This window comes from Rhodanobacter sp. TND4EL1 (genome assembly GCF_054061035.1).
On record NZ_JBSSDT010000005.1, the window covers coordinates 1 to 352,814 of the forward strand.

Genomic DNA, 352,814 nt, shown 5'->3' on the forward strand with positions numbered 1-352,814 from the left:
GTGCCCGCCCTACGAGGCGGCGCGCGCTCAAGGGGCCAGGGTGATACGCACATTCGGAGCGCGTCCGTAGGAGCGCACCTTGTGCGCGATGCTCTTGCGCGTCGCGGCGGAAACATCGCGCACAGGGTGCGCTCCTACGAGAGCGGCGCTTTACGCGAAGGGGCTCGTAGGGCGCGCACTGCGCGCCGGCTTTTGCCTTGGCGCGAAGAGCCGGCGGGCAGTGCCCGCCCTACGAGGCGGCGCATGCTCACGCGGCCAGCCTGCGAGGCGGCGCGCGCTCAAGCAGCCAGGGTGATACGCACATTGGGAGCGCATCTGTAGGAGCGCACCTTGTGCGCGATGCTCTTGCGCGTCGCGGCGGAAACATCGCGCACAGGGTGCGCTCCTACGAGGACGGGGCCAGGAAGGCGCGTACGGCGGCGGCGTCGAAGGGCCAGTCGAGCTCGCGGTTGTCGCGGGTGTCGCGCAGCACGGGGACGCGGGTGCCATAGCGTTGTTCGAGTTCGGCGGAGTCGTCCACCCACTGGCTGTCGAAGTCGGGCGCGCGGGCTTCGGCCATCACCGCCAGGGCAAGGTCGCACAAGTGACAGTAGTCGCGCTGGTAGAGGATCAGATGGGACATGCGGCTGCGAATGGGCAAGGGCTCCGCGTAGAATAGCCGGTCAACCTTCATCCCCGGCAGCAGAGCTTATGGCCGTCAGCGTATTCGACCTGTTCAAGATCGGCATCGGACCTTCCTCCTCGCACACGGTGGGGCCGATGCGCGCCGCCGCGCGGTTCGCCGAACGCTGGCTGGACGAGAAAGGCGTGCTGGATCGCGTGGTGCGCGTGCGCGCCGAGCTGTACGGCTCGCTGGCCATGACCGGTCGCGGCCACGGCACCGACAAGGCGGTGCTGCTTGGCTTTGAAGGACAGCATCCGGACACCGTCGATCCCGATCAGATCCCGGCGACGCTCGAGCGCATCCGCAGCAGCGCGCGGCTGCGCGTGCTCGGTCGGCACGAAATCGACTTCGAAGAAAAGCGCGATCTGGTGTTCAACAAGCGCCAGAAGCTGCCGTTCCATACCAACGGCATGCGGTTCTCCGCGTATGACGCCGACGGCAATGAGCTGGCCAGTCGCGATTACTACTCGGTCGGTGGCGGCTTCGTGGTCAACACCGACGAGGCCGCGGAAGACCGCATCGTCGCCGACACCACTGCGCAGCCTTACCCGTTCACCAGCGGCGACGAAATGCTGGCGCTGTGCAAACAGCACCATCTCAGCATCGCCCAGTTGATGATGGCGAATGAAAGCGTGTGGCGTCCGGAAGCGGAAACCCGCGCCGGCCTGCTGGTGATCTGGCAGGCGATGAAAGACTGTGTCGAACGCGGCCTGCGCTCGCCCGGCACGCTGCCCGGCGGCCTGAAGGTCACCCGTCGCGCGCCCGCGATGCTGGCCGATTTGCGCAACCAGCCCGAAGCCGCGCTGAAGGACCCGCTGACCATCCTCGACTGGGTAAATCTGTATGCACTGGCCGTCAATGAGGAAAACGCCGCCGGCGGTCGCGTGGTCACCGCGCCGACCAACGGCGCGGCCGGGATCATTCCCGCCGTGGGCCACTACTACTTGCGCTTCTGCCCCAAGGCCGACGACGACGGCATCATCGAATACCTGCTGACCGCTGCCGCCATCGGCATCCTGTACAAGGAAAACGCCTCGATCTCCGGTGCCGAAGTCGGCTGCCAGGGCGAGGTCGGCGTGGCCTGCTCGATGGCGGCCGGCGGACTCACCGCGGCGCTCGGCGGCAACGTGCTGCAAGTGGAAAGCGCGGCCGAAATCGGCATGGAGCACAACCTCGGCCTGACCTGCGATCCGATCGGCGGCCTGGTGCAGATCCCGTGCATCGAGCGCAATGCAATGGGCTCGGTCAAGGCGATCAACGCCAGCCGCATGGCGCTGAAAAGCGACGGCAAGCACCACGTCAGCCTGGACAAGGTCATCAAGACCATGCGCGACACCGGCCGCGACATGAAGGACAAATACAAGGAAACCTCGCGCGGCGGCCTGGCGGTCAACGTCATCGAGTGCTGATCCGACGGGCGCCGGCTCGGCCGCAAAGCCTCCATTGCCCGGCGCGGCCAGCGCCGCTGTCACGAAGCTGACGGCAGCCTTGCGGTGAGCTTGCAAGAGCCCGCTCGCGGGCGATGCTCTGGCGCCCCCGCATCCGCAGGGTGACGACCGTCATGTCGAGGCGATGACCTCTGCGACTGCGATCGGCGGGCGGCGCCCGTCACCATGGAACCACCCGGCCATCAGGCCGCTCGCAAGGTTGTTTCCATGTTCCCGTCACTGCTCCATGGCCTGCCCTATCAGATCAATCTCTGGCTGCACATTGCCGCTGGGGCCGTTGCACTCACCACGTTCTGGACCGCGGCGACGACGCGCAAGGGCGGACCGCTGCATCGCAAGGCGGGACAGCTGTTCATGCTGGCGATGTGCGCGATCCTTGCGACCGGCGTGATGCTGGTGGTCCGTCGATTTGCCGACGGCGACCCGACCTCGGGCACCTACCTGGGCTACCTGTTTTTCATCACCGGCCAGGCGTGCTGGATGGCATGGCGCGCGGTGCAGGACAAGGCGGACTGGCGCGTGATGGTGGCGCGCCCGGCCTGGCAGCTGTGGATGTGGTCGTCGCTGCTGGCAGGCATCGCCACGTTGGCCCTCGGCCTTCAGACCGGCAACCCGGTATTGCTCGGCTTCTCGCTGATCGGCCCGATCCTGTTCGCGCGCATGCGGCGCTTCGCCCGCCGTGGCCCGGCGCGCAGCAACTGGCACGTGATCCAGCACTACCAGAGCATCCTCGGCGCCGGCATCGCCACCCACGTGGCCTTCCTCGGCGTGGGCATGTCACACGTCTGGCCGTTGCTCGCCAAGGTATGGCCCACGTTGCCGCCGTCATTGGTGTACAGCTTTCCCTGGTACGCACCAGTCGCCGTCGCCTTGATCGCGCTGGCCATGCTCAACCGGCGCTACGGCAGCAGGGGACGTGCGCTGGCGCGCGCCTGATTCGCGACGCCAGGTCGCGCCAACGGTTCGGCGGCTCTCGTGACGCACATCGCAACGGCGGGCTCGTCGCTTGGCCTGCGGTTCACCAGCTGTCACGCCAGCCCGCTTATACTCCCGGTCATCCAACAGGGACGAATCGACCGCAGCGTGAAGCTTCCACTGCCCCGCCGTATCCATCGCAAGCCGCTGCGTCGCAAGGACGTCAGCTGATGGCGCTGTCGCTCACCCCCGAAATGATCCTGGTGCTGGGGCTGGTGGGCTTCACCATGCTGATGCTGGTGCTGGAGTGGATTCGCGCCGACATGGTGGCGCTGCTGGTGGTGGTGGTGATCGGCCTGACCGGGCTGATCCCGTCCGACCGCGTGTTCAACGGCTTCGCCGGCAACGCGGTGATCGCGATCATCGCAATCATGATCATGGGCGAGGGACTGGACCGCGCCGGCGTGCTCAACCTCACCGCCAACTTCGTGATGCGCATGGCGCGCGGGGCGGAGTCGCGGCTGGGCATGGTGATCAACATGGTCGCCAGCCTGTTCAGCGCGGTGATTCCCAGCCAGGCGCTGGCGGCCTTGATGATCCCGGTCAGCAGCCGCCTGGCCGCGCGCACCGGCGTACCGATTTCGCGGCTGCTGCTGCCGATGGCCTTCTGCATCCTCACCGCCACCAACACCACGCTGATCGCGAACTCGCCGCTGATCGTGCTGAACGACCTGATCGCCAGCGCCAACGTGAACCTGCCGCCCGGCGCGCACACGATCCCGAAGTTCGGCCTGTTCAGCGTCACCCCGGTCGGCCTGGCGCTGGCCGTGGTCGGCGTGGCGTACTTCTATTTCTTCGGGCGCAAGCTGCTGCCCGGGCATGAGGACGAACGACTGAAGGTGACGCCCGGGCGCACCGAAAGCTACTTCGCCGAAACCTACGGCATCGTCGGCGAGACCGCCGAGCTCACCGTCACCGCCGAAAGCCCGCTGGTCGGCATGAGCATCGGCGAGGCGGAGCAGTTGTACGAGGCGCCGCTGATCCTGGCGATCAAGAGCGGCAACGACGCGCGCATGGCGCCGCCGGCCGATCACGTGATCTGGGTCGGCTCGGTGCTCGGCGTACTCGGCCCGCGCGAGCAGCTCAACCAGTTCGCCAACAACCAGCTGTGCCGGCTGTCCACCCGCATGCGCCAGCTGGGCGAGCTGTTCAATCCGTCCCGCGCCGGCATTTCCGAAGTGGTGATTCCGCCGGTGTCGCGCTTCATCAAGCACACCGTGGGCGAGCTGCGCCTGCGCAAGCGCTTCGGCATTTCGGTGCTGGCGGTGACCCGTGGCGACAAGGTGCTGCGCGAGGACGTACGCGGCGTCACCCTGCGCGCCGGCGACACCGTGGTGCTGCACAGCAACTGGCGCGACCTGTCGCTGGCCGCCGAAGACCGCGACCTCGTCGTGGTCACCGACATCCCCAAGGAACAGCAGCGCCCCGGCAAGATCTGGCAGGCGGTGGGCTTCTTCCTGCTGGCCAAATGCCTGGCCCTGTTCACCAACCTCGACCTGTCCGTGGCGATGATGACCGGCGCGATCGGCATGCTGCTCACCGGCGTGCTGAACATGGACGAGGGTTACAAGGCGATCAACTGGAAAACCATCTTCGTCACCGCCTGCCTGATTCCGCTGGGCTGGTCGATGGACGCCACCGGCACCGCGGCGTGGATCGCCCAGGTCATGCTGGATCACCTGGGCGGCGCCGCGCCTTGGGTGCTGCAATTGTGCCTGGCCGTACTCACCCTGCTGTTCTCGCAGGTGATGTCCAACGTCGGCGCCACCGTGATGATGGTGCCCATCGCCATCAGCGTCGCCGTCGCCACCGGCGGCAACCCGTCCGCCTACGCGCTGATCGTCGCCGTGTCCTCGTCCAATACCTTCCTGCTCAGCTCCGGCCACCCCGCGCTGATGATGGTCACCGGCCCCGGCGGCTACAAAGGCAAGGACTTCCTGCGCGTCGGCATCCCGTTGACCCTGATCGTGCTCGCCGTCACCGTGGCCGTCATCAACCTGATGTTCCGCTGAGCCAGGCAGCAATTCCAAACGTGCCCACGCAAATCGCCGGAACACCGTTCGCCCGAAAGTCGTAGGAGCGCACCCTGTGCGCGATGCCCTCCGCCACACCACCACAAACCATCGCGCACAGGGTGCGCTCCTACGGCCCGCTCGTCTGCAAACCCCGACGAACGACGACGCGACCGTAGGGCGGACACCGTCCGCCAGCTCTTGAGCTTCGCCCCCAACCAGACAAAAGCGGCGGACATTGCCCGCCCTACCACCAAGTCGTAGGAGCGCACCCTGTGCGCGATGTCCTCCGCCACACCACCGCAAACCATCGCGCACAGGGTGCGCTCCCACGGCCCACTCGTCTGCAAACCCCGGCGAACGACGACGCGACCGTAGGGCGGACACCGTCCGCCAGCTCTTGATCTCCGCCTCAAACCGGACAAAAGCGGCGGACATTGCCCGCCCTACCACCGCGCACCTTGTGCGCGATGCCCTCCGCCTCCGCCGCCACAAACCCATCGCGCACAGGGTGCGCTCCTACGGCCCGCTCGTCTGCAAACCCCGACGAACGACGACGACGCGACCGTAGGGCGGACACCGTCCGCCAGCCCTTGATCTCCGCCACCAACCAGACGAAAGCGGCGGACATTGCCCGCCCTACCACCGCGTCGTAGGAGCGCACCTTGTGCGCGATGCCCTCCGCCACACCACCGCAAACCCATCGCGCACAAGGTGCGCTCCTACAATTTGACCCGGCACACAGCATCGCCCGGCTAAAATGCGGGATTCGCTTCCACCGTCCGGATCCCGCATGACCACGCTCCCCTGCTTCAAGGCCTACGACATCCGCGGCCGTGTGCCCGATGAATTGAACGAGGATCTGGCGCGGCGAATCGGGTTGGCGATGGCCGGTCAGCTGGGACCGGGTCCGGTGGTGCTGGGGCGTGACGTGCGGCTGAGCAGCCCCGCGCTGCAGGCGGCGCTGGCTGATGGTTTTCATGCGGCCGGGCGCGAGGTGATCGACATCGGCGTGGGCGGGACCGAGGAGGTCTACTTCCAGACCGATCACCTAGGCGCTGCCGGCGGCGTGATGATCACCGCCAGCCACAATCCGATGGACTACAACGGCATGAAACTGGTGCGCGAAGGCTCGCGCCCGATCAGCGGCGACAGCGGCCTGTTCGCGATCCGCGACTTCGCCGCCAGCCATCAGGCGCCGATCCCGACCGGCACCGCCGCACCGCGCGTGATGACCGACAAATCCGCCTACATCAAGCACCTGCTCGGCTACACCCAGCGCGACCGGCTGAAGCCGCTGAAGATCGTGGTCAACGCCGGCAACGGTGGCGCCGGCCTGATCGTCGACCAGCTTGCCCCGCACCTGCCGTTCGACTTCATCCGCATCCAGCACGAACCGGACGGCCATTTCCCCCATGGCATTCCCAACCCGCTGCTACCCGAATGCCGCGCCGCCACCGCCGACGCGGTGCGCGCCCATGGCGCCGACTTCGGCGTAGCTTGGGATGGCGACTTCGACCGCTGCTTCTTCTTCGACGCCGATGGCCGCTTCATCGAGGGCTATTACCTGGTCGGCCTGCTGGCCACCGCGCTGCTCGTGCGTCACCCCGGCGGCAAGATCATCCACGACCCGCGACTGACCTGGAACACCATCGAGATGGTGCAGCAAGCCGGTGGCATTCCGGTGCTGAGCAAGACCGGCCATGCCTTCATCAAGGAACGCATGCGCGCCGAAAACGCCATCTACGGCGGCGAGATGAGTGCCCACCACTACTTCCGCGACTTCGCCTACTGCGACTCCGGCATGATCCCGTGGCTGCTGATCGCCGAACTGGTCAGCAGCAGCGGCCTGTCCCTGGCTGAACTGGTCGAAGACCGCATGCGCGCCTTCCCCTGCAGCGGCGAAATCAACTTCAAGGTCAGCGACGCAGCCGCCGCCACCGCGCGAGTCATGGCCCACTACGCCAACCTCGCCCCTGCGCTCGACCACACCGACGGCATCAGCGCCGACTTCGGCACCTGGCGCTTCAACCTGCGCAGCTCCAACACCGAACCGCTCCTGCGCCTCAACGTGGAATCCCGCGCCGACGAAGCGCTGATGCGCGAACGCACCGAGGAAATTGCGGCGCTGATCAACGGCTGAGATGTCCGTTGACCTCATACCGCGCAGCAACGCCGTAGAGCGGACACCGCCCGCCGCTGCTTGATCTGTCATCCAAACCAAACGGAACCGGCGGGCGTTGCCCGCCCCACCGCGCCACCGCCTCTGCACTTCCCGTCGTGATGCCGTTTGCGCCTGCATCCGCGGCAGCCCGCTAGACTGTCGGCTGCTCGCCGGAAACCAGACAGACTCATGCAGATACCCACGTTGCCCTCCACCCGAATCGCCATCGTCGGCCTCGGCTATGTGGGCCTGCCGTTGGCGGTGGAGTTTGGCGGGCAGTTCGACACCATCGGATTCGACATCAGCAGCAAGCGCGTCGATGAACTGCGCGAAGGACGCGACAGCACCCAAGAAACGCCAGCCGAGGAACTCGCCGCCGCTACCCGGCTGCGCTTCACCACCGACGTCACCGAGCTCGGCAGCTGCAACGTTTTCATCGTCACCGTGCCTACGCCGGTCGATGAAGCGAACCGACCCGACCTGAGCCCGCTGGAGGACGCCAGCGCCAGCATCGGCCAAGTGCTCAAACACGGTGACGTAGTGATCTACGAATCCACTGTCTACCCCGGCACCACCGAGGAGATTTGCGTCCCGGTACTGGAGCGGGCGTCCGGCCTGCGCTTCAACCACGATTTCAGTTGCGGTTACAGTCCCGAGCGAATCAACCCCGGCGACAAACAGCACCGGCTTCCCACAATCACCAAGATCACTTCCGGCTCCACCCCGGAAGCCGCCGAGTTCGTGGACGCGCTGTACCGGCGCATCATCACTGCCGGCACGCACAAGGCGTCCAGCATCAAGGTCGCCGAAGCGGCCAAGGTCATCGAGAATACCCAGCGCGACGTCAACATCGCACTGATCAACGAGCTGGCGATGATCTTCAACACCATGGGCATTGACACCCAGGATGTACTCGACGCCGCGGGCACCAAGTGGAACTTCCTGCCATTCAAGCCCGGCCTGGTGGGCGGTCACTGCATCGGAGTGGATCCGTACTACCTCACCCACAAGGCCACGATTCTCGGCTATCACCCCGAGCTGATCCTCGCTGCGCGTCGCATCAACAGCCGCATGGGCCTGTATGTGGCACATCAGGTGATTCGACTGATGGCGAACAAACGCATCCACGTGGTTGGGTCGCGCATCCTGGTACTGGGCCTGACCTTCAAGGAAAACTGCCCCGACCTGCGCAACACGCGTGTCGTGGAAATAGTGCGTGAGCTCGAAGCCGCCCACGCCAGCGTGGATGTCTACGACCCATGGGCCGATCAGGCCGAAGCGCAGCAGAAACTCGGCATCATGCCGATCGACCAGCCTGTCGAGCGCACCTACGACGCCATCGTGCTGGCCGTTGCGCACCAGGACTTTCTCGGTGGTGACGAAAGCCTGCGCCGCTACGGTCGCGAAAACTGCGCGGTATTCGATATCAAGAGTCTGCTGCCTGCAGCCACCGTAGACGGCCGGCTGTAGGCACGCGCTTCTCGCCAACGCATCGAAGGCCATCATGAGGCCGGGCAAAAGTGGCGGGCAGCGCCCTACGAATACCGCGCCACAGAGCATCCTTTTTCGCGCCCCGAATCATCGCGCTACGGCAGAAGCGCACCTTGTGCGCGGTGCATTCCAGTACGGATCGAGAAACATCGCGCACAGGGTGCGCTCCTACGAATCTGCCCACCTCACAGGGCACCCGTACGTGGAAGAGAGCCCGACGGGCCTGCCGGACGTACCGTGGACAGGGAGAAGAACCACGGATCAATGCCGATGCAATTCCCGACGTGTGTGCAACGGACCATCGGCCAGATGCTTGGCCACTGTCACCACGATATCCTGCGAGGGAAAACGGCGGCCGTAGACAAACGGCAAGATCAGCAACAGCGGCAGCAGCGCAACAAGCGGCGACCAAGGCAGTCGCCACGCCGGGCCATGCCGCCACAGCCACCAAAGCGCGCAGGCAGCACCGGTCAAGCCGCCGAGCACCACCTCGGACACGGAGTGTGCGTGAAGAACGACACGCGACCACGCTACTGCTGCAGCCAGCAGCAAACCCAGCACGGCACTACCCACACGCCAGCCGGTACCGCTCTTCCTCGCCAACAGCGCAAACAGACACGGCCACACCAGCGCAGCCATCGCGGCGTGTCCGCTCAAACCCGTGAAGTCCAGTCCCGGCAGACTGACGCCCCACACCATGAAAACCAGCTTGCTGGTGATCACCAGCATCGCAACGCCGGCCGCCAACACCAGCCAGCGCCACGCCGGTGCGTGATTGCAAGCGTCAAACAACAGCCACAGCGCCATCAAACCCATACACGGCAAGATGACTGAGCTGTCGCCCAGCGCAGTGACCTGGAGCCAAAGCTGCCTGATGGCGACTGTCACGAACATGCCTCCCGCGCAGCCATGACTTCACCGGCCTGGCGGCAACTCAGAAGCATGGGTTCGCGTGCCAGCGCCGTGCGCTCTCGATGATCGGCGCAAGCTCCACATAGCGCGGTGACCAGCCCAGCTCTCGACGCGCCTTGTCGCTGGACGCTACCAGCACTGCCGGGTCGCCGGCTCGACGCGGTGCCATCGTGTGGGGAACCAGTTTGCCCGTTACCTGCTCGGCGGCGGCCATCACCTCGCGAACCGAGAAGCCTTGGCCATTGCCCAGATTGAACGTGTGCGCACCGGCCTGACGGTCCATGTATTCCAGCGCCAGCAGATGCGCCTGAGCCAGATCGTCGACGTGCACGTAATCACGTACGCAGGTACCGTCCGTTGTCGGGTAGTCGTCGCCAAAGACTTTCAGCGCGGGGCCGGTGCCGAGTGCCGCACGAAGCACATTCGGAATCAGGTGAGTCTCGGGGTTGTGCGCCTCGCCGATATCGCCATCCGGGATGGCACCAGCGGCATTGAAATATCGCAGGGCCACCGAGCGCAGACCATAAGCCGCATGGGCATCGGCCAGGATGCGCTCCACCATCAGCTTGCTCGCGCCGTACGGATTGATCGGCGCCGTGGGATGATCCTCGTCGATGCGATCACTGACCGGTTGGCCGAACACCGCCGCGGTGGAAGAGAACACCAGCCGGTCCACGCCATGCTGCTGCATCACCTGCAACAGATTCAAGGTCCCAGTAATGTTGTTCGCGTAGTAGTCATACGGTCGGGTCATCGACTCGCCCACCAGCGAGCAGGTTTGAACAGGTCCGAATCCCTCCGTCGTCATTGCACCTGCCTGCTGCCGTTGGCGGGCTGGTTGCTGGCGTGTTCCGTGCATGCGCAGAACGCACCGACGCAAAGCGACTTCGGCGGCGCCGGCCTGCTGCAGACGCCTACCACGCGCATGGCCGACGAAGGCGAAGTGGGATTCACCGCCAGCCGCATCTCGCCGTATACGCGCTACAACTTCACCCTGCAGCCGCTGCCCTGGCTGGAAGGCAGCTTCCGCTACATCAGCATCAGCAACCGGCTGTATGGGCCGGAAAGCCTGAGCGGCAAGCAGACCCTCAAGGACAAGTCGATCGATGCCAAGGTGCGGGTGTGGCGCGAAAGCCATTACCTGCCAACGGTGTCGATCGGCATTCGCGACCTTGGCGGTACCGGCCTGTTTTCCAGCGAATACGTGGTGGCCAGCAAGCGCTTCGGGCCGATCGATGCCAGCTTGGGCATGGCCTGGGGCTACATGGGAAGTCGCGGCGATATCGGCAACCCGTTCTCCCTCATCAGCGACAAATTCGACACCCGACCCGGGCGCGGCAACAATCCTGGTGGACAGTTCAACAGCACCAACTATTTTCGCGGGCGTGCCGCGCTTTTCGGCGGCATCAGCTACCAGACGCCATGGCAGCCGCTGATCCTGAAGCTGGAATACGAAGGCAACGACTACAAGCACGAGCCACAGAAGAACAACCAGCCACAACGTACGCCGATCAACATCGGTGCGGTCTACCGACTGAACCACAACGTCGACCTGAGCCTGGCGCTGGAGCGCGGCCGGGTGGCGATGTTCGGTTTCACGCTGCATGCGAATCTGGCGCAGAGCAAGGGCCCGACGAAGCTGCTTGATCCACCCGTGCCGGAGCGCGCCAGCAAGGCGCCGGTGCAGACACCTACGCAAGTCGACTGGGTGGCCGTGAGCAAGCAGTTGCGTGACAACGCCGGCATCCAGGTGTCGAAAGTCGCCCAGCGTGGCAGCGAAGTGGTGGTGACCGGCTCGGATCACCGCTACTTCTACCAGGCCAAGACCCTGGGCCGGATGGCGCGCGTGCTGGACAACCAGCTGGCGCCGGCGACCGACTGGTATACCCTGGTATTGGAGCGCGAAGGCTTGCCCACCGTGGCGACCAGCGTGCACCGCCAGCGCTTCGACCAGTTGCTGGACCACGACATCGACCTGTCCGACTTCAGTCGCAGCGTGGAACAGAATCCGCCGCTGCCACAGCACGAAGACGTGCTGTATCGCGCGCCGGTCAAGAAATTCCACGGCAGCCTGGCGCTGGGTTACGCGCAGTCGCTGGGCGGCCCGGATGCCTTCATCCTGTATCAGGTGTTTGCCAACTACGACGCGGACTATCGCTTCACGCCCAATTTCTGGTGGAGCGGAAATGTCAGCGCGAACCTGCTGAACAACTACGACCACTTCAAGTACGACGCGCCCAGCAACCTGCCCCGCGTGCGCACCTATGTGCGTGAGTACCTGACCAGCTCGCGGGTGACCATGCCGGTCTTCCAGCTGACCGCCAGCCGGCGTCTGGGCACGGATCTGTATGGCCTTCTATACGGCGGCATGCTGGAAAGCATGTATGGCGGCGTGGGCGGCGAAGTGCTGTACCGACCGATGGGTGAGCGCTGGGCAATCGGCGTGGACGCGAACTGGGTGAGGCAGCGCGGCTTCGACCAGGACTTCTCGTTCCGTCGCTACCAGGTCGCTACCGGACACGTGACCGGTTACTTCGACCTGGGCTACAAGGATGTGCGCCTGGCGCTCAGCTACGGTCGTTACCTGGCCGGCGACATGGGCACCACCATCGACCTGTCGCGCAAGTTCCGCAACGGCGTGCAGATGGGCGCGTACGCCACGTTCACCAACGTGTCGGCCAAGCAGTTCGGCGAAGGCAGCTTCGACAAGGGCATCTATATCTCGATCCCGTTCGACCTGATGCTGCCCAGCTCGCACATCAGCAGCGCCAACGTGTTGTGGCAGCCGCTGCTGCGCGATGGCGGCGCGCGACTGGCAAAACGCTACAACCTGTACGACCTGACCAGCGACCGCGAGAAGGATGCACTGCAGGACAACCTGCAGATGATCACCGAGTAAGTCACGGTGAACTCAGCCGGGCTGACGACCACCATCGTCACCTGATGGATGGCTCCGCCAGCATGGCGGAGCTGCCTCTTCTTCAGACCTTGCGGTAAAGCAGATCCCACACGCCGTGGCCCAGTTTCAGGCCGCGCCGCTCGAAATGGGTCTCGATGCGCCATGCGGGCTTCTCGGCGTATTGCCCCGCGCCCAATTGATTGCGCCAGGCAGGCGCCGCCTCCATCACTACCAGCATGTGCTCGGCATACGGTTGCCAATCGGTGGCCAGATGCAGCAAGCCGTCGGGCGCCATGCGCGAGGCGAGCAAGGCGACGAATTCGGGCTGGATCAGGCGGCGCTTGTTGTGCCGCTTCTTGTGCCACGGATCGGGAAACCAGATGCGCGCCTCGGCCAGGGTGCCGGGCGCGATTTCGTGTTCCAGCACCTCGACCGCGTCGTGTTTGTACACGCGCACGTTGGTGGCGTCACGCGACGCCAGCGCATTCATTACCCGCCCCACGCCGGGGCCGTGGACTTCCACGCCAAGGAAGTCGCGCGCCAGGTCATGTTCGCTGGCCCAGGCCAGCGCCTCGCCGTTGCCGAAGCCGATCTCCAGCACCAGCGGCGCCTCACGTTGGAAGCTTGCCGCGAAATTGCGCGGCAACCCGCGGTAGTCGAGTCCGAAGCGCGACCACAAGGTGTCGAACGCGCGCTGCTGCGCCGGCGTCATGCGACCCTCGCGCAGCACGAAGCTGCGGATGCGGCGCATGTACTCGGGTACGGGGGAGTCAGTGTGATCGGAGGTGGGCATCCGCTTATTGTAAAGCCTCGGGCGATGACTGCCCTGCCCCGACCAAGGCGAACCCCGGGCCGAGGCTGCATTCGGCACGGGTGGAAGCCCGTGTGCGGCAAGTATCGGGCGGCGCCTGGCGGCTACCGCACCGTGGCGGATCGCACGGACCACCGAGCCATCCGCAGCCGACCGTGACCGGTGGCAGGTGGCACGGAGCGGTCAATTCTGCAACTATCAGCCTCTTTTGGCGCGCCCAGACGCCCTCCACCGGAGCCTCCATGTCCCAAGCCAGCCAGATCCGTCGCGACGTCGGCCCTTTCGCCCTGATGCTTACCGGCCTGGGCTCGATCATCGGATCAGGTTGGCTGTTCGGTGCCTGGCGAGCGGCGCAGATTGCCGGCCCCGGTGCGATCTGGGCGTGGGTGCTGGGTGCGGCGATCATCATGACGATCGCGCTGACCTACGCCGAGCTGGGCGCGATGTTCCCCGAGTCCGGCGGCATGGTGCGTTACGGCCACTACTCGCACGGCTCGCTGGTCGGCTTCATCGCCGCGTGGGCGAACTGGATCGCGATCGTCTCGGTGATCTCGGTCGAGGCCGAGGCCTCGGCGCAGTACATGTCGTCGTGGAAGTGGCAGTGGGCAAAGGACCTGTACCACTCGGTTCCCGGCGGCCACGGCGAGCTGAGCACCAACGGCCTGCTGATCGCCGCGGCGCTGGTGGTGATGTATTTCCTGTTCAACTTCTGGAGCGTGAAGCTGTTCGCCCGCTCGAACACCGCGATCACGATGTTCAAGCTGATCATTCCCGCGCTCACCGCGGTGTTGCTGATCATGACCGGCTTCCATCCGGAGAATTTCAGCGTCGGCATCCACGGCGAGCTGCACAAGACCGACTTCCCGTCGATCCTCACCGCGGTGGCGATCGCCGGCATCGTGTTCAGCTTCAACGGCTTCCAGAGCCCGGTGAACCTGGCCGGTGAGGCGCGCAACCCGGGCAAGAGCATTCCGTTCGCGATCGTCTGCTCGATTGCGCTGGCCACCGTGGTCTACGTGTTGCTGCAGGTGTCCTTCATCGGCGCGGTGCCGCGCGAGATGCTGGCCAACGTGGGCTGGCACGGCATCGACTTCAGCTCGCCGTTCGCCGACCTGGCGATCATCCTCGGCCTGCAGTGGCTGGCCACCTTGCTGTTCATCGATGCGGTGATCAGCCCCAGCGGCACCGGCATGACTTATACCGCCACCACCGCCCGCATGCTGTACGGCATGGAGCGCAACGGCACGCTGCCGAAGATCCTCGGTCGCGTGCACCCGAAGTGGGGCGTGCCGCGCCCGGCGATGTGGGTGAACCTGGCGGTGTCGTTCCTGTTCCTGTTCTTCTTCCGTGGCTGGGGTTCGCTGGCCGCGGTGATCTCGGTGGCGACGATCATTTCCTACCTGACCGGCCCGGTCAGTGTGATGACCTTGCGGCGCACCGCGCCCGAGCTCCATCGCCCGTTCCGCCTGGCCGGCCTGCCGATCCTGGCCGGCGTCGCCTTCATCATGTCCACCGAGCTGCTGTACTGGGCCAAGTGGCCGCTGACCGGCGAGATCATCCTGCTGATGGTGGTCGCGCTGCCGGTGTACTTCTACTACCAGGCCAAGTCCGGCTGGCACGATTTCGGGCGGCAGATGAAGGGTGCCTGGTGGCTGGTCTGCTACCTGCCTTCGCTGGCCATCGTGTCGTGGGCCGGCAGCGCCAAGTTCGGCGGCCAAGGCTATCTGCCGTACGGCTGGGACCTGGTGCTGGTCGCGGTGATCGGCCTGCTGTTCTACCTGTGGGGCGTGAAGTCCGGTTGGCGCACGCCGTCGGTGGAAGCAGCGCAGCTGGAAGCCCGACAGGAACCGAATGCGCCCCTGGTGCCGCCGGATGAGGAAACCGCCGAGCGCATCACCGGGCACTGATTCCTTCAATAGGCGTCACAAAACGCGCGGCCACTGGTCGCGCGTTTTTGTTGGGGCCTGGCGTGGCCGGAGTACGCCGGCACCCATTCAGCGCCAGACCAGAACCAGCCCGGGCAGGCCTGCGCTGGTGGTCTGATTGTCGGCCAGCAGTGCAGGTCGTCTCAGCGTGGAACGCATCGACCCCACCCGCGAACCATGCTGAGCGAATGGTTCGGAATACACTTTGTATGACGTTTTACAGGTGTGCTACGCCCATAAAACCTTTTTTAATGGATTCATTGGCAGAGATGGCCTAGGATAAATCCATTATATTGGGTAGCGAGTGCCTGCCGTGCATCCCCTCATCGTGCAACTCCATGTGGCTGGACAGTGGCATGACGCCATGGAACTGAGCTTTCTGCGCCCCGCCGACGGTCACGCCAGCCCATGCACCCTGGGCTACCTGGACACCTATGTGCTGGCGCATCTGGACCGGCTTGGCAGTCCGGCCGCCGCCGCAGTCAGCGCGACGTTGCCGCTGGACTGGACGATCCGCACCGAGCCGCAATGGCCGGCCTTCCTGTTCGACATCGAACCGAGCGGCGCGGCGCGGAGGTTCCTGTTGCAACGCCTGGCGCTTCCGATGCGGGCCGATGCCGGCGCCACCGACTTGCAACTACTGGCCCAATGCACACCCGCGCCGGTGGGACATCTGCGCATCAAGTCCGCGTTTGAGGCACTGGCCGGGCCTTCGATAGGGTTTAGCCCAGGCGAAGTCGTGGCTCGGGATACGCGCTTCCTCGAGTACGCCTATGAGCAAGGTGCGGCCATTGGCGGCGCCACGGGTGCCGGTGGCGAGGCGCCAAAGTTGCTTCTGGTCGAGGATGCCAACGGACTGGTACACCCGGATGCGACGCTGGACGACGCGCAGGCACGCCGACACTGGCTCGTGAAATTCCCGCGCGGTAACGGCGGCCCGAACGATCAGATGATTTTGCGCGCGGAGTATTGCTACTACCGTGCGCTGGCGAAGCTGGGTATTGCTGCGGTCGGCGGTGACACCATGCGACTGGAGGAGGCGACGCGCCCCAGCCTGTGGTTACCCCGCTTCGACCGCAGCGTGGCAGCCGGGGCAGTACAACGCACGGCGGTAGAGTCGATCTACGCGCTGGCCGGCGTGACTCGCCCGGGCAGCTACATGACTCATCCGCAGGCGGTCGCTGCGCTTGCCGCGGCCTGGACCACGGCGGGTCAAACCCACGACCTACCTGCGCTGCTGCGCGAATATCTGCGCCGCGACCTGCTCAACCTGGTGCTGGGCAACAGCGACAATCACGGCCGCAACACCGCGGTGCTGCGTCATGTCGACCGCCTGAAACTGGCGCCGATCTACGATCTGGCACCGATGGTTATGGACGAGGAAGGCATTTCGCGTACAACCAAATGGCCTGCACCGGTAGAAACCGCCGGCGACGTGGACTGGCGCGCCGCCTGTCACACCTTGCGTCCGTGGGGCGATCCAGAGCGCCTGTTTGACGACCTGCGCGAAGATGCCAAGCTGCTGCGCGCCCTGCCGGATGCGCTGCGCGATCTCGGCCTGCCGGATGCGGTGTTCACGCACCCCCGCATCGGGCTGGGCGCACTGGATGCGCGCCTGCGTCGCTGGGACTTGCTGACATGAGTGCATCTATCGCCGATCGCCAGGCACTGCTCGCAGGACTGCAGGCGGAACTGCTGGACGGCCGCACCAACATCGGGGCGGCCGTGCGCCAACTGCGCACCGAACTGACCGGCCTACGCCAGGACCAGTTCGCCGCCATGTGCCGGATCTCGCTCAACACCCTGCAGCAGCTCGAGCACGATCAGGGCAACCCGACCGTGCGAACGCTCAACGCCGTGTTCGGACCCTTCGGCATGCAGGTGGGTATCGTGCCGCGTACGCCATCAACCGATCCCGATATCACACGCTAAGACAACGCTGATCACGTATCAGCCCAGCGCCAGCACGTCGCCCAGCAACGCCTGCGCCGTCACTTCCGGCCCCGCACCCGGCCCCTGGATCACCAGCGGCTGGCTGTTGTAGCGGGTGGTGGTGAGGGCGAACTGGTTGTCGGTGCCGTACAACCGCGCGGCGGGGTGGGTGAGCGGCACTTCGGCCAGGCCGACGCGGGCCTGGCCGCGCTGGTTCAGCCGGGCCAGGAAGCGCAGTACGCAGCCGCGCGAGCTGGCGGCGGCAAGGCGCGCCGCGAGGGTGGCGTCCAGCTCATCAAGACGTGCCATGAAGGTTTCGGTGTCCAGCCCGCGCAGCGCGGCGGGGACCAGATCTTCAACATGCACCTCGTCCGTGCCCAGCGCGTAACCCGCATTGCGCGCAATGATCAGCAGCTTGCGCGCGACGTCTTCGCCAGACAGGTCCGAGCGCGGGTCGGGCTCGGTATAGCCCAGTTGGCGCGCCTCACGCAGCAATTCGGAGAACGGGCGGCTGCCGTCGTACTGGTTGAACAGCCAAGACAACGAACCGGAAAACACACCTTCCAGCGTCAACAGGGCGTCACCGCAACTGCGCAGCCGGCGCAGGGTGGAAAGCACCGGCAAGCCGGCGCCGACGGTCGCCGAATCGCCGTACCGCGCCGCGCCGGTCAGTGCGGCCTGCAGCGTGCGCCAGCCGGGCAGCTCACCGCCGGCCAGCGCCTTGTTGGCGGTGACCACGTGATAACCCCGTGCCAGCCATTCCGCATGTCGTGCGGCCAGCGCCGAACTGGCGGTGGCGTCGATGATCACCCTGACCGGCGCGCCGCTGGCATCCAGCGCGGCCAGCAGGCTGGCGTCATGGCGTGGGGCGCCGTGCTGGCTCAGTTGTTCGCGCAGGTTGCGCTGGGCCAGCCGGACCGGCTCGGTCTGCTGGCGACGCGAATTGGCGGCGCCGACCAGGCGCAGCGAGCTGGCCGATGAAGTGTTCAGCAGCCTCAGCAACGCGCCGCCGACCACGCCGGTACCCAGCAACACCACGGCGATGGCCGGCGCCGGACTGGACTGCGGCAAAACCGTCGGCCCGGCCAACACCGCGTTCATGCGGGCACCCGACGTTTGGACGTCTTTACGGCGATTGCGCGCTCCAGCCCGGCATCGAGATCGCGCAGCAGATCGTCACCGTCCTCGATTCCGATCGATAGCCGCAGCAGATTGTCGGAAATGCCCGCCACCTGGCGCGCTTCGGGCGCCATCGAGGCGTGGGTCATGGTGGCCGGATGCGCGACCAAGCTTTCGACCCCGCCCAGCGACTCGGCCAGCGAGAAGTACTGCAGGCCGTCGACGAAAGTCTCGATGTGCCCCACGTCGCCCTCCAGCTCGAAGCTGAGCATCGCGCCGAAGCCCTGCTGCTGACGTGCCGCAAGAACGTGGCCGGGATGACTGGTCAAACCGGGGTAATAGACCTTGCGCACAGCCGCGTGGGACTGCAGGCGCTCGGCGATCCGTGCGGCGTTCTCCTGGTGCTGGCGCAGGCGCACGCCCAGCGTGCGCAGGCCGCGCAGGGTCAGGTAACTGTCGAACGGTGCACCGGTGAGGCCATTGCAGTTGGCCCACCACTTCAGCTGCTCGGCAACCGCCGGCTCGCGCGCCACCACCGCGCCACCGACCACGTCGCTGTGGCCGTTGATGTACTTGGTGGTCGAATGCACCACCACGTCCGCACCCAGCAGCAGCGGCTGCTGCAGCGCCGGCGACAGGAAGGTGTTGTCGACCACCAGCAACGCGCCGATGGCATGCGCGGCCTGCGCCACGTGGCGGATGTCGGTGATCCGCAGCAGCGGGTTGGACGGGGTCTCCACCCAGACCAGCGCCGGCTTGTGCGCCAGGCCAGCGGCCAGCGCCACCGGATCGGTGAGGTCGGCGAACTCCACCTTGAAGCGCCCTTTCTTCGCCCATGCATCGAGCAGGCGCCAGGTACCGCCGTAGCAATCGTGGGCTGCCAGCACGATGGCGCCGGCAGGCACCAGTTCCAGCGCCAGCGCCACCGCCGACATGCCGCTCGACGTCACCACCGCGCCGGCGCCCTGCTCCAGATCCGCCAACGCGTCAGCCAGCAGGTCGCGCGTGGGATTGCCGCTGCGCGAGTAGTCGTAGGCGCGCTTGCGGCCGAAGCCGTCGAAGCTGTAGTTGGTCGACAGATGCAGCGCCGGCACCACGGCGCCGTGCTGGGTGTCGGTCTCGATACCGGCGCGCACGGCGCGGGTACAGGGGGCGGGCGATGTCATCTCAGTCTCCAGGTGTTTCGTCGATCAGTGAATGCGGGCTGCCATTTCGTAGGGCGGGCACTGCCCGCCGGATTTTCGAGATGCGACGCGGCCGAGGCGGCGGGCAGTGCCCGCCCTACGCGAAAGCACTTGCGTGATGCCGTCATGCGAGCGCTTCGCGCAGCAGCGGTGCGAGTTGTTCGGGTTCTTTCAGGAAGGCGTCGTGGCCGTAGGGGGACTCGACCACTTCCAGCGTGGCCGGGCCGCGCAGGCGGCGCTGCAGCTCGCACAGGTCGGCCAGCGGCACCAACCGGTCGGACGGGAAGCCGATCAACGTGGTCGGCGTGGGCACCTGCTCGGGTGCCACGTCGTGCAGGTCGATCGACTCGGACAGGGCGAGGAAGCGGTCGGCATCGAAACGCTCGACGAAGCGGCGACCCTGGTGCGCGAGGTAGTCCTCGACCGGAAAGTGGAAGCGGTCATCGCGCCATTCCGGGGCGCCGGCAAAGCGGCGGCCGAATTCGGCGCTGCCGCGGTAGGTGGTGATGGCCAGTTGTCGCGACAAAGTCAGTGCCTCGTCGAGCTGGCCGCTGGCCTGGCCCAGGCGCACGATGCCGCGCTGCACGCTGCGCTGGGCGGTGCTGAGCGGGTGCGCCCGATGCGCGCCGGCAAGCAGCACCAGCCGCTCCACCTTGCGCGGGTGACGGGCAGCAAAGGCCAGTCCGACCATGGCGCCGTAAGACGCGCCGATGAAGGCATGCACGTGCGCGATACCCAGCTCGCGCAGCAGTGCGGCCAGCGCATCGGCCTGGTCTTGGCTGGAAATCGACCCGGTGCCGAGCTGCGACGGCACCAGCCAGTCGATCGACAGCACCCGGCAACGGGTCAGGTCGATCGCCGCACCGTCCGCCACCAGTTCCTGCCACCAGCCGGATGCCGCCGGGCCAGCGCCTGTGACATTGCGGTCCGCCGAGATACCGCCCTGCACGATCACGGTCGGCGCGCCTGCGGCGCCATGCCATGCATAGCTCACCTCGACCTCGCGCGGCCCGGAACCGTATTTCGGAGTGAGCGGTAGCAGGCGCGTGCCACGCTGGGCGGTCAGGCGCTCGCGCAGCTCGGCCGATGGCGCAAACGCTTCATCGGCCGCGTCTTGAAAGCGGGTCTCGGTACAGCGGGCTTCGGGCAGCAAGGTCATCTGACGCTCTCCGGTCGGCATCGCCCTGCGAGGCACCGGAAAGGCCGTCATCCATGGCGCGACGGCAGAACGCCGCGAACCGGATCACGCCCATCTACCGGTGGATGCCGAAGCATCCCCGCAGGAGTTGGCACCGTGGCGGAAACGCTCCGCAGGTTGCCCCGGCTTCAAAGGGCCTGTCCCTCAGCCGGTCTCGATGAGTGAAGCGGAGCATGAAGCCTGATTCACCTACTGTCAATAGACGTCTAAACATCTAGACGTAGATATGAATGATCCACTCAAAGATCGAAAACGGACCGGAAATCGAGCCTGGACCGGCGCCAGGACCTGCCCAAAGCTCGCCTCGCCACAGCGCACCACGCCCGCACATGGACCGGCATGAATCAGTTCCATCAATCTGCCGGGACGGATTCCCGCACCGCTCCCCGGGCAACAGCGGATCGCCCCGCTAAACTGCGGGGGAGCGCGCAGGAGTAAACTCGTCGCCGCCAATTCGGCGTCCTGTTAATTTATGGCGATGACTTCCCACCCCGATACGTCCGCGTTGCACACCCGGCTGCAGCGTGACGGCTTTGCCTTTGTTACCGCCGATACCATGCGCGACCTGCTGCCGGCCCAGGCGCTGACCGACTGGCCCGCTTTCGTGGACAGCTGGAACGATCTGGCACCGGATGGCTACCTGGCCGCCAGCGGCCGGCACAGGCGGCGCCGGCATGCCACGTTCTCTGCCGATGTCGATGGCGGCGTCCGCGCCGAGGCGCATCAGCCGCATTACCAGAGCCTGAAGTACAACCCGCTGCAAGGCGACATCCTGCGCTGGTTCGAGCCGCTGCTGCCGGCGATCGCGGAAGGCCCCAGCCTGCGCCGCATCCTGGCCTTCTGCCACGAGTACTTCGGCGCGCTGGCACCGCAGGTGCGCCACTGGCACATCGAGGTGCACCAGTTCCGCATCGAGGCCCGCGTCGACGAGGCCGGCGAACCCACCCCCGAAGGCATGCACCGCGACGGCGTCGATTACGTGCTGGTGTTGCTGGTGGACCGCGAGAACATCGAGCGTGGCACCACCACCATCCATGCCAACGACCACAGCGAAGTGGGCAGTTTCACGCTGACTCACCCGCTGGACGCCGCGCTGGTGGACGATCACCGCGTGTTCCACGGGGTGACCGCGGTGACGCCAATGGACCCCGACCGCCCGGCGCATCGGGATGTGCTGGTGGTGACGTTCCGGCGCGAAGCGGCCCCGGCCTGAGAAATCCGCCCCCTCGCAGGCGCCATTTCAGCGACAAGATGGCACCATCGGCCCACCGCCCGACCCACAGGAATGCTCCATGTCTGTTGCCGCCAATATCGTGATCGCGCTGATTGCCTTACTGCACCTTTGGTTCCTGATTCTCGAGATGTTCCTGTGGACCCGCCCGTCCGGCCGCCGTGCGTTTGGCACCACGGCGGAGTTCGCCGAACAGTCGAAGGCGCTTGCCGCGAACCAGGGCCTGTACAACGGCTTTCTGGCCGCCGGCCTGGTGTGGGGACTGATGCTTGGCAACGGCGGCGCCGGCTTCAGCGTGAAGCTTTTCTTTCTGTGCTGCGTGTTGATCGCCGGCATCTATGGCGGGGTTACCGCGGCACGCAAGATCCTGCTGTTCCAGGCGCTGCCCGCGGCAGTCGCGCTGGTGTTGATCCACCTGGCCTGACGGGACGCCAGCAATGCCCCTTCCCCACGAAGCGGTCGGCCAGCGTTTCGATCCCTTGCTGATGCAACGGGCCCGCGAGCGCAGCTGGATGGCGCTGCACGGCGTTCGCGACCGCATGCGGCCGGGCATCAGCGAGAGCGAAGCCAAGGCCGAGGCGCTGGAGGTATTCCGCGAGCTGGGCTATGACCGGTTATGGCATCCGGTGCTGATCCGCATCGGCACAAACACCACCAAAACGTACCGGCAAGCCTCCGATCCATCGGTGCGGCTGGGCGAGAACGACATCTACTTCATCGACCTTGGGCTGGTCTTTGATGGTCACGAAGGCGATGTGGGCAACACCTTCGTGATGGGTGATGCACCCCGGCAACAAGCCTGCGCCGATGCGGCGCGCACGCTGTTCCACGAGGTCGCCGAAGCCTGGCGCACGCAGGGCATGAGCGGCCACGCGCTGTATGCCTTCGCACAGGAGCGTGCCGCAGCGATGGGCTGGCGCTTCAACCAGGCGACCAAGGGCCACCGCGTCAGCGACTTCCCGCACGCCGTCCACAAGGGCGGCGACCTGGCGGACCTGGATGCCTTGCCATCACGCGGGCTGTGGATACTGGAGATCCAGATCAGCCACCCCACCGAGCCGTTTGGCGCATTCTACGAAGACCTGTTGTCAGACTGACGACGCGCGACCCCGCGCGGTTCCACCGATCGCAGCTGGCCGGCTGCAATGACATGGCGCTGCCGGCAGCTTCCTTCGCGCATTGAATATGTCGGAAACAACCGGCATATGAGCCTTCTGTACCCGACACCGGACGGTGCCGTCACTCTGGAGACCAGCCCGTGGCCCGCAGCAAACCGCTCAACCTGTATCGCAACATCGGCATCATCGCGCACATCGACGCCGGCAAGACGACGACGACCGAGCGCGTGCTGTATTACACCGGCAAGAAGCACCAGATCGTCGACGTGCACGACACCAAGGAAGGCAAGGGTTCGACCACCACCGACTACATGGAGCAGGAGCGCAAGCGCGGCATCACGATCCAGTCGGCCGCCGTTTCCGCGGTGTGGAAAGGCCATCAGATCAACGTCATCGACACGCCCGGACACGTCGACTTCACCATCGAGGTGAACCGCTCGCTGCGCGTGCTGGACGGCGCCGTGGTGGTGTTCGACGGCGTGGCCGGGGTGGAGCCGCAGACCGAGACCAACTGGCGCCTGGCCGACCAGTACAAGGTGCCGCGGCTGTGCTACGTCAACAAGATGGACCGCATCGGCGCGAACTTCGCGCATTGCGTGAAGGGCATCCGCGAGCGCCTCGGCGCCAACGCGCTGCTGTGCCAGGTGCCACTGGGCAGCAGCGACGAGTTCGTCGGCATGGCTGACCTGGTCGCCGGCGTGGGCTACATCTGGGCATCCGACGACAAGGACAGCGTGTGGGAAAGCGTGCCGCTGGATCAGTTGAAAGATCGCCTGAGCTTCGGCTCTACCGTCGACAACGACTGGGTCGCGCAACTGCCGAAGCTGCGCCAGGACCTGCTGGAAAGCGCGCTGGCGCTCGACGACGACGCGTTCGAGCGCCTGCTCGAAACCGGCGAGTTCGACCCGGAGCTGCTGAAGAAGTGCATCCGCAAGGGCACCGTCACCGGTGAGCTGGTGCCGGTGCTGTGCGGTTCGTCGTACAAGAACAAGGGCGTGCAGCAGTTGCTGGACGCGGTAGTCGATTACCTGCCCTACCCCGGCGAGAACGGCGGCATCGCCATGGTCGACGAGGACGGCAACGTCATCGGCGAGCAGGCGGTCACCGACGACGCGCCGGCGCGCGCGCTGGCGTTCAAGGTGATCAACGACCAGTTCGGCACGCTCACCTTCTGCCGCATCTATTCCGGCGTGATCAGGAAGGGCGACACCCTGCTCAATGTCACCCGTGGCAAGAAGGAGCGCGTGGGCCGCATCGTCGAGGTGCAGGCCGATGACACGAAAGAGATCGACGAGGTGCGCGCCGGCGACATCTGCGCCTTCGTCTCGATGAAGGACACCGAGACCGGCGACTCGCTGAGCGATCCGGCGCATCCGGCATTGCTGGAGCGCATGCGCTTCCCCGATCCGGTGATCAGCGTGTCGGTGGAACCGAAGAGCCGCAACGACGTCGACAAGCTGTCCACCGCGCTCTACAAGATGGTCAAGGCCGATCCGTCGCTGCGCATGGAAGTGGACCAGGAAACCGGCCAGACCGTGCTCAAGGGCATGGGCGAGCTGCACCTGGAAATCACCATCGACCGCATGCGCACCGAGCTGGGCGTGGAAGCCAGCATGGGCAAACCGCGGGTCAGTTTCCGCGAGGCGTTCGGCAAGCGGGTCGAGCACACCTACACGCACAAGAAGCAGACCGGCGGCTCCGGCCAGTTTGCCGAAGTGTCGATGATCTTCGAGCCGGGTGAACCGGGCTCCGGCGTGGTGTTTTCCGACGAAGTGGTCGGCGGCCGCGTACCGCGCGAATACATTCCGGCGGTGGAGCATTCGATCAAGGCTGAGTCACTGGAAGGCCAGATCGCCGGTTACGAGGTGGTCGACTTCAAGGCGCGGCTGATCGACGGCAAGTACCACGACGTCGACTCGTCCGCACTGGCGTTCGAGATTGCCACCCGGCAGTGCTTCCGGGAGGCGCAGAAGCTCAGCAAGCCGAAACTGCTGGAGCCGATCATGAGCCTGGAAGTGGTCACCGAGGCCACTTATCTGGGCGACGTGATCGGCGACATCAACCGTCGTCGCGGCACCATCACCGACCAGGGCCAGAAGGGCACGTCGGCCTTCATCCAGGGTTTCGTGCCGTTGTCCGAGATGTTCGGCTACATCAACTTCCTGCGCTCGGCCACCAGCGGTCGTGGCAACTTCTCGATGATCTTCGATCATTACCAGGAAGTGCCCGCCAGCATGGTCGACAAGCTGATGGAGAAGGAAGCGAAATAAGCGGCGACGGCAACTCGCGGCCACCGCCTTCATGAGGATGGACCGGGCAGGCTCGGGACGGATACCGCGCGCCTGCCTCGCTTCGGGGCTGGCTCCGGACGCCAGCATCGTGCGGCCGGCCGGAAGCGAGCCCGACGGACGGCGGCGGTATCAGTTTTTACGCAAATTTTATGCGGCGCCCCCGCTGCGCTCTTCCAATGTGGCGGTCCGGCGACCAGACTTCGCGCCTGATCCATGCCAGGCGTCACCGATGTTCCTGATCGTCGTTCTTCCGCCTGCCCCGGGACCGGTGGAAACCCGTGCCGCCGGGCGTCCTGCATGAGCAATGATCCGCAAAAGCGCCGGCTTGCCGCACTGGCACTCGGTGCCGTGGGCGTGGTCTACGGCGACATCGGCACGAGTCCGCTTTACACGCTGAAGGAAGTGTTCGGCGAGCATGGCGTGGCGGCCACCCCGGCGAACGTGCTGGGCGCGCTCAGCCTGGTGTTCTGGTCACTGATCATCGTGGTGTCGATCAAGTACGTGCTGTTCATCATGCGCGCCGACAACCGCGGCGAAGGCGGCATCATGGCGTTGCTGGCGCTGGCCCAGCGCAGCTCGCGCCACGTACCGCATCTGCGCATGAGCCTGATCGTGCTCGGGCTGTTCGGCGCGGCGCTTTTCTACGGTGACGGCGTGATCACGCCCGCGATCTCGGTGTTGTCCGCCGTCGAGGGATTGAAGGTGGCGGCGCCCGCCCTGGAGCCGTGGGTGGTGCCCATCACGATTGGCGTGATCATCGGCTTGTTCCAGTTGCAGAAGCACGGCACCCATCGAATCGGTGCGGTGTTCGGCCCGGTCTGCGTGATCTGGTTCCTCAGCATCGCCGGCCTTGGCGTCGTGGGCATCGCGCGTCATCCCGAGGTGCTGCTGGCGCTCAGCCCGAGCTACGGCGTCAACTTCTTCCTGCGCAATCATGCCGAAGCCTTTTTCGCGCTGGGCGCGGTGGTCCTGGCGGTTACCGGTACCGAGGCGCTGTACGCGGACATGGGCCACTTCGGCAAGCGCCCGATCCAGCTGGCCTGGTTCAATTTCGTGCTGCCGGCGCTGGTGCTGAACTACTTCGGCCAGGGCGCGCTGATCCTGCATGATCCCGACGCGGTGGCCAACCCGTTCTATCACCTGGTGCCGCGCGTCATGCTGTATCCGATGATCGCGCTGGCGACCGCTGCCACCGTGATCGCCTCGCAGGCGGTGATTTCCGGCGCGTTCTCGATGACGCGCGAGGCCATGCAGCTGGGCTACATGCCACGCATGCGGGTGTTGCACACCTCACACGACATGGCCGGGCAGATCTTCGTGCCGTGGATCAACTGGACCCTGCTGATCCTGATCGTGGCGGCCGTGCTCGGCTTCCGTTCGTCGGACCACCTGGGCGCCGCCTATGGCATCGCGGTCACCGGCACCATGGTCATCACCACCTTGCTCGCCCTGGTGGTGGCGCGCTACCAATGGCGCTGGCGCCTGCCCGCCGTGATCGCCACCGGCGCCTGCCTGCTCACCGTGGATCTGGCCTTCTTCAGCGCCAATCTGGTCAAGGTGGAACACGGCGGCTGGTTCCCGCTGGCGCTGGGCTTGTGCGTGTTCGTGATCATGACCACCTGGCGCCGCGGGCGCGAACTGGTGGTGCGCGAAATCCAGCAAGGGGGCCTGGCGCTGGCGCCGTTCATCCGCAACCTGGACGGTCACCCGCTGGTGCGTGTGGCCGGCACCGCCGTGTTCCTCACCGCCAACGCGAACGCGATTCCGAGCTCGCTGCTGCACAACCTGAAGCACAACAAGGTGCTGCATGAGCGCAACGTGTTGCTGACGGTGGAGACGCTGGAGACGCCGAAGGCCGATCCCGCCGAGCGGCTGGAATGGACGGCGCTGGGCGAAGGCTTCATCCGGCTGCGCCTGCGCTTCGGCTTCAGCGAGGATCCGAATGTGCCGCTACGGCTGGCGCAATGTGGCGCTACCGGCCTGCCGTTCGACATGATGGACACCACGTTTTTCCTGTCCCGCGAAACCGTGGTGGCCGGTCGGCATGCCAACGGCATGGCGGCATGGCGCGACCGCTTGTTCGCGTTCCTCGCGCTCAATGCGCTGTCCGCGACCGCGTTTTTCCAGATTCCCGGCAATCGGCGGATCGAACTGGGTTCGGAAGTGGAGATATGAGGCCGGAGTGCCGGTTGCATCGATGAACCCGCAGCTGCCGCTGCATTCCATCGAGAAAACGGCTTCTTTCATCCGGCCGTGAGGTGCTCGTACAGGATCGCCGCGCCCACACCGATCAGGATGACGCCGCCGATCATTTCGGCGCGCTTGCCCACCATCGCGCCCAGCACGCGGCCGAGCATGACGCCCAGGGTGACCATGCTGAAGGTGCACAGGCCGATCACCACCGCCACCACGGCAATCGGCACGTCGACGAAAGCCAGCCCCACGCCCACCGCCATTGCGTCGATGCTGGTGGACAGGCCGGTAAGCGCGAGCCCCAGGAAGCCGTGCTTCTTGGCTTCATCGACCGGCTCATCCGACTCCGGCCTCACGCCGTTCCAGATCATGTGCAGCCCCAAGGCCAGCAACAGGGCGAACGCCACCCAGTGGTCCCACGCTTCGATGTAGCGTGACGCGCCGCGGCCCAGCAGCCAGCCGACCACCGGTGTGATCGCCTCGATCACGCCGAAGATCAGGCCGGCGCGCAGGGCCTGGCTGAGCCGGGGTTTGGCCATCGCCGCGCCCTTGCCGATGGCCGCGGCAAACGCGTCGGTGGACATGGCAAAGCCGAGCAACAGGATGGAAAAAGGATTCATGCGTGGTCTCGAACGACGGGGCTGGGCACAACGGCGCAACGACGCGCCCCACCGCCGTGGCGTCGTCAGCCGCTGGTCTCGCCAACCGGGATCGGTGTCTCCGCCACGGCAGGCTTGCCGAGCATGTTGACGAAGACGCCTCGTCGCAACGAGGCAGGCTACTCCCCAAGGGGTATCGCGCTGCCGGCATCACCGGCGGCGCGGCGGCAAGATTAGCACGCTCGCTCAGCAAGCCATCGGCATACCCGACCAGGGTCGAACCCGGGCTACCGATCCCCCACTCACCGTTCACGCCTTCGTGTTCACGCCTTCGTGTTCACCACTCACCGTTCACCGTTCACCGCTCACCCTGAGCGTAGGCGCGCAGCGCCGAAGTCGAAGGGTATCCCCCTGGTGCTTCGACTCCGCTTGCTGACGCAAACTAGGCTCAGCACGAACGGGCATTGGTGGCCAGGGTTCTGCACGGGCATAGTCGGCACAGGCAGGCAGGCAAGCCGCCGCGCATACTCGGTCATCACACACGACACGCAGCGGGGATCCCGAATGAAATCAGCACGAACCGTCGGCTCCGCCATGGCGGCCGCCCTGTTCTTCTGCGTCGGCATCAGCCTGACCCACGCCGGCACGCGGTCCGACGGCAGCGCCGCCGCACTGCCTGAAACCATGGCCATGCTGAAACACGCGATCAGCATCCCTACCGTCGAAGGCCAACATCAGGTGCCGGTGCTGGCCGCCTATCTGGCCGACCAGCTGAAGGCCGGCGGCTTTGCCGCCAGCGATGTGGAGATCATTCCGGTCGGCGAAACCGCCGCCCTGGTCGCGCGCTATCGCGGCACCGGCAAAGGCAAACCGATCCTGCTGTCCGGCCACATGGACGTGGTGGCCGCAAAGCGCCAGGACTGGACCCGCGACCCGTTCACCCTGATCGAGGAAAACGGCTATCTCTACGGTCGCGGCACGGCGGACATGAAAACCGGCGTGGTGGTGCTGGTCGAAACCCTGATCCGACTCAAGCGCGAAGGTTTCAAACCCAGCCGCGACTTGATCCTGCTGCTGTCCGGTGATGAAGAGACCGCGATGGCCTCCACCCGCGAACTGGCCAGGCGCTATCACGACGCCGAATTCCTGCTCAACGCCGACGCCGGCGGCGGCACCCTCGATCCCGATACCGGGAAGCCGGTGCTGTACCAGATCCAGGCGGCCGAAAAGACCTACGCGGATTTCCAGATCGCGCTGAGTTCGGCGGGTGGTCACTCCAGTGAGCCCAACAAGGACAACGCGATCTACCGGCTTTCGCGCACTGTCGATCGTGTCGCCGCCTACGCGTTTCCGCCGCAGAGCAACGACATCACCCTCGCCTCGCTGCGCGCACTCGGCGTCCACACGCCCGGTCCGCTGGGCGCCGCGATGACCCGGTTCGCCGCCCACCCCGACGATGCCGCCGCTGCGGCCACGATCTCCGCCGAACCTGCCTATGTCGGCCAGATCCGCACCACTTGCGTGGCCACCATGCTCAACGGCGGCCATGCGCTCAACGCGCTGCCGCAAAGCGCCAGCGTCAACATCAACTGCCGCATCTTCCCCGGCACCACGGTCGACAGCGTGCGCGACACCCTGGTCAAGGTGATCGACGACAAATCCGCCACCGTCACCGTGCTGCCGCCACCCCCGGTTGAAAGCCCCGCCTCGCCACTGCGAGCGGACGTGATCGCCGCTGTCACCGACGCCGTCCATGCGCGCTACCCCGGCGTGGAAATCGTCCCCGGCATGTCCGCCGGCGCCTCCGACAGCATGTACTTCCGCAACGCCGGCGTGCCCAGCTACGGCATCGATGCTGCCTTCACCAAACCCGACGACACGTTTGCGCACGGGCTCAACGAAAAGCTGCCGGCTTCCGAAGTGGAGGCCGGGCTGGAGTTCTGGCATCGGGTGCTGGTGCAGTTGGCGAAGTGACCGATCTGCGGGGTAGCGTCGACCTTCGAACCATCGCGGCCCGTGCCGAACAACGGCTTTCGCAATGCCCCTGCGGATGAGCTTGCCCTGACCGACAGGCCCACAGATCGGCCTGTCAGCGCGTGGCGTGTGTGGAACGGATCGAGCACGACGTTTGAGCAAGGAATCATGCCGTCCGTGCTCTACCGATCACGAACCTGCCGCTCGTGTCGTCGTGGCGCCGATCCGCTTTCAACCTCTTTCGCCTGGTCCCGCCGCCACGTGGCCGGCGGCGTACCGAAACGGCGTCTGAAAGCGCGCTGAAACGCAGCACTGGATTCGTAGCCAATTTCGTCCGCCACACTGGCCATGCTCTTGCGGCTTTCACTGAGGCGGTGTGCCGCCAGCTGCATGCGCAACCCCGTCAGATAGTGCATCGGTGGTTCCCCGATGACCTCGCGGAAGCGTTCGGCAAGGACGGAACGCGAGCTGGCGGTGACGCTGACGAGTTTTTCCACCGACCAATGGCGGCAAGGCATCTCGTGCATGGCTTGCAGGGCACGCCCGACCAGCGGATCGCGCAAGCCGGCCAGCCAGCCGGTGGCCGTCGCCGGCAACGACTGCATGTGCAACCGCAAGGCCGCGATGAACAGGAGTTCGGCGAGCCGTCCCCGCAGGCCCGCAGCCCCCGGGTCGTCGTCGAGAGCATTGGCGACGGCATAGGGGACCAGCGACTCCATGCACGAACCCAGATCGACATCGAAGATGGGCGGCAACGAGAGACACAGTGGCTTGAACGCACGACGGTCGCAGCCAAGGAATCCGCACAACAACCTGGTCGGTTCGCCGGGCCCGTTGTCGAAACGGGCTCGCCGGACTTCGAGCAGGGGACGGCCACCCAACATCGCCGCGAAAGGTACCGTTGCACGCCCGGGCTGATCGCAAAGTTCGTGGGGTTCATGGTGCGCAATGACCACCGCATGGCCGGCGGGCACCATGGCCCAGTCGTACGCAGCGAGTCGAATCCAGCACTGACCCTCCAGCACGATGTGGAAGGCGATGACCTGGTTGGTGCCTGATGGCAGCAGCGGTGCGAATTTCGCCACCGTGGGCTGCGCCGCAACTCCCCAAGGCCCCTTCACTTCGACCTGGAAAATCAGCGCGCCAGTCAGGCGCACCAGTGTCAGTACATCGGAAAGCAGGTCGCTGGCCATCGTCGGCCTCCGCGGGCCGGGGTTCCGGGCATCTCGGGCGGACTCCAAGTCATTGCCCAGGACATCGCGCCTGCCGAGACTACTCCAACGCCGTCCGAATGGGCGGCGAATGAAGCCGCGGATCACGGCTCGACAGCGGCGGACAAGTCGAAAATGGCCGTGAGAATCATTGGATGAAGCCTGCCTGCGCTTGTTGCACCGCGCGCCGGGATTCCGTGCGATGGCAGCAAGGCCACTTCAAGGCTTCGTGGAGATTCGCGGCGCGACGAGCATGAGACGACGCGACTTTGCCAGTACGGAGGAAGCAAGCCATGACACGATGGCAACTTGAGGGCAGCTATTTCGAGACCTGCAACTGCGAGGCGGCATGCCCCTGCGTCTTCACCAGCCCGCCAAGTGAAGGCGACTGCACTGTGCTGGTTGCCTGGCATATCGAGCGCGGACAATACGGAGACGTTTCTCTGGACGGACTGAACGCGGCGCTGGCGGTGCATGCGCCCGGCACGATGGTCGCGACCAAGTGGACCGCAGCGGCCTATTTCGACGCGTTGGCCGATGAAGCGCAGACGGCCGCACTGCACGCGATCTTCTCCGGGAAGGCTGGCGGCCATCCTGCCGTGCTGGCTTCATTCATCGGCAAGATCCTGGGCGCCAGAAGCGTGCCGATGCATTACAGGAGCGACGGCAAGAAGCGCAACCTGTCCATTCCCGGCATTGCCGAAGCCGAGGTCGAGCCGATGGAAGGACAAGGCGGTGGGCCGATCACCATTGCCGGACATCCGCTGTGCATCGCGCCGGGTGAACCGGCCAGGGTGGCCCGCTCGAAGCATTTCAGCCTGCCCGACTACGACTGGAAATGGAGACTCTCGGGACGCAACGCCTTCATCAGCCCGTTCGCGTACGCTGCGGATTGAAGCCAATGGCAGTGGCGCCGCAACGGTTCGGCCGTGAGCGCGTCGTGGCGCTGGCTGGTCTCGGGGTGGTAGCCACCATCGGGTGGCTGGTGTTTGTGCACATGAGTACCGGCATGACCGGCATGGAAGCCGCGGCGGTCATGATGACCCGTCCGCTGCCTTCGTCGAGTTCAGGCTACGGGAGCATGGTTGCCATGTGGGCAGCCATGATGACGGCGATGATGGCGCCTGCGGCCAGCCCGGGCCTGTCGGCCTATCTTGTCCTCGCCCGCCGCCAGCCAAAGCAAGACATCGCACTCGCAGCCGCCAGCTTTTGCGCGGGCTACTGGCCGTGTGGTTCGGCTATGCGGTACTGGGAGCGTCCGCGCAGTGGGCGCTCGCCACGATGGCGCTGCTCTCCCCGCAGGCGCGATCGCCAGCACCTGGCTGAGTGCCACCGTCCTGATCGCCGCCGGCCTCTATCAATTGGCACCTCTCAAGCGGGCATGCGTCACGCGCTGCCGCAGCCCCTTGCTGCAACTGATGGACAACTGGCGCGACGGTGCGAACGGCGCGCTGAAACTCGGCTTCCACCAGGGAAGCTGGTGCGTCGGTTGTTGCTGGGCGCTGATGGTGCTGATGTTCGTGGTCGGCGTCATGAATCTGGCATGGATGGCGATCCTGAGCGGGTTCGTACTTGCCGAAAAACTGATGCCCGCTCGCTGGCATCTGGATGTGGTTGCCGGCGTCACGCTGGTTGCATGGGGCGGGTGGTTGCTCGCCGGTGCCGGGTGAACGCATCGACCTTCAAGCTGCCGACAAACCCGGATCCCGTCTGCACTTTTGCCATCTGTTTCCAGCTGAACACGGAACTGCGAGGAAGGCGCATGGCTGATTTCGCCGACCGCTCTCCCGGCAAGGATGACGCCGGTGCCGGCGACCTGCTCCTGGCACTGTTGATTGCATCGGTCGCGGTCCGGCATCGCCGCATGGCCTCGGCGGCCATCGCGACAGTGAACTCCTTCATGCTGCTGATCAGCACGGGCAACCTCGCACCGAGTCACCACCGGGCATCCGTCACGCCGCCGGCCTTCAGCCCGCCTGCTGCTTCGCCCGCGACGGGCCACCAGCAGATAGTGAACGCGTATCCCAACTCTCAGCGTTTGATATCGCGATAAAGCTTTTGACAACGCAAGCAGAAAAAGCTGCGCCGATTGGTCTTGCCCAGATACGCCCGCTTCAGCGGGCTGCCATCGCGCGGGCAGCGACCGCGGTTGTGCACCAGCCAGTGCTTCGCCAGAACGTATGCCTTCTTCCAGGCCAGGAACTCGAACGCGTAAATGCGGGACTGCTCCACCAGCTGCCGCAGCTTGTAGGGAGAAAGCGCACCCACGAATGACTCCGGGTGGATGCGCGTACGGAACAGCACCTCGTTCTGATGTTGCCGACGCCCGCAAACACGTCCTGGTCCAGCAATGCGTCGCAAACCAGGGTTTGCGGCATCTTGCGAAGCCTGGCCCGCGCCAAAGCCGGATCCCACTGCTCCGACATCACGTCGCCGCGCCAGTCGAAGAGCGTGTCCAGATCGCCCTCGAGCAAGCGCACCGAGCCGTTGTAGAAATTGATTTCGCCTTCGTCGAAAACCAGCCGCAGACGTGGCGCCATGTCCCTGCGCTCGTTCATCCGATAGCTGCCGAACATCAGCAGGTGGACCCGGACGGTGAGTTCGCCTGACAGCTGCATGAGGAACTGCTTGCCGAAGCTGCGCACCGCACGGACGCAGTGCCCCGGAAGCCTGTCCATGTCGATCTTCGCGTTGCCCTCGGCCTTGCGGATGGTTCGCCCGGCGAATGCCGCGGCTTGTTCGCGCAGGATGACGATGGAAGGGCCTTCAGGCATCACTGGCTTCCGGAGCTGGTTGGGAGGACTGTGCCGCTCCCGGCGCGCAGGAAAGGTGAACCCTGCGCGCCGGCCGGCGTGAGACTTCCCCGGTCGAGCGAAGCGGCCAGACGCGGAGGCGCGCAAGCAGCATTCCGTCCGGGTCTACGGTGTGGGTCCACCCATTACCGGCAGCACCACGCCAGTGATGTAGCTGGCGCAACTGGGCGCGGCCAGGAACACGTAGGCAGGCGAGATCTCCTCGGGTTGGGCCGGTCGGCCCATGCCGCTGGATTGACCGAAGGTTTGTATCTGTTCGGCGGATTGGTCGGCGGGATTGAGTGGCGTCCATACCGGACCGGGAGCGACCGCGTTGACGCGGATGCCGCGCGAGACGAGGTTGGCTGCCAATGCCTTGGTGAAGGCGTGGATGCCACCCTTTGTCATCGAATAATCAAGCAGCTTGTCGTTGCCGAACAAGCCGGTTTCCGAACCGGTGTTGATGATCGAATCGCCCTGCCGCAGGTGAGGCAAGGCCGCACGCGCCATCTGGAAGTAGCCGTACAGGTTGGTGCGCAGAGTAAGGTCGAAGTGCTCGTCGGTAATGTCTTCCAGCGACGCCGCGTGTTCCTGGAAGGCGGCGTTGTTGACCAGGACCGACAGCTTGCCCAGAGTTTTCACGGTCTGCCTGACGGCCTTGGCACAGAACGCCGCATCGCGGACGTCACCGCGGATCAGCAGGCAGCGTTGTCCCTCGCCCTCGACGTGATCGCGGGATTCCTCGGCATCGGAATCCTCGCTGAGATAGACGATGGCCACGTCGGCGCCCTCGCGTGCGAACAACACGGCCACGGCGCGGCCGATGCCGGAATCGCCGCCGGTGATCAAGGCGACCATGCCCTTGAGCTTGCCGCTGCCGTGGTAGCTGTTGGCCAGAAATTGCGGCCGCGGGTCGAGTTCGCCCTCGATACCCGGTTTGCGCTGGTGTTGTGCCGGCAACGGATTTTCCGGCTTACGCCCGGGCGAAGTCGGGGCCGCCTTCGCCGGTTTCGACTTGCCACGGCTCGACGCCGTCTTCGCCTGCTCCTCCTGGTCGATGGCGGACTGCACCTTGCGTTGGCGCTGAACCACGGCGGCTGTCTTGCTTGAAGTTTTCTTCGACATGGCGCGGACCTTCGGAGGAAAGCCGCAGGCTACTCGTGCCACCCGTAATTCGCGGGTGAACATCCTGGCGCTTCCACTTGACGCATCGTCCACCTTCTGCGGCGTTCAATCGATTCACTGCCGGAGGAGATCTGTCATGCCCGAGAAGAAGACCCGTGAAGCAGCGAAGAAAGACAAACGCGAAGGCAAGTCCGCCAGCACCCAGGCCGGAGAATACGTGCACGAGGAAATCGAGCACGTGAAGCACGGCAAGCATGGAGCGCGTTCGACCAGGCAGGCGATCGCCATCGGCTTGTCCAAGGCGCGCCGTGACGGAGTGAAGGCACCCACCAAGAAAGCTGCCAGCGCCGCGACGAAGAAGAAGGCTTCACAGGACGAGAAGGCTGCTCGGCATCCGCACAAACCGTCCAGTACCCGTTCCAAGGCCACCAAGTCCGCATTGAAGAAGGAAGGTCACGGCGCCGCGTCATCCAGATCGTTGTCGGCACAAGCGAAGAAGGCCAGCGCCAAGCGCACGGCAGGTTCGCGATCGGCGGCCGCCAAGAAGGCAGCCCATACGAAGGGGGCAACGGGTCGCTCGGCGGCAGCCAGGAAAGCGGCGGCAACAAGAAAGAAAAACGCGCAGTGACCGCCGGCCTGTTCCAGCACTGACCCAACCCGCGCTGGGGCGACGAAATGGTCGCCGCAGCGACTGGTCCGGGCGGCCCAACCGCCTCATCCCGTCCGAACCGATCCCGCCAGGAGCAAGTCCCATGCCCAATCAAGACCGCAAAGACACGCCCCACCCGGACGGCGGGAAAGCGCCCGACACAGCGGAGAGCGAGGCAACCCGCCAGCAGCGCAAGGAAAGGGAGAGTGACGATCAGGACGAAGCGCTGGATGAGACGTTTCCGGCAAGCGACCCCGTTTCGCCGTTCATTCCGGCCAAAGTGCCTGATAGCGATTGACCGCCGGCCGGTATATCCGTCAGCGTGATCATGCTGCCATGGTTGGTCCCGCCTGACTCCGAGGTTCACGGCACCGCCATCCCCCTTGCTCTGTTATCCAACCCGTATGAGCGTTGACGGCAAACGGATTCGCCGCAGCCCGAACGGAGCGGTTCCGTGCTTTTCTTCCGCATGCGATGGCAATCCTGCGCATGGCCAGGAATCGCTTCCCACTCGGTCGGCGCGAAATCATCTCGGGCGTTAATTCCGCAGCCTTCATGCCGGCATCGATCCGACCCCCGACTATCGGCCCTGTACGCTCATCAGACTTGCAATTGCGTCGGTGAGATTTTCGGTTCCGAATGGCTTGATCAGCACACGGGTCCGCTCGTCGGGTTGAATGTCGTCCGTAACGCGGCCGGTGATGAAAAGTACCGGCAGACCGGGGTGGGATATCCGAAGTGTCTGCGCCAACCGGGCGCCCGAAGCGCCTGGAAGGTTCAAATCCGTCAGGAGCAGGTCAGCAGGGTCCGCTGCATGCAGGCTGATCGCTGCCTCCGCCGTTCTGGCGTCCATGACCTGATGGCCCTTGCTCTCCAGAATGTCGCGAACCGTGTTGCGGATGAAGGTGTCATCCTCGCAGAGAAGTATACGAAGCGGCTTTGGCGTGGCTGTGGGGCGGGCATCGCCCTTGTGTGAGGAGCCGGGGTTTTCAGGCGGGGCTGCCGCCCGCGAACTGTCGAGCACCTCCCGCACTTTGCGAGCCATTGCCTCATGCGTATACGGCTTGGACAGGAGCTCCAGACCCTCGTCCAGCCGGCCGGCGTGGACGATGGCATTGGCGGTATAGCCCGAGGTGAAAAGCACGGCCAGGTGCGGGATCCGCTCACGCGCCTTGATGGCCAGCTCCGGGCTGCGCAGCGGCCCTGGCATCACCACGTCGGTGAACAGAAGATCCAGCGATATGCCGCTTTCAATGACCGACAGCGCGCTTTGCGCGTCGGAGGCCTGCAGCACGGAGTAACCCAGCTTGCGCAACAACGAAACGGCGGTATCCCGCACGCCTTCGTCATCTTCCACGACCAGGATGGTTTCCGTACCTCCGCGCATCGGCTCGGCCGCGGGCTCCTGCAGACGCTCTTCCGCTTCCTTGCTGCGAGGCAGATAAATCCTGACCGTGGTGCCCTGCCCCGGTTCGCTGTAAATCTTGATGTGCCCACCAGACTGCCGCACAAAGCCGTAGACCATCGACAACCCCAACCCGGTGCCGCTGCCTTCGGACTTCGTGGTGAAGAACGGTTCGAACACCTTGTCGAGCAGTTCGGTCGGAATGCCCCGGCCGGTGTCGGTCACGGCGATGAGCACGTACTGGCCGGCGTTCACATCGTGATGCCGTTGGACATAGTGGTCATCGAGGCAGGCGTTGCCTGCTTCGATCGTCAAGCGACCACGTCCGTCCATCGCGTCGCGCGCGTTGATGGCAAGGTTGAGGATGGCATTTTCCACATTGGCCCGGTCGACCAAGGTGTTCCAGAGTCCACCGGCGATCACGGTCTCGACCTCGACTTCCTCGCCCAGGGTATGCCGCAACAAATCATCCATCCCGCGAATGAGCCGGCCCGGATTGATCACCTTCGGTGCCAGCGGCTGGCGCCGTGCGAATGACAGCAGCTGGGAGGAGAGTTTCGACCCGCGCGAAACGCCCGACATGGCGTTGGCTATGCGGCGCTTCGCACGATCATTCCCGGCAACGTCCTCATTGAGCAGTTGAAGGTTGCCGCTGATGACCTGGAGCAGGTTGTTGAAGTCATGGGCCACGCCGCCGGTGAGGTGACCGATCGCCTCCATCTTTTGCGATTGGTGGAGGGCCCGGCGCATCTCGTCGAGCAGTCTTTCCGCCTCGCGGCTCTCGGTGGCGTCGCGCGTCACCTTGGCAAAGCCGATGGGCTGACCTTCGTCATCGTCAATCCTGTCGATGACCACATGCGCCCAGAACAGCGAACCATCTTTTCGCACGCGCCACGCCTGGTTCTCGAAGCGGCCTTGCTCGCGCGCATTCCGGAGACCGCGCTGTGGCTCACCGGCGAGTTGATCGGCCGCAGTGTAGAAAACGGAAAAGTGCTTTCCGATGATTTCTTCGGGCTCATAGCCTTTGATTCGCCTGGCTCCGGCGTTCCACGAATGCACATGCCCCTCGAGATCGAGCATGTAGATCGCGTAATCCACCACGCCGTGAACCAGTCGACGAAACTGCTCCTCGGTGGATCGTTGCGCTTCGTCTGCGGCCATTCGTCTGGAACGGTCGCGCGTCGTTTCGCCGAAGCCGATGAAGGCGCCGGAGCCATCGTGCACAGCGCGGGTGGTTGTGGACACCAGAACCGTCGAACCGTCCTTGCGCGCCAGCCGGGCTTCGATTAAACGACTGCCGCCGTGCTCGCGACACGCGGTCCTCGCCTCGGCCAATGCCGTTGTCGCATCTCCAGCCACGTAGAGCATGGACGCCGGCATACCTATCGCCTCGTCCGAATAGCCCGTCAGGCGCTCGGCACCACGGTTCCAGGTGGCGATGCGGCCTTGCGCATCAACCAGGTAAATCGCCATGTCTTCGACACTTTCCACCAAAAGCCGGTAGCGCTCATTGCTGTCCATCAAAAGGCCCCATGAAACCATCCGATCACAGCCCTGACGGGCACCCCGTCATGGATTCGCAACCACACTCGGGAATTTCGTCCATGGTAACGGCTGTTCGTCCTTGGCGGTCGATCTTGCGCGTGAGTGCGCGCGTTTGCAGCTGTGAACATTTTTCCCGCCCGGACCACGCTGATTTCCACGTGATTTTCATCGAAAAGAAGGCAAGGTAAACCTCTGCCCACCCAGGAGTTCACCATGGACGCGATCACGCTGCTGAAAAAGGACCACGACACCGTCGAGGCGCTGCTCACGGAGCTGGCCGAGAGCACTCCCCGTGGCGTCAAGAAGCGAACTGACTTGCTGAACCGCATACGGATCGAACTCAAAGCGCACACCACCATCGAAGAAGAGATCTTCTACCCGGCCTTCAAACGCCAGGGGGAAACCGGTGACGACGCCAAAATGTATTTCGAAGCTCTGGAAGAGCACCGCGCCGCCGGCGACCTGGTTCTGCCAGACCTGCTGGCCACCGAGGTCGCAAGCGAAAAGTTTTCGGGCCGCGCCAAGGTGCTGAAGGAGCTGGTTCAGCATCACGCCGACGAGGAAGAAAAAGAGATGTTTCCGCGCGCAAAAAAGCTTTTGTCGAAGGACCAACTGGCCGCTCTTGGCGACCAGATGGCCTCGCGCAAGGCCGAACTCGTCAAAGAGCTCAAAGCGTCATCCTGACAGCGCATGCCGCAGGCCCGTCCCGGCAGGAAGGACCCGGATGTCGGTGAGCAGCGGTGCCTGCCGGCAGTGCCCATCGGAAACCGCAGCCTAAACCAGTCAGGGGCTGGCGAAGGTTCAAGCCATCCATGAAATCCGGGCTTGCTTCCTGTTCTTGATGGTGTGGGCCGAAAGCCCTTTGCGCTTCCGGCTCCCGAACTCCGCGCTGGCATGAACGAGCCAACGGCCCCGGTGGCCCGCCGAAAGGCGCAAACCTTGGCGATTGGCCCCTTTCAAGCCCGGCGGCACTGGTGACCGGCTGAACCCGCGGGATCGACGCCGCTCTCAGGCCGCCGTGCCCGTCGATCGTCTGTGTTGCACGATCTCGAACACGGCGGAGGCAGCGTTACCAAAGCCCCTGTCCCATCCAAGCTACAATTGCGGGTTCGCGCTCCAGCCGACCCAGCTACCCATGCCCACCCATCTCCAAGAAACCCGCCGCCGCCGCACCTTCGCCATCGTCAGCCATCCTGACGCGGGCAAGACCACGCTGACCGAAAAGCTGCTGCTGTTCGGCGGTGCGATCCAGATGGCCGGCTCGGTGAAGAGTCGCAAGACGTCGCGCAGCGCCACCTCGGACTGGATGGCGCTGGAGAAGGAGCGCGGGATTTCGGTGACGTCGTCGGTGATGCAGTTTCCGTACGAGGGCAAGATCGTCAACCTGCTCGACACGCCCGGACATGCGGATTTCTCCGAGGATACCTACCGGGTGCTGACCGCAGTGGATTCGGCGCTGATGGTGATCGACTGCGCCAAGGGCGTGGAGGAACGCACGATCAAGCTGATGGAGGTCTGCCGCCTGCGCGATACACCGATCATGACCTTCATCAACAAACTCGACCGCGAGGGGCGTTCGCCGATCGAGTTGCTGGACGAAGTGGAGTCGGTGCTGGGCATCGCCTGCGCCCCGCTGACCTGGCCGATCGGCATGGGCAAGCGGTTGAAGGGTGTGTATCACCTGGCGCTGGACGAGGTGCACATCTTCGAGGCGGGCAAGAATTTCACCCGCCAGGACTCGACCATCTTCAAGGGCCTGGACGCACCCGGCCTGCTGGAAAAGATCGGCGACGAGGCCATGCGCGAACTGCGCGAGGAACTGGAGCTGGTGCAGGGCGCGGCACCGTCGTTCGACATCGACGAGTACCTGGCCGGCAAGCAGACGCCGGTGTTCTTCGGCTCGGCCGTGAACAGTTTCGGCGTGCAGTTGCTGCTGGACTTCTTCGTCGAGAACGCGCCGGCGCCGCAACCGCGCGACACCACCACGCGCGAAATCCAGCCGGAGGAAGAAAAGCTGTCCGGCTTCGTGTTCAAGATCCAGGCCAACATGGATCCGGCGCACCGCGACCGCGTGGCCTTCATGCGCGTGTGCTCGGGCACCTACAACGCCGGCATGAAGATGATGCAGACGCGCACCGGTAAGGAAGTGCGCATCGCCAACGCGCTGACCTTCATGGCCAGCGACCGCGAGATCGTCGAGACCGCCTACCCGGGTGACGTGATCGGCCTGCACAACCACGGCACCATCACCATCGGCGACACCTTCACCGAGGGCGAGCAGGTGTCGTTCACTGGCATCCCGAACTTCGCGCCGGAACTGTTCCGCCGCGCGCGCCTGCGCGACCCGCTGAAGATGAAGGCGCTGCAGAAAGGGCTGGCCCAGCTGTCCGAGGAAGGCGCCACGCAGTTCTTCCGCCCGCTGATGTCGAACGATCTGATCCTGGGCGCGGTCGGCGTGCTGCAGTTCGAGGTGGTCGCCTACCGGCTGAAGGACGAATACAACGTCGACGCCAGCTTCGAGCCGGTGACCGTGAGCACCGCGCGCTGGGTGCATTGCGACGACGAGAAGAAGATGGAGGAGTTCCGCGAGAAGAACGCGATGAACCTGGCCATCGACGGCGCCGGCGAGCTGGTCTACATCGCGCCGACCCGGGTCAACCTGCAACTGGCGCAGGAGCGTTGGCCGCAGGTGCGCTTTGCCAATACGCGCGAGCACGCGGCGGCAGTCGACGTCTGAGGCTTCCTGCGGGACATGACAGTGGTCACTGGGCAGTTTGCCCGCGGGCCGCTAACCTTCGGTGATTCAAACCGGGGGAAGCCAAAGCATGCCGCAGTCATCGATCGCCTTCGTCACGCCTGTTGACGCACCGGTGTGGAAACGCCGCCTGGTCTATTCCCCGATGGCCCGCATCGTGATCTTCGTTGCGCTGTTCATCGCGCTGAGTTTTGTGATCGGCGCCGGGCTGCACCTGCTTGGCTTGGGCAAGGCTTCACCACCGCTGCCACGAGCGTTCGCACAGTTCGTGGCCCGCGCCCTGATTCCACTATTTGCCTACCTGGTCCTGGTGAAATGGATCGAGCGTCGCCGGATCAGCGAACTGGCACCGGCCACGCTGATTCCGCAGGGTCTGCTTGGCGTGGTGGCCGGCGTGTTGCTTTTCAGCATCATCGTTGGCGCCTTGTACCTGTTCGGCAGCTACCACGTGACCGGTACCAACCCGAATGCAGCGTGGCTGCCGGCCTTGCTGGTGGTGGGCCTGGGTGCCGGCATCGGCGAGGAGATCATGTTCCGCGGCGTGCTGTTCCGCATCGTCGAGGAAGGCCTGGGAACCTGGTGGGCACTGGTCATTTCGGCGCTGTTTTTCGGCGCGGTGCACCTGGGCAACCCGGGCGCGACGCTGTGGAGCTCGATCGCGATCGCGATCGAGGCCGGCCTGCTGTTCGGCATGCTGTACCACGTGACCCGCTCGCTGGCGCTGTGCATGGGCCTGCACGCGACGTGGAATTTCACCCAGGGCACGATTTACGGCATTCCGGTTTCCGGCACCGATGCCGACGGCTGGCTGGTCTCCGCCCGCACCGGGCCGGACTGGCTGAGCGGCGGCGTATTTGGTGCCGAGGCCTCCGTGGTGGCGATCGTGCTGTGTTCGCTTTGCACCGTGGGCCTGCTACTCATCGCGCTGCGACGAGGCACGATCATTCCCGCCCGGGCACGCCACTGACGCGTGCTCGCCGGAGGCGGCTGGATTCGGTACCAGTCGATCGGCCGGCGAGGGCGCCACGGCTTGCCCGCGGCTGAATTTGCGCTGGCAGGCGACTGGGGTTTGATCGGCGCACCGGCTACGCTGTGACCGTGATCGCCATCCGGCGCTCCCACTTCGCCGGTATCGGACAGCGCCATGGCCAACAACGACCCACAGTCCCTCGCGCCTCGCACAAAGAACTCATGGCTGGCCAACCAGCCCCTGCAACGCAAAATGATGCTGGCCATCGGCTTGCTGCTGGGGCTGTTCCTGATCGCCAATGTGGCCACCCTGAGCTCGCTGCAAAAGCAGGAAAGCAACCGGCACTGGGCCGCCCACACGTATCGGGCGCTGTTGCAGATCGACACAGTGCAGCGGGCAGCCCAGACCAGCCAGGTGGCGGCGCGCGGCTTCATGCTCACCGGAGCGTCCAGCGAGCTGCATCAGTTCGAGAAATCCATGGCCGACGTCGGCCAGCGCATCGTCCAGCTGCGCCAATTGACGGTGGACAACCCGCTGCAGCAGAGCCGTCTGGATACGGTGAGCGCGATGGCCAACCGTTGGCAGCGCGAACTGGTCGACATGGGCATCACTCCGCTGAAGAAGCTGGACCTGTCCGATCCCGCCGCCCGCCAGGAACAGCAGCGCATCCAGGCCCGCTACGTGGCAAGTCGCACGGTGCGCATCGAGGATCTGTCCGCGGTTCTGGATCAGATGGCGGCGGAGGAGAACAGCCTGCTGGCGGAGCGCAATCACCAGCTTGATCTGGGCCTGAGTACCACCAAGGCGGTCAATGCGCTGAGCATCGTGCTGGTCATCCTGTTCGGCATCCTGGTGGTGCGGCTGACCTCCCAGCTGGTGATTCGACCGCTGCGCCGGCTGACCGATCAGATGACCCAGCTGTCCCGGCACGATCACGACTTCGTGATCCGCCGACTGGATCGACGCGACGAGGTCGGTGAGATGGCCCGTGCGTTGCAGGTGTTCAAGCAGATGTCGCTGGATACGGATGGGCGCACCTGGGTTCGCGCCAAGGTGTCGGACATCTCGCAGGTGTTGTTGCAGGCCACCACGCACAAGGAGTTTGCCCAATGGTTGACCAGTGAATTGGCGCCACTGTGTCGTGCCGGCATCGCCCTGTTTTACTCCTTTGACGATGCCAGGCATCGTTTCGACTTGCTGGGCAGCTACGGCTTGCGCCTGAGCAATCGCTCGGCCGATCACTACCTGCCCGGCGAAGGACTGGTAGGCCAATGCGCGGTCGAGCGCAAGCCGATCATTCTGGATGAGGTGCCGGCCGACTACCTGCACATTGATTCGGGCAGTGGCGAGGCCTTGCCGCGGCATCTGGCGCTGTTCCCGGTGATTTACCGCGAAACGCTGATCGGCGTGCTGGAGCTGGCCAGTTTCTCGCCGCTGATCACGTTGCAGCGGGACTTGCTGGATGAAGTGCTGCCTATCGTGGCGCTGGCGCTGGAAAATCTGAATCAGGCCGTGCACACCCAGGACCTGCTGATCCAGACGCGGGAACAGGCCGACGAGCTGCGTCTGTCCGAACTGGTGATGCGCCAGCAGAAGGAGGTGTTGCATGAGAGCAACGCGACGCTGCAGGCAAAGACCAGCGAGCTGGAAGAGCAGTCACAGCGCCTGATGGCATCCCGGGAAGAGCAGCGCGTGCAGGCCGAAGAACTGCGCTCCTCCAACGAAGAACTGCGCGACATGACCGACAGCTTGAACCGGCAGAAATACGTGCTGGAAGACCTGCAGCGGGAAACCGAGGAAAAGGCGGCGGAGCTGGCCCGGGCCAGCCAGTACAAGTCGGAATTTCTGGCCAACATGTCGCATGAGTTGCGCACCCCGCTGAACAGCCTGCTGATTCTGTCGCGCAGCCTTGCCGACAACGAAACCGGCAATCTTGATGAGGAGCAGATCGAATCGGCACAGATCATCCATGACGCCGGCAACAGCCTGCTGCACTTGATCAACGACATCCTGGATCTGTCGAAGGTCGAAGCCGGCAAGATGGAATTGATGGTCGAGGAGCTTTCCATCGACGAACTGGGCAAGCGACTGCAGCGAGTTTTTTCGCATGTGGCCAGCAGCAAGCGGCTGAGCTTCGATGTATCCATCGGCGCGGGAATCCCGCCCTCGCTGCTTACCGACGGCGGCAAGGTGGAACAGATTGCCAACAACCTGCTCAGCAACGCGTTCAAGTTCACGGCCAGCGGTTCGGTGAGCCTGCGCATTGGGGGTCCGCAAGCCGGCCTGGCGATACCCGCGGAACTGGCCGGTCAGCCATTGCTGGCGATCTCGGTGAGCGATACCGGCATCGGCATTCCTCCGGACAAGCGGGAGCGCGTCTTCAATGCGTTCGAGCAGGTCGACGCAAGCACCAGCCGCCAGTTTGGCGGTACCGGGCTGGGGCTGGCGATATCACGTCGGATGGCGCAATTGCTCGGTGGTGACATCGTGCTGCAGAGCGACCTCGGGCATGGCAGCCAGTTCACCCTGCTGCTGCCGGAAACGCCACCGGCGGCGGTCATCGATCCGGCCGAAGCGGACGAGGCCGAAAGCGTGGTCGAGCGGAATCGCCGATTCGCTTCACCGTCGCTGCTGCCCGTGTCGATCGAGGATGACCGGCTGTCACTGCAGCCAGGGCAGACCAGCATTCTGGTGATCGAGGACGACCCGGCCTTCGTGCGCATCCTGATCGACATCATCCATCGCAAAGGGCATCGTGCGCTGGCCGCACTGGATGGCGAGTCGGGCTTGCAGCTGGCCCGGCAATATCATCCGTCGGGCATCCTGCTGGATGTTTCTTTGCCGGTGATGGACGGCTGGACGGTACTGGACCACTTGAAAGTGGATGAGGCGACGCGCGCCATTCCGGTCCACTTCGTGTCAGTCAGTGAAGACGGCCGGCGCGGGATGGAACGGGGCGCCATCGGCTTCCTGACCAAACCGGTGAGTCGCGAATCGATTGGCGAAGCACTGGACCGGCTGCTTCGCTTTGGTGAGGGCAAGCAGCGTCGACTGCTGGTGGTGGAAGATGACGCCGCGTCACGCAAGGCCATCCGGCTCGCGTTGCGCGCCCATCACGTCGAGGTCGATGAGGCCGAGTCCGGCGAGCAGGCGCTGTCCCGGATCACCGACACCGTTTACGACTGCATCGTGCTGGATCTGGGACTGCCGGGCATGTCGGGCCTGGAATTGATGGAACACCTCTCGGTGTCGCCGGAGGTGATGCCACCCGTGGTGGTGTACTCGGGGCGCGAACTCGACGCCGGGGAGCAGCTCAAGCTGCGCCGCTACGCGGATGCCATCGTGCTCAAGGGCGCACGTTCCGGGGAACGCCTGCTGCAGGAAGTCAGCGCCTTCCTGCAGGACATTCCCGCCAAGGTCGCCACGCCCATGGCTGGCAAGGCTGCCGCGGCCTCACTGGCCGGTCATCGCGTACTGCTGGTGGACGACGACATGCGCAACCTGTTTGCGCTGTCCAAGGTGCTGCGCGGCTGGGGCCTGCAGGTCAGCATGGCGCAGGACGGCTACAAGGCGTTGAAGGCGCTGGAAACCGAGGCGCGTCCGGACCTGGTGCTGATGGACATCATGATGCCGGGGATGGATGGTTACGCGACCATCCGGGCCATCCGGGAGCAAGCCGGGTTCGCCACGTTGCCGATCATCGCGGTCACCGCCAAGGCCATGGCCGGCGATCGCGAGGTCTGCCTGCAAATGGGGGCCAACGACTACCTGTCCAAACCGATCGACATCGACAAGCTCGCCGCCATGATCCGCACCTGGGTCACGGCCGCACCGAAGTAGGCGCAGAAGGCGGCCGGGCGCGGCGGTCGCACCTGCCGGCGTGTCACGTTCACACCGTCCATCGCGGCCATGCGCTACGGTGACCGCCACCCGACGCGGGAAGGTCCGGAGCAAGAAGATCCTGATGACGCCAAAGATACTGATCGTCGACGACACACCCGCCAACCTGGTGGCGATGCGTCGTCTGCTCGCCCAGAGTGGTGCGCAGCTGTTCGAGGCAAGCAGCGGGAACCAGGCATTGGCACTGTGCCTTGATCACGAGTTCGCGCTGATCCTGCTCGATGTCAACATGCCTGACATGGATGGCTTCGAGGTGGCCGCCCTGCTCGGGGAAACCGAACACCTCAGCGAAACGCCGATCATCTTCGTCACCGCGGCCTACGCGGACGACTTGAACCGGCTCAAGGGCTACCGCTCCGGTGCCGTCGATTACATCGCCAAACCAATCAACGACGTGATCCTCCAATCCAAGGTGCGGGTGTTCCTGGAGCTCTATTCGGGTCGCATGAAGCTGCGTGACGCCATGGCGGAACTGGCCGAGCGGAACGAACAACTCAACAGCGAAATCGCCCAGCGCAAGTTGATCGAGGCGATGGTGCGTCACCAGGCCAGTCACGACCCGTTGACCGGACTGCCGAATCGGGTGTTGTTCCACGACCGCCTGCATGGGGCCATCCAGCGTGCCAACCGACACCCCAGTCGCTTCGCGCTGGCCTCCATCGACATCGATGGTTTCAAGGCCGTCAATGACACCCACGGCCACGCCGCGGGCGACGCCTTGCTGCAGGAAATCGCCAATCGGCTGCCCGCGTATTTGCGCAGCAACGACACGGTGGCCCGCCTTGGCGGCGACGAGTTTGCACTGATTCTGGAAGAAATCGACGAGCCGAAGACGGCACTGCAGCTATGCGAGAAACTCTGCGCGGCGCTTGGAAAGCCCTATGCCCTGACCGTCAATGGTCAGCTGATCGAGGTTCGCGTGGGCGCCAGTATCGGCGTTGCGCCGTATGCGCCGAACGGTGATGCCGACATCGTGGAGCAACTGATGCACGCAGCAGACCAGGCGATGTACCAGGCCAAGCGCAACGGAAAGAACTGCTGCGTGCTGGCGCCTGGCTGAGGGTCGCGCCACTGACGGTGGCGCGACCCTTCACGCTTACAATCCGGCCGAATTTACCGGGCGCGTCTTGAACGCACGCAACTCGTCGGTGTCGAAATCATCCACCGAGATGAACTCGAACACGCCTTCGCGCACACGGCGCAACAGGTCGGCCTCGGCTTCGGAGATCACCCCGGCTTGTTGCGCTTCGGCGAGCTGTCCCATGTAATCGTGGGACTTGAACTGGCCCGACTTCAAAGCCTTGCCGAACTTGCGGTCGACCGGCTCCGCGGCAATCACATCCGGCAACAACGCCTTCATGCGACCGACCGTGTTGTTCGCGGTGGGGGTGGTGTAAACCCAGTCGGTGAGACGATCGAGCGCCTCGTTCGGCGCCGTGAGCAACGCGGCCACGCGGCGACCCAGGCGATCCGACGGCGGCACTTCGCGCCGACCCAGCGGGAACACCAGCACGCGCAACAGCCATGCCACCGGACGCACCGGGAAGTTGCGGATGGCGCCATCCAGCGCGTTCTGGATCAGCCACATGCACTCGTGGAAACCCCACGCCAGGAACGGGCGATCCGCCTCCGGACGGCCGTTGTCCTCGTACTGCTTGAGCATGGCGCTGGCGATGTACAGGTAGCTCAGCACGTCACCCAGACGCGCCGACAGTTTTTCCTTGAACTTCAGCTTGCCGCCGAGCACGCCCATGAACACGTCCGCGCACAGCGCCAGCGCGGCGGAGTAACGATCGAGCTTGCGGTAGTAGCGGCGCGTATAGGCGTCACCTGCGGTCTCGCCGATGCTGGCGCCGCTCAGGCCCATCGCGAGGCTGCGCACCGCGTTGGAGATGCCAAAGCCGATATGACTGAACAACAGGCGATCAAACACCTTGAGCTGCTCGCCACGATCGGTGATCGACAGCGCCTGCATTTCCTTCAGTACATACGGATGGCAACGAATCGCGCCCTGCCCGAAGATCATCAGGCTGCGCGTCATGATGTTCGCGCCTTCCACCGTGATCGCGATCGGCACCGCCGACCAGCCGCGCCCGGCGTAGTTGCTTGGCCCGAGTTGCACGGCCTTGCCGCCGTGCACGTCCATGGTGTCGCTGGCTATCTGCCGCGCCCATTCGGTGGCGTGGTACTTGGCGATCGCCGACGGCACCGCCGGCTTCTCGCCACGGTCGACCGCCGCCGCGGTGGCGCGGGACAGCGCCGCGGTGGCATAGGTCAGGCCGCCGATCCGCGCGAGCGCTTCCTCGACGCCTTCGAAACGCGCCACCGCCAGGCCGAACTGCTTGCGCATACGCGCATAGGTGCCGGTGGCCAGCGCCGAGGCGCGCATGCCGCCGGTGGCGTTGGACGGCAACGAGATCGCGCGGCCCACCGACAGGCATTCCACCAGCATGCGCCAGCCATGGCCGGCCATCTTCGGTCCACCGATCAGTACGGAAAGCGGCGCGAACACATCCTTGCCGCGCACCGGTCCGTTCTGGAACGGCACGTTGAGCGGGAAGTGGCGGCGGCCGATCTCCAGGCCTGGCGTGGAACGCGGCAGCAGCGCGAGCGTGATGCCGAGGTCTTCCTTGTCGCCCAGCAGGTGATCCGGATCGAACATGCGGAAGGCCAGACCGACCACCGTGGCGACCGGTGCCAGGGTGATGTAGCGCTTGTCGAAGTTCAGCTTGATGCCCAGCGTCTCCACGCCATCGACCATCTGCTTGCAGACAACGCCGGTATCGGGAATCGAGGTGGCATCGGAGCCCGCGTACGGGCCGGTCAGCGCGAAACAGGGAATTTCCTCACCGATGGCAAGCCGCGGCAGGTAGTGGCTCTTCTGCTCGTCGCTGCCGTAATGCAGCAGCAGTTCGGCCGGCCCGAGCGAATTCGGCACGGCCACCGTCGAGGCCACCGTGGCGGACATGCTGTTGAGCTTCTGCAGCACCGCCGAATGCGCCAGCGCAGAGAACTGCAAGCCGCCGTACTGCTTCGGAATGATCATGCCGAAGAACTTGTTCTTCTTGATGAACTCCCACACGTTCGGCGGCAGGTCCGCCAGCTCGTGGGTGATCTGCCAGTCGTCGATCATCGCGCAGAGCTGTTCGACCGGGCCATCCATGAAGGCCTGTTCTTCCACGCTCAATTCGGGCTTCGGTTGCTTCAGCAGTTCGTGCCAATCCGGCTTGCCGGAAAACAGCTCGCCCTCGAAACCCACCGTGCCGGCTTCCAGCGCGGTCTGCTCGGTTTCGGAAAGCTTCGGCGTGACCTTGGCGAACATCTTCAGCAAGGGCGCGCTGATCTGGCGGCGACGGAAGTCCACCAGCAGCAGCGGCACGGCAATCACCAATTCGATGATCAGCAGGATCGTGGTCGTCCACGGGGCATGCAGCAACAGCCCCACCACCAGCGTGGTGACGATCGTGACGATCGCCCACGTGCGCAGACTGGTACGGTGATAGGCGCAGGCGCCAGTGGCAATCAGCGCTGCCAGCAGGGTCAGTAGCACGGACATCTCAACACCTCATTGCGATTGAACGGCGTCGGCAGGGAGCCGGCCGACGGGTAGTGGATCAAGACTCTGCACGAAGCGCACGACTTCGCGCGTGAAAGCGTCATTCGCGTCGCCCGCCACCATGTGCGTGGCATCCGGCAACTCGACGTGTTCGGCATGCGGTACCAGTTGCAGGAATTCATCGACCGTGGCGCGCGAGACCACGTCGCTGCGCGCGCCCGACAGCAACAGTACCGGCACATCAATCTTCATGGCAGCCGCCTGCAGGCGCGGCTGGTAGCGGGCCGTTTCCTGCACCAGGTCGCCCGCGAGCAACGCCGGGTCCCAGTGCCAGCGCAACCGACCGTCAGCGCCTTCGCGCATCAGCGGACGCAAATGTTCTTCACTCTTGCGTTCGCGCCGTTGCGGCAGGTAGGCGGCGATTTGCTCCGCGGCGTCGGCATAGTTGTCGAAGCCGTCCGGATGCGCCTGCATGAAGGCAAGAATGCGTTCCACCCCGGCGGTTTCCCAGCGCGGCGTGATGTCGACCAGAACCAGCGCTCGAAACGGCGCGGGGTGGATTTCGCCCGCCAGCACCATGCCGAGCAGACCACCCATCGACGCCCCCACCAGGATCGGCGGCTGTGGTTGCGCAGCGGCCAGCAGCAGCAGGTCGTCGGCGAACTGATCCATGTGATAGCCCGCGACAGCGCGATCGCTTTCACCATGGCCACGGCTGTCGAAGGTCACGCAGCGGCAGCCGCTGTCCGCCAGTGCCGTAGCCGCACCTGTCCAGGCGTGGCGCGTCTGGCCGAAGCCATGCGCGAACAGCAGGCCGGGAAAGCCGTCGGCGTGACGCACCTCCACGGCCAGATCCAGGTCGGCGGCATGAAAGCGACTGTGGGCGATGGAGGGGTGGCTGTCATTGACCATACGTCAGAGTATGGACGGCCTTCCCGAACGCCGTCAACCGTATTGCGCCTATTCGTCGCGGTGGAACGCACACATTACAAATGCACGGTGTGTGGCTACCATACGCACATGAATGTAAGCAGCAAGCCAGAACGTACCCGCCTGTCCGCCGAAGATTGGGAACTTGCCGCCCTGCAGATGATCGCCGAACAGGGCGTGGGCGCATTGGCCGTGGAAGCTCTTGCGCGCGAACTCGGCGTGACCAAGGGCAGTTTCTACTGGCACTTCCGCACCCGTGAGGCGCTCCTGAATGCGGCATTGGAACGCTGGGAGCAATACGGCGAGCGCGAAGTGCTGGGTCAGATCGAGCAGATTGCCGATCCGCGCAAGCGCCTGCCCGAGCTGTTCCGTCGGGTCGCCCACGAATTGCAGCCCCACCGCGTCTACGCAGCCCTGCTGAAAGCGCTGGATCATCCGCAGGTGGTGCCGGTCATGGCCCGCGTCTCGCAGCGACGGATGGAATTCCTCAACACGGCGTACTGCGAGTCCGGCTTGCCGCCCGCGCAGGCGTTGAACCGCGCCCGCCTGACGTACGCGGCCTATGTCGGTTTCCTGCAGCTCAACTTCACTCTCGGCCTGCCGCGGCTGAACCTGGAAGAATTCGACGCCTATGTCGAGCACATGATCGCGACGCTGATTCCGGCCTGAGCCACCCCGTCGCAAGCCCCGAACGGCGCCATCCGGCGCCGTTTTTGCTGCGCAAAGCCTTGCAATACCAGTGGCTGCAAACTACCGTTTGCGATCACTTTTTCAAAAAACCTCACGAGGATACGATGGCCAGCAAGCTGGAAGCGCTCGCGCAATGGGTCGATGAAGTTGCCACCCTGACCCGCCCCGCGAAAATTCACTGGTGCGACGGCTCGGATGCCGAATATCAATCCCTGGTACAGCAGATGCTGGCCGACGACACGCTGATCGAACTGAACCAGCAGACCCATCCCGGTTGCTACCTGCATCGCTCGCATCCCAAGGACGTGGCCCGCGTCGAGCACCTCACCCTGGTCTGTCATCCGAACCAGGACGATGCCGGCCCGAACAACCACTGGATGGCTCCGGCCGAGGCGCACGCCAAGATCGACGCGCTGTTCGACGGCTGCATGGAAGGCCGCACCATGTACGTGATCCCGTATTGCATGGGTCCGATCGATTCGCCGCTGTCGCGTTGCGGCGTGGAGATCACCGACAGCCCGTATGTGGTCGCCAACATGAAGATCATGACCCGCATGGGCGCTGCCGCACAGGCGCGCATCGAGCGCGAGGGCACGTTCGTCAAGGGCCTGCACTCGAAGGGCGAGCTCGACCCGGATCGCCGCTGGATCATGCACTTCCCGGCCGAACTGTCGATCAAGTCGTATGGCTCCGGCTACGGCGGCAACGCCCTGCTGGGCAAGAAATGCCACGCGCTGCGCATCGCCAGTCACCAGGCACGTACGGAGGGCTGGCTGGCCGAGCACATGCTGATCGTGGGCATCGAAAACCCGCAAGGTGAAACGCATTACATCGCCGCCGCGTTCCCGTCCGCCTGCGGCAAGACCAACCTGGCGATGCTGATTCCGCCGGAAGGCTATCGGCAGGATGGCTGGAAGGTCTGGACGGTGGGCGACGACATCTGCTGGATGCGCCCGGGCGCGGATGGACGTCTGTACGCGATCAACCCGGAAGCCGGCTTTTTCGGCGTGGCACCGGGCACCAGCAACAACACCAACCCGAATGCGCTGAAGAGCATTTCGCACGACACCATCTTCACCAACGTGGCCGTCACCGCCGACAACCAGCCGTGGTGGGAAGGCCTGCCCGGCACACCGGTCACCGACTGGCAGGGGCGTCCGTACGACCCGGCCAACGGCCCGGCCGCGCACCCGAACTCGCGTTTCACGGTCAGCGCCACCCAGTGCCCGACCTGGTCGGAAATGGCCGAGGCGGCGCAAGGCGTGCCGATCAGCGCGATCGTGTTCGGTGGTCGTCGTCCGTCGCTGCTGCCGCTGGTGATGGAAGCGCGTGACTGGGGCCACGGCGTGCTGATGGGTGCCGCGATGGGCTCCGAAACCACCGCTGCCGCCACCGGCGCGGTGGGCGTGTTGCGCCGCGATTCGATGGCGATGAAGCCGTTCTGCGGCTATCACTATGGTGACTACTTCGCGCACTGGTTGTCGTTCGACCAACCCGGCGCCAAGTTGCCGAAGATCTTCCACGTGAACTGGTTCCGCAAGGGTGCCGACGGCAAATTCCTGTGGCCGGGCTTCGGTGAAAACCTGCGCGTACTGGAATGGATGATCAACCGCGCCGAAGGTCGTGTGGCCGGCGTGGAGACACCGATCGGCATCCTGCCTGCCGCGGGCGAACTGAAGCTTGACGGGGCCAAGCTGGAGCCGTCGCAGCTGGACGAGCTGCTGGAAGTGGACAACGCCGGCTGGCAGGCCGAGCTTGCCGCCATCGGCGAGTATCTCGAAAGCTTTGCGCCGCGCCTGCCCCAACGTCTGCGGCAGGAACAGCAGCGCGTCGCTGCCGCACTCAGCAGCACCGACCGGCCGCAGCGCGAGGCCGCCGCGTCCTGAGGCGAACCCCATCGCGGGCAGTCGGTGGCGACTGTCCGCGATGCTTCAAACCCTTTCGCACGGCGGTGCATCCAAGCTGGCAAGATGATCGCCACCTGCCCCGCCTCCGGAAGTTTGATGTCGCCTGCGTCTGCGGGAATCAACGACACCGATGATGTGCGTGCGGCCGCCGCTGGCGACCGCCGCGCCTTCCAGCGCCTGTATCACCTTCATGTCGGCCGCGTGCACGGCGCGGTGTATCGGCTGGCGGGTTACGACCGCTCGCGGGCCGAGGACCTCACCCAGGACGCATTTGTGCGCGCCTGGCAAAAACTTCCGGGCTTTCGTCACGAAAGCGCATTCGGCACCTGGCTGTATCGGCTCGCGGTGAACGTGGCGCTGATGGATATCCGCGCCCGTGGTGCCGATCCGGTCAGCATGGTGGATGAGGATCAACTGCCGGACGCCGGCACGACGCCGTTCTGCGCGGCCGAGCGTGACGAGCTCGAGCATGCCATCGGGAAACTGCCCCCGCGGGCACGCGCAGTCCTGATCCTGCACGACGTCGAAGGCTGGAAGCACGAGGAGATCGGCACTGAACTGGGCATGGCGGTGGGTACGTCCAAGGCGCAGCTGCACCGGGCGCGCGGTCTGCTGCGCAAGGCATTGGGAGAAAGCTCATGAATGAATTCGAATGGCGCCGCCAGATGCGCGACCTGCAGGAGCCGATCCAGCCGTCCCGCGACCTGTGGGCCGGCATCGAGTCGACACTCGACGAGCGCGCGCGCGGACAAGGCACCGTCGGCAACGTGCCACCCGTGCGCCGTCGCGGATGGTTGCTCGCTGCCGGGGTCGCCGCATCGATGGCCTTGGTCACAAGCATCGGCTGGCACAGCATGCATGCCGTCAACCACCGCGCCCCTGCCACCGTCGCGTCCGAGAACTCCCGCTGGAAGCCGACCGATCCTCGCCTCAGTGGCGCGGCCATCGAACTGGATGCTGCGCGCATGGAACTGCAACTGGCGATCCAGCAGTCACCCGACTCGCCTGCCCTGCAACGTCTGCTCAACCGAACCAGGCAGCAGCAGAACCAACTTCGCGAACTGGCCCGCCAGCCAGGCTGATACCCAAGGAAACCGTCATGAAAACCCTCCGCCACCTTCCATTGCTGTTGTGCTTCTGCATCGGCCAGGCCCTCGCCGACACGCCGATCCAGTTGCGGCATGACGCTGCGGCAAACGGCAAGGTATCCATCAGCAACGTCGCCGGCTCGGTGAACGTCACCGCGTGGGATCGCAACGAAGTCCAGGTCAGCGGCCGTCTGGGGGACGGCGCCAAGCCGCTGACCATCACCGGCAGCAATGGCAACCTGGAAATCAAGGTGGAACCGCAAGGCGGTTCCGGCTGGTTCAACTGGGGTGGCGACAGCAGGATGGGCCCCACCACGCTGGACGTGCACGTGCCCAAGGCCGCCTCACTCGAGGTCGACGTGGTCAGCGCGCCGCTGGTGATCGACGGCATGGAAGGCGGCAAGATCCAGATCAATACCGTCAGTGGCAAGGCGCGCATCAATGCCCGCACGCCTTCCTTGACGGTGGACAGCGTCAGCGGCGGCATCGAACAGGCCGGGCATGCCGACAAGGCCGGGCTGCAGACCGTCAGCGGCGATATCCTGGCGCCGGGACTGGGCCCGCAGGTCGAGCTGCAGACGGTCTCCGGACGCATCCAGGCGGGCGGCGGTCCCTGGCAGAAGCTCTCGCTCAGCACGGTCTCGGGCGATGTGCAGCTCAACGGCGGACTGGCACCCAATGGCAGCATCAATGTCGACAGCATGAGTGGCGACGTGCAACTCCAGGTACCCGCGAATACGAATGCCAGCCTGCACGCCAGCAGCTTCAGCGGCGATCTGCGCAGCGACTTCGGCACCCCGACGCGACCCGAACACGGACCCGGCAGTTCGCTCGATGCCCGCCTGGGCAACGGTCAGGGCAAAATCCATGTCGAAACGTTCAGTGGCGACTTGCGCGTGCGTGGCAAGAACTGATCCGGCTGCGCCGGCGCGCTCAAGGTTCACCCAAACAAGAACGCCGTCGCGAGAGCGACGGCGTTCTTGTTTGCATCATGAAGTGCCTGACGAACGGTCAGAGATCCTGGTGATATTGCACGTAAGGCGTGCGCGACTGATCGGGCTCCGGACCTGCCGGCGTGTTTGCCGGTGTACCCGACGACCACAGATTCTGCGCGCCCACGCTCAGCGAGCCGCGCCACGGAAGACGCCACGTCACGCCGAGATCGATGCTGTTCCAGCGCCGATCCCCATTGAGATCGCCCGGGATCGCCACCTGCGGCTGCATGGTGCGACCGGTCAATACGCCGCTCAACGAGCCGTGATCGACACCGAAGCTCAAGGCCTTCTGGTCCAGCGTGTCCACGCCCAGCAGGTTGCCCGGAAGCAGATGAATACGACCCACACTGGCACCCAGATCGATGCCGCTCTTGCTGCCCAGGGCAAGCCGGCCTCGGGCGTTGAGCTGGGAGCTGTTGTCGAAACTGGAAAGACCGTCGACGCCCGGCGCCGCGCCCGGCAGCACGCGCGGCAACACATTGCCGGCGTTCGGCACGCTGTTGGTGCCCACGCTGACGCCAACGCTGTAACGACCCGCCGCATAAGTGGCACCGACTTCGCTGCCACGCAGACGGCCACCCGGTTGCGCCCACGACAACTCGCTCACTTCGGCGTGTGCCTGCAGGCGCGGGCCGAGACCGTATTCCAGACCGGTGGTCGTCAAATCGGAACCATCGACCACCCGCAATGCCAACGGCGCGTGCTGGCTCATGGCATCTGCCGCGTTTCCACGGTCGGCCTTCAACGACAACACATGGCCTTGGGTGGTGCGCCACAGCGGCACCAGCGTGCCGTTGCCCTGGGTGGAAGAAACCCCGGGCTGAGCAAGCAGGTCATTCGCCACTTTGCTGGTCCCGTCCACAGACTGACCTGCCGCGGCAAGCGGCAAGGCACAGATCAGCAGAAGGGAGGAAAGACGGCGCATGGTCGGGAACCGATAGCTCGCTCGATAAGGAACGGTGTCAGGAGTTCAGTATATCTCATTTTACGTTTTGCTAACACCCTGAAAGGTGCCCGAATGCACATATTCCGGGGCGGCGGCAGGATCTTGCGAGGCAATCCCTGCAAAGGTGTGGGCATGAAACTTGGCTGGCAAGGCACCGGCCTTACACGCTATAAAGGCCCGTACCTTTGGTTCATCAGGCCTTCACGGGAACAACCCCAGCCACATGAGCGCCACACCGACGATCCGTCACTCGTCGCCATCACCCGTGGCGGGGGAATCTGCAGCCCTGCACGCGGCCGTCGCACGCCTGTTTGAAGCCAGTGACGCGGGCACCGTGGTCGAAGCTTGTGAGGCGATCCTGACGGTAATCGGCGTGCATGGACATCTATGCTGGCGCCGGATTGACGAAGAATCGGCAGATCCCGCCGCGAACTTCGACCTCGCCGAAGACCCCCAAGTTCCCCGCACGCTGGTTCTTGAGGATGTCGACCTGGCGGGTGCGCAGGACTTGCGGGGCGAACTGGAATGGCTGGGACGCCTGGCGGACATCCGTTTGCGCCAACTGGCTGAAACCGGCCGCCTGTATGAAGCCATTTCACGCCTTGCCCAGGCCGAACGACTGCAACGCGCGCTTTATGCCATCGCCGAGCAGGCCGGCGCCGGGCACGACATGCCCGACATGATGCGAACGCTGCATGCCATCGTCAGCAGCCTGATGTATGCCGAGAACTTCTACATCGTGCTGTACGACGCCGCGGGCGACACGGTGCGCTTTCCCTATTACGTCGACATCGCCGACAACGATCCGCCCCCGCCTGATCGCAGCATACCGTTGCATGAAATGCTGCACAGCCTGACCTGGAACCTGCTGCAGGAAGGTCGGCCGCTGATGGGATCAATGGAGGAGTTGCAACAGCAATTCGGCGACCGTTTCGTCCTGCTTGGCCCCAGCTGCGAACACTGGCTTGGCGTTCCGCTGTTGCGCGCAGGCCGCGTGGTGGGTGGCATCGTGATGCAGAGCTATCGCGCGGACACGCATTACTCGCGACACGATCTCGAGCTGCTGAACTACGTGGCCCAGCATGTGCAGACCGCCATCGAACGACGCGAAGCCCACCTCGAGCTGGCCCGACGGGTGACCGACCGCACCGCCGCGCTGCGCGAAGCGAACCGCGTGCTCCGCCAGCAGGTATTGCAGCGTCAACGCGGCGAACGCCTGCAGGCCGCCCTGTTCCGCATCGCCGAGCTGGCCAATACCGCCGAAAGCCTGGACAAATTCTACGCCGCCACCCACCAGGTGATCAGCGGACTTCTGTACGCACGCAATTTCTATATCGCCCTGGTCGACGAGGAAAGCGGCCACCTGACCTTTCCGTACTCGGTCGACGACGTGGATAGCGTTCGCCCCCCGCGCGCCCATGGCCGCGGCGCAACGGAATACGTGATGCGCCATGCCAAGCCGCTGCTGGCCACCCCGGCCGAGATCGAGCGGCTCAGTGCGCTAGGCGAGATCAGCCATTTCGGCGCGCGTTCAATCTGCTGGCTCGGCGTGCCGCTGATGTGGGGTGGCAAGGCGACCGGCGTGCTGGCCCTGCAAAGCTACTCGCCCGAGCACACCTACAATGAGCGTGACCAGGAGCTGCTGACCTTCGTCAGCTACCACATCGCCAATGCACTGCAACGCAAGCAGGCCGCCACGTCGCTGAAACAGGCCTACGCGGGACTGGAGCGACGAGTCACCGAGCGTACCCGCGCACTGGCACTGGCCAATCGCGATCTGCGCGAACAGATCGCCGAGCGCGAGCGCGTCGAGCGACGACTCAAATACGAAACCCTGCACGACTCGCTGACCGGCCTGCCGAACCGCACCTTGCTCCTGCAACGACTGGAGCAGGCGATGCAGCGCTACATCGCCAATCCCGACGAGCAGTTCGCGGTGCTGTTCATCGACCTGGATCGCTTCAAGGTGATCAACGACTCGGTGGGTCACCTGGTCGGCGACGACCTGCTGTTCCAGGTGGGTGGCCGCATTCGCGCCTGCCTGAAGACGCGCGACGTGGTCGCGCGGCTGGGTGGCGACGAGTTTGCCGTATTGCTGGAAGGCATCGTGGACAGCGCCAAGCCGATGCTGATCGCCGACCGCATCATCGGCGAGCTGCAGACACCATTCCGGCTCGGCACCAAGGAAATCTTCACCTCGGCCTCGATCGGCATCGCCCTGTCCAGCCCGCATTACCGCCAGCCCGAAGAACTGCTGCGCGATGCCGACGCGGCGATGTACAACGCGAAGGACGGCGGACGCCATCGCGCGGCGATGTTCGACGACCGCCTGCGGCGCGAGGCGCTGTCGCTGCTGGACATGGAAAGCGACCTGCGTCATGCGCTCAGTCGCAACGAGTTCGAACCGTTCTATCAGCCCATCGTGGAGCTTTCCGACGGTCGCGTCACCGGCTACGAGGCGCTGCTGCGCTGGCACCATCCGGAGCGTGGCCTGTTGTCACCCGGTGACTTCCTGTTGATCGCCGAGGAATGTGGTTGCGCCGAGGCGATCGACTGGCAGATCTTCGAACAGGTTTGCGTCCAGGCGGTGCGCCTGATCGGTACGGAAGGTTTCGTCAGTATCAATGTATCCGGACGGCACTTCCGCTCGGTCGACCTCGATCTGCGCCTGCTGGCGTTGTTCGAGCAATACGCGGTGCCCACGCGCTGCATACGCATCGAGGTCACCGAACACGCCTTGCTGGAAAATCCCACCCAGGTGAAGCAGATGCTGCAAAACCTGCGCAGCCATGGCGTGGGCATCGCGCTGGATGATTTCGGTACCGGCTATTCCTCACTAAGCTATCTGCATCAGTACCCGTTCGAGACGCTGAAGATCGATCGCTCGTTCATCACCGAACTGCCGCCGGACGATGCCGACAGCCAGGGCCTGGCACTGGTGCGCGCGATCCAGGTGCTGGCCGATTCGCTGCAGATGAAAGTGATCGCCGAAGGCATCGAGGAAGAAACCCAGCGCCAGGCGCTGTTGCGCGTCGGCTGCCGCTACGGCCAGGGTTTCCTGTTCGCCCGGCCGCAGCCTGCCAGTACCTGGCTCAACGCGGAAAAGCCGCTGCTGCTCTCCTGAAGCGGCTTACTGCGCGGTATCCAGTGCAGCCGGCGCCGCGCTGTCGCTGAGCAGATGCTCCGCGTCGATGCGATCGAAGTGATAGCGCTGCGCGCAAAACTCGCAAATCACTTCTATCTCGTTGTCGCGGGCCTGCAACGCCGCCTCCACTTCTTCGCGGCCGAGCGAACGCAGCATCGCGCTGACCCGATCACGGCTGCAGCTGCAACCGAAAGCCAGTGGCTTCGGCTCGAACAGGCGCACCGACTCCTCGTGGTACAGGCGATACAACAGCTCCTCCGGCGCGCGGCCCAGCAGCTCTTCGACGCCCAGCGTGGCAGTGAGATGAACGACGCGGTTCCAGGCATCCTCGTCGTGCACGGCATCGACCCCGCCCTCGCTCGGCATTTTCTGCAGCATCAGCCCGACCGCATGTTCACCATCCGCCGCCAGCACGATGCGCGCGGGCAGCTGCTCGGACTTGACGAAATACTCCTCCAGCGACTCGGCCAAGCCCGCATGCTGCAGATCCACCAGCCCCTGATAGCGCTGCCCTCGGTCCACGTTGCCAATGGTGATCGCCATGATCGCCTCTGGCAGGGCGCTCAAGATCAGTGGCGCGGGCAATGGCTCGTTCCACCGCGCCAGTCCGCGCAGATGCCCGTGGTCGTTGCACTCGGCAAACAGCAGGCGCAAGGCACCGGAGCTTTTCAGCTCAAGAGACAGCGCGCCATCCAGCTTGATGTTCCCGGTCAGCAGCGCGCTGGCGGCCAGCGCCTCGCCCAGCAGGGCATGCAAGGCCGGCGGGTAGTCCGCGCGGCCCGCCACTTCGCGCCAGGCCGGCCCGAGCCGGACCAACGTACCGCGCACGCCGGCGCGTTCAAGCAGGAAGCGATGCAACACGTCTTCGGTAGGCAGATTTTCCACAGTCGATGATTCCGTTTCGGTTCAATCGCCAGAAATGGGGACAGCACGGCGCCAGAACAACGCCCCTTATACTTCCTGTCATGTCCAACCTGTTCAGCCTCCAATTGTTGCGCCGCCTGCTGCGGTCCCTCGCCATCCTGCTGATCGGGTGGCTGGCGTTGAGCTGGCTGCTGGTGCTGGTTTTGCGGTTCGTGCCGCCATGGACCTCGGCCATCATGCTGGAAAGGCACCTGGGCGCCCTGGTCCATGGCGAGAAGGATTTCCATCTGCGCCAGCACTGGGTGTCGTGGACGCAGGTTTCGACCTGGGTACCGCTGGCGATGGTGGCCGGGGAGGATCAGAAGTTTCCCTATCATCACGGCTTCGACCTCGATTCGATCCAGAACGCGCTGGATGCGGCAGACGAGGGCAAGCGTTTGCGCGGGGCCAGCACGATCAGTCAGCAGACGGCCAAGAACCTGTTTCTGTGGAATGGCCGCAGCTTCGTGCGCAAGGGGCTGGAGGCCTATTTCACCGTGTTGATCGAACTGACCTGGCCGAAGCAGCGCATCCTCGAGGTGTACATGAACATCGCCGAGCTGGGCGATGGAATCTACGGCGTCGGCGCCGCCAGCGAGGTCTACTTCCACACCACGCCGGCGCGTCTGGGCCCGGCCCAGGCCGCCCGTCTGGCCGCCGTCCTGCCCAGCCCGCGCCGGCTGCACGTGGATCGGCCGAGTGCCTACGTGCAACGCCGCGCCAACTGGATCCAGCAGCAGATGGAGCAGCTGGGTGGTCCCGGCTATGTGGACGGCCAGGCGCCAGCGCGACCGCCCCACTGAGCGCCCGCAGCGAACCTGTTTCATTCAGCGATCTCGCTGTCTGATGTTCCGCTTCACAAGTTCACTACACGCGCCGAAGATCGCGGCGGTAGACTCGATCCCGAACGGCCCGCCCCGTGGCCGAGTGGGGGACCCGCGCATGAGTCAGGTCAAACATCTTCTGCAAGGCAAGGGCAACGCGATCTACCGGGTGGCTCCGGAAACCCCCGTGCTCGAGGCGATCAAGCACATGGCCCAACACCGCGTCGGCGCGCTGCTGGTGATGCATGGCGACAAGCTGGTCGGGGTGATGTCCGAGCGGGACTACGCGCGCAAGGTGATCCTGCAGGGCCGCTCCTCCTCACAGACGGCCGTGTCCGACATCATGACCGGCACGCCGGTGACAGTTGGTCCGGAGACCGACGTGTTCGACTGCATGCGCCTGTGCACCGACAGCCGCATTCGTCACCTGCCCGTGGTCGAGGGCGACCAGGTGGTTGGTGTGATCTCGATCGGCGACCTGGTCAAGGCGGTGATCGACGCCCAGGCCGAACAGATCGAACATCTGGAACGCTATATCACCAGCTAGGCCGGGCGGGATTCGGAGAAGCGTGGTTCGCGGGACTCAAGCTGGCGAATTCTTGTCGGCGATGCGGGGCGCGGGATCTTCGGGCGCCAGGTCCGGTGACCAACCGGCACGACGCGACACCACGGTCGCCAGCGCGGCTACACCGGCGCCCAGCAACGCCAGTCCACCCACGCCCCAGCCAAGCGCGCGCAGGCCGCTCACCGCGCTGGTCACCACCAGGTCGCCGAAGCGCCAGACCGCCGTCTCGACGAAATTCTTGCCCTTGTAGCGCATCTCGCGCGGCACGCGGGTATACAGCGCATCCACCGCCGGCTTGGTCATGCCGTAAGCGAAGCCGCGGGTGATCACCAGCATCACCGCCAACAACAGCGGCACGCTGTAGCCAAAGAACGAGACGGTGCCGCTGCCGATCAATGCCACGGCGGCCAGCAAGGCCAGATTGACCAGCGACGGCACGACCAGTCCCCAACCGGCGCCGCGCCGAACCAGCAGCCATGGGGTCACGCTCAACTGCAGCGCTGCACCAAGCAGGTTGGTCGCCAGATCCAGGTTGTTGTAGAACGCCGTGCGTGCCACGGCGTCGGTGAAATTCGCCTTGGCGTAATCTGCCACCAGCGCGTATGCCAGCGTGCCGATGCCGTCACCGAACAGCATCAGCAGGGCCATGTAGCGCAGGAAGGGTCGCGACCAGAGTTGCTTCACGCCCGCCCACAGCGAACCGCCAATCGCGGCATCGCCCTGGCTGCCGGGGCGGCGATCGTGACTGTCGGACAGCCGCAGCAAAAGGATCAGCGACATACCCAGCGACACGGACGAGACCAGCAACAGCGGCGCCACGCCAATCAGATGCACCAGCAGTTTCGTGACCAGCGGCCCGAAGATCGCACCGGCCATGCCACCCAGTGCGATCAACGAAAACACACGCCGCGCCTGCCCGCTGTTGAAGATGTCGGCCATGAAACTCCAGAACAGCGACACCACGAACAGATTGAACACACTGACCCAGACGAAGAACACCACGCCCAGCTCGCGCGCGCCGATCCGGTCCTGCGCCATGAAGGCAGGCACGAACGCGAGCAGGCAAACGATGAAGAAGCTGTAGCTCCAGCCAAGCAGCTGCCGGCGAGGAAAGCGCGCCACCAGCGCGCCAAACACCGGAGTCAGCAACAGCATCACCAGGAATACCGCGCCGTAGAACAACGGCAGCGACTGCGAGCCGACTGCACCGCTCAGCTGGTCACGCACGGGCCGGATGATGTAATACGAAGTCATCACGAAGAAGAACGCCAGTGCGGAAAGCATCGGCGCTGCAGCTTGTTCCACAACGGTCCGACGATACAGACTCACAGGCACTTCCAGCGTGGGGCGCGGCAAGCCTAGCACGCGACCACACCCATTCTCAGGGGCGTCATTTCGATGGATCGCTACGACTACATCATCATTGGTGCCGGCTCTGCCGGCTGCGTCATGGCCAACCGCCTGAGCGCCAATCCAGCCGCGCGCGTGTTGTTGCTGGAGGCCGGTCCATCGGATTGGAACCCGCTGATCCACATGCCGGCGGGCATCGCGCGACTGGCCAACAACGCGCGCCTCAACTGGAACTACCGCACCGAAGCGGAACCTGCGCTCAACCAGCGACGGCTGTGGTGGCCCCGCGGAAAAACGCTGGGCGGTTCCAGCTCGATCAACGCGATGTGCTACATCCGCGGCGTGCCTGCCGACTATGACGGCTGGGCCGAACTCACCGGCGACCCGCGCTGGTCGTGGCGCGAGGTATTGCCGTGGTTCCTGCGCAGCGAAGACAACAGTCGCGGCGCCGATGCCCTGCACGCCAGCGGCGGTGCGCTCGGCGTGTCCGATCTGCGCTACAGCAACGCATTGTCCCAGGCCTTGATCGAGGCCGCCGCCAGCGCCGGCCAACCGCGCAACGACGACTTCAACGGGGTCTCCCAGGCCGGCTTCGGCCTGTACCAGGTCACCCAGCGCGACGGCGCGCGCTGCTCGACCGCGGCGGCATTTTTGAAACCGGCACGCGGACGCTCCAATCTGCATGTGCGCACGCACGCCTTGGTCGAACGGGTGCTGATTGAACACGGACGCGCCATCGGCGTGCAACTGCGTCGTGGTCGACACGACCCGGAGCGGATCGAGGCGGGCGAGGTCATCCTCTGCGCCGGAGCCATCAACACGCCGCAACTGCTCATGTTGTCCGGCGTGGGTCCGGCGGACCATCTGCGCGAACACGGCATCGCGGTGCTGGCGGACCTGTCGGGCGTCGGTGACAACCTGCAGGATCACCTGGACATCTGCACGCTGGATGGCAATCCGAACCAGGTCAGCTATGACCATCTCAACGAATTGTCCGCAGGCTGGCGCTGGCTGCGGCACCGCGACGGACCAGCCAGTTCCAACGTGGCTGAAGCCGGTGGTTTCGTGCGCAGCCGTTTCGCCGGCGACGAACGTTGCGACCTGCAGTTCCACTTTGTGCCGGCTCTGCTCGACGATCATGGCCGCCATCGCCTGCCCGGCTACGGCTACACCCTGCACGCCTGCTATCTGCACCCGCGCAGTCGCGGCCAGCTGCGCCTGCACTCGGCCGACCCGGCGCAACCGATCGCCATCCATGCCAACTATCTGGGGGACCGGGAGGGCCACGACCTGAAGATGATGATCGAGGCGGCGCGGCTGTCACGCGAGATCCTCGATCAGCAGGCTTTCGCGCCCTACCGCGGTGCACCGGTATTTCCCGAGCGACGCATCGATACCGATGCCGAGTACACCGACTTCATCCGGCGCAAGGCGGAAACCATCTATCACCCCGTCGGCACGTGTCGCATGGGCAAAGACAATCAGTCGGTGGTCGACAGCGAGCTGCGAGTGCGCGGAGTCGAAGGGCTGCGCGTGGTCGACGCCTCGGTGATGCCGAGCCTGCCTACCGGCAATACCAACGCGCCCACCATCATGATCGCCGAGCGCGCCAGCGCCTTGATCACTGGCGCGGACATACCAGGCGCGAACAAACGGTAGCAGCCCGCTCGCGGGCGATGCGGCCGGGCCTGGAACCACAAGTGCATCGCCCGCGAGCGGGCTCCTACGCGGCCATGGGTGGCACCGGGCAATGCAGGCTGGCGCAGATCACCCGCAACAGCTCGGCTTCCTCCACGCTGACCTGACCGTCGGCTCGGATCGCCAGCAGCAGGCTCTGGATCACCAATTCCTTGGCGACCGGCAGCAAGCCATCCAGGTCGTCGAGCGCGCGTTCGAACGGCGCTTGCCACGCGGCAGGCGGCGGCACCCAGTCGATCGCCTCGCCGGGAAACGCGTGCTGCATGGCGAGCAGCCACGCGCGCCGGGCACTGGCCTCGTCGGAACAGCCGCCTGCTGCCACGATCGCGCAGACCATGCTCACGCTGGCGCGACAGACGGGAAGCTTTTTCGAGCCATCGACCGGCGTGCGTCGCGGCTGTTCCGCTTCACGCAATTGCAGGCGCAGCAGTCGCGCCAGGCAGTATTCGTTGAGGTCGACCCTGCCATCGGCATTCACCACCGCATCGAGCGTGACCAGCAGCGTCTGCCGCCGCCCCGGCGGCAATTGCTTCAAGGCGGGAAACGCCAGCGAGGCCAGCGGCAACCGGGCGATCGGAGACAGCGTCGACAGTTCGTCGGCGAACTTCTGCACTGCATTCTGCACGTCGTCACCGAACGCATCGGCGACGATGCGCCGCTGCGATGCCTGCGGCTCGGCGGCCGAGGTGGCCAGCGCAAGCATCACCGCAAGCGCCGACTCGGGTTGCTGCACGGCTTCGCTCAACGTGTCCGGAATCGACTGCTGCAAGGCAGCCGCCTGCTGGAATTGCACCGGGCCACTCGACTTCATGACTGCACCGGCCGCGCCCACCGCTCCAGCCAGCACACCCGGCAAGATCGGCGGCACGCCCAGCCCAGGCACGCCAGCGCGGCCCGCCGGCACAGGCACGGGTGGTGCCGGTGGCGCCGCGGCGCCGCGCTGCATTGAAACGCCGATCTGGATCAGTTCCTCTTCGCGAAACCCCGGCTCCAGGGCGCGGATGCGCTGCACCAGCGGCGGATGGGTGGCGAACAGCGCATTGAAACGGCCAGCCTCGCCGAACAGCATGTGCGCCACTTCCTGCTTGTTCGCCACTTGCAGGCGCGAGCCTTCGCTGAACACCGCGATCTTCTTCAGCGCACCGGCAATGCCATCCGTCTGGCGCGTGAACTGCACCGCCGAGGCGTCCGCCAATGACTCGCGCGACCGCGACACCGCCGCCTGGATCAACCGTGCAAAGAAATAGCCGATGTAACCCACCACGATCAGCGCCAATCCAATCAGCGCGACCTGGCCGCCCCCGCCGCCACGCCGGCTGCTGCGGCCACCACCGAACCAGATTACCCGGCGACCGACGATCGCCAGCACCAGGATGCCGAACAGCAGGCCCATCAGTCGGATGTTCAGCCGCATGTCGCCGTTGAGCACGTGGCTGAATTCGTGCGCGATGACGCCCTGCAGCTCGTCGCGGCTGAGTTGGTCAAGACAACCCTGGGTCACGCACACCGCGGCATCGGAAGCGGAGTAGCCGGCGGCAAACGCGTTGATCCCGGCCTCATCGGCCATCAGATAGATATCCGGCACGGGCACGCCGGCCGCAATTGCCACTTCCTCGATCACGTTGCGCAACTGCCGCAACTTCGGCTCGCGGGTATCGGTGGGCACGACCACGGCGCCGACGCTTTCGGCCACCGTCTTGCCGCCACCGGACAAACTCATGATGCGGAACATCGAACTGAGTCCGATGCCGGCGATGACCGCAAGGCTGCTGGTGAACAGCAACGGCAGATTGGATTGCACCGACTCGCCGTCAGCCGGGTGGTGGCCCAGCGTGAACCAAACCACCGCATCGATCGCCGCCACGATCGCGGCCACCGCCAGCATGAACAGCAACACCAGTCGCCGGCTGCTGCCGCGTACGCGCGCCTGCTGCGCAAAGAAATCCATGGATACTCCCCGACGTGCGCCGCGACACCAGCCGCGACGCCAAGGCGATCAGCTGAAGGAAACCTTCGGCACGTCGCGCACGGCGGGATCCTCGATCTTCAGTGGCTCCGCCGCGGCGAAACCGAAGCTGTTGGCCACGAACGAGGCGGGAAACACCTCGCGCTTGTTGTTGTAGGTCAGCACCGAATCGTTGTAAGCCTGCCTTGCGAAGGCCACCCGATTCTCGGTGGAGGTGAGCTCCTCGGACAGCTGCATCATGGTCTGGTTCGCCTTCAGGTCCGGGTAGGCTTCCTGAAGCGCGAACAAATGACCCAAAGTCTGTGTCAAAGCATTTTCACTGCTGGCCAGTTGCTGCATGGCGGCGGGATCGCCGGGGTTGGCCTTGGCGCCGGCCAGCCCGTTCACCGCCGCGTTGCGTGCCTGCACCACGGCTTCCAGGGTGCCACGCTCATGCGCGAGATAGCCCTTGGCGGTCTCGACCAGGTTCGGAATCAGGTCGTGACGACGCGTCAGCTGCACGTCGATCTGTGCAAAGGCGTTCTTGTAACCGTTGCGCGAGGTAACCAGTCCGTTGTAGATCGCCACGAAGTACAAGACAATCAGAACGACGACGATCAGAAAAATGATCAGACCCATAGCCAAACTCTCCACCCTGAGGCGCATCCCCACGCCGGAACCACGTCAGAATACCATGCAGTTTCAAAAGATCTTCCTGCTTTTCACGGGCGCCTTCGGGCTTGCCTGTGCGCCTCTCTGCGCGAACGCGTCACACCCTTCAGCCGCAGTGACGCCCGCCCCCACCAATGTCAGGATGACTCCCCAGAAGCTGCCACCGGAACGCGTCAAGCAGACCCTGGCGGATTATCAGCGCTGGCTCAACCGGATTGCCCAGCGTGACGCTGTCGCCGGGCTGGCGACCGCCGTGGTGATTGACGGCAAGGTGGTCTACGAGGGAACGGTCGGCTACGCCGATGCGGCGACCAAGGACCCGGTCACGCCATATACCGTGTTCCGACTGGCCTCGTTGTCGAAGGCATTTGCCACCGCCATCACCGGACTGCTGGTCGACGATGGCAAGCTTGCCTGGGATACCAAGCTGCAGGACGTGTTGCCGTACTTCAAGTTGAAGGACGTGCAGGCTGCCTCGCAAGCCACCGTTGGCGACATTCTGGGACAACGCCTTGGCCTGCCCCGCAACACCTACGACAACATGCTCGAGGGCGACACCTCCTACGAGGAGCTGGTGCGCAAGCTGGACGAGGTCGACATGGTGTGCGGCGTCGGTCAGTGCTACGGCTATCAGAACGTGGCTTTCAGTATGATCGGTGACGTGGTGCTGGCACGTACGGGTGACTTCTTCTACCACCAGGTCGACAAGCGCATTTTCTACCCGTTGGGCATGACCACGGCCAGTTACGGCCGCGCCGCCCTGGAGTCGAGCAAGAGTTGGGCACGTCCCCATCGGGGCAGCAGCCGCGGCTGGATTCCGTTCGACCCGAGCGAAACGTATTACCGGGTCGCCCCGGCGGCGGGCGTCAATGCCAGCATCCGCGACATGGAGAAATGGCTGATCGCCCAGATGGGTGGACGCCAGGACGTGCTGCCGGCATCCCTGCTGGACGTCTTGCATACACCGGGCGTATCTACCCCCGGTGAAACGCGAGCGACGCCTTGGCGTCGCGCGCGCCTTACCGACGCCCACTATGCATTGGGTTGGCGCGTCTATGAATACGGTGGTGAAACCCTGATCTATCACGCCGGTGCCGTCGCCGGGTATCGCACCATGATCGGCTTCTTCCCGAAATATCGTGCTGGCGTGGTCACCCTGTGGAACTCCACCGGCCCCACGCCAAGTGGACTGATGCCGATGGTGCTGGATGATCTGCTCGGGCTGCCCCACGTGGACTGGGCAGACATTGAAGGCACGGCGAAGACCGTCGCACCGGCAAAAGCCAGGCCGAAGCAGAAATCACGCGCGCACCATCGACCCGTGCGCAAGCACTGAGCTTGCTTTCGCGCAAAAGAAAGCGGCGCATGCAGAACATGCGCCGCCCGTTCAACAGTGACCCGATGATCAGAGCTTGAACTCAATCCTCTGCTGCTTGACGCTGGAAACCGCCTCGCCGTTCTTCATCGCCGGCGTGAACCGGTAACGCTCCACGGCATCGATCGCGGAGCGATCAAACACATGGCGCGGCTGCGAGTCGATGACCTTCACGTCCGTGGTCTTGCCTTCGCTATCCACGGTAAAACCGACCACCACCCAGCCTTCCTGGCGCGTCCGCATCGCCGCCGTCGGGTAACGAGCAGGTGCACTCTTCACCAGAACCGCCGCGGTCGTCGGGCCACCGGCCACGGACTTGTCCGCACCCGCGGCTGCCGCACCTGTCGAGCTGTCCGCCTGCGCTGCCGAGGCCTGCTGATCGGATTGCTGCGCCGCACGTGCCTGCTGCGCCTTGTGCTGTTCCGCCGCCAGTGCCTTTTGCTGTTCGGCCAGTTGCTCGGCGGCAGCCTTGTCTGCAGCGGACTTCTGCGCCGCAAGCTGCGCTGCCTTCTCCTGGTCGAGAGCCTGTTGCTGCTGCTTGTCCAACGTCTTCCTCTGCGCATCCAGCTTGGAACGCAGGATGGTCAACGTGAAGTTGGCAGGATCCGCCTTGGCCAGCAGATCGATCTGACGCTGAGCTTCGGTGAAGTCACGCGAGTTGATCGCCTGCTCCGCAGAATTCGCGGCGAACGGGAAGGTCTCGCGCAAGGCATCCGAAGCCACCTTGTTACCCGGATCCTTCTCCAGCACCCGCAGGTAGAACTCGAACGCGTTGTTGCCGGTAGGCGCCAGGTAGCGTTGCTCGTTCATGGCCGTGCGGGCTTCGGCAAGCAATTGGTTGAGATCCATCGCGGCCACGTTGGCCGGCGGCGGAGCTGCCCGGGTCGCGGTCGAAACCGGGGTGGACGGATGCCCGCCCGCGTCGGCCATGACCAGTTCCTGGTGCGGCTTGATGATAAGAAACCATGCGCCCACCGCAAGCAGCGCGATGATGACGATGATGGCAATGATTGTGGGCCGAACGGCCCCGCGCGCATGACGGCGCGTTTCGAGTATGTATCGGGTATCCATGGTCTCTCACTGAGTGTCGACAGATACCCGCGCTTTTTCCCCCTGTACACCCAGGAGCGGCGAATCCCCCGGATTCACCGCGGCGCGGATGTGCAGAAGGTAACTCCAATGGCACAGCACGGCAAATGGAGACCGATTCGGGCTTGGTCCACCGGCGCGACAAGTCGGGCAGCAACGTCCCGGCCAGCGGGCGCCCGGCGGCGGGCAATTTGCGGCAGGCGGCTTGCGGACGCGTTTTCGCGTCCCTGAAACGAAGCGTCCCGGCCAGGCCGGGACGAATCTTTCGAAGTGCACTCCCCGCGCTGGGCACCGCGGGGAGATAAGTCGACAGCTTGTCTTATTGTTGGGTACCGCGGACTCGCTTACTTCTTCGCTTTGGCTTTCGCGGTCTTGGTGGCCTTCACCACCTTGGCCGGTGCAGCTTTCTTGGCGGCAGCCTTCTTCGGCGCAGCCTTTTTCGCTACTTTCTTCACAGAGGCTTTCTTGGCAGCGGCCGGCTTCTTGGCAGCAACCTTCTTCGCCGCCGGCTTCTTGGCGACAGCCTTCTTCGCAACCTTCTTCGCAGCGACCTTCTTGGTCGCCACTTTCTTGGCAGCGGATTTCTTCGCTACCGGCTTCTTAGCTACCGGCTTCTTGGTAGCGGCCTTCTTGGCAGCAACCTTCTTCACGGCAGGTTTCTTGGCGGCGGCCTTCTTGGCGGCCGGTTTCTTTGCAGCGGATTTCTTGGCAGTGGCCATGGTTCGTCTCAGCTCCTCATCAGTTGGCAGTGGTTGCCCAGTAAAAGCGTGCAGGAACGCCTCGACCAACACGTCACTGTTGGTAGCGTGCCGAAGATTGTTCACTTGACGGTGGGTGCGCAAATCAGAAAGCCGCCGCAATACATGCAGCGGAATCGAGACAGTGATCTTGCGTACTGCATTGGCCTTTTCACCGTGTTCGACATACGGCTTGATGAATTTTGTTGTCGCCATAAAACGCATTCCCCGTGATCTGCTGCGAAAGCTATCCCTGAAGATTTCTGGTGTCAATTGATTTCAATCATCAAATTCCCCGACCCCGGCCCAGTCGACGGGACGGAAACCCCGACACAGCGCGGCCTGCGAGACTTCCATGCTTTAATCAAAAAGACGTCCATACGTCCATATGATTTTTCTGCAAAAAACGCCAAATGCCCCTAAACCCTTGCGTAACAACGATTTCGACCATTTCTGAAAATAATTTCCAGCGATCACGATTGTGCGAAGACGTACTGCCAAACGAGATGACCGGCAATGGAAAACCCTTCCGTGGCAGATGAACAGAAGGCTACTGAATTCATTTCGCCAGCGAGCCGCAAGAATGCCTCGAGTTCGAGCTGACGACCTTTGCGACCCTCCCCGCGCCGATGCGTCGAGCCAACGAGCAGAGCTCGATCATCCCTGATGTCATCGCTCGAGGCAGCGTTTTCAGACAGGCGGATCGACGTCCGTTTCTCGTCAGCATGCTCTCGCTGAAAAATTTTTCAGCCGATGATGGACGGACCCTTCAGCGCGATGCCGAGGTGATGCGATGGGCGAATCGCGCCCCGGCGCGCAAACCGGGCGGCCTTGAAAAACGCTGTCGCGCGCACCGGGTCGAGCCTCTCCATTTCCCGGAAGTGCGGGCAAAAAATTGCCGGCCGCGCTAGGCGGCCGGCAGGGGACGTTCGATACCCGGAGACTTAGTGGTCTTCGTTCTCAATCACTTCCTCGTAGCCATTGGCATCCAGCAACTCGTCGAGTTCGGCCCGATCACTCGGGCGCACCAGGAACAGCCAGCCCTCGCCGAACGCATCCTCATTGATGGTTTCCGGCTTGTCGTTGAGCAGCTCGTTGACTTCGACGATCTCGCCGGAGACCGGCGAGTAGATGTCCGAGGCGGCTTTCACCGACTCGATCACCGCGACGCCGGTACCGGCCTTCACCGCTGCGCCGATTTCGGGCAGCTCCACGTAGACCAGGTCGCCGAGCTGACCCTGCGCATGGTCGGAGATGCCCACCCGAACCAGACCATCGTCTTCGACGCGGGCCCACTCGTGGGACTTGAGAAATTTCAGATCGCCGGGAATCTCGCTCATGATCGTGGTCCACTCATTGGGTTGGGTTGCAGGCGGTGATTCTAGCCACATCCGCCTCGGGGGAAAAATGTGCCGGCGGCCACGCCGGGAAGATGTCGGCTCAAACCCCTTCGCAGGGTTTGCCATCTCGCACAAACGGGTACTTCAGCAGGCGCACTGGCACCTCGCGACCGCGGATATCGACACGCACGTCGCCCGGCGCACCGGCCGGAATGCGCGCGAATGCCACCGCCTTGTTGAGGGTCGGCGCGAAGCTGCCGGAGAGGATTTCACCCTCGCCGTTCGCGGTCAGCACTTTCTGGCCGTGTCGCAGTACGCCCTTGTCGTCCAGCACCAGTCCCACCATGACTCGCGGCACGCCCGTGGCTTTCTGCTGCTCCAGCGCAGCACGACCGATGAAGTCACGCCCTTCGTCCAGCGCGACAGTCCAGCCAAGATTGGCTTCCCACGGCGTGACCGTTTCATCCATGTCCTGGCCATACAGGTTCATGCCGGCTTCCAGCCGCAAGGTGTCGCGCGCGCCGAGACCAGCCGGTGTCACGCCTGCAGCGAGCAATGCTTCCCACAAGGCGACGGCATGCTCTTCCGGAACGATGATTTCAAAGCCGTCCTCGCCGGTGTAACCGGTGCGCGCCACGAACAGCGGCATGCCATGTGGCCCCTGTCCGGCCGCGGCGGCAAACTTGCCCAGCTTCTCGATGCGCGCCCGGTCCACCTCGTGCAGCAAACCCAGCACCTTGGCGCGCGCGGCCGGACCCTGCACCGCGATCATCGCGAACTCGGGGCGCTCCTTGACCGCCACGTCGAAAGCCTTCGCCTGATGCTCGATCCAGGCGAGATCCTTGGCGCGGGTTCCCGCGTTGACCACCAGCCGGTAGAACTCGTCGCCCAGGTAATAGACGATGAGGTCGTCGATCACTCCACCTCTTTCGTCGAGCATGCAGGAGTACAACGCCTTGCCGTGCACCTTCAACTTGTCGATGTTGTTGGCGAGCAGATGGCGAAGGAATTCGCGGGTGCCCGCACCTTGCAGGTCGACCACCGTCATGTGCGAGACGTCGAACATGCCCGCGTCCCGCCGTACCGCGTGGTGTTCTTCAATCTGCGAGCCGTAGTTGATCGGCATGTCCCAGCCACCAAAGTCGACCATGCGCGCGCCAAGCGCTCGATGGGTGGCATTGAGTACGGTCTTCTCGGTCATCGTGGCGCTGCCTTGCGAGGGAGGGGATTGGGCATTATCCCCGTCGACACCGGGCAATCCAAGCCATGCGTGACCGCGGTGGCTCAAGCCAAGCCGGGCAATCCCGCAATCACCTGTTCGGCCATCGCTTCGGCGCGCTGGCCATCAGCCAGCAAGTGCACCTCCGCCGCTTCGGGTCTTTCGTAAGGCGCATCGATGCCGGTGAAGTTGCGGATCGCGCCGGATCGCGCCTTGCGATAGAGACCCTTGGAGTCACGTCGCTCGCATTCCTCCAGCGAGGCATCCACGAATACTTCAACGAACTCGCCCGGCTCGAACATCTCGCGTGCAGAGCGTCGCTCGCCGCGATACGGCGAAATCGCACTCACCAGCACGATCAGTCCGGCATCCACCATCAGATGTGCCACTTCAGCGATGCGACGAATGTTCTCGACACGGTCCTCGGGGGTGAAGCCCAGATCCTTGTTGATGCCGTGGCGAACGTTGTCACCGTCGAGCAAGTAGGTGTGGCAGCCCAGCGCATGCAATCGGCGCTCCACCAGGTTCGCGATGGTCGACTTGCCCGCGCCGGACAGGCCGGTGAACCACAGGCACAACGGTTGCTGGCCCTTGATCGAGGCCCGCACCTGTTTGTCGATGTCGACTTGCTGCCAATGCACGTTGGACGAACGGCTCAGCGCAAAGTCCAGCATGCCGCAGGCGACGGTCGCGTTGCTCTGGCGGTCGATCAGGATGAAACCGCCCAGCGTGCGGTTGTCGGCGTAGGCTTCGAAGGCGATTTCCTCGTCGAGCCCCAGCGTGCAGCTGCCTACTTCATTCAGCACCAGCTGGCGAGCGGCAAGCTTGGCCTGGGTGTTGACGTCCACCTTGTGCCTGATCGACATCACCCGCGCACTGACTGTGCGGGTACCCAGCTTCAGCCAGTAGCTGCGATTGGGCAGCAATGGCGCGTCGCCCACCCACAGCAGGTGGCAGGCGAACTGGTCGGCTACCTGCGCAGGATGCAACGCATCGGCAATCACGTCGCCGCGACTGATGTCGATCTCGCGATCCAGGCACAACGTCACCGCCTGTCCTTCGCCGGCCTGGGCAAGGTCGCCGTCGGCGGTGACGATGCGGGTTACCCGCGCAAGTTGCGCGCCGGGTTGCACCACGATCTCGTCCCCACAGGCCAGGTGGCCGCCGCAGATCGTGCCGGCGTAGCCGCGAAAGCCGTGGTCCGGTCGATTGACCCATTGCACCGGCATGCGGAAATCGGCGGCGCGGAACGGCGCGGCATCGACCGACTCCAGCAGTTCGAGCAGGCTGCCACCGGCATACCAGGGCATCCGCGACGAGCGCGCGCCCACGTTGTCGCCGCTCGGCGCCACCACCGGCAGGCATTCCACCCGATCGATGCCGAGATCGCGCGCCAACTCCTTGTAGGATGCGGCAATCGCCTCGAAGGTGGCCTGGTCGAAGTCGACCAGATCCATCTTGTTCACCGCCAGCACCAACTGGCGGATCCCCAGCAAGGCACATATGTAGGTGTGCCGGCGGGTCTGCGTGAGCACGCCTTTGCGCGCGTCAACCAGCACCACCGCCAGTTCCGCGTTGGATGCACCGGTGGCCATGTTGCGGGTGTACTGCTCGTGGCCAGGGCAGTCGGCCACGATGAAACTGCGCCGCGCGGTGTGGAAGTAGCGATACGCCACGTCGATGGTGATGCCCTGCTCGCGCTCGGCGTCCAGACCATCGGTGAGCAGGGCGAAATCGAGCATGTCGCTGGCGGCGCCATGCTGACGGCGGCTATCCCTTTCGAGCGCGGCCAGCTGATCGTCGGGCAACATGCCGGCGTCGTACAACAGTCGACCGAGCAGGCTGCTCTTGCCGTCGTCCACACTGCCGCAGGTGATGAAGCGGAGCAGTCCCGGCGCGCTTGGCTCGGTCATCAGAAGTAGCCTTCCTGTTTCTTGCGCTCCATCGAAGCCGACGGATCCTGGTCGATCACCCGACCTTGCCGCTCCGAACTGCGCGAAAGCGCCATCTCCTCGATGATCTTGGCCAGCGTATCGGCGGAAGATTCCACCGCACCGGTCAGCGGATAGCAGCCGAGCGTGCGGAAGCGCACCTCGCGCATCTGCACGGATTCGCCCTCGCGCAGCACGAAGCGATCATCGTCGACCATGATCAACGCGCCATCGCGTTCGACCACGGGGCGGGGTTTGGCGAAATACAGCGGCACGACTTCGATGCCTTCACGCTCGATGTAACGCCAGACGTCCATCTCGGTCCAGTTCGACAGCGGGAACACCCGCACGCTCTCGCCCTTGCGGATGTGCGTGTTGAAGGTATGCCAGAACTCCGGCCGCTGATTGCGCGGGTCCCAGCGATGCTGCGCATTGCGGAACGAAAACACGCGCTCCTTGGCGCGCGACTTTTCCTCGTCGCGTCGCGCGCCGCCGATCGCCGCGTCGAAGCCGTGCTGGTCCAGCGCCTGCTTCAGCGCCTGGGTCTTCATCACGTCGGTATGCACGGTGGCGCCATGGGTCAGCGGCGAGATGCCCTGGCGCACGCCTTCCTGGTTGATGTGCACCAGCAGATCGATCTCGCCGCTGGCCACCAACTGGTTACGGAAGGCGATCATCTCGCGAAATTTCCACGTCGTGTCGACGTGCAGCAGCGGCATCGGTGGACGGCCCGGATAAAACGCCTTGCGCAGCAGATGCAACAGTACCGAGGAGTCCTTGCCAATCGAGTACAGCATCACCGGGTGCCGAAAGCCCGCCTGCACCTCGCGCAGGATATGGATGCTTTCGGCCTCGAGCTCGTCGAGATGGGAGGGGGCTCGCCGGGGAAAAGCTGTCATGCCATCAACCGCTCAGGAGAAACTGGAAATGAAGAGCAAAGCCATGGCTGGCAGCGCATCCACCACGCGGATTGCTTCACACTCAGGCAATCACCGGGTAGACCGGATCGGCGTCCAGTGTCGCCGCACATACGCTCGCCAGCTCCAGCAAGCGCAAATCCGACCCACGCGCACCGACCAGTTGCAAGCCGACCGGCATGCCGTTCGGCAGCGTACCCATCGGCAGGCTCACCGCCGGACAACCCGCGAGGCTGGCGAAGCTGGTCAGGTCAGCCTGCGAATCGGGCACCGGGCCATCCAGCGGGAACGCGCCCTGCGGCGTGGTCGGCAACACGAGCACGTCGACTTGCGAAAACAGCCGACGCATCTTCAGCGTTGCCGCATCCAGCACCCGGTCAGCGACGGCGTACTCCGCCGCGCTCTTGCCCGCCGCGTAACCCAGCATGCGACGGAAGCGTTCCGACACGGCATGTTCCTCGTTCGCCAGATCGGCGGCGAAAGTGCCAAGCATCTCCGCCTCCATCAACAGCAGGCCGGCGCGACGCGTGCGCGCGAAATCCCAATCGGAGAAATCCACCGTGCGGCGATCGCCGAGCGCATGAGGCAGTTTCGCCAGGGCCGCTTCGAAGACCTCGATCACCTCCGGCTGCACGCCCACGGCGGCAAGATCCGGCAGCAGGCCCGCGCGCAGATTGCCTGGCTCCCAGTCCGGCAACGCGAAGGCGACCCGGCGACGACGCGAGCGGGCATCATCGGCGTCGTAGCCGGCAAGCACCTGCAGCATCACGGTGAGATCGTCCGCGCTGCGCGCGAGCAGCCCGACGGCGTCCAGCCGACGTGCCGCCGGCACCAGGCCGCGGGCGGATATTTCGCCGTGCGTCGGCTTCAACGCGTACACGCCGCAGTAACTGGCCGGAATACGGATGGAGCCCAGGCTGTCCGAACCTACCGCAGCGACCGCCAAACCGGCGGCAACCGCAGCCGCCGCACCACCGGAGGAACCGCCTGCGGTGTAACCGTGCCGATGCGGATTGTGCGTGGCGCCGAAGTGCGGGTTGTCGGTGGTCGCGCCGAGCGCGCCTTCGTCCAGGTTCGTCTTGCCCACCAGCAAGGCCCCGGAAGCGCGCAAGCGCGCCACCACATGCGCGTCCTCCTGCACCGGCTTGCTGCGGCCCGGCAGACCGACCCGGGTAGGCCAGCCGGCGATGTCGAAGTTGTCCTTCACCGCAAGCGGAATGCCGTCGAGTCGACCGATCACGCCATCGCGCCTGCGCCGGTCGGCCATTTCAGCCTGATCCTGCAACAGACCGGAGCGCTGGTCGACATACGCATGCAGCTTCGGATCCAGTCGCTCGATCGCCTGCTGGTAAACGTCGGCCAGTACGCCGGGCTGAACGCGTCCGGTGGCCAGCCAGTGCAGGAGCTGGCAGAGCGAGGCACGACGCAAGTCGAGATCGGCGATGGGTGGCATCGAATTCATGGAAACTCCCTGGATCATTGTCCCGATTATCGCCGTCCCGGGTGAAGTGAATGCAAGTGGTGGCGCAACACGCGTTGCCGCGCGGCATCCGAACCCGGACAATAGAGGCCTTGACCATACCCCGACGCACGGCAGCTGCCTGCGCTTCCATCTTGCACCAGGGAGTCCGCCATGAGCGAACGCGAAACCATGGAATACGACGTCGTCGTCGTCGGCGCCGGTCCGGCCGGGCTGTCGTTCGCGATCCGCCTCAAGCAGCTGAAGCCAGAAGTGAACGTCTGCGTGATCGAGAAGGCCTCGACCATCGGTGCGCAGATCCTGTCCGGCGCGGTGATCGAGCCGCAGCCGCTGGACGCGCTGCTGCCGGGCTGGCGTGACAACCCGCCGCCCATCTGCGTGCCCGCTGGTGAAGACGAATTCTGGCTGCTGAACAAGGACGGCGGTCGCAAGCTGCCGGTGCCGCCGGGCATGCAGAACCACGGCAATTTCATCGTGTCGCTGGGCGCCATGTGCGCCTGGCTGGCGCCGCAGGCCGAAGCCCTGGGTGTGGATGTGTTCCCCGGCTTCGCCGCCGCCGACAATATCTACAACGAGGACGGCTCGGTCGCCGGCGTGCGCATCGGCGACATGGGCGTGGCGAAAGATGGCACGCACAAGCCCGGCTATACCGAAGGCATCGACATCAAGGCCAGGGTCACCGTGCTCGCCGAAGGCGCACGCGGCAGCCTGACCAAGCAGCTGATCAAGCGCTTCAAGCTGGACAGGAACAGCGACCCGCAGGGCTACTCGATCGGCATCAAGGAGCTGTGGCAGCTGCCGCCCGGCCGGGTCATTCCGGGCAAGATCGTGCACAGCTTCGGCTGGCCGGCCGACACGCATACCTATGGCGGCAGCTTCATGTACCACCTGGACAAGGACCGCATCGCGCTCGGCTATATAAGCGGGCTCGACTACAGCGATCCGGAATACCAGCCGTGGGAGGCATTCCAACAGTGGAAAAACCATCCCATGGTGAAGCCGCTTCTGGAGGATGGCAGCATCCTCTCGGCGGGCGCGCGCGCCATCGTCACCGGCGGCTATCAGTCGCTGCCGCAATGCGACATGCCCGGTGCGCTGCTGATCGGCGATACCGCCGGTCTGCTCAACGTGCCCAAGGTGAAAGGCACCCATCAAGCCATCAAGAGCGGCATGCTCGCCGCCGAACACCTGATCGCCAACGATCTGAACGCGGCCGGCTTCGACGCGAAACTGCGCGGTTCGGACGTGATGGCCGAACTGAAGAAGGTTCGCAACATCAAGCCCGCGTTCAAGAAAGGGCTATGGTTCGGCATGCTCAACGCCGCCTGGGAAACCGTCACCGTCGGCTTGTCGCCGTGGACGCTGACGAACAAGGCCGACTGGTCCTCGTTGCACAAACTTGGCGCCCAGGAAGAACCCAAGCGCGACTACGTCCAGCGCACCCTGCCCCCGCGCGATCGCCTGGCCGGCGTCTACTTCGCTGCCACCGAGCACGACGAGGATCAGCCGATCCATCTGCACGTCGCAGATACGGACATTTGCGCCACCAAGTGCGTCGAGGAATATGACAACCCCTGCACCCGCTTCTGTCCGGCCGCGGTCTACGAGATGGTGGCCGATACCAGCGCCCCGCACGGAAAGCGCCTGCAGATCAACGCAGCCAATTGCGTGCACTGCAAGACCTGCGACATCAAGGACCCGTACGAAATCATCACCTGGGTCACGCCGGAAGGTGGCTCCGGGCCGAATTACCAGAATCTTTGAACGACCGAGGGCAGTCCGCTGACCGGCAACCTGCAATGGCGCCTGAAACGCCTCGGCTATCTGTGGCAACGCACCCGTGGCAGCATCGCGCTGCGCGGCTGGCGTGGCACGCTGGCGCGCGTGCGGCAGGAGTTCCAGTCGCGCCCCGTACTCGATGACGCGCTGGACCTGCTGCCGCTGGACGCACCGTTTGCGCCATTCACATTAACCGTCAGCGAACAACCGCAGGTTTCGATAATTATCCCGGTCCACGGCAAGCTGGCGTATACGCTCGCCTGCTTGCGCTCGCTTCAACGATATGGCGCGGAGGCAGCATTCGAGGTGATCGTGGTGGACGACGCCTCGCCGGATGACAGCGCCGCGACACTCGCCCAAGTCGGCGGCCTACGCCTGCTGCGCAACGCCAGCAACCTCGGCTTCGTCGACAGTTGCAACGCCGGCGCCGCTGCGGCTCGCGGTGAATTCCTGTTGTTCCTCAACAACGACACCCAGGTCACGCCGGGCTGGCTCGATGCGCTGCTGCGCTGTTTCGTCGACCACGCCGACTGCGGCATTGCGGGCAGCAAGCTGGTGTACCCGGATGGACGCCTGCAGGAAGCCGGCGCACTGGTGTTCGCGGACGGCAGTTGCTGGAACACCGGCCGTTTCGAGCCTCGCGACACGCCAGCGTTCCAATACCGGCGCGAAGTCGATTACGTCTCAGGTGCTGCATTGTTGATCCGCAGGGAAATCTTTCGGCGGGTGGGCGCCTTCGATGCCCGCTATGCGCCTGCCTATTATGAAGACTGTGACCTTGCCTTCGCGGTGCGCGACTTCGGATTGCGCGTGTATTTCGAGCCGGCCAGCACGGTGATCCATTGCGAAGGCATCAGCGCAGGCAACGATCTCGACCGTGGCATGAAGCGCCACCAGCTACCCAATCAGGCAATTTTTGCAAAAAAATGGGCCTCAGCACTGGCAAATCAACCTCCCGCCGGTACGCCACTGCAACGCGCCATTCACTGGAGACGCCGCGGACGGATCTTGGTGGTGGATGCGATGACACCCGAGCCGGCACGTGACTCCGGCTCGCTGCGGCTGTATTCCATCCTGCGAATCCTGGAGGAAGAAAACTGGCACACCAGCTTTCTTCCCGACGACGGTCGCGCCATCACTGCCGAGGTCGCCGCATTGGGCCAGATCGGCTGCGAAGTACTGAGCAAGCCTTGGATAACCGATCTGCCGCACTGGTTGGCCGAACAAGGCCCTGAGCTGCACGCGGTGATCCTTTGTCGCCACACCGTGGCAGGTCAGTACGCCAAGCTGGTACGTCGCCATGCACCCCAAGCGAAATTGCTGTTCGATACGGTGGACCTGCATTTCCTGCGTGAACAGCGCGCCGCTGAATTGACCGGCAGCGCGAGCCTGGCGAGGCAGGCCGCCGCCTCGCGGCAAAGCGAACTTGCCCTGATCGAACAAAGCGACGCAACCTTTGTGGTCAGTCCGCATGAGCAGGCCTTGATGGGGCAACTGTTACCAGGCGCACGGGTGGAGCTGCTCTCCAACATCCACAAGGTGCACGGCTGTTTACACCCCCATCAAGGACGACACGACCTTGTTTTCATCGGCGGCTATAGCCACCCTCCGAACAGCGACGCCATCCGCTGGATCGCCAGCGAGATCCTGCCAAAACTGCGCGAGTCCATGCCCGATCTGCGCATGCACATCATCGGCGACATGCCGCAGGTGGCACGCCAGGAACTGGCCAGTCCGGGGCTGGAATTCCACGGCCGCGTGGGCGAGCTTGCACCGTGGCTGGATGACTGTCTCGCCACGCTCGCACCGTTGCGCTTCGGTGCAGGTGTGAAAGGCAAGATCAACATGTCGATGAGCCACGGGGTGCCCGTCATTGCCACCACGATCGCGGTGGAGGGCATGCAGCTCGTTGACGGTGAGAATGTTTTGGTGGCGGACGATGCCATCACCATCGTCGACGCCGTGCGCCGACTGCAGGAAGACGCAGCACTTTGGCAGCAGCTTTCCGCGCGCAGCCTCGACAACGTGCAGCAACATTTCTCCGCGGCCGCTGCGACGGCGACCTTGCAGCGAGTACTGGATTGACCATGCGCGCGCCACCGCCGATGCTGCGAGCTCGCCACTGAAAACCGCCATGGCCATTCGCATCCTCCTCAAACGTTGCCTGTTCAATGTCCTGCGCGCGGGCTTCCGGCTGTGTCCGATGCCGGAAGCCACGCGCGACCGGTTGCGCCAGCGCTTCCTTGATCGGCATGCCGCTCTCGTCCCGCGCGGGCCTCGGGGTAAACTGGCCGATGCCTTGCGAATCGAACATCGACCACGCAACCAGGCAGCTGGCCGTGCCATCGGCTTCGTCGCCCGCCGCCACGCCCCCCTGCCCACGCCGCTGCCTGCCACCGTGATCGCGTTCTACCTGCCACAGTTCCACCCAATCCCGGAGAACAACACATGGTGGGGCGAGGGCTTTACCGAATGGCACAATGTGGCTCGCGCACTGCCGCAATTCGAAGGGCACGCGCAACCTCGTTTACCGGGCGAACTGGGCTTCTACGACCTGCGCCAGCCCGACACGATGCGCCGGCAGATGACGCTGGCGCGGGAGTACGGCATCGGCGCGTTCTGCAGCTACTTCTATTGGTTCGCCGGCAAGACCCTCCTGGAGCAGCCGCTGCAGCAATGGCTCGTCGACCCCATGCTCGAGCTGCCGCTGTGCCTGTGCTGGGCCAACGAAAACTGGTCGCGCCGATGGGATGGTCACGCTGACGACATCTTGATTGGTCAGCAACACAGTAACGAAGACGATCTGGCCTTCATCGCCCACGTCGCGCGCTATCTAGCCGATCCACGCTATCTGCGCGTCGAAGGCAAACCGCTGTTACTGATCTATCGTCCTGGCCTGCTGCCGGACGCGAAGGCGACCGCCGAACGCTGGCGCGCCTGGTGCCGCAGCAACGGGATTGGTGAGATCCATCTCGCCTACGTGCAAAGCTTTGATCGCGTCGACCCGCGCACGATCAGCTTCGACGCGGCCATCGAGTTCCCGCCGAACAACACCACTCTCGAGCCGATCACGGCGCGCCAACGCCTGCTCAATCCGGGCTATGCGGGCGACGTGCACGATTGGCGCGAACTGGCACGGCAGGCGATGACGCAGACCGACCCAGCTTATCCGCGCTACCCCGGAGTCAACCCCGGGTGGGACAACGAACCGCGGCGTAGTGGACGCGGCCGGGTGTTCTTGCACGCCTCGCCACGCGGCTACCGGGACTGGCTGCGTCACGCCGTGAGCGTCGCGCGTCACCGCTTTCCGCAAGAGCCGCTGGTCTTCGTCAACGCCTGGAACGAATGGGCCGAAGGTGCCGTACTGGAACCGGACAGACGGCTCGGCCACGCTTGGCTCGAGGCCACCTGCGCCGCGCTACGGCCCGAACCAGAGGCGGACACGCGACCGTGTGCGGTGATCCACATCTGGTATCCCGAACTGCTTGACGAGCTGATTACCGCGCTGCGCGAAAGCGACGTGTGCTGGCGTGTGGTGATCACCACAGCAAATGAGCGCGAACAAGCGGTGCGCGAGCGAGTACGGCAACTGGGCTTGAACGCCGAGATCGAGGTGTTCGAAAACCGCGGACGGGACATCCTGCCATTCCTGCACGTCGCCAACCGCCTGCTCGACGAAGGCGTCACGACCGTGCTGAAGTTGCACGGCAAGCGCTCCACCCACCGCCAAGACGGCGAAACATGGCGTCGCGAACTGCTCGACAAGCTTCTGGCGCCAGCACGCGCCAGCCGCATCGTCGCAGCGTTCCAAGATGATGCGAGCTTGGGTTTGGTGCACGCCGAAGGGCACCTGCAGCTACAAAATCATTATTGGGGCGCCAATCGAGACAATGTGGACTACCTTGCCCGACGCCTTGGCATCCCGCTCTCGCAGCCGGAGTGCGATAACAGGTTCATTGCCGGCAGCATGTTCTGGCTCCGCCCAGCGGCGCTGCGCTCACTGCTGGATGCGCATCTCGAGGTGGAAGAATTCGAGGTTGAATCGAGTCAAACCGACGGTACGCTGGCGCACGCCATCGAACGGATATTCTGGCTAGCCGCGCGCGGCAGTGGATTTGCCACAGCGAGTGCAGCCCACGTGCTGGGACTTGCCGACAGCGCCCACGGGCCATATCCATACGCCCGACGCAGTGGATGAACAGCGCGTTGTGAAGCCGCAAGCCGCCAGTTTCGTACGAATGTTTGATGCCGGTTAGAATGTGGGTTCCCGCGTCCCCAGCAGGGGCGGTCCACGAGGTAAGGAAATCGCAGATGAAAATTCTGGTCGGCTACAAACGCGTCGTTGATTACAACGTACGCATCCAGGTCAAGCCCGATGGCAGCGGTGTGGTCACTGACGGCGTGAAGCTCTCTGCCAACCCGTTCGACGATATCGCGCTGGAAGAGGCGCTGCGTCTGCGTGAGAAGGGAGTCGCCGATGAGGTAATCGTGGTCGGCATAGGCCCGGCCGATCTCACCGCACATCTGCGAAACGGCTTGGCGATGGGCGCGAATCGCGCCATCCACGTGGTCACCACGGACACCGTGCAGCCGCTTACCGCCGCCCGCGTCTTCCTGAAGCTGATCGAGAAGGAGCAGCCGGGCCTTGTGATTCTCGGCAAGCAGGCGATCGACGACGATGCCAATCAAACCGGGCAGATGCTCGCCGCTCTGTGGGATCGCCCACAGGCCACCTTCGCCAGCAAGGTCGAAGTTGCTGATGGCAAGGCTACCGTCACCCGCGAAGTCGATGCCGGCTTGGAAGTGATCGAGACTGAACTACCGGCGGTAATCACCACCGACCTGCGCCTGAACGAGCCACGTTTCATCAAGTTGCCAGACATCATGAAGGCCAAGTCCAAGCCGATCGACGTGATCGAGTTGGACTCACTGGGCGTGGAGGCACACGAGCATCTGAAGACCACTCACTACGCTGCACCAGCCAAGCGCAGCAAGGGTGTGATGGTCAAGGATGCCGCCGAACTGGTCGCGGCACTGAAGCAGAAAGGCCTGCTGTAACCCCCATTTCCTGTAGGAGCCCACCCTGTGGGCGATGCTCCTTTCTCAGCCAGAGGATCGCCCACAGGGTGGGCTCCTACCAAAAGCTTTGGAGACGCACATGAGCAAAATCCTGGTCATAGCCGAACACCTCGGCGGCAAACTCAACTCTTCCACCGCACGCGCGGTAAGCGCCGCCATCGCGGTAAAAGGCGAAGCCATCGACGTCCTGGTACTCGCCGACCGTGCCGACGCGATTGCCGCCGAAGCCGCGAAGATCGACGGCGTGAGCCGCGTACTCACCGTGACCAGGTCCGAGAACGCACACCCGCTGGCCGCCGTCCTCGCACCGCAGATCGCCAAGGCCGCCGCCGGCTACAGCCATGTATTCTTGCCCTCCACGACGTTCGGCAAGGACATCGCCCCACGCGTCGCCGCTCTACTCGGTGTGGCCCAAGTCAGCGACGTCATGAGCATCGAAGCCGCACATACCTTCAAGCGCCCGATCTACGCCGGCAACGCGATCATCACAGTCGAAGCCGAGCCCACTCACGCGGTGGTCGCCACGATCCGCTCCGCATCTTGGCCCGCTGCGGCCACCGGCGGCGCTACCGCCCAAGTCGAAGCGCTGACCATTGACGCCAACCTGCCCACTCACACCCGCTTCGTCGAATTGAGGCAAGGCAGCAGCGACCGCCCCGACCTGCAGAGCGCCAGCAAGGTCGTCTCCGGCGGCCGCGGGGTCGGATCGAAGGAGAACTTCGACATCATCTTCAAATTCGCCGACAAAATCGGCGCCGCCGTGGGCGCCTCGCGGGCCGCCGTCGACGCTGGCTACGTACCCAGCGACCTGCAGGTCGGCCAGACCGGCAAGATCATCGCTCCCGAGTTGTACATGGCGATCGGTATCTCTGGTGCCATCCAGCATCTCACCGGCATCAAGGACGCCGGTACTATCGTGGCGATCAACAAGGATGGCGAGGCGCCGATCTTCGAAATTGCCGATTTCGGGCTGGTGGGGGATCTGTTCAAGCTGATTCCCGAGTTGGAGCAGGTGCTAGGCTGAGCCAGCCATTCTTATTCTTCCTCGCCTCACCATGGGTTTTGTGGCGCGTCGAGCAACAATGCTCTGGCTTCAGGCAAGTCCGGCGCAGACTTGGGGTCAACAGTACGCGCCGACATACCCTTAACCGCGCGCCCATTTCGTTCGTCGCTTTTCGGTGCGCATGGCATAGGGTGACGCCCGGCGTTTCGACCTTGCCCACGCTCCTCTCCAGAAGGTGCGAACCGGCATGTACGATATCGGCCGATTTAAGTTCCGTTAGAGTGCGTAGCTAAGCATCGTGCTTCACCGCACAGTTCCCTTCTACAGAGGCTCGCAATTGAAGTCAGACGAAAATAAGTTGGAATGGATACAAGCGCTGCGTGGCATTGCGGCGCTCATGGTCGTGATCGTGCACAGCCGTTTCATTTTGCAAGACACTGATGCAGGAAAAGCTGTCGCCTACTACGTTATGTATCCGATGGCCATGGGCGTTGACCTGTTCTTTCTGATCAGTGGCTTTCTCATGGTTCTCACCACGCAAAACTTCGATGGCACCAAGGGCTACGCATGGAGGTTCATGGCGAAGCGCATAGCCAGAATCTGGCCGGTCTATGCAGTTGTCAGTGTCGCGGTTGTAGCTCTCGAGCACCACGGACTACGTGGTTTTCGCGATCTAAGCACGATGATGCCGTTCTTGGAAGGACTCCTGTTCATTCCACATGACCCTGAGAAGTCGCCACTCTATTTCCTCATGGCTGTGAGCGTCGCATGGACGCTTTGCTTTGAGTTCTACTTCTACTTAGTGTTCGCTTCATCAATGTTGTTCGGCAAGCGAAGATACTTAGCGATGGCAACATGGTTTGCTATCACACTTGTGCTCATACCTGTGATGCGGGGAGACTTCACCCTAGGCGTATCATCTCAACCGACTGTTGCTTGGTGGCGATACGCCAATCTCGCAATCAACCCAATCATATGGGACTTCCTCTTTGGCATGCTTGCGGCTTGGCTGTACGTGTCACGTGTGCGTATCAAAAGCCGCGGACTCATCTATGGAGTCATGATCGCCTTGCTCGCAGGGATTGTCATCAACTGGGACCGGCTGGGGTTGGCTAATTTTCATGGACCGGGAGGCTGGGGGTTACCGTTGGCTATTATTTTTTTCGGCATTGTACTGTTTGCCAAGCTAGGGGAGATTAAGGTTCCCGCCTGGAGCGTATGGCTTGGCGGAATTTCCTACTCTCTGTATCTGGTGCACCTCTATGCGTTCGAGGTAACCGTAAAGTTAGTGGAGCATATCCCGATGGCGGCCAGCACAGCGAAGGTCGTCTTTTTTGTCCTTCGCCCCATCGTTGCCGTGAGCTTCGCCGCACTGATTTATACATACGTCGAGACACCATCATCGCATTGGATGCGCGATGCCTTACTTAAACTTCGGTTCGAGAATAAGTCAACAAAGTCAGCAGAATCCCGCAAGCCGATTGTTGGCGACCTTCGTCCAAACGACAGCGCCACATAAGGGCCGACCGTGACATGGCACGAAGTGGAGGAGCATAACCGCCCCCACTAGGGCCTCCTGACCAATGCGTTCGTGGTTGAGTGCGGCCCTCAGCAATTCCGCAACGAGGTGCGCAATTTAACGGTTACTTTGCTATTAAACAGCTACGTATAACGCGTGAAGAGTTCGATAGGCAGTCAAGAGGAGATATCGAACAACCCACCTCGTACTCCTCATCTACTTGGCAAGTAACACATAAAGAGAAGAATACTATGGCCAAACGTATTGGGGTCGTAATACCAAGCTACAAGGTTCGCAACCATATCTTGGAAGTCATTGCGTCGATAGGGCCGGAAGTCGGTCGGATCTATGTCGTCGATGACTGCTGTCCCGAGAAGAGCGGCGAATTCGTTGCGGCCAACTGTACTGATTCGCGCGTGGTCATCGTGCACCATGAGCAGAACCAGGGAGTCGGTGGTGCAGTGATGAGCGGCTACCGGGCCGCCATAGCCGAGGGCATTGAGATCATCGTGAAAATAGATGGCGATGGGCAGATGGACCCCGCCCTGATTTCTGACTTCGTCGCCCCGATCCTGCTGGGTGAAGCCGATTACACAAAGGGCAATCGCTTTTTTGACCTGGAACAAATCCATGCCATGCCAAAGATGCGCGTGTTTGGCAATGCCGGGCTTTCGTTTCTGACGAAGATATCGTCCGGCTATTGGGATCTCTTTGATCCAACCAATGGCTACACTGCCATTCACCGCGATGTTGCGCGCCATTTACCCTTCGACAAAATCAGCCGGCGCTATTTTTTTGAGACCGATATGTTGTTTCGCCTTAATACCCTGCGCGCCGTGGCGGTGGATGTTCCGATGCACGCGAAGTACGGGGATGAGGTGAGCAACCTGAAAATTTCGAAAGTTATCGGCGAATTCTTTGTGAAGAACATGCGCAATTTCTTAAAGCGTATTTTTTACAACTACTACCTGCGCGACATGTCGCTTGCCTCGTTTGAACTTCCGATCGGCATTCTTTCCGTACTATTTGGACTGTTCTATGGCGCAGTTCATTGGATAAGCAGTACGAGCACTGGAACGATCGCCTCAAGCGGTACCGTCATGCTCGCAGCCATGCCTGTTCTTCTCGGCGTTCAGCTGATCCTGGCTTTCATCGGCTACGACGTCAGCTCCACCCCCAGACGAGCCGTACATTCAAAACTTGGGCGATCGGCTCTAATGAAGGCAAACGAATCGTGACCTACTTCATCGCACTCATCTGCGTGGTCGGCATCGCCTGCGGCCAAATCCTGTTCAAGCTGAGTGCCACATCACTTCAGAAAACGGGCAGCTTCTTCGATCCATCGACGCTGGTCCTGCTCTTCTCCTCGTTCGCTCTATACGGCGTCATGACCATCGCCTGGATCTGGGTGCTGCAGAAGGCGGACCTCGGCAAGGTCTATCCTCTGATGGCCCTGGCTTTCATCATCGTACCCATCGGTAGCCATTTCATTTTTGGCGAGCGCTTCCAGCCCCAGTACTTCGTTGGGGTTGCCCTCATTATGGCCGGCATCATCGTAGCCGTGAGGTCAGCATGACAATAACCACGCTAAAGACTCAACCCGCCCCGCGCTTTTGGCCAGCTCTCCTTTTGATCGCATTTCTCGCTTCATTTATCACCGCGTCGCTGGCGCCTCCCTTCAGCGCGCCCGATGAGTTCGATCACATCAAACGTGCCTACATGTTCGGGCAGGGCCAGCTGTTGCTGCATTCCGAGAACGGCTCACCGTCAGGTGGCAACATCGATGCCGGCTTGGCGGAATACATGGATTCTTTCACTGCGCTGCCTGGCCATAATTCCCAGAAAATTTCCGGTGCCGAACTCATTCATGCCGGAGAGGTAGCCTGGAAGGGTAAGAACGTTTTCGTAACACCGGTCGGCACGTCCTACTACTTCCCGGCGCTGTATGCGCCCCAAGCCATCGGATTGATGGCCGGCAAAACGCTCGGTCTTTCAGTGAACAAGTCGTACCGACTGGCACGTCTGCTCACCCTGCTCACCTGTCTGTCCCTGCTGATACTAGCCTGCCGCATTTTTCCACCACCGCCCGCAGTCATCGCTGTGCTCGTACTGCCGATGAACGTGTTCCTGTTTGCGGCCCCTTCGCTGGATGGGTTAACGACTTCGACTGCAGCCTTGGCCTTGGCTGCGTTCATGCGCATCGCGATCCACCGGCGCGAGGCTCGGGACTGGGTGGTCTGGGTATGCCTCGTGTCGTTGTGTCTGGTCTGCACTTCACGCGCAAATGCCGCGCCATTCCTCCTCCTGCCGTTCGCTGTTTGGTGGTTCACGCGCGACCGGCGTCACTTGTTCGCCTCGATCATGCTGGCTGTCTTCGTCGTTGGGTGGACTGTGTTCACTATAAAGACCACGGTCTACCCACCGGGTCCGCGGCACATCGATCAGATGGCAAAGCTTGCGTCCTACATCAAGCATCCAGAAGCGTTCTTCAAGATCCTCTACGCAACGCTGGCAGACTCGGGAGTGCGCGGCTACTACTTCAGTTCGTTCATCGGCTCACTGGGCTGGCTAGATACCTCCCTGCCAATATGGAGCTACCGGATCTTTGGGCTGTTACTCCTCATCGCAGCCGTGTTCTCATTCGCTCGCGACGCCATCATAGAGCAGCCATTGGCATGCAGCCTGCTGATAGTCTGCGCGATCGGCACGGTTCTGATGACCTATCTGGCGATGCTGGTGCAATGGACGATAGGCGACTCCGCGATCATCCAAGGCGTCCAAGGCCGCTACTTCATGATTCCCGCACTCGCCATCATGTTCGCGCTCGGCGGCGATTTCACGCCCCGATCCAGCATTGCGTACCGCATCTCGATCGGCGCGGCGGGAGCCATCGCTCTCCTGGCGGCTTATTTTGTACCGCAAGCTGTTGCCATGCGCTATTTCATGGCACAGGAGCCCAACACAACGGCGTTTCAAAGCTCACTGACCCCCACACAGGCGCTTGGACGCAATGCCGTCGTCCCGGTCGCACTCGATCCATCCCAAGCAGCGCGACCGATGGAGCTCTCGGGCATAGACATCATGTTTGGTACCTACAACCGCTCCAACCCTGGCAATGCCGAACTGCGCGCATGGACACGTAGCGGTGAGATCACGACGGTACAATTCGAGCTCTCGTCACTGGTGGACAACGCATACCACCACTTCCCCCTCGACGGAAAACGCTACGTTGGTGCGGAAATCGTGTCGCGCGGCGGCGAGGGCGTTAGCGTATGGACGGTAAGAATAGGCGACAAGGTGCAGATGGCTTGCATCGCTCTTCAAGATGACGCGGGGAATATCACTGCTACGCCGGGCTGTCCCTCTCTGTAGCGAAAAGGGCGCGCGTCAAACCCTCCGGACTTCACGGTGCCCGTGCGTGCTCCGCATGTCGTCCTTTACTGGGTGACGATCCGCGACGTCTTCGAGGAGTGTCGTGAGTTCAGCCGCCTGTTCTTCGAACACGCGGATCATATCGACATGCCGGTTTCGATAACCGTCGAGACGACCAGGCTTATCAAGAAGGCGTTTAAGTGCGGCCATGAAACCGGCGCCATCGTCGTCAAGCGGCACGACGTCACCGTTCTCGCCCGGCACAATGTCCTCTACGGCGCCACCCGCATCCGTCGCTATCACCCATACATCCCTGATCATCGCTTCACGCACCGACAGTCCGAAGCTCTCCTTGCACTGCGTGGGAAACAGCAGGACGTCGATACCATTGAAGAAGTCATCAATGGTTTCCTGGGTGTACGCCGGAACGATATGCAGAGCACCCGGGACGCTCCAAGTTGACTCGAAGATCACACGACGCCCAAGGTTGAGTGCACCATCGACCACCAGCAATTCGTAGTTCGTGTGCTCGGGCATCTCACGCAGAACCTGCTTAATCAACTCACTGCCCTTGGCTGGGCCTTCCCCACCGACAAAACCCAGTCGCAACGGCCTCCCGCTAGGGGGCGTGCGCTCTGCTTCGCGACGAGGCGGCACGACACCGTTCTTATTGACTACGGTACGCCCCGGATTGAAGCCATTGTCGATGTAAAGACCACGGAAGAACTCACTTGGCACGATCAGGCGGTCGGCTTGGGAGAGCACTTCGTGCAGACGGAACTGGCGATACGGATTGAGCGCGGGATGGACGACGCACTTCGCGCAGACATTGAGATCGACCTTTCGCTGGTGGCAATATTTGCCTTCGTTGGTAATCATGAATTGGCGGGCGCAAATCCACCATGCGTCATGCGCCGTAACTACAAATGGGATTCCCTCGGATTGGCAGACCTCGGCCAACTGTACGCCGAAGCCTTGGATGGAATGTAAGTGCACCACGTCCGGCGCCCAAGCGCGCAGGATTTCGCGGAATGCGATAGTAGGGTAAGGATTGTCAAAATCAAACGCAGGGTTACCTTCAAACGGAAGACCCATCGCGAACACTTCCCCAGCGGACGACTGGTAACGCACCACTTTGTAAGGATGTACCTCGGACGTCGGTAACGAGGTCAGCATGCCGTAGTCGATGCTTGTACCCGCATTGATTCGTCGTGCCACCTGTTCGGCCACGATAGTTGCGCCGCCGAAGCTGCGCGGCTCGAAGAAGATGTTGACGCCGAGCACGCGCAGCTTGTCCTTACTGAAATGGCGGAAGGACTTAAGGATCGGCTCGACCTTTTCGCGTGCCACAGTGTCCGGCGTGTAGTGGGCGGCCACGTGATCGTGCGCATCCTTGCCCATCCTAGAGCGCAGGCCCTCATCATCGATTAGGCGAATCAGCAACGCCTCCCATTCTTCGGTGGTAGAAGCGAGGAAACCGGTCTTACCATTTTCGATCGTACGACTGAATTCCTCGGTCGAAGAGCACACGGAAGGCAGTTTGAGGATCGCCGCCTCAAGGTATTTGATGTTCGATTTCGCATCGTTGAAAATACTCGACTCCAACGGCGCAATGTTTACGTGACACCGGGCGAGCCGCTTCATGTATGTCGCATAGTCCGAAGAGGGCAGACGCTCAACCTGAGCCTCCACTTCTTTGAATTCCGGCGGAAGGTTGAGCCATCCGATAATGGTAAGGCGTACGTCGTAGCGTGCCCGCAATATATTCAGGATGGCAGGCGCGGCTTGGCGGAAGTCCGCATCGTGCGAAGTCGAGCCTGATCCATAACCTATGCGGATCAATCCGTCGGGCTTTTTCGGCGTAGCGTTGATCTCTTCAGCAATCCAGATCGTTTCATCATCGAGCGCGTTTTCGATGACATGCACCGTCTTCACACCAGCTTTGCGCATCACGTCGGCGAGTGAGGCCGTGGAGGCGATGCAGGCATCGCACGCGAGCATGGCTTCGCGATAGAGAGGCACTCCCCGCATAATGCCTTCACGAACCTGCTTATGCAGGTCATTTATATTCGAATTGGTCTTGTACAGGTCGGCGTCAAAAATAAGATCATCCACTTCCCATAAAGTCTTGACGCCTAGCTCCTTCGCCATGCGGATAGTTTCCAGCTGGGGCGCAAACCCTGGAATGCGATAGAAGATGGCAATCGTGTGCGTCTGGAGGAGGTCACGCGCAGAAGCCACGTCGTGCCATGCCACGACACTGCAATCGATGCCGAGGTCTTGGATCATTTGCTGCTTCTGCAGCACGCGATACTTGAGACACTGAGCCAAGCTCATCTCGGCAATGATGAGCACGCGCTGGCGCAGACGCGTCGTCGCAAATGGCGGTGGCGCCAGTGTATAGAGGGGAATCCGGTCGAACGGCGCATTAGCGCCGCGCAGTCGTCGCAGCGCACCCCGTGGATGGACGATTGCCTTGACTGTGTCCCCCATGGCTCGTCGCCAACCCCGCGCGACGATGCGGCGAGGCGCTGAAACCACTGCTCGCAGACCTCCTCTGAACATCTCGCGCGTATAGCGGAGCGCCGTGGTCATACCGCGCAATGGCGCGGTGATGGCCCAAGAATGCGAGCCCAATAATTCATCGGCCTTTGCCTTGGCAACGCGCAGGTTTTGCGCAGTGGCCTGCGAGGCTATTTCCGCATTCTCCAGCGCGCGGGTAAGTGCCGCGATCTTCCGCTCATACGAGCGTCGGGAGTCTTCAACCTGCCGAAACAACTCATCTTTCTCGGCCAGCGTGCGGCGGTCGTCCTCCATCTCGCTGGACTGAGCAGACAGACGCATCGCCACCGCCTCCATCTGGAACGCAGTGTCATCCGGGTCACGTTCGCCATTGCCGGTGCCATATGTGCGCAAGCTACTGGCGATTGCTTTGGCCTGACCCGGTGTGCCGAAGATATCGCGGATACGCGGGGGTGCATCGCTTCCAACCAGCAAAAGTCGATGTCTACCGCCATCGACCGCGACGAACGGATAGCTGTCACAAATCTCATCCCACGCATTGCGATCTACAGCGCTATCCAAGAATCCACGAATCATGACGACCGCGCAGTACGACAATTTGGGCAACCATGCGTTCAGCAGGTCGCGCTGCGACGGGCTGTGGTTTGAAGCTGGCAGAATCAATAGGTCGATTGCTCGCTCGGGAAACATCCTCAGTGCATGGTCGAGTGACATCTGCATGGCATGCGAGAATGTCGCATACAGCATTTCATGCTCAGCGATGGCCGATGCAGAAGCCGGCCCGGCCCCCTCCGTGTCCAAGGAATAGACGTGCGCCGGCAATCCGAGCAACTGGACTGCTCGACACCAAGCCAGATACGCACCACCCAGAGGTTCGCCAACGTCCGCGATCAACGCTGGCCTGAGCTGTTCCACCAGCCACATCGGGAAAGAATACGCTTCCCCTTCGACAGCAACTTTCAAGGAACCCGTATCGTCTGAAACCACCATTCGCCTCCCCTTTTTTGGCTATCCCTTGTCTCAATATCCACTATGTTTCGCTCGCTCACGCGCTGACGTACGCCTCGTAAGCGGACACCACTTCTTCGGTCGGCCCGAACATCCGAACACACCCGTTATCCATCCACAACACCCTGTCGCATGTGCGCCGGATTTCCGCGTTCGAATGCATCGCCAGGACGACGATCTCCGCTCGGCGATGCAGGTCCGCAAGGCGCGCCTGTGCTTTGTGCATGAACGACGCATCACCTACGCCCATTACTTCGTCAAGCAACAAGATCTCGGCGTCTACCGCCGTTGAGATGGCAAACGCCAGCCGCACTCGCATGCCGCTGGAATACGTGCGGATTGGCAAGTCGAGGTAATCACCCAACTCGCAAAAATCGGCGATTTCTCGCTGCTTGGCCTTGATCTCTCTGTCCGTCATGCCAAGCAGCAGACCCCGCAGGCGAATGTTTTGCAAACCGGTGGAGTTATCGTCCATGCCAAGACTAATATCGAGCAGCGGTACCACTTTTCCTTCGCGCGCAACCTCGCCAACTGTGGGAGCGTAAATCCCAGCCATCACCCGCAAAATGGTGGACTTGCCCGCGCCATTATGCCCGATGAGGCCAATCCGTTGACCGCTATCAAAGCGAACGGAAACGTCCGAAAGTGCGCGTACGATTACAACGCCGTCGCTGCCTTCTGCGATAGCGTTCCGGCGGCCGAGCTGCATCACTTGACGCTTGAGCGAGCGGCCTTGCACTTCGTAGATGGGGAGGTCGAGCGTAACGCCCTTGAGTTCGATGAATGCCATAAATGTTCCCTCAAATCCAGTAGGGAATGCGCTTGAGAAAGCGGTTGGTGACCGCGAGCGCGAGAAGCCAGCCGATGACGGCCATGCCGATGGTCAGCATGTATGTTTGCATTGGGGGCACTTGGCCGAGCAATGGCTGACGCACCACGTCCAATAAATAGGTGAGCGGATTGAAGCGAACCAGGAACGAAAAGCGAGTGAGTGCTTCCGGACGGTACATAATCGGTGTGACATAGAAGGCGACTTGCACCAATGATGCGATGATTTGGGGAAGATCGCGGAAGCGGGCGGAGAACAGTCCTGTCAGCATGGCCATCCACGTGGCGTTCAACGTGAGGATAACCAAGCCGGGGATGAAGAGCGGCAGCGTGGACCAGCTGGGCACACCAAAAATCGCGAGCAGTATAAGAATGATGACGAAGTTGTGGGCGAGAATAAGCAGGTTCCGCCAAGGCACCTGCAGTATGTAGATAAGCTTCGCCGTTGCCACTTGACGAATATAGGCTGCGTTGCTGATATAGGCGGTGCTACCCTCTTGCACCGTGCTCGCGAACATGCCCCATGAGACGAGGCTGGCCGCGAGGTACGGCAGATATTCGCTCATCTTCTGGCCGAATAAGGTGCCGTATACCACGCCGATGGACGCGATCACGACGCCCATACTGATTGTCAGCCAGAAGGGACCTACGCGCGAGCGGGCGTAACGTTGCCGGATCTCAATCCAACCTAGGAGCATCCACAGCCGCCACGAAGCAATGCTTTGCTTAAGGTCGATCGCCGCAAGTTTCAACATGTAATTAAGATCCTAAAAACAAAATGAGGCTGACTCGCGAGTCAAGGCGCCACAGCAACCTTGTATTATTGGGGACGGGTCTGACCTATTCTCATTTGCCCCCGATGGAACTAATTGCCCGACACCAACGCGCATAAAACTTTCCGTCAAACGGAGAGGGCGGCATCGAGCTCCCCGCGCAGGTCAGCGATGTCTTCGACCCCCACGGACAGGCGGATGAGATTTTCTCCAATGCCCAGCCGCTTGCGATTCGCTGCCGGCACCGAGGCATGGGTCATGATGGCGGGGTGTTCGATCAGGCTTTCGACACCGCCGAGTGATTCGGCCAGCGCGAACAATTCGCAACGCTCAAGCATGCGCCTGGCCTTTTTCAGGCCACCCTTGACCTCGATCGTGATGATGCCGCCGTAGCCGTCCATCTGGCGTTTGGCCAAGGCATGCTGCGGATGGCTCTTGAGACCGGGATAGATCACCCGCTCCACGGCCGGATGTTTTTCCAGCCACTTCGCCAGTTCCAGCGCGCTTGCGCAATGCGCCTTCATGCGCAAGTGCAGAGTCTTCAAGCCGCGCATCGCAAGAAATGAATCGAACGGCCCGGCGACCGCGCCCACGGAGTTCTGCAGGAAACCCATCTGGGTGGCCAGCTCCTTGTTACCCGCAACCACGATGCCGCCGACCATGTCGGAATGGCCGTTGAGGTATTTCGTGGCCGAATGCAGCACCAGGTCGGCGCCGTATTCCAGCGGACGCTGGATCATCGGTGAACAGAAGGTGTTGTCGACCACGAGGATCAAATCGTGCTTCTTCGCGAAAGCGGCGACCTTGGCGAGGTCGACCAGCTTGAGCATCGGATTGGTCGGCGTCTCCGCCCATATCATCCGCGTGTTCGGCTTGAGCGCCGCTTTCATCGCCGCCGTATCGTTCAGATCGACGAAGCTGAAGTCCAGCCCTGCCGAACGTCGGCGCACCTTCTCGAACAGGCGATAGGTGCCGCCGTAAAGATCGTCCATTGCGATGATGTGGCTGCCCGAATCGAGCAAGTCCAGCACGGTCGCCGCAGCGGCCAGGCCGGAGGCGAACGCAAAGCCGGCCGCGCCGCCTTCAAGGTCCGCCACGCAGCGCTCATACGCCATGCGCGTGGGGTTCTGCGTGCGCGAATACTCATAGCCCTTGTGCTTGCCGGGGCTTTCCTGGACGTAGGTGGAGGTCGCGTAGATCGGCGTCATGATCGCGCCGGTGCTGGGGTCGGGGTGCTGGCCGGCGTGGATCGCCCGGGTTCCCATTCCGTGAGTGATCTTGGCTTTCTTGGTCATGCTGGCATCTCGGCGGACTGGATGGCGGGAACGCCGCAAAACGGCGTTGATTAGCCCGGCATCATACCCGTGAACGCTGTGTCTTTACCTTAATGTCAGCTGCCTGCTGGAACCCGATACCCTCTGAAACTGAGCCATTGAGCCGGATCCGGCATGTTGGCATGGCACAATATCGGATTGACACTCCAATGATTGCGCGAGGACTCATGAAAACTCTGTTCGTCACCGGCGGAGCCGGTTTCATCGGCGCCAACTTCGTGTTGCAGGCGATTGCCGATGGTCTGCGCGTGATCAATCTGGACAAGCTCACCTACGCCGGCAACCTCGATACGCTGGCCTCGCTGGAGGGCAATGATCGGCACGTGTTCAAGCAGGGCGATATCGGCGACCGTGACCTGGTGGCGAAGCTGCTGGCGGAACATCGCCCGGATGCCATCGTCAACTTCGCGGCCGAGTCGCATGTCGACCGCTCGATCGACGGCCCGGCCGAATTCGTGCAGACCAATGTGGTCGGCACCCTGGGCCTGCTCGAGTGTGCCCGCGACTACTGGCGCGGCCTCGAAGGTTCCGCCCGCGACGGGTTTCGCTTCCTGCACGTGTCGACCGATGAGGTCTATGGCTCGCTGGGCGCCGAGGGTCAGTTCACCGAGACCACGCCGTACGCCCCGAACTCGCCGTACTCCGCGTCAAAGGCCGCCTCCGACCATCTGGTGCGGGCGTTCCACCACACCTACGGCCTGCCGGTGCTGACCACCAACTGCTCGAACAATTACGGTCCCTATCAGTTCCCGGAAAAGCTCATCCCGCTGGTGATCCAGAAGGCGCTGGCCGGCGAATCGTTGCCGGTCTACGGCGACGGGCTCAACATCCGCGACTGGCTGTTCGTCGGTGACCACTGCAGCGCGATCCGTCGGGTGCTGGACGCCGGCCGCGTCGGCGAAACCTACAACGTGGGCGGCAACGCCGAGCGCGAGAACATCACCGTGGTGAAGGCGATCTGCGCATTGCTGGACGCCCGTCAGCCACTGGCGGACGGGCGCGCTCGCGAATCGCTGATCACCTACGTGAAAGATCGCCCCGGCCACGATCGGCGCTATGCGATCGATTCCAGCAAACTGCAAAGCGAGCTGGGCTGGCAGCCTACCCACACCTTCGAAACCGGCATCGCGCAGACGGTCGACTGGTATCTCGCCAACCTGTCCTGGAGCCAGCGCGTGCTCGATGGCAGCTATCGCATGGAGCGCCTGGGTTCATGAGCAGCACACAGAAAGGCATCATTCTCGCCGGCGGTTCCGGCACCCGGCTGCATCCGATCACCCGCGCGATCAGCAAGCAGCTGCTGCCGGTGTACGACAAGCCGATGATCTATTACCCGCTGGCCACCCTGATGCTGGCGGGCATTCGCGAGGTTCTGATCATCAACACGCCGCATGAGCAGGCGATGTTCCAGCGTCTGTTGGGTGACGGTTCGCAATGGGGCCTGGACATCCACTACGCGGTGCAGCCGTCGCCAGACGGGCTGGCACAAGCCTTCACCATCGGTCGTGACTTCGTCGACGGCAAGCCGAGCTGCCTGGTGCTGGGTGACAACATCTTCTACGGCCATGGCTTCACCGAACGCCTCAAGCGTGCCGCGGCACGCGAACACGGCGCCACCGTGTTCGGCTACTGGGTGAAGGATCCCGAACGCTATGGCGTGGCCGAGTTCGACCCGGCCGGCAAGGTGATCGGCCTGGAGGAAAAGCCCGCGCAGCCGAAGTCCCACTACGCGGTCACCGGGCTGTATTTCTACGACGCACGCGTCTGCGATTACGCCGCAGCGCTGCAGCCGTCGCCGCGTGGCGAGCTGGAGATCACCGATCTCAACCGCTGCTACCTGGACGACAACTCGCTGCACCTGGAACAGCTCGGGCGCGGTTTCGCCTGGCTGGACACCGGTACCCACGAGTCGCTGATGGAGGCGGGCAACTACATCGAGACCATCGAAAACCGGCAGGGCCTGAAGGTGTGCTGCCCGGAAGAGATCGCCCACCTCAATGGCTGGATCAACGACGAGCAACTGTTGAGTCTGGCCGCGCCGCTGGCCAAGACCGGCTACGGTCAATACCTGCAGAGCCTGATACGCGAGGGACACGCTCGATGAAAGTGATCGAAACCGCGTTGCCCGGCGCGCTGATCCTCGAACCGCAGGTGTTCGGCGACAGCCGCGGCTTTTTCTACGAAAGTTACAACGAGGCGAAGTACCGCGAGGCTGGGGTCGATCGCCGCTTCGTGCAGTCCAATGTGTCGCGCTCGGCACGTGGCGTGCTGCGCGGCCTGCACTACCAGTGGCCGAATCCACAGGGCAAGCTGGTCAGCGTGCTTGAAGGTGAGGTCTACGACGTGGCGGTGGACATCCGTCGCGGTTCGCCCACGTTCGGCCGCTCGATGGGCGTGATGCTGACGGCCGACAACCATCGCCACTTCTGGGTGCCGGAAGGTTTCGCGCACGGCTTCTGCGTGGTCTCCGAATTCGCCACCTTCAGCTACCAGTGCACGGCGCTGTACGACCCGAAGGCCGACGCCGGCATCCGCTGGAACGATGCCGCACTCGGCATCGACTGGCCGATCAGCGCACCGCTGCTGTCGGACAAGGACGGCAAGACGCCGCTGCTTGCCGACGTGCCGGCCGAGCGCCTGCCGGTCTACGCACCGTGAGAATCCTGTTGCTGGGCGCCAACGGTCAGCTTGGCCGCAGCTTCCTGGAGCACGGTGGGCTGGCGGCGCGCGCTGAACTCATCGCCGCCAGTCGCGACGGTGTACTGATACAAGGCGGGCACGGCGAGGCCGCTGACCTGTCCATTCCCGAATCCCTGCCCGCCCTGCTCGACCGCGTGCGACCGGACGTGATCGTCAATGCGGCCGCGTATACCGCGGTGGATCGCGCCGAGCAGGAGGAGTCATTGGCCACCCGCGTCAACGGCGAGGCGGTGGGTGTATTGGGCCAATGGGCGGCGGCGCACGGCGCGCTGGTCATCCACTACTCCACCGACTACGTGTTCGATGGCAGCCAGGCGCAGCCCTACGCGATTGACGCGGCCACCGGACCGCTCGGCGCCTATGGGCGCAGCAAGCTGGCCGGCGAGCAGGCACTGCGCGACAGCGGTGCCCGACACCTGACATTCCGCACCGCCTGGGTCTATGCCGCGCATGGCCACAACTTCCTGCGCACCATGCTGCGGCTCGGCGCCGAACGCGACGAGTTGCGCGTGGTGGCCGATCAGCACGGCGCGCCCACTGACACGGGACTGATCGTCAACGGCAGCCTGGCCGCGCTCGATCGCTGGCTGCAGTCCGACAGCACGCAACGCCGTGGCTTGGTCGGCACGCACCATCTGGTGGCCAGCGGCGCCACCACTTGGCACGGTTTTGCCAGCGCCATATTCCAGCAGGCCACCGCGCAGGGTCTGCTGGCCCGCGAGCCGCGAGTGCTGGCAATCGACAGCCGTGAATTCCCCACGCCGGCCGTGCGCCCGGCGTGGTCGCTGCTGGACAATGACGGCTTTCAGCAACACTTCGGTTTTGCGCTGCCCGACTGGCAACACGGCTTACGCGACGTGATGCACCGGCTCGCTGCCCCCGCGCACTGAACTCCAGGACTCCCCGGCCATGTTGATCCCCCTCATTCTCAGCGGCGGCAGCGGCACCCGTCTGTGGCCGGTCTCGCGCAAGAACCTGCCCAAGCAATTCCTGGCGCTGGCCGGCAAGGGCACCCTGTTCCAGCAGACCATTGCGCGCACGCGGCAACTGCCCGAGGTGGCCGCACCCATCGTGGTGGCCAGCGAGGATCATCGATTCCTTGCCGCCGACCAGTTGCTGGAGGCCGGCGTCGACCATGCCAGCATCATGCTCGAGCCACTGGCCCGCAATACCGCGCCGGCGATCGCACTGGGTGCGCTGCAGGCACTGCAGCGTGATCCCGAGGCAGTCCTGCTGGTACTTCCGGCCGACCACCTGATTGGTGATACGGCAGCCTTCGTCGATGCAGTGCGGCAGGCTTTGCCGCTGGCGCAGCAGGACTGGCTGGTGACCTTCGGCATTCGCCCCGATCGCCCGGAAACCGGCTTCGGTTACATCCGTCGCGCCGAGGCCATCGACGCACAGGGCTTTCGCGTCGGGCAGTTCGTCGAGAAGCCCGACCTGCCCACCGCCGAGTCCTACCTCGCCGACGGCGGTTACGACTGGAACTCCGGCATGTTCCTGTTCAAGGCTTCGCGCTATCTGGAAGAACTCGCGCAGCATGCCCCGGGCATGTTGAGCGCGGTACGCGAGGCCCACGCCAAGGCCACCGTCGACCTCGATTTCGTGCGCATTGATCGTGACGCGTTCGCCAAGGTGCCAGACGATTCGATCGACTATGCGGTGATGGAGAAAACCCGACGCGCCGCGGTGATTCCGGTCAGTTGCGCGTGGAGCGACATCGGTTCGTGGTCGGCGCTGTGGCTTACTGGCGACAAGGATGCCGACGGCAACTTGCGCGAGGGCGACACCATGACGGTGGATACCCGAAACTGCCTGCTGCGCTCGCACGATCGCCACCTGCTCGCCACCGTCGGCGTGGACGACCTGATCGTGGTGACCACGCCGGACGCCACCCTGGTGGCGCATCGCGATGCGGCGCAGGACGTCAAGAAGATCGTCGAGCAATTGAAAGCCGCAGGCCGCAGTGAACACTCGCTGCATCGCGTGGTGCACCGGCCGTGGGGCAACTATGACTCGCTGGAAGCAGGCGAGCGATTCCAGGTCAAGCGCATTGAAGTCAAGCCGGGCGCGAGCCTCAGCTTGCAGAAACACCATCATCGTGCCGAGCACTGGATCGTGGTCTCCGGCACCGCCGAAGTCACCTGCGACGACAAGGTGTTCCTGCTCGGCGAAAACCAGAGCACCTATATCCCCCTCGGCAGCAAGCACCGCCTGCGCAATCCGGGCAAGGTCGCGCTGGAGCTGATCGAGGTGCAATCAGGCAGCTATCTGGGCGAAGACGACATCGTGCGCTACGACGACGTCTACGGGCGCGCCTGAGACGTTTACGGACGCGCATCGTCGGTAGGAACGCACCCTGTGCGCGAATGCTTTTCGTGATGGAACGAAGACCATCGCGCACACGGTGTGCTCCTGCAGGTCGCGAAAGTGGTCCCGCCCATGCACTCGGAGCATCGCGGTGTCTGCCATGAGGTCGCCATGAATCGATCGCCCCACCCCAGCCTTACCGCAACAAATCCCCCGCCTCCGCGGTATGGAAATGCCGCTTGAACGCCACCTCCCCTTCAACTGGCTCCTCCAACTCACGCGCATGGCGATGCCCCGCATACACTGCGTGCGCAATCAGCCCCGGTGCTTCGGCGTCGCCGATGCAGCGCAGAGAGTGAATGCCGGCCTCAGTCCATTCGGCTTCGCGCAGCAGCAGGTCCTGGTACAGCGCGTCATCAGGCAAGCGCGCGGTGATGGTGATGACGGCGTCGCAGGGCATTGCGCGAACCGAGTGATTCCAGACGTCCTCCAGCCGCAGCGTGCTGCCGTGGAATGAGATGACGTTGTGCGACACCAGCGGCTCGATGTGCAGTTCGGCCATGCGCTTGCGGATATGGCGGTAATCGAGTGTGTGCTGACTCCATGGCGCGATGCTGTCGTCGGTACTGACGTAAGTGACTTCGCAGCCGTGTTGGCGCAGCAGTTCGGCAGCGACGCTGGCGTAGTAGAAACCGTCGTCGTCGAACACGATAACTCGACCTTTTGGCAAACGGCCGTCCATCAGATCGTCGGGGGTGAAGATGCGTGGGTGGTCGAGGAAGCCGTCGATGGCGGCACCGTTGCTGCGGCCGTAGCCGTCGCGACGCCAGTGACAGCCGGTGGCGAGCACGACGTGGTCAGCGCCGAAGTCGAGCACGTCCTGCGCGCTCATGGTCGAATCGCGGTAGACCGCCACGTTCGGCAACTTGTCGATCTGACCGACGCGCCAGTCGCGCACGCGCGCCCATTCGGCCAGCCCCGGCATGCGCGCTTCGCGGGTGACGCGGCCACCCAATTCCTTGCGCGCTTCGGCCAGGCTGACCTCGTAACCGCGTTGACCCAATGCGCGCGCCGCTTCCAGTCCGGCCGGGCCGACGCCGACCACCAGCACGCGGCTGGCGGAACGTTTTGGCGCGATGCGCTCCGGGTGCCAGCCCTTGCGCCACTCCTCGCCCATGGTCGGGTTCTGCGTGCAGCGGATCGGTGAGATGGTCATGTCGCCGGAGACGCAGATATTGCAGCCGATGCATTCGCGAATGTCGTCGACGCGGCCTTCTTCGATCTTTTTCGGCAGGAACGGGTCGGCAATCGACGGACGCGCGCAACCGATCATGTCGAGCACGCCGCGCTTGAGCTGCGACACCATGGTGTCGGGCGAGGTGAAACGGCCCACGCCGACCACGGGCTTGCTGGTGGTCTGCTTGACGAAGTCGATGAACGGTTCCTGCGCGCCCTCGGCGGCGAAGCGCGAAGGGATCGAGTCGTTGTACCAGGCGGCCAGGTTCACGTCCCACAGGTCGGGCAGCTCGGCCAGCATGGCGACGATCTCTTTCGCCTCGGCCAGCTCGACGCCGCCGGGGCCGAGCAGTTCCTCGGTGGCGAAACGCAGCGCCACGGCGCAACGGTCACCTACCGCATCCTTGGTGTCCTCCAGCACTTCGCGCAACAGCCGTACGCGGTTCTCCAGCGAACCGCCGTACTCGTCGCTGCGCTGGTTGCGCCGGCGTTGCAGGAAGTGCATGGCCAGCGACAGATCGTGCGCGGCGTAAACGTAGATGATGTCCATTCCGGCGCTCTGGCCGCGGATCGCCGCCTCGCGATGCCAGCGGCGATATTCGCGGATGTCGTGTTTCGTCATCGCCCGCGCCTGCGACGGATAGCCGTATTTGGACGGCTGATGCGACGGCGCGATCAGAACCTCGCGCGAATAGAGGTTCGATGCGGTCGGCCCGTTGTGAGTCAGCTCCAGCGCAGCCAGCGCGCCGTGGGCGTGCACCTTGTCGCACATCAGCGCCAGCGCGGGAATGTCGCGGTCGTCCCACAGCCGCGCCTCGACATACGGAGTGAGGTCGCCGCTGGGATGGATCTCGCATTCCTCGGTCGACACCACCGCCCAGCCGCCCTCGGCCTTCATCTCGCGCATCGCCGCGTGCGCCAGCGGCATCGCGTGCCCCATGCCGTTGCAGTGCGGCACTTGGAAGAAGCGGTTCTTCGCGGTGACCGGACCGATCTTCAGCGGAGTGAACAGGAGGTCGTAGCGGGGATCGCGCATGGTGCTCAAACCTCGACGGGCGCGACCGGCTTGCGGCGCAGTCGCATGAAGACATACAGCGGCAGGCCCGCGGCGATCAGCCCCAGCGCATAGACGAACGGCTTGCCGCCGATGCCGACAAACGCAAAAACGACGTAGACCGCACCGACACCGGCCACCAGCAACACGCTGCGTCCGCTGCAGCCCGGTGTGCCGCGCCGCCACAACACGCCCAGCGCCAGCGCGCAGCACAGGTATAACGGCAGGTTGGCGGCGGTGACTACCAGGGTGAGGAAGGTGAATGCCGCGACCAGCGAGCTGCTGTAGCTCATCCACACCATCACCGAGGCCAACGCCCCGGTGATCAGCAGGGCGGCGACTGGCGCGCCATGCCGGTTGCCGCGCGCCAGCAGCGTTGGCAGCACGCGGTTGTCCGCCATCGTTCGGGTCAGTTGGCCGGCCAGCAGGGTCCAGCCGTTCAAGGCACCCAGCCCGCTGATCACCACGAACAGCGCCAGCCAGCGACCGAAACCGGCGCGGCCGAAGGTGTCCATCAAGAGTGCGAACGGCGCGCTGGCCTTGGCCAGCACATCCTGTGGCAGCAGCAACAACGGCACGGTCGAGACAACAACATAGATCAGCGCGACCACGACGGCTCCGGTCATCGTGGCGCGGGGGATGGTGCGACCGGGATTGTCGACACGGCTGGCAGGAATGCTGGCGGACTCGATCCCGAGCATCGCGAACAGCGCAATGGTGGAAGCAGCCATCACGCCGGCAAAGGTCACCCGCGTGGTCGGCGGATGCGCCACGTAACTGTCCGGCGAATTCAGCAGCACCCAGCCACCCAGCACAGCGATCGCCGCCATCGGCAGCAGTTTCAGTGTGGTGGTGACAATCTGCACCACGCCGCCGGTGCGTACGCCAAACAGGTTGATCAGGGTGAACGCCCATACCAGCATCAGCGCGAACCACACCGGCGGAACGATGCCCATGCTGGGCATCACCACGGTGACGTAACCCACCACACCGGTGGCCAGCGCCGCGTTGGTCAGCCACAACGACACCCAATACGCCCACATCGACATGTACGCGGGCAGCTCGCCGAGGGTCTCGCGGACGTAGCCGTAAGGGCCATCCGCACCGGGCAGCGCGGCGGAAAGATGCGCGAACACCCGCGCCAGGGTAAGGCAACCGAACAGGGTGATGCCCCAACCGATCAGCGCGTTGAATCCGTACGGCGCCAGCGACGAAGGCAGCAGGAAGATACCCATGCCGATGACGTTGCCGACCACCAGCGCCGTGCAGGTCCAGAAGCCGATCCGGTTGCGATCACGCATGGCGGGGCGTCTACCTGTTCAGTTCAGCGGTTGCCGTGGTGACGCGCACACGCTCATGCGGACTCCCCGGCCGGGCCGGCATACGCCGCACGCAGCAGGTTCTGGAAATGCCAGACGCCACCTTCGCGTTTCGGGCACAGCCGACCCGGCGTGTAGGCGCCGGAGGCCAGCCCTCGCTGCACCGCCTCGCAGATGCCGATGTCCTCGTTCTGCACTTCGTCGCTGAAGCTCCGGTCGGCATCCATGCGCGCCTGCGCCTTGGGGTCCTGCGCGTAGTAGTAGTCGAACACGATGCGGCAGCGGCCCGGCCCCAGCGGCAGGATGCGGTTGGTCTGCAGCCGCCCCGGCATGATGTTGAGCATCACGTTGGGATAGATGAAGTAGTAGAACGCCTCGCCGTCACCGTAGATATCGCCGCTGTTGCGCAATGGCGAGGACTGCAGCGAATGCCACGGGAACAGCTCGGTGTCGTAAGCGCGGTAATCGAGCACTCTGGACAGGCCAGGATGCACGTGCGGCAGGTGATAGCCCTCGAGGAAATTGTCGACGTAGACCTTCCAGTTGCAGTCGATGTCGTAGGTATCGCGGCGCAGGTAGCGCATCGCCGACAGGTCGATCGGCGCGATGCGCTCGGCGATGCCGGCATAGACCTCGTCGAACGGTGGCACGTCCTCATCAAGCGCCACGAACACCAGCCCCTGCCACTCGTGCACGCGCAGCGGCGGCAGGCGGATGTCCTCGACATGGAAATCGGCCGCATCCTGCATCTCCGGCGCGCTGCGCAGCTGGCCTTCGAGGGTGTAGGTCCAGCCGTGGTACTTGCAGTGCAACGCCCGCGCGCCCTTGCCGTTGCACAGCGCCAGCGGCCCGGCGCGGTGGCGGCAGACATTGGGGAAGGCGCGCAGCACGCCGTCCTGTCCGCGCACCAGCAGCAGCGGCACGCCGCCGATTTGTTCGACCACGTGATCGCCCGGCTCGGCTACTTCTTCGCTATGTGCCACCAGCTGCCAGCTGCGCGCGAATACTGCACGCTGCTCCATGGCCAGCATCGGCTCACCCGCGTAATAGCGCGGCGGCAGCGCGCGTGCGCGATTGAGTTCCTCGACCATCGTGTCATCAGCCATGGTGCTTTCAATCTCCCGAATGGAATGGGCGCAACAATGGTCTCGGGCACTCTCCCTGGCTCGTGCGCCCTCTGGCAGTGTAGGACGGATTCCCGCCGGCGTGGGCGGGCTGACTGGCCACGGCAGGGTCCTCCCGTGTTCGTGATCGCGCCCCTATCTACCGGCCATGTTCGGATGTAGATTGCGGCGATACCCGTAAGGAGCCGTCGCCGCCGATGCCATGCGCTGAGTCCTTGCCGCGACACGCGGAATTCCACCCGTCACGAATGGCCGTCCATCCAGGGCGAAGCCGGTCATGACCGGGGCATCGGCGACAGGCACGCTGGAACAGGCGCTGGCCCACGCCGAACGCCTGCTGCACCTCGATCCGGCCCAGGCGATCGAGCAACTCGACGAAATACTGCAGGTTGCCCAGGAACATCCGGCCGCATGGCGACTGCTGGCCATCGCTCGATCGTTGCAGGGCGACTCCCGGGGTGCGCTCGACATCCTGATTCCGCTGGCACGCCGCCAGCCACACTGGGCGCTGCTTCACTTCGACCTGGGCATGGCCCTCGCAACCGCGGGCCGCGGGCAGGAAGCGATCGATGCGTTGCACCGGGCGCTGGCGCTGAACCCCGAACTGCCACAGGCCTGGCGCGCACTGGGCGATCACCTGATGGCTGCCGGCGACCAGAAAGCGGCCGATGCGGCGTACGCCAGCCATGTGCGCCATTCCACCCACGACCCCCGGTTGCTGGAGGCGGCCATCGCGCTGGCTGAGGATCGCATCCCGACAGCAGAACGTTTGCTGCGCCAACAACTGAAGCAGGCACCCACCGACGTCGCGGCAATCCGCATGTTTGCCGAAGTGGCTGCCCGCCTGGGCCGCAACGAGGATGCCCTGCATCTGCTGGAGCGCTGCCTGGAACTGGCGCCCGGCTTCCATGCCGCGCGCCAGAACTACGCGCTGCTCCTGCATCGCAGCAACCAGCCGGAAGCGGCACTGGTCGAGATCGAGCACCTGCTGGCGACCGACCCCGACCATCTTGGCAATCGCAACCTGAAAGCCGTGGTGCTGTGCCGGATCGGCGACTACGAACCGGCCATCCGCATCTACGCCGAGCTGCTGGAACACTACCCGCGCCACGCAAAGGTGTGGGTGAGCTACGGCCATGCGCTGAAAACCGCCGGACACACCGAGCGCGCCATCGCGGCCTACCGCCGCTGCCTGGAACTCGAACCGGGCTTCGGCGAAGTCTGCTGGAGCCTGGCCAACCTGAAAACCTTCCGCTTCAGCGCCGACGAGCTGGCCGCGATGCGCGGGCAGCTGGCTCGCACGGATCTGGCTGAGGACGATCGCCTGCATCTGGAGTTTGCCGTGGGCAAGGCACTGGAGGATGCCGGCGAGTACGCCGCTTCCTTCCGGCACTACGCGCGCGGCAACGCGATCCGCCGCAGCCAGCTGCATTACGACGCCGACGACACCAGCGCCCGCGTGCAACACATTCGCCAACGCTACACGCGCGAGTTTTTCGCTTCCCGTGCCGGCGCCGGCAGCGCGGCCGGCGATCCGATCTTCATCGTCGGCCTGCCCCGGGCCGGCTCCACCCTGATCGAGCAGATCCTGTCCAGCCACAGCCAGGTCGAAGGCACCATGGAGCTGCCCGAGGTCACCTCGATCACCCGCGTGCTGCGCATGCAGGGCGATGCCGACAGCGCGTTGCCGTACCACGGCGCGCTGGCCGCGCTGGATGCCGATGCGCTGCGGGCCCTCGGCGAGCGCTATATGGCGAACACGCGGATCCAGCGCAAGAGCGGGGCGCCGCTGTTCATCGACAAGATGCCGAACAACTTCATGCACCTCGGCCTGATCCACCTGATGCTGCCGAACGCGAAAATCATCGACGCACGACGGCATCCGCTGGCCTGCGGCTTCTCGGCTTTCAAGCAGCACTTCGCCCGCGGCCAGGGCTTCAGTTACGACCTTGCCGACATCGGACGCTACTACCGCGACTACGTGTCACTGATGGCACATTTCGACGCGGTGTTGCCTGGGCGCATCCATCGCGTGGTGTACGAGCGCATGGTGGCGGACACCGAGGGCGAGGTGCGCCGCCTGCTCGACTATTGCGGACTGCCGTTTGAGGAATCGTGCCTGCGCTTTTTTCAGAATCCGCGGCCGGTGCGCACGGCCAGTTCGGAACAGGTACGCCAGCCGATCTACCGGGAGGGGGTGGATCACTGGCAGCACTACGCCCCGTGGCTGGGGCCGCTGGAATCGGCCCTCGGGCCGTTGGGGACGAGCTATCCGGACGTGCCGGAACGGGAATGGACGCAACGACTTCCGCGGGATTGAGCTGAACTGGAATGGGGAGAGGCCATGCACAGGAACAGATCCAAACCGATCAATCGATCGGCACGCACCCGATTGGCCCGGCTGCCACTGGCAGCCGCGGTCTGTCTGGCCTTCGCCGCACCGGCGCTGGCGCAGGACACCGGGCAGACAGGCAGCGCGACCCGGGCGAGCAAGCCGAAGACGACGACCCTGTCCGAAGTGACGGTAACCGCGCAGAAGCGCACCGAGAATCTGCAGAAGGTGCCGATCAGCATCAGCGTGCTGGCGGCCGATCAACTGGAGGCGCTGCAGGTTCAAAAGTTCAACGACTACGTGAAGTACCTGCCCAGCGTGACGTTCCAGCAGGGTGGCGGCGGCATCGCCACCGGGCCGGGCTTCGCCAGCATCTACATGCGCGGCGTGGCCAGTGGCGGCAACACCAACCACTCCGGGTCACAGCCGAGCGTGGGCGTGTACCTGGATGACCAGCCGATCACCACGATCCAGGGTCCGCTCGACATCCACATGTACGACATCGCCCGGATCGAGGTGCTGGCCGGCCCGCAAGGCACCTTGTATGGCGCCAGCGCCGAAGCCGGTGCCTTGCGCATCATCACCAACAAGCCGGACCCCAGCGGCTTTGCCGCGAGCTACGGGATCAGCACCGACAAGGTGGCGCATGGCGGCGTCGGCTTCACCACCGAGGGCATGATCAATATCCCGATCAGCAAGAGCGCGGCGATCCGCCTGGTCGGCTGGCACGAACACGATGCCGGCTACATCGACAACAAGGCCGGCTCGCGCACGTTCCCGGTTTCCGGCATCACCGTCAGCAATGCCGACAACTGCACCCCGAGCGCGACGCTGGAGTGTTTCGGGCATGCCCGCAAGCACTACAACGACGCCAACATCAGCGGCGCCCGTGCGGCCTTGAAAGTGGACCTGGACGATGACTGGTCGATCAGTCCGACCTTGATGGGACAACAGACGATCTCGCACGGGACCTTCGCCAGCGATCCCTCCGTGGGCGATCTGGCGGTCACCCATTTCTATCCCGAGCGCGTGAATGATCGCTGGTGGCAGGGTGCACTGACCGTGCAGGGCAAGATCGGCAACTTCGACCTGACCTACGCCTACGCGCATCTCAAGCGGAACCAGGAGGAAGCCACCGACTACAACGACTATTCGTTCTGGTACGACACCCTGCTTTCCTACGGCGCCTACATCAACGACAACAGCGGCAACCTGATCAATCCGTCCGAGTTCATCACCGACCGCGACCACTACACCAACAGCAGTCACGAGCTGCGCATCGTCTCGCCGAAGGAGGATCGCCTGCGTGTGGTTGCCGGCGCGTTCTGGCAGAAGCAGAAGCACGACATCATGCAGAACTACCAGATCAACAATCTGGCGACGTCGCTGTCTGTCACGGGCTGGCCGAACACGATCTGGCTGACCCGGCAGGTGCGTTACGACCAGGACGAGGCCCTGTTCGGCGAACTGTCTTTCGACTTCATCCCCGAGGTGCTCACCGCCACGGTGGGCGAGCGCTATTTCCGCACCAAGAACAATCTCTACGGCTACTACGGATTCAGCGCCGGCTTCTCGCCCAGCTCCAGCTATGGCGAAGCCGGCTGCATTTCGCCCGAACCGTTCCTTGGTGCGCCGTGCCTGGACTTCAACAAGCAGGTGAAGGAAAGCGGCTCGCTGAACAAGGTCAACGTGACCTGGAATGTCACGCCCACCAAGATGATCTACCTCACCCGCTCCGAAGGCTTCCGACCCGGCGGCGTCAATCGTGCCGGTCAGCTGCCGCCGTACCAGGCGGATTTCCTGAAGAATCTCGAACTGGGCTGGAAGACCACCTGGTTCGACAACCGGCTGTCGTTCAACGGCGCGGTGTTCCGCGAGAAGTGGAACGACTTCCAGTTCAACATCCTCGGCGCGAACGGGCTCACCCAGATCAAGAACGCCAACTCGGCACGGATCGACGGACTGGAGTCGCAGCTCAACTGGCAGGCTTCCTACAACCTCAACCTGAGCGCCGGCATTGCACTGTATGACGCCAAGCTCACCGCGAACTATTGCGGATTCACCGACGCGAACGGCAACGCTGTCACCGACTGTCCCGCCGGCACCATCAACCCGCAAACGGGCGACCCGGTGACCGGCCCGCAGTCGCCCAAGGGAACCCGCCTGCCGATCACGCCCCGCTTCAAGGGCAACCTGATCGCCCGTTACACCTTCAACCTGGGCGACAACGACGCCTTCGTGCAGGCCGCGCTGGTGCATGTGGGTGCACGCACGACCGATCTGCGATTGGTCGAGCGCAACCTGCTGGGCAACCTTCCGGCCTACAACACCGCCGACCTCTCCGCCGGCATCCAGAAGAACAGCTGGTCGGTGGACGTCTACATCGACAACGTGTTCGACAAGCGGGCCGCGCTGTACAAGTTCACGGAGTGCGGCGTGGAAATCTGCGGCGCCCACGACGTGGTCCCGCAGTATCCGAACGGGCAGGTCTATACCGGTTTCAACCAGCCGCGCACGTTCGGCATCCGCTTCAAGCAGGAGTTCTAGGCGAACCCGGTGGTCGCATAAAAAAAAGGCCCCGGTGCAAGCCGGGGCCTTTTTTTCTGATGACACGCCGCAGCGGCGTGCGCGGTGACCTATTCCACGGTTACCGACTTGGCCAGGTTGCGTGGCTGGTCGACATCGGTGCCGCGCAGCACGGCCACGTGATAGGCCAGCAGTTGCAGTGGCACGGTGAACACGGCCGGGGCGATGAAGCTGCCACCGGACGCCACCCGCAGCATGGTTCCGTGCCCGGCCATGTCGTCCATGCCGGCTGAGCCGTCGGCGAACACGATCAACCGCCCGCCGCGGGCGCGCACTTCCTGCAGGTTGGACTTGAGCTTGTCCAGCAACGGGCCATTCGGCGCCACCGCCACGACGGGCATGTTCTCGTCGACCAGTGCCAGCGGACCATGCTTGAGCTCCCCGGCCGGATAGGCCTCGGCGTGGATGTAGGAGATCTCCTTGAGCTTGAGCGAGCCCTCCAGTGCGACCGGATACTGCGCGCCGCGACCAAGGAACAAGGCATGCTGCCGGTGGATGAACTCAGCCGACAACTCGATGATCGCCGGCTCCAGTTGCAAAGCGTCCTCGATCGCGCGCGGCAGATGCTGCAACTCGGCGCACAACGCGAGGTAGCGATCCTCGGCAAGGCCGTTGCGACGGGCCAGCTCCAGGGTCAGCAGAGCCAGTCCGGCCAGCTGGGTGGTGAACGCCTTGGTCGAGGCCACGCCGATTTCGGGGCCGGCGCGGGTCATCAGCTTGAGGTCGGACTCACGCACCAGCGACGACTCGGGTGAGTTGCAGATGACCAGGGTGCCCAGGTAACCACGGCGACGTGATTCGCGCAGGGCCGCCAGCGTATCGGCGGTCTCGCCTGACTGCGAGATCGCGACGAACAAGGTGTCTGCCGGCACCACCGCATCGCGATAGCGATATTCGCTGGCCACTTCCACGCTGACCGGCAGGCGCGCGTATTCCTCGATCCAGTACTTGGCGACCATGCCGGCGTGGTAGCTGGTGCCGCAGGCGATGATGTGCACGCCGCGAGTGGCCTGCAACAGCGCGTCACTGTCGATGCCGAAGATGTTCGGCAAGACGCCATGCGGGCCGATCCGCGCTTCCAGCGTGTCGGCCACTGCACGCGGCTGCTCGAAGATTTCCTTCTGCATGTAGTGGCGGTATTCACCGCGCTCGACCGCGTCTTTCGACAGCTCGCTCTCGTGTACGGCACGCTCCACCGGCGCACCATCCAGGCCGAAGACCTGCACGCTGTCGCGGGTGATCTCGACGACGTCGTCCTCGTCGAGATAGAGCATCTTGTTGGTGACCTGGATCAACGCCTGGGCGTCGGAGCCGAGGAAATTCTCGCCGATGCCCACGCCGACCAGCAGCGGCGCGCCGCGGCGCGCGCCCACCACGGTGTCGGGCTCGTCGCGGCTGATCACGGCAATCGCATAGGCGCCTTCCAGCTCGCGCACGGTAGCCAGCACCGCCTCGCGCAAGCTCGCACCCGGCACATAGCGGCGATCGATCAGCGCAGCCATCACTTCGGTATCGGTGTCGGAGGTAAAGACGTGACCGCTGGCCTGCAAGTCGGCGCGCAGGCTGGCGTAGTTCTCGATGATGCCGTTGTGCACGATCGATACCCGACCGGCGATGTGCGGGTGCGCATTCGCCTCGTTCGGCACGCCATGGGTGGCCCACCGCGTATGCGCGATACCGGTGCCACCGGGCAGCGGGTTGGCCAGGTACAGCGCTTCCATCTCGCGTACCTTGCCCTTGGCGCGCACGCGGCGGATCTCACCGCGATCGAGCACGGCGACACCGGATGAGTCGTAACCCCGATATTCAAGCGCCTTCAGGCCGGCAATCAGCAGCGGCGCGACATCACGCTGGGCAACGGCAGCAACAATTCCACACATGGCAGATCATTCCCTAAATTGAACACGGCGCGACGGTCGGCACCGTGGTGGACGGATATTTTCGGTGGCCTGCATTGCGGCAGGCTTTCGCCGCGCCGATCGGCAAGCGGGCACTCAGTTCACTTTGCGGCGCAACCAGTTCAGCAAGTCGATGCGGGTGATCAGGCCAAGGAAGTCGTCGCCATCGACCACGATGGCCACATGTCCGCGCTCGAACACCGGCAGCAACGATTCAACCGGCGAGCGGACGTCGAGCATGTGCAGGTCGGTGATCATGGCGCTGGACACTGAATCGCGGAAGCGCGTCTCGTCGGCGTGCACATGCATCAGCACGTCGGATTCATCGACGATGCCCACCAGCTTGCGACCATCCATCACCGGCAGCTGGGACACGTCATACAGCTTCATCCGGTTATAGGCGGTGATCAGCAACTCGTTCGGGCCGACAACCACGGTGTCGCGCTGGGCGAACGGACGCAGCAGCAGGTCACGCAGGTCGCCGTGCTGCTCGCGTTCGATGAAGCCGTTGTCGAGCATCCAGTAGTCGTTGTACAGCTTGGACAGGTACTTGTTGCCGGTGTCGCAGACCAGTGTCACGACGCGCTTCGGCGCGGTCTGTTCACGACAATATTTCAGCGCCGCGGCCACCAGGGTTCCGGTGGACGAACCACCCAGCACGCCCTCCTTCGCCAGCAACTCGCGCGCGGTGAGGAAGCTCTCCTTGTCGGAAATCGCATAGGCTTTCCTGACCCGGGTGAAGTCGCTGATGCTCGGCAGGAAGTCCTCGCCGATGCCTTCGACCATCCAGCTGGCGGACTTGGTCGAGAGCGTGCCTTCGTTGATGTACTGCGTGAGGATCGAACCCACCGGATCGGCCAGCACCAGCTCAGTCTGCGGCGAATGCTCGGCGAAGAACTTCGACAACCCGCTCAGCGTGCCGGAAGATCCGCAGCCGACCACCACCGCGTCGACCTTGCCGTCCATCTGTTCGAGAATTTCCGGCCCGGTGCTGGCAATGTGCGCGGCCGGGTTGTCGGGGTTGCCGAACTGGTTGATGAAGTACGCACCGGGCGTTTCACGGGCAATCCGCTCGGCCATGTCCTGGTAGTACTCGGGGTGACCCTTGGCCACGTCGGAGCGGGTCAGCACCACCTCGGCACCCATCGCCTTGAGGTTGAAGATCTTCTCGCGGCTCATCTTGTCCGGCACCACCAGGATCAGCCGGTAGCCCTTCTGCTGGGCGACCAGGGCCAGACCCAGCCCGGTGTTGCCAGCCGTACCTTCGACCAGGATGTCACCGGGCCGAATACGGCCGTCCTTCTCGGCACCCTCGATCATCGACAGGCCGATGCGGTCCTTGATCGACCCGCCGGGGTTGGCGTTTTCGAGCTTGAGGAACAGTTCGCACACGCCGGTATCCAGGCGCTGGGTGCGGACCATCGGGGTGTGGCCGATCAATTCGAGGACGCTCTGGTGGACCGTCATGCAGACTCCGTGTTGAGGTGGCGACCCGGTGAAATGCGGTCGCGACAAGACCCGCATGATAACCGAGCCGCCAGACCGGGCGTCGCAAACGCGGCGGCCCCGGCACCCTTCCCGTCAATCGGAGAGAGCCCGGGGCCGCGTTCGCGAACAGCCAGGTCAGTGGACGAGATGCGCTCGATCGGTCCACATGCGCTCAAGGCGCGCCTTGGCCAGCAACTTCTCCTTCTTCATGCTGGCCAAGGTCACATCGTCGAGAGGCAGGACGCCGATGTCGGCGTCGTGCACCTTGCTGTCGAGTTCCTTGTGATGCTGGTAAAGCCGGCGGAATTCCGCATCCGCCTTCATCAATGCTTCGACATCATCACGCTGCTGGTTTTCGAACATGATCCGACCTCCTCGCGAGTTGACATGCGGATGCCAGGGTCAGCATCCGCAGACGGTGAACCAGGGGCGCGCACCCACGATCCGCGCCGGGAAACCGGATGCGGAAGAAGCTTGTAAACGTGGGATACGTGCATGATTCGGGTCAGTGACCCACGAGGCCGAAATGCCTCGTGGGACTTCGACCCTACTCCCCCGCCAGAGGGGGTGCAACCTTTTCGAGGGCACTTTCGGAAGCCGCGAAAAGTTCCATAAAAAGCTGTCAAAACAGTCTTTTACATTCAGCGAACAAACAGCTGACGGCGCCACCATCGGTTCCACCGCGCCGCTACGGGGCGCGGTGGAACCCGCATCAGGGAGGCTATTTTTTCGACTTCGGCGCCGGTGCGGGCTCGCCTGCGTCTTCCATCTGCGAGCGCATGGCCTTGGCCGCCTGCGCTGCCAGCTCGGCCTGCCGTTTGGCCGCCCGTGCGACCTTGCTCTGGGCCGCGGCCAGCTTCGTCGCCCGATCGGCCTCGGCGCGCGCCTGATCGGCCGCCTGGGAATATTCCGCGCCCTGGGCTTGCAGACGGGCAGTCTCTTCCTGCGCCAGCTGGTATTGCAGACGCTGGCGCTCCAGCTCGCGGCGGGCCAGTTCCGCATCGCGGCGGCTGTTGTCGAGCAGGATCTGATCGTGCTCGCGATCAAGCTGGTTCAGCTTGGACTGGGCGTCCTGTACCTGCGCGGCGGTCTTCGCCAGGTCGACGCGACGCTCGGCCAGGTACAGCGCATGCGGCCGTTCCCGTGAACCGGCCTGGGCCAGCCGGTTGATGGCATCACGGGCGCGAGCCTGCTCGGCCTGGGCGTATGCCCCAAGGCTGGGGTCGTTGGCGAGCTGGTTCAGGCTGCCGGTCAGGCGGCTGATGTCGATATCGTCCTGGCGGGCGTGTGCCGTGCCGAGGGTGGCCAATGCCAGCGCGATGACGGCAAGAGTGGTGGCGGAACGCTTCATGGCTGACCTCCCGCGGGGTTCACTGCGGGTTGCTGGGTATTGTCGGGCACGGTCTGGAAGCCGTCACCGGAAGGGGCGGACAGCGCCGACGAGGGGGGTGCCGGCATGTCTTCGGTCGGCGGCGCGCTGGATGCCGGCGGCGCCGGTGCTGCCGGCTGGGCCTGAACCTGGGCGGCAGCCGCTTCGCCCTCTGCACGCAGGCGGCTGTTCTCCTGCACCTTGCGCTGGATCTGAGCCCGCGCCGCGCCCAGACGGGCCTTGGCCTGTGCCAGTTCGGCATCGGCCCGGGACTCTTCGGCCAGAGCGGCCGCATCGGCGTATTTGCGCGAGGCCATCGCCGACTGCGCCAGCTGGAACTTGTCCTGGGCGAAGCCCAGGTCCACCGGCGCGTAATCGGACGCGCCGGCGTCGCGAGCCATTTGCAGCTGGGTCTGGGCCATGCTCATCGAGTCATTCGGCGGCGGCACCGAGGCGCAGCCGGCCACGCACAGAGCCAGGATCAGCGAGAGCAGGATGGTGCGGCCGGTCCGGATACGTCCGGCCGACGGGGAAAAGATGTACATCACATTCCTCATGGTGTGTCGCAGCGTATTGTGGGCGGGCATAATCCATCATTGCAACGCGCATTTCGCAGACTAGGGGTTTTTCGTGGATATCGGCTACTTCCTGAAGCTTATGGTAGACAAGGGCGCGTCGGACATGTTCCTGTCCACCGGTGCACCGGTGAATATCAAGGTCGAGGGAAAATTGTATCCGCTGGGCAACACCGGCCTGCCCAGCGGCATGGTCAAGAAAATCGCCTATTCGTTGATGGATGAAGGCCAGGTGCCGCAGTTCGAGCGGGATCTCGAGTTGAACATGGCGCTGGCCGTGAAGGAAGCCGGCCGTTTCCGCATCAACGTGTTCAAGCAGCGCGGCGAAGTGGGCATGGTGATCCGCGCGATCAAGAGCGAAATCCCCAGCATCGAGCAATTGCAGCTGCCGAAGATTTTCCGCGACCTGATCATGGAACCCCGCGGTCTGATCCTGGTGGTCGGCGCCACCGGTTCGGGCAAGTCGACCACGCTGGCGGCGATGATCGATCAACGCAACACCAACTCCTCCGGCCACATCCTCACCATCGAGGATCCGATCGAATACCTGCACCGGCACAAGAAATCGATCGTGAACCAGCGCGAGGTGGGCCTGGACACCCACACGTATCACGAGGCACTGAAGAACGCGATGCGCGAGGCGCCGGACGTGATCATGATCGGCGAGATCCGTGACACCGACACGATGGAGGCCGCGATCGCGTTCTCCGAAACCGGTCATCTGTGCCTGGCCACCCTGCACTCCAACAACGCCGACCAGACGCTGGAGCGCATTCTCAACTTCTTCCCCGAATCGGCACACAAGAACGTGCTGATGAACCTGTCCTTGAACCTGCGCGCGGTGATCAGTCAGCGCCTGGTGATCGGCAAGGACGGCCGACGCATCCCCGCCGCGGAGGTGCTGCTGAACACGCCGCTGATCCGCGACATGATCCGTCGAGGCCAGACCCACGAGATCAAGGAAGCGATGGATCGCAGCCTGCAGGAAGGCATGCAGACCTTCGACCAGTCGCTGTACCGGTTGTACAAGGAAGGCCGCGTGGATCTGGAAGAGGCGCTCAACAAGTCCGATTCACGTGATGGCCTGGCGCTGAAAATCCGCCTCGCCGAAGGCGGCACCAGCGACGAGGAACTGGCAGGCAACGATCCCTACGGCATGGGCTTCTGAGAACCAGGGAGTGAGTGAAGAGGAGTGAGAAGTGAGAGAAGGCAAAGCCGTCTCGCCCCGCTTCCCCGCATTGGTCACTCCTGTTCCACTCACTTCTCGCTCTGCGGTGCGTCGGGCTGCGCCTCCGGCGCCGCCCGCTGGAACGCCTCCAGTTCATTGCAGGCACGATGGATCCTGGCAATGATCGGGTAATCGTCCATCGGCAACTTCCAGCGCAGCGCGTTGTAGACCTGCGGTATCAGACAGGCATCGGCCAGGGTCGGCGTTTCACCGTAGCCATAGCGTCCCGTGGCCGCGCAGTCGGCCAGCTGCGTCTCGATCGCGCGGAAGCCCACCGAGATCCAGTGTCGTGACCAGGCCGCACGCTGTGCATCGCTGACGCCAAAGTCGGACTCGAGCTGCTGCAGCACGCGCAGGTTGCCCAGCGGGTGGATGTCGCAGGCCACCGCCATCGCCAGCGAGCGCACGTGGGCCCGGCCGCGGGCGTCCGCCGGCAACAGGGCACTCTCCGGCTGCGGATACATCTCGTCGAGGTATTCCATGATCGCCAGCGACTGGGTGATCACCCTGTCGCCATCGAGCAGGCAGGGAACCATTTCCTGGGGATTGATGGCCTTGTACGCGGGCGCATGCTGCTGACCTCCGTCCTGCACCAGGTGTACCGCTCGCGTTTCGTACTGGAGCCCCTTGAGGTTCAGTGCGATCCGCACACGATAGGCGGCGCTGGAGCGCCAGTAGCTGTAAAGCACCAGACCGGTGGCCATGGCCTGCTCCTTGATGCGCAGTGGATGACAAGGTCGACAGTTTGGCCCGGCCCGGTTGGGCCCGCAACGCCCGGCACTGGCAGCCGTGGTTTGCATCGACGCGACGCCGCCGGGACAATACGCGGCTACCGCCCGTTCGCGGCGAACCCCCGACCACCAATGGAGTCCTGCCGTGTCCGTCATCCGCATGAGCGACCTCGATTTGCGCGACCAGCGCGTGCTGATCCGCGAAGACCTGAACGTGCCAGTCGACGATCACGGCCAGATCACCTCCACCCAGCGGCTGGATGCGGCGCTGCCGACCATCCAGGCCGCCCGCGACGCTGGTGCCCGGGTGCTGGTGATGTCGCATCTTGGCCGTCCGAAGGAAGGACAGTTCGACGTCGAGTCCTCGCTCGCCTCCGTGGCGACCTGGCTGAGCAGCAAACTGGGCCAGCCCGTGCGGCTGGTGGCGGATTATCTGGCCGGCGGCGTCGAGGTGGCGCCCGGCGAGGTGGTAATGCTGGAGAACTGCCGCATGAACGTGGGCGAGAGCAAGGATGACGAGGCGCTGGCGAAGAAGTACGCCGCGCTGTGTGACATCTTTGTCATGGACGCGTTCGGCACGGCGCATCGCGCCCAGGCGTCGACCCATGGCGTGATCCGATTCGCCCCTGTCGCCGCCGCCGGCCCGCTGCTTTGCGCCGAGCTTGATGCGCTGGGCAAGGCTCTGGTACAGCCGGCCCATCCGCTGCTGGCGATCGTGGCTGGTTCCAAGGTATCGACCAAACTGACCTTGCTCGACAACCTGATCGGCAAGGTCGACCAGCTGATCGTCGGTGGCGGCATCGCCAACACCTTCATTGCAGCGATGGGCCATTCGGTCGGCAATTCGCTGGTGGAGATGGATCTGCTTGACGCCGCGAAAAAGGTGCTGGCGGACGCCAAGCGGCGCGGCGCCGAAGTACCGATGCCGGTAGACGTGGTGGTGGCGCCGACATTCTCCGCGCAGGCCCCGGCCACGGTGAAGCTGGTGGATCAGGTGGGGCCGGACGAAATGATCCTGGACATTGGTCCGCAGACCGCCGAAATCTACGCCGGACTGATTGCCAAGGCCGGCACCGTGGTCTGGAACGGCCCGGTCGGCGTGTTCGAGTTCGACGCGTTCGGCAAGGGCACCGAGACGCTGGCGCGCGCGATTGCCGCCTCGGACGCGTTCTCGATCGCCGGTGGCGGCGACACGCTGGCCGCGGTGGACAAGTACGGCATTGCCGACCAGGTCTCCTACATCTCCACCGGTGGCGGCGCCTTCCTGGAATTCCTGGAAGGCAAGGAATTGCCGGCCGTCACCGCGCTGAAGGCCCGGGCCGCGAAGTAATGCTCTGCCTGTTCGACCTCGACGGTACGCTGATCGACTCCGAGCACGGCATCAGCGCCTGCGTGAAGCATGCGCTGGCGCGGCTGGAGGTGCCGGCGCCATCGCAGGAAGAACTGCGCCACTGGATCGGCCCACCGCTGCGGCACAGCTTCGCGCCGCTGCTCGATCACGATGCCGGGCGCATCGAAGCGGCCGTCGCCTATTACCACGAGCGTTTCGACACCCACGGCTGGCGCGAGCACGAGGTCTACCCCGGCATCGAGACGCTGATCGAACGGCTGCTCGCCGCCGGCCACCAGCTCGCCGTGGTGACCAGCAAGCCGCATCGCCACGCCGCGCCGATCATCGCCCACCTGCCGTTCGGCGAGGCATTCCTGCGCGTGTACGGGCCACATCCTGACAGCCCGCACAGCGAGAAGGCCTCGATGATCGCCGAAGCCCTGGCGGACTTTGGCTGCGATCCGGGCGAGGCAGTGATGATCGGCGATCGTCATTTCGACATCGACGGCGCGGTGGCCAACCAGGTGCGCGGCATCGGCGTGCTGTGGGGCTTCGGGGGCCGCGTTGAACTTGAGCGGGCGGGTGCCAACGCGATCGCCGCAACACCGGACGAACTGGTCAAACTGCTGCTCGTCTGAATTCCACGCCGCGCATGAAAAAGCCGCGGCATGGCCGCGGCTTTTTTTGCACCTGCCGTGCGGCTCAGCGGATGACGCGCTTCACCGCATCAATCACGTGCGCCACGCTGAAGCCGAAGTGTTCGAACAACTGCGGCGCCGGTGCCGAAGCGCCGAACGTGGTCATGCCAATCACTTCGCCGTCCAGGCCGACGTACTTGCACCAGAAGTCGGCCGTCGCCGCTTCCACCGCGACGCGGGCGCGGCACCAGGTCGGCAACACGCCTTCGCGATATTCCAGCGGCTGCGCGTCGAAGACTTCGGTGCACGGCATCGACACCACCCGCACCGCGACGCCCTGCTGGGCCAATGCACGCGAGGCTTCCATCGCCAGCTCCACTTCCGAACCGGTGGCGATCAGGATCGCCTGGAATTTCGTGTCCAGCGGATCGGACAGCACATAGCCGCCGCGCATGATGTCGGCGACCTGCTGCACGCTGCGCTGCTGATGCTTGAGGTTCTGGCGCGAGAAGATCAGGCACGACGGCGAACCCTTGCGCTCGATCGCCGCTTTCCACGACGCGGCCGATTCCACCGCGTCGCACGGACGCCACAGCTGGTTGTTCGGAATGTAGCGCAGGCTGGCCATGTGCTCGACCGGCTGATGGGTCGGGCCGTCTTCGCCCAGGCCGATCGAGTCGTGCGTGTAGACGTGGATCGCATGCGCCGGAATCAGCGCGCTCATGCGCACCGCGTTGCGCGCGTAGTCGGAGAACACCAGGAAGGTCGCGTCGTACGGAATGAAACCGCCGTGCAGCGCCACGCCGTTGGCGATGGCGGTCATGCCGAATTCGCGCACGCCGTAATAGACGTAATTGCCCTTGCCGTCGGCACTGTTGCCATTGGCGGCGTCGAGGCTGCCGCTCCACTTGGTGAGATTGGAGCCGGCCAGGTCGGCCGAGCCGCCCAGCAGTTCCGGCAGCAGCGGGCCGAACGCGTTCAAGGTCATCTGCGAGGCTTTGCGCGAGGCCACTTCCGGGCCTTCGGCCTGCAGCTTGTCGATATACGCCTGCGACTTTTCCGCCCAATCCGCCGGCAGTTCACCGGCGATGCGGCGCTTGAATTCGGCTGCCAACTCCGGATGGGCACTGGCGTATTTGGCGAAGGCGTCGTTCCAGGCCTGCTCGGCTTCATTACCTGACTTTTTGTGATCCCAGCCGGCGTAGATGTCGGCAGGGATCTCGAACGGCGCAGACTTCCAGCCCAGCTGTTCGCGGGCGGCGGCGATCTCGTCCTTGCCCAGCGGTGCACCGTGGCTTTCTTCCTTGCCCTGCTTGTGCGGCGCGCCGAAGCCGATGATGGTCTTGGCGCAGATCAGGGTCGGCTTGTCGCTTTGCGCCGTGGCGGCGGCGATCGCCTGTTTGATCGCCTCGGCATCATGCCCGTCGACGCCGCGGATCACGTTCCAGCCGTAGGCCTCGAAACGCGCCGGCGTGTCGTCGGTGAACCAGCCGTGCACTTCGCCGTCGATCGAGATGCCGTTGTCGTCGTAGATCGCCACCAGCTTGCCGAGCCCCCAGGTGCCGGCCAGCGAAGCGACTTCGTGCGAGATGCCTTCCATCAGGCAGCCGTCGCCGAGGAACACCCAGGTGTGGTGATCGACCACGTCATGGCCGGGGCGATTGAAATGCGCCGCCAGGATCTTCTCGGCCAGCGCGAAGCCGACGGCATTGGCCAGGCCCTGTCCGAGCGGGCCGGTGGTGGTTTCCACGCCCGGGGTTTCGCTGGCTTCGGGATGGCCGGCGGTCTTCGAATGCAGCTGGCGGAAGTGCTTCAGCTGGTCCATCGGCAGGTCGAAACCGGTCAGGTGTAGCAGCGCGTACTGCAGCATCGAACCATGGCCGTTGGAGAGCACGAAACGGTCACGGTTGAACCATTTCGGGTTGACCGGATTGAACTTCAGGAAGTCGTTCCACAGCACTTCGGCGAGATCGGCCATGCCCATCGGCATGCCCGGATGACCGGACTTGGCCGCCTCGACGGCGTCCATGGCAAGGGCTCGCACGGCATTGGCGAGTTCGCGGCGGGTGGTCATCGGGCAGTCTCCGGGGTGCAAAAGCGCCCATTGTCGCCGATCGTCCGAGCGCTGTCGCCCGCAGGCTGCGTATTAATGACCGCTTAACCTCTTCGCCCCACGGTTCAGCGCGCTTCAGCCACAAGCCGCTATCAATACGCCCCGCAGCGCCATCCCCAAGCGCTGTCCGACTGGTGGCATCTCCGCGATGCGCTCCGGTCCGGATCAAAATAGAGGAGTACCCCCATGAACAAGCATCTACTCGCACTCGCCATCGCCACCTCCGCCCTGTGCACCGTCCCCGCCTTTGCCCAGGATGCATCGTCCTCGACCGCTACGGCTGAAAGCACCGCGTCTGGCGGCAACTTCCAGCCCGGCCAGGCCATTGGCAGCGGCAATTGGTTCCTCAACGGCAGCGTCGGCCAGGCCCACATGCGCGTTGGCCCGTACAGCGATCACCCCACCACGTACGCCCTCAACGGCGGTTATCGCTGGAAAGTGGGCCCGGACGTCGGCCTCGGCGTGGAGGTCGGCTACAACGATCTGGGCAACTTCAAGGTCAAAAACGCGTTCAACAGCAACGACGTCAATCTGACCGGTCAGCGCAATGCGCTGCGCGGATGGACCGCTGGTGTGAACGGCAAGATCAACGTGTGGCAGGGTCTGTACGTCAGCGGCCGCGCCGGTGTCTATGGCTGGAAGGGCCATGGCTACGCCAACCAGGACATTAACCGGCATGATCTGGACAAGGTCGACTGGTACGCCGGCGTGGGCGCAGGCTACGACTTCACCCCGCATTTCAGCCTGGGCCTGTCGTACGACTACTACCGCGCGAGCAAGGATCAGATCGGACTGACCTCCGATGCAGCCTCGGTAACCGCCGAATATCGCTTCTGATTCAACGGTGCGCCGAGCCACTTTTGTTAACGCCGGCTTAATACTGAACTGATCGGTGTTGAATCTTCGACGAGCCGACCCATCTAAGTATTCGTGTCACCGCCCGGCTTGGACGGCGCACCGCCAGCAGCGGCCATTCCCCCTAACCGGGCCGACTGCCATGACAACAAACTGGAGAAGCTCCATGAAAATGAACAAGACCCTGATTGCCCTCGCCCTCGCCACCGCTGGCGTGTTCGCCGGCCCCGCCGTGTTCGCGCAGAGTGCGCCAACCCACAATGACGGCTGGTTCGTCAACGGCAACGTCGGCCAGGCATCCATCAATCACGGCGCATACGACGACAGCACCACCGGCTACGGCATCAACGGTGGCTACCGCTGGGCGTTGAGCCCGTCAGTCGCGCTGGGCGCCGAGGTTGGTTACAACGACCTGGGCAACATCCACGCCAAGAACGTCTTCAACAGCAAGCCCGTGGTCGAAGACGGCAAGTCGCAGCTGCACGGCTGGACCGCTGGCGTGAACGGCCACTTCAACCTCAGCCCGAACTGGTACGTGAGTGCGCGCACCGGTATCTACGGCTGGAAGGGCCACGGCCTGAGCAATGACGAGAACCCGGTCCGCAAGGGCCTGGATGACACCAGCTGGTACGCCGGTGCCGGCGTGGGTTATGACTTCAGCAACAACGTCAGCCTCGGTGTAAACTACGACTACTACGGTGCCAAGAAGGATCACGTGGACCTCAGCACCGACATGGTGTCGGTCAGCGCTGAATACCGCTTCTGATCCGTCCGCTGGTTTTCCGGCCAGTCCGGACTCCCGGCAACAGAAAAGGCGCCGCAAGGCGCCTTTTCTGTTGATTGCGGACACGACCTTCGCGATCGGATGTACACCGGGAAGATGAATCCCCCTTCCCGAGCTTGCGAAGCGTCAGCAGCGCAGTGGGCAAAAAAAGCGGACGCCATGGCGTCCGCTTTTTGCTTTTCGGAGAACTACGAGATCAGCTGGCTATATCAGCCTTTCCACTGACCCAGCGCCGCCAGGCCGTTGTCACGCGCGCGGGCATGGACAGTCTTCTGGGCTTCCGCGTAGTTCGCCTTCATGTCCTTGGCCCACAGCTTCAACGCCGCCTGCTGCATGGCGCGACCGTATGAGAACGACAGCGGCCACGGATGTGGACCGATCTGGTTCATCGCGTTCAGGTGGGCAGTGGACTGCTCGTCGGTCTGACCGCCGGACAGGAACACGATGCCCGGCAGCGACGCCGGCACGGTGGACTTCAGCACGCGCACGGTGGCCTCGGCCACTTCCTCGGCATCCACCTGCTCGTCGGAGTCCTTGCCCGGGATGACCATGCTGATTTTCAGGATGGTGCCTTCCAGCATCACGTTCTGCTCGTACAGCGCATTGAACAGGCTGCGCAGCACGGCCTCGTGCACTTCATAGCTGACTTCGATGCTGTGGTCGCCATCCATGATCACTTCGGGCTCGACCATCGGCACCAGACCGGCTTCCTGGCACAGCGCGGCGTAACGGGCCAGCACGTGGCAGTTCGCTTCGATCGCGCTGGAACTCGGGTTCTCTTCGGTGATGTTGATCACCGCGCGCCACTTGGCGAACTGGGCGCCCAGCTTCGCGTACTCCTGCAGGCGCTCGCGCAGGCCATCAAGGCCTTCAGTGACCACATCGCCCGGGAAACCGGCCAGCGGTTGCGGACCCTTGTCGACCTTGATGCCGGGGATGATGCCGAGCTTCTTCATCAGCTGGGTAAACGGCACGCCGTCCTTGGTGGACTGACGGATCGTTTCGTCGAACAGGATCGCACCGGAAATGTGCTCGTTGAGGCCCGGGGTGGTCAGCAACAGCTCACGGTAGGCGCGACGATTCTCTTCGGTGTTCTCGATGCCGACCGCCTCGAAACGCTTCTTGATGGTGTTGGTCGACTCGTCGATGGCGATGATGCCCTTGCCCGGAGCGACCATGGCCAGGGCGATGCTTTCGAGATCTTCAATACTCATGACGACTCCGTGGTGCGACCGTGTTCACGCCCGCACATGGTTGAAGCCGCCTCGAAAAACGAAGCGGCATGGTTCAAAAACGGCAATTATAGGCCAGATTCATCCAGCGGCGCCGCGAGCCACGGCGGAACGACCCGGCGAGGCCGCCTCAGGGCGTGTAACCGGGCAGCTTGCAGGCGTCGACCAATGGCTGCCGCTGGGCCGGATCCTTGGGCGCGTTGAACGGCACGATGTAATACGTGGCCATCGGCTCGCCAATGCGGTTGGTCAGCGAGGGGCCGTAGCGGAAGTTGGATACCGCACTGCGCGCCACCGGGCCCAGATCGCTCTTGGGCACCACCTTCGCGACCTGCACGTTCAACGGCACACCATCGGAGCCGACCGTGTACGTCACCGCCACGCAGCCGGGCTTGTCCAGATTAAGCCCGGTGTTGGGCGCATCCATCTGCACCTTGGTGTTGAGCAGAATCCAGTAACGGTACAGATCCTGCGGGTCGATCTTGCGCGCCTGCTGGGCCAGCGCCGGTGCAACGCAACCCAACGCCACGGCCAGCAGCAACCCCTGGCGCAAAGGACGGGAAATGATCTTCATGGCTTTTCTCCAGCGAAGGACAAGCAGGTTCCAGTGTAGTCGGCCGGATGTTCAGCGGCGATCGGGAAAAGCCCGCCAGACAGCAAACCGTCAGCCTTACAGGTCACGCAGCGATTCCACCATGCCATCGGCACCCACCGAAAGCAGCTTCAGCGTGTTGGTGCCACCGCCCTGGCCGACATGATCACCCTGGGTCAGCACCACTCTGTCGCCTTCCCGCAGATGGCCCAGGGCAAACAATTGCTGGACCGCCGAGCGTGCCGTGGCCACCGAGCTCAGGCCCTCATGCGAAAACGCCACCGGCTGCACGTCGCGCAGCAGCAGCATGCGCCGGCGCGCGTCCGCCATGGGTGACAGCGCAAAAATGGGTACGGCGCTGCCATAGCGCGACAACCACTGGGCGGTGGCGCCGGATTCGGTCAGCGCCACGATGGCCCGCACATTGAGGCGACTGGCCAGCATCATCGCCGCCAGGGCAATCGCCTGGTCGGTGCGGTCGAGCATGTGGCCACCGGCGGTCAGATCCTCTTTCGGCTCGAACTGGCGCTCGGCACCCAGACAGATCCGCCGCATCGCCGCCACGGCCTTGTCAGGATGTGCGCCAGCGGCGGTTTCCTCGGACAGCATCACCGCGTCGGTGCCGTCGATCACGGCGTTGGCCACGTCCAGTACTTCGGCGCGGGTGGGAATCGGCGAACGCACCATCGATTGCAGCATCTGCGTCGCGGTAATCACCGCGCGATTGCGCAGTACCGATTCGCGGATGATCTTTTTCTGCAGACCGGGCAACTCGGCATCACCGATCTCCACGCCAAGGTCGCCCCGCGCCACCATCACCACGTCGGAAGCGTCGATGATCTCGCGAAGCACCGGAATGGCATCGGCCCGCTCGATCTTCGCGACCAGGGCGGCATTGCCGCCCGCCTCATGCAGCAGGCGCCGCGCCTGGTGCATGTCGTCGGCCGAGCGCACGAAGGAAACCGCCAGGAAATCCGCGCCGATCTCGGCCGCCAGCTTGATGTCCGCCTTGTCCTTGTCCGACAGCGCAGTCACCGACAGTCCGCCGCCTTGGCGATTCAGACCCTTGCGGTTGGACAGCTTGCCGCCAATCAGCACCCGGCAGCGCACCTCGGTCCCGACCACGGCCAGCACGGTCAACGCCACCAGCCCGTCATCCAGCAACAGCACGTCGCCGGCGTGCACGTCGCCGGGCAGGCCGTAATAGCTGACCCCGACCCGCGTGGCGTCGCCGGGCGGGACGTCGGGCCGGCAATCCAGCACGAACGGCGCGCCATCAACCAGCTCGACCGGCCCGTTGGCGAACGTCTCGATGCGGATCTTCGGGCCCTGCAGATCGGCAAGGATGCCCACCTCGCAACCCGCTTCCAGAGCGGCGGCACGCACCGCGTTGGCACGCGCGCGGTGGTCGTCGGGCTGGCCGTGCGAGAGATTCAGGCGAACCACGTTGACGCCGTCAGCGATGATTCGCGCGAGCATGCCCGGCGCATCGGTGGCAGGGCCCAGGGTGGCAACGATCTTGGTACGGCGCAGCGGGGTTTCGTTCATGGGTCGAGGCTAGCAGATGAGGACCGGCACGCCATCACCCTGCATTCGTATGCATGTCGACGACGGCGTGGATGGGAAGGATCAATTCGTCAGGGCGGTGTTCAGGACTTCCGCCAGGCGGCGGCCGGCCTCACGCAACCGCAAGTCGGCTTCCGGCAGTTCGGCGTCGACGTAAGCCTGGTCGATCTTGTGCGAGGACGGATAGAAGCCCGGCTCGGCCGTGATCCGGCAGGACTCCTCGGCCCACTGCGCGTAGGAGTTGTCCAATGGCGCCATCGGTGCGGGCAAGGCCACCGGACCCGCGGAATCCAGCCTCTGAGCGTAATCCTTCCACTTCAAGCCGCGGCTGTAGAGCATTCCCGAATCCCACACCTTGTGCAGGTTGCTGCCCTTGCCGTTGAACTGTACCTGGAAGGTATTGCCGCCCTTGTCGTCGCGGTAACCGGCATGCAGTGGCTGGTGGATGTCGCCCACAAAATGCACCACGAACTTCAATGCGTCACGACGCACGCTGTCGCTCTGCGTGCGATCGCCCAGCACGGCCACATAGTGCTGCAGACCGGAAACGATGCAACGCCCGTCACGGCAGTCGCGCGGAGGCACGTAGTCACAATCGCTGCCGCCGCGGAAATTGATGTAATGCAGGCCGCGGGTCTGCTTCCACAGCGCGGTCATCGACGGATCGTCCTGGATCTTGTCCGGCCAGCTGGCGACCTCAGCCAGTGAGGCGGTCCCCTCCGGCGCCAGCAATCGCACCACTTCGGCTTCGGCCGCGGGGCTCAGATGCCGTTGTGCCAGTTCGGCCACGACACTGTGCCCCAAAGGCCCCCAGGCCTGGGCCGGCACGATGACGAAACAGGCCAGAAAAGCAACCGCACGACGGGCAAGACTCATGAGACACGATCCGATTGAACAATGCGGCAGTCTGCCACAGACGCCCGCGGCTGTTGCTTGTCGCGCCCCCTCAACCCTGCGTCACTGGCGGCGCCGTGCGCGCGACGGCACCGCTGCTGACCGTCCAGTCAGGCAACCCGGCGGAATTGGCTGTAAAATGGCGGTTTTCCGGCCGCTGGTGCGGTCTCGCCTGTCATCCCTTAAGGAGGAAGTTCACTCATGACCATCAAGGTCGGCATCAACGGCTTCGGCCGCATCGGTCGCAACGTGCTGCGCTCTGCCGTGCAGAATTTCGGCAACGACATCGAGATCGTGGCGATCAACGACCTGCTGGAACCGGACTACCTTGCCTACATGCTGAGCTACGACTCCGTGCATGGCCGCTTCAAGGGCGACGTCAAGGTGGTGGACGGCCATCTGGTGATCAACGGCAAGACCATCCGCCTGACCCAGGAACGCGATCCGGCCAACCTGAAGTGGAATGAAGTGAACGCCGATGTGGTGATCGAATCCACCGGCCTGTTCCTGACCAAGGAAACCGCGCAGAAGCACATCGATGCCGGCGCCAAGAAGGTGATCCTGTCCGCGCCGTCCAAGGACGACACGCCGATGTTCGTCTACGGCGTCAACGACAAGACTTACAAGGGCGAGGCGATCATCTCCAACGCCAGCTGCACCACCAACTGCCTGGCGCCGATCGCCAAGGTGCTGAACGACAAGTGGGGCATCAAGCGCGGCCTGATGACCACCGTGCACGCGGCCACCGCGACGCAGAAGACCGTGGACGGCCCGAGCAACAAGGACTGGCGCGGTGGCCGCGGCATCCTGGAAAACATCATCCCGTCCTCCACCGGCGCCGCCAAGGCCGTCGGCGTGGTGATCCCGGAGTTGAACAAGAAGCTGACCGGCATGAGCTTCCGCGTGCCGACCTCGGACGTGTCCGTGGTCGACCTCACCGTCGAGCTGGACAAGCCCGCCACCTACGCGGAAATCTGCGCCGAGATGAAGGCCCAGAGCGAAGGCGCGCTGAAGGGCATCCTCGGTTACACCACCGACAAGGTCGTGGCCACCGACTTCCGTGGTGATGCGCGCACCTCGATCTTCGACGCCGAGGCCGGCATCGCGCTCGACGACACCTTCGTCAAGCTGGTCAGCTGGTACGACAACGAGTGGGGCTACTCGAACAAGTGCCTGGAGATGGTTCGCGTCATCGCGAAGTAATCATCCGGTCCGGAAGCATCGAAGCCCGCGCCGACCTTGGTCGACGCGGGCTTTTTCATGGACGATCGCCCGTCAGCGAACTTCCGCCCGCGCGTCCGCGCGGACACCCAGCCAACCCTTCATCGAGGCGATCACCAGCGGAACCGCACCGAAGCCGATGAAGATCAGGTCACCCGGCAAGCGCAGCCATTCGACCAGATGCGAGCGCGGCATCGCCAGGTACTCCGCACTGCGCGCGTGCCAATAGCCGTGCTCGACCACGTCCCATAGCTGCATCACACCGCTGGGGAACAGGCTCATGATGATCATCAGGCCCAGCCCGACATTGGTGCCCCAGAACGCCACCTTGATGTACTTCTCGATACCGGGCCAACGGGCATCGCTGCTGGCCTGACGCAGGCAGAACACCATCAGCGCGATGGCCAGCATGCCGAACACGCCCATCAATGCCGCATGGCCATGGGTCGGCGTGATCTGCGTGCCCACTTCGTAATAGCTGACGATCGGCAGGTTGAGGAAGAAGCCGAACATGCCCGCGCCGACGAAATTCCAGAAGCCCACCGCCATCAGGAAATAGAACGTCCATTTGTGCGGCACCGCCACGGCCTTGCCGCACACGTCGCAGTCGCCGCGAGTGGTGCGCACGAAATCCCAGGCGTCCAGCGTCAGCAGGGTTAACGGCACCACTTCGAGTACCGAGAACAAGGCTGACAATGCCATGTTGAAATTCGTGTGGCCGGTGAAATACCAGTGGTGCCCGGTGCCGATCAGGCCGCCAAGGAAATACAGGATCGCGTCGAGATAGATCACCCGCAGCGCCACGTTGCGCCGGGTCAGGCCCAGCTGGTAGAACGTCAGCGCCACGATCGTGGTGGCAAAGAATTCGAAGAACCCCTCGACCCACAGGTGGATGATCCAGAAACGCCAGGTGTCGACCACGGTGTAATTGGTCTTGGCGCCGAAGAACAAGGCCGGCACGTAAAACACCGGGATGGCGACCGCCGCGAACATGAACATCTTCGCCAGCGGTCGTGCCGCCACGTTGGCTACCGCGCGCGGACGCGCCAGCACCCACAGTATGGCAAACCAGGCCAGCAGGCCGACCACCAGCAAGTACTGCCAGACCCGACCCAGCTCCAGATATTCCCAGCCCTGGTCGCCGAACCAGAACCACCAGTTGCCCAGCTTCTGCTCGATGCCGGCCCAGACCCCGAGCAGGCTGCCGCCGATGACGACCACGAAGGCCGCAAACAGCACGTGCACCCAACCGGCCAGCCAGCGCGGCTCGTCATCCGGGGCACGTAGTGAGCGACCCAGGAACAAGGCAGCCGCGACGTAAGCGGTGGCAATCCAGAAGATCGCCGTCTGCAGATGCCAGGTGCGCAGCAGATTGCTGGGAAAGATGTTTTCCAGTTGGAAACCGTAGAAGCTGCCCGGATCGGCGCGGAAATGCGCCACGCCGCCGCCAACCAGGGTCTGCATCAGGAACAACAGGGCCACCACCACGAAGAACTTCATCAGCGCACGCTGGCCCGGGCTGGACTGTCCCGGCAACAACTGCGGATGCACGTGATGACCGCGACTGATCCAGCCCAGGTAGTCGAACTTGCCGAACGCCAGCAGCACGGTGGCGATGCCGGCCAGCAGCACCAGCAGGCTCAGCGCGCTCCACAGCAGCGCACTGCCGGTGGCGACGTTGCCCACGCTGGGGTCGTAGGGGAAATTGTTGGTGTATGACGCATCCGTCTCCGGCCGCGTGGCCACCGAAGCCCAGGCGGCCCAGTTCACGAAGGCGGTGAACTGGTGCAACTCAACTGGATCGGTGATCAGGTCCGGCTTGAGTCCACCGTTCTTCGTCGGATCCTTGAAGTAGTTCGTCCAGTATCCGATTTGATTTCGATAGGCGACCGCCTCGGGCTCGATCAACCGCAACACGCCGCTCTGCGCGTCGTAACGGTTGGCTTTCAGCGTCACCGCGGTTTCGGCATGCACGGCGGCCTGCTGCTGTGCCGTCAGCGCGGCGACGGGCTGGCCGTATTGCCGCTGGGCGATGGCGGCAGCGGTGTCCTCACCGATGCGATGTAGCGCATCAGCAGAAAAATCCGGTCCAAGATACGCGCCGTGTCCCCAGATGCTGCCGTTGTCCATCAAGCCGTACTTGAGAAAGACCGCCTGACCGTCGCGGATATCGTCGCCGCTGAACAGCAGCGCGCCCTGCGCATCCACCACTTGCGCTGGAATCGGGGGCGCGTTGCGGTAGGCCAGCGAGGTGATGGCGATCAGACCGGCAAAGCCGATCACCATCACGATCGCCACCGTTCGCAACCACCACGGCGACAGTTCGGTATCGTCGTCGGTCAAGGGTTGGGCTGCTTCATTCATCACGGCTTCCTCTGGCAATGCGAGAGAGAACGCAAGCTCATGACGCAACGAGACGATGACGCAGCAACCGCCATGCATGTCGAACCGGCTTGCACACGCCGGACTGATGGCCCTTCCCCCAAAACCATCCCGCCGGTGCCTCCCACCATAGAGCATTTCGCGCCGTGACAATCAGCGCGCACCTGCCGGCCGAATCAGCGCTCGAGCAAGGGCAACTTGTCCGGCACCCCATCCCACTTCGCCGCGTCTTCCATCGCGGAAATCTTGCTGGTCAGCACCGGCCACTGGCTGGCCAGCTCGGCATTGATCGACATGAAGATCTCCTGCCCGGCCGGCACGTCGAGCTCGGGGAAGATCGCACCCACCGGGCACTCCTCCACGCACAGCGTGCAGTCGATGCATTCGTCGGGATCGATCACCAGGAAGTTGGGGCCGGCATGGAAGCAATCCACCGGACACACCTCGACGCAATCGGTGTGTTTGCAGTTGATGCAATTTTCGGTGACGACGTGCGTCATCTTGCCTCCTTCCGACGCCTGCCGGTGTGTGGCTACAGTGTCGATCACGGGTGGTGCGGATGACCATGACCCAGATCAGTGCGGGTCTCGCACCACCACCGCAGAATTCACCTGAGCCCCAACCTCCCCAAGGAGCAACACCTCATGCGTAAGTTGATTGCGATTGCCCTGCTCGGCCTGCTCTCCACTCCGCTGATGGCCGCCGAATGTGCCGCCACGGTCGAAGCCAATGACGCGATGCAGTTCAACACCAAGACGATCACCGTACCCAAGACCTGCAAGTCGTTCAAGGTGACCCTGAAGCACACCGGCAAGCTGCCGGTGACCGCGATGGGCCACAACTGGGTGCTGTCGCACGGCAGCGACGAAGCCGGCGTGATTTCCGACGGCATGAAGGCCGGCGCGACCAACAGCTACGAGAAGCCGGGTGACGCACGCATCATCGCGCACACCAAGTTGATCGGCGGCGGCGAGTCGGATACGGCCACGATCAATGTGAGCAAGCTGAAAGCTGGCGAACAGTACGCGTACTTCTGCACCTTCCCCGGCCATGCCGCACTGATGAAGGGCACGTTGAGCCTGGGCCAGTAAGCTTCGCGGACCAGCGACGCATCCGGCTTCATGGCCGGATGCGTTTTTTGTTGGTGGCGTGATCACACTTCGTTTCGCGTACGGATCCACAATGTCACGCATGAACCCGCCATCGCCCATGGATGAAGCCGCCCTTGCCAGGCTGGTCGATCACTTCTACGAGAAGGTGCGCCGTGATGCGCAGATCGGCCCGATCTTCAATGCCGCCGTGGATGACTGGGATGAACACAAACGACTGCTCACCTCGTTCTGGGCCTCGGTGGCCCTGCGTGCCGGCAGCTATCGCGGCAATCCGATGGGCGCGCACCGACCGCATCCGATCCGCGCCGAACACTTTGACCGCTGGCTGGAACTGTGGCGCGAAACCTGCGCCGAGGAGCTGGACGAAGCCGCCGCCGCCACCATGCTCGAATATGCCGAGCGCATTGGCCGCAGCCTGAAATACGGGCTGGGCCTGAATCCGGACGCGCGGCCTTTCGGCGTGCCCATCGTCGGCATGTAGGAGCGCACCCTGTGCGCGATGCTCTTCGTCAAATGGCGCGGAAAGCATCGCGCACAGGGTGCGCTCCTACGCCGTTCGGGCGGGACTTCTCAGGCCAGCGCCTTCAACGCCGCGTCATAGTTCGGCTCATGGCCGATCTCGCTGACCAGCTCGGCGTGGATGACCTTGTCGTGCTCGTCCAGCACCACCACCGCACGCGCAGCCAGTCCGGCCAACGGTCCACTGGCGATCGCCACGCCGTAGTCGTTGAGAAACTGACGCCCGCGCATCAGCGACAGGTTGATCACCTGGTCCAGTCCCTCGGCACCACAGAAGCGCGCCTGCGCAAACGGCAGGTCGGCCGAGATGCACAGCACCACGGTGTTGTCGAGCTGGCCGGCCAGTTCATTGAAGCGGCGCACCGAGGTGGCGCAGACGCCGGTGTCGATACTGGGGAAGACGTTCAGCACCTTGCGCTTGCCGCCGTAGCTCGACAACGTCACATCGGACAGGTCGCCACCCACCAGAGCGAACGCCGGCGCGGTCGAACCCGCGATGGGAAACTGGCCATTGATGTTGATCGGCTGGCCCTTGAACGTGACTTCGGACATCGTGCACCTCGTTGCTGGATGGATGGCTACAAGTAGAACATGGTCTTGGCCAGGAAGACGATGCCCACCATCAACGCCAGCACGAAACGATGGGTATGCTTGAACCGGCATACGTCCATTTTCCCGTTGCGCATGGCCCACATCGCGTTGACGAACACGCCCAGTACGCCGAAGGCCAGCAGTACCTTCAGCAGCAGCCAGTTGCCGAAACGGCTGCCGACACAATCCAGCCCGTCACAGCGAATGTCGAACAGCATGCCGCCGCTGACAAACAGCCCGATCACCACCAGCGGCATGAACTGGCGCACGCGCGCCATCACTGCCTTTTCGATGCGTTGCATGGTGCCGATGTCGAACTGCTTGTGCAGCGCCTCCAGCACGACCACCTCGAAGGTCACCGCACCGACGAACACGATGGCGCAGGACAGGTGCAGCAGCACGATCCACGGATACCAGGCCGTCATGCGGATTCTCCGAAAGCATTGCCGCGAGTCTGCGCCCGGTCGCCGCGTGGTGCGCTGACCTGGATCAACCGACAGCCAAGCTGGCAGCAGCTTCAGGGGCGCGACTGTTCCGCGACGACCTTTCGAATCGCCTCGACAAACACCGAGTCGAGCTTGCCGATCCGGGTGGTGCGCGCGGCGATCCGGCCGTCGGCGTCCAGCAGGATCAACTCACTGCTGTGGTTGAACTCCCGATCCGGCAACTGGCGATATTGCAGACCCAGCACGCCGGACAACTGACGTACCTGCGCCGGCTCGGCCCGCGCCAATGTCCAGATGTGCCGGTCCAGCTTGCGCTTCCCGGCGTAGCTGTGCAGCGTGGCCACATCGTCGCGCACCGGGTCGAAACTCACCGCCAGCAGGTCGATCTGCGCGCGCGTGGCCGGATCCAGCGCATTGCGGGTCAGCCGCATGCTGTCGATGATCATCGGGCAGACCATCTGGCACGAGGTGTAGAACATGGTGACCAGTTGCGGCCGGCCACGTCGTTCGGCCAGTTTTTGTTGATGCCCGTCCTGGTCGGTCAACTGCACCGGCAGGTTGTAGACCGAATCACCAGGCAGCGGCGTGGCAGCCTGCGCGCTGCCAAGCAGCAACCACATCGCAAGCAGGGGCAACAGACGTTTCATGGATGCAAGCCTCATTCGGACTTCGCGCAGCGGAAGCCCATGTTGTTGGTGGTGTTGGCGGCCTTGAGTGCGGACAGCATCGCAATGCGCATCAACACTGCGTAATTTTCCTTCTCCTGCAGGCTGATCGCGCCGGCCCCGCAAAACTTCAGCAGATCCGGATCACCCTGCTCGCGACTGTCGCTGGCGACCATCAAGGCATTGAAGTCATCGACCCATTCCCACACCAGGCCGTTGATGTCACGCACGCCGTAGGCGTTGGCGAGTCCGCCGACTTCGGGCAGGGCCGTGCTGGAAGGGCGCGAATACCAGCCCAGGATGCTTTCTCGCCAGGCCGGATCGGCCCGCGCGTCACGACGGGTGGCGTCAGCCGCCGCCGCGTATTCCCACTCGTACCAGGTCGGCAGGCGTGCGTGCTCACTCTCGCAATAGGCCTGCGCGGCGAACCAGCTGATTCGCGTTACCGGCTGGCGCGGCAGTGCCGTGTCACCCAGTGCATCGGCGCTGGCCCACTGGGTGAGGTAGCGCGCATCGGCGAGGATGCTGGCCACCTTGTCGCGTTGCCACTCGGGATGTTTCTTCACGAAGGCGAGGAACTCGCCGTTGGAGACCAACTCGCTGCGCAGGCGGAACGGCGCGACCTGTGCCGGCGCGGTCTTGCCATCGGCCGGCAACACGCTGGTGAAGGTCCCGCCAGGCAGGGCGACGTAATCCGCCGCCACTGCCGGCAGTGCCAGCATCAGGCCCAGCAGACCCAGGACCAGTCGCGCATGCATCTCAATGCTCCGCTGCTGCCGCTGCAGGTGCTTCGGCACGCGCCTTGGCGACTTCTTCCTTGGTGATCTGGCCACCCGGGTTGTCCCAGCTGTTCAGCACATAGGTGAGGATGTTCGCCACTTCGTCGTCGGTCAGCTGCGCCATCGGCGGCATCACCGAATCGTACTCGTGACCGTTGACCGTGATCTTGCCGGTCAGGCCGTGGGTCACGATGGTCATCGCCCGCTTCGGATCGGCTGCCAGGAAGTCCGACTTGGCCAGCGGCGGGAACACGTTGGCCAGGCCCTCACCATTCGCCTGATGGCAGACCGAACAGGTGCCGGTGAACAGCTGCTTGCCCGCCGCGATCTGCTCGGCCTTGGTCAGCGTGCCGGCGGCATGCGCCGTCGCCGCCGTGGTCACGGCTTTCAAATTGGGTTCCGAGCGATCACCCAGATACACCGCGTCCACTTCCTTGCCCGAGTAGATCGACTTGTCTTCCGGACCGTCCACCTTGAGGATGCCCAGCGCACCCTTGTTGAACGCGCGGAAGATCGAGTGATCCACCAGCACGTAGCTGCCCGGCACGTCGGTGTGGAATTCCACCGTCGCCGCGCCGCCGGACGGGATCAGCGTGGTCTGCACGTTGTGCTGGGCCACCGTGCCGCCTTCGGGCTGCACCTTGTCGAAGATCTCGCCGATCACGTGGAAACTCGACACCAGGTTCGGGCCGCCGTTGCCGACGAACATCCGCACCGTCTCGTTGGTCTTGGCGGTCAGGGCATTGTCACCGGTGAGTGCGCCTTCCTTGCCGTTGAACAGCACATAGGTCGGGTGCTCGTCGATCGCCTTTTCCATGTCGAACGGCTGCAGGCCTTTCTGGCGGTACTTGCCGGTGGTGTAGAAGTCGCCCTGCATCACGTAATACTCGTGGTCGACCGGGGACAGACCCTCCGGTGGCTCGACCAGGATCAGCCCATACATGCCGTTGGCGATGTGCATGCCCACCGGTGCGGTGGCGCAGTGATAGACGAAGATGCCCTGATTGAGCGCCTTGAAGGTGAACTGCGACTCGTGTCCCGGCGCGGTGAAGCTGGACGCCGCGCCGCCGCCCGGACCGGTCACGCCGTGCAGGTCGATGTTGTGCGGCATCTTGCTGTCCGGCGCGTTCTTCAGGTGGAACTCCACCGTGTCGCCCTGGCGCACGCGGATGAAGCTGCCCGGCACGGTGCCGCCGAAGGTCCAGAAGGTGTAGCTGACGCCCTCGGAGATCGGCATCTCCTTTTCGATCACTTCCAGCTCGACGATCACCTTCGCCGGATGATTGCGATGGATCGGTGGCGGTACGTGCGGCGGACTGGTCAACACGGCGTGGATCGGCTCGCCCTGGGGCGGACCGAAGTCGCCATGGATCGAGGCAACCGACGCTGCGCCCGCGGCGCTGCTTTCGCCGCTTGCCGTGGCTGGCGGCTTGCCGGAACAGGCCGCCAGCGTGAACAACGCTACTGCCGCGGCGACGAACAGGTTTGAACGTGACATCGCACTCTCCGTGAGTTCTTGCGATTGCAAGCCTAAGCCATCTCACGGACGCCCGCATGACGTGAGTCAATTGCGGGAATTTTCCCGCCCCGCTGCGTCACCTTGCCACGCCAGCCGTGCTCAGCCCGGCTTACCGTCCGCCCGCGGCGTCAGATAGATCCATGCCGAACGCAGCACCCACGGCAGGAAGGCCAGCAGCCAGCCATAGGCGGCGATCACCAGCCACAAATACACGTCGCCACCCAGTTCCGCACGGATACGCAGCAGCGTCACGACCTGCAACAGTCCGAAACACAGCCACGCCACCTTGCCCATCTGCATCGGTCGGCCGGAATGGCCTTGCGTCACCCGGGTAACCATCGCCACCAGCATGGAACCGAAGAAGCCGATACCCAGTGCATGCAACGGCGCACGACCCAGGATCAGATGGCCGTTGATGGCAAAGACCACGTCCTGGATCGCGAACAACACGAAAGCCACCGGCAACCACGCAAACGCCAGATGCAGGACAGCAAGGATGCCCGGATGCATGGCTTTCCACGGCCGCCAACTCAGTGAATGCCAGGCAAACACCAGCGCCAGCGGCACGTCGACCAGCCACAGCCAGCCCAACTCCCCACGCCAGTCGAGCAGCAGATGGGCCAGCAACAGCACCCACACCACCGGCATGCTCCAGTCCGGTCGGATCACCTCGTAACCTTTCACCATGTTGCCGGTGAAGAACGGCAACATGCGATGCATCACCGAGAAGTAGATAGGCAGCAGCAGGCCGAACGTGCCCAGCTTGATCGCCAGCAAGGCACACTCCGCCGGCGCTCCGAACAGGTAGGCCAGGAAGATCGCCAACCCCAACGCCCCCAGGCACAAGGCAGCCAGGCAGGAGCGCGCGTGGCCTTTGCGCTCGGCCACCGAGGCACGCAATACCCCGGCCAACGTGACAATGCCGATCAGGTAACCGAGCAGCATCAGCGCGATACCCAGCCTGAGCAACCACGGCAGATTGAGCAGTCCCACATTGGCCAGCACGTAGCCGCCAAACACGCTGCCAGCGACGGGAAGAAAGCGCGTGCGCGGCAAGTCGGGACGACCCAGCCACTTGGGAAACGTGGTCATCAGGAAGCCGAACATGAACAATGGAAACAGGCCGTACTGGATCAGCATCGCGTGCGCCCAGCCCGGCGGGATCGTGGGCTGCGGCCAGCCAGCCAGACCGAAGCGCATCCAGGTCAGCTCCACCGCCCACCAGGCCATGCTCAACAACACCGCGATGCTGCCGGCCAGAAACAACGGCCGATGCGGTGCCGAGGCCAGCAGTCGGGTGACTTCGGCGAGCGCTGGCGGCGTGCTGACGGCAGAGGGCGATTCGGACATGGCGATGGCCACAGGTAATGAGAATGATTCGCCATGCTGCCACAGCGCCGAGCGAGTCAACCATGACTTGCATCAACCGCGCCGGCCGAAGAGGCGAAGCCACGATGATGTCCATGGCTCGAAAAAGGAACGACCGTGATCACCGGCCGTTCCTGCGCTTCGCGTGGCGCGAAATTCAGTCCGGCAGCAGGGCCTGGCCGATCTGGCGAAGCGCCGCCGGATTGAGCAATTCCAGTTCGCGTCCTTCAATCGCGATCAGCTTCTGCGCACGAAAACGGCTGAGTACGCGACTGACGGTTTCCGCCGCCAGGCGCAGGTAGTTCGCGATGTCGCCACGCGACATGCTCAAGTGGAACTGCGTGCCGGAGAAACCACGCACCGCATAGCGATGCCCCAGATCCAGCAGGAAGGCGGCGACCCGTTCGTCGGCACTGTGGTCACCGGCCAGCAGGCTGGCCGTACCCAATTCCTTGCTCAGCATGCGGAACAGGTGCTGCTGAACCGCCGGCACGCGCGAGGCCAGCGCGCTCATCGCGGGAAACGAGAAGCGGCAAAAATAGGCCGCGTCCAGCGCTACCGCATCGCAGGGGAAGTGTTCGGGATAGATCGCGTTGAGGCCGATCACTTCACCCGGCAAGTAGAAACCCAGCACCTGTTCGCGACCTTCCTTGTCGACCATGCGAGTTTTCACGGTACCCGAGCGCACCGCGAAAATTGCGCGGAACGCGTCACCGGTGCGGAAAATGTGTTCGCCAGCGCGGAACGGACCGACGTGCTCGACCAGGCATTGCAGCTCGGCCAGCTCCGGCTTGTCGTAGCCGGCGGCGATGCAGGCACTGGAAAACGCGCAGGTGCCGCAGAAACGCGTTTCGTCACCGTCGTCCGCCATCGGGCTTCGCGGCTCGGGCAGGCGACCTTGGCGACCTGTCATGGGCTTGAATTGCATGATGTGATGAGGCCGGTGGGGGCTGCGTCGCTTGATCAGATCACGCGCGAAAAGCGCGATGTCTGCGCCGCTTCGTCCAAGTACGCATCGAAGCACATGGCAATGATACGCAACAGCAACCTTCCCCGCGAGGTGACCCGGATTTCGCGGCCATTTTCCCGCACTAGTCCATCCGCAATCAGCGCTTGCAGCCGCTGACGTTCCCGTACGAAATATTCATCAAACACCAGCCGATGGCGCGCGCCGAACCCTGCCTTGTCCAGCACCCCGTGACACATCAGCTCGTTGATCAACTCGCGCCGGATCAGATCATCTTCATCCAGTTGCAGCCCGCGCATCAGCGGCAGGCGGCCCGCATCCAGCGCCGCGTAGTAGCCCACCAGGTCGCGCGCGTTCTGCGTGTAGCTGTCACCGATACGGCCGATCGCGCTGACCCCCAGGCCAATGATGTCGCAGTCGCCGTGGGTGGAATAGCCCTGGAAATTGCGCTGCAGCGTGCCGGCCCGTTGCGCCAGCACCAGTTCGTCGCTGGCCTTGGCGAAATGGTCCATGCCGACGTAGACATAGCCAGCGGCCGACAGATGTTCCAGCGCACGGCCAAACAGGGCCAGGCGCGTGGCGGCGTCGGGCAGGTCGGCGGCATCGATCTGTCGTTGCGCCTTGAACATCTCCGGCAGATGCGCATAACCGTACACCGCGACCCGGTCAGGATTCAGGTCCACGATCTGCTCCAGCGTACGACTGAAGCCGTCCACGCTCTGGAAAGGCAGGCCATAGATCAGGTCGACGCTGGAAGAGCGGAATGATGACTCACGCGCGGCTTCGAGCACTTCGCGGGTTTGCTCGAAACTCTGGATGCGATTGACGGCCTGCTGCACCACCGGATCAAAATCCTGGATGCCTACCGAGATGCGATTGAAGCCCAGCGTGCCCAGGTTGCGCACGTAATCGCCATCGGCGAACCGCGGATCGATCTCGATGCCGTATTCGCGGTCCGCCTCATGACTGAAGCTGAAATGTCGCGCCAGTGACTCCAGCAGTTCGCTCATGCGCGCGCTGTCGAGGAAGTTCGGCGTGCCGCCACCAAAGTGCAACTGGCGTACCGGACGATCGCGATCGAACAACGGTGCGATCAGTTCCATCTCGCGGTACAGCCGCTCCAGATAGCGGTCGGCCTGGGCGACGTCACGGGTAATCACCCGGTTGCAGCCGCAATAGAAGCAGGGGCTCATGCAGAACGGCACGTGCACATACAACGACAGCGGCCGCGGGATCGGCTCTTCGTTGGAGGCGCGGATCACCCCGCGCAGCACCGTTTCGTCGAAATCGGCCTTGAACTGCGGCGCGGTGGGATAACTCGTATAGCGCGGACCGGCCACGTCGTAACGGGCGATCAGCGCCGGGTCGAATTCGGGAGTGCTTATGGGAATGGCCATGGAGCGAGTCTGTCCTCGCTCCAGCACCCGCGCCTTGATCCGGATCAACTGCACGGCTGGCCGCGACGCGACGCCGCAGGGTCGGGAGGAAACCGTAGGAGTCCGCTGGCGGGCGATGCCCTTGTTCTGGATCCCCAAAGCAACAGCATCGCCCGCCAGCGGGCTCCTACGCGCGCCTTATCCGCGCTTGTACGGCTCGATCTGCTGTTCGATGGAACCGAAAATCGAGGCGCCGGTTTTATCGGTGATGTCGATTTTCAGGCGATCGCCGAACTTCAGGAATGGCGTGCTCGGTTTGCCGTCGCGCAGGGTTTCCACCGTGCGCTGCTCGGCCAGGCAGGACGCGCCCTTGCCGGTGTCTTCGTTGGCGATGGTGCCGGAGCCGACGATGGTGCCGGCGGTCAGCGGGCGCGTCTTCGCCACGTGGGCGACCAGCTCGGCAAAACTGAACTGCATGTCGACGCCGCATTCGGCCTCGCCGAACCAGGCATCGTTCAACCAGGTGCGCATCGGCAGATGCAGCTTGTCACCCTGCCAGGCGTCACCCAACTCGTCCGGCGTCACCAGCACCGGCGACAGCGCCGAGCGCGGCTTGGACTGCAGGAAACCGAAGCCCTTGGCCAGCTCGCCCGGGATCAACCCGCGCAGGCTGACGTCGTTGATCAGGCCGATCAGCTGGATATGGTCCGACGCCTGCGCCGGTGTTGCCGCCATCGGGACATCGTCGGTAACCACCACCACTTCGGCTTCCAGATCGATGCCGTAGTCCTCGCTCGGCACCACCACCGGATCACGCGGGCCGAGGAAGCCGGCGCTGGTGGCCTGGTACATCAGCGGATCGGTGTAGAACGACTGCGGCACTTCCGCGCCACGGGCGCGACGCACCCGCTCGACGTGCGGCAGGTAAGCGGAGCCGTCGACGAACTCATAGGCGCGCGGCAGCGGAGACGCCAGAGTGGCCATGTCCAACGCAAAAGCACCCGGCGCGTTGCCGTCATTGAGTTCTTCGGACAGTGCGTTCAGACGCGGCGCGATGCTCGACCAGTCATCCAGCGCCGCCTGCAGCGTCGCCGCGATGCCGTTCGCCTTGACAGCACGCGTGAGGTCACGGCTGACCACGATCAGCGTGCCGTCGCGGCCGCCTTCCTTGAGACTAGCGAGTTTCATTGAATACTCCAGAGTTCCGCTTTTCTAAAAAAATACGCCATGGATGGCGGTCTATTTCTTGCCGACACGACGGACGGCACTCATCAGATTCAACCACAGCCTTCCACGTAATCGACCTGCGGAGGCACACCCACATGCCACCGCGTGACCTTGCCCTGCGGATCGGTTTCGAACACCAGCATGCTCTTGCCATGCGGTGCCTCGACACGCAGATATTCTGCACCGTCGACGTATTTGTGCGGCTGGATCTGCACACCGGCGCCGTAGAGCGCACTGATCCGCTTCGCGTCCATGCCGACCTTGCCGCCGCCCGGCGCGGCTTCCTTCGCGGTGCCGACGTCGTAGCGCACGAAACGGCCATCCTCAAACATGAAGGCGAAATCCGCCGACAACGTCACCCACTTCGGCGTCTTGTAGAAGCAGGTCGAATCCCGCTCTGGCGCACCCTTCAGCTCGCCACCCCAGGCCTTGTCGAAGCTGGCCTCGTCCATGCCGAAGCGCACGTCGCCATAGCCGTCGTAGTGCGCCATGGCATCTGCATCAACGGTGGCCACCGGCACCGACTTGATCGCCGGTGAAGGGGGCGAGGCGGATGTCGGCGCCGCCGGCGGACTGCCATCGCCGCACGCAGCCAGCAGCAGCACGCAGGTGATGCCGCCCAACCAGCGCTTCATGCCTTGCTGCCCGCATCGAAATGCTTCGCGATGCCCTGCCAGCATTCGTGATAATTGCCCTGCAGTTGCGGTGCGTCGAGCGCCTGCTGCGTGGGCCGGATCACCTTGCGCGTCTCGAACATGAAGGCCATGGTGCCGCCGATCACGTCAGCCTTCGAGATATCCGCGTTCGAGGCCTTCTCGAACGTGGCCGCATCCGGCCCATGCCCGCTCATGCAGTTGTGCAGCGAGGCGCCGCCGGGCGCGAAGCCTTCGGCCTTGGCGTCGTACACGCCGGTGATCAGGCCCATGAACTCGCTGGCCACGTTGCGATGGAACCAGGGCGGGCGGAAGGTGTTCTGCGCCACCAGCCAGCGCGGCGGGAAGATCGCAAAGTCCATGTTCGCCGTGCCGGGCGTGTCGCTGGCCGAGGTCAGCACGGTGAAGATCGACGGATCGGGATGGTCGTAGCTGATCGAACCGATCGTGTTGAAGCGGCGCAAGTCGTACTTGTACGGTGCGTAGTTGCCGTGCCAGCCGACAACATCGAGCGGCGAATGGCCGATCTTCGCGCTCCACAACGTGCCCTGGAATTTCGCGATCAGCTCGAACTGACCTTCCACGTCCTCGAACGCCGCCGTCGGCGTGAGAAAGTCACGGGCGTTGGCCAGGCAGTTGGAACCGATCGGGCCGAGGTCCGGCAGGCGCAACAACGCGCCGAAGTTTTCGCAAACATAGCCGCGGGCCTCGCCATCGAGCAGGTCAACGCGAAAGCGCACGCCACGCGGAATCACCGCGATCTCCTGCGGTTCCAGCTCGATCACGCCCAGCTCGGTGGCCAGACGCAGACGTCCCTGCTGCGGCACGACAAGCAACTCGCCGTCGGCGTCGTAGAAGAAGCGGCCGTGCATCGAGCGATTCGCCGCATACAGGTGGATGCCGATACCACCCTGTTCGGCCGGACCGCCGTTGCCGGCGATCGTCACCAGGCCATCGACGAAATCGGTGGGCTTGCTCGGCAGCGGCAGCGGATCCCAGCGCAGCTGGTTCGGCGTGGCCGGGGCCTCTTCAAATCGATTGTGGAAGGTGGCGTGCGGCAGCGGCTGGAACGGCTCGTGCACCGCCGCCGGACGAATCCGGTACAGCCAGCTGCGACGATTGAGATGACGCGGCGCGGTGAATGCGGTGCCTGACAGCTGCTCTGCGTACAGGCCATGCGCCACGCGCTGCGGCGAATTCTGCCCTTCCGGCAGCGTACCGGCGATCGCCTCGCTGGCGAATTCATTGCCGAAACCGGATTGGTAAGGAGATGAGACGTTCACTGCGAATACTCCGAATTTCCTGTTGAGACCGGCTTGCCTATCGACCTCAGCCCTTCGACTTCGGCCCTTCGGGCCTACGCTCAGGGTGAACGGTGAAAGGAAGGTTCCAAGGCTCCAGGAGCCTCGCTCGCCCTACCCCGCCTCGCCAAACCCGTTCGCGCTGAGCGTAGCTTGCGCAGCAAGCGGAGTCGAAGCGCCTCACGGCAACCGTTGATGTCGATGCCTGCCCTTGGCCAAATCGCCAGCCGCCTTCCAGTCGCCCGCCATGTACACCAACTTCTTTGCCCTGCTCCAGCCTTTCAGCTTGCGCTCCATGGTCAGGGCTTCGTAACGCGTTTCAAAACCTTCCGTGTGCAGCAACTTCAATGGGCGACGGGTCGAAGTGTAGATACAACCCTTGCCTTCGTCGTGCTGTGCCAGCCGTTTGCCGAGGTCGTCAGTGTGGCCGATGTAAAAGCTGCCATCGGCACATTCGAGGATGTAGAGGGTGAATTCCATTTCAGGGCTTCCTTGCCGTGTCAATGCCTCGTCAGCATGCCCTTCGACTTCGCTGCTGCGCAGCTACGCTCAGGGTGATCGGTTCCGGGAGCAATAGGATGTCTCCACACCGTTCACCCTGAGCGTAGGCCCGAAGGGCCGAAGTCGAAGGGCCGCGCAGATTCCCAAGCTTACAAAACCCCGCGCTTCATCTGATCCCGCTCGATGCTTTCGAACAGCGCCTGGAAGTTGCCTTCGCCGAAGCCTTCGTTGCCCTTGCGCTGGATGATCTCGAAGAAGATCGGGCCGATCGCGTTCTGGGTGAAGATCTGCAGCAGCTTGCGTTGCTTGGTCTCCAGGTCGGCGTCGATCAGGATCTTGTTTTTCGCCAGCCGCGCCACGTCTTCGCCATGGTTCGGCACGCGCACGTCGATCACTTCGAAGTAGGAGTCCGGCGTATCGAGGAATTCCACGCCGGCTTCGCGCATCTTTTCCACCGTGGTGTAGATGTCGTCGGTGAAGCACGCGATGTGCTGGATGCCCTCGCCCTTGTAGGCGTCGAGGTATTCGTTGATCTGGCTCTTCGGGTCGTTCGACTCGTTGAGCGGGATGCGCACGATGCCGTCCGGCGCGGTCATCGCCTTGGACACCAGGCCGGTCTTGGCGCCCTTGATGTCGAAGTAGCGGATCTCGCGGAAGTTGAACAGCTTCTCGTAGTAATCCGACCACTTCGCCATGTTGCCGAAGTACAGGTTGTGGGTCAGGTGGTCGATGAAGGTCAGGCCGAAACCGGCCGGGTTCTGATCGGCACCCGGGATCGGCGCGTAGTCGGCGTCGTAGATGCTGCCGGCACTGCCGTAGCGATCGACCAGGTACAGCATGCAATCGCCGATGCCCTTGATCACCGGCGTCGAAACCGCCTTGCTGGCTTCCTTGTGGTCGATCGCTTCGCCGCCGTTGCCGAGCACGGTCGCCAACACTTCGCTGGCCGGCTTCTTGAAGCGGATCGCGAAACCGCAGGCGCTTGGGCCGTGCTTCTCGGCGAAGTCCGCGGCGAACGAATCGGGATCCTCGTTGACCAGCAGGTTCACGCCGTTCTGGCGGTACACCGTGATGGGACGCGCCTTGTGCTTGAGCACGGCGCTGAAACCCATCCGCTTGAACAGGTCGTGCAACTCGTTGGCGCGGCCGGCGGGGGCGGCAAATTCGACGAATTCAAAACCGTCGATACCCATCGGGTTCTCGAACGTGGTGACCTGCATGCCAAGGTTGGGCTGGGCGTTCATGGCGCTCTCCTGAGTGTCGGTGCACGACGGCAGCACGTGAGCGTGCCACCATCGGTGGTAATCACACGTTATAGTTTCATATGAAACCATTTGCAAGGACCGTCGCCGCAATGCCCGCCAAACGCCAGTCTGCCCCCGCCACTGCCGAGCACGCCCCGTTGCAGTTGGAGCACTTCCTGCCTTACCGGCTGTCGATCCTGTCCAACAGGATCAGCCAGGCGATCGCCGACGACTATCAGCGCCGCTACGACATCTCGGTGACCGAGTGGCGGGTGATGGCCGTGCTGGCACGTTTCGAAGGTCTGTCAGCGCGCGAAGTGGCCGAACGCACCGCGATGGACAAGGTGGCGGTAAGCCGCGCATTGGCCCGGCTGGTCGAAGCCGGCCGGGTCGATCGGGCCATCCACGACAACGACAAGCGTCGCTCCGTGCTGAGCCTCACCGCTGCCGGATGGACGATGCACGACGAAGTCGCGCCGATGGCGCGGGCGCGCGAGCGCGAAGTGCTGGCCAAGCTCGACGCCGAGGAGCAGGCCTGGCTGACCCGAATACTGGACAAGTTGCTGGAATGAACGCTGCAGGAGCGCACCCTGTGCGCGAACGGCGGGCATCGCCCGCCTGCAGATGATCAAAGAGCATCGCGCACAGAGTGCGCCCCTGCAACAAAACCCCGGCGTTACTTCACGCCGTGCATCAACTTGTTGATCAATGGCGCGATCAGGAACAGCAGCACGCCACCGCCCAGCAGGATCCAGAAGCCCATGGTGTAGCCGGACAAGGCCGAGGCCACGGTCATGCCTTCCTCGCCACTCACGCTGGCGGCGAACAGGCCGGCCAGGTTGTTGCCGATGGCGGTGGACAGGAACCAGCCGCCCATGCCCAGGCCAACCAGGCGCACCGGCGCCAGCTTGGTCACCATCGACAGGCCGATCGGCGACAGGCACAGCTCACCGGCGGTCTGCAGCACATAGCACAGCACCAGCGTCCACAACGGAATCATGCCGTCGCTGCCGACCAGGCTGGACAGTGCGTACATCAGCACCGCGAAGCCCAGCGCGTTGCCGATCAGGCCCAGGCCGAACTTGCGCGGAATCGACGGCTCGATCCGGCGCTTGTCCAGCCAGCCCCACACGATCGCCACCAGCGGCGCCAGCAGCACAATCGCCACCGGGTTGACTGACTGGAACCAGCCGATCGGGAACTCCCAACCGCTCAGGTTGCGATCCACGATGTGCTGGGCGAGGAAGTTGAACGAACTGCCGGCCTGCTCGAAGAACATCCAGAACAGCACGTTGAACGCGAAGATGATCAGCATCGCGATCACTCGCTGGATCTGCACCCGACCGGTGCGGATCGCCTCCATCACCAGCATCACGCCCACGCCGATGAACAGCGCGGTGAGCAGCCATTGCAATGCCACCGCGCCGGCGCGATCCATCAGTAGATAGACCAGCGGAATGGCCACCAGCACGCCGATGGCCACATACACCACGCGCATCGGGCTGGCGATTTCCGGCGCCGGCTTGCCGACCGGGCCAAGCTGGCGACGACCGAACCAGAACCACACCAGGCTGATCAGCATACCCACGCCCGACGCGGCAAACACCACGTGGTAGTTGTCATGCTGCGGCGTGCCGAACACCTGCTCGGCCAGGTAGCTGGTCAGGATCGGCGCGATCAGCGCGCCGGCGTTGATGCCCATGTAGAACAGGGTGAAACCGCGGTCGCGGCGTGAATCGCCCGGCGCGTACAACTGACCCACCATGGACGAGATATTCGGCTTGAACAGACCGTTGCCGACGATGATCGTGGCCAGGCCCAGCATGAAGATCTCGTGCTGCGGCACCATCACCAAGAACAGGCCGGTAGCCATCACCACCGCGCCCAGCAGGATCGAGCGCTGGTAGCCGATGATCTTGTCCGCGACATAGCCACCGAACACGGCGGTGGCATAGACCAGCGCCAGATAGGCACCGTAGGTACGGCTGGCCGAGGCCTGACCGGCTTCATCGCCGCCAAAGAACTGCGCCACGATGTATAGCGTGAGCGCCCAGCGCATGCCGTAAAAGGCGAAGCGCTCCCAGAACTCGGCCATGAACAGCATCCACAGCGGACGCGGATGGCCGAGCAGTTGCGGATACTCGGGTACCGGCTTCGCGGCGCCGGTGAGTGTGGTGTTGCCCATGCGTGAAACCCCTGTGTTCGTCGTTGACCGCAAGATATTGCGAATCGTCAGATGTAACCGGAGCCCTCGCATCCGTCAAATGCGCTGCAGCACGCGACTTCGGAAAAATCGCGTGCCGTCCGCAGCCGAGAAGTTCAGCGCACGCCGTGCATCAACTTGTTGATCAGCGGCGCGATCAACAGCAGCAGTGCACCCGCTCCGGCCAGCAGCCAGAAGCTGAACGTGAATCCGCCCAGGGCCGAGGCGACGGTCATCCCGCTTTCGCCACTGATCCGCCCGGCCAGCAATCCGGACAGGTTGCCGCCCACCGCCAGCGACAGGAACCAGCCCCCCATCGCGAGGCCGACCAGCCGCGGCGGCGCCAGCTTGGTCACCATCGACAGGCCGATCGGCGACAGGCACAGCTCGCCCACGGTTTGCAGCACGTAGCACAGCACCAGCGGCCAGAACGGAATCAGGCCCTGCCCATCAAGCAGGCGCGACAAGGCATACACCAGCACCGCGAAACCCAGCCCGTTGAAGACCAGGCCGAAGCCGAACTTGCGCGGAATCGACGGCTCGCTGCGGCGCGCCGCCAGATAACTCCAGACCACGGTGACCACCGGCGCAAACACGATGATCGCCAGCGGACTCACCGACTGGAACCAGCCCACCGGAAAGGTCCAGCCGCCGAACATCTGCCGATCGACCAGGTTCTCCGCCAGAAAATTGAACGAGGTGCCGAGCTGGAAATAGAACATCCAGAACAGGATGTTGAAGGCGAAGATGATCAGCATCGCCACCACCCGGTCCACCTGCACACGCCCGTGCGGGGCCGCCTCGATCAGCAGCATCACCGCCACGGCGGCGAACAGCACGCCCAGCATCCACGACAAACCGGTGGTGACGAACGCCAGCAGCAAGTACACCAGCGGCACGGCCACGATCATGCCCAGTACCACCCAGACCACCCGCAGCAGACTCGCCGCCTCCGGCGCGGGACGCCCCACGCCCTTGAGGCTGCGCCGCCCGAACCAGAACCACAGCAGGCTGAACAGCATGCCGACACCGGCAGCGCCGAACACGACCCGGTAGTTCTCCTGCATCGGCGTGTCGGTGAAATGGCTGGCCATCCATCCGGTCAGCAGCGGTGCCAGCAAGGCGCCGCCGTTGATGCCCATGTAGAACAGCGTGAAGCCGCGATCGCGACGCGGGTCGTCACGCCCGTACAACTGCCCGACCATCGACGAGATGTTCGGCTTGAACAGGCCATTGCCGACAATCACCATCGCCAGCCCGGCCAGAAAGACATCGCGACTGGGCAACATCACCACGAACAAGCCGAGCGCCATCATCAGCGCGCCAAGCAGGATCGAACGCTGGTAGCCGATCACCCGATCCGCCACGTAGCCGCCGAAGATGCTGGACGCATAAATGAGTGCGGTATACGAACCGAAAATGCTGGCCGCCCAGGCCTGCCCCGACGCATTGCCGTTGTAAAAGTGCGCCACGATGTACAGCGCCAGTGCCCAGCTCACGCTGTAGAACGCGAAGCGCTCCCAGAACTCGGTCATGAACAGCATCCACAATGGACGTGGATGCCCGAGCGTCTGTGGATAGTCAGGCGCGGCGCTGGTCTGGACGGGTTCGTTCATGGGTGCTCCCGGATTTCAGGTCGCACATCATGACGGGATTCAGGCCGGGCTGCGCAACCGCCAGAGCACCGACTCAGCTGCCAAGGACAGTGCGAACGTCCAGCAGCTCGGGGAAAAACTCCAGCTCCAGCGCCTTCTTCAGGAAACTCACCCCGGACGAACCACCGGTACCGCGGCGATGGCCGATGATCCGTTCCACCGTTTTCATGTGGCGGAAGCGCCACAGCTGGAAGCTTTCTTCCACGTCCACCAGCTGCTCGCACATGTGGTATTCCGGCCAGAAATCCGCGCGATCTTCATAGATGCGCTTGAGCACCGGCAGCAGCGCCTCGTTGCGGTGATAGGCCTGGGTCCAGTCGCGTTCCAGCAGTTCGGCTGGCACCGCATGGCCGCGTCGCGCCAGGTAGCGCAGGAACTCGTCGTACAGGCTCGGCGCTTCCAGCACCGCACGCAATTCGGCCTGGGCGGCCGGATCATGCGCAAAGACCTTGAGCATGTCGGCATTCTTGTTGCCGAGCAGGAATTCAATCTTCCGATACTGCAGCGACTGGAAGCCGGACGACGGCCCCAGCACGCCGCGAAACTCCAGATATTCCGACGGCGTCAGCGTTTCCAGCACCGCCCATTGCTCGAACAGCTGGCGCTGCACCTGCTTCACCCGCGCCAGGATCTTCAGGCAGGCATCGATATCGTCCCTCTGCAGATGCGCCACGGCCGCCTTCAGCTCATGGATCAGCAGCTTCATCCACAACTCGGACACGTGGTGCTGCACGATGAACAGCATCTCGTCGTGATGCGGTGGCTGGCTCAGCGGCTGCTGCGCCGACAGCAACGTATCCAGATGCAGATAGCCACCGTAGGTGATCTGACCGTTGAGATCGGTCTGGATGCCCGCTTCAAGATCGCGCTGGTTGTCGCTCATGGGTGTTCCGTCACGTATTCGGAAAGCGAACATGGTAACGGCTGCGCGCCGATCAAATCTTGATCCAGAACATGCGGATCGCCTCCCCCGCAGAAGCCCGCTGGCGGGCGATGCTTTCGCTCTGAATCTTCCCAGACGGAACCAGAAGCAAAGGCGTCGCCCGCCAGCGGGCTCCTGTCAGAGTCGGGCGGGAAAGCCTTGTACGGTGCGCCTTGGCGCCTTTGCAGGCCAAGCAAAACCCGCTTTCCGTACGCCAACGAATGCTGCGCTGTACCTTGCAGCGCAACATGCCCGCCTGTTATCAAGCGCGGTCTTGTTCGGTCGTTTGTGTGTCCGCGGATTCCTCGAAGGCACGCCATCAGCCAGGTTTTCCCTCTCTGTCCTCACCCCGGAGCGAGTCGTGACCATCGCCGCCAAGTTTGAAATCGAATACCTGCAATACCTCGATGCCGAGGGCAAGCAGGTCCGTGATGACCTGCCCGAGTTCGCCAAAGACCTCGAACACATGGTCAAGCTGTACAAGCTGATGCTGTCCACGCGCGTGTTCGACGCCAAGTCGATCGCGTTGCAGCGCACCGGCAAGCTGGGCACCTACGCCAGCTGCCTGGGCCACGAAGCGGCGCATGTGGGCATCGGCAGCGCGATGCTTCCGGAAGACGTGTACGCACCGAGCTACCGCGAATACGGCGCCCAGCTGTATCGCGGCGTGCAGCCACGCGAGGTCTACATGTACTGGGGCGGCGACGAGCGCGGCAACGACTACCAGCAGGAACCGGCGCGGCACGATTTCGCCTGGTCGGTGCCGATCGCCACGCAGTGCCTGCATGCGGCGGGCACGGCGCTGGCGTTCAAGATCCGCGGCGAGAAGCGCGTGGCCGTGTGTACCATCGGCGACGGCGGTTCGTCCAAGGGCGACTTCTACGGCGCGATCAACATCGCCGGCGCGCAGAACCTGCCGCTGGTGGCGGTGATCGTCAACAACCAGTGGGCGATCTCGGTACCACGCAAGATCCAGTCCGGTGCGCCGACGCTGGCGCAGAAGGGCATCGCCGCCGGCCTGTTCTGCATCCAGGTCGACGGCAACGACATCATCGCCGTGCGCAAGGCGATGGAAGACGCGCTGGACCGCGCCCGCAACGGCCAGGGCGGCAGCGTGCTGGAGTTGGTGACGTATCGCCTGGGCGATCACACCACTGCCGACGACGCGCGGCGCTACCGCGGCGAGCAGGAAGTGAAGGACGGCTGGGCGAAAGAGCCGATGATCCGCCTGCGCAACTGGCTGGTGGCCAAGGGCGTGTGGGACGACGCGAAGGAGGAAGCCTGGAAGGCCGAGTGCGACGACTGGATGGACAACGAGGTGAATGCCTACCTCGAAACCAAGACCCAGCCGGTCACGGCGATGTTCGACTACATCTTCGCCGAAGTCCCCGCCGATCTCGCCAAGCAGCGCGATTACGTTCTTTCGCTCGAACAGAAGGGCCACTGAGTCATGGCACAAATCACTCTCATCGAAGCCGTCACCCAGGCACTCGCCTATGAAATGGCCCACGACGACAGCGTCGTGGTGCTGGGCGAAGACGTCGGCGTCAACGGCGGCGTGTTCCGCGCCACCCAAGGTCTCCAGGAAAAATTCGGCGAGCTGCGCGTGCTCGACACGCCGCTGGACGAAACCACCATCGCCGGCGTCACCGTCGGTCTGGCCGTGGCCGGCATGAAGCCGGTCGCCGAAGCCCAGTTTGAAGGCTTCATCTACCCGATGATGGAGCAGATCGCCTGCCACGCCGCCCGCATGCGCAACCGCACCCGCGGCCGGCTCACCGTGCCGGCCGTGTGGCGCGCCCCGTGGGGCGGCGGCATCCGCGCACCGGAGCATCACTCCGAGGCGAACGAACACCTGTTCACCAACATCCCCGGCCTGCGCGTGGTGATGCCGTCGTCGCCCGCTCGCGCCTACGGCCTGCTGCTGGCGGCGATCCGCGATCCCGATCCGGTGATGTTCTTCGAACCCAAGCGCATCTATCGTCAGTACAAGGAAGAAGTGCCGGATGACGGCGAGGCCTTGCCGCTGGACGTGTGCTTCGTGCTGCGCGACGGCACCGACGTGACCCTGGTCAGCTGGGGCGCGCAGGTCAAGGAGGCACTGGAAGCGGCCGACGAACTCGCTGAGCAAGGCATCAGCGCCGAAGTGATCGACGTCGCCACGCTGACCCCGCTGGACTTCGACACCATCGCCGAATCGGTGCAGAAGACCGGCCGCTGCGTGATCGTGCACGAAGCCCCGAAGACCGCCGGCTTCGGCGCCGAAATCGCCGCCCGCCTGGCCGAGGAATGCATGTACGACCTGCTGGCACCGGTCGAGCGCGTCACCGGCTTCGACACGCACATTCCGCTGTTCCGCCTGGAAATGAAGTACCTGCCGAGCGTGGAACGCGTCGTCGACGCCGCGAAGCGTACGCTGGCAGCGTCATAATCTGCGCTGGAATGCCACGTAGGGCGGGCACTGCCCGCCGCACTACTGCAAGTGGCCGCGCGAGACCTGAGCAAAAGCCGGCGGGCCATGCCCGCCCTACAACACGGATCTGATCCCATGGCTGATATCAAGACGTTCTACCTGCCCGACCTCGGCGAAGGCCTGCCCGACGCGACCGTCGTCGAGTGGCACGTGAAGGTCGGCGACACCATCAAGCTCGACGCCCCGCTGTGCTCGATGGAAACCGCCAAGGCGGTGGTCGACGTGCCCTCGCCGTACACCGGCAAGGTCACCAAGCTGCACGGCGCCCCGGGCGACATCATCGAGACCGGTGCCGCGCTGGCCGAATTCGAACCCGATCCGAACGCCAAGCAGCGCGCCGAGTCGCAGGACACCGGCCACCAGCATGGCCCGAAGAAGAGTGTCGGCAGCCCGGCCGCCGATGACAGCAGCAAGGTCGTCGTCTCCGACGAGGGCGGCGAGGTCGAAACCGGCGGCAAGGACCGCGAAGACGAAGGCACCGTGGTCGGCGCGATGGTCAGCGGTAGCCATGTGCATGTCGAGCAGGCCGCGAGCATCGGCGGCGTCAAGGCCGTGCCGGCCGTTCGCGCGCTGGCGAAGAAGCTGAAAATCGACCTCTCCCGCGTGCGCCCCAGCGGCGCCGATGGCGTTGTCACGATGAAGGACGTCAAGGAAGCCGCCGCCAACGGTTCGGCCGTTGTCGGCGCTGCTCCGGCCCGTGCGGTGCCGGCCTCGGCCGGGCGCCATCTGGCGCCGGAACTGCCGCAGCCCGAGCCGCAGCGCGGCCCCGTTTCGCTGGCCGGCAAGCCGGTGCGCACCGCCCCGCCGTCGCAGACCGCCAGCGGCCAGCCGGAACAGCTGAAGGGCGTGCGCCGCAACATGGCCCGCGTGATGGCCGACGCTCATGCGCAAGTCGTGCCGACCACCCTGGTCGATGACGCCGACCTGCACGCCTGGATCGGCAAGCAGGACATCACCGCCCGCCTGATCCGCGCCATCGTCGCCGCCTGCAAGGCGGTGCCGGCGCTGAACGCCTGGTTCGACGGCAAGAACCTGACCCGCACCATGCATTCGCAGGTCGACATCGGCATCGCGGTGGACACCGACGACGGCCTGTTCGTGCCGGCCCTGCGCAATGCCGACGTGATGGATGCCGCCGGCATCCGCGCCGCCATCAAGCGTCTGCGCACGCAGGTGGAAGACCGCACGATTCCGGCGTCGGAACTGTCCGGCCACACCATCAGCCTGAGCAACTTCGGCATGTTCGCCGGTCGTTACGCCACCCCGGTCGTGGTGCCGCCGACCGTCGCCATCGTCGGCGCCGGCAAGCTCGGCCACGACGTGGTCGCCGTCATGGGCGGCATCGAAGTGCATCGCCGAATGCCGATCAGCCTGACCTTCGACCACCGCGCCGCCACCGGTGGTGAAGCGGCGCGCTTCCTCAAGGCGATGCTGGACGACCTGGGTCTGCCGAACTAAGCAAGCCGGATGTCGCGACAACAAGAAGCGGACGTCTCACGACGTCCGCTTTTTCTTTGGCTCATCAGCGAAACGCCGCAAGCCGAAGCCGTGCCGTGCGCAGGGCGGGCACTGACCGTCGGCTCTCACGCGTGGCGTGTCGAGCCAAACCCGGCGGACGGTGCCCACCAACGCCCGTTGGAGCCCGCTCGCGGGCGATGCCTTTGCCGTTGCGGAGCCCCGGAGTTTTGCCGGCAAGAGCATCGCCGCGAGCGGGCACCAACGCGGTGCAACGGATCAGTAATCCCGTACGTCGAGCAGCATGAAACTGCGGGCGCTGTAGTCACCGCCGCGCGGCCATGCCACTTCGTTGAGCGCCAGCGTGCCGGCCGTCCAAAGCTCGTTGTCGAGCAGCGCCTCGCAGCGCGAGTCACCCGTTTCAGCATGGCTGTGCACCAGTCGCAGCCAGTGCAATTCGGGCGACAGCGCCTCGCGTTTCAGCGCCGCCTCGATCGCCACCATGGCCTCGGCCGGCATGGCACCGACCTCCGTGCCACGCACGCTGAACGGCCCGCTGAAGACGTCCCAAGTGCGTACGCCGATCTCCCACGCGGTGATCTCCATCCGCCGATCGTCGGTGACGTACCAACAGGCGGCCAGCAACAGGTGGAACACGTTCTGCTCGAAGGCCTGGAGTGCGTCGCGACACCCCGCTTCGCCACCGCCGACGCCGGCGAAGCTCTCCTCGATGCGACGTTCCTCACCCAGCACCACGTCGACATCGAGCCGACCGTGTTCGCCTGCCGCACCCTCATGCCATTCGGCGCGGATCGCGGGGAAGTCGCCATCGGTGACCAGCCAACCGTCTTCATCGGCCTCGAGTTCGACGTCGTGCCGCTCGAACAGGCGGAGCAGGTATTTCTGCAGTGCTGCACTATCCATCATCGTTCCCGGTTTTTTTGGCGTCCAATACTTTAACCGTTCACCCTCAGCGTAGGCCCATGGGGCCGAAGTCGAAGGGCTGCGCATCAAGTGGTCGCCAAAAGGTTGCCCTTCGACTTCAGCCCTTCGGGCCTACGCTCAGGGAGAACGGCTTTCTCCACTCAGCTTTCGCGCTGGTTCGGCAGCTCGCGCCAGGTCAGGTATACACGCAGATCGAACTCCAATTGGTGATAGTCCGGCAGCATGTACGTGCACAACTGGTAGAACGCCTTGTTGTGGTCCATCTCTTTCAGGTGCGCCAGTTCGTGCACCACGATCATCTGCAGGAATTCGGGCGCGGCGGCCTTGAACAGGCTGGCCACGCGGATCTCCTTCTTCGCTTTCAGCTTGCCACCCTGGACCCGCGAGATCGCGGTGTGCAGGCCCAATGCATTGCGCAGCACGTCCAGCTTGCTGTCGTACAGCACCTTGTCGATGCCCGGCGCCTGCTTCAGGTGCTGCTGCTTCAGCGACGCCACGTAGGCGTACAGCGCCTTGTCGCTCTGCACGTCGTGGCGATCCGGATAGCGCTTGGCCAGGTGCTCGCCCAGCCGCTCCTGCGCGATCAATTCGCGCACCTTGTCCTGCAAGGTGACGGGATACGCCTGAAGATACTTGAGCGGAAGCATCCGCGTATTCTCGCACTGCGCCGGTTCGCGCGCGCAGCCTGCGGAGACGATCCATGCATCACAGCCGACTCAGCACCCTCATCATCGACTGCCAGGTCGACGACCTCGCGCCCGTGGCCCGCTTCTGGAGCGAAGCGCTGGGCAAGCCAATCGCCAGCATCGACCAGGACGGCGACGGCAAGTATGTGGAGCTGCAGACCGCGGCGGACGAGCCGATCGTCCTGCTGCAGAAGGTGGACCACGCCAGCCGCGTGCACCTGGACATCGAGACCGATGACCTCGACGCCGAAGTGGCGCGACTGGAACGGCTCGGTGCACGTCGCATCGCGTTCGCGCACCAGCGCTGGTGGGTGATGGAGGCGCCCAGTGGCCACCGCTTCTGCGTGGTGCGGCCGCAGCGTGAGGCGTTCGGCCCGCACCTCAACCGCTGGGACTGAGCGCCCTCTACATGTCGAAGCGGTAGCTCAGCTTCACCAGCAGCTGTTCGTCGTCGCGCAGGGCGAAACTGTTGCCGAACGCGTCGGCCGTGTTGCGCGCATAGCCATCCAGCGCGTAGCCACCGCGGCCATAGACCACGTACAGGTACGACAGCGGCGCCAGCTCGTAGCGGTAGCGAATCTGCAGGCCCAGGTTGCGCAGGTTGAAGTCGTCGACCGGATCGTCGGTGGCCACCGCGCGGCCGTTGGCACTGACCCGATAGCCGCCGCGCACACGGGCGTTCAGCCCGATGGCCTGCAGTTTCACGCGCAGCTCCTGACGGCTGTTGATGGCCCAGTCGAAGCCGGCGTCGAGCTGCAAGGTGTGCTCGTTGTAGCGGCCGACAAGGTTGTCGTGCTGCCAGACCAGCCAATCGGGCAGGCGCTCGTAGTAAGGACCGGCGTAGACACTGAACGCATCGTTGATGAAATAGGTGGGAATGAACTTGATGTCATAGCCGAACTGGCGATTGCCGCCGAGGCCGCCACTGACCACTTCGGCATCGAGTTTGAACGCCCAGTCGCCATGGCGCGGGCTGATCCGCTCGTAGGCCAGGTCGATCGTCGGCGGCAGGAACAACGCGCCATGGCCGCGCGTGACCAGGTCATCCCAGCCCGCACTGTTGACGTTGACCTGCACGGTTTCGGTGGCACCGTTGCGCAGATTGCTGTTGCGGCTGATCCGCAACTGGCGGCGCAGGCGCAGCCCATGATCGTTGTCCAGCGCATCGATGCGGAAGCGCCACTCCTTCGAGCTGTAGGCCGAATCGGCCGGCAACGCGGTGAAGCGCTTGCGCACTTCCCAATGACCGTAGTTGAAATTGTTGCGATCGAGATAGCCGAAATCGTTGATCTGCAACTGGTCGCCGAAATGCATGCCCAGCCATTGCTGCCGCCAGCCGCCACCCATTTCGTAGTCGGCGATGATGGTGCCGCCACTGTCGCGCGTATGCGTGCCCGACTGCAGGATGTCGCTGCCGACCACGTTGGTGGCGATGGTCAGTTGTGGCGTCGGCCGCCAGTGATGATCGACGCCCAGCACGGTCGCCTCGCGGTCCAGCCAGGGTCGGTCGACCCGGGTCAGCAGCATGCCGAGGCTCTGGTCGCCGAAATCATGGGTCAACCGCGCGGCACCGAAGAAACGCCCGGCTTCGCCGTCTTCGTCGGCGGCCATCACGCCGTAACTGGTGGAACCGAAACTGCCGTTGAGCTTGACCGCCGCGTTGATGTCGGCGGCGCCGTGACCATCATCCGAGGGACCGCCAACGCGCCGGGTGTAGACCAGCTGGCTGTTGTCGTCGAGCAGGCTGAAATCGAAGATGCCCTGGTTCTCGGTGAAGAACGGGCGCTTGTCGCTGACATAGGTTTCGGTCGCACCAAAGTTGACCACCAGGTCGTCACTTTCGACCTGGCCGAAATCCGGATTCAGCGCCGCGGTGAGCTGGAATTGTCCATTCGGCTTCCACAACAGGTCGGCACCTTCCTGGAAGTGGCTGCGACCACGCACATTGTCGTACAGCCCGGAAACATACGGCGTGATGGCAAACAGTGACTGGCTGTACTGCGGCACCTCGATGCGCTCGAAGGCGGACAGGAAACGCGGCAGGGTGAAGCTGGCTGCCGGCCACGCCACCCGTTCGCCGGTCGAACCGGTCACGCGATCCAGATAGATGGCCAGCATGCGCTGCCCGTTCTTCGCCGCATGCATCGGCGCGATGTACCACGGGATCAGGATCTCGACGCTCCAGCCGGCGGCGTCCTCGCTGACGGCGTGTTTCCAGTTGCCGTCCCAGTCCTTGTTGAAGCTGGTTTCGTTGGTGATCACCGCATCATTGATGCCATCGGTCGAGCTGACCACGAAGTCGTAGCCGGTGCGTCCGTCGCCATTGAAGTCGACCATCACGTTGACCCGATCGACCTGATCGTCGAAGTCGCGCTGTACCCGCTGGTGCGTGCGAGGTACGCCGGGTGGCTGGTCGCAACGGAACGCCACGGCCAAACCTTGCGGCGTGGCCAGGATCCACGCCTCGGTATGCAGCGAACCGGGCTTGCCACTGAGCGGCTGGGTCTGGCGGAAGTCGGTGACATGGCGGGCGCCGGCCCATTCACCGGGTCGGATGTGGCCATCGATATCGACGGCCAGCACCGGCGTCGAGACGGCCGCCAAAGTGAACATCAACAGGCATGCCACACGCATGTCGGATACTTCCAGAAAAGGGGGTGCGCACGATTGCGCCAGGGCGGACGAAGCGTTCGTCACGCCGGGGTAGATGCGCAGAGTGCCGTCAGCGTTTAATTCTCTCGACGGCCATTGGTCACATCGTGACTTATGGCAGGGCGGCGACTCGTCCTCGTGCGGAAGCGGTGACCTGAGTCCCCCTCCGGATCAGCGCCGGCGACCCCACAGCACATGCCGCAACAGCATCGCCAGCAGTACCACTGTGGTGAACGCGCCATAGCCGTAAAGAGCCGGCAGCACCTGTTGCCAGATCGCGCCGCTGGCGGGACCGAAGCCATCGACCACGGGCAGCGCGACCCGGTCAAATGCGATCACGGCACACTGCGCCGCGGCGATCAGCGCCAGCACCACCACCGCGACATCAAACACACGCCGCGCAACGACGCGCGGCAGGCTTTTCGGGTATGTCCAATAGCCCCAGCACAGAATAAGCAGCCAGGGAGCCAACAGCAGGATGGCCAGGTAACGCATCAATCAATCGCTCCGTCGGTGGGTGCGGGGCTTCAAATCCCGGCTCAGGAGTCCTGCGCAACCAGCTGCTCAAGTGCCTCGCGCAAAGGCACCAGCGCCGAGTCGCGCGCGGCCTCACTCTCATAGTCCGGTGTTTGTGCCACGGTTTCGCCATCCAGCTCCAGGCTCATGCCCAAGGGCCGCATCTGCAGCACGGCCGCCCCGGCACCGAGTGCCTTGATCTGCTTCTGCAGCGCGCCGGCCGCCTTCGGATCGGCGAACGCCTTCGACAACAGCAGCTCGTCGCCCTCAGCGGAAAAAAGCCGAAAGCGGAACTGGCCATCGGCGTCGCGGAAGCTGGCGAAGCGCGGCATCTTGCCGGACTTCGGGGTGCCCTTCGCCGGTGTGGCCGGCGCGGGTGCCGTGGTCATCGCCCGCATGCCCAGCACCTCGCGCAGCGCGACGAGTTTGGGTGTGGCGATCGCGCGCGCCTTCTCGGCACCCTGCTGGAGGATCGTCTCGATCGCCGCGGGGTCCGCCATCAACGCCTCGTAGCGCTCGCGCATCGGCGCCACGTCGGCTTCGATGCGTTCGTACAAGACCTGCTTCGCCTCGCCCCAGCCGATGCCGTCGAGCAGGGCCTGGCGGAAGCCGGCCGTCTCGGTGTCGGTGGCGAACGCTCGGAAGATGGTGAACAAGGCGCAGTCGTCCGGATCCTTCGCCTCGCCGGGCAGGCGCGAGTCGGTGACGATGCGCATGATCGTCTCGCGCAACTGCTTCTTGCCGCCAGCGAAGAGCGGGATCGTGTTGTCGTAACTCTTCGACATCTTGCGCCCATCCAGGCCCGGCAGCGTGGCCACCTGTTCCTCGATCAACGCCTCGGGAAGCACGAAAAACTCATGACCGTGCAGGTGATTGAAGCGCTGCCCGAGGTCGCGGGCCATCTCGATGTGCTGGATCTGGTCGCGCCCCACCGGCACCTGGTTGGCATCGAACGCCAGGATGTCGGCCGCCATCAGCACCGGATACATGTACAGACCGGCGGTGATGCCGGCATCGGCGTCCTCGCCCGCCGCGGCGTTCTTGTCCACCGCCGCCTTGTACGCATGCGCGCGATTGAGCATGCCCTTCGATGCAATGCAGGTGAGAAACCAGGTCAGCTCGGGAATTTCCGGGATGTCCGACTGGCGATAAAAGGTGACCCGCGCAGGGTCGAGTCCGGCCGCCAGCCACGTCGCGGCGATCTCCAGCCGCGAACGCTCGATCCGCGACGCATCGCCACTCTTGATCAGCGCGTGATAGTCGGCCATGAAGTAGAACGCATCCACGTCATCGCGCCGGCTGGCCGCCACGGCCGGTCGTATCGCGCCCACGTAATTGCCCAGGTGCGGCGTGCCGGTGGTGGTGATGCCGGTAAGGACTCGGGTATTCATGCTGAGCCGCGCAAATAAAACGCCAGTCTACGACATCCGGCCAACGGGCTCGACCGCGCGGGCCTTGGCTCAAGGGCCAGATCCGCTTTGCGTACACAGAGCGCACGCAGGCCACGACGAGATGACTCGCCGTAGCCTGCACTTTCAGCTCCGCTTACAGCCCGGAAGACTGCGGCAGCGGTTTGAACCGATGGGTAACATCGGCGTTGCTGGCAATCAGCGCGTCTTGCCAGGCCATGCCGTGATCCAGCGGCGAGCTTTCACCCACCGCGGGTGCGAATCGCGACATGGCTTCGATCAACTGCTGTGTTTGCCGGCCCACATTCACACCGTGACCCAAACCCGCGCCGTTGCCGCTCGCCGCGAAGCCCGGTACGTCATCGAAGGCGGGAGTGTTGCCCAACCGCCCGCCGCGACCAGCGTGCAATCGCCCTCCGTTAGATGGGGTCCGGAACGCGTGCCGGTTGTCGCCGGACGTGACGCCCATGGCGACCACCCGTGCGGCAGAATCATCCACAGGGGACAGCGAGGCATCGGACGCGGCGAACCCGGCCGGCATGACCGTCAGCAAACTGGCGAAATCCGCCGCATGTCAGGTTCCGTGTGATCCTATCGAACAGCGCATCTGGCGTTTTGCGGCTGCACGTGATGCCATGAGCCAACTGATCAGCGAGCTGAGGACCTGACGATGACCTTGACGCTACACCCTCTGGCACGCACCACGCCACGTACGCGTGCCGAGTTGCGGGCTGAGGATCACTCGCTCAGTGATGCAGCCTTGGCGCGGCAGTACGGCGTGACCGCACCAACGGTGCGCAAGTGGCGCGAGCGTGAATCCACGGCGGACCGTTCGCACCGGCCGGACACACTGCACTGCACCTTGACCCCGGCGCAGGAAGCGGTGGCCATGGAAGTCCGCCGCACGCTGTGGCTCACGCTGTGGCTGCCCCTGGATGGCTTGTTGGTCGTCGTGCGCGAATTCTTGAACGCCAAGGTGTCCCGCTCGGGACTGGCCCGCTGCTTGACCCGCCACGGCCTGAATCGGCGTCCTGTGGAAGACAAGGATGCACCGGTCCCAGCGAAAACCTTCAAGGACTACGCGCCCGGCTTCCTTCATATGGATATCAAATACTTGCCACAGATGGCTGATGAATCGACACGGCGGTATCTGTTCGTTGCCATTGATCGCGCGACGCGCTGGGTGTTTCTGCGCATCTACGCCGATCAAAGCGAGGTCAGTAGCACGGACTTTCTTCGTCGCCTTAAAGCCGCCGCGCCGATGAAAATCGTGAAGTTGCTCACCGACAACGGCAGTCAATTCACTGATCGTTTCACTGGCAAGACAAAGAAGTCCTCCGGTGACCACGCGTTTGATCGTGAGTGCACCTTGTTGGGAATCGAGCATCGCTTGATCAAACCACGACACCCGCAAACCAACGGTATGGTCGAGCGTTTCAACGGTCGAATTAGCGAGGTGCTGGCCACCACCCGCTTCCGTTCGCGCGAGGACTTGCAGACCACGTTGGAACGCTATGAGAAGCTTTACAACGATCATTTGCCGCAACGCGCACTCGGCCACAAGACACCGCTTCAAGCGATACGGACTTGGCAAACGGAACGACCCGAACTATTCAACGGCAAAACAAAGAACCAGGCGGGACTAGACATAGGCACGGCGCATTCTCCTTATTTTCCAAAATAGGCACTTTCTATGACAACATAGTTGATGTAACTACGGTCCACGTTATTAAGCTCATCAAAATCCACTTTTAGCTTATACACTCCTTTTTCAAGTTTTATTCTCGTCAGTTCAGAAAAAATTGCTCTATTCGACCACGAAGTCGGGCTAGGTTTTATCACGTCGAAACTTTTAATCAATGTAAAGTCTTGATTATTATTTCGATAGATATTCAAGGTGGCAAACGTGGACGATCTATTTTTCTTCCCAAAATATGCAAATATCTCTTTTCGGCGCATATCAGACGCTTCGCTTTCGATGGCAACCGAATAGACACCAGAACTGCCTACGGAAAAAACTCCCATTACGCTATTATCTTGACAAAGATCACCACGGAATATGTAGTGACTGTCTTTACATCCAGCAATGACCATTATTAGTGCAATAAAGAAAGCTAATCTAGGCATAATTTATATCCATCACTTGTTTAATCCGAAATATAATCAAGCCGAATTATTTAGAGCAAAAGGTGACTGAGCAAAAGTGGTCAGAGACATTATTGCTATTGGGAGCAAAAGGGGTCAGAGACATTATTGCTATTGGCGCGTAAGCACGGTGAGGTCGCGAGATTGGTCGTCAGGAAATTTACGAGATAATTGGCTTGATGATAAATAATGTCTCTGACCCCTTTTTAACTCGACGTCGCCACCCCGCCTGCTTTTACGGCAGCCACCGACGGATTGGATACAGCCAGTGCATGCAACGCCACTACACGATCACTGATGTCAGTACTGCTTGAATTGCTTTTCTCGCGTACAGGAGCAATCTGGCCCGGGCCTGTATCCCCTTGAGCTTCGCTTTCAACACCACTCGTAGTCGATACCACGAGGACATTGGCTTCCGTCGAACGGCGCACCACGCCTAATGATTCTCGTACGTCGTTCGCCGTCCCTGCGGCTCCTGACAATTTATAAGTGCGCAACCCTGGCCGGCGCGCAGCACCTTCCATCAAATTCCATGTAACGGGGATATTGGTAGAATTTTCCGTCTGACTGAGAACGCCGTCTGCCGCAGGTCTTCCATCTGGCTCAAGACCAGGGAATTTTGCGCGGCTACCTTGCACGCTACGCGTGACATGACTCACATATCTCCGAAGAATATCGGCGCGAATCGGTGCGTCGGAAGAGCTCTCATCCCAAGATTGCAGAGGGTTTTCACCAGCCTTCTTCCAAAAATCATAGCCGAACGAAACGATTGAATTAGCATTGTCATGCGACATCGGATTATTCATGCCAAGCCTTCCTTTTCTTGAATGCGGATAAAATTTGCCCAACGCAGAAGCCGATCATCCAGAAATAAACGTACTTGATGAATATGGCCAAGAATATCGTTCTGGTCTCACAGCCTCTACAAAGGGATGGTGTTGCATCAGGCATATAGCACAAGAGACTAAATATGCCCATTACAATGCCAAGTATGCAAATCATGATAAAAACCCTAAAGGACACAACCTCCTTTCTGGACCAGTTTACGCAGAGTTTTTCACTATATTTAAAAATTGACCCTGCAAAGATAGCGGGACTTAGTATCCACAACGTCATCATCCCATACTCAATCGAATGGGAATAAGCTGACGCGGCTGAGTGTGCACTAATTGTCGAAAATGGAAAATGTTCAGCTAATGCCAAATATATATTTTGTGCAAGTTCAAAAATATATGAACTATCTTCCGCCGCAACATATGCCATTAACTCACTTGACATGAGCGGAACGAGCATCGCACAGCTCGCCAGAAAGCTAGTTTTATTAAAAGCGAAATTCAAATCATGTCCTTTATTTACCAAATAAACACAACTCGCTCAACACACGTGTCGAGGCAATTATTTATAATCAATTACTTAACGCCCCTTTGTTTCGCCCCCTCAAGTTCACTTTAGATAATTTCTAACTGAGCTATACCAACCTTGGTTATACGTTCGTGATCCGCATGGCTTCCCGCATAATACAAATACTCTAATGACACGCCATCCTCAACGTCTATATGACCAAGATAGTTACCCGCACCACTTTCCGTGCCATTGGTCTGCCAGAGTTAACTTGCCGCCCACTTCCATCATGAAACTGAGAATTCCCGCGGGGTAAGACGATCCTTTTGGAAAAACTCAGCAAAAGGAGCAAAAGGGGTCCGGGTAAGGAGCAAAAGGGGTCAGAGACATTATTGCTATTGGCGCGTAGCCACGGCGAGGCCGCGAGATTGGTCGCCAGCAGATTTACGACATAATTGGCTTGGTTAGAAATAATGTCTCTGACCCCTTTTTCTGACCCCTTTTTCTGAAACCTCCTTCCTTTTAATAATCATGAAAGTATCTAGCCTGCGAGTGCCCATATTATTATCGCCATCTTCGGTAGATGGCATTCCGCAAGACGAGGTATTGATATACAAATCACGCCCATTGAATTCGGGGGAAAAGAACGCCATGGTTTGACGATACGCAGCCAATTTGCGTCTGACATGATCATCGTCAGGCCCGGATGTTCGCTCATGGCCGCTGCAGCAATCGCGCACCACCGAAATGTTTTCCATGCTGAATACGTGATATTTGTCACGAGCATTTTTTCGCCCCGGGATAAAGCGACCGACACCATGGCCAGTCTGCTCTACTCCAACAACCTCAACCACGCCAAGAAATGGAATGAAATCAGCTGTAGTATTTTCATGCGTCGAGTAGCTCACCAGCGCATCCCCATCCCTCCATTTTGTTTCGACATCGAGCCCGTTCATATCAAGCCTCGTTATATCGAAATTGTTCTCAAATGAAAGGTGGCTTTCATAAGCGGCCGCGACAATATCTTTTGCTCCTGACTCAGAAAAATTGTGCGCTATGCCGACACGGTAAATGCCGCGACCTGCAAATCCGTTGCTTAACTCTGCATTCCTTTTTTTCAGTTCTATGAGGCTACGAATCAACGACTCCCTTCGTTCTCCAGGCGTCATCGCCTCGCATTTTTCCACCGCAATTCGTTCGAGGTGAGTCGAATAGACCTGGAAAGCGATCATGCATGTAGCAATTACCGCGATGCCCGAACTCATCGTCAGGCCGATCGTCCAACTCGGATGCTGTTTGCGAAATGACATCATGAGCCACCCCCGCTTCAAGAAAAAAAACCACTAACCAACTTCAATGGCGCGAGTTCATGAGAAGCCGCTGGACGCCGGCACGAATAGCCCGGTCGACCTCGATCATGCGTTCAGCAGGAACACGGCGCCTGTCAAGCTGGTATCCAAGCTCCAATCGTTCGGACAGTTGGTAATGCACTTGGCAATCACTTGCCCAGATACCGGGACCAAAGCCGCAAGTGACGATGAAGGGATGGCCAAGCGGGGTGCCGTACACGGATGCCTGCGCGGAAAGAGTGGATGTGCCCCTTTCCTGATCCGGCTGCTTGCTGCATTCCACCAAGCCTTCACCCGCATCGCGGCATGGCTCATCTTTCACCATCATAGCCAGTGTATTCATGGCGAAGCGTTCGCCATACGGGAGGTGGCCGACACGGGAAACGTTGATAGCCCGCAAGGCACCCGGCGGCAGGTCCTGCAGATTGCCGAGGATCGATGACTGGTGCTGAGCAAGGTGCAAGCTGAAAGCCCTGGCTGGATGGTCAGGACAGCCAGGCAGCGCATCGCCAGACATCGCCGATGATGCCTCTCCCCGCTTCGGATAGGGAATGGGATAGATGCCCACGTGATTGGGCGTACCGGGGATGCGGAACACATCCTCACCCAAAGCCACGTAAATGGCGTCGTTGGGCTTCCCGTGGCATTGGGGAGGCATGACAACCACCTCGGGGTTCGCACGCACGGCGGTGTCGCTGACGCTGTCCTTCGCGCAGGCCGCGGCGGACAGCGCCAATGCAAGACCGCCAACAAATATGCAGGGAGCTTTCATTGTTTATCCCATTTCCAGATAGACCTTGCGCGATGTGTTGCAGGTACTGCTTTCACATCACCTCTCCCGCATCGACTCATCCACACCCTGCCGCAGCGGATCAAGGATGTAATCGATCACCCGTCGCTTGCCGGTCTTGATCTCAGCGGTAAGCGCCATGCCCGAGGTCAGGCGCACCTTGACGCCGTCGACCAGCAGCTCGGCCTTCTTCATCTTCACGCGGGCCCGATAGATCAAGCCGAGTTTCTCGTCCTGAATGGCATCGTGCGTCACGCTTTCCACGACACCTTCGAGATACCCATAGCGCGTGTACGGAAAGCTCTCGACCTTGATCGTGGCGCGCTGGCCCGGCCGCACGAAGCCGATGTCCTGGTTGAGCACCGTGGCTTCTAAGCAAAAGGGGTCAGAGACATTATTGCTATTGGCGCGTAAGCAAAAGGGGTCAGAGACATTATTGCTATTGGCGCGTAGCCACGGTGAGGCCGCGAGATTGGTCGCCAGCAGATTTACGACATAATTGGCTTGGTTAGAAATAATGTCTCTGACCCCTTTTTCTATCGAAAAGGCACGCAACAGAGAAATCAACCGTCGGCACATTCAAAACTGCGAAAAAGATCGTAAATAGAGTCTTCGATCGATTGCCACCTCGGCAGCATCGCGGGCACAATCGACACTGTAAAATCTACCTGTGCTTTCGTCCCAAATCCGAAATGCATTTGACAGCCAGACACGCCACCTTTTACAGAGGTTCTTCCGCAAGATATGTAGGTATCTACATGGCCGTCGCGCCCCCTGTGAATATAGATATCCTTGGTATGATCGCTCTTCCTTGCAGGTTGACCCGTATTCGGGTCGGCACCGCCTACCACATAAGCTTCCAGCCCTGCCACATCGAGGAGCGGAAACCGTTCGTAGCTATCAAACCAGTATTGGCTCTTTTCCTGAAGCACCCTTGCCAACCCGTCGTAAGCCCTGCCGCCGAGTTTCGGATAGAACTCGCCAGCATTAATCGATATCCTCAACCACGGGTTGTCCCTATTAAGTTGCGAGTTTCTGAAGTCGGAACGTAATTCACTATCCTCCAGGCCCCGCATGTCTGGAAATCTGGCGGTTACACCAAAACTGCGTAGTCGGGATTTTGTCGTCCGACGCAGGAAACCATGGCGAGAAGCTTCGCCAAAATGAGGGTCGTTATCGTATTCCACGTGCTTAGCGTAATATCTGGGGATACAGACGGCCATCCCGCCAAGGTCACCCATAACAGGACTAGGCGAGCTCGATGCCGCCGGTGCTGTGTGGTGGTCGGACCTCGCCGTATTTTTGGCGTTATCAAATAGGGTGGAGATCCGGATCAACCCAGCCGTCGATAGAACGATCAATAAGAGGAGAACACATCGCAAGACCCGATGCTTTGTTTCTGTCCGCAAGCCGAAAGCAGCACGTTTCATGATTAACCAGAAATTTTTTCAAGGTTGGAATTGCGCAGCGAATTGATGCGCGACCTGTTTGTACCCTCAACGTTCCCGCATTGACTCGTCCACGCCCTTCCGCAACGGATCAAGGATGTACTCAATCACCCGCCGCTTCCCCGTTTTGATTTCCGCCGTAAGCGCCATGCCCGAAGTCAGGCGAATCTTGACGCCGTCGACCAGCAGTTCCGTCTTCTTCATCTTCACCCGAGCCTGGTAGATCAAGCCGAGTTTCTCGTCCTGGATCGCATCGTGCGAAACACTCTCCACGACACCTTCGATGTAGCCATAGCGCGTATACGGAAAGCTCTCGACCTTGATCGTGGCGCGCTGACCGGGACGCACGAAACCGATGTCCTGGTTGAGCACGGTGGCTTCCACTTCCAGCGATTCGTTTTCGGGCACGACGGAGAGCAACGGCTGGGCGGGGGTGACCACGCCACCGACGGTGTGTACGGCCAACTGCTGCACGGTGCCGGTCACCGGTGCACGTAGCTGCATAAGCGCATTGCGCTGGGCTGTCCGGGCCACTTCCGGCTCGAACTGCTGGATTTGTTCGCGCGCCTGGCGCAATTCGTCGAGAAGCTGACGGCGGGTGTCGGTGACGGTGACGGACAACTCTTCCCTGGCCCCGGTGATCGCCGAATGCAGCTCGGCACGACGGCTTTGCTGCCCGGCGAGGTCGCGCTCGGCGCTGATGCGCTCCTGCTTGCGTTGCAGATAGTCCTGCTTCGGAATGTAGCTCTTGTCCAGCAGCTTCTCGTAGTCCGCCACGCGGGTACGCGAGATGGCGAGGTATTGCTGCAGCGGCACGATGGCCGACTCGACCGTGCGCAGCTCGGCCTGTTTCTGCGCCACCATCGCTTCGAGACTTTGCTTCTTGGCGGCAAAGGCGGCGTATTCGCTGAGCGCGAGACGTTGAGTGGCTTCAAAGCGCTGCGCGGGCAGATCACTGTCGCGCTCCATCGCCGGCGGTTTGCCGCTGTCGATCGCCTGCACCAGGGCCGCGGATCGCGCTGCGGCAAGCCGGGCACTGATCAGCGACTCGCCGGCCTTCTGGCTGTCCGCGGTAGTCGCAGTGGCGTCCAGCTCGATCAGCAGGTCGCCTTGCTTCACCGCTTGACCATCGTGCACCAGAATGCGCCGTACCACGGCCGTCTCAGCCGGCTGGACGATCTTGGTGCGGCTGCTGGTCACCGTCTTTCCCGGCGCGACGGCGACCACGTCGAGCTTGCCGAAGCAGGCCCAGAGCAGGGCCACGCAGAACAGACCCATGATGATCCACACGCTGGCGCGCGGCGCCGGCGACAGTGGGGTTTCGGTGAGTTCCAGATGAGCCGGCAGGAAGGCCAGCTCGTCGCGCGTGCGCGGGATCGGTTCCAGCGCGCGGCGCTCCGCCCACGCGGCTCGAAAGACCTGCGCATAGCGTCGCAGCACGTCACCGATGGCGACCAGTCGATTCGTCATGGATCAGCCCTGCTGCAGCTGGGAAAGGTGTGCGAAATGCCCGTCGGGGCGCTTCAGCAATTCATCGGGCGCGCCGGTTTCCACGATGCGCCCCTTGTCGACGACGACGATGCGGTTGGCGTGACGCACGGTGGAAAGGCGGTGGGCAATGATCAGCACCGTGCGGCCCTGGCAGATGGAACGCATGTTGGCCATCACCGCGCGCTCGGACTCGTAATCGAGCGCACTGGTGGCTTCGTCGAAAATGAGGATGCGTGGATCGGCCACCAGTGCGCGGGCGATCGCGATGCGTTGGCGCTGGCCACCGGACAGGCTGGCGCCGTGTTCGCCGACGATGGTGTCGTAACCTTGCGGAAGCTCCACGATGAACTCGTGGGCACCAGCCAGTTCGGCTGCCTGGATCACCCGCTCCAGCGGCATGCCGGGATCGATCAGCGCGATGTTCTCGCGCACACTGCGATTGAACAGGAAGTTTTCCTGCAGCACGACACCCAGCTGACGCCGAAGCCACGCCGGATCGGCCAGTGCCAGGTCCGTGCCATCCACCAGGATCCGACCGCGTTCGGGCACGTACAGCCGCTGCACCAGCTTGGTCAGCGTGCTCTTGCCGGAACCGGAACGCCCAACGATGCCAACCACCTCACCCGGCTGAATGTCCAGGTTGATCCCGGCCAGCACTTCGGCGGTATCCGGGCGATATCGGAAGCTGAGGTTTTCAAACGTGATCCGGCCCTGGATCGGCGGCAAGGCCATCCGGCTGCCGCGGGCCTCGGTGCGCGTATTGAGGATGTCGCCCATTCGCTCCATCGAAATGCCGACTTGCTGGAAGTCTTGCCACAACTGCGCCAGGCGCACGATGGGCGTGGATACCTGGCCGGACAACATGGTGAAAGCGATCAGCTGGCCGACCGACAACGTACCGTCGATGACCATTTGCGCGCCCCAGTACAGCACCGCCACGCCGACCAGTTTCTGCAGCAGTTGCACGCCCTGCTGGCCGATGTTGGCCAGATGGGTGACTCGAAAACCGGCACTGACATAGCCGGCCAACTGGTTGTCCCAAGTGCGCACCATGCGCGGGTCCACGGCCAGCGCCTTGACCGTGCCGATACCGGCAATGGTCTCGACCAGAAACGACTGGTTGTCCGCACTGCGCACGAATTTCTCGTTGAGTCGCGCGCGCAGGGTCGGCGTGATGGCGGCCGACCAGATCGCATACAACGGCAGCGAGATCACCACGATCAAGGTCAACCAGCCGCTGTAGAAGAACATCACGGTGAGGAACACGAACGTGAACAACAGGTCCAGTACCGAGGTCAGCGTTTGCCCGGTGAGGAAGTTGCGGATGTTCTCCAGCTCGCGCACGCGGGCAATGGTGTCGCCGACGCGGCGCGACTCGAAGTAGGCCAGCGGCAAGGCCAGGATGTGGCGGAACAGCCGCGCGCCCAGCTCCACATCGATGCGGCTGGTGGTGTGGGCGAACACATAAGTGCGCAGCCCCGCCAGCACCACGTTGAACAAGGTGATCACCACCAGGCCGATGGTGATCACCGTCAGCGTGGTCATCGCGTGGTGCACCAGCACCTTGTCCATCACCACCTGGAAGAACAGCGGCGTGACCAGCGCGAACAACTGCAGGAAGAACGACACCAGCAGCACTTCAAGCAGCAGCTTGCGGTACTTCACCACCGCCGGAATGAACCAGCTGAAATCGAACTTGGCCAGCTCGGCGACCATCGATGCACGCGAGGCCACTGTCAGCAGTCGGCCGTGATAGCGCGCCACGAATTCCTCACGCGACAGGATGCACGGGCGCTGCAGTTCGAGGTCGTGGATCAGGACTTTTTCGGCATCCACCTTCGCGACGACAAATGCGGTGCCATCGCCCCGCAACGCCAGCGCGGGCAAGGCTACCCGGTCAAGCCGCTCGGCGGGTTGCGTGGTGATCTTCGCCTTGAGACCGAGCTTTTTCGCCGCCAGCAGCAGCGCGGTCTCGGCGAAAGGCTCCGACCCGCAGCCTGCGTCATGACGCAACTGCGCGGCATCGGCGGCAATACCGTGGAACTGGGCCAACAAAACCAGGCCATGCAGCGGCTGGTCTTCCATCGAGTCCGCTGTCACGGGCTCGTCTGGTGACATATCCGCCCGATCGGCCACTTCCATCACTGCATCCATGTGAATTCCACTTCCTGAAACGACGCACGCGCCATTCGGCGCCATGCAGACGTGTTCGATGAATCGTGCAGCGCGCAGATCACTTCGCGGACACGCAGCATTTCGTCTTTGAACCCCCACCCCGTCGACGCCCGCAACTTTTTACGACCGTCGAGGCCGCGCATGCTACAGCAGAAGCTCGCTGGCTTGTGCTGACTTGCATCACGACAACCGCAACTTCGTGCGAAAGCGCAGGAATCTGCCTACAGCGTTGACCCGTGTGGTGTCAGCACGTCCTGTCGTGGCGCCTCAGGCCAACATGGCTGGCTGCGTCCGCAGCGCAGACAATGCCGCCCGCTACCACTGCGATGCCCAAGGGGCGAGGTCGATGTGGTGCACAGCCGCGCGCGGCCAGCGCGCGGTAGATGTCTCAAGACCGGTGTCAGCGGATCAGCGTGGATTTGCCGAACAGGGATTCGACCAGATCCACCGCCAGTTTGGCGGTCGCGTTGCGCTTGTCGTAGGCGGGATTGAGTTCGACGATGTCCAGCGACGCCATGCGTCCGGTATCGGCGATCATTTCCATGCACAGTTGCGCCTCGCGGTAATTCGGACCGCCCCGCACCGTGGTACCGACCCCTGGTGCAATGCTGGGGTCGAGGAAGTCGACATCGAAGCTCACGTGCAGATGGGTGTTGTCGTCCATGTCGGCGAGAACCTCTTCCATCACCCGCTTCATGCCGACCTCGTCGATATGACGCATGTCGTGCACGCGCATGTTCGCACCACGCACCATGCGCTTCTCGCCCTCATCGACGGAACGGATGCCGATATAGCGGAATACATCCGGCGTGGTAGCCGGCGAGGTTCCACCGATGCCGGTCAGCTCGTCCGGTCCGGTACCGCACAGGCAGGCCACGGGCATGCCGTGAATATTCCCGGTAGGGGTAGCATCGGAAGTGTTGAAATCGGTATGCGCATCCAGCCACAGCACGCGCAACTGTTTGCCTTCGTCGCGGCAGTGCCGTGCCACGGCGGAAATCGAACCGATCGCGAGGCAATGATCGCCACCAAGCATGATCGGCACACGGCCGGCCTGAAGCTCCTGATGAACGGCCGTATGGACGGCCGTATTCCAGGCCGCCACCTCGCCCAGGTGGCGATAGCCATGCTCGGGTGGCAGCCACGGATTGAGCGGTCCTTGCAGATTTCCTCGATCAATCACCTTGAGCCCACGGCGCTCGAGACGGCTGGCAAGATTTGCCACGCGCAACGCCTCCGGACCCATCGAGGCTCCACGATGACCCGCCCCGATATCGGTGGGTACGCCAATCAATGAAATGGTTTTGTTGTCCATGATTCGTCCTTGCCTGCATGCTTTCAGGCGGCCGCGCACCAGATTCGTCGCGGGCCGCAGATGTCGGTCGGGCGGGCAAAAAGCGGGGCAGGAAACCACCGTCCCGCATGTATCGCCGCCATCCCTTCGGGAGGGATTCTCGCAGCGCGAATTCACCGCGAATCAGGCAGGAGTCTACCGGAACGACTGTATGGAAGTCGTCCATGCCCGCCGCGTTGGCACGCCGCAGCAAGGCGCCCGATCAGCCCCACAAAGAGCACATGAATGCCCGAACCGCATCAAACCGTCGTTCGATCAACCGGTTTGATAGCACCCGTATCCGGCATGGATGACGTCCTGCGGGGGGCGATCAGCTCTGATCCGCCTGGCGCGTGCGTTCCAGTTCGTCCTCGCGTCGAGATCGCGCGGAAGAACACCAGCAAACCAGGTCGGCCCCCCGGCCTTCTGGCGACCCGCTCTCGGCCGAATGATGACGTGTGTTCGGAAACAGTTTCGCCAGAAGCATCCCTGCAAACAGCGACAATTCCCGCCAGACGGCGGAATGTGCAGTAAGCGTTTGCATTTGATTTTCCCCGACTGCCCCTGTGCAGCCGTGGCTTGATCCTAGCAAAATTTCAGGCCGCGCACTGACAGGCATCGAAACAATCGACAAGGCGCTGCCGGCCTTCAGGCGACAGATGCCACCGAACGTTTCGCGCGCGAGAAGACACCACCCAAGGAGACAGCCCTGGCCGCAGCGGACCTTTCTGGAGCGCTCGGTTTGATGGCGCAGGCACAAGCCGCGCCATGCCGCTAACCCAGGCCTTCCGTCTCCGGGTGCGGCACCTTTCCGTAGATGGCAAGAATGACCGGGCGCGAATACTCGCCGCGATCAACATCCGCAGACTGGGCATAGACCAGAACGCCTTCACAATCAGCGGCCAGGCACTCACCGCGAACACGGGCCAGCGCCTCCATCCCGTGGAGGATCGGCTTGTCGGACACCATTTCCCCGCTCACCTCGTGATAGCCCTGCACCACATAAAGCGTCCCCATGGATGGCCCTCGCGCCATACGAAAGGCAGGAGGTTGCGTGGCGACATGTGGAGAGACCGCGAAGATGACGTCGAGCCGTCGTGCAGGTTAAGTCAGCAGCAAGCTTTCTCGACACGACTCGGCGGAAGCCGGTGGCCGGAAACGACAAGGGCCGCCCGAGGAGCAGCCCTTGTCGTTTGCTGATTGGTGCCGGCACCAGGAGTCGAACCCGGGACCTACTGATTACAAATCAGGCGACCGAGCCGGCGCAAGCCCGCGAATCTACACCAGAATCAAGCATTCGGCGAGTTCCACTATTCCGATTTTTGATGCCCTCGCAACCCGCATTCCTGCGTGTCAATGGTCGTCAAAGTGGATCGACTACCGGACCGGCTTCACCGGGTCGGCGAGCACGTGATAGTGCCGCTGCGTGACACGCGCGTCGTTGTGGCCCAGCAGCGCCTGGGCATGGCCAAGAGGAAGGTCTGAGCCGGCCTTGCGGCGCAGATCGTGCATCGTGACGTTAGCTACGCCCGAGCGCGTCCGGATGCGCGCCCATGTCGATTCTGCGCCGTCCAGGGTGTACGGGCCGCGCCGTCCGCGGAACAGCGCCTGAGTACCTGTGCGTGAGCCTGCGGCCGCATCCCATACCGTGCGCAACTCCTCGCTCCACTCCACGAAGCGTGGCTTCTTTGTCTTGCCTTCCTCCCAGGAGATGCCGCCGTCGCTGGCTGCCGTGAGCAGCAGTGTGATCGCGTCGCCAACGCGCATGCCAGTGAGGTAGATGAATCGTATCAACAGGTCGAAGGGCGGCCCCGCGGCCAGTATCAGGGCGGCCATTTCTTCATCGGTCACGTATCGACGGCGCGGCGCTTCGGTATTGCGCACCCGCATGCCGCTGGCCGGATTGCTGCCGCGATAGCCGATGTTTGCCGCGAAGGTGTAAACAGCGCGCAGCAAGTCGCGCTCGCGGTTGCCGGCAACATTGCCGCGCCTGCGCAGGTAGGTGTAGACCTGTGCCTGCGTGACATCCTCCAACCGCATCGCACCGAACACCGCGCCCAACGTGACTGCCTGGCGACGGTAGTCGACCAACGTCTTTGCCGATAGTCGATCCGCGCGATCATCCAGGTAGTGTGCAATGGCGTCTGCCACGGTCAGAGTGGGGCGATTCTTCTTTCCTTCCAGTTGCGCCCACTGCTGCAGGGCTTCACCGTAATCCTTGCCCAGCGGTTTCCAGACTTGCCGCCCATCGATGCGCGCAAGGTAGTAGTACGACCCCTTCCTCATCATGAGATGCTGCGGAAGGTGCGTTTGGCACTGACGTTTACGACCCATCAGACGGCACCCATGGCGTTCCAGTTCGGCTGGTCGCGCGCTCGCTCGGACCGTTCGCGATGGCGAAGCACAGCGGATCGTTCCACCAATGGTCGTCCCGCGAAATTTTCACGGAAGGGAATACCCATCTTCGCCAGCCGCAAGCATTGCGTGCTTCGGCGGCTACATTCGGTCAGCTCGGCCACTTCATCGGGAGTGAGCCAGACAGACTGCTCGCGACCGACCTTCCCTGCTTCGTTCCCGGTTGTCCTTGTACGGATCTGCCTCATGGGGAGCCATCCTTGTTCCGACTTCCGTGCTTGGCGATCGCTTTGGCCCGCTCCCGATCGCGCTCGTCGTCGGTGAAGCGTCCATACCTGTGCATTTGCTCGATGTAGCGCATTTCGCTTTGCAGCGGAGTCTCGATGGGATCCTTCATGCTGGTGCCACGATGACCGCGGTTCGCGGCCCCTAAATCCTTGCGCGCCTTGATGTTGCTTTGGATGGCGGCTTCGACCTGGCCCGGGTACGACTTGCCCGCGAGTAGCTGAGCTACCGCTGCAGCGACATCCTCAGGTTCGTACGTGGCAGCGATCCGCTCGGCATCTGCCACTTCATCCGCGCACCAGCACACCATTCCGTGGAGGACTCGTTTGACCTTGGATTTCTGCATGCCCGCAGCAGCAGGCGGAGCAGGTTCGCGCTCGCGTGCGATGCTGCTGCGTGAAGTAGTAATACGTGGAGTAGGACTACGTGTATCCCCGGCCTGCCCATCCATGGTTCCACCATTCCCGGTTTCTGGGGGGATGGTTTTCGCGTTCGCCGGGTCCATCGGGATTTCATAGATGTGGTGTTGCCACTCCCACTTGCCCTCGGGCGTTCGCAATTTGACCGCGCGATAGTACCCCTGTGCCTCCAGCTCCCTGCGCACACTGACCCACTTGGCTTCGGTGATGTGCATCGCCCGTTGCACGTGGGCGATGTAGATCGTCCACCGCGGGCGGGCAGCCAGCGCCCGCAGGAAGATGCGGACCAGCCGCGCGGCAGGCGAGAGAGGCCGCTCCGGGTCGTACTCGACCATCGCAACGGGAGCAATCACGTAGGGCTCGGGTGTATCCGGTCGGTGATAGTGGACATGGGTAGCCGGGGATGACTTAGCCATGTGCCACCTCCGGCATCCAAAGGGTCATTGCAGCGAGGATGTAGGTCTGATCCATGGCATTTCCGCCCGTCCTTGAGGCTACGTTGTTGGTCAGCGAGGAAAAATTCCGTCGAGTTTTGCTATCGCGCCATGGGCGGCGATTGATGCCCCGTAGCTCGATCGGTCGATGCGTGTCACTGATAAGCCCGATAACTCAAACCGCTGGTCGAAGCACATTCAGGGCGCTATACGCCTGCGTCGCCACGCGACTGACGAAGCGGCGGTGGTGTCGGCATGATGCCCGGGGGCGATGCCTCGTCCGGCTGGGCAGCGGCAGGTGAGCGGTTTCCTCCCGAAGCGGCGGATCTCGACGGTGAGTCCGCCAGCCGCTGCAAGGTGTGCAGGAGCGCCGCTATTTTCGAAATTTCGCGAAACGATCGGCGCAAGCGGGCCGCACGGGTCTCGATGTCGATGACGAGATCCAGCTCCCACGCCCGCGCATGCTTGAGCAGGCTGGGCAGCGAATAGGACAGATCCAGTCGCTTGCCGCGCGCCAAGTAGCGCAGATGGGTTCGGCGCGGTTCCAAGCCGAACCGATACCGGCCATGATTGACCTTGCACCAATACAGCTCGTTGGACCCCTTGTGCTTGCGCGTGCGGAGCAGCAGAGGGGCATAGTGCCTAGCCAACTTGGTCTCCACGCCTACGTGACGGGCGGTGGCCTGGATACTCCGCTGCTGGAGTTCGGCGCGCTGGCTCAGGTATTCGTCGCACAGGGCCTGAGCCATCGAGACAAACATCTCTCGCAACGCCAGGGTGTCGGCGTAGAGCATCGCCGCAACAGCGCGCGGGTCGTTGTGTTCGTGGGTCATTGGTAGCTCCTTGCTGTAGTTGTGGGGAGAAAGGCTAGCCGTCCGCAATCAATTCGCGCGGGCAAAAACCCCCCGTTTCGAATCGAGTTTCGGGGTATTGGGGTCGCAGCTTTCCTTGACCCACTGGGTGCACTCGCTATGCTCCAAGCTTTGCCGGTGGGTTGGAGAGTCGGATGGCGGAGTGGAGCGGGTCGGCGGCGTCGCTGGCGGATTTCATCTGGAAGAACGCCGAGGATCTGTGGGGCGACTTCAAGCACACGGATTTCGGCAAGGTCATTCTGCCGTTCACCCTGCTGCGTCGCCTGGAGTGCGTGCTGGAGCCCACGCGGCGCAAGGTGGCGGAGGCCAGCGGCGAATACCAGGGCAGCGGCATCGATGTGGATCTGATCCAGCGCCAGGTCACCGGCTACCCGTTCTACAACACCTCCAGCTACACCCTGGCCACGCTGGGCAGCACCAAGACCCGGCAGAACCTGCAGGATTATGTAGCGCGGTTCTCGGCCAACGCGCGCGCCATCTTCGAGCAGTTCGACTTCACCAACACGGTGGTGCGTCTGGACAAGGCGGGGCTGCTGTACAAGATCTGCCAGAACTTCGCTGGCATCGACCTGCACCCGAACGTCGTGCCCGACCGGGTGATGAGCAACCTGTACGAGCACTTGATCCGGCGCTTCGGCGCCGCGGTGAACGAAGGCGCGGAAGACTTCATGACCCCGCGCGACGTGGTGCACCTGGCCACCACCTTGCTGCTCGACCCGGACGACGCGCTGTTCGAGGCGCAGCCCGGCCTGATCCGCACCCTGTACGACCCTGCCTGCGGCACCGGCGGCTTCCTGTCCGACGCGATGAACCACATGGCGGACTACGGCAGCCGCTACAAGGTGCCACCGGTGCTGGTGCCGCATGGCCAGGAACTGGAGCCCGAGACGCACGCGGTCTGCCTCACCGGCATGCTGCTGCGTACCCTGCCTACCGACCCGGGACGCGACCTGTCGCGCAATATCAAGCTGGGCAGCACGCTCTCCAACGACCAGTTCGCCGGTGAGCGCTTTCACTACGGACTCGCCAATCCGCCGTTCGGCAAGAAGTGGGAGAAAGACCAGAAAGCGGTCGAGACCGAGCACAAGGAGCGCGGCCATGCCGGCCGCTTCGGGCCAGGCCTGCCACGCATCAACGACGGCTCGATGCTGTTCCTGTTGCACCTGGCCAGCAAGCTGGAGCGAGTGGAGAAAGGTGGTGGCCGTGCGGCGATCGTGCTGTCCGGCTCGCCACTGTTCAACGGCGGTGCCGGCTCGGGCGAGTCGGAGATCCGCCGCTGGCTGCTGGAACACGACTTGGTCGAGGCCATCGTGGCGCTGCCGACGGAGATTTTCTTCCGCACCGGCATCGGCACCTATCTGTGGATCCTGTCCAACAAAAAGCCCAAGACGCGCAAACACAAGGTGCAGCTGATCAACGCCACCAGCCTGTGGACGTCGATCAAGAACGAGGGCAACAAGCGGCGCAAGCTCAGCGACGAACAGATTCGCCAAATTGCGGACATCTACGCGGCCGCCGAAACCGGCGAGCTGAGTCGCATGCTGGACTACCGCACCTTCGGCTACCGCCGCATCCGGGTGCTGCGGCCGTTGCGCATGCGCCTGCACATCAATAGCGAGACGCTGGCCAGGCTTCGCCAGGACAAGGCGTGGGGCAAGCTGACTGTCGCCCAGCAGGAAGCGTGGGAAGCCGCGTTGCAACCCCACCACGGCGACAGCAAGTCGTTCGACTGGCTGGAAACCCTGGTGATGGAAGCCGTCGAAGGGCACCCCGCCATCGGCAAGGTCAGCAAGACGCTGCTCAAGGCGATGCTCAAAGCCTTCGGCCTGCGCGACCCGGAAGGCGAGCCCGCGCAGGATGCCGACGGCCAGTCCGTCGCCGACAGCGAGCTGACCGACTACGAGAACGTGCCGCTCGCCGAAAGCATCGAGGACTACTTCACCCGCGAGGTGCTGCCGCACGGGCCCGATGCCTGGATCGACGATGGCTTCCGCGACGAGCAGGATGGCGAAATTGGCCGCGTCGGCTACGAGATCAACTTCAATCGCTACTTCTATCAGTACCTGCCGCCGCGCCGGCTGGAAGACATCGACGCCGACCTGAAGCAGGTGGAAGCGGAGATTGCGGTGTTGCTAGGCGAGGTGACTGAATGAGTGCCGCCGATTACCTCCTGATGCTGAACACGCTCGACGAGAACGAGCGCCTGGAAGCCAAGCGCGGAAGTGAAATCGGGCCGGCCGTATTGGAAACCATCTGCGCGTTCGCCAACGAACCCGGCCTGCAGGGCGGCACCCTGGTACTCGGCGTTGTGCGCGACGAAACCGACCTGTTCTCGGCCTATACCGTGGAGGGCGTTGCGCATCCGGACAAGCTCAGCGCCGATCTGGCAACGCAATGCCGCGAACAGTTCAACGTGCCGGTGCGCGTGCAGATCGCGAACGAATCGCTTGGCGACAAGGTGGTTCTGGTGGTCACGGTGCCAGAGGCACCGCCCGCCGACAAACCCATCTTTCTGAAAAGCCGCAACCTGCCGCGCGGTGCCTACCGGCGCATCGGCAGCACCGACCAGCAATGCACGGAAGACGACCTGCTTGCGCTGTACCAAGGTCGGCAGATCGAAAGCTACGACGGCATCGCCGTGCCGGACGCGGTGCCGGAGGATTTTTCCCCCGAAGCCATTGCCGACTACCGCCGCACCCGCGCCGAGGCCAATGCCGACGCCGAGGAACTGCGCTGGAGCGACGACGAGTTGCTCGAATCCATCGGCTGCACCCGTCGCCTTGCCGGCGACCAGCACCCTACCGTGGCCGGGATGATGCTATTCGGCAAACCGCAGGCCTTGCGCCGCCTGTATCCCATGACCCGGATCGACTATATCCGCGTGCCCGGCAAGGAATGGATACCCGATCCGGAGCGGCGTTTCGACTCTGTGGAAATTCGCGACTACCTGTTCCGCGCCATTCGCCGCGCGTTGTCGGCGGTGCTCGACGACCTGCCCAAGGCGTTCGGCTTGGCCGAAGGGGAAGCACAGCGCACCGACAAACCGCTGATCCCGCAGCGCGTCCTGCGCGAAGGCATTGTCAACGCCGTCATGCACCGCAGCTACCGGTCGCACAGCCCGGTGCAGATCATCCGCTATTCGAACCGCATCGAAATCCACAATCCCGGACATTCGCTCAAATCGCCCGAGCATCTGGGCGAGCCGGGTTCCGTGCCACGCAATCCCCGCATCGCCGCCGTGTTGCTGGACACGCGTTTCGCGGAAACCAAGGGCAGCGGCATCCGCGTCATGCGCGAGATGATGGTGGACGCGGGGCTGGAACCGCCGCTGTTCGAATCCCTGCGCAGCAACGACAGCTTCGTCGCGCGCTACTACTTCCAGCACTTCCTCAGCGAGGAAGCCATCCAGTGGCTCAGCCGTTTCCGCGACCTGCACCTGTCGGATGAGGAAGCGCGCGCGCTGGTGGCGGTGCGCGAGCAAGGTGCCATCGACAACGCCATGTACCGCGAACTCAACCGCGTGGACACCATCGGAGCGAGCCAATCTCTTCGCCGGCTGCGCGATGCCGGGTTGCTGGAGCAGAAGGGGCGCGGTTCGGCGACCTACTATGAACCGACCTCATGGCTGCTGGCGGGGGACGAAACGGGATCTGAAGCTGCGTCTCCCTTGCCTAGCAACCTCGGGCCCTTGTCTAGCAACCCTCCATCCTTGTCTAGCAACCCGCAGGCCTTGTCCAGCAACCCCCTTTGGCAGGCGCTACCTGCCCCGTTGCAGCAATTGGTAGCTGGCCTGGGTCAGCGTGCTTCACCCGACAAGGTGCGCGAGGCCTTGGTGGCCTTGTGTCGACATCGGCCCTGGCAGGCTTCGGAGCTGGCTGAGCTGTTTGACCGCAACGCCGACTACCTCGGCACGCAGTACCTGCGTCCGCTGGTCAATGCCGGTGTGCTCGCCTATACCCGACCGGATCAACCCAACCATCCGCTGCAGGCCTACCGGGCTACCGATACGGATGAGACTGCGCTATGAGCCACTACCGGCGCTATCCGGCGTACAAGGATTCCGGGGTCGAGTGGCTTGGGGAGGTGCCGGAGCATTGGCAAATAACCTCTCTGAAGCGGGCGGTTGTACTTCAGCGTGGGCACGATCTCCCCGACACTGACCGGCGCACGGGCAACGTGCCGGTGGTGTCCTCTGCCGGCGTCATCGGCACTCACGACATTGCGATGGCTCGGGCACCCGGTGTCGTGACCGGACGTTATGGCTCCATCGGTCAGTTCACCTTTGTCGAAGAGGATTATTGGCCGCTCAACACTGCGCTCTTCTCTGTCGAGTTCCACAAGAACGAGCCACGGTACATCTGGTACTTGCTGCAGAGCCTCTCTGACCTGTTCATTCTGTACTCCACGAAGTCAGCCATCCCAGGCATCGACCGCAATGACGTGCATCTGATTGATGTTGCATTTCCCGAGAGGTCTGAGCAACACACGATTGCCGCCATGCTCGACAGTGAGACCGCCCGCATCGACGCGCTGATCGCAAAAAAGGTGCACTTCATCAAGCTGCTCAAGGAAAAGCGCCAGGCGCTGATCACCCGCGCCGTCACCAAGGGTCTCGAACCGACGGTGAAGATGAAGGATTCCGGTGTGGAGTGGATCGGCGAGGTGCCTGGGCATTGGCGCGTCGAGCGCTTGGCTACGTTGTACCGGGAAGCAATCCGTCCGGGCGATCCGCAGTTACCGGTACTTTCGATTTCGATCCACGATGGCATCAGCGACGAAGAGCTTGCACCGGAAGACCGCGAGCGGCAGGTGTACCAGATCGAAGATCGCACCAAGTACAAGCGGGTGAAGCCCAACGATCTTGCTTACAACATGATGCGTGCTTGGCAAGGCGCGTTCGGGGCGGTGCAAGTGGAGGGTTTGGTCAGTCCTGCCTACGTCGTCGCAGAACCCTGTGGCGACATCAACTCAGCCTATGTCGAGCAGGTGCTACGCACGCCGATGGCCGTGGAAGAGATGCGCCGCTACTCACGCGGTATCGCTGATTTTCGGATGCGACTGTATTGGGAGTATTTCCGCGACTTGAAAGTGTGTATCCCTTCGGTTGCGGAGCAAGAGACCATCTTGTCTGCGATCACGGTCGCAACGACGCGCATCGACTCACTCACGGCCAAGACCGAACACAGCATCACCCTCCTCAAAGAACGCCGTGCCGCCCTGATCACCGCCGCCGTCACCGGCCAGATCGACCTACGCAAGGAAACCGCATGAACGGCGACACCGCGCATCGGGAAAAGTATTTCGAGGCCTATATCGTCGACCAGCTCCGCAAGCAGGGCTGGCTAGTAGGCGACACGAAGCACTACGACACCGAGCACGCACTGTATCCGGATGACCTGGTCGCCTGGCTGGAGGCGACCCAGCCTGAGAAGTGGGCGAAGCTGTGCAAGGACTACGCCGCCGACCCGCGCGGCGCGCTGATGGATCGGCTGACCAAGGTGCTGGAAAAGGACGGCACCGTGCAGGTGTTGCGCCGCGGTTTCGCTATCGCCGGCTGCGGCCACCTCGATCTCTCCGAGGCCGCGCCGGAAGACCAGCGCAATGCCGAGGTGCTGAAGCGCTACGCGGCCAACATCCTGCGCGTGGTGCCGCAGTTGAAATATCACCCGGCACGCGAGCTGGCGATCGACCTGGTGTTCTTCATCAACGGCCTGCCGGTGGCGACGGTGGAGGTGAAGACCGACTTCACCCAGTCGTCCGACGCGGCGGTGGAGCAGTACAAAATCGACCGACTGCCGTTCGACGCCAGGACCAAGCGCCGCGAACCGCTGCTGACGTTCAAGCGCGGCGCGGTGGTGCACTTTGCCATGTCCGATTCGGACATCCGCATGGCCACCAAGCTAGATGGCGAGAACAGCTATTTCCTGCCGTTCAACCTCGGCCACGATGGCCACGCGGGCAACCCGCCGCGCACGGATGGCGAATACCCGGTGGCGTATTTCTGGGAGCGGGTATGCCAGCGCGACGCCTGGCTGCGTATCTTCCACAGCTTCGTCTACGTGGAGAAGAAGGACGTCTGCGACCTGTACGGACAGTGGTCGAAGAAGGAAACCCTGATCTTTCCGCGCTTCCACCAGTGGGACGCGGTGAACGCGATGATCGCCGACGCCAAGGTCAACGGTGCCGGCCTGCCGTACCTGTGCGAGCACAGCGCGGGCTCGGGCAAAACCAGTACCATCGCCTGGACGGCACACGACCTGATCAAGCTGCGGCGCGACGACGGCGAGGCGATCTTCGACAGCGTGGTGATTGTCACCGACCGTACCGTGCTGGACAGCCAGTTGCAGGATGCGGTGAAGCAGATCGACCACCAGTTCGGGGTGATCGCCGCCATCGACCGGCAGAAGTCGTCCAAATCCAAGAGCAAGCAACTCGCCGAGGCGCTGATTGCCGGCACGCCGATCATCGTGGTGACGATCCAGACCTTTCCCTACGCGATGGAGGCCATCGTCACCGAGCCCAAGCTGCGGGACAAGCACTTCGCCGTGATCATCGACGAGGCCCATGCCTCGCAGACCGGCAGCAACGCCAGCAAGCTGCAGGCGGCGCTGTCGCTGGGCAGCCGTGGCGATATGGCCGGCATGAGCGTGGAGGAGCTGCTGGAGCAGTTGCAGAAGTCGCGCGTGCGGCCGAAGAACCTCAGCCACTTTGCTTTCACGGCCACGCCCAAGCACTCCACCTTCATGCTGTTCGGGCGCACCCAGGACGGCGGCAAGCCGAGCAAGGATGACCTGCCACAAGCCTTCCACAAGTACCCGATGCGCCAGGCCATCGAGGAGGAGTTCATCCTCGACGTGCTGCAGGGCTATGTGCCGTACAAGACCGCTTTCAACCTGGCCAAGCGGATGGAGGACGCCAAGCGTGTCAGCGGCAAGGCGGCCAAACGGGCACTGGCCCAGTGGATGGCGCTGCACCCCACCAATGTGACCCAGAAGGTGCAGTTCATCCTGGAGCACTTCAGCGCCCAGGTGGCACCGCTGCTGGACGGCAAGGCCAAGGCGATGGTGGTGACCAGCTCGCGCGCCGCGGCGGTGCGCTACAAGAAGGGCTTTGACGGCTACATCTCCAAACACCCGCAGTACGCGGGTATCCGCTCACTGGTGGCGTTCTCCGGCAAGCTCACCGGCAAGCAGGTGATGCACGCCGAGGACGAACGCCTCAAGGGTGATGTGTTCGTGGTGGACGAACAGGAGGATTTCTCCGAGGCCACCATGAATCCCGGGGTGACCGGCGACCTCGCCAAGGCGTTCGAGCAAGACGCGTACCGCGTGATGCTGGTGGCCGACAAGTTCCAGACCGGTTTCGACCAGCCCAGGCTGGTGGCGATGTACATCGACAAGAAGATCGCCAACGATGTGGAGATCGTGCAGACGCTGTCGCGGCTCAACCGCAAGGCCCCGGGCAAGGACCGAACCTTCGTGGTCGACTTCATCAACGACCCGGTGGCGGTGCGTGCAGCCTTCGCCAAATACGACGCCGGCGCGGTGATCGAGGAGGTGCAAGATCCCAACGTGGTCTACGAGATCAAGGCGCAACTCGACCGGCCCGGATTCTACGAGGCCGACGATCTGGAAGCCTTCAAGCAGGCGCGCTTCAAGACCATCCGCGACATCACGCAGGCGAAGGCCCTGCAGCACAAGGCGTTGTTTGCGGCCACCGAGCGTCCCACCCGCCGCTACAACGAAAACGTGAAGGCCATGCGCGAGACGCTGGCCAACTGGGAGCAGGCCTACGAGAAGGCACGCGCCCGAGGCGACGAGTCGGCCATGAAATCCGCCGAACACCAGCGGCAGGCGTGTGCCGAGCAACTCGCTGCCGTCACCGCCTTCAAGAGCGGCTTGGGCCGTTTCGTGCGCACCTACGGTTACATCGCCCAGTTGCTCGACCTGGGGGATGCGGAGCTGGAAAATTTCGCCGCGTTCGCCAAGCTGCTGCAGAACCGGCTGGATGGCGTGCCGCCGGATCAAGTGGATTTGCGCGGACTGTTGCTGTCCGGCTTCGATATCAAACTGCGCCCGGGCGAGACGACGATGGACGAGGATACGCCCGTGCTCAAGCCGATCGGCCCCGGCGGCGGCACAGGACGGGATGACCAGCTCTATCTCAAGGAACTCATTGAGCGGCTCAACCTTCTGTTCGGCGATGCCACGCCTCTGCGCGACCAGGCGGCGTTCGTGAACCACATTGCCTCAATTACCAAGGAGAGTGCGGTCGTCGCAGCGCAGGTGGAGAACAACAACCGCGAGCAGGCGCTCAAGGGCAACCTGCCCGGTGCCGTGCAACAGGCGGTGGTGCGAGCGATGGGTTCGCACCAGAAGCTCGCCACTCAGGTGCTCAAGGCCGACCGGCAGGGTATGGCGGCGCTGACCGACCTGATCTACGAGCTGCTCCGCCACGGGCGGTCCATCGACCTGGATGACTTGGGGGCGTGACGACAGTGACTGCGATCTAGAGCCGACAATGACATCGTGTCCGACAGGCCACTCCGGTTGGGTCAAGCTCCAGGTGGACCACATCGGTAACGGCACCAAGCATCCGAGTTCTCGGAGCCAGAGGCGGCTTACAAACAAGAAGTACTACTTGCGCTGGATCGACAGCAAGGACGTCCCAATTCGGGTCACGCGATAGATGCTGGCGATCGAAAACGTCGTGACACCAATCAATGCGACGCGAGCCCACATGGCATTGGGTGAATAGAACGCCGCGATCGCCACCAAGCACATGGCAAAGCTACCACCCAGTGCCTCAGCAAGGTAGCGGCGTAGATCCTGGAAGTAGCCGCTGTCCTTCAATCGCCCGTAGGTTTGGTCGCTCATGCCATACAGCAGGGTGTTAAGCGTGGCCATGAAACCGGTGAACACGCCGCCGAGCGACAACACTGCGGAGAAGAACGCGCTTGCGTCAGTGCGTGGCATTGCAATCCATCCGCGACGTTCGAACAGCGCGACCGCGAATGCCGACGTCACAGCCAGCACCCAAGGTGCCAGTTGCTCGCGACGCAGAGGGGTCAGCCATTTTTGATGCGTGCGGCCCATTTGCCATATGCCCTACGAAGCGCCTTGAATCGATCCTCGACGGCCAGTCGTCGGCCCTCGCCAGGTTTGATGTTTTCGGAGCAAACAAGTTTCTCGTTGATCAAATCCACCACTTCAACTTGCCCGTCCGGGGTCTCACGGCCTGCGACCACGGCAGAGATGACGGAACCGTTCCCTTGCAGCCATCGAAGCAATTTCTTGGCACCTTTGAGATTACGTTCCCGATCATGACCCACCGAGATCACGAGCTTCATGCGCGTTGCATCGAGTTCGGCGGCGGCATCGGCCATGGCACCGAGGGCATTACCGTTTTTCCGGTCATCAGCCGAAAGCTGCGTGACATCTACACCGATTTCGAAACGCTTCAAGTATTTCTGATTCTTAAATCGCTGCTCGGCATCGGCGTCCAGGACGACGTTGAACTCGTAGACGTTGACCTCACCCTCAAGGTACTCAGAGAAGAAGGTCTCCATCGCCTTCGGCCGCACACCGAAGTGGTTGTACTGCACCAGTAGGCAGCCGTGGTCAGGTACATAAAGGGCGGCAGACTCCTCGCCGAAGAACTCGTCGGCGGCGATGTCCAGATCTTCGACCAAAGTGTTGCGCTTCGCTTTGCCAGGGCCATGCGTATCGCGAAGACGGGTGAAATCGAGTAGCCATAGTCTCGGCGTCTTGCCGTCGGCCGACAACTTTTCGATGACGTCGAGGCGAACCCCGGTGGCTCCGACAGTTCGTATCCGATCTTGGAGTGGATCGAGTTCTATCGCGTCGATCATCGCTTCCAAGGAACGACCATTAGCCGTCGTGTTGCCCACCTTGAATAGGTGAATGTGTACTGTCGCTTGATCCATGCATGTCCCCTTATCGTGTAAAGAGACGTGGCGAATAGCATCTTCGACAACGGCAACAGCCCTGTCCCCTGCGTAGAGCATACCCCACTCACAACCCCCGAACCCCACAAAGGGCATGAGGAAGCACTCATACACTGCTTCTACGAGAACGTCAGGAAGCACAAGGTCAACGGGCGCGAAATTCGCGAAGGCGAGCCTGAGTGCATTCTATGTCGAAAATCAGCCACCCGTTATGTTCGAAACCAGCCACCCGTAAAGCATCAAACCTCAATCCCGTATTGCTCCAAACCCGCCGCTCGTAATGTTCAAACCCACCACCCGTAATGCCGTGGTGCCGCCCACCCCTCATTCATTCAGAGAACAGTTGCCATGAAGAGGTGTTGACGAGTGGATGCTGGAAGGTGCACCGCCACTCCCTATTGGTCGAACTTGTTCTTCATCCGTTTTCACATCGGCTCACCCAACAGCGGCACACGCACTGAACCGGACACAAGCCGATCAAGAATTGCATCGGTCACTGTGGGGTTCCTTCAGCGCTGATCTTTACTGGGGAAGAAAGGTAGCAAGTTGACGCGCTGCACACCGAAGTGAGGCATGCGGTATCCGTAGTCAGCACAGCCCGCAGCTAGCCACGACCAACAACGATCTCCCCATCTTCTTTTGTGAAGGGATTGGTGATCGGCGGGAGGATGTCGAGCACGACTTCCGAGGGCCTGCAAAGCCGTGTACCACGTGGTGTGACTACAAAGGGACGATTGATCAGGATTGGATATTTCAACATGGCATTAATAATGATGTCATCGGTGATGCCAGCCTCGCCCAGCCCCAGATCAACGAAAGGAGTTCCTTTCTCACGCAAGGCTTCGCGTGGCTTGAGCATGGCTTCATCGATGAGCCTTATCAATTGTTCGCGACTCGGTGGTGTCTTGAGATATTCGATCACTGTAGGCTCGATACCGGCATAGCGGATCAGGGCCAGCGTATTGCGCGAGGTGCCGCAATCCGGGTTGTGATAGATCGTGGCGGTCATCGGTGTCACCGTACTCATCGTCAGCAGGCTCCACTGGCGCAGCAGCTTGTCTTGACCGGCTCCACTACAACCGGAGCCGGCGCAGCCACTTCGGTCACGCCTGCCGCTACTGACAAAGCTTGCGCCTCAGCCGCACCTTTGCGCTCGCTGTAACGGTCGACCAGGTAATCACTGCGATCGCGCACCATCAGGGTGAATTTGAATAGTTCCTCCATGACGTCCACGACGCGATCGTAAAACGGCGATGGCTTCATCCGACCCGCATCATCGAACTCCTGCCAAGCTTTGGCGACGGACGACTGGTTCGGGATGACCACCATACGCATCCACCGGCCAAGCACACGCAACGCGTTTACGACGTTGAAGGACTGCGAGCCACCGCTGACCTGCATGACCGCCAAGGTGCGCCCTTGTGTCGGCCGCACGCTGCCTTCTTCCAGTGGCAGCCAGTCGATCTGATTCTTGAAGACGGCTGTCACCGAACCATGACGCTCCGGGCTGACCCAGACCTGACCCTCCGACCACAAGGACAGCGAACGCAGCTCCTGCACTTTGGGATGCGTGTTGGGCACGCTGTCCAGAATGGGCAACTCATGCGGATCGAACACGCGAGTTTCCGCGCCGAACTGGCGCAGGATGCGCTCGGCCTCCAAGGCCAACTTGCGACTGAACGACTGCGGGCGCAGTGACCCATACAGGATCAGGATGCGCGGCGGATGGCCGGAGCTTGCCGGTAGCGCCAATTTGGCCAAGCTGGGGGTATCCAGTACATCGGCGGCAATGTGGGGCAGATCCTGAATCGTCATGAACACGGTCCTGTTGCTTTGATTAAATGATTCTATCATTATGGAAATATAGAATCCAATCCGAGACCGTCATGCATCCGTGCCGCGTTCTGTTCATCTGCACGGGCAATTCCGCCCGCAGCATCCTGTCCGAAGCGACCCTCAACCATTTGGGCAAAGGCCGCTTCGAAGCCTTCAGCGCGGGCAGCCAGCCGACCGGCCGCGTCAACCCCTATGCGATCGACGAGCTCAAGGCCCTCGGCATACCCACCGAAGGACTCAGCAGCAAGTCCTGGGATCGCTTCGCGGGGGAAGGTGCGCCGCCGCTGGATATCGTCATCACGGTCTGCGACAACGCAGCGAATGAGACGTGCCCGGTGCTGTTCGGCGATTTTGTGAAGACCCACTGGGGCCAGCCCGATCCGGCGGCAGCCCACGGTGAAGGTGCCGCGATTGAAGCCTTCCGGCTTGCCCACACGCTCGTGCTTTATCGAGTCAACGCGTTGCTGAACCTGCCGGTGGAAACGATGAGCCGGGACGAGTTGAAGTTGGCCCTTGATCAGATCGGCACCATCACCGACGCCGAAGAGGAACACGCATGAACCAGTTGTCTGCTGAAGTGGTCGACGCCGGTCCGGATACGGCCAGTGGCAGCCGCATAGGCTTCTTCGAACGCTATCTCACGGTCTGGGTCTTGCTGTGCATCGTGGCGGGCACGGTCCTGGGTCACTGGCTACCGAACACCTTTGAAACCTTGGGGGGCATGCAAGTCGCTCAGGTCAATCTGCCGGTCGCCGTGCTCATCTGGCTGATGATCATTCCGATGCTGCTGAAGATTGATTTCAGCGCGCTCGGTGGCGTGCGCCAGCAATGGAAAGGCATTGGCGTCACACTCTTCATCAATTGGGCCGTCAAACCGTTCTCGATGGCGCTGCTGGGATGGATATTCATCCGCCATGTCTTCGCCGGCTACCTGCCTGCCGATCAGCTCGACTCCTACATTGCCGGTTTGATCCTGCTGGCCGCGGCACCGTGCACGGCGATGGTGTTTGTGTGGAGCAACCTCTGCCACGGTGAACCGAACTTCACGCTGAGCCAGGTCGCCTTGAACGACACGATCATGGTGGTCGCGTTCGCGCCCATCGTCGCGCTGCTGCTGGGCATTTCTTCGATCACGGTGCCGTGGAACACGCTGCTGTTGTCGGTGTTGCTCTATATCGTGGTGCCGGTGGCCATCAGCGTGGCGCTTCGCCGCTGGGTGCTTTCACGAGGTGGCGAGGCGCGGTTGCAGAAACTGCTCCAACGGCTGGGCCCGGCCTCCCTGTTTGCGCTGCTGGCCACCCTCGTGCTGCTGTTCGGTTTCCAGGGCCAGCAGATCCTGGCCCAGCCGGCGGTGATTGCCATGTTGGCCGTGCCGATCCTAATCCAGGTGTATTTCAACTCGGGATTGGCCTACGTGCTCAACCGTCGGTTCGGGGTGCCCCATTGCGTGGCCGGGCCCTCGGCGCTGATCGGTGCCAGCAATTTCTTCGAGTTGGCTGTCGCCACGGCGGTGGGTCTGTTCGGCGTGCACTCCGGCGCCGCGCTGGCCACCGTGGTCGGCGTCCTGATCGAAGTGCCGGTGATGTTGTCGGTGGTGCGCATCGTCAACGGCAGCAAGCGTTGGTATGAATCACAGCAGGCTTGATCGGAGCATCCTCATGCAAGGTCACTACAACGTGTTGTTCGTGTGCACCGGCAACTCGGCGCGCAGCATTCTGGCCGAAGCGACCGTGCATCACTTTGGCCGCGATCGCTTTTATGGCTACAGCGCTGGAAGTCAGCCCAAAGGTTTCATCTACCCCCAGACGCTGGACGTGCTTAAGGCCGTTGATCTTCCCAGCGACGGGCTGCGCAGCAAGAGCTGGGCGGAGTTCACGACACCAGATGCCCCGGTGATGGATTTCGTGATCACCGTGTGTGACCAGGTGGCCGGCGAGGTTTGTCCCGCGTGGCCGGGTGCGCCGATCACTGCGCACTGGAGCATCCCTGATCCGGCGAAGGCGCAAGGCGATGAGGCCACCGTTTACAGAGCCTTTGTGCTGGCCCGGAACCTTTTGCAGCAACGGATCAGCCTGTTGCTCAATTTGAACGTGGTGGCCCTGGATCGGCTCGCGCTGTCCAGTCGGCTCGATGCGATGGGAAAGGCATCCAGCAACGACACGGCCGCTTGATCCGATGTTGCGCACTGGCATTACACTGCCCACGAAGATCACCGCACACCGTTCTGAAACGGTCACCCCCACCATGCAGACCAAACAAGCCCTCACGATCCTTTCGGCGCTCGCTCAGGAGTCACGGTTGGCGGTCTATCGGCTGCTGATTGAGCACGCCCCAGACGGTCTGGCCGCGAGTGTGATTGCCGAGAAGCTGGGGCTGGCCAATGCCACGCTTTCGTTTCATCTGAAGGAGCTGTCGCATGCCGGTCTTGTGACCAGCGAACAGAGTGGGCGTTTCATCTATTACGCCCCGGTGATCGAGGCGATGAACGACCTGATCGGCTATCTCACGGATCATTGCTGCAGTCAGTCCGACGGAAGCTGTGGCGTCGGCAAGACTTCGTGCAAGCCGTCAGTGGCCGCCGCCAAATCGCGGCGTAAGGTCCAAACAACCTAATACGCGCGTGATGGCGCCGACCATCGACAGACATAGTGATATTGTCGGCCAACTGCTGGGAAATCCGGCTGACCACACGCGAGCCCAAGCCTGGGCAGCCGCTCCATGAGAGGCCAGCAGTATCATGGCCCATGGCCTCTAAAACCATCTCTGTCGCCGACGATAGCGAGTTCAACGCTCTCATCCAGGCACTCGCTCGGGATGTGGTCGACGCGCACATTTTCTGGGATCAGCACAACGCACTTCTGGTCCAGCTGGAGAAGTGGCCGGAGGTGCAAACCGAGGGCTGGCCCTTCTGGCATTACACGCTGCAAGCGTATCGTCGGACGGCACTGGCGAGCTTGGCGCGCGTGTTCGACCAGGAGCAAAGCGCGCTTCACTTGCGCTCGTGGCTCACCAGTATCCGCGAGCACCTGCATCTCTTTGGAAAAGATGCGGTTATGAAACGACGTCCCGGGGACCCGTTTGTGCAGTGGATGAACTCAGATGCAGCGGTGCCGGACCCCATTGTGCTCGACCAGGACATCAAGTCGTGTTCGAAGTCCGACCCGGATGTCACGGCCCTGTTTGTGTACCGCCACAACGTGCTGGCACACCGAGGTGCCAAACTCTCCAAACAAGGCGAATCGGCAAAACTGCCCGAGTTGTTCGTTGAACAAATCGAGCGGTTGCTGAGTCGCGCCCATGACATCCTGAATCGATACAGTTACCTGTTTGATGCCTCGTTCTTCAGCATGACCCCATTGGGGCATGACGCGGTGGAGCGTGTGTTCGAGGGGATGCAGCGTGATCTCGATCGTCACAAGGCTGACATCGCTGCACAAGTCGCCGCCGTCGAGACCAAACGCTTGGACTTTGAATGCCAAATGCAGCTCATCAACGACACGGCCGATGGCCGTGAAGATGAGGCCAGCAAAGATCGTAAAGCCCTTGCGACGCGCTTTGGCTACACCATCGATTCCGATGGGCACATCACGGGTGTTGTGTTGTGGACGAATCCGGCCAAACACACGGGGGCTTAAACCAGTGGACGACAAGCAACTCGACACCACGTTGGCTACGGTCCATGCCTTGCTCCAAGCCGAAGGCATGAACGAAGCCGCCAATGTGGTTCGCACATACCCGGCCCGAGCCGAACTGACCGGGTACGACAACTGGAACGGTGGCACTGATCTCTGGGACGTACTCTTTGAAGTGCCCACTACCAACTACGCCCGCTTGGGGGCTCGGCGCGTGCAATTGGAAACGCAGATCACGGCGCGACTCAAGACCGTCTTGGAGCAGGAAACACAGAACTGGTACGCGGCCAAGATAGTGCCAGCACGGGAGACAAGGAAGGAGTGGCGAGCCGAAAGCCCCGGCATACCGCGCCAGACACGAGTCAACATCTTTGACGGGTTGCGAATGGACAGCTTGGCTTGGTGTGGTCAACTCGATGAGGTGGAGTTTTTAAGCCGACTGTACGACCTGCAGCAACTTTCTTCTCGGGACAGTCGATTCAAGGATGCGGCCGGGGACATTTGGCAGCACTGCATCAACAACAACGATTATGAGATGGACTGGGTGTATTCGGATGATCGGTTCCAGCTGATGGATGGGGCGGCCGAGACCTTTCTGCGGTTTCTGTGCGAAACCGTTCACCCTGTGGTTCGCCCCAGCCGCGAAGAAGCCATCAAGCTGGTGACGCATTACAACGATCAGCTTCAGCGGGTCGGCTGGGAGATCGTTGAAGAAGAGCAGATTGCAGGGCGCCCACGTTTTACCTACCGAGCACTGAGCAACCACGGTGGCCGTGCTTTGTCACGCGGGCGGGCGGTGGCCGACGCCCTGGAGGCAGGTTCCATGGCCCGGGCGATCGAACGGATGGAGCGAGCGGTTGATTCGGATCCAGAACTGGCGATTGGCACCGCCAAGGAGCTGATCGAGTCATGCTGCAAAACCATCCTCACCAAGCGCGGTGTGGAGTTCGGTAAATCCGACGACCTGAGCGATCTGACCAAGAAAGTGGCCAAGGAGCTGCAGTTGGTGCCCGAAGGCATCACCGATGAAGCCAAGGGAGCCGAGAATATCCGCTTGGTTCTTCGGAATCTCACCCAGCTCACCAACAACCTGGCCCAGTTGCGTGGTCTCTACGGAACCGGGCATGGTCGTGACGGGCAGCACCATGGTCTTCATCCACGGCATGCTCGACTTGCCGTTGCTTCGGCGGTCGCGTTTTCGGATTTCATCGCCGAGACCTATCGCTACCGCGAGACCACCAAGGATGGAGGGTGACGTTATTTTGTGGCGGTCATAGCCAGCCAACCACACGTAGCCCCCGCAGTGGTGATTCCAGAACACGCTCGATGAAATTGGCTGCCGAAAAAGCGTCGCGCAAAGCTGAAGGTGGTCGCTTTGGAAGCATTGCAACTGGTAGGTTTGCGACCGCAATTGCTGGTGGGTTTCAGCAGAATACGCACCATGAGTTGCTGCCCGTCAGTCGCAGCTATCTGCACCTGTTCCGTACGATGTAATCGGCCTATCTCACCAGTACCCGAACACGCATCAGAGGCGTGACGCTGGTAGGTTGTCCGCGATCCCATGTGGCTGGATGTGAATTCCGGGAGGATCCATGAGCAAACGGTTTGACGATTCGAGCGACCATGCCATCTTGCGACGCACGGTGCTTATCGTGGCGTTGCTCAACCTCGGCTACTTCGGGATCGAGTTTGCCGTCGCCCTGCGCATCGGTTCCGTCTCGCTGTTCGCCGACAGCGTGGATTTTCTGGAGGACGCTTCGGTCAACCTGCTGATCTGGACCGCCTTTGCGTGGTCGCTAAAAGCACGCGCGCGAACCGGTATGGCTATGGCCGGCATTTTGCTCATTCCTGCCTTAGCCACGCTGTGGGCAGCATGGGGCAAATTCCATGCACCGATTCCGCCCGCTCCCATCCCGCTATCGATCACAGCGCTGGGGGCGTTGGCGATCAACCTTTCTTGCGCACTGATGCTTGTGCGTTTTCGAGCGCATCGAGGGAGTCTGACGCGGGCGGCCTTTCTTTCGGCCCGGAACGATGCGTTTGCCAATGTGGCGATCATCATCGCTGCTCTTGCCACGATCTTTTACCCTTCAGCATGGCCGGATCTCATCGTGGGTCTGGGCATCATGATGTTGAATGCCGATGCAGCGCGAGAAGTCTGGCAAGCTGCACGCGATGAACATCGCACCGCCGATGGGGTTGCGTCGTAGCCTGGCTGCCGCTTTAGAGCAATTTGATCCCAAAGGGCTTGACGGCAAGCGCAAAAACACCAAAGCACACCACCGTGATGAGCGCGCTCAGTGCCAATGCAGGCCAGAAGCCGAAGCGGGCAAATAGGCGCGGAAAGATCAGGAACATCGGCAGTGTCGGCACGACATACCAAAACGTATACCAGGCGTGATTCGCAATTTTCTCCACCGGCTGCTTGTCCAGATAGAGCCAGGTCAGCGCGAGCAGTGTCACCAACGGGAGTGACGCGAGCAGCGCTCCCAGCCGATCACTGCGCTTGGCCAGTTCCGACACCGCCACCACGATGGCCGAGGTGATGAGGTATTTGGTGATGATCCAGGGCATGGAGACAACTCAATAGAATGGTTCTGAAAGACAGCGATGCCAGTCGGACCAGCGCCGCACGCAGGATCAGTGTTCCAGCAGCGCAACCGGTGGATGTGTGGCAGGCCGTTGACGATCGATCGGCGGAAGTAGTCGCGCAGAATTGAGGATGAAGGCCATCTCCGAAGCCACATGGATGAACGCGGCGGCCAACGGGTTGAGCAGGCCCAATGACGCCAGAACGACACCGATCACGTCGACGACGATGGTCCCACCGAAGTTGAACCAGATGATGTTACGCGTGCGCCGTGCAATCACCAGCGTATCGACGAAGCGCGACAGATCATTGCCCAGGAGCACCATGTCGGCACTCTCGCGGGCAACGTCGGTACCCGAGCCCATGGCCACACCAACGCTGGCTGCCGTGAGCGCGGGGGCATCGTTGATACCGTCGCCCAGCATGGCGACGATGCGGCCAGCGGCGACCAGGGCAGCCACCTTCCGATGTTTGTCCTCGGGCAGTAAATTGGCCTCGTACTCGGCGATGCCCAGATGCTCGGCGACGTTCTTGGCTACCGGTTGCGCATCACCGGTCAGCAGGATGGTGCGTAGACCGAGCGCTGCCAGCGCATCGACAGCAGCGCGTGCTTCGGGACGCACGGTGTCCGCCACGGCAATGGCACCGAGCAACTGACCGTTGCGTACCACGTACACTTCCGAAGTCGCTACCAAGCGTTCGATGAGCGACGCGGGTACGTCGACACGGTGATCGGTCATCAGCGTGCGATTACCGACCAGCAACATCGCGTTGGCCAGGGTGGCCGCAATACCACGGCCGGGGGTATAGGCAAAATGATCAGGTTCAGCGACGGTGAGCCCTTGCGCCTTGGCATAGGCGACGATGGCTTGACCTAGCGGATGCTCGGAGCGGATTTCGGCGGTTGCGGCGGCCTCAAGCACCTCTTCGATGAGGACACCATCCACGGGGAAGACGTGCTGCACTTCCGGTCGCCCGAAGGTGAGTGTGCCGGTCTTGTCGACGACCACCGTATCGACCCGACCAAGGGTTTCGAGGTATAGACCGCCTTTGATGATGGCGCCCAAGCGTGCTGCCCGCCCGATCGCTCCCAGGATCGCCAAGGGTGTACCCGCCGCAATGCCGCAGGCGCCGGCCACGATGATCACCGAGATGGTCGAGCGCATATCGCGGGTGATCAGCCACGTCAGCACCGCCGCCGCCAGCGCGAAGTACACCAGGTAACCGGCCAACTGGTCGGCCAGCCGCTGCACGGGGGCGCGCGAGCGCTCGGATTGCTCCACAGCGTCAATGATCTTGCCGTAGCTCGTATCTCGCCCCAGCCGCTCGGCCCGAATCTCGATCGCACCGGACTGGTTGATCGATCCGGCATAGACCGGTGCGCCGGCGGTGGCTTCCACGGGCATCGATTCGCCGGTAATGCGCGACTGGTCCAGAAACGAGTGACCGCTGAGTACGACACCGTCGACGGGCACCCGGCCGCCCGGATTGACCAAGATGGCATCGCCCACGACCAGTTCTCTGGCGTCGATCTCGGCGATGCTCCCTGCGCGACGCACGGTCGCCGAACGAGGAAGGAAATCGAGCAAGTCACGAATGGCCGTGCGACCACGGCTAACCGTCATGCCTTCGAGGACTTCAGCGATCAACACGAACAACGTGATGATCAACGCCGTGAAGAATTCGCCGATCGCCGCCGCCGCAATCAGAGCGATGCTCATGGATAGCTCCATGGTCATGCGACGCGCAAAGATGTTTTCGGCGGCTTCCCGGAAGATCGGCCAACCACCGACCAGGACACCCGCCACGCCAATCACGCTTACCGGCGCGAAGGGCTCCCACCACCGGAACCACACCGCGATGGCGGCAAGACCCACGAATACGATGCGAGCGGCTTCCCAGCGATCGAACGCATGCTCATGGTCGTCGTGGACGTCCGGCGCCGTGGTGCGCTTCTGCGCGGCATCAGCCAGCGCGTTGCCGATCTTCGGTTCGTGGGATGACATAGATATCCTGGATGACTATTTGAGGTACGCGTGTACGACGTCGATCAGCTCGCCGGCGGCCTTGGCTTTCTCCGGATCGCTTTCACGATCGGGATCGACGACATGAAAACGGATATGGTCTTCCAAGAGTTGCGCCATCAACCCGTTAGTGGCGCCGCGTACCGCAGCCACCAGCTGCAGAATTTGGGCACAATCGGTTTCGTTCTCCAGGGCGCGTTCCACCGCCTCGACTTGCCCACGAATGCGGCGCACCCGGTTGAGCAGTTTCGTTTTGTTGCGGGTGGTATGGCCCATGGTGATATCTCCATTTGATGCTAGTACCTTACCCCCCCAGGGTATATTTTGATACTCAGTACCTCAAGGCCATATCCGATGACGACCCGTACAGCTGCGCCGGAACCCGCCGATAGCCATCATTATTCGTGGGTGGCTTTCCTTCGCGACACGCTCGACTTTTTCGTCGGTGCCTTGAAGTACTACGAGGAACTGCTGTCCTCTGAGGTCGCTGAAATCGAAGGCGACCCGCACTTGAAGGCTTTCTTCACCGAAGAGGTCCGGCGGGAGATTCGCTTCGATCGAGGTCAACGCGAAGCCGCGCGCACCCGGCAATGGCTCGAAGATAGCCTGGCCAAGTCCACCGACAAGTTCGATTGCGACCTCGGCCTGGATCATGGAACCGTGCGGTACCTGAAGTCGGTCGGGCTGCTCTACTTGGGTTTCCTCAAGCAACGGCGAAACGATCTTTCGAGCAAGCCCAATGTGACCACCCATCTCTTGTCGGCGCTTGATCGGCAGATCACCTTGCGCGAAGAACAGTTAGCCACCCAGGGGATCTTTGCCAAGGCCTCGGTATTGCCACTCTTGGTTGAGCAGGAGCGGCTTGCCACTGTCGAACAGGAAAGGAACGATCCCTTGGATCATTCCGTGGCACACGCTCGACGGCCGAAGCCCGTCATGATCGATTCCATCGAGATCCTCGATACCGAACTCAAGCGACGTTGCCTGGATCTGTTCAATCAATTCGAGGAATCCGGTCAGTCCGAGCGACACGACACAGTCGTCACCGAAGCGACGCGCATTCTTGAGCATCGTCTGCGCGTATTGACCCGATCCAGCGATGCAGCCACCGGCGCGGATCTAGCCGCCCGCGCCTTCGCGGGTGGGACGCCGGCGATCCGCGTTAGCGAAATTCAGGGAGAGCAGGATGCGGTTCACCTGCTGTACCGCGGGGTGTTTGGCTTCATCCGAAACCAGGTGCACCATAAGTTGCTGTCTGACCTGGCACCCGAACGTGTGGTCCAGATTCTGGGTCTGATCGACTACTTGCTCTACGTGGCACATACCGGCGCGCCATCGGAAAGCACCAAAACGCCGTAATGGCGTCAGATCAGGGCGGTAGCGTTTCGCCTGCATGGTCGGTGGCATCGATCATCACGTCTCAGTTAAAGGACCTCACAAGCAATGGTCATGCGCGCAATGTCGGGGATTCGATGATGGTCAGCAAGCAACATTGGGAACGGGTCTACCAGACGAAGTCAGCGGATGCCGTCAGCTGGTATCGCGAACACCTGGATACGTCGCTCGACATGATCGCCGAAGCGTTACCCGATCGCGAGGCCGCCATCATCGACATCGGTGGTGGTGAGGCAACGCTGGTCGATGATCTTCTTGCCCAGGGGTACCGAAAGCTCACGGTGCTGGATATCTCGACCGCGGCCATCGAGGTAGCGAAGCAACGCCTCAGCAGCCAAGCAACCCAAGTGACGTGGCTGGCCGCCGATATCCTGCAAGCATCACTGCCTGAACAGCACTTCGACCTCTGGCACGATCGGGCGCTGTTTCACTTCCTGACCACGGCTGAGCAACGTGCCACCTACGTCCACCAGCTCACTCGATCGCTGAAACCCGGCGGGCACGTCATCATCGCCACCTTCAGCCTGCAGGGTCCCGAGCAATGCAGCGGTCTGGACGTGCTGCGCTACGACGCGGCGTCACTGCTTCACGCGCTTGGTCCACGTTTTGACCTGATCGATAGCGCGCTCGAACTGCATCGCACGCCCTTTGGTACCACGCAATCGTTCACCTATTGTCATTGCCGGTTGGCTTGAAATACCGCTCCCGCCACCCGGCCGCGCTGGGCTTTCTCTAGTTATAGAATTCCAGCGCGCCTCCTCGCGGCTACGAATGACAATGTCCGCAGCACGTGGCGGCGGCCGAGGCTTGGCTGCCGACCTCGGGCGCGGCGTGATACCCCGCCGCTTCCATCGCCGCGACGGCGGCCGCCGAAGTAAAACTGCCTTCTGTCTGAACCCTTCCGCTCGCCAGATCCACATCGACCTTGGCGTGGGCATCGAGGTTTTGCAAGGCGGCGGTGATGGCTCGGACACAGTGTCCGCAGGTCATGTTGTCGACTGAAAATTGCATGGTGATCTCTCCATCGTCCGGCAGGCTGCCAGTGAGGAAAAAAATGAGGCTTACCATGGTGGGAAGGTCAAGTCTCAGTGTCTTCAGTCGGCATGCTTGACCCTCCCATGATGGGAGACATCATGATGGCGCTCCCTCCCGGGAGTTCCTCCTCATGAACACTCACGCCACACCACTTTCCTCTCCCGACACGCCCTCCGTTGTTCGCTTTGGTATTGTCGGCATGACCTGCGCCTCGTGCGTCGGGCGCGTCGAGCGGGCACTGAAGGCAGTGGCCGGGACCATCGACGCGACGGTGAACCTCTCCACCGAGCAGGCGACGGTGCGGACATCGACGCCGCAGGCATTGCCGGCCCTACACGCTGCCGTGACGGCCGCCGGCTATGAGGTCGCCATCGACACGGTGGCCCTGCGGATTGAAGGCATGACTTGCGCGTCCTGTGTGGGACGCGTCGAACGCGCCCTGCGCGCGGTGCCGGGGGTCATCGCGAGCAACGTCAACTTGGCCACCGAACGGGCTGCCGTCACGATCAGCGCGGGGACCGATGCTGCCGTGTTGATCAAGGCGGTCGTGGACGCCGGTTACCAGGCCAGTATCGCGGATGCGGAATCATCTTCCGTACCGACTCCGATGAAGACCGCCGGTGCCGCCAAAGAGCGCCGTCATCTGATCTGGGCCACCGTGCTATCGCTGCCATTGATGGCGCCGATGCTGGCCATGCCACTCGGCATCCACCTGATGCTGCCCGGCTGGCTGGAATGGCTGTTGGCCACGCCCGTGCAATTCTGGTTGGGTGCCCGGTTTTATCGGGCGGCGTACAAGGCAGTGCGCGCACGCACTGGCAACATGGACCTGCTGGTGGCCTTGGGCACGTCAGCTGCCTATGGTCTTAGCGTCTTTCATTTGCTGCGCGATGGTGTCGGCCTCAGTCACGCGCCGCTGTATTTCGAGGCCTCCGCCGTACTGATTACCCTGATCCTGCTGGGCAAATGGCTGGAGGCGCGCGCCAAGCGACAGACCACCGAAGCGATTCGCGCCCTGCAGTCCTTGCGCCCCGAACAGGCGCGTCGGCGCGAAGGCGATCAGGAAATTTGGTTGCCGTTGGAGAAGATTCGCGTGGACGATGTGGTCGTCGTGCTTCCCGGTGAACGCATCCCGGTCGACGGTCTTGTGCTCGAAGGCATCTCACAAGTCAACGAGTCCCTCATCACCGGGGAAAGCGTGCCGGTGGCCAAACACACAGGCGATGCCGTCATCGGTGGTGCGATCAACGGTGAAGGCCGGCTCGTGTTAGCCACGGAGGCAGTCGGTGCGCAGAGCCGGCTTGCCCGGATCATTCGTGCCGTGGAGGACGCCCAGGCCAAGAAGGCGCCGATCCAGCGCATCGTGGATCGTGTGAGCGGGATCTTCGTACCCGTCGTCATCGTCTTGGCCCTGATCACTCTGCTTGCATGGGGTTTGAGTACCGGCGATTGGAGTCGCGCGATTCTCAATGCGGTGGCGGTGCTGGTCATCGCCTGTCCTTGTGCGCTGGGTTTGGCCACGCCCACAGCGATCATGACCGGCACCGGGGTGGCCGCCCGCGCAGGCATCCTGATCAAGGACGCCGAAGTGCTTGAGGTCGCGCAGTCGGTCACCGTCGTCGCCTTCGACAAGACCGGCACTCTGACCGAAGGTCGCCCGACGCTGGTGCAGCGCCTTGCGATCAGTGGCGACGACAACGCGCTGCTGGACGATGCCACCAGTCTGCAGGCCGGCAGCGAGCACCCGCTGGCAAAGGCAGTCCTGCAGGCAGCGGCTGACGGTCAGCGCCGCATCGTGCCGGCGACGGAGGTGGCGGCCGTGGTCGGTCGTGGTGTGCGTGGTCGCGTGGCAGGCCGCGAGCTCGTTCTGGGCAGCGAGCGCTGGATGGACGAGTTAGGTGTGGATCGCAGCGTGATGGAACGCATCGGCCTTGGGCTAGACGCCAGCGCGCAAACTACCGCGTGGCTGGCCGAGCGCGATGCGACAGGCATCGTGGTGCGCGGTGTTCTCACTTTTCGCGATGCGCCGCGTACGACAGCGCGCGAGGCCGTCACCCAGTTGCATGCACTCGGCTTGCGCACGGTCATGATCTCCGGTGACCGCCGCGCCGCCGCCGAGGCCATCGCCACTGAACTGGGTATCGAAACCGTGATCGCCGATACGCTACCCGAACAGAAGGCGGAGGCTGTCACAGCACTTACCGATGCCGGCGACCATGTCGCGATGGTCGGTGATGGCATCAACGATGCGCCGGCGCTTGCCGCAGCCGCCGTCGGCTTTGCGATGGGGTCCGGCACCGATGTGGCGATGGAAACCGCCGGGGTGACCCTGATGCGCAGCGACCCGCGCCTGATTGCTGATGCGATCGAGATTTCGAGGCGTACCACGCGCAAGATCCGTCAGAATCTGTTCTGGGCCTTCATCTACAACGCGATCGGCATACCGCTGGCTGCCCTGGGCATGCTCAATCCGATGATCGCTGGGGCCGCGATGGCGCTGTCCAGCGTCAGTGTGGTGGGCAACACCTTGTTGCTGCGCCGCTGGCGTCCCCACGCCCACAAGGAATAACCGGAGACAACGATGCCACGCCCTACGCTACGCCCCGAAGCCGCCGGTGCACGTGCCCAGGGACTGCATACCATCGGCGACGCCGCCGAGGCCACAGCGGTCAGCGCCAAGATGATTCGTCACTACGAGTCGATCAGACTCATGCCAACCGCGGGCCGCACATTTGCTGGCTATCGCCTGTACGCCGAGAGCGATCTGCATCGCCTGCGCTTCATCAAACGTGCGCGAACCCTGGGGTTCTCGATTAAGGAAATCGAGCAACTGCTAAGTCTGTGGGACGATCGGCGGCGGGCGAGCAGTGAGGTGAAGCAATTGGCGCTGCAACACGCCAGGGCACTGGAACAGAAGATCCGTGAAATGGAATCCATGCGCGCCACGCTCACAGATCTGGCCCGTCGCTGCCATGGCGATAGTCACCCAGATTGTCCGATTCTGGAAGATTTGGCGGGCACGGGCCGGAAAGCAACGAATTAACCGTCAGGATTGAGTTCGACCTTTGGAGTGTTCCGACACGAGGAGCACGCTTGGTAACGAGAACATTGTCTGGCGAACAACTGCTGACGAACTGTCGAAGGGCGGGTATCATGCATTAATGATAACGAATCTTATTCGCAGCACTTCGCGCAAACTGTCCGTTGCGGCGCTACTCCTGTGCAGTGTGACGACCTTTACAGTGATGGCTCAGAATGCCATCGCGACCGTTCCACAAACGTGGCAGATGCTGGATTACCTGGCGACCGATTACGCTGGTGCGGTGAAAGATGGCGCAGTGATCAGCGCATCCGAGTACGCCGAGATGCGGGAATTCACATCGACGGCTCGATCACGTATCGGCGCGTTACCACCGACCGCGACCACGCCCGCACTCTTGAAGCAGGCCGATACGTTGGTGGCCTCGGTGGATGCCAAAACGGCACCCGCGCAGGTGGCGACGCAAGCGCATGCGCTGGCCGATGCATTGCTGCAGGCCTACCCCGTACCGACCGCACCGGAACAGGCTCCCGACGTGGCGCGTGGCGCGGCGCTCTATCAGAACCAGTGCGCCACCTGTCATGGGTCGACCGGTCATGGTGACGGCCCGGCGGGTCTCTTGCTGTCGCCCCATCCGGTGAACTTCACCGACCAGACGCGGGCCGATCAGCGCAGTGCGCTGTCGTTGTACGAGGTGATCAGCCAAGGCGTGGAAGGCACGCCGATGGCGAGCTACGCGCAGCAACTCTCCTCCGAGGATCGTTGGGCGCTGGCGTACTACGTGGGCTCGCTGGCTTATACCAAGGAGGCCGCCGCCGGTGCCGATACGTGGCAGCACGACACCAGCGCACGGGCGCAGATCGCTGACTTGAAAGAGCTGTCGCGTGCTCGCGTCACGCAGTTGACGCCCACGCTGGGTGCGGAGCGCTCACGGGCGATCATGGGCTATCTGCGGGCCCACCCCGATGCCGTCCAGCAGCAGGCTTTTGCGGGTATTCCTCTGGCACGAGCGCGACTGGCGGCGAGCCTGACGGCTTACCGAGCCGGTGCCAAGGCGCAAGCCACTCAACTGGCGTTGTCCGCCTATCTCGATGGCGTGGAGCCGGTCGAGCCGCAACTCAATGCGCGTGACGGCGCGCTGCGCGCCAAGCTTGAAACGGCGATGGGTGCCTATCGCACCGCGCTGACGAGCAGCACCTCAGTGGAATCGGTGTCGAAACAGGCCGATGAGGTCGATGGTCTGCTGGTGCGCGCGCAAGAAGTCACCGCCGATGCCGCAGGCGATGCGGCCGCCACCTTCCTGGGTGCTTTCACGATCCTGGTGCGTGAAGGTCTGGAAGCCCTGTTGGTCGTGGTCGCACTGCTCGCCTTCCTGCGCAAGGCCGCGCGGCCCGAAGCACTGCGTTACGTGCACGCCGGCTGGAGCCTCGCGTTGGTCGCCGGGGGAATCACCTGGGCGATTGCCAGCTATGCGATTTCCATCAGTGGTGCCGGCCGTGAGTTGACCGAGGGGCTGTCGTCGCTGTTTGCGGCGTTTGTGCTGCTCGGGGTGGGTCTGTGGATGCACCAGAAGAGCATCGGCGGTCGCTGGCAGGCCTACCTGAAGGAGAAGATGGCGGCCGCGCTCAACCGGCGTTCGGCGTGGTTCCTGTTCGGGCTGGCCTTCATCTCGGTCTATCGCGAGGTGTTCGAGAGCATTCTGTTCTACGCGGCGCTGTGGAACGACGGCCAGGAAGCGTGGCTGCTTGGCGGCATTGCGGCCGGTGCGGCCGTGCTGGGGCTGATCGCTTGGGTGCTGCTGCGCACGAGCCGGCGCTTGCCGATCGGCACGTTCTTCTCCGCCAGTTCGGCGTTGATCGCTGTGCTCGCCATTGTGCTGACCGGCAAAGGAATCGCCGCGCTGCAGGAAGCCGGCTGGGTCGCGGTGAGCGTCGCCCCGATGCCGCATATCGAACTGCTTGGCATCTATCCGACGTGGCAATCCTTGCTGGCTCAGTTGACGATCCTGGTGCTGCTGGCGGTTGGATTCGTGTTCAATATCCGCCGTGGCCGCCAACCAGCCGCGTCAGTCACCGCGGCCAAGGAAATTCTCCCTGATGCGGAATGAAGGCGATAGAACATGAGTGACTGTGGCTGCCACGCAAAAGCCAGCAATGAAGCGGAGCGACGCATCCTGCGCTTCGCGCTGGGACTCAATGCCACGATGTTTGTGGTCGGTGTAATCGCGGGTCTGATCGCGCAATCGATGGGGCTGATCGCCGATTCGCTGGACATGCTCGCCGACGCGAGTGCGTACGGCATCGCGCTCGTCGCCTGGCACCGCACCGCAAGCTTCAAGGCATCGGCCGCCACTCTGAGTGGCACGTTGCTGCTGATCCTGGGCGCGAGTGTCCTCGCCGGTGTGGTGTGGCGACTCGTCGCGGGCAGTCATCCCGAGGGTGTTTGGATGATGGGTATTGCCTTCATCGCCTTGATCGTGAATGCCACCGTGCTGCGATTGTTGGAGCGGTTCCGTCACGGCGAAGTGCATCTGCGCGCCACGTGGCTGTTCACGCGGGTCGACGTCATCGCCAACCTGGCGGTGATCACCTCCGGTGTGCTGGTGCTGCTTCTACACAGTGCGGTCCCCGATCTGGTCATCGGTGCGGCCATCGCGTGCTACGTGTTGAAGGAGGCGTTGGGCATCCTGCGTGAAGCGAAGGAAGCACGGGCCGCAGCCCTTGCAACGATCAGCGAGCCATGACGTCGCCGATCTCGGGGTTTGGCACCATGGCTTACGCAGTTGACCTGCGACTGTTCCACGCCATCCATTCGCTGGTGCCGCCGTCGCCGGCGATGCTGCATCTGGCACGTGCCCTGGCCGATGGGCCGTTGATCCTGACCGCCGCTCTCCTTGGGACGATGCTGATGTTTCCTCAGTGGTCGATGCGCTCGATCGCCCTGAAAGCATCGAGTGCCGCCGCAGCGGCATTGTTCGCGAACCTGGTCATCGGCTTGGTTTGGGATCGCGCGCGTCCGTTCGTGGCCGGTGCTGGTCAAGCTTGGGTAACTCATGCGGCCACCGGCAGCTTTCCCAGCGACCACCTGACTGTGCAATGGGTGGTGGCCAGTGTGCTTTTGCTGGATCGACGTACCCGAGCTTGGGGCCTCGGGATCGCGCTGCTCGGCCTGCCGATGGCATGGGCCCGCATCTATCTGGGCGTGCATTACCCCGGCGACATGCTGGGCGCGCTCGCGATGGGTGGGCTGGTTATGTTGTGTGGTTGGAGATGGCTTCGTCGCCCTGCGCTGACGCGCGTCATCGCGCCCACATCGTCACAGGCGTGAGGTTTCGTTCATCGCCAACGCGGCGGTGTCTTAATGCGCCCCGCCGGTTGAGGCAAAGCTGCAGCCCGCTGCCGCGCCAGCCGATTCGTCGGTGGTTCCATGATCGGTTTGCAGTGTCGTGTGCGTGATCTTGAAGCGATCGTGCAACATGGCTTCTACCTCACGGCGCACGTCGTGGCAGTCAATGTCGTGGTTCACATAGATGTGCCCCGACAACGCCGGCATGCCCGAGGTCACTTCCCACACGTGCAAGTCATCTAGCCGGGTCACCGCCGGCACGGCGCGGATCGCCTCGGCAATCGCGACCGGATCGAGGCCGCGCGGGGCAGCCTCCAGAAAGATGCGTCCCGATTCACGTACCAGCCCGATGCCGGCTTTCAGCATCAACCCGGCGACCACCAGCGCGGCGATAGAGTCGACGCGATTCCAGCCCGTCCACCAGATGACGGCGCCGGCAATGGCTGTGGCGATGAAGGCATAGAGGTCGGTGAGGATGTGTTGGAAGCTGCCTTCGACGTTGAGGCTTTGCCGGTTGGCCTTGCTCATCGCCCAAACGGCCAGCAGGTTGACGCCGATGCCGACCACCGCAATCACCGTGACCAGCAAGCCTTCCACCACCGGTGGATCAATCAGGCGACGAATCGCCTCGACGATGAACCAGACTGACAGCAACAACAGGGTCACGCCGTTCGCCTGCGCGCTCAGGATTTCCACGCGCTTGAGTCCGAACGTGTAGCTACCGCTGGCCGGCCGACGGGCCAGTCGCATCGCGACCAAGGCCAGCCCGATCGAGCCCACGTCGGTGAGCATGTGGCCGGCATCGGAAATCAGGGCCAGCGACTTGGCCAGAATGCCGACCACCACCTCGACCGCCATGAAACCGAGCAGCAACAGCAGCGCGATGGTCAGGTATTTCTTGTTCGCATCCGGTGCCACGCCGTGGCTATGGTCGTGGTGATGATCGTGATCGTGTTTGTGTGGCTCTGACGTGCTCATCGAAGTCTCCCGTGCGGCGGTCACCTTACGCGACCGCCGCAGCGTTATGTAATGACACCCGGAAGGATGGGCGGGAGCAACCCGCCCATCGCCTTCAGTCCACGGCACCGTCGATGGGCCATGCCCGATCCACCGTGCTCTGATAGACCCAGCCGGCCACGCTCTGACCGGTGCGTCCGTGCAGACGAATCAGTTGTACCGCGCGTTCGGCCTGATCGTCCTCGCAGAACACTTCGAGCTTGATTTGCCGGGTGACCCGTTCGCCCAGCTCCATCGAATAGATCTGCTCCTGGGCGCTGAGCGCGGTCAGCAGACCTTTGACGTCACTGACGGACAGGTAACGAAATCCACCGTCCTCGAGGGCGTGGATGACGTCGACGATGCGGCCGCGGTGGATGAATGCCTTCACTTCTTTCATGGGGTGTTCTCCTTGGCCAGGCGCCGTGCGGCGCGTTCTTCGATCCAGTCGTAGAGCACCGGCAGCAGTACCAGCGTCAGCAGGGTCGAGGTGATCAGACCACCGACCACCACGGTGGCGAGCGGGCGCTGGGTTTCCGCACCGACGCCGCTGGAAAGCAGCATCGGCACTAGACCCAGGATCGCCACGCTGGCGGTCATCATCACCGGTCGCATGCGCAACGCGGTGCCGCGAATCACCGCCTCCCGGACTGGCAGCCCTTTCTCCCGTTGCTCGTTCAAAAAGCTCACCAACACGATGCCGTTCAACATCGCCACGCCGAACACGGCGATGAAGCCGATCGCCGAGGGCACCGACAGGTATTGCCCGGTGATAGCCAGCCCGACGATGCCGCCGATGGTGGCGAACGGCACGTTGGCCAGGATCAAGGCGGCGTACTTCACCGAGTTGAAGGCGGTGTAGAGCAGCACGAAGATGAAGAAGATCGTCGCCGGCACGATCAGCGACAACCGCTTCAAGGCCCGCTGCTGGTTCTCGAACGCGCCACCCCATTCGCTGTAGTAGCCCGTGGGCAACTTCACCTGCTTGGCGATCGCAGCGTTCGCATCCTTGACGAAGCCGTCGATGTCGCGACCGCGCACATCCATCTGGATGACGGCGTAGCGCTGCAACTGCTCGCGACGGATGAATGAATAGCCTTCCGCATCACTAACCTCGGCCACCTGCGACAGCTGCACCAACGCGCCGCTGGCGGTGCGGATAGGTATTCGCTGGATCGCCGGCAGGGATGCCTTGTCCGCATCGTCCAGCCGCACCGCGATATCGAAGCGCTTCACGCCATCGAGCAACGTGGTCACCGGCTCGCCGCCGATGCCGTTCTTCACCACGGTCAGCACATCGTCGGCGTTCAAGCCATAACGGGCCAGCGCATCGCGATCCACCTTGATGCGGATCTGCGGCTTGCCGATGTTCGCTTCCAACGCCAGATCCGCCACACCAGGTACGCCGGCCAGCACGTTCTTGATGCGGCCGCTCAGGCGATCAAGCTCGCCCAGATCATCGCCGTAGATCTTCAGCGCCAACGTGGCCCGCACGCCGGAGATCAGTTCCTCGATGCGCATCTGGATCGGCTGGGTATAGCTCACCACGGCAGTGGGCAAGGCAGCCGACAGTTCCTTCTGCATCGCTTCCTCGATGCTTTCCAGCGTTTCGCCCTTGCGCCATTGATCCTTGGGCTTCAGCGGCGTGTAGACCTCCATGTAGTTCACGTCGGCGGTCTCGCCTTTTTCAGCGCGACCGATCATCGCCAGCGTGGTATCCACCTCGGGAAACTTCTGCTTGATCAGCGCCGACACCTGTTTGGAGATGTTGATCGACTCATCCAGCGAGGCCGAGGGAATCGAGGTGATACGCCACATGATGGCGCCCTCTTTCAGGTTGGGCATGAACTCCTTGCCCAGGAACGGGAACAGCGCGAGGCTGCCGAGCAAGGCACCAGCGGCGAGGCCAAGCACGAGCTTGCGTCGTGCCAGCGACCACGCCAGTACCGTGGCGTAGTGGCGCTTCAGGAAGGCCACCAGCCAGGTGTCCTTCTCTTCCTTGGGCTTCAGCACCAGTGCGGCGAGTACGGGGATCAGGGTCAGCGCGAGGATCAGGGAGCCGGCCATCGCGAAGCTGATGTTGAACGCCATCGGCTTGAACATCTTGCCTTCCAGCCCTTGCAGACTGAACAGCGGCAGGAACACCACGATGATGATCAGGATCGCGAATGCCATCGGATTGGCCACCTCGCGGGCGGCCGCCAGCACGGCCGCGGTGCGATCCACCGGACCACCATGCGCCTTGCGTTCGGCCATGATGCGGTAGGCGTTTTCCACCATCACCACCGCACCATCGACCATCATGCCGATACCGATCGCCAGGCCCGCCAACGACATCAGGTTGGCCGACAGCCCGACCTGATTCATGCAGATGAAGGCGATCAGCATGGCCAGCGGCAACGCCACGACCACTACCAATGCACTGCGAAACTCGCCGAGGAACAGGAACAGCACGAGTGCCACCAGGATCGAACCTTCGATCAGCGCGCGTACGGCAGTGCCCACGGCGGCATTGACCAGTTCGGTACGTTCGTACACCGGCTTGACCACCACGCCGGGCGGCAGTGCCTGCTTCACTGTATCGAGCTTGGCCTTGACCGCATCGACCACGCTCTTGGCGTTTTCGCCGATGCGTGCCAGGGCCTGGCCCATCACCACTTCCTTGCCGTCCCGCGTGACCGCGCCGGTGCGCGGGGCGCCCGCTTCGGTGATCGTGGCCACGTCACGCACGTAGACCGGCGTGCCGTCTTCCGTCTTGAGGACGATATTGCCCAGATCCTTCGCGTTTTGAATCAGCCCGAGGCCGCGCACCAGATACTGCTCGCGTCCGACGTCAACGAAGTTGCCGCCGACCTGGGCGTTGTTCGCCTGCAAAGCCTCGATCACCTCCTTGAAGCCGAGCTTGTGTGCGATCAGTTTCATCGGATCGATGCGCACCTGGAACTGCTTCTCCTGGCCGCCCCACGAGGTGACGTCGTCGACGCCGGGCGCGGTGCGTAGGATCAGGCGAATAGTCCAGTCCTGCAGCGTACGCAGGTCCATGTCGTTCGGTGCGGTGCCCGCCGTGGCACCTTTCAAGGTGGTGTCGGCACGCTCGACGGTGTACCAGAACACCTGACCCAAACCCGACGTGTTCGGCCCCATCTCCGGTTTGCCGTAACCCGCCGGCAGGCGATCGCCGACCTGTTGCAAGCGTTCGTTGACCAGCTGGCGGGCGAAGTAGATGTCCATGCTGTCATCGAAATACACCGACACATAGGACAGCCCGAACAGGCTCACCGAGCGGATCTGTTCCACCTTGGGCAGGCCGGCCAGCGCCGACTCCACCGGCGTGGTCAGCAGTTGCTCCACATCCTCGGCCGCAAGGCCCGACGCTTCGGTGTAGACATTGACCTGCACCGGCGTGACATCGGGAAACGCATCGATGGGCAGCTGGCGCACCGCCTGGAAGCCGAGAAAGCCGATCACCACGAAAATGATCAGCACCAGCACCTTGTAGCGCAGGGAGAATTCAACCAGACGTTCCAGCATCATTCTTCTCCCAACTGCGAGCGCAGCAAACGGGCCTTCAGGGCGAAGGTGCCCTTGCGCACGTAGGTGTCGCCGGCCTTGAGGCCTTGCGTGATGACCGTCCAGCCATCGCGGGTATCGCCGACCATGACTGGTGCCGGTTCGAACGTCCCGTTGCCCTTGGCAAGGAACACAGTCGGCTGGTTCTGCAGCAGCACAATCGCGTCGGCGGGTACCGCGAGCTTCTGCACCGCGCTGCCCGCGGCGATGCGCGCTTCAACCAATTCACCCGGATGCAGCAGGTCCTTGCGGTTATCGACCTCGATGCGCACCGGCACCGTGCGGGTGCGTTCATCGGTTTGGTGCGAGCGCTGCACGACCTTGCCGGGTATTTCGGTGTCATGCACGAGAATGCGGGCGTCCGCGTCGGGCTTGACCCGTTCGGCATCGGCCGGTGCCATCTGCGCCACGACCCAGACCGAATCTTCCTTGACCAGGGTGAACAGCGTGCGGCCGGGCTCCACCCGCTCGCCCACCAGAAACTCATCGGTGGTGACGCGACCACCGGCCGGCGCGAGCAGCTCGAAGCTGCCATCTGCACCGGCGGATCCCTTGCGCAGCAGCCCACCGATCTGACCGTCGGACAGTCCGTAGGCGCGCAGCTTGGCGCGCGCCTGATCGCGCTGCACCTTCGCTTCGTTGTAGCGCCGTGCCGACACGGCTTGCGGCCCGAGCGACGCGATCCGTTGCCAATCCTGTTCGGCGACGATCAACGCACCTTGCGTGGCGGCCACCTCGACGCTGGAGAGCACCACCAGCGGTGCGCCGGTTTTCACGACGTCGCCAAGCCGGGCCTTGCGGGCGAGTACCTGCGATTCCACCCGCGGTGACACCAGCACCGTGGAGTACGCGTCAGCCTTCACTTCGCCGGGCGCTTTCAGTTCATCCGTCAGCGCACGTGGAGCGGCCTTGTCGAGGACAATGCCGGCGTCCTTGATCGCCTTGGCATCGAGCACCAGCGGATTGGTGGGAGCCGGTTCCTGCGCCATGACGGGGCCGGCCAGCACAGCGAGCAGCGCCATGCCCAGCAGGCTGCGTTTCAAAAGAGAGATATTCATCGGGTAATGTCCTGATTGCGGCCGTCCTGAGTGCGGCCATCGAGCCAGTCGGTCAGACGGCCCGCAGCGGTGAGGTAGTCGAACCAGGTCTGCCAGGTCTGGCTTTCCAGTTCCTGGCCGGACAACGCGGTATCCAAGCTCTGTTTGAGCTGCACGAGGTAATCGGAGGTGCTGATTTCACCGGCACGCCAGAGTTTTTCCAGCAATGCGGTGCGATCCTCGAACGCAGCGGCGCGACCGCTGCGAAAGGCCTCGGTGGCCCCCCGCAAGGCGGCATAGCGCGCTTGCACTTCCTGCAGCCCCGCACGCAGGACAAACTGGCGCGAGCGCACGCCCGCGGCGGCCGCATCGGCTTCCGCACGAGCGGCATCCACTTCGGCGCGTCCGGTATTGAGCACCGGCAAGGGAATGGACACACTCACGCCGATCACCTGATCGGTCCGTGGCCCGCTGCGCACCTGGCCACCCGTCAAGCTGAGTGTGGGATCGGGAATGCGTGCCCGGCGGGCAACCTGCACGCCGGCCTCGGCACTCGCTTGCTGGGCGCGGGCCTGACGCAGTTCCGGCAGCTCGTCGACGGGCAACGGCGCGGCACTGTCGAGTGTCGGTGACAGGCCCTTGGGCAACGGTGGCAGCGTGGTCAGTTGATCGCCGCTGATGGCCAGCAGCGCCGCACGGGCCGCGGCCTCATTGCTCGCGAGCGTCGCCTGTTGCACCTGCGCCTCGCCCAAGGCCAAGCCGGCCAGATCGCGCTCCGGACTGCTGATGTCGCCGACCTTCAGTCGCTGCGCGGCCAAGTCATCGAAGCGCTGCATCAGCGCCAGGCGACGCTGACCCAGCTCGCTCTGTCGGGCCGCAAGTGCGGCTGTCGACCACGCTTTCAGCCAGCGGGTGGCGACGTCACGACGCAGCAGGTTGTACCCAGCTTCGGCAGCCAGCAGGTCGGCCTCACCCTGGCTGGTCCGGGCACGACGCTTGCCGGACAGATCCAGCGGCAGGCTGATGCCGGCCGTGCGCCGATTGACGTCCGCGTTCTCGGCATCGAGCGACAGTGAGGGGTTGTACAGCGGCTGCGCAGCGGCACGCGCACGGGCTTGGGCAGCATCAAGGTCTGCCCGCGCGGCCTGCACCTCGGGGCTGGCTTGCCAGATACGGCGCACCGCATCCTGCAATGGAGACGTCGCCAACGATGTCGGCGGGGAAGCTACCGGTGAGGAAGGATGGGATACGGGGGCGGCACCGAGCATCGCCGCATACAACAGACACACGGCGCCGATCGGCACCGAACGTAAAACAGACATGAAGCCATCTCCTGAAAACGATCACGAGGCGACGCACCGCACAGGCGGTGGTGTCGCGAAACGGAACGGGTTCAGACGATGGGAGGGCGCAGCAGCGAGCCGGTCGTGGCCGGCGTGAATCCCGAATGGAGGGTGAGCGGTGCGAAGCGTGCTTCCATCATGGCGATGGGAAGCGGCGTGCTGGCCGGCAATGTCACCGAATGCGCACAGGCACAATGGCAGCTGCGCCCTTCACCCAGAAGACAGGGGTTCGCATCGTCAGCCGATACCGTACTGACGGCGGTATCCGCCAACAAGGTGGTCGAGGCAGCAGCGGTCGCCGAAGCGAATCGCGCCCCCGGTCCATCGGCCCCGCAGATCGATCCGCTGACCAGTTTGATCAGCAACACGGCCACGGCCAACACCCACAATCCGCGGTGGCGGCGCAGGCGAGTCAACAGTGATGGTGCAGACCAATACATCTTCCTAGTTTATACGACAGCCGCGCTGTTAGACAATTTCATTTGGGCGCCGGTCGTGATGGATTCAGACAGCCCCCTACCGGCACCGTTTGACCCCTATGAAGGATGGTCTACCCGCAGCACGACTTCTGTTGCTGGATCGGCGGGCACGGCACGCTGCCGTACGAGCAGAATACGCAGCAGTCGCCCGCCTTGGGCCGGAGCAATTCGCCGCACCCCTCACAGTCGTAGAAGAACTGGCAGGCATCGGTCGACATGGTCTCGCTGGCCTGGTGGCCGCAATACGGACAGGTCAGCGTGCTCTGCAGGATGAGCTCGGTCGTCATGTGTTTCGCCGGAAAAATGAGGGTGAAGTGTCGGCAGAGTCTTCGCTGTGCCGGTATCTATCGTGTCGATTCAGCGGCCATCCAAGGTATCGTTGACCGTGCGGCAGGATGCGCTGGGAGCCGGCGCCAGCAGATCGCGGATCGACACCGCCACCATCAGCAGCAAGCCCGGATAGAGCAGCCATCCGGTGCGATGGCCACTGGCCCGCATCACAAATACCGCCACCAGCACCAGCAACGGGCCGAGCATGCCGAGCGCGGCGCGCGGCCACTGCCGGTGACTGAGCCAGCCCAGCGCGTTGGCGAGCAGGGCGATGGCGGCAAACGCCGGCAGCAGGATGCGGATGAACAGGCCTTCATACGGGCTCAGTATGCCCAGTCCGATCGCCATGCCGAGGCTGGCCAAGGCGGGAAAGCAATTCACGCAGGCCGCGGCCGAGACGACACTGCCGATCAGTCCGGCCTTGTCGGCCAGCCGAGTGAGCAGGGACATAGGGTTCTCCTTTCGCGTGGAATGCCGATGGCCTAAGGTATTCCCGTAGTCAAGTACGGAGTCAAGCTCATGTCCTCCACGCAGAATACGTTTTCCATCGGTGCCTTCGCCAAGGCAGCCGGGGTCAATGTCGAAACGATCCGCTTCTACCAGCGCAAGCACCTGTTGGCGGAGCCCGTCCGTCCGCCGGGCGGCATCCGTCGCTACGGCAACGCGGAGGTAGCACGGGTGAAGTTCGTGAAATCCGCGCAGCGCTTGGGGTTCAGCCTCGATGAGGTGGCGCAGTTGCTGCGACTGGAGGACGGCACCCATTGCACGGAAGCGGCCACTCTGGCCGCGCTGCGGCTGACCGATGTACGCAGCCGGCTGGCCGACCTCACCCGCATGGAGACGGCCCTCGCTGCACTCGTCGAACAATGCGGTACGCGTCAGCGCAGCGTGTCCTGCCCGCTGATCGCCTCGCTGCATGCCTGCTGAAATGGCGGCAGGCAGAGTGCGACAGGCAGGACACCGGTGAAGCACTTCGGCTGGATGTTGTAGTCACGCCTTGGCCGCTCCGCTATTTCCCACCGCGGAGTATGTGGCCTTGGCGGTCTCGTCACCGCATCCGTTCAGCCCGCGAGACGCACGTGATCTGTCCGCTGTGCCGTGCCCTGGATCAGCTCGGCACGCACGCAATGCGCATCCGTAATCGACGTTACCGTGGCATACCCCGCCACCGCGAACTGTTGACGAGGCTGCCCCTTGTTGGGAATCACAAAGGATGTCCGCATGACCTGCACCCGCGCACCGACTGCTGGCAGCGGCGCGACACGATAACAGACGTCCAAACGCTGGCCATCCACATGGCCAACCCAACCGTCGGCATAAGCATCGGTGGCATGAGCTACGCGGTCGATGGTGAGGCCCGCGAGCAGCAGCGGGAGGCTGAGACAAGCAGCAAACGATTTCATGGTCGTTCTCAAACAATGACAACCGCAACAAACACCGCCACGTGCACGCATAACGTGCGTGGCGGCACTGCTTTCACGACCGCCGGCTAGCCCTCAACAGTTGGGCCAGCCGGCGACGTGGTCTGTCATCGTGCCGGACGGATCGCCGTCACCGTGCTGCCCGTGCTGGCCTGACGAAAGGTGAACTGCACCTTCTCGCCCACCTTCACGTGTTTCAGCAACTCGGGCGACGCCACCTTGAACGGCATCGTCATGGCCGGCCAGCCGATGGCGGCAATCGCCTCATGCTGCAGCGTGATGGCGCCTTTGGCGGTGTCGATCGCCTTGACCACGCCCACGCCCTGCACATCGGCGGGTGTGGCTTCGTGCATCCCTGCCATGCCCGGCATATTCGGATCCATCTGCTGAGGGTTGGCAAACACCGGAGCGGTGAACAGCGCAGCGGTAATCGCAAGGGTGATGAATTGCTTTTTCATGGGTCAGTTTCCTTGTGGGTTGGAGTGAAGTGTGGCGTTTGTCTTGCTGGCTTTACGCAGCCGATAACGGACCAGCAGGCGATACGCCGCGGGTATAACGAGCATGGATAGCAAGGGTGCAGTGACCATGCCGCCGATCATCGGGGCGGCTATGCGCTGCATCACTTCCGAACCTGCGCCATGGCCTAGAAGGATGGGAAACAGACCGGCCAGAATCACCGCGACGGTCATCGCCTTCGGGCGCACGCGCTGCACGGCGCCTTCACGGATCGCTTCGTCAAGCGCCTCTGGGCCGGCGTGGGGATTGAGCGCAAGCTGGTGCTCCCACGCATGGTGCAGGTAAAGCAGCATCACCACGCCGAATTCGGCAGCAACGCCGGCCAACGCGATGAAGCCGATGATCGTGGCCACCGACACGGCATGACCGAGCAACCAGATCAACCACAGGCCGCCCACCAGTGCCAGCGGCACACTGGCCATGATCAGCGCCGCTTCGCTCACGCGCCGGAAGACGGCATAGATCAACAAGAAGACGATGATCAGGGCGATCGGCACCACCACCTTGAGTCTTTCCATGGCACTGGCCAGGTATTCGAACTGACCGGACCAAGCCACGGTCGTACCCGGCGGCAAGGTGACCTGCTGTGCCACCGCACGCTGCAGATCCGCGACCACGCCACCGAGGTTGCTGCTGGCCGTATCGACGTAGACATACGTGGCCAACTGGCCACCCTCACTTTTCAGCATGGACGGTCCTGCAACTACGGCAATATCAGCCACCTGACTCAGCGCGAGCTGGGCGCCGTTGGCGGCGACAATCGGTAGCCGTCGCAAGGCCTCGACCGAGTCACGTTCGCTACGCGGATAGCGCACCACGATGGGATAGCGTTCGCGCCCTTCGACGGTCTGACCGATAGGGTCGCCGCCGACCACGGTCGCGATCAGTTGCTGCACGCGCTCCTGGGTCAACCCGTAACGTGCGGCGGCATCACGGCGGATGGCCACATCGACGTAGCGACCACTGGTCGGACGCTCGGCAATCGCCGAACTGACACCGGGCACGGTCTTCGCCACCGTCTCGATCCGATCGGCCACGGTCTGCAGCGCGGCCAGATCGGTGCCCAGCACCTTGATGCCGATCGGGCTCTTGATGCCGGTGGAGAGCATGTCGATGCGATTGCGGATCGGCGGCACGAACAAGTTCGTCAGTCCCGGCACGTGCACGGCCTTGTCCAGCTCCGCCTTGATCTTGTCCATGGTCATGCCGGGCCGCCACTGGTCCTTCGGCTTGAAGGTGATCGTGGTCTCGAACATCTCCAGCGGCGCCGGATCAGTGGCCGTGTCGGCGCGCCCCGCCTTGCCGAATACGTGATCGACCTCCGGCACGGTCTTGATCATGCGATCGGTCAACTGCAGCAACTGCGAGGCCTTGCCGGCGGACAGTCCCGGCAATGCGGTGGGCATGTACAATAACGTGCCTTCGTCCATCGCGGGCATGAACTCGCTGCCGAGCTTGGTCATCGGAATGATCGCGGTGAGCAGCAGCACACCGGCCAGCACCAGGGTCGCTTTCGGATGGCGCAGCACGGCTTCAAGAAGCGGCCGGTAGCCGCGGATCAAGCCGCGGTTGAGCGGATTGTCACGCTCGGCACGGATGCGCCCGCGGATCAGATAGCCCATCAGCACCGGCACCAGCGTCACCGCCAGCCCGGCCGCCGCCGCCATCGCGTAGGTCTTGGTAAACGCCAGCGGCTTGAACAGTTTGCCTTCCTGGCCCTGCAGCGCAAACACCGGCACGAACGACAGCGCGATGATCAACAGGCTCACAAACAGCGCGGGCCCCACCTCGGCGGCGGCATCGGCGATCAACGACCATCGCTGCGCGCCTTGCGGTTCACGTCCGTCGTTCGCGCTACGCCAATGTTCCAGATGTTTGTGCGTGTTCTCGATCATCACGATCGCGGCATCGACCATCGCGCCGATCGCGATCGCGATGCCTCCGAGTGACATCAGGTTCGCCGTGACGCCTTGCAGATGCAGGGCGATGAAGGCAACCAGTACGCCCAAGGGCAGCGTGATCACGGCCACCAGCGCCGAGCGCAGGTGCCATAGAAACAACACGCAGACCAGCGCCACGATCAGGAACTCTTCCAGCAGCTTGCCCCACAGGTTCTCCACCGCCGCATCAATCAGTCGCGAGCGGTCATAGGTAGGCACGATCTCGACGCCGGCCGGCAGACTGCGCTGCAGTTCCGCCAATCGCGATTTCACGGCGGCGATGGTGGCCTTGGCGTTCTTGCCCGTGCGCATCACGATGATGCCGCCGACCACTTCGCCCTGGCCATCCAGCTCGGCGAGGCCGCGGCGGAACGTCGGACCCCGCCGCACCGTCGCCACATCGCGCAATAGCACCGGTACGCCGCCGGCGTTGGTCGTGATGGGGACGTTTTCGAAGTCCGCGCGGCTCTTCAGATAGCCTTCGCTGCGCACCATCAGTTCGGCTTCGCCCTGTTCGATCACCGAGCCGCCGTTGGCGCCGTTCGCACCGCGGATGGCATCGACCAGCTGCGCCACCGTGATGCCTCGGGCGGCCAGCGCCTGCGGATCGGGCACGACCTGCCAGGCGCGTTCCATGCCGCCCAAAGTGGCCACCTCGGCAACATTCGGCACCGTCTTGAGCTGATAGCGCAGGAACCAGTCCTGCAGCGCGCGCAGCTGGCCGAGGTCGTGCTGGCCGGTGCGATCGACCAAGGCGTATTCGTAGATCCAGCCCAGTCCCGTGGCGTCGGGACCGAGGGCGGGCGTGACGCCGGCCGGCAGGCGATCGCGTGCCTGGCTCAGGTACTCCAGTACCCGTGAGCGCGCCCAGTACAGGTCGGTGCTGTCATCGAACAGCACGTCGACGTAGGAGTCACCGAAAAACGAAAACGCACGTACGGTCGTCGCGCCCGGCACCGACAGCATGGTGGTGGCCAGCGGATAGGTGACTTGATCCTCGACTACCTGCGGCGACTGCCCCGGATAGCTGGTGCGAATGATCACCTGGGTGTCGGACAGATCGGGCAGCGCATCGACCGGCGTGCGCGTCACCGAGAACATGCCCATCATGGCCAAGGCCAGTGCAGCCAACAGCACGAACACCCGATGTGCGATCGCCGCGCGAATCAGGGCGGCGATCATGGTTTGCCTCCCATCGGCATGCCCGGCATGGGCGTACTCGCCGCCCGTGCCGGATGCGCCGAAGTGTCATTCAGGCGTTCCAGCGCGCCGGACAGGCTCGCTTCGGAATCGATAAGGAATTGGCCAGAGACCACGACTTTCTCGCCGCCGCTGAGGCCGTCGAGGATTTCCGTATAGCCGGCGGCTGCGCGTCCGGCACGGACCGACACGGCACGAAAGTATCCGTCCCCCTCGGCGAGAATGACGCGTGTGTGGGTCCCCGTCGCGATCAGCGCGTCGTCCGGCACCACCGGCACCGCCGCGTCGGGAGTCGGGTCGAGTTGCACGGTGGCGAACATGCCCGGACTCAAGGCCTCGCCGGGATTGGCGAGTACGACGCGGGCGCGCTGGGTGCGCGTCATGGCATCGACGTCCGGCAACAAGGTTTCGACGATGCCGTGGAACGATCGACCTGGGAGTGCATCGACCGTGACGGTGACGGGCGTGCCGCTGTGCACTGCACCTGCCGCCGCCTGCGGCAGGGCGGCCTCGATCCACACGGTGGACAGGCCGTTCACGGTCATCAGGGTCTGGCCCGCACTGACGCGCTGACCTTCACGCACATCCAGTGTCGTGACGACGCCCGCCTGCGGGGCGTGCAGCGTGATCGCGGCCCCCGAACCATGACGAGCCGCCCGGATATCCTCGGGGGTCAGGCCCAACACCTGCAGGCGTTCCCGCGAAGCCGCGCGAAGGCCTTTTGCGTCGGCCGAGTGCGCCTGTTGAAGCGCAGCATATTCGGCCAGTGCGCTGCTCCATTGCGGCGCCAACAACTCCGCCAGCGGTTCGCCGGCTTTGACCGCGGTGTAGGGTGCGCGCACGTCCAGCTTGCTCACCACCGCATCGGTGCGTGCGCTGATGGTGGTGGCTTGGCGCAGATCCCAGGTGATGGTGCCCGGCACCCGGATCGCCGATGCCAGCACACGACGCTCGACCGAAGCGGTGCGCACACCCAAATTCTGCACCGTCGCCGGGTCGATCCTGACGACATCCTTGGCCACGCCTTCGTCGGCATACTTGGGCACCATCTGCATGCCCATCGGCGACAGGCCCGGCTTGTCGAAATGCTGCTGCGGCACCATCGTGTCGTACCAGTACAGGATTTTTTTGTCGCCGCCGTGGGCAGCAGGCATAGCGGACCCTGTCTGAGCGGACGACGCTGGCGGATGCCGACGACCGCCGAAGTACCCCACCAAAAGCAAAAGGGCTGCCAGCAAAACACTGGCTAGGATTATCGGTGCACGCTTCATGGCGTCGTCTCCGAGGTAGGCAACAGATAAGCCAGCGAGGCCCATAACCGGGCGCGGGCGGCAAGCGCATCGGCATAATTCAGACGCAACTCAATCTCGGCGCGACGGGCATCCAGCCACGGCTGCAACGAGCCGCCGCCGCGATAGCCGGCCAGCGCGGTTTGCGCGCGGTCACGCGCCAGCAGCAGCAGGGTGTCCTGATAGCGCTGGACTTGCTGATTCCATCCCTGCCACGTCGCTACGGCGCGTGTGACTGCCTCGCGCTGGGCGCGCCGCGCGTCCTCGTGATCGGCCTGCACCGCATCCCATTGCGCCTGCCGGGCGCTGATGCCGCGGTCCTGCCGGTTGCGCGTGAACAGCGGCAGGCTGACGCCCACCTCCAGCATCACCATGTCCGACAGGCCCGGGGCGCGCCGACCATAGCTGGCAGTCACGCTCCAGTCCGGGTGCTTGGCCGCACGCGCCTGCTCGAGCGCCGCCTGCGCAACTTGCTCGCGTGCCTGCCACGCCTGCATCGGCGCCTGTTGGTCGATGCGCTGCTCCAAGTGATCTGCGGTGACCGGCAGTCGACCAAAATCCGGGGCCTCGGCCAGATCGAAAACGCCCGGACCAAGCCAGCGCTGCAGGCCGGCTTGGGCGGCGACGAGATCCGCGCCAATCGCTTCCAGACGGTTATCCAGCGTGGCAGCCTCGGCTCGGACGGCCAGCACATCCGTCGCGTTGCCTTCGCCGCCGCGCAAGCGTGCCTGCGCTATCCGCACAGCCAACCCCGCCTCATCATGCAAGGCAGCCAGCAATGATCGCTGCTGCTCGGTCACCCATACGTCGATCCAGGCATCGGCGATGCGCTCGCGCACACTCTGCACGGTGGCCACGCGATCGGCCTGGGCCGCATCGATCCGGGCGCTGGCCAAGGCGCGCTCCGCGCGACGCGCCGTGCGTGATGGGATAGCCTGCATCACGCCGACGGTGCGCGCCGTCATCCCCTCCGAACGCAAGCTGAAAGCGCCCGGGCTGGTGACGGGAAAATTGGAAAGCCCGAACGTCAGGGTGGGATCCGGCAACTGCCCGGCCCGCGCGGCTTCCTCGCGGGCTGCCACCGTGTCGGCGGTACGCGCATCGAGTTGCGGCGCCCGCGCCAGGCCGTGCTGCACGGCCGCTTCCAGCGTCAGCGGCGGTTCGGCGGCCTGCGCCGCCGCAGCCACGGCCCCACACAGGAGCGTGGCCAAGCCCGCCACCATCAGGTGCCGAGCGAAATGAATGGACAACATGGATGAATACTCCGTCGATCTGCGGTTTGCGGCGCGCCACGCAGACGCGACGCCACGTACGTCAATGCCTCGACGTGTCAGATCAGATCAGGAGTGAGCAGAACAACAATATGGGCGGAGGTGGTGGCGCGCGCAAATGCCCGATCCGTTGGAGCGCGCGATTCGATGGCAGCGTAACGGCCGCGACCGATATCAGCATCGGCGGCATGGCCGGCAATGGGTTCAGCGGCACCGATGCGGTGTGCGCTTCAACCTGCGTGACGTGCTCGGGCACGCAATGTTTCTGGCACAACGGGCTGGCGGGGGTATCCTGATGCTGCACACAGCCGTCGTCCATGCCCGGCATCGAGTTTACCAACGCGGTCGCCGTCGCCGCTTCGGGCACAGTCGGACAGATATAAGCAGCCAGTGCCGTCTGCTGCCAAAGCATCAGCAGCGTCACCAGCCAGAAGAGGCGGCGACGTGTGGTGCGATGCATGCGGAAAGGACGGGCCATGGACACCACTTTATCTCGGATAATATCAAGGTTTCCTTGACTTGAATCAACTACGGATTGTCCGTCGACCGGCGAAGGCATTGCGCCGGGTTCGCTCCGCTCGCCGGCGTTGGTCATTTCAGCCATGCCGCTTTCGGCCCAGCCGCAATGCGTTGGCAACCACCGACACGGAGCTCAAACTCATCGCCAAAGCGGCGATCATGGGGCTGAGCAGCAGGCCAGTCAGGGGGTAGAGCACGCCGGCCGCGACCGGTACACCCAATGCGTTGTAGAGAAATGCGAAGCCCAGGTTTTGCTTCATGTTGGCGACGGTGTCGTTGGAAATCGACCGTGCCCGCACGATGCCACGCAAATCGCCTTTCACCAGTGTCACCTGCGCGCTGGACATCGCCACATCGGTGCCGGTGCCCATCGCGATACCGACATCGGCACCGGCAAGTGCAGGTGCGTCGTTGATCCCGTCGCCAGCCATCGCCACCCGATGTCCCTTGGCTTGCAGCTCTCGCACGAGGTCGATCTTGTCCTTTGGGCGAACCTCGCCATGGACTTCGTCGATGCCCAGGGTGCGTGCGACCGCATGGGCCGTGGTAACGCCGTCGCCGGTGGCCATCACGATGTTCAAGCCCGCCTCGTGCAGCGCCGCGATGGCGTTGGCAGTGCTGGCCTTGATCGGGTCGGCGACCGCGAGCAGGCCAGCCAGGACACCATCGACCGCCAAATACATCACGCTGGCACCGGCTCGGCGCAGCTCCTCGGCCGGAACGGAAAGAACGGTGGCATCGACTCCGACCTCGTGCATCAGCGCGGTGTTGCCGATCGCCAGCGTGGCGCCTCCCACCTTGCCGCGCACCCCGATGCCGGTGGACGACTCGAAGCTCTCCGGCGTCTCCAGTGCCAGGCCACGATGGCGGGCTTCCGCGACGATCGCGTCGGCCAGCGGGTGCTCGCTGCCCTGGTCGAGGCTGGCCGCCAGGCGCAGCACCTCCTGCTCAGTGAACCCTTTGGCCGCGAGTGCGGTATGGAATGCCGGACGTCCCTCGGTCAGGGTTCCGGTCTTGTCCACGATCAGGGTATCGATCTTGCGCAGGTTCTCGATCGCCTCGGCATCGCGGAACAACACGCCTTCCCCGGCGGCACGGCCGGTCGCCACCATGATCGACATCGGCGTGGCCAGTCCCAGCGCGCAGGGACAGGCGATGATCAAGACCGAGATCGCGTTGAGCACCGCGAACGTCCACGACGGTTCCGGTCCAAACAGCCCCCACACGACAAAGGTGGCGACGGCAATCGCCAGGACCGCCAGCACGAACCAGAAAGCCACCTTGTCAGCCATGCGCTGCATCGGTGCGCGTGAGCGTTGCGCCTGGGCGACCAGTTGCACGATTTGCGACAGCACCGTCGCCGAACCGACTTTCTCCGCCCGGATCACCAGGCTGCCAGTGCCGTTGAGGGTCGCGCCGATCACGCTGGAGCCGATGGACTTCTCGACCGGGACGGGTTCCCCGGTCAGCATCGACTCGTCGACATGGGAGCGTCCCTCGATCACTTCGCCGTCCACCGGCACCTTTTCGCCGGGGCGTACCCGCAGGCGATCGCCGACGTGAACGTGGCCGAGTTCGACATCCTCCTCGCCGCCATCGTCGCGCAGGCGACGCGCAGTCTTTGGCGCCAGCCCCAGCAGGGCTTTCAGGGCAGTCGAGGTCTTGGAGCGGGCACGCAGTTCGAGCAACTGCCCAAGCAGGGTCAGCGAGACGATCACCGCGGCGGCTTCGAAATAGACACCCACGCGGCCATGTTCGTGAAACGACTCCGGGAACACGTCCGGTGCGAGGGTGGCAACGATGCTGTAGCCGAACGCCGCGCCAACGCCGATGCCGATCAGGGTCCACATGTTGGGACTGAGGTTGCGGATCGACTGCACGCAGCGAACGAAGAACGGCCAGCCTGCCCACAACACGACTGGCATGGTCAGTACCAGTTCGATCCAGGTTCGGGTGTTCACCGGCAACCGGGGTAAGTAATGGCCGAACATCGCCAGCACGAGCACCACCAGCGTCGCCGGCAAGGTCCACCAGAAGCGACGGCTGAAATCACGCAGTTCGGGTTGGTCCTCGTCGTCCAGCCCCGGCATTTCCGGCTCCAGCGCCATGCCGCAAATGGGGCAAATGCCGGGATCTTCCTGGCGTACCTGCGGATGCATGGGGCAGATGTACATCGTTCCCGCCGGTGCCTCCGCGGAGGCGTCATCGGGCTGCCCGGACAGATATTTGGCCGGATCAGCCACGAAGCGCTCCCGGCAGCGCGCCGAACAAAAGTGGCGCGTTACTCCTTGATACTCGGCGTGGTAAGCCGTTTGATTCGGATCGACTCGCATGCCGCAGACCGGATCAAGCGCGGTTGTCGCCGAGCCGGGATGGGCGCCGTGTCCGTGTTTGTTGGCGCCCGTGTGGTGATGGCGAGTGTTCATGTAGCCTCCCATGACGATGGCAATGGATTGACGTCGATTGATGTGCAAGCACGTGTAAGCGGCGAGGTGGATGTGGTGTCAATCGTGGGCGGCTCGACGACATGGGGCGGAACGCGGTCACAGGCGGCGCCATTCCCGAGGGATGCGGCCGGCAGGCCCGGAACGAGGATCTCGTGCCTTCGGGCGTCACGGCCAAAAGTCGCTCTTACTGTGGCGGCATTGGCAACGAATGTCCGTTGGCGTCGAGCACATCGAGCACCATCATCAAGCCGCCGCCGCCTTGCTGCTCCTGGTTGTTGTTGGTCGTATGGTGCGGGATATGGCAGTGCACCAGCCAGCGTCCCGGTTTGCGCGCGGTCCAGATCACGTCGTAACGCTGTCCGGGGCCGACATTCACGGTGTCCGCCTGGAACTGCGCATCCTTGGGTAGGTCAACGCCATCGCGTGCGACCACGGTGAACGGCCCGCCGTGGATATGCATGGGATGCACGAAATTGGTGTTGCTGCCGATGAAGCGGATCTTGATCGTTTCGCCCACGCGCATTTTTACCGTATCGGTCGACGGGTAGGCCTTGCCGTTGATGGTGAAGTAGTTGGGTAGACCGCCTTCCATGTTCATCGCCGGATAGGTGATGCCGTCACGAGCCAGCCATTCCTGCAGCAGGAGGGTGTACTCGTGGTCGGCTTTCACTTCTTTCGCCGGATCGGCCGCCGCCGTTACCTCTTCCGGCGGCAGGTGCAGCGCCGCGAGGCGCTTGAGGTTCTCCAAGTTGTGCGTGGGACGCACGATGAGTGCGCCGTAGAGGCCCAGGCTTTGCTGGCGATCCGGATGATCGTGTGAGTGATAGAAGTAGGTGCCGACCTGTGGCACCACATAGTCGTAAGTGAACGTGGCGCCGGGCGCGATAGGCTTCTGCGTGACCATGGCCGGGCCGTCCATCGCGTTGGGCACGATCAATCCATGCCAATGTAGCGTGGTTGATTCCGGCAGATGGTTGGTGACCACGAAGCGCACGTGATCGCCTTGCTCCAGCTCGATGCGTGGGCCGGGCACCTGGCGATTGACCGCATAAGCGTTCACCGGTCGATCGGCGAGGATGCTCCACTGGATCACTTCGAGGTTGAAGTGAAACACCTTCACCCCCTCGACGATCTGCGGCTGCAGCAGTTGATCGCCTTGGGCAGCGACCGGTGCGGTGTACACGCTGGTACGCGGATCGATACCTGCCATGTCGCGCATGGTCGCGGCCGGGGTTTCCTGGGTGGTGATCATGCCCGGCGGCATGATCAGCTTGCCGACCTCGTGCGCGGACAACCGCATGTTGACGAAGGCGGAGGGTAGCGTCATGCCGGCGATCAGCATCAGGCTGGTGAAGGCAGTGACCGCGATGAGCTGCGCGCGGGTCGGCGTCTTGCCGCCGCCGTGCATGCCGTGGCCGGAGGACGCGTCGTGCATTCCATGCTTGCCGTCATCCTTTCCCGTGACCGCCGACATTACGTGATCGGCGGGCATCGACGCCATCGCGCCATGATCGTGCGACGCGCTCGTCGATGCCTGCGGCCGTTCATCGTGCTGGGGAGGGGCATCGTCGCGCACCGTCATCAGTCCGTGCTTCATGCCGCGCGACACCAGCCACACGTTGACTGGATAGGTCACCGCATAACCAGCCGTGACGCCCAGCGACATCACGAACCAGAACAGCGGCTCTCCCGGCCACATCGCGCGCATGTCGCGCCCCATCATCAAGAGCACCATGACCGGTGCCATGCCGGCCATCATCGCGTTCATCGAAATGAACTCGGGCATGAACGACTTGCGCACGTTTTCCAGATACGACCCGCCCATCATCTTGCGCATGAACAGCGACTGGAAAATCAGCAGGCCAAACAGGAAGCCGGCGGCGTATTCGACGATCAGATCGGCCCACATCGGCAGGCCGATCAGGGAAACCACCACCGCGGCGAGAATGATGCCAGTCGCGTCACCGGCGACACAGTGCACGGCCGAACCCACGCCTTGTTTCCACAACGGCCGCACGAACGCCTCGTGCGTGCCCGGTGCGGGTTCCTTGTCGGCCATCACGTAGAGCAATAGTCCGATCGGCCCCATGTACAACGTGATCAGGACGAAGCCCCACTTCATGACTGTGGGTTCGGGATTGCCGCGGAACTGATCCCACGCCACATACAGCGCCGAGAGCACGGCGATGGCAAGCCACGCGTAGACGAAAATATCGATCGGCTGCAGGAACATCGTCACTCTCCAAACCATGCTGGGATGTCAGGGGCCCATGCTGTGCGAGCGTGGCCGGCACACGAACGAGTGGTTCGTCCACGAGCGTGGCCGGCACACGAACGAGTGGTTCGTCCACCGGCCACGGCGATCACGCCTTCGGACCGTGGCTGGCAAAGACGCGGGACGTTCCGTCCCGGCCGATCAACACCACGTCATAGCGTTCCGGCGCACCCATCTCCATGCCGGGCGAGCCCATCGGCATACCCGGTGCCGCCAGACCCCGGGCGTCCGGATGCTCGGCGAGCAGACGGCGAATGTCCTCGACCGGCACGTGTCCTTCGATCACATAGCCATCAATCAGCGCGGTATGGCAGGACGTGGCATCGGCCGGCACACCGAATCGCGTCTTCACTGCCGCCATCGGTTGGTTCTCATGCACCGCGACGACGTAGCCCTGCGTACGCAGATAAGCCATCCATGCACCGCAACAGGCGCACGACGGGTCACGATAGACATCGATCGCATTGGCTGCCATCGCCACTGGGGAGAATGCTGCGGCCAACAGGGCGACACTGCCCCAGCGGGAAAGCCATCGCTTCATGGTCATTCTCCCGACGCCGGTGCGGACTGCCACTGGATGGACACAATTTTCCAGTCCTTGCCGTCCTGTTTGAGAGTGAGCAGTTCACGGCTGCGCAACGTGGTGGGCTTGCCCTTGACCGTGGCTTTGATGTCGCTTTCGCTGCCGACCATCGCGGTGTCACCCATCGGCATTGAACCCAGCGAAACCGGCGTGATCTGGGCACTCTTCAGAAACGCGATGTCCTCGCCCAGGTGACCGTTCGCATAGTCGTCGCGCGTCTGAGTATGGCCCCCTTCGCTGATGGTGACGTTGGATGCCAGCAACGCGAGCACCGCCGCTTGATCACCGTGCTGCAAGGCTGTGTGAAACGCTTGTGCCACGGCCTCGGCTGCTGGTACCGCCTTCGGCTTCATGCCATCCAACGACAGCGGGGCTTCGGCGGCGGCGGCCGCATGATCGTGGCCATCTTCCGCAGCCGCGTCATGGCTGTGACCGGCTTCACCGGACATGACCATGTCTTTCATGTCGACAGCACCGTGGCCGTCTTCGTCAGAAGCTCCGCCGTGGCTATGGCCACCTTCGTCGTCCATATCCATGTCTTCATCCGGCGGGGCCTTCGCGACCATGTCCTTGTACTGCGCCGGCGTCATGCCGGGCAGCTTCTGCAGAAACGCGACCATGCTCCAGATGGTGGGGTCATCGTGGCTGCCGCCCCATGCCGGCATCGCGCTCATCTTGATGCCGTGCTTGATGATCCAGAACGCATCCTTCGGATCGACCCGTGTCTGCGACAGATTCGGTGGCTGGGGATACAGGCCGGGGCGAAGCTCCGAGTCCTTCATGCCGGGCTTGAGATGACACTGGGTGCACATCGCGGCGTACTGGCCGGCCCCTTTCAGGATCAGCTGGGGATCGTTGAGGTCGGGAACCGTAAGGTCGTCCGAACGCACATGAATGGAACGCTCGCGCAGGGTCTGCAGAACCGCAAAGACCGGCTTGGTGTGGTGGTCGTCGGCACCGATATTGTAGATGCCGGAGTACACGAACGCGCCTGCGCCGATGGCGAGCACGCCCAGGACGACGGCAACGGTGATGCTGTGATGCTTGATGTGTTGTTTCATGATGTTTCCCCTCAAAACCAGATGCGCACGCCGGCCACGATCTGCCGGTCGAGAATGGGCTGATGATCCTGCCGTGCGTAATCGGCCGTGGTGCCGATGCGACGCACCCAGTTCACGCCGATATAGGGCGCGAACTGTCGCCGGATCTCGTAGCGCAGCCGCAAGCCGAACTGGATGTCGGACACACCGCTACCGATCCGGCGCTGCGGATCGTTCTTGCCGTAGAGGTTGATTTCCGCTTCCGGCTGCAGGATCAGGCGCTGGGTGAAGAGCATCTCGTAGTCCGCCCGCAAGCGGGCAGCCGTGCGACCGGAAGCCCCGACGTAGCCCGTCGCCTCCACCTCGAACCAGTACGGCGCCAGGCCCTGTACGCCGAACGCGGCCCAGCTGCGTTTGGGGCCTTCACCCAGATCCTGCCTGGCACCCAGCTGGGTGCTCCAGTAGGTAGCGATGTTGTGGTTCCAGAGCGCTTCAAGGTCGCCGTCTTCCAGCTTGCCGCGGCTACGCTCGCCTTCGGTACGTACCCACAACTTATTCTCGTCGTTGCCATACCAGCCTTCGGCTTCCCAGCTCTGGCCATTGGCATCGCGACCGTGGAACGCTTCGAGCTGATCGATCAACAGCATGCCCAACGACGCGTTGTCAGCCATGTCCATGCCCTTCATGGAACCGTAGCCGACGCCATCGGAGTAATCGGGGCTCCGTGCGTTAGGCGGCGGACTGCCGCCCTGCATGGGGCCCATCGTCATGCCAGGCATCGCGGCCATGCCAGTCATGTCGCCTTGTCCCTTTGGGGGCGTCGCGCTGTGATCCATCCCTTGCATCGCTCCCGGACTCATGCCGGGCATCGATGAATGATCCATCCCGGGCATGTCGCCGACGGGGGCTGCCGATGCGGCGGGCTTGGCCGGCATCGGCATGTCCGACATCGTGCTGTGGTCCATGTTTGGCATGGTGCTGTGATCCATGCCCTTCATGCCGTCCATAGCGTGGGAAGCCGGTGTCGGGGCAGCAGAGACGGGTTTCTTCTTGGCTTTCTTGGCGGGCGCTTTCGTGGCCGGTTTCGCGGCGCTACTGGCGGGAGCCGGCATCGTCATACCGGCCATGCTGCCGTGATCCATGCCCGGCATCGAACTCATGTTCATCGACGATGTGCTGCTAGACGCAGGCACGCTCTGCGCCGTAGCAGCCAGCGGCAACGCCAGCAGGAGTGCAGTCAGCCATACCGAGCGGTGCGGAGCGGTTGAGGTGTTTCGACGATTCACTTTCATGACACCACCACCTCGCGGAACATGCCCGCCTCCATGTGATACAGCAGATGGCAGTGGTAAGCCCAGCGGCCCGGATTGTCGGCCGATACCGCATAGGTAATGCGCTGCGCCGGCTGCACATTGATGGTGTGCTTGCGCACCTGGAACTGGCCTTGCGGATTTTCCATCTCGCTCCACATGCCGTGCAGGTGGATCGGATGGTTCATCATGGTGTCGTTGACCAGCACGATGCGCAGCCGCTCGCCGCTATTGAAATGCACCGGTTTGGCGTCAGAGAACTTCACGCCGTCGAACGACCAGATGAAGCGCTCCATGTTGCCGGTCAGGTGCAGCTCGATCTCGCGGCTGGGCTCGCGCGCATCAATTGGCCCGCCGATGGTGTGCAGGTCGGCGTAGGTCAGCACGCGTCGGCCGTTGTCGCGCAGGCCGATGCCTGGATCGTCGAGGTTGGTGCGTGGCATGTCGACGTGCATGTCCACACCAGGCCCGTATTCCGTACGCGCGTGGCGCACCACCGGGGCAGCGGGCGCCATGCCCGGCATCGCACCGTGATCCATGCCGGCCATACCCTGCATGCCGTTCATGCCCGACATGTCCTGCGCGGCCCCGTGGGCGGATCCGCCCATCGTCATCGCACCCATCATGTCCTGCATGGCGAGCCATTGAATCGGATCGGGCTTGGGCACGTCCGCTTCCATGCCGGGGCGAGGCGCCAGGGTGCCGCGGGCGTACCCCGTGCGGTCGATCGACTGGGCGAACAGCGTGTAGGCACGCTCGTCCTGTGGCTCGACGATCACGTCGTAGGTCTCGGCCACGGAGATGCGGAATTCGTCGACCGACACCGGCTCGACGTCCTGGCCGTCGGCCGAGATCACCGTCATCTTCAGGCCCGGAATACGCACGTCGAAGATCGTCTGCGCCGAACCGTTGATGAAGCGCAGCCGGATCTTCTCGCCGGGTTTGAACATGCCGGTCCAGTTGCCGGCCGGTGCTGCACCGTTCATCAGGTAGGTATAGGTGTAACCGGAAACGTCACCGAAATCGGTCGGATTCATGCGCATCTCGTTCCACATCTTGCGCATGGCCAAGGCTTGGCTCAGGCCTTTCTCGCGCACGTCGCGAAAGAAATCCGGCACCGTCGGCTGGGCGAAGTTGTAGTAGTCGCTCTGTTTCTTCAACTTGGCGTAGATACGCTCGGGATTTTCGTCAGTCCAGTCGTTGAGCATCACCACGTAATCGCGATCGGTCGGATGTCGATCCGGGCCAGCCGGCTCGATCACCAGCGGGCCGTACAAGCCCGTCTGTTCCTGAAACCTCGAATGCGAGTGGTACCAATAAGTGCCGCTCTGGCGCACCTTGAACTGGTAGTGAAAGGTTTCACCAGGCGCAATACCATCGAAACTAATGCCCGGCACACCGTCTTCCTGAAATGGCAGGATGATGCCGTGCCAGTGAATCGAGGTCGGCACGCGCAGCCGGTTGGTCACCCGAAGATTCACCGTGGTGCCTTCCTTCCAGCGAAGGATGGGGCCGGGAATGCCACCGTTGACCGTGGTGGCCAGACGCGTGGCACCGGTGTAGTTGACCGGTGTTTCGGCGATATCCAGCGCGAAGTCGGTACCGCTCAGCACCGTAGGGTGACCGGGGCTGGTCAACGCCCAGACGTTTGAGGGACGCAGCAGGCCCAAGCCGGCCACGGCGCCGCCGATGGCGACACCTTGGACGAAACGTCGCCGCGACAAATCTGCAGGGGGCGGGGAAAACAGGTTCATGGACTCTCTCCAGGGCAGGCGGTATCGATCGTGCCGATACCGATCACAGCCGATTGCTTGCGATCATCGACACACGACGATCGCCAGCAAAGCTCATCAGAAACGAGGGAGAGTCAGACCGCCGGTGGTCGCAATGGAGGGGCGGTATTCAACGAGGGCGCGCTGCTGGGCAGCGGCATGGCGTAACGGGAAGTGATCGCGGCCGAGACCAAAACAACAGCCGGTTCGGATGGCAAGGTGGTGCTGCACATCGCTGCACAATTACAGGTGTGACCGGTCATACCGCCGCAGCAACCGGCCTGATCGTCGCAACAGGATCGGGTTGCCTTGTTGGCGGCTACGTGGTGATGACAGTGTTCACTGGCCGCCGCGACCGTCGTCTGCATGGGATGGGAATGAGGCATTCCCGTCATGCCCATCGGTGCGGCGGCCAATGAGTTGATGACCAGCATCAGCCACGCCAGCACGCCCAGCGCCCGGAGGCGACGTGAACGGGCGAGCAGGCGAAGCGAGAGGGTCATGGGGCAAGCTTACCCCCGTGATCCCACCCCCTCAACTCTGGAGCAAGGTTCAGGGCGCTCACGGCTTGCTGAAGCCCATGTGCAAGGTGATCTTGTCACCGGCTTTCAGGCTGGCCATGGCGGCCGGCGGGAAATGCACCTTCAAGGCCATGCCTTCGGTCGTCACCTCGACCATGCCGGTCTTCGCATCCGCTGCCGTCACGGTCGCCGGCATCTTGTGCATGCCCATCATGTTGCCGTGCATACCCTTCATGTCCGAGTGCATGGCACCCATCTTGTCCATGCCGCTTGCGGGCGTGCTGTCCTGGGCCACGGCGGCACCAGTGATGGCCAGTGCGAGCGCCAGTGAACCAAGCATCGAAAATAGTCGTCTGCGAGAAATAATCATGTGACCGTCTCCAACAGTGAGTTGCCAGACGCAACAAACGAACGCTGCGCCTTACCATGTGAAGGTGGTTTGAAATTTGAGCGCTCATCTTCAGTACGTGGAAAGCGGCCTATCCCGATAAGTGCCTCGCCAGATAGCGATCCTGAACGACTGTTTCGATCGCATTGGGTCGTGCTGTGCGTACGCGCTTGAGCACTTCATCGCATGGCAGTGACGGGTCGCGACAAGCCAACAACAGCGCGGCTACGGTGCCGGCCCGCCCCAGACCGCCTTTGCAATGCACGACCACACTTTCGCCGCGATCGAGTGCTGCATGAAGTTGGGGCAGAATGACCGGCCACTTGCCCTCGAACCACTCCTCTGAGGTGAACCCCTTTGGCAGGATGTCGGGTGCATGACCATCCAGAATCGGGGCGTGATGCCAGATCAGTCCATGTGCCTCGGCCCGCTTGGGTAGCGCGATGACATTGAGGTCGACAAACTCCCAAGGTGCAATCAGCGTCACCAGATGCGTCGCACCCCCAAGCCTTGATGGCGTCGAGATCGGTGTCAAGATTGCGATTCCACGCCCCCGTGTCCGCAAATGGCTGCTTCTTGCCCGGGCAGAAGGTGATGCCGATCTTGCCACCGTGTGCCAGATCAATGGTGCCGATACGCAAAGGGTCGGTGCGACTGCTGCGTGCCTTGCTGATCCAGGCGGTTTGGCGTGGTGTTGCGTGGATCAGGAGCACAACGAGGCGGTCGTCTATCTTCTCTTTGCCGCGTAGCTGTTCGCGCCACGCATCCGGAATGCCATACATGCCATATCGGAGTCCAGCGATGCCACCCGTTACGGAGGTTGTGAGATCCGTATCGCCTCCGAAAGCAATCGCGCGGCGCACCGCATCGGCATAGCTATCCGTTTCATTCGTTTCATTCATCGCCACCCGTGCTGACCACAGGCTATCTATGACATCGCTGCTACCAGACGCGTAGGTTCCATGCTCACGATCCAGCACCTGTTCGATATCCGTCGTAGCTAGCCCGGCCGCTGGGCCGCATGGTGCTGCATACGCGAAATCTTCGCTCCTCGCTTGGCCCTCACACCTCTTGCCAGCGCACCAGTTTCGGGGCGCTTCAAATGCACGCTACCCAAGAAGTCTATCTATCGTGGGATCCGTGGTCGCCCCCACCATAGGACCTCCTGCGGTTCGGCGAGAGCTGCGGAGAACTGCGAAGTGTTGAGCGCTGAAAGCACCAGGGCGGCATGGCACCGACTCGCTCGTACGGGATGGCAGCAGCCAACCCACAGGCGATGGTCTCGCGAATTGAAAGGTGCAGATTCGCGTGCCGGATAGATATTGGTGTGGTGCCAGTTTGCAGCGTTATTAGTTTTCCAAAGGTGCAGATTCTCCGGCGCAAGGGGACCATTTCACCGTGCGCCGGAGAATCTACACCTTTGGTTTGGGGGAATTCCGTGCAGGCTGCATGGCAACGCCGTTTGACGCTCTTTCGAATCTGCACCTTTCGTTCGGTGCGCCGGGACCACGCGATGGGCGGGTGCGTTTCCCCCTCCTGGATCAAGTCCGCCGGCTTCGTTCACCAAGGCTACGAGGCCGCTCCAGTGTTGGGCCGATCATTTCGAAAACCAGCGACCCCACGGCCAGACATAGCCGGACAGCCGAATAAAGCGCTGCAAGGCTCAAGACGACCGTCGCGCCACCCAACAGCATACGCTTTAGGAAGATGTCGCCGCGCACGATGACGGTCGATGTGCCCGCTTGCCATGACGGCGGCGACGCGGCACCGATGGCTGTCAGGAACGCCACGACATGTCGGCCGACTTCGTCGGTCGCCCAGATCCAACAGCCGATGATGGATGCCCCTACGAGGAAATGCAGCGTGCGAAGGACGACTCGGTGCGAGCAAGCGTTGCGGATGTGCATGTTGAAGACGACTCCGTTGCGCAAAGCAATGGTCAGGACTGGCTCGGGTGGGTTGCTGAGGCACCGTTGGCGGTGGCACCTCCATTCATGGGCAGCGCGGCAAGGCCGATATAGCCACTCCGGATCTCCCCGGAACGCAGGCTGTGGGCCTCGGCCACGCACCGGATGATGTGCAACACCGTGTTTTCCGCGGTGCCCAGGGCGAGGGCGCACTGGTGCAGGAACAGGCCCATGACCTCGCCCAAGGTGTGTGGATCGATGGCCACGGCGTGAACGCGCTTGCCTTGTGCGTCGTCTTCGCCCAGCGCCACACGAATCAGGCCGGCATGGCGGCTACGCGGCTCCTGCATGGTGAGCTGCAGCCACTTGCCGCCGGGGTGTTGGAAACGCACAGTGGGCAGACAGGAAAACAGTAAGGCGGTGACAAGCTGCAGCTCGCCGAGCGTGAGCTGAAAGCGCAACTTGGTCGACCAGTCATAGCCACGAGCAACATCTGGCTTGGCGGCCGCCGCTTCGATGCAGACCGTGGCTTGTCCGGCACGCGTCTGGTCGGCGACGAGCGTCAAGCCGGCTTTCGTGCCGTAGACCTTGACCTGTCGTGCACGCCGAAAGGTGAGTGGCGCACTGTCATTGACCTGCGTGGTGGACAAGGGCGTCGTCGATACGGGCGACACTGCTGCGGCCAACCGTAGGTGCGATGCATAGGTGACCGGTACGGTCTTTCGCGAGGGAGTGGAGACAGTGGCGGGTGACGGTGCCGCCGGCGCGGCCACTCGGCCCGGCACCGTCGGCAGCATCCACACGGCAAGCTGGGCGAGCGGGCCTGCTGCACCTTGCCGCGCGCCGACCAGCGCGGCCCGCAGCCGTTCCTCGCCCTGTGCACCGAGCAGGCGGGATGCGTCGGCGAGCGAGGCGCTCGGGTAATCGAGCTTGTGCAGGCAATGCACGATGCGTAGACAGGCACCGTGATGGCGCAGGGTTGCCTTGGCCAAGGCCGCGCCGCGTTGCGCGTCGAAGATCAGCCCTTCCAGTGCGGCGGCGTTGATGGTCTGGGTGAGCAGGGCCAGCAAGTCGGCGGTGACTGGCTGGCTACCGGCGGACGCAAGAGCAGCGTTGAAGGTGGGCAGGTCAAGCATGGGTTCGCTCCTGGAAGAGGATGGGGGCCCGGTAGATCAGCCGGGTCCTTTCAGGAGTAAACACGACATTACGGCGCGCAAAGTTCGGTGCGGTTTTGCATTCCAGCCGCGACACACGTTACGGCAGGAGAGCCCGTACACGACGCGTGGGTCGTGCACGGGTGGTATGGGTAGCCCGAAACCTGGTTAGAACTTCGGCTCGCGCATTTGCGGGAACAGCACTGTGTTGCGCGCCGGCGAATAGCGCGCGCCCTGGCGTGCTGCGGCGGCGAGTTGCTCGGGCCTCCACCCATCCTTTGTCAGCTGGACGATCACGTCGTCTGTCAGGTACACGGCATCTTCCTGACCGATCACTTGTCGGATTCCCTCTTCTGCCGGTTGGATGGGAAGCAGAAAGTCGCGCAGTTGGTCGAGTGGGTAACCGGCGATTGCGCGGTGACCGATGACCGGGTGCTCCAGGTCGACCTCGAAGAACGAGCCGCGCAATTCGAAGGAACCCTCCCATTCGATTTCCAGCCGCTCGGGCATGTCGCGGATCGTCGGCGATTGCCGCTCGCCACGCCACATCAGGCAACATGCTTGGTGTCGGACTGGATCCAGCAGCCATGCGTCGCCGATGCCAGTGGAGAACAGCATGAATGGCTGCGTGCTCGAAGCCTCCGCACCGGTGCCGATGATGGCAACTTGGCCGTCACGTTCGGCACGCAGGATGTTTTCAATCGTGGGGGCTAGACCTCGATCTTGCTGGATGCCTTCGGTTTCGCGCAGGCACAGGGTGACGTGGTGCCAATGCTCGTAGCCGGCCGTGCGGGCGACTCGGCCCAGGAGATCCGCGTATTTGCCGCCCCCGTTGCGTTGCAGGTGCTTGGCCTGCTTCTTCAGGGATTCGACCTTGGCGGTAGTGGTGGGAATGAAGCGCATACTGACTCCTCGCTGCTGAGGGCGAACGCCAGGTGCTCACTGCCCAGATTCACCCGCAGAGGGGAATCAGGAATGGTTAGGTGGAAACCGTCCCGTGAGGGTTTGCCATCGGTGAGCAGCGGGCGTCGGTCGACGCCTTGGCGGATCGTAGCACGCACGACAGGGCAGTACAGCTCAGCGTATGCCGGCTATTTGTCCGAAGCCAGGCGCGCGCCGCGATTTTGTCGCGCCTATCGTAGGCTTGGTGCGCTGGATCAATCGTCAGGCCGCCGAGGCGGCCGAGGAGGAGCACGGCTAGGGAGCGCACCGCAGGGCGTTGAGAGATTGCCCAACGGTTATCGAAAATCCCGCTATCTTGAGACTCACCGAGCGCTATGCCCGGGCCTGCTCCGAACGTGAAGCCAACGCGAGCAGGCGTCGCCGCGATGTCGCAGACATACGATGAAACGCGACGATGAGCATGGCCAGATCATCGTCGTCAGCAAAGAAGTAGGGAACGGGTACGCCAAGCACCTGACCCAGCCGAAGGAGCGTGCCGGTATCAGGTGTGTGCTTGCCGCGCTCGTACTGGTTGACTCGCGGCGAGGCCACAGACGGATCCATGCCAGCCTGTACGCCCAACTCTCGCTGAGACAGGCCAGCTTCCAATCGGGCTGCTCGCAGTCGCGCCGCGATGACCGCTTCTTTTTTGCCTCCGCGTGCCACCTGTCGACCCATTTCCGCTGCGACCCACGGCAGCATCGACGGCGACAGGTTGCCTGCATACTAAGAGTTCCTTAGCATCAGCTACTCAAATCCCGCTGACATGGACGACCACCTCTCAATCTGCCCAGTCCGCGCCGGCCAGACACGGATCGCAGGATCGGATGAATCGTTGCTCGACGGCATAGTTCAAAACATTACCTAACTTTGGGAGCTGAAACGTCGTGCTTGGATGCAGAGGCCTGCGGAAACGCGCAGGTAACAGTCAAGGAGAAAGCCATGAACGATCTATTCGAAGGGTGTGGCGGGGTGTTCTCGTCGCTGTTCGGCTCGCACGACATGTTGCCGACCATCAATCCGGCGAGCGGCCTGCCGGTGGTCGGCTCGACGAATTCGGGCCTGGATGTCGCCGGCAACCCGTACGGCATTGATTACAGCACCTGGATGGGCGGAGGCAGCTTCCCGGGCGATTGAGCGATGTGACCTCGACGGTCGGGTCAAACCCCGGCCGTTTTCAATCTCAAGGCCGGCTGTAGTCAGTCCTCCTCGGAACGACCGAACGATGCTGGATGACCTCACAAGGAGAAACCGATGCACCTTGGAAAAATGCAATGGGTAGTGCTGTTCGCTGGTTTGGCCATGGCCGCAAATGCGTTTGCCGATGGCCCGCAGAATGCGAAGGAGCAGCAATTGGTCGAACACCTTCAGGCGGCCTACAAGGCGCGCGGGTTGACGCTCACAACCGAGCGCGAAGAAGCGGTGTTGCAGCAGTATCGCCAGATGCAAGCGCGGGCTGCCGATGCGCAGGCTATGTCCGAAGCTGGCGGTCTGACGCCAGCCCAGCGCGTCCATTTGGCTTTGGGGGCGTTACCATCCACTGGCCAGACCGCGCCATCACCCGGCGCGGGAACCACGGTCGCTCAACCCCAAGCCTCGCAAGTGCCCGCCACGGTGCCGACGTTTACGGGGCAAACGGGTTCCGCGCTGACAGGCGCGAATACGAGCTCAGCTGCGGCGCTCCTGACCGCGGTGAATGCGCGCCACGCCCAGGGCGGCCCAACCCTTTTCGAATGGCGACCGGACGGATTCATTGCCGACGGCAAGTCCATGATCGATTCCGAAGGCCGGATCGTCCAGTGGGACGGTGACAGCCAGTGGGGGGACGTGACCTATCTGGTCAGTGTGGCACCCGGTAAGTTCGACGTCCGCTTCACCAACACCCACAGCACGTTGCCGCCGATCACGGTCGGAAACCTCTTCGTTGATCCAACCGGTCAGCACTTTACGTCCGTCGACGGAGCAACGATCAGCGGCAGGATCCTTATCCCGACGAGCAAGGGCATCGTCATGGCCCGTGACACCGCGATCTTCGACTACGAGTACGGTCGACCCGTGGTGACGCAAGCATTGCCACCGCAGTACATGCTGGCGTCGTACCAGCGCGGTTCCGTCGGGGCGACCAGCTACGTGCTGCTAAAGCGGTACGTCAGCCAGGCCGAACGCCACGACCCCATCGAGGGAATCAAGGGGCTCTTCAAGATCGCGCAGGGCAAGGTCACCAGCGATGATTTCGCCCTGTTCAACATCAAGACGGGTCACGCGGTCTACCTGGCCATCGACGAGCCGGGCACCGGCGGCAGCATTTGGAACACCGATGGTCGCGCCAATTACCAACACTACTTCTGGCAGATCGACTGGCTGCCTAACCCGCAGGGCGTGACCGCAGTGGTGCTGGAGAACAAGTTCCGTGATTTGAACGCGATCCGCCTCGACAAGGACGAGCGCATAACCGTTGCGCATCGCACCCTTGGCATCGAGCGATTCAACGTACAGCCGCTCCCCAATGGCAGCTTCAGCTTGAGCGACAGCGGCACCAAGCTCGGCGTCTCGATGAAGGACGAGGTAGACATCAATTCCATATTCCTCAATCAGGAAGCTCGCGCGTCGAAAACGTCGAACACAGGAACGCATGCCGGTTGATGTTGATTGAGCGGGCGGCAGGGCATCAACGCTCCGCCGTTCATGGGCTCGGTTGTCACGATGTGCCTTGCACATGCGCAAAACCCTCCGGCCCGTGGGTTCCAATCCAAAGGTGAACCGTACCGATCGGAGGCGGGGATAGGATTAGCCACTGACAGGAGACAACAACAATGCCGCATCGCTGGAAGGACTTTCGACAAATGTTTCGCGCCGATCCCCACTACAGCCGGATCATGGACGACAGTCTGGGCGCGTGGGAGCCACCGTCACAGTGCACTCCTCTGCCACCGATTCCGCTCAAGATCACTTGTCAGGAGATGGGGCTGGATCCGCAGACGACATACGATGGATCCCTTGCACAAGTGGCTCGCCGGTTGAGATCGAAAGGCGAAACGAACCAAATGATAGCCAGGAAGAACTCAGCACATCACTGGTTTCATGACTGACTTGCCCCGTCGACCGAGGCGGGCAACCACTTTGCAGCCATATCAACACGGGACAGGACGAAGGAATCGCCATCATGTTGAAGAGTGCCGTCAGAAGCGGATTTTGAGCCCGCCGCATCCGCCCACTACGAAGTCCGCCTGGGCGGTCTGAAGTGGCCGAATAGTGGAACAGACTCAGGAAAGTGGATCACCTGCTGCTGTTCTCGTCAGGCAAGTCATTGATTTATGGTGCCGGCACCAGGAGTCGAACCCGGGACCTACTGATTACAAATCAGTTGCTCTACCAACTGAGCTATGCCGGCGAGGCGGAGCATTCTAGCAGGCTGAGCCGGCGTGCGCGCTCAGAAGCACCCCGTGCTGTGCGTCGCCACTCCGGTGGTGGAAACGTGACGGTGCCAGTCGAACCGGCCATGGTCTGCCACCACCAGGTCCAGCCAGTATTGAGGCACCGTTTCGGTACGTTCGCTCATGCGGGCGGGAAAACCCGCCGCGACCACTTCGTCGCGGCGTTTGCGGGCGTTTGCCGGATCCTTGAACAGGCCCAGCGACACGGTATTTGGCTGGTCGCCGGAACTGACCACGAAGTAATCGTTGATGTTACGCGCGGATAGCCGTCGCGCGACTTCCAGCGCCTGCGCACGACTGCTGGCGGCCGGCAGGTAGACCCACCAGCCGCTGGTCTGCGTGGTTTGTTCCTGACGCGAGCGCATGCGGGTAGCCTGGGCCGCCAGCGCCTGGCGTGCGTTGCGCATGTCCTGTGGTGTCGTGAACGGGCCCAGCGCAAGGCAGCTGTAACTGAGGTTTCGGGGGGCGGCGGCGGGACTCACCGCCGGAGTCACTGAAGTCGTGGAGGTTGCCGGCTCAGGCAGAACCGTTGCCGCTTCGGGCATCTCCGACAGCAGCCGCAGCTCGGCCACATCCGGATCGGTGGGCAGTCCGCTGTGGCTGTACGGCTGCCCCAACAGCAGCCACGCGCCGACGGCAATATTCAGCGCGATCAACATTACAAACAGCAGGCGCAGAAACATCCAGCCTCCATCAAAAGCTTTCATTCCGGACAAATCCAGCCCGGATCAAGGTGTGTCCGCCCAGATCGCCAGTCCGCGCAGCACGGCGTCCTGGCTCAATCGTGCCGGCAGCGAAAGCAACGGCAGCAAGGCCGCTGCGTCGCCACCGCCCAGGACGAGTTCGGGTACGGTATCAAGTCGTGTCGCGGTCTGCGCAACGAAGCGCTCCACCAGCGCGGCGGCGGCATGCCAGCAGCCGGACGCCACGGCGTCGGCGGTGTTGTCGGCGAATGCCACGATCTCGCCGGTGGCGGGCTCAATTCGCGCCGTCGCGCCAAACAGCGACTGCTGCATCAGCTGCGGGCCGGGGGCAATCAGGCCGCCCAGGTGTTGTCCGTTGGCGGTGAGTGCGTCCAGGGTCAGCGCGGTACCGATCCCCACCAGCACACACGGCGCCGAACTCGTCGAACGCGCCGATACCATGCCCAGGAAGCGGTCCACCCCGAGTCGCAGGGGATCGGCATACGCCACGCGCACGCCGCACGCCTCGGCCGGAGTGCGCACCCAGGTGGCGGTCAGACCAAATACTCGCCGGACCAGCGCCGCCACCCGTGCCTCGCGCTCACCATCCACCACGGAAGCGCCGATCACCTCGGCGGGAGCCGGCAGATCCATCCAGGCCGATGCCAGCACGGACTCGACATCGTCGCGCCAGTCCGCCGCACCATGGTCCAGCCAGGCATCGGAATGATCCTGTCGCGCCCATTTCAGTCGGGTATTGCCGAGGTCGAGCAGCAACCTCATGCGCGCCGTACCGTCACATCGGCACTGTCGACACGACGCATGCCTCCGTCGTCCATGCGCACCTGCAAGGCACCCCGGGCATCCACGCCGGCGCCTAGCCCCGCGAAGGTCTCCTGCGCGCCGCTGACCTGCAACGGTTGTCCGCGCAGCATGTCGCGCCGGACATAGTCCGCTCGAAATGCCGCGAACCCGTCTCGCTCGAATTGGCGCAAGCCATCGACCAACGCGGCAAGGAGTTTCGCTGCGAGCAGGTTTCGATCAGGTGGCGTACCGCCCCCAAGCCCTGCAAGGTCGGCAACGGGCTGGCCTGCCTGTTGGGCCAAGGCGGGGGTGAGGCGCAGATTCAGGCCAATCCCGATGATCGCGGCGCAAGGCCCCTGATATTCGCCGCTGAGCTCGATCAGGATGCCGCCGAGTTTGCCGCCCAGCTGACCGGTGCCGGGCTTTTCGCTGGCCACCAGAACGTCATTCGGCCATTTCAGTCCGACGCCTTCGATGCCGAGGCTTTCCAGCGCGCGCAGCACGATCACGCCGACCGCCAGCGACAACCCACTCAGCGCCGCGAAACCCGCATCGAAGTGCTTGAGGCACGACAGGTAGATATTGAGGCCGGGTGGGGAAAGCCACTCGCGACCGCGTCGGCCGCGCCCGGCATGCTGCGTTTCCGCCAGCACGACACTGAGGTCTTTCGAGGCACCACCCCGACGCTGCAATTCGCTGGAGGTGGAATCCAGCTCCCAGTGCACTTCCAGCGCGCCCAGCGCCGAAGCAACCTCGGCGGGCAGTTGCGCGCGGATCTTTGCCGCATCCAGCATCTGCAGTGACCACGGCAGACAGTAGCCGGCCGTACCGCGCGTCTCCACCGGCACGCCACGGGCACGCAGGGACTCGATCTGCTTCCAGATCGCCGCACGGGTAACCCCCGCCTGGGCGGCCAGCGCTTCGCCAGACAATGGCTTGCCTGCAGCGAGCAGGCCCAGAAGTTGCGGCGCCTGCATCAGTGCATCCCGCCCAGGGCGAACACACCGGCGCGAGGACGGAAAGGAAAAACGGGGCGGGACAGAATGGGCATCGGCGGATTCTATCCCGCCACGCCGCACGGGCGGCACCTGCCGCCACCACGGCCCGCCGCACCGCGGGCCCAGCACTGGCATGGCGGGGGCGTTTCTGACACGATCGGGGTCTTCGCTGCGTGTCGGGGAGTTTGATCACCATGCGTCCTGTCCATTGGTTTATTGGTTGCGCCTTGTGCATTGCCGGAATCGGCGGTGCCAGTGCGACGAGCGTGGACGCCCAGGATCTGGACAATTCCCCCCACAGCCTGCTGGACAGTGCCTCGCCACACGACGGCAACACCAGCAGTGGCGGCGATGCCACGGGCTTGAACCACGACTGTCCGTCGACAAGCAGTGGCGACAATCCGGAACCAGGCTCCGGCAGCAGTCACTCCGGCGGCTCGTCGTCAGCACCGCCCTCGCGCCGGCCGCATCTGGGCTGGCAATCACTGCTGCCTGGATCCATCCAGTAAGCGCCAGGCGTCATGCCGGGACATTGGTTGCACTCGTTGCGCGGATTTTTCGGACCTGCTCCGGTGGCCGACCCGCTCTGGCGCCGCGCGCTCGCCGCCTGCCCGCTCGCGCGTCGACTGGATCCGCAACGCCAGCAACGGCTGCGGCAGTTGTCGGCACTGTTTCTGGCGCGCAAGCGCTTTCATGCGCTCGCCGGCGCGGTGCTGGATGATTATTGGCGGCTGCTGATCGCGATGCAGGCCTGCCTGCCCGCGCTGCAACTGGGCACGGCCAGCCTGCGCGGGTGGCGCGAGGTGCTGATTTACCCGGGCGAATTCAAGGTCCGCCGCGGCCACCATGACAACCTCACCGGCCTTGTCAGCGGGTGCGACGAGACAAGGATCGGCCAGGCCTGGGAACACGGGCCGCTGGTACTGTCGCTGGCTGACGTGCAGCTTGACCTGGAACAGCCGTGGGATGGCTACAACGTCGTGGTGCACGAGATGGCGCACAAGCTGGATCTGCTGGACGGCCCGCCCGATGGCGTGCCGCCGCTGGTGAACATCCCTCGCCGGCGCTGGATCCACCAGTTCCAGCTGGCCCACGAACGACTGCTGGCCATGCCGCCGGGGCGTTGCGACAGCCCGATCGATCACTACGCCACGGAAAGCATCGCCGAATATTTCGCGGTGGTCAGCGAGATGCACTATTCGCGGCCGGCCTTGCTGCGCGAAGCGGAGCCGGCCATCGCCGAACTGCTGCAGGTGTATTACGGCCGGTCTCCGGCGGAGGGCATTGAATCGCCCAGCGGTGGCGGCGGGCGCTGAATGAGGGCTCAGCTCGCTGCCAGTTTCACGCTGAAGCGGGCGCCGCCGAATTCCGGCGAACGATCGACCACCAATTCGCCCTGATAGGCATGGACAATGTCCTGCACGATCGACAGGCCGATGCCATGCCCCTGCACCCGCTCGTCGCCGCGCACGCCACGTTGCAGCACCTTCTCGATCTTGTCCTCGGCGATGCCCGGGCCGTCGTCTTCCACGCTGATGACCAGCCCCGAGCGCTGCCGGCCCGCTTCGTGACGCATCCTGACCACCAGCAACACGCGGTGACCGGCCCACTTGAACGCGTTCTCGAGCAGGTTGCCCATCAGCTCCAGCAGATCGCCCTGTTCGCCGTAGAACACCGCGCCATCCTCGATATCGAACTCGCACAGCACGTTCTTGGCGGCATAGACCTTTTCCAGGCCCTGCACCAGATCTTCGGCGTGGTTGGCGATCGGCACCGCGCTGGCAAACGTCTGTCTTCCCGAGGTGGCCGCCCGCGACAACTGGTAGGCGACCAACTCGTTCATCCGCCGCACCTGGTCCAGCACGCTCACGCGCCGCGCCGCCTCGTCCCCGTCGGTGGCTGACTCCAGTTGTGAACGAATCACGGCCAGCGGCGTTTTCAGGCTGTGTGCGAGGTCGGCCAGCGTATGGCGGTAGCGCGTGCGCTGTTCGCGCTCGGTGGTGATGAAGGCATTGATGCGCTCGGTCAGGCCGGTCAGCTCCAGCGGGTACTGGCTGTCCAGCTGTTCGCTGTCGCCCCGCTCGACCCGGCTCATGTCGCTGGCCACCTTGCGCAGTGGGGTCAGGCTCCAGCGCAACAGCAGGAGCTGCAACACGATCAGCATCACGCCGAGGATCGACAGCCAGATCACCAGGGTGTGTCGGAATACCGCGTTTTCGCCTTCCAGTTGGTCTTCGCTCTGCGCCACCATCATGGTGAGGCGCACGGATTTCTGGTCCAGGGTATCGAACGCCACGCCGTAGCTGTAGTAGTACAGCCGTCCCATGCGCGTGTCGATCGGGCCCACGAACAGGCTCTGGCCGGGTTCCAGCGGTTTCAGAAAAGTGAAGTCGCGGCCGATCGCCGACGAGGATTCCCAGTGGTAGCCGTGGCCACCCAGCGCCACCGCATACAACCCCGAACCCGGTTGCGAGAAATTCGGGTTGGGTGCGGTTTCCGGCGGCAACAGCTTGCCGTACCGATCCACTTCGGTATTGGTGATGTACGCAATCGCGAAATTCTCGAGCCGATCCTGCAGACCGCGCAAGGCGCGCGCCTTGGTGGTCTGCGTCAGGGTCAGCCCGACCAGGCCGAGGAAGCCGGCCAGTACGAGGCTGGTGGCGATCGCCGCGCGCGCCGCCAGTGACAGCGGACCGTGCGACGACCTGCGCTCACTCGTCGTCGCCGTCGGTGCGCGGGATGGCAAAGCGGTATCCGCGTCCACGTACCGTCTCGATGGGTTTCAGGGTGCCTTCCGGATCGAGCTTGCGCCGCAGACGGCCGATGAACACTTCCAGCACGTTGGAGTCGCGGTCGAAATCCTGCTGGTAGATGTGTTCGGTGAGGTCGGCCTTGGAGACCAGCTCGCCGGCGTGCAGCATCAGGTATTCCAGCACCTTGTATTCGTAGCTGGTCAGGTCGACCAGCTTGCCCTCGACGGTCACCGTCTGCGCGGTGGTGTCGAGCTTGATCATGCCGCAGGCAAGGATCGGCTTGGACCAGCCGCTGGCGCGACGCACCAGCGCATTGATGCGCGCCAGCAATTCCTCGACGTGGAACGGTTTGACCAGGTAATCATCGGCACCGTGCTTGAGCCCCTCGACCTTGTCCTGCCAGCTGCCACGCGCGGTCAGGATCAGGATCGGGTAACGCTGACCGGCCTCGCGCAAGGCCTTGACCAGGTCCATGCCGGACATCTTGGGCAGGCCCAGGTCGATGATCGCCAGATCGAACGGCACTTCGCGACCGAGGTAGATGCCCTCCTCGCCATCCTGCGCCGCATCCACGGCAAAACCGTCACGCTTCAGGCGTGCGGCCAGCGTCTCTCGCAGTGGCGCCTCGTCCTCTACCAAAAGGATGCGCATATCAGCGTTTCTCCTTGCGGCCCGCATTCTTTGCGGGCGAATTCTTGATTGACTGGTTGGGTGGTGAATTCTTGCCCGACTCGGACGAGACCACCATCACCTTGACATGCCCTTGGGGCGTAAGCACCCGGATTCGAAACTCCTGCCTACTTCCGACGGCTCGCTGTTTGGCAGAAAGCACCTTGCCGCCGGTCTCCTGCTGCACTTTTCGCACCGCCTGATCCAGCGTCATCTCGTCAGCCGTGGATTGCGCCACCGCCACACTCGATACCCCCATCAGCAGCAATATCAGCAGAATCGTGATGAAGTTTTTGTGCGTTTTCATGCGCGCAGCTTCCGCCTGGCAGTTCCCAAACACCCAGACTAGGCAATCAGGCCTGAATACTGACCGGATGACCGGCGCCTGTCACGCCGCCACCGCACACGGCAACGCCGCGCGTTCCAGCAAATCCCATCCCGCACCCGGCAAATGCGCGCCCTCGCTGATCGTGCGTCGGAACGCGCGCGCTCCCGGCTCGCCCTGATACAGGCCGAGCAGATGCCGACTGATGTGCTTCAGTGCCGTGCCTCGCGCCAACTCCGCCTCCACGTAAGGACGCAGGTGCTGCAACACGCTTTCACGCGTGGGCAGCGGCTCGCCATGCAGCTGGTGTTCGATCTGCGCCAGCAGGTAGGGGTCGTGGTACGCGGCGCGCCCCAGCATCACGCCGTCCAGCTGCGCCAGATGCGCGCGCACCTCGGCCACCGTGGTGATGCCCCCATTGATCACCACGACCAGCTCGGGAAACTCCCGCTTGAGCCGGTAGACCCGTTCGTAATCCAGCGGCGGCACTTCGCGGTTCTCTTTGGGCGACAAGCCTTTCAGCCATGCCTTGCGCGCGTGCACCACCAGCACTTTCACGCCGGCTTGCAGCATGGTCTCGGTGAAATTCTGCAGCCCGGCATAGTCGTCCTGGTCATCCACGCCGATGCGGCATTTCACCGTCACCGGTACCGGACGCGACGAACCTGCCACGCCGTCGCGCATGGCGCTGACGCATCGGGCCACCAAACCCGGCTCCAGCATCAGGCAGGCGCCGAAGCGTCCCGATTGCACCCGGTCGGACGGGCAACCCACGTTGAGATTGATCTCGTCGTAGCCGGCGTCAACGCCAGCACGCGCCGCCTGGGCCAGTTCCTGCGGATCGCTGCCACCCAGTTGCAGGGCCAGCGGATGTTCCTGCTGACTGTGTTCGAGCAAGCGGATCTGGCGCCCGCGAATCAGCGCGGCACTGGTCACCATCTCGGTATACAGCCGCGCGCGCGGCGACAGCAGCCGGTGGAAATAGCGGCAGTGGCGGTCGGTCCAGTCCATCATCGGCGCCACCGAAAGCTGCCACGGCGAGGCCGCACGCGGCATCGGCGCGCCACCGGTGGCGGATGGGTGGTTTTCGGTCATTTGAGAACATCTCGGCAAGACTTGCAGGATGAATGCTACGTCACCCGGCGGGTTGCTCCTATCCGGACGCTTCGTCAGCCGCACGCGACGAGTTGTCGCAGGCGGCCCCGGCGTACGGCCGACCGGTACGCTGTCGGGGGACAGAGCCTTTCCTGTCGCGTAAACTAAGGCCCTGTCGCCGTGTTCAACCGGCGCTCGCAAGGCAACGTGGCCCAGGCCACCCTCCCCGCGAATCAGCCCGCCGACCCGGCCGGACGGCGCAGACCGCCATCGGCGACAGCAAACACGGCATTCATCAAGAGACAATCGACCATGGTGGCAATGGCAACCGAGCACGTGATCGACGTGCAGCACTGGAACGACAGCCTGTTCTCCTTCCGTACCACGCGCGATCCCGGCTTCCGCTTCGACAGCGGCCAGTTCGTGATGATCGGGCTGGAAACGGAAGGGCGCCCGCTGATGCGCGCGTACTCGATCGCCAGTGCCAGCTGGGAGGAACACCTGGAGTTCTTCTCGATCAAGGTGTCTGATGGCCCGCTCACCTCGCGCCTGCAACACCTCAAACCCGGCGATCCGTTGATCGTCACGCGCAAGCCCACCGGCACCCTGGTGCTGACCGATCTCAAGCCCGGCAGGCACCTCTACCTGCTGGGCACCGGCACCGGCCTGGCGCCGTTCATGAGCATCATTCGTGACCCGGAAACCTACGAGCGCTTCGACAAGATCGTGCTGGCACACGGGGTGCGCCGGGTCGAGGATCTCGCCTATGCCGACTATCTGGAAAACCAGCTGCCACAGCACGAATACCTGGGTGAGCTGGTGCGCGAAAAGCTGATCTACTATCCCACCGTCACGCGCGAACCATTCCGCAACCGCGGCCGCATCACCGATGCGATTGCCGACGGCGTGATGAGCACCGTCACCGGCCTGCCGCCACTGAATCCCGAAACCGATCGGCTGATGCTGTGCGGCAGCCCGGCGATGCTCGACGACCTGGCCGCGCTGCTCGATGGCCGCGGCTTCCAGGTTTCGCCGCGCACGCGCGCCCCGGGCGACTACGTGATCGAGCGTGCCTTCGTGGAAAAGTAGGGCCAGTTCGGGGACGTCGGACTTGCTTTAGTCTTGGGCCTTCAGAGCGACAGCATCGCCCGCTGGCGGGCTCCTATCCCTCTTCTGCCGGAGCACCCATGCTCGAAATCGCCTTGTATGTGTTGGCCGGATTGCTGATCCTCTGCGGGCTGGCCGGTTCGGTGCTGCCGGCACTGCCGGGCATCCCGATGGTTTTCGGCGGGATCTGGCTGGTGGCGGCACTGGATGACTACCACCACCTCGGCTTGTGGTGGCTGCTGATCATCGGCGCGCTGGGCACGCTCGGCATCATCATCGATTTCGTCGCCGGCACGCTGGGCGCCAAACGTGTGGGTGCCAGTCATCGCGCGCTGTGGGGCGCCTCCCTGGGCACCTTCATCGGCATGTTTTTCGGCATCCCGGGCCTGCTGCTCGGCCCCTTCGCCGGCGCCCTCATCGGCGAGCTTGCCTCCGGTACCAGCGTGTTGCGTTCAGCGCACGTGGGCGCCGCGACCTGGGTCGGGCTGTTGCTCGGCACCCTGTTCAAGCTGGTGCTGTCATTCCTGATGGTGGGCCTGTTCGGATTGGCCATGCTGTTCGGTTGAACCCGGCCCGCGTCAGCGACGTGGCGCCGCGACGGCAGCTTTCGCCAGCCAGCCGGCGAGTTGCACCGTGTCATGACTGAGCCGGGGAGGAAGCACGATGTAGTGTCGGCTGGGCTGTGCCCCCGGCCTGGCGATCAGTCGTGACGCACCGGCGAGTCGCAGCAGTGCCTGCTGGTCGGCGGGCGCCAGCTTCAACGCCATCCCGCCCGGCGTCAGCCACGCACAGGGCTGCTCATGGAGCCAGGCCATCAAGCCGCCGAACATCGGCTTGAAGCGCAGGTCATGCACCTTTCCGAGATGGGTGGCGGCGTCCTCGATCTCGCCACGCAGGACGTCGAGCGAACCGGGCACGCTCATGCCCGTGCGTCGGGAATCACATACAACAGCACCGCGAGGAAGTGCAGCACGCTGCCGGCCAGCACGAAAACGTGCCAGAGCGCATGGTGGTAAGGCAGGCGCCGCCACAGGTAGAACGGCACGCCCAGCGTATAGGCCAGGCCACCGGCCAGCAGCAGCGCGGTGCCGCCAGCCTGCAAGTGCCTGCTGAGCGGCCCGAACGCCACCATGCCGATCCAGCCCATACCTACATAAAGCAGCACGGCGAGCTTGTGGTACCGCTTGAGCAGGCCAAGTTCCAGCGCGCTGCCGATCAAGGCGAGCGACCATACCGCCGAAAACATGCTCCAGCCCCAGACGCCAGGCATCGCGATCAGGGTGAACGGCGTGTAGGTGCCGGCAATCAACACGTAGATCGCAATGTGATCGAGCGCTCGCAAGGTCGGCTTGGCAGCCATCGACGGTATCGAGTGGTACAGCGTGGAAGCGGTGTAGAGCAGCACCAGCGAGGTACCGAACACCGCGCAGGCCACCACCGTGAGGGCGTTGCCATGCAACGCGGCAAAAGCCACCAGCGTGGCCAGTCCGGCAATGCTGAGCACGATGCCGAGGCCGTGAATGATGCTGCTGGCAAGTTCATCGCCGAAGCTGTAAGTCGGCAGGGTGGTGCCGGACATCGCGGTCATGGGGTTCTCCTGAAATACAGCGCACGCAGCGCTACCTTAGCTGTGTGCCCCTGCTGTGCATACTGTGGCGCATGGCCGCGCACGCGCCATCGCGTCATTCGATGATGAAGGCACCGAAAGCGACACCGAGATTCCAGCCCTCGCCCTTGCCGCTCAATGCCAGCGAGACATTGCCCTTGGTCAACACCTGCGCATCGGCGGACCGGGTCGCCCCGGCATGTGCCTCGGCATTCGCATAGCTGCCCAGCACGTCGCGCACGTTGCTCACCCCGCTGAACTTGCCGATTCCGTCGGTGATCCGGGTCTTGCCGAAAGTAAGGCCTCCGCCTTTCGCGCGCAGCGTCACGTGCAGGGTCTGCCCATTGCTGCAACTGACCGTACCGGAGCCCTTGGCAGTCTTGTAGAACAGCGACCAGCCGGCCAGGTCGAATTTCATCTTGCAGGACAGGTCACCAGCGCGCGCCGAGGTTGCCGGCATCAATCCGCTGCACGCCAGCACCGCCACGGCCACCCATTTGATCAAGCTCATTGCCGCTCCTCGTTCTCGACCGGCGGCCCGTTGCCGAAGTCCGGTGATTGCAGCATGCAGCGTCACCGCCACACGCGGAAGATCGTATTGAAAACAACGCCTGATGCCGGCCAGAAATGACGACGACTCCGGGCTTTCGGGTGGCGTGAAATTTTCCGTATCGTCGGCTACCTGCTTCAATCCGTCATTTGGCCATCCAGACGTCCTGTTGCGCAAGTGCGGTTTGGCAGCATAGGCTCAAGTCGCGGCAGCACGATCCCCCTGCTCACGCAGCGTGACCGCCGCAACATCCCCACCGATGTCAGGAGGTTGCCCATGTCGCCCTCACGTCTGGCCCTTGCTCACCGTGCCCACCCCGATCCGGCCCGCATCGCGGCGATCAGCGCCGCGATCGCACTCAACCTGGCCGTCATCATGATCGCCACCAAGCCCTCTGCCCCGGCCTTCTTCCATGCCCTGGAACGGCTGCATCCGATACCGACGATCAGCTTCATCCCCCCGCCCGCGCCGGTGATACCGCCGCCGCCCGTGGACGTGTTGCCGCTGCCACATCCCGTCGCGCCACCTGTCGCCCATCACCAGGCGCCACCAAGCAGCCCGCCGGTCAGCATCCCCGGCACCGAGGGCAACATCGCCGTCCCGCCCGTCACGACGCCGAGCCTGCTTCCCGCTGGCAGCACACCCGGGCCCGCCGTAGATGCCGCCCCCGTGGCAGCAAGCCTTGCCTACCGCGCCGCTCCACTGCGTTTTCCCACCCGGGCGTTGCAGCAACGCATGCACGGCACCGTGCTGCTGCGTGTGCTGGTGGACGAAACCGGCAAACCGGTCGAGGTGACCGTGGAACATGGCAGCGGCTACCTGCTGCTTGATCGCAGCGCGGTCGAGCAGGTCCTGGCCGGTTGGCGCTTCCAGCCCGCGATGGTCGACGGGCACGCGACAAGGGCTCTGGCGCGCGTGCCGGTGACGTTCGATCTGCGCGAATGAACCCGTGTCCGAACCCGGCGCCGACCCGCTCGATGGGCGGGTCGGACGCCGCCTCGGGGCCGCGGGCGTTCAACAACCTGTTAACGATGCGCATGATCCACTTGCGCCCATTCACCCTGCCAGGCTCCACGCATGGGCACGCATCGACACATCCTCAAAACCCTGCGCACCATCGCGCTTGAACACGCCCATTCGGCTCATCCCGACCTCGCCTCGATGGCCCGCGAATTGGGCCGTGTCGTTCATCAGGACGCTTCGTCCCTGGCGACCCGGCTGGCTTCGCTGTGCCAGCGTCGGCGCGGTTTCGAGCGTTTTCTCCTGACTCGGCGCAACAAGCCGCCACTCAGTGTATGGGCGGTCGCCTGGCCGCCAAACCACGCCTCGGCGTTGCGCGAGCATGGCAATGCGTGGGGACTGGAAGTGGCCCTGGTGGGAGCGCTGGAGGTGCAATCCTGCCAGCGGGATGCCGCCTCGGGGGAACTGGTATTGCGTGACCGCACCTGGCTGGGTCCGGGTGACGGCACATGGTTTGACGGAAGCACCCAGCAGCTTCGTCGTTGCCGTAATCTCTCACGGCAGGAAACCGCCCTGTCGCTGCATGTCTACGGGGACGAACTGGCGGACCTCTCCGTTCGCCAGGAGAATGGATCCGGACAGCTGATGGCTCCGTCACGACACCGCATCATCACCAGTCATCCACACGGCTGATTTTCGAACCCGACGAGGAACACCATGTTTCGACGCCTCGCCATCATCGGCGGCGGTGCCGCGGCCGCCACCGTGCTCAGCGAACTGCTTGGGCGTGACACGACACCACCGCTGCACCTGGATTGGTTCACTGGTGGCGGACAACCCGCGCGCGGTGTCGCCTACGGCACCACCTCGGAGCGCCATTTGCTGAATGTGCGGGCAGCGTCGATGAGCATGTTCGCCGGCAAACCCCGTGGCTTCCTCGACTTCGTGCAACGCAGCGATCCGGCCATCGCCGGCACCGATTTCCTGCCGCGTCGCCGTTATGGAGACTACCTGGAGGCCGAGGTCGCCCACGCACTGAAAAAAGGCAAGGTCCGCGGCCATCATGTGAACATCATTCCTTTCGCCGTGGATGCCGTGGTTCCTGAAAGCGGGTGCGTGGATGTCATCCACGGCGAAGAAAGCCATCAGGTGGATGCCGCCATCCTGGCGATCGGCGCGCTGCCGCCACAGCCGCTGAACGTGGTGGGTGCGGCGGCACTCGCCAGTGGCCGTTACGTGGTCGATCCCTGGAAGTTGTTGGCCGGCGCGGACGACGTGCCGCCACCGCCGCGCAAGGTGGCGCTGATCGGGTTGGGGCTGACGGCGGTCGACGTGGTGCTGGAACTCGCCGCGCGCTGGCCGCAGGCGGAATTTGTCGGCCTGTCCCGCCATGGCCGATTTCCCGAAGCGCACCTGCAGGTGGCGGCTCTGCCCGCCGACGACGGCGCCGAGCTGATCGAGGCTATGCGGGATGCACCCGAGATCGGCCAGTGGATGCGTCTGCTGCGCGAAGCCGCGGCCCAGCCCGGTACGGAATGGCGGGCCGTGGTGGACGGTCTTCGTCCGCATTTGTCCGAGCTGTGGTCCGAGCTGTCACCGGAACAGCGCTCGCGCTTCATGCGCCACGCCCGCTGGGCGTGGGAGCGCGTGCGCCATCGCATGGCGCCAGCGGCCAGCCACGCCATTGCCGCGCTGGAACGCAGCGGCCGACTGCACCGTCGAGCCGGGCGGCTGCACGCGGTGGAGGTGGCTGGCGCATCACTGCGACTGAGCGTGGCTCATGCCGGCGTCGTCGAGCCGCTGGATGCCGACCTGGTGATCCAGACGGTCGGGCTGGACACCGACGTGCATCGCAGCGACCATCGGCTGATCCGCCAGTTGCTGACCAACGCGCACATCGAAGCCGATCCGCTGGGCCTCGGCGTGGTCGCCGATCGCAACGGCCATCTTCTGCACGGAGACCAGCCTTGGCCCAACCTGTTCGCCATCGGCAGCCTGTTGCGCGGCACGCTCTGGGAATCCACGGCCATGCCGGAAATTCGCCAGCAGGCGCGCCACCTGGCCGACCAGCTGCTGGCGAATTGAGCGGCGCGCCGCGCCGCTGATGACGGCCGGCGTGATCACCTTCGGCATTGTCCTGCTGCACGCGCTGGGTGCGCTCACGGCGATGCATGCGGTGATGCACGCGCGCACCCCGCAGGGCGCCATCGGCTGGGCGCTGGGCCTGCTTCTGCTGCCCTATGTGACGCTGCTGCCCTACCTGTACCTCGGCTCCAGCCGCTTCCTCGGCTATCGCGTCGGCCGGCAGGCGCCGCGAACGCACCCGCCGGCCCCGGACCCGGGCGACGGGCCGGCCATTGATCGGGCCTGTGCCCGTTATGCAGCGATCAGCACGCTGCAGGGACGCCCGTTCCGCAACGGCAACCACCTGCGCCTGCTGGTCGACGGCGAAGACGCTTTCAACGCCATGCTGACCGCGATGGCCGAGGCGGAACATTGCCTGCTGGTGCAGTTCTTCATCATCCACGACGATGCGCTGGGCCGACGCCTGCAGCAGGTATTGCTGCGCAAGGCCGCCTCCGGCGTGCGCGTTTGCGTGCTGTTTGACGGCATCGGCAGTCATGCGCTGCCACGCCGTTATGTGGAAACGCTGCGCGCAGGCGGTGTGCAGATCCACCGGTTTGCCACCCATCGCTGGCGCAACCGCTTCCAGCTCAACTTCCGCAACCACCGCAAGATCGTGGTGGTGGATGGCACGCTCGGCTTTGTCGGCGGGCTCAACGTGGGCGACGAATATCTCGGCCTGAAACCGCCGCTGGCACCATGGCGCGACACCATGCTGGAACTGCGCGGCCCGGTGGTGACCGACTTGCAACAACTGTTTGCCGAAGACTGGCAGTGGATCACCGGAAGCATGCCGCCGCTGCTGCCCGCCCGGCCTGATGAAGGCCACAGCAGCGCGCTGATCGTGGCCAGCGGCCCGGCCGATCCCCAGGAAACCGGCTCGCTGTTCTTCACCGCGGCGATCAATGCCGCGCAACAACGCATCTGGTTGAGCACACCCTATTTCGTCCCCGATCATGCGGTGCGCGCCGCCCTGCAGCTGGCGGTATTGCGCGGGGTGGACGTACGCATCCTGATCCCCGCCCGCGCGGATCACCGCACCGTGTTTCTCGCCTCGACCCTGCATGCCTACCAGGCCGTCCGCGCCGGCATCAAGGTGTTCCGCTACCAGCCGGGCTTCCTGCACCAGAAGGCCTTGCTGATCGATCGTGATGCAGCGGCCATCGGCAGCATGAACCTGGACAGCCGATCGTTCCGGCTCAACTTCGAGGTCGTGGCGATGGCAGTCGACCACCACTTCGCCGCTGAAGTCACCACCATGCTGATCGACGACTTCAACCGAGCCCGTCCCGTCGACGAACGCGAATACCGCGACGCGCCCTACCTGCATCGGGTCGCCATGCATGTGGCACGCCTGTTCGACCCGCTGCTCTGACATCATGGTGAATCTCCATGCGTCAGATGCCGCCGCGCGAATCGCGGCAGATGGCCGCCGCCCTCAAGGCACGCGGAAGCGAGGTCCGCTACACCGAGTTCGCCCGGCTCAACCACGGCTCGTGGCAGGCAGCCTATGCCACCGAAGGACTGTGGCCGTGCGCGGTCGCGCATCGTGCTGGAAAAAGGGCCGTCAGGGGGAGCTGACGGCCAAAGCCGAGGAGAGGGTCACCTGGCGGGCAGCCGAACCAGCGTCAGCCGGATACGAGGCCAGCTGCCGTCGGCCGGGCAGATGTCACAGGTCGTAGGTCACGCCGAAGCGCACATAGCGCGGCTGGGACTGTGAAACAGCCATGCCATAGGTAGGATCAAGCCCACCGGTCTCCCCGTAGAAGGGCGAGGTCTGCGTGGTAACCCGGTTGTCCAACACGTTGTAGACCATGACATTGAAGGCGAGCTTCTTCTGCGCCCACAGTGGCCGGTACTCCGTGCTCAGGCTGAGGGTGAACTGCCAGGGGTTGTGGCCCGCATCGCCCGGGCGCGAGGGCATGCCGCCGCACCAGTGGTAGTAGTCGCCGTAACCGGTGGGATTCGATTCCGCCGGTCCGAATTTTCCGAGGCAGCTGCGCGGCGCGCCGGAAATGACCGCCAGGTTGCCGGACACCATCCACTCCGCTGCCAGTTGATAGGAGCCATACGCCTTGAGCTGGTGCCGCCGGCTGTTGGAAAGCTCGCCGTTGGAATACTGCATCAGCGATCCGAAATCCCAGTCCACCGTGGCGGAGACGTCGGTCTGGCCGATGTCGGTGCGTACCTGGCCTTCGCTGTTGCCGTAGCTGCGGGAGAACAGGTAATCCACCTTGCCGAACCACTTGCCGTCGAACGGATGCTCGAGATAGACGTCCAGACCGTAATAGTGGCGCTTGATGCCGGAGGCGAATCCGAAATCCGCGGTGGTCATCGGCACCGAGTAGTAGCCGCTGCCGTCGAGCCTGGCCACCTTCAGGATGTTGGTCCGCCCCGGGTTGAACAGGTAGGCGCCGGAGATCTGGCCAGCGTCATAGGTGGTCGGATCGATCCCCAGGCGATCCATCTTCGCCGCGATGGAGGCCGAGTCGCTGTAGTCGTCGATCGCCGTGCGCAGGTTGCGGTAGCTGGCCTTGGCACCGTACACCCAGGCATCGCCCAGCTTCCTGTCGAAGCCGGCGATGAACTCGTCCTGATACTCGGATTTCAGATTGGTGGCCGCCACCGTGTTCGGGTCTTTCGACTGGCCGTACTCGCGATTGGCCGATATCGGCGCGCCGGGCCCACGGCTGGTGTCGATCGGGGTCAGGCCGGTCGGCTGGCCGTGTGCATCGATGCCGGTATAGGTGAAGTATTCGCGGGTATACAGCGGCGCACCGGCCTGGCGCATCGCCACGGTGGCCGGCATGGCGAGGAAGTAGCGACCCGCGTTGCCGTACACCTTGAAGCTGGAGTCGCCCAGCACGTCCCAGCTGAAGCCCACGCGCGGCGCCCATTGCGGCTTGGTCAGACGCAGATAGGCCACGCCGTTGGGGTTGTAGTTGGTGAACTGGTCATTGCGGATACCCAGCTTGACCAGCCAGCGGTCGTCGATCTGCCAGGCGTCCTCGAGGTATTGGGCGCGCTGCTCCACGCGCACCGAACCGCCACCATAGCGCTTGTATTTCGCCACGTAGTAACCGGTGCCTCCGCCGGGATAGCCGTTCGGCGCGGCGACGTAGGGATCATCACCCGGCGACCCGATGATCGGGTTGCCCGGCGCACCCTTGTTGTATTCCCACGCGAAGCCCTGTCCGGCCATCTTGTTGCCGTCGTGCAGATCCTGCACGGACTGATTGTCGATGCCGCCAGTCAGCGTGTGATCACCGAGCCGGTAGCTCAGGTCGAGCCGAAGATTGGTATTCCGGGTCGTGTGCGCAGGGTCGTTGATGGCACCGACTGTGCCCGGACTGGTGATCACCGTGCCGCCGTTCAGCGCGGGATTCTGGTTGTATGAGGAATACAGGCGCGGGTAGGTCGGATCGTAGCCGATGATCTCGTTGTAGTAGGTGCCATCCATGCGCCCGTACAACGCCGACAAGGTGAGGTTGTCGGTGAGGTAACTGGTGAACTTCCCCGTGTAGAGATCCGCACCGACCTTGGTGGACACGGCATGGCTGTTGAAGCTGCCCGTGGTTCCGCTGGCATAGTCGTAGTCGTACACATCAGCCGAATACGCGCGCTTGGTCGAGGCGCCGGTGACTTCGAGGATGTTGCTGTCGGTGATGTTCCAGTCCAGCTTGGCGTACCACTTCGGATAGTCGTTGCGGTAACGCGTACTGAGGTACGAGTCGGTCGAGCTGGTGCTGTTGCCCTGACGACGCTCGGCCTCCACGGAGGCGAACACGAACAGCCTGTCCCTGACCAGGGGACCGCCGGCATAGACGCTTGCCACCGTGGTCCACGAGTTTTCGTCAGCGTTGCGGTTGTAGAGCTTGCCCCTGTCCGGGCCGGTGACGTAATTGATGTCGCGCTGCTCGCCTCGCGCGAACGCGGGAGTCCAGGACAACTGCGCGCCAAAATGCCAGACATCCGTACCGCGCTTGCCGACCTGGTTGATCACGCCACCATCGGAGCGCCCGTACGCCGCGCTGTAGCCGCCGTTGAGAATTTCCTGCTGGTCGATCGAGCCGTACGGCAAGGCGAATCCGCCGAAGCCGCTGAGCGGGTCGGTGGTGTTGAATCCGTTGATGTAATACGCATTTTCGGTAACCGAGGAGCCGCCAAACGATACCAGGGCGTTGCCGGTAGGCCCGCCGAAATAGTCGCTGCCGGCGACCACGCCGGGCGCCAGCAGCGCGATGGCCTCGGCGCTTCGCGCCAGTGGCAGCTTCGCCAGTTGCTCGGCGGTAATCACCGTGCGCGAGTCAATCGAGGTCACGTCGATGGCGGGCAGGGCGTTGGCGGTGACCGACACCGACGCGAGATCCCTGGTCTCGGCGCCGCTGCCCGCGCCGAACGATACGTCGGTACCCGAGCCGATCCGCAGGGTCACGTTCGAGCGCGAATCCAGCACCTTGCCATCGCGCATCAGGTTGACCGTGTAGCTGCCCAGCGGCAGCGAGGTGAAGACGTAACGCCCCTGTGCGTCGACCGTCGTCCGACGGGTCACGCCCGTCGCACTGCTGACCATCACGGTGGCGCCATCGGCATGCGGCACCTGGCCAAAGATGCTGCCGGTCGTGGCCTGGCCATGGACCGCGCCGACCAGTCCCAGCCCGGACGAGAGCGCAAGGGCAAGCATGTTCCGGCGGAGCTGCGCACGCATGGCGGGCGAGTGGATATTCATGGATGGTTCTCTCCAGAAGCGTTCGAAAGAAGTCGAGCGGCGCTCCTTCGAGCGCCGTCGGCGACAGGACCGGGGGAGAAAGTGCTGGTGGCGGCATCGCGCTTCCCGGAGCTGCCCCAATCAGCTCTTCACGCCATGTCGTGTTCGCAGAAGTTCGCTGACGTCCCTTGTCCCCGCGTGCAGCGACCTTCTTCGCGGAACGGAACAAAGCCTGCGGGAGGTCGCCTGCCGTCGTCTTGTGGATTCAGCCCGACGCCGATGCGGAAATCCGCACAGCGACAGGAAGAATTCGCCGAACAGGAAATGGTCGGCGCGGATCTGGGCGATCGCCGGTCAGGATTTCGCCGCGGCCGGCAGGGCGCGAAATTCCCTGGGCGTCATGCCGACCGTCGCCTTGAACTGGCGGGCAAATGCGCTCTGGTCGGTGAAGCCGCAGGCCAGGCCGATGTCGGCAACGCTGCCCGGCTCCCGCAGCAGGCGCATGGCCGACTCGATGCGCAGCTTTGTCAGCGCCTGCTGCGGCGTCAACTGGAACACGTGGCGAAAGTGGCGTTCCAGTTGCGCCACGGAAACTTCCGCCAGTTCGGCGAGCGTGCCTACCCGCAGGCTCTCGGCAAAATGCAGCTGCATGTATTCGATCACGCGGATCAGTCGCGGATAGGTGGGATGACGACCGTCCGGTTTGCGCAGGTCGCGTGATATGCCGATCACCCCGCACACATCGCCGCGTTGCCGCAGCGGGTATTTGCAGGTCAGGCACCAGCCCGGCACGCGATTGGGAAGGATGTGCACCTCCAGCTGGTTTTCGATCGCCTCGCCCGTCAGCGCGCGGCGATCCTGCGAGGCGTAGGAAACCCCCAGCGGGCGCGGAAACACATCGGCGACGTGGCGGCCCACCACGTCCTCGCGACGCTTCAGTCCCAGTCGTTTCACCAGGGTGAGGTTGGCATGCGTGTACCGACCCGAGCAGTCCTTGACGAAGAACACGACGTCCGGCAAGGCATCGAACAGCCCTTGCAGTTCACATGCTGAAATCTTCATGTCCATTGACTTCTCCCGGTGCTTCCCATCCATCGAAACAGCAGGATGGGACAGTAGCAAGTCGCATGCGGCAGTGGATGCATTGTGCGGAATTCCGCATGGAACCATCACAGGCTCGCCTAGACGGTTCCGGCCCTGCACCGTGAACATGAACCGATGCACACCATCCATGTGATCGACTCGCACACCGCCGGCGAACCCACCCGTGTCGTCATCGGCGGCATGCCCGACCTGGGCAGCGGCTCGCTGGCCGAGCAGCGCGAGCTCTTCCAGCAGCAGCACGATCATTGGCGCAGCGCCATCGCGTGCGAGCCGCGCGGCTCGCACACCATGGTCGGCGCCCTGCTGCGACCGCCGACCCGACCCGGCTCCTGCACCGGGGTGATCTTCTTCAACAACGTTGGCTACCTCGGCATGTGCGGCCACGGCAGCATCGGTGTGGTGCGCACGCTGATGCACATGGGACAGATCGGGCCGGGCCGGCATTTTCTGGATACCCCGGTAGGCACGGTGGGCGTGGAATTGCACCACGATGGCCGCGTATCGGTGGACAACGTCGAAAGCTATCGCCACGCCGCCGATGTTCGGGTGGAGGTACCGGGTTACGGCGTGGTGCGCGGCGACGTCGCCTGGGGCGGCAACTGGTTCTTCATCACCGGCGACACGCCGCTGCCGCTGGAGATCCGGCACCAGCGCGAGCTTGGCGCGTATGCCGAAGCGATCCGCCGGTCGCTGGAAGCTCGGGGCATCACCGGCGCCGAGGGCCAGCTCATCGACCACATCGAGATCAATGCCGACACCGCCGCGGCCGACACGGATGCGCGCAACTTCGTGCTGTGTCCCGGCCTGGCGTACGACCGCTCCCCCTGCGGCACCGGCACCAGCGCCAAGCTGGCCTGCCTGGCAGCCGACGGCAAACTGGCGCCCGGCGCGACGTGGCGCCAGGAGAGCATCCTCGGCAGCGTGTTCGAGGGCAGCTACGTATCAGGCGAACGCGGTGTGCTGCCGCGCGTCAGCGGCACCGCACACATCACCGGACAGGGCGTGCTGCTGATCGACGACGACGACGCTTTTGCCTGGGGCAGTGGCGCCTTGTGAGCAGCTACGACCTGATCGTGATCGGTGCCGGCATCATCGGCGCCAGCTGCGCGAATGAGGCCAGCGTGGCGGGCCTGCGCGTCGCCATCATCGAGCCGGGCCCGATCGGTGGTGGCGCCACCGCCTGCTCGATGGGCCACCTGGTGGCGATGGATGATGACCCGGCCGAGCTGGCGCTGGCGCGCTATTCCCTGCGCCGATGGGAAACGCTGGCACACCTGGCGGACGCCGAGTTCAGCCGCTGCGGCACCTTGTGGGTAGCGCGCACCGAGAGCGAGGTGGCCGGCATCGCACCGCGCATTGCACGGCTGAACGCCTCCGGTGGCACGGCGCACGCCGTCGACGCCCGCACCTTGTATCAACTGGAACCCGCGCTCGCCCCGGGCCTGGCCGGGGGCATGCTGGTTCCCGACGAGGCGGTGGTGTACCCGCCGCGCGTGGCCGCGCACCTGGTGCGCTGCGCACAGCAACGCGGCGCGCGCCTGCACCTCGGTCGCTCGGTGCGGCGGCTCGGCCGGGCCTCGGTCACCCTGGATGACGGCACCCTGTTGTCCGGCCCCACCCTGCTCGCCACCGGCTGTGCGCTGCCACGCCTGCTGCCGCAGCTGCCGTTGCGCCCGCGCAAGGGCCACTTGCTGATCACCGAGCGCTACCCCGGCCTGTTGCATCATCAGGTGCTCGAGCTCGGCTATGCCGACAGCGCTCACGGCAGTGCGAGCAGCAGCGTCGCCTTCAACGTGCAGCCGCGTCCGACCGGCCAGCTCCTGATCGGTTCCTCGCGCGAGTTCGACGTCGAGGACCCGGCAGTGTCGCCCGCCATGTTGCAACGCATGTTGCAGCGAGCCTTCCAGTTCCTGCCCGCCTTGCAGCGTTTGCAGGGCCTGCGTGCGTGGACCGGCTTTCGTCCGGCCACGCCCGACGGGCGACCCTACCTGGGCGCCGTGCCCGGGCGACCGGATCTGTGGGTGGCCGCCGGTCACGAGGGCCTGGGCGTTACCACCGCGCTGGGAAGTGCGCGGCTGCTGATCGACCTGCTGCTCGGCCACACTCCGGCCATAGACGCCGCCCCGTATGCGCCGGCCCGGGCGCTGGCGTGAAGACGATCAACGTATGGGTCAACGGCCATGCCATCGCGGCGCCCGCCGACGCGAGCATCGCCGCGGCCATCGCGATGACGGCCACGACATGCTTCCGGCGCTCGGTGAGCGCCGAGCCGCGCGCCGCGCTTTGCGGCATGGGCGTCTGCTTCGAATGTCGCGTGCGCGTGGACGGCGCGGGACACGTGCGTGCGTGCATGACACCGGTGCACGAAGGCATGCAGGTGCAGACCGATGACTGAGCACTACGACGTCGTGGTGGTCGGGGCAGGCCCGGCGGGAATGGCAGCCGCCGGAACGGCTGCCCTCCACGGCGCGCGCGTCGCCCTCCTCGACGCGCAGCCACGCCAGGGCGGCCAGGTCTGGCGGCACGACGCGCTGCTTGGCACGCCCGATGCCGCGAAAAGAAGCATGTCTGCGCTGACGCGCGCAGCCACGCCGGTGGCGTGGCTGGCGCGGCACCAGGTGGTCGACGCTGGCAACGGGCGGCTGCTGGTGGAGACGCCACACACGGCGATCGAACTTTCGTTTGGAAGTCTGATCATCGCTACCGGCGCGCGCGAGTTGCTGCTGCCTTTCCCCGGCTGGACCCTGCCGGGCGTGACCGGTGCCGGCGGATTGCAGGCGCTGGCCAAGCAAGGCTGGCCGATGCGCGGCAAACGGGTGGTGGTGGCAGGCAGCGGACCGCTGCTCTGGGCTGCCGCGGCCAGCCTGCACAGTCATGGCGCCCGCGTTCTGGGCATTCACGAACAGGCTTCGGCGGCGGCCGTGCGCGCGTTCGCGCTGCAGCTGTGGCGCTGGCCGGCGCGGCTCATCCAGGCGGCACGGTTGCGCACCGTGTTGCGTGATGCTCCCTATCGCTGCGGTTCGTTCGTCACGCGTGCCCACGGTGAAGCCTCGTTGACCGCGGTGGATATCCGCACACCGCACGGCAGCACCCGGATCGACTGTGACCTGTTGGCGGTCGGTCACGGGCTGGTGCCGAATGTGGAACTGGCCAACATGCTCGGCTGCGGGCTGGAACAGCACGGCCCGCACCCTTTCGTGCAGGTCGACGACTTGCTGCGAACCAGCGTGGCCGGCGTCTACGCGGCCGGCGAAAGTTGCGGCATCGGCGGACTGTCTGCGGCCGTCACGGAAGGCCGCATCGCCGGCCACATGTCGGCCGGTGCCAACGCAGCCGCCACGGCGCTGCGCAGCCGGCGTCGAAGCACGCGCCGCTTTGCCGGCTTGCTGGCCCGGCAGTTTGCACTCGATCCCCGCCTGCACACGCTGGCCGGCGCCGACACCATCATCTGCCGCTGCGAAGACGTCACGCTGGCCGCCCTCGACGGCTTCGCCGACGCGCGCGCCGCCCGCCTGGACACCCGCTGCGGCATGGGTGCCTGCCAGGGACGCATCTGCGGCACCGCGCTGGCCGAACTGGGCCGCTTCCCGCGCGGCCACCAGCGCTCCCCGATCTTTCCTGCGCGACTGGCCACGCTGGCCGGCAGCGCCTTTTCCGCCTTCCCTTCCCATGACTCCGGAGATCCACACCCATGAGCAAGCACACCCTTTGGCAAGGCGTCATTCCTGCCATCACCACGCCGTTCACCGCCGACGGCCAGGTTGACCACGCGTTCCTCGCCACCCATGCGCGCACCCTGCTCGACGCCGGTTGCACCGGCATCGTGCCGCTCGGGTCACTGGGCGAAGCGGCCACGCTGAGCTTCGAGGAAAAGGTGGCCATCATGCAGACGCTGGTGGCCGCGGTGGGCGATCGCGCGCCGATCATCCCCGGCATTGCCGCGCTGTCCACCGACGAAGGCGTGCGCCTGGCACGCGCAGCCAACGCCGCCGGCTGTGCCGCGCTGATGGTGTTGCCGCCGTACGTGTATTCGTCTGACTGGCGGGAGATGAGCGCGCATGTGACGGCCGTGATCGAGGCCACCGATCTGCCGTGCATGCTCTACAACAATCCGGTGGCCTACAAAACCGACTTCTCGCCCGAACAGATCGCGGCGATCGCCGCCGAGCATCCGAATGTGCAGGCGGTCAAGGAATCGTCCGGCGAGATTCGCCGTTTCGCTGCGCTGAAATCGTTGCTGGGCGAACGCCTGCACCTGCTGGTGGGCATGGACGACGCGCTTGTCGAAGGCGTCTGCATGGGCGCCACCGGCTGGATCGCCGGATTGGTCAATGCGTACCCGAAGGAATCGGTGCGCCTGTTCGAACTGGCCCGTACCGGAGGCTCCCCCGCGGCGGCCGAGCTGTACGCGTGGTTTCTGCCGCTGCTGCGGCTGGATACCGTGCCCAAGTTCGTGCAGCTGATCAAACTGGTGCAGCAGATGGTCGGCCTGGGCAGTGAACGGGTGCGCGCACCGCGGCTGCTCATCGAGGGCGCCGAACGCGAAGGCGCGATGCGCGTGATCAGGTACGCCATGGCCAACCGCCCGGAGTCCTGAGATGGACGTCCAGACGTCGCTGATCGGTGGCCAATGGCGCACGCCCGCGTCCTCGGCCAGGTCGTTTCGTGCAGTGAACCCGGCCACCGGGGAAGCGATCGGGCCGGCGTTTCCCGTCAACAGCGCCGACGAGCTCGAAGCAGCGCTGGTCAGCGCCTGCGCCGTGGCTGCGGAACTGGCCGCGGCGCCGCCCAACCGCGTCGCCGATTTTCTGGATGCGTACGCCCAGGCCATCGAAGGCGATGCCGACACCCTGGTGGCGCTGGCGCATGCGGAAACCGCGCTACCGGCCGAGACCCGGCTGGCAGCGGTGGAGCTGCCGCGCACCACGCGGCAGTTGCGCATGGCCGCGCAGGCGGTGCGCGAGTACAGCTGGACGCATCCGGTGATCGACACCGCCGGCGGCCTGCGCTCCCACTACGCACCGCTGCACAAGCCGGTGCTGCTCTTCGGGCCGAACAATTTTCCGTTCGCGTTCAACGCGGTCGCCGGCAGCGACTTCGCCTCGGCCATCGCCGCGCGCAATCCGGTGATCGCCAAGGCCCATCCCTCGCACCCGGCCACCAGCCGGCGACTCGCCGAGCTCGCGCATGGCGCCTTGCGCCAGGTCGGCCTGCCACTTGCCACCGTGCAGTTGCTGTACCAGTTCGATGCCGGCCTTGGCCTGAGACTGGCCGGTGACGCGCGACTGGGCGCGATCGGCTTCACCGGCAGCCGCCAGGGCGGCATGGCGCTCAAGGCGTCGGCGGATCGCGCCGGCATTCCCGCCTATATGGAAATGTCCAGCGTCAACCCGGTATTCATGCTGCCCGGCGCGCTGGCCGAACGCGGTGAACAGCTGGCACGGGAATTCTTCGACTCCTGCACGATGGGCGCGGGGCAGTTCTGCACCAACCCCGGTTTGCTGGTGGTGCCGCAGGACGCTGCAGGCGATGCCTTCGTTGGTGCCGCCCTGGCGCTGTTTGCCGCCGCGCCGGCCGGCGTGCTGTTCGGCCGCGGCGTACTCGATCACCTGGAAGCCTCGATCGCCGCGCTGCGCGACTGGGGCGCGACATGCCTCACCGGCGGCACATCGGCCGGGCCGGGTTATCGCTATCGGCCCACCCTGCTGCAGGTCGGAGCGCGCGCGTTTCTCAAACACCCGCGCGAACTGCAACGCGAGGCTTTCGGGCCGACCAGCCTGCTGGTGCGCCCTCGTCACGCCGACGACATGCTGGCCATCGCGGCAAGCTTCGAAGGCAACCTCACCGGCACCTTCCATGCCGCCGGCGATGGCCGTGACGACAACCTGCTTGCCTCGTTGGCACCGATACTGCGGCCGCGCGTCGGCCGGCTGATCATGAATCGCATGCCCACCGGCGTCGCGGTGAGCCCGGCGATGAACCACGGCGGACCCTACCCCAGCACCAGCTCGGCCGGCTTCACCGCCGTCGGCATGCCGGCGGCAATCCGCCGCTTCGCCGCGCTGCATTGCTACGACCATGTGACCGACAGTTTGCTGCCCGACGAATTGCGCGACCGCAACCCCGGCAAGGTAGCCCGCCTGATCGATGGCCATTGGTGCGAGGCCGATCTCGCTCCCCATGGAGGCAACACGCCATGACCCACCGTGACAGCAGCCGCCAGATTGGCGGCCTCGACATCGCCACCGTGCGCGCCGGGCTGAAACGCTGGCCCGCTGCCGCGGCGCCGATCAGCGGCTACGAATACGGCCAGCGCCAGCACCGTGCACGCCTGCTGATGCGGGAACTCGGGGTCGATGCGATGCTGGTTACCGCGGGTGCGTCGCTGCGCTATTTCACCGGTATCGGCTGGGGCGCCAGCGAGCGCCTGGTAGCTCTGCTGATTACCGCACAGGGCGGCCCGATCATGATCTGCCCCGCGTTCGAAACCGGCTCGCTGGATCGCGTGCTGCGAATCAGCGCGGACGTCCGCACCTGGGAAGAACATGAAAGCCCGCATGCACTCGTGGCGCAGGCCATGCAGGAACGACGCGCCGGCACGCTCGCCCTCGACCCTGCGGCCAGCCATGCCGTCGCCACGCTGCTGGTCGCTGCACTGGGCGAGCGCCGCCTGATTGATGCCAGCCCGATCATCGACGGCTGCCGCATGCGCAAGTCGAGCGCCGAACTGGCCCTCATGCAACAAGCTTGCGCGATGACGCTGCAGGTGCAGCGACTGGCGGCGGGCGTGCTGCACGAAGGCATCAGCAACCATGAACTGGTGCGCTTCATCGACGACGCCCACCGCGCGCTGGGCGCGGACAACGGCTCCACTTTCTGCATCGTGCAATTCGGCCAGGCCACCGCTTATCCGCACGGCATCCCGGGCGAGCAACGCCTGGCTGCGGACGAACTGGTGCTGATCGACACTGGCTGCGCAGTGCAGGGTTACAACTCCGACATCACGCGCTGCTACGTGTACGGTCGTCCAACCAATGAACAGGCGCGGATATGGTCGCTGGAACAGGCCGCGCAACGCGCCGCGTTCGAGGCGGTGCGCCCCGGCGTACCGTGCGAGGCGGTGGATGCCGCCGCGCGCGCGGTGGTGCAGCGGGCCGGCCTGGGCCCGGATTACCGCCTTCCCGGCATTCCCCACCGTACCGGTCACGGCTGCGGCCTGAGCATCCACGAGACGCCGTACCTGGTGCGCGGTGACACCACCGCCCTGGAGCCCGGCATGTGCTGCAGCAATGAACCGATGATCGTGCTGCCCGACCGCTTCGGCGTCCGCCTGGAAGACCACTTCCACGTCACCGCCGACGGCGCCGCCTGGTTCACCCAGCCCTCGCCTGCCATCGACCAGCCCTTTGCCTGACCGCGTGTCCTGATTCACGCCTTCGGAGCGCCGCCATGTCGAAGTTGATCGCCCGCCTCGGCACCCTAGCCTGCCTCGGCATCGTGTCCGTCGCCGCCGCCGCGAACGACGATGCCGCTAGGCGTTTCCACACGCTTGGCCTTGTGAGTCGCCACGTGTTGCCACCTCCTCATCGAAATGACAAGATGCCGTGTCGGAAAAGGCAGACTTGGTTTGGTAAGCCCAAGTCCTTTCGGTAACGAAAGCTCTGCTCTTTGGCTTCGTGCACAAGACCCCCGCGACGAACAGGTGGCGCCATCCAGGCGTCCAAACGTTCGTCCGCAGGGTTCTCATTGTCGAAGAACGCTCCGGTCGAACATCGACCCAGGAGCAGTTCATGCACAAGCATCATCCAGATATCCATGACGTCATCATTGCCGGCGGCGGCCCCGTCGGCCTGTTTCTCGCCTGCGAGCTGCGCCTGTTGAAGCTGTCGGTTCTGGTGCTGGAGCGATCCGAGGATCCCCACTCTCCCTTGAAGCGCCTTCCGTTCGGAATGCGCGGCCTTTCGGCGGCCACCCTGGAAGCCCTCTACCGCCGTGACTTGCTTGACGAGATCGTCGCGGCGCAGCGTACGAATGACGCCGCAGGCGATACGGTGACGTCGACACACGGGAAGGAACAGCCGCGCCGGCCAGCCGGCCATTTTGCCGGCATCCAGTTCTATCACGACAACATCGACAGCTCGAAGTGGCCGTATCGCCTGCCCAGCCCGGCCGACACCAGCATGGCCGTCGCGCTGGAGACGCTCGAAACCGTCCTGGCCCGGCGGGCCAGCGCGATGGGCGCCGACATTCGGCGCGGCTTCAGCGTCGACGCCTTTCACGCGTCGGACGAAGAGGTGGCCGTTCACGCCGGCGGAGAGACGTTTCGCGGACGCTGGCTGGTCGGTTGCGATGGTGGCCGAAGTGCCGTGCGCAAGGCCGGCGGGTTCGATTTCGTCGGCACCGATCCCGAGTGCACCGGCTATTCCGTCGACGTCGAGATGGCCGACCCGGAAGCGCTCCCGCCCGGCCGGCACTACACGCCGACCGGCATGTACACCCATGCGCGGCCCGGCACCATCGCGATGGTGGCATTCGATGGCGGCGCTTTCCACCGCGTCCAGCCGATCACGCGGGAGCATGTGCAGGCGGTCTTGCGGCGCGTGTCCGGCACGCAGGTCATTCTGACAAAGCTTCGGCTCGCCACCACCTGGACGGATCGCGCCTGCCAGGCAACCACGTATCGCCAGGGCCGGGTGCTGCTCGCGGGCGATGCCGCGCACATTCATTCCCCCCTGGGCGGTCAAGGGCTCAATCTCGGGCTCGGCGACGCGCTGAACCTGGGTTGGAAGCTGGCATCCACGATCCGTGGCGACGCGCCGGCCGACCTGCTCGACAGCTACCCGCTGGAGCGGCATCCGGTGGGAGCGCGCGTGCTCGACTGGTCGCGCGCGCAAGTGTCACTCATGCGGCCCACCCCCAGCACGCGCGCGCTCGAAGCCATCATCCGCGACCTCATCGCGACCCGCGATGGCGCGACGTATTTCGCCGAGCGCGTGTGGGGCGTTTCGCTCCACTACGATCTTGACGGCAGTCATCCCCTGGTGGGCCGCAGCGTTCCCGACTTCGAACGGGTCGACGGAACGAAGGTCGGCAGCCTTCTGCGCGAAGGGAAAGGCCTCTTGCTGGACTTCGATGCAAGCGCATCGCTTCAGACGCTTGCGCACCGCTGGCGAGGCCGGGTCATCCATGTCGCAGGCGACGTCAGGGATCGGCTGGGTTTGCGCGCGGTACTTGTTCGCCCTGACGGGTTCGTCGCGTGGGCGAGTGAGGCCGTTCCTGACGACAGGGAGATTGCCCAGGCCTTGTCGCGATGGTTTGGCGAGCCTGGGGATGCGGGTGAATCCGCCTAGTCGATAGCTGCCTGATCCGGAGTGAGTCCCACCGGAACGGTTCCGGCGGCCGCGCCTCAAGCGATGCGCAACTACTTCGCCGGGAACGGCGAACCCCCGCGATGTCGATCGCGGAGGTTCGGATGGACTTGTGAGATGTCGATCGATGATCCAGGCAGCAGGCAAGTTGCACGAGTTTGCCGGCTGCCTGGATGCAGCACTTTACGGCGTCAGCTTGGCCCGCACGGCGACACCGGAATAAGGTGCGGCTGCGGTCACGGCAACGTAGTAATACGTGTTGCCGCTGGGCTGGGCGATGTCGACCGACTCGCTGTTGCCCGCGTGAACTGACGACTTCTCGTTGTCAGTGGCCGATGGCCAGCCGCGACTGCTGACGTAGAGATCGGCATTGCCCGTGCCACCGGCGGTTTCCACATGCAGGCCCGTGGAACCGGCTGGAACCGTGATGTAGAAGTACTCGGTATCGCCCTTCCGGGACGCCTGCACGTTGCTGTGCTGGCAACCGCTGGACAGCACACTGACGTCACCGGTGCACTCGGTCCACGCCGAAGTCGGCGGCGGGGAGCCGGATCCACCACCGAGCGATGCACTGACCGCCACGCCGGAATAGGGCGCCGTGGCAACGACCGCGACGTAGTAGTAGCCCGCAGCCGACGGCGGCGTGACACTGACGCTCTCGGTATTGCTGCTGCCGGTCGAGCGTTTGTCGTAGTCGGTGGTGCTGGGCCAGCCGCGTGCGCTGACGTACAGATCTGCATTGCCACTGCCGCCGACGGTATTGATCGTCAGCGATGGCGTGTTGGCCGGCAGGTAGATGTAGAAGTACTGGCTGTCACCGGCACTCGAGGCCTGCACGTTGCTGACCTGGCAACCATCGGCGAGCTGGCCCGATGATCCCGGACACTCCGGCAGGTTGGAGGGCGGCGTGGTCGGTGGCGGATCGGTGGGCGGCGGATCCGTCGGTGGCGGCGTGCTGGGCGGCGGCGTGGTGGTACCGCCGCAGGTGGAAGTGTTGCCCTGGTTCGCGTTCAGGCAACCCAGCCAGGTGTTCCAGTCACTGTCATGGGTGTTGTGGATCGACTGCAGGTAGCTGGCATATCCGGTGTAGTCGCCCGGACGGAAGTAACCCAGGATCTGCCCGACCTGCTGCGGCTGCTTTTCGAACATGTAACGCACGCCGAGGTAGCCCCAGCGATAGACGCGCTCTTCGCCGCTGTTGTAGTCGTTGTCGTAGACGGTACTCAACGGGAACTGTTTGGTGCCCGCGTCGGCGATCGCTTCCGGGTACGGAATGCCGCGATAGCTGTACGACACGTACTCGGCCAGCCCTTCCACCCACCAGACGCTGGGTACGCTCATCGCGGCGTTGAAATCGCCGTACATGTCGAAACGACCATCCAGATAGTGAACGTATTCGTGGGTGAGGTTCCACACCTCGAAAGTCGGCCGCATCCATTCGGCTTCATACGCCACGAAGCGCGGCTGGTTGGCCGGATCGGACGGGTCGCCTTCCAGGTACATGCCGCCATTGTTGGTGTCATTGCCGAAGATCACGCCCGAGTAGGTCTGGTAGTCCGAGCTCGAGTGGAAGACCACCAGTTCCAGCATGGTGTTGTGGTCGTTCGCCACCGGCGTGTTGCCGTCGTTCACCCGGTCGTGGAAGTACTGCTCCTCGTTGATCACCTTGTTGCAGGTTTCAGTCACCTGGGCCGGCGTCAGCGCCTGGGCGCGCAGGCGCAGGTCCGGGCTGCACTGGGTGGTGATCGGCAGCACCACCTGCGCCAGCTGGGTCTGGAAGTTGCAGATGCCGAAATAGCTGCAGTCCGCATGGTCGTAGAAGTCAGCCACGTCCGCGGTACCGACCCAGATCGATGCGCCCGCGCCGGTCATGCTGTAGGCCGAAAGGATGCTCTTGACCTGCGGCTTCACCGTGGGCTGCAGCGGCGTGTATTGCAGGAAGCGAGCCAGTTCGCGACTGGCATTGGAGAGCAGGTATTCGTTGTCGGTGCCCACTTCGGCGGCGTTGCGCGAGACGAAGCCCGAGAGGCTGGTGGTGATGCTTGCATCACTTTGTACCAGCGCCTGGAAGTCCGCATTGTAGTGACCGCGGAACAACACGGTGAACACGTTGTTCACCGCCGACATCATGTACCAGTACGGGTGATAGCTCGCGTTGTAGCGATCGAGCAGGCCCTTCACCGTGTTCAGCTGGTGGGCGTTTTCACCCGAGCTGTCGATCAAGGTGACGAATTCGGCCAACACCGCACCATGATCGTCGTTGACGTCGCGGAAGTGCGAGTTCGCCACGAACGTGTCCAATGCCGGCCGGATGGCGTTCTTCAGCGGCGTGCCGTAGGTACCCACATCCGTCGGGTCGCCGTACTGCACGTAATAGCCCGCACGCAGGAACAGGATCAACTGCAGTGTGCCGGCACTGTTGTTGCCCGCGTAGCTGGCGGCGTTCGACTGCAGCGCATTGGCGATCGTCACCATCTTCGCCTCATTGAACACCTGACCTGCGCTGGCACCGGTCACGCCGAACAAGGTGTTGATGCAGCCGTCCACCGACGAATTGCGCACCAGGGTGACCAGATTGCTGCCACTGGCCGACGCGAAGGCGTTGACGTCACAGGCAGCCGTGGCTGCAGCCAGACTCCTGCGCAACGAGATCGACTGGTTGCGTTCGGGACGATCGTAATCGGTGTACAGGTGCTCCCGTGACGACGATTGTGGCGGGCGCTCATTCGGCTTGAGTGGGCGCAACTGGTGATGCCGGAGCGTTGGCGGCAGTCCGGTGGTACGCAGTGCCGCGGCGGTCGGCGCCGGTGTTTTTTTCTGAACTTTTGTCGGCGCCGCATAAAGCGGCAAACTGCATCCAAGCGCCAACAGAACCGCACTCACGCATCGCGCGAGTGTCTTTCGCGTGTAATTGTCCATGTTCCCCTCCATTGAAGACCCCCCGTGGCCTGACGCGCGGCGACATCGGAACGGCATTGCAGCGCGTTCGACGAAGCGGCGTGTCGGTGGTGATGCTAGGGATGGGGCAAGAGGCGTTCTAGATCATGTTGGCGGGTGACACGAGGGAAGTCGGCACAGTCCGGTGCGCGTCCCATCGGCGGCGTCCTTGCATGTGCGCAAACGTGACGGGGCTCACGCGATTTGGCAATGACAGGGACAGGCAGGACCTTCGCAAAACTACTTGTGCGGGCCGAAGCGACGCCGCCAGTCACCGCTGCAGATCGCCCAGGCGACATAGATGCCCGAAGCCACGCCAAGCACTTCAGACAAGGCGCGCAGACCGATGCTGTCCGGATCATGTACCTGGGCCAGCTTCACCTTGAGCAGCTGCAGCGACTGCAACTGACCGAAGTTGAAGTAGAACAGGTTCCACAGGTCGCCACTGGCGGTGAGCGCACAGGCCAGCAGGAACGACCAGCCGATCTGCGGCCCATAGCTCCAGCCGTTGCGCCGCCCCAGCCAGTGGAAGCACAGGAACAGCACGAAGCCCGCCACCGCGGAAATCAGGCCGGCCTGCACGCCACCGACGATTCCGAAGCCCATCCACGACTGGTCGTACTGCACTGCGCGCCCCTGATTCATGTCTGCGGACACCATTATGGAGCATCGGGCCGGCGCAGACGGCACGCGCTAGACTTTGGCCCACGATCCACACCGGCCAGCCGATGATATCGAACATTTCCAGCCACGCCGCCTTGATCCTGGTCGATGTGCAACCGGACTTCATGCCCGGTGGCACGCTGGCCTGCCATGACGGCGACGCCATCGTGCCCGGCATCAACGCGCTGCTGCGCAAACGCCTGTTTCGCCATGTCGTCGCCACCCAGGACTGGCATCCGGCGACACATGTGTCGTTTGCCAGCAACCATTCGGGACGCGCGGCGTTCGGGCAAATCGATCTGTACGGTCAACCGCAGACCTTGTGGCCTGACCATTGCGTGCAGGACACGCCCGGGGCTGCGCTGCATCCGTCGATCGACTGGTCCTCGCTGGATGCCGTCATCCGCAAAGGCAACGATCCGGGCGTGGATTCCTATAGCGGATTCCGCGAGAACCATGGCCCGCAGGGCACACGCCCCAGCACCGGCCTGGCCGGATGGCTGCGCGAACGCGGCGTCGAGGACGTCGTCGTGTGCGGGCTGGCGCGTGATGTCTGCGTGCTGTGGACGGCTCAGGATGCGCAGGAACTGGGCTTTCGCGCCCACGTGCTGTGGGACCTCAGTCGCCCGGTCACACCGGACAGTGACGCCGCCACGCTGGCCACGCTGCAGGCCGCCGGCATCACCGTGATCGACTCGCGCAAGCTCGTCGCGGGCTGACCACGGTCTGCGGCCGCTCCCCTCGCAGCGACAACATCAGGCCTCATTCTCGCCAGTGGCACGCACGTCGGGCTCGCCGTCGTCGTCCACTTCGACGCTGAGCGTGATCGGTCGGCAGCAAACCTGGCAATCCTCGATGTATTGCTGGCTGGGAATCGACGCATCGATGAAAATGTCGATCGACTCGCCGCAATACGGACAACTGATACTGCAGGGTGCAAGCATGGGCAGGTCTCCATGGGGAACGCGCAGTACAGCACATCGTCATGGGATCAGCGATGCGACGCTCACCCCTTGCGCAGCGACCAGGCCTGCGGCAACCCGATCCAGAACAGCCCGTCGCGCGTGCAGCGCGGTGCCAGCTTCAGCAATTCGTTGTCCTTGCTGACCAGCCAGCGCGCACCCGAGGCCTGCGCCAGCTCCAGGAACATCTGGTCATCCGGATCGCCGCAGCGCGGCAGCGGCACGTCCGGCGCAGGCGTCGCCTGCTCCTCGGGCAGGCAGTGCACCAGCGCATCAAACGCGGCCTCGACCTCCGGGCGGGCCTGTGCGCTCACCGGCACCTGCGGGTAGTGCAGCACGCGCCGCCATTCGGCGCGGCAATCGGCCCGCGTCACGGCCAGGATCCTGCCCTCGCGCATGGCGACGTGGAGCGCGGCAGACTGCGCGTCGTGGAACAGGAAGATGTCCAGGCACACATTGGTGTCCAGCACCACGCGAGGTACGGTCAGAAGGTCGGCAGTCATCGATACATGATGAGGCAAGCGGTCCGCGCGATACACTGCACGCTTTCTGATCGAGGGTGGCACCCATGGCCGAGCGCGAATTCGACAAGTATCTGGCACGCTCCGGCGCCACCCTGGAAGGTTCGCGTTATTCCGCGTGGCTGGCGATCAGCCCGCGTGGCCACGGTTTTCCCGCCTATTACGCGATCTGCGAAAACCGCAGCTTCCGCGACAAGGCCGTGGCCGAGACCGCGGCGGCCAAGGCACTGGCTGACATGGCCGGCCTGGAGGACGACGGCACGCCGATCTTCCCCGAAGGCTACACGGGCTTCGACGACGACCAGCCCGGCGCCGAGGACTGAACCTGCGGCACGCGGCACGCCCAAACGCCATCGAATGACGATAGAACCATTCGTCACATGCGTTTGGACGTCTTTACGTCTTTACGACCCACCAGCGATGCACTACCGTGAACGTGCCGCCAACCCGCGGCACGAGCGTTCCGGTGTCCGAAGACAAGGGCCGGTCACTTGGCATCCACCTGTCGCAGGATCACCGATGAAGATCGAGACTCTGGCCGTGCACGCCGGCTATACACCCGACCCGACCACCCGTTCCTCGGCCGTGCCGATCTACCAGACGGTGGCCTATGCGTTCGACAACGCCCAGCATGGCGCCGACCTGTTCGACCTGAAGGTGCCCGGCAACATCTACACCCGGATCATGAACCCGACCCAGGACGTGCTGGAGCAGCGCGTGGCGGCGCTGGAAGGCGGCATCGCCGCACTGGCGCTGGCCTCGGGCATGGCCGCGGTCACCTATGCGATCCAGACCATCGCCGAAGCCGGCGACAACATCGTCTCGGCCGCCACGGTCTACGGCGGCACCTACAACCTGTTTGCGCACACTTTTCCGCAGCAAGGACTGGAAGTGCGTTTTGCCGACACGCGCCGACCGGAGACATTCGCCCCGCTGATCAACGCCCGCACCAAGGCGATCTTCTGCGAATCGATCGGCAACCCGCTGGGCAATGTCACCGATATCGGCGCACTGGCAGCGATCGCCCACGCGCACGGCATCCCGCTGATCGTCGACAACACCGTGCCCAGTCCGTACTTGTGCCGCCCGATCGAGCACGGTGCCGACATCGTGGTGCAGGCGCTGACCAAATACCTCGGTGGTCACGGCAACAGCATCGGCGGCGCGATCATCGACAGCGGCAAGTTTCCCTGGGCAGACCACAAGGAACGCTTCCGCCGCCTCAACGAACCGGACGTGTCGTACCACGACGTGGTCTATACCGAGGCGCTGGGCGCGGCCGCCTACATCGGTCGCGCGCGGGTGGTACCCCTGCGCAATACCGGTGCGGCAATATCGCCGATGAACGCGTTCCTGATCCTGCAGGGCATCAGCACGCTAGGGCTGCGCATGGATCGCATCTGCGACAACGCGCTGGCGATCGCGAGGTTCCTGCAGGGCCATGCCAGGGTGGCCTGGGTGAAGTACGCCGGCCTGAGCGATCACCCGGACCATGCGCTGGCGCAGAAATACATGGGCGGCAGGGTCTCGGGCATCCTGTCGTTCGGCGTCCGCGGCCAGCCCGGCGAGAACCCGCGCGTGGCCGGCGCCCACGTGCTCGACGCGCTGCAGCTGTTCACCCGACTGGTCAACATCGGCGACACCAAGTCACTGGCCACCCACCCGGCATCGACCACGCATCGCCAGCTGGACGCGACGGAACTGGCCGCCGCCGGGGTCAGCGAGGACATGTTGCGGCTGTCGATCGGCATCGAACACATCGACGACCTGCTCGCCGACCTCGAGCAGGCACTGGCGGCGGCGTAGCCCGCGCTCAGTTCGCCGCGCGGGCGGCCAGTCGGGCGACCGCGTCGGCGATTTCGGCTGCGGCTTCAACCTTCAGTACGCGCGGCTCGTCCGCGGCCAGACCATTCTCCAGCTCGTGCGCCCAGGTCACGTGATACGGCATGTGCACGCCCCAGCCGCCCAGACGCACGACCGGCTCGATGTCCGAGCGCAGCGAGTTGCCCACCATCGCGAACTGCGCCGGCTGCACGTCGAATTCGCCCAGCACGCGCCGATAGGTGGCGGCATTTTTTTCGGAGACGATCTCGATCCGGCGGAACAGGTCGGCCAGCCCGGACTGATCCACCTTCTTCTCCTGATGGAACAGATCGCCCTTGGTGATCAGCACGACCTGGTAGTCCCCGGCCACGGCCTCGACCGCCTCGCGCATGCCCGGCAGCAGCTCCACCGGATGCTGCAACACGCTCTTGCCGAGTTCCACGATCCGGTGAATGTCGGCGGCGCTGATCCGCCCGTCGCTGATCGCGATCGCGGTTTCCACCATCGACAGCGCCATGCCTTTGGCGCCATAGCCGAACAGGGCGAGGTTGCGCTGTTCGGTGGCCAGCACGCGTGCCTCCACCTCGCGGTCGGCGAGGTCGACGTAGCGCCCGAGGATCCGCGCGAACGCATCATTCGCGTCGCGGTAGTAGCCCTCGCTGTGCCACAGCGTGTCGTCGCCATCGAAACCGATCAGTTGCAACATGCCGTGCCCCGCATCGCGATGTCAGCCCACATCCCGGCCCAACCGCAGGTTGATGCCCAGCAGCGTGGCCAGTTCGCGCATCGGCTCGTTGTCGCGGGTCAGCGTGATGCAACCGGCGACTGTGTCGCCATCGGTTTCCCACGCCCACAGCGTGTAGCCGAACTCGGCCAGGCGGTCATACGCGATCGAGAACAATTCGGCCGCATCCATGTCGTCGTAGAACTCGTCGTCGTCCGGATCGCCATTCCAGTCGATCGACAGGTTCCAGCGTGAGGACAATTCGTTGACCGCCTGCACCAGCGAGCGCAAGTCCTGCAGGCCGACGATGAAGCCGGAGCGCCAGTCGATCACCCGCCCGATCGTCTCGATCGGCTCAACCTCGTCCGGGTCGAGGTCGGCGACCGCTTCGCGGTAATCGTTGAATTGCAGCAGCGCGGTTTCCTCGTCGCCGGGATTGATCAGCAGCAGAAACTGCCAGACCCGCGTTTCGACCGAATCGTCCTCGTCATCGGGGTCGCGGTCATCCTCGAAGTCATCGTCATCGCGCATGCTCATGCCCCGACTCGCTGGCGCACTGCATCCATGTCGCGGATCGGGCGGATCTCGATCGCGCCGGTGCGCGACCAGGGGAAGTTCGAAGCGATGCTGACCGCCTCGTCCATGTCGGCCGCCTCGATCAGGTTGAAGCCGCCCAGGTATTCCTTGGTTTCGGCGTACGGGCCGTCCACCACACTGGTGTGGCCGTTGCGCACGCGCACGGTGCGGGCAGTGGCCGGCGCTTCCAGTTGCTGTGAATCATGCAGCCGACCTTGCGCGCGCAAGGCGTCAGCCTTGACGAAGCAGCCGTTCATCAGGGTGTCGAATTCACCCTCGGGCAGCGCGTCCAGCAAGCTGTCGTCACAGTAGATCATCACGAGATATTTCATGGCGTCCTCGGCGGGGAAGGTTCGGTGGAACCATGGGAGGCAGGGCGAGGATGGATAATGCCGCAATGAGCACCGCCCCCGATACCTCCAGCGTCCTGTCCTGCCCACCGATTGCCTTCGTGCGCTCGCCCTATGCGCGGCGGATCGATGCCCCGCATCAGTCCACCGTGGTGGCCGGCACCGAAACGCGGGCGGCGGCCGCGGGGACCATCGAGTTCGTGGCGGAGTTTCCCGCGGCGGCCTATCGCGACCTGGCCGGTTTCGAGCGGATCTGGCTGATTTTCGCGTTCCACCGCAGCGAAGGCTGGAAAGCCGAGGTGCGCCCGCCGCGCGGTGGCGGCAAGCGCAGTGTGCTGGCCACGCGCTCGCCGCATAGGCCGAATGCGATCGGCCTGTCCGCGGTCGAGCTGGTGGCGGTGGGCGATGGCGTGCTGCAGGTGCGCGGGATCGACCTGCTGGATGGCACGCCGATTCTCGACATCAAGCCTTACGTGCCATATGCGGACGCCTTTCCCGGCTCACGCGCGGGCTGGATCGACCAGGTCGATGCGACGCAGGGCCGGCACTCCGCACCGGGACCGAAGCGACCGCGCTCACCCCGGGGTCAGTAGCCCGCATCGCCCTCCTGAGCCAGCGCGCTCCAACGGGCAAAGCCGGACCCGCCGATCATGCCGAGCCACGCGGCATGATCGGCGCTCGACTCATTTGCCGAAGTCCAGCCCCAACTCCACCCACAGAGCGCGTCCGTAGGCGTTGTAGTTGCCCACGTCGTAATACGGCCAATTCCCGTTGGTGCGGTCCAGCGGCGGACGCTTGTTGGCGATGTTGTTCACCACCAGCGCTATCGACGCCATCGGATTGACCCGATAGCGCACGCTGGCGTTGAACAACACCCATGGCGCGATGTTCTTTGCCGTGCCAACGGCATTCCACGTGCTGCCGTTGCGGATGCCGTAGACCGTGGAACTCCAGTCGCCGACGTTCCAGGTCAGGCTGCCGCTGACACGACTCTTGAACTCGTCCGAATTGGCACAGCACAGCAGGTCGTAGGTCGCGTCGCCCTGCTTCTCCTTCCAGGTGTGCTTGAATTCGTTGTAGTAGTCGCCGCTGAAGACGAACTTGCCCCAGGCACCGGCATCGAGCCGATAGGTCAGGTTCGACTGGATGCCTGTCTGGTATTCCGAGGACACGTTGATCGGATACGTCGAAACCTGTTGCACGCCGCCGGGATTGACGGGATCGCTTGCCGGCAGACGCTGCACTTCGCCCAGCGCCTCGGCACACGTGGGCGAGTTGATGTCGTAGGTGGTCTGGCCGTTTTCGGAGACACCCAGGCGGCAATTGGCCTCCAGTTCGAGGATTTCATCGCTGCCCAGGATCGCCACTTCGTTGGAGATGCGGATTGCGTTGTAGTCCATCGACCAGGTGAGGTTGTTGTCCGCGTTCGACCACACGAAGCCGTAGGTGAATGACTTGGCGGTAATGTCTTTCAGACCCGTGTTGCCGCTGGATACCGCGAGCATCGACCCACCCGCCTGCGGGCAATTGTCAAAGTTGTCCGAGGTATACCCGGCAGCGCGGCACTTGTAGTAGTCCGTGGCGTTGGAATATCCGCTGCTGCGGCTGGAGAACAGGTAGAACATGTCCGGCGCGCGGAACGCCGTCGCATAGCTTCCGCGCAGCAGCAGGTGGTCCATCGGGCGGTATTCCAGACCCAGCTTGTAGGTGGCCTTGCCGTTGCCACCGCCGTCGTAGCTGTATTTGTCGTAGCGCGCCGACAGGTTCGCACTCAGCGTCTTCAACAGCGGCACCTGCATTTCGGCTCCGGCGGCGTATTGCGATCGCGCCCCGGAAGCCACGGTGGAACCACCCACCCCGCGAAAGTAGCCTTCGTCTGCCAGCGGGCTGCCCGAGCGATTGTCGAAACGCTCGTTGCTGGCCTGCACGATGGCGGCGAAGCCCACCGGTCCGGCCGGCAGCTGGAACAGGTCGGTGGTGTTGGCGGTGATCGTCTCGTTCTGCGTCCACGACATGGACGAGGCGCGGTTGGTTGCCGAGAACTGCTGGTATTGCGCCGTCGTCAGGGGCTGGTACAGGCGATCCAGTCGGGGCGCGAAGATCGGATACCCGGAAGCATCCGTGCCGAGCTGCGGCCCGAGGTAGTACGCGTCGACACCGTTGTCGGCGAGGAAGTCCGTCGACTTGCGCACCACGTTCGACTGCGAGCGGTTGTAATACGCGTCGTAGCTCCAGTCGGTATCGCCGATACCGCCGCGGATGCCGAAGCTGGCGTTGTAGGTATGCGTGAACACGTGCTGGTCCTTCGCGTCCAGCCCCACTTCCTCCGGCGCGAAGATGCGCTGCCATTGTTCGTACTGGCCGGAGGTCTGGTTGTAGAAGGTCTGGTTCCAGAACGGGCTGCCACCGCTGTACGTCGGATTGCTGTAGCTGTACAGCATGTCCGAGTACAGCTCGGTGTTGTCATTGACGTGGTAGCGCAGGAACAGCGAACCGTTGACGTCCGTGCTCTTGTTGCTGAGTGACGCCAGGCCGACATTGTTCGGGCTGCCGCAATAGTTGCCCAGGCTGGCGCCGTCCCGATGGCTGTATCGGGTGGAGTTCGAATACAGATAGCCCAATGGCGCGCAGGCCGCAGCACCGGGGTCGATGTAATGCGGATCCGAACCGGTGGCCATGCGCAGAAAGGTTCGCGAGGGCACACCGGGCTTGCCGGTGGGATCGTCATCATATGAGTCGATATAGCTGCGCTGGAACGCCCACACCGGCGTTTCCCGGGATACCTGCAGGCCGGCGCTGACGTCTAGCTTGCCCCACCGGTGTCCGGTACTCAGTTGCAGGCGCTGGTTGTCGCCGCCACCGTCGTTGTAGCCGCCCATGCGCAAGCTCATGTGGGTGCCTTCCACATGGTCTTTCAGCACGATGTTGACCACCCCGGCGATCGCCGCTGATCCGTAGATCGACGACTGGCCGCCAGTCAGTACATCGATGCGCTCGATCATGCCGACCGGGATGTTGGCGATGTCGACGATATTGTTGCTGCCGTTGTAGGCCAGCGGATAGCTGGTCATCGGCTTGCCGTTGAGCAAGGTCAAGGTGAAGCTCGGGTTCAGCCCGAACAGGCTGATGGTCTTGGCGCCGGGGGTGTAGCCACCGGTGGACTGCGGATCCTGCACTGAGCCGTTCGACACCGGCAGCGCACGCAACGCGTCGAACACATTGCCGAAGCCTTGCTGTTCGATGTCTTCGGCCGTCACCGTGATCACCGGCGATGGCCCTTCGACCTGCGCCCGCGGGATCAATGAGCCGGTGACCTGCAGGGCCTGCAATTGCTTGACCTCGGGTGCTGCGGCCGACTTCGCCTTTTGCTTTGCGGCCTTGTCGGCCTGATCGGCCTCGTCGGCCTGGGTTCCTGCGCCCACGCTCCCGGCTGCTGCCTGTGAGTCGGGCACGGCGTTCCGGATGTCGTTGGCCCATGCGTGGGCTGCCGGCATCGACAACAGCGACGTCACGATGACGCCAAGAATCTTCGGTTTCATGGAACTGATGACCTCACTCAGGATTGACCTTGTACCGACTCATTGCGGCACGCCATGACATTCCATGCCCTGCCGGGTACCAGCGAGCCCGGACCGTTTCACCGATCCTGCGGTCACGCTCGCCCACGACCTCCTCCCCGCCTGTCTCCGCCCATGCGTTTCTCACGCACAAAGCTCTCCCGCCGCACGACCGCCGGCCGTGCGTTTTTCTGCTTGTGGTCCCTCAGCTGCCGCTGCCGCGCTGCCTCAGTGCAGCAACGCGCCGTCTTTCTTCTGCATGGTTTCCACCACCTGCCCCAGCCACTGGATCTCCGACAATGCGAGGGTTCCGGCGCCGTCTCCGTTGTCGATCCGCACGCGGTAGTACGCGTAATCGCCCGGATCGGTCACGCCAAACGCACGCAACTGTTGCGGCCAGCGGAACGCTTCGCCACGGCGGCGATCCAGCACGCGCCAGTGGCTGCCATCACTCGATCCCTGCAATTCCCAGTCGGAGGGACCCGTACCGCTGGCGGCGCTGGTCAGGGTGTACATCAGCACGCGTCGGTCGCCGGCGGTGAAATGGACGTCTATCGTCGGATGACTTCCGCGCAGCACGGCGCCTGTCGCCGAATCGTTGTCGGTCAGCGGCGTGGCCGCCGCGGGATCACCCTCGACAGCCACCACATCGCGACCCGGCTGGAAAAGGTCACGCCACGGCCCCGGCCGGCTTCCTGCCGGGGTCAGCGATGGCAGCGCTGCCTCCGCATCGGCACCCCAGTGCGAGGGTTCCGGGCCCATCTGAAAGACCAGTTCGGCACCCTGGGCAAGATCAGCGTGGCTCAGATAGCTCTTGTGATACGGCCGCCCATTGAGCGTGACGCTTTGCACGAAGCGGTTGCGGTCACTGACTCCGGGTGCCCGGATATCGATGCGCTTGCCGTTTTCGAGGTGGATCGTCATCCGCGGAAAATAGGGCGCACCGATCGCGTAGCTGGGCGTGCCCATGCGCAGCGGATAGAAACCCGCGGCACTGAACAGCCACCACGCCGACATCTCGCCATTGTCCTCGTCGCCCGGATAGCCCTGGCCGATCTCGCTGCCCACATACAGCCGGGACAGCACATCGCGCACCTTGTCCTGGGTTTTCCATGGCTGCCCGGCCAGGTCGTACATGTAGATGATGTGATGCGACGGCTGGTTGCTGTGGCCGTACTGACCCATGCGCACGTCGCGTGCCTCGAGCATCTCGTGGATCACATTGCCGTAGCTGCCCACATGGAACACGCCCGGCGTGGCGAACAACTGGTCAAGCTTGGCGGCCAGTTTGGCCCGGCCACCGTACAGCGCCGCCAGCCCGTTGCCGTCCTGCGGCACATGAAAAGCCATGTTCCAGGCATTGGTCTCGGTATAGTCGCCGCCCCAGCGCAACGGATCGAAATCCGCCGCTGGCTCGCTCCATTTCCCGGCGGCATCGCGCCCGACAAAGAAGCCGACCTGCGGGTCGAACAGGTTGACGTAGTCCAGGGAACGCTGATGGAAGTAGCGGGCATCGTCCGCGTACTGCGATCGATACGGATCGTCACCGTCTTGTGTGGCCAGCGCGCCGGCCAGGTTGCCGATCGCGAAATCGTTGATATAGCCGTCCATCGACCACGACAGTCCCTCGTCCACCGCATTGTCGGTATAGCCCAGATACGGCGAACGCTGCATGCCCTTGCGGCCCGCCCCGGCGATCGGACTGACCACGGTGGCGTCCTTCAGGGCGGCCTGGTAGAACGACTTCACGTCGAAGTTGTGCACGCCTTTCAGCCAGGCATCGGCGAAAGCCACGTCGGCGCTGGTGCCCACCATCAGGTCGGCATAGCCCGGCGATGACCAGCGCGCAATCCAGCCGGCGTCCCGATATTCCTGCACGAATCCGTCGATCATTTCGCCGGCCGTGCGTGGCGTCAGCAAGGTATAGGCCGGCCACGCCGTGCGATAGGTATCCCACAGACCGTTGTTGACGTAGACCTTGCCTTGCAGCACGCGCGCGCCGGTGTGGCTGGGCGTGCTGGCAGTCAGCGGCGGGGAGAACGGACTGGCGTAGCGGTACTCGGGATGTTCGCGACTGCCGGTGTTTTCAAACGCCGCATTCGGGAACAGGAACAGGCGGTAGAGATTCGAATACAACGTGACTTTCTCGTCGTCACTGGCGCCTGTCACCTCGATGATGCCCAGCTGCTTGTCCCAGGCGCGGCGCGCGCGCTCACGCACATCGTCGAAGCCGTCGTGAGGAGCGATCTCCAGCTCAAGATTGTGCCGCGCCTGTTCCACGCTGATCAGCGAGGTGGCGATGCGCATGGTCACCTGCGGTTGCCGCGCATCCACATCGAAGCCGAACCAGGCAGCCACGTGGTCGCGCGTGGTGCCTTTGTAGCGGCCACTGGCACGAACCGGCCGGTCGAAGCGGGCGTAGAAGTACAGCCGTGTCGCGCCGGTGGAAAGCCCGCTTTTCACATCGGACCAGCCAGTGATCGAGCGCCCGGCGGGATCCAGCGTGATGCCGCCACGGTCGTCGCGGTTGTCGAACACCAACTGGGCTTTCGGACCGGTGAAGCTGAAACGCATCATCGCCGCGTGCTTGGTCGGCGTGATTTCGGTGCGCATGCCGTTGTCGAAGCGCACCTGGTAGACATCGGCCCGGGCCACCTCGTTGGCATGATCGAACGACAACGCGCGGGTGGCGCGATCCAGCGGCGGCGCGCCATCGGCCTGTGCCGGCATCACCTGAAAGGTCTGCCGGTCGCCCATCCACGGACTGGGCTCATGCGACAGCGAGAACGCCTCGATGCGCGGGCGATTATCGGTACCGTTGCGCTCCTGGTACTGATAAATCCAGTCTGAGCCGGCGTTCGTGGTCGGCGTCCAGAAGTTGAAGCCGTGCGGCACCGCCACGGCAGGGAACGTGTTGCCACGCGAGAAGCGACCATTGCTGTTGCTGCCGCGCAAGGTGTTGACGAAGTCGCTGGGACGCGCGTCCGCCGGCAGCTCCGTTGCGGCGGCCACGCGGATGTCGTCCAGGTATCCCTCGAACTGCGCGTGGTTCAGTGGGTCCTGGTGCGTCACCAGCACCTGGCGGATACGCCGGCCGGTCGCCACCTTGCCCAGGGCCGTGGAGACGAAGTTCCACTGATCGGGGTACAGCACGCGCCCCTGCCCTTGTGCCTGCGCCGTCATGCCGATGCGATGCTGATCGACGGCGCCAAGCCCGGACAAACGACTGCCATCGTCGAAGCGCAGGTCGATCGCCACGTAGTTGGCCGGATTGCGCAGATCGCCGTCGACGGATTGCGGAAAGATCGCATACGACAACACGGTATCGGCCCGTACCGGGATATCCACGTCGTACAAAGCGACCGAACCGTCGGCCGCAGGGCCCGCGGCGTAGTGCAACGCGTGCGTTCCATGGAAACCGACCTGGGGATGCGCGGTGAGCGCGTGCTTCGGCGAAGGGCCGCCGGTCACCTCGAGCCGCAATCCCCGGTTGGCCGCCGTCCCGGACGCCAGCAACGATGGCGGCTCGCCGGGTTCGAACGAACGCAGCCAACCCGCCGCGTCTTTGTCCGCCGTCGCCCTGCCCGGCATCGCCACGGCCATGCCACACATCAGCATGCAGGCGACGACAACCCCCATCCGCACCCCCGGGCCCGGCAGCGATCTCGAGATGCGACGGCTTTTCGGACTTGCGAACACGTTGCTTTGCACGGCTACCCTCCCCGGAAGTTCATCGGATCCGCGCCAGAGGCAGCAGCGGCTCGCTTGAATTTGTATCGATCTAAATCGCGTGCAAAAAAAAGTCCACCCAACGCCAGCAATCACCCATTTTCATTTGGATCGATTCAGGTCGCCAAGCTAGCACCTTCTTTCCGGTGACGCATGCTGCACCGCGACGTGTGGAATAGCGGCGATAAGATACATTTGGATCGTTCCAAACGATGAATTGTCGCTTTCAATCGCGGCGCCACGGCACCGCTTCGCGCCATCACGTCCCTGCCGGCTCGCCCGAACCCACTTCGGCATCAGCCAGCGGTACCGCTTTCGCCCAAACCGTCATGCATCACCCCTCAACTAACCGGCCATTCCTTCCGTGGATGCCCCGACCCTGGAGCAGGCATGTCAACTTCGATCCGTCGCGTGGCGCTCTGCGCACTGCTTTCCTTCCCGCTGGTCTGCGCCGCGACTGACTCACCGTCGGACACGCGGTCACCGGCTGCTGCCGTCAATCCGCTGATCGGCAGCAGTCATGGCGGCAACACCTTCCCCGGTGCCGTGCTGCCGTTCGGCATGCTGCAATGGAGCCCGGAAAACACGCGGGGCAAGCACGTACGGACCGCGGCGCCAGGCGGCTATCTTTACCAGGCCACACGCATTCGCGGTTTCAGCCTGACCCATCTTTCCGGCACGGGCTGCGCCGGTGCCAGTGGCGATGTGCCGTTCATGCCCGTCACCACGGAAATCGCCAGCTCGCCCTCCGCCGACGGGGATGACAGTCGCTACGCGAGCGATTTCCGTCACGCGGATGAGCATGCCGAAGCCGGCTACTACCAGGTCAAACTGGCCAACGGCACGAACGTCGAACTTGGCGCGGCAATGCGCAGCGGCGTCGCACGGTTCGACTTTCCGGCAGGCAAGCGCGCGAACCTGCTGATCCGCACCTCCGACTCCGAAGTCGGCAGCAGCGCGGCGACAGTGCAGGTGGATCGCACGCAGCGCACCGTCAGCGGCTCCGTCACCAGCGGCAATTTCTGCGGCTACCTGTCCGAAGCCGATCAGCGCAGCTACTACACGCTCTATTTTGTCGCCGAGTTCGACCAGCCTTTCATCCGGACGGGCAGCTGGACGGATGATCAGGTGCGGCCCGGCAGCATCACGGCCCATGGTGGCACCAGCTACGCGGCAAAAGGTTTCCCGTCGCCGGGCAAAGGTTCCGGTGCATGGGTCGGTTTCAAACCGGGCAGCAAGGTGCAGGTGCGCGTGGGCATTTCCTACGTCAGCCTCGACAACGCGAAGGCCAATCTCCGTGCCGAGATCCACCCGGGCACCACGCTGGCACAGGTGCGGCAGCGCGCTCACGCCAGCTGGGACAAGGCACTGGGCGGCATCACCATCAGCGGTGGCAGCAGCGATCAGCGCACCACGTTCTATTCCGCGCTGTACCACGTGATGATGCATCCGAACGTCTACAGCGACGTCAACGGCGAGTACCGGGGATTCGACCAGCAGACGCACCGCGTCAGCGGCGAGCAAAAGGCGCAATACGCCAATTTTTCCGGTTGGGACATCTACCGCTCGCACCTGCAGCTGGTCACCTGGTTGCAACCGGAGGTTGGCAGCGACATCGCGCAGTCGCTGTACAACCAGGCCCGGCAGAACCAGGGCGAGTGGGATCGCTGGACCCACAACTCCGGCGGCACCCATGTCATGAGTGGTGACCCGGCCGTCCCGGCGCTGGCCGGCATCGTCGCGTTCGGTGGCCAGCGCTTCGATCTGCACGGCGCCTACCAATCGCTGCGCACCGCGGCGACCGTCGTCACCGCGCATGATCTCAGCGATGCCGGCTGCAACGTGGAATGCGTGGGCCAGCGGCCCTCGCTCGATCAATGGCTGAAGCTGCACTACATCGCCAGCCAGTCGCACGCCTGGGGCGGTGCGGGCGAAACGCTGGAGGCCGCCAGCGCCGACTTTGCGCTGTCCGAACTGGCCCGCCGGGTCGGCGATCACGCCGGCCAGCACCAATTCCTGACCCGCGCCGGCTATTGGCGCAACCTGTTCAACCCAGCCGCCACCCCGCACGGCGGCTATATCCAGAACCGCAACAGCGACGGAAGCTGGCCCGCCTTCACACCGGCCACCGACGAGGGCTTCGTCGAGGGCAGCGCCGCCGTCTACCTGTGGATGGTGCCGTTCGACGTCCACGGTCTGTTCGACGCACTGGGCGGGCGCGAGCAGGCCACCGCGCGACTGGACGCGTTCTTCCATGACCCGAATGGCCAGTGGACCCTGACCGGCGCCGGCCCGCTGCACGCCGAACTCGACAACGAACCGTCCGTCGGCACGCCGTGGCTTTACGACTATGCCGGCCAGCCGTGGAAAACCCAGAAGGCCGTGCGCATCGTGCTCGATACCCTGTGGAAGAACGCACCTGACGGGATACCCGGCAACGACGACCTGGGCGAGATGTCATCGTGGTACGTCTGGGCGGCACTGGGTCTGTATCCGGAAATCCCCGGTCGCGCCGAACTGTTGCTTGGCAGCCCGCTGTTCCCGCATGCCGTGGTGCGCGGCTCCGGCGGCGACCTGGTGATCGATGCCCCCGGCGCCGACGCGGAACGCCTGTACGTGCACGCTCTGGCACTGGATGGCCAACCGCACACCAAACCCTGGCTGCCGGCGTCGGTGGTCGAGCACGGCGGCCATCTTCAGTTCAAGCTGCAGGCGCAGCCGGACCACTCGTGGGGCAGCGCGGTCGACGACGCCCCGCCATCGTTCCCGCCACCGCACGACTGAGCGAACGCCGGACGAATCCGGCTCAGGAGCAACTGCCGCAGCAGGTACTGCCCCCGCTGACGTGGATCTGCCGGGGTTCGGACACGCGGAGGGCCTGGTAACCACCCTCCTGCAGCGCCGTGATGATCTGGCCGGAGGTCAGTTGGGCCGCGACATCGATCTGTCCGGTGGTGGCATCCCCAATGACTTTCGCATTGGCGTCATGGGCACGCAGGATGGCGGCAATCGCGGCGGTATCGCCGGCAAGATTCTTCACTTCGAACAGCATCGGCACAGTCTCCAGGACCAGGGGCGGGACATCCGCTGGCGAGGATGATGACGGCTTGCCGGAGACGCCGCCCTGATCCGGATCAGGACCCCGAACCGATCGCCGTGATGGCGTGGCCTTGCGTCGCGCGTTCTGAGACACCCGACGGGCAAACTGCGCGGGTCATGGCGAAGACCTTCGTCCACGGCGCCCGATGCACTTGGCAGTGGTCGGTTCAAACCTTTGCCGCGCCCGGGACATCCCTGGCGCGGCTTTTTTTGGTCAGCGCCGGGCCGAGCCAGGCAGCGTCGCCGCCACGGGCAGCCACGCCGAGGCGCGCCTCCGCTGCAGGGCAGCCAGCAGCGGCGGATCGCGCTGGTAGATGTCGGGACGGAAGCTGACGCGGCCATCCTCGCGCAGGTCCACCGTCCAGTAGGCAAGCAGCAGCGGCACCGGCGTGCGCAACATCACCGACTGCGTCTTCAGCGTGTCGATCGCCCGATCGATGTCCGTGCGATTCCAGCGCTGCGGATCATTCAGCAGCAACTCGGCCAGTTCACGCGGCTTTTCCACGCGGATGCATCCCGAACTGGTCGAGCGCTGTTCGCTGGCAAACAGTTCCTGGTGAGGCGTGTCGTGCAGGTACACCGCGTAGTCGTTCGGAAAGCGGATCACCAACCGTCCCAGCGAATTGCCCGGGCCGGCATCCTGGCGCAGCACGATGCCGCGCGGGTTGGCCCAGTTCACGCTGGCCGGTGACAGCGCGCGCCCCTGACTGTCCAGCACGCGGATGCGGTTGGCCGCGAGATAGCCGAGGTTCTTTCGAATCTTCGGCAGCATGTCGTTCTTCAGGATGGTCGGTGGCACCGTCCATGTCGGGTTGAGCGTGAGATAGGTGATCTTCGACTTGAACACCGGCGTGCTGCGATACGGCTTGCCCACCTGCACGCGCGAGCGCCACACCGGCTTGCCGTCCTTGTAGTAGATGACCTGGTACCCGGCGATGTCGACGACCACGAACTCGCCCTGCACTTGATGCAGCAACCAGCGGGCTCGCTCAAGATTCACCCGCAGTTGCCCGATGCGTGCGGTGACCGGCTCGTTCAGCGCGGCGAGGGTCGCCCTGCCCAGGTGGCCGTCCGGCGTCAGGTATTGTTCGCGCTGGAACTGCTTCAGCCCGAGCGCCAGCGCCGGGTCGTAGAGGTCGCCCGTGCCTTCGCCCACCGGATAACCAGCCAGTTGCAAGCGCTGGCGCAGCATCGCCACCCGTGGATCGTGATCGCCCGGCTTCAACGTGGCGCCATCGGCGACCACCAGCCAGCCTCCGCGCGTCGCGACCGCACGCAAGTTTGCCAGCGCCGCACGCAGCTTGGCGTACTGCGGATGCTGCGGACGTGCACGCGCGAACAATGCCGTGATGTTGCCCTGCGCCAGCGCGTCGCGAACTGCCTGGAGTCCGCGCGCCTCATCGAGCTGGCGCGGATCGAAGTTCCAGTGGGTGTCCAGCGTGGCCGGATCGACCTTGCCGCGATACAGATGCATCAGCGCGGCAAGACAGGCGTCGGTGGCCAGCAGGTCAAACTGCGCCCGTTGTTGCGGCGAAGCTTGCGGGTCGCCCACCACGCTGCGCCGTTGCTGCAGTTCGCTCAGCGCGTAGTCTTCCGGGTCAAGTCCGTCGTCGGCCACATCGCCCAGCGCAGCGAGCAACTGGTCGACGTCGGCTGCGTGCGTCCACGCCGGCGCAAACCGGTTCTGTTCGTAGAACGTCGCCACCACCGCACCGGGAGAGCTCGCGGCCGGCCCCTCCGCGTGCGCGGTTCGCCACTGTTCGACCTGCTCGCGAATCTGTTCTGCCACCGGATCCAGCGGCTGTTCCGCTGCAAGTGGCAGCGCCGATGCCGCCGCCCCGCTTTGTGGCATGCCGGGCTCGCGCGCCTGCGCGAGTGCTCCCGTCAACAAAACCAAAGCTGCAATCCAGCGAACCACCGGAGAGGGTCTGAATGACACGGCAACATCCTGTGCAGAGATGATTCCTCTCATAACACAGCCGCTTGCCGGTGCAAGCGCGGCGCGGCGTCCGGCCGCAGCGTACGCGCTCTTAACCGGGGGCTGATAGCATCGACGGCCGTTCCCGACCTGAGCCCCGCCCGCCGTCCTGATGAGCCGACTCCTGCGCCACATCGTCATTCTGACCCTGCTGCTCGCCGGTGGCTTCGGTGTCGCCCACGCTGGCGAGACCTCGCTGCAGGCGGCGCTGAGCAAACTCGCGCCCGCGGCGAACCCCAAGGTGATCGGCCTGGCACTGGCCGCCACCGAATGCGCCACCGCGCAAGGCCAGCCACCATCCGACCGGCTGGCGGTGATCGATTATTCGAAACCCTCCAGCGAACCACGTTTGTGGGTATTCGACCTGAGCACCCGCACCCTGCTCTACAAGGAGCTGGTGGCCCATGGCCGCAACACCGGCAACAACATGGCGACGAAATTCTCCAACACGGTGGAGAGCCTGCAATCGAGCCTGGGCTTGTTCCGCACGCTGGGCACCTACTCCGGGCACAACGGCTACTCGCTGCGCATGGAAGGGCTGGAACCGGGCACCAACGACAACGCGCTGGAGCGCGCGCTGGTGATCCACGGCGCGGCCTACGTCAATCCCGCGCTTGCCCGCACCCAGGGGCGCATCGGCCGCAGCTACGGCTGTCCCGCCGTGCGCACCGCGATCGCGCGGCCACTGATCAATGCGCTCAAGGATGGCCAGTACGTGTTCTCGTACTTCCCCGATTCACACTGGTTGAAAACCTCGCCTTACCTCAAGTGCACCAGCGCGCGTGCCATGACGGCGAGCCTCAACGTCCACTGATTCGCGACCACGGCGGCACGATGCCGCCGCGTCACCCCGCCAGCCCGCCCAACCCTGGAGGCGTTCATGAAAATTCCGCTTTGGCTGCCGTTGCTGCCTTTCGCCCTCGTCGCCTGCAGTCCTTCTCAGGCGCCCACGTCAGCCGCCGCATCCACGCCGGCGGCCGCGACAGCGCGCGGCGCGACCGACTTGCCGACGCTGGGCAGCCATCACTGGCAATTGCATGATGCGGTGGATGGCAAGAACCAGCGCCTCGACGGCCTGTTCAACCCTTCCACCAAACCGCTGCAGCTCGACTTCACCGACCACCGCGTCAGCGTCAGCAACGCCTGCAACGGCATCGGAGGGGACTACAAGATCCTTGAGGGCCATCTGGTCGCCGGGCCGCTGGTACAGACCATGATGGCCTGCGCCGAGCCGACCTTGATGCAACGCGAAAGCACGATCAAGCACGTGCTGCAGGCCAAGCCCGCACTGATCGCCTCCACTGCCGACGGCAAGCCCCTGCTCACCCTGTCCGCGGCAGACGGCACGACGCTCACCTTTACCGGGCAGCCCACCGCCCAGACACGTTTTGGTGGCCCCGGCACCATCGAATTCCTGGAAGTCGCCAGCGAACCGGCCGATTGCCATCATCCCCTGCAACCGGCCGCAAGCTGCCTCAAGGTGCGCCAGCTGCACTATGACGCCCAGGGCCTGCGCACGGGCGAAGCGGGTGCCTGGGAAACCCTGGCGCAGCCGATCGAGGGCTATGAACACCAGCCCGGCGTGCGCAACGTGCTGCGGGTAAAGCGCTACACCGTGGCCAATCCGCCCGCCGACGCTTCATCCGTTGCCTACGTGCTGGACATGGTGGTGGAAAGCGAAAATCTGCCGTCGGGCGCAGCGAAATAATTGTCGTCACGGTGGCGCACTTCGCCACCGTTGAATGCGCTGTCCGGGTCGCCAGGCAGATTCGGGCGCAACAGCGCCGGGCCGCCGCGGCGGGTCCCGCACAGCACAACTCGATCTCGCTGCCTTCCGCGCGGGCGACACGCACGGTTGATGATTCGGCTCAGCGCGTGGCGCCAAGCAGGCCCACGTGATAGCCGGCCGCACGCAATTTGCTGGTCGCCTTCGCGTTCAGCACCAGCAGCACGATCAGGCTCACCAGCGGCACCAGCATCAGCACCATCAGGATGACCCGGCTCACCATCGAGAAGCCCATGCCGGTGCACAGCCGGAACGTGCCGACCAGTGCGGTGCAGACCACCGCCACCAGCAGCAGGCCGGCGGCCGGGCCGAGCAATGCCCGCAACGCGACGGCCGCGAAATAGCCAAGGATCGCGTAGATGATCAGCTTCTGCGCGCTGGCCACCTGCTCGATGCCGCTGTCGCGCACGATCGGTTCGGCGACATCGGCCTGCGGTGCCTGATACGGATTCTGCATGGTCATTCGAACTCCCCCTGTGGAACGGCTGAAGTCGCGCCTTGCGCCAGCGTGTCGAGCATTTTGATCCGCTGTTTCAGGCGCAACGCGTAGATGAAATATGCCGCGCCGGCGAGCACCGGCGCGGCTTGCCACCACCATGACCATGCAGCACCGCCATGGTCATGCCAATAAACCAGCATGCCCGTGCTCAACGCGCAGCTGCCGGGCAACACCCAGATGGCCAGAGTCAGGATCCTGGAATGCACGCCGGCGAGCTTGTCGATGCCGTCCATGCTGCAGGCCGAAACCACCACCAGCATGAACAGCAATCCGCCCAGCATCAGCTGGCCGAAGATCGCAGCGATGAGCCACCCCAGTGTCATGCCCGCCCCTCGCATCCGTTCCTGCCCTGACCGAAGTATGCACCAGCACACGTCGGGCCGAACCGAAACCGTGCCGGTGCTCAGTCCGCTCCGCCGCGCGACTCCGGCAGTCGCGCGATGACCAGCCACAGCAGCACCATCAGGCCGGCCAACAACCACGGCAACCACGGATGCGCATGCATCCACCATATCGAGGCAAGCATTGACAGCGTGACAACGCCAAGCGCAGTGCGCTTGGTGGCGCGCGACACGCTGCGCTCACGCTCCCAACGTTCGATGGCCGGCCCCAATCGTGGTTGCGCCAGCAGCCAGCGATGCAAGCGCGGTGAGGCGCGCGACCAGCACGCTGCCGTCAGCAACAGGAAGGGCACGGTGGGCAGCAAAGGCAGCACGATGCCGATCAGCCCCAGCAGCAACGACAACGCGCCGGCAGCGATCAGCAGGCCACGCACGACTCGGCTGCGGTGGTCCGGCGTAGTGGAAGTTTCGCTCATCAGGAAAGGAAACAGGGAGGCTGCGAGCGACTCTAGCCGATGCGCGATCCATCGATCGACCCGCAAAAACGAAGGCCGCCGGGATCACTCCGGACGGCCCATGATTCGACCAGCAAAGCGGGTGCGGATCAGTCGACCGCTGCATCCAGCCCGCGACGTTTCAGCAGCGGCTCGATCTGCGGCTCGTGGCCGGCGAAATCGCGGAACAGCTGCAGCGCGTCCTTGCTGCCGCCACGCGACAGCAGGGTGGCGCGGAAGCGGTCGCCGTTGGCGCGGGTCAGCCCGCCGTGGGCCTTGATCCATTCCACCGTGTTCGCATCCAGCACTTCAGACCAGATGTAGGCGTAATAGCCGGCCGCGTAGCCGCCCATGATGTGGCTGAAGTACGGCGTGCGGTAGCGCGGCGGCACCGGCGTGTAGTCGGTGCCGTTGGCCTTCAGCGCGGCCGCTTCGAACGCCATCACGCCGTTCGCCTCGGGGATCCTGTCGGCGCCGACCTGGTGCCAGCTCTGGTCGAGCATCGCCGAACCCAGGTACTCGGTGGTGGCGAAGCCCTGGTTGAACTTCGAGGTGGCCAGCACCTTGTCCAGCAGTTCCTTGGGCATCGACGCGCCGGTCTGGTAGTGCTTGGCATAGTTGGCCAGCACGCTCGGCCAGTCGGACCACATTTCGTTCACCTGCGACGGGAACTCGACGAAGTCACGCGGCACGCTGGTGCCGCTGAAGTACGGATATTCCACGTTGGAGAACATGCCGTGCAGCGCATGGCCGAACTCGTGGAACATCGTGGTGACTTCATCCCAGGTGAGCAGGGTCGGACCGCTGGCCGGCTTGGTGATGTTGAGGTGGTTGGCCACGATCGGCAGGTTGCCGGTGAGGCCGGACTGCTGCACATAGGAGTTCATCCACGCGCCACCGCGCTTGGACGGCCGCGCGTACATGTCGGCCAGGAAGATCGCCAGCTGCTTGCCGTCGGCATCGAACACGTCATAGACCAGTACGTCCGGCTGGTACACCGGCAGGTCGGTGCGCTGCTTGAAACTGAGCCCGTAGAGCTGGCCGGCGGCGTAGAACACGCCGTTCTCCAGCACGTTCTTCATTTCCAGATAGGGCTTCAACTGGCTCTCGTCGAAGTTGTATTTCTCGGCGCGCACCTTCTCGGTGTAATACGCCCAGTCCCACGGCGCCAACTGGAACGTCGGCTCATGCTTCGCGGTCTGCTCCTTGTCGATCATCGCCTGCAGCGCCGCGCCCTCGCGCTCCGCGTTTGCCACCGCCGGCGGCGCCAGCCTGGACAGCATCGCGTTGACCGCTTCGGGCGTCTTCGCCGTTTCGTCAGCCAGCACATAAGCCGCATAGGTCGGGTAGCCGAGCATCCGGGCCTTTTCCGCGCGCAGCTTCAGCACCTGCGACACGATGGCGGTGTTGTCATACGCATTGCCGCGACTGCCGCGCGCCGCCGACGCCTCGAAGATGCGCTGGCGCAACGCGCGATTCTGCAGCTGCGCCAGCGGCGGCTGGCCGGTGGTATTGAGCAGGGCGATAACGTATTTGCCGTCCAGCCCCTTGCTCTTGGCGGCGGCAGCGGCGGCATCGATCTCTTCATCGGTGAGGCCGGCCAGTTCTTCCTTCGTATCGACCGTGACCGCCGAGTCGTTGACTTCGGCCAGCACGTTCTGGCTGAACTTCGTGCCGAGCTTCGCCAGCTCGCCGTTGATCTCTTTCAGGTGCGCCTTGTCGGCGTCGGACAGCTTGGCGCCCGCACGCACGAAATCGGTGTGGTAGCGCTCGATCAGTCGCGCTCCCTCGGCATCCAGGCCGAGCTGGTCGCGACGGTCGTACAGCTGCTGGATGCGTGCGAACAGTTGCGGGTTCAACGCCACGGCGTCGCGGTGCGCCGACAACTTCGGCGCATAGTCGGCCTGGATCGCCTTGCGCGCGTCATTGGTATCGGCGCCGACCAGACTGAAGAACACGGTCGACGTGCGGCTCAGCACCTGGCCGGATTTCTCCAGCGCGATAATGGTGTTGTCGAACGTGGGCGCCTCGGCATTGCCGGCGATCGCGTCGATCTCCTTCAGATGCTCGGCCATGCCGCGGTCGAAGGCCGGACCGAAGTCGCTGTCCTTGATCTTGTCGAACGGCGGATAGTGCAACGGCAGCGGGCTTTCGCTGAAGAATGGATTGCCGGCGTCGGCGGCCACCGCATCGGCGTGCGTCTGCGTGGTGGCGGCTTCGTTCTTGTCACTGCCGGCGTCGCCGCAACCGGCCATGGAGCCTGACAGGGCAATGGCAAAGGCCAGCGCGATGGGATGCTTCATGGGTGTGTCTCGTCGGTGATGGACCCTCGATCCTAATCGAAGGCCGTCGCCCCTACCCATGACTAAAGTGACGGGTGATGCGAGAACACGCTGCAACAGTCTGCCGGATCACTCGCCCGCAGGCGCCATGCCACCGATCTCAGGTGCGCGAGCAGTTCGCTCCTGTCGTCGCCGACGTGCAGGCTGCCGCGGCCGGCGACGCCGAGCCGGCCAGTCGCTCGGCATTCGGCGTGGCGGTCAGCATGGCGCCCAGCACCAGAGTGCACAGCGCGAAGCAGGCCACGAACAGGCTGGCGAGGATCATCGATTCGAATTTCATGGGGGGGCTCCGTTCATCAGGCGAGAGTGCCTTGTGATGTATCCAGAGCAATCGCCGTGCCAAGCTGTGCAAATCGCGCAACCCCTTGTATTTGCAACAACGAGCAGCGCTTCCACGGAACCGTTGAGTTGTCCGCGGACAACGGTCGCCACGTTTCCGGACAGCCACGCGTACGCCCACGCGTCTGGCCGCTCGCACTGTCGACCGCGCTATCCTGCCGGACACCAACTTCAGCGGGAATCGGCATGCCGTGCCCACCGACACCGTGGTTTCGGAAAACCATCGTCACGATGCTGCTCGGCCTTGCGCTGACGCCGGTCGTGGCCGGCGCCACCACGCCGATCGAGTGGCGTTGCGGCTGGTTCGAGAATCCCACCCCGGGCAATGCCACGCTGACCGATCGCGATGGCGAATGGGACATCGGTACCCAGGGCGGACACCAGGCCGACGGTGACTGGCCCGAATTCGCCGACGCGCAGTGGGTCGACACCAACGGTCACCATGGCTATGGCTGCGCGTGCCTGTCCGTGACCACCGACCCGCAGGCGCGCACCGTACTGTCGATCCACAAGGCCATCGCCAGGCCCTTGGCCATCTGCCGCGCCGACCCGCGACTGCACGAACCCGCGCACGAGTCGGACGAGACTGATTCGGGCGCCGCGCGCTGATCCGTCTGATCAGCGCGCCGAGGCTAGGGGATGCGGCGCGAGCACGAAATCGATCGCGGCACACACCGCCGCTGCCTGCGCGGCATTGCACTGCTCGGGCGTGGCGCGCGGGCTGTCCGGATAGACCTCGGTGGTGCTGCGATACGGCGCGTCGGTGATGCCGGCGCACAAGCCCAGATCACGCAATGCGTACTCGATGACCCCTTCGGCCACTACCGGCGAGCCGATGATTTCGCCGCGCTCATCCGCCGGTGCGATATGCGTGACCTTGGCCACCGCTTCGATGATCGCTTGCTGGAACGCCGGCTGCGGATTCGCCGCATCGTCGACCAGATAGAAGCCATCGGGAATCTCGCCCGGCTCGTGCGGCAAGCCGTCGCGCGCCGCGAGGGCGGGGCGGAATTCGGATTCGTCGCTGTCGGTGGTTTCGTGCAGGTCGATGTGCATCAGCACGCGATCGCGCAACGGCGCGATCATGCGCATCAGCGCCGCCGACTCCGGCGCCGGGCTGTCGGCGTGGAACGAACGATTCGGGTCCAGCGCATCAGGATTCCAGCGATGGATGCGCTCGTACGCCCATGGGCTGACGCAAGGCGCAACCACCAGGTTGGCGCGACCGGCGTAGTCCGTCGCATGGCGGTCCAGAAACTGCAGCGCGCCGTGCACGCCGCTGGTCTCGTAACCGTGCACGCCGCCGGTCACCAGCATCGTGGGCAGCGCGTCATTCCAGTCGCGACTGCGGACGACAAACAGCGGATAGCCGGCCGGCGGATAATCCAGTCGCCCGTACTCGGCAACGTCGAAACGTGAGCGCAGCCGATCAATCACGCTGACCACTTCCGCCTCGTAACCGCGCCTTACCGCCAGGCTCTCGCGCCATTGCGCGACTTCGGCGTCGCCCCAGCGAACGCCGGGTGTGCCTATCGGATAGGAAGTCTGGCTGGTCATGACGTTTTTCGCTCCACTGGTGATTCAAAACATCGGCACTTTAACACCGGCCCGGAAAGCGCCTCCTCAACCACGCAGCGAAGCCAGCCTGTCGAGCAATACATCGCTGATCGGCTCCTCATAGAGTTTCCGCCGCGCCGCCACGCGAAACGCCCCGCCGATGGGCCGCACGCGACTGACCTGCCACGCCCACAGATCCGGCACCCACTCGACCCAGCACGCCGCCTTCAACTCGGTCGGCTGCCATGGACGCACCGCCTCGATATCCACCAGCGCCACGGCGACGCCATCGGCATCGACCTCATCCTCGCCATGCAGGAAGACCTTGTTCTCGACGATCAACAGATCACGCAGCGGCCACTCCGGCGGACGCCAGCTGCGTATCTCCAGCGTCTTCTGTCCGCTGGCGATACGGCCGCCGTTCGGCGCAACGATAGACAAGGTGAGCATGCGCGATGACTCGTGTGATGCGTGCGGGTGAAGGCGAGGTCACAGCCCATCGGGCCCCTTGCGCAGCCAGCGATCGATCAATGATTTTTCGTAACGCAAACTGTCCTGATCCGTGGCGCTCACCCGACTGAGGAAGGCCACGTCACGCAACTTGCGACTGCCCGAGCGCAACACCTTGCCGTCGGCGCCGTAGAGGGTGAAGTCCAGATCGATGCGCGGCGGATAGATATCCTTGACGATGCGCACGTTGTTGAAGTTCGGTCCGCGCCACGGTTCGTACTCGCCCGCCCGATCGACGTCAGTCACCACCACATCCAGCCGCTGGCCCGGCGCGAGGATGCGCGCGGCACGCTGGATGAAGTAGGCCTTGAGGGGTTCCAGATACGCATCGTCGTCCGGATGAAAACCGACGCTGCGCGTGGCTTCGGTGAAGTGCGCGGGATGGCTGTAGCGCACGCTGACCGGATTCGATGCCTGCGCCTGTACGGCGAAGGACGCAAGCGCGAGGCAAGCGATGCACCACAGGCGAAACGGCGATGGATGCTTCATGGCAGATCTCCGGATGCAGACGGAACAACGACCGCCACTGGCGCGCAGCACGGCGGCGGCCGGGGGAGATCAGTATACGGCCGGACCGGGGCCAGCCATGCACAGGCGGCTAGTGCTGCCGCGCCTTTCCACGCAAGGCCCGCTTCTCGTACAACTGGCGGTCCGCCTCGGCCAGGCCTTGCTCCAGCGTCACGTTCTGACCGAAGGTCGACCAGCCCATGGTGAAGCCGATGGGTGCGTCCTGCCGGTCGCGTTCGATCCGTGCCACGACGCTCTCGGCCAGCCCATGCTCGGCGTCGCGCAGCAGCACCATGAACTCGTCGCCACCAAGCCGGATGACGGCGTCCGCCGGCCGCACGTGGCGCGACAGGAAGTGCGCCATCGCGACCAGCACTTCATCGCCACGCTGGTGGCCGAAGGTGTCGTTGACCTGCTTGAAGTGATCGAGGTCGATCGCGATGCAGGCATGCAGGCCTTGCGTGGGACGGGCGGACGCGTCGCTGAGAAAGCGGCGGTTGTAACAGCCGGTGAGCGGATCGCGCATCGACATTTCCTGCAGCGCCAGCGCGTGATGGTGGCTTTCGGTGATGTCCTGCGCGTGACCGAGCACATAGGGGTCGTCATCCTCATCGTCCAGCACGTTCTGGTATTGCCATATGCGCAGGGTGCCGTCCTTCGCGACCAACTCCAGCGTGCCCTCGTCGCGATCGACGGCGTACATGCGCAGCAGGTAGGCACGAAAGGCAGCATGGCGCTCCGGTCGCATGAAGTCGGTCAGCGGCCGGCCCAGCAACTCGCCCACGGAATAGCCGAGCGAACGCGCAGCGGCCGGGTTGACCGACAGCAATACACCTTCGTAATCGTGGGTGCAGATCAGGCCGAGGCTGTACTCGAACAATTTGCGGAAACGACGGTCACTGGCTTCCAGCGCGGACACCACCCGCTTGCGAATGCTCACGTCCTGGATCGCGCCAACGAGGCGCCGAGGCTGTCCATCATGGGCACGCTCGACGCTGCCGATCACGTGGACCCAGAGCTTTCGCCCCGCCGCACTTACCTGCTGCAGTTCCAGATCCCAGCCCGCGCCATCGTGCATCGCCTTGCTTATTGCGGCCGTCATCACCGCGCGTGACTCGGGTGCGTAGAAATTCAGCGCCTCCTGCAGCGTGGGCCGATAGCCGGGTGGCAGATCGTGAATGCGGCAGGTTTCGTCGGTCCACAGGAGCTCGTTCGTCTCCAGATTGACCTGCCAGCCGCCGACGCCAGCCAGGTGACCCGTGCGATCAAGAAACGCTTCGCTGGCGCGTAGCTTCAGCTCCAGTTGCCGCGCCTCACCTTCGCGCCGGCGGGCACTTTCCATGTCGCGCTCCAGTGCCGCCGCCCGATCCGATGCAAGCATGCGCAGTTCCAGGGCCTCGGTGGCTGCTTGCGCCAGCGCCTTCAGCACGCTGCGCTGCTGGTCGCTGAGCGTGCGCGGCTTGTGGTCAATCACGCACAACGAGCCCACCCGCAGGCCGCCGGCGAACTCCAGCGGTGCACCTGCGTAGAAGCGGATATGCGGCTCGCCCGTGACCAGGGGATTGTCGGCAAAGCGGGGGTCAACCCGTGCATCGGTGATCTCCAGCACGCCGTCGCCGAGAATCGTGTGTGCGCAAAACGCACTGGAGCGCGGCGTCTCGTTGATGCCCCCCAGACCGACATGCGACTTGAACCACTGCCGTTCCGCATCGACCAGCGTAAGCAACGCGATCGGAACGCCGACCACCAGCGCCGCCGCCCGGGTCAGGGCATCGAACAGGGGGTCGGCATCGGTATCCAGCACGGACAACGCATGGAGCCGAGCCAGTCGTTCGGCTTCAACGGCGGGAACCGGAGCAGACATGCACAATCCTCACTCAATCGTGAGTCGAGTATTCCGCATGGAACTTCAACAGGCCGTGACTCTGCCTGCCAATGAACCGGGCCCACTGGACCGCAAGGCCCGTTTTACGGTTTGGCGTGCTCCTCGTCACCGGATTGGCCGCGTCAACGGCACAGCATCTTGGCGCGGCGTACACAACGCTGCCGTTACTTTGCCAGATGGCCTTGTCGCCACTCCGGCATGCCCGACCCGTCCGGGCTGCCCATGCACTCGACCCATACGAGGATCCGACCATGCATCGTTCACTACGCAAACTCCTGCCGCTCGGCGCCGCCGCGCTGCTCGTCTTCTCCACCGCTGCCGTCGCGAAAAGTGTTTCCCTGAGCGGCAATTTCGCCGGTGAGAACGGCGCCACCAACCAGCCCACCGGCCATGTCGACGCCACGCTGGACACGGTGACCCACCAGCTGAAATACACCATCGACTTCGACGGACTCAGCGGCCCGGTCACCATCGCGCACTTCCATGGCCCGGCCAAACCGGGCGTGGCCGCCGGCGTGATGAAACTCATCCCCGGCCCCTACCAGACCGGCATGACCAACACCGTCACCGTCGACGCGGCAACCCAGTCGGCCATGCTCGACGGCCTGACCTACGTCAACCTGCACACCAAGGCGCACCCGAAAGGCGAAGCCCGGGCGCAGATGCGGGTCAGCGAGTCACCGGGAATGTGAGTGATCCGGGCGGGACGCCGCCGGGCGTGCGTGTCCGGCGATCGCGTTCCGCCCACTGCTGGCGACTCATGAATGCAGCAAGCGCCTGATCCAGGGCCACGCCACGACCAGCACAGTCAGTGCCAGGAAAATCGCCAGCACCCAGCGCTGCTTCTTCAGCTGGCGCCGGTGCCCGGCCGTGATCACCGCCATGTCCATTTCCATCTGCGACATCGCCTGCGCCATCCGCTGCGAATCCGCCAGTGCGGCCTCGACGGCACCCGGCGCCTCCAGTCGCGCGGTGAGTTCCCCGGCCCGGCGCATCGCCTCGTTGTACTCGTCGGACATCTGCGGCTGCCAGTCGTGGTCCTGTCTGGTCGACTGCTTCCACAGCATTCTGGCCATCGCGTAAATTGCACCCGGCGGATCCTTGGCCGAAGGCAATCCCACGGTGACCACACCTTTGGCCAGCGCCCCGAGATGAAATACGGCGAGCAGGCGATCGGTCCAGTGGATGCGGGGAGCCACATGAGCGAACCGCTTCACGCGGAACATCAGGAAGAAGCTCTCGCGGCCGTTGCGCTGAGCCACCGTGCGCAATGCGATGCCCGACACTTCGCGCCAGGGAATGCGCCCGGTCAACGGGGTGACAAAGCCGCCGGCATCCAGCTCCAGCGCTGGCTGGCCCACGCCGGCCAATGCGCGCAGCAGGAGCAGCAGGCCCACGGGAACCAGCAGGGCACCCAGGACCAGCGGAATCACGTCGTGCCGCGCATCGCCGGAGGCCATGCATACGACGCCCATGCCCATGAGGGTCAGCAACAAACCGGCAAGGAGGTAGCGCGCGCCGCCGCGCACCTTCAGTGCCTGCGATGACCCACCCGGCCTGCGCGCAAACTCATCCATGCGCTGCTGGATCGCGGCACGCTTGCGTTGGTCCGCGCGCCGCTCGCGCCGGCGATCACTGACATACGCCAGCGCAACCAACGCCAGCCCCAGCGCCAGCAGCAACAGCGCCATCGGCGGATAGCTGCGCCAACTGGCAACGCCGGCACCCACGGCGATCACGCCGAAAATCACCAGGAAAAGATTGAGCAACTGCAACATCGCGTGACCGGTACCGTTCCATGGCAAGAGCGCCATTGTGGCGAGCCATGTCGTGCGCCGGCAAGCCGCGGCAAGCGAGACCGTGATGGCGTCGACCCGAAAGACGGCGACGCGGTCAGCGCTCCGCCTGCTGCGGTATCGGGCGGCGCACGAAGTCGGGCGGCCGCTCTTCCTTGAGCACCAGCAAGCCATCCAGCATCGTCGACCAGCGCGCGACTACCGGTTTGCCATAGTTGAGCGGGCGGCCGATGAGGCTGCCCAGCGCCTCCAGCTGACGGGCGTCCACGTAACGCAACTGCCCGTGAAAATTCGTGAATACGCGACTTTCCAGCGAGCCGGCCGCAGCGGGCGGCAGCGCACGCGGCGTCATGCCCAGGCGAGCGTAGTGACCGGTCACGGCAGAGAACCCGACCACCGCCGCGCGTTTACCCATTGCCTGGTGGATCCACGCCCCCATCGGCATCGGCGCGGTTGACCCGACCATGCCGGTTTTCACCGCATGCACGGTCGCGGTCCAGATGATGATCTTGGTGTGATCCGGGTGCTGCGCCCGGAACCACTCGACATTCTCGTACATCAGGCGGTCACGCAAACCGCCGCTGGCGTCGTCGGACATATCCAGGTAGCCGGAAAGATTCTTCGCCTCCCACCGGATCTGTGCCGTTGCGTTGCTGGCCGGCAAGGTCGCCAGGGACGCATCGATATCGCCGAGGCAGCCACGCAGTCGTGCGCGGGCGGCATCGTCATACGGCGTGGTCTCGTCGTATTGCCAATCGGTGAGTTGCAACAGCGTGCGCTCGCAGACCTTGCGGCGAGCGGGCGCGAGCGAGGCCGCAAGCTGCGTCGGCAAATGTCGTTGCGCATACCACCCGGTGGCGCCGCCGACCTGCGGATCGAGCCCGAACACCTTGACCCGCCTTGAAACGGCCCGGCGGAAGAGGAAGGCCACCAGCGGATCGATCTCCCGCGTGGTCGACCACAACCCGCCGATCGCATCAGCCAGTTGCGCCGGCGTGGCGGTTTTGCTCGCAAATGAATGATCGAGGTCGAGGAAGTCATACAGCTGGCTTTCGAAAAGCACTGCGTTGAAGCCACACGTGTCGACCAGCCGCTGCACCAGGTCCACCCTCAGCTCAAGCGTCTTGCCGCTGCCATGGCCGGCGTCCTCGCCCAGCAACACCAACTCGCGGGAACACAGATCGCTTACCAGACGCCGGATCTCACCGTGGCCGTCCGTCGGCGGTGCCAACGCCGAGGCCGAAGCGTTGCCACCGACAACGCAAACCAGCAAAGCGAACAAGGCGCGCAGCGCACCGCGATGATTCATGTGCATCGGGAAGAAACTCCTGGACGCGTTTGCCCCAAAACCTGCGAAGGTGCGAAGGCGGCGCGAGTGGTGGCCAGATCGACCTATTTGTGCGACAGCCGGTACACCGCCGTTTGCAGCGCGCTCACCCCTTCGGCGACAAAGCCCGGCTGCTCGGCAAGAATGTCCCGACACTCCAGCGTTGCCACCTCCCAGGCTGGCTCGAACCGCTCGCGCACTTCCATTTCAGGCACCGCGAACGGCGGCCCGACCTTTTCCTGTTGCGGATAGTCCAGCGTGATCAGCAGGCCGCGGCAGCCGACGGGAAGCTGCGCATACAGCTCATCCACGTAGCGTCGGCGCAGCTCCGGCGGCAACGCGATCATGGCCGCGCGGTCGTACACCGCCGCACAACCGGCCAGCGCCTCGGCGTCGAGACCGAACACGTCACCGCAGATCAGCTCGATGTTGCCGGCGCGATGATGACTGCCGTAGCGCGAGTCGAAAATCTCCGGCACCAGTCCGTGTTCGGTGAAGAACTGGTTTACCGCCAGCGGCGACAGTTCCACCCCCAGCACCCGATGACCCCGGGCGGCCAGCCAAAGCAGATCCAGCGACTTGCCCGCCAGCGGCACCAGCACCCGGGTTCCGGCGGCAAGAGCCAGCGTCGACCAGTGCTTCAGCAGCAGCGGAGTCGGCCGGTCCTGATGAAAGCCGGTGCGACCGTCGCGCCAGCGCTGCTGCCAGAAATCGGAGTCCATCAGTTGTTTCCCGAGGCGCGAGACGCGGAGACATGAACGGTAGCAGCTGAACCCGGGAGTCAGGAATGATTTGGATCCCCTCGCGGGCAGCCGTCATACTGCCCGGTTGAGATCAGACCCACTCGTGACTTCCATGCATATCGGTATCGACTTCGGCACCAGCTACTCGGCGGCCGCCGCCATCATCGACGGTGAACTGCAACTGGTCCGCTTCGGCGACACCGAGCAGTTCCGCACCGCGGTGTACTTCCCCGAGCTGGTGCCCGATCCGGCGGACTTCCAGCTGACCGCCGAGCTGCAAGCGCAGTTGGAGATCGAGCTGCGCCTGGCCCGCACCCGCCAGCGCGAAATGGCCGCCGCTGCCGCCGCACGCGGACAGACGCCGGTCGCGCGCAGCGAGGGCGACCTGCAGCGCGACGCGCTGCGCGTGGTACGCCGGCAGTGGATGGAGCAGCAGACCCGCGAGGCCACCGCGTCGGTCGCCAGCTTCCAGCACGCGCTGTTCGGCGAGGAAGCGGTGGAAGGCTACCTGGAGAGTGGCGGCGGCAACCTGATCGAATCGCCCAAGTCGATGTTCGGTTATCGGCTGGACCCGCAGGTGCGCAAGGTGATCGTGCATATCGCCACGCACATCCTCGAACACATCCGCCTCTGCGCCAGCCGCCAGTTCGGCGTGCCGGTGCGCGGCGCGGTGATCGGCCGGCCGGTGGAATTCCGCAGCTCGATGGGTGCCCAAGGCTCCGAACAGGCGATCGAGATCCTGCGCGAAGCGGCCGGTGTGGCCGGCTTCGACGAGGTGAGCTTCCTCGAAGAGCCCGCCGCCGCCGCGATGAACTATCACAAGAGCCTGGAAGCCCGGCAGCACGCGTTGATCGTCGACATCGGCGGCGGCACCACCGACGTGGCGCACGCCGAGCTCGGCGGTGGCGCGGCGCCGCACATCGCGCGCAGCTGGGGCCTGCCCAAGGGCGGCACCGACCTCGACGTGAGCATCAGCCTGCACAGTTTCATGCCGCTGCTGGGCAAGGACAGCATCCGCGTGCCGCAGCATCAGTTCGTCGAGGCGGCCAGCGTGCACAACCTGCCCAAGCAGCGCGAATTTCGCAAACAGAACTATCGCCTGGTGGACGAGCCTTACGGCACGCGCCTGCGCGCGCTGCAGGAACTGGGCGCCACCACCCGGCTCAACCAGGTCGCCGAACGCACCAAGATCGTGCTGAGCTCCGCGCCGCACCATCGTGCCGAACTCGACTTCGTCGAACACGGGCTTGCCGTCGACGCCGGCAGCGACGATCTGGATGCCGCGATCGAATCGTTCCTCGGCCAGCTCGAACGCACCCTGGGCACCGTACGCGCCGACCTGACCGACCTGCCCGCCAGCGTCTTCCTCACCGGCGGCACCTCGCGTTCACCGCAGATCAAGGCCCGCGTGCAGGCCTGCTTTCCGGAGCTGCTGCTGGTGCAAGGTGACCCGTCGTTGGGCGTGGTCTCGGGACTGGCGGTGGCGGCGAGCGAAGTCACCGGGTGATATAGGGCAGGCAACGCCAGCCGTGCACGGCGTGCAGCATGCGCCGGCTGAATCACCGGCACTTCACTACCCTCGGCACAGGCTGGCTCACTCCCCGCACCGGAGTACGCCATGGCTACCCGCAAGAAATCCGCGCCGACATCACGCCCCGACACAGCCGCCCCTGCCGCCAGCGAAACGCGAGGCCATGCCGACGAAGTGCATCAGCTTGCCGGCGGCAAGCATCCGCCGATGACCACCAACCAGGGCGTGCCGATCAGCGACGACCAGAACTCGCTGCGCCCGTCCCCGCGCGGACCGACCCTGCTGGAAGATTTCATCCTGCGCGAAAAGATCACCCACTTTGATCACGAACGCATCCCCGAACGCATCGTGCACGCGCGTGGCTCGGCCGCCCATGGCTACTTTGAACTGACCCGTTCGCTGAAGCAGCACACCACGGCGAAGATCCTCACCGAGGTGGGCAAGAAAACGCCGCTGTTCACGCGCTTTTCCACCGTGGCCGGCGGAGCCGGCTCGATCGATACGCCGCGCGACGCGCGCGGCATCGCGGTGAAGCTGTATACCAGCGAAGGCAACTGGGATCTGGTCGGCATCAACTTCCCGGTGTTTTTCATCCAGGACGCGATGAAGTTTCCGGACCTGGTTCATGCGCTCAAGATGGAACCGGACCGCGGCTATCCGCAGGCCGCCAGCGCGCATGACACCTTCTGGGATTTCATCTCGCTCACGCCCGAATCCATGCATGCCATCACCTGGCTGATGTCCGACCGCGGCATTCCCCGTTCGCTGCGCATGATGGAAGGCTTCATGATCCACAGCTTCCGCCTGCTCGCCGCCGATGGCAGCAGCACGTTCGTGAAATTCCATTGGCGGCCGAAACTCGGCTTGCAGTCCACCGTGTGGGACGAGACCCTCAAGATCACCGGCGCCGATCCGGACTACCACCGCCGCGACCTGTTCGAGTCGATCCAGCGCGGCGCGTTCCCCGAATGGGAGCTGGCCGTACAGCTGTTTTCGCAGGAACAGGCGGACAGCTTTCCGTTTGATCACCTGGATCCCACCAAGCTGATTCCGGAAGAACTGGTACCGCTCACCGTCATCGGCCGCATGGTGCTGGACCGCTGGCCGGACAATTTCTTCGCCGAGACCGAGCAGGTGGCGTTCTGCCCCTCGCACCTGGGGCCGGGCATCGACTTCTCCAACGATCCGCTGCTGCAGGGAAGGCTGTTTTCCTACCTCGACACGCAGCTGTCGCGGCTGGGCACGCCGAACTTCCATCAGCTGCCGATCAATGCGCCGAAATGTCCGTTTGCCAACCTGCAACGCGATGCGCAGATGCAGATGCAGTCGCCCGCCGGCCGGGTCAACTACGAGCCCAACTCCCTGTCTGACGACAGCCCGCGTGAGACGCCACGGGGTTTCCCGCACGCGGCGGAACCGACCGAGCCGGGCAGCAAGGGACGCATTCGTGCCGAGTCGTTCGCCGACCATTACAGCCAAGCGCGCCGTTTCTACCGTTCGCAGACCAAGCCGGAACAGGCGCATATCGCCAACGCGTTCGTGTTCGAATTGTCCAAGGTCGAAACCGTGCATGTGCGCACGGCGATGGTCGGTCACCTGCGTCATGTCGATCAGGATCTGGCCGCCCGGGTCGCCGACGGGCTGGCGCTGTCGCCGATGCCGCCGGCGCCGCCGGCCAGGGTCGCGCCGGTGGATTTGCCGTTGTCACCCGCGCTGCAACTGATCGGCAAGATGAAAGACACCTTGAAAGGCCGGCTGGTCGGCATCCTGATCCATGATGGCTCGGATGCAACCACCATCAAGGCCTTGCGCAAGGCCGTCGAGGCGGCGGGCGCCGCGGTAAAGATCGTCGCGCCCAAAGTCGGCGGCGCGGTGCTTTCCGACGGCAGGAAAATGCCGGCCGATGGCCAGCTCGCCGGCCAGCCCTCGGTGTTCTTCGACGCGGTAGCGGTGGTGCTGAGCGAGGCGGCCGCCAAACAGTTGACCGGCGAGTCCGCCGCCAGGGACTTCGTCAGCGATGCCTTCGTCCACTTGAAAGCCATCGCGGCCGATGCCGGCGCACAGGCACTGCTGAAGGCCGTTGGCGTAAAAAAGGATACGGGCATTGTGGACGCCGCGGACCTCAAGGCCTTCGTCGCCGCTGCCAAGACCCGGCAGTGGGCGCGCGAGCCGAAGGTGCGCATGTTGCCGTGAACGGCGGTCAAGGGAAACCGGGCAGGATGCCGCCCTTCCCGTCCGCCTGATCTGCTGAGGACGCCGGCGCGGTCAGGCCGGCGTCACGCTCTCCGCTCGGTTGCGTCCACGTTGCCTGGCGGCATACAGCGGTGTCGGCCCGATGGAACGAGCGCCCGTCGCAAACCATGCCTCACCCGAGCAGAGAAAATCGCTGCCGCGCAATGCGCCGCCGCCGGCGGTGAATGACCGGCTGCCGCATTCGCCTCAGGTCGCGTTTGTCCAGGTCGATTCGATGCTCGCCTTCACCTGCTCCTTCATGGCCGGCTCGCCGACCTCCTGCATGTCGTGCAGATGACCGTGGCGCACCCCTGCGTAGTCGCCATCGCGGCGGAATGTGGCGCTCCAGAGAATGCGCCCGCCACTTGCGGCCTCGTACTCCCCTTCATAGGTGAAACCGTTCTGTGTCTTGCCAGAAAGCGACGTCATGACAGGAGTCTCCTGGCGGATCGAACCCACAGGTTAGTCCTTTCACGCCGCACCCGCTTCGAAAGGCCCTCGCCACGATGGATGCGCGAAGGAATCGCGCATCGCGTCGATGCGCATCGGCAGAACGGAATATTCATGAGGCACCGAAGCGCTTGTTGCGGCGGATGGGATCAGAACGAGCCCGGCGGCGCCTTTTCACCCCACCAGCCATCGGCAGGTCGCGTCCCGCTGCGCAAGGCGCGGATCGCATGCAGTTGTCGCAGCAGCGCGTATCGGGTGATCCCCAGCATCCAGCCCAGCGGCGCCTTGATCGAGTCCAGCGCCGTGGACTGGCCGGGACTGACCGGCGACTGATGGAAATATTTGCGCAACACGCGGTTGAACTGGTGAACCCGCGCCAGCTTCTTCGTGTGACGGGTATAGAAGGTCACCCCGAGCGACACCGACACGCCGTCGCCGGGCGTGGCCCAGCCGGCATCCGAGCGCGTCATGTGCGGCGAGGTGGTGGGGAAATACACGCCATCACCCGGGCCGCTGTCGAACTCGTGGCCACTGCTGCGCCCCGCCTCGGTCATGCGCACCTTTTTCGACGAGTGGTTGACGATGAAATCCTCCACCGCGTCGGCCGGTACCGCGCCGCGGTCAGAGGCATCCCATACGGTGAGCACCTTGCGGCCGTGCAGCTGCAGCCAGAAATTGTTTTCGCGATCGATGTGGAATGGCGTCACCGACGGCGGCGCGGAGATGAAACAGAAACCGGTGAGATTGAAAATGCCGGTCTGCTCGCGTTCGATCACCGGCCGCACCGTATCGAGAATCTCGTCCAGCAGCGCGCGGTAACGGGGAATCTTCTCGATGTTGTACAGCGCGATCCACGAGCCGGATTCCTCGATGCGTTCGAACACCTGCTCGATCCCGCGCCCGTCCGGGTGATGGTCGACGTGATGGAAGGCCGAATCCTGGGCCATGCCCGGATACACGAAACGGCACTGGCCTCCGGGCATCAGATCCTTGGCCAGTTTCGCCAGCTCGGGCAGTTGCAGCAGCGGGTGCTGGTGAAAATCATGCTGCAGCCGATGGATGCGAAACGTGGAAAAGCCGGCCGGATCCACCGGCTGGACACGATGCACCGCACTGGATCGGCCTGCGCCGTCACTCTGCTTGCCCATGATTGTTCCCCGACACGGGGTATGCGCCCGTGATGGCGCATCATGGTCCACCACGCGCCCTGACATCAACCTCGGGCTTCAGACCATCCCGCCGCGCCGACCTCTGCGTCCCTTCCCAAAGCGCATCCAAGGCGCTGCGCGAACCGCGGGGATCCGACAGCGAAGAAACGCTCGCGCAGGCGACTATCTGACCTCCTCCGCCACTGTTCCGCTGGCGTGCAGATCCAGCGAACTCGGGCCCGTATTCACCAACGGCATGAAATTGTCGTCCGGCGTCACTTCGCGCTTGCGGTGAATGAAACGGTAGAACGCATACGCGGCCAGCACCCCGTCGAGCACCGCGAACCAGACAAACAGCAGCTTCGGGTTGAACACGGTCATCAGTGCGCCCGCCACCAGCGGCCCGACCGCCGAGCCGATGCCGTTGACCAGCAGCACCGTACTGGAGGCCGACAGCAGCTCGTCGCGTTGCACGTAGTCGACCAGGTGCGCCACGGCAATCGGGTACAAGGTGAAGCTCATGCCGCCGAAGGCAAAGATCACCAGCATCGCCGCAAAGCCCCCGGTGCTGGGCAGAAACAAGTTGACCAGCGCCGCCAGTCCGGCGACGGCACTGATCAGCGACAGCGCCAGACGGCGGTCGATGCGGTCGGAAAAACGGCCCAGCGGCCACTGCAACACCACGCCGCCGGCAATCGCGACGCTCATGTAGGTGCCGATTTCGCCAAGACCCAGGCCACGTGCCACCGCATACACCGGCAACAAGCCCCAGAACGCACCCAGCACGAGGCCGGAAAGCAGCGCGCTGACCAGCGCAGTCGGCGCCAGCCGGAACAGGCGCCTGATCTGCACCTGCGGCACCGAGCGGATATGCGGCTGCGGCTGGCGGCTGGCCACCACTGGCAGGCTCGCCGCGCAAAACAGGATCGCCACCACGCAGAACAGCACGAAGCCCTCGCCGCGAATGCGCAGGAACTGCTGCGCCATCGCGCTGGCGCCAAGATTCACCATCATGTAGACCGCGAACACCGAACTGCGATGCGCGGGCTCGGCCGACGCGTTCAACCAGCTTTCGATGATCGCGTACAAGCCGACCAGCATCATCCCCTGCAGCACGCGCAGGACCAGCCATACGCCGTACGCCGGATCGAGCGCCTGCACCAGCACCACCAGGGTCACCAGCGCGGTACCAAACGCGAAAGAGCGGATGTGACCGATGCGATGCGTCAGCCGCGGAATCGTATAGGTGCCGACCAGGAACCCGGCGTAATACGCCGACGTCAGCACGCCGATCATCGCCACCGAAAAGCCGAGCGACCTTCCCTCCAGCGCGATATGGGTGTGCAGCAAGCCCACGCCCATCAACAGGAAGACGGTACTCAGCAGCAGCGGCGTGGACGAACGAATACTGGTCAGCATGGGCAGGCAGGCAACGGAAGCAGCCCTCAGGGTCAAGCTTCTACCCGCGCAGGTCAATCGAGGGGCGTCTGACCGTGCTTCGACTGGGCCGTCATTCGTGTGCCGGAAGTCGGATGTCCGCGCGCCCATGCGGGCGCTAAAGTGAAGGCACCGATCGGCCCACGTGCACCGGACCGTCGCTTCCACCACGCCTCGATCGCCAGCGCGACGGCCAGGCCGACCACCGAACAGGGATGCTCCAATGAACCGACCAAAATCATTCCGCGTGGGCATGCTCACGGCCGCACTCGCCAGTGTTCTCGTCGCTGGGTGCTCGGGGGCGGCCACCAGGGAAATCCAGGCCGAGCGCGCCTCGCTGCACAGCGAGCCGGTCAGCATGAATGCCAAGGGGTTCCCCGAGGCCAGCATCGACGCAAGCGGCGCGGTGCAGATCGGCAAGAACAAGCTGTCGTTGAGCGACGAGCAACGCGTGCTCACCCGCGACTACCGTGCCAGCGTGATCGAACTGGTGGACCTGACCCTGTCCGATACCGCCCGCATCACCGATCACGCGATGAGCCGCGTGCTGTTTGCCGCCATGATCGGGCGCGCGGACGAGGCCGGCGAAAAGATCGGCAAGCAAGCCGAAGCCCTGGTCCATTCACCGCAATTCTGCCGGTTGCTGGACAACGTGAAACAAAGCCAGGACCGCATGACGTTGTCCGTGACGACGCTGCAGCCCTACGCGAAGATCACCCCGCAAGCCGTCGAAAGCTGCGTTGCCGGCAAGCCCTACGACCTGAGCATCTAGCCACCGATGCCAACGCGGTCGCGCGCGGTACCGTCATTTGCGTGACCCCATGACGCGGGCGCCGTTGGACAGGCGTCCATCCGCGTTTCAGCCCATCCGCGCGAGTTTCAGCCGCGCGCTTCGTCGTTCTCCGCGGCCTTGCGTGCGAGTTCCTTGATCTTGAGCACGCGCAACTGCTCGGACTTCTTCAGCCCCTCGCGCGCCTCCTTGATCACTTCATGCGCGAGGTTCTGGCTGGTGTGATGCCGCTTCGCGTCGATCGCGGCATCCAGCCGCAGCTGGGCGGCCCTGATGCCCTTGTCAACGCGGTAAAGAGGGCCATGCGGGTTCGTGGTCAGCGGCGGGTCGTAACTTTTGGTCATGGTGTTTCTTCGTGATCAGGACGGCACGATAGCCCGGTTGACCCCGCTCCGCACGCACTCGTGGTGACGCGCGTGAACCCGGAACGGTAATCCCCCCGCCGTTCGCGCTGAGCGTAGCCCGCGCAGCGGGCGGAGTCGAAGCGCCGCGCGTCGTCGCCAAACCCTCCCTGCCTGATCCTTCGGCAGCCTGGCGCCTCGACGCGCCCGCCATGCCCTCCGCGCGGCCTCGGCGTACGCTCGGCACGAACGGACACGCACCCTTCGTCAGTACGCACACCGGCGACCGACGTCCCTGCCACAAGCCGCGCAGCAGTGATCGCCAGCCCTTGTCGATTCCTGATCTGGTGGATCGTCGTACGAATGGAGCTCCACCTGCGTAGAGACTTCACCTCACCGACAACCAAGGGAAAACCCCATGACAAAGATGATCTTCATCAGCGTACCGGTCACCGACCTCAAAGCCTCGATCGCCTTCTACCGTTCCCTGGGATTCGAACAGAACCCGCAATTCAGCGACGACACCGCCGCCTGCATGGTGTGGAGCGAGGCGATTTACGTGATGGTGGTGACGCACGCCAAATGGCGCACGTTTACCGAGCGACCGTTCCCCCCGGCCGGAAGCTGCGGATCGATGCTCTCGCTTGCGCTGGACAGCCGCGCCGCCGTCGACGCGATGAACGACGCCGCGGCATCGCACGGTGGCCAGGCCGATGTGAACCCGGCTCAGGACCTGGGCTTCATGTACACCCGCGATATCGCCGACCCCGACGGGCACATGTGGGCGGCATTCTGGATGGATCCGGCAGCGATCCCGACCGCTGACCACGGCACGACGTCGCCGTGACAGAACGCGCATCGGAGGCAATCCGCCCCTCGGCAGATCCATTACCGATGCGTCCAGATTGTCGCTGCGCGAGCGGCGCCCACGTACTTGCGTGGAGCCCGTTCGCCCTGAGCGCTTGGGCCGAAGGTCGAAGTCGAAGAGCCCGTTCGTCCTGAGCGTAGGCCGAAGGCCGAAGTCGAAAAGCCCGTTCATCCCGAGCGCAGGCCGAAGGTCGAAGTCGAAGAACCCGTTCGTCCCGAGCGCAGGCCGAAGGTCGAAGTCGAAGAACCCGTTCGTCCTGAGCGCAGGCCGAAGGTCGAAGTCGAAGAGCCCGTTCGTCCTGAGCGCAGGCCGAAGGTCGAAGTCGAAAAGCCCGTTCGTCCTGAGCGTAGGCCGAAGGCCGAAGTCGAAGGGCCCGTTCGTCCTGAGCGCAGGCCGAAGGTCGAAGTCGAAAAGCCCGTTCGTCCTGAGCGCAGGCCGAAGGCCGAAGTCGAAGGGCCCTTCGTCCTGAGCGCAGGGCGAAGGCCGGAGTCGAAGGACATCCATGCACGAAGCGCTGCGGGCGGCACGAGACTCCGCCCGCAACGCCGCCACGCTCAGCGCGAACGGTTGAACGTCGGCCCACTTCAGGGCCTCCGGCCATACCGCTGCAACATCGTGATTCACAACCGCGGTGCAGGCCTCACGCCGACAGCCGCCTCACGCAGAACTGCCTGAATCACGTGAACCCGTGCCAAAACGGCGCTCTCCTGAGCGCCCCTGATTCAGGCTTGCGGATCAGCATCGGCATCCGGCGCCGCCCCATCCGCATCGGCCGCCTCTTCCCTCCTGCCAACCATCGACTCCAACGCACCAGCACCCTTGAAACCGGCAACAGCAGCGATGCCCTTGGTAAAGAGCCCCGCATTCGGATCAAGCTTCTCGGCACCCTCAACCGCAGCCACCGCACCTGCAATCTCACCGGCAAGATCCAGAATCCCCATGGCACACTCCGCGCTGTTTATGGAGGCGCCAGCATTGGATCGCGATGCCCAACGCAGAATGAATCCTGCCGCAAACATTTGCGGTCAGCGGCGCAATAAAAAGGTGTCGGGAAAAGTTGTCAGCGACACCTGAGGGCAAGCCGGGAGCCTCCCGGAAATCGGCGACCACCCCGCCCGCAAGCAACGTACTCGCTACCGCAAGGCAGCCCTGAGACTGGCCGCCAACTCGATGCGCTCTTCGGTGGTGTAGCGCACCTTTTGCCCCGCATGCAGTCCGTCGTTCGAGTAGCGAGGAAATACATGAAGATGAAAATGCCACACGTCTTGATCGCCGGCTGGCCCGTTGTGTTGGCGAGTGGAGATGCCTTCACACCCGAAGGCATCCTGCATGGCCTGCGCCAACCGACGCGTGGCACGAAAGAAGTCGCTGCCGAGCTTGTCCGGGATGTCCAGCACGTTCTCATAGTGGCGCCGGGGAATCACCAGGCAGTTGCCCTTGATTCCCGCGTAGTGATGCGTCGGAACCAACGCGAAAACGTTCGCATCCACCAGGACAACGGCTGACTCCGGAGCCGGCGATGACAGCGTCTGGGCAATCCCGCAGAACGGACATTCGTATCCGGGTGGAGCATGCTTCATAAGACCAGTCCTGGCTGTGGAACCTTCCCGCAGCCTGGCATTCGCGAGGCCCGCGAAGCCGCCGGACACGAGGAAAAACCAGCACAGGGGTCAGCGTCGAGTTTTCAACCGGCCCGCTTCGAAAAGTGTGCCCTGAACCTGCTTTCTACCAGCTCACCGGCTCACATCGGTTGTCTGGTTCGTGCCTATCCGGAGCCTGTTCTGCTCGTAATCGATCAGCAGCTGGTTGGCACTCAAGTAGCGCTTTTGCCTGATCGCAGACTGGAGCATCTCCGCGACTTCCCCGTCGCTCTTCCCGCGAAGCGATTCATGGTGCAAGCCCACGACCAGGTTAGGGTCGTACGCGTCGGCGACCACTTTGGCGTCCTGCGCGGACATGCCCATGTCTTGCCACGCTTCAGCCAGCTTGATGCGGAGCTTGGCGAGATTGGCCATGGAGTTGAGCCAGGACCGGCGCTGCCCCTCTTCCATGGCGCGTGCCGCGTTTTGCATCTCCCTGTTCAACATCTCCTGACGCTGTATGACCTGGCTCGCCGAACCCGGATCCAGATTGGCGGCCATCTGCGCAGATGCCGCTGGCGCAAACAAGGTGAGCCCCATGGCAATCAGCCCCACGGCAAAAAGAAAACTCCTGTTCATTGCGATCACCTCCTGGCGTTGGCCGGCGCAACCGGCGACCCTTCTGCAGCCCCTAACTTATAAACCTGCACACACCCATAGGGGAACCCGGAACGGGGCAGGCTCGGTTATGGAGGCCCAGGAAGTGAACCCGAACCCGTTACTGAGGCTCCGTAATTTGTTTCCTGTCCCGGCTTTTCCTGGTTAGTTCTGGTTCCGCCACGGATAATGTCTCTGACCCCTTATTCCCCCTTTGTGGAATATCGTCCCTGACACCGTCCCTTTGATTCTTCCAGTTTCGAATAATGTCTCTGACCCCTTATTCTGTTGCGTGACATAGTCCAATGCCCGAAAGCGTAATTTCGTTAGATTCAATCTTTCCCGTCAATTGCGATGTGCTAAATAGACGAAATAAATGCTTATCTCTCCAGCCTTCAAAAATTATATTCTTTCGTCGCAAATTCTGAAAGATAGAGTAACCCATAGCATTATATACAACTTCTTCGTCATTGAAATTTGAAGCATCAACTTCTTTTATCCCCGTGATTTCATCATTCTTTTTCACCATTAAGTGACGATCGATCCGCTCTTTATCGACCATAAATATAGAGTGCGTACTGACGACCACATAATTATTAGTTGATATCTTTATCAATTCCTGAAGAAGATAGGGTATCCCGCTTGGATGTATCCCTAAGTCCGGCTCATCATGCAGATATAAAGTATTTTTCAAAGAACTTGTTTTTGCCTTAGCAGACACCATGATTAAGAAGCTTATAAACCTCTTGAACCCATCGCTCCTGCGACTGACCTCATAGAAATTGTGCTTATCCTTGACCGATGCGTCAATAAACTCGCCATCTGGACGTAGCGATATTTCTAACTCGCTCGCTTCCTTCCAGACTGAGCGAATGTGTTGAGTAGTAGAGGTTGCCACCCTATTTAGGAGGTTATGTAAACCGTTTTTACGATCTCTTGCGGCGCGAATAGCACTACCAGCATCCCCATGACCGGCTAAAGCGAACATTTGACGCAGGGGCTCACATGAGTGAGGGTCATTTTCAAATTGACCAAGGATTATGCGTCCCGGCAGCAAATTCGCCTCCGAGTAGCTCCAATAGAGGCAGGCCGGTAAATTTTTTTCAATCAGAGACGTTACTTCATTTTTTATGAGAATGCTTATATCGTCTAGCGTCAGAGGACGGAAATCATCGCTATTATCCGATGGGATTTGCAACTCGGAAAAAACGACCTTTGAAATATCCTGAAGCCCGCCTGGAGGCGACGGCGACAGAACCCTTTGCCATCTGGGAAGATAAATTAGCCACCCAGGGGCTACTTGTAGATCATCATCTCGAAGCCAAAAATAAAATGTACGTAGACCTTTCTTTACATCTACCTCATAAAATCCTTCAGCGAACCACTGGTCAAGCTCGTGCTCATCGGGCTGCTTATCTTTATAGCGCAACAATTCGGATAATTTTGCACTCTCTACTTGAGCGGATATTGCTTCCGAAATCTTTTCCCGCTCACCTCGATCGAATTTAAATAGAAAACTAACCGTGGAATCTTCGCTCGGGTCGTCACTCTCGCCCACCTCGCGAACATCTGAGCTTAATATCTCGCGACCTCTATCAAGTAGTGCGAGAGCCGCTAATATATTCGATTTTCCTGCCTCGTTTAAGCCAATAAGTATCCGGCAGCGCGGCTCAAAATTTATGGTGATATCTTTAAGTGACCTAAAGTTAACTATTTGAGCAGAGCTTAGGCGCATCGTTAGCTTCCCGAAAAAGGGTGTCTCGGCTCAGATCTTGCTCGAAGCGACTCACCCGCACTTCGAATACCCACAATTCAAACAAGTCTGACAGTTGTCCATCAGTACCAAAGCCTTGGTATTGCACTTGTCGCACATCATCGACCCCGGCGGAAACGACAGCGCCTCACCCGCGCCCGCTTCGGCAGCAGCGCCCGCATCGGCAGCCTTCTTCGCGCCCAGCGCCTCGAATGCCGCCCGCTTCTCCACGATCAGCTTCCGCGTCGCCTCGTCCATCTCCGGATCACGGATCAGCCCGATGTTCTTCATGTGCTGCTCCACCACGGTGCCGATCTCGGCCACGATGGAGGGCATGTAGACGCCGCCGGACTTGAAGTAGCCGCCGCGCGGGTCGAATACGGCCTTGAGCTCTTCGACGATGAAGGTGACGTCGCCGCCCTTGCGGAACACGGCGGACAGGATGCGGGTGAGCGCCACGATCCACTGGAAGTGGTCCATGTTTTTCGAGTTGATGAAGATCTCGAACGGGCGGCGCATTTCGTGTTTGGTGCCGGCGTTGAGCACGATGTCGTTGATGGTGACGTACAGCGCGTGCTCGAACAGCGGCGACTTGATCTTGAAGGTGGAGCCGACCAGGGTTTCCGGGCGCTCGACACTTTCGTGCATCTGGATCACTTCGGCCTGCTTGGGTTCGCCGGCTTTGTCGCTGACTCGCGCGTCTTTCGCGGCGGCCGCAGCCGGGCTGGCAACCTTGTCTTCGGGTTTGACCACGTTGTAGCCGGTGATCTTCTTTTCGATCTTGATTGCCATGGTGTTCGCTTCGTTGTTCGGGATGGGGTGCCGGGACGATCGGTGCCGGGGTGCACACGGCCTGGAGCGGGAGATCATCCGACCCGGCGCAAGGCCGGGCCGGATGCGGTGTTGCTTACTTGCGTTTTGCAGCGGCCTTCTTGGCGGCAGCCTTTTTCACCGGGCGTGCCGACTTGACGATCGCCTTCTTGCTGGCAGTGGACCTCTTTGCCGTCTTGGCGACGGCTTTCTTGCTGGCGGACTTCTTGACTGCCGCCTTTTTCGGCGCGGCCTTTTTCACGGCCGTCTTTTTGCTGCTGACCTTCTTTGCGACCTTGGCGGCGTTCTTCTTGACCACCTTGGTGACTTTCTTCGCGACCTTCTTCACCGCCTTCCTGGCGGTGGCGGCCTGGCGGGCGACCTTCTTCACGGCTTTCTTGACCGCCTTCTTGGCGCCGGCCTTTTTCGGCGCAGCCTTCCTGGCGGCGGCCTTCCTGACTGCCTTCTTCGGCGCCGCCTTCTTCACGGCGGCCTTCTTGACGACCTTCTTGGGGGCGGCCTTTTTAGCCGCCGCCTTCTTGACGGACTTCTTGGGCGCGGCCTTCTTTGCCGCAGCCTTCTTGGGAGCGGCCTTTTTCGCTGCCGCCTTCTTGGGCGCAGCTTTCTTTGCAGCGGCCTTCTTGGGCGCTGCCTTTTCTGCCGCGGCCTTCTTGGGCGCTGCGGTTTTCGCAGCGGCCTTGCGCGGTGCCGCCTTCTTCTTTGCCGCGGCCGGAGCCGGTGCGGCCGGTGCCACTTCCGGCAACACGGGCAAGGTCATTGCCGGTGTTTCGGCAGCGACGGGTGTGCTGCTCACTTCAACTTCGTTATCGATGGACATGCTGGTGTTCCCCTCCGAATGATTGTCAGAACGTATCGTGGCCTTTCGGGAATCGACCGGTTCGCGGAATTCGCACACCCCGGATCGGGGCGCGCGCGTTCCTAGAACTTGCCGTAATACCCTTCCTTCAAGGCATCGAAGAGGTTGGCGGCGGAGTGCATTTCGCCGTCGTATTCCACCTGCTCATTGCCTTTCAGTTCGACAACGCTACCGTCTTCCAGCTCGAAGCGGTAGAGGGTGTTTTCAAGATCCGATTCCTTGACCAGCACGCCCTGGAACGCGGCGGGGTTGAAGCGGAATGTGGTGCATCCTTTCAGGCCCTGTTTGTAGGCGTAGAAATAGATGTCCTTGAAGTCTTCGTAGGGATAATCGGTGGGTACGTTCGCGGTCTTGGAGATCGACGAATCGATCCACAACTGCGAGGCGGCCTGGATGTCCACGTGCTGTTTCGGGCTGATGTCGTCGGCGGCCACGAAGTAGTCGGGCAGCTTGTTGGCCGCTTCTTCGGTGTACGCCTTGGCATCGGCATTGATCAGCGCGCGATAGGCGAGCAGCTCGAAGCTGAGCACCTCGACCTTCTCCTTGGACTTCTTGCCTTCGCGGATCACGTTGCGCGAATAGCTGTGCGCGAAGCTGGGCTCGATGCCGTTGCTGGCGTTGTTGGCCAGGCTCAGGCTGATGGTGCCAGTGGGCGCGATCGAGGTGTGGTGGGTGAAGCGCGCGCCGGTTTCGGCCAGCTGCTCGACCAGGTTCGGCGCTACCGTGGCGATGCGCTGCATGTAGCGGCTGTACCTGGCGTGCAGCACGCGGCCGGGGATGCTGTCGCCGATCTTGTAGCCGTCGGTGACCATTTCCGGGCGCTTGCGCAGCATGTCGCCGGTGACGGTGAAGTCCTGCAGCAGCACCGGTGCGGCGCCCTTTTCCTTGGCCAGTTCCAGCGCCACTTCCCAACCGGCCACCGCCATCTCGCGCGAGACTTCCTCGGTGAACGCAACCGCTTCGGCGCTGCCGTAGCTGTGCTTGAGCATGGTCACGGTGGAACCCAGGCCAAGGAAGCCCATGCCGTGGCGGCGCTTGCCCATGATCTCGTGGCGCTGCTGTTCCAGCGGCAGGCCGTTGATCTCGACCACGTTGTCGAGCATGCGGGTGAACACCTTCACCACTTCGCGGTATTCGTTCCAGTCGAAACTGGCCTTGGGGCCGAACGGATCACGCACGAACTTGGTCAGGTTGACCGAGCCGAGCAGGCAGGAGCCGTACGGCGGCAAGGGCTGCTCGCCGCAGGGGTTGGTCGCGCGGATGTGTTCGCACCACCAGTTGTTGTTCATCTCGTTGACCTTGTCGATCAGGATGAAACCCGGCTCGGCATAGTCATAGGTGGACACCATGATCATGTCCCACAGGTGCCGCGCACGGATGTGGCTGTAGATCTTGCAGGCGACCAGGCCGTCTTCGCGGTCCACGTAGTTTTCGTGGGTGGGCCATTCGCGCCAGATCACCTGGGCGGGATCGTTGACGTCGATCTCGCCTTTTTCCTTGACGTGCACCGGGAACACCAGCGGCCAGTCCTGGTCGTGCTCGACCGCGTCCATGAAGCCGTCGGTGATCAGCAGGCTCAGGTTGAACTGGCGCAGGCGGCCATCCTCGCGCTTGGCGCGGATGAATTCCTTGGCGTCCGGATGGCTGATGTCGAACGTGCCCATCTGCGCGCCGCGGCGACCGCCGGCGGACGATACGGTGAAGCACATCTTGTCGTAGATATCCATGAACGACAGCGGACCGGAGGTGTACGCACCGGCGCCGGAGACATAGGCATTGCGCGGACGCAGCGTGCTGAACTCGTAGCCGATGCCGCAGCCGGCCTTCAGCGTCAGGCCGGCCTCGTGCACCTTCTCCAGGATGTCATCCATCGAGTCGTGGATGGTGCCGGAGACGGTGCAGTTGATCGTGCTGGTGGCCGGCTTGTGTGCCAGCGCACCGGCGTTGGAGGTGATGCGGCCGGCGGGGATGGCACCGCGGCGCAGCGCCCACAGGAAACGCTCGTACCAGTGGCCGCGCAGCTCGTCGGTGGTTTCCACATCCGACAGCGCGCGCGCCACGCGCTGGTAGGTCTCGTCGATGGTGCCGTCGACCGGTTCGCCGGACTTGTTCTTCAGGCGGTATTTCTTGTCCCAGATGTCCTGGGAGGCAGGTTGCAGCGGGATGTCCACGATGGCGTCACGGCTGGTGGCTGGATGGATGTTCGGGTTCACGCTGGATGCTGAACTGGTGGCTGGCCCACGCACGGTGCTCATCGGATTTGTTGACCTCTCGCTGCGGCCTTGCGGCCGGCGTTGTTTTTTTATTCGCTGCGGCAAGGCCGCGCATGGCTGTACTCGATGGCGCCTGCGAGCGAGAGGATGACCCTCCGGCCCGTGCTGCCAACGCTTTCCCGACAACAACGACTCCCCCTCAAGAGTATGAGGTTCGACACCAGCACTAGTTAGAGTGCCAAGATGCGAACACAAGATGTTGTGGTTGCTACCGGATAGGCAAGTTACCCCCGACGTCGTCGGATGTAAAGTCCCACGACCACTGTCGGCGCCACGGAACCGTGGCGCGGCGTTCCGGTCGAAGCAGCGCTGTCATTGATCATCCAAGGAGGACCCATGTCGCATTCATCCACACGCCTTTCCTGCTGGCTTGGCGGCGCCCTGGCGGCGCTGCTGGTGATGACCGCCCCCGTCGCCGGCCATGCCGCCACCCTGCCCGCGGCCGTCGATGGCCAGCCGATGCCGTCGCTGGCCCCGATGCTGACCCGGGTGACGCCGGCGGTGGTGAACATCTCCACCACCACGCGGGTGCCGGTGCGCGATGCGTACTTCGACGACCCGATGATGCGGCAGTTTTTCGGCCTGCCCAGCACGCCACGCGAGCGGGTCGAGCAGAGTCTCGGTTCGGGCGTGATCGTGGATGCGGCCAAGGGCTACGTGCTGACCAACAACCACGTGGTCGGCGGCGCCGACGACATCAGCGTGACACTGCAGGATGGGCGCACGTTCAAGGGCAAGCTGATCGGCACCGACCCGGCCACCGACGTGGCGGTGGTGCAGATTCCTGCGCAAAAGCTGGAGGCGCTGCGGCTGGCGGATTCCTCGCGGCTGCAGGTCGGCGATTACGTGGTGGCGGTGGGCGACCCGTTCGGACTGGGCCAGACCGTGACCGCCGGCATCGTCTCCGCGCTGGGACGCTCCGGCCTGGGCCGCACCGCGCCGGGTCAGAACGCGTCAGGCATGGGTGGCTATCAGGACTTCATCCAGACCGATGCGTCGATCAACCCGGGCAACTCCGGGGGCGCGCTGGTCAACCTGCGCGGCGAGCTGGTCGGCATCAACACGATGATTTTCTCGCCCTCCGGCGGCAATGTCGGCATCGGCTTCGCGATTCCCAGCAACCTGACCAGCGATGTGATGGCGCAGCTGCTGGCCCACGGCAAGGTGCAGCGCGGCAGCCTGGGCGTACAGACCCAGGCGATCACGCCACGGATCGCGCGTCTGCTGCAGCTGAAAGACAGCAACGGCGTGGTGGTGACCAACGTGCGCGACGGCTCGGCTGCGGAGCGCGCGGGCCTGCAGGCGGGCGACGTGCTGACCACGATGAACGGCAAGCCGCTGCACAGCGTGCAGGAATTGAACAACGCCGAAGGCCTGTTGCCGCTGGGCAGCACACTGCGCCTGGGCGTGTTGCGCGCGGGCAAGACCAGCGAAGTGAGCGCGAAGCTGACCGCCGAGAAACTGGCCACCGTCGAGGGCAGCGAACTCGATCCGCGCCTGGCCGGCGTGCGCTTCAGCGAACTCACCCAGGAACAGCGCAACCAGGGCTGGTACGGCGTGGCGATCAGCGCGGTGCAGCCGGGCAGTCGCGCCGCCCGCGCCGGTCTGGCGACTGATGACGTGGTGATCGGCGTGGGCAGCCAGCGCATCACCAGCCTGCATGTGTTGCGCGGGCTGGCCGGGGTGAAGCCGCGCCAGCTGGTGCTGGTGGTCGCCGGCGACGACGGTACGCGTTACGTCGTGGTCAATTGAGGGCCCGCCGCACGCGGGTCGCCGGTTCAGGGAAAAGCGTGGCCGGGATCGCTCCCGGCACGTGTTCCGGCGCACACGCCGAATGGCCAGCGCCCCGCAAACGCATGAAAGTGCTTGATGTTATGCCGCCGGACCGATGAAATAGCCGTATCGCTTCAGCCTGCATGCGCCCGTCAGGCGCCATAATCGCGTCGATAGCGCATCCACACATCATTATCCGGGGTTCTCCACCGCCATGTCCGTTCGTCTTGTCCATCTGCTGTCCGTCGCTCTGCTCGGGGCCTGCCTGGCCTCACCCGCTGTCGCCAAGACCCATCACAAGGCCAAGGCAGCCAGCGCGCCGGCCAAGGCCACCCTGATCTGGCGCGGCGACGTGGCCACCGCCAACGGCGTGGTCGACGACATGGCCACCGCGTGGGAGAAAGCCGGCCACGGCCGCATCGAGCTGCAGCCGTTCAATACCGCCTCGGGCATCGATGCGGTGGCCAATGGCACCGCCGACCTGGCCGGCAGCGCACGCCCGGCCGACAGCACCGCGCAGAATGCGGGCCTGACGTTTACTCCGGTGGCGTGGGACGGCCTGGTGATCATCACCCAGGCGTCGAACCCGATCAGCGGCCTGACGCTGAAGCAGGTGCACGACATCTATTACGGCAAGATCCACGACTGGAGCGAAGTCGGCGGCAAGAGCGCGCCGATCGATGTCTACGCGGTGGCCAGCCCCGGTGACGGCGTGGAATACAGCCTGCGCACCCTGCTGTTCGGTCGCGGCAACCAGCCGGTGGCCGCCCCGCGCCTGTACGTGAACACGCGCAAGCTGGAAGAAGGCATCGCGCTGAATCCGAACGGCTTCGGCGTGGCCACGCTGGCCGGCATCAGCGGCAACGCGAAGGTGAAGGCGATTCCGATCAACGGCAAGGCCGCCAACGTGGCCAACATTGCCGACGGCAGCTATCCGTTGTTCATTCCGCTGTACCTGGTGACCAACCCGAACAGCCCGAAGGCGGCCCAGGCGCAGGCCTTCGTCGATTTCGTGCAGAGCGAGCCGGGCAAGGCCGCGTTGCGCAAGCATGCGGTGCTGCCGTATCAGGATGGCGCCGCGCTGGCCTCGATGGACAGCTCGCGCCGCAGCAGCATCCTTGCCGAAGTGGGCGCGCGCGCCTCGAAGGTCACACCGGTATCGGCGCCGGGTGCCACCTATGCCGCGCGCTCGGCCATTGCACCCACCTCGCCCGACACGGTCGCCGCACGCACGGCGCTGGAAAAGCGTCAAGCCGATGAAAAGCAGACCGAGCGCCTGAGCAAGATCCAGGGCAGCGTCAGCGACGTCACCGTCACCAGCACGGCGCACGCCGGCGGCAGCGCCACCACGGTCAGCCAGAACAACAGCAAGGATTTCGGCAAGGTCAGCGCCAGCGCCAGCCAGACGTCCACCACCTACAAAGTGGTCAAGGGCGACACCTTGTCGACCATCGCCAAGCGTCATGCCATCGACGTGGCCGAGTTGCGCGAGTGGAATCACCTGAAGGGCGACCAGATCAAGCTGGGCCAGGTGCTGCGCATCAGCAAGCAGTGAGTGTCCGCGTGGCGCCGATCCTTGCGCTGACGCTGGACCTGGACGACACCTTGTGGCCGGTGATGCCGGCCCTCGAGCGCGCCGACCAGGCGGTAGACGCCTGGTTGCGCCAGCACCACCCCGGCGTGGCGCAGGCGTGGCCGATCACCGCGATGCGCGAACTGCGCGCCCGGGTTGCCGCCGAACGGCTGGACCTGGCGCACGACTTCACCACCCAGCGCCAGCTCACCCTGCGGCATGCGTTCACCAGCTGCGGCGTGGACGAGGTGCCGATCGATGCGTTGTGGGAAATCTATTTCGCCGCGCGCAACAGCGTGGAGCTGTACCCGGACAGCCTGGCCGCGCTGGAACGCATCACGACGCGCTGGCCCCTGGCCAGCCTGACCAATGGCAACGCCGACCTGAAGCGGATCGGGCTCGATCGGCTGTTCGTCCATCACATCTGCGCGCGCGACAGCGGCATGGCCAAGCCGGACCGGCGGATCTTCCTGGCCGCCGCCGAACAACTGGGGGTGGCACCGCAGCAGATCCTGCACGTGGGCGACGATCCGGCGATGGATATCGCCGGTGCGCGTGATGCCGGACTGCGCACCGCGTGGATCAATCGCGAAGGCGCGGCATGGCCGCAGGAGATGGGCGAACCGCCCGAACTGGATCTGCGCGACATGACGGCACTGGCCGACTGGCTCGAGGCGCAGCACCCGCTCGTGTAGGCAAGCGGCGGCGATTGCGCGCATCATTGGGGTTTTGGCCCAGTGTTGAGAGCCATCAGTCGAGTCCGGCGCAGCAGTGCCGGCGCAAGCCCGAAGGAACCCGCATGTCTGCCCTGATCGAACGCCAATCCGGCAACCGCCACAGCATCGCCATCGAAACCACCGACGCCGCGCACTACGCCGCCTGCAAGCGCCGGCTCACTGCCGCGCAGCGACGCTGGCTGGGCGACAGCGACTTCAGCGCCGCCGCCGGCACGTTTGCCCTGCTGTCCGACCCGGCCGGCAAACTGGTGCGCGTGTTGGTCGGCGTGGATGCGCAGCTGCCGCTGGCGGCGCTGGCGGCCTTGCCGTGCAGCCTGCCCGAAGCCACCTACCATCTGGCCGACGAAGGCGTGCTGGACGATCGCCACCAAGCCGCACTGGGCTGGGCGCTGGGCGCGTATCAGTTCAACCGTTATCGCAAGGCCAAGCGCGCGCCGGCCCGGCTCGTGGTTGCCGCTGCCGAGCTGAAGACGCTGGCACCGCTGGTGGAAGCCACGGCCCTGGTCCGCGACCTGGTCAACACGCCGACCGAGGACATGGGACCGGAGCAGTTGAGCGACGCGATCCGCCAACTCGGCAAGACCCACAAGGCGAAGGTGCGCGACTGGGTCGGCGACGAACTGCTGAAAGCGAACTTTCCGACCATCCACGCCGTGGGCCGCGCCAGCCATCGCGCGCCGCGACTGATCGAATTGAGCTGGGGCAAGCGCGAGCACCCCAAGCTGGTGGTGGTCGGCAAGGGCGTATGTTTCGACACCGGCGGGCTCGACCTCAAATCCGGTGATGGCATGCGCTGGATGAAGAAGGACATGGGTGGCGCGGCGCACGCGATCGCGCTGGCCGGACTGGTGATGCAGGCCAACCTGCCGGTGCGGCTGACCCTGCTGATTCCCGCGGTGGAGAACGCCGTGGCCGGCAATGCGATGCGCCCGGGCGAAGTGATCACCACCCGCGCCGGCCATACCGTCGAGATCGACAACACCGACGCCGAAGGTCGGCTGGTGCTGTGCGACGCGCTGGCCTACGGCGCCGAGCAGGAACCTGACCTGATGCTCGACTTCGCCACGCTGACCGGCGCCGCGCGCGTGGCGCTGGGGCCGGACCTGCCCGCGCTGTTCGCCAACGATGATGCGGCGGCAGCGGCGCTGCTGGCTGCGGGTCGTGCGGTCGACGATCCGCTGTGGCAGATGCCGTTGTGGCGTCCCTACCGCAAGATGCTCGACTCATACCTGGCCGATTTTGCCAACGCCGGTCCGTCGCGCCACGCCGGCGCGATTACCGCGGCGTTGTATCTGGAGCGCTTCGTGCCGGACGGTATCAAGTGGCTGCATCTGGACACGTATGCGTGGAACGATGCTGATCGTCCGGGCCGCCCACGCGGTGGCGAGGCGATGGGTATCCGCGCGACGTTCGCCTATCTGCAGCAGCGCTACGCCGGCTGAGCCCGGGTGGTGCAGGAGCGCACCCTGTGCGCGATGGCTCTTCGTCACGTCAAGAAAAGCATCGCGCACAGGGTGCGCTCCTGCCATCGGCTGAGGCCGATGGCATGACTTCTGGCGTTGTCGCCAGCCACTGAAAGACTGCATCCTGCGGGGATCCCTCCCCGCCGGAAGCCACCCCATGTCCGCTCGTCAGCACCTGCTCGTCCTCGGCGTCGCGCTGGGACTTGCCAGTTTCGGCAGCGCAGCCACCCAGCCGGCGCTCACCACGCAAACGCTGAACTCCGGAGGCGTGATGCCGGCGGAGCAGGCGCGCGTGCATTTCGATCATGCCGACCTGCACTTCACGGTCGAGCCGGCGCAGCAACGCATCGACGCCAGCGCGACGCTGAGCTTCACCGCGAAAGCGGCCACCGACGTGCTGTTGCTGGACCTGGATCGCAATCTGCCGATCAGCGGCATTGATCTCGACCACAAGCCGTTGGCGACCAGTGCCTGGAGCAATCCGGACGGCCGCTTGCGGATCCACCTGCCAGCGATGCTAGCCGCCGGCGGCAAGGTCAGCGTGACCGTGCGCTACGGCGGCAAACCACACGTGGCCAAACATGCACCGTGGGATGGCGGCTTCGTCTGGAGCCACACGGCCGACGGCCAGCCGTGGGTGGCCAGCGCGGTCGAAGGCGAAGGTTGCGACCTGTTCTGGCCCTGCATCGACCAGCCGCAGGGCGAACCGGATCTGGTCGACACGTACATCACGGTGGCGAAGACACTGGCCGCGCCCGGCAACGGTGTGCTGGTCGATATCACCGACAAGGGCGCCCAACATACGTACCACTGGCGCGCCAGGCATCCGGATACCTACGCGATCTCGATCAATGTCGGCCCGTTCAAGTTGCTCAAGGGCAACTACGCCAGCCGCTATGGCAACACCATTCCGATGGAGCTGTGGTACCTGCCCGAGCATGCCGCAGGCGCGAAAGCGCTGTTCGGCGAGTTTCCGCGGATGCTGGATTTCTTCGAGCAACAGATCGGACCGTATCCGTTTGGCGACGAGAAGATGGGCGTGGTGGAAACCCCGCACCTGGGCATGGAACACCAGACCATCAATGCCTACGGCAATGGTTTCCGCAAGAACGGCTACGGCTTCGACCAGCTGCTGCAGCACGAATTCGCGCATGAATGGTTTGGCAACCAGGTGACCAATGCCGACTGGGACGACATGTGGCTGCACGAAAGTTTCGGTACCTACATGCAGCCGCTTTTCAGCCAGTACATCAATGGCGACATGGACTACTTCAGCTGGCTGCACCAATTGCGCCTGCAGTTGCGCAACCACCATCCGATCGTGTCCGGCAGCAGCAAGACCGAAGAGCAGGTCTACGATGAAAAGGCCGGCCCCGGCCAGGACATCTACAACAAGGGCGCGCTGATGTTGCACACCTTGCGCCAGTTGATCGGCGACAAGGATTTCTTCGACAGCACCCGTCGGCTGGTCTATGGCCGACCCGATCCGAAGCCCGGCAACTTCAGCCCGCGCTATGCCAGCACCAGCGACTACATCGCGACCGTCGACCAGGTGACCGGGCGCAAGCTGGACTGGTTTTTCGACGTCTACCTGCGCGACGCCGCGTTGCCGCGTCTGGACGAACGGCGCGATGGCGACACGCTGAAGTTGCGCTGGGTCACCGAACACGGCAAGCCGTTCCCGATGCCGATCGAGGTGCAGGTGGGCGACACCATCCACACCCTGACCATGGCCGACGGCAGCGGCGAACTCACCGTACCGGCCGGCAGCCTGCTGATCATCGACCCGCGCTCGAAGGTGTTGCGCGAGGTGCCCTATGTCGGGGAATTCCAGCAATGGGTGAAAGAGCAGCGGGCGGCGAAGGCCACCGGGAAATAGCCCCACGACACGGGTCGCTGGCGCTGGCGCCGCGTTCCCGTGATCATCGGGTTGGTGCCACAGCGAAGCCGTCCGATGAACAAGCCGCCACAAACCAGTCCCGCAAGCTGGCGCGAACAAGCACTGGTCGCATGGCAGCGCGGCGATCTGGCGCTCGCTGAGCACGCGTTCCGGCAATGGCTGGAACACGTTCCCGCCGATGTCGAGGCGCTGCAGTTCCTGGCCACTCGCCAGCTGGAACGCGGCGATGTGGCTGGCGCACTGCTCCGGCTGCAGGACGCCCATCGCGCGCAGCCACACGATCCGGCGGTTCTGCACCGGCTTGGTGAGCTGCAGATGCTGGCCGGCGAACCGGCCGCGGCGGTCGTCAGCCTGCGCGAGGGACTGCAACGGGCACCGGGAATGTTCGTCGCCCAGCTGCGCCTGGGCGTGGCATTGGAGCAGTTGGGGTGCCGGCACGAAGCGATGCTGGCTTACCTCGGTGCCATCGATGTGGCGCAGGGCCAGGGCCGCTGGCTCAGCGACGCCACCACCGCGCCCGGCCTGCGCGAGGCGGTCAAGCATGCCACGCGTTTCGTGGCCGCCGGCCGACGCGAACTGTTCGACGCGGTCATCGAGCCGTTGCGACAACGCTACGGCCGTTCCGAACTGAGCCGGGTCGACCAGTGTCTGGCCATCTATCTTGGAGAGCAGGCGGCCACCCTGCCCGACCCGCGCCAGCGTCCGAAATTCCTGTATTTCCCGGGCATCCCCAGTCAGACGTTCTACCCGCGCGAGCGCTTTCCGGCGCATGCGCGGCTGGAGGCTGCGGTGGAGGTGATACGCGAGGAACTGCGCGCCGTGCTGTCGCACGCCCGGGATGCGCTGGTGCCCTTTCTGGGCACGCCGTCGAGTGAGGCGGTGGCCGCCGAACTGCTGGGTGCCTCCGGCACGCAGGAGGCCGCGTGGGATGCGTTCTTCTTCTACCGGCACGGCCTGCGCCATGACCTGGAGTGCGCGCGTTGTCCGCGCACCAGCGAGGTGCTGGACTCGCTGCCGCTGGTGCGGATTCGCGAGCACGCACCCGAAACGCTGTATTCCGTGTTGCGCCCGGGCACCCATATCCTGCCCCACCGGGGTGTCACCAACACGCGTCTGGTCACCCATCTTCCGCTGATCGTGCCACCGGACTGCGCGTTGCGGGTGGGCGGCGAAACCCACGTGTGGCAGGAAGGTCGCTGCGTCACCTTCGACGACACCTTCGAGCACGAAGCATGGAACCGCAGCGAGCATGATCGCGTGGTGCTGATCGCGGACAGCTGGAATCCCGATCTCAGCGAGGCGGAGTGCGCGGCGGTCGCCGACCTGGTGGCCGCCATCGGCGACTTCAACAACGCGGGCGCGGCGGCGATTTCATGATCGCACCTGCGGACGTCCAAACCGCACCGATCCGGGCGGGAGTGTGACCGGTCGCAGGGTGTGGGGCAGCGCGTCACATTAGCGGCCACGACAGCTGTGCGCGGGGCCCGACCTCGGAGTAATCTTCGATCGGTTGCACCATGCAGGCGGTGATGGCCTCGTTGCGCAACGTGTACCCGGGGGGGGGACTCGATTCGTCGAAGGCTGGGAACGGATACCTATATCTACTGGGGAGAGCAGATGAAATACGGCATGAATCACTTGTCACTGGCTGTGCGCCTGGCATTGACGACAGGCATTTTCGCGGCCGCGGGCCTGGCCCAGGCACAGACCCAGACGCCACCGACGGACAGCTCGTCATCGTCGGATCAGACCACGCCACCATCCAGGACGAAGGCCAAGACCCTGGAGTCGGTCACGGTCACCGGATCGTTGATCCGGCGCGTGGACGCCGAGACGGCCAGTCCGGTGGTGACGCTGGATCGCGCCACGCTCACCAACTCCGGCAAGCCGGTGCTCGGCGACGTGCTGCAGGCGCTGCCAAGCATTTCCGGCAATGCCACCAATCCGTCGAACAACAGCAATGGTGGTGGCGTGGCCAGCCCGCTGCTGGAAGCCGGTGATGGCGCCTCGCGCGTCTCTTTGCGCGGCTTGGGCATCAACCGCACCCTGGTGCTGGTCAATGGTCAGCGCATGGCCAACCCCGACCTCAACCTGATTCCCACGGAGATGATCGAACGCGTCGACGTGCTGGCCGAAGGCGCCTCCACGGTGTACGGCTCGGACGCCATCGGCGGCGTGGTCAACTTCATCCTGCGCAAGGATTTCCAGGGTGCCCAGATCAGCCTCAACGATGGCATCTCCAGTCATGGCGACGCCCAGCGTCACGGCTTCAACCTGACTGCCGGTGCCACTGGTGACAACTTCAGCATCGCCGGCGGCCTTGACTACAACAAGTACGACGCCGTCCTCGGCAAGCGGCGCAAGTTCTCCAAGCAGCAGCTGTACCTGTCCAGTGGCTCGGTGGTGGCCGCCGGCTCCAGCTCCATTCCCACCGGTCGCATCCAGCTACCGGCGGCGATTGCCGGCCAGTACGGCTGTGACATCAACAGCAGCGGCACCGCCAACGTGACCCTGGCACAGGGCGACGGCTCGGCGCTGGGCGATTACCGCTGCCGGCTCGCGTCGGATACCTACAACTACGCTGCGCTCAACTACATCCAGACCGCGCAGAAGCGCACCAATGGTTTCGTACTGGGCAGCTACAACTTCACCGACAGCCTGACCGGCTTCGTCGACGCGTTCTACAACCGCACAAAGTCGAGCGGCCAGGATGCGCCCTCACCGGTCGGTACCGGCGACGGACTGATCATTTCCTCGACCAATCCGATCAATCCGTTCGGCGTCACCTTCAGCCAGAACCCGGTGGCAGGCGACCCCAACAGCGGCTACAGCTTCCAGACCCGTCTGACCGGGGCCGGCACGCGCGTGCACAGCTACACCACCAGCACCGGCCAGATCAACACGGGGCTGCGTGGCAATTTCGGTCAGGACTCCAGCTGGATCTGGGATGCCTCGGTCAATTACAGCCACACCAAGCGCGACCAGCGTGACACCAACGAAGTGGACATCCCGGCGTTGCAGGCGGCCGTCGACGCAGGGGCGAACATTTTCAACCAGGCTGATCCGGCGGTCGGCGAACAGCTGCGGTCAGGTGTGAAAACGCCGATCTACGTGCTCACCCAGTCGACCAAGCAGGCCCAGTTCCAGGCCAGCGGCGACCTCTGGGAAATGCCCGCCGGCACCATGCAGCTTTCCGCCGGTGCGCTGTACCGCAAACAGTCGATGAATTACACGGTGAGCTCGTTTGCGGTGCTGGACCCGGTCACCACCACCTGCCAGATCCTGCAGGAGGCCTGCGGCTCGCCCGGGCATGGCGACTTCGACGTCAAGGAGCTTTTCGCCGAAACACTGATCCCGCTGTTCGCCGACCAGCCCTGGGCGCATTCGCTGAACCTCGACCTCGGCATCCGCACTTCGAAGTACAGCACCACCGGCACCACCACCAACGGCAAGGTCGCCATCGAGTGGCGGCCCACCGCCGACCTGCTCGTGCGCGGCACGATTTCCCAGGTGTTCCGCGCGCCGAACCTGGATGAACTCTACGACGGCCGTACTTTGGTCCAGCCGACCCTCAACGACCCTTGCGTGGGGCGCTCGGCCGGCGAACTGGCCGCGCATGCGGCAGCGTGCCAGTTCGTTCCGGTCAACTGGGCCGGCAACTCCCCGGCGCAGGTCAACACGTTCTACTCCGGCGCCGCCACGGTGGGAGCCAAGCTGAAGCCCGAAAAGGGCAAGTCCGTCAATCTCGGCCTGGTCTACGATCCGCAGTGGTTGCCCGGCCTGTCGACCAGCCTCGACTTCTGGCATATCTACCTGGCGGACACGCTCACCGCGATCCAGGCCGATACGGTGGTCAGCTCCTGCTACAACAACAGCAGCAGTCCGTACTGCTCGTTCATCCAGCGCGAAGACAACACCAGCCGGCAGCCCGGCCAGGTGTTCCTGATCACCACCCCGGTGGTCAACCTGGGCAACCTCAGCACCAGCGGCATCGACTACACGCTGCGCTACAAGGTTCCGCATTTCGACCTCGGCAGCGTCGATCCCGGCAACTTCAAGGCCGGCCTCAGCACCAGCTACACCTCCACCTACAAGAACAACGCGACCCCGGGCGAACCCGGCGCCAAGACGATCAACTACGCCGGTACCTACAGCCAGCAGTTCGGCAACATCTCCCGCTGGCGCGGCACGGTGACGCTCAACTGGGACAAGGGCAACTGGAATGCCCAGTGGCAGTCGCGCTACATCAACAAGCTGACCGCCCTGAACGCCGACGCAGCAACCCCCGGGGTCAACATCCCGATGGCGTCGGTGATCTACCACTCGATCCAGCTCGGCTACGCGGTGCCCTCGATCCACACCCGCTTCGACGTGGGCGTGGACAACCTCAGCAACAAGCTGCCGCCGCTGGTCTACCAGAACGGCTCGAACTACAACGTGGATACCGCCACGTACGACGTGCTTGGCCGCTACTACTGGGCGCGGGCAACGATCAAGTTCTGACGTCCTGACGGAGGCGGCAAGCTCCGGAATGCCAAGAGGGCCGCGAACATTCGCGGCCCTCTTGCATAATGCGTTGTGCAAGACCACCGAGGGGAAAGGCATGTCCACTGCGAGCACGGATCTGGCCAGCGCCATGGCGAGCGCGTGGAACGCCGGCGACGCGGCGCGGGTGATCGCCCTCGCCGGACAGGCCACGCCGATTCAGCAGAATGACGAACACGTGCTGTTGCTGCTGGGCGTGGCCCAGCAGGCGACCGATCACCTGCCACAGGCTGCGGCAACGTTCCGCCGGCTGACGCAGTTGCGACCGGAGGTCTCGACCCACTGGAACAACCTGGCCGTGGTCAGCCGCCAGACCGGCGATCCGGTCGGCGCCGAACAGGCCTTGCTGACCGCGCTTGCGCTGGCCCCGGACGATGCCGAAGTGCATTACAACCTCGGCTTGCTGCACACGCAGCAGCGACAGTGGTTGCTGGCCAGGCAGCATCTGCTGGACGCGGCGCACCTGGCACCGCATTTCATCGAAGCGCGGCTGCAGGCTGCGTATGCCTGCCACGTGTGCGGTGACAACACGCAGCAGGAAGCCATGCTGGTCGGCGCCGACGCCTGGCCGCCACAACCGGCCGAACAGGCGCTGGTGCTGTCGGCGATGCTGTCGGTGCAGGGTGACCTGGACGCAGCACTGCGCACGCTGGCGCAGGCGCGATTGCCGGCCGAACCGGAGGCGGCGTCGGCGCATCTGCGCATCGCCGCACAACGGGTCTTGCTGTACGAACGGACCAACCAGATGGCGCTGGCCCGGGCGGAACTCGAGCAACTGCCGCAGGCAGTGATCGAGGCCCTGCCCCCGCAAGCGGCACAAGCACGCGCCGAGGGGTGGCGCGCGCACGCCGTCATGGCCATGCGCTCGGGCGCGGTGGCCGAGGCCGAGACGCTGTACCGGCGTGTGCTCGCCGAGGGCATCGATGAAGATAGCCAGGCCAGCGCTGCGTTTGGTCTGGCCGCCGCGCTGGACCGGCAAAGTCGATATGACGAGGCGTGGCAGGCGCTGGAGACAGCGCACGCCGCGCAACTGCAGATAGCCCGCGAGGTGGTGCCGGAATTGCTGGCCGTCGACAGTCGCCCGTTGCAGGTGGCGGGTGGCAACTTCGCGCATGACGATGGTGCCGACTGGAAACCGCTGACCTCGCCGGACCGCCGGCACAGCCCGGTCTTCGTCGTCGGCTTTCCCCGTTCCGGCACCACCTTGCTGGAACAGATGATCGATGCCCACCCGGACTTCCAGTCGATGGATGAGCGCGCCTATATCCATGACCTGATCGAAGGCATGGAACTGGTCGGCCAACACTATCCCGCGGATCTGGCGAGCCTCAGCCAGCAGGACGCCGATCAATTGCGCGGTGCCTACCAACGGATGGTCGGCGAGGTCTTGCCCGACCTGGGCACGCGTCGCCTGGTGGACAAGAATCCGCTGAACCTGTTGTGCCTGCCGATGATCATGCGGCTGTTTCCGCACGCACGGATCATCCTGTGCCTGCGTCATCCCTGCGATGTGCTGCTCAGCTGCAGCATGCAGCCGTTCCGTTCGCCGGCCTTCATGGTGCTTTGCTCGTCGCTGCCGCGGCTGGCGCAGGGCTACGCACACGCCTTCGAGCAGTGGCATCGCGACGTCGCCGCGTTCGCGCCGAACGTGCTGGAATGGCGCTACGAGTCCGTGGTCGACCGGTTCGACGAACAGGTCGCGCGCCTGGGCGATTTTCTGGAAATCGCCGACACCACGCCGATGACGCGCTTCGCCGAGCATGCACGGGGCAAGCGTTTCATCAGCACGCCGAGTTATGCGCAAGTCACCGAAGGCGTCCATCGCAAGGCAGTTGCTCGCTGGCAGCACTATCGCGCGCAGTTCGAACCGGTGCTGCCGATCATCCAGCCCTGGCTGGATCGACTGGGCTACGACGGATAAAAAGAGGGCGGTGCCATGCACCGCCCTCGTTCCGACTCACCGCGATGGGTGGCTCAATGCTGCTGCGGCACGGCGGGCGCATCCGGCTTGGCGTTGACCACGCTCATGCCGAACTTGCCACCGTAGGGCAACACTTCGCTGGCCAGCTTCGGATCGGCCTTGATCATGCCGACCGCGTCGAACAGGATGTGCGCGGTCTCGTTGAGCTGCACGTCCTTGGCCTTCTTCGCGTCTTTTTCCTGCTTCAGCTCGGACTTCAGGCTGCGCTCGTTCGCGTTCAAGCCATCGTCGAGATTGCTCTCGTCGTCGGCGAGCAAGGCATCGGTACCATCAATGGCCTTGTGGCGTGCGCGGAAGTCGGCCTGGATCGCCTCCAACCGCTTGCGCTCGGCCTCCCGGGTGGCGAAGTTCAGCGAGATCGAGGTCTTCGCGCGCATCGTGCGGTACTGGGTCAGCTCGTCCAGCATCAGTTTCCATGCCGGTGACTGCGCCACGCGGCCGGCGTGCATCTTCTCGAGCTGCGGCAGATAGGCGGCCAGATTCGCCACCGCCTTGTAGTCGGCAGGCGGGATCTGGGTCCACTTCAACGCGTTGTCGTAGGTGGATTCACCGAAGTCCTTCTCGTCGCCATTCTTCGGGAACTCGATGTCCGGCGTGACGCCCTTGAGCTGGGTGGAACCGCCGTTGATGCGGAAGAATTCCTGGATGGTCATCTTCAGCTCGCCGAGCTGCGGATTCTCACCGTCGCCCTGCGCGAAACGATCCAGATCGACCAGGTTCTGCACGGTGCCCTTGCCGAACGTGGGCTCACCGATGATCAGGCCGCGGTGGTAGTCCTGGATCGCCGCGGAAAAGATCTCCGATGCGGACGCCGTGCCGCGATTGACCAGCACCGCCAGCGGGCCACTCCATGCCATGCCCGGATCGTCGTCGCCCTGCACTTCAACCTGACCCTTGGAGTCACGCACCTGCACCACCGGCCCCTTGTCGATGAACAGACCGGTCAGCGAGTTGGCTTCGGCCAGCGAGCCACCACCGTTGTTGCGCAGGTCGACCACCACGCCCTGCACGCCTTCCTGCTTCAACTCGCCGAGCAGCTTGGCGACGTCACGGGTGGCGCTCTTGAAGTTCTTGTCACCGGCGCTGCGTGCGCCGAAGTCGGAATAGAAGGTGGGCAGATCGATCACGCCGATCTTGCGGGTCACGCCGCCGTCCTTGATCTCGACGATCTTCTTCTTGGCCGCCTGCTCCTCGATGCTGACCTTCTTGCGCACCAGGGTGACGATTTCGTGCTTGCCGTCCACGCCGGCGTCAGCCGGCAGAATTTCCAGCCGCACGGTGGTGTCCTTCTTGCCGCGGATGCGATTGACCACGTCATCCAGGCGCCAGCCGATCACGTCGACGATCGGGCCATTGTCGCCCTGGCCGACGCCAACGATGCGATCGCCCACCTGGATCTTGCCGGACTTGCCCGCCGGGCCGGCCGGCACCAGTTCGCGGATCTGGGTGTAGTCATCACGAGCCTGCAGCACCGCGCCGATCCCTTCCAGCGACAGCTTCATCGAGATGTCGAAGTTCTCCGCCGCGCGTGGACCGAGGTAATCGGTATGCGGGTCGGTGGTTTCGGCGTACGAGGTCATGAAGGTCTGGAACGCGTCCTGGCCATCCAGCTGCTTGATGCGCTCGATGTAGGCGGCATAGCGCTTGTCCAGCGTCTTGCGGATGTCGGCGTCATCCTGGCCGGCCAGCTTCAGGCGCAGCCAGTCGTTCATGGTGCGCTTGCGCCACAAATCGTCCAGTTCGGCCTGGTCTTTCGGCCAGTCGGCATGTTCGCGGTTGAAGGTGTAGCTCTGATCGGCCGAGAAATCGAAGCCCTGCTTGAGCAGTCCACGTGCATACGTCATGCGCTCGACCGCACGCTGCACGTAGGCATTGAAGATGGCGAACGGTGCGGACAGATCCTGATTCCAGATCGCGTCGTCCAGCTTGGTCTTCATCGGCGCGAACTTCGCCATGTCGACCTGGGTGAAGAACACCTTCTCGCTGTCGAGCAGCTTGAAATAGGCCTTGTAGATCCGCGCCGACATCGCGTCGTCGAGCGGCTGCGCGTCGTAGTGGAAGCGCGTGAGGAAGCGCGCCGACAGCTGCGCGGCCTGGGCCTCCTCAGGCGTGGAGGTCAGCGGCCAGGTGGCGGCCTTGCGCGGTTTGCCCGCGCCCATGTCGGCAGCGGACTGCGCTTGCGCACCAGTTGCGGCAAGGGCTAGCAGCAGGAACAGCGCGGGACGAAATTTCATGAATGCTCTCAGGCGGATTCGGTGACACCGGCTGCATGGGCCTGCAGGTCGGCGTGATAGGACGAGCGTACCAACGGACCGGAAGCGACGTGATGGAAACCCATCGCCTCACCGGCTTCGCGCAGCATGTCGAATTCTTCGGGAGTCCAGTAGCGCACCACCGGGTGATGGTGCGGCGTGGGCTGCAGATACTGGCCGATGGTGATCATCTCGACGTCATGGGCGCGTAAATCCCGCATCGTCTCGAGCACCTGGTCCATCGTCTCGCCCAGGCCCAGCATGATGCCGGACTTGGTCGGCACGTCCGGATGCTGCGCCTTGAAGCGCTTGAGCAGGTCCAGCGACCACTGGTAATCGGCGCCCGGACGCACTTCGCGATACAGGTGCGGCACGGTTTCCAGGTTGTGGTTGAACACGTCCGGCGGGAAGTCCTTCAGCACTTCCAGCGCGCGCTCCATGCGACCCTTGCCGCGGAAGTCGGGCGTGAGGATCTCGATGCGGATGTTCGGACTGGCATGGCGCGTGGCGCGAATGCAGCTGGCGAAATGCTCGGCTCCGCCGTCGCGCAGATCATCACGGTCGACCGAGGTGATCACCACGTACTTCAGGCGCATGTCGCGGATCGTTTCGGCCAGGCGCGCCGGCTCCAGCGTATCGGGCGGCAGCGGCCGGCCATGCGCGACGTCGCAGAACGAGCAGCGGCGGGTGCACACCTCACCGAGGATCATGAAGGTGGCGGTGCCCTTGCTGAAGCACTCGTGGATGTTCGGGCAGGACGCCTCCTCGCACACGGTGACCAGCGCGTTCTCGCGCAGGCGCGCCTTGAGCTGCTGCACGGCGTTGCCTTGAGGCAGGCGCACGCGGATCCAGGACGGCTTGCGCAAGGTCGGCACGGCCGTGTCGAAGCCGGCGCGATTCAGCGCGATCTTGTCGTTGCCCAGCTGCTTCTCACCCGCCGGGACGTTGCCGACGACGGTGATGGGAATGATCTTGGCCGACGATGTGGGTGATTCGCTCATGTAGAAAGCTCAGACCGCCGCGCGCGCGGGGAGTTCGGGTAAAAGGGAAGCTGCGGACTCGGCCACGAAACCGAACTGGCGACAAAACTGCTCGACCAGCACGTCCTCGACCTCGGTCAGGCTTGAAGGGCCGCCCAAGTCTAGCAGTTGGGTGACCGCCAAACCCTTGTAACCGCAAGGGTTGATGCGATGAAACGGCTCCAGGTCCATGGCCACGTTGAAAGCCAGCCCGTGGAAGCTGCAGCCACGGCGCACGCGCAAACCCAGCGCAGCAACCTTGGCCTCACCGGCGTAGACCCCCGGCGCACCTTCGCGCCGCGCCGCCATCACGTTCCAGTGGGCCAGGGTATCGATCAACGCCTGTTCGATGCGGTTGACCAGCTCACGTACGCCGACTCCGGTCCGACGCAGGTCGATCAGCGGATAGCCGACGATCTGCCCGGGTCCGTGATACGTCACCTGGCCGCCACGATCGACCGGAATCACCGGAATGTCACCCGGCGCCAGCACGTGTTCCATCTTGCCGGCCTGGCCGAGGGTGAACACCGGGTCGTGCTCCAGCAACCACAACTCGTCCGGCGTGTCGGCGGTGCGGTTGTCGGTGAAGGCACTCATCGCCCGCCAGGTCGCCGCGTACGGCTGGCGGCCGAGGCGGCGGATTTTCAGGGGCCGGGAAGCGGGGAACGGGAGGGAAGAATCGTTGGTCACGGCGGGGTCATGGCGACGGGAAGACGTGCAGTGGGGTGTCCAGCAATGCGAAGGCCATCGGAAGCGGGTTTGATCCCGCATCCGTTCAATGCGTGTAACGGATATCCGGATCGGAGCGCAGCGCGTGATGCGCCGCTTCGTACTGCTCGCGACTCTCGCAACGGAAGCTCACCGTGACCGACACGTAGTTGCCCGCGCCGGAATGCCGGTGCCGCACGCTTTCGTGCAGCACATGCAGTCCGGCACGCTCAAGCAGTTGCGGCACGTGGCTCGGAAGGTTGGCGCTGGAATTGCCCACCGCGGTGATCTCGAATTCACCGGGGAATTCGAAACCCTTGCCTTCCTGCTTCGCCTTGGTGAAGTCGATCGGTTGCATTACTTCGCGTCCGCGCTCTTGGCTGGCGCCTGCGCGTCGGCCTTCTTGTCACTGTGGAACCACAACAGGATGCTGTCCCACAGGCGCGAGAAGAAGCCGCCCTGTGGCGCATCGGCCAAGGCCACCAGCGGCACGTTCTGCACCGGCTTGCCATCCAGGGTGATGCGCAGCGTGCCGACCTGCTGGCCCTTGGTGAACGGCGCGATCAGGGTAGCGGGAACATCCATGGTGGCTTTCAGCTGGTCGTACTGGCCGCGCTTGACGGTGACCTGCACGGCCTCGTTGACGCCCAGCGGCAACTGGTTGGAGGCGCCTTTCCACAGTCGCGGCGTGGCCAGCGGCTTGCCCGCGTCATACAGCTTGTGGGTCTCGTAGAAACGGAAGCCGTAGTTGAGCAGGGCCATCGCCGAATCGGCGCGCGCCTTTTCGCTGCTGGCGCCCATCACGATCGCGATCATCCGCGACTCGCCCTGCTTGGCCGAGGCGGCCAGACAGTAGCCGGCGGCAGCGGTGTGGCCGGTCTTGATGCCGTCCACGCTGGGGTCGCGCCACAGCAAGGTGTTGCGGTTGTGCTGCTTGATGCCGTTCCACTCGAACTCCTTGACCGCGGAGATCGCGTAATCCTCGGGGAAGTCATGGATCAGCGCGCGCGACAGGATCGCGATGTCGTGTGCGGTGGTGTAGTGGTTGGCAATCGGATAACCGGAGGCGTTCTCGAAGTTCGAGTTGACCATGCCGAGCTGCTTGGCATAGGCATTCATCAACGCCGCAAACGACTGCTCCGAGCCGGCAGTGTGTTCGGCCAGCGCGATCGCCGCGTCATTGCCGGACTGGATGATCATGCCGTACAGCAGGTCCTTCAGCGGCACCTGGCTGTTGAGCTTCATGAAGCTGGTGGAACCGTCGGTGCCGGCACCGCCGCCGCGCCACGCATTCTCGCTGATGGTCACCGGGTCGGTCATGTGCACCTTGCCGTTCGCCACTTCGGCGGAGACCACGTAGTCGGTCATGATCTTGGTAATCGAGGCCGGCTCCAGACGCAGGTCCGGTTCCTTGCTGGCCAGGATCTGGCCGGTCGCGTAATCCATCAGCACCCAGCTCTTGCCGTCGACATCCGGCGGCGGCGGCACCGGTGCTTCAGGCACCACCGGACGCGGCACCGGCGACGGGCGCGGCGGCGTCTGGGCAACGGCAACGCCGGCCAGCAGGGTGACAGCGGCAAAGGGGATCAGGGCGCGGCGGAAAAAGTTCATCGTGTTGTTCAGTCCGGTTTCTGGATATCGACGTTGCGGGCGTCGATGAAGTTGAAAAAGGTTGCGCAAATGGTGCTCAGTCTACCGCGACCTGCGGCCTGGGCAGACCCATGCCTTCGATTCGGCTGCTGACCTGATCAGCGCGATCAACGCTGGCCAGCGGCCCGACCCGCACGCGACGCACGCGCTGGCCATTGATCAGCGCATCACTGACCTGCACCGCGCCGACTTTGGCGTCACGCAGGCGCTGGGCCACGCGGTTGGCGTTGTCCGCATCGGCGAACGCGCCAATCTGCAGGTAGATGCCAGGATGCCGCTCTGTGACCACGGGAGCTGGCGGCAGTTCCTTGCCCGACCCCGAGGGATCGATGCCCTGGACCTCGACCAGCCCGGTGCCCTTGGGCCAGATGCCGATCTTCACTGCGGCGGCATAGGACAGATCGATCAGCCGATTCTCGTGGAACGGCCCGCGATCGTTGACCCGCACGATCACGCTCTTGCCGGTTTCCAGATTGGTCACCCGCGCGTAGCTGGGCAGCGGCAGCGTGGTGCTGGCCGCGCTGAACGCGTACATGTCGTAGGTTTCCAGGCTGGAGGTCTTGTAGCCGTGGAACTTGTTGCCGTAGAACGAGGCGATGCCGCGCTGCTTGTAGCCGGCGGCACTGGGCAGTACGCGATAACTGCGCCCCAGCACGGTGTACGGCGACTTGTTGCCATACAGCGAGCGCGCTTCGACCTTGGGCACCGGCTCCACCAGCTTGCTGACATCCAGCGGCGGCGGCACGCTGTCCTTGCCGTCACGATAGCGACTGGTCTGGGGCTTGCTGAGGTCGTCATTGAAACGGTGGTCGCCGGACGGGGCGGCGGGCCTGGATGACGACGGGCGCGCCACATTCCCACGATGTGACGGTTTCGTCCGGTGTCCGCTGCAGGCGACCAGCAACAAACCTGCTGCCAGCACCATCGCCGCACGGGCCCATTTCATCGTGTGGCTTCCGCCGGACCGGCACCGTCCGCAATGGCCTGGGCCAGCTGGTTCACGGCCATCGCATACAGCGGACTGCGGTTGTAGCGGGTGATCACGTAGAAGTTCTTGAAGGTAAGCCAGTATTCCGGCCCGCCAGGGCCTTCCAGCGTTTGCAGGCTGGAAGGCTCGGCCGGCGACAGCCGCTGCAGCGGAGCATAGCCCCACGCCTCAAGCTGCTCCAGCGGCCACTGCGGCTTGGCATCCTTCACCGTGATCGGCTTTGACGCCCGATCCGGTTGCGCCCGTGCCGCCACCGGCCCGCCGGTGACCCAGCCGTGCTTCGCGAAATAGTTGGCCACGCTGGCGAAGATGTCCGGCAGCGAGTTCTGCAGATCGATATGGCCGTCGTGATCGTCGTCCACCGCGTAATCGCGAATGCTGGTGGGCATGAACTGGCCCCAGCCCTGCGCACCGGCATACGAACCGGTCAAGGTGTCGAGCGGCCCGGCCAGATGGTTGTCCGGCATGCTCAGCAGTTCCTTCAGCTGCTCGCGGAAGAACTTGGCGCGCGGCGGGTAATACAGGCCCAGCGTGACCAGCGCGTCGAGCACCTTGTACTTGCCGGTGTTGCGGCCATAGCTGGTTTCCACGCCGACGATGGCCACGATGTATGGCGGAGCCACGCCGTACTGCTTGCCGATCCGCTCCAGCAACGCGCCGTGTTCGCGATAGAACGCCACGCCGTCATTGATGCGCTTGTCGGTGAGGAAGATCGGCCGGTAGTCCTTCCACGGCTTGCCTTCGGCGGGGCGACTGATCGCATCCAGAATGCTCTGCTGTTTCTTCGCGCCATCGAGCAACGCATTCAGGGCTTGCGGGCTCTTGCCGGTTTCCCGCGCCACTTCGCGCACCAGCTCGGCCTGGCCGGGATGGGTGGTCGCCATGGCCGGCGTCAGCGAGGCCACCCACAACAGGCAGAGGACGGCAAGGAAACGGGCCGGGCGCGGCGCAGGTGTGGCTGTCATGTTGTGGCTTCGCTCACAGAATTACGATATCGCCCGCAGCCTAACATGCAGACCCTGTACCGGCCGACCTGCTCGCACGCATGCACGGACAGCCAGCAGGCCAGGACCTCCGCAAAGCCAGTCAGATTGCTCAGCGTGTTCCGTGCGGGTCAGTGTCCGCCGCTTCTGGCCAGCTCGATGGGCTGCCATTGCAGCAGGCGGCGCAGCGACAGATACACCGCCAGGACCGACAAGCCGAAGGTCAACGCAAGCGATAGCAGCAGCGACGTCGGATGCAGTCCGTCCTGATCGAACAGTCCGGTCCATCGGCCGGGCGCCACCGCCGCCATGCAACCGAGCCACAGGCCACAACCCACCAGCCATCCGCTTTCTGACAGGAAGTGGCGATAGATGTCCGCTCGTCTGGCTCCCAGCGCGCGACGAATCGCGATCTGCATCTGGCGCACGTCCAGCAACCGGAAATCCGTTCTCATGCCGTCGCGCAGAACAAGGCCAGCGGCCGCGGAAACACGCTGCGAATGGCCGGCGCCGCCGCGTCCTCGGCGAGAAACCACGGAGTGAGCCAGCTGCAATCATTGTCCAGCAAGCGGAAGCCGCAGATGCCATGACGCCTGCTGTCGCAGACCAACTGCCCAACATCAAGGTGACCAGCAGTACCCAGGCAGTTGCCGCACACGATTTTTCGCGCAGGGTGACCGACTTCGCAATCAACGACATGGCAACTCCCTTTGTCCCCGTCGACTACCGACAACGCTTCTCTGCGCAGTGTTCTTGCGAGGAAAAGCGGCTGACAGATGAACCGGTGAAGCAGACGGCCACAGGCGCAAACCGTCGTCCCGGTGGCCCCTTGATAGGTCACAAAAACACGGAAACGCCAACACCGACCTCGGTTCCCGGCCGGTATCAAACGGGCGGTCCAGACGCCGGGTGCCGCATCGAGAATGCGTGCCCTCGAGCACGGCCGCCGGTCAGATATGCGTTTTCCGATTCGCATGGATCGACATCAGCACGCCGAAGCCGGTCAGCAGCGAAACCGCTGACGTGCCGCCGTAGCTGATCATCGGCATCGGTACGCCGACCACCGGCAGCATGCCGGCAACCATGCCGCCGTTGACGAAGACGTAGACGAAGAAGCTCATGCCGATCGCGCCGGCGAGCAGGCGCGAGTAGGTGTCGCGCGCCTCCATCGCGATCCACAGGCAGCGACCGATGATGAAGGCGTACAGCGCGACGAGCGCGGCGACGCCAACCAGACCGAATTCCTCGGAGAACACCGCGAAAATGAAGTCGGTGGTGTGTTCGGGCAGGAAGTCCAGCCGCGACTGCGTACCCTGCAGCCAGCCTTTGCCGAAGATGCCGCCGGAGCCCACGGCAATCTGTGACTGGATGATGTGCCAGCCGTTGCCGAGCGGATCGGATTCCGGATTGAGCAAGGTCAGCACCCGATCGCGCTGATACTGGTGCAGGAAGTGCCAGCCGACCGGAATCATGCCGCCGACCGCGCCGATCAGCAGGCCGATCCGCCACCACGCCATGCCGGACAGGAACAGCGCGAAGGCGCCGGCGGCGGTCACCAGCACGGCGGTGCCAAGATCCGGCTGCTCGGCGATCAGCCCGGCCGGAATCGCGATCAACAGGCCGACCACGGCGATGTCCTTCCAGCCCGGCGGCAACTGACGCGGATGCAGGTACCAGGCCACCATCATCGGCATGGTCAGCTTCAGCAATTCGGACGGCTGGAAGCGCATGAAGCCCAGGTCCAGCCAGCGGATCGAACCGCGCCCCTCGCCGAGGATGGCCACTATCACCAGCAGCGCCGTGCTGCCGCCGTACAGCCACGGCGTCCAGCTGCGCAGCACGGCCGGCGGAATGCGCGATACCAGCAGCAGCAGCGCCGCGCCGAGCACGAAGCGACCGGCCTGGCCGCCGACCAGCGACATGTTCGCATCGCCGGCGCTGTACAGCGTCACCAGTCCGATCAATGCCAGCAGGAACAGACCGAAGGTCAGCGGGAGATCGATCCGCGGCCGGGTCAGGATGCGTTGCAGGAACCGCCGACAGCGGGCGTACAGTGCATCGATCATGGCGTGCCTTCCGTGGTTGAGGCCGACTGCGGCAGATCCTCGATGTTGTCGTCGGCAGCGGGTAATCCGGCGGGTGGCGGCGCTGCAGCGGGCGTCGCCACGGGCGTGCTGACCGGCAGGCGGCGGGCGCCTTCGAGCACGCCGTCGTGCGAGGCCAGCCACACATCGAGAATCCGGCGAGCGATCGGACCGGCCGACTCGGCCCCCCACGCACCGGACTCCAGGATGGCCGCGACCGCGATCTGCGGGTTGTCAGCCGGCGCATAGGCGACGAACCAGGCGCGGTGACGGGAGGCGAGGTACGCCGAGCTGCGATTGGTGTCGTACGCATCGGACTTGCGCGAATAGCGCTCGGCGGTGCCGCTCTTGCCCGCCAGCAGATAGGGGAAGCCCGCGGCCAATTTGCGGCCGGTACCGCGGTCACCGTAGATCACCATCTCCATGCCCTCGTTGACCGCATCCCAGTTCGCCGGATTGCGGATCACCGAAGGCCCGGTCGGCGGATTGACCAGCGGCACCGGCCGTGCATTCACGCCACTCTGGGTCGCCATCGCCAACCGCGGCGCATAGGGCACGCCATGCCCGGCCAGGGTGGCGATCGCATGTCCGAGTTGCAGCGGCGTCACCGCCCAGTAGCCCTGACCGATGCCGGCGATGACGGTTTCACCCGGATACCACGGTTCCTTGGAGTTCGCCGCCTTCCACTCCCGAGATGGCAGCACGCCGGATGATTCTCCAATCAGGTCAATGCCGGTGGGCCGACCAAAGCCGAACTTGCCCATGTAGGCACTGAGCCGGTCGATGCCCATGTCCAGCGCGAGCTTGTAGAAATAGGTGTTGACCGACATTTCGATCGCGCGCCGGAGATCGACCGTGCCGACGCCGCCACGCTGATCATCACGATAGCCGCGCGACTGGCCGGGAATGTAGAAAACACCGGTGGACAGCACCGTGTCGCCGGGTTTGCGCATGCCGGTCTCCAGGCCCGCCAGGCCGATCAGCGGCTTTACCGTCGAGCCTGGCGGATACACGCCACGCAGCGCACGGTTGTACAGCGGCTTGTCCGGGTCGTTGGTCAGCGCGGAGTAATCCGTCTTGCTGATGCCGTTGACGAACAGGTTGGGATCGAAGGTCGGCACGCTGACCATCGCCAGCACCTGGCCATTGCGTGGATCGATCGCCACCGCCGCGCCGGGGCGACCATCGAACGCCAGTTCCGCGGCTTTCTGCAGGCGTGAGTCAATGCTGAGATAGAGGTTTTTTCCGGGTGTCGGTGCGTGTGTCTCCAGCACGCGCTGGGTGCGGCCGTCGGCATTCACCTCCAGCAACTCGTAGCCTGGGGTGCCGTGCAGCATGTCCTCGTAGGAACGCTCGATGCCGCTGCGACCCACGTGACTGGTGCCCTTGTAGCGGACGGGGTCGAGCCGCTCCAGATCGTCCGCGTCGATGCGCCCGACATAGCCCACGACGTGCGCAAACAGCTCGCCCAATGGATAGCGTCGGGTCAGGTAGGGGACCACATCCACGCCCGGGAAGCGCCAGCGATTGACGGCGAAGCGGTCGATCTCGTCCTCGGTCAGGTGCATTTTCAGCGGCACGCTGTCGAAACGACGACTCTGCTTGAGCTGCTTGCGGAACGCGTCCAGGTCGTCCGGGTCCAGCGGCACCACCTGGCCCAGCCGGGCCAGCAACGCCGGCATGTCCTTGACCTGCTCCGGCACCACTTCCAGCCGGAACGCGGGCACGTTGTCGGCCAGCAGCACGCCGTTGCGGTCGTAGATCAGGCCGCGCGCCGGCGGGATGGCACGCGGCTTGACGCGATTGTTCTGCGAACGAGTGAGAAACTCCTCGTGGTGCGTCACCTGCAGGTAGGCAAAGCGGGTGAGCAACAGGCACAGGCCAAGCAGGATCAGCACGAAGGCAGCCACGGCGCGACGCCTGAACAGCAGGCTTTCGCCGCGCGGGTCCTTGATCGATCGCCGGATCTTCATGTCACTGGTTCATGCTCATTGAATCCGCAGACGTGCGCGCAGATCGTCGAGCAACAGGAATAGGAACGGCCACAGCGCGGCGCCGACAAACGGCGAAATCCACCAACTGGCTGGCGGCAGCGAGGCACCGGCCAGCAGCCGCACCAGCAACAACAACACGCGATCGTTCAACAGCAGGGCCAATACCGCCAGCGCCTGTTGCCACATCGGGAAGAAACGCAGTCGCGAACGGAAGCGCAAGGCGATGAAGACCAGCGCGCAGAGCCGCAACGCCTGCTCGCCGAGCACCACGCCGTTGAGAATATCGGCCGCCAGGCCTACCCCGAAGGCCAGCCCGAGAGTCACCCGATCCTCCGACTCCAGCGACCAGTACAGCAGGATCAACGCGGGCCAATATGGCTTGAACGGTTCCAGCACGCCGGGCAGCGGCACCAGCATCGACAGCAGCGCAAACATCACGGTGCCGATGAACCACCATTGGCTCACGCGCTGTCTGTTCACGGTTTCACCTCGGCGCCTGCGGCCGGAACGTCCGCGTTCTCACCGGGCGCCAAATGGCCGGGCGGACCCATCGGGGTCACCGGCGTCGGTGGGCCGTCAGGCTCGGCCTGGTCGTGCAACAGCAACACGTCTTCGCTGCGGTCGATGTCCGCCGCCGGCTTCGCCAGCGCGACAAGGAACATGCCGGTGGGCGCGGGCGCCACCGAGCTCACTTCGCCGACCGGAAACCCCGGCGGAAAACGACCGCCCAGTCCCGAGGTCAACAACTTGTCACCGGCATGAACATCGGCTGCCAGCGGGATGGTCGGCAAGGCCAGTTCATCGCCACTGCGTGACCCATAAGCCACCGTGCGCAAACCGGTGCGCTCGATCACCACAGGGATCGCATGTGCCGGATCGGTGATCAGCATGACCACCGAGGTGGTTGGCAGAACTTCCTTGACCTGGCCCATCACGCCATGAGCGTCGATCACCGGCTGGCCGGGCTTGACGCCGTCGCGGGCACCCATGTTCAAGGTCAGCTGATAGCGATAGGCGCCGAGATCCACGCCGATCACCCGCGCCAGTTGCACGTTGAGGTCGAGGCTGTGCTGGGTATCCAGCAGCTCCTTCAGGCGCTGGTTCTGTTCCGCCACCGCCGCCATCCGGTTCAACTTGGCATTCGCCAACAGCAGGTCCTCGCGCAGGCGCTGGTTCTGCTCGGTCAATCGCTGACGATCGGCGAAGGCCACGCTCATCGTGCGGACACCCACCGCCGGCATCCCGGCCAGCCGGTATACCGGCTCAACCACGGCTGATGCGGTATCGCGCAGGCGCCACAGCCAGTTGTTGCGATGGTCAAGCACCATCAGCACCACAGCCAGCGTGAGGTAGACGATCAGTCGCAGGGTTCCCGCGGCATTGCCGGCGAACAGTGGCGAGGACTCATCGCGCGTACGCGCCATGACTAGAGCCTGCTCATCGTCTTCGGGTACCCCGCACCGGGACCTGTTTGCGCGCAAGCCAGGGAAGAGAGAGGAAGTGGACGTCCGTCCGCGACCGAACGATGACGCCGGCATGCGGGCAAGCAGACCCGGCCCTTCGGGTTGTCATTGATTGGCCGCCATGCGGCATCGCGCGGCTTGGCCTGCCAGCCAGGCAGACCGGCGCCGCGCCCTGACACCTGACAGCCACTCAATGGCAACGCGGGGCACTCGAAGGCCATGAGCAGGCTCTCGCCTTACTCGGGGGCGAAGAAGTCGCTGCCGTGCTGATCGATCAGCTCCAGCGCCTTGCCACCGCCACGCGCCACGCAAGTCAGCGGGTCGTCGGCGACCTGCACATGCAGGCCGGTCTCCTCGGAGATCAGCCGATCCAGGTCGCGCAGCAAGGCGCCGCCGCCGGTCAGCACGATGCCGCGCTCGGCCACGTCGGAACAGAGTTCCGGTGGGGTCTGCTCCAGGGCCGACTTCACCGCGGCCACGATGCCGGCCAGCGGCTCATGCAAGGCCTCGAGAATCTCGTTGGAGTTGATCGTGAACATGCGTGGCACGCCCTCGGCCAGGTTGCGGCCGGAGATCTCGATCTCCTTGACGTCGGTCTGCGGGAATGCGCAGCCGATCTGCAGCTTGATCCGCTCGGCGGTGGACTCGCCGATCAGGGTGCCGTGGTTGCGGCGCACGTAATTGATGATGGCTTCGTCGAAACGATCGCCACCGACGCGGACCGACTGCGAGTAGACGATGCCGTTCAACGAGATCACCGCGACCTCGGACGTGCCGCCACCGATATCCAGCACCATCGCGCCACGCGCTTCGTGCACCGGAATGCCGGCGCCGATCGCCGCGGCCATCGGTTCCTCGATCAGAAATACATCGCGGGCGCCGGCGCCTTCGGCCGATTCCTTGATGGCGCGACGCTCGACCTGGGTCGAACCGCACGGCACGCAAACCAGCACGCGGGGGCTTGGACGCAGGAAACGCGACTTGTGCACCTGCTTGATGAAGTGCTGCAGCATCGCTTCGGTCATCGTGAAGTCCGCGATCACGCCGTCCTTCATCGGTCGCACCGTGGCGATGTTGCCCGGGGTGCGGCCGAGCATGCGTTTGGCGTCACCACCCACGGCCGCGATCGTGCGCGGGCCGCCCGGGCCGCGATCCTGGCGGATCGCCACCACCGACGGCTCGTTCAAGACGATGCCCTGACCGCGCACATAGATCAGCGTATTCGCCGTGCCGAGGTCGATGGAGATGTCGTTGGAGAAGATCCCGCGAAACTTCTTGAACATGGGTCCGCCGTGGTCCGGCCTGGCTGAAAAGTAAGCTCGCCAGTCTAGTCAGCGTGTCCTGCATGCGCAAGGACAATAACGTTAAGAAATCCTTGTACAACACGACGATAAGCTCATTTGCTGCGTCTCCAACTGAGCTTCCCGGTCAGGCGGAAAGTCGCCAACCCGGGCAGATGGCGGTAAGATTCCACCCTTTGACCGGGCCCGTCCGGTTCGGCCTGTGCCGACTTGCGGCGATACGGTTTTCCATTCTCTGCCCGGGGGCTTCTTCACATCATGTCTGCCGTCATCTGCGGATCGCTGGCCTACGACACCATCATGGTGTTCCAGGACCAGTTCAAGAACCACATCCTGCCCGATCAGATGCACATCCTGAATGTGTCGTTCCTGGTTCCCCGCATGCGCCGCGAATTTGGCGGTTGCGCCGGCAACATTGCCTACAACCTGAAATTGCTCGGCGGCGATCCGCTGCCCGTGGCAGCGGTGGGCCAGGATTTCGCGCCTTATCGCGCGCACATGGAGCAATGCGGCATCTGCCTGGACAGCGTTCGCGTGTTCGATGACCAGTTCACGCCGCAGTGCTTCATCACCACGGACCTGGACAACAACCAGATCACCGCGTTTCATCCCGGCGCGATGTCCAGCGCGCAGGAAAACCACGTGCGCGACATTCCGCAGATCGATTTCGCGATCGTGGCGCCGGATGGCCGTGAGGCGATGCTGCAACACGTCGACGAATTCGCCGCACGCGGCGTGCCGTTCATCTTCGATCCGGGCCAGGCCATGCCGCTGTTCAGCGGTGAGGAGTTCCGCGCGATGATCGGCAAGTCGACCTATGTGATCGTCAACGATTACGAGTCGCAGCTGTTGCAGACCCGGACCGGCTGGAGCGCTGCCGAGATCGCGGCCAAGGTCACCGCCTACATCGTGACCCAGGGCCCACGTGGCTCATTGATCCATGTGGGCAGCGAGACTCACCATATCCCGCCGGCCCGCGAGCGCCAGATCGTGGACCCCACCGGCTGCGGCGACGCTTATCGTGCCGGACTGATCTTCGGCATCATGCGTGGCAAGGATTGGCCCACCGTGGGCCGGATGGCGTCGCTGATGGGCGCGCTCAAGGTCGAGCATCCGGGCACGCAGAATCAGCGCTTTGGCTACGCCGATTTTGCCGCGGAGTTCCTCGATCAGTTTGGCTACGCGCTGGATTGACCGGCCAAGCATCCGCTGGAACCAGCAAGGCCCCCGAGCCGAGAGCCGGGGGCCTTGTTCGTTTCAGTCCACCCGAAAGCCGATGGTGGACTGCACCGCATCCCGCCAGCCCCGATACAGGCGTTCGCGCTCGGACTCCTCCATCGACGGCTCGAAACGCCGGTCGACCTGCCAGAGCTTGCTGATCTGATCGCGACTTTCCCAGAATTCCACCGCCAGGCCGGCCAGGTAGGCCGCGCCCAGCGCCGTGGTTTCGGCGATCTTCGGGCGCAATACGGGCACGCCGAGCATGTCGCTCTGGAACTGGGCCACGAACTCGTTGGCTATGGCGCCCCCATCGGCGCGCAGCTCGCGCAGCGGAATCCCCGCATCGGCTTCCATCGCCGCGAGCACGTCACGCGACTGGTAGGCCAGGGATTCCAGCGCCGCGCGCACGACGTGCTCCTTGCACGTGCCGTGAGACAGCCCGAAGATCGCGCCGCGCACGTCACTGCGCCAGTACGGCGCCCCCAGCCCCACAAACGCCGGCACCAGATAGACCCCTTCACTGGACGAGACGCTTTCCGCACAACCCTGCGAGTCAGCCGCACACGCCAGCATCTGCAATCCATCGCGCAGCCATTGCACCACCGAGCCGGCGACGAAGATGCTGCCTTCCAGCGCATACTCGACCGCCCCGTCCAGTTCCCACGCGATCGTGGTCAGCAAGCCGTGCCGGGAAGGCACCGCCTGCGCGCCGGTATTCATCAGCATGAAGCAACCGGTGCCGTAGGTGTTCTTGGCCATGCCGGCCTCGAAGCAGGCCTGACCGAACAACGCCGCCTGCTGGTCACCCGCCACGCCACTGATCGGAACGCCGGACATCAAGCCGGGCAACGCCACCGTATGACCGTAGACCTCGCTGTTCGACCGCACCTCGGGCAGCATGCGGGCTGGGATATCGAGCATCTTGAGCAACTCGTCATCCCATTGGCGGGAATGAATGTTGAACAGCATCGTGCGTGCCGCGTTGCTGACATCCGTGACGTGCAGTCTGCCCCCGCTGAGGTGCCAGATCAGCCAGCTGTCGATCGTGCCAAACAGCAGCTCTCCGCGTTCGGCGCGTTCGCGGGCGCCGTCCACGTGATCCAGAATCCAGCGGATCTTGCTGCCGGAAAAATACGCATCGATCAGCAAGCCTGTTCGTTCGCGAACCAACGGACCGTACCCATCCGCCTGAAGCCGCTCGCAGATGGACAGGCTCTGCCGTGACTGCCAGACAATGGCATGGCAAACCGGTTCGCCGGTATGGCGATCCCATACCACCGTGGTTTCGCGCTGATTGGTGATGCCGATGCCTGCCAGCTGATGGCGGTCGACCGACGCTGCAGCCAACACCTCGCCGATCGCCGTCAGCACGCTGGCAAGAATCTCCCGGGCGTCCTGCTCCACCCAACCAGGTGAGGGGTACTTTTGCGAAATCTCCCTCTGCGCGGAAAAACAGACGGCGCCGGAATGATCAAAGAGGATGGCACGCGAGCTCGTCGTGCCCTGGTCTATCGCCAGAATGTATCGTCGATCCACAGCAATGCCTTTGGCCACGTCCAGACAAAGAGTAGCAACATGTCCTTGCACCCATCTCGACGAAAGCTGCTAACAGCAAAAGGCCCGCAGGCGCCTGCGTCTGGACAAATTCTCCCCGGCCTGATGAGCCCGATCACTGGAAGATCTGCCGTTTGCGGAGGCAAAAGCAAAAGCCCCCACCGTTTCCGGTGAGGGCTTTCAGGATAGAACCTCTGGCGATGAGTTGCGGAGGCCGCGCGTTGCGGGCATCGGAGGCAA

The 352,814-nt window shown here is 63.8% G+C and carries 304 protein-coding genes, 1 tRNA gene, 2 pseudogenes and 1 riboswitch; of the genes and pseudogenes, 128 read left to right on the plus strand and 179 right to left on the minus strand.

The window, feature by feature from the left end; translation table 11 throughout:
* Positions 1-385: 385 nt before the first annotated feature.
* Positions 386-622, minus strand: coding sequence for a glutaredoxin family protein (locus ACVWWQ_RS15370; protein WP_099654275.1), 237 nt, complete (start codon positions 620-622; stop codon positions 386-388).
* A gap of 68 nt (positions 623-690) precedes the next feature.
* Between ACVWWQ_RS15370 and ACVWWQ_RS15375 the strand changes: the two genes are divergently transcribed.
* The 5 genes from ACVWWQ_RS15375 (at position 691) to ACVWWQ_RS15395 (ending at position 8,733) form a co-directional block, all read left to right on the plus strand.
* A complete protein-coding gene (locus tag ACVWWQ_RS15375; RefSeq protein WP_133951326.1) occupies positions 691-2,073 on the plus strand; it encodes an L-serine ammonia-lyase in 1,383 nt (460 codons plus the stop codon).
* A 246-nt stretch (positions 2,074-2,319) separates the two neighbouring features.
* Positions 2,320-3,048 (plus strand): hypothetical protein, encoded by a 729-nt coding sequence (locus tag ACVWWQ_RS15380; RefSeq protein ID WP_133951328.1) that lies wholly within the window; start codon positions 2,320-2,322, stop codon positions 3,046-3,048.
* A gap of 209 nt (positions 3,049-3,257) precedes the next feature.
* Positions 3,258-5,099, plus strand: a complete 1,842-nt coding sequence (locus ACVWWQ_RS15385) for an SLC13 family permease (RefSeq protein ID WP_208321631.1) — start codon at positions 3,258-3,260, stop codon at positions 5,097-5,099.
* A gap of 793 nt (positions 5,100-5,892) precedes the next feature.
* Positions 5,893-7,242 (plus strand): phosphohexomutase domain-containing protein, encoded by a 1,350-nt coding sequence (locus ACVWWQ_RS15390; protein ID WP_133951330.1) that lies wholly within the window; start codon positions 5,893-5,895, stop codon positions 7,240-7,242.
* Positions 7,243-7,452: 210 nt separating this feature from the next.
* Positions 7,453-8,733 carry a nucleotide sugar dehydrogenase gene (locus tag ACVWWQ_RS15395; protein WP_166669770.1) on the plus strand — a complete coding sequence of 427 codons (1,281 nt, stop codon included), beginning with the start codon at positions 7,453-7,455 and terminating at the stop codon, positions 8,731-8,733.
* Positions 8,734-9,015: 282 nt separating this feature from the next.
* On the opposite strand, the gene ACVWWQ_RS15400 is transcribed toward ACVWWQ_RS15395, so the two are convergent.
* A complete protein-coding gene (locus ACVWWQ_RS15400) occupies positions 9,016-9,642 on the minus strand; it encodes a phosphatase PAP2 family protein (RefSeq protein ID WP_166669771.1) in 627 nt (208 codons plus the stop codon).
* 46 nt (positions 9,643-9,688) lie between these two features.
* On the minus strand, positions 9,689-10,525 hold the full coding sequence (gene galE, locus ACVWWQ_RS15405; protein ID WP_133951334.1) for a UDP-glucose 4-epimerase GalE: 837 nt from the start codon (positions 10,523-10,525) through the stop codon (positions 9,689-9,691).
* Between galE and ACVWWQ_RS15410 the strand changes: the two genes are divergently transcribed.
* On the plus strand, positions 10,520-12,565 hold the full coding sequence (locus ACVWWQ_RS15410; protein WP_457383463.1) for a YjbH domain-containing protein: 2,046 nt from the start codon (positions 10,520-10,522) through the stop codon (positions 12,563-12,565). The genes galE and ACVWWQ_RS15410 overlap by 6 nt on opposite strands.
* An 82-nt stretch (positions 12,566-12,647) precedes the next feature.
* Here ACVWWQ_RS15410 and trmB read toward each other — a convergent pair whose 3' ends face one another.
* A complete protein-coding gene (gene trmB / locus ACVWWQ_RS15415) occupies positions 12,648-13,358 on the minus strand; it encodes a tRNA (guanosine(46)-N7)-methyltransferase TrmB (protein ID WP_133951338.1) in 711 nt (236 codons plus the stop codon).
* A gap of 260 nt (positions 13,359-13,618) precedes the next feature.
* Here trmB and ACVWWQ_RS15420 point away from each other — a divergent pair, with 260 nt between their 5' ends.
* From ACVWWQ_RS15420 to ACVWWQ_RS15430, 3 genes are all read left to right on the plus strand, one after another.
* The gene (locus tag ACVWWQ_RS15420) at positions 13,619-15,283 is read left to right on the plus strand and encodes an APC family permease (RefSeq protein WP_133951340.1); all 1,665 of its coding nucleotides are present in this window, start codon (positions 13,619-13,621) and stop codon (positions 15,281-15,283) included.
* A gap of 331 nt (positions 15,284-15,614) precedes the next feature.
* Positions 15,615-16,943, plus strand: coding sequence for a HipA domain-containing protein (locus ACVWWQ_RS15425; protein WP_133951342.1), 1,329 nt, complete (start codon positions 15,615-15,617; stop codon positions 16,941-16,943).
* Complete coding sequence (locus ACVWWQ_RS15430) at positions 16,940-17,233, plus strand: helix-turn-helix domain-containing protein (protein ID WP_133951344.1); 294 nt, start codon at positions 16,940-16,942, stop codon at positions 17,231-17,233. Before ACVWWQ_RS15425 ends, ACVWWQ_RS15430 begins: the two co-directional genes overlap by 4 nt.
* A gap of 18 nt (positions 17,234-17,251) precedes the next feature.
* Here ACVWWQ_RS15430 and ACVWWQ_RS15435 read toward each other — a convergent pair whose 3' ends face one another.
* The 3 genes from ACVWWQ_RS15435 to metX all read right to left on the minus strand — a co-directional run bounded on the left by ACVWWQ_RS15435 (position 17,252) and on the right by metX (position 20,695).
* The gene (locus ACVWWQ_RS15435) at positions 17,252-18,334 is read right to left on the minus strand and encodes a homoserine dehydrogenase family protein (protein WP_133951346.1); all 1,083 of its coding nucleotides are present in this window, start codon (positions 18,332-18,334) and stop codon (positions 17,252-17,254) included.
* Positions 18,331-19,518 (minus strand): cystathionine gamma-synthase, encoded by a 1,188-nt coding sequence (gene metB / locus ACVWWQ_RS15440; protein WP_133951348.1) that lies wholly within the window; start codon positions 19,516-19,518, stop codon positions 18,331-18,333. The genes ACVWWQ_RS15435 and metB overlap by 4 nt, the downstream gene beginning before the upstream one ends.
* Positions 19,519-19,660: 142 nt before the next feature.
* Complete coding sequence (gene metX, locus ACVWWQ_RS15445; RefSeq protein ID WP_133951350.1) at positions 19,661-20,695, minus strand: homoserine O-succinyltransferase MetX; 1,035 nt, start codon at positions 20,693-20,695, stop codon at positions 19,661-19,663.
* Between the two features lie 87 nt (positions 20,696-20,782).
* Positions 20,783-20,898, minus strand: a riboswitch (SAM riboswitch).
* Positions 20,899-21,212: 314 nt separating this feature from the next.
* Here metX and ACVWWQ_RS15450 point away from each other — a divergent pair.
* From ACVWWQ_RS15450 to ACVWWQ_RS15470, 5 genes are all read left to right on the plus strand, one after another.
* On the plus strand, positions 21,213-21,947 hold the full coding sequence (locus tag ACVWWQ_RS15450) for a 2OG-Fe dioxygenase family protein (RefSeq protein WP_133951352.1): 735 nt from the start codon (positions 21,213-21,215) through the stop codon (positions 21,945-21,947).
* A 79-nt stretch (positions 21,948-22,026) separates the two neighbouring features.
* A complete protein-coding gene (locus tag ACVWWQ_RS15455; RefSeq protein ID WP_133951354.1) occupies positions 22,027-22,389 on the plus strand; it encodes a DUF1304 domain-containing protein in 363 nt (120 codons plus the stop codon).
* A 13-nt stretch (positions 22,390-22,402) separates the two neighbouring features.
* Positions 22,403-23,062 (plus strand): M24 family metallopeptidase, encoded by a 660-nt coding sequence (locus tag ACVWWQ_RS15460; protein WP_133951356.1) that lies wholly within the window; start codon positions 22,403-22,405, stop codon positions 23,060-23,062.
* A gap of 161 nt (positions 23,063-23,223) precedes the next feature.
* The gene (gene fusA, locus ACVWWQ_RS15465; protein WP_133951358.1) at positions 23,224-25,353 is read left to right on the plus strand and encodes an elongation factor G; all 2,130 of its coding nucleotides are present in this window, start codon (positions 23,224-23,226) and stop codon (positions 25,351-25,353) included.
* A 318-nt stretch (positions 25,354-25,671) separates the two neighbouring features.
* Positions 25,672-27,549, plus strand: a complete 1,878-nt coding sequence (locus tag ACVWWQ_RS15470) for a potassium transporter Kup (RefSeq protein WP_133951360.1) — start codon at positions 25,672-25,674, stop codon at positions 27,547-27,549.
* A 68-nt stretch (positions 27,550-27,617) separates the two neighbouring features.
* Here the strand turns inward: ACVWWQ_RS15470 and ACVWWQ_RS15475 are convergent, their stop codons facing one another.
* The gene (locus ACVWWQ_RS15475) at positions 27,618-28,187 is read right to left on the minus strand and encodes a manganese efflux pump MntP (protein ID WP_133951362.1); all 570 of its coding nucleotides are present in this window, start codon (positions 28,185-28,187) and stop codon (positions 27,618-27,620) included.
* A gap of 543 nt (positions 28,188-28,730) precedes the next feature.
* On the opposite strand from ACVWWQ_RS15475, the gene ACVWWQ_RS15480 reads away from it, so the two are divergent.
* Complete coding sequence (locus ACVWWQ_RS15480) at positions 28,731-30,140, plus strand: M20/M25/M40 family metallo-hydrolase (RefSeq protein ID WP_133951364.1); 1,410 nt, start codon at positions 28,731-28,733, stop codon at positions 30,138-30,140.
* Between the two features lie 182 nt (positions 30,141-30,322).
* Here the strand turns inward: ACVWWQ_RS15480 and ACVWWQ_RS15485 are convergent, their stop codons facing one another.
* Positions 30,323-31,333, minus strand: coding sequence for an AraC family transcriptional regulator (locus ACVWWQ_RS15485; RefSeq protein ID WP_133951366.1), 1,011 nt, complete (start codon positions 31,331-31,333; stop codon positions 30,323-30,325).
* 311 nt (positions 31,334-31,644) lie between these two features.
* Here ACVWWQ_RS15485 and ACVWWQ_RS15490 point away from each other — a divergent pair, with 311 nt between their 5' ends.
* The 3 genes from ACVWWQ_RS15490 to ACVWWQ_RS15500 all read left to right on the plus strand — a co-directional run bounded on the left by ACVWWQ_RS15490 (position 31,645) and on the right by ACVWWQ_RS15500 (position 33,404).
* On the plus strand, positions 31,645-32,247 hold the full coding sequence (locus ACVWWQ_RS15490; RefSeq protein ID WP_133951368.1) for a DUF1326 domain-containing protein: 603 nt from the start codon (positions 31,645-31,647) through the stop codon (positions 32,245-32,247).
* A 369-nt stretch (positions 32,248-32,616) separates the two neighbouring features.
* Positions 32,617-33,021 carry a DUF2182 domain-containing protein gene (locus ACVWWQ_RS15495; RefSeq protein ID WP_166669772.1) on the plus strand — a complete coding sequence of 135 codons (405 nt, stop codon included), beginning with the start codon at positions 32,617-32,619 and terminating at the stop codon, positions 33,019-33,021.
* A gap of 92 nt (positions 33,022-33,113) precedes the next feature.
* The gene (locus ACVWWQ_RS15500; RefSeq protein WP_133951372.1) at positions 33,114-33,404 is read left to right on the plus strand and encodes a hypothetical protein; all 291 of its coding nucleotides are present in this window, start codon (positions 33,114-33,116) and stop codon (positions 33,402-33,404) included.
* Here ACVWWQ_RS15500 and ACVWWQ_RS15505 read toward each other — a convergent pair.
* A pseudogene (locus ACVWWQ_RS15505) lies at positions 33,383-34,125 on the minus strand (DNA-formamidopyrimidine glycosylase family protein). The gene ACVWWQ_RS15500 and the pseudogene ACVWWQ_RS15505 sit on opposite strands and share 22 nt — an antisense overlap.
* Positions 34,126-34,269: 144 nt before the next feature.
* The gene (locus ACVWWQ_RS15510) at positions 34,270-35,331 is read right to left on the minus strand and encodes an SDR family oxidoreductase (RefSeq protein WP_208321632.1); all 1,062 of its coding nucleotides are present in this window, start codon (positions 35,329-35,331) and stop codon (positions 34,270-34,272) included.
* 73 nt (positions 35,332-35,404) lie between these two features.
* Between ACVWWQ_RS15510 and ACVWWQ_RS15515 the strand changes: the two genes are divergently transcribed.
* A complete protein-coding gene (locus tag ACVWWQ_RS15515) occupies positions 35,405-35,896 on the plus strand; it encodes a DUF6496 domain-containing protein (protein WP_133951376.1) in 492 nt (163 codons plus the stop codon).
* Positions 35,897-36,020: 124 nt separating this feature from the next.
* A complete protein-coding gene (locus ACVWWQ_RS15520; RefSeq protein WP_133951378.1) occupies positions 36,021-36,215 on the plus strand; it encodes a hypothetical protein in 195 nt (64 codons plus the stop codon).
* A gap of 282 nt (positions 36,216-36,497) precedes the next feature.
* On the opposite strand, the gene ACVWWQ_RS15525 is transcribed toward ACVWWQ_RS15520, so the two are convergent.
* Positions 36,498-38,843: a PAS domain S-box protein gene (locus ACVWWQ_RS15525; RefSeq protein ID WP_208321633.1), complete on the minus strand. Its 2,346-nt coding sequence runs from the start codon at positions 38,841-38,843 to the stop codon at positions 36,498-36,500.
* A gap of 237 nt (positions 38,844-39,080) precedes the next feature.
* Between ACVWWQ_RS15525 and ACVWWQ_RS15530 the strand changes: the two genes are divergently transcribed.
* The 5 genes from ACVWWQ_RS15530 (at position 39,081) to ACVWWQ_RS15550 (ending at position 47,552) form a co-directional block, all read left to right on the plus strand.
* The gene (locus tag ACVWWQ_RS15530) at positions 39,081-39,551 is read left to right on the plus strand and encodes a hemerythrin domain-containing protein (RefSeq protein ID WP_133951382.1); all 471 of its coding nucleotides are present in this window, start codon (positions 39,081-39,083) and stop codon (positions 39,549-39,551) included.
* 451 nt (positions 39,552-40,002) lie between these two features.
* Positions 40,003-41,604, plus strand: a complete 1,602-nt coding sequence (locus ACVWWQ_RS15535) for a peptide chain release factor 3 (protein WP_133951384.1) — start codon at positions 40,003-40,005, stop codon at positions 41,602-41,604.
* An 88-nt stretch (positions 41,605-41,692) separates the two neighbouring features.
* A complete protein-coding gene (locus ACVWWQ_RS15540) occupies positions 41,693-42,589 on the plus strand; it encodes a type II CAAX endopeptidase family protein (RefSeq protein ID WP_133951386.1) in 897 nt (298 codons plus the stop codon).
* 177 nt (positions 42,590-42,766) lie between these two features.
* Positions 42,767-46,432, plus strand: a complete 3,666-nt coding sequence (locus tag ACVWWQ_RS15545; protein WP_133951388.1) for a response regulator — start codon at positions 42,767-42,769, stop codon at positions 46,430-46,432.
* Positions 46,433-46,556: 124 nt separating this feature from the next.
* Positions 46,557-47,552 (plus strand): diguanylate cyclase domain-containing protein, encoded by a 996-nt coding sequence (locus ACVWWQ_RS15550; protein WP_133951390.1) that lies wholly within the window; start codon positions 46,557-46,559, stop codon positions 47,550-47,552.
* Between the two features lie 36 nt (positions 47,553-47,588).
* On the opposite strand, the gene ACVWWQ_RS15555 is transcribed toward ACVWWQ_RS15550, so the two are convergent.
* Together ACVWWQ_RS15555 and ACVWWQ_RS15560 are read right to left on the minus strand one after the other, a co-directional pair.
* On the minus strand, positions 47,589-50,048 hold the full coding sequence (locus tag ACVWWQ_RS15555) for an acyl-CoA dehydrogenase (protein WP_133951392.1): 2,460 nt from the start codon (positions 50,046-50,048) through the stop codon (positions 47,589-47,591).
* 9 nt (positions 50,049-50,057) lie between these two features.
* Complete coding sequence (locus ACVWWQ_RS15560) at positions 50,058-50,960, minus strand: alpha/beta fold hydrolase (protein WP_133951394.1); 903 nt, start codon at positions 50,958-50,960, stop codon at positions 50,058-50,060.
* A gap of 108 nt (positions 50,961-51,068) precedes the next feature.
* Between ACVWWQ_RS15560 and ACVWWQ_RS15565 the strand changes: the two genes are divergently transcribed.
* The 5 genes from ACVWWQ_RS15565 to ACVWWQ_RS15585 all read left to right on the plus strand — a co-directional run bounded on the left by ACVWWQ_RS15565 (position 51,069) and on the right by ACVWWQ_RS15585 (position 55,577).
* Positions 51,069-51,647, plus strand: coding sequence for a TetR/AcrR family transcriptional regulator (locus tag ACVWWQ_RS15565; protein WP_099654269.1), 579 nt, complete (start codon positions 51,069-51,071; stop codon positions 51,645-51,647).
* Positions 51,648-51,721: 74 nt separating this feature from the next.
* On the plus strand, positions 51,722-53,554 hold the full coding sequence (locus tag ACVWWQ_RS15570; protein WP_457383489.1) for a phosphoenolpyruvate carboxykinase (GTP): 1,833 nt from the start codon (positions 51,722-51,724) through the stop codon (positions 53,552-53,554).
* A gap of 117 nt (positions 53,555-53,671) precedes the next feature.
* The gene (locus ACVWWQ_RS15575) at positions 53,672-54,217 is read left to right on the plus strand and encodes an RNA polymerase sigma factor (RefSeq protein ID WP_133951398.1); all 546 of its coding nucleotides are present in this window, start codon (positions 53,672-53,674) and stop codon (positions 54,215-54,217) included.
* Complete coding sequence (locus ACVWWQ_RS15580; RefSeq protein WP_133951400.1) at positions 54,214-54,657, plus strand: hypothetical protein; 444 nt, start codon at positions 54,214-54,216, stop codon at positions 54,655-54,657. The genes ACVWWQ_RS15575 and ACVWWQ_RS15580 overlap by 4 nt, the downstream gene beginning before the upstream one ends.
* A gap of 17 nt (positions 54,658-54,674) precedes the next feature.
* Positions 54,675-55,577 (plus strand): DUF4097 family beta strand repeat-containing protein, encoded by a 903-nt coding sequence (locus tag ACVWWQ_RS15585; RefSeq protein WP_133951402.1) that lies wholly within the window; start codon positions 54,675-54,677, stop codon positions 55,575-55,577.
* A gap of 97 nt (positions 55,578-55,674) precedes the next feature.
* On the opposite strand, the gene ACVWWQ_RS15590 is transcribed toward ACVWWQ_RS15585, so the two are convergent.
* Positions 55,675-56,583 carry a hypothetical protein gene (locus ACVWWQ_RS15590; RefSeq protein ID WP_133951404.1) on the minus strand — a complete coding sequence of 303 codons (909 nt, stop codon included), beginning with the start codon at positions 56,581-56,583 and terminating at the stop codon, positions 55,675-55,677.
* A 244-nt stretch (positions 56,584-56,827) separates the two neighbouring features.
* On the opposite strand from ACVWWQ_RS15590, the gene ACVWWQ_RS15595 reads away from it, so the two are divergent.
* Positions 56,828-59,728 carry an EAL domain-containing protein gene (locus ACVWWQ_RS15595; RefSeq protein WP_133951406.1) on the plus strand — a complete coding sequence of 967 codons (2,901 nt, stop codon included), beginning with the start codon at positions 56,828-56,830 and terminating at the stop codon, positions 59,726-59,728.
* Between the two features lie 6 nt (positions 59,729-59,734).
* Here the strand turns inward: ACVWWQ_RS15595 and hslO are convergent, their stop codons facing one another.
* The gene (gene hslO / locus ACVWWQ_RS15600) at positions 59,735-60,634 is read right to left on the minus strand and encodes an Hsp33 family molecular chaperone HslO (RefSeq protein ID WP_133951408.1); all 900 of its coding nucleotides are present in this window, start codon (positions 60,632-60,634) and stop codon (positions 59,735-59,737) included.
* Positions 60,635-60,714: 80 nt separating this feature from the next.
* On the opposite strand from hslO, the gene mtgA reads away from it, so the two are divergent.
* The gene (gene mtgA / locus ACVWWQ_RS15605; RefSeq protein WP_133951410.1) at positions 60,715-61,455 is read left to right on the plus strand and encodes a monofunctional biosynthetic peptidoglycan transglycosylase; all 741 of its coding nucleotides are present in this window, start codon (positions 60,715-60,717) and stop codon (positions 61,453-61,455) included.
* Positions 61,456-61,594: 139 nt separating this feature from the next.
* Positions 61,595-62,023: a CBS domain-containing protein gene (locus tag ACVWWQ_RS15610; RefSeq protein ID WP_133951412.1), complete on the plus strand. Its 429-nt coding sequence runs from the start codon at positions 61,595-61,597 to the stop codon at positions 62,021-62,023.
* A gap of 36 nt (positions 62,024-62,059) precedes the next feature.
* Here the strand turns inward: ACVWWQ_RS15610 and ACVWWQ_RS15615 are convergent, their stop codons facing one another.
* Positions 62,060-63,325, minus strand: a complete 1,266-nt coding sequence (locus tag ACVWWQ_RS15615) for an MFS transporter (RefSeq protein ID WP_099654267.1) — start codon at positions 63,323-63,325, stop codon at positions 62,060-62,062.
* Between the two features lie 114 nt (positions 63,326-63,439).
* On the opposite strand from ACVWWQ_RS15615, the gene ACVWWQ_RS15620 reads away from it, so the two are divergent.
* Complete coding sequence (locus tag ACVWWQ_RS15620; protein WP_133951414.1) at positions 63,440-65,050, plus strand: choline dehydrogenase; 1,611 nt, start codon at positions 63,440-63,442, stop codon at positions 65,048-65,050.
* Positions 65,051-65,114: 64 nt separating this feature from the next.
* On the opposite strand, the gene ACVWWQ_RS15625 is transcribed toward ACVWWQ_RS15620, so the two are convergent.
* Complete coding sequence (locus tag ACVWWQ_RS15625) at positions 65,115-67,037, minus strand: M48 family metallopeptidase (RefSeq protein WP_099653934.1); 1,923 nt, start codon at positions 67,035-67,037, stop codon at positions 65,115-65,117.
* A gap of 48 nt (positions 67,038-67,085) precedes the next feature.
* A complete protein-coding gene (locus ACVWWQ_RS15630; RefSeq protein WP_133951416.1) occupies positions 67,086-67,673 on the minus strand; it encodes a LemA family protein in 588 nt (195 codons plus the stop codon).
* A 55-nt stretch (positions 67,674-67,728) separates the two neighbouring features.
* On the opposite strand from ACVWWQ_RS15630, the gene ACVWWQ_RS15635 reads away from it, so the two are divergent.
* Positions 67,729-69,042, plus strand: a complete 1,314-nt coding sequence (locus ACVWWQ_RS15635; protein ID WP_099653932.1) for a serine hydrolase domain-containing protein — start codon at positions 67,729-67,731, stop codon at positions 69,040-69,042.
* Positions 69,043-69,111: 69 nt separating this feature from the next.
* On the opposite strand, the gene ACVWWQ_RS15640 is transcribed toward ACVWWQ_RS15635, so the two are convergent.
* The 7 genes from ACVWWQ_RS15640 to ACVWWQ_RS15670 all read right to left on the minus strand — a co-directional run bounded on the left by ACVWWQ_RS15640 (position 69,112) and on the right by ACVWWQ_RS15670 (position 77,776).
* Positions 69,112-70,152 (minus strand): energy transducer TonB, encoded by a 1,041-nt coding sequence (locus tag ACVWWQ_RS15640; RefSeq protein ID WP_133951418.1) that lies wholly within the window; start codon positions 70,150-70,152, stop codon positions 69,112-69,114.
* 362 nt (positions 70,153-70,514) lie between these two features.
* Positions 70,515-71,123 carry a met regulon transcriptional regulator MetJ gene (gene metJ, locus ACVWWQ_RS15645; RefSeq protein WP_133951420.1) on the minus strand — a complete coding sequence of 203 codons (609 nt, stop codon included), beginning with the start codon at positions 71,121-71,123 and terminating at the stop codon, positions 70,515-70,517.
* A gap of 728 nt (positions 71,124-71,851) precedes the next feature.
* Positions 71,852-72,247: a glycine cleavage system protein GcvH gene (gene gcvH / locus ACVWWQ_RS15650; protein WP_099653929.1), complete on the minus strand. Its 396-nt coding sequence runs from the start codon at positions 72,245-72,247 to the stop codon at positions 71,852-71,854.
* Between the two features lie 100 nt (positions 72,248-72,347).
* Positions 72,348-73,448 carry a glycine cleavage system aminomethyltransferase GcvT gene (gene gcvT / locus ACVWWQ_RS15655; protein WP_099653928.1) on the minus strand — a complete coding sequence of 367 codons (1,101 nt, stop codon included), beginning with the start codon at positions 73,446-73,448 and terminating at the stop codon, positions 72,348-72,350.
* Between the two features lie 83 nt (positions 73,449-73,531).
* Complete coding sequence (gene cysC / locus ACVWWQ_RS15660) at positions 73,532-75,379, minus strand: adenylyl-sulfate kinase (protein WP_133951422.1); 1,848 nt, start codon at positions 75,377-75,379, stop codon at positions 73,532-73,534.
* Entirely contained in the window at positions 75,379-76,296 is a 918-nt protein-coding gene (gene cysD, locus ACVWWQ_RS15665; protein ID WP_133951424.1) for a sulfate adenylyltransferase subunit CysD, read from the minus strand. The genes cysC and cysD overlap by 1 nt, the downstream gene beginning before the upstream one ends.
* Before the next feature lie 82 nt (positions 76,297-76,378).
* The gene (locus ACVWWQ_RS15670; RefSeq protein WP_133951425.1) at positions 76,379-77,776 is read right to left on the minus strand and encodes an amidase; all 1,398 of its coding nucleotides are present in this window, start codon (positions 77,774-77,776) and stop codon (positions 76,379-76,381) included.
* A gap of 171 nt (positions 77,777-77,947) precedes the next feature.
* Between ACVWWQ_RS15670 and ACVWWQ_RS15675 the strand changes: the two genes are divergently transcribed.
* The 9 genes from ACVWWQ_RS15675 (at position 77,948) to ACVWWQ_RS15715 (ending at position 90,546) form a co-directional block, all read left to right on the plus strand.
* On the plus strand, positions 77,948-79,558 hold the full coding sequence (locus tag ACVWWQ_RS15675) for an electron transfer flavoprotein-ubiquinone oxidoreductase (RefSeq protein WP_133951427.1): 1,611 nt from the start codon (positions 77,948-77,950) through the stop codon (positions 79,556-79,558).
* A 120-nt stretch (positions 79,559-79,678) separates the two neighbouring features.
* Entirely contained in the window at positions 79,679-81,658 is a 1,980-nt protein-coding gene (locus tag ACVWWQ_RS15680) for a glycosyltransferase (protein WP_457383464.1), read from the plus strand.
* A 49-nt stretch (positions 81,659-81,707) separates the two neighbouring features.
* A complete protein-coding gene (locus ACVWWQ_RS15685) occupies positions 81,708-83,771 on the plus strand; it encodes a glycoside hydrolase family 99-like domain-containing protein (protein ID WP_133951430.1) in 2,064 nt (687 codons plus the stop codon).
* A 113-nt stretch (positions 83,772-83,884) separates the two neighbouring features.
* Entirely contained in the window at positions 83,885-84,631 is a 747-nt protein-coding gene (locus tag ACVWWQ_RS15690) for an electron transfer flavoprotein subunit beta/FixA family protein (RefSeq protein ID WP_133951432.1), read from the plus strand.
* Between the two features lie 100 nt (positions 84,632-84,731).
* The gene (locus ACVWWQ_RS15695; RefSeq protein WP_133951434.1) at positions 84,732-85,676 is read left to right on the plus strand and encodes an FAD-binding protein; all 945 of its coding nucleotides are present in this window, start codon (positions 84,732-84,734) and stop codon (positions 85,674-85,676) included.
* Between the two features lie 316 nt (positions 85,677-85,992).
* Positions 85,993-87,174, plus strand: a complete 1,182-nt coding sequence (locus ACVWWQ_RS15700; RefSeq protein ID WP_166669773.1) for an acyltransferase family protein — start codon at positions 85,993-85,995, stop codon at positions 87,172-87,174.
* Positions 87,175-87,425: 251 nt separating this feature from the next.
* Positions 87,426-88,412 (plus strand): glycosyltransferase family 2 protein, encoded by a 987-nt coding sequence (locus ACVWWQ_RS15705; RefSeq protein WP_133951438.1) that lies wholly within the window; start codon positions 87,426-87,428, stop codon positions 88,410-88,412.
* Positions 88,409-88,750 carry a DMT family transporter gene (locus ACVWWQ_RS15710; RefSeq protein ID WP_133951440.1) on the plus strand — a complete coding sequence of 114 codons (342 nt, stop codon included), beginning with the start codon at positions 88,409-88,411 and terminating at the stop codon, positions 88,748-88,750. Before ACVWWQ_RS15705 ends, ACVWWQ_RS15710 begins: the two co-directional genes overlap by 4 nt.
* Complete coding sequence (locus ACVWWQ_RS15715) at positions 88,747-90,546, plus strand: DUF2142 domain-containing protein (protein WP_133951443.1); 1,800 nt, start codon at positions 88,747-88,749, stop codon at positions 90,544-90,546. The genes ACVWWQ_RS15710 and ACVWWQ_RS15715 overlap by 4 nt, the downstream gene beginning before the upstream one ends.
* A gap of 15 nt (positions 90,547-90,561) precedes the next feature.
* Here the strand turns inward: ACVWWQ_RS15715 and ACVWWQ_RS15720 are convergent, their stop codons facing one another.
* The 4 genes from ACVWWQ_RS15720 to ACVWWQ_RS15735 all read right to left on the minus strand — a co-directional run bounded on the left by ACVWWQ_RS15720 (position 90,562) and on the right by ACVWWQ_RS15735 (position 96,973).
* The gene (locus ACVWWQ_RS15720) at positions 90,562-94,059 is read right to left on the minus strand and encodes a glycosyltransferase (RefSeq protein WP_133951445.1); all 3,498 of its coding nucleotides are present in this window, start codon (positions 94,057-94,059) and stop codon (positions 90,562-90,564) included.
* A gap of 55 nt (positions 94,060-94,114) precedes the next feature.
* Positions 94,115-94,867 (minus strand): ABC transporter ATP-binding protein, encoded by a 753-nt coding sequence (locus ACVWWQ_RS15725; protein ID WP_133951447.1) that lies wholly within the window; start codon positions 94,865-94,867, stop codon positions 94,115-94,117.
* A gap of 10 nt (positions 94,868-94,877) precedes the next feature.
* Positions 94,878-95,660, minus strand: a complete 783-nt coding sequence (locus ACVWWQ_RS15730) for an ABC transporter permease (protein ID WP_133951449.1) — start codon at positions 95,658-95,660, stop codon at positions 94,878-94,880.
* Positions 95,661-95,806: 146 nt separating this feature from the next.
* The gene (locus tag ACVWWQ_RS15735) at positions 95,807-96,973 is read right to left on the minus strand and encodes a cystathionine gamma-synthase family protein (protein WP_133951451.1); all 1,167 of its coding nucleotides are present in this window, start codon (positions 96,971-96,973) and stop codon (positions 95,807-95,809) included.
* 206 nt (positions 96,974-97,179) lie between these two features.
* Between ACVWWQ_RS15735 and rfbB the strand changes: the two genes are divergently transcribed.
* Genes rfbB through ACVWWQ_RS15760 form a run of 5 tightly spaced genes read left to right on the plus strand, consistent with a single transcriptional unit; the run spans position 97,180 to position 102,034 of the window.
* A complete protein-coding gene (gene rfbB, locus ACVWWQ_RS15740; protein WP_133951453.1) occupies positions 97,180-98,229 on the plus strand; it encodes a dTDP-glucose 4,6-dehydratase in 1,050 nt (349 codons plus the stop codon).
* Positions 98,226-99,116, plus strand: coding sequence for a glucose-1-phosphate thymidylyltransferase RfbA (gene rfbA / locus ACVWWQ_RS15745; protein ID WP_099653910.1), 891 nt, complete (start codon positions 98,226-98,228; stop codon positions 99,114-99,116). Before rfbB ends, rfbA begins: the two co-directional genes overlap by 4 nt.
* Positions 99,113-99,670, plus strand: coding sequence for a dTDP-4-dehydrorhamnose 3,5-epimerase (rfbC, locus tag ACVWWQ_RS15750; RefSeq protein WP_099653909.1), 558 nt, complete (start codon positions 99,113-99,115; stop codon positions 99,668-99,670). The genes rfbA and rfbC overlap by 4 nt, the downstream gene beginning before the upstream one ends.
* Positions 99,667-100,602 carry a dTDP-4-dehydrorhamnose reductase gene (gene rfbD, locus ACVWWQ_RS15755; protein WP_133951455.1) on the plus strand — a complete coding sequence of 312 codons (936 nt, stop codon included), beginning with the start codon at positions 99,667-99,669 and terminating at the stop codon, positions 100,600-100,602. The genes rfbC and rfbD overlap by 4 nt, the downstream gene beginning before the upstream one ends.
* Positions 100,603-100,621: 19 nt before the next feature.
* Positions 100,622-102,034, plus strand: coding sequence for a mannose-1-phosphate guanylyltransferase/mannose-6-phosphate isomerase (locus tag ACVWWQ_RS15760; RefSeq protein WP_133951457.1), 1,413 nt, complete (start codon positions 100,622-100,624; stop codon positions 102,032-102,034).
* 184 nt (positions 102,035-102,218) lie between these two features.
* On the opposite strand, the gene ACVWWQ_RS15765 is transcribed toward ACVWWQ_RS15760, so the two are convergent.
* The 3 genes from ACVWWQ_RS15765 to ACVWWQ_RS15775 are packed head-to-tail and all read right to left on the minus strand — an operon-like array spanning position 102,219 to position 106,737.
* Positions 102,219-104,294, minus strand: coding sequence for an oxidoreductase (locus ACVWWQ_RS15765; RefSeq protein ID WP_133951459.1), 2,076 nt, complete (start codon positions 104,292-104,294; stop codon positions 102,219-102,221).
* A 5-nt stretch (positions 104,295-104,299) separates the two neighbouring features.
* On the minus strand, positions 104,300-105,613 hold the full coding sequence (locus ACVWWQ_RS15770) for an amino acid permease (RefSeq protein ID WP_133951461.1): 1,314 nt from the start codon (positions 105,611-105,613) through the stop codon (positions 104,300-104,302).
* A gap of 53 nt (positions 105,614-105,666) precedes the next feature.
* Complete coding sequence (locus tag ACVWWQ_RS15775; RefSeq protein ID WP_133951463.1) at positions 105,667-106,737, minus strand: aromatic ring-hydroxylating dioxygenase subunit alpha; 1,071 nt, start codon at positions 106,735-106,737, stop codon at positions 105,667-105,669.
* A 295-nt stretch (positions 106,738-107,032) separates the two neighbouring features.
* On the opposite strand from ACVWWQ_RS15775, the gene ACVWWQ_RS15780 reads away from it, so the two are divergent.
* A complete protein-coding gene (locus tag ACVWWQ_RS15780; protein ID WP_133951465.1) occupies positions 107,033-109,075 on the plus strand; it encodes a tetratricopeptide repeat-containing sulfotransferase family protein in 2,043 nt (680 codons plus the stop codon).
* Between the two features lie 24 nt (positions 109,076-109,099).
* Positions 109,100-111,634: a TonB-dependent receptor gene (locus ACVWWQ_RS15785; protein WP_208321634.1), complete on the plus strand. Its 2,535-nt coding sequence runs from the start codon at positions 109,100-109,102 to the stop codon at positions 111,632-111,634.
* An 89-nt stretch (positions 111,635-111,723) separates the two neighbouring features.
* Here the strand turns inward: ACVWWQ_RS15785 and glmS are convergent, their stop codons facing one another.
* From glmS to ACVWWQ_RS15810, 5 genes are all read right to left on the minus strand, one after another.
* The gene (glmS, locus tag ACVWWQ_RS15790) at positions 111,724-113,553 is read right to left on the minus strand and encodes a glutamine--fructose-6-phosphate transaminase (isomerizing) (RefSeq protein ID WP_133951467.1); all 1,830 of its coding nucleotides are present in this window, start codon (positions 113,551-113,553) and stop codon (positions 111,724-111,726) included.
* A gap of 114 nt (positions 113,554-113,667) precedes the next feature.
* Entirely contained in the window at positions 113,668-115,038 is a 1,371-nt protein-coding gene (locus ACVWWQ_RS15795; protein ID WP_133951469.1) for a pyridoxal-phosphate dependent enzyme, read from the minus strand.
* A 156-nt stretch (positions 115,039-115,194) separates the two neighbouring features.
* Positions 115,195-115,422, minus strand: coding sequence for a YdcH family protein (locus ACVWWQ_RS15800; RefSeq protein WP_099653899.1), 228 nt, complete (start codon positions 115,420-115,422; stop codon positions 115,195-115,197).
* Positions 115,423-115,780: 358 nt separating this feature from the next.
* A complete protein-coding gene (locus ACVWWQ_RS15805) occupies positions 115,781-116,410 on the minus strand; it encodes a hypothetical protein (protein ID WP_133951471.1) in 630 nt (209 codons plus the stop codon).
* Positions 116,407-116,973, minus strand: coding sequence for a DUF4398 domain-containing protein (locus ACVWWQ_RS15810; RefSeq protein ID WP_133951473.1), 567 nt, complete (start codon positions 116,971-116,973; stop codon positions 116,407-116,409). Before ACVWWQ_RS15810 ends, ACVWWQ_RS15805 begins: the two co-directional genes overlap by 4 nt.
* An 85-nt stretch (positions 116,974-117,058) precedes the next feature.
* Here ACVWWQ_RS15810 and ACVWWQ_RS15815 point away from each other — a divergent pair, with 85 nt between their 5' ends.
* Positions 117,059-118,171, plus strand: a complete 1,113-nt coding sequence (locus ACVWWQ_RS15815) for a PilT/PilU family type 4a pilus ATPase (protein WP_099653896.1) — start codon at positions 117,059-117,061, stop codon at positions 118,169-118,171.
* 89 nt (positions 118,172-118,260) lie between these two features.
* Here ACVWWQ_RS15815 and maiA read toward each other — a convergent pair whose 3' ends face one another.
* The gene (maiA, locus tag ACVWWQ_RS15820) at positions 118,261-118,935 is read right to left on the minus strand and encodes a maleylacetoacetate isomerase (RefSeq protein WP_133951476.1); all 675 of its coding nucleotides are present in this window, start codon (positions 118,933-118,935) and stop codon (positions 118,261-118,263) included.
* A gap of 172 nt (positions 118,936-119,107) precedes the next feature.
* On the opposite strand from maiA, the gene ACVWWQ_RS15825 reads away from it, so the two are divergent.
* Together ACVWWQ_RS15825 and ACVWWQ_RS15830 are read left to right on the plus strand one after the other, a co-directional pair.
* Positions 119,108-120,292, plus strand: a complete 1,185-nt coding sequence (locus tag ACVWWQ_RS15825; protein ID WP_133951478.1) for a phosphoglycerate kinase — start codon at positions 119,108-119,110, stop codon at positions 120,290-120,292.
* The gene (locus ACVWWQ_RS15830; protein ID WP_133951480.1) at positions 120,292-120,930 is read left to right on the plus strand and encodes an HAD hydrolase-like protein; all 639 of its coding nucleotides are present in this window, start codon (positions 120,292-120,294) and stop codon (positions 120,928-120,930) included. The genes ACVWWQ_RS15825 and ACVWWQ_RS15830 overlap by 1 nt, the downstream gene beginning before the upstream one ends.
* A gap of 64 nt (positions 120,931-120,994) precedes the next feature.
* Here the strand turns inward: ACVWWQ_RS15830 and tkt are convergent, their stop codons facing one another.
* The gene (tkt, locus tag ACVWWQ_RS15835; protein ID WP_133951482.1) at positions 120,995-123,004 is read right to left on the minus strand and encodes a transketolase; all 2,010 of its coding nucleotides are present in this window, start codon (positions 123,002-123,004) and stop codon (positions 120,995-120,997) included.
* 225 nt (positions 123,005-123,229) lie between these two features.
* On the opposite strand from tkt, the gene ACVWWQ_RS15840 reads away from it, so the two are divergent.
* Positions 123,230-123,880: an outer membrane beta-barrel protein gene (locus ACVWWQ_RS15840; protein WP_133951484.1), complete on the plus strand. Its 651-nt coding sequence runs from the start codon at positions 123,230-123,232 to the stop codon at positions 123,878-123,880.
* 184 nt (positions 123,881-124,064) lie between these two features.
* Positions 124,065-124,664, plus strand: coding sequence for a porin family protein (locus tag ACVWWQ_RS15845; protein WP_099653890.1), 600 nt, complete (start codon positions 124,065-124,067; stop codon positions 124,662-124,664).
* A 227-nt stretch (positions 124,665-124,891) separates the two neighbouring features.
* Here the strand turns inward: ACVWWQ_RS15845 and ACVWWQ_RS15850 are convergent, their stop codons facing one another.
* The 4 genes from ACVWWQ_RS15850 to ACVWWQ_RS15865 all read right to left on the minus strand — a co-directional run bounded on the left by ACVWWQ_RS15850 (position 124,892) and on the right by ACVWWQ_RS15865 (position 128,948).
* On the minus strand, positions 124,892-125,896 hold the full coding sequence (locus tag ACVWWQ_RS15850) for a class I fructose-bisphosphate aldolase (protein WP_099653889.1): 1,005 nt from the start codon (positions 125,894-125,896) through the stop codon (positions 124,892-124,894).
* Positions 125,897-126,044: 148 nt separating this feature from the next.
* Entirely contained in the window at positions 126,045-126,488 is a 444-nt protein-coding gene (locus ACVWWQ_RS15855; RefSeq protein WP_099653888.1) for an energy transducer TonB, read from the minus strand.
* A 96-nt stretch (positions 126,489-126,584) separates the two neighbouring features.
* Entirely contained in the window at positions 126,585-128,054 is a 1,470-nt protein-coding gene (gene pyk, locus ACVWWQ_RS15860; protein WP_133951486.1) for a pyruvate kinase, read from the minus strand.
* 81 nt (positions 128,055-128,135) lie between these two features.
* The gene (locus ACVWWQ_RS15865) at positions 128,136-128,948 is read right to left on the minus strand and encodes a S1/P1 nuclease (RefSeq protein WP_133951488.1); all 813 of its coding nucleotides are present in this window, start codon (positions 128,946-128,948) and stop codon (positions 128,136-128,138) included.
* Between the two features lie 219 nt (positions 128,949-129,167).
* On the opposite strand from ACVWWQ_RS15865, the gene gap reads away from it, so the two are divergent.
* Positions 129,168-130,169, plus strand: a complete 1,002-nt coding sequence (gene gap / locus ACVWWQ_RS15870; protein WP_133951490.1) for a type I glyceraldehyde-3-phosphate dehydrogenase — start codon at positions 129,168-129,170, stop codon at positions 130,167-130,169.
* 72 nt (positions 130,170-130,241) lie between these two features.
* On the opposite strand, the gene ACVWWQ_RS15875 is transcribed toward gap, so the two are convergent.
* Together ACVWWQ_RS15875 and fdxA are read right to left on the minus strand one after the other, a co-directional pair.
* Positions 130,242-132,551, minus strand: a complete 2,310-nt coding sequence (locus ACVWWQ_RS15875; RefSeq protein WP_133951492.1) for a cbb3-type cytochrome c oxidase subunit I — start codon at positions 132,549-132,551, stop codon at positions 130,242-130,244.
* A 194-nt stretch (positions 132,552-132,745) separates the two neighbouring features.
* On the minus strand, positions 132,746-133,069 hold the full coding sequence (gene fdxA / locus ACVWWQ_RS15880; protein WP_099654264.1) for a ferredoxin FdxA: 324 nt from the start codon (positions 133,067-133,069) through the stop codon (positions 132,746-132,748).
* 144 nt (positions 133,070-133,213) lie between these two features.
* Here fdxA and azu point away from each other — a divergent pair, with 144 nt between their 5' ends.
* Complete coding sequence (azu, locus tag ACVWWQ_RS15885; protein ID WP_133951494.1) at positions 133,214-133,660, plus strand: azurin; 447 nt, start codon at positions 133,214-133,216, stop codon at positions 133,658-133,660.
* Positions 133,661-133,760: 100 nt separating this feature from the next.
* Complete coding sequence (locus tag ACVWWQ_RS15890; protein WP_099653883.1) at positions 133,761-134,162, plus strand: group III truncated hemoglobin; 402 nt, start codon at positions 133,761-133,763, stop codon at positions 134,160-134,162.
* A gap of 89 nt (positions 134,163-134,251) precedes the next feature.
* Here the strand turns inward: ACVWWQ_RS15890 and tpx are convergent, their stop codons facing one another.
* From tpx to hppD, 13 genes are all read right to left on the minus strand, one after another.
* The gene (gene tpx / locus ACVWWQ_RS15895; protein WP_133951496.1) at positions 134,252-134,752 is read right to left on the minus strand and encodes a thiol peroxidase; all 501 of its coding nucleotides are present in this window, start codon (positions 134,750-134,752) and stop codon (positions 134,252-134,254) included.
* A 26-nt stretch (positions 134,753-134,778) separates the two neighbouring features.
* Positions 134,779-135,216, minus strand: coding sequence for a hypothetical protein (locus ACVWWQ_RS15900; RefSeq protein ID WP_133951498.1), 438 nt, complete (start codon positions 135,214-135,216; stop codon positions 134,779-134,781).
* A 92-nt stretch (positions 135,217-135,308) separates the two neighbouring features.
* Positions 135,309-135,884, minus strand: coding sequence for an SCO family protein (locus ACVWWQ_RS15905; RefSeq protein WP_133951500.1), 576 nt, complete (start codon positions 135,882-135,884; stop codon positions 135,309-135,311).
* Positions 135,885-135,895: 11 nt separating this feature from the next.
* Entirely contained in the window at positions 135,896-136,660 is a 765-nt protein-coding gene (locus ACVWWQ_RS15910; RefSeq protein ID WP_133951502.1) for a formylglycine-generating enzyme family protein, read from the minus strand.
* Between the two features lies 1 nt (position 136,661).
* Positions 136,662-138,179 carry a copper-containing nitrite reductase gene (gene nirK, locus ACVWWQ_RS15915; RefSeq protein WP_457383465.1) on the minus strand — a complete coding sequence of 506 codons (1,518 nt, stop codon included), beginning with the start codon at positions 138,177-138,179 and terminating at the stop codon, positions 136,662-136,664.
* Positions 138,180-138,299: 120 nt separating this feature from the next.
* Positions 138,300-139,550, minus strand: a complete 1,251-nt coding sequence (locus ACVWWQ_RS15920; RefSeq protein WP_457383466.1) for an NnrS family protein — start codon at positions 139,548-139,550, stop codon at positions 138,300-138,302.
* A 175-nt stretch (positions 139,551-139,725) separates the two neighbouring features.
* A complete protein-coding gene (locus tag ACVWWQ_RS15925; protein ID WP_133952368.1) occupies positions 139,726-140,481 on the minus strand; it encodes a helix-turn-helix domain-containing protein in 756 nt (251 codons plus the stop codon).
* Between the two features lie 50 nt (positions 140,482-140,531).
* On the minus strand, positions 140,532-141,932 hold the full coding sequence (hemN, locus tag ACVWWQ_RS15930; RefSeq protein WP_133952366.1) for an oxygen-independent coproporphyrinogen III oxidase: 1,401 nt from the start codon (positions 141,930-141,932) through the stop codon (positions 140,532-140,534).
* A gap of 177 nt (positions 141,933-142,109) precedes the next feature.
* On the minus strand, positions 142,110-143,099 hold the full coding sequence (locus tag ACVWWQ_RS15935) for a fumarylacetoacetate hydrolase family protein (RefSeq protein WP_133952364.1): 990 nt from the start codon (positions 143,097-143,099) through the stop codon (positions 142,110-142,112).
* A gap of 89 nt (positions 143,100-143,188) precedes the next feature.
* Entirely contained in the window at positions 143,189-143,773 is a 585-nt protein-coding gene (locus tag ACVWWQ_RS15940; RefSeq protein ID WP_133952362.1) for a lectin, read from the minus strand.
* Positions 143,770-145,074, minus strand: coding sequence for a homogentisate 1,2-dioxygenase (gene hmgA, locus ACVWWQ_RS15945; protein ID WP_133952360.1), 1,305 nt, complete (start codon positions 145,072-145,074; stop codon positions 143,770-143,772). The genes ACVWWQ_RS15940 and hmgA overlap by 4 nt, the downstream gene beginning before the upstream one ends.
* 198 nt (positions 145,075-145,272) lie before the next feature.
* Positions 145,273-145,572, minus strand: coding sequence for a GIY-YIG nuclease family protein (locus ACVWWQ_RS15950; protein WP_133952358.1), 300 nt, complete (start codon positions 145,570-145,572; stop codon positions 145,273-145,275).
* A 170-nt stretch (positions 145,573-145,742) separates the two neighbouring features.
* On the minus strand, positions 145,743-146,837 hold the full coding sequence (hppD, locus tag ACVWWQ_RS15955; RefSeq protein WP_133952356.1) for a 4-hydroxyphenylpyruvate dioxygenase: 1,095 nt from the start codon (positions 146,835-146,837) through the stop codon (positions 145,743-145,745).
* A gap of 110 nt (positions 146,838-146,947) precedes the next feature.
* On the opposite strand from hppD, the gene ACVWWQ_RS15960 reads away from it, so the two are divergent.
* The gene (locus ACVWWQ_RS15960; protein ID WP_133952354.1) at positions 146,948-147,409 is read left to right on the plus strand and encodes a MarR family transcriptional regulator; all 462 of its coding nucleotides are present in this window, start codon (positions 146,948-146,950) and stop codon (positions 147,407-147,409) included.
* A gap of 104 nt (positions 147,410-147,513) precedes the next feature.
* Here ACVWWQ_RS15960 and ACVWWQ_RS15965 read toward each other — a convergent pair whose 3' ends face one another.
* The 3 genes from ACVWWQ_RS15965 to ACVWWQ_RS15975 form a co-directional block, all read right to left on the minus strand.
* Entirely contained in the window at positions 147,514-149,022 is a 1,509-nt protein-coding gene (locus ACVWWQ_RS15965) for a peptide MFS transporter (protein ID WP_099651574.1), read from the minus strand.
* A gap of 134 nt (positions 149,023-149,156) precedes the next feature.
* Positions 149,157-150,656 (minus strand): peptide MFS transporter, encoded by a 1,500-nt coding sequence (locus ACVWWQ_RS15970; protein ID WP_133952352.1) that lies wholly within the window; start codon positions 150,654-150,656, stop codon positions 149,157-149,159.
* Positions 150,657-150,729: 73 nt separating this feature from the next.
* Complete coding sequence (locus tag ACVWWQ_RS15975; RefSeq protein WP_133952350.1) at positions 150,730-151,578, minus strand: tryptophan 2,3-dioxygenase family protein; 849 nt, start codon at positions 151,576-151,578, stop codon at positions 150,730-150,732.
* A gap of 400 nt (positions 151,579-151,978) precedes the next feature.
* Here ACVWWQ_RS15975 and pdhA point away from each other — a divergent pair, with 400 nt between their 5' ends.
* From pdhA to ACVWWQ_RS15990, 3 genes are all read left to right on the plus strand, one after another.
* A complete protein-coding gene (gene pdhA, locus ACVWWQ_RS15980) occupies positions 151,979-153,064 on the plus strand; it encodes a pyruvate dehydrogenase (acetyl-transferring) E1 component subunit alpha (protein ID WP_099651571.1) in 1,086 nt (361 codons plus the stop codon).
* Between the two features lie 3 nt (positions 153,065-153,067).
* Positions 153,068-154,048, plus strand: coding sequence for an alpha-ketoacid dehydrogenase subunit beta (locus ACVWWQ_RS15985; protein WP_133952347.1), 981 nt, complete (start codon positions 153,068-153,070; stop codon positions 154,046-154,048).
* Between the two features lie 117 nt (positions 154,049-154,165).
* The gene (locus tag ACVWWQ_RS15990; protein ID WP_133952345.1) at positions 154,166-155,548 is read left to right on the plus strand and encodes a dihydrolipoamide acetyltransferase family protein; all 1,383 of its coding nucleotides are present in this window, start codon (positions 154,166-154,168) and stop codon (positions 155,546-155,548) included.
* Positions 155,549-155,824: 276 nt separating this feature from the next.
* Here ACVWWQ_RS15990 and ACVWWQ_RS15995 read toward each other — a convergent pair whose 3' ends face one another.
* Complete coding sequence (locus ACVWWQ_RS15995; protein WP_133952343.1) at positions 155,825-156,469, minus strand: DUF6348 family protein; 645 nt, start codon at positions 156,467-156,469, stop codon at positions 155,825-155,827.
* 161 nt (positions 156,470-156,630) lie between these two features.
* Positions 156,631-157,137 carry a M48 family metallopeptidase gene (locus ACVWWQ_RS16000; RefSeq protein WP_133952342.1) on the minus strand — a complete coding sequence of 169 codons (507 nt, stop codon included), beginning with the start codon at positions 157,135-157,137 and terminating at the stop codon, positions 156,631-156,633.
* A 53-nt stretch (positions 157,138-157,190) separates the two neighbouring features.
* Between ACVWWQ_RS16000 and ACVWWQ_RS16005 the strand changes: the two genes are divergently transcribed.
* Positions 157,191-157,574: a VOC family protein gene (locus tag ACVWWQ_RS16005; protein WP_133952340.1), complete on the plus strand. Its 384-nt coding sequence runs from the start codon at positions 157,191-157,193 to the stop codon at positions 157,572-157,574.
* A gap of 7 nt (positions 157,575-157,581) precedes the next feature.
* Here ACVWWQ_RS16005 and ACVWWQ_RS16010 read toward each other — a convergent pair whose 3' ends face one another.
* From ACVWWQ_RS16010 to ACVWWQ_RS16025, 4 genes are all read right to left on the minus strand, one after another.
* Positions 157,582-159,810: a DUF5916 domain-containing protein gene (locus ACVWWQ_RS16010; RefSeq protein WP_133952338.1), complete on the minus strand. Its 2,229-nt coding sequence runs from the start codon at positions 159,808-159,810 to the stop codon at positions 157,582-157,584.
* Between the two features lie 189 nt (positions 159,811-159,999).
* Positions 160,000-160,323, minus strand: a complete 324-nt coding sequence (locus ACVWWQ_RS16015; protein WP_133952336.1) for a hypothetical protein — start codon at positions 160,321-160,323, stop codon at positions 160,000-160,002.
* A 44-nt stretch (positions 160,324-160,367) separates the two neighbouring features.
* On the minus strand, positions 160,368-161,735 hold the full coding sequence (locus ACVWWQ_RS16020) for a tryptophan--tRNA ligase (protein ID WP_133952334.1): 1,368 nt from the start codon (positions 161,733-161,735) through the stop codon (positions 160,368-160,370).
* 154 nt (positions 161,736-161,889) lie between these two features.
* The gene (locus tag ACVWWQ_RS16025; protein ID WP_457383467.1) at positions 161,890-162,162 is read right to left on the minus strand and encodes a hypothetical protein; all 273 of its coding nucleotides are present in this window, start codon (positions 162,160-162,162) and stop codon (positions 161,890-161,892) included.
* A 58-nt stretch (positions 162,163-162,220) separates the two neighbouring features.
* On the opposite strand from ACVWWQ_RS16025, the gene ACVWWQ_RS16030 reads away from it, so the two are divergent.
* Together ACVWWQ_RS16030 and ACVWWQ_RS16035 are read left to right on the plus strand one after the other, a co-directional pair.
* Complete coding sequence (locus tag ACVWWQ_RS16030; protein WP_166669796.1) at positions 162,221-162,421, plus strand: hypothetical protein; 201 nt, start codon at positions 162,221-162,223, stop codon at positions 162,419-162,421.
* A 2-nt stretch (positions 162,422-162,423) separates the two neighbouring features.
* Positions 162,424-163,437, plus strand: a complete 1,014-nt coding sequence (locus tag ACVWWQ_RS16035; protein WP_133952330.1) for an IS481 family transposase — start codon at positions 162,424-162,426, stop codon at positions 163,435-163,437.
* Here the strand turns inward: ACVWWQ_RS16035 and ACVWWQ_RS16040 are convergent.
* On the minus strand, positions 163,422-163,880 hold the full coding sequence (locus ACVWWQ_RS16040) for a hypothetical protein (RefSeq protein ID WP_133952328.1): 459 nt from the start codon (positions 163,878-163,880) through the stop codon (positions 163,422-163,424). The two genes, ACVWWQ_RS16035 and ACVWWQ_RS16040, sit on opposite strands and share 16 nt — an antisense overlap.
* Before the next feature lie 224 nt (positions 163,881-164,104).
* Positions 164,105-164,704, minus strand: a complete 600-nt coding sequence (locus ACVWWQ_RS16045; protein ID WP_133952326.1) for a hypothetical protein — start codon at positions 164,702-164,704, stop codon at positions 164,105-164,107.
* Positions 164,705-164,738: 34 nt separating this feature from the next.
* Between ACVWWQ_RS16045 and ACVWWQ_RS16050 the strand changes: the two genes are divergently transcribed.
* A complete protein-coding gene (locus ACVWWQ_RS16050; RefSeq protein WP_133952324.1) occupies positions 164,739-164,975 on the plus strand; it encodes a hypothetical protein in 237 nt (78 codons plus the stop codon).
* 728 nt (positions 164,976-165,703) lie between these two features.
* Here the strand turns inward: ACVWWQ_RS16050 and ACVWWQ_RS16055 are convergent.
* The 12 genes from ACVWWQ_RS16055 to mobI form a co-directional block, all read right to left on the minus strand.
* A complete protein-coding gene (locus ACVWWQ_RS16055; RefSeq protein WP_133952322.1) occupies positions 165,704-166,549 on the minus strand; it encodes a hypothetical protein in 846 nt (281 codons plus the stop codon).
* A gap of 43 nt (positions 166,550-166,592) precedes the next feature.
* Positions 166,593-167,360, minus strand: a complete 768-nt coding sequence (locus ACVWWQ_RS16060; protein ID WP_133952320.1) for a hypothetical protein — start codon at positions 167,358-167,360, stop codon at positions 166,593-166,595.
* Between the two features lie 57 nt (positions 167,361-167,417).
* Positions 167,418-167,945, minus strand: a complete 528-nt coding sequence (locus ACVWWQ_RS16065; RefSeq protein ID WP_457383468.1) for an HlyD family efflux transporter periplasmic adaptor subunit — start codon at positions 167,943-167,945, stop codon at positions 167,418-167,420.
* Entirely contained in the window at positions 167,942-168,808 is an 867-nt protein-coding gene (locus ACVWWQ_RS16070) for a hypothetical protein (protein ID WP_133952318.1), read from the minus strand. The genes ACVWWQ_RS16065 and ACVWWQ_RS16070 overlap by 4 nt, the downstream gene beginning before the upstream one ends.
* A gap of 66 nt (positions 168,809-168,874) precedes the next feature.
* The gene (locus ACVWWQ_RS16075; RefSeq protein WP_133952316.1) at positions 168,875-170,296 is read right to left on the minus strand and encodes an HlyD family type I secretion periplasmic adaptor subunit; all 1,422 of its coding nucleotides are present in this window, start codon (positions 170,294-170,296) and stop codon (positions 168,875-168,877) included.
* A gap of 3 nt (positions 170,297-170,299) precedes the next feature.
* Positions 170,300-172,435, minus strand: a complete 2,136-nt coding sequence (locus tag ACVWWQ_RS16080) for a type I secretion system permease/ATPase (protein WP_457383490.1) — start codon at positions 172,433-172,435, stop codon at positions 170,300-170,302.
* A gap of 457 nt (positions 172,436-172,892) precedes the next feature.
* Positions 172,893-173,807, minus strand: coding sequence for an arginase (gene rocF, locus ACVWWQ_RS16085; RefSeq protein WP_133952314.1), 915 nt, complete (start codon positions 173,805-173,807; stop codon positions 172,893-172,895).
* Positions 173,808-174,599: 792 nt separating this feature from the next.
* Positions 174,600-174,842 (minus strand): hypothetical protein, encoded by a 243-nt coding sequence (locus ACVWWQ_RS16090; protein ID WP_133952312.1) that lies wholly within the window; start codon positions 174,840-174,842, stop codon positions 174,600-174,602.
* A 360-nt stretch (positions 174,843-175,202) separates the two neighbouring features.
* Entirely contained in the window at positions 175,203-176,111 is a 909-nt protein-coding gene (locus tag ACVWWQ_RS16095) for a tyrosine-type recombinase/integrase (protein ID WP_457383469.1), read from the minus strand.
* Between the two features lie 47 nt (positions 176,112-176,158).
* Positions 176,159-176,428, minus strand: a complete 270-nt coding sequence (locus ACVWWQ_RS16100) for a DUF4224 domain-containing protein (protein WP_133952308.1) — start codon at positions 176,426-176,428, stop codon at positions 176,159-176,161.
* Entirely contained in the window at positions 176,425-177,300 is an 876-nt protein-coding gene (locus ACVWWQ_RS16105; protein WP_133952306.1) for a hypothetical protein, read from the minus strand. The genes ACVWWQ_RS16100 and ACVWWQ_RS16105 overlap by 4 nt, the downstream gene beginning before the upstream one ends.
* Before the next feature lie 224 nt (positions 177,301-177,524).
* Positions 177,525-178,151 carry a conjugative transfer protein MobI(A/C) gene (gene mobI / locus ACVWWQ_RS16110; RefSeq protein WP_133952304.1) on the minus strand — a complete coding sequence of 209 codons (627 nt, stop codon included), beginning with the start codon at positions 178,149-178,151 and terminating at the stop codon, positions 177,525-177,527.
* Positions 178,152-178,324: 173 nt separating this feature from the next.
* Here mobI and ACVWWQ_RS16115 point away from each other — a divergent pair, with 173 nt between their 5' ends.
* From ACVWWQ_RS16115 to ACVWWQ_RS16130, 4 genes are read left to right on the plus strand one after another with little or no spacing between them, the layout of a single operon-like run.
* Positions 178,325-180,343: an HsdM family class I SAM-dependent methyltransferase gene (locus ACVWWQ_RS16115; protein WP_133952302.1), complete on the plus strand. Its 2,019-nt coding sequence runs from the start codon at positions 178,325-178,327 to the stop codon at positions 180,341-180,343.
* The gene (locus ACVWWQ_RS16120; protein ID WP_133952300.1) at positions 180,340-182,217 is read left to right on the plus strand and encodes an ATP-binding protein; all 1,878 of its coding nucleotides are present in this window, start codon (positions 180,340-180,342) and stop codon (positions 182,215-182,217) included. The genes ACVWWQ_RS16115 and ACVWWQ_RS16120 overlap by 4 nt, the downstream gene beginning before the upstream one ends.
* Positions 182,214-183,461, plus strand: a complete 1,248-nt coding sequence (locus tag ACVWWQ_RS16125; protein ID WP_133952298.1) for a restriction endonuclease subunit S — start codon at positions 182,214-182,216, stop codon at positions 183,459-183,461. The genes ACVWWQ_RS16120 and ACVWWQ_RS16125 overlap by 4 nt, the downstream gene beginning before the upstream one ends.
* On the plus strand, positions 183,458-186,682 hold the full coding sequence (locus ACVWWQ_RS16130; protein ID WP_133952296.1) for a DEAD/DEAH box helicase family protein: 3,225 nt from the start codon (positions 183,458-183,460) through the stop codon (positions 186,680-186,682). Before ACVWWQ_RS16125 ends, ACVWWQ_RS16130 begins: the two co-directional genes overlap by 4 nt.
* A 144-nt stretch (positions 186,683-186,826) precedes the next feature.
* On the opposite strand, the gene ACVWWQ_RS16135 is transcribed toward ACVWWQ_RS16130, so the two are convergent.
* From ACVWWQ_RS16135 to arsH, 4 genes are all read right to left on the minus strand, one after another.
* A complete protein-coding gene (locus ACVWWQ_RS16135) occupies positions 186,827-187,285 on the minus strand; it encodes a hypothetical protein (RefSeq protein ID WP_133952294.1) in 459 nt (152 codons plus the stop codon).
* Positions 187,258-188,136 (minus strand): DUF6731 family protein, encoded by an 879-nt coding sequence (locus tag ACVWWQ_RS16140; RefSeq protein ID WP_133952292.1) that lies wholly within the window; start codon positions 188,134-188,136, stop codon positions 187,258-187,260. The genes ACVWWQ_RS16135 and ACVWWQ_RS16140 overlap by 28 nt, the downstream gene beginning before the upstream one ends.
* Before the next feature lie 625 nt (positions 188,137-188,761).
* Positions 188,762-189,166 carry an arsenate reductase (glutaredoxin) gene (arsC, locus tag ACVWWQ_RS16145; RefSeq protein ID WP_133952290.1) on the minus strand — a complete coding sequence of 135 codons (405 nt, stop codon included), beginning with the start codon at positions 189,164-189,166 and terminating at the stop codon, positions 188,762-188,764.
* Between the two features lie 20 nt (positions 189,167-189,186).
* Positions 189,187-189,972 carry an arsenical resistance protein ArsH gene (gene arsH / locus ACVWWQ_RS16150; protein WP_133952288.1) on the minus strand — a complete coding sequence of 262 codons (786 nt, stop codon included), beginning with the start codon at positions 189,970-189,972 and terminating at the stop codon, positions 189,187-189,189.
* Positions 189,973-190,043: 71 nt separating this feature from the next.
* Between arsH and ACVWWQ_RS16155 the strand changes: the two genes are divergently transcribed.
* From ACVWWQ_RS16155 to ACVWWQ_RS16190, 8 genes are all read left to right on the plus strand, one after another.
* Complete coding sequence (locus ACVWWQ_RS16155) at positions 190,044-190,553, plus strand: arsenate reductase ArsC (protein ID WP_133952286.1); 510 nt, start codon at positions 190,044-190,046, stop codon at positions 190,551-190,553.
* Positions 190,550-191,638, plus strand: a complete 1,089-nt coding sequence (arsB, locus tag ACVWWQ_RS16160; protein ID WP_133952284.1) for an ACR3 family arsenite efflux transporter — start codon at positions 190,550-190,552, stop codon at positions 191,636-191,638. The genes ACVWWQ_RS16155 and arsB overlap by 4 nt, the downstream gene beginning before the upstream one ends.
* 13 nt (positions 191,639-191,651) lie before the next feature.
* A complete protein-coding gene (locus ACVWWQ_RS16165) occupies positions 191,652-192,164 on the plus strand; it encodes an arsenate reductase ArsC (protein WP_133952282.1) in 513 nt (170 codons plus the stop codon).
* A gap of 73 nt (positions 192,165-192,237) precedes the next feature.
* On the plus strand, positions 192,238-192,606 hold the full coding sequence (locus tag ACVWWQ_RS16170) for a metalloregulator ArsR/SmtB family transcription factor (RefSeq protein ID WP_133952280.1): 369 nt from the start codon (positions 192,238-192,240) through the stop codon (positions 192,604-192,606).
* A gap of 131 nt (positions 192,607-192,737) precedes the next feature.
* Positions 192,738-193,628, plus strand: coding sequence for an AbiU2 domain-containing protein (locus ACVWWQ_RS16175; RefSeq protein WP_133952278.1), 891 nt, complete (start codon positions 192,738-192,740; stop codon positions 193,626-193,628).
* Positions 193,629-193,632: 4 nt separating this feature from the next.
* On the plus strand, positions 193,633-194,880 hold the full coding sequence (locus ACVWWQ_RS16180; protein WP_208321650.1) for an abortive infection family protein: 1,248 nt from the start codon (positions 193,633-193,635) through the stop codon (positions 194,878-194,880).
* Between the two features lie 71 nt (positions 194,881-194,951).
* Positions 194,952-195,119, plus strand: coding sequence for a hypothetical protein (locus ACVWWQ_RS16185; RefSeq protein ID WP_166669793.1), 168 nt, complete (start codon positions 194,952-194,954; stop codon positions 195,117-195,119).
* A 98-nt stretch (positions 195,120-195,217) separates the two neighbouring features.
* Positions 195,218-195,835 carry a cation transporter gene (locus ACVWWQ_RS16190; RefSeq protein WP_133952274.1) on the plus strand — a complete coding sequence of 206 codons (618 nt, stop codon included), beginning with the start codon at positions 195,218-195,220 and terminating at the stop codon, positions 195,833-195,835.
* A 13-nt stretch (positions 195,836-195,848) separates the two neighbouring features.
* On the opposite strand, the gene ACVWWQ_RS16195 is transcribed toward ACVWWQ_RS16190, so the two are convergent.
* The 3 genes from ACVWWQ_RS16195 to ACVWWQ_RS16205 form a co-directional block, all read right to left on the minus strand.
* On the minus strand, positions 195,849-196,199 hold the full coding sequence (locus ACVWWQ_RS16195) for a DUF3147 family protein (RefSeq protein WP_133952272.1): 351 nt from the start codon (positions 196,197-196,199) through the stop codon (positions 195,849-195,851).
* Between the two features lie 66 nt (positions 196,200-196,265).
* The gene (locus ACVWWQ_RS16200) at positions 196,266-198,092 is read right to left on the minus strand and encodes a heavy metal translocating P-type ATPase (protein ID WP_457383470.1); all 1,827 of its coding nucleotides are present in this window, start codon (positions 198,090-198,092) and stop codon (positions 196,266-196,268) included.
* A gap of 144 nt (positions 198,093-198,236) precedes the next feature.
* Entirely contained in the window at positions 198,237-198,515 is a 279-nt protein-coding gene (locus tag ACVWWQ_RS16205) for a metal/formaldehyde-sensitive transcriptional repressor (RefSeq protein ID WP_133952268.1), read from the minus strand.
* A 78-nt stretch (positions 198,516-198,593) separates the two neighbouring features.
* Here ACVWWQ_RS16205 and ACVWWQ_RS16210 point away from each other — a divergent pair, with 78 nt between their 5' ends.
* Both ACVWWQ_RS16210 and ACVWWQ_RS16215 read left to right on the plus strand, forming a co-directional pair.
* Positions 198,594-199,598 (plus strand): TIGR02391 family protein, encoded by a 1,005-nt coding sequence (locus ACVWWQ_RS16210; protein WP_133952266.1) that lies wholly within the window; start codon positions 198,594-198,596, stop codon positions 199,596-199,598.
* A 41-nt stretch (positions 199,599-199,639) separates the two neighbouring features.
* Positions 199,640-200,329 carry a class I SAM-dependent methyltransferase gene (locus ACVWWQ_RS16215; protein WP_457383471.1) on the plus strand — a complete coding sequence of 230 codons (690 nt, stop codon included), beginning with the start codon at positions 199,640-199,642 and terminating at the stop codon, positions 200,327-200,329.
* A 70-nt stretch (positions 200,330-200,399) separates the two neighbouring features.
* Here the strand turns inward: ACVWWQ_RS16215 and ACVWWQ_RS16220 are convergent, their stop codons facing one another.
* Positions 200,400-200,645, minus strand: a complete 246-nt coding sequence (locus ACVWWQ_RS16220; protein WP_133952399.1) for a heavy-metal-associated domain-containing protein — start codon at positions 200,643-200,645, stop codon at positions 200,400-200,402.
* Between the two features lie 154 nt (positions 200,646-200,799).
* Here ACVWWQ_RS16220 and ACVWWQ_RS16225 point away from each other — a divergent pair, with 154 nt between their 5' ends.
* The 5 genes from ACVWWQ_RS16225 (at position 200,800) to ACVWWQ_RS16245 (ending at position 207,036) form a co-directional block, all read left to right on the plus strand.
* Positions 200,800-203,238 (plus strand): heavy metal translocating P-type ATPase, encoded by a 2,439-nt coding sequence (locus ACVWWQ_RS16225; RefSeq protein ID WP_133952264.1) that lies wholly within the window; start codon positions 200,800-200,802, stop codon positions 203,236-203,238.
* Positions 203,239-203,250: 12 nt separating this feature from the next.
* The gene (cueR, locus tag ACVWWQ_RS16230) at positions 203,251-203,712 is read left to right on the plus strand and encodes a Cu(I)-responsive transcriptional regulator (RefSeq protein ID WP_133952262.1); all 462 of its coding nucleotides are present in this window, start codon (positions 203,251-203,253) and stop codon (positions 203,710-203,712) included.
* A gap of 202 nt (positions 203,713-203,914) precedes the next feature.
* Entirely contained in the window at positions 203,915-205,816 is a 1,902-nt protein-coding gene (locus ACVWWQ_RS16235) for an FTR1 family protein (RefSeq protein WP_457383472.1), read from the plus strand.
* Between the two features lie 12 nt (positions 205,817-205,828).
* Entirely contained in the window at positions 205,829-206,452 is a 624-nt protein-coding gene (locus ACVWWQ_RS16240) for a cation transporter (protein WP_133952260.1), read from the plus strand.
* A gap of 26 nt (positions 206,453-206,478) precedes the next feature.
* Positions 206,479-207,036 carry a phosphatase PAP2 family protein gene (locus ACVWWQ_RS16245; RefSeq protein ID WP_457383473.1) on the plus strand — a complete coding sequence of 186 codons (558 nt, stop codon included), beginning with the start codon at positions 206,479-206,481 and terminating at the stop codon, positions 207,034-207,036.
* Between the two features lie 30 nt (positions 207,037-207,066).
* Here ACVWWQ_RS16245 and ACVWWQ_RS16250 read toward each other — a convergent pair whose 3' ends face one another.
* The 8 genes from ACVWWQ_RS16250 to merC all read right to left on the minus strand — a co-directional run bounded on the left by ACVWWQ_RS16250 (position 207,067) and on the right by merC (position 215,259).
* On the minus strand, positions 207,067-208,032 hold the full coding sequence (locus tag ACVWWQ_RS16250) for a cation diffusion facilitator family transporter (protein ID WP_133952256.1): 966 nt from the start codon (positions 208,030-208,032) through the stop codon (positions 207,067-207,069).
* 94 nt (positions 208,033-208,126) lie between these two features.
* On the minus strand, positions 208,127-208,450 hold the full coding sequence (locus ACVWWQ_RS16255; RefSeq protein WP_133952254.1) for a P-II family nitrogen regulator: 324 nt from the start codon (positions 208,448-208,450) through the stop codon (positions 208,127-208,129).
* A complete protein-coding gene (locus ACVWWQ_RS16260) occupies positions 208,447-211,581 on the minus strand; it encodes a CusA/CzcA family heavy metal efflux RND transporter (RefSeq protein ID WP_133952252.1) in 3,135 nt (1,044 codons plus the stop codon). The genes ACVWWQ_RS16255 and ACVWWQ_RS16260 overlap by 4 nt, the downstream gene beginning before the upstream one ends.
* Entirely contained in the window at positions 211,581-212,678 is a 1,098-nt protein-coding gene (locus ACVWWQ_RS16265; RefSeq protein ID WP_133952250.1) for an efflux RND transporter periplasmic adaptor subunit, read from the minus strand. The genes ACVWWQ_RS16260 and ACVWWQ_RS16265 overlap by 1 nt, the downstream gene beginning before the upstream one ends.
* Entirely contained in the window at positions 212,675-213,838 is a 1,164-nt protein-coding gene (locus ACVWWQ_RS16270) for a TolC family protein (protein ID WP_457383491.1), read from the minus strand. Before ACVWWQ_RS16270 ends, ACVWWQ_RS16265 begins: the two co-directional genes overlap by 4 nt.
* A gap of 212 nt (positions 213,839-214,050) precedes the next feature.
* A complete protein-coding gene (locus ACVWWQ_RS16275; protein ID WP_457383474.1) occupies positions 214,051-214,416 on the minus strand; it encodes a hypothetical protein in 366 nt (121 codons plus the stop codon).
* A gap of 134 nt (positions 214,417-214,550) precedes the next feature.
* Positions 214,551-214,766, minus strand: a complete 216-nt coding sequence (locus ACVWWQ_RS16280) for a GDCCVxC domain-containing (seleno)protein (protein ID WP_133952246.1) — start codon at positions 214,764-214,766, stop codon at positions 214,551-214,553.
* 70 nt (positions 214,767-214,836) lie between these two features.
* Positions 214,837-215,259 carry an organomercurial transporter MerC gene (merC, locus tag ACVWWQ_RS16285; RefSeq protein WP_133952244.1) on the minus strand — a complete coding sequence of 141 codons (423 nt, stop codon included), beginning with the start codon at positions 215,257-215,259 and terminating at the stop codon, positions 214,837-214,839.
* A 69-nt stretch (positions 215,260-215,328) separates the two neighbouring features.
* Here merC and merR point away from each other — a divergent pair, with 69 nt between their 5' ends.
* Positions 215,329-215,736, plus strand: coding sequence for an Hg(II)-responsive transcriptional regulator (gene merR / locus ACVWWQ_RS16290; RefSeq protein ID WP_133952242.1), 408 nt, complete (start codon positions 215,329-215,331; stop codon positions 215,734-215,736).
* A gap of 134 nt (positions 215,737-215,870) precedes the next feature.
* On the opposite strand, the gene ACVWWQ_RS16295 is transcribed toward merR, so the two are convergent.
* The 20 genes and pseudogenes from ACVWWQ_RS16295 to ACVWWQ_RS16390 form a co-directional block, all read right to left on the minus strand.
* Positions 215,871-216,212, minus strand: coding sequence for a hypothetical protein (locus ACVWWQ_RS16295; RefSeq protein ID WP_133952240.1), 342 nt, complete (start codon positions 216,210-216,212; stop codon positions 215,871-215,873).
* A 125-nt stretch (positions 216,213-216,337) separates the two neighbouring features.
* The gene (locus ACVWWQ_RS16300; protein WP_133952238.1) at positions 216,338-216,688 is read right to left on the minus strand and encodes a copper-binding protein; all 351 of its coding nucleotides are present in this window, start codon (positions 216,686-216,688) and stop codon (positions 216,338-216,340) included.
* 3 nt (positions 216,689-216,691) lie between these two features.
* On the minus strand, positions 216,692-219,868 hold the full coding sequence (locus ACVWWQ_RS16305) for an efflux RND transporter permease subunit (protein ID WP_133952236.1): 3,177 nt from the start codon (positions 219,866-219,868) through the stop codon (positions 216,692-216,694).
* Positions 219,865-221,157: an efflux RND transporter periplasmic adaptor subunit gene (locus tag ACVWWQ_RS16310; protein WP_133952234.1), complete on the minus strand. Its 1,293-nt coding sequence runs from the start codon at positions 221,155-221,157 to the stop codon at positions 219,865-219,867. Before ACVWWQ_RS16310 ends, ACVWWQ_RS16305 begins: the two co-directional genes overlap by 4 nt.
* A complete protein-coding gene (locus ACVWWQ_RS16315) occupies positions 221,154-222,428 on the minus strand; it encodes a TolC family protein (RefSeq protein ID WP_015447602.1) in 1,275 nt (424 codons plus the stop codon). Before ACVWWQ_RS16315 ends, ACVWWQ_RS16310 begins: the two co-directional genes overlap by 4 nt.
* Positions 222,429-222,510: 82 nt before the next feature.
* Positions 222,511-223,050: a hypothetical protein gene (locus ACVWWQ_RS16320; protein ID WP_457383475.1), complete on the minus strand. Its 540-nt coding sequence runs from the start codon at positions 223,048-223,050 to the stop codon at positions 222,511-222,513.
* Entirely contained in the window at positions 223,043-225,298 is a 2,256-nt protein-coding gene (locus ACVWWQ_RS16325; RefSeq protein ID WP_208321653.1) for a heavy metal translocating P-type ATPase, read from the minus strand. The genes ACVWWQ_RS16320 and ACVWWQ_RS16325 overlap by 8 nt, the downstream gene beginning before the upstream one ends.
* A 298-nt stretch (positions 225,299-225,596) precedes the next feature.
* Positions 225,597-227,645 (minus strand): DUF4396 domain-containing protein, encoded by a 2,049-nt coding sequence (locus ACVWWQ_RS16330; protein WP_133952230.1) that lies wholly within the window; start codon positions 227,643-227,645, stop codon positions 225,597-225,599.
* 130 nt (positions 227,646-227,775) lie between these two features.
* On the minus strand, positions 227,776-228,228 hold the full coding sequence (locus ACVWWQ_RS16335; RefSeq protein WP_133952228.1) for a DUF411 domain-containing protein: 453 nt from the start codon (positions 228,226-228,228) through the stop codon (positions 227,776-227,778).
* A gap of 2 nt (positions 228,229-228,230) precedes the next feature.
* Positions 228,231-229,331 carry a c-type cytochrome gene (locus tag ACVWWQ_RS16340; RefSeq protein ID WP_133952226.1) on the minus strand — a complete coding sequence of 367 codons (1,101 nt, stop codon included), beginning with the start codon at positions 229,329-229,331 and terminating at the stop codon, positions 228,231-228,233.
* Between the two features lie 11 nt (positions 229,332-229,342).
* The gene (locus tag ACVWWQ_RS16345) at positions 229,343-230,602 is read right to left on the minus strand and encodes a copper resistance protein B (protein ID WP_457383476.1); all 1,260 of its coding nucleotides are present in this window, start codon (positions 230,600-230,602) and stop codon (positions 229,343-229,345) included.
* Positions 230,599-232,374 (minus strand): copper resistance system multicopper oxidase, encoded by a 1,776-nt coding sequence (locus ACVWWQ_RS16350; RefSeq protein ID WP_133952222.1) that lies wholly within the window; start codon positions 232,372-232,374, stop codon positions 230,599-230,601. The genes ACVWWQ_RS16345 and ACVWWQ_RS16350 overlap by 4 nt, the downstream gene beginning before the upstream one ends.
* A 113-nt stretch (positions 232,375-232,487) precedes the next feature.
* Positions 232,488-232,895 (minus strand): hypothetical protein, encoded by a 408-nt coding sequence (locus tag ACVWWQ_RS16355; protein WP_133952220.1) that lies wholly within the window; start codon positions 232,893-232,895, stop codon positions 232,488-232,490.
* A 58-nt stretch (positions 232,896-232,953) separates the two neighbouring features.
* On the minus strand, positions 232,954-233,283 hold the full coding sequence (locus tag ACVWWQ_RS16360; protein ID WP_133952218.1) for a hypothetical protein: 330 nt from the start codon (positions 233,281-233,283) through the stop codon (positions 232,954-232,956).
* A 109-nt stretch (positions 233,284-233,392) separates the two neighbouring features.
* Complete coding sequence (locus ACVWWQ_RS16365) at positions 233,393-233,836, minus strand: phosphatase domain-containing protein (RefSeq protein WP_457383477.1); 444 nt, start codon at positions 233,834-233,836, stop codon at positions 233,393-233,395.
* A gap of 241 nt (positions 233,837-234,077) precedes the next feature.
* Positions 234,078-234,281, minus strand: a pseudogene (locus ACVWWQ_RS16370) (ADP-ribosylglycohydrolase family protein); the annotation flags it as partial.
* A gap of 561 nt (positions 234,282-234,842) precedes the next feature.
* Complete coding sequence (locus ACVWWQ_RS16375; protein ID WP_133952216.1) at positions 234,843-235,208, minus strand: hypothetical protein; 366 nt, start codon at positions 235,206-235,208, stop codon at positions 234,843-234,845.
* A gap of 32 nt (positions 235,209-235,240) precedes the next feature.
* Positions 235,241-236,344 carry a hypothetical protein gene (locus ACVWWQ_RS16380; RefSeq protein WP_133952214.1) on the minus strand — a complete coding sequence of 368 codons (1,104 nt, stop codon included), beginning with the start codon at positions 236,342-236,344 and terminating at the stop codon, positions 235,241-235,243.
* A 186-nt stretch (positions 236,345-236,530) separates the two neighbouring features.
* Positions 236,531-237,265 carry a hypothetical protein gene (locus tag ACVWWQ_RS16385; protein WP_133952212.1) on the minus strand — a complete coding sequence of 245 codons (735 nt, stop codon included), beginning with the start codon at positions 237,263-237,265 and terminating at the stop codon, positions 236,531-236,533.
* Between the two features lie 372 nt (positions 237,266-237,637).
* A complete protein-coding gene (locus ACVWWQ_RS16390; protein WP_457383478.1) occupies positions 237,638-238,006 on the minus strand; it encodes a helix-turn-helix domain-containing protein in 369 nt (122 codons plus the stop codon).
* A 240-nt stretch (positions 238,007-238,246) separates the two neighbouring features.
* On the opposite strand from ACVWWQ_RS16390, the gene ACVWWQ_RS16395 reads away from it, so the two are divergent.
* Together ACVWWQ_RS16395 and ACVWWQ_RS16400 are read left to right on the plus strand one after the other, a co-directional pair.
* Complete coding sequence (locus ACVWWQ_RS16395) at positions 238,247-238,441, plus strand: hypothetical protein (protein ID WP_133952208.1); 195 nt, start codon at positions 238,247-238,249, stop codon at positions 238,439-238,441.
* Between the two features lie 117 nt (positions 238,442-238,558).
* Positions 238,559-239,947 carry a hypothetical protein gene (locus tag ACVWWQ_RS16400; protein ID WP_133952206.1) on the plus strand — a complete coding sequence of 463 codons (1,389 nt, stop codon included), beginning with the start codon at positions 238,559-238,561 and terminating at the stop codon, positions 239,945-239,947.
* A gap of 672 nt (positions 239,948-240,619) precedes the next feature.
* On the opposite strand, the gene ACVWWQ_RS16405 is transcribed toward ACVWWQ_RS16400, so the two are convergent.
* From ACVWWQ_RS16405 to ACVWWQ_RS16420, 4 genes are all read right to left on the minus strand, one after another.
* Positions 240,620-240,695: transfer RNA gene (locus tag ACVWWQ_RS16405), tRNA-Thr, on the minus strand.
* 39 nt (positions 240,696-240,734) lie between these two features.
* Positions 240,735-241,421 carry an SPOR domain-containing protein gene (locus ACVWWQ_RS16410; RefSeq protein WP_133952391.1) on the minus strand — a complete coding sequence of 229 codons (687 nt, stop codon included), beginning with the start codon at positions 241,419-241,421 and terminating at the stop codon, positions 240,735-240,737.
* Between the two features lie 45 nt (positions 241,422-241,466).
* Positions 241,467-242,204, minus strand: a complete 738-nt coding sequence (locus tag ACVWWQ_RS16415; protein ID WP_133952204.1) for a type III pantothenate kinase — start codon at positions 242,202-242,204, stop codon at positions 241,467-241,469.
* Positions 242,201-243,202, minus strand: coding sequence for a biotin--[acetyl-CoA-carboxylase] ligase (locus tag ACVWWQ_RS16420; protein ID WP_133952202.1), 1,002 nt, complete (start codon positions 243,200-243,202; stop codon positions 242,201-242,203). The genes ACVWWQ_RS16415 and ACVWWQ_RS16420 overlap by 4 nt, the downstream gene beginning before the upstream one ends.
* Before the next feature lie 215 nt (positions 243,203-243,417).
* Between ACVWWQ_RS16420 and ACVWWQ_RS16425 the strand changes: the two genes are divergently transcribed.
* Positions 243,418-243,732, plus strand: coding sequence for a hypothetical protein (locus tag ACVWWQ_RS16425; protein ID WP_099654742.1), 315 nt, complete (start codon positions 243,418-243,420; stop codon positions 243,730-243,732).
* A 63-nt stretch (positions 243,733-243,795) separates the two neighbouring features.
* Positions 243,796-244,539, plus strand: coding sequence for a M90 family metallopeptidase (locus ACVWWQ_RS16430; RefSeq protein WP_457383479.1), 744 nt, complete (start codon positions 243,796-243,798; stop codon positions 244,537-244,539).
* Between the two features lie 8 nt (positions 244,540-244,547).
* On the opposite strand, the gene ACVWWQ_RS16435 is transcribed toward ACVWWQ_RS16430, so the two are convergent.
* The 4 genes from ACVWWQ_RS16435 to dusA form a co-directional block, all read right to left on the minus strand.
* On the minus strand, positions 244,548-245,969 hold the full coding sequence (locus tag ACVWWQ_RS16435; protein ID WP_099654731.1) for an ATP-binding protein: 1,422 nt from the start codon (positions 245,967-245,969) through the stop codon (positions 244,548-244,550).
* Entirely contained in the window at positions 245,935-246,627 is a 693-nt protein-coding gene (locus ACVWWQ_RS16440) for a response regulator transcription factor (protein WP_099654730.1), read from the minus strand. Before ACVWWQ_RS16440 ends, ACVWWQ_RS16435 begins: the two co-directional genes overlap by 35 nt.
* A gap of 1 nt (position 246,628) precedes the next feature.
* Positions 246,629-246,952: a PepSY domain-containing protein gene (locus ACVWWQ_RS16445; protein WP_133952200.1), complete on the minus strand. Its 324-nt coding sequence runs from the start codon at positions 246,950-246,952 to the stop codon at positions 246,629-246,631.
* A gap of 81 nt (positions 246,953-247,033) precedes the next feature.
* On the minus strand, positions 247,034-248,026 hold the full coding sequence (dusA, locus tag ACVWWQ_RS16450; protein WP_133952389.1) for a tRNA dihydrouridine(20/20a) synthase DusA: 993 nt from the start codon (positions 248,024-248,026) through the stop codon (positions 247,034-247,036).
* Between the two features lie 351 nt (positions 248,027-248,377).
* On the opposite strand from dusA, the gene ACVWWQ_RS16455 reads away from it, so the two are divergent.
* Both ACVWWQ_RS16455 and ACVWWQ_RS16460 read left to right on the plus strand, forming a co-directional pair.
* Positions 248,378-249,154, plus strand: coding sequence for a ferredoxin--NADP reductase (locus ACVWWQ_RS16455; RefSeq protein ID WP_133952198.1), 777 nt, complete (start codon positions 248,378-248,380; stop codon positions 249,152-249,154).
* A gap of 98 nt (positions 249,155-249,252) precedes the next feature.
* Positions 249,253-249,738, plus strand: coding sequence for a DUF456 domain-containing protein (locus ACVWWQ_RS16460; protein ID WP_133952196.1), 486 nt, complete (start codon positions 249,253-249,255; stop codon positions 249,736-249,738).
* A gap of 12 nt (positions 249,739-249,750) precedes the next feature.
* Here ACVWWQ_RS16460 and ACVWWQ_RS16465 read toward each other — a convergent pair whose 3' ends face one another.
* The 3 genes from ACVWWQ_RS16465 to ACVWWQ_RS16475 all read right to left on the minus strand — a co-directional run bounded on the left by ACVWWQ_RS16465 (position 249,751) and on the right by ACVWWQ_RS16475 (position 251,289).
* Positions 249,751-250,095, minus strand: coding sequence for a hypothetical protein (locus ACVWWQ_RS16465; RefSeq protein WP_099654727.1), 345 nt, complete (start codon positions 250,093-250,095; stop codon positions 249,751-249,753).
* Entirely contained in the window at positions 250,092-250,760 is a 669-nt protein-coding gene (trhA, locus tag ACVWWQ_RS16470; protein ID WP_099654726.1) for a PAQR family membrane homeostasis protein TrhA, read from the minus strand. Before trhA ends, ACVWWQ_RS16465 begins: the two co-directional genes overlap by 4 nt.
* A gap of 94 nt (positions 250,761-250,854) precedes the next feature.
* Positions 250,855-251,289: a hypothetical protein gene (locus tag ACVWWQ_RS16475; RefSeq protein ID WP_133952194.1), complete on the minus strand. Its 435-nt coding sequence runs from the start codon at positions 251,287-251,289 to the stop codon at positions 250,855-250,857.
* 315 nt (positions 251,290-251,604) lie between these two features.
* On the opposite strand from ACVWWQ_RS16475, the gene ACVWWQ_RS16480 reads away from it, so the two are divergent.
* From ACVWWQ_RS16480 to ACVWWQ_RS16500, 5 genes are all read left to right on the plus strand, one after another.
* Positions 251,605-252,273 (plus strand): energy transducer TonB, encoded by a 669-nt coding sequence (locus tag ACVWWQ_RS16480; protein ID WP_133952192.1) that lies wholly within the window; start codon positions 251,605-251,607, stop codon positions 252,271-252,273.
* Positions 252,274-252,405: 132 nt separating this feature from the next.
* Positions 252,406-252,981, plus strand: coding sequence for a cupin domain-containing protein (locus ACVWWQ_RS16485; protein WP_133952190.1), 576 nt, complete (start codon positions 252,406-252,408; stop codon positions 252,979-252,981).
* 24 nt (positions 252,982-253,005) lie between these two features.
* Positions 253,006-254,373: an FAD/NAD(P)-binding protein gene (locus ACVWWQ_RS16490; RefSeq protein WP_133952188.1), complete on the plus strand. Its 1,368-nt coding sequence runs from the start codon at positions 253,006-253,008 to the stop codon at positions 254,371-254,373.
* Positions 254,374-254,392: 19 nt separating this feature from the next.
* Entirely contained in the window at positions 254,393-255,787 is a 1,395-nt protein-coding gene (cls, locus tag ACVWWQ_RS16495) for a cardiolipin synthase (protein ID WP_133952186.1), read from the plus strand.
* A 17-nt stretch (positions 255,788-255,804) separates the two neighbouring features.
* Positions 255,805-255,993 carry an alpha/beta hydrolase gene (locus ACVWWQ_RS16500; protein WP_133952184.1) on the plus strand — a complete coding sequence of 63 codons (189 nt, stop codon included), beginning with the start codon at positions 255,805-255,807 and terminating at the stop codon, positions 255,991-255,993.
* A gap of 88 nt (positions 255,994-256,081) precedes the next feature.
* Here the strand turns inward: ACVWWQ_RS16500 and ACVWWQ_RS16505 are convergent, their stop codons facing one another.
* Positions 256,082-259,141, minus strand: coding sequence for a TonB-dependent receptor (locus ACVWWQ_RS16505; protein WP_166669792.1), 3,060 nt, complete (start codon positions 259,139-259,141; stop codon positions 256,082-256,084).
* A gap of 333 nt (positions 259,142-259,474) precedes the next feature.
* Positions 259,475-260,188 carry an AraC family transcriptional regulator gene (locus ACVWWQ_RS16510; RefSeq protein WP_133952182.1) on the minus strand — a complete coding sequence of 238 codons (714 nt, stop codon included), beginning with the start codon at positions 260,186-260,188 and terminating at the stop codon, positions 259,475-259,477.
* A 150-nt stretch (positions 260,189-260,338) separates the two neighbouring features.
* Here ACVWWQ_RS16510 and ACVWWQ_RS16515 point away from each other — a divergent pair, with 150 nt between their 5' ends.
* The 8 genes from ACVWWQ_RS16515 to ACVWWQ_RS16550 all read left to right on the plus strand — a co-directional run bounded on the left by ACVWWQ_RS16515 (position 260,339) and on the right by ACVWWQ_RS16550 (position 269,574).
* Entirely contained in the window at positions 260,339-261,280 is a 942-nt protein-coding gene (locus tag ACVWWQ_RS16515; protein ID WP_133952180.1) for a proline racemase family protein, read from the plus strand.
* Positions 261,259-262,377 (plus strand): NAD(P)/FAD-dependent oxidoreductase, encoded by a 1,119-nt coding sequence (locus ACVWWQ_RS16520; protein ID WP_457383492.1) that lies wholly within the window; start codon positions 261,259-261,261, stop codon positions 262,375-262,377. Before ACVWWQ_RS16515 ends, ACVWWQ_RS16520 begins: the two co-directional genes overlap by 22 nt.
* A complete protein-coding gene (locus ACVWWQ_RS16525) occupies positions 262,374-262,619 on the plus strand; it encodes a 2Fe-2S iron-sulfur cluster-binding protein (protein WP_133952176.1) in 246 nt (81 codons plus the stop codon). The genes ACVWWQ_RS16520 and ACVWWQ_RS16525 overlap by 4 nt, the downstream gene beginning before the upstream one ends.
* Positions 262,612-263,919: an NAD(P)/FAD-dependent oxidoreductase gene (locus tag ACVWWQ_RS16530; protein WP_133952174.1), complete on the plus strand. Its 1,308-nt coding sequence runs from the start codon at positions 262,612-262,614 to the stop codon at positions 263,917-263,919. Before ACVWWQ_RS16525 ends, ACVWWQ_RS16530 begins: the two co-directional genes overlap by 8 nt.
* Positions 263,916-264,821, plus strand: a complete 906-nt coding sequence (locus tag ACVWWQ_RS16535) for a dihydrodipicolinate synthase family protein (RefSeq protein WP_133952172.1) — start codon at positions 263,916-263,918, stop codon at positions 264,819-264,821. Before ACVWWQ_RS16530 ends, ACVWWQ_RS16535 begins: the two co-directional genes overlap by 4 nt.
* A gap of 1 nt (position 264,822) precedes the next feature.
* The gene (locus ACVWWQ_RS16540) at positions 264,823-266,424 is read left to right on the plus strand and encodes an aldehyde dehydrogenase family protein (RefSeq protein WP_133952170.1); all 1,602 of its coding nucleotides are present in this window, start codon (positions 264,823-264,825) and stop codon (positions 266,422-266,424) included.
* Positions 266,421-267,638, plus strand: a complete 1,218-nt coding sequence (locus ACVWWQ_RS16545) for a M24 family metallopeptidase (protein ID WP_133952168.1) — start codon at positions 266,421-266,423, stop codon at positions 267,636-267,638. The genes ACVWWQ_RS16540 and ACVWWQ_RS16545 overlap by 4 nt, the downstream gene beginning before the upstream one ends.
* Before the next feature lie 376 nt (positions 267,639-268,014).
* The gene (locus tag ACVWWQ_RS16550) at positions 268,015-269,574 is read left to right on the plus strand and encodes an FAD-dependent monooxygenase (RefSeq protein WP_133952166.1); all 1,560 of its coding nucleotides are present in this window, start codon (positions 268,015-268,017) and stop codon (positions 269,572-269,574) included.
* A 201-nt stretch (positions 269,575-269,775) separates the two neighbouring features.
* Here the strand turns inward: ACVWWQ_RS16550 and ACVWWQ_RS16555 are convergent, their stop codons facing one another.
* Together ACVWWQ_RS16555 and ACVWWQ_RS16560 are read right to left on the minus strand one after the other, a co-directional pair.
* The gene (locus tag ACVWWQ_RS16555; protein ID WP_457383480.1) at positions 269,776-272,337 is read right to left on the minus strand and encodes a M9 family metallopeptidase; all 2,562 of its coding nucleotides are present in this window, start codon (positions 272,335-272,337) and stop codon (positions 269,776-269,778) included.
* 432 nt (positions 272,338-272,769) lie between these two features.
* On the minus strand, positions 272,770-273,174 hold the full coding sequence (locus ACVWWQ_RS16560) for a hypothetical protein (RefSeq protein ID WP_457383481.1): 405 nt from the start codon (positions 273,172-273,174) through the stop codon (positions 272,770-272,772).
* 83 nt (positions 273,175-273,257) lie between these two features.
* Here ACVWWQ_RS16560 and pncA point away from each other — a divergent pair, with 83 nt between their 5' ends.
* Positions 273,258-273,911, plus strand: coding sequence for a bifunctional nicotinamidase/pyrazinamidase (gene pncA, locus ACVWWQ_RS16565; RefSeq protein ID WP_133952164.1), 654 nt, complete (start codon positions 273,258-273,260; stop codon positions 273,909-273,911).
* 36 nt (positions 273,912-273,947) lie between these two features.
* Here pncA and ACVWWQ_RS16570 read toward each other — a convergent pair whose 3' ends face one another.
* Entirely contained in the window at positions 273,948-274,136 is a 189-nt protein-coding gene (locus ACVWWQ_RS16570) for a CPXCG motif-containing cysteine-rich protein (RefSeq protein ID WP_099654719.1), read from the minus strand.
* A gap of 62 nt (positions 274,137-274,198) precedes the next feature.
* Positions 274,199-274,657 (minus strand): putative toxin-antitoxin system toxin component, PIN family, encoded by a 459-nt coding sequence (locus tag ACVWWQ_RS16575; RefSeq protein ID WP_099654718.1) that lies wholly within the window; start codon positions 274,655-274,657, stop codon positions 274,199-274,201.
* Positions 274,658-274,722: 65 nt separating this feature from the next.
* On the opposite strand from ACVWWQ_RS16575, the gene ACVWWQ_RS16580 reads away from it, so the two are divergent.
* Positions 274,723-274,998 carry a hypothetical protein gene (locus ACVWWQ_RS16580; RefSeq protein WP_099654717.1) on the plus strand — a complete coding sequence of 92 codons (276 nt, stop codon included), beginning with the start codon at positions 274,723-274,725 and terminating at the stop codon, positions 274,996-274,998.
* Between the two features lie 196 nt (positions 274,999-275,194).
* Positions 275,195-276,481 carry an aminotransferase class I/II-fold pyridoxal phosphate-dependent enzyme gene (locus tag ACVWWQ_RS16585; RefSeq protein WP_133952162.1) on the plus strand — a complete coding sequence of 429 codons (1,287 nt, stop codon included), beginning with the start codon at positions 275,195-275,197 and terminating at the stop codon, positions 276,479-276,481.
* A gap of 7 nt (positions 276,482-276,488) precedes the next feature.
* Here the strand turns inward: ACVWWQ_RS16585 and ACVWWQ_RS16590 are convergent, their stop codons facing one another.
* The 3 genes from ACVWWQ_RS16590 to ACVWWQ_RS16600 are packed head-to-tail and all read right to left on the minus strand — an operon-like array spanning position 276,489 to position 278,131.
* The gene (locus ACVWWQ_RS16590) at positions 276,489-277,205 is read right to left on the minus strand and encodes an HAD family hydrolase (protein WP_133952160.1); all 717 of its coding nucleotides are present in this window, start codon (positions 277,203-277,205) and stop codon (positions 276,489-276,491) included.
* A 21-nt stretch (positions 277,206-277,226) separates the two neighbouring features.
* Entirely contained in the window at positions 277,227-277,754 is a 528-nt protein-coding gene (locus tag ACVWWQ_RS16595) for a DUF6630 family protein (RefSeq protein WP_133952382.1), read from the minus strand.
* Positions 277,755-277,756: 2 nt separating this feature from the next.
* Positions 277,757-278,131, minus strand: a complete 375-nt coding sequence (locus ACVWWQ_RS16600) for a YciI family protein (RefSeq protein ID WP_133952158.1) — start codon at positions 278,129-278,131, stop codon at positions 277,757-277,759.
* 65 nt (positions 278,132-278,196) lie between these two features.
* Between ACVWWQ_RS16600 and tsaA the strand changes: the two genes are divergently transcribed.
* Positions 278,197-278,742, plus strand: coding sequence for a tRNA (N6-threonylcarbamoyladenosine(37)-N6)-methyltransferase TrmO (gene tsaA / locus ACVWWQ_RS16605; RefSeq protein ID WP_133952156.1), 546 nt, complete (start codon positions 278,197-278,199; stop codon positions 278,740-278,742).
* A gap of 90 nt (positions 278,743-278,832) precedes the next feature.
* Here tsaA and ACVWWQ_RS16610 read toward each other — a convergent pair whose 3' ends face one another.
* Both ACVWWQ_RS16610 and ACVWWQ_RS16615 read right to left on the minus strand, forming a co-directional pair.
* Entirely contained in the window at positions 278,833-281,688 is a 2,856-nt protein-coding gene (locus ACVWWQ_RS16610) for a TonB-dependent receptor domain-containing protein (RefSeq protein ID WP_133952154.1), read from the minus strand.
* A 246-nt stretch (positions 281,689-281,934) separates the two neighbouring features.
* Complete coding sequence (locus ACVWWQ_RS16615; RefSeq protein WP_457383482.1) at positions 281,935-285,345, minus strand: GH92 family glycosyl hydrolase; 3,411 nt, start codon at positions 285,343-285,345, stop codon at positions 281,935-281,937.
* A 480-nt stretch (positions 285,346-285,825) separates the two neighbouring features.
* Here ACVWWQ_RS16615 and ACVWWQ_RS16620 point away from each other — a divergent pair, with 480 nt between their 5' ends.
* The gene (locus ACVWWQ_RS16620) at positions 285,826-288,219 is read left to right on the plus strand and encodes a GH92 family glycosyl hydrolase (protein WP_133952152.1); all 2,394 of its coding nucleotides are present in this window, start codon (positions 285,826-285,828) and stop codon (positions 288,217-288,219) included.
* 22 nt (positions 288,220-288,241) lie between these two features.
* Here ACVWWQ_RS16620 and ACVWWQ_RS16625 read toward each other — a convergent pair whose 3' ends face one another.
* Complete coding sequence (locus tag ACVWWQ_RS16625; RefSeq protein ID WP_099654709.1) at positions 288,242-288,487, minus strand: hypothetical protein; 246 nt, start codon at positions 288,485-288,487, stop codon at positions 288,242-288,244.
* Between the two features lie 261 nt (positions 288,488-288,748).
* Positions 288,749-290,386, minus strand: coding sequence for a L,D-transpeptidase family protein (locus ACVWWQ_RS16630; protein WP_457383483.1), 1,638 nt, complete (start codon positions 290,384-290,386; stop codon positions 288,749-288,751).
* 238 nt (positions 290,387-290,624) lie between these two features.
* Between ACVWWQ_RS16630 and ACVWWQ_RS16635 the strand changes: the two genes are divergently transcribed.
* Both ACVWWQ_RS16635 and ACVWWQ_RS16640 read left to right on the plus strand, forming a co-directional pair.
* On the plus strand, positions 290,625-291,326 hold the full coding sequence (locus tag ACVWWQ_RS16635) for a murein L,D-transpeptidase catalytic domain family protein (protein ID WP_133952148.1): 702 nt from the start codon (positions 290,625-290,627) through the stop codon (positions 291,324-291,326).
* Between the two features lie 66 nt (positions 291,327-291,392).
* Entirely contained in the window at positions 291,393-292,220 is an 828-nt protein-coding gene (locus tag ACVWWQ_RS16640) for an META and DUF4377 domain-containing protein (protein WP_133952145.1), read from the plus strand.
* Between the two features lie 160 nt (positions 292,221-292,380).
* Here ACVWWQ_RS16640 and ACVWWQ_RS16645 read toward each other — a convergent pair whose 3' ends face one another.
* The 5 genes from ACVWWQ_RS16645 to ACVWWQ_RS16665 all read right to left on the minus strand — a co-directional run bounded on the left by ACVWWQ_RS16645 (position 292,381) and on the right by ACVWWQ_RS16665 (position 296,254).
* Positions 292,381-292,761: a hypothetical protein gene (locus ACVWWQ_RS16645; RefSeq protein ID WP_133952143.1), complete on the minus strand. Its 381-nt coding sequence runs from the start codon at positions 292,759-292,761 to the stop codon at positions 292,381-292,383.
* A complete protein-coding gene (locus ACVWWQ_RS16650) occupies positions 292,758-293,120 on the minus strand; it encodes a hypothetical protein (RefSeq protein WP_133952141.1) in 363 nt (120 codons plus the stop codon). The genes ACVWWQ_RS16645 and ACVWWQ_RS16650 overlap by 4 nt, the downstream gene beginning before the upstream one ends.
* 80 nt (positions 293,121-293,200) lie before the next feature.
* The gene (locus ACVWWQ_RS16655; RefSeq protein ID WP_457383484.1) at positions 293,201-293,614 is read right to left on the minus strand and encodes a YbaN family protein; all 414 of its coding nucleotides are present in this window, start codon (positions 293,612-293,614) and stop codon (positions 293,201-293,203) included.
* 128 nt (positions 293,615-293,742) lie between these two features.
* Positions 293,743-295,935, minus strand: coding sequence for a M3 family metallopeptidase (locus ACVWWQ_RS16660; protein WP_133952139.1), 2,193 nt, complete (start codon positions 295,933-295,935; stop codon positions 293,743-293,745).
* A 139-nt stretch (positions 295,936-296,074) separates the two neighbouring features.
* A complete protein-coding gene (locus ACVWWQ_RS16665; protein WP_133952137.1) occupies positions 296,075-296,254 on the minus strand; it encodes a hypothetical protein in 180 nt (59 codons plus the stop codon).
* A gap of 245 nt (positions 296,255-296,499) precedes the next feature.
* Here ACVWWQ_RS16665 and ACVWWQ_RS16670 point away from each other — a divergent pair, with 245 nt between their 5' ends.
* Positions 296,500-296,922 carry a DUF4087 domain-containing protein gene (locus ACVWWQ_RS16670; protein WP_457383485.1) on the plus strand — a complete coding sequence of 141 codons (423 nt, stop codon included), beginning with the start codon at positions 296,500-296,502 and terminating at the stop codon, positions 296,920-296,922.
* Positions 296,923-296,931: 9 nt separating this feature from the next.
* On the opposite strand, the gene ACVWWQ_RS16675 is transcribed toward ACVWWQ_RS16670, so the two are convergent.
* The 4 genes from ACVWWQ_RS16675 to ACVWWQ_RS16690 all read right to left on the minus strand — a co-directional run bounded on the left by ACVWWQ_RS16675 (position 296,932) and on the right by ACVWWQ_RS16690 (position 300,751).
* Positions 296,932-297,870, minus strand: a complete 939-nt coding sequence (locus ACVWWQ_RS16675; RefSeq protein WP_133952135.1) for a M14 family metallopeptidase — start codon at positions 297,868-297,870, stop codon at positions 296,932-296,934.
* 66 nt (positions 297,871-297,936) lie between these two features.
* Positions 297,937-298,320 carry an ASCH domain-containing protein gene (locus ACVWWQ_RS16680; protein WP_133952133.1) on the minus strand — a complete coding sequence of 128 codons (384 nt, stop codon included), beginning with the start codon at positions 298,318-298,320 and terminating at the stop codon, positions 297,937-297,939.
* A gap of 39 nt (positions 298,321-298,359) precedes the next feature.
* Positions 298,360-298,869 (minus strand): DUF3016 domain-containing protein, encoded by a 510-nt coding sequence (locus tag ACVWWQ_RS16685; RefSeq protein WP_099654698.1) that lies wholly within the window; start codon positions 298,867-298,869, stop codon positions 298,360-298,362.
* A 109-nt stretch (positions 298,870-298,978) separates the two neighbouring features.
* Positions 298,979-300,751 (minus strand): diguanylate cyclase, encoded by a 1,773-nt coding sequence (locus ACVWWQ_RS16690; protein ID WP_133952131.1) that lies wholly within the window; start codon positions 300,749-300,751, stop codon positions 298,979-298,981.
* Between the two features lie 272 nt (positions 300,752-301,023).
* Between ACVWWQ_RS16690 and ACVWWQ_RS16695 the strand changes: the two genes are divergently transcribed.
* Positions 301,024-301,464: a CHRD domain-containing protein gene (locus tag ACVWWQ_RS16695; protein ID WP_133952129.1), complete on the plus strand. Its 441-nt coding sequence runs from the start codon at positions 301,024-301,026 to the stop codon at positions 301,462-301,464.
* Between the two features lie 66 nt (positions 301,465-301,530).
* Here ACVWWQ_RS16695 and ACVWWQ_RS16700 read toward each other — a convergent pair whose 3' ends face one another.
* The 3 genes from ACVWWQ_RS16700 to ACVWWQ_RS16710 form a co-directional block, all read right to left on the minus strand.
* Positions 301,531-302,586: a hypothetical protein gene (locus tag ACVWWQ_RS16700; protein ID WP_457383486.1), complete on the minus strand. Its 1,056-nt coding sequence runs from the start codon at positions 302,584-302,586 to the stop codon at positions 301,531-301,533.
* A 79-nt stretch (positions 302,587-302,665) separates the two neighbouring features.
* A complete protein-coding gene (locus ACVWWQ_RS16705; RefSeq protein ID WP_133952127.1) occupies positions 302,666-303,883 on the minus strand; it encodes an erythromycin esterase family protein in 1,218 nt (405 codons plus the stop codon).
* 77 nt (positions 303,884-303,960) lie between these two features.
* Positions 303,961-304,617 carry a thiopurine S-methyltransferase gene (locus ACVWWQ_RS16710; RefSeq protein WP_133952125.1) on the minus strand — a complete coding sequence of 219 codons (657 nt, stop codon included), beginning with the start codon at positions 304,615-304,617 and terminating at the stop codon, positions 303,961-303,963.
* 133 nt (positions 304,618-304,750) lie between these two features.
* On the opposite strand from ACVWWQ_RS16710, the gene ACVWWQ_RS16715 reads away from it, so the two are divergent.
* Positions 304,751-306,145, plus strand: coding sequence for an Hsp70 family protein (locus ACVWWQ_RS16715; RefSeq protein ID WP_133952124.1), 1,395 nt, complete (start codon positions 304,751-304,753; stop codon positions 306,143-306,145).
* A gap of 231 nt (positions 306,146-306,376) precedes the next feature.
* Positions 306,377-308,362, plus strand: a complete 1,986-nt coding sequence (locus ACVWWQ_RS16720; RefSeq protein ID WP_457383493.1) for a catalase — start codon at positions 306,377-306,379, stop codon at positions 308,360-308,362.
* Positions 308,363-308,608: 246 nt separating this feature from the next.
* Here ACVWWQ_RS16720 and ACVWWQ_RS16725 read toward each other — a convergent pair whose 3' ends face one another.
* The 3 genes from ACVWWQ_RS16725 to ACVWWQ_RS16735 all read right to left on the minus strand — a co-directional run bounded on the left by ACVWWQ_RS16725 (position 308,609) and on the right by ACVWWQ_RS16735 (position 311,418).
* On the minus strand, positions 308,609-308,830 hold the full coding sequence (locus ACVWWQ_RS16725; protein ID WP_133952122.1) for a TonB-dependent receptor: 222 nt from the start codon (positions 308,828-308,830) through the stop codon (positions 308,609-308,611).
* Between the two features lie 170 nt (positions 308,831-309,000).
* Positions 309,001-309,999: a cupin gene (locus ACVWWQ_RS16730; protein WP_133952121.1), complete on the minus strand. Its 999-nt coding sequence runs from the start codon at positions 309,997-309,999 to the stop codon at positions 309,001-309,003.
* Between the two features lie 183 nt (positions 310,000-310,182).
* Entirely contained in the window at positions 310,183-311,418 is a 1,236-nt protein-coding gene (locus ACVWWQ_RS16735) for an MFS transporter (RefSeq protein ID WP_133952120.1), read from the minus strand.
* A 241-nt stretch (positions 311,419-311,659) separates the two neighbouring features.
* Here ACVWWQ_RS16735 and ACVWWQ_RS16740 point away from each other — a divergent pair, with 241 nt between their 5' ends.
* Positions 311,660-312,208: a YggN family protein gene (locus ACVWWQ_RS16740; protein ID WP_133952119.1), complete on the plus strand. Its 549-nt coding sequence runs from the start codon at positions 311,660-311,662 to the stop codon at positions 312,206-312,208.
* 107 nt (positions 312,209-312,315) lie between these two features.
* On the opposite strand, the gene ACVWWQ_RS16745 is transcribed toward ACVWWQ_RS16740, so the two are convergent.
* Positions 312,316-312,570, minus strand: a complete 255-nt coding sequence (locus ACVWWQ_RS16745) for a hypothetical protein (RefSeq protein WP_133952118.1) — start codon at positions 312,568-312,570, stop codon at positions 312,316-312,318.
* A gap of 424 nt (positions 312,571-312,994) precedes the next feature.
* Here ACVWWQ_RS16745 and ACVWWQ_RS16750 point away from each other — a divergent pair, with 424 nt between their 5' ends.
* Positions 312,995-313,414, plus strand: a complete 420-nt coding sequence (locus ACVWWQ_RS16750) for a VOC family protein (RefSeq protein ID WP_457383487.1) — start codon at positions 312,995-312,997, stop codon at positions 313,412-313,414.
* Between the two features lie 743 nt (positions 313,415-314,157).
* On the opposite strand, the gene ACVWWQ_RS16755 is transcribed toward ACVWWQ_RS16750, so the two are convergent.
* The 7 genes from ACVWWQ_RS16755 to ACVWWQ_RS16785 form a co-directional block, all read right to left on the minus strand.
* Positions 314,158-314,376 carry a hypothetical protein gene (locus ACVWWQ_RS16755; RefSeq protein WP_133952116.1) on the minus strand — a complete coding sequence of 73 codons (219 nt, stop codon included), beginning with the start codon at positions 314,374-314,376 and terminating at the stop codon, positions 314,158-314,160.
* 192 nt (positions 314,377-314,568) lie between these two features.
* On the minus strand, positions 314,569-315,015 hold the full coding sequence (locus tag ACVWWQ_RS16760) for an HIT family protein (RefSeq protein ID WP_133952372.1): 447 nt from the start codon (positions 315,013-315,015) through the stop codon (positions 314,569-314,571).
* A 153-nt stretch (positions 315,016-315,168) separates the two neighbouring features.
* A complete protein-coding gene (locus ACVWWQ_RS16765; protein WP_133952115.1) occupies positions 315,169-315,654 on the minus strand; it encodes a hypothetical protein in 486 nt (161 codons plus the stop codon).
* Positions 315,655-315,952: 298 nt separating this feature from the next.
* The gene (locus ACVWWQ_RS16770; protein WP_133952114.1) at positions 315,953-317,407 is read right to left on the minus strand and encodes an AAA family ATPase; all 1,455 of its coding nucleotides are present in this window, start codon (positions 317,405-317,407) and stop codon (positions 315,953-315,955) included.
* 51 nt (positions 317,408-317,458) lie between these two features.
* Positions 317,459-318,217, minus strand: coding sequence for a TSCPD domain-containing protein (locus tag ACVWWQ_RS16775; protein WP_133952112.1), 759 nt, complete (start codon positions 318,215-318,217; stop codon positions 317,459-317,461).
* A gap of 115 nt (positions 318,218-318,332) precedes the next feature.
* Positions 318,333-319,073 (minus strand): hypothetical protein, encoded by a 741-nt coding sequence (locus tag ACVWWQ_RS16780; protein WP_133952370.1) that lies wholly within the window; start codon positions 319,071-319,073, stop codon positions 318,333-318,335.
* 101 nt (positions 319,074-319,174) lie between these two features.
* Positions 319,175-321,367 carry an adenosylcobalamin-dependent ribonucleoside-diphosphate reductase gene (locus tag ACVWWQ_RS16785; RefSeq protein WP_457383488.1) on the minus strand — a complete coding sequence of 731 codons (2,193 nt, stop codon included), beginning with the start codon at positions 321,365-321,367 and terminating at the stop codon, positions 319,175-319,177.
* 354 nt (positions 321,368-321,721) lie between these two features.
* Here ACVWWQ_RS16785 and ACVWWQ_RS16790 point away from each other — a divergent pair, with 354 nt between their 5' ends.
* The 8 genes from ACVWWQ_RS16790 to ACVWWQ_RS16825 all read left to right on the plus strand — a co-directional run bounded on the left by ACVWWQ_RS16790 (position 321,722) and on the right by ACVWWQ_RS16825 (position 335,297).
* Positions 321,722-323,137 (plus strand): DegQ family serine endoprotease, encoded by a 1,416-nt coding sequence (locus tag ACVWWQ_RS16790; protein ID WP_133952108.1) that lies wholly within the window; start codon positions 321,722-321,724, stop codon positions 323,135-323,137.
* Between the two features lie 235 nt (positions 323,138-323,372).
* Complete coding sequence (locus ACVWWQ_RS16795) at positions 323,373-324,713, plus strand: substrate-binding domain-containing protein (RefSeq protein WP_133952106.1); 1,341 nt, start codon at positions 323,373-323,375, stop codon at positions 324,711-324,713.
* A gap of 8 nt (positions 324,714-324,721) precedes the next feature.
* The gene (locus ACVWWQ_RS16800; protein WP_099651540.1) at positions 324,722-325,426 is read left to right on the plus strand and encodes an HAD family hydrolase; all 705 of its coding nucleotides are present in this window, start codon (positions 324,722-324,724) and stop codon (positions 325,424-325,426) included.
* Positions 325,427-325,530: 104 nt separating this feature from the next.
* Positions 325,531-326,910, plus strand: coding sequence for a M17 family metallopeptidase (locus ACVWWQ_RS16805; RefSeq protein WP_133952104.1), 1,380 nt, complete (start codon positions 325,531-325,533; stop codon positions 326,908-326,910).
* A gap of 178 nt (positions 326,911-327,088) precedes the next feature.
* On the plus strand, positions 327,089-328,810 hold the full coding sequence (locus ACVWWQ_RS16810) for a M1 family metallopeptidase (RefSeq protein ID WP_133952102.1): 1,722 nt from the start codon (positions 327,089-327,091) through the stop codon (positions 328,808-328,810).
* A 75-nt stretch (positions 328,811-328,885) separates the two neighbouring features.
* A complete protein-coding gene (locus ACVWWQ_RS16815; RefSeq protein WP_133952100.1) occupies positions 328,886-330,208 on the plus strand; it encodes an aspartyl/asparaginyl beta-hydroxylase domain-containing protein in 1,323 nt (440 codons plus the stop codon).
* Positions 330,209-330,460: 252 nt separating this feature from the next.
* Positions 330,461-333,334, plus strand: a complete 2,874-nt coding sequence (locus ACVWWQ_RS16820) for a TonB-dependent receptor domain-containing protein (protein WP_133952098.1) — start codon at positions 330,461-330,463, stop codon at positions 333,332-333,334.
* Between the two features lie 100 nt (positions 333,335-333,434).
* On the plus strand, positions 333,435-335,297 hold the full coding sequence (locus tag ACVWWQ_RS16825) for a tetratricopeptide repeat-containing sulfotransferase family protein (RefSeq protein WP_133952096.1): 1,863 nt from the start codon (positions 333,435-333,437) through the stop codon (positions 335,295-335,297).
* 53 nt (positions 335,298-335,350) lie between these two features.
* Here the strand turns inward: ACVWWQ_RS16825 and ACVWWQ_RS16830 are convergent, their stop codons facing one another.
* From ACVWWQ_RS16830 to ACVWWQ_RS16890, 13 genes are all read right to left on the minus strand, one after another.
* Positions 335,351-337,591, minus strand: coding sequence for a carboxy terminal-processing peptidase (locus ACVWWQ_RS16830; protein WP_133952094.1), 2,241 nt, complete (start codon positions 337,589-337,591; stop codon positions 335,351-335,353).
* An 8-nt stretch (positions 337,592-337,599) separates the two neighbouring features.
* On the minus strand, positions 337,600-338,610 hold the full coding sequence (gene lipA, locus ACVWWQ_RS16835; RefSeq protein WP_099651546.1) for a lipoyl synthase: 1,011 nt from the start codon (positions 338,608-338,610) through the stop codon (positions 337,600-337,602).
* Positions 338,611-338,619: 9 nt separating this feature from the next.
* Complete coding sequence (gene lipB / locus ACVWWQ_RS16840) at positions 338,620-339,318, minus strand: lipoyl(octanoyl) transferase LipB (protein WP_133952092.1); 699 nt, start codon at positions 339,316-339,318, stop codon at positions 338,620-338,622.
* Between the two features lie 85 nt (positions 339,319-339,403).
* Positions 339,404-339,694 (minus strand): DUF493 family protein, encoded by a 291-nt coding sequence (locus ACVWWQ_RS16845; RefSeq protein WP_133952090.1) that lies wholly within the window; start codon positions 339,692-339,694, stop codon positions 339,404-339,406.
* On the minus strand, positions 339,694-340,947 hold the full coding sequence (locus ACVWWQ_RS16850) for a D-alanyl-D-alanine carboxypeptidase family protein (RefSeq protein WP_099651549.1): 1,254 nt from the start codon (positions 340,945-340,947) through the stop codon (positions 339,694-339,696). The genes ACVWWQ_RS16845 and ACVWWQ_RS16850 overlap by 1 nt, the downstream gene beginning before the upstream one ends.
* A 76-nt stretch (positions 340,948-341,023) precedes the next feature.
* The gene (locus ACVWWQ_RS16855; protein ID WP_133952088.1) at positions 341,024-341,932 is read right to left on the minus strand and encodes a septal ring lytic transglycosylase RlpA family protein; all 909 of its coding nucleotides are present in this window, start codon (positions 341,930-341,932) and stop codon (positions 341,024-341,026) included.
* On the minus strand, positions 341,929-342,939 hold the full coding sequence (mltB, locus tag ACVWWQ_RS16860) for a lytic murein transglycosylase B (protein WP_133952086.1): 1,011 nt from the start codon (positions 342,937-342,939) through the stop codon (positions 341,929-341,931). Before mltB ends, ACVWWQ_RS16855 begins: the two co-directional genes overlap by 4 nt.
* A 149-nt stretch (positions 342,940-343,088) precedes the next feature.
* Positions 343,089-343,412: an ABC transporter permease gene (locus tag ACVWWQ_RS16865; protein WP_133952084.1), complete on the minus strand. Its 324-nt coding sequence runs from the start codon at positions 343,410-343,412 to the stop codon at positions 343,089-343,091.
* Positions 343,413-343,907: 495 nt separating this feature from the next.
* Positions 343,908-345,023 carry a rod shape-determining protein RodA gene (gene rodA / locus ACVWWQ_RS16870; RefSeq protein WP_099651554.1) on the minus strand — a complete coding sequence of 372 codons (1,116 nt, stop codon included), beginning with the start codon at positions 345,021-345,023 and terminating at the stop codon, positions 343,908-343,910.
* Complete coding sequence (gene mrdA / locus ACVWWQ_RS16875; protein ID WP_133952082.1) at positions 345,020-347,014, minus strand: penicillin-binding protein 2; 1,995 nt, start codon at positions 347,012-347,014, stop codon at positions 345,020-345,022. The genes rodA and mrdA overlap by 4 nt, the downstream gene beginning before the upstream one ends.
* Positions 347,015-347,029: 15 nt before the next feature.
* Positions 347,030-347,515, minus strand: coding sequence for a rod shape-determining protein MreD (gene mreD, locus ACVWWQ_RS16880; protein ID WP_133952080.1), 486 nt, complete (start codon positions 347,513-347,515; stop codon positions 347,030-347,032).
* Positions 347,512-348,459: a rod shape-determining protein MreC gene (mreC, locus tag ACVWWQ_RS16885; protein WP_133952078.1), complete on the minus strand. Its 948-nt coding sequence runs from the start codon at positions 348,457-348,459 to the stop codon at positions 347,512-347,514. The genes mreD and mreC overlap by 4 nt, the downstream gene beginning before the upstream one ends.
* Before the next feature lie 275 nt (positions 348,460-348,734).
* Complete coding sequence (locus ACVWWQ_RS16890; protein ID WP_099651558.1) at positions 348,735-349,781, minus strand: rod shape-determining protein; 1,047 nt, start codon at positions 349,779-349,781, stop codon at positions 348,735-348,737.
* 276 nt (positions 349,782-350,057) lie between these two features.
* Here ACVWWQ_RS16890 and ACVWWQ_RS16895 point away from each other — a divergent pair, with 276 nt between their 5' ends.
* Positions 350,058-350,993: a carbohydrate kinase family protein gene (locus ACVWWQ_RS16895; RefSeq protein WP_099651559.1), complete on the plus strand. Its 936-nt coding sequence runs from the start codon at positions 350,058-350,060 to the stop codon at positions 350,991-350,993.
* Positions 350,994-351,056: 63 nt separating this feature from the next.
* On the opposite strand, the gene glpK is transcribed toward ACVWWQ_RS16895, so the two are convergent.
* Positions 351,057-352,556 (minus strand): glycerol kinase GlpK, encoded by a 1,500-nt coding sequence (gene glpK / locus ACVWWQ_RS16900; RefSeq protein WP_133952076.1) that lies wholly within the window; start codon positions 352,554-352,556, stop codon positions 351,057-351,059.
* Between the last annotated feature and the right edge of the window lie 258 nt (positions 352,557-352,814).

Bases quoted from the DNA above. Each gene is read 5' to 3' on its own strand.
- ACVWWQ_RS15370 (WP_099654275.1), bottom strand. From the start codon at position 622: ATGTCCCATCTGATCCTCTACCAGCGCGACTACTGTCACTTGTGCGAC.
- ACVWWQ_RS15375 (WP_133951326.1), top strand. From the start codon at position 691: ATGGCCGTCAGCGTATTCGACCTGTTCAAGATCGGCATCGGACCTTCC.
- ACVWWQ_RS15380 (WP_133951328.1), top strand. From the start codon at position 2,320: ATGTTCCCGTCACTGCTCCATGGCCTGCCCTATCAGATCAATCTCTGG.
- ACVWWQ_RS15385 (WP_208321631.1), top strand. From the start codon at position 3,258: ATGGCGCTGTCGCTCACCCCCGAAATGATCCTGGTGCTGGGGCTGGTG.
- ACVWWQ_RS15390 (WP_133951330.1), top strand. From the start codon at position 5,893: ATGACCACGCTCCCCTGCTTCAAGGCCTACGACATCCGCGGCCGTGTG.
- ACVWWQ_RS15395 (WP_166669770.1), top strand. From the start codon at position 7,453: ATGCAGATACCCACGTTGCCCTCCACCCGAATCGCCATCGTCGGCCTC.
- galE (WP_133951334.1), bottom strand. From the start codon at position 10,525: ATGCACGGAACACGCCAGCAACCAGCCCGCCAACGGCAGCAGGCAGGT.
- trmB (WP_133951338.1), bottom strand. From the start codon at position 13,358: ATGCCCACCTCCGATCACACTGACTCCCCCGTACCCGAGTACATGCGC.
- ACVWWQ_RS15420 (WP_133951340.1), top strand. From the start codon at position 13,619: ATGTCCCAAGCCAGCCAGATCCGTCGCGACGTCGGCCCTTTCGCCCTG.
- ACVWWQ_RS15430 (WP_133951344.1), top strand. From the start codon at position 16,940: ATGAGTGCATCTATCGCCGATCGCCAGGCACTGCTCGCAGGACTGCAG.
- ACVWWQ_RS15435 (WP_133951346.1), bottom strand. From the start codon at position 18,334: ATGAACGCGGTGTTGGCCGGGCCGACGGTTTTGCCGCAGTCCAGTCCG.
- metB (WP_133951348.1), bottom strand. From the start codon at position 19,518: ATGACATCGCCCGCCCCCTGTACCCGCGCCGTGCGCGCCGGTATCGAG.
- metX (WP_133951350.1), bottom strand. From the start codon at position 20,695: ATGACCTTGCTGCCCGAAGCCCGCTGTACCGAGACCCGCTTTCAAGAC.
- ACVWWQ_RS15450 (WP_133951352.1), top strand. From the start codon at position 21,213: ATGACTTCCCACCCCGATACGTCCGCGTTGCACACCCGGCTGCAGCGT.
- ACVWWQ_RS15455 (WP_133951354.1), top strand. From the start codon at position 22,027: ATGTCTGTTGCCGCCAATATCGTGATCGCGCTGATTGCCTTACTGCAC.
- ACVWWQ_RS15460 (WP_133951356.1), top strand. From the start codon at position 22,403: ATGCCCCTTCCCCACGAAGCGGTCGGCCAGCGTTTCGATCCCTTGCTG.
- ACVWWQ_RS15470 (WP_133951360.1), top strand. From the start codon at position 25,672: ATGAGCAATGATCCGCAAAAGCGCCGGCTTGCCGCACTGGCACTCGGT.
- ACVWWQ_RS15475 (WP_133951362.1), bottom strand. From the start codon at position 28,187: ATGAATCCTTTTTCCATCCTGTTGCTCGGCTTTGCCATGTCCACCGAC.
- ACVWWQ_RS15480 (WP_133951364.1), top strand. From the start codon at position 28,731: ATGAAATCAGCACGAACCGTCGGCTCCGCCATGGCGGCCGCCCTGTTC.
- ACVWWQ_RS15485 (WP_133951366.1), bottom strand. From the start codon at position 31,333: ATGGCCAGCGACCTGCTTTCCGATGTACTGACACTGGTGCGCCTGACT.
- ACVWWQ_RS15490 (WP_133951368.1), top strand. From the start codon at position 31,645: ATGACACGATGGCAACTTGAGGGCAGCTATTTCGAGACCTGCAACTGC.
- ACVWWQ_RS15500 (WP_133951372.1), top strand. From the start codon at position 33,114: ATGGCTGATTTCGCCGACCGCTCTCCCGGCAAGGATGACGCCGGTGCC.
- ACVWWQ_RS15510 (WP_208321632.1), bottom strand. From the start codon at position 35,331: ATGTTCACCCGCGAATTACGGGTGGCACGAGTAGCCTGCGGCTTTCCT.
- ACVWWQ_RS15515 (WP_133951376.1), top strand. From the start codon at position 35,405: ATGCCCGAGAAGAAGACCCGTGAAGCAGCGAAGAAAGACAAACGCGAA.
- ACVWWQ_RS15520 (WP_133951378.1), top strand. From the start codon at position 36,021: ATGCCCAATCAAGACCGCAAAGACACGCCCCACCCGGACGGCGGGAAA.
- ACVWWQ_RS15525 (WP_208321633.1), bottom strand. From the start codon at position 38,843: ATGGACAGCAATGAGCGCTACCGGCTTTTGGTGGAAAGTGTCGAAGAC.
- ACVWWQ_RS15530 (WP_133951382.1), top strand. From the start codon at position 39,081: ATGGACGCGATCACGCTGCTGAAAAAGGACCACGACACCGTCGAGGCG.
- ACVWWQ_RS15535 (WP_133951384.1), top strand. From the start codon at position 40,003: ATGCCCACCCATCTCCAAGAAACCCGCCGCCGCCGCACCTTCGCCATC.
- ACVWWQ_RS15540 (WP_133951386.1), top strand. From the start codon at position 41,693: ATGCCGCAGTCATCGATCGCCTTCGTCACGCCTGTTGACGCACCGGTG.
- ACVWWQ_RS15545 (WP_133951388.1), top strand. From the start codon at position 42,767: ATGGCCAACAACGACCCACAGTCCCTCGCGCCTCGCACAAAGAACTCA.
- ACVWWQ_RS15550 (WP_133951390.1), top strand. From the start codon at position 46,557: ATGACGCCAAAGATACTGATCGTCGACGACACACCCGCCAACCTGGTG.
- ACVWWQ_RS15555 (WP_133951392.1), bottom strand. From the start codon at position 50,048: ATGTCCGTGCTACTGACCCTGCTGGCAGCGCTGATTGCCACTGGCGCC.
- ACVWWQ_RS15560 (WP_133951394.1), bottom strand. From the start codon at position 50,960: ATGGTCAATGACAGCCACCCCTCCATCGCCCACAGTCGCTTTCATGCC.
- ACVWWQ_RS15565 (WP_099654269.1), top strand. From the start codon at position 51,069: ATGAATGTAAGCAGCAAGCCAGAACGTACCCGCCTGTCCGCCGAAGAT.
- ACVWWQ_RS15575 (WP_133951398.1), top strand. From the start codon at position 53,672: ATGTCGCCTGCGTCTGCGGGAATCAACGACACCGATGATGTGCGTGCG.
- ACVWWQ_RS15580 (WP_133951400.1), top strand. From the start codon at position 54,214: ATGAATGAATTCGAATGGCGCCGCCAGATGCGCGACCTGCAGGAGCCG.
- ACVWWQ_RS15585 (WP_133951402.1), top strand. From the start codon at position 54,675: ATGAAAACCCTCCGCCACCTTCCATTGCTGTTGTGCTTCTGCATCGGC.
- ACVWWQ_RS15590 (WP_133951404.1), bottom strand. From the start codon at position 56,583: ATGCGCCGTCTTTCCTCCCTTCTGCTGATCTGTGCCTTGCCGCTTGCC.
- ACVWWQ_RS15595 (WP_133951406.1), top strand. From the start codon at position 56,828: ATGAGCGCCACACCGACGATCCGTCACTCGTCGCCATCACCCGTGGCG.
- mtgA (WP_133951410.1), top strand. From the start codon at position 60,715: ATGTCCAACCTGTTCAGCCTCCAATTGTTGCGCCGCCTGCTGCGGTCC.
- ACVWWQ_RS15610 (WP_133951412.1), top strand. From the start codon at position 61,595: ATGAGTCAGGTCAAACATCTTCTGCAAGGCAAGGGCAACGCGATCTAC.
- ACVWWQ_RS15615 (WP_099654267.1), bottom strand. From the start codon at position 63,325: ATGCTTTCCGCACTGGCGTTCTTCTTCGTGATGACTTCGTATTACATC.
- ACVWWQ_RS15620 (WP_133951414.1), top strand. From the start codon at position 63,440: ATGGATCGCTACGACTACATCATCATTGGTGCCGGCTCTGCCGGCTGC.
- ACVWWQ_RS15625 (WP_099653934.1), bottom strand. From the start codon at position 67,037: ATGGATTTCTTTGCGCAGCAGGCGCGCGTACGCGGCAGCAGCCGGCGA.
- ACVWWQ_RS15630 (WP_133951416.1), bottom strand. From the start codon at position 67,673: ATGGGTCTGATCATTTTTCTGATCGTCGTCGTTCTGATTGTCTTGTAC.
- ACVWWQ_RS15635 (WP_099653932.1), top strand. From the start codon at position 67,729: ATGCAGTTTCAAAAGATCTTCCTGCTTTTCACGGGCGCCTTCGGGCTT.
- ACVWWQ_RS15640 (WP_133951418.1), bottom strand. From the start codon at position 70,152: ATGGATACCCGATACATACTCGAAACGCGCCGTCATGCGCGCGGGGCC.
- metJ (WP_133951420.1), bottom strand. From the start codon at position 71,123: ATGGCGACAACAAAATTCATCAAGCCGTATGTCGAACACGGTGAAAAG.
- gcvH (WP_099653929.1), bottom strand. From the start codon at position 72,247: ATGAGCGAGATTCCCGGCGATCTGAAATTTCTCAAGTCCCACGAGTGG.
- gcvT (WP_099653928.1), bottom strand. From the start codon at position 73,448: ATGACCGAGAAGACCGTACTCAATGCCACCCATCGAGCGCTTGGCGCG.
- cysC (WP_133951422.1), bottom strand. From the start codon at position 75,379: ATGACCGAGCCAAGCGCGCCGGGACTGCTCCGCTTCATCACCTGCGGC.
- cysD (WP_133951424.1), bottom strand. From the start codon at position 76,296: ATGACAGCTTTTCCCCGGCGAGCCCCCTCCCATCTCGACGAGCTCGAG.
- ACVWWQ_RS15670 (WP_133951425.1), bottom strand. From the start codon at position 77,776: ATGAATTCGATGCCACCCATCGCCGATCTCGACTTGCGTCGTGCCTCG.
- ACVWWQ_RS15675 (WP_133951427.1), top strand. From the start codon at position 77,948: ATGAGCGAACGCGAAACCATGGAATACGACGTCGTCGTCGTCGGCGCC.
- ACVWWQ_RS15685 (WP_133951430.1), top strand. From the start codon at position 81,708: ATGGCCATTCGCATCCTCCTCAAACGTTGCCTGTTCAATGTCCTGCGC.
- ACVWWQ_RS15690 (WP_133951432.1), top strand. From the start codon at position 83,885: ATGAAAATTCTGGTCGGCTACAAACGCGTCGTTGATTACAACGTACGC.
- ACVWWQ_RS15695 (WP_133951434.1), top strand. From the start codon at position 84,732: ATGAGCAAAATCCTGGTCATAGCCGAACACCTCGGCGGCAAACTCAAC.
- ACVWWQ_RS15705 (WP_133951438.1), top strand. From the start codon at position 87,426: ATGGCCAAACGTATTGGGGTCGTAATACCAAGCTACAAGGTTCGCAAC.
- ACVWWQ_RS15715 (WP_133951443.1), top strand. From the start codon at position 88,747: ATGACAATAACCACGCTAAAGACTCAACCCGCCCCGCGCTTTTGGCCA.
- ACVWWQ_RS15720 (WP_133951445.1), bottom strand. From the start codon at position 94,059: ATGGTGGTTTCAGACGATACGGGTTCCTTGAAAGTTGCTGTCGAAGGG.
- ACVWWQ_RS15725 (WP_133951447.1), bottom strand. From the start codon at position 94,867: ATGGCATTCATCGAACTCAAGGGCGTTACGCTCGACCTCCCCATCTAC.
- ACVWWQ_RS15730 (WP_133951449.1), bottom strand. From the start codon at position 95,660: ATGTTGAAACTTGCGGCGATCGACCTTAAGCAAAGCATTGCTTCGTGG.
- ACVWWQ_RS15735 (WP_133951451.1), bottom strand. From the start codon at position 96,973: ATGACCAAGAAAGCCAAGATCACTCACGGAATGGGAACCCGGGCGATC.
- rfbB (WP_133951453.1), top strand. From the start codon at position 97,180: ATGAAAACTCTGTTCGTCACCGGCGGAGCCGGTTTCATCGGCGCCAAC.
- rfbA (WP_099653910.1), top strand. From the start codon at position 98,226: ATGAGCAGCACACAGAAAGGCATCATTCTCGCCGGCGGTTCCGGCACC.
- rfbC (WP_099653909.1), top strand. From the start codon at position 99,113: ATGAAAGTGATCGAAACCGCGTTGCCCGGCGCGCTGATCCTCGAACCG.
- ACVWWQ_RS15760 (WP_133951457.1), top strand. From the start codon at position 100,622: ATGTTGATCCCCCTCATTCTCAGCGGCGGCAGCGGCACCCGTCTGTGG.
- ACVWWQ_RS15765 (WP_133951459.1), bottom strand. From the start codon at position 104,294: ATGCGCGATCCCCGCTACGACCTCCTGTTCACTCCGCTGAAGATCGGT.
- ACVWWQ_RS15770 (WP_133951461.1), bottom strand. From the start codon at position 105,613: ATGCGTGATCGCAACCGGATCGGCTTCTGGACCTGCACGGCGCTGGTG.
- ACVWWQ_RS15775 (WP_133951463.1), bottom strand. From the start codon at position 106,737: ATGGCTGATGACACGATGGTCGAGGAACTCAATCGCGCACGCGCGCTG.
- ACVWWQ_RS15780 (WP_133951465.1), top strand. From the start codon at position 107,033: ATGACCGGGGCATCGGCGACAGGCACGCTGGAACAGGCGCTGGCCCAC.
- ACVWWQ_RS15785 (WP_208321634.1), top strand. From the start codon at position 109,100: ATGCACAGGAACAGATCCAAACCGATCAATCGATCGGCACGCACCCGA.
- glmS (WP_133951467.1), bottom strand. From the start codon at position 113,553: ATGTGTGGAATTGTTGCTGCCGTTGCCCAGCGTGATGTCGCGCCGCTG.
- ACVWWQ_RS15795 (WP_133951469.1), bottom strand. From the start codon at position 115,038: ATGACGGTCCACCAGAGCGTCCTCGAATTGATCGGCCACACCCCGATG.
- ACVWWQ_RS15800 (WP_099653899.1), bottom strand. From the start codon at position 115,422: ATGTTCGAAAACCAGCAGCGTGATGATGTCGAAGCATTGATGAAGGCG.
- ACVWWQ_RS15805 (WP_133951471.1), bottom strand. From the start codon at position 116,410: ATGAAGCGTTCCGCCACCACTCTTGCCGTCATCGCGCTGGCATTGGCC.
- ACVWWQ_RS15810 (WP_133951473.1), bottom strand. From the start codon at position 116,973: ATGTACATCTTTTCCCCGTCGGCCGGACGTATCCGGACCGGCCGCACC.
- maiA (WP_133951476.1), bottom strand. From the start codon at position 118,935: ATGGCCACCGGTCTGGTGCTTTACAGCTACTGGCGCTCCAGCGCCGCC.
- ACVWWQ_RS15830 (WP_133951480.1), top strand. From the start codon at position 120,292: ATGCTCTGCCTGTTCGACCTCGACGGTACGCTGATCGACTCCGAGCAC.
- tkt (WP_133951482.1), bottom strand. From the start codon at position 123,004: ATGACCACCCGCCGCGAACTCGCCAATGCCGTGCGAGCCCTTGCCATG.
- ACVWWQ_RS15840 (WP_133951484.1), top strand. From the start codon at position 123,230: ATGAACAAGCATCTACTCGCACTCGCCATCGCCACCTCCGCCCTGTGC.
- ACVWWQ_RS15845 (WP_099653890.1), top strand. From the start codon at position 124,065: ATGAAAATGAACAAGACCCTGATTGCCCTCGCCCTCGCCACCGCTGGC.
- ACVWWQ_RS15850 (WP_099653889.1), bottom strand. From the start codon at position 125,896: ATGAGTATTGAAGATCTCGAAAGCATCGCCCTGGCCATGGTCGCTCCG.
- ACVWWQ_RS15855 (WP_099653888.1), bottom strand. From the start codon at position 126,488: ATGAAGATCATTTCCCGTCCTTTGCGCCAGGGGTTGCTGCTGGCCGTG.
- pyk (WP_133951486.1), bottom strand. From the start codon at position 128,054: ATGAACGAAACCCCGCTGCGCCGTACCAAGATCGTTGCCACCCTGGGC.
- ACVWWQ_RS15865 (WP_133951488.1), bottom strand. From the start codon at position 128,948: ATGAGTCTTGCCCGTCGTGCGGTTGCTTTTCTGGCCTGTTTCGTCATC.
- gap (WP_133951490.1), top strand. From the start codon at position 129,168: ATGACCATCAAGGTCGGCATCAACGGCTTCGGCCGCATCGGTCGCAAC.
- ACVWWQ_RS15875 (WP_133951492.1), bottom strand. From the start codon at position 132,551: ATGAATGAAGCAGCCCAACCCTTGACCGACGACGATACCGAACTGTCG.
- fdxA (WP_099654264.1), bottom strand. From the start codon at position 133,069: ATGACGCACGTCGTCACCGAAAATTGCATCAACTGCAAACACACCGAT.
- azu (WP_133951494.1), top strand. From the start codon at position 133,214: ATGCGTAAGTTGATTGCGATTGCCCTGCTCGGCCTGCTCTCCACTCCG.
- ACVWWQ_RS15890 (WP_099653883.1), top strand. From the start codon at position 133,761: ATGAACCCGCCATCGCCCATGGATGAAGCCGCCCTTGCCAGGCTGGTC.
- tpx (WP_133951496.1), bottom strand. From the start codon at position 134,752: ATGTCCGAAGTCACGTTCAAGGGCCAGCCGATCAACATCAATGGCCAG.
- ACVWWQ_RS15900 (WP_133951498.1), bottom strand. From the start codon at position 135,216: ATGACGGCCTGGTATCCGTGGATCGTGCTGCTGCACCTGTCCTGCGCC.
- ACVWWQ_RS15905 (WP_133951500.1), bottom strand. From the start codon at position 135,884: ATGAAACGTCTGTTGCCCCTGCTTGCGATGTGGTTGCTGCTTGGCAGC.
- ACVWWQ_RS15910 (WP_133951502.1), bottom strand. From the start codon at position 136,660: ATGCATGCGCGACTGGTCCTGGGTCTGCTGGGCCTGATGCTGGCACTG.
- nirK (WP_457383465.1), bottom strand. From the start codon at position 138,179: ATGTCACGTTCAAACCTGTTCGTCGCCGCGGCAGTAGCGTTGTTCACG.
- ACVWWQ_RS15920 (WP_457383466.1), bottom strand. From the start codon at position 139,550: ATGTCCGAATCGCCCTCTGCCGTCAGCACGCCGCCAGCGCTCGCCGAA.
- ACVWWQ_RS15925 (WP_133952368.1), bottom strand. From the start codon at position 140,481: ATGACAGGTCGCCAAGGTCGCCTGCCCGAGCCGCGAAGCCCGATGGCG.
- hemN (WP_133952366.1), bottom strand. From the start codon at position 141,932: ATGGCCATTCCCATAAGCACTCCCGAATTCGACCCGGCGCTGATCGCC.
- ACVWWQ_RS15935 (WP_133952364.1), bottom strand. From the start codon at position 143,099: ATGAAACTCGCTAGTCTCAAGGAAGGCGGCCGCGACGGCACGCTGATC.
- ACVWWQ_RS15940 (WP_133952362.1), bottom strand. From the start codon at position 143,773: ATGAAGCGCTGGTTGGGCGGCATCACCTGCGTGCTGCTGCTGGCTGCG.
- ACVWWQ_RS15950 (WP_133952358.1), bottom strand. From the start codon at position 145,572: ATGGAATTCACCCTCTACATCCTCGAATGTGCCGATGGCAGCTTTTAC.
- hppD (WP_133952356.1), bottom strand. From the start codon at position 146,837: ATGAACGCCCAGCCCAACCTTGGCATGCAGGTCACCACGTTCGAGAAC.
- ACVWWQ_RS15960 (WP_133952354.1), top strand. From the start codon at position 146,948: ATGCCCGCCAAACGCCAGTCTGCCCCCGCCACTGCCGAGCACGCCCCG.
- ACVWWQ_RS15965 (WP_099651574.1), bottom strand. From the start codon at position 149,022: ATGGGCAACACCACACTCACCGGCGCCGCGAAGCCGGTACCCGAGTAT.
- ACVWWQ_RS15970 (WP_133952352.1), bottom strand. From the start codon at position 150,656: ATGAACGAACCCGTCCAGACCAGCGCCGCGCCTGACTATCCACAGACG.
- ACVWWQ_RS15975 (WP_133952350.1), bottom strand. From the start codon at position 151,578: ATGAGCGACAACCAGCGCGATCTTGAAGCGGGCATCCAGACCGATCTC.
- ACVWWQ_RS15985 (WP_133952347.1), top strand. From the start codon at position 153,068: ATGGCACAAATCACTCTCATCGAAGCCGTCACCCAGGCACTCGCCTAT.
- ACVWWQ_RS15990 (WP_133952345.1), top strand. From the start codon at position 154,166: ATGGCTGATATCAAGACGTTCTACCTGCCCGACCTCGGCGAAGGCCTG.
- ACVWWQ_RS15995 (WP_133952343.1), bottom strand. From the start codon at position 156,469: ATGGATAGTGCAGCACTGCAGAAATACCTGCTCCGCCTGTTCGAGCGG.
- ACVWWQ_RS16000 (WP_133952342.1), bottom strand. From the start codon at position 157,137: ATGCTTCCGCTCAAGTATCTTCAGGCGTATCCCGTCACCTTGCAGGAC.
- ACVWWQ_RS16005 (WP_133952340.1), top strand. From the start codon at position 157,191: ATGCATCACAGCCGACTCAGCACCCTCATCATCGACTGCCAGGTCGAC.
- ACVWWQ_RS16010 (WP_133952338.1), bottom strand. From the start codon at position 159,810: ATGCGTGTGGCATGCCTGTTGATGTTCACTTTGGCGGCCGTCTCGACG.
- ACVWWQ_RS16015 (WP_133952336.1), bottom strand. From the start codon at position 160,323: ATGCGTTACCTGGCCATCCTGCTGTTGGCTCCCTGGCTGCTTATTCTG.
- ACVWWQ_RS16020 (WP_133952334.1), bottom strand. From the start codon at position 161,735: ATGAATACCCGAGTCCTTACCGGCATCACCACCACCGGCACGCCGCAC.
- ACVWWQ_RS16030 (WP_166669796.1), top strand. From the start codon at position 162,221: ATGGCGACCACCCGTGCGGCAGAATCATCCACAGGGGACAGCGAGGCA.
- ACVWWQ_RS16035 (WP_133952330.1), top strand. From the start codon at position 162,424: ATGACCTTGACGCTACACCCTCTGGCACGCACCACGCCACGTACGCGT.
- ACVWWQ_RS16040 (WP_133952328.1), bottom strand. From the start codon at position 163,880: ATGCCTAGATTAGCTTTCTTTATTGCACTAATAATGGTCATTGCTGGA.
- ACVWWQ_RS16045 (WP_133952326.1), bottom strand. From the start codon at position 164,704: ATGAATAATCCGATGTCGCATGACAATGCTAATTCAATCGTTTCGTTC.
- ACVWWQ_RS16055 (WP_133952322.1), bottom strand. From the start codon at position 166,549: ATGTCATTTCGCAAACAGCATCCGAGTTGGACGATCGGCCTGACGATG.
- ACVWWQ_RS16060 (WP_133952320.1), bottom strand. From the start codon at position 167,360: ATGAAAGCTCCCTGCATATTTGTTGGCGGTCTTGCATTGGCGCTGTCC.
- ACVWWQ_RS16070 (WP_133952318.1), bottom strand. From the start codon at position 168,808: ATGAAACGTGCTGCTTTCGGCTTGCGGACAGAAACAAAGCATCGGGTC.
- ACVWWQ_RS16075 (WP_133952316.1), bottom strand. From the start codon at position 170,296: ATGACGAATCGACTGGTCGCCATCGGTGACGTGCTGCGACGCTATGCG.
- ACVWWQ_RS16080 (WP_457383490.1), bottom strand. From the start codon at position 172,435: ATGTCACCAGACGAGCCCGTGACAGCGGACTCGATGGAAGACCAGCCG.
- rocF (WP_133952314.1), bottom strand. From the start codon at position 173,807: ATGGACAACAAAACCATTTCATTGATTGGCGTACCCACCGATATCGGG.
- ACVWWQ_RS16090 (WP_133952312.1), bottom strand. From the start codon at position 174,842: ATGGGGACGCTTTATGTGGTGCAGGGCTATCACGAGGTGAGCGGGGAA.
- ACVWWQ_RS16095 (WP_457383469.1), bottom strand. From the start codon at position 176,111: ATGAGGAAGGGGTCGTACTACTACCTTGCGCGCATCGATGGGCGGCAA.
- ACVWWQ_RS16100 (WP_133952308.1), bottom strand. From the start codon at position 176,428: ATGAGGCAGATCCGTACAAGGACAACCGGGAACGAAGCAGGGAAGGTC.
- ACVWWQ_RS16105 (WP_133952306.1), bottom strand. From the start codon at position 177,300: ATGGCTAAGTCATCCCCGGCTACCCATGTCCACTATCACCGACCGGAT.
- mobI (WP_133952304.1), bottom strand. From the start codon at position 178,151: ATGACCCACGAACACAACGACCCGCGCGCTGTTGCGGCGATGCTCTAC.
- ACVWWQ_RS16115 (WP_133952302.1), top strand. From the start codon at position 178,325: ATGGCGGAGTGGAGCGGGTCGGCGGCGTCGCTGGCGGATTTCATCTGG.
- ACVWWQ_RS16120 (WP_133952300.1), top strand. From the start codon at position 180,340: ATGAGTGCCGCCGATTACCTCCTGATGCTGAACACGCTCGACGAGAAC.
- ACVWWQ_RS16125 (WP_133952298.1), top strand. From the start codon at position 182,214: ATGAGCCACTACCGGCGCTATCCGGCGTACAAGGATTCCGGGGTCGAG.
- ACVWWQ_RS16130 (WP_133952296.1), top strand. From the start codon at position 183,458: ATGAACGGCGACACCGCGCATCGGGAAAAGTATTTCGAGGCCTATATC.
- ACVWWQ_RS16135 (WP_133952294.1), bottom strand. From the start codon at position 187,285: ATGGGCCGCACGCATCAAAAATGGCTGACCCCTCTGCGTCGCGAGCAA.
- ACVWWQ_RS16140 (WP_133952292.1), bottom strand. From the start codon at position 188,136: ATGGATCAAGCGACAGTACACATTCACCTATTCAAGGTGGGCAACACG.
- arsC (WP_133952290.1), bottom strand. From the start codon at position 189,166: ATGACCGCCACGATCTATCACAACCCGGATTGCGGCACCTCGCGCAAT.
- arsH (WP_133952288.1), bottom strand. From the start codon at position 189,972: ATGACGATTCAGGATCTGCCCCACATTGCCGCCGATGTACTGGATACC.
- ACVWWQ_RS16155 (WP_133952286.1), top strand. From the start codon at position 190,044: ATGCATCCGTGCCGCGTTCTGTTCATCTGCACGGGCAATTCCGCCCGC.
- arsB (WP_133952284.1), top strand. From the start codon at position 190,550: ATGAACCAGTTGTCTGCTGAAGTGGTCGACGCCGGTCCGGATACGGCC.
- ACVWWQ_RS16165 (WP_133952282.1), top strand. From the start codon at position 191,652: ATGCAAGGTCACTACAACGTGTTGTTCGTGTGCACCGGCAACTCGGCG.
- ACVWWQ_RS16170 (WP_133952280.1), top strand. From the start codon at position 192,238: ATGCAGACCAAACAAGCCCTCACGATCCTTTCGGCGCTCGCTCAGGAG.
- ACVWWQ_RS16175 (WP_133952278.1), top strand. From the start codon at position 192,738: ATGGCCTCTAAAACCATCTCTGTCGCCGACGATAGCGAGTTCAACGCT.
- ACVWWQ_RS16185 (WP_166669793.1), top strand. From the start codon at position 194,952: ATGAAATTGGCTGCCGAAAAAGCGTCGCGCAAAGCTGAAGGTGGTCGC.
- ACVWWQ_RS16190 (WP_133952274.1), top strand. From the start codon at position 195,218: ATGAGCAAACGGTTTGACGATTCGAGCGACCATGCCATCTTGCGACGC.
- ACVWWQ_RS16195 (WP_133952272.1), bottom strand. From the start codon at position 196,199: ATGCCCTGGATCATCACCAAATACCTCATCACCTCGGCCATCGTGGTG.
- ACVWWQ_RS16205 (WP_133952268.1), bottom strand. From the start codon at position 198,515: ATGGGCCATACCACCCGCAACAAAACGAAACTGCTCAACCGGGTGCGC.
- ACVWWQ_RS16210 (WP_133952266.1), top strand. From the start codon at position 198,594: ATGACGACCCGTACAGCTGCGCCGGAACCCGCCGATAGCCATCATTAT.
- ACVWWQ_RS16220 (WP_133952399.1), bottom strand. From the start codon at position 200,645: ATGCAATTTTCAGTCGACAACATGACCTGCGGACACTGTGTCCGAGCC.
- ACVWWQ_RS16225 (WP_133952264.1), top strand. From the start codon at position 200,800: ATGAACACTCACGCCACACCACTTTCCTCTCCCGACACGCCCTCCGTT.
- cueR (WP_133952262.1), top strand. From the start codon at position 203,251: ATGCCACGCCCTACGCTACGCCCCGAAGCCGCCGGTGCACGTGCCCAG.
- ACVWWQ_RS16235 (WP_457383472.1), top strand. From the start codon at position 203,915: ATGGCTCAGAATGCCATCGCGACCGTTCCACAAACGTGGCAGATGCTG.
- ACVWWQ_RS16240 (WP_133952260.1), top strand. From the start codon at position 205,829: ATGAGTGACTGTGGCTGCCACGCAAAAGCCAGCAATGAAGCGGAGCGA.
- ACVWWQ_RS16245 (WP_457383473.1), top strand. From the start codon at position 206,479: ATGGCTTACGCAGTTGACCTGCGACTGTTCCACGCCATCCATTCGCTG.
- ACVWWQ_RS16250 (WP_133952256.1), bottom strand. From the start codon at position 208,032: ATGAGCACGTCAGAGCCACACAAACACGATCACGATCATCACCACGAC.
- ACVWWQ_RS16255 (WP_133952254.1), bottom strand. From the start codon at position 208,450: ATGAAAGAAGTGAAGGCATTCATCCACCGCGGCCGCATCGTCGACGTC.
- ACVWWQ_RS16260 (WP_133952252.1), bottom strand. From the start codon at position 211,581: ATGCTGGAACGTCTGGTTGAATTCTCCCTGCGCTACAAGGTGCTGGTG.
- ACVWWQ_RS16265 (WP_133952250.1), bottom strand. From the start codon at position 212,678: ATGAATATCTCTCTTTTGAAACGCAGCCTGCTGGGCATGGCGCTGCTC.
- ACVWWQ_RS16280 (WP_133952246.1), bottom strand. From the start codon at position 214,766: ATGACGACCGAGCTCATCCTGCAGAGCACGCTGACCTGTCCGTATTGC.
- merC (WP_133952244.1), bottom strand. From the start codon at position 215,259: ATGTCCCTGCTCACTCGGCTGGCCGACAAGGCCGGACTGATCGGCAGT.
- merR (WP_133952242.1), top strand. From the start codon at position 215,329: ATGTCCTCCACGCAGAATACGTTTTCCATCGGTGCCTTCGCCAAGGCA.
- ACVWWQ_RS16295 (WP_133952240.1), bottom strand. From the start codon at position 216,212: ATGAAATCGTTTGCTGCTTGTCTCAGCCTCCCGCTGCTGCTCGCGGGC.
- ACVWWQ_RS16300 (WP_133952238.1), bottom strand. From the start codon at position 216,688: ATGAAAAAGCAATTCATCACCCTTGCGATTACCGCTGCGCTGTTCACC.
- ACVWWQ_RS16305 (WP_133952236.1), bottom strand. From the start codon at position 219,868: ATGATCGCCGCCCTGATTCGCGCGGCGATCGCACATCGGGTGTTCGTG.
- ACVWWQ_RS16310 (WP_133952234.1), bottom strand. From the start codon at position 221,157: ATGAAGCGTGCACCGATAATCCTAGCCAGTGTTTTGCTGGCAGCCCTT.
- ACVWWQ_RS16315 (WP_015447602.1), bottom strand. From the start codon at position 222,428: ATGTTGTCCATTCATTTCGCTCGGCACCTGATGGTGGCGGGCTTGGCC.
- ACVWWQ_RS16320 (WP_457383475.1), bottom strand. From the start codon at position 223,050: ATGGCTGAAATGACCAACGCCGGCGAGCGGAGCGAACCCGGCGCAATG.
- ACVWWQ_RS16325 (WP_208321653.1), bottom strand. From the start codon at position 225,298: ATGCGAGTCGATCCGAATCAAACGGCTTACCACGCCGAGTATCAAGGA.
- ACVWWQ_RS16330 (WP_133952230.1), bottom strand. From the start codon at position 227,645: ATGTTCCTGCAGCCGATCGATATTTTCGTCTACGCGTGGCTTGCCATC.
- ACVWWQ_RS16335 (WP_133952228.1), bottom strand. From the start codon at position 228,228: ATGAAGCGATGGCTTTCCCGCTGGGGCAGTGTCGCCCTGTTGGCCGCA.
- ACVWWQ_RS16340 (WP_133952226.1), bottom strand. From the start codon at position 229,331: ATGAAACAACACATCAAGCATCACAGCATCACCGTTGCCGTCGTCCTG.
- ACVWWQ_RS16345 (WP_457383476.1), bottom strand. From the start codon at position 230,602: ATGAAAGTGAATCGTCGAAACACCTCAACCGCTCCGCACCGCTCGGTA.
- ACVWWQ_RS16350 (WP_133952222.1), bottom strand. From the start codon at position 232,374: ATGAACCTGTTTTCCCCGCCCCCTGCAGATTTGTCGCGGCGACGTTTC.
- ACVWWQ_RS16355 (WP_133952220.1), bottom strand. From the start codon at position 232,895: ATGACCCTCTCGCTTCGCCTGCTCGCCCGTTCACGTCGCCTCCGGGCG.
- ACVWWQ_RS16360 (WP_133952218.1), bottom strand. From the start codon at position 233,283: ATGATTATTTCTCGCAGACGACTATTTTCGATGCTTGGTTCACTGGCG.
- ACVWWQ_RS16375 (WP_133952216.1), bottom strand. From the start codon at position 235,208: ATGCACATCCGCAACGCTTGCTCGCACCGAGTCGTCCTTCGCACGCTG.
- ACVWWQ_RS16380 (WP_133952214.1), bottom strand. From the start codon at position 236,344: ATGCTTGACCTGCCCACCTTCAACGCTGCTCTTGCGTCCGCCGGTAGC.
- ACVWWQ_RS16385 (WP_133952212.1), bottom strand. From the start codon at position 237,265: ATGCGCTTCATTCCCACCACTACCGCCAAGGTCGAATCCCTGAAGAAG.
- ACVWWQ_RS16390 (WP_457383478.1), bottom strand. From the start codon at position 238,006: ATGCTGCCGTGGGTCGCAGCGGAAATGGGTCGACAGGTGGCACGCGGA.
- ACVWWQ_RS16395 (WP_133952208.1), top strand. From the start codon at position 238,247: ATGAACGATCTATTCGAAGGGTGTGGCGGGGTGTTCTCGTCGCTGTTC.
- ACVWWQ_RS16400 (WP_133952206.1), top strand. From the start codon at position 238,559: ATGCACCTTGGAAAAATGCAATGGGTAGTGCTGTTCGCTGGTTTGGCC.
- ACVWWQ_RS16410 (WP_133952391.1), bottom strand. From the start codon at position 241,421: ATGTTTCTGCGCCTGCTGTTTGTAATGTTGATCGCGCTGAATATTGCC.
- ACVWWQ_RS16415 (WP_133952204.1), bottom strand. From the start codon at position 242,204: ATGAGGTTGCTGCTCGACCTCGGCAATACCCGACTGAAATGGGCGCGA.
- ACVWWQ_RS16420 (WP_133952202.1), bottom strand. From the start codon at position 243,202: ATGCAGGCGCCGCAACTTCTGGGCCTGCTCGCTGCAGGCAAGCCATTG.
- ACVWWQ_RS16425 (WP_099654742.1), top strand. From the start codon at position 243,418: ATGCGTCCTGTCCATTGGTTTATTGGTTGCGCCTTGTGCATTGCCGGA.
- ACVWWQ_RS16440 (WP_099654730.1), bottom strand. From the start codon at position 246,627: ATGCGCATCCTTTTGGTAGAGGACGAGGCGCCACTGCGAGAGACGCTG.
- ACVWWQ_RS16445 (WP_133952200.1), bottom strand. From the start codon at position 246,952: ATGAAAACGCACAAAAACTTCATCACGATTCTGCTGATATTGCTGCTG.
- dusA (WP_133952389.1), bottom strand. From the start codon at position 248,026: ATGCCGCGTGCGGCCTCGCCGTGGCAGCTTTCGGTGGCGCCGATGATG.
- ACVWWQ_RS16455 (WP_133952198.1), top strand. From the start codon at position 248,378: ATGGTGGCAATGGCAACCGAGCACGTGATCGACGTGCAGCACTGGAAC.
- ACVWWQ_RS16460 (WP_133952196.1), top strand. From the start codon at position 249,253: ATGCTCGAAATCGCCTTGTATGTGTTGGCCGGATTGCTGATCCTCTGC.
- ACVWWQ_RS16465 (WP_099654727.1), bottom strand. From the start codon at position 250,095: ATGAGCGTGCCCGGTTCGCTCGACGTCCTGCGTGGCGAGATCGAGGAC.
- trhA (WP_099654726.1), bottom strand. From the start codon at position 250,760: ATGACCGCGATGTCCGGCACCACCCTGCCGACTTACAGCTTCGGCGAT.
- ACVWWQ_RS16475 (WP_133952194.1), bottom strand. From the start codon at position 251,289: ATGAGCTTGATCAAATGGGTGGCCGTGGCGGTGCTGGCGTGCAGCGGA.
- ACVWWQ_RS16480 (WP_133952192.1), top strand. From the start codon at position 251,605: ATGTCGCCCTCACGTCTGGCCCTTGCTCACCGTGCCCACCCCGATCCG.
- ACVWWQ_RS16485 (WP_133952190.1), top strand. From the start codon at position 252,406: ATGGGCACGCATCGACACATCCTCAAAACCCTGCGCACCATCGCGCTT.
- ACVWWQ_RS16490 (WP_133952188.1), top strand. From the start codon at position 253,006: ATGTTTCGACGCCTCGCCATCATCGGCGGCGGTGCCGCGGCCGCCACC.
- cls (WP_133952186.1), top strand. From the start codon at position 254,393: ATGACGGCCGGCGTGATCACCTTCGGCATTGTCCTGCTGCACGCGCTG.
- ACVWWQ_RS16500 (WP_133952184.1), top strand. From the start codon at position 255,805: ATGCGTCAGATGCCGCCGCGCGAATCGCGGCAGATGGCCGCCGCCCTC.
- ACVWWQ_RS16505 (WP_166669792.1), bottom strand. From the start codon at position 259,141: ATGAATATCCACTCGCCCGCCATGCGTGCGCAGCTCCGCCGGAACATG.
- ACVWWQ_RS16510 (WP_133952182.1), bottom strand. From the start codon at position 260,188: ATGGACATGAAGATTTCAGCATGTGAACTGCAAGGGCTGTTCGATGCC.
- ACVWWQ_RS16515 (WP_133952180.1), top strand. From the start codon at position 260,339: ATGCACACCATCCATGTGATCGACTCGCACACCGCCGGCGAACCCACC.
- ACVWWQ_RS16530 (WP_133952174.1), top strand. From the start codon at position 262,612: ATGACTGAGCACTACGACGTCGTGGTGGTCGGGGCAGGCCCGGCGGGA.
- ACVWWQ_RS16535 (WP_133952172.1), top strand. From the start codon at position 263,916: ATGAGCAAGCACACCCTTTGGCAAGGCGTCATTCCTGCCATCACCACG.
- ACVWWQ_RS16540 (WP_133952170.1), top strand. From the start codon at position 264,823: ATGGACGTCCAGACGTCGCTGATCGGTGGCCAATGGCGCACGCCCGCG.
- ACVWWQ_RS16545 (WP_133952168.1), top strand. From the start codon at position 266,421: ATGACCCACCGTGACAGCAGCCGCCAGATTGGCGGCCTCGACATCGCC.
- ACVWWQ_RS16550 (WP_133952166.1), top strand. From the start codon at position 268,015: ATGCACAAGCATCATCCAGATATCCATGACGTCATCATTGCCGGCGGC.
- ACVWWQ_RS16560 (WP_457383481.1), bottom strand. From the start codon at position 273,174: ATGAATCAGGGGCGCGCAGTGCAGTACGACCAGTCGTGGATGGGCTTC.
- pncA (WP_133952164.1), top strand. From the start codon at position 273,258: ATGATATCGAACATTTCCAGCCACGCCGCCTTGATCCTGGTCGATGTG.
- ACVWWQ_RS16570 (WP_099654719.1), bottom strand. From the start codon at position 274,136: ATGCTTGCACCCTGCAGTATCAGTTGTCCGTATTGCGGCGAGTCGATC.
- ACVWWQ_RS16575 (WP_099654718.1), bottom strand. From the start codon at position 274,657: ATGACTGCCGACCTTCTGACCGTACCTCGCGTGGTGCTGGACACCAAT.
- ACVWWQ_RS16580 (WP_099654717.1), top strand. From the start codon at position 274,723: ATGGCCGAGCGCGAATTCGACAAGTATCTGGCACGCTCCGGCGCCACC.
- ACVWWQ_RS16585 (WP_133952162.1), top strand. From the start codon at position 275,195: ATGAAGATCGAGACTCTGGCCGTGCACGCCGGCTATACACCCGACCCG.
- ACVWWQ_RS16590 (WP_133952160.1), bottom strand. From the start codon at position 277,205: ATGTTGCAACTGATCGGTTTCGATGGCGACGACACGCTGTGGCACAGC.
- ACVWWQ_RS16595 (WP_133952382.1), bottom strand. From the start codon at position 277,754: ATGCGCGATGACGATGACTTCGAGGATGACCGCGACCCCGATGACGAG.
- ACVWWQ_RS16600 (WP_133952158.1), bottom strand. From the start codon at position 278,131: ATGAAATATCTCGTGATGATCTACTGTGACGACAGCTTGCTGGACGCG.
- tsaA (WP_133952156.1), top strand. From the start codon at position 278,197: ATGAGCACCGCCCCCGATACCTCCAGCGTCCTGTCCTGCCCACCGATT.
- ACVWWQ_RS16610 (WP_133952154.1), bottom strand. From the start codon at position 281,688: ATGAAACCGAAGATTCTTGGCGTCATCGTGACGTCGCTGTTGTCGATG.
- ACVWWQ_RS16615 (WP_457383482.1), bottom strand. From the start codon at position 285,345: ATGGGGGTTGTCGTCGCCTGCATGCTGATGTGTGGCATGGCCGTGGCG.
- ACVWWQ_RS16620 (WP_133952152.1), top strand. From the start codon at position 285,826: ATGTCAACTTCGATCCGTCGCGTGGCGCTCTGCGCACTGCTTTCCTTC.
- ACVWWQ_RS16625 (WP_099654709.1), bottom strand. From the start codon at position 288,487: ATGCTGTTCGAAGTGAAGAATCTTGCCGGCGATACCGCCGCGATTGCC.
- ACVWWQ_RS16630 (WP_457383483.1), bottom strand. From the start codon at position 290,386: ATGCCACAAAGCGGGGCGGCGGCATCGGCGCTGCCACTTGCAGCGGAA.
- ACVWWQ_RS16635 (WP_133952148.1), top strand. From the start codon at position 290,625: ATGAGCCGACTCCTGCGCCACATCGTCATTCTGACCCTGCTGCTCGCC.
- ACVWWQ_RS16640 (WP_133952145.1), top strand. From the start codon at position 291,393: ATGAAAATTCCGCTTTGGCTGCCGTTGCTGCCTTTCGCCCTCGTCGCC.
- ACVWWQ_RS16645 (WP_133952143.1), bottom strand. From the start codon at position 292,761: ATGACCATGCAGAATCCGTATCAGGCACCGCAGGCCGATGTCGCCGAA.
- ACVWWQ_RS16650 (WP_133952141.1), bottom strand. From the start codon at position 293,120: ATGACACTGGGGTGGCTCATCGCTGCGATCTTCGGCCAGCTGATGCTG.
- ACVWWQ_RS16655 (WP_457383484.1), bottom strand. From the start codon at position 293,614: ATGAGCGAAACTTCCACTACGCCGGACCACCGCAGCCGAGTCGTGCGT.
- ACVWWQ_RS16660 (WP_133952139.1), bottom strand. From the start codon at position 295,935: ATGAAGCATCCCATCGCGCTGGCCTTTGCCATTGCCCTGTCAGGCTCC.
- ACVWWQ_RS16665 (WP_133952137.1), bottom strand. From the start codon at position 296,254: ATGAAATTCGAATCGATGATCCTCGCCAGCCTGTTCGTGGCCTGCTTC.
- ACVWWQ_RS16670 (WP_457383485.1), top strand. From the start codon at position 296,500: ATGCCGTGCCCACCGACACCGTGGTTTCGGAAAACCATCGTCACGATG.
- ACVWWQ_RS16675 (WP_133952135.1), bottom strand. From the start codon at position 297,870: ATGACCAGCCAGACTTCCTATCCGATAGGCACACCCGGCGTTCGCTGG.
- ACVWWQ_RS16680 (WP_133952133.1), bottom strand. From the start codon at position 298,320: ATGCTCACCTTGTCTATCGTTGCGCCGAACGGCGGCCGTATCGCCAGC.
- ACVWWQ_RS16685 (WP_099654698.1), bottom strand. From the start codon at position 298,869: ATGAAGCATCCATCGCCGTTTCGCCTGTGGTGCATCGCTTGCCTCGCG.
- ACVWWQ_RS16690 (WP_133952131.1), bottom strand. From the start codon at position 300,751: ATGTCTGCTCCGGTTCCCGCCGTTGAAGCCGAACGACTGGCTCGGCTC.
- ACVWWQ_RS16695 (WP_133952129.1), top strand. From the start codon at position 301,024: ATGCATCGTTCACTACGCAAACTCCTGCCGCTCGGCGCCGCCGCGCTG.
- ACVWWQ_RS16700 (WP_457383486.1), bottom strand. From the start codon at position 302,586: ATGGCGCTCTTGCCATGGAACGGTACCGGTCACGCGATGTTGCAGTTG.
- ACVWWQ_RS16705 (WP_133952127.1), bottom strand. From the start codon at position 303,883: ATGCACATGAATCATCGCGGTGCGCTGCGCGCCTTGTTCGCTTTGCTG.
- ACVWWQ_RS16710 (WP_133952125.1), bottom strand. From the start codon at position 304,617: ATGGACTCCGATTTCTGGCAGCAGCGCTGGCGCGACGGTCGCACCGGC.
- ACVWWQ_RS16715 (WP_133952124.1), top strand. From the start codon at position 304,751: ATGCATATCGGTATCGACTTCGGCACCAGCTACTCGGCGGCCGCCGCC.
- ACVWWQ_RS16720 (WP_457383493.1), top strand. From the start codon at position 306,377: ATGACCACCAACCAGGGCGTGCCGATCAGCGACGACCAGAACTCGCTG.
- ACVWWQ_RS16725 (WP_133952122.1), bottom strand. From the start codon at position 308,830: ATGACGTCGCTTTCTGGCAAGACACAGAACGGTTTCACCTATGAAGGG.
- ACVWWQ_RS16730 (WP_133952121.1), bottom strand. From the start codon at position 309,999: ATGGGCAAGCAGAGTGACGGCGCAGGCCGATCCAGTGCGGTGCATCGT.
- ACVWWQ_RS16735 (WP_133952120.1), bottom strand. From the start codon at position 311,418: ATGCTGACCAGTATTCGTTCGTCCACGCCGCTGCTGCTGAGTACCGTC.
- ACVWWQ_RS16740 (WP_133952119.1), top strand. From the start codon at position 311,660: ATGAACCGACCAAAATCATTCCGCGTGGGCATGCTCACGGCCGCACTC.
- ACVWWQ_RS16745 (WP_133952118.1), bottom strand. From the start codon at position 312,570: ATGACCAAAAGTTACGACCCGCCGCTGACCACGAACCCGCATGGCCCT.
- ACVWWQ_RS16750 (WP_457383487.1), top strand. From the start codon at position 312,995: ATGATCTTCATCAGCGTACCGGTCACCGACCTCAAAGCCTCGATCGCC.
- ACVWWQ_RS16755 (WP_133952116.1), bottom strand. From the start codon at position 314,376: ATGGGGATTCTGGATCTTGCCGGTGAGATTGCAGGTGCGGTGGCTGCG.
- ACVWWQ_RS16760 (WP_133952372.1), bottom strand. From the start codon at position 315,015: ATGAAGCATGCTCCACCCGGATACGAATGTCCGTTCTGCGGGATTGCC.
- ACVWWQ_RS16765 (WP_133952115.1), bottom strand. From the start codon at position 315,654: ATGAACAGGAGTTTTCTTTTTGCCGTGGGGCTGATTGCCATGGGGCTC.
- ACVWWQ_RS16770 (WP_133952114.1), bottom strand. From the start codon at position 317,407: ATGCGCCTAAGCTCTGCTCAAATAGTTAACTTTAGGTCACTTAAAGAT.
- ACVWWQ_RS16775 (WP_133952112.1), bottom strand. From the start codon at position 318,217: ATGGCAATCAAGATCGAAAAGAAGATCACCGGCTACAACGTGGTCAAA.
- ACVWWQ_RS16780 (WP_133952370.1), bottom strand. From the start codon at position 319,073: ATGTCCATCGATAACGAAGTTGAAGTGAGCAGCACACCCGTCGCTGCC.
- ACVWWQ_RS16785 (WP_457383488.1), bottom strand. From the start codon at position 321,367: ATGAGCACCGTGCGTGGGCCAGCCACCAGTTCAGCATCCAGCGTGAAC.
- ACVWWQ_RS16790 (WP_133952108.1), top strand. From the start codon at position 321,722: ATGTCGCATTCATCCACACGCCTTTCCTGCTGGCTTGGCGGCGCCCTG.
- ACVWWQ_RS16795 (WP_133952106.1), top strand. From the start codon at position 323,373: ATGTCCGTTCGTCTTGTCCATCTGCTGTCCGTCGCTCTGCTCGGGGCC.
- ACVWWQ_RS16805 (WP_133952104.1), top strand. From the start codon at position 325,531: ATGTCTGCCCTGATCGAACGCCAATCCGGCAACCGCCACAGCATCGCC.
- ACVWWQ_RS16810 (WP_133952102.1), top strand. From the start codon at position 327,089: ATGTCCGCTCGTCAGCACCTGCTCGTCCTCGGCGTCGCGCTGGGACTT.
- ACVWWQ_RS16815 (WP_133952100.1), top strand. From the start codon at position 328,886: ATGAACAAGCCGCCACAAACCAGTCCCGCAAGCTGGCGCGAACAAGCA.
- ACVWWQ_RS16820 (WP_133952098.1), top strand. From the start codon at position 330,461: ATGAATCACTTGTCACTGGCTGTGCGCCTGGCATTGACGACAGGCATT.
- ACVWWQ_RS16825 (WP_133952096.1), top strand. From the start codon at position 333,435: ATGTCCACTGCGAGCACGGATCTGGCCAGCGCCATGGCGAGCGCGTGG.
- ACVWWQ_RS16830 (WP_133952094.1), bottom strand. From the start codon at position 337,591: ATGAAATTTCGTCCCGCGCTGTTCCTGCTGCTAGCCCTTGCCGCAACT.
- lipA (WP_099651546.1), bottom strand. From the start codon at position 338,610: ATGAGCGAATCACCCACATCGTCGGCCAAGATCATTCCCATCACCGTC.
- ACVWWQ_RS16845 (WP_133952090.1), bottom strand. From the start codon at position 339,694: ATGCAACCGATCGACTTCACCAAGGCGAAGCAGGAAGGCAAGGGTTTC.
- ACVWWQ_RS16850 (WP_099651549.1), bottom strand. From the start codon at position 340,947: ATGAACTTTTTCCGCCGCGCCCTGATCCCCTTTGCCGCTGTCACCCTG.
- ACVWWQ_RS16855 (WP_133952088.1), bottom strand. From the start codon at position 341,932: ATGAAATGGGCCCGTGCGGCGATGGTGCTGGCAGCAGGTTTGTTGCTG.
- mltB (WP_133952086.1), bottom strand. From the start codon at position 342,939: ATGACAGCCACACCTGCGCCGCGCCCGGCCCGTTTCCTTGCCGTCCTC.
- ACVWWQ_RS16865 (WP_133952084.1), bottom strand. From the start codon at position 343,412: ATGAGAACGGATTTCCGGTTGCTGGACGTGCGCCAGATGCAGATCGCG.
- rodA (WP_099651554.1), bottom strand. From the start codon at position 345,023: ATGATCGATGCACTGTACGCCCGCTGTCGGCGGTTCCTGCAACGCATC.
- mrdA (WP_133952082.1), bottom strand. From the start codon at position 347,014: ATGAAGATCCGGCGATCGATCAAGGACCCGCGCGGCGAAAGCCTGCTG.
- mreC (WP_133952078.1), bottom strand. From the start codon at position 348,459: ATGGCGCGTACGCGCGATGAGTCCTCGCCACTGTTCGCCGGCAATGCC.
- ACVWWQ_RS16890 (WP_099651558.1), bottom strand. From the start codon at position 349,781: ATGTTCAAGAAGTTTCGCGGGATCTTCTCCAACGACATCTCCATCGAC.
- ACVWWQ_RS16895 (WP_099651559.1), top strand. From the start codon at position 350,058: ATGTCTGCCGTCATCTGCGGATCGCTGGCCTACGACACCATCATGGTG.